This window comes from Algoriphagus hitonicola (assembly GCF_900113375.1).
Lineage (GTDB): Bacteria > Bacteroidota > Bacteroidia > Cytophagales > Cyclobacteriaceae > Algoriphagus > Algoriphagus hitonicola.
Window position 1 is genome coordinate 1 of sequence record NZ_FOPC01000002.1, and the last position, 453,513, is coordinate 453,513.

The following is a 453,513-nucleotide window of genomic DNA, read 5'->3' on the forward strand; positions in this document are numbered from 1 at the left end:
GAGATCATCCCACTATATAAGAGCAGTAAAATTCTTGAATTTAAGATTACCGCTGATGAAAAAGTGGATATCCAGGATCTTCCAAAGGGAGATTACCTTGTCAGAGTAAGAATAGGTGAGGATGTGGTTTTGGAATCTAGATTGATAAAAAATGAATAAATTTTCTTTGCTTCTGGGACTATGTTGTTTTACGAGTATTTCCTGTTTTTCTCAACAGAAATTTCTAAATAAGCTTGAACTGGGAATTCAACTAGGCGCAAGCATTCCAATTGGATCATTTTCCAAATCAGTCGTGGAGCCCTCTTTAGATCAAAACTTCAATCCTGAAAATCAATATCGGGAGTTTAGAGGATTTGTGAAGCAAGAAGGAGGACAGGCACAACACGGAAGTAATTTAGGAGTCACTTTGGCATACGCCATTTCTCCTTCCTTTTATTTTTCTATAAACTATTCAAGATTTACAAACCCAATAGATACCAGCCCGCAGGAAAACTATTTTGCAGCTAATTTACAGAACAGGACAGACTCCTTTGGGAATGAGTTTCAAATTTTCGGCTCACTCGAATCAGATAATTATCTAGCTAATGGCTGGTATTCCGGATTTGGCTATCGCAAAGTCATAGCCACTTGGTCCTTTTTTGGCGAGGTATATTTAGGAGTAAATCAATTAAGTTTCCCATTTTATACTTGGACTTTTGACTCTCCTGGACCAACCACAATTTTGCGTCCAGCACCTTTTGCAGAAAGTCCAGTCCCGGATAAGTTACCAGCATTTCTCTACGGAATGGGTCTTGGATTAGAAAAATCCATCTCGGATAGAATCGGCATTAACCTTAAATTTAAATACTTAGTATCAAACCACAGTCATGAGTATTGGACCGTACCCCTCGTGGGGTCGCGAAATTTTGAAATTGAGGATCAGATCAATTTTAGAGTAATTTCCGCATCAGTTGGAATAGCCTTAAGGTTGGCGGAATGAAAAAATTATTCTTTTCAATAATCATTGTTATCATCAACCATGTTGGTTACTTAGCGTTTCACATTTTTACCTCACCTCAAATACCGCCGATTCCCAAGGCCCTAATTCCAAATCGATCTCTGCCCTATTATCCGTCACTCGTAGTTTGGTCTTTTTCTTTCCAAACATCAACTCTTTGATCTCCCGTTCGCCTTTTTCCAGATTCCATGCCTTTAGCAGTTCCGGAGAAAGTTTCAAGGTGGTTTTCACCGATTGGAATTCATCAAAGTTGGTTACTACGATCAGTTTCTGGTTTTCGTCCCAGCGGGCAAAAGCGAAGGATTTGTTGGTGTAAGCTGGGTTTTGTTGACGGTTGAAGGAATGTAATTCCAAGTATTCTCCCATCAATGCCGAACTCTTTCTGGTGAAGTTCAGCACTTCGGAGTAGTAGTTTCGCAAGGCTTTTTCATTTTCCGAAAGTTGTCCTCCATCAAATTTACCTCCGTTCATCCATTTCTGATGCTGCGGTACCCCGATATAATCGAAAATGGAGGTTCGGCTCGGATCTCCAAAGCCGGCATCCTCTGCCCCGGGTTCGCCCACTTCCTGCCCAAAATAAATCATCGTTGGAGAAGTGGAAACGGTGGCTGAGACCACCATAGCAGGCATGGCTTTCCAGGGATTTCCGGCAAATTCCGGACTGGCGATGCGTTGCTCGTCATGGTTTTCTAAAAAATGTAGCATGTGATGCTCGATGTCACGCTGCGATTCAAAAATTGCGGGTAGATTGTCTGTAGAGCCATGCCCGTAAATGATGTTTTTGAGTGTGTCATAAAGCTCCACCTTGTCGTAGAGGTAATCCATTTTGCCTTTCCAGAGGTAATCGCGATACAAGGCGGGCTGATACACCTCTGCCATCAAAAAGGCGTCGGGATTGGTGTTTTTGATATGAGAATTCAAATAAGACCAAAATTCCACCGGGACCATCTCGGCCATGTCGAAGCGGAATCCGTCTACTCCCTTTCCCAACCAAAACTGGGTGATATCCTTGAACTTTTTCCAGGAATCCGGCACGTCCTTTCCCTGCCAGAATTCATAGTGCTTTTTCCAGTCCAAGGAATCTGCTCCTGCCGGCAATTCTTCAAAATCCTTGCTGCCATCCGGTTTGATTCCATAATTGATCTTGACCGTTTCGTACCAGTCGTAGAAGTCGGGCTGAGCCAATCGGGAACCGTTTCCGGTCCATTTGGCTGGACTTTCATCAAACTTTCCGTCAGCCAAGGGATGATTTTCTCCCCCTAAAGGTTGATAGCCGTTTTTGGGTACGGGTACTTGAAAAGCTTCTCCCGGGATGTAGTAGAAGTTGTTGTCTCGGGCATATTCCACCGAGGTGTCATCGTCTGCACCAAAATCTTTAACTCCTTCGGGATTATTTTTCCCTTCATAATGCCGGGAAACATGATTGGGTACAATGTCTATGATCACCTTCATGTCGTGTTTGTGCGTACGGGCGATCAGCGCCTCAAACTCCTCCATTCGCTTGGTCACATCCACGGCCAAGTCAGGATTGACCTGATAGTAATCCCGAACGGCATAAGGGGAACCCGCGCGGCCTTTGATCACATCCGGATCATCTGAACTCACGCCGATCTCTGGAAAATCTCCGATCACCCCATGATGCGGCACGCCGGTAAACCAAATATGAGACACGCCTAATTTCTTGATCTCCTCCAAGGCGGTATCCGTGAAGTCGTTGAACTTCCCGACCCCATTTTCCTCCTTGGTTCCCCAAGGTTTGTTGGTGGTATGGGTATTGCCAAAAAGTCGGGTAAAAACCTGATAGACGACTATTTTCTGGGGTTTCATAGGCTCGGATTCTGAGGATTCTGGAGCTTGGCAGGATAGAACCACAACCAAGATTGCCATAAAAGTGACTATTCTTTTCATGTGTTTATAATTGTTTTTTAGCGGTCACATGGAATCTCGCTATTATAATTATCCCAGTGTGTGACGCGTACGTCATGCTAGATTTCATTGAGATTTCAAGTAATCAATTGGCAAAATAGCTGTTCTTTTCCTTTAGACCTGCTGCCTTTTCCCAAAAAGGCAAAAAAAAACGTGGTGAGACACCACGCTTAGTTGTTTGATTTTTAACTTCAATCCACTCGGAAGGAAACCTTGCAAATCACCCCATAGGAGCTGATTTTTCCATCCTTGACATGGGCTTTGATGTCTTTAACATATACGGAATCGATATTGTGAACCGTTTTGGAAACCTCTTTGACCCCGTTTTGGATGGCATCTTCAATACTTTTTTCTGAAGAGGCAATAACTTCGATTACTTTAACAATTGACATAGTTATTTTGGTTTAAATGAAACATAGCCTGATATTGAATAACTGGGTTAAACCAAAAATTGAATTTGGCGAAAAGCGTCCTATCAGGTTCTTTTAAGTTACGATTATTTCCTCAAAATCAGAAGGATACTTGGGTATTTTATCAAGTATCTTAATTTAACGATCTCTCTTTTCAGAATTGGGAATCAAGATTGAAATGTAAGAAATTCCTTTTGGAGCAATCAATTGTTCTTCTCTGGTTTATTAATTAAACTATCAGATAGGGATGATTTTCGACAAGGGGCTTAACTGGATTTCATCAAAAAATTCCTATACTTAAACCTCCAAAAACCTATTGTACATGGCCAATTTTAATATCGATGCCGATAAAGGCCTGACTTATGATGCGATCGTCATCGGTTCGGGTATCAGCGGAGGCTGGGCGGCAAAAGAACTTTGCGAAGCTGGACTCAAAACACTCGTGCTCGAGCGCGGAAGAATCGTAGAGCATGTCGTGGACTACCCCACCATGACGCTCGATCCCTGGGAACATGAGCTTCGTGGTGGGCTCACCCCAGAGCAAAAGGCCAAACACCCGAAAGGCGGCCGATCCGGATTTATCGGTGCTTTCAACGAGCACTTTCACGCCAATGACTTGGAAAATCCTTATACCGAAGTCAAACCTTTTATGTGGGTTCGAGCCCATCAGATGGGAGGCCGTTCGCTCCTTTGGGGCAAGCAAACCTATCGCTGGTCAGATTTGGATTTTGAAGCCAATGCCAAAGACGGGCATGGCGTGGATTGGCCGATTCGATACAAAGACATTGAGCCTTGGTACACTCATGTGGAGAAATTTGCCGGAATCAGCGGTGAAGCCATCGGATTGCCTCAATTGCCGGATTCCCATTTTTTGCCCCCGATGGAATTGAACTGTGTTGAAAAACACGTGAAAGAGCGAATTGAGAAAGATTTTAACGGCAGAAATTTGATCATTGGCCGTGTAGCACACTTGACTGAACCGCTGAATGGCCGTGGAAAATGCCAATTCCGTAACCGTTGCGACCGGGGCTGTCCTTATGGAGCTTATTTTAGCTCGAATGCGGTGACACTTCCGGCGGCCAATGCTACCGGCAACTTGACCATTCGTCCATTTTCTATCGTGCAGTCTGTGGTCTATGATGAACAAAAAGGAAAAGCTTCCGGCGTACGCATCATCGATGCGGAGACAAGTGAAGAGATTGTGTACAAAACCAAAATCATTTTTGTCAATGCCTCTACTTTGAGCACCACCCAAATTTTGATGAACTCTACCTCAAGCCGATTTCCGAATGGACTGGGCAATGACAGTGGCGAACTCGGACACAATCTGATGGACCATACCTATCGCGTAGGCGCCATGGGAACCGTAGAAGGTTTTGAGGATCAGTATTACAAAGGCCGCCGACCAAATGGAATCTACATTCCCCGCTATGTCAATCTCCAAGACGGACCACAGTCTGATAAATTTGTCCGGGGTTTTGGCTTTCAAGGCGGTGGAGGTCGAGCCGGCTGGGGAGCAGGCAGCAATCAGGAAGCTTTTGGCGGGGACTTCAAAGACGGCTTGATGAAACCAGGGCCTTGGGAATTTTTCATTACCGGTTTTTCCGAATGCCTGCCTTATCATGAAAACAAGGTGTCACTCAACAAAGAGATTCTTGACAAATGGGGGCAACCAACCCTCTCCATCGATGCGGAATGGAAATCCAACGAAATCGCACTCAATGATCAGGCCCGGAAAGATGCCAAAGAAATGCTGGAGCGTGCAGGGCTAAAAGATGTGATGGAGTTTGACAACAAGCATGAAATGGGCTACGGAATTCATGAAATGGGCACTGCTCGGATGGGAAAAGATCCCAAAACCTCTGTACTCAATGGCAACAATCAAGTCCATGGCTGTGAAAATGTCTTTGTCACCGACGGGGCTTGCATGACCTCTTCTTCTTGTGTCAATCCTTCCTTGACTTACATGGCACTCACTGCCCGAGCTGCTGATTTTGCCGTATCCGAACTCAAAAAAATGAACCTCTAATGAATAGACGCGACGCACTCAAAAAATCAGCTTTAGCCATCGGAGCAGCTGCCGGAGCCCCAACTTTACTTAGCTTGCTTCAGGCTTGTGCCAAAACCGATCGACTGACTTGGACGCCCCAGTTTTTAAATGAGGACCAGGCAAAATTCCTTTCTTCTTTCGTAGACTTCCTTTTGCCTAAAACCCAAACGCCAGGGGGCTTGGATGTCAAGGCCGATATCTTTATTGACCTGATGTATGCCAAAACTTACGATGAATCCGGACAAAAACAGGTGATCGCCAACATCGAAAAATTTAATGCGGACTGTAAAGCCAAATTTGGAAAAGTTTTCGCAGCACTTTCTGCAGAAGATAAAGCCGCCTGTTTTCAGGAGCATGAGGCCAATTCTCCCAAATTCCCGAAAAAAGTTTGGGGAGGAGATGTGGGTCCTCGGGAGCCGGTTGGGTTTTATCGGGGATTGAAATCCACCGTGCTGTGGGCTTATTTTAGTTCAGAGGAAATCGGTAAAAACGTCCTCAGCTATGATCCGATTCCAGGGGAATACCGAGGTTGTATGCCGCTTGCTGAGGTGGGGAATACTTGGAGTCTGTAGGGATTTAAGTGAAACAAGGTTTTTTTGTTTATTGCGATTTTCATAAAAACCTGAAAAAATGTCGGGATTTTGGCTTGGCATGCGGATTGATTCTTTTTGGACCTAAACCAATTGTTTTACTTAAACTCATAATCACTATGAAACTCAAATCATCAGCAATTTTAGCCATGGCCATCGGAGGTCTTTCTTTGATCGCATGTAATGGAAATCAAAATGAAACCACAGAGACGGAATCCGTAGAGTTGGAAGTCGAATTTGAAGAGGAACGTAGCGAGCTTCAGCAGGAACTCCGAGAAATGGAGGCGGAGATAGATCGAGAAATTCAACGGTTGGAGGCAGAAAAGGAAGAGGCTTCCGATGAGATGAAAGCCGAAATCGAGGAAATGGAAGAAGATCTTCGTGGCGAGAAGTCTGAAATTGAAAAGGCCATGGAGGAAGTGGAAAATGCCAGCGAAAACACTTGGGATGATGTCAAAACTTCAGTGAATAAAACTGCCGAGGATATCGAAAACGAGTGGAAAAAGCTAAAAACTAACGTGGGTGAGATTTTCAAGAAGGATTGATCTTTTGTATTAAATAACAAAAAGCCGGGTATTTTGCCCGGCTTTTATTTTCTTATTTCTGAGTGCCTGATTTTTCCATCAATTTTTGGACAACTTGAATGCTGTATTTTTGGCCGATTTGCATGGTTTCTCCTGAGAGTTGAGGATTAATTTTGAGCGTTTTCTTACCAATAGGTGAGGTGTAGAATTCTATCAACTGAATCATTTCATCTTCTGAATAGTATTTTTTGTAGACCTCTGCCACCTCGGCAATCAATTCCTCTGAGGTAAGCACTTTTTTGAATTCATCCCAAAACTCTGTTGGGACGGAAGAAGAAAAAGCAGGGTTTTGTTTCATCATATCTACCATTCCACTCATAGAATCAGAAATTTCCATTACCTCCATTAGGCGATTGGCGGTTTCATCTGATTGAGCCTTTGAGATTCCGGGAAAAAATAAACAAAAAAGAACAAGGGAAAAGACAAGCAATTTCATAGGAAAAAGGGTTTAAAGATGCTTATCATTGAGGCCACTTATTTAACAAAAAATCTTCAGATTCTAAAAAATAAGTTTTGTTAAATTATGACCTTGATTCATGGACTTTGCCGGTTTGAATTTTTTGCCGAGAAGCCAAAGTTTGGATGAATGTTTCTTCTAAGGGAATTGTCTCCATAATTAGGATTGCATCCCTTTTATTGCTTTACAGGTGTTGTTAAAATCGGCTTAAATAAGTCCTGCTGAAAAACGTCGTAAAGGATCAAAAGCTATCTAATTGGTCCTTTAACCATTTTTTTTGGCGGACAATTTAGCAGTAAGTGCAAGATTTTTGGCGTCCAGTGGGCCTATTTCATGCACAAAAAATCTGGATTTCGGGATTTTTTTGCTAGTCTCGGACATGTCTGAGACTTGTTCAACAAGCCCCAAATAGGTTCGGGCGACCGGATTTTTTGCCGAAGCCAGTTCCTTTTCTTTTGGTTTAAAACACCTGCAACGAATTGCCTGAAGGGATGTGAAAAACCGGCAGTCCTGGCATGTGTTTGTTGAGCCAATTTTTGACAAATTCCGATCCGCCTTCTTCGCTTGCGGAATGTCCAATCTCAATCATGGAGAGTTTCATTCCGATTTCATTGGCTGCGCGGACATATTCAGGGGTTTCCCACTCATTGGATTCCCCACAGACCAAGACATCGGGCCTTTGCTCCATGATTTGGGTGATCTGAAGGCGGCCTCCCACTGCTCCAGGTAGCAGGAGTACCTTACTGCAAGGTTGATTTAAATCACCCACGTACCGCATGGCTGGCACGCCCAATTTTGTTTTGATGTGATTAATCAGTCCACGAAGATCGGTCTTGGGAATAGTGAGAATGCGACTGCCAGGTGTGTAATATTCCTCCCAGTCTAAGTCCTCTACCACACCAACCCGGACTCCGTCGTCCGTCATCCGATGCACGTAATCGTGATTTCGCCATAGCGTAATTCCGTTTTTCTCCATCAAATCATACTTGGCTCTAAAAACAGGATCCTCCTGCAAATAATCCGTTTCGTCTTGACCTGAGAAAAAAGTAGGTTCGTGAGGGATAATCAGATTGGCTTTGAGTTCGATGGCTTTTTGGATGATTTCCATAGTGGTAAACATGGTCGTCACCACTCCAGTCACCACAGTATCTCGCGAACCAACCTTAATGGTATCTACCGTTTGTTCAAAAGGCGCATTGGGAACTTGAGAGATAAACGTGTCCATAATCTCACCTACAGTCCATGTTTTCTTTTCTGCAAAGAGCGAAAAAGGATTTGCCACCAAGCCTGCGCCAAGCAAGGCTCCACTTTTGATTAAAAAATCCCGTCGATAGGTAGAATGGTTTTTCATGTGTTTGGCTTTTTGTTCAAGATAAAAAAATCCCTTTAGCTTTTGTGCCAAAGGGATCATTTTTCAGAATTGATAATTAAGGTTAATTGACTTTGACATCAGTAAACCAAATAAATCGTTCACCTTCTGCATTCATGTGGTCGAGTGCTAGCTTGATAGGGCCGAAGTCCTGAACATTCTCCCAAGTCCAAGTAGCGCCTTGATCACCATTTCCCCTTCGGAAGGTCCACTCCAAAATCATGTTGTTTTCATCCAAATAAAGATCATAGGCATCCCCCGGAGTGTAGCCATCTGCCGAATTGTAAATGATGGTCAATTTGGTAGAGTTGGTTCCCTTTAGCGGTGAACTTGCATTTTCTTCGGTTTCAAAGGTGTATCCCTCATCCCACGCAAGCTGAAAAGGCATCATAAACCAATATTTGTCATTGATGAAACCTCTGTCCGCCTCGGGAAGGGAGTCTGCGGGCATATCCAAACTATAAGAATAGCTGGTATCAGCATCGGAGTAATTGACCATACGGTCTGCCACATTCCACTTCCAATTTCGGGAAATGACCGTCGCTGAATCTCTCCTGACATTCCAGGTGTACTCGATGTTTTTGACTTGGTCCCACTGATCGACACCATAGGCTTTGGCTACTTTCAGCGGGAGGGTATCTGGTTTTTCTTCAGCTTTTTGACAACCGAAAAAAACTAAAGCAGAAAGAAGAAGTAGAGCAATGTTTTTCATGTGAGGGAGATTTTTAATAAGGGTTTAACCGATAGCGGAAGGGAATGTTTTTTGATAATTTTAGGGACATTTATTTATGCAATTATAGGATAAAGTCTGCCAATAAATGCTATTCGTGAAATTTGGGTTCGGGAAAATGCATGGTAATCGGATTAATATTCATCCCGAAAAGGGGACGAAATTTTCTGATATCAGGAAAGTACTCTGGATCTAGATCCTTGATTTTTAACTTCGCGAGCTTTCCCCATCCGCTTCCCGTCGGTTCGACAAAAAAGTGAACGCCATTCCATCGCTGATGCAGCTCAATGGGCAGAAAGGAGGTCGTCGCCGGAAGGGGGATTACTCCCGAATTGACTTCACAACTGAAGATGATATGGTCTAGTTTTTTAACGGTAATTACCTGTTTTCCATTTTCCTCTTTCCACTCAATGTCCGCGGTACTTTTAGGTATTCCCCAGTTTGCACGGCCATTTTGTGTACTGGCCGGAGTATTGACATAGATGCTGATGATGGAATGCTTGCGTGATTTCCCGAATTTTCCCGGGATGAAAAGTAACTCACGATAAGGGCCCACCGGGCTTTCATGGTAATTTACCAGCATTAAAAAACCCAGCCCTCCTTTAAATTCTTTTTTCAAATAATCGGGAATGTGAGCGCAATCATTTATCCAGGATTTTGGGATTTTATAGGCAAAGATGATTCCCTGCCCTTTGAGATCCCAAGGTGCTGGAGCAAATTTTACAAATTTACTCTTGGATAGGTTGAGGAGTTCTTTTTCATTCATAGGGTGATGGGCTTATACTGGTCCAGCCGCCGTCGATAATCAAGGTTTGTCCGGTGATATGGCGTGCACTATCCGAAAGTAAGAAAGCAGCGGCCTCGGCAATATCCTGGGTGGAAGCCGGTCGGCCCAGTGGGGTGAGTTTAGACCAGGTTTTTGCATAATCCGGGTCTGAGGTGGTACGCTCGGTGAGGGTGGCACCTGGAGCAATGGCATTTATTCGGATTCCTAGGGGAGCGAGTTCGAGCACTAGATTCTTGGCAAGCATTTCAATGGCCGCTTTTGACATGGCATAGGCAGCAAGATTTTCATGGCTTTGGTGGGCGGTCACCGATGAGGTGAGCAAAATGGATCCTCCGTTTTCCTGCTCTTTCATAACCCTGGAAGCCGCCTGAACCAGAAAAAATGTCCCAACCTGATTTACCCGGACGACCTCCATGAAGTCGGCCCGACTGTAGTCCAAAAAATTGCCAAATAAGGTTACCCCTGCATTGGCAATGACCTGGTCAATTTTTCCAAAATTCGAAAGAGCCAGATCAATCAATTCTCCAATGACCTCCTCATTGCCTGCATCTCCGGAGCAACCGACAACCATGCCTTTCCCAAGTCTGGAAAGGTTGGCCACGGCATCTTCGGTTAGGCTTTTTTCCAAGTCATTGAGCACGACCTGTCCTCCATCATAAATCAACTTTCGGGCAATCTCCAGGCCGATTCCCTGACCGGCTCCGGTGATGATGGCTACGTTTGACTTTTTCATTTTCAAATGGATAAAGACCTGCCAGGTCTGGGTTGGTATAAATCAATGGGAGTCTCTTTTAACTTCCGAACCTGAGCTTCCTTGAAGAAAATCAAAATCAACCCCTTCGTGGGCTTGATTGACCTTATCCAAGAAAAGATTGACATAGCCGCGTTCATAAGGGAGCTTGATGGGTTGAAATGCTGCCCTTCGGCTTTCAAACTCCTCCTCTGAAATCAATAAATTCAAGCTTCGATTCGGAACATTCAGTTCGATTTGATCTCCATTTCGGACCAAAGCCAATGGTCCTCCGATGGCCGATTCGGGAGAAATATGGAGCACCACAGTTCCAAATCCGGTTCCGCTCATTCTTCCGTCTGAAATCCTAACCATGTCCTTCACTCCTTTTTCGAGTAACTTTTTTGGCAAGGCCATATTGCCCACCTCCGGCATTCCGGGGTAGCCTTTTGGTCCCACATTTTTCAATACCATCACGCTTAACTCATCTATTTCGAGATCAGGATCATCTATTTTAGCTTTAAAGTCGTCAATGTCTTCGAAAACCACTGCTTTTCCTGTGTGGATAAGTAGCTGAGGAGTCGCTGCCGAAGGTTTGATTACGGCGCCATTTGGGCAGAGATTTCCTTTCAGTACCGCGATCCCCGAATCGGGTTTGATCGGTTTTTCGAAGGTTCCGATCAGATTTCGATCGTAGCATTCGGCTTTTTGAATATTTTCTGCCAGACTTTTTCCAGTTACGGTAATCACATCCGTGTGAAGTTGTTTTTCGATCTCTTTCATCACGGCAGGAAGTCCACCGGCATAGAACAAATCCTCTACCCAGTGCTCACCTGAGGGCTGCACATTGGCGATCAGGGGGATTTTTGAAGAGAAATGGTCAAAATCAGTCAAGTCCAGCTCCACCCCGATCCGCTTGGCAATTGCGGTGAGGTGTAGGATAAAATTGGTCGAACCGCCCAAAGCGGCATTGACCATGATGGCATTTTCGAAGGATTTTCGGGTCAGCACCCTACTCATTTTGAGATCTTCGTTGACCATTTCGACGATACGTATTCCGGCCATATGAGCTAGGACTTTCCGCCGGGAATCTGCCGCGGGGATGGTCGCATTGTCCGGTAAAGCCAATCCTAATGCCTCCACCATTGCTGCCATTGTCGATGCTGTCCCCATCGGAGCGCAGTGGCCGACTGAGCGTGACATGGCCGCTTCGGCTTCAATAAATTCTTCCTGAGAAAGCTTGCCCAATTTATATTCTTCGGCAAATCTCCACACATCGGAAGTGCCTATTTTTTTTCCTTTAAACCGGCCAACAAGCATAGGGCCACCGGAGATCACCAAGGTGGGCAAATCCACCGAAGCTGCGCCCATGACGAGTGAGGGAGTGGTTTTGTCACAGCCACACATCAAAATCACCCCGTCCATGGGATTGGCACGGATACTTTCTTCCACATCCATCGAAGCCAGGTTTCTAAAAAGCATAGCGGTAGGCTTGATGGAGCACTCGCCAAGGGACATCACCGGAAATTCCAGCGGAAATCCACCCGCTTCCCAAATTCCTCTTTTCAATGCTTGGGCAAGGTCCTGAAAGTGTGCATTGCAGGGCGTCAACTCAGACCAAGTGTTACAAATTCCGATTACCGGCTTATCACCTTCAAAAAGATGATGGGGAAATCCTTGGTTTTTCATCCAGGAGCGATAGATGAAACCGTCCTTTCCGGTTCGGCCGTACCACTCTTGGCTTCTGAGCTTCTTTTTGGTCATAGGTTTTTTTGGGATGATAAAATTTTCAGAAGTTAAAAAAAAATATGAACATCCAGATGATTATGGGTGTAATTACGCACTGTTTCCTAAGTATGGTAAAAAAAAGTGATTTTTGGCTGGATTAAAGCTTATGTGATTATTCACTATTATGAAAAACCCTTCTGACTGTTGCTTTCTGAAATTAAACTTTCAAGCTGCTTTTAGGCTGTTTAATTTTCTTATTGGGAAGGAAACAGATACTCATGATATGTTAATAGCTGAAGAAGACAGGCTTTTTTTCTGGGGAAAAATCTATACGATTTTGTCCAAAACTGCACCCAGCTTATCGAGATCAATTGTAAAATCGGCTACTACCGAATCCGCATTATTGGAGGAATTGACCGTGTAATAATAGGGAATGCCGAGCGCGGAAGCGAGATTAAAATAACAATGATTGTTCACATCGCTTTCGTTTCTGAATTCTAAAACTTTGGCACCATCAGGTAGAAAAAGCATATTGGTCAGGGCGGCACCATGAATTCCTACTAAGAGTTTTGTTTCGCTCATTAGCTTAATTTGATCTTCTAAGCTAAGGTCATCTCCGCTTACCAGTTCAAAATCCCGCTTGATGAGCATTAATTCCAAATCCAATTCATTTAATATTTTCCGTTTGGAAGCTCTTTTTCGACTGAGGTATACTTTTCGAAACGGTGATTTGTCGGGATTTTGGCGAAAAATTTTTCTTGATTTTAATGTAAGTTCGACATCAAAATTGGGAAAAGTAGCAGTCCGGGCGGTAACAATGAGTTGGTCAATCCACAGGTTTTGGGAGCTTTTGAAAAAGAGGACTTTTACTCCGGCTAGTTTTAGAGAATCCTCGACATAGGAAATCTGACGATAGGAATCCGGCAAAATAACAGGGGCACCCGGAGTCCATCTGATCCCTTCCCAAACTCGTGGAAGGCAGTCTGTGATCCAGTGAAAATAATTTGCGCTCCATTCATCGATTACCCAAATCCCGTGAGGCACCCGTTTCCAGGATTTTACCACCGAATTTGCCACTCTTTTTGAAAACTGTGGTATCCCCAAGTTGGACCGGTGGGTGTACTTGGAATAGAATTTAAATTCCCCCGGAGCAAAGACAGTGTCCTGCAGGATCGTGGCATTTTTGACCATGACTGCATGCGCCCGCTCAAAACTCCCTTCCAAGGCATTCTGAAAAAGCGAAAGATGCTGCGGTTCAAAATTGGTAGGAAGGGCTCGTTTAAAGGGAATCTTTTGACGCAAAGTAAGTTGGAATTAAAATTGACAAAAACTCCTACCCAGAGAATTTCTCGGATTAAATCCGCTCTATGTCTGCACCTAGGGCGTTCAGTCGCTGATCAATATACTGATATCCCCGATCAATCTGTTCAATATTGTCAATCACGGATGTTCCCTTGGCCGACATTGCCGCTATTAAAAGCGCCACCCCAGCACGGATATCTGGAGAAGTCATTCGAATTCCCTTTAGTTGGTATTTCCGATCCAGTCCAATCACCGTGGCCCGATGCGGATCACATAGAATAATCTGGGCTCCCATATCGATCAGTTTATCCACGAAAAAGAGTCGGGATTCAAACATTTTCTGATGGACCAAAACCGTTCCCTTGGCTTGGGTAGCGGTGACCAAAACGATAGAAAGTAAATCCGGAGTAAATCCCGGCCATATCTGATCCGCGACAGTCAGGATAGATCCATCGATAAAGGTTTCGATTTCGTAGTGTTTTTGTTCGGGGATAAAAATATCATCTCCACGAAATTCCAGCTGGATTCCCATTCGTCTGAAAGTATCAGGTATGATTCCCAGTTTGGGAATTTGGCAGTTTTTGATCGTGATCTCGGATTGAGTCATCGCAGCCATACCGATAAAGGAACCGATTTCAATCATATCCGGAAGCATGGTGTGATCAGTACCGCCGAGTTTTTCTACTCCTTCGATAGTCAATAAATTCGAACCGACACCGGTGATTTTAGCCCCCATCCGATTGAGCATTTCGCACAATTGCTGTAGGTAGGGTTCACAGGCAGCATTGTAAATGGTCGTTTTGCCCTCTGCCATGACTGCAGCCATCACGATATTGGCGGTACCAGTCACTGAGGCCTCATCGAGTAGCATATAGGTCCCCTTGAGGTTTTTGCCATCGATGTGAAAAATCTCCTTTTCGGCATCGTAGTGGAATTTGGCTCCCAGTTTTTGGAATCCAAAAAAGTGGGTATCCATCCGTCTTCGCCCGATTTTATCTCCCCCGGGTTTGGAAAGCTTTCCCGTTCCAAATCGTGACAAAAGCGGACCCAAAATCATGACCGAACCCCGAAGAGCCGAGGCTTTTTCCAAGAAATCAGCAGTCTCCAGATAATCCAGATTGACTTCATCTGACTGAAAAGAATAGGACTCCTGGCCCAATTTGGTCACCTTGACCCCCATATCTCCCAAAAGTTCGATGAGTTTATTTACATCACGGATATTGGGAATCTTATTGATGGTGACCTTTTCTGAGGTCAATAAAACTGCACAAATAATTTGTAGGGCCTCGTTTTTAGCGCCCTGAGGGATAATCTCGCCTTTGAGTTGATTTCCTCCTCTTACCCGAAAAGATGCCATTTAATTTCTCCTTTTATTTTTATGGCCCCCGTTGCTTCTTCGTTTATTTTGATGGGCTGGACGTTTGTTCTTACCGTTGTTCTCTTCCTGCATCGGAAGTTTGAAATCCCGCCGCGTATTGGACTCAAAAAGTGCGTTTTCTTTTACCTTCTCCAAGTCGATGTGAAGCTTTCCTTTGGAGAGAGTTTTGATATCATCGAGGATGATTCCGTCATCAAAATTGTCCCGGTTCCAAGTCGAGTGAAAGCTCCGCATCAGCTGACCGATGTAAATAATGGCCGCTTCCTGTTCTTCATCGTCTTCGAGCTCGATGGCGTTTTCGATCAGTTTTTCGATGTTTCGACCATAATGTTTAAACTTGATCTCCCCTTTTGGATAGCCGATAGGAAGGGGCTTTTTACCCAATAATTCCTTAGCAGGCATGGGAAACGGGCCGTCCACGTCGAGTTTGAAATCCGACATGATGTAAATGTCATCCCAGAGTTTTTGGTCTGTTTCCTGCTTCAGCGCAGGATTGAGTTGCTTGATGATTTCGATCACGGTGTAGGCACTGGCGGTGCGTTTTTCCCGGTCTTCTATCGTACAGATATGATCTACCAAGCCTTGTATGTTTTTTCCGTATTCCTTCATGAGGTTATGATTGTCTTCAATGGTTAGCCTCGATTTTTATCGAGAAAATTTCGCAAAACTGACCCGACTTTTTCAGGGGATCCCATTGGGGTCGTTGAGTGTGCTTGTTTTTTTGTTAGTGTAAAATGCTCTAAAACCTTTCTAATTTGATTCTGTCTGGCAAAAAATCTACCAAAAGACAGGATAGTAGGGAATTAATCAATAATTCTGAGCTTCGCAAAGCTAAGTAATAATGTCTTTTCTCCAAAATGCTCAAATTTGATGGTAGCTTTTCGATTGAGTCCTTCCACTTCGATTTTTTCGACCTTGCCAAAACCAAACTTGGGATGCTCCACCAGTTGCTCTGCTTGAAGATTATTGGTGTTGCTGGGTTTGAAATCCGGACTGGGTGTATGGATTTTCATCTGTGAAGGAACGCGGGACTCCGGTTTTTTCTTTAACCCGATAAATCCCGAACCACCCGGCAAGCCTTCCTGACGCATAGCTCCTGGCATTTCCCGAGTAGCAGACATGCGTTTATTGACTTTGATAGTGGCGGGATCGACCTCTTCCAGGAATCGACTGGGCTCACAATTGAGCAATCTTCCAAATCGATAGCGAGTCAGGGCGTAAGTCAAATACAGTTTATCCATCGCCCGGGTAGTGGCCACGTAGAATAATCTCCGCTCTTCCTCCAAATCCTCCCTACTCTGCATCATCATCTGGGAAGGAAAAAGATCTTCTTCCATCCCCACGACAAATACCTGCTTGAATTCTAGCCCTTTGCTAGAGTGGATCGTCATCAGCGTGATGGCATCGGTGGTATCTTTATCCCGGTCATTATCCGTGAGTAAGGCAATTTCCTGAAGAAAAGCGCCAAGACTTTTATCTTCATTTTCGGGATTGTCCACATACTCTTTGATGGCATTGAGGAGTTCTTGGACATTTTCGTAGCGATTGAGTCCCTCGATCGTTTTGTCTTCGTAGAGCTCACGCAAAAGTCCACTCTGCTTGGCGATGAAATTGGCCGCCTCAAAGGCGTCTTTTCGCTCCACTTCGATTTGGAAAGCTTTGATCATCGTGGCAAAATCATCTACCGAGCTGCCGGCCCTTCCACTGAGGAAATTGGGAGCGTTTTGCACCACTTCCCAAAGCGGCATATCATGATCGTAAGCGGCCACCAGTATTTTTTCTACCGAGGTGTCGCCGATTCCCCGCTTGGGATAGTTGATGATCCGCTTAAACGCCTCTTCATCGACCGAATTGACCGTGAAGCGCATATAGGCCATCAGGTCTTTGATTTCTTTTCGCTGATAAAATGAAAGCCCTCCGACAATTTTATAGGTCAGATTCATTTTCCGTAGGGCTTCCTCTATCGCCCGTGATTGGGAGTTGGTGCGATAGAGCACCGCAAAATCGCTGTTGTTGAGTTTTTTATTGTTTCGCTCCTCAAAAATCGTCGTGGCGACGATTCGTCCTTCCTCATTGTCAGAGGTGGCTTTAATCAGTTCTATAAGGTCTCCGTCTGGATTGGAAGTCCAGACTGTTTTTTTGAGTTGGGCTTTGTTTTTATCGATGATGGAATTGGCCGCTTCGACGATGGTTTTGGTGGAGCGGTAGTTTTGCTCCAGCTTGACCACAAACAAATCAGGATAGTCCTTTTCGAAGTTTAGAATATTTTGAATATCCGCTCCGCGAAACGCATAAATACTCTGTGCATCGTCTCCCACCACACAGATATTTTGATGGACTGCGGCGAGTTTTTTGGTAATCAGATATTGGGAAAGATTGGTATCCTGAAACTCATCCACCATCACGTACTTGAAGCGATGCTGGTATTTGTTCAAAACATCGGCATGATCACGAAAAAGCACATTGGTATTGAAAAGCAAGTCGTCAAAATCCATTGCTCCGGATTTGAATAGCCGGTCTTGGTATTTCTGATAGATTTCGCCCATGCGAGGACGCATGGCAGCTTCATCGTCCGCTTTGACAAAGGGATCTTTTTGGTAGGCCTGCCAGGAGATCAGGCGGTTTTTGGCTCCGGAAATTCGAGAAAGTACCACTCCCTGTTTGTACACTTTGTCATCCAACCGCATTTCTTTGACAATGCTTCGGATCAGGGACTTGGAGTCATCAGTATCGTAAATGGTGAAATTGGACGGATAGCCGATTTTTTCGGATTCGACGCGGAGAATTTTTGCAAAGACCGAGTGAAACGTCCCCATCCAGGTATTTCTGGCATCCAAACCGACGAGAGATTCGATCCGATGCTTCATCTCGGCGGCGGCTTTATTGGTAAAAGTCAGGGAAAGAATCTGAAAAGGATCCACTCCGCGGGCATAAATCAGATGAGCAATCCGATAGGTAAGTACCCGGGTTTTTCCCGAACCGGCACCTGCGATGATCATCACTGGACCTTCGGTACGTTCTACAGCTTCCCGCTGAGGCGGATTGAGTTCTTTTAGGTAATCCATTAGTTCAGTAGCTTGTAGCTAGATTTTAGTATCAAGAAGCAGAATCAAGATATGAGAGATAAGAAACCAGACTTCGATCCTATGTTTGAATTCCGTTTTTTGAGGCTTTTCCAAGCCTTTTTGCACCCAATTCTCTTAATTTCTCTACCATTCCTTACACCTTCCAGCGTTTGTGACTCCAAAGGTACAATTCCGGTTGGTTTCTGATATTTTCCTCCAGGAGTTCACAGAACCGGTCCGTGATGCTGTGAGATGCCGAGTCGGCGTAAGGCGCGTCGGCGAGTTTGGTAAATTCAAATCGATAATGTCCCCGTTTGACTTTTTGCATTTTTCCAAAGAAAACAGGCAGTTCCATTTTTTTTGCCATGAATTCTCCACCCTCGAAGAAATAAGCTGGGCGGTTCATAAATGTTCGAAGGTATCGACGCTCTTTGGAAGGGGGGCGCTGATCTGCGGCTAAGTGGACGATCCGAGGCTCGGAGCGCATAGTAATCATACTTTTCCGAAATTCCCGCTTTTCGGTCATTACTCCGCCAAAATGTGTCCGGATTTCCAACATCAATTGATTGAAAAAGGGATTGTTTAGCTTGAGGTAAACGGTCTCCGCAGTCACTTTAGTTTCCAGGGCCACACCCAAAATCGCCATTTCCCAGTTGAAGACATGGCCTGCCATCATCAAGGCGCTTCGGCCTTTTTGGATTTCCTGATCGATCAGTTCTTGATTGACCACCTGGAATCGCTGTCGCAATTCGTCTTCCGAAATTGTCAGCATTTTAATGGTTTCGGCAAATGTGTCAGTAAAATTCCGATAAAATCGGTTTCGGACCTGTTTTCGCTCTGTAGCTGAGAGTTGAGGAAAAGCATGGAAAATATTTTCATCGATGACCTTTTTGCGATAGCGAATTACAAATCGGGCGATCAGATAGATCAGATCACTGAAAATGTACAAAGCCGGAAGGGGAAGTCGGGAAAGCAGCCGAAAGAAAATCATCATGCAATTTCAAGAATAGAGAGCCCTACAATGGAGCTTTTCGAAAACAAAATAAAGGAAATCAGGTGAAAACTTCCCGATTCCTAGTTATAATTTGACCCAATGATTACTTTTGAAACGTATGTCGGAAGTACAACGCAGAAAATATTCTCAAGAAGAGAAAAATTCCATCTTTGATGGGGAGTTTATGCCACACATAGACTCCATGTACAACTTTGCCTACCGGCTCACCTTTGATGAGGATGATGCTAAGGACTTGGTGCAGGATACCTACCTCAAAGCTTATCGATTTATCAATTCTTTTGAGCAGGGAACCAACGCCAAGGCATGGCTGTTTCGAATCCTCAAAAACAGCTTTATCAATGAGTACCGAAAGAAGAGCAAGCAGCCGGCGAAAGTAGATTATCAAGAAGTTGAAACTTATTACAACTCCGATGATGTTGACTTTCGTGGGACCACAGATCTGAGAGCTGAATCGGTCAAGGATATGATCGGAGACGAGATATCCAATGCACTCAACAGTCTGGCGGTGGATTTTCGAACGGTGATTATCCTCTGTGATCTGGAGGGATTTACCTACGAGGAGATGGCCAAGATCCTGGATATCCCGATCGGCACGGTACGGTCCAGACTGCACAGAGCGAGAAATTTGTTAAAAGAAAAACTAAAAGGATATGCCCAGCACATGGGCTACAATACGGACGAGGAGGAATAAAAAACGATTACCAAATGGACAAAAAGGAAGAATCAGCGGGTGAGCGAAAACTGCAATGCAGTGATGTCAGCAAATGTTTTGAGCTGCTCGAAAGCATTTTGGATGGAGAGATGGGGGATCCAGGCAAGGAGGTCCTCAAGGAAAAGCTAGCCAAATGCCAGCCTTGTTTTGAGCATTATCATCTGGAGCAGGCCATCCGTGACCTGCTCAAGACCAAGTGCAGCAAGCAAGCGGTTCCGGGAGAATTGGTTGATTCAATCCGAACCAAAATTTCAGACATCAAATAAGAGCCGATGAACCCAGGCAAAGCCATTATTTTTTCCGCACCCTCGGGTTCGGGCAAAACCTCATTGGTACGTCACCTGATTGAGCGGGTACCCAATTTGGGATTTTCAATCTCAGCCTGCACAAGAGACAGAAGAGGTCGACATGAAGTACATGGCAAAGATTATTACTTTTTAAGTCAGGAAGAATTCAAAGCTAAAATTGACCAGGACGCTTTCATCGAATGGGAAGAGGTCTATGAGGGAAATTTTTACGGCACCCTCAAAGAAGAAATTCAACGGATCTGGGATTCTGGTAAAGCAGTCATCTTTGATGTGGATGTGAAAGGCGGTTTGGCGCTGAAAAAATACTTTGGCAAACAAGCTTTGGCGATTTTTGTGAAAGTGCCTTCGCTGGAAGTACTCAAAGCCCGTCTCAATGACCGGGGAACGGAGTCAGAAGAGTCTCTATCCCGTAGAGTATATAAGGCAGAATTTGAAATGAAATTTGAGCCGCAGTTTGATGTGACGATTGTCAACGATGATTTTGCCAAGTCCTCTCAAGAAGCGGAGCAGCTTGTTCGGGAATTTTTAGCTTCCTAGGCCGTGAACATTGGGCTTTTTTTCGGCAGCTTCAATCCCATCCACCTTGGTCATTTGATCATTGCGGAGACGATTTACGACCGAACGGACTTGGATGAGGTCTGGTTTGTGGTCAGTCCTCAGAATCCGCTGAAAAAGCGAAAATCGCTGGTCCATGAATTTGACCGGCTGCGCATGGTGGAGTTGGCTATAGCGGATAATTTTCACTTTCGGGCCAGTGATGTGGAGTTTCATATGCCCCGTCCAAGCTATACCATCGATACGTTGACCTATCTTTCGGAGCAGTATCCCCAGCATCAGTTCAGTATTTTTTTAGGCTCGGATAATCTGAAGCAACTCCGCAAGTGGAAAAACTACGAGCAGATTCTGGCCCAGTATCGGCTCTATGTCTATCCTCGTCCGGGTGAAAAAATAGCCTTATCCCATTCGGCAATAATGGAGGTAGATGCTCCGCTATTGGATATCTCGGCGACCTTTATTCGGGAGGCGATTCAGCGGGAGCGATCCGTTCGCTATCTGCTGCCGGAGGGAGTTGTGGACTATATCCGCTCGAAAAAACTCTACTTCTAGCTGATTATTAACCGTCTGCAAAAAAAAACGCCACTGATGGAATAAATGGAAGTTTTTCAGCGGAAAGATTTGCGATTAAAAATCGAACTCAATAAGTTAGTTTCAGCTTCGATGATCGAAGCTACTTTTGGGCCAAAAGTTTTTAAACTAACAAAACCAAAAAAACATGAAATCGACACGATTAAAATCATCATTAAACACACAGGAAAATGATTATTTTAATCGTCAAAGATTCCATCTGACCATTGAATAGCAAAAATAAACAGATGAAAAAGGTATTGTTTGGATTAGCCTTTTTAGGGGCTATGGCGTTTTCGGGTATTACGATCACAGCGCAGGAAGAAGTGGATTCTCCATGTTTAGAAGAATTTGATAATTCTTTTCACGGAGTTTGTTGTAAATCGAGGTTAGATTGCATACACCCATTAGCTGGCTCCGTCATAAGATCAAAATGGGTTCCATGTGTGATTACTTGTACTGGGGTTGCTGTTTAATATGATAGTATTAATTAGACAATGCTTAAAGAAATTAATTTTATAGGTTTATTACTTTTTCTCTTTTTAAATGCTTGTGTGGAGAAGACAAATTCAATTAGAATTTTTGAGGAGAATTTGCCAAAACCCAAGATCCTGAGAGGTGAAAAATTTAATTTTACTGAGTTTGTAAATCCTATTGGCATTAGTATGAGTGGAAAGTATGGGGTTGTTTGGGAAGACAAATCAGTCTCAGATGATAAATTCCATATTATTGATATTAGTACTATGGAATATTTGCAGTCCAAAGGAATAGACGGTTTGGGTCCTGGAGAAATCACCACTTCCTACCTAGAGCCTTCAGAAGAAGAAAATAAAGTATGGAATTATGATATTGAGGCTCGAGTTTATTCCAAGTTTGATTTACTGGATTCCAATAAATTGGCGGAATTTCAAATTAAATCCCCACCGACTACCTATTTTTTGACTCGAACAACTTGGGCGGAAAATAATACTTTAATCGGAAGTACTGCAGATGGATGGACAAAGTACCTTCATGTAACTTTAGAGGGAGATACTTTGAATTTGTTAGGTTCTTGGAAAGATATGCTAGAAGAGAGGGAATTCCCAAATGGTATTAAAACTGATGAGCTAAAGCCCAATGCCATAAGTTATTTGTTTCAGGGGCCGATTAAAGGAAATATCAATAATAATATCTATGTCAAAGTGGGTATGGTTGTCGACTACATTGATATTATAGATCTTTCTACAAAAACTATAAAAACAATTAATGGTCCAAGACAAGATATCCAGGATTTTTCTATTTCTTATAATATGGGTTATCAGATTCCAGTATTTCCTAGCGAAAGTACCGAAAGGTATATAGATCTCTATGTAGGAGAAGATTCCTTTTTTGTCCTCTTTTTTGGGAAACCTTATGCTCAAATTTCCGATCTTGAAAATCTCAACCGGGTTTTTGAGTTTGACTTCGATGGCAAGATTCTTAAACAATATCAATTAGACTTTCCGTTAAATGGTTTTACAGTAGATGAAGCGGGGAGATATATCTACGGGGTCACGGTGGATCGGGAACCTAATCTGGTCCGGTTTGAGTATTGAATTGAAGGGCAAATCCAATTTGAAACCAACAGCAAAATAAACACCATTGATGGGTTAAGTTGATACTTTTCGGGGCTCAGGTTTGCAATTAAAAATCGAAATCAATAGATTAGTTTAGTCTTCTGAATTGAAGCGTATTTTAAGTCAACCCTTTTACAAGTATATCAGTCGTTTGCGTTCCATTCGCTGCATCCAATGGGTAACTGATTATTTTGATCAATATCATGAAAATCAACAATATCAAACTTTTAATATTCTCCGTATTTTGTGTTTCCTGTAGCAATTCCAAGCAATCCGAGCTTCCCTTATTCGTCCTGGATGAGCTTGAGGTGATCGGTAAGGAAAAGCTTGCCCTCCAGAAAATTATCAATCTGGAAACTACCTCCGAAAATCTCATGGGTACAGATATCCGGGTTCGATATGATGCCTTGGTTTTTTATTTGATGGACGAGAGCAATAAGGATGGGATTCATCAATTCGATCGAAATGGCGACTATCTGGGGATCATCGCCCCCGTGGGTGATGGTCCGGGTTTCCTGAAAGATTTGGATGATTTCTTTATCAATCCTGACGGTAGCGTAGAGGTGCTTTCTGGAATTGGTGATCAAGCTACGGTTTATCATATCTCTGAAGCAGGCGAAATATCAACGGTTTTCGAAACGGATTACCTGGCCAGTTCCTTTACCAAATTGCCATCCGGAGAATATTTGCTTTATGGAAGCTATAATCTCCCCTTTACCCAACATCGACTCATAAAAACAGATGCTCAAGGAAATGAGCTCTCCTCTTTTTTGGAAAATACCTATCAAAACAACCTCTTGCCGATGACCGAACGGAATTTTTTTCAAAACCAAACTGACCTCCATCTGATCGAATCCTTTCAGCCGTATGTGTATCAGTTTGAGAATGATTCGCTGGAGCGAGTTGCCCAAATGGATTTTGGGCGCTACGCCATCCCCGACTACTTTTGGGAGGAGGATATTATGGAAAGCTTTGGCAAAATGAGTGAGTCAGGCTTTGCCAATCTTCATGGGGTTTTTGAGGATGAGCAATTGATGCTACTCAGCATTCATGTTCAGAAGCCTGAAGGCATTTTCAAGGAATTGGTATTTATCGATAAATCTACCGATAAAGTCCAAAAATTATCCACCAACCTGAATGAGGATATGCTCTATCATTATCCCATTGGGATTGAAGATGGAGAAGTCATGTTTTTGACCTATCGATCCGTGATGCTAGATGACCTTCCACAAAACAGTTTGGAAAAAATCCAAAAAGAAATTCCGGAGCAAGATTTTGATTATCCGGTTATCCTAAAGACAAAAATTCAATTCGATGAATAAGTTATTGGCCTATTTTTTCTTAATCTGGTTAGTTCTTTCTTGTCATAGCGCTCCGGAGCAAATGATTTTTCCAGAAAACCTGGAAATCATTCATCAGGGTAATCCCCCTTGTCCAGACTGCGAGGAAAAAGCTGTTTTTTATTTAAATATTGCCGAGCGATCCACCTATTTATTTACTGATAATATTGTGAATTGGAAAGACTTTGCGGCATCTTATCCGAATCTTTCAGTCAGTGTTTATTTGGGTGGAGAAGGGAAAGATGGGAAAAACAGTCCTGAGCAGATTAGTTCTTTTTTCAAAAAGCGGGATTTTCCTTATCCGGTTTATTTGGATCCTGAAAATGAATTTTTTGAAGTAAATCAGCTAGACTATATTGATTTGGACAATAAGTTTGTTCTCCATTTTTTGGTTGAAGGTAATCGGATACTTGAACTATATAATTTTGGGATGCCCAATGATCGAGCTAGCCAATTGGAAGAGCATTTTGGAATGAAACCCATCGAAAGCGAGGAGTAGAAATTTTTTGCATTCCTTCTCTTTTCAGGTACCTCAGCGACCTTTATCCGGGAAGCAATTCAGCAGGAGCGATCTGTCCGCTACCTGATGCCGGAGGGGGTAGTGGACTATATCCGCTCGAAAAAACTCTACTTCTAGCTGATTATTAACCGTCTGCAAAAAAAACACCACTGATGGAAAAAATGGCCATTTTTCCATTCTCAGATTTGCGATTAAAAGTCGAACTCAATAAGTTAGTTTCAGCTTCGATAATCGAAGCTACTTTTGGGCCAAAAGTTTTTAAACTAACAAAACCAAAAAAACATGAAATCGACACGATTAAAATCATCATTAAACACACAGGAAAATGATTATTTTAATCGTCAAAGATTCCATCTGACCATTGAATAGCAAAAATAAACAGATGAAAAAGGTATTGTTTGGATTAGCCTTTATTGGGGCTATGGCGTTTTCGGGCATTACGGTTAATGCCCAGGAAGAAGAGGAACCTTGTCCAGAAGGTTCTACAAATAATTGGGGTGGTGTATGCTGCCAATCTTCCCTTAGTTGTGACCATCCCTATTATGGTCTCACTTATTTATCTACTTGGACTCGATGCGTCGAAACTTGCACTGAGTAATTTACCCTGTGGGAGGAAAATTCCTCCCACTTAACTAGTTGACTTTATGAATAAATCCACACTGTTTATCACTGTTTTTTTTGCTTCGGTGTTTTTTAGCTGTACCATTGATTCCAATTCAAAGGATGATATTATCTATTTTTCAGAGGATTACCTACCGGATCCCATTCAATTGACTGGGGAAAAATACGAGATTGAGGAAATTACCAATCCGCGAGGTTTACTGCTAACTGATGATTTCATCCTGGTTTTTGAACGAAAAAATATTTACGATAATAAATTCCATGTCATAGATAAAGAATCCGGAAAATATTTAAGATCCAAGGGAAAGGACGGGATGGGACCTGGAGAGATTACCGTCATCTCCCAAATCGAGGAGGCTGAAGAGTCTGGAAAAGTATGGGCTTATGATCCTGAAATCAGGAAGTTTTCCAAATATGATCTTAGGGAAAGCAGTTTAATGGCAGAGGAAGAATTTCGCTCCCCGGAGACCAGCTTTTTTTTGACAGAATTGACTTGGACAAAAAATCAATCTTTATTTGGAGGCGCAGTGGATGGGATGACCAAATACCTTCATTTGACTAGGGATGGGGATACACTTCATCTAATGGGAAACTGGCGAGATCATGTCAAAAATTGGGAATTGCCCAACGGGTATCGGCCCGAGGATTTGGATGCAAATTTGATCAGTTCCATTTTCCAAGGCCCGATAAAGACCACCCAAAATGGTAAAATGGTTGTAAAAGCAGGAAGGAGTGTCGATTATATAGATATCATCAATTTGGATGGGTATCATACCAAAACCATCATAGGTCCATCACCTGAGCTTCAACATTTTGATATTGGGTATTCGATGGGATATCAAATGCCGGATTTTGGACGGGATAAAACGACTAGATATTCTGATGTAACTTTGGGACAGGATTCATTTTTCACCTTGTTTAGGGGGAAACCATTTCGAGAACTTAGTAGCCCAGACAATTTAAATCGGGTATTTGAATTTGATTATGAAGGAAATATCCTGAATCAGTATCAATTGGATATGCCCGTATATGGGATTGCAGTGGACGAAGAAAATAGGATCATCTACGGAGTCACGGTGGATCGGGAGCCCAATCTGGTCCGGTTTGAGTATTGAATAATCTAAGAGAGTTACGAAAAGGGGAAAGGAATTTTGCATCCTTTCCTCTTTTTTGCGTATTTGCCTCTGACCCAAAAGCCGCACTTTTTTCTCAAACCAAAGGAAACTTTAAATGAACCAACACCTCTACGAATCCGGCTTGATCGGTAACTGTGCCTATATCGCCCATATCGAAAAAGACACTAATATTTCTTGGCTGTGTATGCCCAGATTTGATTCTGATTTCATTTTAGGCGGGATGCTCGATCGGGAAAAAGGAGGGAAATTTACCGTCCTACCTGCTTCAGGGGAGTACAGCACTACGCAGGTTTACCTGGAAAATACCAATATCCTCGAAACCATCGTCAGGAATGGGGAGGACAGTTATAAAGTCACGGATTTTGCCCCTCGCTTTAAAAATTACGACCGCTACTACAAGCCTTTGATGCTGATCCGGAAGGTGGAGCCCATTTCCGGTACGCCAAAAATCCAGATCCGCTGCCAACCGGTAACAGATCAAGGAGCGGTACAGCTCACTCCCAGTCAGGGCAGCAATCATATCCGCTACATGGGGATCGATCAGGAACTCCGGTTGACGACTAATGCGCCACTGAGCTACATCTGCGAAAGCAAACCCTTTATGATTCAGCGACCGGTTTATCTGGTCCTGACTTTTGGAAGACCGCTGGAAGCACCCATTGAGACGACATCCGAGCGCTTCTTAAAGTCCACTACCGACTATTGGCGATCCTGGGTAAAGTCCACCAGTATCCCTAATTTTTCACAACGATTGGTCTTGCGTTCGGCTTTGATTTTAAAAATCCATCAATTTGAAGATACCGGTGCCATCATTGCCGCATCCACGACCTCTTTGCCCGAATCCCCCGGCAGTACTCGTAATTGGGACTACCGGTACTGTTGGATCCGGGATACCTACTATACCCTCACCTGTTTTAATAGCTTGGGGCACTTCGAAGAACTGGAAAAATATTTTGACTTTATTTTTAATCTCCCCACCGGTCCGGATGGGCGCTATCAGCCGCTGTACTCCATTACAGGCGATTGGCTGCTGACCGAGGAAATATCTGAATTGAGTGGATACTTGGGAAACAAGCCCGTTCGTTTTGGCAATCAAGCTTACACGCACATTCAAAATGACTTATATGGTCAAGTCTTGGTATCTCTTTTGCCACTGTATTCGGATCAGCGATTTACAGAATCGGAGCGAATTCACTCGGAGCCGATGATCATGAACCTCCTGGACAAAATCGAGGCAACCATGCACGAGAAAGATGCCGGCTTGTGGGAGTTTAGAAATCTGGCCCAGGAGCATTGCTATACCTTTTTGTTCCATTGGGCGGGAGCCTGCGCTGCTGCCAAGATCGGGAATCGGCTGAAAAACGATAAAATGTACCAAAAAGCCATTTTTCTCCGGGATGAAGCGGTGAAAAAAATTGAGTCCTGCTATCTTCCTGAGCGCAAAGCCTACGCCCAGGCGATCGGTTCCAAGCACATGGATGCCTCTACACTTCAAATGATTACGATGGGCTATTTCGGGAATGATTTAGAACGCGCTAATGATCACCTTAAAGCCTTGGAAGAAGATTTGCTGGCCAAGGATTATCTGTTTTACCGCTATAAGCACATGGATGATTTTGGGGTTCCTGAGACCACCTTTTTGATTTGTGCCTTTTGGTATATCGAAGCCTTGGCCTGTGTGAATCGGATGGAAGAAGCCATCGAGGGTTTTGAAACGCTGGTGAAGTATTGCAATCATTTGAGTCTTTTTTCCGAAGATGTGGACCAGGCTACCGGCAGTCAATGGGGTAATTTCCCTCAGGCCTACTCTCATGTGGGATTGATGAATGCGGCTTTTCGGATTGGTAAAAAACTGGACCTGCCTAATTTCCTTTAGGGCTAAGCCTAAAGTTTGCCGTTGTCTACGCCGTCGTCTGTGTCTCCACAGACGACTACACCATGATTTGAAAAAACAACTTTCATTAAACCTGGATTATGACCCAACAACTCGGACAACTCTCCCTACTCGTCAAAGACTATGACGAGGCCATCGACTACTATACCCAAGTCTTGGATTTTGAGCTGTTGGAAGACAGCACACTCACTGAAACCAAGCGCTGGGTTCGGGTAGCACCTCCTGGCTCAACCTGCCATTTGCTTCTAGCGAAAGCCGCCAATAAGACGCAGGAAAAGCAAATCGGATTTCAGGCGGGAGGTCGAGTTTTTCTCTTTCTTTACACCGATGATTTTTGGCGGGATTATGAGAAATATACAGCCCGCGGAGTAGAATTTATCCGCAAACCCGCAGAAGAAAGCTATGGAACGGTGTCGGTTTTCAAAGATTTGTATGGAAATCTCTGGGACCTGATCGAAAAGAAAAAAAGTAAGCCCTCTGAGTAAGCAGAAGTTTTTAATTTTACCAAAACTATGGAACACCAACCCAAAAACCCACTTCACGGCTTAAGGCTGGACACGATTTTGGAGCAGCTTGTCGCACATTATGGTTGGCAGGAACTCGGAGAGCGAATCACCATCCGTTGCTTTACCCATGATCCATCGATCCAATCCAGCCTGAAATTTCTCCGCAAAACTCCCTGGGCCCGCGAACGGGTGGAAGGCTTGTATTTGAAGATGCAGCGAGATATGACCAAGTAGATAGTAAGCAGGATTAAGGCTTCGAGTATATTTTTGTAGTTTTAAAACAACATTTGAGGACCTTCATTGTAGTTTCAAAACAACAATTTCTTCAAATCTAGAAAAGACCATCAAGTCTATTCCCCGCTTTAGACTTTCGCTACATAAAAGAAGAGGTTTCATGCTTTCCCCATCATCCCTAATCGGTTTTTTATTTCCCGTACAAACCCTATTTTTGGGCTTTCTTTGAAAAACGTATAAGAACGCAAGTTTATGGCATATCTATTTACCTCAGAGTCAGTATCTGAGGGTCATCCTGACAAAATTGCTGACCAAATCTCCGATGCACTGATCGATAATTTTTTGGCATTTGATCCGAGCTCCAAGGTAGCCTGCGAAACGCTAGTCACCACCGGACAGGTTGTGCTCGCCGGGGAAGTCAAATCGGACATCTACCTGGATGTACAAAAAATCGCCCGTGACGTGATCAATCGCATCGGTTACACCAAGAGTGAATACATGTTTGAAGGTAATTCTTGTGGGGTGCTATCTGCTATTCACGAACAATCCGCGGACATCAATCAAGGCGTGGAGCGTCAACATCCCGAAGAGCAGGGCGCCGGCGATCAGGGGATGATGTTTGGCTATGCGACCAACGAAACCGAAAACTACATGCCGCTGGCATTGGATCTTTCGCATCGGATCTTGAAGGAATTGGCCGCATTGCGTCGCGAAAATAAGGACATCACCTACCTTCGTCCAGATTCCAAAGCACAGGTGACCATCGAATACAGCGATGAGAATGTTCCTCAGCGAATCGAGGCGATTGTGATTTCTACGCAGCACGACGATTTTGACTCGGAAGAGAAGATGCTCGCCAAAATCAATTCAGACCTGATTTCCATTTTAATTCCCCGCGTAAAAGCCGGACTTTCGGAGGACATACAAAAGCTTTTTACCTCAAATATCAAATACCACATCAATCCAACCGGGAAATTTGTGATCGGAGGTCCTCATGGCGATACCGGTCTCACCGGACGAAAAATCATCGTAGATACCTATGGTGGGAAAGGCGCTCATGGCGGAGGAGCATTCTCCGGAAAAGATCCTTCCAAAGTGGATCGATCCGCAGCCTATGCCACGCGGCACATTGCCAAAAACATGGTCGCAGCAGGTGTAGCTGACGAAATGCTTGTGCAGGTCTCCTATGCCATCGGCGTAGCCGCTCCCATGGGCATCTATGTGAATACCTATGGCACCGCAAACGTAGGAATGACGGATGGCGAAATCGCCAAAAAGATCGAAGAACTATTTGATATGCGCCCGTATGCGATTGAGCAGCGGCTGAAGCTTCGCAATCCGATTTATGAAGAAACTGCCGCCTATGGGCACATGGGCAGAAAGAATGAAGTGGTCACCAAGACGTTCTTTTCTCCATACCGGGATGAAATCACTTTGGATGTCGAGCTTTTCACTTGGGAAAAGCTCGACTTCGTCGATAAAATCAAGTCGGCATTTAAACTTTAATACTTCAAGCCTCTCGAAATTCGGGAGGCTTTTTTTCTGGTTTAAGCCAAAGGTGAGCCACAATGAATTCTCCATCCACTCTTCCATTCCCATTCATTTTTCCTATATTTAGCTAATCACCTTTTTGAAAAGGTTTGTTCTTTTCAAGTTTTTAAACCTATATCATACCATGGCAAAAACCATAATTGTATCCAACCGACTTCCTATTTCACTTCGGCATAGAAATGGGCGATTTGAATTCAAACCCTCAGCCGGAGGACTCGCCACCGGATTGGGCTCTATCTATAAATCCGGCGAAAATATCTGGATTGGATGGCCCGGAAATACGGTCGATGATCCCGAGCAGCGGGCAGAGATCATTCTCGAGCTTCACGACCTAAAAATGGCCCCCGTTTTCCTCTCAAAAGAAGATGTGGAGCAGTTTTACGAGGGCTTTAGCAATGAGACCCTTTGGCCGGCTTTTCACTATTTTACCCAATACATGGTCTACAATCCCGAGCACTGGGAGGCTTATGTGCGGGTCAATCAGAAATTTTGCGATGCCATACTCAAAAAAGCAGATCCCGACGACACGATATGGGTTCACGATTATCAACTCCTTCTGCTGCCGCAAATGCTACGGGAAGTACTCCCCAATGCCACCATCGCATTTTTCCAGCATATCCCCTTCCCCTCCTACGAAATCATCCGGATGATTCCTTGGCGCAAGGAACTGCTGGAAGGGGTCTGTGGGGCTGATCTGATCGGATTTCACACCTACGACGATATGCGGCACTTTCTGAGTGCAGTGGGGAGAATTACCGGACTCTCGAGCGAAAGCGGTTACATTCAGGCTGATAACCGCATCATCAATGTGGACTCTTTCCCGATGGGAATTGATTATGACAAGTTTGCCAAACAGGCCAAAAGCAAAAAGACCCAAGGCATCGTACGGGAATTCAGAAAGCAGGTGGCCGATCAAAAACTGATTATTACCATTGACCGACTCGATTATTCCAAAGGCATTCCTCAGCGAATTCATGCGTTCAATCAACTTTTGAAAGATCACAAGGAGCTTCGTGGCAAAGTCTCCATGATTATGATTGTGGTCCCTAGTCGGGACAAAGTGCAATCCTACAAGGAACTCAAAGAGGAAATTGACCTGCTTGTCGGTCGGATCAACTCAGAATTTTCCACCCTAAACTGGGTGCCTGTCCACTACTTCTACCGCAGCTTTCCTTTCGAAGAATTGAGCGCTTTCTACAGCATGTCAGATATCGCTCTCGTGACACCGCTAAGAGATGGGATGAATCTGGTTTGTAAAGAATTCGTGGCCAGCAAAACCGATCAAACCGGTGTCCTGATTCTATCAGAAATGGCAGGCGCCTCCAAAGAATTGCAGGATGCTGTTTTGGTCAACCCCAATGATCGACAAAGCGTCGTAGATGCCATCTACAATGCCCTGACCATGAAGCCACAGGAGCAAAAAGCCCGGATTTCTTCCATGCAGGAAAGCCTTAAAAAGTATGATATTTTTCAGTGGGTTAAAGTATTCCTTGACCGCATTGAGCATGTCAAAGAAAAGCAGGCCGAACTGACCTCAAAGGATGTCGATGCTAAAGTCATCAACGAAATCGAAAAAGCATTCAAGTCTGCTAAAAACCCCGTACTGTTTTTAGATTATGACGGCACACTTACCGGATTCGTCGCCAATCCAAACGATGCCAAACCCGACGCCGAACTCAAAGCTATCGTGAAGGGACTGAGTCAAAAAGCCCAGGTAGTGCTTATTTCCGGTCGGGACAAGGACACCTTGGGTACTTGGTTTAAAGGCCAACAAATCGACCTCATCGCCGAGCATGGAGTTTGGGTCAAACGAAAGGAAAACAAAGGGGATTGGGAACTCTATGCCGAGGTAGATGACAGCTGGAAAGAGGACATCCGCTCGATGATGGAATATTATGTGCTTCGTACTCCCGGGGCCTTTATCGAGGAGAAGCACCACTCTCTAGTCTGGCATTACCGCAAAGTAGAAAGCGGACTGGGAGACCTTCGGATGCGCGAACTATTCAGTCACCTCAAGTACATGGCCCGAGGGCATAATCTGCAGGTTTTGGAAGGAAATATGGTGCTGGAGATCAAGCGACCTGACATCAACAAAGGCCGGGCAGCCACTGCCCTGATGAAAGGCAGCGAATATGATTTTATCCTTGCCATCGGTGACGACTGGACAGATGAGGATACGTTTAAAGTCATGCCAAAAAACGCTTACACCATCCGAGTCGGCTATGCCTATACCCAAGCCAATTACAATATAAAATCGGTTCGCCAAGTACGAAACTTACTGGGCAAATTGATTGGGTAAATAAAACTGGATGAGGCTGTCTCATAAATCGCTTTGATGTCAGACTGAGCGGAGTCGAAGGCCATTTCTATCGTTTTGGCAAACATTTCGATTTCGAGACTCTCGTCTCTCCAGTGCTCAATGTGACAAACTTCACTTTTGAGACAGCCTCATTTCTACTTTAAGCCTTCATACCGGCTCTTAAGTCATCACAAACCAAAATTTTTGATCCCCCGTCTGGAAGATAAAAATTGTACTCTTCTTAGAAATCTTGACTTTTATCACTACCTTTTATTCACTTAACTCACCTCTAAAAAGCCATTTTGGCAGTTTTAAATTGAGTTTCCTACCAACTATTGTTTGAGAATATTTTGTTTTCGCTGAATCTTAAGTTCGATTCGGTTTTATTTTATATTAAATTTTGAAATGAAAAATCTTCTCCTCTTTGGGATTGGACTACTCTTGAGCCTTCAGTCAATGGCTCAATCTGTCCCAATTCTAAAAGCCAAGACACTAGGTTTACTTGAAACGTTAGACGACAGCCAGAAAGACCTCGCTTTGCTGCCCTTTTCAGACAGTGCCCGTACCGAGTGGACCAATCTGCCCATCGGATTGGCCGCTCGAAATGGCCTTGCTTATAGCGAGCTTTCTGAAAAAAGCAAGATCGCTTTTCATCAGGTTTTAAGTGCTATTTTTAGTTCGCAAGGCTATCTCAAAACCTTCGCCATCATGCAGGTGGATGATATTCTCCATGAGCTTTTTGAAATCCAACACAGCCGTGGACAAATCGATGAAAATGCCATTAAAATGATCCGAGGCCTCGATTGGGACTTTGGAAATTATTACCTGTTGATTTCGGGAAACCCTGCCGAAGATGAAGCCTGGGGATTGAAGTTTGAAGGACACCATCTCTCGATCAACTTGACAGTAGCTGGGGATGAATTCTCCATGACTCCTTTATTTTTTGGCTCCGATCCTGCTGTAGTAGAAGATACGCAATATGCCGGCTTAAGACCGCTGAGCAAGGAAGAGGATTACGGTTTTTGGTTTGTCAATTCGCTGGACGAAGCCCAAAAGGCAAAGGCAACTCAAGCTGGAAAAGTGCCCGGCGACATCATCACCAGCCCGGATCGCCCACAGTGGTTGGAGGATTTTCAGGGCATCAAAGGCTCGGAGCTCACAGAAGGCCAACAAACTATCCTTCATTACTTAATCGAAGAATACATCGGAAATCTTGACCCGGAAAAAGCCGCAGAGCACTTGGCCACACTTCATGCCCGGGGAATGGATGAAATTTATTTTGCATGGATCGGGAGCTATGAGCCCATGAAGCCCCACTATTATGTCATTCACAGTCCAGACTTTCTAATCGAATATGACAATGTAGGCTTCCTCGACAATGCCAATCATATTCACACGGTCTTTCGGAAAAAGGGAAATGACTTTGGCGAAGATATTCTGAAAAAGCACAGGCTAGCACACACACATTGATAAAAATAATTATCTATATCCGCTTTCTACCTGTAAGAATTGTGCACGGACCAAAATGAGGGTTGAAGTTCAATTTAAGCAAACTTCGCCTGCCAGCCGAGGCTGGGTCACCTGTACTGAGCGCAGTCGAAGTATCGGTCTCCTGTGCTGAGCAAAGTCGAAGCATCCAGCCGCTTAAGCAAGGAAAATATGGCTACTGGTATAATTGCGGATAATCATTAAAATAATTTACTGAAAGTCAAAACCTTATTTCGATGAAAACACATTTCTATTTATTGCTAATCGCGCTCTTTTGTTTTGGCACTGTCCAAGCCCAAGAAAAAACCAATCTCGAACTCTCCGACCTCTTTGACCTGGAATATGTCAGCGATCCACAGATTTCACCTGATGGTTCTCGGATCGTCTTTGTCCGCAATTTCAAAGACATCATGAGTGACCGCGATTATTCCAATCTTTGGATTTCAAACCCTGACGGATCCAATCTTCGTCAGCTTACCCACGGCAATCAGCGGGACTACGCTCCCCGATGGTCCCATGACGGCAAAAAACTCGCTTTCCTTTCCAATCAAGATGATGAAAAGGTAAAGCTTTACCTCTACTATTTGGACAGTCGCGAAACAATCACGCTAACCAACACGGCCACGCCTCCAGGAGCGGTGTCTTGGAGTCCGGATGACAGGCAGCTCGCATTTACCCAGTTTGTTCCAGAAGCCAAAAAATCCATTTTGGATATTCCGGGAAAGCCTGAAGGTGCCGAGTGGAATGCACCGCCCATTTACATCGATGAGCTGAATTATCGCGGAGACGGAGCAGGATATCTCAAGCCGGGAAACCGACAGATTTTCACCTTGGGAATCACCGGAGGCACACCTAGGCAACGAACCTTCACTGACGACAACTACGGCAACCCAATCTGGTCAAACGATGGGCAAAGCCTCTTTTTCTCCGCAAACCTCCATGAAAATCATGAATTGGAGCCGGCAAACTCAGAAATCTACCAACTCAATCTCAGCAGTGGGGAGGTTAAAGCGTTAACCTCTCGCTTTGGTCCAGATGGGGAACCCACGCTTTCTCCCGACGGAAAATACATTGCGTATACCGGAAATGACGATACATTTCAAGGCTATCAGGTCAATCACTTGTATATTATGAATGTGGATGGATCTGGGATCAAAAACCTAACCGAAGACCTAGATCGTGATGCCGGAAATCCCCAATGGGAAGCGAATGGACAAGGAATCTATTTTCAATACGATGAACTTGGGGACACTAAAATCGGCCATGTGGCCCTCACCGGAAAAATCAGAACCGTCGTCGAGGGTTTGGGAGGATTGGATTTAGGAAGACCTTACAATACAGGTACTTATACCGTGTCAGACAATAACCGATTTGCATTTACCCAAGGCGGGCCTGAGCATCCGGCTGACCTGGCGGTCTGGAGTGATGGTGACACCAAACGCCTAACAGCTGTAAATGAGGATATTTTTTCCTATCGGAAAATCGGCCAAACCGAAGAAATTTGGTGGGAGTCTAGTTTTGACGGCAAGCGAATCCAGGGATGGATCGTGACTCCTCCCGATTTTGATCCTAAAAAAAAATACCCCTTTATTCTGGAAATCCACGGCGGTCCTTTTGCCATGTACGGTCCATCCTTTGCCTACGAAATCCAAAATTACGCTGCCGCAGGCTATGTCGTACTCTATACCAACCCGAGGGGAAGTACCGGCTATGGTCAGGAGTTTGGCAATGCCATACATCACGATTACCCTAATCATGACTACGAGGACCTCATGTCCGGGGTAGATGCGGTCGTCGAAAAAGGCTACATCGACTCGGAAAACTTATTCGTAACCGGAGGCTCGGGAGGAGGTGTATTGACTGCTTGGATCGTAGGAAAAACCGATCGATTCAAAGCCGCAGTTGTCGCCAAGCCGGTGATCAACTGGACCAGTTTTGTACTTCACGCGGATGGAGCCGCTTTCTTTTCCAAATACTGGTTTGGAAAGAAGCCCTGGGAAGACATCGAAAATTACTGGCGTAGATCTCCGCTTTCCCTGGCGGGCAATGTGACCACACCCACGATGCTATTGACCGGTGAGCAGGATTTCCGAACTCCCATATCAGAATCCGAGCAATATTATACTGCTTTGAAACTCCAAGGTGTGGAATCAGCCATGGTCCGCATTCCAAACGCTTCCCACGGACTGGTCAATCGACCCAGCATGCTGATGAGCAAAAGTGCGGCGATTTTGAGTTGGTTTAATCATTACTTAGACAAAGAATAAGCAGGTCGTACTACCTAAAAAGCCCCTGTGCACAAGGAATAGCTTCTTAAAACCGGGCTACTTTCATTGATTCAAAACGCTAGGAAATATATGAAATCACTTAAAAATACCCCCGTTTTAGTTACCGGAGCAACAGGCTTTGTAGGATCCCGACTTTCAGAATTGCTTGCTACACGGGAGGAAGCGCAGGTTACCGGAATAGGCCGAAACCTCGACCGAGTCTCCTATTTAAAAAATATGGGGGTGGTACTCCAGGCTGCTGACATTTTAGATGAGGAAGCGTTAAAAAAATGGGTAAAAGGGAAGGATATTGTCATTCATACGGCGGCTGCTCTAGTCGCCGATCTTGCCATGGCTCAAAAAGTGAATGTCGATGCCACGGAAACTCTGATCAGGCTTGCGGCAGAAGCAGGAGTTTCCCGGTTTGTCCATGTGAGTACCGTCGGCGCCTGCGATATGACCAATTTGACACTTGTGGAGGAAAGTGCTCCTTTGGCACTGAATCACTCTTCTGTCTACCCAAAAACTAAAGCCGAAGCCGAAAAACGCGCCATTGAAACGGCCGCAGCTTACGGAATGGAACTTTCGATTGTCCGGCCGACCATGATTTATGGTCCCGGACATGGAGTTTGGTCCGAGGGAATGTTTTCGGCTATTCTCAAAGGCAATCCGGTTTTGTTTGGGGACGGATCTGGAAATTTCCATCCTGTGTACATCGACGATGTAGTGGAAGGATTGATCCTTTGTGCCATACATCCCAAAGCAGCTGGCGAAACCTTCAACCTGTCAAATGGACTTACCACTTGGCAGGAGTTTATGAGTAATTACTCCAATCTGAGTGGTAAAAAACTCAAAAGTATTCCCCTTCTCGTGGCTCGTCTTTTAGCTTTCGCCAATAAAATACCCGGCATCAAAACCCCAATTGATCAGGGCTTTATCGAAATGGCTACTTCAAAGAAAGATTTCCCCAACAATAAGGCAGCAAAACTGATTGGCTGGAGACCTCAAGTTTCCTACGAAGAGGGAATGAAAAAAACACTGGAATGGCTAAAGAAAGAATTGCTTTAAAAATTTTTATGTATATCCGCTTTCTTACCAGTAAGAATTGTGCACGGACCAAAATGAGGGTTGAAGTTCAATTTAAGCAAACTTCGCCTGCCAGCCGAGGCTGGGTCACCTGTACTGAGCGCAGTCGAAGTATCCGTCTCCTGTGCTGAGCAAAGTCGAAGCATCCAGCCGCTTAAGCAAAGAAAATATGACTACTGGTATAATTGCGGATAATCAGTAAAATTTTTATCAGTTAATTAAACCGATAAACTATGAATGAAAAATAAAAAAGAGGCTGATCAGAATAATCCAATTTTACCTTTCGCTTTAACTTCTTTTTTCAGACCTATAAAAAACTGAATTCCAGAAAGATAAAACTTGCTTATCATTTTTTTTAATTCTACCTTCCTTCACTTTAAAACAGCATATAATTCAAATCCGAAAAAATGGTTTCGGATTCCCGATTTTTAGATTAAACCAACTCGATTGAAGAGTACCCCAGTGACGCGTAGAGCAGAAAAACCTGCTTTTTTTCCGAGTACATAGTTCCATCTAAACCTTTCAAACAAAACATGAAAAAAACACACTTGTCCCTGATTCTGATGGTTGGATTGGCAGCTTGCCAAGCCCCGGTACGTTACACTCAGCAGTCGCCTGAGATCGAAACGGTCAAAGCAATTTTCGATGATTTTCTCGCCAAAAATTGGGAGGGTCTACGGTCCCATTATGCAGAAGATGCACAGATTTTCTGGAATAGACTTGAGTCAAATCCACAAACTTTGGAAGAACTGATCACCGAAGCACAAAATGAAATGGACATGTTTTCCGCCATGTCACAGGACCATTTGGCCTTTGAAATGGTCACTGATGACGAAGGTGAGGTTTGGGTCAATTACTGGGGAACCTGGAGATGCACTCTGTCAGCTAATGGAGAATCATTTGAGATTCCCATGCATGAAACCTTCCAGTTTGTAGATGGCAAGGTGGTCAAAGATCACGGGTATTGGGACAATTCCCCCATAGCTTCATCGATAATGAAATGGGAAGCCGCTCAAGCTGCCGCAGCTGATACGGTGTCGATGGATTAGTATTTAATTCAAAATTTGGATCACAAATCTAATTCTAAGTTGAAATAGAGATTTGGCTTCCAAGAGACTTATCTTATCAACACGTAAAGGCCATCCCGGTTTATGGAGATGGCCTCTACTCATTTTTTTCCTTTGGGGAAATTTTAGTACTCGTTGGGAAAGTTAGAGTGCAGTTTCATACAAAAATCTAAGAAGCCGAATATTAACCTGGCTTATTTTTATCGTAGCTCTTTGGTATCAGGATAAAAAACCAGCCGGATGTTTAAAATAGAAAACTGGTTTTGGAACCTTCCTTATCCCTAAATGAACTCCTGGAACATGGTGAAAAATTGAACTATTTTAAGCTAGAAATCCTATAGAACATCATAAAACTATAAAAATCAATTGAATAAATATTTGATTTCAAATCGTTTTTTGTATTTTGGTAATGCAGATTTTTGTACATAAAACCAACTATTCGGATTTTACCCAACTTGGACTGTTTTTCACTGAGGCAGAGGAGGATTTGTCCTAAACCAAGACTTCGATAGATTTCCCAAAAGGGGATTTCTTTTCAAGATGAGTGTCATTCTCAAAAGAGGTACAGTTTACCTCATCTCCTTTTACATACTATTTTCCTTTTTACTCAATTTATTATGACAAATCAAATCTCGGTCGGGAAATACCTGGCCACTAGGCTTCAGCAGCTCGGAGTCGCTCATTTATTTTCTGTTCCTGGAGACTACACCAGTGATTTTTTGGAAATCATTGATACGCAAACCTCCCTCAAACGGATTGGAAATTGTAACGAACTCAATGCCGGATATGCTGCCGACGGCTATGCTCGAGCCAATGGGCTGGGTGCAGTGGCTGTGACCACGGGCGTAGGATCATTCAGTCTGCTCAATGCAATCGGAGGTTCCTTTGTCGAAAACATCCCCGTCGTAGCGATCATCGGAACCCTCAGTAATACCAAGCTGATGGACGAGATCAATGCAGGCGAACTCTACCACCATAATGTCAGCACCGAAGACACCAACCGAACGGTCTATTCTCCGGTAACGGTAGCCTTTGAGCGGATATCCAATCCCATCACTGCACCTGCCCAGATTGATGCTGCGATTATTGCCTGCATCAGCCAAAGCAAACCCGTGGCCATCGAAATCATGGAAGATTGCTATTATATGCCTTGCGCCGAACCTCAAGGGACGCTTTCTCCTGTTCCTCTTTATGAATCGCTGGAGGTACTCAAAAGCATGAATGCTACCAACCCGCCAAATAAATATGCCCACCAAATCGTAACTGCGATCGATGGAGCAGCTCAGGCAGTTTATTCCCAATTGAGTTCCGGCTATCCCATCCTCTGGGTGGGCAAAGAGATCGGGACCAAAAATCTTCAGGCAAAATTCACCGCCCTTCAAGAGGCAGTCGGAGCTCCTTTTGTGAGTTCATTTTTGGGAAAAGCGGTCATTTCAGAAGATAATCCCTGGTTTCTTGGGATGTATGACGCAGTCTTTACCACTGACTATACCCATAAATTCCTCGAACAAGCTACGGCTATCGTCGGCTTGGGTGTATGGAATACAGACTTAAACACCTTTGGCTCGAAAAGTACAGAGATCGGAAATATTTCACCTGTTTTTGCTTCGCGAGATATGGTCAAGGATGGGGAAAATCTCTATGTGCAAGTTCCTCTAGAGCAGGTGATCGATGCAGTCATGGCCCTTATTCAAAAAAACGGTTGCAAATCCTCATGGCAGCAACCCACTCCGCCTACTCCGCCTACTCCTCCTGCACCGAGCACAGCCATTTCTTATGATTCCTTCTTTGCTGTACTCGATCAGCATATCACTACCGATCACTTGATTGTAGCCGACATTGGTCTTTCCTCCTTCGGTGGTTCCTCTTCGCTGAAGATTAACCGACAGAACGGATTTTTGGCACAAAACATCTGGGCATCGATCGGCTGGAGTGTTCCTGCCGGACTGGGAGCTTCCTTCCGAGATGATCTACGAACTTTTGTGATCGTGGGTGATGGAGCATTCAAACTCACCTGCCAGGCAGTCTCTACCATGGTGCAAGAAGGGAGAAATGCCGTAGTCTTTGTACTCAACAATAAAGTCTATGGAGTCGAGCAAATGCTTTTGGACCCAGGCCCATATACAGCTGGTTCAACCGAGCCGTTTGAAGCTGCCAATGTCCTGCAAGAATGGGATTATGTGAGCTTGATGAAAGGGTTTTCCAACAATGCTCCCACGGCCAAAAGCGCAGTAGTGAATACTGTCGGAGACCTTCAGAGTAGCTTGTTGATGATCGATAATGATCCCAACTCCACCTACCTAGTCAGTATCAATCTGGATGAGCGAGACTATCCATCAGCCTGGTCCCGATTCGTCAACCCATAATTTTATTCATCAAATAATCCTTTTTAAAATGAAATCTAATTCAAATCAATCAATAAATAATTCCGACGTACTAATCGTGGGAGGTGGAATGAGCGGTCTTTTTGCCGCATGGCGACTTTTGAAAAATAAACCGGGCATCCAAGTAACTGTCGTGGAGAAAATGGGACAGGTCGGAGGAAGACTCGAAACTACATTCGTAGATATTGTCGATAATCAAGGAAAAACCCAAACCGTACACGACGAGGAAGGGGGAATGCGCTTTGTTCCCCGAGGAAGCGGAATGGAGCATCTATGGGGCCTGATCGACGCCCTCAATGCCGAAAATGAAAAAAATCCTGAAGCCCAACTCCATACGGTGGATTTTGTGATGGGAGATGATAATAACCGCTACTATGTCAGAGGAAAATCCTTCACCCAAGCCGATGTGAAGGAAGGGAATAATGCTATTTGGTCTACCCTATTCAACCTGGCTAGCGCCGAACAGGGCAAAAACCCTTCAGACATACTCGAAAACGTCATGGAGGATATTCTTAAACAAAACAATATCGAACTCCCCAACTCTCCTGCCAAATGGGCCCACTTCCGCAATAAGTGCATTTACAAAGACTTCGAAGGAAACCCCATTCCGATCAATCAATGGGGTTTTTGGAGTATCCTTCGTGGCTATGGACTGACTGAGGAATGCATCGAAATGCTTAGCCACGTAGTGGGTTTTATGGGACCATTTCAGGACTTTATCAATGCGGGAGAAGGGCTACAGATTCTCTTTGATTTCCCTGACCCGAAAACCGCTCAGTTTCAAACCCTTGAAAAGGGGTTTCAGTCTCTCCCCAATGCACTGGCGGCTTCCATCAAAAAGGCAGGCGGAACGATCATTTTAAATGAAGCCATCACCTCCCTGACCAAAACGGAAACGGGATTTACCCTTCAAGGCAATCAAACCTACACAGCACAAAAAGTCATTTTGGCGATCCCCAAAAAGCCCATGAAGGCCTTGACCAAAACATCCCCGATTCTTTCCTCCAATCCGGAATTTATGGCTGCGGTCAATAGTGTGCAAAATATGGAACTAACCAAAGTCGGGCTCTATTTCAAAGAGCGCTGGTGGCATCAAAATCCTGCTATCAATCTGACCAACGGCCCCAATTTCACCGATCTTCCCCTAGGTTCGGTCTATAGCTTTTCCCAGTATCCCGCAGACCCTAATGCAGACAAAAACTATAATGGTCCGGCAGCACTAACCCAATACACTGACTACATCCGGGGCAATTTCTGGAAAGAAATGCAAAATGTGGGAGCGATGTACCAAACGGCTGAGTTCCCGACAAATCCTCAGGGAACAGCACCCTGCTCCAAAGCCTTGGTCAATGAAATCATGCGTCAGATCAAACTGGTTTTTGGTCTCGATGAGAATGCTGATATCCCCATGCCGGTATTGTGCACTTATCGGATTTGGGGTCAGGAACCTTACGACTATGGCTACCATCAGTACAAATTGAATGTCGATGATCTCGCAGAGGTCTATCCCAAGATCACTTTTCCGGCAGAAAACCTCTACGCCTGCAATGAATCCTGGTCGCCAGAGCAAGGCTGGGTGGAGGGAGCTTTGATCATGAGCGATTATGTCATGGTCAAAGGATTTGGAATAACGGCTTTTGCATCAGACTCATTTGCCACATCAATCTAAAATGAACCCATTTATCAACTATCATGAAAGCAAAAACTATCAAAGGAAACTCAACGGCGGAGATCAAAAAAGCTTTTGAAACCGCATTAGAAGACGGGTTTACACCTACTTTGGCTATCGTATTTCTATCCATCACACAGGATCGGGTCGCGATTTGTCAGCTTTTGGAGCAAAAGGATATTGCGATTTTCGGAGCTACTACGGCAGGAGAATTCATAGACGGTGAGATCGGAGATGAGTCCGTGGTCATCATGCTTTTGGACATCAAAAAGGAGCACTTCAAGTGTGTCTCCTTTGAGACTGGTGAGGAGCATACACAAGATATTGCAGAAAAAATCGGCAAAACCGGCTTAGACACCTTCAAAAATCCCGCTTTTATCATTGCCTCGGGCGGGATCAGCACCGATGGAGAAATGATCATCAGAGGAATAGAAAAAGCCGTAGGTCCGGAGGTCACCATTTTTGGTGGTATGGCAGGCGATGATTTTACCATGACGGGCACCTATGTCTTTAGCAATGGAAAATACGAAATCACCGGTTTGGTAGCGCTGATTTTGGATGAGGACAAGGTACAGCTCGCAGGACTAGCCACGAGTGGCTGGCAGCCGGTGGGCACTGTGAGAACCATTACCAAGAGTGAGGGAAATGTCGTCTACACCATCGATGATGAACCGGCTCTGGATGTCGTCATCAAATACATGGGAATCAATAAAAATATCGACGAATGGAAAGAAGTCATCGTCAATGTAGGTTCCGAATTTCCGATGCAGATCCAGCGCGAAGGTTCAGAACCGGTCATCCGGGCACCATTATTTGCCAATAAAACCGATCGATCCTTGGTCTGTGCGGGCAGTGTCCCACAAGGCTCCAAAATCCGTTTTTCCATGGCACCTGATTACAATGTCATCGAAAAGGTAATCGAGGAATGTGAATCCCTTAAAGAAAATGAATTAAGCAATGCGGAGGCATTAATCATGTTTTCTTGCAAGGCACGCCATCTTTCGCTAGGCCCAATGGTCAGTGATGAAATCGACAGTGTAAAAAATGTCTGGGGAGCCCCGATGGCAGGATTCTTCAGCTACGGCGAAATGGGAAAAGCCACCAAAGGAAAACATGAATTTCACAATAATACTTGCTCATTGGTAGTGCTTTCCGAAAAGTAAAATTCTATGGTAAAAAAGGAAAAGTAACCTGTTCATATTCAGTAAAATACTATTTTTCCTTTTTTTCTTCTAAACTGTACTTATGAACACTAATATTCAGTTGATTCTGGATTTAATATCAAATTCGGATAAGTTTTCCGAAGAGGAGAAAAGTCAAATCAGTCGGGCGTCTAAAGCGCTGGAAAGGGATTTCAGTATCGTCGAATTTAAGCTCGATCGCTCCGAAAAAATGAGGCGAACTACTTCTATTCTTTTGGAAGAAACCATCGAGGAACTGGACAATAAAAGGCAAGCCGTAGAAAAGCTTGCCTTAATTTCTTCACGGCAGGCCTCACTGGAGCGAATCCGCGCCGAAATCGCCTCCATGCGAAAAGCGGAAGATCTTCAGGAAATCTCTCCGTTGATTTGGGCGGAGCTGACCAATATGAATGTTCCCTTTATTCGATGCGGGGTTTTTATCATGGACGAGGAGCGAAAGATCATGCACGTTTTTCTCAATACTCCTCAGCGAGAATCCATAGCGGTCCTCCATATTCCCTACCGGGACACCAAGCTGACCAAGCAGGTCTATGACTCATGGCAAAAACAACAGATTCACACCGAAAATTGGAAAGAAGAAGATTTTAACCAATGGGTAAGAACCTTGGCAAAAAAGGGATTGATCAAATCGGTTGAAGAATATCAGGCTGGAGGCACTCCGGTCAACTTAGAGCTGCATTTTATTCCCTTCAAGCAGGGAATGCTCTATATCGGAAATGACGAAAAACTATCTCCCGAAAGCCTAGAGCTGGGCCAATCCCTCGCGGATAATTTTTCAGTAGCCTATGACCGATATGAGGATTTTACCAAGCTGGAGGTAGCAAAAAAAAATGTCGAAATCGCGCTGAAAAATCTCCGGGTTACCCAAGACCAACTGATCCAACAGGAAAAACTGGCCTCCTTGGGTCAACTCACTGCGGGCATCGCACATGAGATCAAAAACCCGCTGAATTTTGTCAATAATTTCTCGGAACTGAGCATGGAAATGGTCAGTGAAATTAAAGAGGAACTCGCCTCAGCCAAACTTTCCCGGGCGGGGACACAGGATTCCGAACTCTTCGACGATATCGCAGACATGCTGGAAAGCATCGATTCCAACCTGAAAAAAATCCATAAACACGGTTCCCGGGCCAATGAAATCGTCACTTCTATGCTACAGCATTCGAGAGGCGGATCGGGAGAAATGCTACCCACGGATCTGAATGAGATGCTAAGTGAATTTACCAAACTGGCTTTTCATGGCATGCGAGCGGGAAAGCATCCCATCGAACTCGATCTGCAATTGGACTTGGACCCAAATCTACCGGAGATCAAACTTATCAAAGAGGATTTTTCACGGGTGATCATCAATCTCTGCAATAATGCTTTTGATGCCATGCGAGCCAAATTACAATCCAAAGCTAAGCCCGGTCCAAATGGATACAAACCTCAACTGATCGTTCGCACCAGATTTCACCAAAAGTACATCCATCTTGAAATCACTGACAATGGTCCCGGTATCCCCGAGGAGATCAAGGACAAAATTCTTCAGCCTTTTTTCACGACCAAAAAAGGAACCGATGGAACCGGACTGGGGCTCAGTATTACCCATGACATCGTAAAGGCGCATGGGGGCCAAATCAAAATCAGATCCAAAGAAGGAAACGGTACCAACTTTATCATTTCAATACCAACCAACTAAACAACGATTATAAACCAGAACCGAACTTTACACATGACTTAAGGCACAATTCCCATAAGCATCCATCTATTCTATTTAATAAACTAAATATTTAAATAAAACTTAGGTAGATGCCTCCCAATCCAAATCCTGAAAAAATGAAAGCTTCAATTCCTCCCTACATTAATTCGAACCTACTCGGCTTTTTCCTCTTCATACTTTTTCTGAGTCAGTTCGGTTTCCAATCACAAGCCCAAATCAACTCCTCCAAAGGAGTTCCCAGCTACACCAATTATGTGGTTGGGGAATTGGGAATAGCTGGACAGCAAATCTGGAATGTCAATCAAAATAAAGACGGATTTTTATTTGTGGGCACCTCCACAGGCCTGCAAAAATTTGATGGAAAAAACTGGGAGCTTCTCAACTCTCCCAGTACCGAATTTAACACCAACGTCCGATCTACTTTATTGGCCTCAGATGGCACCTTTTATTATGGTTCGTTGGGAGACTTTGGGATAGTGACCACGGATTCGACTGGAAAGACCATCGAACAATCCCTTTTGCAAGGATTTCCTGCAGATTTTATTTTCAATGATATCTGGTCCATCCGTGAGAGCAAAGGGAAAATTTATTTTCAGGCACGGGAGGCTATTTTCATTTACACTCCAGCCACCGATGATCAGTCTGGAAGCCTCAAAATCTGGAAGCCTGATACCGAGTTTATGTATGCTTTTAGCTTGGATGACAGCTACTATGCCCATCAAATGAACCTTGGTCTATTCCAAGAGATAGAGGAAAATCTTCAGCTGATTCCGGGGAGTGAATTTCTAGGAGAAGACCGAGTTCAAGTGCTGCTCCCCTATCGAGAAAAAGGGGAATTTCTTGTTGGAGCATTTGCTGGTGGACTCTTTCATTTTGATGGTAAAAATTTCGAGCCCTTTCAGACTGAAATAGATGACCTGCTTCAGGGAAGAAGTTTGTACAAAGCCCTTGCCCTGCCCGACAGTACCTATGCGCTGAGTGTTTTAGGAAATGGATTTTTTATTATCGATCGGGAGGGTAAAATCAAAGCAAATTTCAACACCAAAAATTCTATCCCGGATCAAAGCGTCTATGCCTTTCACCTCGATAATACTGAAAACCTATGGGTCGGCACCAACAGCGGGCTGTCCAAAATCGAAATTTTCTCCCCCTTGACCCGATTCGATTCTGACACCTACGAAATCGGCAATGCGCTTTCTCTTTCTGCTTTTGAAAATAATCTGTACATCGGCACTTCTACCACCGTACTTTACCTTGATAAAAGTGACGGCATCATCAAAAAAGTGGAAGGAATCCCCAATACCCAAGTTTTTGACCTGGTAGAAGACACTTATAGCGTATTGAGTACGGGTGTAGGATTATCTGAAATCAAGGGTTCCGAAGCAAAATTGATTCCCGAAACCGATAATTTTCAGAGCCTAAGAGTAGTGATTTCCAAGAGCCACGAGGGCTATGTATTCCTCAGCGGAAATTATGGTATTGAGGTATTCAAAAGAGAGCTCAATAGTAATGGCCAATACCAATATGAAGATATCGGGCCGATTTCTGGAGTGCCACGCTCAGTATATTCTATGGCAGAAAACGAAGAAGGTGAGCTATGGGGCGGGACGCAAGCGGGGATTCTATATCGGATTATTTTCCCCAAAACTGCCTCTGGCAATCTTGATGTACCCAATGCCAGAGTGGAAGAATTTGGCGAAAATGATGGGATCCGAGGTCTTTCAGGTTTAGCTGAGGGCCCCATTGATGGGAAAGTATATACTTCGGGTATTGATGGATTTTATTTCTTCAATACCAGTGTCAATGAATTTGAGCGGGATCCAGTTTTCAGCTTTTCGGATGAAGTCGCCGATATTAACCTTGACACCTACGGGCTAGGAATCGGAGAGACAGGCAATGTCTATTTGGATTTCAAAGGTGAAAAAAGATACGCCAAAAAGCAGCCTGACGGGAGTTACCAATTAAAATCCTATCCTGTCAATCTGATCACCGCGAGTGGGGTCACTTCGGGATATACCGAACCCAGTGGAGTGATTTGGATCGGGACTGACGAAGGGTTGATGAGACTAGATCCCACCAAAGAGTATAATGTTGACCATCCCGTTCCATTATATTTCAGATCAGTTTCTTCCGGGGAGAAAAGGCTACCGCTGTCCAAAGACCTAAATGAAAGTAGACCTGAAATTCCCTTCAAAGGCAATCAGATTTCCTTTGACTATGTCGCCCCATTTTTTGTGCGTGAAAATAAAATCCTTTATCAGACTTTCTTAGAAGGCTACGACGAGGAATGGACAGAATGGGAAGACATCATTACCCGTGAATTTACCAACCTTCCTTACGGCAGCTATACCTTCAAGGTCAAGGCAAAAAATACGTTTAATACCCCATCGGATGAAATCTCCTATCAATTTACCATTCTTCCCCCTTGGTATGCCACTTGGTGGGCCTTTGTCCTGTATTTTCTAGGATTTGCCTTGCTGGTTTATGCCTTGGTCAAAATTCAAACGATCAGAATCTTAGCTCGCGAAAAGGAGAAAAATCGGCAGCAGGAACTGGCCCATGCCAAAGAAATCGAAAAAGCATACGAAGAGCTCAAATCCACCCAGACGCAATTAATTCACTCCGAAAAAATGGCTTCCCTTGGTGAACTGACAGCAGGTATTGCCCATGAAATCCAGAACCCGTTGAATTTTGTCAATAACTTTTCCGAAGTCAGTGAAGAGCTAATCGATGAGATGAATGAGGAACTCGAAAGTGGTAATCTCGACGAAGCCAGAACAATCGGCAAAAACCTCAAAGAAAATCTCAGCAAAATCAAACACCACGGGAAGCGGGCAGACTCCATCGTCAAAGGCATGCTGGAGCATAGCCGTGGTGGCTCTTCGGAGAAAAAGCTCACCAACCTCAATGCCATGGCCGATGAATTTCTCCGCCTGAGTTATCATGGACTTAGAGCGAAGGATAAAAGTTTTTCAGCTGATTTTGAGACCGAGCTGGATCCCAATATCCCCCGTGTCAAGGTAGTCTCTCAAGACATTGGACGAGTCTTGCTCAACTTGATCAACAATGCATTTTACGCCTGTGCTGAGCGTAGTCGAAGTGCCAGTGCTGAGCGTAGTCGAAGTGCCAGTGCTGAGCGTAGTCGAAGTGCAGTAAATGAGAAAACCAATTCTACCCTCCAAACCTCCTTAAATATCGAAACAGATTCCGAAGGAGGAGAAAGCTATAAACCAAAAGTCAAAGTTAGCACGAGACTAGTCGATCTTGGAGGAAATGGAGGAATAGAAATCTCTGTGGAAGACAATGGTAGCGGCATCCCAAAGTCCTTAATAGATAAAATATTCCAACCTTTCTTCACCACCAAACCCACAGGTTCGGGAACAGGACTCGGACTTAGTCTCAGCTATGATATCATCAAAGCACACGGTGGTGATCTGCGGGTCAAAAGTCAAGAAGGTGAAGGCACCGAGATGATTGTTTTTTTACCCATAGAAAACTAGGATAGATGACGTTAACTAACAACCAACTGGCTAAAGCAAAAAAGACATACGAAATCTACTGGGAAAGCTATATCAAAGGTGACCTGGAAACCTTCGCCTCCACCCTTGACGAGAACTTTGAAATGATCGGTACCTCTGAAAGCGAAGTTGCCCATAACAAAGCTGAAGGAATTGAATTTTACAAAGCCCAAATGGAAGAGATCATTGGGAAAGCCGAAATGAGAAACAGACAGATCTCGATAAAACCTTTGGGGGCCATGGTCTTGATCAATGAAACTTGTGATATCTATGTTTTGGGCGAACCGGACCTGCATTCCAACAGGCAGGATGGGACTTTTTATTCCAAGATCCGAATATCCACACTCCTGCATGAAACCGGATCTGGCTGGAAAGTGATTCAACAGCACGGATCATTACCCGATATGCGGGTGGAGGAAGGCGAAACCATGGCTATCGAAAAAATCACCAAAGAAAACCTCGAACTCCGGGATGCAGTAAAGAGACGCACTGCTGAACTGGAGCACAAAAATCGGGAATTGGCCATCGAAGCAGCACTGGAAAGAGTCCGGGCAGTAGCCATGGGCATGAAAGAGCCCGAGGAGATGCTAGATGTCTGCCGCATCATTTCGGATCAGTTGCAACAGTTTGGTATCGACAATATCCGAAATGTACAGATCGCAATTATTGACCAGAACATAGGTCAGTACCTCTGCTATCAGTATTTTACTGCTTATAACCAAACCGCTGTTGAAAAAACCGAATACCTCAAAAGTCCGGTAGAACATGGCATGGTCAAGCAGATGCTGACATCTAAGGATGGGCATTTTACTGGAACGCTTGAAGGAAAGGAACTGAAAGAATTTCGAGAGCATCGCAAAGCCGAAAACCATTTACCTGATCCATTTTTAGATAAAGCCACCAAATTAGATTATTGCTTTTTGTCCATTGGGGAAGGGGGACTTGGACTAACCTTGTACCAACCCATGGCTGAGGAAGTTTTGAAATTGTTCAAGCGTTTTCACCAGGTTTTTTACCTAGCATACCAGCGGTTTAGAGATATCCAAAAAGCCGAAGCTCAGGCAAGGGAAGCGCAGATTGAAGTTGCTGTGGAACGTGTTCGTGCCCAATCCATGGCAATGCACCATCCCGATGACCTGGATAAGGTAAATAAAGAAATACTAGCTCAACTTAACTGGCTTCAGATTCAAGGGCTCTCAGGCGTTACCTTTTACCTGGTCGATCAGGATGGATGGGTGAAAGCTTGGGATTTTTCAAGTCCGGGAAATATAGGAAACCAAAACAGTTATACCCTTCAATTCGACTTCAAAAGATATGAAATGATGGGATATCCGTTTGAAATCCTCCAGCAAACTGACCTGAACTACTTCATTGCTGATTATCCCTTTGAAAAACTAGAGAAGGCTGCTTCCGAGATAGAAGAAATAAATCCAGAGGTTGCTAACGCTTTTAAAGAAGCTTTAGCAAAGGGAATCCTAACCCATCAATGGAGTGCCTGCGCCAGAATTACGGATGGATTGCTCGGCGTTGATCTGGTAAGTCCTCCCTCCGAGGACACCAAAACCATCGTTTTGAAAATCGCGGGGGCGTTCAACCAAGCCTATCAACGATTTCTCGACCTTCAAAAAGCAGAAGCACTGGCAAGGGAAGCGCAGATCGAAGCAGCGCTCGAACGAGTCAGAGCGCAGACCATGGCCATGCATAGCAGCGAGGATGTGGGGAAATGTGTGGTTAAGATGTTCAGCGAACTCACCGCTTTGGGGGTGGATGAAGGGACCCGCTTTGGGATTGGCATCCTGAACCACGAAAATGAAAACAATCAGCTTTGGACGGCCCGAAAAACCGGAGAGGAAGTCAATATGCATATCGGCACCATAGATATGGCTTGGCACCCCATGCTAAAGAGAGCCCGTCAGGCCTGGCTAGAGCAAGTTCCGTTTCACCAATATGTGCTGGAAGGAGAAGATTTGCTGAATTACTACCGCATGCTGAATAATGCTCCGGATTATAAAATTCAGATTCCAATCGAAAAATTACCTAAAAAAGAGATCCAACATTGTTTTATTTTCGAACATGGATTCTTTTATGCCTTCAGTCCCAATGAATTCCAACCCCAATTAATTCACATTACCAAGCGGTTCAGTGCGCTATTTGAACAAACCTACAGAAGGTATCTGGATTTGGTCAAGGCAGAGTCCCAAGCCCGTGAGGCAGAAATTGAATTGGCCTTGGAGCGGGTAAGGGCAAGGACCATGGCCATGCATCATAGTGAAGAGCTTTCCGATGCGGGTAATTTACTTTTTCAGCAGTTAAAGCTACTTGGAATTCAGCCCGAGACGAGTTGGTTGTGGTTTGTCGATACCGATACAGACTTGGTAGAAATCTGGACCACCCATGAAAATAAACTAGCCAAACCTATCCGAATTGATCCAGAAAAATTACCGACCGTACAAAAGGAAGTAGAAGCTTGGAAAAATAAAGTTCCCACGCTCAAATTGAAAATCCAGGAATCTGAAGCGGTCAAAGCCATTAAGGAATTTTTTGGAATTGAAATCAGTCATCCAGAAGATGCTGAACATTTTCACCTTCTCCAGATCAGGCATAATTATGGGTTCCTTGGTTTGGGCACATGGAATGAGGCCACAGAAATTGAAATAAAGCTTTATTCTCGCTTCGCCAAAGTTTTTGAGCAGACCTATACCCGATTCCTAGATCTCCAAAAAGCTGAAGCGCAGGCAAGGGAAGCACAGATAGAAGCGGCACTGGAAAAAGTACGTTCCCGGTCCTTAGCCATGCATAAAAGCAGTGAGCTGAATGAGGTGGTCTCCGTTCTTTTCGAAAGATTAAAAGACCTGCAAATCCCTTTTACTGCCGTTGGCATCGCCACAAACATTGAAGGCTCAAAAGATTTAAATGCTTTTGTCTGCGGTCAGAATGAAGCTGGCCTGGTCATCACTAATTATCGTCTCCCTTACTTTGATAATCCGGTACCGAAAGATTTGTACAGCGCCATCGAAAAGCAATTGGATTATTTTGTGGGTCATTATTCAAAAGAAGAAAAAGATGCCTTCTATAACTATGTGATTGCAAATACTGCTGAATTCAGGCATTTGCCCGAGGATATCAAACGCATGATATTCGATAGCACCAACTATACCATTTCCATGGTCGCGGTTAAAAATGCAGTGTTTAATGTCAATGATTTTGAAGGGAAGGTTTTAGCCAAAAATGAAATTGATATCATCCAGCGGTTTGCACGGGTATTCGATCAGGCCTACACCCGCTTTCTCGACCTGCAAAAAGCAGAAGCCCAAGCCAGAGAAGCACAGATTGAAGCTGCTCTGGAGCGGGTACGATCCCGAACTATGGCGATGCAATCCAGTGACGAATTGTCCGAAGCAGCAACAGAGATGTTCAGTCAAATCAAGGGGCTTGGACTTAACCCCTGGAGCTGTGGTTTTAATATTTTTAATGAGGATAAAACAGTCATTTCACAATGGGTAAGTTCAGGAGATGGTAGGCCCATCAAGCCATTTGATACGCCTACCACCAAAGATGTATTTAAAAAAATTGTCGAGCACTCCGAGCAGGATGAGCTGCTATACATCCAGAAGATGGAGGGTAAGAAATTGGAGAATACGTATAAATACATGGCCTCCCTTCCTACGCTTGACAACATATTTGCCGAGTTGGATTCAGCTGGAATAGCGCTCCCCAAGAGCCAGGTAGATCACGTAGCTTATTTCAAACATGGCTATTTGATGTTTATCACCTATGAGGAAACACCGGAGTTCCATTCCATCTTTAAGCGTTTTGCCAAGGTCTTTGAACAAACCTATACCCGATTCCTCGACCTCAAAAAAGCGGAGGCCCAAGCAAGGGAAGCAAAAATTGAAACTGCGCTGGAAAAAGTGCGGTCACGTTCCATGGGCATGCAGTCAAGTGAGGAACTGCCCGAAGTGGCCAACTTGATGTTTTTGGAAATTCAGGCATTGGGTATCCATGCCTGGAGCTGTGGCTACTGTATCTTAGAGGAGGATCGCCGATCCAGCACCTGCATCATGAGCAGCGAGGGGACCATTCAAAAACCCTTCCTCTTGCCTCACTTCGGGGAACCCTCATTTGAAGAATGGGATGATTTCGTTCAGAGTAAGGAATCCTTTTTTGTCCAAGAACTGAAAGGCAGGGCGATCGAAAGTCATTATGACTTTATGACCTCATTGCCTCAACTGAAAGCCACTTTTCAGGCTCTCAAAGACGCAGGACTATCCCTGCCTACCTACCAGATCAATCATCTTTGCAAATTTACACACGGCTTTCTGCTCTTTATTACTTATGAGTCGGTTCTGGAAGCTCACGAAATATTCAAACGGTTCACGAACGTCTTCGACCAGACCTACACCCGCTTTCTTGATCTCCAAAAAGCAGAAGCACAAGCTCAAGAAGCTCGCATTGAAGCAGCCTTGGAACGCGTACGATCCCGCACCATGGGCATGCAAAAAGCCGAAGAATTGGGTGACGTGGCTACCGTTCTTTTTAGCGAATTAAATTCCCTGGTCGATAATCTATGGACCTGTGGATTTGTCCTCTGCGAGCAAAACAGGCAAGAGGACGAATGGTGGCTCAGTCTGGACAACGGCTTGATTCAGCCCTTTTCCCTGCCTAATGTGGGCGATTATGCACACGAAAGTCTCTATCAGGGATGGCAACAAGGCGAGGCATATCGGACTGTAACCCTGGAAAATGAAAAGCTAAGTGAACATTACGATTGGTTGATGGAAATTCCCATTGCCAAAAAGATTTTTGAAGAGATGGAATCATCCGGTATTCCACGTCCAAACTGGCAGCGATTACATGCCGCCTATTTCAAGACTGGTTACCTGGTGATCATCACCGAAGTCCCCTGTGAAGAAGAGGAAATCTTCAAACGCTTCGCTCAGGTTTTTGACCTCACTTATACCCGATTCCTGGATCTTCAAAAAGCGGAAAAACAAGCACGGGAAGCACAAATAGAGGCAGCTTTGGAAAGAATAAGATCCCGTGCAGTAGCCATGCAGACATCCGATGAATTAAAAGATGTGGCTATGGAAATCCGAACACAAATGGGGCTTCTCGGCCAAAGAGATTTGGAAGTGTGTGCCATTCACTTGTATGAGGAACATGAGAATGATTTCGAATCTTGGGGTGCCTTGCAAATTGAAGGACGGGAAAATCTTGTTCTTTCCCAATCCCTGTTCCCTAAATCCGGCAAATTGATCATCGATGAAATGATGGATCGTTATGGTTCAGATCAGGATGAATATGTACTACTCAATGCAGGCAAAAAGGCAGAGGAATGGTTCGATTTGCTCAAGCAAAACGCCCCTGAAACCTATTCCTATATCATAAAATCCATAGGTAATCTTCCCGTAGCCGAAATGAGAGCCTATTGGGCAATAGCTGACTTTTCAGGGGGTTCTTTGGTAATGGTATCATACTCCTTTCCCGATGCGGACTCCAGAAGTCTATTGCGTCGAACAGCCAATGTCTTCGGACTGGCTTATAAACGTTTCAAAGATCTGCGTGTGGCAGAAATCAGCACCAAAGCCGCCATGCGACAAGCCTCACTTGATCGGGTAAGAGCAGATATCTCTTCCATGCGCCATGCGGATGACCTTGACCGGATCACACCGCTGATTTTTAAAGAACTGACCGTATTGGGTGTTCCATTTATCCGCTGTGGGGTTTTCATCATTAATGAAAAACAAAAACTGGTTGAAGCCTACCTTTCCTCCCCTGAAGGCAATTCGCTGGGCGTTTTGCGGCTTCCCTATCGAGCCAGTGAGCTCACCTTTCAGACGGTGGAAGCTTGGCGAAGGGGAAAGGTTCTCAGACAGCATTGGAACAAGGAGGACTTTATCCAATGGATCAACCAGTTAATGGACCAGGATCAGATCCAGGATAGCAGCACCTATCAGGGTACCGCTGCACCACCCGAATCGCTTGATCTTCATTTTGTGCCTTTTGACCAAGGGATGCTTTATGTGGGGGCAGTAAATCCGCTGGAGGAAAATGAATTGGAATTGGTTCAGGCACTTGCCAAGGCTTTTTCCATAGCCTATGCCCGCTATGAGGATTTTGTCAAGCTGGAGCGAGCCAAATCCGAAGTGGAATCCGCCATGAGCGAACTTAAAGCCACTCAATCCCAACTCGTCCAACAGGAAAAACTTGCCTCCCTCGGTCAGCTTACTGCCGGCATCGCCCACGAGATCAAGAACCCGCTGAATTTTGTAAATAATTTTTCGGAACTCAGTGGTGAATTGATCGATGAAGCCTTTGCCGAGCTTGAAAAATTGGAGAATTCGGAGGAAAAAGAAGAAATCATCGCCATTCTCCAAGATGTAAAAGGAAATCTCAGCAAAGTCCATGAGCATGGTACCCGTGCCAATGGCATTGTCACCTCCATGCTTCAGCACTCTCGAGGTGGGGATGGCAAAATGGAACCTACTGACTTAAATGCCTTGCTGAAGGAATACGTCAATTTGAGTTTTCACGGAATGCGTGCAGGTAAAAATCCGATTGAGGTGGATATTATCCTTGAATTGGACCCTGAAATCAAGGAAGTGTCATTGATCAAAGAAGACTTCACCCGGGTAATCATCAATTTATGCAACAATGCCTTTGATGCCTGTGCAGAGCGAAGTCGAAGTGCCATGAGGGGGAAAGTTCAGTCGAAAGACCTGCCAGGTTTCGAAAACCTGGCAGGCCTAAAGGATTACCTCCCCAAGCTCACTGTCCGAACCAAATCTGAAAAAGACAGCATCCTTATCGAAATCGAAGACAACGGCCCCGGCATCCCCGACGAAATCAAAGACAAAATTCTCCAGCCCTTTTTCACCACCAAAAAAGGGACAGAAGGAACTGGATTGGGGCTGAGTATTACAAATGATATTGTAAAGGCTCATGGAGGGGAAATAGCTATAGAAACCTCTATCGACAGTGGGGCTAAATTCATTATTAAACTACCGCAATGAAAGCAAAAACAATCCAAGGAAAAACACCGGCAGCAATTCAAAGCACCTTCCAGGAAAGTTTGACTGATGGCTTTATGCCAACCCTTGCCATTATACTTTTAAGCAAAATGGAAGATGCCGATTCGATCCGTCCAATTTTTGGGAATCGAGGCATTGCAATCTTCGGGATCACAACACCTCAAAAGTTTACCGAACAGGGAATTAACCCTGGTGATATCGTGGTCTTGCTGATGGATATGAAACCGGAGAATTTCAAAATTGTATTGAACGATTACGAGGGATCATCTGCCTATGAAGCCGGGTATAATGCAGGTATAACTGGGAAGAGCGCTTTTAAGAATCCGGGCTTCATTATTTCTCCATTGGATTTCAGAGTTTCTAATGATGAAGTTATCAGAGGATTGACCGATTCGGCAGGTAAGGATGTCATGATCATGGGTGGAGTCACCGGTGATCCGGCTGATTTTAAGGGGATTCTTTTCACCCATGATACAGAAAGTACGGGAGGATTACTTGCACTCATTCTGGATCAGGACAAGGTTGCGATGAGCGGTCTGGCTGTTTCAGGATGGAAGCCGGTAGGAACACCCAAAAAAATCACAAAATGTAAAGACTCTTGGGCGCTCACCATTGACCATGAACCTGCAATGCATGTCATTCAAAGGTTCTTAGGGAATGATATCGTAAGGGATAATTCAGCAGGAAGTGGATTTATCCCAACAGACTTAGGCTATCCATTACAATTTGTGCGAGCTTCAGGAAATGCCATTATGAAACCAGCGCTGTTTTTTAATCCCACCGATCAATCCGTCATGATTGCAGGAGGTGTAAACGAAGGAGATCAATTCCGTTTTTCTCTACCGCCGGACTTTGATGTAATCGATCAAGTAGTTGACAGTACTCGAAGCAGTAAAGAAAAGGAGATGCCGGATGCCGATGTGTTGATGGTCTTTTCATGCGTGGGAAGGTTAGGGACTTTTGGCCCATTGATCGACACAGAAATCGAAGGGTTGGCATCCACCTGGGGCAAGCCTATGATCGGCTATTTCTCATTGGGTGAATTTGGAAAATTGGATGAAGGCCGCTGTGAATTTCAGGGGACAACGGTGAGTTGGGTGGCATTAAAGGAAAAATAAAATTAGACAACATTATGAAAGCAAAATCAATCAAAGCAAAGTCACCGGAGGAATTAAAAATAGTTCTCGAAGAAAGCTTGGCTGAAAATTTTAAACCGACCTTGGCCATGGTTTTCCTTTCGGTAAAAATTGACCGAAAGGCAATAAGTGAAATTTTAGACCAAAAGGGAATTGCGGTTTTTGGTGCAACTGCTAGCGGAACATTTATTGACGAAACAACCGAAAAAGACAGCGTGGTCATCTTACTTTTGGATGTCAACCGGGATCATTTTCAGATCTATTTTAAAGAGTATCCAGAAAAAAACTATCGTGAAACAGCAAGCCGAATTGCCTGGAAGGCGATGGAAAGATTCGCCAAACCTGCTTTTTTGATTTCCGGAAGTCACATGGAAACTGATGCGGAGCAATTACTGCTGGGCTTTGAGGATGCTATAGGTAAAGAGGTAAATGTATATGGGGGGATGGCCTCAGACGACTATACTTTTTCAGAGCAGTTTGTATTTACCAATGGCAGACAATCAAACCGGGGCATAGTAGCATTGGCGCTTGACGAAGAAAGAATAATTATCAACGGTATAGCAACCTGTGGCTGGAAAGCTGTGGGAACTGAAAAAACCGTTACCAAAAGTAAAGGAAATCACGTAATAACGATCGATAATGAGCCGGCTCTGGATATTACCACCAAGTATGGAGGTCTTGAGAATATTACACCGGAAAATAAAGAGGCGTGGTTGGAAGTAGCCGCCAATTTTCCTTTACAGCTTCAGCGAGAAAAAGGTGACCCTGTCATGCGGCCCGGCCTGGTAGTGGACTGGAGCGATCGCTCTTTTTATACCAGTGGTTCTGTTCCCCAAGGCTCCAAAGTGCGTTTTTCAGTCCCTCCCGATTGGGATGTGATGAACAAGGTGGTACAGGGAGCTCAAAAGCTTAAGGAAACCGAAATGCCAGAGGCCGATGCTGTAGTTGTCTTTAGCTGTGCCGGCAGGATCCTTTGCCTGGGTCCTTTAATGCCAGAAGAAATAGAAGGAATAAAAAAGGTGTGGAACGTGCCTATGGCAGGTATGTTCTCCAATGCAGAACTAGGACGGGCAACTGGAGGTAAGTTGGAAATGCATAATTTGACTACCTGCTGTGTAGCATTAAAAGAAAAATAAATGGAAAACAGTCTCCAGACCGTGATCGAATTCATCAAGTCTCATCCGCACATTGAAGCACATAAGAAGGAATTCTTGCTGGGAGTATTGAATGGGACAAAAAAAGAACTCGATATCATAACCTTCAAACTGGACCGCACGGAAAAGGTAAAAAGGACTACTTCAATACTGCTTGAAGAAACAATCGAAGAGTTAGAACAAAAAAGAAAAGCAGTCGAAGAGAGCAACCTGGCCCTTCAAAAATCTCTTGAGGATTTAAAAGCCGCCCAGGTCCAATTGATTCAACAAGAAAAACTCGCTTCCCTCGGTCAGCTTACTGCCGGCATCGCCCACGAGATCAAGAACCCGCTGAATTTTGTGAATAATTTTTCGGAATTGTCTATTGAGTTAATTGAAGAAATCAAAGAAGAAAGAGCCAAGAAACAAGAATCAAGAGATGAGAAACTGGTGGATGAAATTCTGGAAGATATCAAGGCTAATCTTGAAAAAGTAAATGAACACGGCACACGTGCCAATGGCATTGTCACCTCCATGCTTCAGCATTCCCGAGGTGGATCCGGAAAAATGGAACCTACTGACCTCAATGCATTGATCAGTGAATATGTAAATTTATCATTTCATGGCATGCGGGCCGGAAAAAATCCGATTGATGTGGATATCGAATTGAGCTTGGATCCTGATTTGGGCAACGTGCCTCTGATCAAGGAGGACTTTACCCGGGTGATTATCAATTTGTGCAATAATGCCTTTGATGCCTGTGCTGAGCGAAGTCGAAGCGCCTGTGCTGAGCGGAGTCGAAGTGCGAGGGGGAATTCAAAGACGAAAGACCGAAGACCGGAGACCGAAGAAAGCCAGAATTACGAGGCAAATTATCTCCCTAAATTGATGGTGAAATCAACTTTGCGCGAAGACAAGGTCATGATTACGATCGAAGACAACGGCCCAGGCATCCCCGACGAAATCAAAGACAAAATTCTACAGCCTTTTTTCACCACCAAAAAAGGGACAGAGGGAACTGGGCTTGGGCTGAGTATTACGAATGATATTGTCAAAGCGCATGGGGGTAGCTTGTCACTGGAGACAACACTGGGCAAAGGAACAGTTTTCACGATTCGATTAGAGAAAAAATAAAATTGGACAATATGAAATTAATCCAACTCGTCTTTGAAAATATTAAATACAAATTTAATACTGTAAAAAGGTATTTTATATATATTTATGACAATCAGAAAGTTGAGATTGGGATAGATCATCCGCTTTTGACAAAACATTTCCATTTGATCCAAACGACAATAAGACAAAAATTAACACCCCACCACAAACCCAATAATTCTTTTATAAAAACAAAGTACCAACGCTATTCATCCAGTCAAATACAGGAATGTGGAGTAGTGATAACTCAGAAAAATTAAATTTTAAACATAATCCATTTACAAAAACAACCAATTTATGTACTTCAAAAAAATCCTGATTTTAGTCCTTTTGGCACCCATTCTCTTCATCTCAAGTCAGAGACCTGACTATCTTATGGAAGGGGAACCTATACCAGCGCAACAAGCGGTAGAATACCGACTGGTGGTAAAAGTCATCAATGATGAGTGGAGAGTAGTCTTTGATGGTGATGAAACGAGAAGTGATGTAGTACTCCGAAGAGGAGACAGAATTAGATGGGTAGTCGAGGGATCTGACGCTTCATTTGCATTTCCCGATACGCGGATATTTGGACTGGAGACGCGAGATATTAAGGATGGAAATCCACTCGTGATGGCTGTATCGGCAAATGCTCCTGAAGGAACCTATGCCTATTCGGTATTTATCCATGAGGCGATGACTTACGCCCGAGGACAATCTCCTCCACGAATAATTATTACAGAATAATCAAAAGAACTATCCGGCAAGTGGGCCTTGCTGGATAGTTCTAAAACCTCAGCCTTTGATCTCTTTTCATTTATTTAAACTGTACAGGTCAGCAAAAATTTTCCTGTAATTCAAATTGTAAAATATGTTTGCTGTAAGAAATCCGAATAGATATTGGTTCAAGGCATACCCGATCAATTTCAAGCCCTCTACGTTGGTCATTTTTAGCTTTCTGGTATTTTTTGCAGCTTGTCAAGGTGCTATTGAGCAAGCTAGTGTAAGTAATATTGAGCCGACTCATACGCTTTTGCCAACTACCATTTTTCTGGATAGCCTCAGCGACAGCATTCAACCCATTAAAAAATTCATTTCTGAATATAAGCCCCCGCTCACAAAATTTATCCCCCATCATTTGGGAGAGACTGGGGATATCAATCAATCTTTATTGGTTCATCCAAAACCTATCCATCGACCTATCCTCAAAAATAATAATGAGCCTGTTTTAGATCGGGCAGGCAATTACTATTATTTAGGAGATGGGGGTATTTCCCATTTTACCACACTTACATCCGACGATGGCCTCGCACTCGACAACATAACATCTTCGCTTCTGGACCAATCGGGAAATCTGTGGTTTGGAACCTGGGGAGCAGGAATTTCAAAATTTGACGGAACCTCCTTTACCAATTTTTCAACTGCTCACGGACTGAGTAACAATCTTGTTCACTGTCTTGCTGAAGATTTGAATGGAAACTTATGGATAGGTACAGAAGGAGGAGGTATTTCGATTTATGATGGATATTCTTTTACGACCTTATCCCAATCTGATGGACTCGTCAATGACGTAATCTATGGAATCTACCATGATAGTAAGGGGAATACGTGGATAGCTGGCGGAAACAAAGGCGCTACCAAGTTTGACGGTGAAAGCTTTACTTCGTTCAACAAAGAAACCGGTCTTTCGGCAAATTCCATTATAAAAATCATTGAAGATAAACACGGATTCATCTGGTTTGGCACAGGGAATAATGGGACGTTTAGATTTGATGGGAAAGATTTTATCCACTTCACAATAGAAGATGGATTAGCATCAAATACTATCCTCAGTATTTCAAAGGATAAAGCGGGTAACCTGTGGTTTGGAACTGATGGGGGAGGAATTTCCAAATATTCGCAGGGGACTAATTTAAATCAGAAGGGTGAATTTACCAGCTATACCCTTGCTGATGGTCTCGGCAATAATCAGGTTTGGGATATCAAAGAAGACTTACAGGGAAATATATGGCTGGCAACAGGAGGTGGTGGGGTTTCAAAATTTGATGGAGAAATTTTCACCAACTATACGAGCTCCCAAGGATTGGCCGAAGATGTAGTCTACACGATCACCACTGACAAATCGGACAATAAATGGATTGGAACTGCCGGAGGTGGTCTGGTGCTTTTCAAAGGAAATGCATTCACCAACTTCACCCCTGATCTTGGGATTGCGCTGAATGGTGTTTTCGGAATTCAGGAAGATGATAAGGGGAACTTATGGTTTGGCACCAACGGTGAAGGAATTACAAAATATGATGGGAAATCATTCACCAATTTCGGTACAGATCAAGGCCTTCCACATCCCCTTGTGATCAGTGTTTTCAAAGACAAGGAAGGCAAGCTATGGATTGGCACTGGTGGCGGTGGACTTACGCTTTACCGAGAAGGTCTTGATGATAGGTCAACCGCAAGCTTTACTACTTTCAATAAAAGTAATGGAATGGCAAATGACGTGATTTATGCCATTACGGAAGATAGCGAGGGCAATTTATGGATTGGTACCGGTGGAGGTGGATTGGTCAAGTTTGACTGGAATATTACTCCCAATCTTGAAGCAGGATTTACAAATTATACCACCGACCAGGGCTTGGCTTCCAATCAGGTTTATAGCCTGTTAGAGGACCGCAATGGCAAGCTCTGGATAGGCACCGGAGGTGGAGGTGTTTCCAGATTCGATGGAAAATCATTTACAAATTTTACCACTGCACAGGGACTCGCTAATGATATTATTTGGAGTATTTTGGAGGATAGAAGGGGTAATTTATGGTTTGCAAGCCAAGGAGGCGGAGTATCCAAGTTTGATGGGAATTCCTTCAGCAGTTTTACCACCCGTGAGGGTTTGGGTGATGATACAGTTTATGATCTTTTGGAAGATATGGACGGCAATATCTTTATAGGAACTAATAAAGGTTATACAGTGATCCCTGCCGGATTTACTTCTACTCCATTTGATGAATTGAGGGATAATCTGGAATACTACAACACCACAAACGGGTATCCGGTCAAGGATGTCAACAAGGGGATTTATCAAGATAGCCAAGGAAATATATGGGCTGGCAATGGGAGCGATAAAACAGGTTTGGTGAAAATGAGGTACCAAAGCTTGAGAAAGAAAAAAGTAAAGCCAATCGTACGAATCAAAAATATAACCATCAATGAAAACCCTGTCAGCTGGTTGTCCCTGAAAGACAGTTCTGATAGAGATAGTTCGATTCAATATCCAAAAAACCTTTATTTCACCGCAGATGAGGTGAGGGTATTTGGTAGAAGGTTAGGCTACGAAGAAAGAGAGTCCAAAAAGAAAGAATTTTCCAACATCCAGTTTTCAGATGTCAATAGATTTGAGAATTTCCCAAACAAGCTTACCCTTCCCTATTCTCAAAATCAAATCACAATAGATTTTGGGACGGACGAACTCGTCAGACCCGGACTGATGGAATACCGCTACATCTTGGAAGGATACAATACCAGCTGGAGTCCTGTCATCAGAAAAAGCGATGCGACGTTTGGCAATATAAGGGAAGGTGAGTACGTCTTTCGGGTAATATCAAGGTTTACAGGTCCTTCCGAAGGTGAAGGAAAAGAATGGTCCGATGAAGCGGTGTATCGGTTTACAGTACTTCCTCCATTACACAGAACATGGTGGGCTTATTTGATCTACGTCATTATTCTCCTGTTCGGAATCAAGAGAGTCCATGTTTTTCAAAAAAGCAGTGCCCTCCGAAAAGAAAGAGAACGGATTCAACAAAAAGAATTGGATCAGGCTAAGGAAATTGAAAAGGCTTATAGGGAATTAAAGGCTGCCCAAGCCCAACTCATCCAGTCCGAAAAGATGGCGTCCCTTGGTGAGCTTACCGCTGGAATTGCACATGAAATCCAGAATCCGCTGAATTTTGTGAATAACTTCTCAGAGTTGAATAAAGATCTGATTCAGGAGATAGAGGAGGAAAGAGCCAAGAATCAAGAAGAAAGAGATGAGATTCTCATCAATGAAATATTAAAAGACATTAAAGAAAACGAATCCAAAATTAACCACCACGGTAAACGTGCCGATTCCATTGTAAAAGGAATGTTGCAGCATTCCAGATCAGGTTCGGGTGAAAAAGTCCCAACCAATATCAATACCCTTGCGGATGAATACCTGCGCCTGTCTTACCATGGGATGCGGGCAAAGGACAAATCTTTTCAGGCGGACTTTAAAACGGATTTTGATCCCAATCTGCCAAAAGTGAATGTGGTGCCACAGGACATTGGACGCGTCCTGCTCAACCTGATCAACAATGCCTTCCAGGCTTGTGCTCAGAGAGACCTGTCAGGTTTTGAAAACCTGACAGGTCTACAGCCTCTGGTTACCCTCTCCACCAAAAACCTGGGAGACAAAATCCAGATTTCTGTCAAAGACAACGGTTCCGGCATCCCTGAGGATCTTAAAGAAAAAATCTTCCAGCCTTTCTTTACGACCAAGCCATCAGGCCAGGGAACGGGGCTCGGTTTGTCTTTGAGCTATGATATTGTGAAAGCGCATGGAGGGGCGCTGGAGGTACAGTCTGAACCGGGAAATACAGTTTTTAGGATCACTTTCCCCATTTAGAGCCAAACCTTTTATTCAAAATTGAATATTACAAGACTCTATTCTGACCTTTTGGAAATAAGGCCTGGAAGGATTTAACGTTTTTTCAATTCCTAATTCCGGCCAAAGATCCTATCATTACGAAATGAAGAAATTTATTTTTCCAGCTTTTATTTTCCTAACTTTTATAGCCGCTTGTACACCGGACCGAGCGGCAGAGCGTGTTGATGATCCCCATCAATGGGTTTTTCAGGATTCTATTCAGGTGGATTACATGGGAGAATTGACTTTGCTGGATTATGAACCTTCCCAACAGTTGTATGTCGCAAGATGGAATGCGCAGGAAGAATATGTGATTTTTGATGAATCAGGGCAAGTCAACCATACATTTAAATTGAATGAAGACGGACCGAATCGAATCGGATGGGTTCAGGGTATCAATTTTTTAGATGGAAAGCTTTGGGTCATGGATCAGGTCAAGGGAATTTACGTTTTTGATTTCGATGGAACATTTTTGGAAAAGTACCCTACCCCAAGGGATTACTTTTACCTCAATGGATTACCCTTCGGAGCTCAAATGCTAGGAGATGAAATCATGTATTTGAGACCAGAAGAAGGAGAAAGCTTAAAGGATATTCCCACCATGTTTTCAAATGTCTATTCAGCTGATATCCTTGAAGTATTTAATCCATTAACCGCAGAAGTCCGTACCACTATGCCCTTCCCTCCCAATACGGTCTACAGTTCAGGTAATTTTTATCAATGGACTTTTCCCAACATCATCAAACACCAAGATGAGTGGATTTTATGGATGCTAGCCGAGCAGAAGTATTTTGTCTATCAAGAGAAGGAAGGAGAAATTCAATTTGTCAAAGCGGTGGACCTTGCCTTGGAGGATGCTATTACTATGCCTGGCATTCCGATGAATAGACAAGCAGATTGGTATGAGGAATATGCTAATGTGATTTTTGGAAGGATCGAGCAAATCTACCGAAGAGAAAATGACCTTGTGGTGATCTATACCAAAGGAGTGGGTGAAGAGATTGCCAGTCAATATAATCGTGAAAACACGGAAGAGTGGATGGCTTTTTTGGAAAGTATTCCTCGCTATGCCGCCATTTTTGATGGCAATCATCAATTAATCCAACAGGATTTACTGCTACCAAAGGGGGTACGACTGTCGTCTATCGCAACTAGTGAAGGAGCTATTATTGCCGAAAAGAATCAGGAGTATTTTGGTGTGGAAGAGGATTTTCTGACGTATTATGAGTTGGGGCTTGCGAAAGATTAGTTTCTTAAGCTATTAATTTTATTGCCATAATCGGCCTAGGTGTTGTCTGCCTGCCCTGCTCCAGACAATTGTCGAATATTGGCTTACCGCTAAAAAGCTTTTTTAAGCTCGATCCTCCTCAACTATAACTACAAATTTGCTGGAGACAATAAAAAGAAATCCGTCTTGACACAGACATGGAATATGCCTTGATGATATCATATTTTTATAGGGTTTATTTAGGGTATTTATAGAGTCAGTTTAGGATAAATTTATTTATAAGGGTATACCTACCCTATATTTTCACTATAGAGACTTAATATTTAACTAATACTTTTATCTATTGACCTAGACTATTTATCAGAAAATGAAAAGCTTGTCCCTGACCTGAACTCTCATTTTCTTAGCAAATCCCCTCCAAAATTCCTTTCTTTAACCCGGATTATGTATTAGAATCTGTAGTGAGAGATCAAACCGCAATAAAATCAAGCATTTAGGGAATGAGGCATAGCACCGCTACGGTGATTGAGCTAAATGCAGTAAAGCGATTGATTTTGAAGCGGTTTGGACTCGTAATAAGAAGTCTAATGCATATTTCGGGTTTAATCATCTACCAACCAAAAAACGATTTATGGGACTATTCTGGAACCTGATCCAACAAAGTCAAATCTCCAGTCAGAGTTCGCGTGCCTCCACCCTGGAAGCCCGTGTGGCCTACCTCGAAAGTGAACTGCGGAAAACGCAGGAATTACTGATCAAAACGCTCAAAGTGCTCGAAGAAGAAAGCGGAAAAGACATCAATGGTGATGGGAAAATTGGTGGATGAATTGAATGTACTCTCTATTCTCCTGATAGGCTTTAATTACCTTCGACACGGTCTGGGCAATTGCAAAAAAAGCTTTTGAGGACCTTTGGAGATTCAGGAACCTCACCTCATATTTATACTGATTTGTGATTCACAGAGGTGGAAAATTGGGGGTTTGGACTGGCCAAATAATTATATATTCCTGAATTAATTAAAATCTAATTTGATCTGTTTATAAAAATCGGTCATGCCTGACGGCATTTTACAAACTATATTCCTATCCTAAGTACCAGCCATTGAAATGGCTGGCTAGAACATCAGCCATGCCTACGGTATTTCATCTAGGTTTCCCCATATCCTTTGATTTCTTCTAATTCTATGAACTGTAGTTTGCTATTGGCTCTTTCTAAAAATCCCTTTTCAGTCCCGTAGGGACGACGCATCTTATTGCCAGAGGTTTTAACCTCTGGAATCATGAATATCAATGACTCATGGGAAAGTCCCATCGGGACGACCGATATCAATATATTTGAAATACATATATTCAACTTTATCTTCAAATAGTTGGCCCAACCCACCAAATCCTCCTCCCATGAAACTCCAAAACAAAACCTTTATCGTCACCGGTGCCACCAGCGGCATGGGAAAAGCCATCGCCTTGACCTTTGCCAGAGAAGGAGCCAATCTGGTTCTCAGCGGAAGAAATGAAGAAGCCGGAAAAGGACTGACGGATAGGCTTGGGAACAACGCTTATTTTCTCCCCGGCGATGTCAGTAATCCCGATTATAATCAGGCCTTGGTGGATTTGGCTCTGGAGAAATTCGGGCAATTGGACGGTCTCTCTACCAACGCGGGGATGCTGGGACTGGGATCTATCACCGAACTCCCTCTTGAAAAATGGTCCCAAACGCTTGAAGTCAACTTAAGTTCGGTTTTCTATCTCCTTAAAGCAGCTCTTCCCGACCTACAAAAAAGTCCGCAGGCAGTGGTCGTAATCAATAGCTCTATTGCTGCCTTCAAGACCTTTCCCAATCATCCCGCCTACTGTGCCTCAAAAGCGGGTTTAGTAGCCTTGGCCAAGCAAGCCGCGGTAGATTATGGACCTACCGTGCGTATCAATTGCATTTGTCCCGGACCGGTAGATACGCCCTTTATTCATGCATCTGCTGCTGCATTTCCCGATCCGGCCAAAGCCGTGGAAAATGCAGGGAAAAACACCTTAATCCAGCGTTTGGGCGAGCCAGAGGATATCGCAAAGCTTGCCTTTTTTCTGGCGTCGGACGATGCCTCCTGGATTACAGGGGCTGCCTATACCATAGATGGAGGGATAATGGCTCAGGGATAAAAATCACCTACACCCTTCGAATACTCCGCATCAAATCCTCCTTGTACATTTTGCTGATCGGGATGACTTTTCGCTTGATTTCGAGATGGGAATCGGCCACCGCATCGAGCTTTCTGATATTGACCACATAGGAGCGGTGAACGCGTAAAAAATCCTTACTCTCCATTTTTTGACAAAAAGAATTCAGCGGGCTTACGATGAGGTAGTTTTGATGGGTTGTGATGATATTGCAATAGTTTCGCTCGGCTTCGATGTAAAGAATCTCATCCAGCATCAATTTGATTAGTTTCCCATTGTTTCGGATAAAAATTCGGTCATCTAAAAAGTCGCCTAGACCATTGACTTCCTGGATTTCCTTTTTCTCAGTCGCAATCTTCTCCTGAACCAAGGCTATGGTCCGTTCAAGATTTAGCTTGGTAAACGGTTTGGAAATAAAGGCATACGGATGTGTGTTTTTAGCCCTTTGAAACGAGTCCTCATCCGAATTGGCGGTCAGATAAATCAAGGGAATATCCCGCTTTTGCTGAATTTGCTTTGCCGCATCGATACCGTTGATTTTGCCCTTGAGCTGAATATCCATCAAAATGATATCCGGTCGGTTTTCCAAAGCATGACTTACCGCTTCCTCCCCCCTTGACTCGATTCCCGTGACCTCATAGCCCAGTTTAGAGAGCTGCAGGGAAATATTGGCAGCAATTATCATATCATCTTCTACGATCAAAATTCTCGTCTTCTCACTCATGCTGCTTGCTCGATTTTAAATTCAAAATATAATTCGGTTCCCTGCTGTGTACTTAATGTCATTTTCCCATCCAATTGACGAGTGAGGAGCTGGACCAGCTGCGAACCAAAACCAGTACCTTTCAATTGGGTAGTTGAACCCATTCCCACCCCGTCGTCCGCAATTCGCAGGTAGAGATGGGCATTTTTTTCTTCCAAACTGATGCTAATTTCTCCTACCCTTTGATCCGGAAAGGCATATTTCAGCGAATTGGTAATCAATTCATTCACTATCAATCCGATGGGAATGGCCCGGTCGACATTGAGTTCCAAAGGCTTCATGCTGACCTCCAGTCTGATTCTCTCCGAGGCATCAAAGGAATCGATGATAAATCTTCCCAGATTTTCGAAATAATGCTTCATCTCAATCGCTGCCAGATTTTCCCCTTGATAGAGATTTTGGTGGATCATCCCCATACTCTGCACCCGGTTTTGACTTTCGACCATAATTTCCTGAAGCTCCTGATTTTCGATCTGAGCCGTTTGTAAAGCCAAAAGGCTGGAGATCGTTTCGAGATTATTTTTTACCCGATGATGAATTTCCTTGAGCAAAAACTCCTTTTCCCTGTTTTGCTTTTCGAGAAGCAAACTGTACTTTTTCCGTTTCACAAATACCCGATAAAGGAAAAAGAGAAAAAACACCATGACGACGGTAAAAACCAAGGTAAAAATCTGGATGATTTCCTGTCGCTTCAGCCTTTCGAGCTGAAGCGAAATGGTGCTCTCCTTCTGATTGACATCCATTTCGGTTTGCAAAAGCGCAATACGCTGATCGGCTTCCGCATTGAAAACCTGCTGCTGAAGTTCATTGTGCTTTTTAAACGCCTGAAAGGAAGCAGTAATATTTTTGGTCCCTTCATAAGCTTCACTCAAGTCCCGATAAATCAAACCCAAGTAATACAAATCTCCAAAGTCTTCTGTAGCAGTGCGAATACTCCGGTCCAGATAAACTACTGCTGATTCAAAATCTCCTTCCTGATTTTTAAGCCTTCCCAAAGCATGCAGGGACCTGACCACCATAAATTCATTTTGAAGCAACTCGGCATATTTGAGCGCTTCTTTTCCAGAGATTTCGGCATTCTTAAAATCCTCCGTTTGACGGTAAAGCTCAGTCAATGCGATGTAAGTATCGCTGAGGTTATTGTAAAACCCATACTGTGTACCGATTGCAATCGACCGAAGAAAATAAGGCAAAGCTTCTTCGACCCGTCCAAGTTCGACCAAGTTGTTTCCCAACACATGAAGTGTAAAATCAAAATCCAGATCCTTTATCCCTCGATCTTCAAAAAGTGCAATAGACTTCAATCCGTATTCCACCCCTTTTTCAAATTTACCCTGCTTCCAAAATAGATTGCTGATATCCGAATAGGCCATCGCCATGGCTTTTTGGTCGCTGTACTTCTTTCCTAGCTCAAGCGTCTTTGTGGCATATTCAAAAGCCATCCCCAAATCTCCCCTTCGCTCGTACACATAGCCCAGATTGGTCAAAAGCAACCAACTTTCGACTTCCGGGAGCTTCATTTTTGCACTGAGCAAAACCTCCTCAGCCTGATCCAATTCTTCCATTCGCAGGAGAATGGCCCCCTGAGAAACCTGCATTCGAGCCAACCACAGGTCGTTTTTAAGGCCTTGGGCTTCTTGAAGCCCCCGATTGATGATGCTCAGTGATTTCCTGAGGTTACGGGTGTGATAATGATACCCGAGGTCATTGAGTAGGCGTAGTCTAAGTTCAGGCTGCTTGATTTCTGCTAGGCTTTGCTCGATTTCATCCAGATATTCCACCCCAAAATCATCCGTCTCCACAAAAATCACTTGGTAATCACGCCCGTCTTTTTGATCGAAAAATTGAGCAAAAAGCAGCACGGGAACAAAAAGGAAAAAAAAGAGTGGAATTCTTTTCATTCTTGAAATATACACAAATTTAAGTATTTGAAAATCACTTTTTTGTATTTTAAAAAAGTTAGGAAAAAAAAACTTAACTCTGGGAAAGGAAACACTCACGCTCGTCCTAGGTGATGGTGGCTTACCGAATTTGATTTGAAAATTGGATCAACAAATTCAACTCAAGAAATCGATAATATGAAGACATCAATCATTACCTCATTCGTCATTGGCTTGCTGGCGATGGCCACGATAAGCACTATGGCGCAAGAAGCGCCCCTAGGTCCGCTTTCAAACGTAACCGAATTCACCATTAAACCGGGGCATCAAATGCAGTTCCGCGAGGGAATCAAAGCCTGGAAGGCCTGCTACGAAGAAAATAACGGCCCCTGGACCTGGAATCTCTGGCAAAAACAAAACGGAGAAGGAACGGTCTATGTGCTGGCTTCCACAATGGCCAATTGGGCTGAAATGGATGCAACTGATGAAAGTGGTAAAGACTGCCAACTCCTAGCCATCAATATGATCAATCCGCATATAGAAAAAGCAGTCTCTCATATCAACAGACTTATGCCGGATATCAGTAATTCAAATCCCTTTGAAGGAGAGGTGATCCGGGTCCAGTTTTTCAAAACCAATTCCAGTCAGGGGTTTCAGATGATGGAAGTGGTAAAAGAGGTGGAATCCATCCGACGAGAAGCCGGAGTTTCTATTCCCGGATATTGGTATAGCTGGCAAACCTCAGATCCGGATAGCCCAAATTTTCACGTCGTAAGTGGCTATCAGGACTTTGCCGCCATGGATACCCCGCAGGAAGGAGTCTGGGAATCGGTGGAAAAAATCGCCGGCAAAGCGAAACGAGAGGAACTTCAAAACAAATTCAGATCTTCAATGGAGTCCAACTGGACTTCGATCTACAAGCTGGATAAGGAGATCAGCCGACCAGCAAACTAAATCGATCTTAAAATCTACTAAACCACCAGCTATTTAGTTGATGTAAATTGGGTGGAGGTCAATCGGGCAATGTTGACTGAAGCCCAGTTTTTTCCCTTTTGAAAAGTTAAAATACCTCGTTGGACAATTTAGCGGATCGTCTGTCCCTCTTTATTCTTTAGGACCTCAAAGAACCTTTAAATTGATAATCGACCCGTTTAGGAGCATTCTTATTCTCCAGCAAAAACTACCTAATCCACTGTAATTATGAATTCTGAGAAACCCACATTTTACCAACTCCGACCCGAAGTCGAGCAAGCCTATGGCTATTCTCATGCGGTGAAAATTGGAAACAGCATCAAGGTATCCGGTGCCGTCAGCATGGACGATGAAGGAAATCCTACCGCAGTGGGCGACTTCCTTCAGCAAATGAAAAACTGCTACACCGATCTCGAAAAAGTACTCAAACACTTTGGTTGCACTTTCGATGATGTACTGGTGGAGAATGTATTCACAACCGAGATATCCGCATTTTTAGAACATGCGGGCTTCCGGAATACCATTTACACCCAGCAATTCCCAACAGGAACCTGGCTGGAAGTGAAAGGCTTGGCTTTGCCTGAATTCCTGATCGAAATCGAGCTGGAAGTCCACTGTAAAAACTAAAAATAAATCATATAACCATGGAAAACGAAATCAAGCAATCCGCAGAAAATAAAGCCATCGTCAACCGTCTCTATCAGGCTTTTGCTATCGGAGATGTACCCGGAGTCCTTGGCACCATGGATCCCCAGATCGTCTGGAACGAAGCCGAAGGAAATGACTACGGAAAAGGGAACCCATACATTGGTCCTGATGCCGTCTTAAACGGCGTTTTTGGACCTATTTTACAAGATCATGATTACTTCAATTTACAAAATATCGAACTCCATGAAATGCTCCATGACAAGGTGCTAGCCACTTTGCGCTACGATGCGAAGACCAAAAAAGGAAAAGCCTACAATGCGCAGGTTGCCCATTTTTGGACGGTGAAAAATGGAAAAATCACAAATTTTCAGCAATACGTGGACACGAGAAAACTACACGATGCGATGAACTCATAAAGCGATCAGGCTTCCTTCGCTAGCCCCTAAACTTGACCCGTGCCAAATCATGAACAACCACACCACTCTTTCTCCCATTCCTCTCAAAACTTGGTTTACCTGGCTGGGAATTGCTTTTCTTGTGCTTTTTGCCGGCAAGTTTATCCTAAACGATGCCCTGCCCTACTTTGGAATGCAAGAGTCAGTTTTTGGGAGATTTTGGTCTATGAAGTGGCCGCTTATTGGGCATATTTCCGGAGGGATGATTGCGTTGGTTTTGGGTCCTTTTCAGTTTTGGCCTGCCTTTAGGAATAAATACCTCCACATTCATCGAAAGCTGGGAATGGCTTACATCAGTGGGATTCTGATCGCAGTGATCAGTTCGATTTCTTTATCCTTGACTACAGGCTTGGCGATTCACTGGACCTGGAGTTTGGCATTGATCGGTTTGGCCTTTGCCTGGTTTGGCACGACCGGGATGGCCTTTCGCTTTATCCTCTTGCGTCGCATCAATCTCCACAAAGAATGGATGATCCGAAGCTATGTGGTGACTTTTGCATTTGTGCTTTTCCGATGGCTTACGAGTCAGGCCTTTTACGCTGACTTAGGCACTTTTATAGAGACTGGTCCCACAGCCATTTGGCTTTCTTGGGTGCTGCCGCTTTTTATTACCGAGATCGTGCTACAGTGGAATAAGAAATAATCTGCAACCCAAAACACCAGTAATATGATCAAGAAAATCATCCTCAGTATTCTCTCCCTTTTGCTAGTCCTGATCGGTGGATTTGTGCTCTTTGTCTTGCTTACTTGGAACAAAACCTACCAGATACCCTATCCCGAGCTAAAGGCCAGTACGGATTCTACCGTCATAGAAAAGGGAAGATATCTCGTCCATGGTCCGGCACATTGCTCCAATTGTCATGTGTCAAGTATCAAAGAAATGATCGCCGCCGATGCAGGTCAAAATATTCCGCTTCAGGGCGGTGTAGAATTTCCATTAGGACCTATCGGAACCTTATTTACCCGGAATCTGACACCAGACCCAACCTCAGGAATTGGACGATATTCTGATGCCGAGCTGTTTCGAATGATGCGCCATGCCGTGAAGCCTGATGGAACAGCCACACTGTCTATCCTCATGCCTTTTTGGAACATGGCCGATGAAGATCTGATTGCAGTAGTGTCCTATCTGAGGAGCATGGCTCCTGTCGAAAACCAAGTCAAAGAAAATGAGTGGACCTTTATGGGAAAGGCAATCCGCGCCATAGCGTCATCCTTTCAGCCCATCGAGAATCCCACACCTGCTCCCTTTGCCCCTGCGATGGAAGCAACTATTGAGCGGGGAGAATACCTTTCCCGCTATGTAGCCAACTGTGTCGGTTGTCATACCGCTAGAGATCCCATGACATTTGAGGCGATCGGTCCGGAATACGCTGGCGGAATGGAATTCGAGCCTTTCCCGGAATTACATCTGGCTTTGGGCGAAGATCCTGAACTCTGGATGCGCACTCCCAATATCACACCGCATGCTAACAGTGCACTTTCCAAATTCAAAACAGTGGAAGAATGGAAGGAGCGGTTCAGAAAAGGGCGGCAAATCATGATTTCTCCAATGCACTGGGGTCCTTTTTCGAGAATGACTGATGAAGATCTCGAGGCACTTTACCTGTATTTGAAAAGCCTGAAACCGGAAGATTACGATGCTGGAGCATTAATGTTTAAGAAATAACCAATCAACTTATTACAAATAAATTTTATGAAAAACCTACCCCTTCAAGTGATTGCATGGATCATCCTTTTAAGTATTCCTTTTGCCTTTCAAGGCTGCAATGAAAAAACAGAAGTTGTACCCGAGGAAACCCCATCAGAACCTGTTTTTGACCTGGACACAGCCAAAAAAGAGATTCAGGAAGCAAATCAGAATTTTATGTCCCTCGTGGCTGCCGGAGATTCTGTCGGTTTGGCAAATGCCTATACGGCAGATGCCAAGTTTATGGCTCCCGGAGGACCTTCTGTACAGGGAAGAGCCAATATCCAATCAGCCATGCATGGAATGATCCAATCGGGAATAACAGCCGTGGATCTTAGACTAGAGAATGTTTACGGCACTGCAGACCTAATTGCAGAAGAGGGTGAATTGACGCTATTTGTCGGTGAACAAGCCGTATCTACGGAAAAATACATTGTGCTTTGGAAAAAAGAAGATGGGCAATGGAAATTGTTCAGGGACATTTTCAATTCAAACTCCCCTGCAGAATAAATTATTGTAGCACATATGCCCCCGCATCAAAACACGTCAGCCTTCATAGTTCAGAATTGAAGTTCATAAAATGCTAAGCAACTTCCCCCTTTCCATGGGAAGGAATGCCTGTTCAGACGAATGAAGGAGAGGATTTATGCAGAATGATTTTAATGAAAACCAACTCCGTACAGATTCCCGGATACAGATAAAATTATTGTTACACACGATACATAAATTAAAGATGAAATCGAGCATGAGGTGGCCATCACACACTGGTACGTCCCGATCTATCGGGGCAACCATGCGACCTGCCTGCCGCAGGGATTCCATCCGACAGCTAAAAAACAAATTATAAACAGATGAAAAAAGTAGGCATTATCGGAGGTTCTGGCTTTATCGGAAGCTACAACACCCAAAAGTTCTTAAATGAAGGTTACCAGGTAAAAGTATCTACCACAGACCTTTCCAAAAAAGAAAAGTATGAACATCTACTCAGCCTCAAAAATGCTGAGAATCTGGAAATCGCTCAATTGGATGTGGAAAACAAACAGGAGCTTATGGATTTTCTGAAAGACTGTCAAATCGTAATTCACGGAGGAACACCATTTCAATTGGATGTGAAAGACCTTCAGAAAGAGCTGTTTGACCCGACCATCAAGGGTACCGAAAACTTCCTTGAAGCAGTTCTCAAGACTCCCGGGATTGAAAAAGTTGTGTTTATCGCATCCGTTGCGGCGTACAACACCAACTTTCCATTTTTACCAGCAGGAAAAACTGAAGGTGAGCAAATCACCGAAAATGATGCGCCATTTATGAGCGAACAGGGCATTCCCTATGCCCAAGCTAAGTTTATCGCCAATCAGGCCGTTGATAAATTCATCGCAGACCACCCCAATTTGAGTTTTGAAATCACATCAGTTTCGCCGACGGGTGTAATGGGGAAATCATTGTCAAACAGACAAGATTCCACCTCAACGGGAATTCAATTCTTATTTAAAAATAAAATTGCCCCCAACCCATTTATCCAAATGATCTATGATATGGATGTATTATGGGCATTGGTAGATGTAGAAGATGTTGCCGATGCGATTTTCAAGGCCGCTACCACCAAGAACACCCATGGGAAAAATTATCTCCTGTCAGGGGAAAGTTACAGGGTTTCGGATGTGACATTGATGCTGAACAATCAATCTCCGGTAGGCAAACCTGAAATTGTTTACAGTTCAGAATTGGCAATGAAGGATTTGGGAATAGCATTTAAGCCTGTCAGTATTCCTTTGAATAACTATTCCTCATAAGAACTGGAAAGCACCTGAGCACAAAAAGTATAGTGACAACTTTTATGTCATGAGCCACTTGTGCGTAATCTGAAAAAAACAGAAACTATGAAATACATTTTGCCTTTTATTGCTCTGATAATGTTCAGTTGCTCGAACCAATCAAAAAAGACTAAAATAATTGCTGAATCGAGTAACGAACTTATATCAACAAAAAATAAAGACTCGACAGCAGTAACAAATATTGTTAGTGATTTTTTTCAAGCATTTGATGATAGAGATTTGGATAAAATGGAACAGATACTGACGCCAGCGTCTAAGATAATTCACAATAATGGTGTTACGACCGATACAAAGGAAATGATAGAAGTAATAAAAGAAACTAAAAACTGGTATCCAAGAAAGCGAAAACTTTCAGAATTTGAATTCGATGCAGATGATACCTTTGCAATAGTTGGTGTAGTAAATGAAGTTACTTTTTCCTTGCCAGAGGATAAGGAAGTTTATGAGCCTTATAATGAAACGTGGATTTTCAAAAAGATTAATAATAAATGGCATCCGGTTAGAATTCATTATTCAAAAATTGTTAGAGAAAAACATACTGAAGAAGTAGAATAAAAATCGGAATGAAAAGCCTTCACACAAGATGAAATAACAAAAAAAACAGGAAAGCCGAAAACTTACTAGAGTAGGAAAAATTAAACAGGAAAATAATGAAAATATCTCATGTTATATGTGTTGTGATAATGTTGGTATCAACCAGCTCTTTGTTTGGACAGACGAAGAGTGATTCTTTATTAATCAAAGAAACCGCTCTGAACTATATTGAAGGTCTATGGACTAATAATTATGAGAGAATGGAAAAAGCAATACATCCAGAATTGGCAAAAAGGGTAATTAGAAAAGATGATAAAGGGAATTACCGATTAAGTAATATGGGATATTCAGAATTGCTGTTTTACACAAAAACTTTAACACCAAAGGATGAAAAACCAGAAGAACCTTTTAAAGCGGATGTAATAATATTTGATATTGCATCAGATATCGCAACCATAAAAATAACCCAAAATAAATATAGTTTCTTTGACTATGTTCAGTTAGGAAAGATAAATGGGGAATGGAAAATGATAAATTGGCTATGGGCGAATACAAAATAAACTCATAGTAAAAAAAATAGCCGAAAACTTATCAAAGTAGGCAAAACACAATTTAATACAATGATGAAAAAATCTAAAATCCATCTTTTCTATTTGATTATTGTCTTTACCTGCTACAATCAAATCTGTCTGAGTCAAATCAAACAGCAGGCTGAAACTAAAAGTGATTCTTTAACAGTCACTAGACCCACTGATAATCAAATTATAGCCTACAATAATTATTTTGAGCAGAATTATGAAAGGCATATTGACGAATTGATAGATTTAATTTCATACCCTTCTTTATCTATGCAAGCTGATCATCAAAATGATTTGATAGAAGCCGCAGAATTCCTTAAAAATAAACTAATCAATATTGGCTTAGAAAAAAGCCAAATAAATTTCTCCAATGGCTTGCCGGTAGTCACTTCGGAATACAATCAGCATATAGATCAGCCTACTGTTCTTTTTTATGGACATTTTGATGTGCAACCTGTCAATAGAGAGCAATGGCAGAATGATCCCTTCAAAGCAGAAATCAGAGATGGTCGATTGTATGGTAGAGGAGCCACTGATGACAAAGGCCCTATTATAGCCTTAATAACCACTCTTGAAGCCTTAATGACTATAGATGGCAAGCTTCCAGTAAATATTAAAATCCTTCTAGATGGCGGAGAAGAAATTGGGAGCCCGCATTTACCAGGCTGGTTAGCCGATCACAAAGATTGGTTAAAAGATATAGATTTCGGCATCAATGTAGACGCCGCCATGTATAATGATGAGCAGGGTTTGATATGGAAAGGCCTTCGTGGTGCTTCGGATATAGAAGTCACCTTAACCTCCGCCAATACTGATTTACATTCAGGCATCTATGGAGGAGTTGCACCGAATGCTGCAGTTGCAGCCTCTAAAGTAATTGCTTCTATGTATAATGATGATGGATCAGTTGCCATTGAAGGGTTTTATGATGATTTAAAAATTTTCTCTGATGCCGAAAAAATAGAAATCGCTGCTTCTGTAGACAAAAACCAAGAAGCTGATGAATTGAAGAAATTTGAAATTGATCAATGGATTGGAGAAACTGAATACACCTATACTGAACGAACATGGATTCGTGGATCCATGGATGTCACTGGTTTCAAATCAGGTTATACTGATGGAAAAGCCTCTATTATACCGCACACAGCCTGGTTTAGGATCATGACACGATTGGGGCCAGGTCAGAACCCGGAAAAAATTAACAGCTTGATTAAAAGCCATATCGAAAGAAATATTCCCTGGGGAATCCAAGCTGGATTTAAAGTGAGTGGAATGGCAGAAGCTACTGTCTTAAATGAAGGTGATTTGGGGTATAAGATTGGAAAAAAAGTGCTAACTGACTTCTTCGGAATTTCCCCAAAAATCCTCTACATAGGTGGAACTGTCCCAGCCCTATCTTTTATCCCTAATGCAGGCGGACCTGATTTGGTCTCGATCGGGTTTCAGCGAAGTGATGAGAATTTTCATGCCGATAATGAATTTATGAGAATTGATAGCTTTAAAAAAGGTCAACGCATTTATGCGCAATTATTACATGCATTTGTCAATCAAAATCGCAATCATCCCAAGTAAAACTATTATTAGAAACTGATAAAGCTTACTGAAATACTAATGAAAAAACACCTAGTTATACTACTAGCCTTACTCCCTCAATTTTTATTCTCGCAAACGAGAATTATCGACATGCACATTCACTCCTATACTGAGAGTGATTTTGGTGTTCGGGAACCTTCCGATACTGATCACTATGGGGTAAAAGGTTCAGCCAATGCCGAGCAGCATCTTCTGGAGACCTTTGCGGCCATGGAGCGATTCAATATCGTCAAAGCAGCGGTCAGTGGGAATCCCGAAAGTGTCAAAATCTGGAAAGAACGGGATAAAGATAACCGGGTAATTCGGGGTATTCTGAGTTTTTTGCCTGACGATCATGAGATGGATGTTACCAAGTTTGAACAGATGGTCAAGGACGGCGAGATTGAAATTTTCGGGGAATTAGGTCCTTACTACAGCGGTACCACTTTAAGTGATTCCATTTGGCAACCTTATCTGGAAATCTGTGAAAAATATGACATCCCGGTGGCTGTGCATACGGGAGGTGGAGACCCCGGAGGCACCTATTCCTGGTCCCCAAAAGCAAGACTGAAACTAGGTGATCCTTATTTGATAGAAGATGTTTTGGTCAAGTATCCCAAACTACGGGTGTATCTGATGCATGCTGGAGGAGAGGATTGGCCGGAACATGCCATTCGATTGATGGCCTACTATCCACAGCTTTATACGGATATTGCTGTTTTGCTTTGGGTGGAGCCCAACACTCAACGATATGTCACGGATTTTCTCAAAAATATCAAGCATGCAGGCTATCTAGATCGAGTTATGTTTGGTTCTGATCAGATGATCTGGCCCTATGCCATCGAGAAGTCAATTGATTTTTTGAACAGTCTTGACTTCTTGACAGAGGAGGATAAAGAAGGGATATTTTATGGAAATGCAGCGAGATTCTTGAAATTGGAAGATTAGCGTGTTTCAAATTCAACTTCCCGATTTTCGGGACAGGCTCTCCAGAGTTGATAGGACCGATCGTCTCTTGGATTATAAATCCACACATTTCATTTGTGGCTAATCGTATTCAACCACTTCGTGGTTGATGGGTGAAAAGATAATGATTCCTGAAATACTTTCTCTCCGTGGGGGGAAGTTGCATGAATAGATAAGGATTCCTGAAAGGAATCAATATGATTAGCCCCACATGCCAATGTGGGGTTGAAAACGGACATTCCCACCTGGTTTTCCCAACCACAACGTGGTTGAATTTGAAAAAAAATAAATGCCAAAATTTCAATAACAATAAATATTTCTCGTCAAACTCAATCCCATTCTCTTCCAAAATACTTTTGTACTCATCCAAAAAATCAACCTTTTGGTGGTGTTCCTGCTGATTCTTGATGTATTCGATCAAATCGTCCTTGAAAGAATAATTGACAGTAAAAGCTCCGTATCCTTTTTGCCATCCTTCAAAATCATCAAACAATCCATTCCTTTTGATCATATCTGAACTTGCCAATTTGATATCCTTGATCAATGAGGAAACCGGAATCGTCGGATGAATGTGGGTAAAAATATGTAGGTGATCTTCCACTCCATTAATCCGGTAAAGGTGACATTTTTTGTTTTTGAGAAGGCCAAAGATGAATGCGAATAATTCAGGCCGATCTTTTTCCGAAAGAGTTGGTTTACGTAGATGGGTTGAAAATACGATGTGATAGAGGAGTTGTGTGTAGGTGCTCATAGTTGAAAATCAATTTAGTAGTAGTTGAATTTAAAAAATTGAATTCTAAAAACGAGTGATTGAAATGATTTATGGGGTTTCAAATTCAACCCCTTTAGGGTTGAATGGACTATTGACCCGTCGATTTATTAACCCACACATTTCATGTGCGGCTAATCGTATTCAACCACTTCGTGGTTGATTAAAAATAAGAGTCAATTTTGAATGAAAACATCATGTGTGGTTTTCTAAAAACCAATCTTGAATGCTGTATTTCAGTCTTTTGGTAATTGATAAATGAAAAAGAAAACTTCAGTTTTAATCTATCCATTTCAGTCTATCAATCGATGATTCCCAAGGGGAATCAATATGATTAGCCCCACATGCCAATGTGGGGTTGAAAACGGACATTCCCACCTGGTTTTCCCAACTACAACGTAGTTGAATTTGAAAATATGTTTGATAAAGCAATTATTTAAATCAATCCCACTTTGCCTGAAAAGTATTCCATAATGTTAGGGAAGAAATCAAGGCAGTCCGTCCTAGGTTGAGGCCCTGTGGCTCTTGATTTTTTTATCTTTTCAATCACCTGCTAAATCAACTTTTAATAAAAAACGGTTTGAGCCGCCCTTTTTAAAATCACTATGAATATCTCCCAAGAAGGATTAAAACGGGAAGTCGGTGTCTGGGGTCTCTCCGCAAACATTGTCAATATCATCGTTGGGGCGGGAATTTTTGTCCTGCCGGCGATTATCGCCGAAATTATGGGGGCTTCCGGAATCATAGTTTACTTGTTCTGCGGATTTCTGATTTCCTTGGTGATGTTATGTTTCGCAGAAGCGGGAAGTAAAGTGACTCGGTCTGGAGGAGGATATGCCTATATTGAAACAGCTTTTGGGCCATTTCCCGGATATTTAGCAGCTGTATTTTTGGTGATGGGAGGTGTTTTTTCGGATGCTGCGGTTGCCAATGCACTGACAGAATTAGTCGGGTTAGTATTTCCCATATTCAAAAATCAATATGGTAGGTTAGCCTTCATGTTAGTAATATTTGGTGGGTTGGCATCACTTAATGTAATTGGCGTAAAGCAGGGAATAGGATTAGTCAAAATCAATACTGTTGCCAAGCTCACCCCGATTTTACTCTTGATTTTGATAAGCTGGAAAGATGTTTCGCTCTCCAACTTGTATTGGGAAGGCTCTCCAACTCTCCAAAAATTCGGAGAAGCTTCGCTAATTTTATTCTTTGCTTTTCAAGGTGGAGATACCGGACTGAGCGTAGGGGGAGAAATCAAAAACCCTCAAAAGACTGTTCCAAAAGCCATTTTTATTGGAATTTCATTTGTACTGATTCTTTATATACTCATTCAGACTGTTGCCCAGGGAGTTTTGGGGACAGATTTAGCTCAATTTAAAGAGGCACCATTGGCAGAAACGGCCAAGATTGTTTTTGGCCCGGTGGGCTACACCATCCTATTCATTGGTGCAGGGATTTCCATGTTTGGCATGTTGAGTGGGGAGATTCTCAACGTGCCAAGAGTGATATATGGTTTGGCGAGAGATCAGGTAATTCCCCTAGACAAGTTAGCTTTGATTCATCCCAAGTTTAAGACTCCTTATCTGGCAATAATTCTTTATGCCGGGCTGGGTTTCTCGATGGCAGCGGCAGGAGGATTTAGGCAGTTGGCAGTCATCGCTTCAGGAAGTATGCTGCTCGTTTATTTTGGGGTCGTACTTTCTGTGATCAAACTTCGCAAAATAAAAAATTTGCCAACTAGTGGATTTAAAATCCCTTTGGGTTACACGGTTCCTATCCTTTCAGCGGGAATTATCCTCTTTTTTCTTTCCAATTTGACAGGACTTGAAATAAGGGGATTGCTGATTTTGATTGCGGTTTTGACAGTAATATTTTTCCTGGGTAAGGCGTATCGGATGTGGAAGAAAAATAAAGGTTAGCAGTATAAATAAAATCAATCCAAAAACACGTATCTTATTTATTATAAGCCAAATAAAAACTTTCCCTAAAAAGATTCACAAATGAATGATCAGATCAGACTAATCCTCATCTTTGCTTTTATTGGAATTTTACTTTTCTCCTGCCAAAAAGAAACAACTCCAACAAACCCTCCCAATATACTTTTAATTATGGCAGATGACTTGGGCTATGCGGATATGGGTTCCTTTGGAGGGGATATTTCCACGCCCAATCTGGATCAACTGGCTAAAGAGGGTATTCGGTTTAGCAGATTTCATACTGCTCCATTTTGTGCGGTAAGTCGGGCAATGATGTTATCGGGAAACTTTAACCATGTAGCAGGTATGGGTTCTCAGGATTTGGTTACGGGAGTTCCCGGCTATGAGGGGCAACTTAGTGATCGCATCGTACCAGTCCCCGAACTGCTTCGCTCAGCAGGCTACCATACTTATATGGCCGGAAAATGGCACTTGGGAACATCTGCCGAGGCAAATCCTGCCAACAAAGGATTTGAAAGATCATTTGTGACCTTAGAGGGTGGAGCCAACCACTACAGCGAGAGAGGTATTTTCCCGGACGTTCCGGTTTCTATTTATACTGAAAATGGAGAAAAGACCGATTGGCCAGATGGCGCCTATTCCACGGATTTTTATACAGACAAATTGATCTCTTTTATGAATGCTGATCACGAAGATGGACAACCCTTCTTCGTTTTTGCAGCTTATACTTCCCCGCACTGGCCACTTCAGGTGGATTCAACCTTCTGGAAAAAATATGAGGGCCGCTACGATTCCGGTTATGAAGTCCTGCGCGAAAAGAGACTAGAATCCCTCAAAAAAGCCGGGATGATACCTTCTGGTGCACAATCTCCTCCTCTTCATCCGCTAGTCAAACCCTGGGATACGCTTACTCCAGAAGAACAGAAAAAAGAAGCCCGTAAAATGGAACTCTATGCCGGAATGGTGGACAATTTGGACTATAACATCGGGCGTTTGATTTCTCACCTAAAGGAAACTGGTCAATTTAAAAATACGATGATTGTGTTTCTTTCAGATAATGGAGCTGCTGCCGAGGATTTCTATTACACGGACTATTTCGGCCCATTTCTGCAGGAAAATTACTCTGATGCCTATAATGATATGGGAAAAGAAAACTCCTTTATCTCTTACGGCCCGCAATGGGCAGAAGCAGGCACTTCCCCTTTCAACTATTTCAAAGGCTATACCACCGAAGGGGGAATGAATGCCCCGATGATTATCTCCGGTCCGGGAATCAGCCCTCAAAACCAAATCAACAATCAATTTCTCAGCCTCTTGGATTTGGCTCCAACTTTCTATGAATTGGCAGGAATAATCTATCCCAAAACCTGGAGAGGGGAAGAAATTACAGGATTAGCAGGAAGCTCTCTTTTACCTGCTTTGACCGGAGATCCAGATCCAATTCATGATTCCACTTACGTTTTTGGCTTGGAACATCGGGGCGATGCGATGCTCAGAAAGGGGAATTGGAAGCTTTTGAATACCGAAAAACCTTTTGACTTGAACAACTTTGAGCTATATAATCTGGAAAAAGACCTATCCGAGCAGCAGGATTTGAAAGAGGTGAATCCTGAAAAATACCAAGAACTACTGCTGGAATGGGAGAAATTTTCCCAACAGATTGGCATCCGAACCCCAACACCCAAACAAGGCGAAAACCTAATGATGAACGATGGAAGACCTCGAAACGAATAAATTGAAACGGGAAGTTGGCATATTAGGTGTGGTGACCAACGTACTAAGCATCTCGATAGGAAGTGGAATATTCCTCCTGCCAGCACTGGTCTTTGTGATTTTGGGAAACGGGAGTATTCTGGCCTATATTTTTTGTGGACTTATCTTTTTAGCGCTAGGTCTTTGTTTTGCTGAGGTCAGCAGCCGAGTTACTGACACGGGAGGGATGTATGTCTATATCGAGCGGGCATTCGGTCCTTTGGCAGGTTTTCTTTCCAATTCGCTGTATTTGTTTGGAGTGGGTGTTTTGGCTTGTGCGGCACTGCTTAATGCCATGGCCGATATTGCGGCTACCTCTTTCCCTGTTCTTGGAGAAGTTTGGGCCAGGGTAGGCTTTTTTTCAGTAATTCTGGGAATTATTTCTTTGCTCAGCGTTCGGGGAATAAAAGACAGCATGATCTTCGTAAAAATCCTGACCTTCACCAAGGTATTGGCGATGCTGGTTCTGGTGACCTTTGGCCTTTCTGCCATAAGTTTGGATAATATTATTTGGAAAGGATTTCCTGAATTTTCCAAAATCGGAGAAGCTTCCCTACTCTTGATTTTTGCATTTCTTGGTGGTGAATTGGCCCTGAGTGTCGGGGGTGAAATGAAAAATCCAAAGCGAACAGCCCCTTTGGGATTTGTAATTGGAATTTTCGGCGTTGTCTTGATTTTTTGCCTGATCCATTTGGCCGTTCAGGGAGTTCTTGGTCAGACTTTGATCGAAAATCAGGAGGCTCCGTTGGCCGAATTAGCCAAAAATCTGGCTGGAAATACAGGGTTTCTTCTGATTCTGATCGTCTCATTTATTGCAGTATGGAGCACATTCAGTTCCATTTTTTTATTGAAAAACCGCATTCTTTATGCCGGAGCTGTAGATGGAATCCTTCCAAAAGTATTTGCCAAACTTCATCCCAAATATGGCACTCCTGCCATTGCGATTGTTTTCTTGGCCATTCTGGAATTACTTATAGCCGGCACGGGAAGCTTTAGATATCTGTTGATATTAGTCACTGGGAACTCCATACTCATTTATTTAGGAGTGATACTTGCCTTTTTCAAATTTAGGATAACAGAAAAAAATCCAGGTCCTGAATTATTTAAAATCAAAGGAGGATACTTCCTTGGCACTTTTGCCCTGATAGCTTTGATATGGGTTTTTTTCCAACTGAGCCAAACAGAACTGCTGGGCATAGGTCTTTTCGTCCTCATTCTGTATATAATCTATCATTTGATCGCTTTCTACAAAAGAAAGAAACCTTCCATAAACCAACAAATTACACCCCTATGAAAATAATACTTCCTTCCCTGATAGGGCTTTTAATAGTCACTTTCTCCTTTGCGCAGGAGGCTGAGGTCTCTCAGATTCTTGCGCAACGGGAGGAGTCGAATCAGGCCCTTCGTGTTTTTGATGATGAGTTGAATGCGAACTTTTCCACCGAAGATGCCTTGATCACCACAGGGGCAGGCACTTTGATCTCCGGGAAAAAGGAATTGATGAAATATATCCAAGAATCGACCGGACCGAAGATGTATTGGATCCGGACTCCGGATGAAGTGCTGGTCAATCCCGAAACCCAACTGGCATGGGAAACGGGAACTTGGAAAGGCTATGAAGAAGGTTCGGATGAGGCAGTAGTTGAAGGAAAGTACTCCGCCCAATGGACCAAGGCCTCGGGGACTTGGCTGATCCAATCGCAGTTGTTTGTCACTTTACCTAATGAAGAATGATCACCCTTTTCCACAAAATCCATCAAAAACTTATGAAAAAACTTTCCCTACTACCTATACTTGGAATCCTGATTTGGGCGGCCTGTAGCCAAAGCCCTTCCATAGATTCCGAAATAACCGTATTGCATGGTGCAACCCTTTTTGATGGCACAGGGAATTCCATTTCCAACAGTGTCATTATTCTTCAGGATGGAAAAATTGGCGCTATTGGAGGTTCGGAAGTCGAAATTCCAGAGAATGTCAATCTGGTTGATGTCACAGGCAAGTTTATCACTCCTGGCTTGGTCGATGCCCATGTGCACTTTTCCCAAACCGGATTTTTTGACGGCCGTCCCGATGCGCTGGATATCCGGGATACGCTGCGGTTTGACAGCCTACAAGCCAAACAGAAAAAACACCCCAATCGATATTTCGAGACGTATTTGCGGTCGGGTGTGACAGCCGTCTATGATGTGGGAGGATTTGAATGGATCGTGGATTTGTCCAAAAAAGCCGAAACCAATCTCAATGCCCCTCATGTAGCAGCGGCGGGGCCCTTGCTCACTCCATTTCCCCAAGATCGATTAGATATCTTCAATGTCCCTCCATCCCGACAGATGCTGGCCCTGACTTCTCCTGAATTTGGAAAAGAATTCGTCCAAAAGAATTCCAAACTCGGTTCCACAGGAATCAAAATCTGGAGTATCAACTTGGAGGACAGCATTTTCATGCAAAGCCTTCAGGCAGTAGCTGCAGAAATCCCGCTTCAAGGCAATCAACTGATCGTTCATGCCACCGACCTGGATCAGGCCAAAGAGGCTATTCGGTTAGGAGCGAAAGTACTAGTGCATAGTGTGGATGATCAACTGGTCGATGAAGAATTTATCCAGCTGGCCAAGAAATCCGGAGTCATTGTTTGTCCCACCTTGGTAGTACTTCCAGGCTATTCCATTGCATTCAAATCCCTCCGGGGCGAATTCCCCTTAAATGATCCTAATCAGGTAGTGGATCCCGAAACCAAAAATTTGCTAAATGATTCCCAATCATTTTTTAAATACTACCAAGGCCAGGAAAAATTTGAGGACATGGTCAAGTCATCAGAGGAAACTGACGAAAAGCTAAAATCCGTCATGTACGCCAATCTTAAGCTGCTCTATAAAGCGGGAATCCCTATCGCGCTATCCACTGACGCAGGGAATCCGGGAACGCTCCATGGGATTTCGGTATATGATGAGCTGGAAGCCATGCAAAAAGCAGGAATCCCTGCCAAAGATTTGATCCCGATGGCCACTCAAAACGGCGCTCGAGCCATGAGAAGATTGGACGATTTTGGCACCTTGGAAGTCGGCAAAATGGCTGATCTGATCATCTTGGAAAAAGATCCCTCAATGGATGCCAGCAATTTCCGATCAATTACCCATGTGATGCGTGGAGGGCTGCTGAGACCTGTAAATGTCCCTTTTGAAAAATAGCCTATGATCGCAATTTTTAGAAAAATCCGCCAGAAACTCCTCGCCCAAAATCGGGGCCCACAATACCTATCTTATGCACTCGGAGAGATTTTACTTGTGGTGATCGGGATATTGATTGCACTTCAATTAAACATTCAAAAAGAAGAGAATAAAGAAAAGAAAGTAACAGCACAACTTTTAATCGGCATTCAGGCTGATTTGAAATTGGAAGCTGAACGTATTGATTTTTTGCAGGCCTACTATGGGGATATTACAGATGGTATTCAACAAATTCTTTTAACCTATCAAGGGATAGAAAACAATACCAATCAAGAGCTCGGGCAAGCTTTCTTGAACACGTTTGAATTTCGAAAATTTTCAAAGTTTAACACCAATTATCAGACACTTTACGGAAGTGGTTTCCTGCAGGAAATTGAAGACAAAGAATTGTCAGAAGAAATCGTAACCTACTATTCCAAACAATTTTTAGAGTGGTCTTTAGAAATTTACCAACAAAAGGCCAGCGCCTTTGATTTTAACGGTGTCCCACAATTTGACCCATTAGATAAACTTCAACGAGGGGAAAACTATCAATCCATTCCCAATTTCCGATTGGATGTTGGTGGACATTACACAACCGATTTTAAAGAATTGATCAAAGAATCTCAAGTATTGAACTTCCTGGTAGATCTGCTCCATCAGAGTGAATTGGTTTTTAGCAATCTTAAAACCTATAAAGAAACAAACCTGACTTTATCAAACCGAATACAAAAATACCTTGATCAATGATTAAATCCTTTCGCAACCTACCTGCCGGCAAGGTAGGAATCCGCCAAAAGTTGCTCTCTCAAAATAGGGGAACCCAATATTTGGTTTATGCCTTAGGTGAAATTTTCCTGGTTGTTATCGGGATATTGATCGCGCTGCAGATCAATAACTGGAATGAACACCAAAAGCTTCAAAAAAAGGAAAAATTGTACTTGGAAAGACTCAAAGGAGAGGCCATATGGAATATCGATATTCTTGATAATCAAATTAAATTGTATGAAAGTAACGCATCGAATCTGGATTCTCTTGCTTTTTTATTGAGCAATGCGGCTCCAAATAATGAACAGTTTAGAATTCCTGCTACGCCTTTTTTTATGAGTGCATGGCTTTTGAAAAACTCTGCCTATGCCGAGTTAGTATCCTCTGGTTCATTGGGTATTCTCTCTGATGTCAAATTGCGCGAAATGCTGGATGAAGTAGCTAGCTTCCAAACCCGTTCCATCGAGACACTCCATTACTGGAGAGACTTAGCGGTTGCAGATGCCCATCTTTTCCAGCCCTACAGAATCCAAAAAATCTCCCTTGTTAACGGAGATACTACCAAATTTATGAGTCTGGATTACGAACGTATGATAGGCCAAAGGGAGGTCATCGCCGGAATACAGTTTTGGAGACTCGCTAACCAAAAGTTTGCAGTAGGCATTGTAGAGTTTAGAACGCACTACTTTAAAATTCTTGAACGAATCAACTGTCTCGAAAACAACAATTGCCCAAATTGATACCATGATCTCCCTCTTCCGCAAAATCCGCCAAAAACTTCTCCAACAAAACCGGATCAATCGGTATTTGGCTTATGCCATTGGCGAAATCTTTTTGGTAGTTATCGGAATATTGCTCGCCTTACAAATCAATACCTGGAACCAAAGTCAGCAACAAGCCAAGCTCGAAAGACGAATCCTGATTGAGATCGACAACAACTTGGGTGAGGATCTATTAGATGTTCAGGATGAGATTGAGAGTTTTGAAACTACCATACGACTTGATTCAATACTTATTCAACACTTCAAATCAAGGCAACCTTTTTCAGATTCCATCGGTGCTTTTCTCCATGTAGTAGAAATGAGCCCACACCTTTCCCCAGGTCAAAATGGCTACAAGCTACTGGAATCAAAGGGTATAGATGTAATATCCCTTGATTCATTGCGAATGCAAATTTCCAATTTGTACGAGCGCAACTATCCTTATTACATGACCTATGCCCGAGAGCGCTTTCAAATAATTGAATTAGAAATAAAACCCTTTTGGACAAGGAACTTTTTCATTGAAAAACATGGGCAATGGCCATTCAGGAAGCGGGTACCTATCGATTATCATCAGCTTTTAGATGACCGTCATTTCATCCCGCTTATCCAAGTAAGTTCCTTTCAAGCCTCGGTGATGCTGACAAGATCAATAAATCTCAAAGAAGAAATTGAGGCCGTACGAGTTAGTATTCATGAGTTTTTGGAAAAAGATAAAAAATAAATTTTCAACTATGCTTAAATTCTTCAGAAAAATCCGCCAAAAACTCCTCGAGGAAAACAAGATAAGCAGCTACCTCATATACGCCGTCGGCGAAATCTTCCTCGTGGTAATCGGGATTTTGATTGCTTTGCAAGTCAGCAATGCCAATCAGAGAAGATTAGACAATATCAAACGAAATGAGTACATCATTCGGATCAAAGGTGATATTGAATCTGACCTTAAGCAACTTGACCAACTGGCGTATGGCTTGGGAAAAGAAAATGCAGAAAATATTGATCGCTATTTTGGGTTTTTTACAAAAGGGGGTCAAACCATCGAAACCTTTGTAGACAGCGCACTGCGGACTCCTTTAAATAAATTTAGATACCTCCCCAACCGGCATTCTTTTGAGGACATGAAATCCTCCGGCAATATTCAATTTCTCACAGATAATCAGCGGAGTGCTTTGGCAGATCTCATTGCACAGCAGGATTTTACCATCATCATGTTCGAAAAAATTATTGACCAGATCAACATGGAAGATTATAGTGCCCGTGGCTATTTGGATATGGATGACGATCCAAGTTCTTTTTTTCAAACTCTTGGTATCAAAATCAACCCTGAAGATCAAATTAAAGGATTGCATCATCTGCACAATAGGATGAGATGGAGTCGCTCTTTGGGATTAACTGCAAGTCAACAACGAAATGCCATCCAGGATCAATCAAATAAAATCTTAGCGCTCTTTTCTAAAAAATGACATGCTAAAATTCTTCAGAAAAATCCGCCAAAAATTCCTGCTACAAGATCGTGTGACCCGATATCTGGTCTATGCGATTGGTGAAATCTTCCTTGTGGTTATCGGGATCTTGATTGCCTTGCAGGTGAATAACTGGAACGAAGACCGAAAAACCAAGGCAGCCGAGCAAAAACTGCTGGCATCCCTGCTTGAGGAGTTTGATTCCAATGCGGTAATCCTCGACCAAACCATGGAACTCAATGAACAAATCATCACCAACAGTACGCAAATCGGGGACTTCACCGGACCCTCAATTGGAGATTTCGATGAGTTGGCACTGTCCAATCTGATGGTTGGCACTTTCAAATTTGAATCCCGTTTTGTTCCCAATCAAGGTACCATCGAAGAAACTATCAATACCGGCAAGCTCAGCATCCTTTCTAACCCAGAACTCCGCAAGGCAATCACCAATTGGAAGTCCGATTTGGAAAGGGTAAAAAGACAGGAAGATTATGTCGTAGCGCGAAGAGATCTTGCTCACGATTATTTTATCAATTCCGGCAATTTCCGAAGACACCTGGAGGTAATCGATGAAAGCTTAATCGAGGCAGGAACGAGTAGATTTCCTTCAAACAATTTCAAGTTTTTGCAGGATCAAGGGTTTGAAAGCAAGCTTTATCTTTTTATAGTGGCCTCGGCCAACTTAAATCAAGTATTCTATCCTCCGCTGAAGGCTCGGACAGAAACCATCATTTCTCTGATCAAAGAAAAACGTAACTAAATGACTATGATCTCAATTTTCCGCAAAATCCGACAAAAGCTGCTCTCTAAAAATCGGTTTACAAGATATTTCGCTTATGCATTAGGCGAAATTCTGCTGGTCGTGATTGGGATATTAATCGCTCTGCAGATCAACAATTGGAATACAGCCAAAACTATCAGAGCTACAGAGATCGAAATGCTTGACGACTTAAAAATAGCCTTGGAGACTGATTTAAAAAATGTAATAAGCAACAATATCAGGGATTGTAATATTCGGCTAGCGGTCACCAAATCAATAGTGGACTGGTCCATCCTAGCAACGCCACCTCCTGATTCTATTGCTAAATACCATATCTACATGGGCTTATTCCGAACTTTTACGCCAGTCACGAGTCCTTACAAAATATTAGAGTCCAAAGGACTCGATATCATCAGGAACAAGACACTCAAGTATAAAATCATCAACCTTTATACTTTGGAGTACGCTAACCTGAACACCCTATTTGAAAATGAAACAAACAATATAAGAGACGTATATCGACCTGAAATCAGAAAGCATTTCAAAATAAACCCGCCAGAAATGGAAGTTCGATATCAACCCATTGGATTAGAAAATTCAATCAAAGACCGGGATTTCATGAATATGGTCACGATTATGTATTCAAACAACATCGACTTGCTCAAATTTTTCATGACCATCCAAGTTGCCATTCAGGATGTGATTCGGGAGATTGATCAAGAAATAAAAACCGATTAAAATTATAAACATGTTCAAATTTTTCCGCAATATCCGTCAGCAACTTCTCTCCCACCTGCCTACCGGCAAGGTGCCAAGCTACCTTGCTTATGCGGTCGGTGAAATTTTCCTTGTAGTCATCGGAATCCTGATTGCCTTGCAGATCAATAACTGGAATGAAGGCCGAAAGCAGAAACGTTCGATGCAGGTAGCGATCCAATCACTGATTGAAGATTTCAAACAAGACACCTTACAGCTGAAGCAGGAAATAGAAGCAATTAGCAAAGACCTTGAAATCCTTGATGGTTTTAGAATGAGGTTATCAAAACCCTCAGCGACAATCGATACTTTAAGACAAATTGCACGCTATGAGTATATTCCTTTTTTTGACCCCAGCAATGAAATGAACAGGAATACAATTATTTCCTTATTGAGCACGGGAACTGTCGATTACTTTGATGAAGAACTTAAAGCAAAAATACTAAAGTACAATTCCGAGCAACTCAAAAGCATAAAAATCATGGATGAAAACGTATCTATTTATTTGAATACCCAATATTCATTTGGTCTGGGAATCGCCTCACAAAGCGGCAATCCCAATTCCATGTTAGCATCGGTTACCATAAATGGACCACTATCAGAGTTGTACTGGGCTAATCTTGATGACAAGCAACTCCTGGAATCCATGCTCAATACTTTCGCGGGGAAAATGGTCATGAACAGCATTGTCTTATCAATGAAAAAAGATCTTTTGGATAAAACCAATGTTATGCTTGATTACCTCCACCAATACAAAAAATGAATATGTTTAGAATCTTTAGATCTCTCCGAATTTCACTTTTAGGCCATAATAAAATCGGTAAATATCTCAAATATGCTTTTGGAGAGGTAATTCTTGTCGTAATTGGTATTCTGTTGGCCTTGCAGATCAATACCTGGAACGAGGAACGGAAAATATCCAAAGAACGGAATCAATTTATGCAGTCTATCAAAGAAGATTTAATAGCAGATACATTAGATTTAAACGAGACATTAGGTCAATGGAATATTCAACTTGCCGAATTGAATACTTTTAAACAACAAGTTAATTCAACCAAAACCATAGATTCATTGATTTTTTTGGTCAGATACGAATTTTCGCCTTATTTTTCATCTTTTTCAGGTTTTAATGACAATACCTATAGGTCTATGCTCAATACTGGTAAACTTAGCATTTTACATCCCGAATTGAGAAAAGTTTTACAGGCACACTATCATCAGCAGTTGGATACGAAAGAGTGGCATGATAACCAAATAGAACTGTATCAGACCGTAGTTAGAACCTATACGGATCAATTCCCCATGAATATCGATGCAAAATTTATCAGAAATCAGGCATTGGAAGATATAATTTGGAAAGATATCAACCCTAGACAATTGCTCCTAGTTTTAAATAGCTGGGGGACCAGAAAGTCATTTTATTATCAAACTCATATTCCACGCTTTGAAGATAGATTACAGGAAACAGCTTATATCTTAAAGACATATTTTAATAAATAGTATTATTTAGAAAAAATAATGATCACAATTTTTAGAAAAATACGGCAAAAACTCCTCGCGGACCTGCCTTCCAGTAAGGCAGGAAATCGGGTTACCCGATACCTGGTCTATGCCTTCGGTGAAATCTTTCTTGTAGTAATAGGGATTTTGATCGCACTTAGCATCAATACCTGGAATTCAGGCCGCCTTGAAAACAATGAAGAATTAAATACACTAAAGGCCTTGAAAGAAGATATTTTTCAAAGTAAAGTCAACGTGGAAAGTACGCTTATCAATCAGACCCGTGTGGTTAATTACTGCTCCATTCTTTTAACAGCCTTATTAGAAGAAAATCAAACCTTAAATCCAGACACGTTGGGGAAATACATTTATCGGGGAGCCTTATCCTATTGGAAAGTCGAACCGACCAATGGTACTTATGATGCTTTGATTAGTTCGGGTAAGACAGGATTGATCAAAAACCCGAAACTCAATCGCCTTCTGGCCGAATATGCTACAGAATTAAAATATGGATTTGAGGATGAGGTAGAAAGTATGGAACTGACTGCAAGGTTGACTGAAAAAAGTGCAGTTTATGCACCTACCTTGGGATTTGCACTGCTTAAGGAATTCAAACTGATCGATTCTGAAAAATATTACAATGCAAAAGTCTTAGACAGGGCCAAATCCCAATTGATGGGCGACAGAATCTTCCACGGTATCTTGGTGAAAAAATCAATCTTAGAAAACAACCGGTTGGATTATCACGAAAGTATTTTTACTAAATTAAATGAGATTCTTGGGTTGATCGATCAAGAATTAGACTTAAAAGACAAATTCTAATGTTCAAATTCTTCCGCAAAATCCGCCAAAAACTCCTTTCCGAAGGCCTGTCTGCCGGACAGGTAGGAAAGACTTCACAGTATCTTAAGTACGCCATCGGGGAAATATTTCTCGTAGTAATCGGGATATTGATTGCGTTATCAATCAACAACTGGAATGAACAACGAAAGCAAACGAAAGCCCGACAATTGTTTACTGAATCTATGCTTTTAGAATTGAAAAAAGATAGCACTTTTTTAGTTGATATTATAGACGAATTGGACGAAAGTATTGCTATCCTTCAGGACCTCAAGCATCGGATCAACAATCCTATGGCTACCTTGGATACCATAGATCATATTTTAAAATATGAGTATAATCCCGGTTTTGTCAATGCAGTCGATTTAAATAAAAATACTTTTTCTACTTTATCAACATCCAGTCAGATTGCCCTTTTTAAAAATACCGATGCAGACCACATTCAAACCTATTACCAATTGGTCCTTAATATGGAGAATTTTCAAGAAGATCAGCTGAACTTTTACCGCGATACTTTTTCAAAATTCCTCGAAAAAGTCCCATCCGCAGATAACATGGTGGAATATCCCCTCCTTGACCCCGGAAAACTTAAAGATCAAATTTGGAACGGAGTGGATATGCAAGCAGCAAGATTGCAGTTCGGCGGAATCACCACCCTGCAAAACCACATCTTTATCACTTTTCTGAGGATGGACAAAGAGCTGTTAGAAGCCAACCAAAAACTTATCCATCATCTTAAAGGAAATTTTCCATGATCTCCCTCTTCCAAGAAAATACATTTTTTTAAAGGAAATACCCTGAAAATCTAAACTCTTTGAGGGAATTAGCTTATCCTAACCGTTAGAATTAATTTTTATAGTAAATCGATCTAAATGCAAAATATTCATTCTTTTCTGTCCTTAATTAAATTTCTCATTTTGAGCGGGTTCTCATTTTAGGGCATGGCTTTTGACTAAGGTTGGCTTCACGAGTTAACTATCGTATAAAATGAAAGTATTAGGAATTTTATGTCTTTTTGCCTTGACTATGTTCATGGGCTGCAATGACAAAAAAGAGGCCGTCAAAGAAACTACCATTGAGGTAAAGGTGGAAAAAGAAGCCGATACGGAAATCAAAATCGGGCCAGACGGCGGATCGGTCAAAACCAAAAAAGTAGAAGTAGAAGTCAAAAATGACAACCAATAAAATAAAAAGCTGAGCCGGAAGGTTCAGTTTTTTTTGCTTTATGCCAGTTGTAGCCAATCAAGGCCTTATTTAATTAAAGCATTATTTTTATTATTTATTTTTTAGTGAATTTGCTAATCGGGGCACTCCATTTGCAATCATATCATCCAATTGACCGGCGAAAAAGCAAACAAATTTTTGCGCTAGAAAACTTAAAAAACTCCAGATCATTTAGGACTTTCCTGTTTTTCAATTGATCAAAATTCTAGACTAAAAAACTCATGAAACTGTACTCCATTGGATTACTATTTGCCTTCTTGTTGACCGGGACTCTGAGTGCCCAAAACATCAATATTGGCATCAAAGGTGGCCTCAATAGCTACAACATTACTCCAGGTGATTTCAACCCAAAAACTGGGATTCACCTCGGACTGCTCGGTCATATACACATGACAGATCAGATTGGGCTTCAGCCGGAAATCTATTATTCCGCCCAAGGCGCTAAATTTGGCAACTCATCCAATAGCCTCAATCTAGACTATATCAACATCCCCCTGCTATTGCAGTACATGTTTGATAATGGATTTAGGGTTCAGGCAGGCCCACAATTGGGCTTATTGATGAATGCCAAATCAGTTACCGGATCCACAGAAGTGGATGTGAAAAACGATTTCAAAAGCATTGATGTGGGAATAGGAGTTGGCGCGAGCTACATTCACCTTCCCACGGGATTTGGAATCGATGCCCGATACAATATCGGAATGAGTAATATCAGTGAAATCGCCTCCAACGATTATAAAAATCGTGGCTTTCAGCTTGGCGTTTTCTACCTGTTTAACCACACCAATTAATTCAATCCCATCATCCAAAACACCGTTTGGATTGAAAAATCAAAAGAGGCAGGACCAATGGTTCTGCCTCTTTTGATTATCTGTCTGAGTCGACTTTGCCATCAGACAAGTTAACTAGCAAAGAGGAATAAATTCTCTCCCATGCACAGATTTTAAGTGTTTTCTGTCTTCAAGACATACACACTCTCTTCCTTTTCAAAAGAGAATTTTGCCTCTTCTTTTGGGAACCTGTAATAGTCTTTATCCGAAGATTCTGAATTCTCCCATAACTGATTCAAATCTAAAATCCTTGGAACAAGAGAATATGCCACAATACGCTGATGATCGACATACAAAACCAAAATATGGATATCACTTTGAGTTAAACTCGAAAGGTTATCATACCCCTTTAGTTCGTTAAAGTTTGGGTCGGCATAAGGTTTCACTACTAGTAAAGAATCCCAATTCGGTATAGAAGCCAGCTCGGTAAAATCTAGTTGGAATTTAAAGGGAATTTGATCGGGGATTACCAAATCAATTTTTTTAGGTGTAAACCGACCACATCCCAAAAAGGCAAGAAAAAAGATGGAAAAAGCGAAAATTCTCATCATTGATCCTCCTTCAAAATGCTCAAAACTTGATCAACTACCAGTTTTCTATCCTCCGAAGAGGTGTAAAAGAATCCAATACGGTTTGCTTCTATATCCTCAATGAGATTCAATAGATTATTTTTATTCCTCACACAATCAATGATTTCATCCACATATCTTACGTATTCGATTTCCAGATCCACGCCCTTAACACCAATTGGGTTCCATTTTTTAAGGACTTCGTTTATTTTATGATTGATATCCATTTAAATAGTCAGCAAAGTTGGTAACTATTTTACCATAATTCCTAGTTCCTGGATTTGTGTCAAATCTAATTCTGATAGTGTCCGTTATTTGGATCCAATTATCTAATTTTCAAAAATTTTACCATCTTTCATAATTGCCCAAGGTTTCAATTTTTCATTTCCTTTGCCGATGTCTCCACCGACCACCTAAAACTAATTCTCAATCCTTCCCATTCCTAAAACTCACATCCGGATATGCCGGCGGTGCAGGTACAGGTCTTGGGTCTTTTTGGATCAACTCTTTCAAATGCTCAATCGCCGCATCCAGTTGGGCATCTTTCCCTTCGAAAGTTGCCTTGGGCAAATTGATCACCTCGATATCAGGAATAAAGCCCACTCCCTCAATCAGCCATTCCACATTATCGCCGTTGTTGGTGTCTTCACCAACAACTCCATAAACCCCATTCATGGGAGCCCTGGCAATCCCATTATCCGAAAGCGTATTGGCTCCGGAAAGCCACACTTCGCCACCCCAAGTTCTCGCACCGATGGCTTTGCCCATGCCCAATCTGCGGAAGCCTTCGGCAAAGGCCTCTCCATCCGAAGCGGTAAACTCATCCACCAGCAAAACCAGATGTCCGCGGAAAGCATAATTCATATTCCAATAGGGTTCTCCTGTTCGGCTTTTCCAATAAAAGAACGCCTCCCGCATCAGCTTCTCCAGGATGAAACTATCAATATTTCCGCCTCGATTATGCCGCACGTCGATGATCAGCCCTTTTTTCTTAAACTGCGGGTAAAAATCCCGGTACCACTGCCCGATATCTCCGGCCGTCATCGCTCTGAGATGCACATAGCCGATGTCCCCGTTGGATTGTTCCTCTGCTTCCAACCGGCGGGTGTATTCCCAGTCATTGTAGCGCAAATTGTTTTCCTGACCCACAGTCATCGGGTAGATGATATGATCACCTTTACCAGCTACCGCTATTCGAACCTGCTTTCTGGCCTTATCCCGAAGCAACACCTGAATATCTGCCACATCCAAAACGGAAGTCCCGTCTATATGCGTGATCACATCCCCTTCCTGTAAGCCTAAAGCTGGATGTGACAAAGGAGATTTTTCATCCGGATAATCCGGATCACTTTGGAAAATGTAGTCGATCTGATACCCTTTATCAGTTTTGGAAAAAAGTCCGCCCAACATCCCAAATTGAATAGAATCATCCCCATCTCGGATATCTCCTCCACCCACGGAGGTATGCAAAACCGAAAGTTCGCCGATCAATTCTCCAATCACATCCGAAAGCTCATTTCGTGTAGTCACCCGATCCACGAGGGGAAGATATTTCTCGTACATGGCATCCCAATCCACGCCATGCATGCCTGCATCGTAAAAATAATCCCGCTCCATTCGCCAGGCATCCGTGTAGATCTGCTTCCAATCCTCTCTCGGATCAATGCTAAATCTCCATCCACTCAAATCCAGTTTGCTTTTGGATAAATCCGAAACCGGCGAAGTGCCTAATTCCACCAGGAAATGATTGGAACCCTGTCGAAGCAAGGCATATTTATTATTCGCTGAGATGGCATAGCTGTTGATTTTATCGGCAAAAACTTTTTGCTCAGCTTTCTCCGAAATCGGCGTCATCATCAGAGCTGGCTCATCATCGTTGGAAGCCCCACCTCCGTAATACACACCCGGACCCGGACCAACTCGATGATAGTAAAGCGCCTTTTCGGTTACGATCAGGTTTTTATAATTTCCCGCCGGCACTGGTACTTCTTGCACCCGATCCATCAATCCCTCCTCATCAATGCTGACCGTGACCTCTTCCTCACTTTTTTCATCCTCGGATTCCAATTCATTTTTCGGAGTAAAAGGAGAAATCAAACCCTTTTGCAAGGGAATATGATAGATTTTCATCTGCTTTTCCCAAAAAGGCTCCGGCTGACGCTGTCCCCAGGGACTGCCGACTTTGGTCTCGAAGTTCCTGTCAGAAAGGAAATAAATCCACTTCCCATCCACACTCCACTGCGGGCTGAGACTATTCGTGCGATCAGAAGTCAGCGTGACGCGTTTTTCGGTGGATGGATTAAATACAAAAAGCTGGGTAAAGGTATTCGAAGCGGCCTGTCCATAGGCCAACCATTGACTGTCGGGGGACCAAGCCATACTTCCAAGCAAATCTTCGTCAGTGATCGAAGCTTTGACGGTTTTTCCCGAATCCATATTTCGGACCCAAAGCTCATTGTTCAGATCATACCAAGCGAGCCACTTTCCATCAGGAGATGGAGTCAAGCCAAAGCGCAAGGTTTTGCCATCTTCAGTAAGCTGTTTACCCTGATCTAAACCTAATCCCGAATACTGATGGATTTCAAATTCCCCGCTTTCATCTGAAAAAGTCAAAATATCCTTCGAGTCCGTAGAAAAAACCGCATCCCGATAGCGCACGCCATCTTTGCGACTTAGCCGAACCATTCTTCCATCCTTAGCCGGAAATACAAACACCCGACCCCGAGCGGTCAAGGCTACTTTTTCCCCATCATTGGAGACCGAAATATTGGTAATGTAGCTGGCTGGATTATCCACCCATTTTTCCCGCATTTGATCAAAATCCGAAACCAAATTGATGGCAATTTTCTCCTTTTGCCCCTCGCCCAAATTCATGCTATACAAGTCTGCACCGGATCGATAGACTAGCGTATTTCCCGAAATCGAATATTCACGCACATCGTAGGACTCCTCCTGCGTATGCTGCTGAATATCCGATCCATCCAGACTCATCGACCAGACATTTTGAATGCCATCTCGGGATGAAATAAAATAGACACGACCATCATGAAAGACAGGATGATGATCTTCGCCGTCATAGTCTTGAGTCAACTTGACCGCTTCTTCAGCTCCCTCACTATATTTCCAGAGTTGCCGGGCTGTTCCGCCCTTGTACCGTTTGGTGACATTACCATGATAGGTTGGGCGTACAAAAAAGTACGTTTCTCCAGCCTCATCAAAGCTTCCCTCTGCTGCCATTTCCAGTGGTACAAAGGACTTTTCCCCCGAGTTAACATCGAAAATCACCGTTCGTAAGCGGGGCAAGGTCGAATACTGATTGGTCACATAAGCCAACTCGCCTTCCGAACGCCACGCCGTCGGTATAGAAGGCATCGGCTCATAGGTCAATCTCCGTGGCAAACCTCCGGTGATCGGCATCAGATAAACTTCCGTAGGTCCCTCATAGCTTGCTGCATAAGCCACCCATTTTCCGTCGGGTGAAATCTTAGGAAAGGATTCATCACCGGGATGAGTGGTAAGTCGAGTGGCCATTCCTCCAGTGATGGAGGCCATCCAGATATCCCCTTCCGATACAAAAACCACCTTGTTTTCGTGGACATCGGGATGCATAAAATAGCCGGGATTGGATTGAGCGCTAGAACCCGACAAGCCTACGGCCATGAAAAGTAGGCAAAAGCACAAATGAGGGTAAATGTATTTCATAGTCTTTGATGAATTAAACTGAATAAAAACCAGGGGTAATCTATTGGATTTTTTTGGGAAAATCTCAGAATTGACCAACAAAGGCTATTCAATTGAATATCAGCGGACGTATTCCAGTATTTTTTTTCTGATTAGCTTACAAATAAATCAATATCGGCTTCTTTTTACAGATAGTTTTGTATTTTTCAAATCAATAGAATTGAATTTTATAAAGATATTGGAGCTCAAAAAATTTAGTCGGATAGTTCTACTGATTAGCATCTGTTTCAGTCCATTAAATACGCTAACCAGCTGCACTTAAAATTATAATCCAAAATGTACAAAACCACCAATTTTTAAACCAATAACATATGACTCCTATCGCCTGGATTTTATGGGGACTTTTAATTCTATTTCTGATTGCTTCTTTGATTTTTGTATTAAAAAATTGGCGGTTACGAAAAATAGCAAACCAAAAATTAAAATCTTTTAATCGCGAATTTACCAATGATTGGTCTGATTCCTTTTTATTGGAAAAGCGAAAACATACCGACCCACTTGCAGATCAAACGGTCGCCATGATCATGCAAAAAAAAGAGGAAGGTGAAATCAACCATCTTTTCGAACACATCACCCGGGACCGGGACCGACTGGACAGCAATGCTCCCGACGAACTCAAGGTCTATTTTGAGCAAAGCAGTAAACTTCCCGAGTGGGCGGATCAAGATTTGATGGCTTTGGGCCAGCAGATCTACCTCCGACATGGATTTTGGGTTTCCCTTTTGCTTTCATACAAATCCCTCCCCGAATGCTATGCTTGCGCACACGGAGCGGAAGTCCTTCATCGCACTGCAAGATTAAATGAACACCATGGGTCTATGGATACCTTTAGTAGAAGAATATCCGAAACCGCCCAGTTTGTAATTTTTGCCATGCTTCCGGGAGGTCTTTCAAAAAAAGGCCGTGGCATGGTAGCCACTCAGAAAGTCCGCTTGATTCACGCCGTCATCCGACATTACATCAAGAGCAAAGGGTGGGATTCGGAAAAATACGGAGAGCCCATCAATCAGGAAGATATGGCGGGTACTTTGATGTCTTTCTCGGCCTTGATTTTGGAGGGAATGGATCAGTTGGGAATCGAACTCGATCCAGTCGAACTCGAAGCCTACATGCACTGCTGGCGGGTAATCGGGCATATTGTAGGACTTGATGATGACATCATACCCGCCAATGCCAAAGATGCCTTGAAACTCGGCCACAGTATCCTGGATCAGCAAATCGCCGAAAGCGATTCCGGCAAAGCTTTAACCCATGCTTTGGTCCAATGGATCAATCTCAAATCGCATCCCTTTTTTACCCCAAAAACCAATATTGCCATCATGCGACTGATGATGGGAAAGGAAATATCGGATCTTTTGGCCGTCCCCGAATCCGATCCATTGCATCAGCTGAAAATCGAAAAACGCATCAAACGAATCGCCAAAATCGGGGAGTTTCTGGACAAAAGCCTGGTCTTTGCCATGGTGCTCCAGTTTTTTACACGATTGCTCTCCCAGTGGATGATTAGCAAAATGACCAATGCCAATGTGATCAACTTCTACCTTCCCAGGTCTTTGACTCAGGACTGGGGAGCTAAAAAAGCACGCTCATGAACCAAGCCTTGATTAATTTTGAGGACTATTCTCTGCCCGGTCTGATTTTCAACGGGGTGGGCTGCCTGTTTTGGGTTGTGGCCTATGCGATATTGGTCTGGGAAATCCGCAAAAAGAAATTCGTCGAAATGCCCGCCTATGTGGCCGGGGCCAATATCGGCTGGGAGTTTGTCTGGAGCTGGATTTACCATCCCAATACGGGTTTACTTTTTGCGCTGAGCTATCAAGCAGCCTTTCTGTTAGATTGCTTCATTTTCTACTCTGTACTTCGATACGGCACCAAGCAGCCGATGAATGCAGAAACCAAAAAACACTTTGCCCTATTCTGCATTATCAATTTTATTTTCTGGATTTTCTTCAGCTATTTCTATCGAAATGAAGGATTTGATACCTTGATCGGGGCCAATTCCGGATACATCATTAATGTTATTCTGTCTCTGCAATGTGTCTTTTTGCTGATGCAAACCAAGGACACCGGGCAATTCTCCATGGTTTTGGCATGGGCCCGAACCTTGGGAACGGGACTGATTACCGTTTCCATGTTCTTCTTTTATCCAGAAAATCACTTCGTCCAGTTTCTGGGGATTTCTTGCTTTCTTTTGGACAGCACCTTTATTTATGTATTGTGGAAAAGACACGGAGCGCTATTTGGCACTCTTAGCAAGGCTTAACTATGTTTAAAAAAATTACAGAGTTCTTTATCCCCTCTAGAAAGCTGGAAACTGGCGATGAGCTACGGTCTGAGCGGATTTTCGTGGCTGTTTTGCTTATTTCATCTATTTCTAATTTCCTCGGAATCGGTCTGGCTTTGGATATCGGCTCAACTCAGAATGGCTATCTACTTCTGATTAATGGTATTATTGGCCTATTGATTCTTTTTGCCTACCGGTCTGGTCTATCCAAATCTATTTCGTCGGCTATCTTTTTGACCCAGTTTGCAATCAGCTTTCCTTTGCAAGCTTGGCTACAAGGAGGCTTGGCCTCCCCTGCAGCCGCAGCACTTTTCTTACTTCCTGCGGTTGCTATGTTGATTTCCGGAAAGCGTGCAGCGATATTTTGGATGCTGGTTTCGGCTTTTTTGAGCCTTGGTCTTTACCTAGCTCAGTTATCCTGGGGTGCACCTGCTCCGCAGTATGATTTGGAGCATATCGAGAAATTCTACTTTTCATCCCTCCTGAGTACCAATATTACCATTTTCATCATTCTTTTAGTATATGAATTGGGGAAATCGCGAGCATTCAAAAACATCCAAGAAAAGAACGAGGCTCTAGTCAATACCCAAGAGCAATTGATTCAGCAAGAAAAACTTGCTTCCCTGGGTCAACTCACTGCCGGTATTGCCCATGAAATCAAAAACCCACTTAACTTCATTCTTAATTTTTCCGAGGTTAATTCCGAACTGGTGGATGAATTGAAAGAAAACCTCGAAAAAGGGGAGCTGGGAGAAAGCCTGGAATTACTTCGAGACATTCAGTTTAACCTCAAGAAAATCCACGATCACGGTGCTCGGGCTGACAATATTGTCAAATCCATGCTGAAGCACAGTCGGGAAGGCACCGGTAAAAAAGAATTGACGGATTTCAATGAACTGATCAAAGAATACGTCAATCTGTCCTTTCATGGTATGAGAGCCGGAAAGGACCCCATCAACGTCAGCATTGATCTTGACCTGGACCCAAAAATCAACGAAATCCTAATTAATGCCGAGGATTTCTCCCGCGTGATCTTAAACCTCTGCAACAATGCTTTTGACGCAATGCGGCAAAGACTCCACGAAAATCCGGGTGAATTCCATGCAAAACTGAAAATCAGGACTTTGAATAATAAAAATACACTTAACTTCGAAGTAGAAGATAATGGCCCGGGGATACCAAAACCCAATTTGGATAAAATCCTTCAGCCTTTTTTCACTACCAAAAAAGGCACCGAGGGTACTGGGCTAGGACTCTCCATTTCCCATGACATCATCAAATCTCATGGAGGAAAAATCACTGTCTCAAGTAAATCAGGTCAAGGAACCATTTTTAAAATCGAATTACCGAATAGCACTCATGAATAATTATTTCAACGTATTTCTCTTTTTTCTATTGATTTTTTTGCCGGGCTGTCAAAAAGAAACACCCGCAGAATCTACTCCTACCCCGACCAACTCAATAGTACCCGAAATCACCGAGATAAGGGATATCGACCTTCAATCGGTTCAGCTTTCGGAATTTCCCCCACCTCTTGAAATTACTCTCTCCACAGGGACCAATGCCCCTCAACCCACTCCCCTTTCCCGGCTGCGAAATGATCAGGGGGAAATCATCAAAAACGAAAATGGAGCCTCATTTATCCTCGGGCAGGGAGGTATTTCACAGTTTAAAAAATACACTTCTGAAGAAGGGCTGGCATTGGATGCCATCAATTGTGCTTTGCTCGATTCACGGGGTCATTTATGGTTTGGAACCAATGGCGGAGGGGCCAGCCGATTTGACGGGATGACTTTCACTACCTTTTCCGATGCCCAAGGATTGGTCGAAAACAGCGTCAGAAGCATTTACGAAGACCGGGAAGGAAATATTTGGTTTGGCACCGTAGGTGGCGTAAGCAAATTTGACGGAAAAGTCTTTACCAATTACTCTGCAGAGCAAATCGGAGATGGGGTCATATTTGCGATTTCTCAAGATGGGGAGGGAAACATGTGGTTTGGCACCAGCGCCATAGGAGCCGTCCGTTTTGATGGGGAAAAGTTTGACGTTTTTGGTGTCGAGGAGGGAATGGGTGACAATCTTGTTGTTCACATTTTAGAGGACTCCGAAGGAATTCTTTGGTTTGGTACTTATGGTGGAGGATTGACCCAGATGATCGATGGAAAATTCAAAACCTTTACCACGGCAGATGGCTTGACCTCAAACCGGGTCCGGAATATCTACGAAGATCAATCCGGCGACTTGTGGATCTCCTCCATTGGTGGCGGCGTGAGTCGTTTTGATGGGGAAAATTTCACCAACTATGGTTTGGAGGATGGACTGGCAGGACTGGTCGTCCGATCTGCGATTGAGGATCGTGATGACAATCTTTGGTTTGCCACGGAGCGTGGAGCGAGCAAATTTGATGGAGAGCAATTCACCAGTTACACCACCGATCAAGGCCTAGCCGGGAATAATGTAATGGGCGCAGTCTTGGACAAAGGCCAAAATTTATGGTTTTTGACCGATGGAGGTGGCGTCAGCCGATTAGACGGGACACATTTCACCAATTTCACCAATGGTCAGGGACTGGCCGGAAACATTGTGCTGAGCATCGAAGAGGATAAAAACGGAGACCTCTGGTTTGGCACCAGCGGCTTTGGCGTAAGTCGGTTTGACGGAGAATCTTTCACCTCGATCAATTCCACACATGGACTGGCCGGGGACATTGTTTTTTGCATGATGGAAGATAAGGAGGATAGGATTTGGTTTGGAACTGGCGGGAATGGAATCAGTATTTTTGATGGAGAAAGATTCATCCAGTTAGACCAAGAAAATGGTTTGGTGTCCAATGAAATATATGCCCTTCTTCAGGATCAAAAAGGAGGTATCTGGATCGGTACGGACTCCGGTCTTCACTACCTCCACGATGGGCAGCTGGACTATTTCAGTGCGGAGGAAGCTTTGGCCGGAGATGTGATTTTGAGTCTTTTTGAAGATCAAACCGGCGCGATTTGGATTGGATCTGTGGATGGAGGGCTTACTCGATTCGATGGGGAAAAATTTCTCCGATTTACCACTTCGCAGGGAATTGTGGACAATGGAATTATCCGGATTTCAGGAGATTTGGAGGGTAATCTATGGATAGGATCTGCTCATGGTCTGAGTTTTCTTTCCCAAGCACAGGTTTCGGAATTGGCTCAAAATCCATCAATCATCCTTCAGTTTCAAAATTTCACCACACAGGAAGGGCTATCCAATAATCTGATCCAGCAAATCGTGCCTCTGCCCGATGGAAAAATAGCCTTGGGATCTAATCTCGGAATCACAGTTTTCAAACCTGAGATCAAGAGTGAAAATGAAATAGGCTTAAGCGAAATAGAGAATTTCAATTCCGAAAACGGCTACCCGGTCAAAGATCTGACCGATGGCCAAAACGGGATGTTTTTTGACAGTAATGGAGTACTTTGGGCGGGAACCGGAAGTTCGAAGACCGGGTTAGTTCGATTTGATTATACCCACTATGAGCCAATCAATCCTCAGCAAGACTTGATGATCAAGCAGATTCGGATCAATGAGGAAGTCATCCCATGGCATACGCTTGCAGGTGAGGACAGCACTAGGTTTGGTGAAAAAGCCTTCTCGGATATATTTACTCAAACCAGCGATGAACTCATCACGCTGGGACGTAAACTAAGTACGGACGAAAGACAAAAACTCCGCGAGCGGTTCAAAGGGATCAGTTTTGAATCAGTCGATCCGTTTTTCCCGATTCCACAAAAACTCAAACTCCCCTATCGGCACAATCACCTGAACATCGAGTACGGCTCCAATGAAATGGCCCGTCCCTTTTTGATCGAATATCAATACATTCTCGAAGGCTATGACCAAGAGTGGAGCCCGGTACTGCAGCGTACCAGCGCCACTTTTGGTAATATTCAGGAAGGAGATTATACTTTCTTGGTCAAATCTCGTTACGCTGGAACCTCCCAATCGAGTGCCGGAGAATGGACCGAACCGATCAGCTTTGAGTTCTCAGTTTTACCGCCTTGGTACCGAAGCTGGTGGGCCTATTTGATTTATGGATTATTGGCCCTTTCGCTGATTTATCCGATCAATATTTACCTGAGAAACCGAGTATTGAAAGCCGAGCGGGAGAAAGCCAAAGAACGCGAACTTCAGCATGCCAAAGAAATCGAAAAAGCCTACGAGGAGTTGGCTTCGACACACGAAAATTTGAAGTCCACTCAATCTCAATTGATTCAGGCAGAAAAAATGGCTTCCCTCGGCGAGCTCACAGCCGGAATCGCCCATGAAATCCAAAACCCACTCAATTTTGTGAAAAACTTCGCCGAAGTGAGTCAGGAATTGATGGAAGAAATGGAAGAAGAAATCCAAAAAGGAGATTATGAAGAGGTTACCTTTATTGCTAAAGATATCCGGGAAAATCTGGGACGAATATCCCAGCATAGTCTCCGGGCCGACTCCATCGTCAAAGCCATGCTTCAGCACAGCCGAACCAGTACCGGGGAAAAAGAGGTGACCGACATCAATGCTTTGGCAGACGAATGTCTTCATCTGAGCTTTCATGGGATAAGAGCCAAGGAAAAAGATTTCAACTCTGATTTCAAAACTGAGCTTGATCCTGAAATCCCGAGACTCAATGTGATCCCACAGGAAATCGGGCGGATTTTGCTCAATATGCTCAACAATGCCTTTTATGCAGTCAACGAAAAAGCGCATCATGCCGAGGGAACTGACTACAAACCGCTCGTACTTTTAAAAACCAAAAAAGTGATCGGGGGCTTGGAGGTCACCATCGAAGACAATGGCACAGGAATCCCCGAAAATATCGTCGGGAAGATTTTCCAGCCATTTTTCACCACCAAACCCACTGGACAGGGTACGGGGCTGGGGCTTTCCCTGAGCTACGATATCGTCAAATCCTATGGCGGAGACCTTCGGGTAAAAAGTAATACCCAAGAGCCCTCCGGGACTGCATTTACTATATATTTACCTACACAACCTGATTAACATGACTATTTTCCCATGATATAACCCAGCATCTATGGAATTAAGCATTATTTCTTTGATTTTACTTTACTATCTGAAGCGTCCCATGGGACTGATTACCGTTTCCCCGGAGTGGAAGCGACTTTTCAACTCCGGAATGGTCTTGGCAGGCGTTCTTTTGATTTTAGCTAGTGTAAAGATCCCTCTGATCAGTCACTTGGCTACGATTATTTCCTTTCTGGTCGCAGCACTGATCGTCTATTTGGTTCTTAAAAACGAGGAACTCCACCATCGCAAAGGGATGATCTATGCTTGGTTACCCATCATTGTCATCAATTTTTTGGGAGAACTCACCCTCCTGATCAGCCCTGATTTTTACGACAGTTGGGAGAATTACTTTAACATCACCGAGTTTTTTGCCTTTATGTGGGCGATTGTCATGTGGATCAACAATACCAAGCAGCGCAAAGCACTCGAAGCCGAAAAACTGAAAGCCCTGCAGCGGGAGGAAAAATATAAAATTACCGAATCGATCAAAGAGCAACTGGAAAAACAAGTCATCGAACGGACGGCAGAACTCACCGCCCAGAAAAATGACCTGGAAAAAGCCCTCCACGATCTGAAAGCCACCCAAGATCAGCTCGTTCACGCCGAGAAAATGGCCTCACTCGGGGAATTGACCGCAGGAATCGCCCATGAGATCCAAAACCCGCTCAACTTTGTCAATAACTTTTCCGAGGTCAGTAATGAACTACTTGCCGAATTGAAAGAGGAACTGGAAAAAGGAAATACCGCCGAGGCACTGGAGATTGCTGTAGATGTATCCAGTAACTTGGAAAAAATCAGCCATCACGGCAAGCGGGCCGAATCCATCGTCAAAGGCATGCTGCAGCACAGCCGGACCAATACCGGAGAAAAAGTCGAAACAGACCTCAACCAACTGGCCGATGAATACTTGCGGCTATCTTACCATGGCCTGCGGGCCAAAGACAAGAGCTTTACCGCGGACTTTAAACTTCACGCAGATCCCAATCTCCCAAAAATCCCGGTGATTCATCAGGATATCGGACGGGTATTGCTCAACTTGATCAACAATGGGTTTTATGCCGCCGCAGAAAAGAAAAATCAACTCAAAGAAGCTAAAGATCCGCTGGCAGAATCCTTTATTCCAAAAGTCACCGTAGAAACCAAAGCCTTGAAAAACAGTGTGGAAATTTCTATCGAAGACAATGGTCCCGGAATCCCTGCAGAAATCCAGTCGAAAATTTTCCAGCCCTTCTTTACCACCAAACCCACAGGAAAAGGCACCGGCTTGGGACTATCGATGAGTTATGAAATCATCACCAAAGGCCACGGAGGGAAACTAAGTGTCAGCAGCAAACCGGGGCTTTTTACCAAATTTATTATCACCATACCTCAAGTTTAAACTATGAAAATTTTAATTGTAGATGATGAGCGGGATGTCGAGGACCTTTTCCGCCAAAAATTCAGAAAGGAAGTCAGAAGTGGCGATTTGGAGCTCGCCTTTGCTTTTTCAGGAGACGAAGCCCTGAAGATTTTGAGTGCGGACAATCCACCCAAAGTGGTTTATGTTTTCTCCGATATCAATATGCCCGGCATGACGGGTCTTGAGCTTTTGGATAAAATCAAGGAGCGCTTTCCGCACATTCAAGTCAGTATGATTTCAGCTTATGGAGATCAGGAAAACTTCAAAAAAGCCATGGATTCCGGGGCCAAGGAGTTTTTCACCAAACCCATCGATTTCATCTCACTGAAAAAAGAAATCGGAAAACTAATTGACAAACATAACAGCTAAATCGACATGGTCAAGATTCTAGTAGTAGATGATGAGGCGGATCTGGAAATACTGATCAAACAGAAATTTCGGAAGCAAGTGCGAGATGAAATATTTGATTTTCATTTTGCGCTGAATGGTAGGCAGGCGCTAGAGGTTCTTGATGCAAATCCCGATATAGACATTATCCTCAGCGATATCAATATGCCCGAAATGGACGGCTTGACCTTGCTGTCCAAAGTCAAGGAAAAAAATTCCCTGCTCAAAACTGTGATCATTTCAGCCTATGGAGATATGGAAAATATACGCACTGCCATGAATCTCGGGGCCTTTGATTTCATCACCAAACCGGTGGATTTTCGTGATTTGGAGATTACGCTGGAAAAAACCATCGCCCATATCGAGCAGATCAAATCCAACCTCCGGGCGATGCGGGAAAATAATATCCTAAAAATGTATGTCGATGAAACCGTGCTCAATTTTATGGGAAACCGGGAAATCGACACAGGACTAATGGAAAATGAAAACGTCGAGGCTACCGTGGCCTTTGTGGATTTAGTGGCTTTCACCAAAATCTCCGAGCATGAGGAAGCCAATGTGGTCGTAGGCCTGCTCAACGAATACTTTGATCTCATGGTCAAGGAAATCATCGAAGAAAAAGGCAGTATCGACAAGTTCATCGGCGATGCAATCATGGCAGTATTTTTTGGGGAAAACCACTTCGAGCGGGCCATTCGGGCTGGCTTGGCGATTCGCGATAAAATGAATGCTTTGCCGGAGTTTTCGACCACCACGCACTTTAGACCTCAAGTTTCGATCGGAATCAATCACGGCGAGATGGTCTCTGGAAATATCGGTTCCCGATCGCTCAAGCGGCTGGATTATACCGTCATCGGAGATGTGGTCAATGTGGCGGCGCGACTTCAGGCAGCGGCCGTTCCGGGGCAGGTATTGATTTTGGAGAAAAATGCCAAATCACTGGAGGAACAGTTCGAATTCAAATCTATCGGCGAAATCAAGATGAAGAATAAGGCACTTCCTGTAGAGGTGGTTGAGGTGGTTTCTGGGAAAGGGTAAGCATTAAGCCGCTGTTCCTTAAATAGGTTTAAGATTTGGGATTAAACTAAGCGAGATTTCAAAAATTAGAATTAGGCAAACAAAATTGGTTAAAAAATTCCTCTAAAATTTTGTTCTTTTATTTTCTTTAAGGAAACCAAAACAAATTTCTATGAAAAAATTATTGTTATTTTCTGGCCTCATGCTAGGAATCACCTCTCTTTTATTAATCAACACCTCAAATTCTAATGCCCAGAAAGGTTTCGCAGGTGCTACTTGTAACGACTCATGTGAATACGCAGACTATAAAAATTGTATCCTTGAAGGTGGACAGGATGAAAATGGTAACGATATTACTGTCATTTGTCATGACATGAGAAAGTATGGTATAAGTTAATATCAGCTTCAAACTAGGTAAAATTAATCAGGAGATCACTTGATCTCCTGATTAATTGATTATTTTAAATCTATCCTATAGACATGAAACCCGTAGCTTCCTTTTTCTTATTATTATTGATTTCAACACTACTTTCTTGTAAAGAAAACAATCGAAATCTTGTAAATTCTACTTATAAAATTCAAGAAAATGATTTTTCCGAAATTGATAGTTTAAAATCAACCCCGCTTTCTCAAATATCAGACTCGCTTTTCATCCCAACCACTTTAACTGTTGTGGATGATCATTTAATTATTTCTGAACGCACAGGTGATTCACTGCTTCATTTAATCAATTTGGAAAATAATAAGAGAGAAGAGTATTTAGGAAGATATTTAAGAAAAGGAGACGGACCAAAAGAAGCACGCCTTGCTTGGAAACTATTTCCAATTGGTAAAAAGGATTTTGGCCTATATGATGCCGATTTAAGAAAGGTTATGAGATTCTACGTGGATTCGCTAATAATGACCAACGAATCAACAGAAGAATTTCAGTTAGATTTTTATGGAAACGGGATTTCCATATTAGATTCCAATTTTTATTATTTAAATGCAAATGACAGATCAAGTCGATTTTTTGCAAAAAACATTTCAAATGGGAAAGTTAAAGGCTTTGGAAGCCTACCTAAACTTAAAAACGATAAATACATTCAAGATGAAAGGGACAAAAACTACCAACTTGAATTTGCTCGATTAGAGCGTTTTGAGCAAAGATTTCTTATAACTTATTATAATATCCCTTATTTAGAAATATATGATTTAAAAAAGAAAAGTCAAATTGGAATTGAATGGTTTGATCCTATGCCGGGCCCTAAAGAGCTTGGTCGACGGACTTACTTTGCTTCAGGGCAAATTTTGGACAATAAAATCTACCTACTTTCTATGGCAGGTAATCCAAATGCTAGACCAAGAAATAATGAGATTTTTGTACTTGACTCTGAAGGAAATCCTCTACAAAAATTAGTACTGGATACAAATATTTTTGAATTTCAGGTATATAACGATATCATTTTTGCTCTTACTTCAGACACAAATTCTTCTGATTTTCAATTGATAAAATTCCGGATGTGAAAAATTATACCATTGGTGCCTTCTAGAACTTTGGAAAAGGAATTTAATTTAACGAGATTTCAAAAATTAGAACTAGGCAAACAAAATTGGTTAAAAAATTCCTCTAAAATTTTGCTCTTTTCTTTTCTTTTCTTTTCTTTTCTTTTCTTTTCTTTTCTTTTCTTTTCTTTTCTTTTCTTTTAAAGAAAATAATCCATCATGAAAAGTTCAATTTTGATCAAATCATTACTTGCAATTTTTGTAATTCCTTTACTTTTTTCCTGCGCAAACGGGAAAACGGATAGTGGGCAAAACTCTGAAAAATCCGAACCTACTCAAATCCCGATAAATGAAAACTTGACTCTTCCCCTGGATGCGGAAACTTCCTTGTGGAATTATTTCAGTCAACCGGCCATCATTGACGGCAAGCCCAAATTGATTTGGTTTAACCCCACCCGATACTCCATCGATTATTTTGATGTCAGGACTCAGACCTTGGAAAGAAAAGTTGTCTTAGAGCAAAATGGTCCCAATGCACTTCCGGGAATAGGGATGAATTCGGGAATTAAGTATGTCAATAAAGATACTGTAATTATCTATAATGGCCCCCTAAGCAGCATATTCCTTACCAATATTTCAGGTGAAGTTTATAAAAAAATCGACTTAAGTGATAATCCGTTTGGTTTTGGTTCTGTTGACTTGAAAAGTTCGATCGCCTATCGAAAAGGTAGCATTTACATGCAGCAACTCCCAATATATCCCGAAATTATCCCTGAAAATTTTAGGCCTAAATACAACAAAATCGCTAAAATAGATCTAGCCAATGGTGCGGTCGAGGAATTTGAAATCGATTATCCACCTGTGTATTATTCCGATCCAGATATTTCCAATCAATTGAAAATGATGAGCTTGGTCTACAATGAAAATACGGACAAATTCATCATTTGTTTTCCCCTGAGTGATGAGATCTTTGTTACTGACTTTACCTCTGGGATCAAACGCTATTCGGCAAAAAGTAAGTTGGTATCAGAGGTAATTCCCATCGATCGCGAAAATTCAGACATAAACCCTTCAAGCATCACTAATTTTTACTATTGGATGAATGATAGTTACGAGCAATTGATTTACAGTCCAGAGAATGACCTTTACCTCAGAGTAGCAAGAAAAGGGATTTCGGAAAATGATTTTGAAAACAGACAATTTACCAGCGATCGGGAATTTCTTGTCTTGGATAAGGATTTTAAGCTAATCGGAAACATAAAATACAACAGTTCGAATATCTTATATTACTTTCTAGATGGAAAGAATTTCTATTGGAACAAAAGTTTACAGAAATTCAATTTTGACACCGGCGTAGAAGATTCTATTTTCTTCCAAAGCAAAGTTCTGGAATTTTGAAAAGAACAAATCCTGTTTTTGACCGAATACGATCTATTTTTTGGATGGACATAAAATAATTGGGCAAAATCGAAGATTAACAGTAGATTAATGCCCGATTAGTTGATCCCCTATGAGAAAAATTGTACTCCCCAAACTCGCACTTGCTCTTACCCTAGTGAGCATGGCTGCGCTGAATTCTCAGTTTACATTAGCTGATGAATTCACTCCTCACAATCTCTTGCTGCAAAACGACAGCACCAAAAAAGACTCCCTGGACTATCCCAAGTTCAAAGAGCTTCCGCTAAAGCCGGAGCGGGAAGTGAAATTCACCACTACCGAAGGAACCTGGATGAGCCTGGATGTCAGTCCGGACGGCAAAACCATCGCTTTTGACCTGATGGGAGATATCTACACCATTCCAGTCGAAGGAGGAAAAGCCACCCCTATCACCACGGGTATCGCTTATGAAACCCATCCGAGATTTTCTCCCGATGGGGAAAAAATCCTCTTTACCTCCGACCGTGCCGGCAGCGACAATCTCTGGTACATCGATATGGTAAAAAAGGATACCGTTCAGGTGACCAAAGACAAAAATGGCGATGTGCCAGGGGCTGCTTGGTCTCCTGACGGAGATTATATCGTAGTCGCCAAAGGCCGACGCATCACCAAACTCTGGATGTATCACAAAGACGGTGGCGGAGGCATTCAGCTCAATCCTGATCCTGCCGGTATGAAAACCATCGACCCGGTAGTTAGTCCGGATGGCAAAAAAGTTTACTTTTCTCATCGAAATGGCGCATGGAACTACAATGCACTGCTTCCCCAATATCAAATCGGAACCTATGATTTGGAGGAAGGAAAAATCACTTCCATTTCTTCCCGATACGGTTCGGCATTTACCCCCACCCTTTCTAAAGATGGCAAATGGATGGCCTACGGTTCCCGATGGGATGATAAGACAGGCTTGATCATTCGAGATATGAAAACGGGCGATGAAAGATGGTTGGCCTACCCCGTACAGCGTGATGAGCAGGAGTCCATCGCTCCTCAAGGAGTATTGCCGGCAATGTCCTTTACTCCCGACAGTCAGCATTTGATAGCTTCCTACGGAGGGAAAATCTGGAAACTCCCCGTCGATGGATCATCGGCTACGGAGATCGCCTTCGAAGCTGACGTGAAGTTGGCCATGGGACCCCGATTGTATTTCAATTACGCTATCAAGGACACCACAGCCAAACTCGCCACCCAAATCCGAGATGCGGTTCCTTCTCCCGATGGAAAGAAATTGGCCTTTACCGTACTCAATCGCCTCTATGTCATGGATTACCCCGAGGGAAATCCTAAGCGAATTACAACTCACAATTTCACGGAAGCCATGCCAAGCTGGAGTCCTGATGGAAGCAAGTTGGTGTTTACCACCTGGGATGATTCAGTAGGTGGAAATTTGTACACAGCCCAGGTAAACGGAAATCCAAACGTCACAAAAATCACTCAAGAAAGTGCCTTATATATGGGTCCCGTTTGGAGTCCGAATAACCGAATTGTGGTGTTTAAAGGTCCTAATCGGGTCCAATTCGAAGCCGAAGGTCCCGGTGTAAATGGTTCGGAAGCCACACTCGTATGGATGCCTGCCGCAGGTGGAGACTTTACCAAAATCATGGATGCGGGCAACTACGGAAATGTACATTTCACCAAAGACTTGAGCAGAATCTACCTTAACGGTCCCGGAGGCACCTTACTCTCCGTGAACTGGGAAGGGCATGATGAGAAAGAACATGTGAAAATCAAAGGAATCACACCATTTGGTTCGGTAGCAGATCCGCATGCGGGCCATGACCACAGTGTAGAACTGGAGGACTTCAAATATGTCTTTGGAAAGCCGATTTCCACTGCTTCGGTTTTGAACTACTGCATGCTCCCCGAAGGAGTTTCTGCCCAGGAACCTCAAATGCAGCCTGCCAGTGCCAGCACCATTCTGATGGCTCCTGAAGGCAATAAAGCGCTCGCCCAAGTCAACAATAACGTGTACATCGTCACCGTACCCCAAGTCGGCAAGACGCCAACCATCAACGTGGGCGAACCCAAATCAAGCAATTTCCCTTCGCGTCAGCTCACTGAGATCGGTGGAGAATGGCCGGCCTGGGAAGCCAATGGCAAAAAAGTTCATTGGTCGCTAGGCAATGGGCACTGGGTTTACGATATCGAACAGGCTGAATATATTGAGGATTCGGTCAAAGCAGCCAAAAAAGCCAAAATGCTCGCTGAGGCGGATAGTGTATCCAAGCTGAAAGCTCAAGGAGAAGAAGCGGTAAAACTGGCTGATTCATTAGCTAAAGCCGAGAAAAAACGAATCGATTCCCTTTTCAAAGCAGATAAAGCGTTGGCCAAAGCAGACAGCATTCATAAAGCTGAACAGAAAGAAAAGGAAAACTACAAACCTGATGAAAAACAAGTAAAAGTCTATTTTGCCAAGGACACGCCTAAAGGCTCCATCCTTTTAAAAAATGCCCGAATCATCACTATGGATGGAGATCGGGTCATCGAAAACGGGGATATTTTGATCGAAAACAACCGAATCAAATCCATCGGAGAAACCGGCACCTTGCAAGCTGGCAGTGCCGAAGTGGTCGATGTCAGCGGCAAAACCATTTCACCGGGATTTATCGATACGCATGCGCACATGTGGCCGACTTGGAATCTGCATAAAAACAGCGTTTGGATCTATGCGGCCAATTTGGCCTACGGGGTGACGACCACCCGAGATCCGCAAACGGCCACCACCGATGTCCTGACTTATGCCGACATGGTCGAAGCGGGGATAGTCCCCGGTCCTCGCGTATATTCGACCGGTCCGGGAGTGGGCTATTGGATGTACAACCTCAAGTCAGAAGAGCAAACCAAAAATGTCCTGAAGCAATACTCCAAATACTACAATACCCAATACATCAAAATGTATTTGGTCGGAAATAGACAACATCGACAATGGGTCATCATGGCGGCCAAAGAGCAGGAACTCATGCCAACTACCGAAGGTGGCTTGGATTACAAACTCAACATGACGCAGCTTTTTGACGGCTATCCGGGCCATGAGCATTCGATTCCGATTTATCCGCTTTATTCCGATGTCACCAAAACAATTGCCGAAAGTAAAATGGCAGTGACCCCAACCTTGTTGGTTTCCTACGGAGGCCCTTGGGCGGAAAATTATTTCTACACTACCGAAAGCCCACTTCACGACCCCAAATTGAATCGCTTTACGCCGTATAACGAAATGAATTCAAAAGCTCGCCGAAGGGTCGGAGGACTTGGGGGTTGGTTTGCTCCGGAAGATCACGTATTTGAAGATCACGCACGAGGTATCAATGACATCGTCAAGCAGGGCGGCTTGGCCGGTGTAGGTTCACATGGTCAGCTTCAGGGTTTAGGTTACCATTGGGAACTATGGTCGGTAGCTAGCGGAGGAATGAGTCCAATGGATGCCCTACGAACTGCTACCATACTTGGGGCTGAAGCGCTAGGTTTAGATCAAGAATTGGGAAGTATAGAAGAAGGCAAATTGGCGGATTTGGTCATCATGGATGGAAATCCCCTTGAAAATATTCGAAACACCAATACTATTTCTCATGTGGTGAAAAACGGAAGGCTTTACGATGGGAATACACTCGATGAAATCCTTCCCAATCCACGAAAACTGGATGTCAGTCCTTGGACCAAACCTGCGCCTACGGTAACTACCGAGTTGAAGTATTAAAAATTGAAGTTTTTCGAGTACAATCAAAAATAAAAATGCCCACCTCAAGTTTGGAGGTGGGCATTAATTTGATTTTATTACTTACGAGTTTGTACTTATAGATAATGAAAACCAGTTCAAGCTCATTTCTACCTCTTGCTCCCGATGCTAAAAAGCCTAAAACAAGTTGATTGGAAGTCGATTTTTTCTTTCTCTTCCCTAGCCTTCACGGTAGTTGGAGTTGCTTTTGCGGCTATCGCCCTCGAAGCGTTTATGCTTCCCAATAAATTTTTGGATGGGGGAGTTACGGGCATCGCCATCTTGGTCAACTTGGGCTTTGGGATCAATTTAAATCTCCTGTTGGTGGTGATTAATTTACCCTTTCTTTGGATGGCCTGGCAAAAAATCGGAGAAACCTTTGCGATACAATCAGCCTTTTCAATCTTTCTTTTGGTGGGAGTACTCCATTTTTTGGAAGTTCCGGCAGTGACTGAAGACAAAGTATTGGCAGCTTTCTTTGGTGGATTTTTGATGGGAACGGGCATTGGCTTGATTATCCGTGGAGGGGGCTTGATCGATGGGTTTGAAGTCATCACCGAGTATGTACAGAAAAACTCACCGCTTTCGGCCAGTGAGATCACTATTTTCCTTAATTCCATGCTCATGCTGTCGGCAGCTTTTGTGTTTGGCATAGAGCCTGCTATGTATTCTATACTCACCTATTTTACCGCCATCAAAACCACTGACTACGTGGTTGAGGGATTTGAAGAATACACAGCGCTTACCATTATTTCTAAAGAAGACGAAAAAGTAAAAGAGCTAATAGTCAAAGAATTCAATAAGGCAATCTCAGTATATAAAGGAGAGCGGGGATATCTTCCCGAAACCTTTCATATCAAACATCCCTGCGACATCATCATGACCGTAGTGACGCGATTGGAGGTGCACCGAATCAAGCTGGCTATTATGGAAATAGACCCAAAAGCCTTCTTCTATGTCCAAACAATCAAAGAAGTCAAAGGTGGAATCATCAAAAAAGTAGGTAAAAAACATGGCTGATGGATTTTGAAGAATTAAAACATACTGTTTTCAGAGATATTCTGAAACGGCTCCCAGAATATCTGACTTATCACAGTTTAGGACATACCGAATATGTGATGGAAAAAGCCGAATTTCTCGGAAGAGTGGAGAAAATCTCCGAAAAGGAACTTTTACTCCTGAAAATAGCAGGACTCTTTCATGATACGGGATTTATCGAAAACCCCAAAAATCATGAGGAAATTGGATGTAGAATAGCTCAGGGTTATCTCAAAGACGAACTATCTGACAGAGAATTAAAAATGATATTTGGGATGATCATGGCTACCAAAATCCCCCAATCACCGCGAAATCTATTGGAACGAATTCTAGCCGATGCTGATCTGGAATACTTGGGCACAGATCAATTTGAAACCCAAGGAACAGCGCTTTTTGAAGAATTGAAACACTTCAATCCTGAACTCACAGAAACACAATGGAACGAGCTTCAACTTTCCTTTTTGGAAAAACATGAATATCACACGGATTTTTGTAAAAAATACCGCGAACCGACCAAGCAGGAAAACCTCCAGATAGTAAAAGAGATCTTAACTAAAACTTAAGACTTAACTGCTTGATAAATCAGTTCAAAAACTTCGGTTGGCTGAAGTTTTTCCTTGGAATTCAAATCTGAACCTGAAATAAAAACAGGCTTGTCCTTATCCGACTCAGGAATGCGTCCATGAGCTCCCTTCACCAAACTCGCATCCAAGGGGATCACATCCATCAAATAACGGAATCCCAATTTTTTCTTCAGCACTTTTGAGCCCACTTTGAGTAGAGGAACTTTGATATTGGGGTCCAAAACCAATTCCACCGGATCATAACCCGGCTTACGATGAATATCCACACAGCGCGCATAATCCGGCGCTTTTTGATCATCCAGCCAAAAATAATAGGTAAACCAGGAATCCTGATCCGCAACTACGACCAAATCTCCGGATCGCTCATGATCTAAACCGTACTTTTTCTGAGCCTTTTTATCCAGCACTTTTTCGATCCCCGGTGTATTTTCCAGAAGACTTTTGACTTGTTCGTACACCTTCTCATCCTGAATATGTACATGGGCTACCTGATGATCTGCTATCGCAAAAGCCTTGGAAGTCCCCGCGTCCAACGTCTCCAGGCCCAATTCGTTTTTCACCTGAATCCACCCCGCTGAGCGCAACAGCCGATTGATATGAATAGGTTTACTAACCGTGGTAATTCCATACTCGGAAAGTAGGATCACTTGCGTGCCTTGATTTTCGAAATAAGTAATCAAATCGGCGGCAACGGCATCGATCTCTTGAAGGCTTTTTCCGATTTTTTCAAAATCTATCCCATATTTCTGTAGTGCATAATCCAAATGTGGGAGATAGATCAAATTCAAAGTTGGATTGTACCATTCGTCAACCTTCTTGGCAGCATCTGCGATCCATTGGGTGGAACTGATATTCGCATTGGGCCCCCAAAAAGAAAAAAGTGGGAACTGCCCGAGCTCCTTTTGAAGTCTATCCCGTAGCTCCATGGGTTGACTGTGACAATCGGGCATTTTACGTCCGTCAGCCGGATAAAGTGGCCTCGGAGTCACCGCATAGTCTACCGTGGAGTACATATTGTACCACCAAAACAAATTGGCACAGGTAAATTCGGGATTTTCGGATTTGAGTTTATCCCAGATTTTAGAGGACTGAACCAGACGATTGGACTGTCTCCAGAATTTGATTTCACATTCGTCCTGAAAATACCAGCCGTTTCCGACGATCCCATGTTCATTCGGCATTTTTCCCGTCAAGTAAACGGACTGGGCTGAGCAGGTGACTGCAGGAAGCACTGGCTCTATGACCGAATGTTGTTTTTTATCGATCCAAGATTTCAAAAAAGGCGTATGCTCCCCGATGACTCGGGAGGAAAGCGCTACAATATCTATGACTACGGTTTTTTTCATTTATTTTTAAACTCTTTTTCAATCGTTTCCAACTGTGGAAGTTCAGATTGCAATTCATCGGGAATTATCTTTGAAGTTTGATAATTTGAAACCCCCAGCGCATTTGATAGTCCTTTGAGACTATACTCTGCTACGACGTTATTTTTCCCTTTGCACAATAATAGACCAATCGTCTCATTATCCTCATCAGATTTGAGAAAATCATTGGCCACATTTACATAAAAATTCAACTGACTGGCATCTCCAGGTCGAAATTCCCTGGCCTTTAATTCTACTACCACAAAGCATTTTAATCGGGTGTGGTAGAAAACTAAGTCAGCATAAAAGTCATCTCCCCCAACCTCAAAATGGACTTGCTTACCCACAAATGCAAACCCTTTTCCCAGTTCAAGCAAAAAATTAGTCACATGAGTGGCTAGTTGTTCTTCCACATTTCGTTCATCCGCTTTCTCACTAGCTTGGACAAAATCAAAAATATATGGATCCTTCATAAAATAATTGGCGTAATCGGAATTTACGGGAGGTAAAGTCCTTTTAAAGTTGTTGATTTTTTTTGTTGATACCTGTCGCTCAAACAAGCCGCTTTCAATCTGCATAGCCAAAATATTTCTACTCAATCCTTCTTCTAAAACATAATGCATATACCATAATCTCTTTCCCAAATGAGGTTCTTTATCCAATAGGATCACGTGATGGGACCGCGATATTTTCGAAAGAATTGACTCGTAAAAAGGACTCTCGTCTATTTCTGCAACAGCTTGTTGCAGAATTTTATCGTCTTGATTATGAGAATCTTCAATTTGTGCAACAGCTTGTTGCAAAAAATCAAAAAGAATAGATTGCATACTTAACTGAGAAGGATTTTTCAAACACATTTTTGAAGATGCCTCATTCAATTTCAAAAGAATAGGCAAAGAATACTCTAATGAGAATTTCCGGATGTAATTTAAATTTCGTGGCGAAAACCCTTTTTGATTTGGAAACTCCTTCTTTAAATCTTCACTCAACCGTTTGATTATCTGCGCACCCCAACCTTTAGTTGATTGATGATATAATATCAATTTACCCATCTTCCAATAAAGTAAAAGCATTTCCTTATTGGCGGCTGTAACAGTTCGGATTTGAGCGATCTTGATTTGTTCTTTAAAAAGTGAAAGAAGCCTTTTATAATCCTTTTCCATAGCTCAACAAAATAAATGGAATAAAAAGTTAACAAGTCTATCTCATGTTTTCAACTTTTAGTTGAATTTTAATGTTCACAACCTAGCCTTAATTACCTACACTTTACCCTATTTTCAATTGTGGAATCACCCATCCCAGCTCTCTACTGATGGTTTCTGCCAATGGCAATCGCTCCGAGGGTGGCAAAACTTCCCAAGTATAGGTCTCTACTTCAAGATGATTGCAAGTCTCAGGATGCACTTTCAAAAAATCTAAAACCTCTGAAATAACTGGGTTGGTGGATTCAAAATCCTCGTATTTTTTATTGTAAACAGGAACATGAAAATGAATCCGCCATTCCTCCTCTTCGGCTAAACGAAGATTATCCAAGGCCTCGGGAAGATCCGAGTAAGCCACTTTTTCTCCATCCACTTTGCGCCCGACCACCTGATGCAGGTAAGTGGATTCTGCAAAAGCCAAAAGTTTTGATTTCAATAGCTCACGATCCTGATTTAAATTTAACTTGAGCGCTGCCGAAAGCTGGATTTTACCCACTTGAATCCCAGCATTCTCAAACTTTGCAAAAGTCTCCGAAGGCTTTTCATAGACAATCGCAAAATGACAGACATCATAGCAAACTTGAATATGTCTAAAGATCAATTTCTCAGCTTGAGACACAGAAATTTTCAACATATCCGATAAAATTTTTGCTCCTACAGGAATCAACCAAGCTTCAAAAAGCCAGATCATTTCATCGGAGTTTTCCAAGATCCCATCCGGCTCAGGTTCAATATCCAGGTGTAAAAATTTTTCGATTTCTGATTCGATTTGAGCCAACTCAGCCACTACCTCCATCAGGTTTTGAGTAGCCGCCTGCATCACCATCGTGCGCTCAGATTCATCTTTTTGCCAATGGCGATAAGAAATCGGAGAAGTAGAAATTCCTCCATCTATCCCTTCTGGCAATAATTGGCTTAAAATCCGAAAAGATCGGATGGTATAGTTCCGACGCTCGGCCGTACTCCAATCTGGCGCATGCACCTGGTCTTTGACTACGGTACGATGAAAATCTGCGTAAGGAAATCCATTGAGAGTAAAAACATAGGCATTGGCTGAATTCAGCCAGGATTTGAATTCCGTAAGTCGATTCTCCTTTTCCAGCTCCAAGCTTGCCTCATGCGAAAGTCGCAAACCGATCCCAAAAGGACCTTCGAATTGAAGGTTTTCCCTCACTTGAGGAATATACCGACGAAGGTTGTCAAAAGTAGCCTCCCAACTTTCACCAGGATGAATATTACTGCAATAGCTGAGATGATGATTTCTGATCTGCATATCAACTGAGAATCAACTTTCCTGATTTATGCTGAAGCAAAGCCACTGATTCCTCGATTAACTCATGATCCATTTCATGCACTTCTACTCCTTTTCCGAGTTTTTCGAGGAGCATGATAGTCAACTGACCTCCAAGATGCTCCTGAAATTCCCGAAGCCCTTGAATCAGATTTTCTCCTGACAGTTCCGGCTCATAAATCGAAAATCCCAAGCCCTGAAGAAGCCCCAAAATCCGCATCAAATCCTCTTCTGAAATCCAACCTTTGAGGTGAGAATAGGCAGAATCCAAGGCGATACCTATGGCCACAGCCTCTCCATGGCGAATTCGATAATCGCTCAAATGCTCTAATTTATGGGCTGCCCAATGCCCAAAATCCAAGGGACGGGAAGATCCAAATTCAAAAGGATCCTTTCCGGCAATATGATCCATGTGCATTTTGGCACAGCGAATGATTTGGGTTTTCATCGCATCCATTTCCCGAGCCGCCATGGCTTTTTGGTTTTGCTCCAGCCACTCAAAAAAATCGAGATCCTTGATCAAAGCCACTTTGATCGCCTCAGAAATCCCTGCTCTCCAGTCTCGATCATCGAGCGTTTTGAGAAAATTAAAATCATTCAACACAGCAACCGGTGTCGTAAAAGTTCCGAGGTAATTTTTTTTTCCAAAATAATTGATGCTGTTTTTGACCCCTACTCCGGAGTCATTTTGGGAAAGCACGGTAGTGGGAATACGAATCAGCCGAATCCCGCGGTGGGAAATCGCAGCTGCAAAACCCACCATATCCAGCACCGCCCCTCCACCAATTGCCACAATGTAGGAATGTCGGTCTATCCCAAACTCATGGGTAGCACGAACGACCTGTTGATAGATCTCAGGGTCATTTTTACACTCCTCTCCGCCTGGAACCATACTCGGATCTGCGCTGAGCGAAAAGCGATCATGATGTACTTTTTGATACGTTTGAATCTGATGGATCAGATTAGGAAAAGCCTTGGCCACTCCATCATCAATGACAAAAAAGGTTTTACAGATTTTTCCTTTCTCCAGTGCATCTACAAAAAGTGAATTAGAAGGATCAAACAGATCCTCTGTGAAGCAGACCGGATACTGAAACGAAACTGCAAAAGATTGCTGAAGGATGGTATTCATACAAGGTTAATAGGTCTATTGAGGGGAAAGTTTCCGAAAGAAGTAATTTCTTTAGGTAACAGCAAATGCTTTGGCCAGCCACAAAGATAAGGGTAGAAGCAGTAAAACGATGATTCCAAATTCCCAACCTTGGAAAGCTGTCGTCAGCGAAGCATTGACGATGATTAGAGAAATTACGGCAGCCTTGACGGATTTTCCGATCAATTGAGGACTTTGGGTTCGAATCGCACGGATAAGCGGTGGAAAAATCATGTAAGCAACCAATCCCAAAAAGGGAATAACCTGCCAATAGTTCGGATTTTGGATTTTTGCCAAAAACAAAATTGCCCCTAGAATGACCAAATACATGAAAAATCCGGCAAATAAAGAGCGTCTGTTTTTTCCATGAACTTCCCCTCTGCTTACCATGGTAATCGCTGCGACATAGATCAAGGGAAGCATTCCCAGAAGCCAGACCTTTTCGAGCACCTCAGGTGCTACTGCTACTCCCAGCAGAAGGTTGCCACTTCGACAAAGCCCCATATTGATCGGCCCAAGAAACCGCTGATGTTTTCCCCAATAATCATAGACCAAAGCACAAGCGGCAACCGAAATAGCCAAAATCCCCGCCAAAAAATTCACTTGAAAAGCAGCCAAAATTCCAACAATCAACAGCAGAGAAGCCATCCAAATCGCTCTATTTTTGGAAGCCCTTCCACTGGGAATGGGGCGCTCAGGCCGCTCTACAGCATCAAGCTCCGCATCGGCGATATCATTATAAGCAACCCCTCCGGCATAGAGACCAATCGTGCTGAGAGAAAGCCAAAGTAAATTTTGCCAAAAATCTCCTTCAGCCAAAGACCAATCAGAAACCAAAAATGCCCAACCTCCGGCAATAGCAAAACCCGCCCAGATATCTGCGATCGCGGTGACCACATTAGCCGGGCGGGTGAGTTGCAAATACGCAAAAAAAGCTCTTTGCTTCATGTTAGTTTTCTACCCGATCAGAAGGTCCTTCTACTCGGGGCACCTGACCTCCACGGAGAACGGAATTGCCTCCTAGTTTTTTGGTCTGATCAATTGGTGGGGCGCTCAACCAATCATTCTCGTCCATCTGACCGGAAAGTGAAAAGGCGGTCAGGGCGTTTCGGTACGTAACGAGCTCCACATGCTCCTCGGGAATACCCATTTTTCGCATTAGGTCTGCCGTTTTTGGTACTGCCAATGGATCCGAAATCCCCCAATCCGCAGCCGAATTGACGATAATTCGCTCAGGTCCGTATTGTTTGACGATTTCGACCATACGCTCCGAACCCATTTTGGTATGGGGATAGATAGTAAACCCGGCCCAATATCCCCGATCCAGGACTTCTTTGACCGTTTCCTCGTTGTTGTGGTCCACGATGACCCAGCCTGGATCCATTCCATGCTCCTCTGCCACATCCATGGAGCGATAGGTTCCTTTTTTCTTGTCCCGATGCGGAGTATGAATCAACACCGGCAAATCCACATCTTTGGCCAGCTCTAGCTGCTCGCGATAAAAACGGTCTTCGGCTTCCGTCTGATCATCGTATCCGATTTCACCGATAGCCACGACTCCTTCTTTTCCTACATAAAGTGGAAGTAATTCCATCACCTGCTCCGCCAGGGCAATATTATTGGCTTCTTTGGAATTCAAGCCCATGGTGCAATAGTGAACAATCCCAAACTGACTCGCCCGAAAACGTTCCCAACCAACCAGCGTACTGAAATAATCCTTAAAACTTCCCACTTCTGTCCGAGGCTGCCCCAGCCAAAAGGCAGGCTCGATGGTCGCTACGATTCCAGCTTTTTGCATGGCCTCGTAATCATCCGTTGTCCGGGATACCAAGTGAATATGTGGATCTATATATTTAGCCATAATTTCTGTTTTTAATGCTGTTCAGTTTTTTTTTATCAAACGCGGGAATCCTGGTATTCTTTCCCGATTTTTTGCCAAGTGATTTGTCCAGACTCCACTTGAGCGAGTAGATCTGGATAATCGGCCAATAAGGCTTTTGCGGGAGCAAAATCACTTTCATAGAGGGTCAAAACCCCTCCCGCTAATTCCAAGTCATCGGTCGAATTCAATACCTTTTCAAGATCAGCAAGGTATTGATCATTCATAAAAGGAGCAACCAAGCGCCAAAGCTCAGGCATGACGTTTCGTCCCGCAGCCCAGCGCTCATGCGCAAAATCAGATGCGATCTCGGCCAAGGCTGAATTTCTTCGCTCCTCCAACCCCTGAATTCGGTAAAGCGGACGCTGCATAAAGACTGCCTTGAGCACGAGTTGATTCCAATTGGCTTCGGGGAAATAGCTTGCCGGATAGGGATTATTCAAAGCAACAGCATCGAAAATTAGCGTCATATTCGTCCGGCAACCGTCAATCGCCCGCGTAAGCAAATCCTCTTGGAACGGCAAAATGGGAAGTGCGGCAAAAAGCGCATGCTGCTCATGCATATCGGCGGTTTCGAAAAGCTGATTCATCGCTGAAAACCAGCTCTCTTTTTCTTGAGGCAAGTTCAATAAAAGAAATGATCTCGCCGCTTGAAGCCTATTCCAATGTGCTGGTTCAAAAGCCGACACCAATTGATCTACTTGAATTTTTTCTTGCTCACTGAGTATAAGCAAATCTTTTGAGAAAAAGCGGGATGCTTGGCTGAAAGCCAGAAAAAGGGGAGTTGAAGAATTGGATTCCTGTATTTTTTGAGCTTTCTGCTTGAGCCATTGGATGGATTTTTCTTCCGAGTTAGCCTCTAGGGCTTGGATCAGAAAGTTTCGGATTTCCAGATGTTGGTTCATCGGTTAATTGGGCTTTTGGAACTGTAAATTAACTCTTCAAAAATTAAATTCCATTCGAATTGGGAAGAGTGGAAAGGAAAAAAGAGGATCTCTGACAAAAATCAGGTAATTGAAGAAAAGTTAGTCCTTTCAGTTACAAAAAGCATTTCAAACTCATGCAGGAAATTTTGAAATTCGACTTGATTTCATGAATTAATTTTTTTTGTAAAGAAATAGACGAAAGCCAAAAGCACTGACTTTTAACCGTATAGAGTCCAAGACTGAAAAAAATCAACTAATAATTTTGACTTACAGCACTTGAAGCCCTAGTTTTAACCTTATTTTCTTTCATATTTTAATTACATTTTGCAGTGAAAAAATCATTAATTAAATCAGTTTTATTTGGATCCACCTTGCTTTTTTTTGGCAGTTGTGCTAGCCATAGTGCTTTTACAGGAAATTTGAATTCTCAAAACACGCAAGTCATCCTTTCCGAAAAAAATTATGAGGTAAAAGACCGAGTGGAGGGAAAAGCAAATGCCACTTATGTATTTGGTATAGGTGGACTTAGTAAAAAATCACTCCTCGAGTCTGCCAAAAATGAAATGTATCAAAATGCAAATCTTAAAGGAGGATCAAAGGCTTTGATAAATGAAACGTTCTCTACCAAAACTTCCTTCTTTTTGTTTTTCTGGAAACATCAGGTCAATGCTTCGGCAGATGTCATAGAGTTCACCAAATAACCTTACAAAGCTAGGTTCAAGTTGGCTTTTTTGGAATTATAGTTTCCGCTAGATGGGATTCTTTTGAAGAAATCCACCAACGGTTCAGCCTTTTCCTAGCCTTTCCTATATTTTTATTACCTAAACAAAATCTACTATGAAAAAACGCTACCTTCTAGGGATGGGTCTGATGCTATTTTTAGGCATCCAAGCACAGGCTCAAGATCCCGTCATCGAAAATATCATTAAAGAAGCTAGGGAAAATTCCCAGCTAAAAGATCTCGGACATGAGCTTCTAGACGGCATCGGTCCGCGACTCGTCGGCACCCCTCAAATGCAACAGGCACATGACTGGGCAGTGGAAAAATACCAATCCTGGGGAATCGAAGCCCGAAATGAACAATGGGGCGAATGGAGAGGCTGGGATCGAGGAATTACCCATATCGATATGGTAGAACCATGGGTTCGCTCCCTATCAGGAATGCAGCTTGCCTGGTCCCCATCTTCTCCAGAAGGCGGAGCTCAGGGCGAAGTGATCGTTTTGCCAGACTTGGCGGATGCCGCTACTTTTCAGACCTGGCTTCCCAATGCCAAAGGGAAATACGTGATGATTTCTACTCCTCAAATGACAGGGCGACCTGATTACAATTGGGAAGAGTGGGCCACGGAAGAGTCTTTCGAGAGAATGAAAGAAGAACGAGCAGAATTTGAGCGGGCATGGAATCAGCGATTGCAAAAAACCGGCTTGGGAAGAAGAGAATTGCCACAAGCACTCGAAGACGCTGGAGCTTTGGGGATCATTACCAGCTACTGGTCCAGAGGCTTTGGAGCAAACAAGATTTTCTCCGCGATGACTAAAAAAGTCCCAACAGTTGATCTTTCACTCGAAGATTACGGGATGCTTTTTCGTCTAGCCGATAGCGGAAAGAAGCCGATGATTCACCTCAATGCCCAATCCAAAGAAACCGGTGTGCAGCCAACTTTCAATACCATCGCTGAAATCAAAGGTACAGAAAAGCCCGATGAGTATGTCATGCTTTCGGCTCACTTTGACTCATGGGATGGCGGTACAGGTGCCACAGATAACGGAACCGGCACTATCCTGATGATGGAAGTGATGCGCATCTTAAAAGAAGTATATCCAAATCCTAAAAGAACCATTCTAGTTGGGCACTGGGGTTCTGAAGAGCAAGGGTTAAATGGATCCAGAGCATTCGTGGAGGACCATCCTGAGATCGTCGCCAATTTGCAGGCCTTATTCAACCAAGACAATGGGACCGGCCGAGTAGCCAATCTTTCCGGACAAGGCTTTGTGGACAGTTATGAATACTTGGGCCGATGGCTTTCTAAAGTTCCCCGGGAAATCACACGAGATATTGAAACTACCTTCCCTGGAAATCCCGGAGGCGGCGGTTCCGATTATGCGTCCTTTGTGGCAGCAAAGGCACCGGCGTTTAACCTGTCTTCGTTAAGCTGGTCTTACTATAATTACACCTGGCACACTAATTTGGACACCTATGACAAAATCGTTTTTGACGATGTACAAAACAACGCCATCTTAGCCGCCATCATGGTTTATATGGCTTGCGAGGAGCCAGAAATGGTGTCCAAAGAGCTTCGAATCCCATTAGGCAGAAACGGCGAGCCAACCGATTGGCCAACTCCACGATCTCCGACCCGCAAAGGAGGGATGGATTAAAATTTCCTAAAAACCTTAAAAAGCTTCTTCAGAAATGGGGAAGCTTTTTTTTAGCTTTCCTTGACTTCAGTTATTTTTTTAGTGAAAGAAATTTTCATACTCGACAGCACCCCATATTATGGGTAGTTAATCCTGATGGATAAAATCTACTAAAAGGGATATTTTAAAAATTAACTCCTTCTCTGTATTCAAAAAGACTCAATCAAACTTTTTAACATCAGTATTGATTTTTTCTCATTCTGCAAAAAGAAGGCCTCACGCAGTTTATTTCAACTGGAAAGAAAATATCTGCTACTCATGCAACTCCACTTTTGATTTTTCCATCCTGAGTGAGAAAAGAATTTTTCAAAAACTAAACCAACAGATTCTATGAAATTGACGATTAGACCAATTGTTTTCCTGCTACTTTCCGTTTTCGCTTTTGTAGCATGCGAAGAAGAGGACAAAAACCCTATAAATCCACTTACCGCTGATGCTGGCGATCCTGAAGTGGGATTTGTGGGATTTGCAACCATTCTTGACGGAAGTCTCTCCACCAACTCCATGGGAAAACCTTTTGCCTACCAATGGGAGGTAAATTCAAAGCCAACAGGTTCAACAGCCACTATTGAAAATGAAAATGAGGTTTTTGCCAAGCTGATTGGTACCCTTCCCGGGGAATATAAAATTACACTTACCATTTCCTACTTAAATTGGGAAGCCAAGGATCAGGTGATTATAAAACTCAGTGACGATCCTGAGCCGAATCTATTGGCAGTAGCTGGCGAGGACCGGACGGTAGAAATCGGAAATTCCCTAGCACTAAATGGAGCTGCTTCTATCCTAGGGGGAGAGCAAGTTCAAATCCTCTGGGAAAATGTTTCCAAACCCGAAAACAGTTCCGTTACAATTGAAAATCCCACCCTGATCGAAACTACTTTTAGCCCCACCAAGGCCGGTGACTATGTATTTAAACTTAGCTTGATTCTAGGAGAATCAACGTCTCAAGATTTGGTGAAAATCACGGTACTGGAAAACAGCTCCAATCAAGGACCAATCCTTATCAACGAAGATATTTTGGAAGATCGGACCTTGACCAATGTTTTTGTATCTGAGCCTGAAAAATTAGATTATTTGGTCACTTCTGATGTAGCAGTAAGGGGTGCAAAATTGACTATCGAACCAGGAGTGCGCGTTGGATTTGAAGATGGGGCAGGATTGATGATTGCAGAAAATGCCTCCCTGAAGGCCTACACCATGCTGACCGAGACGTTGCCAATTATTTTTCAGGGCAAAGAAGCCCAAAAGGGGTATTGGGACGGGATTAAAATACTTTCTAAAAATCCACCTGAATACCTGGTAGGTATAGAGGTAAGAGATGCTGGAAAACTGGGTTACGGGATTCAAGTTGGATCTGGTGCAAAATTATTTCTTTCAAACTCCACCATTCACATCAATGATGGAATTGGACTTGATTTTCAAATCAACTCCCAACTAGCGGAATTTAAGAATAACCAGATCAAAGAAAATACCATTGCTCCACTGCAGATTCCTGCCAGTTTAATGACCTATGTTTCTTTTGACAATCAATTTCAAGATGGTGCCATCCAGATCATAGAAGGTAAAATCCTAAGCGGCGTAGATAATTTTTGGCCGACATTTCAGGTAGAATATGACGTTTTAGATGAATTGGTTATTTACAATGGCTCTACTTTGGTGCTTTCAACTGGCGCTCACTTAAACATGGGCAATGATCAGGGAATCCGGGTGATTTCAGGTGGAAAACTCCGAATACTTGGCGAAGAGACAGCTCCAGTAGTCATCGAAGGAAAAACCAAAGCAAAAGGTGCCTGGAGAGGAATCTACATCACTGACTCCCAAGGAGCAGTAAGCAGTATCATGTTTGCCAAAATCAAACATGCAGGAAGCACTCCAATTGCAGGACAAGATGCTGCCACCATCAAACTGGGCAATGGGGCAGGTCTAAAAGTAGTCAAGACTATCTTGGATGAAGGGAAAGGCCATGGACTGGAAGCCGCTGCGACCAATTTAACCATTGAGTTCAGCCAAAACATCATCCAAAACCACCTGAAAAATCCACTTTCCATTTCCGCTCAGGTGGTAGAACACCTCGATTATTACAACAAGTTTGAAAATAATGGCGAAAATGAAGTCCTCGTTGATGGATTTCATCCATTGGCCAAAGATGGAGGAGAAATCGTCTGGAAAGGTTTTCAACAGCGAATCCCCTATGTGATCAAGGGATTGAGTAAGGATCTCGTAATCCAATCAGGGATGCGGCTCAAAGAGGGTGTGACCATCAAAATGCAGCCAAATTCACGCATTGATGTTCAGGACGCAAATGGAAGGCTAGGCTATTTAAGAATCGAGGGAAATGAAGGCAATCCCGTTATTATTCGCGGTGTGGGCGAAGAGGCAGGGTCATGGTATGGAATTACCTATTCGACTAATCACGCACAAAATCACATTCAATATGCTGAAATTTTTCATGCCGGGAGATTGTTGGCAAACAATTTTTCCGCTGCAATCACCGTGGACAATGTCCCCCAAGGATCCTTGCTCATTCAAAACTCAAGGATCGCTTACTCAGGGCAACATGGAATCGCAGTCGCTAAGCAGTTCATAGACCTTTTGCGAACTTCAGATTTAACTTTTGAAGGAATCCCTGGCAGTGAGATTTCTGCTTGGGAGTAATTTTTTTGGTTTTTTGTTTGAGCAAGCCCCCGCTTCAATTGGCGGGGGTTTCTTTAAAAAATCTAATTCTGACTAGTCCATGTTTGTTGCAAAGTCAGAAAAGTAGCACCAATGTGAATGTGTGTACATAAATGACGAACTATGAAAATCTTACATATAAGAAACGCCACAATGAAACTGTCATATGGCGGACAGACATTTTTAATTGATCCCTATTTCGCAGAAGTATTCTCCGAACCATCTTTTGGAGGAAATTCAAAAAATCCTACTTCGGCACTCCCCTCCTCTATTGATGAAATAATTGAGCAGGTAGATTACCTTTTTATTTCACACCTTCACCCTGATCATTTTGATTCCCTGGCACAACAAAAATTGCAGAAAGAAATCCCAGTTTTATGCCAACCTGAAGACTATCATTCGATACTGGAGATGGGGTTTATCCATGTAATTCCATTAGAAGAAAAAATTAATCTTGGCGATACTTCGATCCAAAAAATTTCTGGTAAGCATGGTTTTGGGAAAATTGCTGATTTAATGGGGCCTGTTTCCGGACTTGTTTTTCAAAATGAATCTGAAAAAACACTGTATTGGTTAGGTGATACAATATTTGAACAAAATGTAAAAAATACGATCGATCGGTTTAGTCCGGAAATCCTAGTTTGCCATGCTGGAGGGAATAAATTTTTCAAATCCTATGATTTTTTGAATCTAGGGCTCAAGGAAGATACCCAACCACTCATTATGGATGGCGTCCAATTGGCTGAATTAACCCAATATACACCAGAGAGCCAAATCATAGTAACCCATATCGATGCTTTGGATCACGAAACAGAAACAAGATCAAGTCTTTTAAAAATGATTGAGGAAAAAGGAATTAATGAATCTAGGGTTTATATTCCTGAAAACGGAACAATTTTAATCTTTTAATCCTATGAAAACCAATGCATCGACTATCCTTGAGGCACTAAACTCAATGAACTTGAACATACCTAAGCCACCAATGCCTGGTGGAAACTATTCTGCAACCAACTTGATGGGAAACCGACTTACTGTTTCGATTCAATTTCCCATTTACAAGGATCAATTCCGCTTTCAGGGAAAACTTGGTGAAGAATTGACAACTGATGATGGTTATTTGGCGGCGCAGCTTTGCAGTCTAAATGTACTTGCCCAAATCCAAAAGGAAATGGGGTTCCAAAGACTGTTCAGTTTAAATCACCTGCACCTTTATTACCGGTCTTCGGAAAAATGGGATGAAGCACCTAAGGTAGCTGATGGAGCTTCTGACTTCTTCAATCAGGTTTTAGGGAGTGCTGGGAAGCACAGCAGGTCACTTACGGGAGTAGCGGCCCTTCCAAGAAAGTTTTCTACAGGTTTAGTTACAGATTTTACCGTCCATTTTTGATCGTTAAAACAATTGAAATGACTTATATACTCAAAAAATCAGAATGGAAATTTCAGCAGGAATCAGGAAAAATTCCCGGTTATAATTTGTTTACTGAAAGTTTTAAAACCCGATTAGGACTAAAACCCGAAAACCTGCACGTGGATTTGCGAAGATTGGAACCGGGTCAATTCTCAGCGCCATATCATTTCCATCGAAATGCGGAGGAGTTTTTTATGATTCTTTCAGGTTCGATGACTTTAAGATCGGAACAGGGATTCCAAAAACTTCAGGTCGGAGATCTTGCCTTCTTTGAAAAAGGAAAAAATGGTGCTCACCAATTCTATAATAGCAATGATGAACCCTGCATATACTTGGATATCCGGACATTTATGGGTTTTGATATTTGCGAGTTTCCGGATTCTGGAAAGGTTCTTTTGGCTCCTTCCATGGAAATCTTCCAAAAAGATCAGGTTTATCCGTATTTCGAAGGAGAATTCAACCCGCGGGAATTTTGGAAAGAGGAAATCAACCCAGAAAGGAGCCAAAATACCTGAGAGGTATTTTCAAAAATTCTCGGGCGGTAGGGTTCCTTGTTTCAATCTTGAAGTCCAGGCCGCAATCAAACGCTCAAACTTGATAGGCTCTTCGACCATTGGATAGTGTCCGCTTCGGTCAAAAAGATGAACCTCCACTTGCTGGAAGAAGGATAAATATGGATCCCATAACAAAGCCGGCCCTGCTACAAAATCAAATTCACCCTGTAAAAACAACACAGGACAGCTGATTTTCATTAGCCCTGATTTGACTTGAAAATCCGCGAAAAGCTTGCCCCAGATGTAATCTAAGGTGGGTAAGTGTGTCGGAACTTTTTCCCACATCCAAGAGGCATCATAGTTCGGATCAAACCAATTTTTTGCTTTTTGGCAAAGAACAAATTGAATAAACCGCTCCTTAGGATTTTCTTCAATCTTCTGACCTAGAGTGGCCATATCCGCTTCAAATACCCTTTTTCTGAATTCCTCTGCCTCATTTTCAAAAAATGTCGCCGCAGCTGTATGAGTGGAAGGGCTTAAATCCGGGCTGCAAGCGCACAATATTAGACCTAATACCCATTTTGGATGGTTTTTGGCATATTCCAAGGCCATATAGGCATGGCCACTATGACCAAAAAGAAACAATTTATCTAGGCGATGTGCCTGGCGAAATTCTTCGATCTCCTTGCTAATGTCATCTAAGGATGAATAATAGCTCATCGTTTTTCCGGGATGCTCAGCAAATCCCCGGTGATCAAAATAAAAGAGTTCAAAGCGGGTTTTCAACCCCTTTGGTAAAACCCTTTCGTAGAAAATTTTAGATCCAATAATGAGTAATGGAATTTTGGAACGAGCTTCTTTCTGCATAGTTAATAAGACTTTAAATTATCAAAGGTGACCATCAATGAATTTTATGGAGCTTAATTGCTCCTTGGTTCCATTTGTAAGAGTCGCTGCAGGTGGACGCGCGCCCGACACAGCTGAGATTTTGAGGTGTTTTGAGATATGGAGAGTTCCTTTCCAATTTCCTCATGACTAAGGCCATCAAAAACAAAAAGTTCAAAAACCTTTCGATACCCGGCTGGCAGCAGTTCCATGGTCTTGATCAGATCCTCCCAATGGAGCGCTGTATCGGGGTTTTCCTGATTTGCCGCTAATTGGATTTTTTCCAAGCCAGTATCTTTCTGCCACTGGGATTCTTTCTCCAACTGCATCAGACACTCATTGACCACTATGCGCCGGATCCAGCCCTCAAAGCTTCCGGTCTGTTTGAATTGCTCGATTCGGTCGAAAATTTTACGAAATGCAACCAAAAGCACATCCTCTGCAGCGGCAGAGTCTTTGATATACCTTAGACAAAGGCTCAGCATTTTAGCATAAAGCCGATTAAAGAGTTCGCGCTGCGTCCGGGGATTTTGTACAAGACAGCCCAAGTACAGCTGCTCGATCGGAAGTCCGCTAGTAGAGGGTTCCGATGGTAGTTTGACCAATGTAGATTTCATAATAGATAATGGGATAGTTTTTAAAAGTTGGTTTCATTCTCAAAAAGGGACATTGGTTGATGGTATTATCACGAGATTTGATCAGGTGGAAATGTGAGTTTGGCATCACATGAATGGGTGGTTTTTTTGGGTCAAGCTTCCCGATTCAGCATGAGCTGAAATCGAAGGCTCAACTTTTCCTTCGCCCAAGCATACGGTCGTTGCCCAGAGTAAGAAGATAATTTTCCAAAAAGGCTTCATCACTTTGATTACCAATTAGTACGGGACAAAACTGCCACAAAAACTAGTGTCCGTAAATCACATAAATGGGTGGAAAACAAAGAAGTAGAGGTGAAAAAAATCAAAAAGATGTGAGTCTAATCAGAGTAAAAAAAAAGACCTTCCGGTTTTTCGAAATCCTGGAAGGTCTTATCCGCAATCGAATTTTGATCATACAAGTTTATCCCGAAAAGCTTTAGCTACTGCCTCGCTTTTAGAATTGACATGGAGCTTTTCGTAGATCTTTTTGATGTGGGATCGGACAGTGTCTATGGCAATAAACATCTCCGAGGCAATCATTTTATAAGAATACCCGTTGACCAACCACTGCAAAACTTCTTTTTCCCGGTCAGTAAGATTATAATCGTTTTCTACTGCAGGCTGGATTTGAGAAAACATTTTCAGTACTTGGGCAGCGACAGAGGAAGTCATAGGCGCTCCGCCAGTTGAAGCCTCTAGAATGTATTCGAGTAATTTGGCTGGAGGTGTTTTTTTCAGAATATAGCCATTAGCTCCACTCTTTAAGGCTTCGAAAATGTTTTGATGGTCATCAAATACAGTCAACATCAGCACTTTGATTTGTCCATCAATTTGACGGATGATTTTCAAGCCTTCGAGCCCGTTTACTCCGGGCATATCAATATCCATAAGCACTACATCCGGTCGAAAATTCTTAATCTCTTGGGCGACATTGCTGCAGTTTTTAAAAGCAGCCAAGACACTGAACCCTTCACTACCGTCGATCAGCATAGTAAGCCCTTCTCGGAGCTGGGGATTATCTTCATAAATTAGGAGCTTGATCATAGTTTTTGAGGTTTAGCAATATAAAATTAGCATAGTCAAAAATGACTTTCAATCACATATTTAGGTTGTTTTTGTCATGAATGGACTTTCAGAATCAATTCAGTTCCCTTTCCCGGGTGGGTGTTGATTTCCAGATATCCTCCAAGATTTAATGCTCTTTTTTTCATGTTTTCCAGACCATTACCTTCATTCAGATCCTCCATTTCAAACCCTTTCCCATAATCCTTTATTCGCATGGTAAATAAATTACGCTCAATGCCAAAAGCAATATAAACTCTGGATGCGCCGGAGTATTTTGCAGAATTATTGACTCCTTCTTTGAAGATCAAAAATAAATCTCTTCGCGCATCCATACTGAGCTTCAACCCGAGGATCTGAGGGTGTACTTCCATCGAAAAGACGATATCCTTACTTTCAAGAACCTGATTGGCAAACTCACGCATGCGGGCGATGAGCTTTTCCATGGAGTCGTTTTGAGGCTTAATGCTCCAGACGATATCATCCATAGACTCCATCATACGCTGGCTATTTTCGGATATTTTCGAAATGTATTCGCTGGTTTTGGCGGGATCGGTACCGAGTTTAGTTTTGGCCATGGAGCTCAGGATATTGATCGTACTTAGGGTGGAGCCCATATCATCGTGTAGATCTCTGGCCAGGCGGCTGCGAAGTTTGACGACAGCCAAAATCCGGGTTACGTTCATTCGGTAAATCAAAAATACAATTCCCAAAAAGAGCAAACCCAGTAATGCTTTAAACCACCAGGTCTGCACTAGACTTGGCTTGATTTCAAAAGCATAAATTGATGGGTCTGAGAAAACCCCAAGCTCATTGGCAGTTTTTACTTCAAACTGGTATTCACCCGGAGGCAAAAGCGAGTACACTGCCTGAAAATCGCCTTTTGCCTTTACCCAATCTGGATCCGCTCCTACCAATCGATAATAATACCCAAATCGATCTTGAATCGAAAAATTCAACAAATTGAAGTCGAAAGTCAGGTTGTTTTGCTGCGAAGAGAATATTCGTTGAGAATTTCCCACTGTCTCATCACCTACATAGACGCCAAAAAGACTCACACTACTGATGGTGGGTTTCGGTGGCGTTTGATTGCGCTCAAACTGTAAAGGATCAAAAATCAGCAAGGCATTATTGCTGACAAAAGCTAAATCTCCGTTGGACAATTGCATTCCAGAGTAACCATCAGTAGGTAACTGAGAAAAAAAGTGATTTTTTCCAAAGGACGAAAAGGTATTAGTAGTTGCATCAAACCGCGTCATTCCGTTGGGTGTGTAGATCCATGCCTGCCCCGTACGGTCTGAGGCTATGTGTGAGATTACATTACTCACCAATCCATCTGAGTAAGAAAAAACCTGATTTTCTCCAGTTAGTGCATTGTATTTATTGAGCAATTCAAAGCCCATGAGAAATATACTATCATTGAGTTGATGGATTTTTTCGATTTTATTGGAGCTTAGGACACGGTCATCGAGGTGTTTGAAAAGTTTTTCTGTTGCTGAATCAACTACATAAACCCCTTCATTAATTGTAGTAATCCAGATTTTTTGGTCTTTACTCACCAGCAGCTTTGGGATGGTCCCTCCTACTTTATAAAATTGGCTAAAACCAAGCTCTTCAATTCCCTCTCCGGTGAAATGGACCACCGTTCCATTTTGAGTACCAAACCAAAGGTCGCCTGTTTTGTCTTGAGCTATTGTTCTGATAGTCGAGCCTCCGAAAGCCTCCGGACTGAGAAAGGTAGATTTCCGAGTATTCAGATCGATGATCTGCAGATTACCTTTTTGTAGCGCTACCCAAATTACCTCACGTTTTTTGTCATGAAATAAATCCCATACTTGATTGAATTCTATTAAAGGTGGACGGTTAATTGCGGTCCATTCTGCATCCTGCTCCTGTTGGTTTTTAAAGATTTTGATTCCTCTACCCCAGCTTCCCAACCAAATGGAAGTATCTCCCTCATGAACGACCTCTTCTATGGATTGGAATTCATAATTCCCTTCTTGTGTATCCATTTCCTTGAAAAAAAAAGCAGGTGTATCGAGATGGATAAAATACAACCCCTGATCGGTGCCAAGCCAAATTCCTTTGGCGGGATCCCATATCGCTTTGGTTATTTTGTCAAACACGATATTCTTCTGAACCAGACGATTGAACTGTCTTCTTTCTCGGTCATAATCTCCCAAAGCCTGAACCCCATATCGCCAAAATTGACCATCTGGCAACTCCAATATTCCATAGACTTCCTGATAATTGGCATTCCCGTTTCGCAATTCTTCCTTATGGTCTTTCCAATCCTTGGTTTTGGGTTCGTAGGAAAGTAAAATCTCATCTGGATCCCAATAATTTATCCAAAAAACACCCTCTTGATCTTGATAGACATTGATTACATGATGAAAATCCTTGCGATTCAACAAAGCCAGATTTTCAGGGTTGTATTGGGCAGTGTATACTTGATTAGTGGCAGGATCATAGACCGCGATTCCCTCCAAACAGCTAATCCAATACCTTTCTTCCCGGTCCTCAAAAATGGAATTGGGGCGCCACCCCTCCGGAAATTTCAAAGGCATATTTTGATCTGTAATTTTTCTTTTTTCAGGATCTATCCACAGAATTTTGTCTTCTTTAAAAACGATAAAAACATTTGCCTTCTGATCCATCCACAGGGTTCCCCAACTGGATCTTTTCTGTTCGTTTTCAAAAGGGAATGGAATGAACTCCTCTTTTTCGGGAATGTAGATTCCATACTCATCACCTATTCGAAGCCACATTTTTCCAGATCGATCCTGATGGATTTCATAGACTGGAAGGCTAGGTTGCTTGACCCCATCAATTTTCACCTCATAGGCCATAAATTTGCGTCCGTCAAACCGCTGTAGACCATTGGGAGTACCAATCCAAAGAAACCGGTTTTGGTCCTGATGAATTGTCAAAACCTGATTGGAAGAAAGTCCATCAGCCAGCCCAAACCGATTGATAAAAAAACGGTTTTCTTCTGCTTGAAGACTTGAGTAGCTCAATAAGCTAAGAAGAAAAAGAAATATTTTTTTCATATTTTCTTCCTAAAAATAAGTGATTTGGCAAAATATCCATCTTCCTCTTTTTCCAAATCACATGATTATGTGGCTCATGAAAAGCAACGTAAAAGCTGATTATAGCGTCCAAAGAAACATATGCCATTAGAATAATCTGAATTGGTTAATTCGTTTGTATCTGAATATAGACAAACCCCCTTATATGATTTATGAAAAGATTACACCATAAGACAGCCTTAATCACCGGTGCAGCTCGGGGAATAGGGGAAAGCATTGCCCGGACTTTTCATCAGGAAGGGGCAAGGGTGATTCTCTCGGATATCCGCGACGAAGAGGGAAAAGGCCTTGCTAAAGAACTCGGCGAAATGGCCTGCTATACCCATCTCAATGTAAAAAATGAAGGGGAGTGGCAATTGGTTTATGAAAAGCTGCTATTAGAGTTTGGCGGACTTGATATCCTAATAAATAATGCAGGAATCACAGGTTTTATGGAAACCAAAGGCCCTTTTGACGCTGAAAACCCCGACATGGAATCCTTTGAAGAAGTACTGCGGGTCAACCTAAATGGCACTGTATTGGGCTGTAAATACGCCATTCCGCTGATGAGGCGAAAGGGTCATGGAAGCATCATCAATATTTCTTCGCGCAGTGGACTAGTGGGCATTCCCGGTGCGGCAGCTTATGCGGCAAGCAAAGCAGCAGTAAGAAACCACACCAAATCCGTTGCTTTGCTCTGCGCTGAAAAAGGCTATGAAATTCGCTGCAATTCCATTCATCCTGCCGCCATCATGACACCGATGTGGGATGCCATGCTCGGAGAGGGAGAAGTCCGAGATAAAATCATAAAGGAGGTGGAAAGAGGAATTCCCTTGAGACATTTTGGAAGTCCAAGAGACGTGGCCTTTGCAGCTTTATATTTAGCTTCGGACGAATCCAAGTATGTCACAGGAATAGAACTCAATGTGGACGGGGGGATTTTGGCCGGGTTGGAGGCAAGGCCAGAATAAGCATTTCAAAAACCGGGAAAGAGAACTTTACCGGTTTTATTCCTTCTTTTAAAATCTATTTTTTAAAATTATTGAGTATTCAAAAGTTTTTTTTCTAAATGGTTTTTATGATTATCCGCTTTTTTGCCAGTAAGTGAAAATGGCCTAGATACTTCAACAAGCTCAGTGACCGAGCTCTGCCACCGAGTTTAATGTTTCTTCCCCTCCTACAAAAAGAGACAAACGGACACCGAGCGATGGTTGGTGAGCTAGTCGAACTAAGTCGAGGTGGACATTAAGAAAATTTTGCTACTGGTGTCATTACGGATATACATGATGGTTATTTTTTCTAATCTCCAAGCAACCCAACCTGGTTAAAATCCATCCTAAAAAAACCAAAAGGTTTAAATTCTCGCGTCCTCTGAAACTTAAATCCAACAACGATGAAAACTATTGGTGTTTACTTCTTATTCATTTTGATTTTTTTCGGATGTACAGAAGAAAATGACCTTCCGATCCTATCTTTTGAAATCAAAACGAATCTTCAAGTTTTTGGAAACTTTCTTCGCTTTGATATTTTATCAGATCCCGATATCTCCAATTCCGACCTGACCTTCTCTATTGGAAACCTTGAAGTTTTTCCTGAAAAAACTGAAAACGGGGAATGGATTCTTCCCTTAGAAGGATTTACTGCGGGCAATCATCAGCTCAAAGTATACCAAACCTCAAATCCAGAAAATTATGAGATTTGCAATTTTGAAAAGGCTGCTTTTCTACTTGAATTAGGCATAGACCCAAGTCTGATAGAGGATCAAGTGAGGCATCATTTAGTGATATGGAATCAGGATGGTCAAACAGTACACGTGGAAGAATTGGTTCAGGCAGGAGATCACCGGGTGGATCTTGGCAGCTATGAGTTTGATTCTTTCTCTTGGGGAATATTCACCGAATTTGATGAATTTCGCCAGGGCTTGGGGCAAGTTTTCGATGGGGTTTCTGTGGGAAGTTTTTTCCCAATAAGTGTTAATAATGAAGGGCATCCCTCATTTGGTACCACTACTCTAAAATTCCAGCAGATTCCCACCCATCAGGAGTACTGGATAGGAAGTCGAGGAAGTTTTTCCCACGGACAGGCTTTACCCCATACTTTGCCCCTATTTTTGGATTATATTCCGACCCGTTTTTTTGTCCTTTTAAAACAAGGAGAAAAAACTTATGCCCAATTTTTTTCGGAAAAAGCCACTTTTTCTGGCGAAGAAGTAGAACTTAACTTGAGTGCAATGAATTTGATGAATTCTCAAATCATTAGCTTTTCCAAAGCCATCTCCGGATCCTACTCAGTGTATGGATTTGAATCAATTTCAGACCTCACTAGCCAAACCCCATTAGAAATAGGGCCTTTAAGTGGAGTGCTTAAGTTGGATCTGGTAAATTATGCTAGCCTTTTCCCCAAAGTCGAATTCCAGCTCAACTATGCCGAGGAAGATTTTCAAATTTTTTCCAGATTTAGAGCAGCCCAGGTGCCAACTTCGGTGCAAACTTTTGAAGCGGATTTTTCTATCCAAAATGAATCAAAGCTCGCTGTTACAGGAACTGTCGACCTGTTGTTTACTACTTGGTCAGGAATAGATTCCAAGGGTATAGATTGGCTCATATTCCACTTACAAGGACCTAACCAAGCTCGACTTAAAGCCCCCTTAATTTCATCCGAAACACTCCAGCTTGAAAATGTCTCTCTCAAGTCCATAACCCTGGAAGAGAGTGATTTACTGGACAACTATTCAGATTTTCTAGCTGATTTTTCTCTTGGAAAAAGTCGAGACTATTTCCGAAATTCTGGTAGATTCCACTCCAAAACAAAGACTCTGGCCTCTGCTAGGGTTCGAACCGAAAAATCATTTACTCATTACATTTCTCACTATTCACTATTCCAAATTCACTGATATGAAAAAGCTCTCACTTCTTTCGATCCTCTTTCTCCAATTCATTTTCCTGCAGGCTCAAGATCGCACTGACCTATTTATAGACAGCGTGATGCATGCACAGCATATTCCCGGTGCAGCTGTTGCAGTTATTCAAGATGGGCAGGTTTTGAAAAAATCTGTTTATGGAAAAGCAAATCTGGAATGGAACCAAGATTTAACTTATAACAGTGCTTTTCAGATGGCTTCTACTACCAAACTCTTCACAGGAGTTCTTCTTGGTATTTTACATGAAAAAAAGGTGATTTCTGTCGATGATTGCCTGGAAAAATATATGGATTCCCTTCCAAACAGCTGGGAAACAATAACCCTCCGTCAACTTGCCTCCCACCAATCGGGTATCAAAATGGTCGAACTCGAAAAATTCCCTAACCTCCAGACCGCCATCAAAGCAGCTATGAAAGAAAAATTAGAATACGAGCCGGGTACGAAAGAATATTATGTCAGTACGGACTATGCTTTTTTGAACCAAGTTTTGTTAAAAATCTCGGGTAAATCATTCCCTGAACTGATGAAAGAAATGCTGCTTGATCCACTAAAGTTGCAAAATACCGGATTTGATCTGCTTAAAGATGAGGGCTTGTTTCGTACCGCCGATTTGATCGAAAATCGGGTAGGGGTCTACGGTTGGGCAGAAAGTAGACCATTTATCTCAGACATGCGGTTTCCGGACTGGTTTTACCCAGCGGGAGGAATTTATTCTTCTATCGATGATTTATCCAGATTTATGCAGGCTCTAGACCGGGAGGAATTAATTTCAACGGCTACTCAAGAGCTAATTTTTGGACCTAATCCCTTAAAAAACGGGAATCCATCGTATTTTGGATTGGGGTGGATTACAGAAACTTACCAAGGACACCGCTTGACAGGACATAGCGGAGGGCCGGCATTGGCTGATGTGATTCGTTTTCCTGATTTGAAGATAAGCATTATCGTATTGACTAACCGACGGGGAGGTTTCTATCCATTTTTGTCCCGAGGAGTGGCACAGTATTATATTGATGGGCTAGTTATGCCGGAGATTCCTCAATGATCAATACTAAACATATATTGATATCTTAGTCCAATCCAAAGAACCTTTCGTCTGAGTTTGAGGGTTCTTTTTTTTATTTCTCCTGGCTAAAGACTCTTTTTAAAATTCAGAAGCTCACCTTAAAAAATTTATCCGTCAAACGGATCAGCTCGGAATGGGAGTTCAAATGCATATTCCAGAATCTATTAATTTCTTTAGGTTAAACCCGGAATATGCAATAGCAATTTTATAACGGCTTATAATTGCTTCAAAATCAATTATAAATTGCTGTTTTCGACTTCACCATAGCAGCGCTATGACTCAGCCTCCTAACAGACTGATTTCCTTGCCATTAAAATCCTCATTACGAAATCTAATACAAAATCCGGGATAAAGACATCTGGAAAATCTGTCCTATGATTAAAAAAGCAAAACAATGACAGATTCTATTGACAACAACAATTTAAAAAGGGTCGGAAAGTTTGATTTCCGACCCTTCTACATTCAGCTACCAAGATTGAAAAATCAGTTAACCTTGAGCAAAGAATAAATACGGTTTCCTTCTTTGATTTGATTTGGGTTTGTCGGATCAGGGACCCATCTTCCATCAATTACCAATTGATAACGGTGTTCTCCGGGAAATACTTCCACAAATCCCTCCCATCCCTGGTCGGTTTTTTGGAGAAAATTAGTATTGGTAGCCCAATAATTGAAGGTACCCGAAACCAGAATTTGCTTTGCTTCCGGGTAGCCGGTGAGAGAAATTTCAACACACTTCAACTCCGGGATGGTCTCCTTCATTTTTTCCAAATTTTGATTCAACTGGCTCACCTTTTTCGGATCTTTTTCAGTAGCCAGAAGCTCCTCCAATACCATCACTTGACCTTGATGAAGCGCAAGAGCCGCATGCATTTCCACATCCGGCTGTACTCCTACAGCCTCCCAGTTGGTACCAGTTACTGAATTGATCGAACGCTCCATGGGAATAGTTACCAAGAAATTTTCGGAAAGCTGTACCGGGAACTTTGGATTAGCGCCTCCTTTTGTTACTTGACCTAAAAGCTTGGCTCGGCCTAGGTGTTTCATGTCATAGGCAAATTCTTCGCCTCCAGAAAAGGTCCGGCCACTGGTCAGGATATACAAAGGTTTACCTAAATATTTTGGTCCGGGTACATAGGCAGCGCTCCACATCTGTTTTAAGGTGTTTTTTTTTCGATTTTCGAAATCAAAAAGGTGAACGGGCTGATCAAAGAAATATCCGCTAAAAAGTGGGATCATATTGGGATCCAAACTTCCTCTACATTCCCGTAAATCCAGGATCAAGGCATCAGTTTCAGAAATAAATTTCATCGCTTCAAACAGACTGTCTGCACAATGGGTGATTGGACCAAAAAAGGGAATCTCCAAATACCCTATGTTTCCATCCAGTATTTTTTTCTTCTTGACTCCGTATCCGTTATTTTCAAGCAGGTCTATCAACCAAGTTTCATCGTTTCCTTCATTGGATTCGGCTTGTACAGGTGAATCTGAGTAGAGCACCTCTAAATGCAAATCATTGCTTATCGATCGGATATTCTGAGTAAGGATAAAAGCAAATTCAGTTGCACTTTGAATACTGTCATAGTTTCCGTTCCAGATATTTTCATTTAGGTGATCTGCCATCTCAACTGCCTTGGACTCATCAATGTAAGAATTCTTCAGTTCTGTGATTAGATTCTTCAGAACCTCAGCTTTTTGCTCGTTTTCTATATTCTGAGCAATTATAGGCTGCATCAGAAATAAAAGGCAGCAACTACTTATCAGGGTTAAATTTTTCATTTTGTTAAGGATTGAATACTTGTTTTTGAGGACCTCTTATCCCCTTAAAATGTGGATCTAAGTAATAATTTCTGTTTTCCCTTGTAGGAATTAAAAGCCAGCCAAAGTCCTAATCCAGCAAGTGCCATGATCGATTCAATTAGCAACCACTTACTTCCAAAATCTCCTAAAGGGCCATCAGAAATCATCGTAATCAGGCGAGAAAAGGCATAAGAACCCCAAAAAATACTCAGAAAGGCTAACCCTTTCTCGGGGTTTTTGACCATGAGGTAGAGGATACTCATACATATCGTGATTCCTACCCCTCCATACACCCCTCGTATCGAACTGAGCGCATCCGTATTATCTAGCTCTACACGTACCATATCCATGACTGCTTGTGGGTTAAAAAGAGCCATCATACTGACCAAAAGGAGCGACAGGATGGAAGCTCCAAGGTAAATGCGCGTGAAAATCATCCATTTATTAGACTTCTTCATGGCTACATCAATCAAAGGAGCACTTGTTTTGATACCATAAAATATGGTTCCCCAAATTCGCCAGCTTAGGCTTTTTAACTTCTGTGAGCAAGGATGAGCAATCTCCAAATAGAGTGGGGAAGATTTTCTTGTAATTCCCTTTTTTAACCTTTATTAATGGAGAACCATTCTTTGAAATAAAATAGACCCGGTGCTTGTCTCCCGTCCATGCGATGTGTTGGCTCTGCAAGGCGGTAGTCTTCCTAGTCAACGGATCAAAAAACACCTCAAAAACCTCATCAAAATCAGGGTTAAGGAGCTGAAGCAAGAATTCCTTTTCACCATTTATACTGGTGTTTCGGTAAATAATATAATCTTTAGGTTTGGCCGTGGGCTGATCTCTTGACAACAGTTTTTTGACCGAAGAGCCGCGCTCCATAGCAAATTGAAATCTAACCGCTCCATTCATAGCGATCGCAAATTCATAGATATCCTCTGCGTTGATTTTAAACGTATTTCCGGTTTGATCCTCCAGGCTTACTCTAGTGATTCCGCGGGTACTGACATAGTTGATGATTTTACCCTCGACCACATCTCCGGACTTGAGCAAGGCATAACCCTTATTGGAAAGGGGGAAATCAACCAGCGGCTGCTGAAGTTGCTGGGCATTTAAATTTCCAATCAGCCCCAAAAGGAAGAGAATTATTGAAAGTGAAGTTTTCATAGTTGGTTTAATTTTCAAATTCACGGTTTCATTGCATTCAAAGGAGGAATAGGCTGAGGAACCACATTATCAATCGGGGTGGTACTTTTCAGGTAGGCAAAGACAGCACTGATTTCTTCATCTGTCATTTGACCAATCATTTCATAAGGCATGGGAGGGAGAATCTGCCGATTTGTTGGGATCCCTTTAGACTTGCCATCACGAAGGGCAATAAAAAATTGCTCCTCTGTCCAATTGCCTATACCGGTCTCATCTGAAGTGAGGTTGGAGGAAAAAGACACCCCCCAAGGACCCATCCATGCCGTTAAGCTTTGGGTGGCTGCTATACCTTTTGATTCCAGTTCATTTCGATCTATTTCTGGAATAGGGACCTGGGCTGGATGTCCAGAAAGCGCTCGGGACATGTCCATTTCGGGACCCATCGGCCCCATTTTTCGAGGCGTATGACAATCATGACATCCGGCAATCACCACTAAGTGCTTGCCTAAGGCAACCTTTGCATCCAAGTTAACTTGAGTGTCTGGTTCCGCTTGCGCTGTGTTCAGCTTTTTGGATTCATTGGATTGGCAACCAAAAAGGTTCACCACCAACAATGCCGCACTTGTAAAAGAAAGAATTTTATTTTTCATATGTATTGGGAGTTGATTTTCCCAATTGATGGAAAAAAGAGATAGTGGGTTGCATTAAGGATGACTCTCGGGATAATTATTTCTTTTGAGATGATCCAAAAGGATCAAAGGCAATTTGGCTCAACCCATTCTAGGGTTATGGGTTATGCTGGCCACAAGGGGTTAATTCCCGAAAAATGCTGGGCTGAGCACGCTATTTTTTAAAATTATTTCCCCCTCATGCAACCCACCATTGAAGTTTCCCATCATGTGGTCGTTAAAAAAATTTAAACTCAACTAGTATTTCTACCATGAAGACTACACTAATTAAAATGACGCTAAAGTCATTGATTATCCTTTTGGTCGCAAGTTCATGCGAACTTATTCGAGAGGATAACCCCTCCATTGTCAAAAACAAAAAAAATGAGGAAACTACCTATTATGGACCTGCTGTAGCCATGGGCAATGGCAAAGCTCAAACCTTTATTACGATCAACAGGGGTGGAAGACCCACTGCGATGGGGGTCGCATTAAATGAAAAAGCCTTGGAAAATTTACCTTCTGAAAATGGAGGCTCCCACCATAGAGAAGGCCATCCCCCTTCATTTGAGACTGTTTTACAATTTCCTAAGCAGGCAGAAATCACGCCTTATAAATTCATGACCATTGATTGGGCACCTGAAGGTCATGAGCCTGAGGGGATCTACGATTTGCCTCATTTTGATTTCCATTTCTACATGATTTCCAACGAAGAAAGACTGGCAATTACTCCCCTGGAAGGTATGGATCCTGAAATTCCACAGGCAAAATACATTCCCACACCCTACATTCAGCTTCCGGGTCGTGTCCCAAATATGGGAGTTCATTGGACAGATCCCACTAGCCCAGAATTGAACGGGGCTACCTTTACAAAGACATTCATCTACGGATCTTTCAAAGAAAAAGTCATCTTCATGGAGCCCATGATCACCTTGGATTATATCAAAAGTAAGCCAAGCAATGTCGATGAGATCCCTCTTCCTACCCACTTCCAGGTAAATGGGTTTTATCCTTCCAACTATGAAGTAAAATATAACCCGGTCCGAAAAGAATATCTGATTCTACTGAGCGATTTTAATTTTAAAATGGCTGATCAATAAAATTTAGTTTCAATATGATAATTAAAAGTCCCCAGAGAGTTCTAGGGACTTTTTTTTAGAAATCTAGTTTTTCATTTTTTCACCAGTAAAGGTCATTGACCAGTCTAAAAGCAGCGTGAAAGTCCAGTTTAAACTAACTCTAGTCATCAGCCTTTTCAGCTGAATAGCAAAATAGATTTGACGTCTATTCACTTCTCCCCGCTTTTAGCGAACCACCAAGAGACCGACTTTTTTGGAGTTATTTTCTAGAAATGAATTAAAATCTCCTAAAGGAAAACTTTCCGATTTTTGTAAAGGAGAATAGGTTGACTAAATTGTGTAAGGTCTTGGCAAATCCCCCTTAACTATGAAATCACTGGCATCAGTTCTTCTTATTTTTATTGGCTCTTTTGGACTACAAGCGCAAGTATCTCAACTAGAATCTGCATTAGCGAAAGCTGAATCAAAAGGCTACTCAGGCGTCATGCTTGTAGCAGACAAGGGAGAAATTATCTTTGAAAAAGCCGTGGGTTTACGAAGTTTTGAGGAAAAAATACCGCTTGAAACCACCGATCTTTTTGAAATGGCTTCTGTCTCCAAGCAGTTTACCGCGATGATGGTGATGATGTGCAAGGAAAAGGGCCTCTTGAATTTTGACGACCCAGCTGAAAAATTCATCCGCATTCCCTACCCTAATATCAGCATCCGTCAACTGCTTACCCACACTTCCGGTCTTCCGGATTATCAGGCGATCATGGATGAGCATTGGGACAAAAGTAAAGCCGCCGGCAATCCGGACATTTTGGAATACCTCCGTCGCTATGCCCCACCGAAGCTCTTCGAACCCGGAGAAAAATACGAATACAGCAATACCGGTTATGTGATTTTGGCCAGTATCGTGGAAGAAGTGACGGGAAAAGATTTTGTGGAGCTTTCGAACGAATGGATTTTTGACCCAGTTGGCATGAATCATACCGCTATCAGAAGTCTGGAAGAAAAAGCCCAAGTCCCCAATTTTGCCGCAGGCCATCTCAAAGACCATAATGGCACCTATATCAACGCCAACCAGTTTCGATCTTCAGACTATACACTTTGGTTGGGAAATAGAAAAGGCCCAGGACGGGTAAGCAGCACCGCGCAGGATTTACTTCGTTGGGACCAGGCGCTTTACGGTGAAAAACTGGTCGGTAGAGAAACGCTGGAGGAGGCTTTTACTCCTACTAAACTCAATGACGCAACAAAAAGTAATTATGGCTTTGGATGGGATATCGAGCCCAAAAGCCCACTTGGAAAAATGGTCAGTCACACGGGTGACAACCCGGGATACCAAACGATAATTGTGCGCTTCATCGAGGAAAATAAAACCATTATTCTCCTCAACAACAACTATCACCCTGAACACGATGCATTGGTGGAAGCCGCCAAGAAAGCATTGAGTAAGAAATAGCAAACTACTTGGTAAGCTTTTTCAGCACATCTATAGCACTTTGGAGTCGTTGTTTCTGATCTCCAGAGACCGTTAAATAAGGAAATCCGCTAGATTCAGCGATTTCTTGGTATTTCTCAAAAAAATACTTCCGCATTTCTGGGTCGGGATGCTCTCTCAAAGGATCAGGCTCCCAGGGTAGATCAATATCAGTCAGCAAAATCAAGTCATAAACTCGCTGATCGAGTTCGTTTTTGACCCAATCATGCACTTTTCCAAATTTATGCTCAGACCAGACCTGAATGACTCGAAGATCCGTATCGCAGAACAAAAAGTTTTGGGCGACTTTATGCTTTTCATCTTCCAAAGCCATTTGGCCTTTGGCGATTTTCAAAAGATCCGCATAAGTATAGGGCCTTCCCAGCATTTCCAGATATTCCCTCGCAAACTCCGGGACCCAAGGTTCGTCATAATGCACGGCTAAATCAGAAGCCAAGGTGCTTTTTCCGGTGGACTCCGGACCCAAAATAAGAATACGCTTAGGGCTGTGCATAATTTCTTCCGGATTTGATCCAGGCAATTAAACCTAAAAATGCCAATATGGTGAAAAACAAAAACTGAAAAGAAGTTAAAATCAATCCTTTGTAAAAATAAAGGGGTACCGAAACCAAGTCAGTGATAATCCAAAAAATCCAGTTTTCTACCTTCTTCTTAGCCATTAGCCACATGCCTACAAAAGCGGAGGCCGTAGTAAAGGAATCCCAATACGGCACATCCGAATCGGTGAAGCTTTTTAAGACAAAGGACAATACCCCATAAGAGGCAATGAAAATCAAACCAGCGATCAACCAACCTTTCGGCTTCAGCCAAGTAACGGGTAAAACCGTCTGATGAACCTTGGGATGGGTCCAAACATACCAACCGTAGATGGACATGCTGAAATAGTAGGCATTGATCCCCATATCAGCGTAAAGCTTGTATTCAAAGCAAATCCAAACGTAAATCAGCGTGGAAACAATTCCCGTCGGGTAAACCCAAATGTGCTCGCGCATAGAGTAAAATACCGAAGCTATCCCAAAAAATACCGCAATCGCTTCCAGCCAAGTCATGGCCTGAAGCCCTTCGGCCAATCCATCAAGAAAAAATTGAAAATCCATGCTGCGAAGTAAGGAATAGTTTGTCTAACCACAAGTTTGTTTAACCACAAACACTAAGATTCTTTTCTGGAATTCGTGATCTTTATGGTTTTCTTTTAACAACTAAGAAAAATAATGAATTTTATCTTTGTGTTACTTCGCGTTCTTTGTGGTTCACTATCTACTTCCGCAACTTTTCTCCACCTTGCGTGGTTTGATTACTAACTTTGCGCCTATGACTTTGAGCACCCTGACAGCTAAGAAAGACCTCGATTCACTCGATCCCAAAGAATACATCATCATCAAAAACGCCCGGGTCAATAATCTGAAAAGCCTGAGCGTAGCCATTCCCCGAAATAAATTTGTGGTCATCACGGGCCTATCTGGTTCGGGAAAATCCTCTCTGGCATTTGATACCCTTTTTGCCGAAGGCCAACGCATGTATGTGGAGAGTTTGAGTTCCTATGCCCGGCAGTTTCTCGGTCGAATGGAAAAACCTGAGGTCGAGTATATCAAAGGCGTAGCTCCGGCCATCGCAATTCAGCAAAAGGTAAGCACAAAAAATCCCCGTTCCACTGTCGGAACCACCACTGAAATCTACGATTACCTCAAATTGCTTTTTGCCCGGGTGGGGAAAACCTATTCCCCAATTTCTGGAAAAGAGGTCAAGCATCACACGGTCACAGACATTGTGGATTATATTCTCAGCTTTGAGGAAGGAGACAAAGTCATGATTTCTTGTCCACTTCAGGTGGCAAGAGGTAGAAAAATCGAGCAGGAATTGGAATTGCTTTTGCAAAAAGGGTATACCCGAATTCTCATTGATGGAGAAGCTTATTTTGTAGAGGATTTGCTTCAGGAAAAGAAAATCCAAAAAGGAAACTATGAAATCCTAATCGATCGGGCTTCTGTCCGAAAAGACGATGAAGACAATCAATTTCGTATTGCTGATTCGGTCCAAACGGCCCTTTTCGAAGGCCATGGAGACTGTAAAATCACCATTCCTGAAAAGGAAACCCGGGAATTTTCCGATCGATTCGAACTCGACGGAATGAGCTTCGAACTGCCATCGGTCAACTTTTTCTCTTTCAACAATCCCTACGGAGCTTGCCGAAGATGCGAAGGTTTTGGCAATGTCCTTGGAATTGATCCTGACTTGGTCATTCCAGACAAATCTCTTTCCGTCTATGAAGGGGCCATTGCCCCTTGGCGCGGAGAATCTTCGCGAACTTGGCTCGAACCATTGCTGAAAAAAGGAATTGAATTCGACTTCCCCATTCACCGGGCATTTGAGGATTTAAGCGAAAAAGAACAGGACCTCATCTGGACGGGAAATAAGTATTTCAAAGGCTTGGATGCATTTTTTAAAGATTTGGAAACCAAAACCCACAAAATTCAGTATCGGGTCATGCTTTCCAGATTTCGAGGGCGGACGACTTGTCCCGAGTGCCGGGGAACCCGTCTTCGCAAGGACGCCAGCTATGTCAAAATCCAAGAAAAATCGATTACAGACTTGGTGCTGATGCCAATTGATGAAGCTTTGGTGTTTTTCAATGAATTGGAACTCGCTCCGCATGAAGCCAAAGTCGCCAATCGATTACTGAAAGAAATTGTCAGCCGCCTCGAGTTTATGGATCAGGTCGGTTTGGGCTATTTGACTTTAAATCGACTGACTTCCACACTCTCTGGAGGTGAATATCAGCGAATCAAACTGGCGACTTCCTTGGGTTCAGCTTTGGTGGGGTCTATGTATATTTTGGATGAACCCAGCATCGGTTTGCATCCAAGGGATACCGATAGATTGGTGGGAGTACTTAAGTCATTGCGCGATATGGGCAATACCGTCATTGTGGTCGAGCATGAGGATAAAGTCATGAAAGCCGCCGATCAGATTATCGATATCGGCCCGGATGCCGGAGTTCATGGCGGGGAATTGCTGTTTCAGGGTTCCATCGAAGAGCTCATCGCTTCCGCCCAAACCCATACTGCCCGATACCTGCGTGGAGAGGAGCAGATTTTCAAGAAAAATGGTAACCGAAAGTGGAAGGACTCCATCATCGTCAAAGGAGCGCGTGAAAATAACCTCAAGAATCTGACGGTACAGTTTCCACTGAATACGCTAACCGTAGTCACGGGAGTTTCCGGTTCGGGAAAATCTACCCTGATCAAAAAGGTATTATATCCAGCCTTGGGAAAAATGCTAGGAACCGTCATCGATGAATCCGGAAAATACGATAAGATCGAGGGCGATTATAAGCGCATCACCCAAGTGGAATTTGTCGATCAAAATCCGATCGGTAAATCCTCCCGCTCCAATCCGGTGACCTATGTCAAGGCTTACGACGCCATCCGAACGCTCTTTGCCGATCAACCGGTATCTAGGCAGCGGGGCTACAAACCGGCCTTTTTCTCTTTCAATGTCGATGGAGGTCGATGTGAAGCCTGCGCCGGAGAAGGTACCACTACCGTGGAGATGCAGTTTATGGCTGACATCCACCTGACCTGCGAATCCTGCAAAGGAAAGCGATTCAAAAATGAAATTTTAGACGTCAAATACAGGGATAAAGATATCTCCGAGGTACTTGACATGACCATCGATGAGGCCATGGAGTTCTTCAAAGGAAAAACCCAGATCATCAATCGGCTCCAACCCCTGCAAGAAGTAGGCTTGGGCTATATCGGCATGGGCCAAAGTTCGAATACGCTTTCCGGTGGAGAAGCTCAACGGGTGAAATTGGCTTCATTCCTAGGCAAAGGCGGCACTAAATCTGGGGATCAGGTACTCTTTATTTTTGACGAACCGACGACAGGTTTGCATTTCCATGATATCCGCAAGCTCCTCCACAGCATCAATGCCCTAATCGATCAGGGTCATTCGGTGATCATCATCGAGCATAATACTGAAGTCATACGCTCCGCCGATTGGGTAATTGACTTGGGTCCGGAGGGAGGAAACAAAGGAGGCCATCTGACTTTTGCGGGTACGCCTGAAGATTTGGCTAAAGAAAAGGGGAATTACACCGCGGACTATTTGAGGGAGGGATTTGCATAAAATCAACTAATTCATCACCCTTCTAAATCTTCAACTTTTAAAAAATTCATCAGATTTTTTTGATTTTTCTTGACAACTAGGTTTGTTTTTTTTTTTACTTAGCAAAATATAAATTTAATGTTAAACTTTAGTACTTTAATGCTTATGAAAAGGTTATTCTTACTTTCAGTTCTATTATGTCTTATGCTTGGAATAAGCGAACAAGCTATGGCTGACTGGTGTGGCAACATGAGATCCTCCGATGTCTGGTATAACTCAAGCGGGTCAGTTTCAATAGGTCGGGAGCCATTTTTTTCTATGGATTATACAAAAATTACATGCTGCGTGAATGGTACAGATATGGATGCCTGCAATAATAGTTCGGAGGCTACAGAATGCTCTCAAAAAGTGGTTAGAATTGGGTGTACTGCTCCAAGTTTTGCAGATGCCTGATATTTTTGTAAAAAAGGGGGAGTAAGATTGATCCTCCCCCTGTACCAATTTACAACTAAACAAATGAAGCATAAACTAGTAAGTTTTTTTTCTCTGGGATTGTTTTGGGTCCTATTTTCCTGTGAGGAAAAAACTATTTCAGGCCCTATTGAAATCCCATCTGACCCTGTTGGCGATTTATTAGATATCGGCGAAATCTTTAATTCTAGTGAACTGATTCCCATCACTCTGCCAGACAGTGTTTTAATCGGGAATGTTTTCTCATCCAAAGCATTAGGAGATAAGATTTATATCCACGATAATTTCAACAACCGAATCTTAATCATTGATAGCAAAGAAAAAAAATTAAGTGGAATAATTAGTGCCGAAGGAGAGGGCCCTGGAGAGTATTCCCAAATAAACTCTTTTGATTTAGATCCTGCGGGGAATGTTTATATTTATGATTTTGGAAAGAGAATCTTATGTTTTTCTGACGGAAAATTCAACTATGAACTAGAAAATATACATTTACAAGTACGAGATTTTTGCAAGTCCGATAAAGGCTATATCCTAGTCAATCCGCAAGAATCTTACCTTGACTATAGAAGCACGATCGTAGAATCAGATAGTAGTGGTACAATTTTAAACCAACTTGGTGGTGAGCCTGACTATAAAGCTTCTCTTCCAAATACCTTCTTCCAAAAATTTTCAAACACGATCTATATTAACGATAATCCAAATCAAGAAATTATACTTTATGATCAATTGAGAAATAGTCAAGAAAAACTTGAATTTAAAATTTCAGGTGAGGATCGACCTCAATTAGTGGATTTTTGGGTAGCCGATGCAGAAAATATTTTTACGGTTTTTCCTGCCAAGAATGATTCGATCATCCTGTTTTCCCAAATTAAAAATTCAAAATTTCTCAGAAACCTTAAAGGCATTTTCAGTTCTGATGATTTCTTGCCGGTAAATAAATTCCCATACCGAGCTATCAGGGATAATTATGATTACTTGATTTACAATACCGAGGAATTAAAATCTCTTTTAGATTATTTTCAATATTTTCCTGAGGCTAAATCATATGTAGAAGAGAACGGGATGTATTATCTTAAAGAAGATAAAAGGTTCTCGATCTCAAAAGAAAAGATTCAAGCTATAGTTAGTCAACTTGATTCAATCAAAAATTCTAACAGTATTTTGATTAGGAAATTCTCAAGGTAGATCAAATTCATAAATTTGAAAATCTCTAATTGAAATAATTGGCTAATTCCTTTTGATTTTAGTCGCGAAGAAGAAAATAAATGAGATCACCTGACCTTTGCCGGGACGCCTGAGGATTTGGCTAAAGAAAAGGGTAATTATACCGCGGAGTATTTGAGGGAGGGATTCATGTAAGTTCAGACTTGATTATAGCTATGAATTCGAGCAAGCCTGAAAACATCACACATTGGCTTGGTAAAAATTGCTTCGAGGTGATAGCAAGATAATTACTTGAGAAACAAGGGAAAAATTTTATAGATTTTTGAAAACTGTATCTTTTTATTTCCGTAATCTATTTAAGAATTAGTTTAAATAATTTTTAATTTTCTTCCCATGAAATACTCTGACTTTCATTCCTTTCTAAGCTTAACACATTTAAAGCAGTTTCCAATCTGGGCTTTTATATCCTTTATTTTTTTCTCCTGTACTTCCGCCGAAAAGGTGAAGTTTGACGGAGAAGAGATCGACTATCATCGGAATATCGATAGGAGTAGTATTGCCTTAAAAATTGATTCAATCGAGAATAAGGAGGTCATTTTCTCTGGAAGTGGAATTTGGAAGATTTTTAATGATCAAATTATTCTCGCAGATAAAAGAACCGGAATAATTTATGTCTTTAAGGATGACCTAAGCTTAAAAGAAACACAATTAGGAATCGGTCAGGGCCCAAACCAATTAAATGGGGGGCTTGTCGCTATGGCTTCCGGAGATCAGGGGCTATTTCTTTTGGGCGGGAATTATGACTATTATGTCGTCGATAAGAACTGGACTATTTCCCAAACAGGCAACTTGGACTTTTACCATGAAAATACGCCTTATGATGAATTGTTGAAAAACCCCAAACCGGAATATACAGGCATTTACGAAATCCACTATAAATTTCAGAAACCGACCTGGTTTGGAGAAGGGAAAGTGATGATTCAGCTATCCTCGACTCATCCCGAGTATAACTACATCTTGAATAAAATTTACTTTGAGGAAGCCAAAAACCTTGGAATTTTGGAATTAAGCAGTGGAAAAATACAAATCTCGAGTGGCTACCCTCCTATTTATTCAGGCAGTAATTTTATTCCTTACCTGATGGGTACAGCTATTGCGCCGCTTAAGAATAGTTTTTATGTTCAAAGTTTTGAGGCGGATAGTCTGCTTTACAAGTTTTCTGCTGATGGCCTGATTCACCATGCATTTGGACATGCTGGCAAAGACATGATGACCGAGTACCCTGATCTGAGCGCTTTGGATGTGAGTGAGTTTGATCAAGGCCGAGAAGACCTTCGCCCAAAAGTCAACTTTTATACAACTTTAGATTTTATGGAGAAGCAAAACCTTCTGGTACGTGGTTATACTAAAAACAGTCCACTAGCAGATGGAATTCAGCTTTATAGAAATGACACCTTGCTGCTTGATCAAGCTGTACCCAAAGGGTTTAACTATTTTGGATACAAGGAACCCTACCTCTACGGATCCTACAACAGACAGGTTGAACGGGAAGAAAAAATTGTCGTTTATCGATTAAAGTTATTAGAATGAGAAAGGCAATCCTACTTATGTCAGCTTATGCAACTTTTGCAGCTTTATTTTTTGGTCCAAAATCGTTGCACGGTCAAGAAGCTGAACAAAAGAAGCATCAGTATTCCATACTAGAAAAGAATGAAACAAGAAGCCCCATTCCGTTTTTACCAATATTTTCTGAGGATGGGACCGTGTATGGAATCACCGATAGCATTGGAAATATCATCTTGGAGGAAGGGATTACATTCTTTATCCGAAGTTACTTTTACCAAGACAAGGAATTCAGCGTCGAGCCAAATGCAGAAAAAGTAATTCTACTGGAAAGGTCCGAAATCGCGCTGGAAGGAATCGAAGTTCGATCCTTTCAAAACCCTATCGATCAGCTAATGCACCTCAGCAAAAGCTTTGAGCCTGCTTTTGACAAGGAGGCATTCCTATCTAATTTCAGGGGGTATTATGCGGTCCAACAGCAGGAAAAGTATGTGGATTTTTTCGAAGCAAGTGGTATTTCTCTCCATTCCAAGAGTCAAAAATGGAAGCCCTATGAATTTGTCCAAGCAGGATGGGCAGGTGGCAGTGCTTACCAATTTCTAGTGCCCCTAGAACTGAGGAGAAGCCATCATTGGGACTGGACGAATGGAGACACGATTCCTGCAAGGAATACCTCACCCAGCACTGAACGAGCGGATCAGTATTATATCAAACCGTTTTATGCAAGAGAAATACTTCACGCTTTTGAATATTCTTGGCCCTTATCCTCTTCAAATCTTAAGTTTTACGATTTCCAGTACGACTTAGAAAATGGAAAGGAAATCATCCTATTTAAATCAAAAGATGAGGAGCGCATCAAAGCAAATTCTGACCTGTTTCTCCTTGGAGAGGGAAAAATCGTTTTGGGTGAGTCAGCAGAAAGCATCGAGCGTATTATCCTCAATTTCTCCAAGTACAATTACATTGCCTTTCCGAAAAACCGAAATGGGCGAGAACGGCAAATGGGCGGAAGTCTTTCAGTCATTTTTAAAAATTCGAATAACAAAGTCTTTGTAAGCGAGGTAGAATTAACAGCTAAACTCTTCGGCCCCATCAATATCGGAAATCCAAGACCTTATCGAAAAGGAAGTGAAGCCACGATCGTGGAGAAAATTCTTTTCGAAGATTTTCACTTTGTCCAGTCCAAACAAGATTTAGAATCACTGGAAAAAGGATTCGGTTTTGTGGGATTGGAAACCATGGTTGCTTTTGATCCAGCCTATTGGAGCTCCCATGCTTTAGTGAGTCCTGATTTATTCAATCGAATTAAAGGGGACCTAGGATCAAAAACCAGTCTTAAGGATCAATTTGAAGCAAATTCTGAAAAACGATTGATTCCCGAAGAGAAAGATTTGGCTTATTTCAAAGATTATCTTTCGAAGCTTATTCCTCAATTAAAATCGATAGCACAAGAAATATCAGAAGACTAAAAAACGCCTTCAACCTTGAAGATTCACCACCTGGTTCTAATGGTCAAAAAAGGAAAAACAGAATTAAAGCTGTATTTTGTGAATAGAAATTGAAGGATGGAAGCATGAAAAATGAAGATGTTCGTTGGAAACAACGCTTTTCTAACTTTAGCAAAGCCATGGGTCATTTGGAAAAGGCCTTACAAATTCCTAATCCCGATTTGGTGCAAAAAGCGGGTATTATTCAGTTTTTTGAAATGTCTTTCGAGCTTGCATGGAACCTGGTCAAGGATTATCTGGAAGAGCAAGGCTTTGTGGATATCCGATCACCAAGAGGAGCCTTAAAAAAAGCATTTGAGGTCAATCTTTTAAAAAATGGCCATGATTGGATGGATTTGTTACAAGACAGAAACCTCACAGCCCATACTTATGATGAGCAAAAGGCTACTGAAATGGAAAAACTCATAAAAGAAAAATATTTCCCTTTATTAAACGCACTGCGATTCACCTTCCAAAGAAAAGTAAATGAAGAATAAATTTGGACTTTTGGAATCGGACATGGCATCCATATTAGAAATCATCGGTAATCAAGACCTAGTTGAAGAGGTCATTCTATTTGGAAGCAGAGCTAAGGGAAATTTCCGTACTGGAAGTGATGTGGATTTGGCCTTGAAGGGAGTAAGTCTAACCTTTGAAATAGTTAGTCACATCAGCTATCTACTCAATGAAGAGACCAATATGCCTTATCATTTTGACCTAGTCAATTATCATCAGATTCAAGAGCCTGAATTGATAAAGCATATTGACCAAGTTGGCATAGAAATATTCAATAGAAAAAAGGTAGATGGGATACCCGAATATCTCAGAGGTTGAGTCTTCGGAATTGTTTTGAGCAAAACCTTCCAGCTGTTGCGATCCTTTAATCCCGCCGCTTTATCCGTAGGCACAAATCTTAGCTCATCCGCGATTATTATCGGGAGGTTGGGAGAGCTGCTCTGACTGCTCTGAGATCATGTGTGAACCTTTTAGATTTCAAATTTTCAATCTGTAATAGGTTTAAAAACACCTTCCAGATCAAGTCCTTGATTCATGCGTTTTAACCGAGAAGGAATCAGTTTTTCAGGGATAGTATCAGTTGGAATTAAGCATCGGATAAGCACCCGTTGAAGTCTAAAATCTTAATTAACCTTAAAGCAGGAGGTTTCTATTTTGAAGGTGGTTTTGAGTTGGATATATTTCTTAAAGGAATTTATGAACACAGGCTTTTTTGTTTTATCCAAATCGAAAATCATTATGATCCATCGACCGCTATTTCTCCTTCTCTTGGCACTCTTACCGATTTTCACATCAGCTCAAGAAAGAATCACCGTCACCGATCCTGAAATCAAGTTTAGCTAACTTCTGCCTGAGGGGTGGGAGGTAAAAGATGACGGATATGATTATCTAATTCAATCTTCAGAGGTAGATAATGCCTACCTTTCCATGACCTATCTGGAAGATGCCCAAGGTTCTGGCTATTTGGAATCTTTAGGTTCCAAACCGACCTTTGATGATAATTTTGATTTTGAGATCCGCTATATGTTGCCAGAGGTATTTGGAAAAATCGAGATAGTCGAACAAGGAAAAGCTCAGATAAATGGTGCTTCAGGAAGATGGGTAAGATTCCGGTCAGGTAAGAACGAAGAATTGATCAGCATTTTCTACATGTACCCAAAACTCAACCAGACTTTTAAGATTACAGGTACTGCTCCTTCGGAACATTTCGAGCAAATCCAGCCTTATTTTACTTCCATTATTGAGAGTTTTAATTCAAGTGAATTATAAGATTTCTTTTGTGCGGGAGAGCTATTGCTGAGCTTCATTTTTGTCTCTAGAATGTTCGTGATCGGACGTTTTTGTTCGCTAGAAAATATTACTTTCTAATTAAACACTATAAAAAGACCATAAGCCCCGATTTGCCTTGGCAAAGGTTTAACAAGTAGTTGATCAAAATGAATTTGATTTGTTATACCATTTCCTAAAAACCAGTATCAGAGGATTATTTAAAACTCCACTTTTTTCTCTTATTAATATTTTGGGATTAAGTCTAGGACTGGGAACCTGCTTAATAATTTTCAGCTACTGGTCATTTGAGAAAAGCTACGATCAGTTTCATCCAAATCATGAAAGAATTTTTCGAATCGCACAGGTCAAGTCCATAGAAGAAGGAGGTGAGGTCTTGAATGCTTCGGTTTTTTCAAAAGTTGGTCAAGCGTTTCTAAATCAGGAAACCATCGCTGAATCATTAGTCAGGATTCATCGAAACGGACCCAATACTAGTATTCAATTAGAAAACGAAGCATTTTTGCAGCCAGGAATAATTGGAGCAGAAGAGAGTTTCTTCGATTTATTCCAGTTTGACTTTATTTCTGGATCCTCTTCTGGTTGGATATCTACTCCTCAGTCAGTTGTTCTAACGGAAAGCACAGCAACAAAACTTTTTGGTGACGAAGACCCTCTGGGGAAACCCATTCAAATCAATGGATCCTTTGGAATTTATGGGAACGACGGTTATCAAGAGTTTAAAAACTACACTGTTGCAGGTGTAATAGAAGATATTCCCGGCAATACACATTTAGACTTTTCCGCAATTATCTCACTTAATATATTTACTGATCCTGAGCGGGAATTTTCAAATTGGGGCGACCAATTTTATACCTATGTAAAATTGAATGCTACAAATACACAGGCAGAGCTCGAGGAGTCTCTTGATAGATTTGCAAAGGAAAAATTTTCGGAATCAGGTATTAGTTTTTTCTCGCAGCCACTTTCCTCGATCCATTTAGGAAGTAACCTAAATAATGAATTTAAGCCAAACGGAAGTCAATCAGTGCTTTGGATGCTAGGGTTGATTGCATCTATTGTTTTGATTATAGCTTGCGCGAATTACATCAATTTCTCGTTAGCCAGGTCATTGCAACGGAAGAAGGAATTGCATTTGAGAAAGATCTTTTGGGCAAAAAAACATCAACTATTTCAACAGCTGACCATTGAAGCATTTTTGATCAATCTGATTGCATTCACTTTAGCGATCATACTTTTAATTCTGCTCCAACCACTTTTGGAGTATCTGATTGGTTTTGACTTGATTGCTAGCTTATTGCTCCCAAAAAACATCATCACTTGGCTAGTAGTCTTACTTCTAGGAGTAATTCTATCCGGGATATATCCAGCATGGGTGATCTCTAGCAGAAGCTTTAAGTCTTTTTATCGAGGTGGTTTTCAACCTCCATCATTTCAAAAACCCTTGATCATCTTTCAATTTGGACTCACCATTTTTGTAATCGCATTCTCGCTCCTAATTTATAGTCAGATCAATTTCATGAGGACTCAAAATTTGGGTTTTAATACCGAAAATGTTCTTGTTCTATCCGGACCATCAGTAGAAGCTGAAAATGTCAATTTAGATCAGCGAGTTGAATCTTTCAAAAATTTTCTTACTTCACGGAAAGAGATCGGAAAAGTATCAAGCGCCAACTTTGTACCTGGACAAGCGGTACGAGGCAAGGCGGAAGGGTATATCCGACAATTGGGACAGCCGGAAGAATCAGCTCATACCTATTTTTTTACGCAGATGGATACGGACTTTCTGAAAAATTTTGAATTTAAAATTTCTGCTGGGAGAACATTCAGCAAAAATTTTACGGATCAAAATGGAATTATTATAAATGAAGAGGCTTCACGATTATTGGGTTTCACAGATCCAATTGATGCTATTGGAAAGAAAATTTATTACCGAAAAAACACAACTCCTGAGATTATAGGTGTTGTGAAAAATTTTCAACTTTTCGGTCTTCAGAAACAATATGAACCCTTGATTTTTGAATTGGGAGAGAATCCGAATCAGTTTTTATACTTAACAGTCAAAGATTCCGATGAAATGCTGGCGGATTTGTCAGTAAGCTAGAGTGAGTATTTTCCAGGAAACCCTTTTAACTATTTCTATCTGAACGACTTTTTTCAAAGACAATATCAGCGTGATGAAAACTTCTTCAGTGCTTTAAAGCTGTTTTCAGGTCTTACTATTCTCATTTCATTATTGGGATTTTATGGTTTGGTATATTTCATTTCAATCACAAAAACCAAAGAACTTGCCGTGCGGAAAATCTTAGGCGCGAGCTACAGAGAAATACTTAATTATCTCGGAAAAGGACCTGTTCTTTATCTGATTGCTGCGGGTGTTATCAGTCTTCCACTCACCTATTTACTTTCCGAAAATTGGTTACAAAACTATGCTTTCAGAGTTTCCATAGCTTGGTGGAATCTCCTACTTCCGATCCTGTTTTTTGGTTTTTTGATTTGGATTTTAATAGTCACAAAGACCTATCTTGTTTTTAAGGAAAAACCAGTGAATAGTTTGAGGAGTGAATGATCATTTATTTGGTTAGCGGAATTAACTTTCAATCTTTTTTTCTGAAAATCCCAAATAAAAAATCTGGATACTATTTAATTTTTGCTAACTCTCACTCAGTTGTCTATATTCGCTTTCTCAATTTCGGGATCTTAGCTCAGTTGGTTTAGAGCGCTGCTTTGACAGAGCAGAGGTCATGGGTTCGAATCCCCTAGATCCCACACCCTTAGGCACAAAGTCGATTAGATTTTGTGCTTTTTTTATTTCTTCCAGAAAGCACTTTACCATGAAAATCGAAAGTAGGATTTACGATTTTCATGGTAAATAAAAACCCAAGATCAGTTTTCTATCCTCTTTTCCACCAGTGATTTCCTCAACACGTCTTTTCCCCTTAAATTCGGCTTCGGAGTAAATGATTGACTTCGAAATCGACCCGCTAAAAAGAACTTTAAACGCATGAAAAAACCACTACTCTTAAGCTTAATGCTCTGCATGTTGCTCAGCTTTGCGCAAGCCCAAATCCAAACCCCCGAGCAGTTTCTCGGCTATAAGCCCGGCGACCGATTCACCCCGCATCACCGAATGGTGGATTATTTTGAGCATGTCGCTGAGAATCTTCCCAATGTACAGCTCATCCAATACGGCGAAACCAATGAAAAGCGCCCGCTGATCTTGGCTATTTTCTCCAGTCCGGAAAACATGGCCAATCTAGAGCAAATCCGAGAGGACAATTTACGCCGAGCAGGTTTGCTTGAAGGTACGCCCAGCACCTCCATTCCCATCAATTGGATGTCTTTTAATGTCCACGGAAATGAATCTGTGGGAATGGAAGCGGCGATTTCGGCTTTTCACTCCTTGGCCGATCCGAGCAACACCAAGACTCAAGAATGGCTGAAAAACCAAATCATCATCATCGATCCGGCAATTAACCCTGATGGGCGAGATCGCTATGCGATGTGGTACAATCAGAAAATGAATACCACACTTCAGCCGGATTTGCAGTCAATGGAGCACAATGAGCCTTGGCCAGGAGGTCGGGCAAACCATTACCTTTTTGATCTCAACCGCGACTGGGCCTGGCAGGTACAAGTAGAGTCTCAGCAGCGACTTAAAATGTATCAGCAGTGGATGCCTCAGTTACATCTCGACTTTCACGAGCAGGGAATCAACAATCCTTTTTACATGGCACCAGCTGCCGAGCCACTTCATGAGCAACTCACCGAATGGCAGCATGAATTCCAGGATATTTTCGGGAAAAATACCGCAAAATACTTCGATGAAATGGGCCGCTTCTATTTTACTAAAGAGCGCTTTGATTTACTCTACCCCTCATACGGGGATACTTATCCCATGTATAATGGAGCCATCGGGATGACCATCGAGCAGGGAGGCGGCGGACAAGCCGGCCGTGGCGGATTCAATGCCGTAGGCGACACGGTGACCTTGAGCTATCGGATCGAAGGTCACTATACTGCTGCCCTTTCTGCGGCTGAGATGACTAGTGCAAATGCGGAGCGATTACTTACTGAATTTTCGAACTACTTCTCCGAAAACTCCAGCAATCCTAAAAGCAAATACAAAAGCTTTGTGATCAAAGGAGAAAGTAATCCCGCCCAAACCGCCAAATTACTGGAGCTTTTGGACAAAAACGGAATCCGCTACGGCAAAGCAGGAAGCAAGTCAGGATTGAGTGGGTTTGACTACCAAACTGGGAAAAAAGCTTCCTTCAGCACTTCAGAAGAGGACATTGTAATCTCGACATATCAGCCAAAATCCGTATTGACCCAGATTTTCTTTGAGCCTAATCCTCAGCTCAATGATAGCATCACGTACGATATTACTTCATGGGCTTTGCCCTATGCCTATAATTTGAAAGCCTATGCCTTGGAAAGCAGGTTGGACCCTGCGGGAGAATATGAAAAACCGGCTTTTTCAGAAAATACTCCGGGAAAAACTCCCGTGGCCTATATTGCCCGCTGGGAAGGAACTCGGGATGCCGCATTTTTGGCAGCTTTGCTGAAAGAAGGTATCCGCGTCAAATACCCTGAATATGCATTCCAAACGGAAGGTAAAAGCTTTCCGGCAGGGACCCTGCTGATCACCAAAGGAGGCAATGAATATGTAAGGGACTTTGACAAAAAAGTGACCGAAACAGCCAATCGATTAGGGATCCACCTCGAAACTACCATGACCGGTTATATGGAAGAAGGCAAAGATTTTGGCTCCCCCAATATCCGAATCATACAAGCCCCAAACGTGGCTTTAGTCGGGGGTCAAGGAACGTCCTCACTCAATTTTGGCGAGGTATGGCATTTCTTCGAAAAGGAATTAGATTATCCACTCTCCACTCTTGAACTGGAGAATATGGCTCGCTATGACCTAAGCAAATACGATGTGATCATTCTTCCATCGATGTGGGGTGGTGGATTGAACAAGGCTGCTCAGGATAAATTGATGGAATGGACTTCGGCAGGCGGAAAAGTCATCGCCATCGACGGGGCGGTTAACTTATTTGCCAACAAAGAAGGATTTACGCTCAAAACCTTTGATACCGACGAGGAGAAAAAAGCCGCTGAGAAAGCTGCCGATTCTTTGGCGAAAGCCGAGCGATTGGAGCCGTATTTGGAGGGGGAGCGACTCGCTATTTCCGGAGGTGCTGCTGGAGCAATCTATCAAGTGGATATGGATGAAACGCATCCCTTGGGCTATGGAACCGGTGGAAAATATTACACCCTAAAAAACAACTCTAGCATCTTCTCTTTTATGGATAATGGAGTCAACGCAGGAAAAATCAGCTCAAATGATTCCTATCGAACCGGCTACATTGGCTACAAGATCAAATCCAGTATGGGTGAATCTTTAGCCGTCGGAAGCGAGCGAAAAGGGCGTGGCGAAATCGTCTATTTTGTAGATAACCCGATTTTCCGTGGCTTCTGGGAATCTGGAAAATTGGTATTGAGCAATGCCATATTCCTGGTTGGACAGTAAAGCAAGTCAGAGGTCTAAAATCAGGAAGTTTACCTACACTAGGTAGGATGAAATAGCCGGCTCCGAGCGTGATTGGAGTCGGCTTTTTTTTGTGAAAATCAAGAAATAAGAGACAAGAACCAAGACTGTAAAATTATTTTTTTGCACATTCATTTGTGCATTTTTTTATATTTTTGCACATATGTTTGTGCAAAATGGAAGAATTATTAGAAATATCGGATTCGCTAATCAGCAAAACCTCGCTAGGTTTCGAGCGCTATTTAAAAGATCAGGTAGCTTGGGAAGAGAACTTAATCGGTATAAAAGGCGCTAGAGGTACTGGGAAAACCACGCTTATTCTACAATATCTAAAGAGAAAAAAAGCAGAAGGACATCATGTAGCTTACTTTTCTTTGGACGAATTGTTTTTCTTGGAAAACAGTCTAGTGGAAACTGCCAAACTTTTTTATCAAACTGGGGGTAAGATTCTCGCCTTAGATGAAGTTCACAAGTATCCTGGATGGTCCCGTGAGGTCAAAAACCTCCATGACCGATATGCGGATTTACAAATCCTATTCTCAGGTTCGTCTATCATTGATATTAGCAAAGTTGAGGGGGATATCAGCCGAAGAGCAATCATTTATGAATTCCATGGCTTATCATTTCGGGAATATTTACTTTTTAAAAAGAACCTAAACTTACCCTTACTGAATTTGAATCAATTGCTTCTTGATAAACAAGACCTTCGTTCCCTTTTTCCTGATGAATTTAAACCAATATCCTATTTCAAAGACTATTTGACAACAGGATACTTTCCCTTTTCAGGAAAGGATAAAGATCTTTATTTCCAGAAATTGAGACAAATGATTCGGACTATCGTCGAATACGACATGGCCGAAATCAAAGGTTTTGATATTCGAAATGGAAAAAAATTACTGCAACTACTCTATATCATCGCTCAGCAAGTCCCCTTTAAGCCAAACATCAGTTCATTGGCCAACAAAACCTCAATTCATCGGAATTCCCTGGCGCTTTATCTCCAATATCTTGCTGAGGCACGCCTATTAGAACTTCAATATCCAGAAGGGATAAGTGTATCTACGCTTCAAAAACCAGAGAAAATTTTCATAAACAACACAAATTATCTGTTTGCTCTAGCTGAAAAAAGCCCTGAAATAGGCAGTGTTCGAGAAATATTTTTCCAAAGTCAATTGAGAGTAAATCATCAAATCAGCTATTCCAAAACGGTAGATTTTTTGGTAGATCAAGAGTTTCATTTCGAAATAGGAGGAAAAAATAAATCAAGAAAGCAGATTACAGGCGGGAACCATTTTTTGGTAAAAGATGACTTGGAGTTTCCTGCGGGTAAAAACTTGCCTTTATGGGTATTTGGATTTCTATATTGAAAAAAAGAAACGCAATCAAAATGCAGAATCTAAGAAAATAGGTTTTTTTGATATCGGGTTAATTAATGAATACCCAAAAGAAATTTTAGGTCCTTTTTACCAAAAGCGTCGCTTTTCTAACTGATTATCAATTTCTTTTTCTATTTTGTCATACTGAAACAATAACCCCTTAAACCTTTTGCTATGAAATCAAACCGAAGAGACTTCTTCAAAAAAGTAGGCGTGGGCACTTTAGCCGCCTCCGTTCCCTTTTCTTCCCAAGCCTTTGCCCGCCAAAGTCCACCAAATTCAGATGATCAATTCCTCCAAATCGGAGATAACATCGCCATTGCCGAAACCACCAATGGTAAAGTTCGTGGCTACATTCTCAACAGCACCTACACCTATTTGGGCATTCCATACGGTGCAGATACAGCAGGGAAAAACCGATTTATGGCACCCCAAAAACCAACGCCATGGACAGATGTCAAACCCACCATCTGGTGGGGAAATACCGCTCCACAAATCATGGATAATCGCTACGCCAATGCGCATTATTCCTTTGCGGATCACTGGAACTATGATGATGTCAGCGAAGACTGCCTCAAACTCAATGTCTGGACGCCCAGCCTAGACGGAAAGCGCAGACCGGTCATGGTTTGGCTACACGGAGGAGGATTTACCAATGGCAACGCCATCGAACAGGACGGCTACCATGGTGAAAATTTTGCCAAGCAGGGAGACATCGTCTTTGTCTCAATCAATCATCGCCTGGGGCCGATTGGATTTACCGACCTTTCCGGAGTAGGGGGAGAAAAATACCGAGATTCTGGAAATGTAGGCATGCTCGATATCATCGCCGCACTGAAATGGGTTCGGGACAATATCTCCAACTTCGGTGGTGACCCAAGCAATGTCACCATTATGGGTCAATCTGGAGGCGGAGCGAAAGTCACCTGTGCCATGGCCATGCCGGCATCTAAAGGGATCGTACATAAAGGGGTAGCCCTGAGTGGCAGCATGCTCGCCGCCAATGATAAAGAATATGCCCAAACGCTGGGCAGATTTGTCATGGAAGAAGCCAAGCTGAGTCCCGAAAGTCTCGATAAACTTCAGGAAATCTCTTGGAGGGAGTATTTAGATATTGCCAATAAAGCCATGGATAGAATGCGAAAGGAATACCCGCAACCGGGATTCCGAGGGGGATTTGGTCCGATAGCGGATGGGGTTCATATTCCAAAAGGTGAATTTTTCAGCGAAACTTCATCTCATGCAGCAGACATGCCTTTGATCGTCTGTACCACTTTCCACGAATGGAATCCGACACGAACCAATGCCGAACTGGAAAAAATTGATCGGTCTGGCGTCATTGCTCAATTAAAAGAGCGATTTGGAGAAAAATCAGAGGAAGTTTATGTGGCCTACCAAAAAGATTTTCCTGAAGCTTCAGCTGCTGATCTTTGGGCGATGATTTTATCCAATCGCCAGGGAGCAATCAACACCTCCACTGCCAAATCCAAGCAAGCCGCTCCGGTATATCTGGCCTGGTTTGGATGGGAACCCAATTTATACGATGGTCGGATGAAGGCATTTCACTGTATCGATATTTGTTTTTGGTTCAAAAATACCGACCGCATGTACACCCATACCGGTGGAGGAGCTCGACCCAGAGCTCTTGCGGACAAAATGAGTGCTTCCCTTTTGGCCTTTATGCGAACAGGAAATCCCAATGTGCCAAACCTACCTACATGGCCAGAATTTTCGACAGCCAATGGAGAAACCCTCATCCTTAATGACGCCTGTCAAGTCAAAAATAAACCGGATGGCAATGGGTTGGCAGCCTTGCCGTCCTGATCTAATTCATTTCTTTTTCAAAGTCCGATTCCCTTGGGTTTCGGACTTTTTTATTGCCCAGCTGAAAATTTTTGTCCGAAAACCGAATAAAATACTGTACGATTTTGATACAGTCATTTTTTGCATTTTTTGAAAAAAACATCATTTGAGAGCCTTGACGGCACTTTTTGGGGATTGGCACCTTGTTTTCATAAGGAGAGTCATCACACACTCAGTATCTATCAAAAAAATGAAAACGACCAACTATCTATTTTTGACCTTATTGGTTTTCTTTTTGGGTTTGAGCAGTCTTGCCGCAAAGGAAGTCAGTAAAATCACCGGAACAGTTACCGACCAAAATGGTGCTCCTGTTCCTTATGCCAATGTAGCACTCATCGAAGCCGAAGGAAATGGACTAATCGATGGAGCTGTTTCTGATGAAGAGGGAGTTTTCCTCATCGAGTCAGTCAAATCCGCCAAAGTTCAATTGGTGGTATCCTCGATCGGATTCAAATCATTCAGTTCGGAAGCTTTTGAACTAAACCCCGGAATGGAAAAAGATTTTGGAGCCATCAAAATCGAGGATGAAATGACCGGATTGGAAGAAGTGACCGTCCAGTCCACCCGTCCCGAAATCACCATCGAGCCTGACAAAACCGTCATCAATGTCGAAGGCACCGTCATGGCCGAAGGATCCAATGCCCTCGATGTGATTGGAAGATCTCCCGGTGTATTTATCGATCAGGAGGGTACCATCAATCTCAATGGAAGAAGTGGCGTAGTCGTCATGATCAATGACCGACCCACTTACATGTCGGCGACTGATTTAGCTGCATTTCTCCGATCCATGCCCGCTGATAATATCAAAAGCATCGAAGTGATCAACAATCCCTCTGCCCGATTTGATGCGGAAGGTGCGGCCGGAGTCATCAATATTCAATTGAAGAAAAATACCGTGGATGGGTTTTTTGGAAATGTCCAACTCGGAGGACAATACAATGGTCTTTGGTCCCCAAATACCGGAGTGGCCATCAATGTCAAGAAAGGAAAATGGACCTCAAACGCCAATTTGAATTACAACGAATATGCCCACTTCAATGATTTGGACATCAATCGGAATTTCACTTTGGAAAACGGAATCTCCAATTTCAATCAACATTCCCGCATCACTTCCCGGCCAAAAACCCTTTTCTTCAGCGGCTCAACCAACTATGAACTCAACGAAAAGCACAACCTAGGCTTAAATGTCCAAGCATCTACCTCGGATGACTCCAATAATTCAAGTTCTCTTACCGAAATTACCAACCCGGGCGAAGCAGATTTGAATTTCATGGAAAGCATCAACGAGGCCAATGGTGATCGGGAGCGGTTTTTTGCTAACTTTCATTATGATGGAAAGCTCGATACGCTCGGCACCAAAATCAGCTCGGATGTAGATTTCACGCGGATGAATGCCTCCAGCGAATCCCTTTTGACCAATTCATTTTGGACTGGACAAAATCAAAATGCCGGATTTGAAAACCAAATCTTGAACCTGAATGAGATGTATTATAACATCTTCACGGCAAAAGTGGACTTTGTCAAGCCTTTGAAAAATGGAAGTACGGTAGAAACGGGTTTAAAAGGTTCTTGGGTCAAATCCGATAATGACTTGGACCTTCAGCGCGCCGAGGAAGATGCACCCTTTGAGCCTGACCCGAATAGCAACCGATTTATTTACAATGAAAATGTCTTGGCGGCTTATGCGACATACAAAGGGAAATTTTCTGAAAAGGTATCCTTCCAGGCTGGTTTGAGAGGAGAATACTCAGACATCCGTGGCAATTCGGTGACTTTGGAAGAAGTGAATACACAGGAGTATTTTAACCTTTTCCCCAGCGCATTTATTCAGCACAAAGTCAGTGACAATTACCAGATTGTATACAATGCCAATCGAAGAATTACCCGGCCTAATTACCGCTTGCTCAATCCATTCATCTACTACATCGATGCCTTAACTTCGGAGCAGGGAAATCCAGGCTTGAAGCCGCAGTACTCCAATAACTTTGAAATGAACCACGTGGTCAAAGGAGCTTATCAGTTCAACATCGGCTACAGCGAAACGGTGGATGCTTTCATGCAGGTATTTATGCAGGATCAGGAGGCCAGAACCACGACCACTTTCACGGATAATTTTGACAAGACGAAAAACATCAATTTCAGAGCTATCGTGCCGGTTGACATTACCAAATGGTGGGGAACATCAAACATGGTCCAAGTAAATCACAATCGATTCAAATCCCAGATTGGGGATGACCTTTTGGACAATGCACAGACTTCCTTTATGATGAGAACCCAGCACAATCTCAATTTGCCGGCTGGATTCAAATTGGAACTGGTCGGAATGTACCTCGGCCCTCAGATCTGGGGTCAGGGCAGCATCGAAGGCTTTGGATGGGTTGAAGCTGGGGTCACCAAGTCCGTGATGAAAGACAAGCTTTCTATTTCTGTAAACGGTACTGATCTCTTCCGCACGCAGGTAATTTATGCAGATGTGGATTTTGCCAATATTGACACCAATTTCCGTCAATACCGAAGCAATCAAGGCGTCCGATTTACCTTGAGATGGAGATTTGCTCAGGGCGAAAGCTTCCGCGTAAAATCCAACTCCGGCAGTACCGAAGAACGAAATCGACTCGATTAATTTTCACTTGATTCCCCTTTGCTTATCTTGGTAAAGGGGAATTTTTTTATCCAAAACAACTATGAAAAAACTAAGCACGCTTTTCGCATTTGCACTGCTGCTGTTAATCGGCCAAATGGCCTTTGCGCAGCAATCCGACTTTTCTAAAACCAGCCAATTATTGGACTCTTTGGAAAAGCACAAAAAATTTATGGGCACAGTTCTTTTGGCCGAAAGTGGTCAAATCAAATTTGCCAAAGCAATAGGATATGCGGATACCGAAAATGATATTAAGAATGTCATCGAAACTCGCTATCGGATCGGCTCCATATCCAAAATGTTTACTTCGGTTCTGATCTTTCAAGGCATTGAAGACAAAAAATTAAGTTTGGAAACGCCGCTTTCCGAATTTTTCCCAACCATCCCCAATGCAGATCAAATTACCATTGACCAACTCCTCAAGCACCGCAGCGGCATTCATAGCTTTACCGGCAATGAGGACTATCTGAGCTATCATACCGAATCAAAATCCCGGGATGAAATGCTTCAATTGATCGAGGATGGCGGAAGTGATTTTGAGCCGGATTCCAAGGCAGAATACAGCAATTCCAATTATGTACTTTTGTCTTACATTTTGGAAGACATCCATGGAAAATCCTTTGCGGAAATTTTAGAAAAAGAAATCATCAAGCCCCTGGAATTGAAGAATACAGGGGTTTTCGATGCGATCGATTCCCAGCAAAAAGAAGCCAGATCATACACGTATAACGGAGACTGGGTAGTAGAAAAGGAAACTAACCCCACGATTCCTATGGGAGCGGGAGCGATTCAGTCCACTGCGGAAGATTTGATGCTTTTTGCAGAAGGACTTTTTGGAGGGAAATTGATTTCAGAGCAGAGTCTCGCGCAAATGATGGAAATCCAAGAAGGCTACGGACGCGGGATGTTTAGCTTTCCTTACTATGACAAAAAGTCTTTTGGACATACGGGAGGAATTGACGGATTCCGCTCCATGCTGGGCTATTTTCCCGAAGAAAAGGTCGCCATTGTTACCCTTTCCAATGGGCTCAATTGGAATAATAACGACCTCCTTTTGGCAGTGTTAAATGGAAATTTTGGAAAAGAGGTCGAAATCCCTTCTTTCCAAACCTATGAGGTAAGTACCGAAGCACTCGACCAATACCTCGGCGAATACGTTTCGGAGCAGATTCCGATCTCTTTTACCTTTGTCAAAGAAGGCAGTACCTTAATCGCCAAACCCAGTGGCCAGCCAGACACCAAGCTGGAAGCTACCGCCGAACATCAGTTTGAGTTCACCTCGGTGGGAGCGGTTTTCATCTTTGATCCTTCAACAGGGAAAATGACCTTTAAGCAAGGAGGCGGCACATTCGAATACGAAAGAAAATAAATTGAAAGCCGGGGTTATTCCTGGCTTTCTTTGATTTCCACTCGGTACAGTTGGAAAAAATCTTCCTCCACTTCAGGATTAGGCAAGGCATTGAACCATAAAGCCCCATCCCTGCTGACAAAAGTATTTCCTAATTTTTCGGGAAATTCAAAATCTGCCACCTTCTCTCCATCCAGATTCATGATCTGAATTCGGCTTTTGTATTTTCCTGCAATTCGTTCATTAAAATCCCTAAATGACTGCTGGGAATTGACTGATTGGTACTCTTCTCGATCCAAATCATCGTATCCCGTCGTGTAGCTGATTATCAATAAATCTCCAGCTCGCACCATCTTTGAAATGATGCCATAACTCGGATCAAAAGAAATCGCATTTGGGTCCGCCTTTTGGGGGTCTTCTCCTTCATTGACTTGAAAATCGGTCAGATCAAGCGTAACTCTCTTGATTTTTTGATATGGAGCGGCAAGTTCGTAAATCGTCAAAACTGGCTCCCCGCCATTAATCACATATAGCTGATCATCGATCACCTCAAAGGTGGCCGATAGCGTACCCGGCTCATGCGATTGCCCATTTTGGAAAAGACTCGCTGAGTCTAAAAGAAGAAACTGCTCCATACTTCCCGTTTTCGGATCAATCCAGACAAGCTGCTCAAACTCATCGTAAAATTCCGGCTGTGTTTTATTGTATTCCCCTCTCGCAACCAATCCAGTCATCAGCAGTTTATCTTCTACTGGGTAAATTTCCCTCTGTGCGTCAATTCGCCCAGCAAAACTCTTGATTTCTTCGTCGGGCGTTTTGGCACTTTGGAAAAGATTCCCCTCAAAATCATATTCAAACACCCCAAACATGGACACCACCTGGACTCGATCTCCCTCCAAAAGTCGTCCCGCACCCATCGGAAAAGTGCCAAAACCATCCGGAGAATCTTGCTCCTTAACAAATTCTCCCAACCTATTTCCTTCAAAATCAGTCACCACAAATGCACGCTTCTGAATATCAAAAAACAAGACCCGCTGAAGATCAGGCTGTACATCCATAAAGGACAAATTACCGATATAATCTACCCGAAGGGAATCCACAATCTCCAATTGTAAATTTTTAGCTTTGGAGAGTTGGCTGGCTTTCTCATTTTGGCAGGCTACTAACGAGGCGAAAAAGAGCAGGAACAAAAAGAAATTCGATTTCATAATTTTGAAAGTTTCCACCTAATCTATTTGATAAATTATTAATTCACAAATGAGCCTTATCGATGTTCATACGCATCAGCTTTCTACTTCCCAAAATATTCTCAATCGGGAAGGTTTTGACGGAGATGAGACGTCTATCGGGTACTTTTCGATTGGATTGCATCCTTGGTTTTTGGGCGAAAATTGGCGGGAAAAATGGGAAAAGCTGGAAAAGCTAGCTGAAAATCCCAATTGTCTGGCTATTGGTGAGGCGGGTTTTGACCGAATTAAAGGTCCTGATTTAGTGATCCAAAAATCCGCTTTCGAATTTCAATGTCAAGTCGCTAATTCGCTTAAAATCCCGCTGATCCTTCACTGTGTCAAAGGGCATGATTTACTGTTGGAATATTTGAAAAAAACGAAAAACCCTCCACCAATCATTTGGCATGGCTGGAATCTGAAATCGCACCTAGCGGAGGAATTGCTCGACTTTCCGGTTTCTTTTTCCTTTGGAAGACATCTACTCCTTCCTGAGTCCAATGCGGTGAAATGGTTGATGCGATGCCCCGAAGAGCGGATTTTTTTGGAAACCGATAATTCTAATCTAGACATCGCTGAAATTTATAAATCGGCTTCCTTAATTTTGCGGCTTCCTGTGGAGCAGCTCACGCAACTCACCAAGGAAAACTGGAACAGAATATCAAGTAGAAAAATACCATGAGTGAATTTGCCTGGCTGAGCCGAACAGAGCTCATCACCGGAAGGGCTGGATTGGAAAAACTATCCCAAAAACACGTGTTGATCGTCGGACTTGGAGGTGTGGGTTCATTTGCAGCGGAATTTATCTGTCGATCAGGAGTCGGCGAAATGACCATCATCGATGGAGATACCGTGGACATCAGCAATGTCAATCGGCAACTGCCCGCCACCCAAAAAAATTTGGGCCAATCCAAAGCCGAGTGGATGGAGGAGCGCCTTCTGGCGATCAATCCAGCGCTTAAAATCACCACTATTCGGGAGTTTTTGGATCCTGGAGCAATGTCGAAGCTTTTGGAGGAAAATGAATTTGACTACGTGGTAGATTGCATTGACAGCTTTTCGCCCAAGCTACACCTGATCGAAGGAGCCTACAAAAGAGGTTTACCTTTGGTCAGTTCCATGGGCGCTGGAGGCAAAGTAGATCCTACCAAAATCCAAGTCGTGGACATCTCAGAAACCTACGAATGCAAGTTGGCAAGAATGCTCCGCAAAAGATTAAAGAGTCGAAAAATTTATACGGGTTTCAAAGCGGTATTTTCTACAGAGCAAGTAATCAAAGAAAGCTTGATGATGACTGACGGGTCAAATTTCAAGAAATCAGCATACGGCACCATGTCTTTTTTGCCAGCGGCATTTGGCTGCTCCTGCGCAGCCACGGTCATTAATGATTTGCTAGCTTCCTGATTCGGCAGGCAAGAAATGGTAAAGAAAAATCAGTACCCCGGTAAATGCTGCCTTTCGCTGATCTTTGATTTCCAGTTTGACTTCCACTTCCGCTTTGACCGTGCCTCGGAGATTGGCAACATTTTTAAGTTTTGCCACCAATCTGACCTCACTTTCGACAGTCACTGCCTGTGCAAAACGGAAAGACTCAATACCATAATTAATCATCATTTTGAGGTTTTCCACCTTGACGATCTGCTCCCAGAGATAGGGCACAATACTTAAAGTCAAGTAACCGTGAGCAATGGTATTTCCAAAGGCACCTTCGTTTTTAGCCCGCTCTGGATCAGTATGGATCCACTGATGATCATGGGTGGCATCGGCAAAAAGATTAATCTGATCTTGGGTGATTTTAAAATAATCGGAAGTGCCTAATTCTAGTCCGTTGTACTTTTCAAAATCCTCGAAGCTGCGGATGATTACCTGACTCATCAAAAATTAAATTTGTTGTGGAGACGAATAAGGGAATTTTAGCCAATAAATACAAGCTTCTTTTTTTGAAATAGCAGTATCGTGAGGAGCAATAAAAAGTTCGAGACTGGCTAATTCCCTTTTTCCGAAATCCTACTGATGCTAATTTAAAAATTCGATACTTTCGCATCTTAAAGACCAATCCATGTCCAACTACATCCACGGCTACCTCTCCGATGAACAGGAACGATTACTGAATCAAGCGGGAACATTGGCTTCGCTGATTTATCCGTGGATCGATTTTTCCACATCCAAAAAGCTCCTCGAAATTGGATCCGGGGTCGGTGCCCAGAGTAAACTTTTGCTGGAGCTCTATCCGGAGATTGAACTGACCTGTGTGGAAATCGAGGCCAGCCAACTCGAAAAAGCGCAAGTCAATTTAGCTTCGTATTCGGATCGGAAAATAGACTTTGTTCAGCAGGATGCTCAGCAGCTCAAGCTGGAGAAGACATTTGACTCAATTTTCATTTGCTGGGTCTTGGAGCATTTATCTGAGCCACTCGATGTTTTGGGTCGGGCTTTTGCCCATTTGGATCCAGGAGGAATTATTTATTTGACCGAGGTTTTCAATTCCAGTTTTCATATTTTCCCCAAGTTAGGGGGCTTGACCGATTATTATTCTGCATTTAATGCATATCAACTACAAAACGGTGGAAACCCAGATATCGGACTGCAGCTAGGTAATCTCCTCGACCAATCTGGATTTATAGAAATAAAGCTAAATCACGGAGGCTTTCATCTCGATCAGTCGCAACCCGAATCCTTGGCCGCCATGTGTGACTATTGGAAGTCACTGATGAAAAGTGCCGCTGAAGGCATGAGAAGTTGTGGCCTGATTTCTGAAAGGGAAGTGATACAAATGGAAAAAGACCTCGACCAACTCAAAACCGAGAAGAATGCGGTATTTTTTTACCAATTTGTACAGGCAAAAGCAACCCGCCCTTTATGACACTTTTCCGACAAATAGGAAAATTCTTCCTGAAGTTAACCCTTTGGTTTTTCATCGTTTCGATAGGTTTGGTGATCATATACCGCTTTGTACCTGTGCCCATTACTCCGCTGATGGTGATCAGACTGGTGGAGCAGGGTTTTGATGAGGAAAAGTCCATGAAATTGAAAAAAGACTGGGTCCCGATAGAAAAAATCTCCAAAAACGTACCCCAGGCTGTGTATGCTGCCGAGGATCAGAAGTTTTTGGAGCATAGTGGATTTGATCTTGAGGCCATGAAGAAGGCCTGGGAAGGCAATAAGCAAGGTAAAAATATCAAAGGAGCGAGCACCATTACACAGCAAACCGTCAAGAACGTTTTTCTTTGGCCCAATCGCAGCTATATCCGAAAAGGACTAGAGGCTTATTTTACCCTATTGGTGGAGCTGATCTGGAGCAAAGAACGAATCATGGAGGTCTATCTCAATGTCATCGAAATGGGGGAGGGAATTTATGGAATCGAAGCCGCTGCTCAGCATTATTATCAAAAACCTGCCATCAACCTTAACCGCCATGAATCGGCGATGATCGCAGCGGTTTTGCCCAATCCAAGACGCTGGAATCCCAAGCGTCCCACCCCCTATATCATTGGAAGACAAGCCTGGATTCTCCGGCAAATGAACAACCTCAACCCTATCGGATTTGGTATTTAAAATTTGACTTTTCTAAGACCATTTGCACTTTTCAGAAAAAAGTAGGTGGAATTTGAAACAATTTTCAAAAACGGGAATAAACATCCCTTGGCCAAGTTCCAAAACTCAAAATTTTATTCGCTTTTAATAGAAATTTGGACCCAAAATCCAATATTATCAAAAGATTAACCTCGCATAACTTTGGGATAAAAATCGCCTTTTTCTCAACGGATTTGAGGAATAAAAAAAACAAGAAATTTTTATCCACATTTTCAATAATTTATCCACACTTTTCAACATGTAGGATTTATATTATTGATTTTCAGTAATTTAAATGATTGAAAAAAGGTCTAATTTTGTGGATAATAATCCATAACTCAATTTTTTTTCGAAAAATCAGATTTGAAAAGGTGGATAATTCCAAATTCCAAATTTTATTCTAAAACCTGATTAATCCTGCTTTTGTCGGATCAATCTTTTACGGTATGAATTAAAAATTCTAGATTTGGAGACAAAGCCTAAATAGACCCCATCCTCTACCACAGGGAGATTCCAAGCACCGGACTTTTCAAATTTATCCATAGCCTTTTGCATATTTTCATTAGAAAATAGAATTTCCGGAGGACTATGCATAAGCGTTTTTACTTGCAAGGTATCCTGCTTCTCCGCATCAAACATGATGTCACGAATATCATCCAAGGTGAGGATGCCACGCAGTTGCTTATTTTCATCTACCACAGGGAAAATATTCCGCTTGGAAATCTTTACCAAATCGATCAAATCACGCAGGTAAGCCTCCGGATTGATCGGCAATAAATCCCGCTCAATCACATGAGAAATATCGATCATATCCAACAGTTCCTGATCTTTACTTTCCGGCAGTTGACGTCCTTTTTCTTTCAGTTGCTTGACGTAGATACTGTCCTTTTGATAATAAGTCGTGGTAATGTAAGAGATCGCCGACACAAACATCAGGGGAACAAATAGTTCATACCCGCCTGTGATCTCGGCTATCAAAAATATCGCGGACAAAGGTGCATGCTGAACTCCAGCCATCACACCACACATGGCTACCAAGGTAAAATGGGCCAAAGGCAAGGGAATATGAAAACCAACCAGGTTTTTGCTGTAGGCAAATAAAAATCCCACAATCCCCCCTACATAAAGCGAGGGAGCAAAAATTCCACCCGAGCCACCGGCTGCAAGGGTCAAAGCAGAAGCGATGGGTTTTAATAAAATGATCAGCGCCAAGAATATCAGGATCAAGTAGGGATTCTCGATGGCTGAGAAAAAGGGACTTTTCTCCAATATTTGATTTGCATTTCCGTCAATCAACAAATTCAAGGTGTCATATCCTTCTCCATAAATAGGAGGAAAGAAAAACAACATGATTCCCAGCAAAGCCCCCCCGTAAAGAATGCGCATGGATTGACTTTCCAGCCCCTCCATAATCTTCTCCGTTCGGAGTACCACCCGGCTGAAGTAAAGGGAAACCACCCCACAAACCATCCCCAAAAGCAAATAATAAGGCATGTGAGCAGCGATAAACTCATCCTGAAGATTAAAGTTAAATGTAGCCTCCTCTCCTCCTATCAACAGCATCGAAGTCAAGGATCCCATCACCGATGCGATCAGTAAGGGAATGAAGCTCGCCGTACTGATCTCCAAAAGGATAACTTCAATGGCGAAAATCACCGCACCAATAGGCGCACCGAAAATAGCAGAAATAGCCCCTGCAGCTCCACAACCGATGAGTAACGTTCTCTTTTTGGCATTGAGATGAACAAGTAAGCCCGTATTGGAGCCAATGGCAGAACCTGTCACCAGCATAGGGGCTTCCAAACCTACCGATCCCCCAAAGCCCACGGTTAGGGCTGAAGTGAAAACCCTACTATAAGTTTTCACTCGGGGAATGATACTTTGCTTTTTAGAAATAGTAAACAACACGTCGGGGATACCATGTCCACCGACATCTTTGAAAACATATTTACCAAGTAGAAACGCCGCAGTAATCCCGATAATAGGATAAATGATGTACATGAAATTGGCATATTCCACATAAAATCCCTCCGTCAAAAGACGCTGAATCAAGTGCACCACCTCTTTGAGAATTACAGCAGCCAAACCTGAAAGCACCCCAATAATCCCACTGAGAATCAAAATAAAACTTTGATTGCTCATGTGGCGGAGGCGCCAGATTAATAGCTTGGTAATGAGGTCAGTTTTAGCCAAAAGTCAAGAAAATAAAAGCGTGAGCACAAAGTAAAAAAACCACTCGCGGAAAGGAAAAGAATCCCTTATTCTTTTAACAAATCTTCATCTAATGTCAACAAACAGCGCAGAATCAATGATGAAGCGGAAACAAAAAACTCCGGATCGATATTTTTGTATTCATCACTCGGCTGATGGTAATCGGAATGATCCTCCACTCCAAAATACAGGTGCGGAATCTGTTTTTCAAAAAATACCCCATGATCAGAAGAGCGTGTCCAATCATCCGAGCCGGTGCCGGGAACGTCATGACCAAATAGCAACTTGGGCTTAGAATCCAGAGCAATTGGCTCCAATATCTCTTTCAGTTCGGGGTAATAATACGTTCCAGACACATAAATCTCCCCCTTTTCATTTCTGGAAATCATATCCATATTGACATTCAATGCCACTTGATCGAGCGAAAAAGGAAAATCACGAACCAAAGCTTTTGCCCCTTGCAGGCCCATTTCTTCGGCATCGACCGCAGCAAAGAAAATTCCATGTTTTGGAGGATTTTCTGCAAAATAGGCGGCGAATTCTAAAAGAGCGGCTGTCCCGGAGGCATTGTCATCGGCTCCATTGTAGATCGAATCCCCTTCGGCATTTTTTCGACCTATCCCCACATGATCATAATGTGCCGTAACTACGATCAACTTCTGGCTTGAAGTGCCAGGAATAAATCCGACCACATTGACCCCCTCATATTTTTTGCCGTCCCTTCTTCCTTCAAAAGAAAATGATTGCAAATAATCAGAATAATGTGTGTCTAGCTTCAATTCTGCAAAGCGATCCGCAATGAATTCCCGAGCCTGAAGATTTCCGGCATCACCGGTCTTTCGCCCAGCCAAATCATCAGAAGACAAAAAAACCATACTTTTGATCAGGCTACGTTCGTTAAGCTCTTGGGCTTTTGATTGGATTAATGAAAAAAAACAGACGCTTACGAGCAGAACTTGGCGATAGATGTGCATGAAGAGATGAAAATTACGTTATTTAATGCCGTGAAAATACAACCTTAAGCCCCGACCTATCGCTATTTTTATGAAATATTTCTTTTGGATCAGTTTTATTCTGCTTGGATGTTCTGCATTTGCACAAGGAAATTTACCTGATTCATTTTTTGAAGGAAAATCCGTGGTTTTGATTTCGACAGATCCTGCAGCCAGACCTACCATGAACTGGCGAGCTGTCGCCGATTCGGTACATCAAGCGCTGGTAGATGCTGGAGGAGATCCCGTGGCCTATTATGAAATCGAACAAGTAGCCCTTTCTGAGGAAGTTCAAAGCGCTTATGCAAAAGGTTTTGAACAGCGAGTTATCAAAAACATCATTTTAGTGACCCGCCAAAAAAACCAATTCAGCATTCATGTCGGGGAATTTAGTGGAGATGGAAAAATCATCAATTCCACGGCACTTTTTGGGATTAGCGGATCCGATCTGGAGGAGGCCAAAAGTTCATTTGCTGCCCTGGGTCAAAACCAAAGAACAAAAAATCTGCTCGTTATTGATGTTCCGGAGTTTCCCGGAGTAGAATCCAGTTCCAGTAGAGCTACTACTGAGTCTTCTGGCTTTTTGGCGAGAAACCCACTGAATCTGGACGTATTCAAACTGGGAATCCCCATCGAAGGATCCAGTGCCCAAACTGGATTGCTGACTTATTTCAGATATGATCTCTACGGCAAATCCCAAGAGGCAATTCTCGCAGAACAAGAAGCACAGAAATCCCAAATCCAAAGCATCCTGGATCAAGAATATCCCTATGAAGTCGCATGGCTTACCGAAGCAAAACCGGATGAAGAGCTAGTGAGAGACCGAACTCAATTTCTACTAGTTCGTGTGGAGGGCAGGGAATCGGATCTGAAAAAAAGCATGGGACTGGAATCCAATCCAGAAACAGAAACCCAAACCGTAGTGAAATACTACATCAAATTGATCGTCCGGGATGAACTCTATATCGGACCGATTTGGGATGCTGATCCGGATTGGAGAGTAGCACTTAGAAACTTCCTACAAAACCTCCAAAAATGATAAACCTCCCTACTGGAGGGAGGTTTAGTCGCTAATTAAACATAGGGTGATTATAGCAACTTTTACTGTCTATGTATTACAATATTGTGTCTTTAAAATTCTTAAACCAAAGAGCATATTTATTTTCAAAAATCCAATCATTTGCATTTTTTTTTCTTGAAATAGGTACTTTTTCAAGATTTTTAGCCAAAATATCTGGCTTAATAAAGATTTTTATTTAAAAATGGGATCAATGCCAGCAATACAGCCTGGGAATAGTAGCTTCTTCTATCCAAGGCTCCATGAGTCAAAATCCCCACAGAACCTCCTCCTTGCTTGGAATTTTCCCTGTCAAAAAACTGATCATCTGCATGTCCCAATTCCATTCCGGAATTTACCAAGTCAGCAATGGCATTGGGAACGTAAAAGATCCCTGTTTTAGCTTGACCCGATCGTCCTTCCGAATCTAAAATATAAACCCAGGCGAAGGCATTCATTCCTTGCTCATCCGTATCCAATCCTCCTTCTATTCCTACCCAATAATCTCCTTCCGGAAAGATTTTCTGTGCATTTAATGCCCTATTTTTGGCTCCCAAAAGCGTCTCCTTATCGCCCATTGGCTGGGCGGAAACATCCGAATAAGAACTTACACCATTAATGTGAAATCCCTTATTGAATGCCAAAGTAAACGCATCCTCGGTACTGTAGATTTTTACTGGATTTTTACTTCCGACAATGACCAGTGGTTTTTCTGTCGGTTGGAAATTTTGTCTTTTTGGTAAATTCATAAAAAAAAGCCTAATCACTGCTTAGGCCATATTGGTGTATACATTATTTACGTCGTCGTCTTCTTCCATTTTATCGATCATCTTATTGATAATCTCCTCCTGCTCCTCGGTCAGTTCGGTAAGCGTAGTCGGAAATCGCTGAAAATCTGCTGAAATCACTTCGATTCCCTTTTCTTCAAGTGCCTTCTGCATCATACCGAAGTCTTCAAACTCGGTATAGACAAAGATTTCTCCTTCATTTTCATCAATATCCGTCAATCCAAAATCGATCAATTCCAACTCCAACTCTTCTAGGTCGTGATTTTCCAATTTAGTGAAGCGGAAAACGGCCTTGTGATCAAACATAAAACTGACCGAACCAGAAGTCCCAAGAGATCCTCCTGCTTTGGTAAAGTAGGATCTGACGTTTGCGACGGTACGGTTAATATTATCAGTAGAAGTCTCAACCAGTACAGCAATGCCGAATGGACCATAGCCTTCATATACTAATTCTTCGTAGTCTTTTTCATCCTTATTTGAAGCCCGCTTGATCGCTGCCTCAATTCGATCCTTGGGCATTTGAGCCCCCTTGGCGTTCTGAATGAGAGTTCTCAACCTTGGATTGGAAGTTGGGTCAGGTCCACCTGCTTTTACCGCCATGACGATTTCTTTACCTAGCTTGGTAAAGACCTTGGACATTTTGTCCCACCGTTTGAATTTTCGTTCTTTTCTGAATTCAAATGCTCTTCCCATGAAATTCTTTGATTTTGGCTGGTAAAAATAAGAAATCTTTTGGGAATGAAAGCCTCCGATTTATTTCCAATCAAGAGGAGAATTTTACCGGCTTTTATTGTCCAAGAAATCCGATAAATCGTAAAAGCATGCAAACCCTTATCTATGAATGCTTTTTCCTCTAGTCCACTCCCAAACATCCCCCAGTCCAATCTTCCTAAGGTAGTGATCATCGGAGCCGGTTTTGCCGGACTCAAACTGGCGAGAATGCTTAGTAAGAAGCCTTTTCAGGTTATCCTGCTGGACAAAAACAACTACCATCAGTTTCAGCCGCTTTTTTATCAGGTAGCTACGGCCGGATTGGAGCCCAGTGCAATTAGTTTTCCCCTGAGAAAGATTTTTCACCATACCAAAAACGTCATTTTTAGAATGTGCGAGGTAAAATCCATCGACCATTCTCTGAATCGAGTTTTCACGGATGCGGGATATTTGACGTATGATTATTTGGTTTTGGCGATGGGGGCTGACACCAATTATTTCGGCTCGACCACTATTGCAAATTTCTCCTCCCCGATGAAAACCGTTTCGGAAGCTCTTTATATCCGAAACAAAATCATCTCCAACTACGAAAAAGCGATCAACATTCAAAAACTGGAAGATCGAAGATCTCTGATGAATGTGGTGATCGTAGGTGGCGGTCCTACAGGGGTGGAACTCGCTGGTGCCATGGCAGAGCTGAGAAATAATGTCCTTCCAAAGGATTACCCGGAACTGAGTTTTAAAAACATGAAAGTGGTCCTGATTGAGGCTGGGCCCGCTTTGCTTGCCTCCATGTCCGAGGAGGCTAAATCCCATGCCTTGAAATATCTCGAAAAATTGGGGGTGGAAGTGCTTTTAGGGACTCTAGTCGAAAACTACGACGGAAAATCAGTTCACCTCAAGGGCAAAGATCCTATTGAAACTCAAACCTTACTTTGGGCAGCTGGAATCAAGCCGAATCATATAGAAGGGTTGGACTCCTCGTGCTACGCCAAAAACGGCAGAATCATTGTTGATCAATTTTCACGGATTCGGGGCAGCCAAACCATTTTTGCGTTGGGGGATTTGAGTTTGATGGAAACGGAAGATTATCCCAAAGGCCATCCTCAAGTGGCGCAGGTAGCCTTACAACAAGCTAAAAATCTAGGAAAAAACCTTCCCTTGATCCATGATGACAAAACTCCTTCCGCTTTTAGGTACAAGGATCTGGGTTCTATGGCCACGGTGGGACGAAAACTCGCCGTAGTAGATTTGCCTTTTGTGAAATTTCAGGGAATCCTCGCTTGGATTACTTGGCTTTTTGTTCATCTGATGGCCATTTTGGGAGTCAAAAACAAGCTGTTGATTTTTTTGGATTGGTCTTGGAACTACCTCAGTTTTGATCCCAGTTTACGTCTGCTGATCAAGCCCAAATATGTCAAAGAATCCGAGCGAAAGGAACTGATAGAGGAAAAATGAATTGATTTCTAAGAATTAAGACTTATTAAGAAATCATGATTAAACGCACTCAGCTTTTTGCGGTCTAAGTATCAGAACTTAAACCAAAAACAACATGAAAAATTGGATGATTGCCACAGGACTACTGCTTATGATCAGTATTAGCAGTATAGCACAGCAAAGAAAAATGCAGGAAAGACCCGACCCGGAAACACGGGCCAAAATGATGACTGATCGCATGGCAGAACAGCTCGGCCTAAACGAAGAGCAAAAAGCCAAAATTCTTGCCATCAATCTCGAAAATGCACAAAAAAGAGAGGCTAAAATGGCCGAGCAAAAAGCCGAAAGGGAAGCCAGAAGATCACAAATGCAGGATCAGGAAAAGCAAATCATGGAGGTCCTGACTGAGGAGCAAAGACAGAAATGGGTAGAGCTCAAAGAAACGCGTAGAAATCGTGGCCCTCGTGGAGGAATGATCGAGGACCGGGAGGAATTTCGGAAACGCAGGGGCGGAGGAGGAATTAACTAAGCCAACATAAACCACTCAGAAATGGGTGGTTTTTTTTTTATCAATATTCATCAACCCGCTCCAAATTAAATCACACATTTTTATTTTCTCTATTTCCCAGAGTAGTAAAGTACAATTCTGTAAGCTAAATTACCCGATAAGGATCGTATCCATCCAAAAAATCACTTTCCAGCATATTCTACTTAACTTGATGGTGGGTCTTATTAATTTAATCCCAAGTCATTAGGAAACGCCTTCTTAAAAACCTAAAACTATGAACGAATATTCACTCTCTATCAACGGCAAAACCCAAACTGTCTCTGCTCCAGAGGATATGCCTTTACTTTGGGTTTTGAGAGATCTTTTGGATCTCAAAGGCACCAAATTTGGATGTGGACAGGGACTTTGCGGAGCCTGCACAGTGCATTTGGACGGCACGGCCATTCGATCCTGCGGCCTCGTGGTGTCTGAAGTTGGGGAGGCAAAAATTACTACCATCGAGGGGATTTCGGAAAATGGAAATCATCCTGTACAAGAAGCATGGATTCAGCACATTGTTCCTCAATGCGGCTATTGCCAAACCGGTCAGATTATGAGCGCTGTAGCACTTTTGGAGAGCAACCCTAAGCCTAGCGAACAAGAAATCGAATCGGCCATGGCTGGAAATCTCTGTAGATGCGGCACTTATAATCGTATCAAAGAAGCCATTCAAACTGCCTCTCTAAACCTCTAATCCAAAAAGCCATGCTTCCAAATATCAAACTATTCCGAAAAAAAGACCCTGAAAATAAAAGTAAAGTCTTTATCCCTTCCAGACGGGAATTTCTCAAGATCAGCTCCTTGACTACCGGAGGATTTTTATTGGGGATCAGCTTTCAATGTAGTGGCCCCAAAGGGGAACCAGTAACTTTTGCCCCCAATGCTTACTTGATGATTGATTCCGAAAATCAGGTGACCATTGTCGCTCATCGATCAGAGATGGGGACGGGAATCCGCACCTCACTTCCCATGATTGTTGCCGATGAACTGGGCGCTGACTGGCAAAAAGTCAAAATAATTCAAGCGGAAGCTAACCTAGATAAATATGGCGATCAGAACACTGACGGCTCCTACTCGGTCCGTATGTTTTTTGACCCGATGAGAAAAGCAGGAGCCACTGCCCGGCAGGCACTGATCGCAGCGGCAGCGAAAAAATGGGGCGTAGATGCTGCAGAATGTAGGACTGAAAACTCAAACGTCATTCACTCTGGGGGAAAAAGCATCACTTTTGGAGAATTGGTAGAGGAGGCACAGCAGATGCCTATTCCTGATCCTGAAACTGTTCAATTGAAGGAAATCAGCGATTATAAACTGATAGGAGATGGGGTACCTATTTACGATTTACAAGATATCACTACCGGAAAAGCTGTTTTTGGCGCGGATATCACCCTCCCGGACATGAAAGTGGCCGTTGTCAAGCGCAGTCCTGTGATCGGTGCGGTGATCAAAGATTACGATGACAGCAAAGCCTTAGCAATCACCGGAGTCAGCCAAGTAATCAAAATCTCAGGAAAAGGAATCCCTACGGGGTTGGATAGTCCCATCGAAGGCTTGGCAGTCCTAGCTGACCACACCTGGTCGGCCATCAAAGGAAGAGAGGCATTGAAAGTCAACTGGGACCTGGGCCCAAATGCTGATTACCAATCTAAACAGCAACATCAGGAAATGCTACAAAGCACCCTGAAAGACGGTCAAGTCAGGCGAGAAAGGGGAAACTTTAAGCAAAGCCTTAATCAGGCAAACAAGGTCATTGAGCGGACTTATTTAGCTCCTTTTTATGCACATGCGACCTTGGAGCCACCGGTAGCTATTGCTCACTGGACTGCAGACTTTTGTGAAGTTTGGGCACCTACCCAGCATCCCATGTGGGCTAGAGAAGCCCTAGCACGAGAGTTGGATATGCCATTGGAAAAAGTAAAAGTCAATGTAAGCCTTTTAGGTGGAGGCTTTGGGCGAAAGTCAAAACCTGACTTTGTGGTCGAAGCAGCCTTACTTTCCAAAGCAGCTAAGGCCCCGGTACGAGTCCAGTGGACAAGGGATGATGATCTCCATCACGATTTTTATCATTCCCTCAGTGCGCAGCGGATCAAAGCAACTATGGATTCTTCGGGAAAACTCATCGGGTGGAACCATCATACCGTTTTCCCGGCCATTGGGGCCACAGGCAACCCGGACGAGCTACACCCCTCTGATGGTGAATTGGGCTTGGGCTGTATTGATTTCCCATTTGAAGTACCCCACATTCGAATTGAAACCCATGAGTCTAAAGCCCATACACGCATTGGTTGGCTGAGATCGGTGAGTAACATCCATCACTCCTTTGCCACCAACTCCATGCTGGACGAAATCGCAGAAGCTAAAGGACAAGATCCAAGCGACATGCTCTTAGAACTCCTCGGTGAGGATAAAAACCTGGACTTTGGGGATGAAATCAAGGGTGATTTTGGAAACTACGGAGAACCCTTGGAAAAATTTCCTTGGAATACCAGAAGACTAAAAAATGTCATCCAACGCGTCGTAGGAGAGTCCAACTGGAAGGAAAGCCTTGCTCAAGGAAAAGCAGTGGGATTTGCTGCACATAAAAGTTTTCTCACTTATGTTGCATGCGTAGTTGAGGTAGAAAAAGACGCCAATGGAAACCTTGTGATTCGAACCGTTCATTATGCGGTAGACTGTGGAGTTCCTGTAAATAAGGACAGAATCCGTTCTCAATTCGAAGGAGGTGCACAATTTGCCACAAGCTTGGCGCTTACTTCGGAAATTACGTTTGAAAATGGACAGGTCCAACAGGATAATTTTGATAGCTACCAAATCATCCGAATGCCTCAATCTCCCAAAAAAATTCACGTGCATATCATTGACAGCCAGGAAAAACCAACGGGCGTTGGCGAACCCCCTGTCCCGCCATTTATTCCCGCACTTTGCAATGCAGTTTATAAATTAACTGGCAATCGGGTGTATGAGTTGCCGTTGAAAATTTCATAAAAAACACTCCTAAAGAGGCTTTCTCCATAAAAAGAAGGCCTCTTTAAGTTTCAATGGATTTAAGAATTTTTGCAGGCACTCCACCCACTACGCTATTGTCAGGTACATCCTTGGATACTACAGCTCCTGCAGCCACTACACTGTTTTCTCCGATAGTTACCCCCGGTAGAACCGTAGCCCCAGCTCCTATCCAAGCATTCCTTTTGATCAAAATTGGAGAAAGAATCAATCCCTTTCTCGTCTTAGGATTAAGCGGATGATTTTCAGTCACCAATTTTACCTGTGGTGCGATTTGTACATCATCTTCGATAGTAATCCCTCCAAGGTCCAAAAAAGAGCAGCCATGATTGATAAATACATTCTTTCCGATTTTGGTGAATTTTCCAAAATTGGTAGTAAAGGGAGTGAAAATCGTGGTCCCTTCATCCAATGAATCACCAAAAAGCGCTTTAAAAATTAGCCTGCACTCCTGTAAATCTCCTGAAGCATTCAATTTTGCGATTAGTTTGAGGGATTTTTCGACTTCTTTGAAAACGTGCTCAAAGATTGGATCCTCTTTAGGGATAAGCTTATTCGATGCAAATCTTCTTTTTATTTCTAGGATGCTCATAGGTATAGGACACTTTGATTTTGGACAAATCTAAATTAAACCGAATTTTTAAATTTAAGCACAAACAAAAAGCCGCCCTTTCGGACGGCTTAATTGCGGGCTATCGATTGGAATCGATCTTTTGGCCAAAAAAAGTTCAATCAACTCCCGCAATTTCATCTTCCACTTGAAAGTAAGACTCATCTTTTTGAGGTAAAGCTGAAGTCCCCATCAGATATTCATCCACTCTGACTGCAGCCTCACGGCCTTCCGAGATCGCCCAGACGACCAAAGATTGGCCTCTTCGCATGTCTCCAGCAAGGAAAACTTTAGACTGAGTACTTTGATAATTTTTAGATTTTGGAAGGGTATTTTCGAGTGTTTCCACCCCAAAAGCATCCAGCAATCCATTTTGGGCAGGCCCGGTATATCCGATGGCAATAAATGCCAAATCACAGGGCAGCACTCGTTCTGTACCCGCTACTTCCTCAAAAGTCATCCAACCATCTTTATCCATCCATTCAATATCAACCAGTTTTAATCCCGTAACTTCTCCTTTTTCATTACCAACAAACTCCTTGGTCAAAATAGAGAAAAACCGCTCGGCACCTTCTTCATGTGAACTCGACGTTTTCAAAGTCATCGGCCACTCCGGCCATGGATTCAGGTTAGTTCGTTGTTTTGGAGGTTTAGGCAAAAGCTCCAATTGCGTAACCGAAGCCGCTCCGTGACGATTGGAAGTACCGATGCAGTCACTTCCGGTATCCCCTCCACCGATAACAATAACATGTTTGCCTTTAGCCGAAATCGGATTTTCCTGAATTTCTCCTCCGACTACTTGATTTTGCTTTCCCAGAAAATCCATTGCAAAATGGACACCCTTCAGTTCAGAACCTTTGATTTTCAACACTCTAGGTTGCTGAGCGCCAGTAGCAATCACCACCGCGTCAAAATTTCGCAATATATTTTCTGCCTTGATATTATACCCTACTTCTGTTCCACAGGTAAAAATCACGCCTTCTTGCTTCATCAACTCGACTCGACGATCGATCACCCACTTTTCCAGCTTAAAATCAGGAATTCCATAGCGAAGCAAACCACCGGGGTTAGCATCCTTTTCAAAAACGGTGACCTCGTGACCCGCTTGATTAAGTTGGTCGGCGGCCGCAAGCCCTGCTGGGCCAGATCCAATAACCGCCACATGCTTATTGGTGCGGGTTTGGGGCGGATTTGCTTGAATCAATCCCAGTTCATACGCTTTCTCCGCAATTGATTTCTCGATCAATTCGATAGCCACGGGATCTTTATTGATTCCCAGCACACAAGAAGCTTCACAAGGCGCCGGACAAATCCTTCCCGTAAATTCCGGGAAATTATTGGTGCTTTTTAAAATCCGTATCGCCTCGGCCCAATCTTCCTGATAAACCGCATCATTAAAATCCGGGATCACATTGCCAAGGGGACAGCCTTGATGACAAAATGGTATTCCGCAATCCATGCAGCGAGCAGCTTGGTGATTCAGCTTTTCATCAGAAAATGGCTGATAGATTTCTTTATAATCTCCTACCCGCTCCTGTGGGTCCCGGCTTACCGGAGTTTCTCTTTTAAATTGTATAAATCCTTCTTTCGCTCCCATCTTACGCCAATGATTTTGTTTGTTCTAACGCTCTTCTCTCCAACACTGCCTTATAATCCCGCGGGATTACCTTGATGAATTTCTGACTTGATCGATCCCAATCATCCAAAAACCGATTTCCAAGCGCACTGCCTGTCAACTTGATATGACGCTTGAGATAATTTTTAATCAGCTTGAAATCATCTTCCGACAAAGGGTCAACGTCCACTAATTCAGGATTGATTTCAGTGATAAAATCATTGAGAATGTAGGCAATTCCCCCGCTCATTCCAGCGGCAAAATTTCTCCCGATTTCTCCCAAATTGATTACCAATCCACCAGTCATATATTCACATCCGTGGTCACCGATTCCCTCGATGACGGCATTGACACCGGAGTTTCTTACGCAGAATCGCTCTCCGCCTTTTCCGTTGATATAGGCCTCACCTGAGGTAGCTCCATAGAAAGCCACATTTCCGATAATGATATTTTCTTCGGGTTTAAACTTCGCATTGCGGCTCGGATAAACCGTCAGCCTGCCTCCCGAAAGTCCCTTCCCAAAATAATCATTGGCTTCACCTTCCAATTCAAAGCTGACCCCCTTGGTCAAAAATCCCCCAAAAGTCTGACCGGCAGAACCGGTAAATTTGAACCGAATCGTATCATCCGGCAGTCCGACACTTCCATAGATTTTGGAAATTTCGTTAGAAAGCATAGCTCCAACAGCCCGGTCAATATTTTTGATTTGGAAATTACCACTTACCTCAATGGCCTGCTCCAATGCCGGTAGCGCAGCATGAATGAGTTGACGATCCAAGACCTCTTTCAGTTCCCACTCCTGATCGATCTGATGGTGAATTCCCACATGATCCGGCACCTCCACTTTGTGGAAAATAGGCGAAAGATCCACTTTATCCCACTTCCAGTGGTTGAGATGCCCGGTGGATTGTAGCACATTACTTTGTCCTACCATTTCATCCACTGTGCGGAAACCAAGCGAAGCCATGATTTCACGTAGATCTTCTACCAAAAATTTGAAATAGTTTACAACATGGTCCGGATCTCCGGTGAATAGCTTTCGCAATTCGGGATTCTGGGTAGCGATTCCAACCGGACAGGTATTCAGATGACACTTTCGCATCATGATACATCCCTCCACGACCAAAGCCGCAGTAGAAATCCCCCATTCCTCGGCTCCCAATAATGTAGCAATCGCCAAATCTCTTCCAGTCCGAAGTTGACCATCCGTCTGAAGTACGACACGACTTCTCAGATTATTCTTGACCAAAGTCTGATGAGCTTCAGAGAGGCCAAGCTCCCAAGGCAATCCTGCATGACGAATCGAGGAAAGTGGCGAAGCACCAGTTCCTCCATCTGCTCCCGATATCAAAATAACATCTGCCATGGCCTTTGCCACACCGGCAGCTACCGTACCGACTCCGGCTTGGGACACCAGCTTGACATTGATTCTTGCTTTTCGGTTGGCATTTTTCAGATCATAAATGAGCTGTGCCAAATCCTCAATCGAATATATATCGTGATGCGGAGGAGGAGAAATCAACCCCACTCCTGGAGTAGAGTGTCTGACTCTTCCGATCCAATCGTCCACTTTATGCCCAGGTAGCTGACCGCCTTCACCGGGCTTGGCTCCTTGTGCCATTTTGATTTGCAGCTCGGCGGCATTAGTGAGGTAATTGCTCGTGACACCGAATCGACCGGAGGCCACCTGCTTGATCGCCGAGCGCTCCCAGTCCCCATTTTCTTTTCGTTGAAAGCGGATCTCATCTTCCCCTCCTTCTCCGGAGTTACTTTTGGCACCGATTCTATTCATCGCTATCGCCAAAGTCGAATGGGCCTCGTGGGAAATCGAACCAAAGGACATCGCTCCGGTGGCAAATCGCCGCATGATTTTCTCTGCAGGTTCCACTTCTTCCAGCGGAACGGATATCCGCTTTTTGAATTCAAACAATCCTCGCAAAGTCAAGGCATCTTTGCTTTGTTCATTGATTCGCAGCGCAAATTTTTTGTACAGACCAAAATCATTCAATCGGGTGGATTTTTGAAGCAAATGAATGGTTTCTGGATTGAAAAGATGCTTTTCTCCCCGTCGTTTCCACTGATAGACTCCTCCCGCTTCCAAAGTCGGACTTTTGGTTTCGTAGGCCGCACGGTGGCGAATCAGCACCTCTTCCGCCAGTTCGTTAAAGGAAACTCCGCTAATCCGTGAAATAGTCCCTTTGAAGCAGCGGTCAATCACTTCAGGTCCTAGTCCGATCGCCTCAAAAATCTGTGCCCCTTGATAGGACTGAAGGGTAGATATTCCCATTTTGGAAAGAACCTTCAGCAGACCTTTTCCGATTGCCTTTTGATAGTTGGAGAAAAGTGTCTTTTGATCCTTCACCTGAGGGAGCATTCCTCGATTGAAATAATCCAAAAGCGATTCCAGCGCCAGATATGGATTTATAGCCGAAGCACCATAGCCTATGGCTGTGGCAAAATGATGGGTTTCGCGAATATCTCCTGACTCCAACACCAAACCGGCTTTGGTTCGGATTTTTTTCTTCACCAGATGATGATGAACCGCCCCAATAGCTAAGAGTGAAGGGATCGGTGCCAGCTCTTCATTACTTCCCCGATCGGAGATAATCAGAATATTTTTTTTCTCCCCAATCGCATCTTCCGCTTCTTTGCAAAGTTTATCCAGCGCCTCCAATAATCTACCTGGCTTGTGGTCCGCCACGAAATGGGCAAATAATTTTTTGCTTCGATAGCCCTGAGCTTCCATATTCTGGATTTTCTCCAGGGATTCATTGAGTAAGACAGGCTGAGAAATATGAATCTGCCGGGTATGTTGCGGACTTTCCTCCAGTATATTATGACCTTCACCGATTCGAGTAAACAGGGACATCACCATCCGCTCCCGGATCGGATCGATCGGCGGATTACTCACCTGGGCAAAAAGCTGCTTGAAATAATTGGAAATATGCTGGCTCTGCTTAGATAAGACTGCCAATGGCGTATCTGCACCCATGGAACCGATTGCCTCCTGTCCCATATTCCCCATCGGGCTCAGGACGACTTTGAGTTCTTCCGAAGTATAGCCAAATACAGTTTGGCATTTCTTGATATTTTCGGTCGAATATGGATGAGTCAAGACCTCAGGATCGGGCTCTAAACGCAGTTTAATCCGCTGCTCATTGACCCATTGATCATAAGGCTGTTTTCTGCAAATTTCCCCCTTAACCTCTTCATCAAACAAAACCCGGCCTTTTTTCAAGTCTGCCCATAGCATTCTGCCCGGACTGATCCTTCCTTTCTCCACGATTGTCGCCTCGCGAATCGGCAAAGCTCCCGCCTCTGAAGACAAAATCAAACGCTGATCTTTGGTAATAAAATAGCGCAATGGACGTAAGCCATTTCGATCCAAGGTCGCACCCACCGATTCTCCATCGGTAAAAAGTAACGCAGCCGGACCATCCCATGGCTCGACTAGGGAAGCGTGGAATTTGTAAAATGCCTTTCGATCCCGATCCATAACCTCGTTATCCTGCCATGCCTCTGGCACAAGCATCATCATGGCGTGGGGAAGACTTCTTCCACTCAGCGAAAGGAGCTCCACCATGGCATCCAAATTGGCCGAGTCGGAGTTTTGCTTATTGGTGATGGGCATCAATTTTTCCAATTCCTCCTCCGAGAAAAACTTCGATTTCATGAGGTTTTCCTTGGATTTCATTTTGTTGAGATTTCCCCGGATGGTATTGATTTCACCATTGTGAGAAAGAAATCTAAACGGCTGTGCTAATCGCCAATTGGGAAAAGTATTGGTCGAAAAGCGGGAGTGGACGATCGCAAAAGCCGACTCGATTTTGCTGTTTTGAAGGTCTTTGTAAAAAGGCAAAACCTGATCGGTCCTCAGCTGCCCTTTGTAAATCAAGGTACGACTAGAGAAGGAAGCAAAATAAAAAGAGTGATTGACTCCGGCAACCTGAGTATTGATTACAGAAGTAGCGTAATTGCGAAGCACATATAATTTCCGCTCCAGTTCGATGCCAGTCAGGCCTTTTCGATGCTTGACAAACAATTGCTCAATAATCGGCATCACCTCCAAGGCACCCGAACCCGGCACCGTCTCATCCACTGGCACCGGTCGGTATCCGATGAGTTCAAAGTCCAATTCCTCAATCAGTTGATTAAGTAGTGCTTTTGACTTTTTGAATAGCTGTTTATTCTTAGGAAAAAAAGTCATCCCCACGCCATAGGTTCCTTTCTCGGGTAGGGAAATATCCGTCCGGGCAGTGATGTCTTTCAAAAATTCATGTGGCACTTGAATCAAGACTCCTGCCCCGTCGCCGGTTTTAGGATCTGACCCTCTCCCCCCTCTGTGCTCCATATTACTGAGCATATATAAGGCATCGCTGATTGTTTCATGCGAAGGTGTGGCTGTCAAATCGACAACTGAACCGATGCCACAGGAGTCATGCTCAAACTCCGAATGATACAAGCCTTCTTGCATATATTCTAATGATTTAATAGGTCCAAAATTTTTCAAAAAGTACAAAAAATATTTCGATCATTAAAATAAAGGCAACAAACAGGTTATTTTAGTAATTAATTTTTGAAAAAGTGAGTATTTTTTGATTTTAATGTAAAATAAAAAATGGTTTATTTTTATACTATCAGAGATTAAAAACTATCAGATCTATAAAAAACCGGTGATGATTTAAACCATAATTTGAAAAAAATACGGCCAAATCTATTTTTTGAGTTTTTAGCACAAAAATGAAAAGGAAATTAAAATTAAATCATTGAAAAAATCTATCAAAAGACCTTCTCCATTTGCAATCGATTTCGATAACAAAACAATATTTTGAGTTATTATATTAACTAAAAATAAATCTATTCACCTAATCAGTAAAGGGATTAATTCCATCCTTTTCTTCTGATTTCAGATGGACTTTTACTTTCTTGATTTTTCGCGCGTCAACGGCCAAGACCGTAAATTCAAAATTTTCAAATTGAACTTTGGTCCCGTTTTTCGGCAACTTATTATTTAATTCCAAAAGTAAACCACCCAGAGACTCACTTTCCCCCTTGACTTCATCAAAGATGCTCGTGTCTAAATCAAGCTTTTTACAAAAATCATTGAGGGACACTTTACCTTCGAAAATATAGGTGGCGGGATCTATCTCCTGATAGAAAAACTCCTCCCGGTCATCAAACTCATCATTGATTTCTCCGATGATTTCCTCGATCAGATCCTCCAGGGTAACCAAACCAGAAGTACCACCATATTCATCGACAACGATGGCCATATGAACGCGTTTCTGCTGAAAGTCCTTAAGCAATCGATCTACTTTTTTACTTTCAGGAACAAAAAAACTTTTACGGATCAGTTCTTTCCAGCTGAAATTCTCATCCCGATCGATATATGGAAGTAGATCTTTGATGTAAAGAATACCCAGGATATTATCAATCGTTTCCTCATAAACCGGAATCCTTGAATACCCGCTTTTATTGATCCGGTCCATCAGTTCATGAAAATCCATCTCACTATCCAATGCGGTAATTTCCATCCGGCTACGCATGACCTGCTTGACCGTCAAGGTGCCAAAGTTGACTATACCTCTCAGGATATCCTTTTCTTCAATTGAGGTATCTTCAGTGGTAATTTCCAAAGCCTTATGAAGTTCATCTACCGAAAGGGAATAACCTTTCCGTTCGATTCGCCTTTCGATCACATTTGATATCGCCATTAAAAGGAGTGAGATCGGTTTGAGGAAGGCGGTAAAAAAAGTCATGGACGGGGCCATGATCATACTAAATTGTATTCTGGCTTGATTGGCATAGACTTTTGGTACGATCTCCCCAAAAAACACGATGGCAAAAGTCACTCCCACTGTCTGAATCAAAATGACAATAATACCGGTCGTATTCATCCCAAAAATACTCCAAGTCACAAAAGTGGTGAGGGTCACGATGGCGATGTTGATGAGATTATTGAGAATAAGTACGGTGCTTAAAAGGCGTTTCGGGGATTCCAAAAGCTCAATAACCAAGTCACTTTTTTTGGAATCCTTTTCTTCCAGTGCCAAAAGATCATCGTTGGAAAGGGAAAAATAAGCAACTTCGGAACCTGAAACGAGTGCCGAACCAATCAAAAGTAATATAAATACTAGTCCGTTTATCAGCAGATACCCCAAAGAAGGTTCATTGATCTGCGCGAGTAGGTACAAACTCGGGTATGGGTCGTCCATGAATTAAATCACGATAGTTGATGCAAAATTACACAATTCCCCTGAATTCAAAATCAGGGGAATTGGATTAGAATGGCAAATCATCATCATCTCCAGCTGGACTCAAGTCAGGACCAGATGAAGTAGCGGCAGCGGACTGGGCAGCAGGCTTAGAGGTAGGTTGGGATTGCTGAGTAGGATTGCCTCCTTCATTTCCCATAGAATCTGATCGACCGCCCAGCATGGTAAAGCTCAGCACCCTGATCTTAATTCTTTTCCGGTTTTGGCCCTGGTCATCTTGCCAGGTATCGGATTTGATTTTACCTTCTACATAGATTTGAGAACCCTTTTTAAGATACTGCTCGGCTATTTTTGCCTGCCCGCCCCACAGTTCCAGATCATGCCATTCGGTTTGTTCTACTTTATTGCCATTTCGATCTTTGTAGGATTCGGTCGTGGCCAGTCTCAGATTTGCGACCACATTATCCCCTTCGAGGTATTTTACCTCCGGATCTGCCCCGAGATTTCCCAGTAAGATTACCTTATTTACTCCTGCCATTTATCTTAATTTTTTTTTGAAAAGCGATTGAATGATGAAGTTAATCAAAAGCCTTGATCCCTCAAAAAATTAACAATCAACTTTGGTTTTGCCAGATACTCTATTCGTTGCTCTTCGACGAGCTGATACCCTTGCTCTTCAGCCCAATCTTCTAGATTTTGCATGTTTTCTTCAGAAACTTCAACTTCAGAAAAAACTGCATTCAAGCGCTGATGTGACAATATGTGCCGGTAACTCTTTGGGATTTTCTTAGCCTCAAATTCTGATTCCGGAAATGAAATTTCCATTTTTTCAGATTTTAGATCTCCTTCAACTTGGGGAAAATCATAGAGCCCTTCCCAAATATCTCCTTTGGCGCGACGCTTCCACACCCATTTATCCCCACATCGAATGACGTAATAGTGAATGTGCCGCTCCCGGATTTTGGTTTTGTTGATCTTGACCGGAAGATCCTTGACCATGCCCTGCTGATAGGCAAAACAAGACTGCTGAAGGGGGCAGGAGGGGCAGTCGGGATTTTTGGGCGTACAAAGCCTGGCACCAAAATCCATCATGGCCTGATTGAATTCAGCGGGTTGGTCTACAGGGATCAATCGATTGGCGAGGGCTTCAAACTCCTTTTTGGCTTTTCCTGTAGCAATATCTGTCTCGATACCAAAATACCTCGCCAACACCCGGAACACATTCCCGTCCACTACCGCCTTTACTTCACCGAAAGCAAAACTAGCGATGGCAGCGGCAGTGTAGGAACCCACACCTTTTAATAGAAGGAGCTTTTCATAGGTATTGGGGAACTTCCCATCTAATTCATGCCAGACAAATCGGGCACAGGCATGGAGGTTTCGAGCCCGACTGTAATAACCCAAGCCCTGCCAAAGCCGCAGGACCTCTTCCTCAGAAGCCAAGGCAAGATCCCGAACGCTGGGAAATGCATTTACAAATTTGTAATAATAGGGTAATCCTTGGGCAACACGGGTCTGCTGCAGGATGATTTCTGAAAGCCAAATTTGGTAAGGATCCAGCGTTCCTCGCCAAGGAAGATCACGCGGATTAGCCCGATACCATTGGATAATTTCATGGGAAAACAACTGATAATCAATACTTTTGGTATTCATGGGGTAGAAAAAACTTTTCAGTAAATCTGGGGAATTTTTATGGAATTGTTTTTTAATTGGTTTGGTTCTTGTACATTTGCAGTCCCAAAAACACTTGGTTAATAGGTTGTTAAGCTTATTTCAAAATTTCTAAATAAAAATCACAGTGACAAAAGCAGAAGTAATCACCAAGATTTCGGAGAAGACCGGAATCCAGAAGGATGATGTAACCCAGACCGTTGAAGCCTTTTTCAAGGTAGTAAAAGAATCCATGGCTGATGGAGAAAACATTTATGTCAGAGGATTTGGCAGCTTTATCAACAAGAAAAGAGCAAAAAAGATTGCTCGAAACATCTCTAAAAATACGGCGATCGTAATCGATGAGCACTACATTCCGGCTTTCAAGCCTTCGAAGGTGTTTATTGAGAAAATCAAAACCAGCAAAAAAATCAAAGAACTTGCTCCTCAGGATTAATTCCAGAGCAAATTTGAAATGAAAAAAAAGCAACTCATTCTCATTGGCATAGGCATCTTGGCCGTGGTAGCCTTGGCTTCATTACCCAAAATAGTGGTAGATAACGAAGACCAAGCCAATGTTTCTGAAGGTCAAATTTCAGAAACTACAGAAAATACTTCCGATCCGGCTGCCATGCATGAGGCTGAGTTGTCTCCTGAAAAAGAAGCAGAACTAACTGCGCTAAAAATCAGTTTGGAATCAGAACCCACTGCTGAAAATGCACGAGCGCTAGCTTCCCTTTATCAGGAAAAATCAATTTACGATAGTGCCGCATATTATCTGGACAAGGTGGCCGCTACTTCTGAAGATCAAAGCCTAATCGAGGAAACGGGAAATGCTTTCTATGAAGCATTCACCTTTGCCTTGGATCCGGAAAAAGTAGCTTATCTTGCGGAGCAAACGCGGGACTATTTAAATCGGGTCTTGGAAAACGATCCAAGCCGGACGGATTTGAAATCCAAAATCGCCATGACTTACGTGTCATCTTCCAATCCCATGCAAGGGATCACCATGCTAAGGGAAATCCTCGAGCAGGATCCTCAAAACGAAGATGCCTTGTTTAACATGGGGATTTTGTCTATGCAATCGGGACAATATAAAAGAGCCACCGAGCGATTTGAGGAGCTGATCAAGTATCATCCCGAGAATCTTCAAGGGCAATTTTACCTAGGCGTAAGTTATTTCGAAGCCAACCAAACGAACAAAGCAAAATCCCAGTTTGAGAAAACTCAGGAAATGACCCAAGATCCGATGATTTTGGAAACCATTCAGGACTATCTCGACCGGTTATAATTATTGTATCACTATAAATAAACAAGACTATGCCTTGCGGTAAAAAAAGAAAAAGACATAAGATCGCTACGCACAAGCGTAAGAAAAGACTTAGAAAAAACAGACATAAGAAGAAGTAATACACTTCTTCTTATTCCTGTTTATAGACACAACACGTTCATTTACATTATATAAGACGAGATTTTGAGTACGGAATTGTTAATTGATTCTGCTCAAAACGGGAGTCGAATAGCCCTACTTCAAGACAAAAGCCTAGTTGAACTGCATTCCGAAGGGATGGACAATCAGTTTAAGGTGGGTGACATTTACCTGGGGACGGTTCGCAAAATAGTCAACGGACTCAACGCCGCATTTATTGATGTGGGCTATGAGAAAGATGCTTTTTTGCACTACCAAGACCTTGGGCCGAATTTCAACAGCCTGACTAAGTTCACCAAAATGGTGCGCAACAACAACTTCGCTAATTACAACTTGAAGGGCTTCAGCAACGAACCTGAAATAGACAAGATTGGGAAAATTTCCAATATCCTGTCGAAAAACCAGCAAATACTGGTTCAGGTCGTCAAAGAGCCCATATCAACCAAAGGGCCCCGACTATCCTGTGAGCTCTCTCTTCCTGGTCGCTACCTCGTATTGGTGCCGTTTTCGGATTCAGTCAATGTCTCCAAAAAAATTCGCAGCAGTGACGAGCGCAAAAGACTCTTGCGATTGATCAACTCGATCAAGCCTGCCAACTTCGGAGTAATCATCCGGACAGTAGCTGAAGGACAATCCGTATCCGATTTGGATAAGGATCTCCGAAATCTTCTCACCAATTGGGAAGAAGGCATGGCCAAGTTGCTCAAAGCCAAAAGCCGCGACAAGGTAATAGGAGAGATGAGTATGGCTTCCTCACTTGTGAGAGACCTCCTCAATGAATCCTTCGATGCAATCACCGTAGAAGAAGAATCCACTTACGATCAGATCAAATCCTACATCAGGACAATAGCCCCTGAAAAAGAAAAAATTGTCAAGCTTTACAACGGTAAAGCAAAGCTCTTTGAAAGTTTTGGAATAGAAAAGCAGATCAAAAGCTTGTTTGGACAGACCGTCAGTCTGCCGCAGGGAGGGTATGTGATTATCGAGCATACCGAGGCCCTTCATGTCATCGATGTGAACAGCGGAAATAAATCCAATCAGGAAAGTGACCAAGAATCCACAGCACTCAAAACCAACTTGGTCGCTGCAAAAGAAATCGCCAGACAGCTCCGCCTCCGGGATATGGGAGGCATCATCGTGGTGGACTTTATCGACATGAAACGTGCCGAAAACAAAAAAGTCATCTATGAAGCGATGAAAGATGAGCTGAAGCAGGACCGCTCGAAGCATACCGTTTTGCCATTGAGTAAATTTGGACTCATGCAGATCACCAGACAGCGCGTCCGACCGGAGGTCAATATCGTGACGAAGGAAACCTGCCCGGCATGCAATGGCACAGGCAAAATTCAGGCTTCGATCCTGATAGCCGACAAATTAGAAAAAGATCTGGATCACATGGCCACCATCCAAAACGTGGACAAAATACAGATCGGGCTGCATCCCTACCTGCACGCATACTTTACCACCGGCGTGATTAGCCGACGGGTGAAGTGGTTTTTCAAGTATTACAAATGGATTAAACTGATCAAAGATTCTTCCCTACCGGTGACGGAATACAGATTCCTAGACGAATCTGGAGAGGAAATAGAACTTAAAGTAAAAAGCGAGACTGAGTAAGTCTCGCTTTTTTTTATGGCTTCATTTTAGAAAAGTCCAGCCTTACAAACCCCACTTCCTCTTCCCCTCCCAAAAAACCAATGGCATAATAAAACCCCTCGGGAGTAGAAAAGCCATTCCCGTTTCCAGGCATCTCAAGCTCTCCTAATTTTTCAAAATTCTCGTCAAGTACGATCAACTTCACCTTATAAGCCCCCTTTTCTTCTCGTTCTGCCTCAGGCCTAGTCCCGGTAATCACCTGTCGGAGATACACCTTATTTACCGGATCGTACTTTATCCAGGTGTATCTCGGTGAATTATTGTCGGGTAAAAAAACCGTGTACTCTCCCTGTTGATCAGTTCGCCCTTTCAGAAATTCAAGCTTCTCATCCGTAGAGGCAGCTATCCACTTTTTTTCTTTATCCGAAATCAAAAGCAAACTATCTGATATGGGAAAGGATACCAAAGTCTCCTCTGTAGCAGAATTAAAATAATGACTGTAAGGGCCCAAATTAGGATCATCATAATGTTCCTTTGACCTCTCAGGAAAGGAAAATTGAATATGTGAGCTCGTTTGATCCTCCAAGTCATATCGAAGTATCCAGTTTTGATAATCCATCATTCCTTCTTTCAGAATATGAGGGACATCAGCGATAATCAATTCATTTCCGGTTTTCGAGATGGGATTACTCGGCACTACACTGTAATTAACATAAAGCCGCTCCGCTGGAACTCCAGGCAATTCCCATCTGGCTAAAACATTCCCTTTGAAATCCGCCTGAATCAATTTGGTGTCAGCTGAAATAACGAAAATCCCTTCCTCGGTGATCGCATGCTTAAAAGGACTGTCACCCACCCCGTCGGAGCCTTCTCTCATATAGAATTGTTCAAGGACTTTCTTTCCCTCCGGATAGCTAAATCCGACTAATTGAAACTTTTGAAAGTCCAGGAGCAAAGTGCCGGTATCTGTTTCCATATAAGTCAGGGACTGGGAAATTTGCGCAATGTTCTCGTCTTTTTCCAAAACAAGTGTATCCACGATCAAATCATCAAAGGTGATTTTCGATAGTGATTTTTCCTCCTTGCTATCACAGGAAAAAAAGAAAAAAGAAACTATCGGGGCAAGGAATATCAATTGTTTCATTTTTGTAGCGTTAAGTCTGAAATAAACGATTTCTAAGATAGAAGTTATCCACTTAAAAACACAATGAATCTACTTGCTCCTTTCACGGATTACCAATCTGAAGGGAATCAACCTACTGGTCAAACCAGGCTTTAAGATCGGAGACTTTTTCCCTACTCACCAAAATTTCAGAATCCTCACAGGATTTCAGTTTGACTTTAAGTCTGCTGTTGGAATAGGTAATCACCTCCTCGATGGAATGAAAACTTGCGATATATTTCCGGTTGAGCCGAAAAAAAACATGGGGGTCCAACTGATATTCCGTCTTTTCCAAGGTCTGATCTAGCACGTATTTCTTCCCTTTCGTAGTGACCAAAAACGTCACCCGCTCCTCCGAATAAAAAAAGTAGATGTCATCGCTTGAAATGCTTTGGATCTTTTCCCCAAACCTGACCAAAAAACGTTTCTTGAATTCATTCCCGGAGGGAGCAATTCGAAGTAGTTTTTCGATCAGCACCGGAGAAAGGCTAGGCGGCATTTGCTGACTTTTATACTTATCCACAGCCCGCTTTAAATCCACCGGATCAATCGGCTTCAAGAGATAATCCACCGCATTCACCCGGAAGGCTTCTATCGCATATTGGTCAAAAGCGGTGGTGAAAATAATGGGTGTGGATAACTTTACTTTTCGAAAGATTTCAAAACTCAACCCGTCCGCCAGCTGAATGTCACAAAAGATCAAATCCGGATGTGGATAAGTCATAAAATAATCTACTGCAGCCACAATGCTATCGATAGGCTTAATGAAATTTACATCATCAAAATGAGGCTTAATCAACTGTAAGAGCCGATCTGCTGCAGGTTTCTCATCTTCTATGATCAGGATCGAAGTCATGAAAGTCTAAGTAAGGGAAGTTGGACAATAAAACGATCATCAAGTTTTTGGATAGTCGGTTCGCGCTCACCAAGCAGCCCATATCGCTTTTGGATATTGGACAAACCCAGCCTATTTGAGCTTGGCGGTAGCGAAGATTTTGGCTGGAAAGTATTGCTTATCCACAGTTCATTTCCCTCCTGGCTGATGTGGATAAGTAGGGGTTTGGCCCCACTTGCCACATTGTGTTTGATTGCATTTTCGAGCAAAAGCTGCAGGGAAAGCGGGGGGATAAAGTATCTGTCCGCTTCCTGGATTTCCAATTGAAACTGCAGTGATTGATCAAAACGTATCTGCTGCAGGGCCATGTAATCACGGGCAAATTCCAGCTCCCGGTCCAAGGCAACCAAATCCTCCTGCTGCACATCGAGAACATACCGATAAATCCGCGAAAGTTTCTGAATAAATGCCGCCGACCGATCCGCATCCTCATAAACAAGATTGGAAAGCACATTGAGGGAATTAAACAAAAAATGGGGGTTTAATTGATCCTTGAGACTTTGGTACTGAAAAGCCAGACGCTCGGACTTGAGTTGCTCTGCTTCGATGGCTGATTTTCGCCATTCTCCCAGCCAAGATGCCGTGGTGAAAATAGCCATAAACACCAAAGCAACCGTCATCGGCGTAGTTGTAAAACTCGAAATACTTCTCCAGGGGATATCAGAAAGTTCAAACTGCCCATCCAAATAAGTAAAAGCAAACACAAAAATAAAAGAGGCCACAAAGGAATAAGCCATGTAAGTAGCCACCGTGAGGATAAGTCGCTTGACGGGCTCATAGATCCAGCTGACCCGTTTCTCATAAAGTTCCTCCACTTTCCCCCCTCCAAAACTCAATATCATCGAAATGAGGAAGGAGTAAATAAAATCAGGAATCAAGCTTTTAAGTCCCTCAAGAGAAAGAAAACAGCTCGGACAGAAAATCAGCATGAGTAAGGTAGCGATACCCAAATTGACCAAAGCAAAGGATAGCGCACCCCGGTGCATGGCTTTAAAACGTGTTGAGCTGGGTTTAATGATTTGATCCACGAATGATGGCTAGGTTAGAACTCTCAATGCAATTACATATTAGCAAAAGAAATGAAAAGGAGCTTCAAAAATTTGTTAAGCTCCTTTTTTAATTGTACCCAATTAAATTACTGACAAGCAGAAATCAACGCATGGGCAGAGTCCTCTCCCCAAGTGGGAAAAATAAAATCCTTATTCACAATTTCCTTTTCCTTTTCAAAAAGCTCCAAGGACAATCGGGCCATTCCACAGGCTTTTTCCGGTCCACTTCCAAAAAACTGCGCCACGCCTTGCTCCATTTGGGCCATCAGCAGAACTGCACGGGGATTTTCCCGATTTTGACTGATGGCTTGATTGAATAGCTGCATGACTTGAGGACTCAGGTTTTGGCCCCGACTGGCCGGATCAATACTCAATTTTCCCATCAAGGCATAGCCATGCAGGGCGGTGAGTTCGGAATTGTCGGGTGAAAGCTGGGATGCCTGCTGAATGGTCTCTATCGCCTGATCCAATGTAGCATCCTTATCCACATCGAATCGAAAGGCCGTTTCGATATCCACCAAAGCGGCATAATACAGGGGCAACCACTCTGAATCGTTGGCTTCGGCTATTCGCAAAAAAGCATTTTTGACGGCGATTCCTTTTTCCGGACCGTCCACTTCCTTCATGGCAGACAACTGACTTTTCATCGCTTCATCAAAGGCATTCTGCCCGAAAGCCAGTGAAACTACCAAGACATAAAGGGCTAAACTGGTAAGTAGATTTTTCATGATAAATTAATTTAGAGATTGTTTAATTGATTTGCTGTTTTATCTTTTGAAAGGGTCAGGAATACGCCAAGGAAAAAGAAACGTGGGGCAGGTTGGCCGATGGCTTTGGAGTCAAAATTTCCCGATTCGTCTGCATTGGGTGAAAATTGATACCCGAAAACATTCTCTGCACCCAGGGCATTGGAAACGGCCCCGTGAATAATCAGATTTTGGCGGGGCAAATAACTCCAGCTCAAACTCAGATTCTGAAAGGACTTGGTTTTCCGGTTCATCTCTCCGTGAAAATTTGGATCGGTATAGGGAAAGCCATCATTCCAGGAAAAGCTCATGCCCATTTGCGATTTTATATCAGTCACGAAATGCTTGACCACAACCGAAAAATTATGTTTCGGAGCAAAACCCGGCTGAACCTGCGTCTGAAACTGGTCAAACTGACGCTTGCTGTCCACAAAGCTGTATGTAATCCAATAGTCGGTGTTTTTCAAACTCTTGCGATCCCTTAAAAAGATATCCACACCCCGGGCAAAACCTTTCCCTCCATTTCTTGGATTCATGGGAAACTGTGGATAACCTTCAAAAAGAATCAACTCTTCATAGCTTTTGTAAAAAGTCTCCGCCCGAAAAGTTAATCCTTTGGTTTGGAGTAAATAATTTAAAATCAAATGATTGGACTCCAAATTCTTGAGTTGGGGATTCAAAACCCGCAAGTTATCCACAGGCAATTGGGAAAAGCTTCCCCCGGCAAGCGAGACCTGCGACTGCTCCGAAAGACGGAAGGCAAGGGATACTCGAGGATCAAGCCAAGTTTCCTGATTTAAGCTGCTATTTCCCCAGCGAATACCGGAGCGAAGGACCCAATTTTTGCTGAGGTAATAATCCCACTCTGTGAAGGCGAAAAGCTGCCCATCGTCAAAGTTCCGCAATTGATTATGCTGTGAGCGGCTTTCCCCATAGCGATGGACAAAATATTCCAATCCTGAATTGACCGAAAGGCGATCCGAAAAATCATGGATGGCTGAAAATTTGGAGTGAAAAAGGAAATTCTCTCGATTCAAATTCAGCGAATCCAAGTTCAACTGATCTGAATTATCTGACAGTGCCGCACCTCCAAATATCGTCCAGCCACTTTCGAAGCTTTTCCGCCAGTTGCTCTGGATAAAACTGTACCGATTTCTTAAGTCAATGCTTTGGACCAAAGTTTCCCCCGGACTCTGCTCACCCAGTTTCATACCCCCGGCTTCAGTTCTTGCCAGCACTTTCCAAATCCCGCCTTTGGAAAATTTCTTTTGTAAAGCAAGTTCCGCATCTCTACCCCATGGAGCCCGCTTAAAATCAAAATCCTGCTTGATCAATCCTTGATAGGGCTTTAGATCAAAATAGTTTACCGACGCGGTCAAGCTTTGTTTTTCATTGGCCCAAGTATGCGAGTATCCACCTCCTACAGACATGAGGCTCACATCCCCCTGACTGCGCAGGGAGAGGTCTTTGGTGTTTAAAGCTAGGGTAGAGGAAAGTGCCTGTCCGTATTCCGCCGAATAGCCTCCGGTTGAAAAGAACGTCCCCTTAAACAAATTGGGATTGAAACGCGTCCGGGTGGGTACATTCCCGGCTGTGGTTCCATACGCATTGCCTACCCGAAGCCCATCAATGTAAATCCCAACCTCGCTTGCATCCCCTCCGCGGACAAAAAGCCGACCGTCATTTCCAACGGTACTCGTTCCGGGTAAAGTTTGAAAAGCCCCCACAATATCCCCCATCGCACTGGGTGTGGTCACAATATCCAAAGGCCGAAGAATGACCGATTTTTTTTCATCCGAAGCTTCCATGGCTCCAGCCGAAATTGTCACCGCATTCATTTCGGTGATTGCTTCTCGAAGAAACTGATCGGGAACGTTCAGACTATCCCCCAATACCTGGACGGTCAATTCAACTTCATGAAATCCCAAAAGCCGAAGAACCAGCGATTGCTCTCCCGCCAAAGAAGTCAAAAATTCAAAACTCCCATCCCCTAAAGAAGTGGCTCCATCGTAACTGTTTTTGATAAAAACATTGACGCCGGGAAGCGGCTCTCCCTGCTCATCAAAAACCCGACCACTGATTTGGGTCTGGCCAAAAGCCAGGAATGGGCTAAGAAAAAAGAAGAGATAAAGAATAATTCGTCTGTCCATTTCGATTCGTATTTGAACCGAAATAGGCTTGATTTAGGCTTCCAAAAAAACCAAGTTGCCTGAACTGTCGAAAATCAAGACCGAAGCGTCAATAATCGCGACAGAATCAAAATTCCTTATTCCGGAAAAACCGAAGCATCCATTTTGGGCACGATCCTAAGGGCATTTTTATAATAGACCTTTTTCAGCACTTCATCCGGCAAGCCTAAGCCATACATTCGCCAAAAGGCATGGTATTTTTTGTAATAGGGGAAGTATTCATCCTCGGTCTCCAAAACCCGAAAATAAGTATGAAACTCCTCAGGATTGTAGGCATCTTTTCCAAAAAGAAGCCTATCCTGATATTTCATAAAAAACTCCTTGGCGCGTCTTGGCTGCCTTCCAAATTCAGCTATCACCGCTCCAATCCCAAAATTCACATTGGGATAACGATCTAGATGCTCCCCTGCTTTGTCCAAGTCATTTGCCATCCAACCCATGTGGGCATTGATAAAGGTCGTGTTGGGATGTTTTTCGAAAACATGGTGCTGCTCAGCAATAATCTGCTCAAAGGGAGCAGGGTTGGTAGCCGATCGCTGTCTGCCAGGGTGGGTTTTCAATTCCAGCCAGCGTTCATTATTGGCGTCCATCGGTTGCCAAAATTGGGCGGGATCGGCTGAATGAATGATGACCGGAATCCCCAATTCCCCGGCTTTTGCCCAGACAGGATCCAAATCAGGATGATCCACGGGCACGCGGTTTCCATTGATATCTTTTACATTCAGACCTAAGCTTTTGTAAATCTTCAATCCCACAGCACCAGCCTGCACGTCCTCTTCTAATTCTTGAACAGCTATTCGACTCCAGTTTTCATCTCCAAATCCCGCAAAGTTCAAATTGGTAAATACTAAAAATCGTCCCGGCGCATGGGTTTCAAATTCTTTCATCATGGATTTAATGTATTCTTGCTGGGAATTGCTATCCCCTCGCCCAAAGCCTCTCCCGCTGAGATTGACCAGTACTCCCATATTCAATTCATCCATCTCAGAAACCAATTTGCCTATCTTTTCCTGATTGATTCCCCCCTGATGACTGTGGATATCCACAAAGGGAAATTTAGATCGGGTGACCGTAGATTCGGGGACTCTGAGCGAGGAAGGTGGATTGTATTCCTCAAAACTCATTTCCTGAGAGAATCCAATGGACTGGAGCATTCCTCCCAGTACGGCGGCAAATAGAAGACGTGATAAGTTATTCATGAGGTGTTAAACAGGATTTTGGATCAAAGGGTTAAAAAAATCCCGACCTCAGTATGAAATCGGGATTCGAAATGATTTAGCGGGTAGTGCCTCCATTGATCACTTGACCAAAGAAGATCGCATTCATGTAGAGTTTGTTGGTTCCAAACCAGAATGCCCGGAAGTTCATATTATCGGCAAAAGCGACCACACGACCTCCGCCCACTCCGGCTACTTGAATCACGGAACCATTTTGGATACCCGGCAAATTGCTGGGGTGCAAATAACCGGAAGCCAATGGTTCATTGGTGTAAACCAGCGGATTTGCATAGGGATTAGTCGAAGGTTCCACAAATAAGTTGTCATTTCTAAAGGTATGAATCGTAGAATCAGCATAGCCATAGCCAATAGGATGAGTCAAATCCAAGGTTGCATTGAAGATGGCTCCTCCTGTCACTTTTGCCCCTGTGGCATCACGGAAGATCTCATAGGGTTTTTGCAATCCCTTTTCATCATTGTCCACCGATCTAAATTTGATATCTGCAATTTCGCTTTGTGCCAACCATCGTAATGCCCCGCCTTTTGCGACTAGAGTATTCCCCCTGCTCACCCAGGTTTTGATCGCTTCCGCACCGGATTTACCCAGTTCATTATAGCGGCCATCCGGCATCAAGATGAAATTGTATCGATCAATCACCGAACTACTCACTCGATCCATCGGCAGCAAGGTTACTGGCAACTCATAGCGCTGATCAAGCAAATGCCAAATCTCTCCTGCCTCATAGCTATCTACTCCTCCATCCACCAAAAGAGCTACCTCAGGCTTGTCGAGAACAGAGATAAAAGTAGATCCCATATTGATCCCAGAGGTATATCCCGTCGATATTGCATGAATATCCACAGTGGATTGACGGGCGATTTCCTCGAGTTTTTGGAAAAAGGCCTGGTCAGAATGTCCGGTTTCTCCTTTGTCAATCAAAATTGTACCCCGACCAAATTCCTTTCCCTCTGGAGTGGAAAAAGGCGCATTGGCCACTCTGACACGGAAACCTTCCTCAAGCAATTTATACGCTGCTTTTGGCGAATAATAATCTGTCCATTCCATGGCATATTGATAGGCACCGGCCTCTCCGATTACCTGACCGGGGGCAAGTGAAAAATTATCTTTGCTGATTTCCTCCACGCTGGCCAAGTTCAGGATTCGGCTATTCAAAGCCATATAATCCAAATTGAAAGCCATCGGATAGGTCCAAGCTGAGATATCGTAGAATAGCGAGTCCTGGAATTCAGTCCGGGTCTCAAACATGGCTTTGATCAAGCGATACTGGGGCTGATCGGCAGGGACGATGTAAGAATTTTCACTTTTAAATTCCCGCCCATTTACAGAAATATCCTCTTTTAGACTAAATACCTTGATGTCGTGCTGCAAGATCAAATCTGCCAAATGGAAGCTTCTGGCATCATCCTCGCGACTGCCAAAAATATAGGCCTTGTTGACGTCGGCATCAGTTTCTGTTTTGATTTCGGTGTAAAAATCCTTCATAAACTGATTGAGTTCGACCCGCATTTCTTTAGCCGCCTCGTATGAAGAAAGGTTAGCCGTAAACTGATTGCGAATGGTGAAAGGAAAGCTCAGCATACCATTGGCCGATTCCTGAAGATGACCTCTGGAGCTGGCTTGCTCAAATAAAATCCCGATTGAGCCTTGCACATCCGGATAGGTCGAGCCTTTTCCGTAGTAGAAGTCATCGTAATTCTCCTGGTTGTAATATAGGGAACCAATTTTATCCAAGGCTTTGGCATGATATCGTCCGATTTTCTCCGTTAATTCAAAATTGCGCTCTGGTGTCAAGGGATGGGTCCGAGAAGGTTCTCCTGGCTGAAAAAAGAAGGTGCTGTTGGTTCCCATTTCGTGGAAATCCAAATGGATATTGGGCAACCAGCTTTGGTACACTTTTACCCGATTTCTGGATTCAGGATGCTGAACTGGCAGCCAATCCCGATTCAGGTCAAACCAATAGTGGTTAGTTCGTCCGCGAGGCCAAGCTTCATTGTATTCACGGCCATTAGGATCACCATTGAGATTGTAGGCCTTGTGGGAATTGACCCAGGAAGCAAATCGATTCAATCCGTCTGGATTGATCGCTGGATCCAAGAGCAAGACGATATTTTCCAACTCCGATTCGATTTCATTGGCGGCAGCAAAATGATAGGCTGCAAGAAGGGAGGCATTGGCTCCACTCGCTTCATTCCCATGTACCGAATAGCCCATAAACATCACTACCGGCATGGCTTCGATGTCTATCGAAGCATTGGGGTCCCGAAGTTTTTTTCGATCTGCCTTGATTTGGTCCAGTCTTCCCAAGTTTGCCGGGGAACTGATCGTCAGAAGTGTCTGAGGGCGCTTTTCATAGCTTCTGCCTGTTTCCTCAAAAACCACCCGATCCGAAGCTTCCGCCACGGCTTTCATATACATGACGAGCTGATCATGGGTCACATGCCACTCACCGACCTCATAACCAAGTACTTCTTTGGGTGTGGGAATGTCGGGATTGTAAGTATAGCCTTCCGGCAAATAATAACTCATATCCACCTGGGCAAAACTGGCACTATACAGCAAAGTCAGGCAAAGCAGGATAAAACTTCTTTTCATTTTCATAGGGAATTATAACTTTCGACTAAATTCTTACTAATTTTTTTCAAAAAAAGCTATTTTAGAGCAGTGGTAAAAATAATTGAAGAAACGATATGGAATTAATTTCACCCGGAAGCTTATCAACAGGACTTTGGATTTGGCAATTGTCCATGCTGGTGTACCTTGGATTTTGGGTCTATGCCCTGATCGATGTTTTGCGAAATGAATTCAGGGGAGCCCATGAGCGTCTGATGTGGATCTTGATCATACTATTCGCACCCATTATCGGGACATTTTTGTATTTATCCATGGGGAGAAGGGCAAGAAAGAGGAGAGATTTTAAACCTGATTTTCACTCAAAAAACCAATAAATATGCTGTCATTTCTTATGAACATGGGAGGAGGGACAATTTTAATTTTTGGAGTCCTTTATATGGTCCTATGGCTATATTGTCTGATTGATATCCTCCGGTCCGATTTCAAAGACCAAAATATGAAACTCATTTGGATTCTGATAATTCTGTTTGCCCAGGTCTTGGGGCCGATTGCTTATTTGATTTTGGGAAAAAATTCTAAAATAAAAGCCTATTGATATGTTTGGACTTGGAATAATCGGACTCGCCATCTACGCTTATACGATTTACGATGTAGTCATCAGTAATTTTGCCAATAGCAACGACAAAATCATTTGGATTTTAATTGTGATTTTAGTTCCTCTTTTGGGAACGATCTTATGGTTTTTGGTGGGAAGGGGCAAAAGGATTTGAGTTAAAAATTGGGCTTGGATTTATTCAAGTATGAGCGCTTATACGTTTTGCTTGTCATGAATTATTCGTGAATTCGTGGCTAAAAACCACCCTCTACTATACTTAAGACCGAAAAAGATCCCTCAAAGCTTCCGGCAAGCTTTCAGACTCATACTCAAATCCCGCCTTTTGGATTTTTTGATTAGAAACTCGATTTCCTCCCAGTACCATAGCCGCCATCTCTCCTAAAATAAGGCGGAGCATAAATCCCGGCACCCCAATTCCCAAGTATGGTTTGCCCTTAGCTTTCGCCGCTTCCTTGGTGAGCTGCTGATTGGTTGCCGGATTGGGTCCCACGGCATTGTAAATTCCCTGAAGAGTGGTCTTTTCCAAAGCATATACAAACATCCGTGCGAGATCTGAAATGTGAATCCAGGACATCCACTGATCGCCCGAACCTAAGGGTGCAGCAACTGGCGGCTTCAGCATTTCGCCCAGAGCTCCACCCTCTGCATCGAGTACAATGCCGATCCGAAGCATCACCGTACGCAAGCCCAAAGTCTCGATATTTTTGACCTCATCTTCCCACGCAGTCACCACCTGCGCCAAAAAATCATTTCCTGCAGGAGTAGACTCGTCCACTAGTTTAGCCCCGGTATTGAACCCATAGTATCCAACTGCAGAAGCTGATATAAAAGTCAAGGGTTTTTTTTCTGCTTTTTCGATTGCACGATACAGCAATGCGGTACTTTGAGTACGCGATTGTAAAATTGCCTGCTTTCGCTCCGGAGTCCAGCGTTTATCCGCTACTCCTGCTCCGGCAAGATGGATGACTGCATCTGCCCATTCCATGGCTTCTGCGTCAATTTCCTGCTTTTTGATATCCCAAATAAATGATTTTTGATCTTGTGTACTCCGACTCAACCAAGCGACCGCATAACCTTTGGCCTCTAATAGCTGAGTGATTTTAGTTCCGATCAAACCAGAACCTCCGGTGATAAGTATATTTTCCATGTGTGTTGAGTTCTGTTGATAACTCGGGGAATAATAAAAGGTTGAAAACACTTCAATCTTCCGATCCCCTTAATTCTAAAATTCAATATCTATACCTATTTTGGCACGATTCCCTAAGTTAAGCTATTTTGAACTTCCAATTCTACCTTTCCTACCTTTCCCGATGGCTCCTTGGAGGTTTGTTCATTGGGTTACTTTCGGGTTCTGCCTCGGCTTTTTTTCTTGTTGCCCTGGATTGGGCGACCAATTTCCGAGAGGCCAATCTTTGGATCATCGCCCTCCTTCCCTTGGGGGGATTTTTGATCGGTTGGACTTACTATAAAATCGGCCAAAACTCAGTCAAGGGCAATAATCTATTGCTTGACGAACTCTATCAAACTCAGCACCCCATTCCCTTGAGAATGACGCCTTTGGTGCTATTTGGGACGATTTTCACGCATTTCTTTGGGGGCTCAGCCGGACGGGAAGGCACAGCTGTGCAGATGGGCGGATCACTTGCCGATCAACTCAACAGATGGATCGCTATCAGTCAAGAAGATCGTCGAATTCACTTGATTGGGGGCGTGGCAGGGGGTTTTGCTTCGGTCTTTGGTACACCCCTGGCCGGGGCGATTTTCGCATTGGAGTGGATGCATCAGGGAAAATTTCGCTGGAAATCCCTTTTTCCTGCATTTTGGACAGCTTGGATCGCACATTGGATATGCGCTATTATTTGGGGAGTGGCGCATACGCATTACGAAATTCCTGAAATCGCCCCGCATACCTGGATCAATTTGGCTTGGATAATTCCAGCGGGCATTGTCTTCGGACTATCCGGCAGATTATTTGCCGAGTGCACCCATTTTTTTTCCAAACTTTTTTCCCAACAAATCTCTTGGCCTCCATTTCGACCGCTCATAGGCGGACTGCTGATCGCTTTATTTGTCTGGATTTCGGACAGTACGACCTACATTGGCTTAGGGGTTCCCCGAATTGTGGAGGCCTTTGAAACGCCTTTACCCTGGTACGACTGGTTGGCGAAGACAGGGTTGACCGGCTTTACTTTAGGAGCGGGGTTTAAGGGAGGAGAAGTCACTCCGCTGTTTTTTACCGGAGCTACTTTGGGAAATGCCTTATCCGCTTGGATTCCTCTGCCTTTGGCTTTGCTGGCCGGGATGGGTTTTGTTGGGGTATTTTCGGGTGCTACCAATACCCCCATGGCCTGCACGGTGATGGGTATGGAGCTTTTTGGCTACGAAGCGGGGATTTTCCTGGCCTTATCTTGCGGAATTGCCTACGTTTTCAGCGGGAGAGGCAGTATCTACTCCTCTCAAGACTTGGGCTGGAAAAAGAGCTGGTTTTACTGACCCTCCAGTAATTGGGAAAAAATAATGAATATCCAATGATAAATGGTGAATGGCGATTGTGACCAACCGTAGGCAGTGGCAGTTTTCAGTAGACAGAAAAAACGCTGAAGAGGCGAAAGGATTTACGATTTTTGATTTACGCGGAGGTTGGGGAATTGATGAACTGTTTAACTGATGAACTGAGCGAGTTGTGATTTGATGTTTTTCGTAAAGTCCTGGACTGATAAATGAAATTAAAATAAAGGATTTTCAGACCATAAATCTTGAATTCCAATTATGATTTTCCTGCGATTGGGCTGTGGAGACACAGCCCTAGGCGTCAGTAATCCGACTAATCAAAGCGCTGAAGGCGCGTTCTTTACAAGCCCCAAATGCAATTTGGGGTTTAGAAATCAGCGATAGGGAGCCAGAGCGCTGAAAGCGCGATCTATTTCAGTTATTCGGATTTAAAATCCTACGATAGGATATTCGAGATCGCAAATCTCGAATAGCTTAGATTCCCTTCACCCAAAGCGGTGCGCCTTCTTCCCATTTATTGTGGGTGAGTTTGACTTTTTTGCCGTCCAGAAGCCGGAGCGCCACGATTTCCCCATACATCTGGGGAGAAAAAATAAAACTCTGCGAAAGCGGCTGTTCATCATTGATCCCATATTCCTCCGTGGTATAGATCAGCCACTCTCCATCCGGTGAAAAGTGGGGATGGCCCGTTTGGCTCTGGGTAAATGTGACTTGCTTGGGCGCCGACCAAGCATCACCGTTTCGCTCGATCAGATAGATGTCCATGGTTTTGATACCACCTCCCACATCTTTTCCGTGTTGATCACCCACGAAAGCAATCTTATTTCCATCGGGAGAAATCACCGGGAAATTTTCCCTACTAGGGCTTTTCGTCAGGTTCGTGAGTACTCCATGTTCTTTTACAAATATGTCAAAATTCCCATCCCGATTACTACGGAAAACCAGTCTGTCTTTTGCCGCTGAATAATCTCCAAAACCGCTGTTATTATCCATTTGAGTGAGATTTACCTGGCTTTTGCTTGCAAAATCATACGTCCAAACTGTGGCTTTGCTTCCCTTATCTCCCCGGAATGGCCCCGTAGTAAAAAGCAACCCGGAACCATCAGGCAGGTATTTCAAGTCGATGACCGTCCCAAAGGCAGGGTGCACGCCTGACTGGGGTAGAATAGTATGAATTCGTTCAGATTCCAGCGTTTGATAATTGACACGATACAGCTCTGCTTGGACCTGAAAGAAATAGCCTGCAAAGAAGCCCAAGTAAATGCAGAGGATGGATAAGATCAGAAACGTACGGAAAAGATAAGCAGTCAAAATGCTCTGGGAGGCATTGGAATTGGCTACTTTTTTCCATTTGAAATAAAACACCAAGGCCATTCCTCCCAAAATCAAAAACAAGCCAAAAGCAGCAAAGGGCAAGTAATCAAATATCATAAAATCTATTAAGAAGAAGAATAAGAAAACGCCCAGTGCTGCCACTAGTCCGATTAATCCGCCCAAAACTACAAGCAAAAATTTCCAAAAAGGGATTTTCCTTCGATTTCGAATTCCCAAATAAATTCCCCGAATCAGCATTCCCAGGCTTAGGATAACCAAGATCAAAGCGATCCATACCCAAAATGTGGCTCCGTCGATGAAGATCTTTGTCGGATCTGCCTGATCAAAATAATCAAATACCAAGAAGGGGCCATTTGGGTCCGGAGGAGCCGCAAATGCACGGCGAATGGCCGTAAGCTCAAGCTGTAAAGAATCTTGATTTTTGAGGATAGGAAAACCAGCTCCGATCAAACTGCCCGGAAAACCTCCCTTATTACTCTCGACTTCTTGGGCTGTTTTGGCACCATGAGCCACCCAAAGCCCGGACTTGCTTCGATTTGGATTAAATAGATCCAATTCCCCTCGATAAAGAGTATCCAGCTCTTGCGAATTGATATCCAAGGTGAGTTGATACACTCGATCTGTCTCCTGATTTACTGTTGTGTAAGCTAATCTGCCTTCAGAAATCAATTCTGGCGAAAGTCCTACATGGCTGGAGTCGGTGAGTTGGAGCACTTCCGATCCATCGGCTTTCATCTTGAAAATCGCCGGTTGATTGTTTTTCCTTTCGCTGTAAAAATAGATTTCTTTCCCATCCGCGGACCATTTTGGACTTCCGTCCCAGGCCTCCTCCTCGGTCAGACGATCGAGATTTCCGGTTTCTAATTCGAGCTTGTAGATGTCCCCAATCCGATCCATAGCAAAAGGAAAAACCCGGTGCGGACGTATCGCATGTCCCCGATCACTGGAAAAAGCCAAAAACTTTCCGTCAGGAGAAAAGCTGGGGCGAAAATCTCCTCCGGGATGAAGGGTGAGATTCTTGGCTGCTGAAATATCCTGTAAAGAATCCGGCAAAAAGTCCATCAAATAAATCTCTGCATTTCCCTCATGGGAAGCCACAAAGGCGAGTTGAGCGCCATCGGGGGAAAATGCAGCCTGGTCCTGAAAGGAATCCGATTGGATCAAAAGTTTGGGCTCGGCACTCCCGTCCAAGGGCATCACATAGAGCTGTGGAATTCCACTTCGCTCCGAGGTAAACACAATCCACTCTTCATCCGGGGAAATCACGGCATCATAATCCAAGGCCGAATGATCCGTAATCGCTTGAAAGCTCTTTCCATCATCTTTTGATACATAAATCTCCCAAGTTTCGGGGGAGAACGAACTGAAAAACACGCGGTCTTGTGCTCGAACTGAGAAGGAGCCCAAGAAAATCAGGATCAAAAAGAAAATAGCTTTTCGCATGGAGCAGAGGGGTAAGGGTTGAATTGAGGGGTATTCTCTAATTTAAAATCAAGATCTGGTATATATCCTTAGATTTCAATCCCTGAATTCAGGGATAAGAAATCATGATTCTTCTTTTTTCTCTCAGGAAATATAACTTTTTTGGGTTAGATTAGATTTTACTGAGAAATTAACGGATGCTTTAATTCAGCTAGCTATGTGTTTTTTATCCATTTCTGAAGCTCTTGGCGTCTTTGGCGAGCCGGAAAAATCAAAAATTGATCAGTTGCAAATGGATTTAGAGCAAATCCCAAGTACTTTTTTTGCCCTTTTTTGGCTTTACACCCATGACTTCCTCTACATCAGCCCGAGTATCGAAAAGGTGACTGGACATGCTTTTAGGAATTTTGAAAAGCATGGGATGGTCTTTTTCACCGGGATTATTCCTCCACCGCTGATTGAAAACATATACCAAACCATGTATGCTCAGGCAGAAGCGATAAAAAATCATCCCAAGCATCTTTTTGCTGATGAATTTTTGCAAATCAAAGCAGCCGTTTATGATCCTGAAAAGCAGGAAATCCCAGTCAATTACAATGCGGTTTTGCTGGATGAAAAAATATTTGACCCCATCTCCTATTTGGTGCTGTGCTCCTGGATCGACACCCGGGATAAATCAGCCGAGGAAGTGCATCAGTTGGAAAGGGAATTAAGAAGCAAGCTGAAGGCAATCAAGCAGGTTTATTTTCAATCCAAGCCAGAGCGCTTTGCCTTTCTCAAAGTCAAAAACAAAATCTCCGATCGGGAAAAGGAAGTGGCCCAATTGCTCGCCCAGGGGCACTCTACCAAGAGCATCAGCGAACAGCTTCATATCAGCTTCAACACGGTAGAGTCCCATCGCAAAAATCTCCTGCATAAGCTGGAGGCAAAGAATACCGCTGAGCTGGTGTATAAGTTCAGAAGTATCGGGTAGTGTTTTTACTAGGCTATTGCTATCAAATTTATGGTATTCGGATATTTACATGAAGCTTTAAAAATCAAGAATGATAACCTGAAGAGTCAGGTCTTAGATGCTCAGTACCAACTTGAGGAGCTGCCGGATTCCTATTTCGGCTTATTTTGGCTGTACACCCATGACTATTTATATATCAGTAGATCTGTTGAGAATATTCTTGGTCATCCGTACAGCTTATTTGAGGAAAAAGGAGTGGCTTTTTTACAAACAATCATTCCTGAAAATCATTTTGAAAACATTTATTCCTCATTGGACAATCAGGCAAAAAAAATAGAAGAAGGCCCTGAATACCTTAATTCTCATGTTTTCTTAAAAGTGGATGCGGCTATTCTAAACCAAGATCAAATTCAAGTCCCTGTGAGATATCAAGGCATTTTGCTTGATGCGAGGCAATCCCATCCAGTTTCTTATCTTGTTCTAGGTTCTTGGATTAAACTTGAAAGCATCAAAAGTTCTCCTCTTTATGAAGAGACAATCCTTAAACAATTCAAACGAATCAAAACTGCCTATATCCAGGATAATCAGAAGCGATTTAAAAGCCTTTCTGCAATTCGAAAAATTTCTCAAAGGGAGTCTGAAATAATTAAGCTTTTGGCTCAAGGACATTCCACCAAAAGTATCAGCGAGCAGCTGCATATCAGTTTCAATACGGTAGAGTCCCATCGCAAAAATCTTTTGCATAAGCTGGAGGCGAAGAATACTGCCGAGTTGGTTTATAAGTTCAATCAGATTTGATTTAATACCCCCAACTCAAAAGTAGTTCAGCCATATCGATACCCAATTGTTCCTCAAGCTGATTTTGAAGTTGAGCATAATCCATTTTTTCGGTTTCCGTCAAATCAGTTTGGATCAGAAATACCCGCAATTCGATCAGTCCTTTTTCTCCGAATTTTTCTTGCAGCTTCACCGCTTTTTTAAACAATTGAAACTGAAACCACTCGTAATTTTGCGCTCCCAATCCGGGCAGATACAGTTCTTCAAACTTTTCCAAAGAAGTATGTTTAATGAATGGAAAATGAGCTTCCGAACCAACTTCAGCATAAGCTGCCGTGGCTTTAGCCATTTTGGGATGAGATTTTACTAAAAAGTTCCGTGCTGCGTAGGTAGCGAAAAGCTCCTGAAGCCATCTTTTTTGGGGTTTGCTCGCTTCAAAAAAATGATACAAATGCCCCAATTCATGCACCGCTACATTATTTCGATAAAATAAATCCATATTCAATGGATCGCCAAAATGACTTTGCAGTTCTTTTAATTGCTCAGCAGGTAGATTTTGGAGCTGTTGCTCGGCTTGGATGGCTACTATTGATTTTTCATTTCCCAAAAATATATTGCCTGCCCAAGCCTGCGGCATGCCTGGTGGCGGAAAGTAAGCATAATCATTCCACTCAGAATTGGAGACAAAAAGTATCGAAACCGGAAAATCCATCCCAAAAACCTGATCAAAATAGCGTTTAGCATCCCAGAGCAGGTTTAGTGTATGATCATCCACTTGGGCATTTTCAGAGGTAAAGACAGTGATGTTATCTGCTTCCGAAACTAAATTTAAACCCTGATGCTTGCTGATGTCGGGCCATGTCGATTGGGCTTGAATGAAATTAGCCAGGCATAGAATAAAAAAGAGGAATGGAAGTGGCTTCATTTTGGTGAAATTGAGATTTTTAAAAATAAGTCAAGGAAGTGTCCTCCACAATCCCTGAATTCAGGGATTGATTTTATGCATTATTAGGTAAAACTTGAAGACAAAAAATTTTGCCTATGAATCTACCAAGCAATACGGAAGTCGAACAAATCAATGAGGCTCCCAAACCCGCCGTTCTTACCGATAGAATAGATATCATCGATATCATCAGAGGAGTGGCGCTTTTGGGGATTTTGATTCTCAATATCCCATTTTTTTCCATGCCTGAATATTTCACAGAGCCTTGGGTTCAGGATACCGGCAACGTTAATTTTTGGACGCATGCGGTCAATATCATCTTTTTTGAAGGAAAGATGCGGGCTCTTTTTTCCTTGGTTTTTGGGGCTGGAATCATCCTTTTCACCAGTAAGAAAGAGAAAACCGGAAAATCAGTTACCTGGCTATTTTACAAGCGGATGATTTGGCTGACCCTTTTTGGTCTGGCCCATGCCCATTTACTACTTTGGGTGGGAGATATTTTGTATTTCTATGGCTTGATCGGGATGCTGGCTTACCTTTTCCGAAAGATGAAACCCAAATACCTGGCTTTGGGAGTGCCTATCGTGGCGATTATTGGATTTGTGGCCAATACCCTTTTCATGCAAGATATTCGAGGTAAATACCTAGAATATAAAGAAGCAAATTCTTTACAAGAGCAAGGCTCAGCACTTACTGACACACAAACTGCTGCTATTGAAACTTGGAAGGAAATTCAGCGGGAATACATTCCTAATCCTGAAGAGGTGGCTGAAAATACAGCTTTGATGAAGGGAAGTTATTCAGAGGTTGCGCGTCACCTTCGACCAAAAGCCTGGGACGGGCAATTTAAATTTTTGATTTTTTCGATTTGGGATATGCTGGCCTTGATGATGCTGGGAATCGCTCTTTTTAAATGGGGATTCCTGACCATGAAATGGACTCAAGCGCAATACAAAAAAACCATTTGGATTGGCTATGGAATCGGCCTGCCTTTGGTCATCTTCTCCTTTATCTACAATACCATTCACTTTCCCAATGTGGAAGCCGGGTTGAAATTTATTGAGGAGCATTCCATTAACTGGGTGGATTTGATATATGATTTCCAAAGGATCCTGATTATGATGGTGCATGTTTCTACGGTGATTTTATTGTATCAAAAAGGATATTTGAAGCGCTTGATGAACGGTCTTCGGGCAGTGGGCCAATTAGCTTTTACCAATTATATAATGCATTCAGTTATTTGTACCCTAGTTTTTTATGGCTATGGACTGAATCAGTATGCCGAATGGGAATATTATCAACTCTATTTTTTGGTATTGGGAATTTGGGTTTTTCAGTTAGTCATCAGTCCGATTTGGTTAAAGAAATTCCTCTTTGGTCCATTGGAATGGGGGTGGAGAAGCCTGACTTATGGACGAATGCAGCCGTTTAGGAGGAAGGAAATTTAAACGAGTTTTCAAGTATGCATAAATCAAAAACCTTACTCATCCTTTTTACCCTTTGCTCTTTGGCCTTAAAAGCTCAAGATAAATCTAAAAATGTAAGTCAAACTAGCACCTATCAATCCTATACCGAGGTTCGCGCTATTGAAAATCCAGATTCACTGTTAATCAAAGCCCGCGAACTTTTAAAACAAGACAAGCAATTTGCACCAGCCTGGGTCTTGATTGGAAAAGCCTACAATACTAAATCACAAATGCCGCATCCCAAAAAGGAGGTTTTTGCGGATTCGGCAAAAATAGCGGCTCAAAAAGCCCTGGAATTGGATCCGGAATCACCTGAAGCCTTATCCTTTGCGGCTTTACAGGATTTTCTCAATGGTAAGATTGCTTCAAGTCGAAATTATCAATATGCATTAAATACAACACTTACAATTTCGCGAGGCCTAAGCTTTAATAACCTAAACGAGGGCCGTTTAACAGAAGCATACAAATGGTCAGATGCTAGCTTTACAGCCTATCCGGATGCTTCTTGGGCGCTTCGGTATCATGGAGTTGTTGCCTATACATTGGGGTTTTACGAAGAAGCTGAACATTGTTATCAAAAAATCATTTCCTCTGCCAAAAATATTGACTTGGATGCCCATTACAAATTGGCGCATTTATACCTAGCTACCAACCAAAACACTAAAGCCACGGAACAATATGAACTGTTTAGAAAAAGGCGCTATTACGCTGAAAACCGGATGCATCTCAGTTCTTTTCTTTTTGCTTCACAATTGGGAGTATTTCTAGGAAAATATGAAGAAGCACTGGAAGACCTCAATTTATTTCTGGAAGAAACCCACAATTACTGGGTACCACCCCAGGTGTTTGGCTATCAGCTTACCACCCTAATGGCCCTTTTACAGCAGAAAGCAGGAAAAGATATTGAATCTAAAACTGCGCTATCACAAAGCCAGAAAAAAGCCGAAGCACTCCTTGCGCAAGGCAATGAAGGCTATGGCGTACAGCTCGATTTGGCTGCGGTTTATGCCTTAGAAGGCAACAATGAAAAAGCAATGCAACATTTATCGAAAGCTGTTGAAAAAGGCTTTCGAGATGCAGAATGGCTCAAGCGTAACCCACTTTTCGAATCTGTAAAAGAGACAGACCAATTCAATACATTGCTACAGCAAATTGGTGCTTTCGTAATAACTGATACTGAAAAAATTAACTCGATAAGAAAATGAAAAAGCCCTTATTTTTAATCTTTTGCTTTTTAGTAGCCTCATTGTCTCTATACTCACAAGAATCAACTTCGGTTTCATTCACTGAAAAGTTCATTAATGTCAAAGATCACAACATCCATTACCTCGACTTCGGCGGCGAAGGCATACCGGTAATTCTTATCCCATCGGGTACCTGGAATGCCGAAGTCTATCGGGATTTTGGACCATTTTTGAATGATAACAACCAAGTGTTTGCTATTACTATGCCCGGTTACGGCAAGTCGGAAGGAGATCGCTATGATGTGCCCAGCCAGGGCGATTACCTGATTGGATTTTTGGATGCATTAAAACTGGAGAAGGCGGTCTTTATTGGAAATTCTTCTGCAACAGCGGAAATCACCTATTTGGCAGAAAACTATCCAAACCGTGTTGCAGGAGTGGTGTACCTGTCGGGACTTTCTACGCCTTGGGTTTGGGACATCATGAACGAAAAGGATCCCCATCAGACAAATAAAATGTACACCCGCTACGCCTATTCAGAAGACCCTATTGATGCATTAAATGAAGGTGGGAAACAGAGCAACTCTAGAAAAAACAAGGCAGAGGAGATATTGGCAGCCCGATCAACCTATCGCCCAAAGCATTTTACTGAAGATATTATCATTAATGTACCGGCTTTATTTTTCACCAATAAGGATGGACGATTAGGGTATGAAAAGGATGTGGCCGCCTTGCTGGTGGCAGGTTCTCCGCTGATGGATGAGGTGCGGCAAAGTTTTCCCCCTTCCCCTTTTCGGGATGATTTAGACCGCAGGGTTACTGATCCGGAATATCGGGCTGCGCAGTTTGACCGGATGAAGGATTCCAGCGCAAGAGCCTTTTTTTACAAACTCGCAGCAGATACGGTGATGCAGCGTGAGGTCCTGGATTTTCAAATCGAGACGGTTTATCCGGCCTTGATTGCCGCTCAGGATCGGATGAAAAAAGCCTTTGGGGCAAATGCACAGCTGGTGAAACTGGATACACCCATTGTGGTTGATTATGCCTATCGGGATGCACCGGAATTGATTTTGGGAGATCTAATTGAGTTTTTAAAGGAATTGGATTAAGTAAAATCCCTGAATTCAGGGATATTAAGATAATTCAAGGACTTTTGAGAAAATATTAAACGAACTATCAGGTCACAAACAAGCAGATATATGTTTGAAATAGAAAAGAGAAAACCAAAATCAAAAAAATGCAATAGGGAAATAAACAATCACTTTTCCCCATTAACCCTTGCCAAGTTCTTTTTAAATATACCTAAATCGTTGTGTTGACTTTTTTCTCCCAGCAAGACCGCTTTTTCATAATAGGCTACAGCCTCTTGTGTCTTTCCCAAGGCGACCAATCCGTCACCCATACTGTCATAAACATTCGCTGAATTCGGGTTTCGATTCAAATTATAGGTAAATAAAGCCAAAGCATGGGCTGGTTGATCTTTGCGAAGCTGATCGTAGCCGAGCATATTAATCGTTGCCTCAGGAATTTTCCCGGAAGCAGTGTGCATCTCCAATCCTTCCAGGTATTTGGCGAATCGCTCGGAATCATACAGTTGAGCGGCCTTCACCAATTTTTTAGCCGGATCCCCATAATACTTTGATAGAATGGAGGAAGCGATTTTTTCCGGTTCTTGTAGATGTAGGTAATGCGAATAATTGGACAGAAGGACCATTTCTGAATCTTCGCTATTCAAAATCTGAGTCGTAAATTCAGCGATTCGGTTCTTGTGGAGCAGATTGACCATTTGCAGGTAATCAACTGATAGTTTTGGCTCAAAAGGATTTTCCATAAAGACTACTTGCTTGCCTCCTGCGAGAATTGCGGATGGAATTTTTGGAAAATCATATAGCTCAGACTTCCTCCTTTCACCTTTTGCAAAATCAAACATGACTTGAGCTTCCTTCTTTATTCCTTCTGGTGCTTGTTGAAATCTTTTCTTTCGAAGATCAAAATACTCCCTGGCGACTTTCTCCCCATCCCAGCCCTCTTTGTCAAAAATGGCAACCATTTTTTCAAAGCTGGAAGACTCATCCACCGGATCTAGGTAAACCATCCCTTCTACCTGTTCGGGATAAGATTGGGCAAAATCCTTAATCAAAATGCCTCCCCATCCATGTCCTACCAAAATATAAGGTGGCTCTAGGTTCAATTCTGTGAGAAGGTTTTTGAGTTGTCGGGTTCGATTTTCGGGAGTTGGCAATTCCTCAAAAGAATCAGATTGGCCAATGCCTGCTCGATCATAAGCCAGCACGGGGGTGTTCTTGCCTAAAAGGTCGATAACTTTATTCCAAGTTTCGGCATTGGAGGCATGATTGCTTTCCAGAATAATCAGGGGTTGCCCTAATTTTCTGTTTTTATCTCCCATCAATAAATAATGGATGGATTTACCGTCGACGAGAATAGACTCTCCTTTTGTTTGTGCTAGGCAAACGTTAGCCGCAAAGAAAATTAAGACAACTATTATTGAAATAACCTTTTTCATGTGATTATAATTTTTCTTTAAGGCCACATGGAATCTTCGCATGGATTCCCCGATACATCGGGGCATCCCAGTGTGTGTCGCTTGCGTCGTGCTCGGTTTCATAACAAATTGATTTAAAGCATTCTAGTTACAAAATATTTTTAAAAAATCTACTAATTTTAACTTCTTTTACTAATGAATAGTAGATCATTTAAGAGTGTAAGTTTGTTTTTCTCTGATTTACCATGGATGGCCAAAAACTTATTTGCCGCATAGGAAGGAACACTTTCACTTAATTAATAGACTGTAAGTTTCCAGTTGTGCTCCAAACACGAACTTCAGGGATATTCAAACCACAAATCCCCAAACCAACATTCCCCCAGCCAACCAAACATAGGCTATGTAGGCCAAATAAGTCAAAATCTTCTCCAGCAAGGCACTTTTGGGCGCCATTTCCATATGGTGCATCACGCCTTTTCCCTTGACATATCCCAAGTAAACCAGTACAGCCGTTAGCCCCAAAAAGAACAGGTTGAAGAAAAAGGTGTAGTCAACCGCAAAGTGTTCACGATCAGTAATATCCAACGAGCTTAGGTCCGGTAAGTGACCCATCCATTCGAAGACATAGTGCAAAAACAAGGCTGTTCCGATCAAAGAAGAAAAAAGCAAAAACAAAATAAACAGGGACATCTTCCAACCATAGTAAGTGGCGTTGATTCGCAGCACCGGAAAGACCACCAAATCACTAAAGATAAAAGCCATCACCCCGGCAAAACTCACTCCTTTACCGAAGAGCAAGGCAGCCAATGGAATATTTCCCATCGAACCGATAAAAGTCAGAAAAGCCGCTACGGGACCGATGACGGTATGCTGCAGCAAGGTCAAAAACGAAAAAGAGTCGGCATTTTCGCCCGTGTTGATAAATAAAGAATGAAAAAAAGAATCGGGTACAAAACCCGCTACGATCCCCGCAATCGTGAATCCAATGGTCACATCTTTCCAGACCATTTTCCACTCCATCACATACTGCTTACCCACCTTGGCCCAGTTTTCAGAAGATTGGATTCGCTTTTTTAGGGACTGGTCCGATTTATCATCTGCTTCGGCTTTGCCTAAATTTTTTCTGGCTTGTTCGATCAGTTTCTTGGGTTTAATCACCCGAATCAAAAACCAGGATATCAAAATCAACAAGGCTCCTCCGACATATTCACCAACGACAAACTGCCAGCCCAGAAAGATGGAAATTACTATTCCCAGCTCGATCACCAAATTGGTCGAAGCCAGAAGAAAAGCCATGGCAGCGGAAAAACTGGCTCCTTTTTGAAATAAGGATTTGGTGGTGGCCAAAGCTGAAAAACTACAGGAACTGGAAATAAAACCGAAGAATGTACCCAAGACCATACTTTTGCCACCACTGTCTCCCATAGTTTTTTGCATGCGTTGCTCGGTTACGAAGATTTGGATCAGCGAACTCAGCGCATAACCCAAAATAAAAGCCCAAAGGGCCATCCAAAAAAATCCCAAACTGGTGTAGGCCGATTGGGCCCAGTTTTCTAAAAACTTGTCCATAGGTTTGATTTGAGTTTCGACTTCCTTTTAAGTTAAAGAAAATCTGGTAAAGTCCAAAAATGGATCAATAGCATGCTCATAAAGGCTATTAAGTAAAATCAAGTTTTTGTCAGGCTAAGCGGAGTCGTTGTCAGGCTGAGCAGAGTCGAAGCCAGGCCGAGCAGAGTCGAAGCCCCCACGATAATTTTTATGCGAAGTCTCGTTTTTACATTTTGCTAATGCCCGTAAAGACTCCCAATTATTTTTGATCAAAGCTATTTTTTTCTTCCTACTCCATCCTTTAACCTGTTTCTCAAAAGAAATAGCTTCACGTACATCAGCAAAATCTTGATTAAAAACCAATTTTAAAGGTCTTCTAGAATATGTGTAGCATTTTGGATCAATACCGGTTTGATGTTCTCCAAATCGTCTCTCAAGATCATTTGTAATCCCTGTATAAAATGAATTATCTGAACAACTTAAAATATAGACGAAATATTTCTTCAAAATTTTAAGAACTGAAAAGGAATACTTTAAATTAAAATCAAAGACCTAAAAATCAAATAATTGAGTTGAAATTTTGAGTAGTTTTTGCTTTAATGTTGGATTGAAAGGTCCTCACAATTTAAGATTTCCCTCATATTGTTGCTCGGATTGATACAGTTTTCCGGTCAACATTATTCAATCATTGGTTGCGTTCCGAAATCTGTACGAGATCGAAAAGTCCTCGACTCCGCTCGGACTGACACAGTTTTCCAGACCAACCTTTGTTGGTAGATTTTCAACATCTGAGCAGAGCCCTTGTCAGGCCGAGCAGAGCCATTGTCAGGCTGAGCGGAGTCGAAGCCCCAATTATGCAAACTCATCCGTCAGCACCTTATAGGTAGGATCCTCCATAATATTCACATCGATAATTTGATCAGCCCGGGCCAACAATCGACGGCAATCTGGGCTCAAATGCTTCAGGTGAACTTTTTTACCCACTTTCATATAGCGCTCGGTAATTTTATTCAAAGCCTCAATCGCCGACATATCCACGACCCGACTTTCAGCAAAATCAATCACGATCTCATCCGGATCATTCAATACATCAAATTTCTCATTGAATGCCGCCACCGAACCAAAAAAAAGTGGGCCATACATTTCATAATGTTTAACCCCGTTTCTATAGATATGCTTGCGGGCACGGATACGTTTGGCATTGTCCCAGGCAAAAAACAAGGCTGCCAAAATCACTCCGATCAATACCGCCAAAGCCAAATTATGAAGTACCGCCGTGATCATGGTGACTAAAAACATCAGGAAAATATCTTTCTTCGGCATCTTGGTGATGGTGCGAATACTAGCCCATTCAAAGGTCCCGATGGCCACCATAATCATCAGACCAGTCAAGGCTGCCATGGGTACCTGCTCAATCAAACTGGAGCCAAAGACAATAAATACCAACAACATTACTGCGGCCACAATCCCCGAAAGTCGAGCTCTCGCCCCTGAGGACACGTTGATCAAACTTTGACCGATCATCGCGCAGCCACCCATTCCTGAGAAAAATCCCGAAGCCACGTTCGCCACGCCCTGGGCTACCGCTTCCTTATTACTTCGACCGCGGGTTTCGGTAATCTCATCGACAATATTTAAGGTCAAAAGCGACTCGATTAATCCCACACCTGCCATGATCGCCGCATAAGGAAAAATAATCTGAAGCGACGCTAGGTTAAAGGGAATAGCAGGAATATGAAAAGGAGGAAATCCACCTTTGATGCTGGCAATATCGCCCACAGTCTTGGTGTCGATCCCCAAGGCAAGCACCAATCCAAAAACGACCACAATAGCCGTCAAAGAAGCGGGAACTGCCTTAGTCAATTTGGGCAATCCCCAAATAATCAGCATGGTCAAAAGTACCAAACCCAATAAAATGTAGAGTGGCGTTCCGGTCAGCCAATTTCCATCCATGCCTTTAAACTGATCCAATTGGGACATGAAAATGATGATTGCCAAACCATTGACAAAACCAAAAATCACCGGATGGGGTACCAAGCGGATCAATTTTCCCAGACGAAGTGAACCTGCCAAAATCTGGATGAGCCCCGATAAAACCACCGCTGCAAAGACATATTCGACTCCATGAGTAGCCGCTAAAGTCACAATGACCACGGCAATCGCCCCGGTTGCTCCTGAGATCATCCCAGGCCTGCCACCCAGAATGGAAGTGACCAAACCCATCACAAAAGCGGCATACAAGCCAGTCAAGGGAGAAAGCCCGGCGATTAGCGCAAAAGCGACTGCCTCTGGAATCAAGGCCAACGCCACAGTCAGGCCGGAAAGAATCTCGGTTTTGTAATCTACGCGTTGGCTAAAGTCAAATAGATTGAAATACTTTTTCATCAAGATAAAATAGGATTGATTAGGTGGGAATGAGTAAGTGCAAGAATGCAGATAAAGGGCATTTTTCCGAAAGAGATTCAGAAAGAAATCAAAAATTAATGTGGCCCGTTTGCTAGCATAAAGAATTTCATTGCGCTGCAAAGGTAAGACAAATATGCTTACCAAAGAATATTTTGTACTCAAGGGAAATGGGGCTTAGGCGGTGAGTCCCTGAAAATCAGTTCTATTTTCACACGCAATCGATTACAGAATCGCGAAGAAAAATGCTTTTCCTTCGGGTTTGATTTGAAATAATTCCCGAACAGGATATAAGCGTGCACTTCGTTTCGAATCTCTCCTTTCTCAAGCAATTCGTGAATCACAAGCCGTGATCAGGCTTAGCGCAGTCTAAGCCCGCAACTTTTAAATTGAATCAGTGAAAAACGGTTGAAGAATTCTAATGGAGAAGAATCACTTTTTAGGAAAACATTGAATTTGTTAAGTTCGCCTAACACGCTACATTTGAACATCCATTCAAATCTATTTTGAAGCTATTTTCTTCCCCAAGTCAGCAAATTCGATTTCTGCAGAAGCTCCAAAAGTCCCTTGAGCGGGTAATCCGCTATGGGAGTTTTTTGGCTTTCCTTGTTCTCCTTCGGCATATTGGATACTCAGAGGACCCAGGGGAGCGGCTCGTCGAGTCTGTTATTTTTTCTTCGTTGATTTTACTGATTGGCTTCACTTCTTTAGTCAAAATCGGCTTTTTCGAAAAATCAATCCAATCTTCCAGAATCATCACTGAGGTGCTGCTAAGCCTCTTTTTGATATTTTCGGCGATTTATCGCTTTGGGTTTTTTCCTTCATCCTTTGACTCAAATCTCCAATGGCTGGAAAGCTATTATTTGGTCAACCTTTCTATTATTGTGCTCTTTTTTATCGAACTGAGTAAGCTGAGTATGGCGGTGAACCGCTTGCGATTGAGTCCATCCCTGGTTTTTATTTTATCGTTTTTGATGGTCATCTGCATCGGTGCCGCGCTGCTGAGTTTACCTGCTGCCACCACCCGGGATATTTCAGTGATTGATGCCTTTTTTACCTCGGTCAGCGCCGTCTGTGTGACGGGACTTATTGTGTTGGATACTTCCTCGGATTTTACATTTTTCGGTCAGACGGTAATCATGTCACTTTTCCAAATCGGTGGTCTGGGAATGATGACGTTCACCAGTTTTTTCGGTTTCTTTTTCAAAGGGAGCTACAGTCTCGAAAACAGTCTTTTTCTGAGAGATTACATCAATGAAAACAATGTCAATGAGGTTTATTCCACGCTTTTAAAAATCATTTCCTTTACCCTCTTGGTTGAAGGAGGAATAGCACTGATGATTTATTTCAATACGCCGGGATCCTTATTTGAAAGTATCTCGGATAGGATATTTTTCTCTCTGTTTCACTCCATTTCTGCCTTTTGCAATGCTGGATTTTCTACGCTGCGCAATGGCCTTTTCGAAGCTGGATTTCGGGAGCTTTACACCATGCAGTTGGGAATTTGTATCGCTATCGTGCTGGGAGGGATCGGTTTTCCGGTAGTCTTAAACTATTATTCCTACCTCAAGCATCTGGTGGTCGGCGGATGGAAAAAGCTCTGCGGATACGAGGAATTTAGACATGTGGCCCGTACAACCAATCTGACCACCAGATTGGTGATGTATACCACCGGGTTTTTATTGATTCTGGGAGCAGTGGTGTACTATTTTGCAGAAAAAGAACATACTCTTCAGGGCTTGAGTCCCTATGGCCAAGTTGTTACTACGGTTTTTGGGACGGTTACTCCAAGAACTGCGGGCTTTAATACCGTGGACATGACGCAACTGGCCATGCCGACGGTGTTGATTTACCTGGTGTTGATGTGGATCGGAGGATCCCCGGGAAGTACGGCAGGAGGATTGAAGACCAGTACCTTTGCCGTGGCGGTAATCAATACGGTCAGTATTGCGAGCGGGAAAAAGAGAGTAGAAATATTTGGTCGGGAAATCAGTCAGGATAGTCTTCAAAAAGCTTTTGCGGTAATCGCACTTTCCTTTTTGATCATCGGCTTGGGGGTATTTTTGGTAACGCTTTTTAATCCCGAATTGGCCTTGATTGATGTCGCCTTTGAGGTGTTTAGTGCCTTTTCTACTGTTGGATTGAGTTTGGGGATAACGGCTTCTCTCAGTACGGCGAGTAAAATCGTCATCATGATCATTATGTTTATCGGTCGAGTAGGGAGTTTGACTATATTAGTAGCTGTAGTCAGGAAAGCTGGTAGCCAAAAGTACGCTTATCCCAAAGAAACCATTATAATTACATAACGCATGAAATCGAGCATGATGCGACCCTCACATACTGATATGCCCCGATCTATCGGGGCAACCCTGCGGGATTCCACCCCAATACTAGGGACAAGTTATGACCTTTGAAAAATAAATTATAAACACATGAAATCGAGCATGACGTACCCGTCACACACCGGGATGCCCCGATGTATCGGGGAATCCATGCGAAGATTCCATGTGACCGCTATAAGACAATTATAAACACATGAAATACATCATTGTAGGAATGGGGAATTTCGGAGGTTATTTAGCCATCCAACTCACCGAAATGGGCCATGAGGTGGTTGGCATAGATACCCGTGAGTCAAAAATTGACTTTGTAAAGGACCGGGTTACCCATGCGGTTTTACTGGACGCAACGGACCTGCAGGCGGTCAAAACCCTTCCCGTAAAGGATACCGATGTAGTAATCATCGCCATTGGAGAGGATGTGGGTGCTTCGATTATGAGTACGGCCATGTTTAAGCAGCTCAACGCCAAGCGAATTATCGGTAGAGCCATCAATAATCTGCATGAAACAGTTCTAAGGGCCATTGGGATCGAAGAAATTATCCATCCCGAAGAAGAGACGGCCGATCGACTAGCCAAAAGACTCGAAATGAAAGGGGTGATTGATTCGCTTGAAATCTCCGACGAATACAATATTGTAGAAGCCAAAGTACCTAAGCGATTTGTGGGAATGACCGTATCCGAGTCAAATATTCGGAGTGAATTTTTTCTGAATATCATGACGATCATCCGGATGGAGGAACGTAAAAATCTAATTGGTTTGGCTGTACCTCACAAAAATGTTTTGGGGGTAATTAATGCTGATTACACCTTCAAAGAAGGGGATTTGCTTTTGCTTTTCGGCAAACTCAAACATCTACAGGAGTTTTTGAATCTTTCTGAGGATTAAAGAAATCAATCCAAGGAATTCCCACATTCCCGACAAAAATGATCCGATGGATCCAATCCGTCTTTTCCACAATGCGTGCAGGTACGGGTAGAAGCATGATGATCCGCTGACTTCATTTTTGCCATTTCCGAGCTGACTATTCCAGTGGGCACCGCAATAATCGCATAACCCAAAAGCATAATCAAAGAGGCCATAAATTGCCCCAAGGTCGTCACCGGAGTAATGTCCCCAAAACCTACCGTAGTCATGGTTACGATCGCCCAGTACATTCCTTTGGGAATCGAGGTGAATCCGGATTCAGGTCCCTCGACCAAATACATCATCGTCCCCATAATCAATACCACTGTCAACACAGTAAATAAAAAAATCTGGATTTTGGCCATGCTGGCTTTGAGAGATCTGCGGATAAAATCTGCTTCAGCCAAGTACCTGCCTAACTTCAAAATTCGAATAACCCGCAAAAGCCTCAGGGAACGGACGACAGTCAGCAATTGGACATTGGCCACCAAAAAACTCAAATAAACCGGCAAAATCGCCAGCAAATCCACAATCCCGTAAAAGCTGCTCACGTACTTCATCGTTCGGCTGGTGAGCCATACCCGCAGGAGGTATTCCAAGGTAAACAAAAAGGTAAACAGCAATTCCAGTTGATAAAAAAGTGCGCCGTAATCAGCTCTTAGGTGGGCCACAGAATCCAAAATGGCCACTATCACCGAGGCAAAGATAAGAACCAACAAGACCAAGTCGAAGGTTCGGGAGGCCCGATCATCCGATTCGAAAACAATGTGGGCCAGTCGCTTTTTGCTGATTTTCATTTCGGAATTTAAAAAAATAAAATTCAATTCATCAATCCAGGTAATAGACTCGCTTGACCCGACTGCTGATATTGGTTAGGAGTTCGTAGGGAATCGTCCCAATTCGCTCTGAAAGCTCCTTTAGGGAAATTTCCTGTCCGTAAACTACCGCCTCATCTCCGGTCCTGACTGCCATTCCGGTCACGTCCACCATCACCATATCCATGCAGACATTGCCGATGACTGGAGCCTTTTTTCCGTGAATCAGCACATATCCTTTGCCATTGCTGAATCTCCTGTCAAAACCGTCTGCATAGCCAATCGGAAGGGTGGCGATTTTCCCGCCTTTTTCCATCATGCCCTTGCGGGAATAACCTACCGTCTCCCCCGGCGCCAAGCTTTTAACCTGGGAAACGGTCGTCTTCAACGTACTGACTGATTTCAATGCAGAATCATGATTTCCTGTGACCTCTATCCCATACAAGCCTATTCCCAAACGAACCATATCCCATTGATACTCCGGAAAACGAATAATTCCCCCGGAATTCAGGGCATGGATTAATGGTTTCTCGTCCAAAACCTCCAAAATTGAATCTTTCATGTGCTGAAAGTTTTCCAATTGCTCCCGGGAATATTCCTCATGGATTTGCTCATCCGACCCTACCAGATGGGTATAAATGGATGCGATTTTCAGGTTTTTTGTGTGTTGCAATTCAATTCGCAATTCCGCTAAATCCCCCGCCTCAAAGCCCAGTCGGTGCATTCCCGTATCCAAATCCAAATGAATTTTTAGAGCTGCATCCTGTTCGAAGCACCATCGGTTTAGCTTTTTGAAAAACTCCAAACTGAATACCACCGGCTCCAAGTCAAATTGCCTCAATAGGTGAAAAGACTCCTCCAGTGGATTCATCACCATAATCGGCAGCTTGATTCCATGCTGACGCAAAGTCACCCCCTCATCGGTATAGGCCACAGCGAGGTAATCCGCTCCGAGTGTTTGCAAATGGTTGGAGATCTCCACCGCTCCCCCACCATAGGCAAAAGCCTTGACCATAACCATTACTTTGGTATCGGGATGAAGGCGTTTTTTAATAAAATTGAAGTTATGGGTCAAAGCATTCAAATTGATTTCCAAAACCGTCCCGTGAATTCGCTGCTGTAGAAGATTGATTACCGATTCAAACCCAAAAGCCCGGGCCCCAGTGACCAAAATCAGATCATTTTGAAAAAATTCAGGCTTCAACCCATCCAACATTTCTTGGGTAGTTTCAAAAAAATCAATTTTCCCCTTCCACTGATCCCCAATAGCCCGAATCGATTTTCCGACACCCAAAACCCAATCAATCCCGTGATTTTGGATCAAATTCACCACTTCGGGACACCAATGATCCGGCGATCCCTGCTGTAATAAATCCGAGATAATGAGGATTTTTCGGCTTTTGGGTCGCTGCATTTTCATAAAGTCCAATGCAATCCGCAAACCCTCCAGGTCATTATTGTAGGTATCGTCAATTAGGCTACAGTCATTGATACCCGCTTTGAGGGTAAGTCGCATATCCACGGGTTTGAGATGCTGAAGACCCTGCTGAATCTGCTCGGGATTGAGCTGAAGTGTCAGAGCGGCAATGATGACGTGTGTGACGTTTTCGAGGGAGGCCTTGTCCGAAAATTGGGTAAAAAAAGTATGCGTACTCAAATCCGATTTCATCAAAATGATTCGTGCTCCTTGCTCCAATATTTTCACAGAACGGGTATAATCTGCTCCGGGTCGATCCGACCAGGAGATCAATTTTTCAGGATCTATTTTCTGCCTGATAACTTCGTTGATTTCCGGATGATCGGAGCAATAAATCAGCAATTTGACCTTTTGAAAAAGGGTCAGTTTTTCCTTGATCTTTTCGTTTCTATCGGCAAAGCCCTCATCGTGTGCGGCTCCGATATTGGTAAAAATCCCCAAATCAGGTTGGAGGATCCCAGCCAGAGCCTTCATATCTCCTTTTTGCGAAACTCCTGCTTCCATCACTGCGACCTGATGGAAACCCTCCATTCCAAAAACAGAAAGCGGAACCCCCACTTGGGAATTGTAACTTTTAGGACTTTTGGCCACCAAAAATCGCTCTGAAAGCACCTGGCCCAGCCATTCTTTGACGATGGTTTTTCCATTGGATCCGGTGACCGCTATTAGTGGATTGGGGAAAAAAGAGCGCTGGTATTCGGCGAGTTTTTGAAGTGCTACCTTGGTATCCTCCACGCAAATCAGCGTAATCCCGGGAAAGTTGGATTTTTCTGTTTTGGAAATCAAAAAAACAGAAACTCCCTGAGCGATCAAATCCGGAATAAATCTGGCACCATCCACTTTGGCCCCTTTCAAAGCCACAAAAAGGGTATGAGCCGAATCAATCACCTGCCTGGAATCAATGGCGATTCGTCGGATTGCCGTAGTCACACCAGGCCCTACAATCTCTCCCGAGGTAATTGCTGCAATTTGATCAGGGTTGAGGCTCTGTATCATCGATTGAGGGATTGCTTTTTTTCTTGAAGAAAACCTGACGAATCCACCGTGGAAGGAAAATCGCCCCCAGAATCAAATATGGATAATAGGAAAGCAATCTCCACAAAATACTCGTCACAAACGTATATCCCCCCAAAAACTGAGCGAAAAACTGCCCAAAGAAAAACTCAGCCGTCCCAGAACTTCCAGGAGTGGGTGAAATCATCATTACAATCCACATGATTACTTGCCGGGCAAATACAATAACTTGATTATCCAGGGTTAGTGGTATATAAGCCGAAATCAGCGCATTGAGCATCAAATAGCGCGAGGACCAAATAAATATGGTGGCTAAGATAATAGGGACCCAATATTTGTAGTTTTTTCCACTCAATTCTTTTGAGGCATCGATGATCTGATTACCGTACTCCTGTGCATCATGTTTCCATTTGCGGAGCCATTTAATGGAAAAGATTTTGATCAGAATCCACTTGAATACTCTTGGTCGGTAAAATAATGCCAAAGCCATAATCAGACTATATCCTGCATATAATCCATAACTAATCCAAAAGATCGCCTGAAGACTATTCTCCAGCTGATTTTCGAGTAGCTGGCTGTCAGGAAAAATATTTCCTTTGGCAAAATAGAGGATAATCGGCGCTCCGATAATAAAGAAAAGATTGTCCAAAATCGCCGTCACCATCACAAAGGCGATAGCTCGACCAAGCTTGATTCCTTCCTTATTCAAAATAAATATGGCTACGGCTGTCCCACCGACTACTGAGGGCGTCACCGCTGAAGCAAATTCCCAGAGGATAATCACATAAATCGCCCGAGTCCAGGAGAGCTCTTTTTGGGTGATTTCCCGAATCCGGTATACATAACCCAAATCTCTGAAAAATATCACCACAATGGCCAAGACGATAAAGGCTGCTGAGGCATCAAATACTCCGCGGAGTGTATTGGCATTGACACTGGGGTCAAAATAAAACATCCCAAATACGATCCCCAATCCAATCAGAACGGGAACCCAGACCTTGTTGGGGTTGAGTGTTTCAAAAATCTTCTTATTGTCAAGCTTCATATTAGGCTACTCCGATCGGCTCCGTCTTTTCTACCCAAAAATTGTTGTACCCTTCTCCGATGATAATAGTCACTTCTGACAGCTGAAGGAGCTCTAAAATGGCCAAAAAGGTATAGATAACAAAGATTTTATCAGGCTTATAACTGATAAAATCGGTAAATGGTACTTTTCTTTTGAAGCTTATTTTTTCCAACACAAAGTCTTTTTGTTGTTCTATGGTATAGGGATACTGAATGACAGTATGTTTTGTTTCCTCGGTTCGGGAGGCCATTTTGGCCATGCACTTTTGAAATACCTTCAATAGCTTGTACAAGTCTACATCTTGAAGCTCAGCATCCACATCGTCAATTTTGCTGAGCGCTTTCAGTTCAGCGGCAATATTACCTCTTTTCTCTTTGACAATTCGGTTTTCCTCCAAAGCTGCCAAATCAGCGACTACCGATTTGTACTTTTTATATTCCAATAAATTCCGAATAAGTTCCTCTCTAGGGTCAATTTCCTCTCCAAGCTGATTTAACTCGGGCCGAGGAAGCAGCATTCGAGATTTAATCTTCATCAGCGTAGCCGCAAAGAGAATAAATTCACTCGCTACCTCGATTTCCATTTGCTCCAGATGATGGAGATAATCGAGGAAATCATTGGTAATCTTGGAGATAGGAATATCGTAAATATCCAGCTCGTCACGCTCTATAAAAAAGAGCATGAGGTCAAAAGGACCCTCAAATAGCGGTAATTTGATTTCGAAACTCAATGGATATCTAAATTAATGGTTAATTTTGTGGCCTTATTGTCAAAGATATTCAATTACTAGAAATAATTGGATTTCAGGTCGGAGAATCGGGGGATTGTACTTAGTTGCTATGCTAACTAAAAAACAAACAATTCTTTGTTAAGTTTATCTTTTCTGACCACAAATCGTAGAAGCGTTCATGTTGATTCAACCCGGAGAATTATTAGCCCAAATAGATAGTCCTGAGGACCTCAAAAAGTTCCCCAAAGATAAATTAGTCCAGATTTGCGATGAGTTGCGCGATTTTATCATAGACAACGTCTCCGTATATGGTGGTCATTTTGGAGCAAGTTTAGGCGTGGTCGAACTCACTGTCGCTCTGCATTATGTACTGAACACTCCAGAAGACCAACTCGTCTGGGACGTGGGTCATCAGGCTTATGGACACAAAATTTTAACCGGTCGGAAAGAAAAATTTCATACCAACCGGATTTTCGGTGGGATCTCCGGTTTTCCGAAAAGAAAAGAAAGCGAATACGATACGTTTGGAGTGGGTCACTCGAGTACTTCCATCTCAGCCGCCTTGGGTATGGCTGTGGCTTCAAAATACAAAAATACGAATATCCAACATGTAGCCGTCATTGGAGATGGATCCATGACAGGAGGGATGGCCTTTGAGGCCATGAATCATGCCGGGGTGAGCGATTCTAATTTGTTGATCATCCTGAATGACAATTGCATGGCCATCGACCCCAATGTAGGGGCTTTGAAGGATTATTTGACTGATATTACCACCTCCCATACGTATAATAAGGCCAAAGATGAGGTCTGGAAAATGCTGGGTAAACTCAGCAAGTTTGGAAGCTCGGCACAGGAAATCATCTCGAAAGTGGAAGGCGCGATCAAATCGGCAGTCCTGAAGCAAAGCAATCTTTTTGAATCGCTTAATCTCCGCTATTTTGGTCCTGTAGACGGCCATGATGTCAATCATCTGGTTGAAGTGCTACGGGATTTGAAGGATATTCCAGGGCCGAAAATTCTACATTGTGTCACCGTAAAAGGCAAAGGCTACGAACCTGCCGAAAAGGGAAACCATACTACTTGGCACGCACCGGGTACTTTTGATAAAGTTAGCGGGGAAATTTATAAGAAATCTCATGGCAAACCTCAGGCACCCAAGTATCAGGATGTCTTCGGCCATACAATAGTCGAACTGGCAAAGGTAGATTCTCGAATTATGGGCGTGACTCCTGCGATGCCATCGGGATCTTCTTTGAACATCATGATGAAAGAAATGCCTGATCGGGCATTTGATGTAGGGATTGCCGAGCAGCATGCGGTGACCTTCTCGGCGGGATTGGCCACGCAAGGCTTAATCCCATTTTGCAATATCTACTCGACATTTATGCAGCGGGCTTATGATCAGGTGATTCATGATGTCTGCCTACAAAATCTACCCGTAGTCTTCTGTCTTGATCGAGCAGGATTTGCTGGGGCAGATGGACCGACTCACCACGGCGCGTATGATTTGGCTTATTTCCGATGTGTGCCCAATCTGGTTGTAGCAGCACCGATGAATGAGGAAGAGCTACGAAATATGATGTATTCTTCTACTCATCATGGAGGTCCCTATTCGATCCGATATCCGAGAGGAAACGGTGTCATGCCGGAGTGGAAGACGGAATTTCAAGCCATCCCAACAGGTCAGGGTAGAATCGTGAAAGAAGGTGAAGAAATAGCTATACTAACCCTAGGTCATATTGGGAATTATGCAGTAGAGGCCTGTGAAAGCCTTGAAAAAGAAGGTTTAAACCCAGCGCATTACGATATGCGATTTGTGAAACCTTTGGATGAGGAATTGCTTCACGAGGTATTTGGAAAATTCAATAAAGTAATCACCGTGGAAGACGGCTGTCTGATGGGTGGTTTTGGTTCGGCCATACTGGAATTTATGGTCGATCATGGCTATCAGGCTCAGGTGAAGCGTTTGGGTATTCCGGACGAGGTCATCGAGCATGGTGAGCAAATCGAACTGCATCGACTTTGTGGATTTGATCCGGAGGGAATTGCCAATGCCGTGCGAAGTATGACTGAAGTGCTCAAAATCAAGTAAAAACCGTGTCTAAAATTCATTTTTTCACCGAAGGAACAGGTCCTGCTGTGATATTGATTCATGGCTATTGTGAGATCGGTATGATGTGGTCAGATTTTGCCAAAGCCCTTTCGGAAGATTTTCAGATTTTTTGTCCTGATTTACCGGGATTTGGAAAAAGCATCCTACCTCATGGGGAAATTTCTCTGGAAGAAACCGCGGTGGTGTTGGAGGAATGGATGGAAGAAAATGCCATTGAAAATCCAATTATTATCGGTCATTCGCTGGGTGGCTATGTGGCTTTGGCACTTTTGGAATTGATGGGAAATAAAATCAAAGGGATTGGACTTTTTCACTCGACGGCATTTGCCGATGATGCAGAGAAAAAGGAAATGCGGAATCGGGCGATTCAATTTTTAAAGAAAAACGGTGTGGAAAAGTTCGTGACTTCCTTTGTTCCACCCTTGTTTTCTGAAGCACATCGGGAGGAGTTTGCCGATGCGATTGATTTGGCAATCGAACAAGCCCGACAATCCACACTCGGGGGATTGATTGCATTCATGGCGGCGATGCGGGACCGCAAGGATCGATTCGAAGTATTGAAAAACTTTCAAGGTCCCAAACTCATGATTGCCGGTACGGAAGACGGGGCGGTCAAAATTGAAGCTAGCCGTCAGCAGAAAACAGCCTTTACCGATTATGTGGAACTCGAAGGCACAGGCCACATGGGAATGATTGAGGAGAAGGAGCGGACTCTGGAGATTGTGCGGGGGTTTTGTGAAAAAACCAGTTTAAAAAGCTAGCCGACAATTATGCATCCATTAATCTTGTTCATTCTTCCCCTTATTTTTATTGGCCTTACTTTTCGTAGTAAACAGCTTGTCCGGGCAATTAAAAATAAAGAGCAGGGCACTATTAAAATTGAGGTTTTGTTTTTCTCTTTGACCTTATTTATGAGTAGTCTGTTAGTCTGGTTTATTGGAAGCCAATTTGAGTAAATTTCTTAATCTAAATGAGAATAAAGTTTAACTTTTAAGTGTCTCTGAAAATCAAAGTCTTCGACAAAACCACTTTGCTCTCCTTCTTGGAGTGCTTTGATCAATTCCCTTTCCTTTTGTTCTTCTGATTCTAAAAGGCGCAAGGCCGCTCGAATTACTTCACTAGCTGAACCATATCGGCCAGAATTCACTTCCTTACGGATGAATTCTTCAAAATGGACACCTAAAGAAATAGATGTGTTTTTTCCCATTTTTCAACTTGTTTAAATTCAAATATACCAAAAATTGGTATTGACTTCAATAAGTAAATATTGAAGTCAAAGTTTCACTTATGGGTTACAAAATTTAAAATTGTCCAAACACCATCCGATCCTTTCCATTCAAATCTTGAATTACCTTCACCTCCGTATAGCCTTTTTGCAGAAGTAAATCCTGGACTTCTTTTCCATAGTCTTCGTGGATTTCGAAGTAAAGTTTTCCCTTTGGTTTTAATGCCTTTTTTCCCAATTCGGCAATTCTCCGGTAAAAAAGCAAGGGATCTTCATCGGGTACAAAAAGTGCCAGTTCCGGCTCAAAATCCAGGACATTGGAATGCATCTTGGCTTTGCCCTTTTCAGGAATATAGGGAGGATTGCTAACCAAAATATCCAAGTCTTGGATTGGAATTTCTTCTTTCAAAATATCCAACTGAATCCAATTCACCTTTGCTTTTAACGCCTTTCCATTTTTCTGAGCAATGGCTAAGGCGGAGGCAGAAACATCCAATCCGTAAACTTCTGCCTCGTTCATTTCCAAAAACAAGGTAATCGGAATACAACCTGTGCCGGTACCAATATCAAGAATCTTAAGACCTGGTTTCGGATTCTCCTTGATGATCAAATGCACCAGTTCCTCGGTTTCATTTCTGGGAATCAAAGTATCCCTGCTCACCTGAAATTCCCTGCCATAGAAAGGAGCTCTACCCAAAATCTGCTGTATGGGCTCTCCGGTTTTCAATCGCTCAAAATCATCTCTCAGTGCCTTGGGAAGGTCTTTTTCCTCCAAAAACCGCATCATATCCACTCGTCTCAAGCCCAAGTGATGCTCTAGCAGCCACTCAATGAGCGCTTGAGCTTCAGCCTGCTCATAAAGCGATAACTGCCCCGCCCATTTTTTGACGAGTGTGGAATAATTAATCATTGTAGCGAATTCTCTTAAGTATTCGTAAAGGTAAACACTAAAGTCGCTTTAAATGAAAAAACTAATTTCACTCTCCTGGATATTATTTCTTCCTTTCATTTCTTATGCTCAGGAAAAACGCAGTGTATTCTTTGAGCTCGACGGTACTTACTGGGAAAAGTCCCTGAGCTATCCACAATTTTTTGCCCCCGAAAAAAATCGATTTGGAAGTGCTAGATTATTTGTAGGCATACCGATTGGTGAGAAATGGGCCATTGGACTGTTGGAGGGACCTAGCGCTACCTATCAGCAGCAGGAAGACGGGAAGCGATATCGAGAAATTTACGGTCCGGAGCCGGATGAGAATGGAAACCCGATTTACATTGGCAACACGACGGAAAATATACCAGTTGGACTACAAAGCGAATTGATTGGTTTTGGTGCATTTATTCAGCGCCAGATCAACTTGGGTGAAAAAACCTCGCTCAACATTAATTTTTACTGAATGAATGAAAGTGGAACCCATGGGCAATTGGAGATTTTTCCAGACTATTCTTACTGGTATTGGTGGCCTTGTCCGAATTGTCTATCGATTGCTCCCGGGCCAATCGTACGGGAAATGGAGCAAAATAACTGGAAAGCGGGCTTGGATTTGGCTTTTGCCTGGTCACTGTCCCCAAAGCTGGACTTGGGTCTGCGAGCCAATTTTTTGGAGTTTCGCAAGCAAAGCCTGAAAAGCGTTCCCAGCTTGACAAATGGCTTGACAATTTATGATCCCAACTATTTATTGGCCGAGGGCTATTTTGGGGATCGTTATGATTTCGGTTCGGCCGTAGCACGGGAAGGAGTTCGGCTTTCCCTGAGCTTTAAGCCCTTTTGATTGGAGGATTCAAAAGACTCGGAAAGAAAACCTACCTTTGTGCAGAAATAGAATCGAATGAAGCTGCATAACAATACCATCCGAGGGGTTCATTCCGCTTTGGAAGCCATTTTTGAAGAGGGACAGTACGCCGATAAGGTGATCGAGCGAACCCTCAAATCCAATCCCAAATGGGGGGCGAGAGATCGCTCTTTTATCGCAGAGACCACTTATGAAATGGTGCGCTGGTGGAGACTGATCAATTACCTCAGTCCCTCAAAAGACTACTGGGATCTTTTTGGCACCTATTGGCTGATGCAGGGAAATGAGCTGCCGCCTTGGGAGGAATTTGCGCGGATTAATCCCGAAAAACTGAAAACCCGCTACGAAGCCTTGGAGAAACCGGCGCTATTGGAGTCGATCCCCGATTGGATGCAGGAATTGGGCGAAAAAGAACTGGGCGATAAATGGGCCCCGGAAATCCACAGTCTCAATGAAGAGGCAGAAGTGGTGCTTCGGGTGAATACACTAAAAATCAACCGGGAGCAACTTAAAAACCGTCTGGCTGCTGATGGTATCCGCACTTACATTGTCAAAGGCTATCCGGATGCCTTGATCCTGGAGGAAAGACAGAATATTTTCAGGAACCCGGCTTTTAAGGAAGGACTTTTTGAGGTTCAGGACGCCTCTTCCCAGTTGGTCGCTGCTGCTTTGGCCGTGGAACCGGGAATGCGCGTAATCGATGCCTGTGCCGGTGCGGGTGGCAAAACCTTACATCTAGCAGCTTTGATGGAGAACAAGGGAAAAATTCTCTCCATGGATCTTGAGGAGTGGAAACTGCAGCAAACCAAGCTCAGGGCACGACGAAACGGAATTGACATCATTGAGCGGAAAGTGATTGAGGGCTCCAAGACTATCAAGCGGCTGAAAGAGTCCGCAGATCGGCTTTTACTGGATGTGCCTTGCTCCGGTATGGGTGTACTCCGCCGAAATCCCGATACCAAGTGGAAACTCAGCCCTGAATCCATTGCCCAAGTGCAGGAAACCCAACAGGAAATATTGCAATCCTATCCCAGCATGCTAAAAAAGGGTGGGCAATTGGTCTATGCGACCTGTAGCATTTTGCCTTCGGAAAATGAGAAGCAAATCGAGAAATTCTTAAATTCCGAAGCCGGAAAGGATTTTGAGTTACTCGAAGAGCAGCGGGTGTTGGCCCATGAAAGTGGATTCGACGGTTTTTATATTGCTAGGTTGATGAAGAAGTAAGGGTCCAAGGCTAATCGAAAAGACACCATTTGCTTTAAGAGTTCAAAAAATGGTCAGTCCGAGTACCCTAAAGACGGGAGTCTAAATGTATGAGTACCCTTCGATTTCGAAACTCCCTTACCTCAAGTGCTCAGAGTGATGAGAACTTGGAGCCTTCTTGATACTGTCCAATCTCTTTGTGCATTTTACAAACAATGAAACTTCAAACAAATATGCTAAAGGTCAACCTAGTACTTAAGCTAGTTTTGGTGACATTTGGATTATTTGCCCAACAAGTTACTGCACAAACTTTAGAATATTCCTTGATCAGTCAATTGCTAGTAGAGAGAGATTGGTGCACTATAAATAATCGATTTATTTCATGGGAATCTCAAGGTTTTGCTGAATATGAAGACTTTAATCCTAAAAAAGCAGATTATGAAGACCTCTTTGCAATTAACCAAAATCTTGTTTTGGATAGTTTAATTGGGCAACCTTATGAAGAAAAAATAGATAGTATAATTTCTTTGAAGAACCGCAATAAAATTAAAAGAAAAGAAATTGATAGTAATTGTAAAAAAGTAAAATTTAACCAAGCAAATACCAGTGTTTTTTATTTTACAAATCCAATTGTCCTGAAAAGCGAACGTGGGGAAATATATGCATTAATCATTGAATCATTTGAAGGAGAAACCATTTATTGTATATACAAACGAATTGAAATGGGTTTTTGGGAAAAAATACATAAAACTATGATTTCTATTGAGTAAAGCTAATTATGCCCCACCTCTATTCAATCTACTTGAATTCCTCAAATTGATTTATTAGATTAATTTTTCCTATCGATTCTAGCAAGTAAAACCAGAATAAGTAACTAAAGATAAATAACTTTTCGATGCAAAATTTTCTAATCGTCCTAAGCTTTATTTTTCTAGTTCAAGGCAAACCGCCTGAGCTCGAATACTCCCTACTCAATCAAGTGGTAGGCGAAAATGGCATAAAATCTATCAACTCCGAGTTTTACAGCCCTAAGAATAAGTTTAGAACCTATAGGGAATTTTCTCTTGCGTTTGAGCAGGATATTTTAGATCCGACCAAGAGCTTCAATCTGGACAGCTTAATTACGAGGCAGCAGATTCGAGCTTTTGAGCAATCCCTGCAAACCGAAAAGCCAAGAAAAGTCAAACCCAAAATGATCCAAGCCCAACTTTCCAAAACGGGTTATCAATTGTCCTTTCCCCTAATTCAGGAAGGGAAAAATGAGGAGATTTATGGGTTGGTATTTGAAAATGTCATGTCTATGGAAAGTGGTGGGGTAATTTTGAAACTCTATCGAAAAGAAGGGAAGAAATGGACCCTACTTCACGAAACCTATGTGGCGATCAGTTGAATTAGAAGCAAACTCACAAAAACACCGAGTTCATCAATTCCCTCAACCAAGGGGAATCTTTTAAAAACAGGAGAATGGGAATAGCCAAAACCTGTACGATCGTCACCAAAACATAGGAGGCATAGATTTTCTTTTCCTTTTGAAAATCCCTGAAAATCAAAAATAAAAGCACCAGTATAATCAGCACCTGATTGCCCACAAAGACATCCGACCAGATAAAGGGTAAGTCGGAGAAACTCTTCGGTTGGAATACCATCAGTAAGGGAACATAGGAAAGGCGCACGGTTGCCGGAGAAAGTACCCAAAAAACCGTCGAGATCATCCACCGGGCATGGGAGGCCGTATTCCTCGCATTCATCACCGCCAATATCACCGAAAGCATAAAGAATCCGATAAAAAGACAATCCAATGACGAAAGGCTGTAGCGGACATCAAACAGCGGACTGGCTTCGGTGGACAGCAGATTTCCTTTGACCATATTTAATCCGGAAGCCGTCACAAATCCAGCCAAGACCAAACCGATCATGCCCACTTTCCGGTGAAGATGAATGGACTTATGCTGATAAATCCAGGGCTGGGCAATCAAAACCAGATACCAAGCCGTAGCTGAGATTCCATGCAAATGCCAATGAAAAGGCATGGTGGTGAATCCCATCCAATACTGGTGAAATCCAGCAAGGGTAAGTACAAATGGCAAAATCAACCAAAGGTGAAGGCGAGGAAAGAGTTTGGTTTTCAAATCTGGATTATTTCAAGATATCAAATGAATTAAAAATTGGATGAAAATAAACTTTATAATCTGAAAAGCAATTGTTTATATATTTTTTTTAATAATACTCAAGTTTTATTATTCAGTGATTTTGGAAGAATCTAGTGTCTTTATTTTATTGACTTTCGAATTTAAACTGACTCAAGTTCTCATAGGGAGATAAAACTGAATACCATTTTTTGAAATAAGCCTGTCAAAAAGGCCCTTTTCTGCTATCTTTGTGGCTTGTTTTGAGGAGGATGCTTGGCATCTCTCCTTTTTCTTCACCTAATCCCTCAAAAAAGGACACTGTGAAAACGTACCAGGAATTCAAACAAGTCGATTATCCACATATCGGAGAGTCGGTTCTTCAATATTGGAAAGAAAATAAAATCTTCGAAAAATCCGTCGCCAACCGAGAGGGAGCGGAAACCTTTACTTTTTTTGAAGGACCGCCTTCCGCCAATGGGACTCCCGGGATTCACCACGTGATGGCTCGCACCCTCAAGGATATTTTTTGTCGATACAAGACGCTCAAAGGCTTTCAGGTAAAGCGCAAGGGAGGCTGGGATACGCATGGACTTCCGGTAGAGCTACAGGTGGAGAAAGAACTCGGTATCACCAAAGAGGATATCGGTAAGAAAATCACCGTCGAGGAATACAACCGCAAATGCCGGGAAACCGTCATGCGCTTCAAAGATGAATGGGATGACTTGACCGAGAAAATCGGCTATTGGGTCGATCTCGACGATCCCTACATCACTTTTGACAGCAAGTACATCGAGACGCTTTGGCACTTGCTCAAGCGACTCTATGACAAGGATCTTTTATACAAAGGATACACCATTCAGCCTTATTCTCCTGCTGCGGGAACAGGGCTAAGTTCTCACGAACTCAATCAGCCCGGAACATACAAGGATGTCAAAGACACCTCCATTACGGCGCAGTTCAAGCTGAAAAATCAGGAAAATACCTACATCCTCGCTTGGACGACTACGCCTTGGACCTTGCCTTCCAATTCCGCACTGGCCATCGGAGAAAACCTGGATTATGTCAAGGTCAAAACCTTCAATCCCTATACCCATGAGCCTGCAAACGTGATTCTGGCAAAAGCACGAATGGGAGCCTACTTGAATCCTAAAGCGGCCGAGCTGAAACTGGAAGATTACCAAGCGGGAGACAAACTCATCCCCTACGAAGTGATCGAGGAGTTTAAAGGAAAAGACATGCTGGGCTGGGAATACGAGCAATTATTTCCTATTGAGGCCTTGAAGCTTCCTCATCCGGCATTTACGGTGGTTTCCGGTGACTATGTGACGACCGAAGACGGTACAGGAATCGTCCACTTGGCCAAGGCCTTTGGTGCGGATGACTTTAGAACCTTGGTTCAAAACAATGTGCCCGGGGTATTTGTCAAAGATGAATTGGGAAATGATATCCCCGTCGTGGACAAGCAGGGAAAATTTATTCCTGTGGTCGGAGAGTATTTAGCCGCCAAAATGCAGGAACATGGAATCACTGCTCACAAAACTTTTGGTACAGATAATTTCTATGTAAAAAACTATACAGATGACGATGAAAGTGCCACTGATTTCAAAAACACAGACATCATCATCTCTATCATTTTAAAAAATGAAAACAAGGCTTTCAAGGTCGAAAAATACGAGCACAGCTATCCTCACTGCTGGCGTACGGACAAGCCCGTCTTGTACTATCCACTAGAAAGCTGGTTTATCAAAACTACCGCTTTCAAAGACCGCCTGGTCGAGCTGAATAAGACCATCAATTGGAAACCGGAAGCTACGGGTACAGGTCGGTTTGGCAACTGGTTAGAAAATCTGGTGGACTGGAACCTCAGCCGTTCCCGATTTTGGGGGACACCGCTTCCGATCTGGAGAACAAGCGACGGCACAGAAGAAAAATGCATAGGATCAATCGATGAACTCCATGCTGAGATCGAAAAATCCGTAGCAGCGGGCTTTATGGCCCAATCGCCTTACAAAGGCAAGGAGCTTGACCTCCACAGGCCCTATGTGGATGATGTGATTTTGATTTCTGACAAAGGCGAAAAGATGTTCCGTGAACCGGACCTGATCGATGTATGGTTTGACTCCGGTGCCATGCCTTATGCACAGTGGCATTATCCTTTTGAAAACGAGGATATTTTCAAAGCCAATTACCCGGCAGATTACATTGCCGAAGGGGTGGACCAAACGAGAGGTTGGTTCTTCACCCTGCATGCGATCGCCGTGATGTTGTTTGACTCGGTCGCTTTCAAAAACGTAATCGCCAATGGTCTTGTCTTGGACAAAAACGGCAACAAAATGTCCAAGCGACTGGGCAATGCCGTGGATCCATTCAAGACGCTGAAAGAATATGGCCCGGATGCCTTGCGTTGGTATATGCTGAGCAATGCCAATCCTTGGGACAACTTAAAATTCAACTTGGACGGAGTTACTGAAGTACAGCGTAGATTCTTTGGAACCCTTCAAAACACCTATAATTTCTTTGCCCTTTACGCCAATTTGGATGCTTTTGTCTATGATAAATCCAAGTCGGTTCCAGTCAGTGAGCGTGCCGAGTTGGATCAGTGGATCATCTCCAAGCTTCAATCCCTCATTGCCGAGGTAGAGGAATCTATGGATAATTACGATGCGACCAAGGCTACCCGTGCAATAATGAGCTTTACGGTGGATCAGCTCTCCAATTGGTATGTGCGCCTAGCGAGAAAGCGATTCTGGAGAGGCGATATGAATGCGGATAAGCAGGCTGCCTACGAGACTCTTTATGAGTGCTTGCTTAGCCTGACACAGTTGATGTCTTCTTTTGCGCCTTTCTATGCAGATTGGTTGTACAAAAATCTATCGGAAGCCGGTCAGAGTGGTGGAGAATCCGTTCACTTGACGGATTGGGTATCTGCTGATCAGTCAATGATCAACCAAGATTTGGAAACCAGCATGGACTTGGCCCAAACTATTTCATCCTTGGTACATTCCCTCCGTAAAAAGGAAAAGCTAAAAGTACGTCAACCCCTTCAACGAATTTTGATTCCGGTTTTGAGCAAAAAAGCCCAAACCCAAATCGAGCACGTGGAAGAGCTGATTAAAAGTGAAGTCAACATCAAAGCGATCGAATACATTGATGATGCCTCGGGCATCTTGGTAAAAGAGGTCAAGCCAAACTTGCCGGTTTTAGGCAAGAAATATGGTCCTAAAATGCGTTTTGTCGCTTCAGCAATCAAATCTTGGGGACAGGATGAAATTAATCAAATCGAGCGCGACGGAAATATTGCCATTGATGTAGAAGGAAAGGCAGTTCAGATTCTATTGGATGAGGTGTTGATCTCCTCTCAGGATATCCCGGGATGGTCGGTGGCTTCAGATGCTGGTGTAACTGTGGCCTTGGATGTCACCTTGACTGATGAGCTCAGACAAGAGGGAATCGCCAGAGATCTGGTCAACAGAATACAGAATCTCCGCAAGGAAATGGGGCTAGAAGTTCAGGATAAAATCTCGATTGCAATCGCCGAAGGAAATCCTTTGGTCGAGGCAGCCGTATCTGCATTTGGCAACTATATCCAATCCGAAACCCAAGCCCGGGCTCTAGAGGTAAAGGCGCTCAATGGTGAGGGCAGCTTGTTGGACATGGATGATTTCGAACTCGCCGTTTTGGTACAGAAAGCTTAATGGCATACTTATAAAAATGAAAAACTTCCTCAAATATTTTGGCATCACCTTTTTGGTCATTTTCATCGATCAAGTGGTAAAAATGCTGGTTCATTTCCAAATGGATTTCGGTACGCCGGGTCAGATCCCCGTTTTTGGAGATTGGTTTAAGCTACACTACACCACCAATCCCGGGATGGCCTTTGGGATGGAATTGGGAACAGAATATGGCAAAATGCTACTCACCTCATTTAGATTAGTAGCGATGATGGGTATTGGGTATTACCTATATTATATAATAAAGAAAAAAAATCATACAGTATATATTATATGTATAGCGATGATTTTGGGTGGTGCTATAGGAAATCTAATTGATTCTGTATTTTATGGAGTTTGGTTAAATAATGCTCCCTATAATGCCCCGACTCCATGGTTTCATGGGCAGGTGGTGGATATGTTTTATTTTGATATTTGGGAGGGATATGTTCCAAGTTGGATTCCGCTTTGGGGAGGTTCCTACACGGCACTATGGCCTATTTTCAATGTTGCCGATGCCGCCATTTTCATAGGAGTAGCGATTATATTGGTATTTCAAAGTCGTTTTTTTCCGGAAAAAAACTCGGATGAAGACCAAGAAGCCAAGGATAAAGCGGCATTGCTTACCAAGGACTAATCAAAACCCTAATCAAATCTCCGATCAAAAACAGGTCGGAGATTTTTATTGGGCTAAAAAGTCTGCATTTTTTTAAATCCAAAGGGTATTTTTAGTAACTTTCACGCTAATTACCTTATTCACAATCCTTAAAACTTTATTCAGGAGGAAATTTACCCCATTCTTTCTCCTGATTTTATTTATTCCCTCATTATGATTGTAGATGCTGAAAAGCCCTTTCAAATCGTTTATTCTATTTTTAGCCACGAATATCTAGGTCTCTTAATCGAATCCTTTGTAGTTCAAATCGACGACAAGGGACGTCTTTCCTATGCCTATCAAAATATCAGCTCTGCCAATGCCAAGGAGTTTGATTCGGGACTGGACAAGCGAGACTATGAACTCATCAAAATGATGGATGCGATGCAGCCCGATTTGCTCATCAAGCCTCATATCAAACGAAAAAATCTCCGACCAAAGGAATACTTGGAGCGCGTTTTTGACCCTAAAACAGAAGATTTAAAACTTCAGGAATTATTGGAAAAAGGGCTGGAGATGCGTCGTGCCAAAATTCTCCCTTTGCTGATCGGTAAGCGCCTTTTTGAAATGGGTTCGGATGGCAACCCGACCTGGCGTGAGATCACCGTAAATCCAATCGGAGCGTCGATTATGTTTCACTTTTATCGCAATGAGGAGAATACTCACTATTTCCCAACCATAAAATATCAAGGTGAAAAAGTAGAATGGCAATATAAAGGAGGCTACCTGATCTGTAAAGATCCAGCGTGGCTGATTGTCAATCAACAGCTTTTTCATTTTGAAAAAGAAGTGGACGGAAGAAAGCTTCTGCCCTTTCTCAACAAAAAATTTATTGTCATTGACAAAAAAATGGAGCCTACCTACTTCAGGAAATTCATGGCTCCCCTACTGACCCAGTATGATGTGGATGCGAGGGGTTTTAAAATTGATACGGCTAGAGGAACTCCGCAGGTTTTACTGACGATTCAGGATTTGCCGGGTAATGCTAACCGGGATCTCTTTGGAGAGGAGTCAGAAGGAGAAAAAGAAGAGTTTATGGTGTTTGAGCTTCGGTTTCAATACGGTGAAAACGACTTTCCAATTGAAACTGGGAAAGATGAATCTGCCGGAAAGTCCGTATCACTTGTCGAAAAGGACGGGGATTTTATTTTCAAAAAAACGATTCGAAGTCTGCAGAAAGAGAAATCATTTGGAAAGGTACTGAATGACCTCGGTCTGCCAGTGCGTGAGGGAAAAGTCTCCTGGTCAAAGACCAAAGCTTTTGAGTGGATTTCGGATCATGAAGAAGAACTGGAAGCCAAAAAGATAAAAATCGTCCAACGAAAAAATCCCGCCGGAAAGGTTTACCACATCGGCAAAGCTCAAATCACCATTGAGGTCAATGAAAACATCGACTGGTTTGATGTCAAAGCCATGATCAAATTCGGAATCTATCTGGTCCCTTTTGCCAAAATCCGAAGTATGATCCTGAGTGGCAAGACGGAATTCGAATTACCAAACGGAGAAACTGCCGTCATTCCTGCATCTTGGTATGTGAATTATGGGGAGATTTTCTCTTTTATGGAGGAGGGCAGTACCACGGATCAGATCATCATGCGAAAGCATCATATCGCCTTAGCCAAGCAATTAGAAGAAGGAAATTTAGTTCAGCTCACCTTGAGTCGGAAATTGGAGCAATTGCGTGACTTTGAAAGTATCGAGGATTATAAGCTTCCCGAATATTTTGAGGGCACGCTCCGTCCTTATCAAAAAGCCGGATACAATTGGCTTCGGTTTCTAAACGAGTTTCGGTTTGGAGGTTGCCTTGCCGATGATATGGGCTTGGGTAAGACGGTACAGACGTTGGCCTTACTGGCTTACGAAAAGCAAGAAAGCCCAGGATTCACTTCCCTATTGGTCATGCCGACTTCGCTGATTTACAATTGGGAATTGGAGGCTAGGAAATTTGCACCCGAACTCAAAATTTTGGTGTATTCGGGCACACAGCGGATCAAAGATCCCTGGAAATTCCGGGACTATGATTTGGTCTTGACCTCCTATGGAATTACCCGTCTGGACGTGAATATTTTGAAGGATTTTTACTTCAATTATATCATTCTGGACGAATCCCAGGCGATCAAAAACCCCAATAGCAACATTGCTTTAGCTGTCAATAAGCTCAAGAGTAAACAAAAACTCATCCTTACCGGTACGCCAGTCGAAAACGGCACCATGGACCTTTGGTCTCAGATGAATTTTATCAATACCGGATTATTGGGCAATCAGAATTCCTTTAAAAAGAATTTTCTTCAGCCAATCGAAAAACAAAACGATAAAGACAAAGCTGTCAAACTGAATGCTCTGATCAAACCCTTTATCCTTCGCCGTCTCAAAACCCAAGTGGCCACAGACCTTCCGGAGAAAATCACCAATGTGAAATATTCTGCGATGACTCCGGCACAAGAAAAAGTGTACGAGGAGGTCAAGACCTACTATCGGGAAAAAATCATCGGAGAACTCAGCGTGGCAGGACGGGGATCTCAGCAGTTTACCTTGCTCCGCGGTCTCACCCAACTCCGCCAAATTGCCAATCACCCCAAACTGGTACGGGAAGACTACGAGGGTGATTCAGGTAAGTTGGAGGACGTGACCTATATGCTGCAATCGACGATCTCGGAAGGGCACAAAGTCCTCGTGTTTAGCCAATTTGTCCGACATTTGGCCATCATCAAAAGATACTTGGAAGAAGAGGGTATTCCTTATGCCTACCTTGATGGCTCCACCAAAGACCGACAAGCACAAGTGGAAAAATTCCAAGAGCAAGATGAGGTTAAGGTATTTTTAATATCACTCAAGGCAGGAGGCGTAGGTCTCAACTTGACCAAAGCCGAGTATGTTTTCTTGCTAGATCCGTGGTGGAATCCTGCCGTCGAAGCCCAAGCCATCGACCGGGCACACCGGATCGGACAGGAAAACAAGGTGATCATTTACAAATTCATTTCGAGGGATTCGGTCGAGGAGAAAATCATGGCCCTTCAAAACCGCAAACTTGCGCTTGCAGGAGAGCTGATTTCCACCGAAGAAAGCTTTATGAAAAGTCTAGATCAGCAGGATATTGCGGCACTTTTGGATTAAATCTCTGTAAAGAGATAAAAAGGGTGGGGATGACATATTCTCACCCTTTTTTATTGGCTTGATTTTCAACTGGATAAAGCCTGTTGATATTTATTTAATCATAATTTATTGTTAAATCTTAGCTAATGGATGGGATATTTTTCTAAATTAAACCAACACGATACCACTAAATACCTACCTGCACATGCCTAGAGCCAAAGCCGATAAAGATCGGAAAATCTTTGTGCTGGACACCTCGGTGATCCTGTACGCCCACAACTCCATTATGAACTTTGCCGAGCACGACGTGGTCATTCCGATTACCGTGCTGGAGGAACTCGATCAGTTCAAAAAAGGCAATGACACCAAAAACTTTGAGGCTCGCGAATTTATCCGATTGCTGGATAAACTATCCATGGACCACATGATTCACGAGTGGACGCCGCTTAACGGAAAAACGAAGGGAAACTTCAAAGTATTAATGAATCCCGAAAATAAGGTCAATGCCAATGTGATTTTTGGAGAGGAAAAAAATGACCATAAAATCCTCAATGCAGCACTTTATCTCAAAGAAAACGAGAAAAACCGGAAGGTCATTCTGGTCTCAAAAGATATCAATCTCAGACTGAAAGCCAAATCCCTAGAAATTCTTGCCGAAGACTACGAAACTGGCAAAATCAAAAATATCAATGAGCTCGAAAACACCGGGAAATACATTTTGGAAAATGTGGATCCAAAGTCCATCAACATGCTTTATGACTCGGGATATATCGATGCTAAGGAAATACTCGGTACCCGAAAACGAAAAGCCAATGCTTATTACATTTTGAAAAGCGACAAGAATTCCGTGTTGGCTTTTTACAATCCGGAAGAAAATATTCTGGAGCGGGTAGACAAAAAGTTGGCCTACAATATCAAGCCTAAAAATGCCGAGCAGACCTTTGCCTTGCATGCCATCACCAATCCCAATATCCGATTGGTGTCGATTCAGGGCGTGGCCGGAACAGGAAAAACCCTTTTGGCTCTAGCCGGAGCACTGGAACAGCGAAGAGAATACAAGCAGGTATTCTTGGCAAGGCCCATTGTTCCTCTTTCCAATAAAGACATCGGCTACTTGCCTGGAGACATCAAATCCAAGCTCAATCCCTACATGGAGCCGCTTTGGGACAATCTGAAATTCATCCAAAATCAATACAAAGAGACTGATAAGGAATACCAGAAAATCACTGAATTGGTAAATCAGGAGAAGCTGGTCATTCAGCCCTTGGCCTATATCCGTGGGCGATCACTTTCCAATATTTTCTTTATTGTGGATGAGGCGCAAAACCTGACTCCTCATGAAATCAAGACCATTATTTCACGGGCAGGAGAAAATACCAAGATCGTCTTTACGGGAGATGTTCATCAGATTGATACGCCTTATTTGGATTCACAATCTAACGGTCTGTCTTACCTGATCGACCGAGTCAAAGACCATCCCCTCTATGCTCATATTAAACTAGAAAAAGGAGAAAGATCGGATTTGGCGAATCTGGCGAATGAATTGTTGTAAAATCTTTTGTTATAAAAAAAGCTGTCTAGAGACAGCTTTTTACTTTTTTTTGCTTTCCAAAATTACGCTAATATTTTTTTTAAAATTTCCAAAAACTTGTAACCCAAAACTCCACACTATTTCGTCCGCCACTGATAGAATAGCGTACGATTACGAACAGTATTTCTTGGTAAAACCCCCTTTATTTTTATTTTTGGGGCTTTTTTGACTTTGGTCGCCTTTTGGCATATAGACTTGGTACAAAACGAAACCAACATTATTTAATGCCATGAATACTTCAATCTTCACACAAAAAAACGTCTGTGCAGCACTCGGATTGGCTATGGCAATGACTATCGTAATCAAAGCAAAATCTGAAGCCAATCTTGCACAACATACTGCCCGATTTGAAACTACTAAACCAACTTCACAGATCGGAATAGATTCAGAAAACGGTCCTGAAATTCTTCAGGTAAACATCTACAAAAATTAAAAGTCCCGGAAATCCGGGACTTCTTAAAGAAAACCTCGTAAGGGTTAATTTGGTTGATTGTTTGGTAAATAAAAGAGGTGGGCTTTGCTCACCTTTTTTTTATTTAATCAACTTTCCGTAATAGTATTCAATTTAGCCAGAAAGCTGTTGTAATACTGTCTCCCGACCTGAACAATTGCTCCTTTTTTTAGGGTGATTTCTTTGGTATTGAAGCTTTCGATCTGACCGAGATACACGATAAAAGATTTTTGAACCCGCAAAAACAAATTAGAAGGCAAAATCTCTTCGATTTCTTTCATGGATTTTCTGATATGGTAATCCCGGTTTTTGGTGAATATAGTCACCATATTTCCATTGGCCTCGATGTAATAAATCTCTTCGTAAGGCACTCGCTCGAAAGCATTATCTGCTTTGATAAAGACCGCATCAGTCACCAAGAAAGGACTCTCGGTTGGGGATTTGACGACGGCCGTCTCTGTGCTAGGCTTTGTCCGCTTATTGTAAAGAACAATCTCTACAATCGCATGAATGTCATTGGTGTTAAATGGCTTTACGATAAAGCCGGCTGGATTGATCCGCTTGGCCCGCTCGATAATAGTCGGGTCAGAATAGGAGGTGACAAAAACCAAGGGAACGTCAAACATCTGATGGATAATTTCTCCCAGTTCGATCCCGTCCTTATCCCCTTTCAGTTTGATGTCCATGAAAATCAGATCCGGTCTGGTCTTCTTGATAATCTTGATACATTGATTGGCGGAATTGGCTATATCAATATTTTCAAAGCCTAAGATTTCAAGAATTTCCTGGATGTTTTCCGCAATACTGGGATCATCCTCGACGATTAGGATGCGCTCTTCTTTCATAAGTTGCTAGCAGTCAATGCTTTTTAGTGAATAATGCGTAAGTGGTATATATTTCTTACTTCAATTATACACTAATTATACAATTAATTCCTGAAAATCAAATGCTTTTTTTTAGGTATGAAATCTAACATCAGCTAATTCACCATAAAATGGGCGGTCATCATCCATCAGATTGGCCATGCAGAATTTCACTAGCCTTAAGAATAAGGCAGTATAACCTTAAAAATCAATTGGAAAGTCAATGAAAGATTAAAGGCTCATCATTTCCTTAAATCGGGCAGCTTGTCTTCGGCTCACTTCGATCCGATCGCCTCCTTTGAGGGTCACGACTAAGCCTCCGTTAAACCAAGGTTCGATTCCTTCTACCCAACCTAAGTTGACGATATGCTTTCTGCTAGCTCGGAAAAAAGACTTTTCGTCCAACCGCTCATCCAGTGCATTCAGCGATTTGTGAATCATGGGCTTCACATTGTCAAAATAGACTTTGATGTAGTTTCCATCAGATTCAAACAAGCGAACATTGGCTAGTCTTACAAACCAGCATCGGTCTCCGTCTTTGACAAAAACCTGATCGTCCAAGGTCAGCTTTTTATTGGAATAGGACGAGGAAAAATCTTCCTGTTTGGCTGAAGCTTCAATTTTGCCAGAGAGTCTCTGAATTGCCTCTTCGAGTCGCTTTGGCTCAATCGGCTTGAGCAAATAGTCTAGGGCGTTTACCTGAAATGCTTTTAGAGCGTACTCGTCATAAGCGGTGGTGAATATTACATGGGGAACATTGTCGAGTTCTTCCAAGAGATCAAATCCGGTTTTCTCGGGCATTTGAATGTCCAAAAAGATCACATCCGGGTTTAGTTGCTCAATTTTTTCCTTGGCATCTTCTACATTGACCGCCTCTCCGACGACTTCGACAGATTCCAATTGGTTAAGAAGGGTGATCAGCTCTTTCCTTGCTAATCGTTCATCGTCAATTACAATGGCTCGCATAGTTGTTCTTTTTGTTAGTCTAAAGTTACTCTTTGTTTCGGGATTTTAATTTCTGTAATCACAAATTGATTTCCTGAATTGAAAATTCTGAAACTTGCCTTGTCTCCATAGATTAGTTTTAATCGCTGGACTGTATTGCTCAATCCATGGCCTCCACTCGGTTTGGGTTTGAGACTGGGCGGTGCCTGGAGATGTCCACTATTTCTGACCTGAATATACAGATCATCTTCCAATCCTTCCCGACATTTGATTTCAATCAGGCCGCCTTTTACTAGATTGGATATGCCATGTTTGATCGCATTTTCGACGATGGTTTGTAGCATCATCGGGGGGATTTTATAGCTATATGCCTCGTCTTCAATTTGATAGTCTACCTGCAGTCGCTCCTCAAAGCGAATGGACTCAAGAGTCAAATAATCCTTTACCGTATTGAGCTCATCTTCGAAATCGATGGTCTGCTTCCTGTCCATCATCAGTGAAAACCGCAGAATATTGGAAATGCGGGTGATGGCACTTTTGGCTTTGTCCGGATCTTCATCGACTAAGGCACGGACACTATTCAATGCATTGAAAATAAAATGGGGGTTCAATTGACTCTTCAGATGATTGAGTCGGATCTGATTGATCTTAGCCTCGTATTTCAGCGAATTATTATAATTATCCAGAAAATGGAAAAGGAAATAAAGCAAGAACCAAATCGAATAAAAAAGAAAAGCAATAAAGAGATTGGCCAAAATCACCAAAACCTTGAAATCCCGCTCTACATTGAAGGTGTCAAAGGCGACATTAATAAGGATTTCTACCACCACATTGACAAAACTCATCGCCAAAATCGCCAAAAGAGACTGGAAGACCAGCTGAGAAATCGCCAACTTAAACCAATCGTAAGTTTTGACAATAAACCGGATAAAATGAGTAGACAAGAGATAAAAAAGGGCCAACAGAATAAATGCAATTACCTGAACCTGAGTGATTCCCCGGGGAGACAGATACGCAAAAACAATATTGACGCACGCAATACTGCCCCAGCCGAGGATTTGCAATGTCCAATAAAGGCTAATTCTGTTCATAGAAATGCAATTTACACAAGCCTTTCACTCTTGAGTTGAGGAATTTGATAAAAGGACTTAAGAACTGATTTTAGCCTAAATCAAGCATTTATAGTAATGAATGTGAATCAGTTTAACTGAATTTCAGCTCTTCTAGACGAAAGTCTCCAGATGAGGTTTCAGGACCCTTTCAATTCTACTTGAAGAAATTTCCCCGTATAACTATCCTTATGTGCCGCTACCTTCTCCGGTGTACCATGGACCAAAATAGTTCCACCCAAATTGCCTCCTTCCGGCCCTAAATCCACAATATAATCTGCCACCTTGATGACATCCAGATTGTGCTCGATGATCAAGACCGTATTGCCTTTCTCGACGAGTTTTTGAAGCACATTCATCAGCAACTCGATATCCTGAAAGTGCAATCCTGTCGTCGGCTCATCCAGAATGTAAAAGGTGTTACCTGTATCTTTTTTCGAAAGCTCCGTGGCCAGTTTGACACGCTGTGCCTCTCCACCTGACAGCGTTGTGGCATGCTGACCTAAGGTAATGTAGCCAAGACCCACGTCATTTAAGGTTTTGATTTTCCGAAGGATTTTGGGCTGATTTTCAAAAAAATCAACCGCCTGCTCTACGGTCATTTCCAGCACATCCGAGATAGATTTTCCTTTAAACCGTATCTCAAGCGTCTCTCGGTTGTACCGCTTTCCTTTGCAGGTCTCGCATGGAATATGCACATCGGGAAGAAAATCCATTTCGATCAGTTTCATTCCAGCTCCTTCGCAATCTTCACAGCGCCCGCCTTTCACATTAAAGGAAAACCTTCCGGGCTTGTAGCCTCTGATTTTGGACTCAGGCAACTCGGTAAAGAGCGTGCGAATATCAGAAAATACGCCCGTATAAGTGGCAGGATTTGATCTCGGAGTTCGCCCGATTGGAGACTGATCCACTTCAATGACTTTGTCCAGATGCTCCAATCCACTAAAGGATTTGTATGGCATGGGTTCTTTTTTGGATTTATAAAAATGCTGCCGCAAAATTGGATAAAGCGTCTCGTGAATCAGCGTGCTTTTCCCACTACCCGAAACCCCGGTAATCAAGGTCAGCGTTCCGAGCGGAATGGTCAAATCCACATTCTTCAGATTATTCCCACTTGCTCCTTTCAAGACCAGTGCCTCGCCTTTTCCTTTTCGCCTCTTTTTTGGAATCGGCAAACCCAATTTTCCTTTGAGGTAATCCGCCGTCACACCGCCTTGTTGGAGGATTTCACTGGGTGAACCTGAGGCCACGATATGTCCACCATGCCTTCCAGCACCCGGCCCCATATCCAGCACAAAATCCGACTCCATCATCATATCCTTGTCATGCTCCACCACCAATACCGAATTTCCCAAATCCCGCAAACTCTGCAGGGCTTTGATTAGCTTGACATTGTCCCGCTGATGTAATCCGATGCTGGGTTCATCCAGAATATACAATACTCCGACCAGCTGGGTACCGATTTGAGTAGCCAGTCTTATCCGCTGGGCTTCTCCTCCAGAAAGGGTTCGAATCGGCCGATTCAGCGTCAGATAGTCCAATCCAATATCCAGTAAAAAACCAATCCGCTTTCGGATCTCTTTCAGGACCTCCTGAGCAATGATATTTTGCTTTTCAGAAAGCCTGTTTTCCAATCCCTCAAACCATCGGCCTAGACTCGTGATATCCATCATAGCCAATTGCCCGATATGGGTATCATCCAGCTTAAAATGAAGCGCCTCTTTTTTTAAGCGATATCCCTCACAGTCCGGGCAAGTCCGGGTGATGGTAAATTCCGAGACCCAGTCTTGGATTTTCTCCGAACTCCCTTCCTGGTATTTCTGTAGAAAATTGACAATCCCTTCAAACGTCGTATTCCACTTCGTTCCCGGATATTTAACCGAATCCACCGCTACCTCCACTTTGTCTCCGTAAAGCAAAACCTCCACCACATGCTCAGGGAGCTTTTTGATCGGGGTGCTCATACTACATTTGTAATGCTTAAGAATAGCCTCGATTTTCTTAAAAATCCAGATATCCCGGTATTCTCCGAGTGGAGCTATTCCTCCACGGGTAATACTCAGGTTTGGATCAGGGATGATGCTCTCTCGGGTAATCTCCTCTGTCACTCCCAAACCATTACAAGTCGGACATGCTCCATAGGGACTATTAAATGAAAAGATATTGGGTGCGGGTTCTTCGTAGGAAAGTCCAGTTTCGGGATCCATCAGATATTTGGAAAAGTGATGGATCTGACCCTCTTCATCCCGAAGCATCATGACTCCTTTCCCATGCTGCAGTGCAGATTTTAGTGACTGAGTAATCCGAAATCGATCCGACTCATCGGCGACTATCCGATCAATGACAATCTCAATATCGTGGATTTTATATCGGTCCACCTGCATTTTGGGCAGGATATCCATGACCACTCCATCGACCCGGATCTTGGAAAATCCCATTTTCCGGATTTGTTCAAAAAGCTCCCGGTAGTGCCCTTTTCTTCCTTTGACTACTGGTGCGAGGATGTAAAGTTTTTTCCCAGAAAATTTAGAAAACAACTGCTCAATAATCTGATCCTCGGTTTGTCGGATCATTTTGACGCCAGTCTCGTACGAAAATGCCTCTCCTGCGCGTGCAAAAAGCAAACGCATAAAGTCGTAAATCTCCGTCACGGTACCGACTGTGGATCGTGGATTTTTCGAGGTGGTTTTTTGCTCGATGGCGATGACCGGTGATAATCCGTTGATCTTATCGACATCCGGCCGCTCCAATCCTCCCAAAAATGAGCGGGCATATGCCGAAAAACTTTCCAAATACCTTCGCTGCCCCTCCGCATAGATGGTATCAAAAGCCAGTGAACTTTTACCACTTCCGCTCAGCCCGGTCACGACCACCAGCCTTTCGCGGGGGATTTTGACGTCTATGTTTTTCAAATTGTGCTCTCGTGCACCAAAAATCTCGATGTATTCTTCCTGCGAAGCAGTGACTTGGCTCATAAACTTGGGGGCAAATTGAAAGTGCAAAGGTAAGAAATAATTGATGGATGTGGCTTCTACCCGCAAAGAGACTAACTCATTCCCACTCACTTTGGTTTACAGCTATCTCTTCTATGGAAGAAAGCAAAAAAAGCAATTCCAAGCTTATTTTTCTAAGATCAATACAGACTTTCAGGCTCTTTCATAAACAAGTAAAAACAAAATTTTAATCTGAAAAGATAGAGTTTCAAAGCTCAAAAAAAATATCATAGAAATATTTTAATCAAAAACTGCTAAAAACAAGGATTTAAGTTTACAACTTACATTTTATATAAAAGGTGACAAAAGTCACTTTTTCAAGCAATTTTGATCACACTTTGGTCAGCAAGCGCCATCTACCTTTGAGTCATCAAAGAAGTAAAAAAACCAACCCTTTAATCTTATGAAAAGGTTCAAAAAAATAACAACACTCGTTTTTGCTATCCTGCTTTCTGCGGGAGCATCTTTTGCACAGCAATCCTATAGCCTCAGTGGTCCGGTAGAAATGAAAGTCTCCGGGACTTCGACCATCCACGATTGGGATATGGTCGCTGAGAATGGTGTGAGCGGTCAAGGACAAATGACCCTAGAAAATGGCAAGCTTTCGAAAATCAATTCCCTATCCATCACCATGAATGTGGAGAGTCTGAAAAGCGGAAAATCTGCCATGGACAAAAATGCCTACGCCGCCTTGAATGCGGACAAGCATCCCAAAATCACCTTTCAGCTCACCGAGGTAATCAGCATCTCCGCTGCAGAGGTAAAAGCCAAAGGCAAAATGACGATCGCTGGAAATTCGCAAACTGTAACGCTCACCGCTACCTATCAAATCAGCGGAAACCAAATCAAATTCAACGGAAAGCATGATATCACTTTCAGTCAGTTTTCGCTCGAAGCACCCACTGCGGTCTTTGGCACCATCAAAACTGGCGATGAGTTGACGCTCAGCTTCCAAACTACATTTTCCCAAAAAAATTGACCCATTAAATTCTAATCGCTATGAAAAAGCAATCCAACTGGCTCAAAGCAGGTGCATTTGTACTCGCAGCCATGACTTCAACAGTAGCTTTTGCTCAAGAAAATGAAACTGAGCTTCAGTACTTCCGAGCAAATGACAAAAAAGGACTCAACGTATTCGAAACTCCAAAAGAGGAGGAGAAGAAATTTGATAAAGTCCGGGTATTTGTTGGCGGTGACTTCGCCCTTCAATTCCAGTCCATCAGCCACTCCAATGCATTGAACAACCTGGTCGATCTGGGCTCCAATGTCAATCTACCCACTGCCAACTTGAACATCAACACGCAGCTGGCCGATGGAGTCCGATTACACTTGAGAACTTACCTTTCTTCTAAGCACCATAACGAAGCCTGGGTAAAAGGTGGACACATGCAAATCGACAAATTGGATTTCATTCGTCCCGGTTTCTTGGAAGGATTAATGAGTAAAACTACCATCACTGTAGGTTTGGACGAATTCAACTACGGCGATGCGCACTTCCGACGATCTGACAATGCCCGGGTGATTTTCAACCCTTTCATTGGAAACTACATCATGGACTCTTTCTCCACTGAGGCTTTTGGTGAGGTGACTGTTCAGGACAATGGATTTATCGGAGTGGTCGGTTTATCCAATGGTAAATTAAACCAATCCGTAATCGTCAATGACAACTCTGATAATAAGGTCTCTTTCTACGGAAAACTGGGTTTTGACAAGCAATTGAGCGAAGACTTCCGATTCCGATTGACCGGATCTTGGTACATCAACAAAGGAACAACTACCGGTACTTGGTTATTCGGTGGGGACCGTGCTGGATCTCGATACTACAATGTGATGCAAACCTTAGAAGGAAATGCCAATGACTTCGAAGGCCGGTTCAACCCTCGATTCCAGCAGATGTCTGCGATCCAGTTTAACCCCTTCATCAAGTACAAAGGCTTGGAGTTCTTCGGGATCTATGAGATCGTGAGCAACTCAGAAGAATTGGGCAATGGACAGTTTACTCAAGTAGCAGCAGAAGCGCTCTATCGATTCGGAACTACTGAGCAGTTTTACATCGGCGGACGTGTCAACTCAGTCAATGGAAATGCCAACGAATCTGCAGCAGATGTACAAATCAACCGTACCAATATCGGCGGCGGATGGTTTATGACAAACAATGTCCTAGTGAAACTAGAATACGTCAATCAACAGTTCAAATCAGGTTTTGCTGCTGACAACAAATACAACGGCGGCGAATTCAAAGGCGTAAGCCTCGAGGCTGCTATCAGCTTCTAAGCAAAAGCGGAAAAATTAAACTAAATTAAAGGCTGGCCCATAAAGGCTGGCCTTTTCTAAACTCCCTCAACATGAAAACGCTTACCATTATCTGGATAGGATTGGCAGTGATTCTCTTGGGAACCATACCTGCCTCTAAAAAAGAAAGCCAATGGCTGGTCTCCGATAAGAGTATAGTGGAGATTTTAGGAAAAACCAACATCAATAGCTTTGAGTGCCAATCGATCAACTATAGGGGAAATGATATCCTGACCGAAGTCCTTTTTCCTGAAAAAAATCATGCGGTTTGGTCTGGCGAAATTGTCCTTATTTCAGAAAATTTCGATTGCTTTAACCGCATCATGACCAAGGATTTTCATCAGACCGTCCAGTCAGATGAACATCCCGAAATACGTGTTCGCTTTTTGGATTTGATTCGAAAAAATCCCAATACCCCTCAAGAAAGTCTTAACGGGAATGTGGAAATAACCCTGGCTGGTGTCTGCCGACGTTTTCCGATTTCCTGCGATTTGAAATTTGAGAAAAATGGCAAAACCAGACTCATCGGATCTCAAACGGTGACCTTCAGCGATTTTCAGATTGACCCTCCTGTAAAGTTTCTCGGCACAGTCAAGGTCCAAAATGAAATCAGCGTCCGATTTGGACTGGTGCTGGAGGAGATTTAACTCAAACCGTCAACTCGATCCAATTCCCCTCCGGATCTTCGATTACACTTTCATAATAGCCATCTCCTGTCCATCTAGGCTGACCCAATACAGAAATCCCGGACTGCTCAAAATTAGCTGTCATGCGATCCACCTCTTGTGTAGAGCCTAAACTAAGCGCAAAATGTGCCAAGCCCATTTTTTCTCCACGCTCGCCAAAAACCACCGGTATATCATTTCGATGCATTAATTCAATCCTGGGCCCGTCCGTTTGACTCAAAAAGTAGGAGGAAAAACCTTTGGCTTTATTCTGATATTTTTCTCCGGCCTCAAATCCAAAATGAGTACAATAAAATTCCTTCATCGATTCCAGATTTTTTACCCATAGCGCAATATGTTCGATTTTCATAGTTTTTCGTTATCGTAGTTTCCCAATAGGAATTACTTTCCAATTTTGATCAAAGTAGGGCGTACGCTCATAAAACCATCGATAGATACTCCTCGGAGAATTTACCCAGTCGGGGTTTGCGGCTTTAGCCTGCTCAAATTCCGCCCTCAACGCTGCATCCTCTTTCAACAGCTGCTGAATCATCGGCTCCATGATGTAGGTTTCCATGTATTCGGTTTGGGAAAGAATCGACATAAAATACCCCCATTGGAAAAAACTATCCACTGACTCAGCTTCCAAAAAAATACTCGCTAATTCACCCAAATTCTGATCCACGGGGATTTTGACTGAGCCTGGCGCCAACTTTACTCGCCGAGTGATCTGCTTGGTTTCAAATGACTGGAAGCGGATTTTGCCTTCGAGGGGGTTCGGCGAAAGTTGGTATTCGGTCAAAAAGTCAAATTCCAGTTCGAGTTCAGTGGAAGTTTCGAGCGTTTCCATTTTTAATCCATGCTGTCGGAGTTTTTTGATCACCACAGTCCATTCTGCTGGGACAAAATAAGCTTCCGGTGTACTCACTTCTTGGACAGGTCTATCCATTAACAGGCTAGGAACCTGCTGGATGATGGGTTCTCCTTTCCACTGAATAAATTCTCTGCCCGTGATGTCGGATTTAACTTTTTCAGAAGCTATTCCCAAAAATTCCATCGTATCGGCAGGGCTTTCCCGAAAGCCAAATTTGACAATCAGTTCGTCTTTAGGTTGATTTTGGTCTGCTGCTACTGCATCCCGAATTTCTTGATAATGCTCACCGATCGTTTTGATCGCTTGCTCCAAAAAGACATAGGTGCCCAAAACCCGCTGCCGAAAGGGCTTGAGGGAATGATTTTCGATCAAAATCGAGGGTAAATGACGCGCATCACCATAGGTGTGGGAAAATCGTGGACTAAATGAAAATGCCACATTCCCTTCGGAAAAATCCTGTCCGTTGGCCGCAAAAAGCAAAGGACCTGGAATATGTCCCCAATCACTCAAAGCCTGATCGACTTCGGGTTGGATTTTGTCCGACAAAAAAGCACTGATTGCCGGGGAATATCCACCCGTTTTGACATAACCGTAGGTAATATCGTATTGATAATCTGCGCCGTCCGTTACATGAACATCCACATACAAATCAGGATCATAGGCATTGATCACCTCGACTACAGCTCGGACTCCAGCAGTTTCCAGTTTAGTAAAATCCCGGTTCAAGTTCAAGTTCTGAGCATTGCTCCTCCAGCCCATTTCACGGGGTCCACGCTGATTGACGCGACCGTATTCGCTTCTGCGCTCGTGCCCGTCCACGTTGAGTATCGGGATAAAAAGCAGGGTAGCCTGATCCAAAAGATGTTTTTTTTCTCCGTGTAAAATATCCCTGAAAAGCATCATTCCGGCATCCTTTCCGTCAATCTCTCCCGCATGAATCCCTCCGTGAAAAAGCAAAACGGCCTTATCCTGCTCCCGGATTTTAGCTGGGTCAAAGTTGGAATCATCGCTGGCAATCAACATCCAAATATCACGTCCCTGTTCACTTTTACCCAAAGATTTCATTTCCACAAGGGGAGAAGAATCAGTGAGTTTACGTAACCAATTGACCGTTTCCTCATAATCCGGCGAGGTAGTCAAATCATCCAGTTCTGATGGCGTCACCCAAGGATGATTTTCAGCTACTTGGAGGCTTTCAGACTTTCCCGACCAGTCGATCAATGGCGGCATAAAGTCTTGCGCAATGGTCTGAAAACTATAAAAAGCGAAACAGAGAAGGAGTATTTTTTTCATAAACAGGAATTTGTGTCTCAAAATAAAGGCTCAAATCGGAATTACCGTCTTGAGCCTTCGATTCTGTGATCAGTGGAATTTATTTGGGATCATACATCAGCTGATAATACTCATCGGCCATGCGATTACTTTCAAAAAACCCATTCACTTCTTTCATCCCTTTATAGAGAATCTTGCGCCAATTCTCAGGATGGTCGTAGTAAGTTGGAAGGATGTCATTTTCGAGAATTTCGAATAGCTTATTCATATCATACTCATCCGTATCCTGAATACTCATGGAGGCATAGTTAGCCGGGGGAACGATAAAACTATTTTTACCATGATCAGCAAACTCACAGATCCATCCATCATAGGTAGAGAAATTGACCGATCCATTCATGGATGCAGTCATCCCGGAGGTACCGGAGGCTTCCCGAGGCACACGGGGATTATTAAGCCATATATCCGATGCCTGCTTGAGGCGCTTACTCAGCGTCAGCTCGTAGCCCACACAGACGGCGACGTTTGGATAGTTTTTGCTCAGGTGTACCAACTGATTGAAAACCGAGATCGCTCCATAGTCCATCGGATACGGCTTTCCTGCCCAGATGATCTGAATCGGGTACTTGGTATTTCTCATCAGGGCATCGAATCGACGTAAATCCCTTGTAATCAATTCCGCACGTTTATAGGCGGCGAATCTCCTAGCCCAAACAATGGTCAGGACATCGGGATCGAGTAGTTTGCCTGTTTGATCTGCAACTAACTCAAAGGCACGCTTTTTCAGATGTCGCTTTCGATCCAAAAAGCCAGAATCATCCTCATTCTCCATAAATCGGTACAGCTGCTTGTCCGCCCAATACTTGAAATTTTGGGAATTGGTGATGTGAGTGATTTCGGGAATATTTGGATGGTTTTTCCACATTTCGCGACTGACCTCTCCATGAAGTTTACTGACTCCGTTGGCTTTTCGTGCAAAACGGAGTGCGGCTAGGCTATGGTTAAAAATATCCCCTTGTATCCCCGTGAGTTTTTTGACTTCCTCCAAGGGAACCCCATTGAAAAAGCTCATTTTATTCAACAAGTGAAAATCATGCTTTTCATTTCCAGCTTCCTCCGGTGTATGTGTCGTGAATACCAAGCGCTCCTTCACTGCTTCTTTGCTGCCGAATTTTTGGATCAGATGAAATACGGCACTGACACCATGGGCTTCATTGAGATGATAGACGTCAGGGTTAAAATTGAGGATATCCAGCAGTTTGGCCCCGCCCAGTCCCAAAAGCATACATTGGGCGATTTTGGCAGCGGTGTCTGCATCGTAAAGTTTATGGGAAATCGTCTGGCTGAGGTAGTCGTTTTCGGGTAGGTCAGTACTTAATAAAAACAAAGGAGCCGACTGAAACGTCTCGGGTGCTAAATACCAAGCCTTAACCCAAACGGGATTATCGTGTACAATGATTTGAAATTTGATTCCGGTATCTTTCAGGAAGCTGTAGGTTTTTTCATACCATTCAGGCTTCAGAGTTTGGTCCTGATTTCGCGTTTGATCATAATAGCCGTATTTCCAAAGAATCCCGATTCCGATCAGGTTTTGCTTGAGTTCATAAGCACTTCGCAAGTGCGACCCGGAGAGGAAACCCAAACCACCGGAGTAGATTTTCAGGGGTTGATGAATGGCGAATTCCATAGAGAAATAAGCCACTTTTTTGGAATAGTTGGAGGATACCTCATACGGCATATTAAATTGTTGAAAATCGGTCATAAGGTTGGTGTGTAAGTAGGAGAAGAAAATAATGATCCAGAATCAACCAAAGCTTATTTTGAATCCGTTTTTTCTTTTAAAAGCTCATATTTTTTCTGCTTGGTCTTCCATCGCTCCAGAGCATACTTTTGCATGTCTTCGATTTGGTCTTTTTCATCAAGGATCTCAAATCCAAGCAAAGTTTCAATGATATCCTCTAGCGTGGCGATTCCATCCATTCCGCCATATTTGTCGACAACAATAGAAATGTGCTCCTTTTTCTGAATCATCAAATCCCAAGCACTGAGTAAGGTGGTGGACTCTTGGAAAGTCAAAATGTCCCGCTTGATATCTTTGAGTTTAAGGTCAAATTGATCCTCAGCGAGTTTTTCAAAAACCAACTCACGAAAGACATAGCCGGTAATGTTATCGCGGTTTCCCTGATAAACCGGAATTCGGGAAAAGTGCAAGAATTCCTTGTTCTTTAAAAACTCCTGAAGCTCCATTTCCTCATTGGCCAAAACCACCACGATTCGGGGAGTCATGATCTCAGAGATTTTATAGCTTTTAAGTTTGATCAGGTTTTGAATGATTTTATTTTCTTTTTCGGCAAAAATTCCCTCTTCGGTCCCTATACTAGCCAAAACAGATATTTCGTCCCGACTGGTGGTGAGTTCTTGCTTGTCTCTAGATAAGGCTTTGGTCAGGACAGAAGAAATTACCACCAAGGGATAAGTAATAAAAATAGTGGCGGAGATGAATTTGCTGGTAATTCCGATCAATTCCTTGGAGTAATTTGCTCCGAGAGTTTTTGGGATAATTTCAGTCAACACTAAAATCAAAAGCGTCAATACCGCAGAGACAATTCCAAAATAAGCTTCTCCGAATACAATAGTGGCTTGAGCACCTACTCCGGCTGCACCTACGGTATGAGCTACCGTATTTAAAGAAAGTATCGCAGACAAAGGCCGATCAATGTCTTTTTTCAATTCGATCATGGTGATCGCACCCGATACCCCTTTCGCTGCTTGGGCCCGCAGAAAGGAAATCGGAGAGGAAAGTAATACCGCCTCCATAAATGAGCATAAAAAAGAGGTGATTAAGGCGGTGAATAGATAAACTAATAATAAGGCCATGCTGAATTGAATAGGTTTTTGTTTTGCAATTTAACCAAATATGGACTAATCGCTTTTTTAAAAGAGAAATAATTGAATTTACCTATGGAGCAAAAAAAACCCCTCAATACGATATTGAGAGGTTTTTACCAGGGTTTAATCGGTTATTTCAAGGCCGCCAAGTAGCGTCTGTTTGCTTCATCCCAATTGACCACATTCCAGAAAGCAGCAATATAATCCGGTCTTCTGTTTTGATAGTTCAAATAATAGGCATGTTCCCATACATCCAAACCGATGATCGGGGTCCCCTTGATCTCTGCTACATCCATCAATGTATTGTCCTGATTCGGGGTAGAAACTACCTCTAAATTACCCGCGGCAGTGATAATTAACCAAGCCCAGCCCGAGCCGAAGCGAGTAGCCGCTGCCTTGTTGAAGGTCTCTTTGAAATTATCAAAATTGGTAAATTTATCATTGATCGCATTTGCGAGCTCCGCAACTGGTTGGCCACCGCCCATAGGCGAAAGAATAGACCAAAACAGGCTATGATTAAAATGTCCGCCTCCGTTGTTCCTCACGGCAACATTGGAGCCAGCCACAGTCATCAGCTCTTCAAGGGATTTGTTTTCCATGTCCGTTCCGGCAATGGCATTATTCAGGTTGGTGACGTAAGCATTATGGTGCTTTCCGTGATGGATTTCCATCGTACGGGCATCAATATGCGGTTCGAGTGCATTGGGAGCGTAGGGTAATGGTGGGAGTTCAAAAGCCATTTTGTTTTAAAATTTATAGTTAAACATGAATTAAAATTGAGTCATCATTATGGTTGGAAAACCACTGAATGGTTAAAAAGGTTCTTTAAACTCCAAATTCCGGCTAATTTCTGAGTTTTTTGAAAAAATCATGGAGTAAGCTAGCCGACTCATTAGCCAATATCCCTCCCTCTACGGTAGTTTTTGGATGTAAAATCGTCTCCTTGAAGCGTTGATATCCTCTTTTGGGATCGGTGGCTCCAAAATAGAGCTGGGTGATTTGTGACCAAAAAAGTGCCCCGCCACACATCAGGCAGGGTTCCAATGTCACATATAAACTACAATCAATCAAATATTTGCTTCCCAGGTAATTAGCCGCCGAAGTGATGGCGATCATTTCGGCATGCGCAGTGACATCGTTGAGTTTTTCGGTTTGATTGTAGGCTTTTGCGATAATTCTATTTTTGCAGACCACTACCGCTCCCACCGGTATCTCTCCTTCCTCAAAGGCAATTTTTGCCTGTTTGAGTGCTTCATTCATGAAATATTCCTTGGAATAAAGCTCCATTACCGGAAGTAATCCAGGATTTCGTTTCGTACTCCTTCGTTAATGATAATCGCTAAAATCAATGAAACGACCAATCCGATAAATGCTTTGCTGATATCTTTTCTGGCCAACGTAAATGCCCGGTAGCGCCAAGCATGCTTTTTCTTAGCTTTCCCATGCTTTCCGATCGCAATGGCTAACTCTCTACCGCCCAGCAATCCGATAAATACCCAAGTGGTACTCATAGGGACTGCACTGTAGATTTTGAAATAGAAAAGGATAATGGCATAGACAAAATCCACAATGGTAGCTGCACGAACGTCAGTTACACTGGTTTTTTCATTTACAATTTCCTGGATTTTGTCTCCTTTCATGTAAAACAAAAAGCCCAAACCGATGAAGACAAATCCTGCGTAAACCGAAAACTCCCAAACATCCAACTGTCTGGGAAGGAAAACCGCAATATTGGCTGCATCCTGCATAATCCATACCGACCAAAGCAATCCCGAAGTGATCCACTGCAAAACAATCCAATAGGGTTTCGCCTCCCCTTTCAGATAATTTTTAACAAAACGCTCCAGTACAAACCAAACCACAATCGCAATCACGAAAGCCAACAGGTAGCCGGAGAAGCTTTTGAACATGACATCTACAATCGTCCCTGCTTTGTAGGTAAACACGTTTAATAAAAGAAATGTCGTGGAAACCGGCATCCGCATTCTCGTCATGATCAACAAGACAATCGGAGCTGCCAACTGGAGGAATACAAAACTGGTCGGCGCTTGTTCTAATCCAGGAACACTCAATCTTTCGTAACTGACATCTCCATTAAAAACGATCCAGCTATAGGTAACCGTCCCAATAAAAATTAAACCCATAAACAACCACAACCAGTACCACTTCTGATTTTGATTGGAAGCGATAAAGGTCCCGATGGTCTGAATACTGTCATTGGCTATGGCAGAATAAGCAGCCAATGCAAATCCAAACCACATCGCCGCATAGGTATAAGGAGTGATAACTGCGGCGATAGAAACCAGCACGCAGATCATGATCAAAAATGTTTTTTCTTTCTTGGTAAAATCAAACAGGGCATAAGCGGTTTTTGAGAGCTTCTCCTGATTGATATTTTGGTCAATATTTTTCCTAGCCATGATAGGTGTTTATGGGCACGGCGGCAAAATTAAAGAAGTTATTTCGCAAGCCATATTAAGAAATTGTTAACTCCGAGTAAATCATTCGCTTTAAGCTGTTTTGAAACTTGTATTTCGTAAAAAAATTTCAACTTTTGCCCAATAATTGGATAAAAATTTGGAAAGTGACTTAATTTCAACTTGTCATCACCCAATTATCCCTCACCTAAACCAACTCACCGCAGCCAATCATATGGAAAGCTGGGAACCAGAAATTAAAAAGCGAAACCAAACTAAAAGCTATTTAGTAATGGTGGGCGCTTTGCTGCTGTTTATTCTTTCCATTGATATGTTGGTGGTCTCGATGGGGAATCTTAATGATACCGTATTCAGAGAGCTCCTAGTCGCTACCCGAAATCCCTTTGTCAGTCTTTTTATCGGTTTATTGATGACTGCCCTAATCCAAAGCAGTTCTACGGTCACTTCCAGTATCGTGGCTGTGGTGGCATCAGGGTCGATGAGTTTGGATCAGGCAGTACCCATGATTATGGGTGCTAATATTGGCACAACACTGACGAGTACTTTGGTTTCTTTTTCTTTTATTATGAAAAAGAAAGAATTCAAGCGAGCGTTATCGGCGGGAATAGTCCATGACTTATTCAATATTTTCACCGTTTTACTCTTACTTCCACTTGAGCTTTATTTTGGATTACTATCCCAGTCAGCATCTTTTCTAGCAGGCTTTTTTGTTTCTGACTATCCTTCCAAAAGTCCATTGTTTAACAATGTCGTTTTTACCCGACCTTTGACCGAATGGCTGAATAGCATTATTGGTATTCCATTTTTGACAGCAATTATTGCCGTATTTATGGTTTTTGCTTCCATCAAAATACTGGCTACTTCGGTTTACAAAACCTTTGTATTAGACAGCTTTCGGGATATTAATAAAATAGTTTTTAAAAAAACGGGAATGGCACTACTCTATGGGGTGTTCTTCACCGCTGCTGTACAATCAAGTACCGTGACTACCTCACTCGTGGTCCCTCTAGTGGCCAATCGAAAAGTCTCACTCAAAAAGGTATTCCCATTTATCGTAGGAGCCAATATAGGAACGACAATTACCGCAGGAATCGCCGCTATCTATAAAAACGAGGCGGCAATTGCCTTGGCCATAGTCCACTTTCTTTTCAATGTCATCGGTGCGCTAGTCATTCTTTCGTTTCCTTCTGTCCGTATTTTGCCTGTGCAACTCGCCCTGTATATGGGCAAAAAATCTGTCCAATCTCGATTTTTGGGATTCGCCTATATTCTCCTGACTTTCTTTATTATTCCGTTTTTACTGATTTATTTCAGCACAGATTAATCTTTAGCCGCTCTCCAGGCTTCCATCAGGGATTTGGCAGAACTGGTTCCGATCCGGTCTGCACCAGCTTTGATAAGCTCAAGGGCAAAATCCAGCGACTTGATCCCTCCACTTGCTTTGATTCCAACCTGAGAGGATAAGGTTTCCCTCATCAGGGAGATATCCTCAACTTTGGCCCCACTGGGGGCATATCCTGTGGAGGTTTTCACAAAATCCACTCCCGAATCCTGACAAATCAGACAGGCTTCCCGGATTTGCTCCGGACTGAGATAGGCCGTTTCGATGATGACTTTGATAATCCGATCCTCCTCATGACAAATTTTTCCGATTTGAGCGATTTCTATTTTAGGCCAGTTCATCCCAGAATGATAGGCCGTCTGTGACCAAACCAAATCCAATTCGTCCGCTCCGTTTTTAATTGCCTCCCGGGTCTCAAAGGCCTTGGTGGCAGTATCTTGGTAGCCAAAAGGAAAACCAATCACGGTAACCACCTGAATCTCCTCGTCTGCTAAATCGCGTTTGACTTTTTTGACCCAAAAAGGAGGAATACAAATTCCCACAAACTGCTCATCAATCGCATCCTGGACCAACTGATCGACTTCTTCCCCCGCCATGGTCGGTTTTAGCAGGGTAGATTCTAGGTATCTGTTTAATTTATTCATGAGGATAAACAAAATCTTTTAAGTGCATAAACTCTAAGGTTAAATCTCCATCTCGTGCCACCGTAGCCCGCTCCAAAATCGTCGGATTTTTTTCCAACAAGGCTGGAATTACCCAATGTGACAATTGCTCGCCAAAATCCTTGCTAGCCTCACGCGGAAGTTCACAGGGCAAATTGTCTATCGCCATCACCGATATACTGGTTTGCTTTCCAAAGGCAGCGATTTCCTGCCCAGTCTCCCGATCGACATCATAAACCGGCGAGGTAATCGTCGAAGCACGGCGGGTGGTCGGAACAGAGCCATGGATATCGCAAGTGATATCGGCAATGACCGAAATCGAAAAATCCTCATCGTTGATTTCCTGAAGCTCAAATAAGCGAGGAGCCGCCGGATCCCAATAAGCAGCCGCAATCAATAGCTCTCCTTCCTCGGCAAATTTAGCAAAGTGACTTTCGTATCGCTCTGGATAGTGATAAAACTCCTCCTTATCAAATCCACCATCTGTTTTTCGCCTATTATAATCCGCAGAGTGCAAGTTGACAAAAACCGGCTCATCAAAATACAAATGGAGAAATTCCTCTTTGTTGACTTCCCGGATTTTCAGCGATTCCAATATTTCCCGTGCTCCTTTGCCTACTCTTCCTGCCCCAGTCAGAATAATTTTGATTGGGGGAATCTGGACTTTTTCCAATTCTTTCCGCATCTCCACCAAATCAAAGCAATCTTTTGCCCGCTTGAGATGAAATAGATCAGTCTTGTATCCATAGGTCCAAAAGGCATTATAGGCTCCCACGATTCCCGCCCATCGTCCAAAGGCGACTACGCGATTTCCATTTTCATCCTTGAGTACTTCATAGTCTATCAGTCGGATGTTTTTTTCCAATATCGCCTGAAGCAGTGCCCGATTATACTTTTGGCGCTTGATCGTGTGGGAGAAAAAGAAATAGGTTTTATCAGACTTCAACTGATCGATAGGAACTTCCTTTACCCCAAAAAAAACATCACAGCCGGAAATGTCATCCAAAACTTCAATCCCTTTCTGTCGGTATTCCTCATCTGAATATGCCCGAGTTGGGCTAGACTCTACAAAAAAATGGAAAGCTCCCTCATATTTTTTTGCCAATAATGAGATTTGTTCGGGTGTAAAAGGACTTCGCCTATCCGGCGGATTTTTTCCTTCACGAATAATTCCGATTTTCATAAAAATATACGGGTTTACAGAGTAATCAAGATCAATGGACTACATGTTATTAGCCGGCAGCTGGTTGGTTTTTTATTTCCTTCACAGCTTCTTAGCCAGCTCCAAGTTAAAAAGAATTCTTAAGGAGAAATTAGCTTCGGGCTATAAATGGTATAGACTTTTTTACTCGGCAATTTCTTTGGTCCTATTTCTGGGAATTCTCATTCAATCTGTTTTGATCCAGCCACAACGAATTTTTGAAGAAAGTAATCTGCTTGTGTATTTAGGTTATATGCTGGCAACTTTTGGGACGATTTTATCAGTAAAAAGCAGCAAAGCCTGGTCCCTAAAGAAATTTCTGGGTATAAACCCTGATTCGGAAGAGACTGAAATACTCATTAAAAGCGGGCTCTACGGTAAAATAAGGCATCCATTGTATGCCGCTTTGCTGATGATCTTTATGGGTTATTTATTAGTTGCTGGGACAGCCACTGCTTTGGTGCATTTGGCTTGCTTGCTCATTTACCTTCCTTTTGGGATTTATTTTGAGGAAAAAAATCTCATTGAAAAATTTGGTGATTCGTACAAAACTTATCAGAAAGAAGTGCCTCCTCTAATTCCAAGATGGAGTAGATAAAAAAAAGGGCCGAAGCCCTTTAAATTAATCTATTCCTAAGAAATCTACATCGAATCGAAGTATGGAATTAGGGGGAATGACATCCCGGTCTGCATCCCGATAAGCATAGGGGGAGGGAATAATCAGCACGGCTTTGGATCCCGGTCTCAGGCGCTGAAATGCAATCTCCCAGCCTTGAATGACTCTACCCTGACCAATACTGAATTCGATAGGTACGTAATCTCTATTTTCATCAAACAAATCGTTTTCCCTAGCCACATCCTCAAGACTCGTATCAAAAACTGTCCCATCAGAAATCAAGGATCCCGTGTAATCTGAGTAAACTACAGATCCTACCATTGGTCGGGTACCTTCTCCTTCCTCCTGAACGATGATGATGATTCCGCTTTCGTGGTGGATTCGATAGATACTGTCAATCTCTGCACTGGCCAAATACTCGTCAATAATGACCCGATCTCTTTCGAGGTTTTCCTCGATGTCATAGGTAGGCCCATTATTAAAGGGATTGGTGGGCTCGCAAGCCGAAATCACCACAGCCATAAGGATAGAAAAGACAGAAAAATAGTGTTTAGTACGATTCATTAATTATTCGATTTTTTGACATCAAGAAGTTCAATCCCGAAGATAATTGGAGAATTAGGTGGAATCGGTACAGGTCCACCTTGACTACCTGCAGAACCATAGCCATAAATGGAGGGGAAAATCACGGTAACACTATCCCCTTCTTCCATGAGACTGACGGCTGATTCAAAGCCCTCAATCAACTGAAGCTGCTGAGACAACCTGTAGCGAAGGGGACCATATTCTCGATTTGCGTCATATACGTCATTATCCCGAGCAATTTGCTCAACCGAGGAATCAAATACTCTATTACTCAATAATTTCCCCACATAATCTACAGACAGGGTATCCCCGATAGCAGGTTTAACCTCACTTTCTGACACCTTATGCCAAAACATATAAACTCCTGAGAATTCATCGATAAACTCCTTTTCACCTTCGAGTGGATTTTCGGCCAGATACTCTTCGATAGCTTCTTTGTCTTTGATCAATATGGCCTCCACAGTGGACTCATTATCGATACAAGAAGTTAGGCCAATTCCTGCTAGCAAAAGCAGAACCAGTGAAAAACGAGTTAATTTTAGCATATGTGGTTTAGTTTAATTTTAATCGGTAATCTAGGACTATTTCTGCACGTCAGTGACTTCTACGTCAAATACCAAAATGGAGTTAGGTCCGATCATCGCACCCGCACCATTTTCGCCATACGCAAGTGGTGAAGGAATGAGAAACTTCGCTTTGGATCCATTTTTAAGCAGTAGCAATCCTTCGTCCCAGCCTGGGATTACCTGTCCCATTCCTACATTGACCGGAAGTGGTTCGTAAGGACGCTCAGGGTCATACATTTCGTTTTCTTTGGCGATTTCCTCCCAGCTTGTGTCAAACAAGGTCCCGTCCAAAAGATAGCCTGCATAATTGACATACATGGTTGTACCTGGAGTCACTTCATCACCCGTTCCTTCTTCTTCGATGGAATAATAAAGACCATTTTCGGTTTTTTGCACCTCGATGTTATTTTCTTGGGCATACTCTTCAATCGTCTTTCCTTCTTCCACGATCAGCCCTTTGGCACGCTCAGCTTTCGCAGCATTTTCCTTTTCCATTACTTTGGCAAAGTAATCCTGAATTCCAGCCTCGTCCATGATTTCAAATGCTCCCAAGCGTACTTTGACTGCTTCACCTTCCTCTAAGAAAGGAGGAAAATTAGGTCCAAAGATGGTCTCTGCCTTGGATTCAAAAGTGATACTATCACCTTTTTTAAGGTTCAGGAAAATCTCATCCATTCCATTGTTGGTAGGTGTAGAATCATTAGCCTGAAGATAGCCCGGGAACGGCTGATCCAGCGTAGTGTAAATTACGGAGTCTTCGCCATTTTTGATCTCTAGATGATAGAGAACATATTCTCCGTTTTCAGGCTTTTGGGAGCCTTCCTCGACGTAGCTGTATTCAATACCGTCCTTTTCTGTTACTTTGGTTTTCTGACAGGAGGAAACACTTAGGCCTAGCACCACCGCTAGGATAGCCAGAAGGCTTTTGGAATTTTTCATAAAGATTTGATGGTTTTTTTATTCACGTGTAAAAGCCTTCGGTTTAATCCGCTGAAATGGTTTCTTTATGAAACAATTCATCCTGATGCTCCTCCACCAAGGATTCGAATCGCTCGATGGTTTCTTTCAGACTAAGTTCGGATTTGCCTCCGGCAGCATTTTTATGTCCTCCTCCATTGAAGTAGGACGCAGCAAATTTATTAACCGCTACATCAACCGTGGATCGGAATGAAATTTTTATTCCATCCTCCCGTTCAGAAAATAGCGCGGCAATTTTGATTCCGTCCAAAGATAAAGCATAATTCACCAATCCTTCGGTGTCCCCGGTACGGCTTTGATATTTTTTAAGATCTTTTTTACTGATTGCAAAGTAGGCAGTATGCAAGTCCTCTCTAATAATCAGTCTTCGACTGATGGCAAAACCGATAAATTTCAGTCGATTGATGGAGTAGGAGTCATAAATCCAGTTGGCGATCTGAGAAGCATTGGCTCCAATGTCAATTAACTCAGCGACGACCAAATGGACATTTTTGGTTGTATTAGGATGCCTAAACCCCCCGGTATCGGTCATGATTCCGGCGTAGAGGCACTCGGCAATATCCTTATCGATCAGGTGCTTATCGCCTAAATTGACGATTAGCTCGTAAATCAGTTCACAGGTCGCAGCGGCTTGGGTACTCCAATATCTGAAATTCGCAAAATCCTCCGGATCCTGATGATGATCAATATTGACAATGTAGGCATCCGATTGACGGATCATCTCTCCCAGTTCATTTACCCTATTCAACGCCGAGAAGTCCAAACAGAAAATAATATCTGCTTGAAAAAGAGCTCTGCTGACAGCTGGCTTAAGGTCATCACGGCTAAAATCCAATACCGAATCATTGCCTTTCATCCAATTGAGGAAAGAAGGGTAATCAGAAGGAGTAACCACCGTGACCTCGTGTCCTTTCTTCAGCAGATAGTTGGCCAGTCCCAGAGAGGAACCCAGCGCATCTGCATCAGGCTTGACGTGAGTGGTGATAAATATTTTTTTGGGTGAGGAAAGTTCTTTCTTAAATGAGGCTAATGCTTCCATTTATATCTATTCAACGGCACTTAGGCACTAGTAGTCCGCAAAGGTCATGAATTTTTTTGCAAATGACAACTCGGTCATTTTGCTGGAAATGAAGCAAATAAGGGAATATTCAGTGGATTCACTCGGATTCTGATTTCTATTCCCCTATTTTTGCGGCCGAATTAAACCAATATAAACTCAATAACACATGGCAGGAAACAGAACATTCACCATGATCAAGCCTGACGCATTTGAAGCGGGCAATTCTGGAGCAATCCTAAAAATGATCGAAGAAGCAGGATTTAAAATTGTTGCGATGAAAGCTACCCAACTGACTCCTGAGCTGGCTGGAAAATTTTATGAAGTTCATAAAGAAAGACCTTTCTACAAGGATCTTTGTGCCTATATGTCCTCTGGACCGATTATCGCGGCTATTTTGGAAAAAGACAATGCCGTTGAGGATTTCAGAACCTTGATCGGGGCGACTAATCCAGCAAATGCAGCGGAAGGTACGATCCGTAAGATTTTTGCCAAGTCCATCGAAGCGAATGCGGTTCACGGATCTGATTCCGATGAAAATGCTGCAATCGAAGGAAGTTTCTATTTCTCTCAAACAGAAAGAGTAGGGTAATTCTCTTAGAGAAAGCATAAAAAAAGCGCCAAATACGGCGCTTTTTTTAAGCATTATTTTTTTCGATTACCAAGAGCCTCCTGCGCCACCGCCTCCGAAACTTCCGCCTCCGAAGCCGCCAAAACCACCGCCGCCTCCAAAGCTCCCTCCGCCACTGGAGAAATCTCCAAATTTTCCTCCGCCACCTTTTAGCATATTGGCCAGCATAATGGTCGTCCACAGGTCAACTCCTCCGCCTCGACCGCCCATGTGGTTGTCGTTGTCGCTTTTATTTCTGATCAGTGGCAGCACCACAAAAATCACAATGAAAAGTAAAAATACAATCAGTGCGCCTCCACTATTGCCATCAGAGACTACCTCATCGGCATCGTATTCTCCCGAGGCCAATTTGAAGATCATATCTGTGGCCTGATCCAATCCTGTATAATAATCCTCCGTTTTGAAATTGGGAAGGATCAAATTAGACACGATTCGCTTAGCCAAGGCGTCCGGCACCGCGCCTTCTAGTCCGTAACCAGTCGCAATGAAAACTTTCCGATCATCCATTGCGGCCAGGATCAGAATCCCGTTGTCATTTTCTCCTCCTATTCCCCAGAGATCGCCCAATTGAAAGGCATAATCCGAAATGTCGTATTGGCCGACAGATTTGATCAAAACGACGGCGATTTGAGATGAGGTGCTGTCATCGTAGGCCACCAGCTTATTTTCCAATCGGGAGACTTCATCCTGAGAAAGCACTCCGGCAAAATCATTGACTAGCCTGGGGGGATCTGGCACAGGAGGAAAATCCTGAGCCAATCCAGCTACAGCTTGTACTATTAGAAAGGCACTAAATAAAAGAGCTTTAAGCCCCAAAGGAAATCTCATCTGATAATTCGTTTTCATCGTCATCCCCCTGATGGGGAAAATGTGCAGCAAGCTGTTCTCCAGCACTATGAATGCCATCAATCAGGCCCAAGGTAAACTCTCCTTTTTTGAATCGGGAAGTCATGTGATCTTTGATACTTTCCCAAAAATCCTTAGGAACGACTCGGTTGATTCCGGCATCCCCCAAGATGGCAAACTTATGATCCAAAACCGCCAAATAAAATAACACCCCATTCCGCTGGGCAGTTTGATACATTTTTAGTTTTTCAAACACCTCCGCAGCCCGATCCAGTACATCTCCTCGACAGTGATTCTCGATATGCACTTGAATCTCTCCTGAAGTTTGGTTTTCGGCGGTACGGATCGCCGCTACGATTTGCTTTTTCTCCTCATCGGAGAATAATTTCTTAGCCATGGCTTTTAATTAAAACTCTACCGCGGGGGCATTTTCTGCTCCAGCAGCTGCCTCAAAGGTTCCCTTGGTTTCAAAACCATACCAGCCCGCAAAAATATTATTGGGGAATGTTCTCAAATTGGTATTGTAGGTGATTACGGACTCATTGAAGTTTCTACGCGCCACGGCAATCCGGTTTTCAGTGCCTTCCAGCTGTGCCTGAAGCTCCAAAAAGCTTTGATTTGCTTTGAGGTCTGGATAACGCTCGACGGTAACCAACAAGCGACTTAAGGCGCCGGAAAGCTGGTCTTGCGCGGCTTGAAACTGCTCGATATTTTCTGGGCTCAGATTATTGGCATCGATATTCATGGAGGTGGCTTTTGCCCGGGCTTCTACCACTCCAGTCAAGGTCTCCTGCTCAAAATCCGCATAGCCTTTGACGGTGTTGACCAGGTTGGGGATCAAATCTGCTCTTCGTTGGTATTGGGTTTCCACTTCGGCCCATTGACCGTTGACTTGCTCCTCAGTTTGGACAAACATATTGTAAGTACCAACAGCTTTGGTGTAGATAAACACACCGACAATCGCCAAGATCGCAATGGGAATTAATAGTTTTTTCATGTTGTGCTTTGGTTAGAAAACTTCTCTATGGACGGTTATTTTTTAACATTGGTTGTCCTGAATTTTAACGGTTCAAAAGTAAGAAATTAAAACCGGATCATTCTCCGATTTCATATTTGCTTTCGCAGTGTAAACTGGTAGGTAAAATCCTCATAACGGACCAAATCCTCATCAAAATACCGACGAACCTCAATTTCAATCGTTCGGCCTTCTTCGGAGCGCAAAAGCTTTATCACCTCTGAGAGCTCCCAGATCAAAACCGGGATTTTGTTGATACTCAATATCTCATCAAAGGGCAATATCCCGGCATCCCCGGCAGGGGACCCTCTTCTAACGTCACCGATGTAAAACCTTTTTTTATCAGAAGGAGTCTTTCGTACCGTCAGACCGCTCATATCGTATTCGTATGGCGCATAAAAAGCATCCCCTTTTTTGATATAGGCCTTTTCATTGGGATAATCCAATATCAATCTAGTCCTACCCAAAACTTCGGAGCCCAAACTCCCTAACCTTCCCGTATTTTTGATAATGTATGAAAAGGCCGTCTCATCTGGATAAGAAGTCAAAACTTCTTGCTGCTTAAAGTTTCCTATTTTAAGCCAATCCACCCTTCCAATGTAGCCGTACAAAAGACCACCCAGACTTTGTCCCAATTCCGCCTCAATAAAAAGCGGGGGCATCGTAATGCTTTCAGTGGTCTCCCTATTCAATAGTAGTCCGTGATTTGCACCGGTATCGATCAAAAGTTTGGCATCCAGCGTACTCCCGTCTTTTTGTTTGACTTTCGTTTGGATGTAGGGTTTGCTCTGATTGATTTCCAAGTCTAGTTTTCTAAAAAAAAGTGGTTTCCAGCCCAATTTGTCAGTTTTGTAAAAATCGATTCGCTCATGATCATAATTGATCTTCACTGGATTGAATTTGAAAAATTCATACCCGATTATTCCATAAATTGGCACTCCCACCACGGCCTCCAAATCCAGAAAATTATCCTCGATGACCAAGAGACTTTGCGCGACTCCCTCGATGGGTCCCAAATCAAAATGATTGACGGGAGATACCGAGGCCATGATTTCATTACTTCCATCAGCCCCCATGAGATTCAGTCGGCGGGTATATTCCAATCCCAAGGCATCCCCCAGGTCCTTCGAAAATAGAATATTCGATCTCACCCCCGTGTCGATTAGAAAATTCATCGGCGGGTTTCCATTTACCGAAACCGGCACGATGATCAAACTATTGGAGGCATAAAAAGGCAAAATCACCTTCCGTTTATCTTCCTTCATAAAAAAACCAGGTAATTGACCCCAACTATCGACAGAAAGGAGGAGCAGCAGAAAAATTGCAAAACAACTATTCTTTAACATGAATCGGCCTATGGGTGATTGCTTTAATATACGGTTTTTTAAAGTCAAATTTCAAAATTGTATAACGAGTTTCCTTGGGGTCTTTGTTTGACCCGAAAGAAAAAGAATTTAATTAGATTGAAACCAAATTAGGATGTTTAGGGCTTGGGTGGTTGTCAAAAAAATGAGAATGAATCATCTTTATTTTTGGAATATATAAACCATGGCAGATAAAGCATTAATTGAGAAGGCAAAAAAAATATTTGAAAATTTCCTGATAAAGCAGGGAAGTCGCAAAACCCCTGAGCGTTTTTCAGTCATCGATGAACTTTATTCCCTACCGGAAGATGAGCACATTGACGTGGAGGGGCTTTTTTTGAAAATGCGCAACAAGGGATACACCATCAGCCGGGCGACTATTTACAACACCCTGGATCTTTTGGTCGAAAGCGGTCTAGCCGTCAAACATCAATTCAAAGACAAGGTAGCGCTCTACGAACAAGCGCTCACCTATAAGCATCATGATCACCATGTATGCAACCAATGTCGGAAAATCCGGGAGTTTTCCGATCCCAAAATCAATCAGATCAAAGATATGATCGGCAAGGAATTTCAGTCCGAGATCACCTCGCATTCTTTGGTGCTGTACGGAGATTGTCAGATCCCCCACTGTGAAAATCTCACCGTAATTTAAATTTATTGAAATAGCTTTTTGTAAATCGGCTTCCGATAGAGAAACTGCAAATAAAGTGCGGGATAAAGTAGAAAAGTAACCAGAGCATTTGGTCCGGCATAGCTAATTTCATCTCGGATTATGGTGCCTGAGCCCTGCCGAATGATCCGGTGCTTGTGTTTCCATTTTTTTAGAAAAAAAGGAAGCTCGATTCCCTCGTCCACAAAGTAAAATTCTGCTTCGGAAAGTTCGTCCTCCGTGATTCTACTGGTCCACTTTTGCTTGAAAAAGATAAAATTCAGCTCCAAAGAAACCAAATCACCAGTTTTGGACCCGTCAAATCGGAGCAATTTCACAGGCGGAAAAGGAGGACTTAATTTTTTGAAAAGTGACTCGTTGAAGCCCTCCATGACTCCATGAAGGGATGCATTGACAGGAGTTTCAATGGTGATTTTCATGATTAAAAGCTAAGAACAAATAACAAAAACAAAATTAACCAAATCCCATCCATAAACTGCCAGTAGACGGTGAATAGCCGGATTCGCATTTTTTCAAAGGGATTGGTCAGCAGGATCAAATGCTTGATTTCGTCAGCTTGGTTTTTTTTCAGCTGAACCCACAGAATCACCGCAAAGATCATCGCCCCCACTAAATGGAAAATATGGATTCCTGTCAAAACATAAAGAAAACTCCCACTGGGAATTCCCTGCAAACTGATTCCCATTGCCTCCAACTCAATCCAGCCGGAAATCTGCAACAGTGTAAATACAAGCCCAAGTAGCAAGGTGTTTCGAAGCGAATCGATGACTTTCTGAGTTCGCTCCTCTTGGTAAAAAATCCGCATTCGTGTAGCGGTATAGCCGCTGATCACCAATAAAAACGTGGAGAGAAGAAAAGAAATGGGCATTTTTTGATTGAGGCCGCTCAACTGATCCAAGCCTGAAAACAAAAATGCAATCGTCAAAAACATAAAGATCAAGCCACTTCCAAACATCCCCAAATATAAGAGTGTCTCGTAGGGATGTAGATTTTCTATTTGCTGAAACCAGGTTTGGTTTTTTTGGGGCTGCTTCACGTTCAGCAAAACAATTTTTGACCCCTTAGGTTCAAAATTTTATTGAATAGATGAATTTGGGATTCAACCATCCAAATCCACTAAATTGCAGGCCCAAATCTAACAATCCCCCAATCTCTTGGACCAACAGGCTTTCCTTTCCATATATCAATCTGATCCTTTTTTCCAGACCTTTTCAGAAAAACTGTCCTCCGGTGAAAAAGCCGGTTTTCAAATACGAGGGCTTTCAGGCAGTCTGGATATGGTGGTTTTTGCGAGCTATTTTCGCTCCAGAGGTGGCTTTCACCTGATCATTGCCCAAGACAAAGAAGAAGCGGCCTATCTGAATTCTGACTTGCAGAGTTTGCTGGCGATGGAGGAGCATCTCGTTTTCCCATCCAGCTTTAAGAGACCCTATCAATACGAGGAAGTTGATAACGCCAATGTGCTGCTTCGATCCGAAATATTAAATCAAGTTTTGGAGCACAGGGGTAGTCCAAAAGTCATCGTTACCTATCCCGAGGCACTTTATGAAAAAGTAATCAATAAGCGGTCGCTAAAGGAAAATACATTTACGGCCAGTGTAGGAGAGAAAGTTGACATGGCTTTTGTCTCGGAGCTATTGAGCAGCTATGATTTTGAGCGGACAGACTTTGTCTATGAACCGGGACAATTTGCCATCCGGGGAGGGATTTTAGATGTCTTTTCCTTTTCCAATGAGCATCCTTACCGAATCGAACTCTTCGGAAAAGAAATCGAAAGTATCCGAACATTTGATCCGGAGACTCAGCTGTCCATCGATTCGGTGGATCAGATTTCCCTTATTCCCAATACCCAAACGAAGCTACTCCAAGAAGTCCGCCAGTCATTTCTGGAATTCCTGCCCGGTGAGGCGATCCTTTGGATCAAAGATTATCAGCTTACTGCCGATGTGATGACTGAGGCCTATCACAAAGCCGAGATTACTTTTGCCCAAATTCAGGCCAAAACCAACCAAACCAAGACAGTGTTGAATCCGGCGGACCTTTTTGATCAAGGAGCTGATTTTACCCGGATGGTGACCAAATTTTCTTACGTGGAATTTGGACGGCAATTTTATCTCAAAACTTCAAATATCCTCGAATGGGATTCCCAGCCCCAGCCTTCCTTCAATAAGAATTTCACGCTTTTGGTGAGCAATCTGTCCGAAAATGAAAAGAAGGGTTTTACCAATATCATCACTGCCGAAAACGCCAAACAAATCGATCGGTTGATTGGGATTTTTCAGGAATTGGATCCCACTTTGCAGGTTCAAAGCATGTTGATTGGGCTGAGAGAAGGTTTTGAAGATCGGAGCAAAAAATTGGTTTGTTTTACTGATCACCAGCTTTTTGAACGGTTTCATCGCTACAAATCCCGGAAAAAAGCCAGTAAATCCAAGGCTCTTACCATCAAAGAACTCAAAGCCCTACATCCGGGCGATTACATCGTTCACGTGGACTATGGAGTCGGGCGCTTTGCCGGATTGGAAAAGGTGGATGTGGCTGGCAAAATGCAGGAGGCCGTGCGATTGGTCTTTCGGGATGATGATTTGTTGTATGTCAATATTCATTCCCTGCACAAAATCTCCAAATATTCTGGACAGGAAGGTCAGATGCCATCCATGTCTAAATTGGGATCTCCTGAATGGGAAAATAAAAAGAAGCGTGCCAAAAAGCAGGTAAAGGACATCGCCAAGGATCTCATTGCCTTGTATGCCAAGCGAAGATCGGCTCCAGGCTATGCCTTTTCGGGAGATTCGGTCTTGCAGGTGGAGCTCGAAAGCTCCTTTATCTACGAAGACACGCCCGATCAGGCTATTGCGACCTCAGATGTGAAATCCGATATGGAAAAATCCTATCCCATGGACCGATTAGTCTGTGGAGATGTAGGATTTGGAAAAACAGAAGTGGCTATCCGGGCGGCATTCAAAGCGGTAAATGACCGTAAACAAGTGGCAATTCTGGTTCCAACCACGATTTTGGCCATGCAGCATTATCAAACCTTCAAGGAACGGCTTTCAGATTTCCCGGTCAACGTGGATTATATCAACCGATTCCGTACGGCTAAGCAGGTGAAAGACATTATCGAGCGGGTCAAAACTGGTGATATTGACATTTTGGTGGGAACTCACCGAATCGTAAACAAGGATATTGTTTTTAAGGATTTGGGACTTTTGGTCATTGATGAAGAGCAGAAATTCGGAGTGAAAGTCAAAGATCAGCTCAAAAACCTCCGGGTAAATGTCGATGTACTAACTCTGACAGCCACACCGATACCCCGAACCCTTCATTTTTCATTGATGGGGGCACGGGATCTTTCGGTGATCGCTACTCCTCCACCCAACCGTCAGCCGGTCACCACTGAAGTTCAGACCTTTCAGGAGGAAGTGATTCGCGATGCCATCGCCTACGAGCTGCGTCGAGGCGGACAGGTATTTTTTGTCCACAACCGCGTAGGCGAAATTGACAGCATTGCAAACTTGATTATGAAACTAGTCCCGGAAGCCAGAGTGATCGGAGCGCACGGGCAAATGGACGGCAAAAAGCTGGAGCAGGTGATGGTGGATTTTATCAATCATGAATACGATGTCCTCGTATCCACCAATATCATCGAATCGGGATTGGACATTGCCAATGCCAACACCATTATCATCAATCGTGCGCACATGTTTGGGCTCAGCGATCTCCATCAGATGCGTGGTCGAGTAGGTCGGAGTAACAAAAAAGCATTTTGCTATTTGTTGACCCCTCCGATGTCAGGATTGACTCCGGAGTCTAGAAAACGACTTCAAACCTTGGAAGAGTTTTCCGATTTGGGAGACGGATTCAAAGTGGCGATGAAAGACCTTGATATTCGCGGGGCGGGAAATCTTTTAGGCGCCGAGCAAAGTGGATTTATCACCGATTTGGGCTTTGAGATGTACCATAAGATTCTCGATGAGGCTGTTCAAGAATTGAAGGAAAATGAATTTGCGGCGCTTTTCGAAGAGGATCTGAAAGAAAAAGTAAAGGTATTGGTCCAGGATTGTACCATCGAGACAGATTTGGAACTGCTAATCCCCGAGGAATACGTGGGCAATATCAGCGAACGATTGGGATTGTACTCCAAGTTGGATTCGATCAAAAACGAGGATGAGTTGGATCAATTTGCCACCATGCTTACAGACCGTTTTGGGCCGATTCCCGACTCTGTCATCGACTTAATGGAGACGGTCCGGCTACGCTGGAAAGCAGAAAAGTTGGGAATAGAAAAACTCGTACTCAAAAGCAATCAAATGAAATGTTACCTTTTGCCGGCGAGCAGAGAAGACTTCTACAGTTCTCCGGTATTTATGCAGATCATGAAATTTGCCCAATTGAATTCACGGAATTTTAAAATAAAGGAACACAAAAATCGTTTGATTCTTACCGTAGGGGAGGTAGGTAGCATTTCATCCGCTCAAAAATGGCTAAAAGAGATGCTTGAAAGCAAAAATTAAAAAATTTTAACTGGCATAAATATTGCACTTTCGCACACAAAATTTGTCGTAAAAGCCCAAATTCGCTTAAATTAAGGCAATGGGTTCTTATCGATAAGCTAATATACAATTGGAAGTGCTCGTTATAGGCTATATATTAGCGCTTTAAACTTGATCTAAACTCGAAAAACATATGCGTTTTAGTAACAAATCCTATGGAATGTGGGCCGCCGCTCTGATGATCGTCGGAGGGTCCGTGCTCTCTTCCTGTAACAAAACTCCTGGCTATGGCCGACGCACTGCAAACAATCCCGGGAAAAAAAGTGCTACTACAGGCGCTGAATTTTCTTTTGAAGAAAATGATTCGACCAGCTTTTTTGTAGCTAGAAATGCAGAGCAAATTCCCGGTCCCAATTTGAAATTTATCCAAGGGGGTAGAGCAGTTTTGGGTTCACAGGAAGAAGACGTGATGGCATTCCGGGATAATTTGGAGAGAACCGTAACGGTAGCAAACTTCTATCTGGACGAAACAGAAATTACCAATAACGATTTTAGAGAATTCCTCTTCGATATGAAGAAGCGAGTAAGCGCCGATTCATTGGCCAATCTCGAACCGAGAGAAGACGTATGGGGAGGAGCTTTGTCATTCAATGACATGTATCAGTCTTATTATTTCAGATTCCCTGGTTTTAACTTTTATCCGGTAGCCGGAGTGTCTTGGCAGCAAGCCAATACCTACGCCAAGTGGAGAACTGAATATGTACAAGAACTTATTCGTGAAGAGCGGGGCATAGACTCCTCTTTCACCAAATCGCAATTAATCGAGCGAGGAGTTGCGCTTGCCGATTACCGCCTTCCTAGTGAAGCTGAATGGGAATATGCTGCCAAAGCGATGATTGGAACACAGTATCTGGATGAAAACCAAGAGTATGGCCGAATTTATCCTTGGGATGGTCGAGGAGTGAGAAATCCATACAACGTCAAGCGAAAAGGTAAGCAAGGTGATTTCTTGGCTAACTTTAAGCGAGGACGAGGTGACTACGGAGGTATCTCCGGAAATCAGCGTAATGACGGTGAAATCCTTCCTACCAATGTATACGATATGGCTCCCAATGATTTTGGATTGTACCACATGGCCGGAAATATGAACGAGTGGGTATATGATGTCTACCGTCCATTGACCTATCAAGATGCTGATGATTTGAACCCTGTGCGTAAGGACGGATATAAGGATGAGGCTGAAAACTACGAAATTTCAATGTTTACCGATGACATCCGTGTTTACAAAGGCGGAAGCTGGAGAGATGTTACTTATTGGCTTGCGCCGGGTACCCGTAGATTTATGCATCAGGACTCTGCGACCAACCATATTGGTTTCCGATGCGCTATGATTTCTATCGGAGAAAAAGGAAAATAAGAATTCTTATTTTTAAAAAAGGCCAAGTTGACTCAGATCAACTTGGCCTTTTTTATTTCTATTCGATCAAAAGATTGAAAATTACACGATTTTGAAATTCACTGAATTTTCAAAACTTGAGTCGAAAACCAGTCTGGGCAAAAAATCCATTAGTCCGACCAAAATCAATTTGAGCGAAAGCTGGAGAAATATCGTTGACGGACCATTCGTAAGAAAGATCAACAAAAAGTATCCAAATATTTAGTCCCGTACCCGCAAAAACTCCCCAAGCCGGAGAGTTCAACTCATCCGGATTAATATCTCCTGTATCGGTATAAAGAAAGGCTGAAGGGCCTACAAATCCTCTCCAAGCAAAAGTCGATTCTTCATTTCCGATAATGTAAGCCCCCAAGGAAACGGGAATACGAATTCCCTTAAATTTAGGATCACTTAGACTCAAGCCTTGACTCGCACCATTTTCAAAGGCATAGCTGCGGGACATAAAGAAAATACCAGGTTCGACATACATTTTTTTACCAAACTCCATACTCAGTCCTATTTGCCAACTACCACTACCATTGACCACATCATCTGCGGATTTTACATCAGAGAAGTTAAGCCCTAGAGTTGGCTTTATCGCTTGACCTGAGGCAACTATTGAAATAGAGAAATAGAGCGGAATCAAAATCAATAATTTTTTCATATCAGGGGTTTATATGATTTTTATTCAAATCAAGATACGGAATTCTTTTTTTACCAGTCCAAAAATCAGTCTTGAAAATCCATCTCCAACCATTAAACAATCATTAAAACACAAGATCTACCATTAGAGAATATTTGTAGTAAAAGTCAGTTTGGCTTGCGTATTTTAGACTATCAAAATTACCTATCGAATATGAACTTAAAAAGAAAACTACAACCCCTACTTTGGCTTTTTGTAGCAGCTATTTGGCTGCCTGCGTTTGGCCAAAATTACCAAACTCCACCGAGTGCAATTGCGGATTTAGTCAATGCCCCAAACACCCCGTCTGTTCGTTTCTCCAAAAATGGAGATTGGATGATGCTCTTAGAAAGTGCCGGAAATCCATCCATTGCGGAGCTTGCACAGCCTGAGTTAAGAATCGCCGGCATGCGGATCAATCCTGCTACTTCAGGTCCATCCAGAAGTCGATCTGTGGAAAACATCAAAATCCGAATGACTCAGGGCGGAGAAGAGATCCAGATCAAAGGATTGCCCGAAAACCCTGCCATGGGTGGATTTGCTCTTTCCAAAGATGAAAAATACATGGCCTTCACCAATACTGAAGATACAGGTATCAGTCTTTGGGTGGTAGATATGGCGACTTTTGAAGCTAAAAAACTAACCGATGCTATCCTCAACGATGTGATGGGAAATGTGATGACCTGGACTCCGGATAATCAGATCCTGATCAAAGCCAATAATCCCGATCGTGGATCCATGCCAGAAGAGCCTGCCGCTCCAGCCGGTCCGGTAATCCAGGAAACTAGCGGTGATGCTGCTCCTTCCAGAACCTACCAAGATCTCTTGAGCAATCCTTACGATGAGCAACTTTTTGCCTATTTCATGGATACTCAGCTGATCCTAGTAGATCTAGATGGAAACAAAAAAGCTGTCGGACCCAAGGCTATGATCAAGTCTTTTGACCTTTCTCCCGACGGTTCTTATCTTCTGGTAGACATCATCAAGCAACCTTTTTCTTACCTAGTTCCTGCTTCCCGATTCCCTTACGATGTGGAGATCTGGTCAAAAGAAGGACAAAAAGTAAAAACCTTTGCGCAGATTCCTTTGGACGAAGTCAGACCAACTGGATTTGATGCGACCGTAACCGGCCCAAGAAGTATCAACTGGAGAGCCGATAATCCTGCGGTACTATATTGGGTAGAAGCCCAAGACGGAGGGGATGGCAAAGTCGAAATGGAAGAGCGAGAGATCGTCTATACCTTGGCTGCTCCATTTTCTGGAAGCAAGCAAACCCTGGCGACTACTTCGCTACGTTTTGGCGGAATTTCCTGGTCCACTGATGATTTTGCTATTTTGAATGAAAGATGGTTTGGTGCTCGTCGGGAAATCCGATCCGTCATCAATCCGGCAAACCCTGCTCAGGAAAAACGTGTAATTATCGACCGGTCATATGACGACATTTACAATGACCCAGGAAGTCCAATGTACACCGAAAATGAATTTGGTGAAAACGTACTCCTGAGAAAAGGAGATTTAATTTTTATGACTTCTGAGGGAGGAAGCCCAGAGGGAAGTATGCCATTTTTATCCACATTCAATACCAAAACCAAAGAGCAGGAAATCCTTTGGAGGTCCGAAGCTCCATTTTATGAGCGTGTAGTTAAGGTATTGGACGATGAAGGTACAGAATTTATCACGCTCAAGGAAGGAACCGACGTTCAGCCTAATTATTGGTTGGTCAATACCAAGAGAAGAATAGCTCCCCAACAGGTGACCGCTTTTGCTCATCCCTATGAATCTATCAAAGGAATCAACAAGCAATTGGTCAAGTACAAGCGTAAAGACGGCTTGGATCTTTCGGCGGTGATTTATACTCCAGAAGGCTTTACCCCGGGAGAAGATGCGCCACTTCCGGTATTGATGTGGGCCTATCCGAGAGAATACAAGTCAGCGGAAATCGCTTCACAGGTAAGAGGATCGAAATACCGATTCACACGATTAAGCTGGGGTTCTCCCATCTACTGGGTAACCCAAGGATATGCGATTATGGATCAGACAGAGATGCCTATCGTAGGCGAAGGAGACAAAGAGCCGAATGATTACTTTATCGAGCAATTGGTCGCTAATGCCGAAGCGGCGATTGATCACATTGTCGAATTGGGCATCGGAGACCGAAATCGCATTGGTGTCGGTGGACACTCCTATGGAGCCTTTATGACGGCCAATTTGCTTTCACATACGGATTTGTTTGCAGCAGGAATCGCTCGAAGCGGAGCGTATAACCGAACTTTGACTCCATTTGGATTCCAGTATGAGCAGCGAAGCTATTGGGAAGCACCTGAGGTTTATTTCAATATGTCTCCCTTCTCTTTTGCCCACAAAGTGAAAACTCCACTCCTGATGGTTCATGGAGAAGCGGACAATAATTCCGGTACCTTCCCTATCCAATCAGAGCGCTATTACAATGCATTGAAAGGGCACGGGGCTACGGCAAAATTGGTGTTTTTACCGCATGAAAGTCACGGCTATGCGGCCAAAGAATCCATTCTACACACGCTTTATGAAATGGACAGCTGGCTGGATAAATACGTGAAGAACAAAAACAAAATTGAGCCTTCGAGGTAATTCAGCTCAAACTCTAAATGAAACAAACCCTCCTCAGAGAATCTGGGGAGGGTTTTTTCAATACAAAAAGCCAAAAAGCCACAATGGGATGGTGTTACCTATCCCGATTTCGATATCATCTTTGACCAAATATGAATGTGGTAGGTCTTTTATCTGAGTCTTTGATTTATTTTTTCCTCCGATTTCAAAGATAGTATTCCCAATCAAAAAATCTCCTCGGTCTGCGAGATAAACTGCATCGGTGCTACGTAGTTGATTGCAAAAAAAAGTCTCCCGAACAGTCCCTACATTTGTTTGATCTTCCCCTAGGGCATAAAGTAAATTAGTATTGGCCAAATAAATTTTATCCGGCTTGGTCAATGCTCCGATTCCTTGTTTGGGTTTGTGAAGCACTTGAATAATTTTTGCCCGATTTAAAAGCTCAAGCGAACGCAAAAGCGTAGGTCGTGAAATCCCGGATTTTCGACTCAGTTCAGAAACATTCGGCGTGAAAGGAACAGAAGTGCTAATTAATCGAATGAGCTTTTTTAGTTTAAAGATCGTTTCAAAATCCAAATTCTCTACGGCATTGATATCCAACTCCAGAGTCAATTGAACCGTTCTTTTCAATTTTTCATAATAGCTTTCGCGATTCTCTTTGTAGTATGGGTAGCTTCCAAATTTCAGATAATTAAGAAATACCGGAATCGGAGCCATTTTTTCCAATATCTGCTCTGCAATTCCCACATGATTTTCAATCATCTCAGCCAAGGAAAAAACCGGAAATGAATTTCCCTTTTCGAATTGGATAAATTCCCGAAATGATAATTCCGGCAATTCGAAAGAGACCAATCTCCGACTTAGATCCGCCTCTCCCTTGTATATTTCCAAAATAGAGGAAGAAGTAAAAATTAATTTTAAGTCGGGGAGATTATCAAAAATCAATTTTAACTCTTGTGACCAGGTGGGGTATCGATGAATTTCATCCAGAAGTAAGGTCTTCCCTCCCAGTAGATAAAACTCATCCGCAAAATCCAGCAGTCTATTCTCTGTAAAATAAAAATCATCCAGACTCACATAGACAGCACTTCCATCTTTGGGTAAATCCCGTTTTAAATGCTGAAGCAGAAGCGTGGTCTTGCCGGTACCCCGAGCACCCAAAATGCCTATGAGTCGATTACTCCAATCTATTTCATCTAATAGGAAGCGCTGAAAATCCAGTTTTATCCCAGCTACTTTTCGCTGAGACAAGAGTAATAACTTTTCCATAGTGTAAAATTGATTTTACACTAATATAGCATTTTTGTAAAATATATTTAACAAAATATCAATTTTTTGTAAAACCAATTTTACAATTAGCCTAAATCATTCCCCCACATAAAAATCAAAAAGAGGATTCCCAAGGCGATGCGATACCAGCCAAAAGCGGTAAATCCATGATTGGAGACATAGTGAAGAAAAAACTTCACTGCGATCCAGGCTGTCACAAAAGCAATCCCTGAACCAATAAGCAACATCATTACTTGGGCTTGGGTAAATGCCAAATCAGATTTGAGCAAATCATAACCCCCCGCAGCCATCATCGTCGGCACAGCCAATAGGAAAGAAAACTCCGTAGCTTGCTTTTTATCCAAACCATTAAATACGCCGCCAATAATCGTCGCAGCAGCCCGAGAAGTCCCTGGCACCATAGCAAGGCACTGAAATAGGCCGATGAAAAATGCCTGTTTGTAGGTGATATCTTCTACCTCATCTACCGTCGTTTCCTGATTGACTACTCTTTTATCGATCAATATCAAGATAATTCCGCCCACAATCAGGGAAATGGAGACCACGATTGGGTTAAAGAGATACCCTTTGATGATCTCATACGCCAAGAGTCCAACTATAGCCGTGGGAATAAACGCCGCCAACAACTTGTAGTAAATCTTCAATCCACGGAAAAACCGCTTGATATACATCAGCGCAATCGCCAAAATCGCCCCCAATTGGATAAAAACCTCAAAAGTCTTCACAAATTCATCTTCGTGAATGCCCATCGCAGCGGAGGCTAAAATCATGTGACCGGTTGATGAAATCGGCAAAAACTCAGTAAGCCCCTCGATGATGGCTATAATGATGGATTGGAATAAAGTCATGATGTCATGTTAATGCTCGGCAAAAATAAGAAAGCCAATGGGGATGACCAGTTTTTTTAAGAAAAGTAAACTTCCTTATACCGGTCAATTTTCCATAAATGTTCTTGAACATACCAAGCATCTTCCAATTATCCCCTAAATTGGATTCATCAAATCCAATCCGGCAATGAAAGATATTTTCGACCCCAAAGTCACCCAAGAACTCATCGAGCGAGTCAATCAGCTCAAACCCGAAAGTCCTGCCTTATGGGGAAAAATGACTGTCGATCAGATGTTGGCCCATTGCTCCATTGCTTACGAAATGGCCTTCACCAACAAGCATCCAAAACCCAATCCTCTCCTGCGTTTCTTGCTGAAAACCTTTGTGAAAAATGGGGTCGTCAATGAAGTGCCGTATAAAAAGAACCTCCGAACTGCTCCCGTTTTTCTGATCAAAGAGCGGAAAAATTTTGAGGAAGAAAAATCCCGATTAATTAAATATCTTGAACACACGCTGAATCTGGGCAGAGATCATTTTGAGGGAAAAGAATCCTTATCCTTCGGTCCGATGACTGCAAACGAATGGAACAACCTTTTTTACAAGCACTTGGACCATCATCTGACGCAGTTTGGGGTTTGAATAATTGATTAAAATTTAAAGAGCAATGAAACACATTTTGATTCTATTTATTTCATTTTTGATAATTGGGGCAGGATTTGGTCAAGAAACAGAAAAATTAGCTGCGCAAAAATCTTTTGCTGCTTGGGAACAATTTCTTGCCACACAAGCAAAATATCCCACTTCGGCCTTGCGGTCAAATAAAGAAGGATATGTCATTATGGAACTGAATATCGACGCCGAAGGTAGAATTGGCTCTGCAAATTTAAAAGAATCCACCTCCAAGGGCATGGGGCAATCGGCTCTTTCTGCCATGGAAAAAGCCATTCATATTTGGAATCCAGAAATGTTGGCAGAACGGAAAAGAGATGAAACCTATCAAACCGTCTTTAGCTTTGAATCTGTAGATCCCCAAAATCCAAACGCTTCCACAGAGGCTATTACTCGACAGCTCTATAAGGGAAAGCCAGAAAAGGCATTGAAAATTGTAAACCGAATTTTGGAAAAAAAGCCCTTTGACTACCAAACTTTAGAAATTCGATCTCAAATTCACAGACAATTGGGTATGGAGGAGGAAGCGACGGAAGACTTGCTCAAATCCCAGGAATTGAAGGATAAAACACTTGCAGTAATCCGAAACAGGACTTTCGGTATCATCACAAGACGACAGGTGACAGGATCTTTTTCAAATTAATTTAGTGAAATTGCCAAAACCCCCAGTCTTTTATAAAATCAACCCTCTATTTATCAATCAATTGAAATGTTAAAATTCAAAAAGTCGATGGGTTTTTAAAATTCTTTCACTAATTTTTATCCTCACTAACTTAAATCTCGATGAAAAATTTACTCCTTTCTCTACTTTCGTTTTTTATCGTCGTCAGTGCCTCTTCGGCTCAGGGGGTAAAAGCCAATGAAAATTTAAATGAGGATCTTAGAAAAAATCTGAAATATCCTGATGAACTCAGAAGCAACGAAATTCAAGGTCCCGTATCCTTACTGATCGGATTTGATCAAGAAGGTAAAATAAATTCCGCTCCTGAAGTCTTGGCGGGAAACGAAAACTTGGCTGAAGAAGTCATCCGTGTGCTGCACTTAGTCCAATCTGGAAAAAGTACAGATCTGGTGGCGGAGGATTATTATGGTCAGGATTTGATTTTGAATGTAAATTTTAGAATTACTTCAGGCAATTCCCAGCAAATCAACCTTCCCATTACGGAACAAAAAATCTTGAAAGATCTCAACGAAAAAATTGCTCAGAATCCTTACTTTCCATCTTACTATCTGGAGAGAGCGAAATTATACGAAGAAATGGAAAAAACGACCTTGGCCGAATTGGACAGGGCTTTTTACCATGAACTCAAAGAAAAAGAGCTGACAAATGTGGTCGTAGTAGGCTATCAGACAAGTGACAAAAAATTATCCTTTTCTATGGAATAACCCTTTTTCTCCATCCTTAAACTCATTAACCATGAAAAAATTATTTTTACCGATTGTGCTGTTTTCTTTAATTCAGTTTGCCTGCTCTTCTTCCTCAGAAAAGGAGGAAACGGAGGATGAATCCACTGTAACAATGGATGATTTTCCTGAAACCATGGAAATCCCAGTCACTCCGGAGGACAATTCCATGAATGCGCTGGACTGGGAAGGAACCTATACAGGCACCCTTCCCTGTGCGGATTGTGAGGGAATCGAAACGGAACTGACCTTAAATCAAAACGGTACCTATTCTTATAAGACCAACTATCTGGGTAAAAACGATGCCTTGGAAGAGGAATACACCGGAAAATTCACCTGGGATGAGCAAGGCCGGACGATCCAATTAGAAGGTCTAAAGGGTGCCCCCGGAAAATACCAGGTCGGGGAAAATCAAATTTGGCATCTGGATCAAGATGGCAATCGGATCAGCGGCGAAATGGCTGAGCTTTATATCCTGAAAAAACAATAATCTCTATTTAAACCGGAAAATCTGGCTCCTTCAGGTTTCAGTAGGTATATCTAGGTGTTTATAACTTCACCCAGCGCAGAATTGAACCTCTGGTCTAGATGTAGTTTGCAACTACACCTACCTATAAATACAAATTTGTAATTTGACAAGGATTCAAAATGAGTTGAAAATAAGCCAATTACAAATTGATAAGGATATAAGAGTAAAGTTGCAAAATCATCCAGCACCCATTTAAACTTCAAAGGTGGATAGAAGAGCCTATGCCCGAAAGGGGGTTACAAACTTCACCTAATGCCCACTTGAACCTCAAAGGTGATGAGGAGATACTTCCTCCATCCGGGAAAATTCTTTTAATTGCAGGGGATGGTTCGAGCACAAACTTTTGGATTAAGCAATGTTCTAACAACCCTCAAATCCAAACACTCATTGACACCCGGCTCTCCTTGATCTTCTGCAGCCGCTAAAACCGCTTCTGTTACACAAGTATCTGCCATACATGTATCGTATAGTTTCCACCCGTCTCCATGGTCTCCTCGACAAGCAATGTCGTCATCAGTAAGCATTCGAGCATTAGTAGAATTTTTCACGGACCCTTCTAAAGGAGTTATCAATGCTACATTTTCTCTTTTATTTATTTTTAAAGCGTATCCTGCATAGGATTGCATTCCCTCATCTGGATTTACCCTAGAATTTACGTTTTCCATGTTTATTTCATACAATTCCCTACTTAGGTCCTTGAGAAGCTTTTGTAATGGATAAGTCGATAAATCTACAGTAACAGGATTCAAATTAATTTTTAGTTGGAAAAGATCTAGGGGGCCTAACTCTAATCTATCTTGTGTATCATCAACATCCTCAGAGCAAGAATAGAAAATAGGGACAATTGAAAGAATAAGGAATACCTTTAGGAATTTTTTAACGTGAAGCATAACATAAAAAGTTAAAATGTTGTGAGAAATATACCTATCATTAAGGATACAAATTATGAAACTAAAAAAAAGGTTTTAATAATTTTAACAAATTCCTGACTTTTTTTATTACTCCGCTAGGAGTAGCCCCCCACTGGGTCGAATTTGCAATTCGACCCTATTATTCATTGGGATTTGTAATCCCCTTCTGTGTGTGGTGGAAATATCTAGGTAAAGTTGCAAATCTAATCCAGCGCCGAATTGAACCTCAAACCTTCTGAGTATAGAATACCCTCTCTCAGAAGGGAAAAGGCTAAGCTTTACATTTTGAAGAAGCAGTAAATTCTATTTAAACCGCACAATCTTCCCATGGGCTTTGGAAGTCATCGCTTGAGGAATGGCAGCTGTAATTTCGGTATAAAGCAACTCCACCAATTTTTGCTTTAAAAAGCTCCGGTTTAAAATAATACTCACTTCCCGGATTGGAGGCTCTCCTGCAAAGGGCCTCAGCCGGGTTTTTTCTTCCTCGGAAAGTTCATGCGTAGCCAATTCAGGCAACATGGTCATCCCCTTATATCGATTGACCATATTTCTCAACCCTTCCAGCGAACCACTTTCATAATGGAAATTGGCATGCCCACTACTCGTCTGATCACAGAAATTGATGACTTGATCCCGGAAACAATGCCCTTGCTGCAAAATCCAAAGTTCCTCGGATTTGACCTGATCGGCTCTGATTTCCTTTTGTGAAAGCAGGGGATGATCCTTGGAGAGATAGGCGTAAAACTTCTCATAAAACATCGGTTTTTCCTCAATGCCATTTTCCCCGAGGGGAGTCACCACGATTCCCAAATCCAATTCATCATTTTTCAGCTTTTTGACAATTTCTTCGGTGATCATCTCCTGCACTTCCAGCTTGACATTGGGGTATTTTTCTAAAAACCTCCGGATAAACAAATGAAGTAAATAGGGTGCAAGGGTAGGAATAATCGCCAATTTGATCACCCCGGAAATATCTCCTTTGAGCTGAGCGACCAACTCCGTCACCCCTTTACTTTCAGATACCACCCGCTTGGCCTGAGCAATGATCTGAACACCAATTTCGGTGGGGATCACCGGCATCTTGCTCCGATCAAAAAGAATCACGCCCAATTCCCGCTCAAGCTTGCTCAACTGCGCGCTTAGCGTAGGCTGAGTTACAAAACAGGATTCGGCAGCCTGCCCAAAATGGCGATGCTTATCGACAGCGATCAAATATTCCAGTTGCTGAATGGTCATATCGGGAGATTAATTAACAAGCTAATTTATAAAAAGGCAGGAGAGTTCCTAAATCCCCTAAAAAAGAAAAGTCCGACTAAAAGCCGGACTTTTCAAATTTGTTTTGTTGGTTCTAATTACTGTGGATTTTGAACCATATTTTCATTGGCATTCAATTCAGAGAGCGGAATTCTCCACAACCAGTCGTTTGATCCGGCTGGCTCTTCGAATTTACCGTTGATAACAGTAGAAACGTGATTTGCTCCATTTCTGTCCAAAGGCAAGTTCAAACGCTTCAAATCGTAGAATCTGAATCCTTCACCCCAAAGCTCAATCCGTCTCTGAACCATAATCTCTTCGATTAAGGCATCCCCAGTGTTGGAAGACATGGTGTATTCCGGATCTCTTTGCGAAGCAAAATCAAACAAGACCTGCGCAGCTTGACCGTCATTTCCGCCCCTTGCCAAAGCCTCAGCCTCGATCAAATACATCTCAGCAGCTCTCATATAAGGAACATCTCCTACAGAAGACGCATTAGCCTGAGCGACAAACTTTCTATTCATATAATCGATTTTGGCAAAAGCTGACAACGTCACCTCGTCAATAAATGGATCTCTCAATTCAGGATCAGATGCATTAGGATCCCAAAGCCCTTTTCTAAAATCAGACTCAGGAATCATGTCGTACAAGGTAGAGCTGATTGCTTTTGGGTTATTACGAACATTGATCGAACTGAAGTTTACAGAGAGGTAAGCGAAGAATGAGGCAAAGAAGGTCTGCTGATCATCGATCTGACGGCTTCCCCAAATCCACTCTGGATTGTCCACATTATTGAATCCTTCGTAAAGCTGCTCAGGAGACATCAAATCATATCCTTCTCGAGCCTGAGCGGCAAATTGTGCAGCAGTGCTGTAGTCACCTTGGGTCAAAGCCACTCTTGCTTTGATCCCTCTGGCTACATTCACATTGATGTGAGACTTCGCATTTCGGTTTTCGTTCAAAAGTGCGATTGCTTCGTCCAAATCAGCATTCACTTGAGTATACACTTCCTCTACTGTGTTTCTAGCACCACCTTCAGTGATCGGCTCTAATACGATAGGTACACCTAGCTGTCCATTACCTCCTCCTGGAGTATATCGCTCAGCAAAAAGCTGAACTAAGTTGAAATGTGCCCAAGCTCTATAAGCCAAAGCTTGTCCTTTGATTTCATCCTTTTCTTCTTGGGGACCTTCTGCATTATCGATATTAGTGATAATCATATTGGCATTACCAATGATTTTGTAGTAGAATCTCCACGCAAACCGTACATCACCTGAAGTTTCTACCGTATGATTTTGCCATCTGGACATAGAGACAAACCAACCGTTTGCTGTAGAGGTCATGACCAAATCATCACCTAACACATCTCTCATAATCATCACGCCTCCTTCACCCGGCTGACCTTGCGAGTCGTAGCGGATAAACATAGATCGGTGGATACCATTCAATGCGGTCATCGCATTTTGAGTAGTCGTAAAGACCGCTGTCTCAGAAACCGCATCCGTAGGGATGGTTTCCAAATAATCCTCAGAGCATCCAAAACTAAGGATGGCACCGAGTAGGAATATTTTACTTAATAATTTCTTCATTGTCTTGGTAGATTACAGGTTCACATTAACTCCCAACGTGAAAGTACGCGCTGGTGTGAAAGTATTTGCAGTTGTTCCATTGAAAGATCCAGAAACATACATGCCGCTTCTTCCGGACAACCAACCTAGGTTTTCACCCGCCAAATACACGGTAGCACCTCTCATTTTCCATCTCTCCAAGGTAGCTCTTGGAATTGTGTAGGATAGGTTCACGGAACGCAGGTTGAGATAAGAAGCATCCGTTAACCATCGATCAGAAGCCACATTAGTCTGAGCTGCACCAGTTACGTCCATTTTAGGAACGTCTGTTACGTCTCCAGGCTCTTGCCACCTGTTTAGGATATCTTGATGAAGTGCTCCTCCATCAGGATCTGCTGACATCAATCCCGCATAAATTCCATCATAAATATCTCCACCGATAGCGAAGCTAAGTAATACGTTCAAGGAGAATCCTTTATAGGTAAAGGTATTAGTCAAACCACCAAAGAAATCAGGAATCGCATCACCAGCAAAGTGGAAACGGGCATCCTGGAATCGGGTAGTCACGGTATCTTGACCGATGATCTGCTGATTCTCGTCACTCGCATCATACTCATCTACTCGATAAAGACCTTCACCGGTTTGAGGATCAACGCCATACCAGTCTCTCAACCAGAAGTCATAGATTCCGTTTCCGACTACATATTTTTTGGTTCCTACGATTTGCTCATCAAAAGGAAGCTCCTTAAACTCATTCTCAAAAGTAGATACGTTCAAGTTGGCAGTCCATTTGAAGTCATTTCCTCGGATGATATCTCCGGCGATATTGAATTCAATACCACGGTTAGCCATCGTACCGATATTTTGGAATCTGCTATTCAAACCAGTAGTCAAAGAAAGTGGTACCTCAAACAACAAGTTTTGAGACTCTCTATTGAAATATTCCAAGGTACCGGAGAATCGGTTGCCAAAAGCAAAATCCAATCCGATATCAAAGGTATTGTTGGATTCCCACTGTAGATCCAAAGCAGAAAGAGACGCTTGGAGGATACCTGGCTCAGAAGCATTGTTGAACCCTAGGTCATACAGGGCCTGCCAAGGATAAAATCCTCCGACGCTGTTGTTACCTACCTCACCGTAAGAAGCTCTCAACTTCAATAGCTGAATGTTATCAAAGTTAAAGAAGTCTTCCTGGTCAATTGCCCAAGAAGCCCCTACAGAGTAGAATGTTCCCCATCTTACGTCCTTTGCAAAACGAGAAGATCCATCAGACCTCAAGGAAGCAGAGAAGGAATACTTATCATCATACACGTAGTTGATTCTGGAGAAATAAGATTCGATAGTCTCTCTATCCAATCGGCCAGAAGCAGAGTTGATTGTTACAAAGTTGTCTGGCTCGATATTTCCAGCAAGAATTTGATCCTGCTTCGAAATAAACTGACGGTTGATTTTCAAATCGTAGTTCTCATGACCTACCAATGCATCCACAAAATGCTTCTCGTTAAATGTCTTGCTATAAGTCAACAATTGGTTGAAGGTCAAGGAATTGGTTCTAACATTGGATCGACTGGTTCGTCCAGCTGGAGCGCCATCACCAACGATGGTGTTGTCATATCCAATACCGAGAAATGAAGTGATATCGGTGGCAATATTGGTTCGGAACGTAAAATCTTTCAAGAATCTTACTTCCATATACGCTCTCGAAGAAATGGCATCTCGATCAAATCGATCCTCATTTAATAAGGTCTCTTGAACGACATGTCGACCTGGGAATGAACCCGGGCCTCTTCTAGGAAGTCCAAACTGCTCCAAGTCACCAGTATCGTAAATTCTATTTCCTAAGTCATCCAATACAAATCCACCCGTCTGCATATTCTGAGCAAACACTGGATAAATCGGTCCGATAGATCGAGCCGTAAAGAATGGGTTTACAAAACTAGAGGAACCACCAGAACTTGCATTGTTTCCCTCTGTCAAGGTAGCTGAAAGGTTAATTCCAGTCTTCAACCAATCGGTTGCCTGGGTATTCACATTCAATCGACCAGTGAATCGCTCTATATCTGAACGAATTACAAATCCCTTTTCATTCAAGTAGTTGAATGAAGTATAGTAATCTGTCTTGCCGGTAGCACCAGAATAAGTCAAGTTGTATTCCTTACGGTCACCAGTTCGCTGCAATTCGTCAAACCAGTTAAGGCCTTGGAAATTGTTAACTGCGTTTGGATTTAAAGTACCATCTGCACCGACAATTTGATTGTTTGGCACATTGTAGATGTTATATCCCAATACATTGATCAACTCATCAGAAGCGAAAGCCGCAGCATCGGTAGGAGAATCTCCTAGTCCAAGTTGTGTGTTTCTCAAGGATTCCCAAACCAAAGGATAATACTGATCAGCGTTCACACGGCTATATTCTGGAAGCGCTCTTCCAGATACCCCTTGCTGTACTCTGAAATTGACAGTAGGTCGGTCTTTTTTACCAGTTTTGGTGGTAATCATGATGACACCATTTGCCGCTCTCGAGCCGTAAAGTGAAGTAGAAGACGCATCTTTCATGATCGTCATGTCAGCGATATCTTCTGGGTTCAAGTTGGATAGATCACCATCAAACGGCACTCCATCTACCACGTAAAGTGGTGATGAAGATGAGTTTACCGAACCTACCCCTCTGATTCGAACTGCAGGAGTAGATCCAGGCTGTCCAGAAGCCGAAGTAGTAATTACACCAGGAGACTGACCTTCAATCGCATTTACCACGTTATTGATTGGTCGGTTGGCGATTTGATCTCCTTTAAGAGAGATCGCAGAACCTGTAAAGTTTCCTTTATCAGCCGTACCACCGTAAGCAGTGATGATTACTTCGTCCAAATTCTGAGAATCCTCAGTCATGGTTAAGTCGATGACAGATCTATTGCCGATCTGTTCCTCCACACTTCTATAGCCGATATAGCTAAAAACTAGTGTGGTAGCGCTTTCAGGAACACTGATCGAATAGTTACCGTCAAGGTCGGTTACTACTCCGATCGTCGTTCCTTTCACTAGGACGTTGACCCCGATCAAGCCTTCCGGCTGATCATCGGCTACTATCCTACCAGTGATCGTTCTGTTTTGCGCCCATACCGACACGACTGTCAGAAGGGTAAGTGCAAAACCTAGTAAAACTTTCTTCATAGGTTAAAATTTTAGATGATTTAAATTTTCAATATGCAAGATGCAAATGAAAAAGGGCATTAAACAAATTTGGAATAACCAGCTTCAGGTTAAATAATCAAAATATAATTTCGAATATTAAAAAAATGCGAAATTATACTGCATTAAAAATTTTTTGGACAGTGTCCGCAATTATCTTATTTCTTTTAAATCGAATTAACAAAATTTAATTTTTAAAAAATAGCTAAAACAGGCTGAACCTATGCATTATTAGAATCTTTATATATTTATACCCTGTTGTAAACTAGTGATTTTTCAGTATATTATTCTGAATATGTGGTCTTTAGCAATTCATTTCAGGATTTTATTTGATTGTTGTACGCTTTGAAAATAGTGTTCGGAAAATTTTATAGCATCAAAATCACAAAAGTCCAAATATGCCACTCATTATACTTTTTACTTAAATGGATAAAAAATTCTTTGGACTACACCCAAAATCAAGTAAATCTTACTTTAAAAGGATGAAATCATGGTTTTTTAACCATCGCCCCTCTACTTTTTTCAAAAGACTAACCTCCTCTACGCTAAATCGGAAATTCAATTTTTGCTCCCTAACCAAGCTGAAAACCCCATCAAAACTCGAGGGTTTTAGATCCTTAAAGGCTACCGTCATGTGCGGATAATAATTTCGGTCACTGAGCTCCGGCATTAAGTGCAGCTCCCGCTGACAATACATTTTCAAATCCATTTGTAAATGAGGAAGACTTTCCGGTGCCTCGACTTTCAGGAAAATTACGCGTTTGCCAAAGGAATCCACGTGGTGAATTCTGATTTCAAACTGCTTTTGATTCGCCAGAAACATTTCAAGTTTATTTTTAAGCTTCTCTTCATTTTTCAACGAAAAAGAAAACGGCATCTTCAGTGTCACATGAGCTGGTGATTTTAAAGCATATTTACTCCCAAAATCTTGCCTAATCATTTCCTTTAGGCTTTCGACTTGATCGAAAAATGGCTGAGGTGGAACTATCGCCAAAAAATATTTCTGCAAATCTTTCATCTCATAAAATTACCCCGAAAAAACTTACTCCACCAAAAACAAAAAAACTGTTTAATAAACTCAATCAATCCATTAAATTAAGCCTATCTAAAAACAATCACTATGAAGTTTTTTTCTAAAGTAATGGTCGGAATGGATCTGACCGAAATGGACGATATACTCATCAAGAAAACCATCGTGTTTTTGGAGTTTTTGGGGGTTGAGAAATGCTATTTTCTCCACGTCTCCAAGAATCTTGCCCTGCCGGAAGATATCATCCAAAAATACCCTAACCTGGTAGCTTCTGGGGATGAAACCATTGAAGCGATGATTCAGCAAAAGCTGAAAGAGTATCATTTTCCCAAATCTGTCGAAACCGAAATTATCGCCGAAGAAGGAGATCATCCGCTTGACACCTTCCTTCGCTGGGCTAAAATTAAAGATGTCGACCTCGTCATCATGGGTAGAAAAGAAACGCTCAAAGGTAGCGGAGCACTTGCTAATGGCGTCGCCAAAAAAGCCCCCTGCTCTGTCATGCTACTTCAAGAAAAACGCTCCGAGGGACTGCCGAAAAAAATCATGATCCCAACAGACTTTTCACAGCATAACCACATGATTTATTCTTTTGGAGAGCGGATTGCCGATGAATTGAATGCCGAATTGTTTCCTGTGCATTTTTATGAAGTCCCTCACGGATACTCCAAAACGGGGAAATCCTTTGAAGAATTTTCCGAAATCATGAAGGAACATGCCAAAAATGATTTTAAAAAATTCGTTGCAAAACATAACCATCCCGACCTTTCCTGTGATTTTATTCTCAATGATGGAGATAATATTGGCGAACTGCTCCTCAAAGAAGCTCACAAATTAGATATAGACATGTTTATCATGGGTTCGCGAGGCCGTACCAAATCAGCCGCAATGCTACTCGGAAGTACCGCTGAAAAACTCATCGCCGCAAACAATGTACTTCCTATGCTGATCTTCAAACAAAAAGGAGAAAATATGGGGTTTTTTGAAGCACTATTTAAGCTTTAAAGAGCTTCTAAACGGAAAAAGCCCGACGAATTGAACTTTCATCGGGCTTTTTTGTATGCTTTTGGGAGCAGTAGTATCAATACGCGTTTTCTCGATTGAATAACAATTCATGAATAGTTTTGATCATGATTCCCATGTCTAGCAGAAAAGACCAATTATTAATATAAAAGGAATCCAACCGCACCCGTGATCTAATCTGAAAGGGATTTTCGATTTCCCCACGATATCCACGGACCTGCGCCAACCCAGTGATTCCAGGACGGATTTTATGTCTGGAATTGTAGCGCTCGATCTGCGTTTTAAAAGTTTTGTTCATTGGAATTGTATGCGGCCGTGGTCCGACAATCGACATATCTCCCAAGAGCACATTGATAAATTGTGGCATTTCATCCAGAGAGGTCGTCCGTAAAAAAGATCCGATTCGGGTGACTCTCGGGTCATTTTTCACAGCTTGGACAGAATCGGCATAATCGTTTGGAGTCATGGACCGAAACTTCAGGCAATTGAATTCCTTGTTATTGACCCCATTCCGCTTTTGAATAAAAAATACCGGGCCTTTGGACTCCCACTTGATCAGCAATCCGACCAAAGGAATCAACCAAGACAGAATAAAAACAATCACCAAAATGGCAAAAATCACATCAAATGCCCGCTTGGCCACACTATTAAAGGGATTGTCCAGGGGAATTTCATTGACATTGATGACAAAAAATTCTCCATATTTTGAAAAAGATAAATTCTTCTCCAACTGAAGACTTCCACCGGGAATCATTTTTACTTTGATGTAATTTTCATCCGCAAAATCGATGACTTTTTTCACCAGCTTGGGCTCAAGATGCTCATGGATATATATCAAGTCCAGATCAAGTCCCCCCGCCTCTTTAAAAAAGTCAGCGATCCCGCCACGGGTTTGATTACAGTTTGCCTGATCATCAAAATATCCAAGGAAATTGATCCCAAAATCCTTCCGGATGCGAAACACATCGGCCAGTTTTGGACTGGTTCCACCTTTACCGACAATGACCGCATTCTGAAAATTATGCCCTTTGGCCCGGTACTTCCTCAAAATCATATGGACAGTAACCCGGAATGCCCCCATCAAAATCAACATCCCAATCCCCAAGGTCAAAACGGGAATTACCTGGAGCTGCGGAGTCTGAAAGGGTAGCCACAAAATGGCAGAAGCACCCACAAACCAAAAGACGGTAACCAACAACTGACTAAGCGTTTGTTGATACTCGTCCGTTCGCCCGATTTTATAATCTTTTCGGAGTCCCGAGATCAATAACCAAAGCAACGACAAGGGCAAAAATGCATCAAATTCTGCCCACTCAAAAACACCTAATCCACTCAGAATCAGATTTAATAGCAACAAGGCAATGAAAGAGACTACAAAATCACTTGTCGTAAATAACCAGGGGAAATATTTATCAAATCTTCGTTTCATAAAAATACCTATGCAAACAATCAGAACACTTCAAAAACCAGGCTAGCTTGATCCTTGTATTGGAATTGCTCATTTTCGTGCCCAAAATTAAGAAAAGAATCCTCAAGCATGATTACTTTTGATATTAATTTATATCCAAAAAGCCAATTGGCAATACATGATTTCATTTTCCGATTTATTCGATTCATCTGAAAATCCTAATTCATTAGGAGCTAAATTTCGCCAACGACGACAAGCTGTATTCGAATCACTTTTTTTTAGCCATTTTTCAGCTGATCAGCCCATTGCTATTTTGGATGTAGGCGGTACTTCAGAATTCTGGAAAAGAAGCAAAATTCTAGACATGCCGCATCTAAGTATCACCCTACTCAATCTCTCCCAATCTAAAACTTCCCATCCCAAACTGATCAGCGTGGCTGGTGATGCCACTGCCATGCCAGAATATACGAACTCCTCCTTTGATCTAGTTTTTTCCAACTCCGTCATTGAGCATTTATATACTTTTGAAAATCAGCAAAAAATGGCTTCGGAAATCCTTCGCATTGGCAAAAAACATTTCGTCCAAACGCCCAATCGCTATTTCCCGGTTGAAGCCCATTATGCTCTTCCATTTGCCCAGTTTTGGCCAAAGGGATTACTTTTCAAAACCTTGACCCAAACCAAGCTCAGCCGATTGCAACGCTGGCCCGAATCAGCCGCCAGTCAATACTTGGAAGAAATCCGGCTGTTAGACCAAAAAGAAATGAAACAGCTTTTCCCGGACAGTAAACTTTACCTCGAAAGGGTCCTTGGACTCTGCAAATCCATCACCGCTCACAATTTTTAATCTGCAAACTGAAGTCGAACAAGATTTGCATAAAAACCATCTTCCTTTTCCAAAAGCTCCAAGTGATTTCCCTGCTCCACAATTTTTCCTTCGCTGAGTACGTAGATTCGATCTACTTTTCGGATAGTAGCCAGTCGATGTGCAATAATAATGGTCGTCCGCCCTTTCATCAACTCATCCAAGGCCTCCTGTACCAAAGCCTCCGACTCAGCATCCAATGAAGAGGTAGCCTCGTCCAAAATCAAAATAGATGGATCTTTCAAAATCGCCCGAGCAATAGCTACTCGCTGTCGCTGACCTCCTGAAAGTTTTACTCCGCGTTCCCCCACCAGGGTGTCCATCCCTTCTGGAAACTGGGAAATAAATTGCCATGCATTCGCTTTTTTTGCCGCAAGGTCAATTTCCTCTTGCGTAGCATTGGGCTTGGCATAGGCTATATTTTCCCGAATGGAACCCCCAAAAAGCAAAACTTCCTGAGGTACCATCCCGACATGGCTACGGAGCTCTTCCAAATTCCAATCTTCGAGCGGCACACCATCGAGTCTGATTTGACCCGAATTGACTTCATAAAAGCGAAGTAGTAGCTGAATTATGGTCGATTTGCCAGCGCCCGAGTGCCCAGCAAGCGCTACCTTTTCCCCAGGATTGACATAAAAAGAAAGCGACTTGAGTACTTCTACTTCAGGTCGGGTCGGATAGTGAAAAGAAATATGATCAAATTCTATTTTTCCTTCAAAACCCACTCCCTTTCGACCGATATTGGTTTCGGCTTTTTCATCCATGATCTCCAAAACCCGTTCTGAGCTTCCGATTGCTTTTTGCACTTGCCCATAAATATCCCCCAATCCTGCAATTGATCCACCGATAAATGTGGTGTAGAGTACAAATGATACCAGTTCACCGGTACTCATTTCACCCGAAGCCACCAAACTGGCCCCATACCACATTACCGCCACGATTCCTCCAAACAAGGCAAAAATCACAAAAGAAATAAAGGCCCCTCGATATTTGGCTGATCTCAAAGCGATCGCTACTACATTATTGAGTCCTTTGGAATAGCGAGCAGATTCGTACGCTTCTCCCACAAATGACTTGACCGTCGCGATGGACTGCAGGGTTTCCTCGACTATGACATTGGCAATGGCCAATTCGTCCTGTGTCTTTTTGGAGAGGGTTCGGATAAATCGCCCAAAAACCATCGCAAGAATGACCAGCACAGGAAAAGTCCCCAGCATAAATAAGGTCAGTTTTGGCGTGGTGAATATCAAAAACCCAACCCCAGCGACCAAAGTGACGATTTGCCGAAAAAGCTCTGCCAAGGTAACCGAAAATGTATCCTGCAAAAGACTCACATCCGAGGTGATTCGGGAAATCAACTCACCCGTTCTCCGTTTGTCAAAAAAGGTCATAGGCAAGCGAAGTAATTTGCTGTAAAGCGCCTGACGAATATCCCGCATGGATCGCTCCGAAACCAAGGCAAAGGTCCACACCCGGAAAAAGGAAAATAGACTCTGTACGGCCAGTATCCCCACCAAAATCAAAGCAATGGAATTGATATCAGAAACTATCCACTCGGAACCCTGAGCCGTATCGATCAGTTTACCGGCGACAAAAGGAAAGGTCAACAGCGTCAGTGAGGAGAGCAGTAAAAAACCTAAACCCAAAAAAAACATCCCTCGATAGGGAAGCATAAACTGGAATATCCCACCCAGTTTCCTGAAATTCTGCTTATTCAATCGCCGCTTTTCATGCTCTTCTAAAGCATTCCCTCTTTTTTTCGCCATGCTTAATAATACTTCAACCCGCAAAATTAGGCCTTTTCACAGGAATACCATGCACTATTTTTTTCAATCAACCGAATGAGGCCAAAAGCTCTCCAGCCAGCTCCTCTCCCAAGGCCGAAGCATGCTTAAATCCATGCCCCGAACAAGCCGAAACCATTTTTACTTGATTCATTTGTGGGTGATTTAGTATGACAAATTTGGCATCTGGGGTAAGTGTATAAAAGCAAACTTCACTTTTTTCGATCTTAGGCAAAAGTCCCTCAAATTTCCCTCGGAGTTTTTCTTCCCAAAAGAGATCCTTTTCTGCCTGACTCACTAAGCGCTGAATAGAATCCGGGTGCCCGACATCTTCGAATTGCTCGGAGGCGATTTTTAGGGTTTCCCCGTCCATACTGGGAAAACCATACAGAAAATCAGTAGGGCTTGGGCCATATCCCCACATAAAAACCGAATTCTGGTCTGCCATCGGACTACCTTTTTCTACAGCTACCCAATGCAACACTTGACGGCATATCTTGAATTTCTTTATTTCCTCTTTTGCAGCAAAGTCCTTGATCCAACCGCCCACCGAAATCACCACATACCTAGCCCGAATCCGCTCTTGCGTAAGCTCAACCTCCACCCAACCGTTGTTTTGCCGAATGGCCTGAACAGGCTGGTTGATGCGGATTTTTGCGCCATTTTTTTCGGCCAGTTCAAGTTGCGTCCGAATAATCCGATCGGGAAAAACATATCCCGCTGAAGGCTCCACATATCCTCTCGATTGATCACTGACCACAAATGCCGGGTATCGGTTTCGGATCGATACCCCATTCAGAATCTCATGCCGGATATTTTCCGATTGGGCGATTTTGCAAGTGGTATCAAAAAAACTGCTTCCCCCATATTTGCTCCAAGGCTGGAGCCCAGAATCAAGTAGAATTCCTCCTACCTGACAAAACAGTTTTTCGGAAGATTCTTGCTCCATCAATTTCCAGATTTCCTGAGAGCGCCTGGCGAGTTTTACATATTCCTGACCCTCTCCGACAGCCAAACGCGTAATCCTGGTTTCTCCATGCGAGGAACCCATAGCATGTGGGGGATCAAATCGATCAATCCCCATAACCTGAGGCATGCTTTTGGACAAAAAATACAAGGCCGCGGAACCCACCGCTCCTAGTCCGATGACTATTGCGTTATATTCTTTCATAAAAATCCAAGCTGTTGAGATCCATAATTAACCAAAAAATCACTTTATCCCATCACAAAATCAATAGGTCTTGGCAGAAAATCATTCTTTCCAAATCCCGTATAAAAAACCCATAGCTTGATGTTAAAATAAGATCGCAAAATGATTGGATTCATCATAATACTCCTCGGGGGCTATATCGCATCCCGTGGCTACAAAAAACTGGATTTATTAAAAAAATATGAATTCGAAAACACCACGCAAGGGGGCGTGGTGGAATTTGATTCCTACGAAAAATCTAAAAACCATGAATCAAAAAAAGCGATGGGCCGGATCACCTTTTTTGCCGGAATTATCGTGTTTTGGATTGGATTTTTGTTTATGGTAGCCTTTTGATCAGGATTTTCCCATTTGTGCGTCTATCAGTTCGCGCTTAAGTTTTCGCTCCCGCTCTAGGGTATTTTTCCGATGCTGGTCAAACTCCTCCTGCAAATCAGCCAAATCCCGCTGGGCCTTTTGGATTTTCTTGAAGCTTTTGAAATATTGGAATGAAAAAAACGCCAACGCCGAAGCCAATACAGCCACTAAAATCCACATAATGGAAGAATACACCGCCTTGTGAATGCCTATTCCCAAAAACGAAAAGTTATCCTTGGCATCGATGGCTTCTTGCTTTTCTATTTCAGACTGGGCTAGACGCTGATTGATTGCCGCAGTGGAATCGTTTTGACTTCTGATTTGACTTTTAAGATCAATCACTTCTGCTCGCATGGTCTGCATCGAATCCAAAATATTCGTTTTAAGTTGGTCTAGATTGGTCCGTTTTACTACTTTGTATTCCTGAAAATTATTGGATACTTCATAGATGTAATCAAACTGATTGTTTATGGTACCTGACTGGAGAGAATTTTGGCTATCCGAACTATTCTGAGCAACTGAATTAAAAGCAATGGAAAATAAAATAAAGAATAGAATGCTTCGGTTAAATTTTTTCATGTATCGTTAAATTTGAAAGGCTGGGGTGAAAGCCTGAAAATCAATAAATGTGCCTAAGGGTAAAATTAGGTTATTTTTTTGAATTTCTGGCTAAAAAATACTCTAATAAACGGTCATAATAATTGATTTTCAGTGGATTGCGCCTGAATAAATACCTATGAAAAGTCTTATTTTAAGTCTCTGTTTTTTACTTTGCATGAACCAATTGCTTGCCCAAGAGGCTCGTCCGGATTCGGAATACGCCTTAGGAATAGAGGCTTTCAATCAAGAAGACTATGAGACGGCCTATTTGCACTTCGAAAAGTGGATTCAAAATAATCCCCAAGACCCCCTTGGCTATTGGTATTTGGGACAGGTCTATGAAAATTTCGAAGGAGATGGGGTACAATTTGCTTTAGAAAATTACTCCATCGCACTTGAGCTGAATCCTGAACTGGCAGAAGTCTATATGAGCAGGGGAAGATTAAATTTACGCTTGGAGCGCTACGAATTTGCCGAAGAGGATTTTCTATCTTATCTCCGCCTTCCCAAAGGAGAAACCACCCAGGTGATCTACAAAAAATCAGCCACTGACCGTGGATTTTCCGGTGTTTTCACCGCTCAAACTGACAATCCTTCCGAGACGCTGTACCATTTGGGACTGAGCCGAATGGGAATGGAAGATTATCCCAAAGCCCTATCTTACTTGGATTCTGCGATATCGTATCAAGATGATGTTGCAGATTTTCATGCCGAAAAAGGCAAAGCACTGATGGAGCTGGGTCAAGAGTCTGAAGCTTTGGTATCCCTAAAAAAGGCCGTAGAGATTAATCCCAATCATTACTTGGCCCGGCAGCGAATCATTTTATTGGAAGAGGGTGGGGACAAAGAAAAGCTGGAAGTATTGACACAATCCATCTCCGATGATCCCGAAAATCCCCAGGCTTGGAAATTACGTGGATTTCATCGTCTGACCCATGATGATTTTGAAGGAGCTATAGCGGATTTTACAGAGGCCATTTCTATTATGCAGGACGATGTAGAAAACTGGAATTACCGAGGCAGTGCATTTGCGAAGCTAAAAGAATGGGAAAAAGCCGAGGAAGATTTTTCTTATGCATTGACCCTTGCCGATCAAGATCCCGAACTCCTCCTCAGAAGAGGCCAAGCTCGATATTATCAAAATAAAGCCGAGGAAGCGTTAGCCGACTTTGTCCAATTGATCGCCTTAGACCCTCAAAATCCAACGGGATATTTTCACCGGGGAATTACCTTTCATCGATTGGATCGGCAGGAGGAAGCTTGCCAGGATTTGAATCAAGCCTTGTCCATGGGAATGGAGCAGGCAAAACCGATTTTGGATAAAATCTGTAAATGAGTTTTTGCCTAAAGTTCCTTCACCGTATCCACCCGAGCCGCGATCAAAGCTGGACGCCAAGAAGCCAGTAAGGTAATCCCCACCACAGCCAAACTAATCCAGATAAAATCCCAAAAAATCATTTTGACCGGATAGGCATCGACCAAAGCAGATGAGATGCCCAACGAAACCAAACCAAAATTCTGCTGAGCCAAACAAACCAAATACCCTAAAACCAACCCTATAAGCGCTCCGCTGAAGGCGATCAATGCACCCTGCTTTAGAAAAATACTCCGAATCAATCGATTCGGCGCACCCATCGCTTTGAGAATGGCAATATCTTTTCGCTTTTCGATGGCAAGCATACTGAGCGAAAAGAAAATATTAAAGGAGGCGATTGCAAGGATAAAAGTCAGGGTCAAGAACACAAAAAGCTTTTCAAGTTTTACGGTACGAAGTAGCCCGGCATGCTGTTCATCGGTGTTTTTGACTAAAAACTCCTCTCCGAGCTCCTTTTTTAGCCGCTCCTGAACTTCCCCTATCCGGTAGTCATCGGCGACTTTGACCTCTAGAGAAGTTCGCTTATCTCCATAATTCAAGAGCTCTTGGGTAAATCGAAGCGGAGCAATGATGTATTCATCATCAAATTGCCGATCTACTGAAAAAAATGCAGCAGGCTCCAAAATTGCGGAAGCATAAAGCTGCGAAGGGTCTAGCGTAGCCGCACTTCGGGGAGCCATGGGATAAAATACCTTGAGCGGGACATTAAAATCGTCCAAATTTACTGAAAGGAAAAAAGCTACACCTCTTCCCAAAATTGCTGCGGGACGCTTATCTGTCCCCAAGGTGGTGTCTCCCCAAAAGTACCCTTTCGAAAATCTGTCCTGATCCAGAAAATTATCCGAGACGCCTTTGATCGTGCCTACCATTTGATTGCCTCGATAATCCAAAAGTGCATGGTCTTCGATGACTTCGGTCAGGACGGCTACACCCTCGACTTGACGGATATTTCCCAACCATTCTTCATCTACTACAAAACTCTTGCCCACTGCTGCTTCGATTTTCAGTTCGGCATCAAAACTTGCGAAAATACCGCGAATCAAATCTTCCAGACCGTTGAATACGGACATGACAATCACCAAAGCCATCGTCCCCACTGCCACTCCCACCATGGAAATAGTAGATAATACGGCAATGAAGTTTCGCTTTTTCTTACTACGAAAATATCTGGCGGCTATGAAGTAGCTGAGGTTCAAAAGGCAAGTTGAGGATTAGTTTTCTTCTTCATCTTCATCTTCCTCATCGGGTGCGGGAGGAATATTCAAATCCCCGATTACTTTATCCATATACTGGGCATAGGAAGCCGATTCATCCGGGAAAAAAGCAAGTTCAGGAATAATTCGTACTGACTTTCCGATTCGCTTGCTTAGGTAAAGCCTTATTTCTTTTTTATGATCATTGACTAAATCATAGATTTCTTTAGGCTCTGCTAGCAAAACGCTCAGGTAGACTTTAGCTACGCCCAAATCCGGGCTGACCATCACGCGGGTAACCGTGACCATGGCACGTCCGATGAGATGGCGAGCTTCCTTTTGGAAAATCTCTCCGAGTTCTCTTTGAAGAAGTTTTGCGTGTTTTTGTTGTCTTTTACTTTCCATGTGAAGTATTTATGGTACAAATTTAGCGAAATACTTGGGTAAGCTTTAATTTCGGCCCCAAGCAATCTCTAAGACTTCCTATCCTTGTATCAATTTTTCAAAGTAAACGATCCTTTCCGACTCATCGGTGTGAGTTTATTCCTCATTTTGTGGACGTTGCTGTATTTGGTGCTTTCTGATTTTCCCATCACTGCACCGCAGTTGGGCTGGATGCTTTTGGGGCAGCGACTGGGAGATGGATATTTTCTCTACCAGGACATTATAGATGACAACGGCCCACTTTCGGCAGGTTTCTTTTTATTTCTGGATTGGGTTTTTGGACGAAATGTGATGATATATGAATTGGTCGGGCGGCTTTTCATTCTGTTTCAGGTGATTTATTGGAACTTCACCTTGATTCGATACCGGGTTTTTGACGAAAACACCTATCTGCCTGCCATGGTTTTGCTGGCACTTTTCCACTTGAGTTTTGATCTGCTTGGGCTTACACCGGCTTTGCTGGGAAGTACCTTTCTTTTGCTGGCTTTAAATCAGCTTTTTTCCCAGACTGTCCTACAAAAAGACAGTAGCGAGTCAACTTTATTGATTGGGATATATGGCGGCTTGGCCACCGGATTTCACCCGATATACATTGTTTTCTTACCCTTCATGATTTTTGCGGGAATCGCAATCAGTGGGTTTAGTTTTCGGCAATTGGTCCTTTCCTTGGCAGGCTATCTCTTGCCGCTATTACTGATTTCTGTCTTTTATTACTGGAATGAGGGGCTGGATGAGGCGATTCAGATTTGGCCGTTGATCTTTCTATCCGAAAAATACCATTACCAACCTTATTCGCTTTGGCTAATGCTCGCGGCCATCCCGCTTTTGATGGCTTTATTGGGATTTCTGGTTAGCTCTATTTTTCGGGGAGCGACCATCAATCAGCAAAAACAGCGGCAGATCATGCTGATTTGGATGATTTTTGCCGGAGTGGGAATTTTCTTTGCCAAGCGACAAGCAACTTACCAATGGGTCAGTCTCCTGCCCACACTGAGTTATTTGATTACTTCTTTTCTGATCTACACCAAAAATAAACTGGTGATACGAGTTTCATTCACTTTGTTGATTTTTGTCCTTCCGCTGGGCTGCTGGTGGCTGATGCGAAGTCAGCCTTCATGGAACGAGGACTATTTTGTCAATCAAAAACCCGAACAGGAAAATTACCCGGAGGGACTTATGATTCTTGGGGATGACCTGAGTGGATATTTGGATGCTGAGTTCGCAGGCCCTTTTCTGAATTTTCATCTCAGCAAATTATTTCTCGAGCAAGAGCGTAATCTTTCGCAGCGAGCCAAGCTATTTACCATGATTCATTCCCAAAAACCCCCGATAATCCTCGATCAGGAAGGGGTATTCGAGCGACTCTTGGATGATTACCCCGAATTGGAACGGGAATATGCCCAAAATCCTCAGGGCGTTTACCGTCTTATCAAATAGATTTTTTAAAAACTGATTATCCGCAATTATACCAGTAGCCATATTTTCTTTGCTTAAGCGGCTGGAAGACCGATGACCGATGACCCAGCCTCGGCTGGCAGGCGAAGTTTGCTTAAATTGAACTTCAACCCTCATTTTGGTCCGTGCACAATTCTTACTGGTAAGAAAGCGGATATACATATTTTAAAAAAACCCGGAAATCCTTTCCGTAAATTTCTCTCAAGTTTCTGTCATTATTCAAAATAAAATTTTGAAACGTTCACAAAATCGGCTAATTCGTAATTACGATGAAGAATTGGCAAATTTATGTAGGCTTGTCATGGGTTCTTTTTTCCTGTGAAAAATCGGCCGAAAACAACAACTCCCCAGAATACTCCACTGAACCTGCTCAAATTCAAGCAGGAAAAACGCTATTTGAGACCCATTGCTCGGCTTGCCATAGCTTCACACAAACTACCATCGGCCCAAATCTAAGTGGCCTCACCCGTGAAGTAGCACGAGATTGGATTAAAAAATTCATCGCCAACCCGAGCAAATTAATTGATGCCGGGGATCCTCGGGCAGTTTCCCTTTTTGAAGAATACAAAAGCTATATGCCGGCTTTTCCCCAATTAAAGGAAGACGATTTAGAGGATTTGCTAGCATACATGCACACTTTCTCGGAACGGCCCAAAGCGCTAAACGCAAAAGCAATCACCAATCCGATTCCAGAATCCGTTCCTGATTCAGGGATCGAGCTTCCGATCGAATTTTTTGCTCAAATTCCTGCCAGTGACAGTATTCCTCCCTTGGCGAAAATCACAAAACTGGAGTCGGAGCCGAACTCCGGGCGGACTTTTGTGCAGGATCAACATGGCGTACTTTACGAATTGATTGGCGATGAGCCTAAAGTCTTTTTGGACTTAAAAGCGCTCCGACCCAAACTGATCTCCAAACCAGGACTCGCCACAGGTTTTGGAAGCTATGCCTTTCACCCGGAATATCCACAAAACGGATTGCTCTACACTTCTCATACCGAGCCCGGTGGAACTGCCCCTGCGGACTTTGCCTATGCGGACAGTATCCCGGTTTTGATGCAGTGGGTGGTGACCGAATGGAAAACTGAAACTCCAGAAAAAAGGCCCTATCAGGGAGAGGGAAGAGAATTGTTGCGAATCAATGTGGTCAACCAAATCCACGGGATGCAGGAGTTGACCTTTCGGCCAAAGGCCAAAAAAACCGATCCCGATTATGGCTTACTTTATATTGGGATCGGAGATGGAGGAAGTGCTGAAAGCGGATTTCCTTTTATTGCAGATCATCAGGGTAGGATGCTTTGGAGTAGTATTTTGAGAATAGACCCACAGGGTAACAACAGCAAAAATGGCAAGTATGGAATCCCGGATCAAAATCCATTTGTGGCCGAAAAACAAAAAGCAGGAGAGGTTTTTGCCTACGGATTTCGAAACCCTAACCGGATTTTTTGGGATGAAAATGGACAAATGTATGCTACCGATATCGGACATCATCAGATCGAAGAGTTGAATTTGATCGAAGCTGGAGCTTTTTACGGATGGCCGCTTCGGGAAGGAACCTTCGTCATCAATCCATACGGAAACATGAATGAAATCTTTGCTCTGCCAGAGGATGATGCTCAACTCAATGCCCGCTATCCATTGATCCAATTGGATCACGATGAGCTAAATGCTATCATCGGTGGATATTTTGTAAAGAATGGCCCCTTTAAAGGCAAATGGCTTTTTGGGGATGTTCCCAGTGGGAAACTGTTTATTGCCGATTTAAGTGACTCCAATTCTCCCGAGGTGAAAAGGTGGAGTGCTAGTATCAATGGCACAAAAATAGACCTTCAGCAGATGGTTGGCGGAGGTCGGGTAGATTTGAAATTTGGACAGGATGCTACAGGTCAGCTTTACCTGATGACCAAAAAAGACGGAAAAATCTATAAAATCAAAAGCTAAAAAAACGGCTCCCTAAATTGGGAGCCGCTTTCGATTTTTAGGGTGATTTAAGCAACTTTCTCTTTTTCTTTATCCAGTTCCTTTTTCATCAAATCCACCACTACCGGAGTAGCGATGTAGACAGAGGAATAAGTACCCACTACGATACCAATAAACAAGGCGAAGGAGAATCCTCTCAACACTTCACCACCAAAGATCAAGAGTACGATGACCACGATCAAGGTAGTGAAGGAAGTAATTAAGGTTCTACCCAGCGTTTGATTGATGGCTTCATTGAAAACCTTGACCAGCTTGTTGGTTCCTCGGAGCTCGATATTTTCCCGAATACGGTCAAATATGATCACCGTATCGTTGATCGAGTAACCAATCACAGTCAAAACTGCTGCGATAAATACCTGGTCGATTTCGAAGGTCGCTCCGAACGCACTGGCAATCGCAAAGGCAGCAATCACAAACAAGGTATCATGGATTAGGGCAATAATGGAAGCCAAGGAATACTGCCACTTTCGGAATCGAAGCAAGATGTAAAGGAAGATCGCAAGAATAGCAACCACCATTGCCTCTACCGAAGAAGTCTTGATATCATCAGCGACTGTAGCACCAACTTTTGACGAACCGGTAATCGCAAACTGCCCCTCAGCTAGATTTTCACTATCTTCAGAAAAGGCAAATCCAGTTACAGTCGCAATTCCTTCTTTTACCTTTTCCTCTACCGCTCGATTGGACTCATCATCATCTTCATTGATCAAATAGGAAGTAGTGACTTTAAGGACATTATTGGATCCGTAGGTTTTCACTTCTACCGAGCCGTCAAACTCCCCATCCAATCCCACTTTGAGATCAGAAGGAACCATTGGCTCTTGGAAAGCTACAATATAAGAACGTCCCCCAGTGAAGTCGACCCCGAATTTCAACCCGTTGATCGCCGCAATTCCTAAGCCCAAAATAATTATCCCTGAGGAAATCAAATAGGCAAACTTTCGCTTAGAAAGGAAATCGAAGTTGAGATCATTAAGCGCATTTTTGGCAAATGGTGTAGCAAAGCTGAGCGAGCTCTTCTCTCCTTTTTTGGTCATCCAAGAAACGATCACTCGTGTGATGAATACCGAGGAGAAGAAAGATGAAGCGATACCGATCATCAATACCACGGCAAATCCCTTTACTGGACCTTGTCCCAAAGCATAGAGAATCGCGCCGGTTAGGAAGGTCGTCACATTGGAGTCAAGAATGGCTGAGAAGGCTTTATTATAACCCGCGTTGATTGCCGCCAAAAGACCTACCCCATTGGCTAGCTCTTCCTTGATCCGCTCAAAAATCAAAACGTTGGCATCAATCGACATACCGATGGTCAGTACGATACCTGCAATACCCGGTAAGGTCAATGCAGCTCCCAACTGGGCCAAAATTCCCAGAATAAAGAAGATGTTGAAAATCAAAGCCGCTACTGCTACAAAGCCACCTTTGGAATAATAGGCCACCATAAACAACACCACAATCAACAAACCTGCAACCATGGAAATGATACCCTGGCTTTGTGCTTCTTTACCCAAAGTAGGGCCGATGATGCTTTCCTCTACAATTTGTGTCGGTGCTGGCAAGGATCCTGACTTGAGGATATTTGCCAAATCCTGGGCTTCCTGAATGGTGAAATTTCCAGCGATTTCAGATTGTCCCGAAGGAATTTCTCCATTTACCACCGGAGCAGTGTACACAAAATCATCCAACACCACGGCGATTCTTCGACCGATATTGGATCCGGTAATCTGTCTCCACTTTCTAGCGCCCTCGGCGTTCATCTGCATAGAAACTGCAGGTCTTGACGTCTGATCCAATACCTGTCTGGCATCGGTTACCACGTCTCCTTCTAGCGGAGCTTGTTCGGTACCTCGTGGTGCATTAATTGCATAAAGCTCCAGCACTTCCGTGCCGTCTTCCATCACAAATGGCTTAACACCCCAGAGCAATTTAATGTCACGGGGAATAAGTGAGCTGTAATTTTCGTTTTGCAGAATCTGATTGATGACAATCGTATCCCTCACCTGATAGGCAAGACCCATATCGGGCTGAAGCAAGCTGTAAATAGGAGAAACATCGTTATTTTGATTCATCGGATCAATCTCTTCCAATTGCTTCTCAAGGGCAATTCGAAGGGAATCCTCCTCAGACATCCCTTCCTCATATTCTTCGGTAGGCTCTTCCTCGGTTCCTTGATTATCCGCTACCCAGGCATTGTTGATCGCATCCAAAGCGCCAGAGATCTCATTGATTTCTGCTACTTCCCAGAACTGGAGTTTGGCGACCCCCTGAAGGAGATTCCTTACCCGCTCCTGATTATCTACGCCCGGAAGTTCGATCTGAATTCGGCCAGATCCCTGAATTCGCTGAATATTCGGCTGTGAAGTACCAAATCGGTCAATCCGGGTTCTAAGGATATTAAATGAACGGTCAATGGCATTTTCCACTTCCGTATCGATGATTTCAAGGATTTCGCTATCGGGCGTTTCCAAAGAAATTCTTCCTCGGTTTGCAGCGGTCGCAAAGATGCTGCTGAGCTCTTTATCTGGATTGTTCTTTTGCCACTCGGCGTAGAAAATATCCACAAACTTTTCATCGGAGGTTTTGGCGATTTCACGGGCATCGTCCACCGATTTATTGAAAGCCGGATCTTTGGGATTTCCTGCGATACCTTTGACGATTTCCACCGGGGAAACTTCCAAGGTCACGTGCATACCCCCTTGCAAATCAAGACCAAGCCCAAGCTCAGTTTCCTTGATTTCCTGATAGGTAAAATCAGCACCTAGAAAATTGTAAACAGGCTCTCTCCAGATCGAATCCAAGTAAACCCTTCTTTTGACAAAGTCAACATTGCCGCTGGCATCCGTCGCATATTCATTTGCGCGCTGCTGTATGCCGTTGGATACAAATGTGAATGACAGATAGTACAGACAAAGTGCTGTAACAATCACTGTCAAAAACACAATGATACCTTTATTTTGCATGAGAAATTATATTAATTATTGTTTAGTAAATACACAGAAATAGCGGAAAGTCTCAAACGACTGCCTGAATAGATAGGGAGAAATGAAGTGATTTAGGGTCCTTTGGTGGATATAATCCGCTCAAAAAGTATCTGGACGTGTTGATTATAGTCAAAAATCTCAATGATATCAGCCACATAAGAGCTCGGCTCAAAATTGATAATTTCATAAATCAGGTAGAAAGCCGTGTGGGTTACTTCCAGCGCGAAAGGCACCACTGCATCCACCGCTACACTGAGAAAAGTTTCAGCCGTATCCGGAGAGTTTTGCTGCTCGGTGGAGACAGCATCTTCAAAACCGGTGTATTCTACTGAAGACACAAAAAAACAAAGCAAAAGCGCAAGCACCACCATAAGGCGCTGCTGAACCAGTTTGCTATGTTGTCTTTTCGGATTCATGAGGGGCAAATATAGCCAATATTTGAAATTCAAACAGTACCTCGCTGATTTTTTGCATTATCGACCTGACTTAGCCCAAAGAAACGTACGGATCACGTCCAAAGCCTTGTCAAAACTCTGATTGTTAGGAACTATCAAATCGGCATCGTTTTTAAATGGATCTATGTATTTCTCATAGGTCGGCATCACATGCATTTCATAGCGATAGAGCACATCGTCGAGATCATAGCCACGCTCCACCTTATCCCGGATGATTCTTCGCTTCAACCGGATGTAATCCTTCGCATCGATAAAAATCTTCAAATCCAGCAACTTGGCCAATTCGGGATAGTACAACACAAAAATCCCCTCCACCACAATCACCGGAGCCGAAGCAAAGGTCAACATTTTGGGTTTTTTGGCGGCATTGTTAAAGGTATACTCCTCACGCTGAATCGTCTCCCCTGCTTGTAGCAGTCGAATATCAGCCGCATATTGCTCAAAATCTATACTCTGCGGCATGTCAAAATTATGCACCCCCTGCGCATCGATAGGCTGCATGTGTCGCGGCTTGTAATAATTGTCCTGAGATATCAAACACACCTCATCGGGTTCGAAAGTGCTGAGCAAACGCTCCAAAAATAAAGTCTTTCCTGAGGCCGAACCTCCTGTGATCCCGACGATAAATGGTTTTTGCATGGGCACAAAGGTAAATGATTTTCAGAATTTCCCTTGGGTCAAAAATTCAATCAATGCCTTGACGGCTTTTCCCCGATGGGAAATTTGATTTTTCTCATCCATACTGAGCTCCGCAAAGGTCCGTTTATAGCCAGCCGGACGAAAAACCGGATCATAACCAAAGCCTTTTTCTCCCACTCGATTTTCCAGAATCTCCCCTTCGGCAATTCCCTCAAACTGATATTCTTTTCCCTCCAAAATCAAAGCAATCACGGTTCGAAACCGAGCTTCCCGGGATTTTATCCCATTTAGATTTTCCAAAAGCAAGTCAATATTCCGCTCGTCAGAGCGGGGTTCGCCCGCATAACGACCCGAATATACTCCCGGAGCGCCATTTAAAGCAGCCACTTCCAAGCCCGTATCATCAGCGAAGCAATCCACTCCAAAATTGTCCTTGACGTACCGGGCTTTTTGAAAAGCATTGTGCTCCAGGGTATCTCCTGTCTCGGGAAGCTCCTCGTGACAGCCGATTTCGGCTAAGGAAACAATCTGGAATTTATCCCCCAAAGCAGCGTTCACTTCTTCGATCTTGTGGGCATTATTCGTGGCAAAACAAATTTTCATCCTTCAAAAATAGTGTTTTTGACTAAAGTAGGAAGGGGAATCGAAACCTGTAAAAAAATATCGTATCGTCCGCAATCCAACTTGATTCACCTCCTCGTATTTCAGTCATATCTAAAAAAAATCAAAACCATGAACAAACTATTCAAAGTGGCTATTACAGCCTTCGCCTTTTTATCAGCCAATCTGGCTTTTGCCCAAATGGAAAAAACCGTGGAAGTCGGCGGTGCAGCTATGTATCCATCCAAAAACATCGTGGAAAATGCCGTGAATTCGGCAGATCACACCACTTTGGTCGCCGCCGTGAAAGCTGCCGGATTGGTAGAAACGCTACAAAGCGCCGGACCATTCACAGTTTTTGCTCCGGAAAATTCGGCCTTTGCCAAATTGCCTGAGGGAACAGTAGAAACACTTTTGAAACCTGAAAACAAAGGCCAACTAACGGCGGTATTGACCTATCATGTAGTTGCTGGTAAAATGGGTTCGAAAGACATTGCCGATGCGATCAAAAAAGGAAAGGGTAAAGCTGTTTTGACCACGGTACAAGGCGGAACTATCACTGCTTGGATGAAAGGAAAAGACCTGTATATCACCGACGAAAATGGCGGTCAATCTAAGGTAACCATTGCCGACGTATGGCAATCCAACGGCGTGATCCACTCGGTCGATTCGGTTGTCCTTCCTAAAATGTAAGTTTTGCTGTATAGTAAAAACCCCGCTAGATTTGATTTAGCGGGGTTTTTTACTACTTATTCTTTCAATATTTCCTCTGGAAGATCAAAAACCGCTATTCCTGGATCTTCGTCTACCGTGAGGCCATAGAGTTGGTTGGTGTTCTCATCAAAAACCATTTCGATGATAGATCGATCCAGTTTTAAGTTCCAAAGCGGATTACCGCTATGATCGAAGACCAGGATATCCTCGGCTATTTTTCCGGTTTGAGTAAATTCCGTATAACTATACCCTCCATATAGTGCAAAGATATAATCGGTCGAAATCACTACATCGCGATATCGATAGGTGGATTCGGGTTTTACAAAAACTGATGGCCCGGCGGTTTTATGTAAATCGAATAAAGGCAATTCTAAGTTAGGCCCTAGAATGGTGATAAACTCCTTGGTCTGGTAATCAAACATTTTGAGTATATCACGATAGAGCGTGGCAAACACAAAAAGATTTTCTTCCGGATTTCCTTTAAACCAGCCCGTATTTAATTCAGCAATATCTTTACTCGTCAATTCAGGTCGTTCGGGTATGGAGTCCCACTTTCCATAGGAGCCCAAAGAATTGCCTAGGGAATCCAATTCCTCAAGGATATAGTCTCCTTCACGTGGAATAGCCAAAAAACTCCCCTCCTTGGTATTTTCAATGAATCGAACTATGGGCATATCTTTTGGTAACTTCCATTCATTCCTTCCCAAAAGTGAACTGTCAGTGGTTGAGAATCTAACCAACTTACGTGCATTCAAATTATAAACCCAATATTCATCCTGACCTGATACTTTTAAAAGATGCGCTACATCTGAAATTTCAAGCGGTCCTTTTCCATATTTTCCTTTTGGCTTGTCATAAGTCCAATCCTTGACATCTATAAGATGCATTCTTGGGAAATTTTCAGGAACTCGCCAGGCTTCAGTGAGGATTATTTTATTCCTATTAAAACCAATCGAAGAAGGATTGATAATTTCCTCGAAATAATGTTTTTCAGAGTTGATCTGAATGATTTCAAAATCATCCCAGGTGATGGTCCGATTGTTAATCTCTTCTGTTGGCGCCGCACATGAGGCAAAAAGAAAACAAGTCAAAAGTAGAATAGAATTTTTCATAGATTAGATTTTAACCTAAATTTACTTTAATTCTACGACATTTAAAAACAAAGGTGAGTTCATTTGTAAATAAATAGTCAATAAATTCAATTCATGGGTTGATTTGCTTCTAAAGAAAAAACCCTGCTAAAGCCAATTTAGCAGGATTTTTGTCGAGAATTTTTCAGACTTCTAATTTCTTCCTTCTCACTTTACCAAGTCCTTCCTCCTCCCGGACGCATTCTTCGCCAAGGACTATCTCCATCCGGTTCGGGTTGTTTGAAGTTACCAATAATGTAGGTAAAGGTCAGCATCCCATAGCGAGTCAGCACGTTGGTGAAGACATCGGTCACGGCCACATCGGAGATTGTTCGGCTGATGCTATTATTTTGATTGAGTAGGTCAAAAATGACCACTTTCAGCTCTGCTTTGTTGTTTTTGGCAAAGCGGAAACCACCTTCGATATTCCATAGCCAGAAGTTTTGGTCAAAGCCTTCGGAAAGCCCTTTGTACAAACTGTGATTGACCGTATTGCCTAAGAAAAGTTTTCCATTATTTGGTGAGTAATAGAATCGAATATTGGATTCCTGCACATAATAGTTGTTGTTAAGATCCTGCTGCAAGCTGGAATTTACGATATTATAGGTACCCGTGGTGCTGATGGAGAAATCCACGTTTTTGCTGATATTACTACTCAGTGTGATTCCTTGTCCCAGATCAATGTTATCGTTAAAGTTGGACTCTCCGTTGATCATCCCGGGCGTACGGTTGAAACCCAATCGGGTATTGGTATTAAACTGCATCTTCAATTTGGGAATCGGTGCGCCATAGGTCAGGAATAAACGGGTTCTCCAATTACCGTCGAGATTGACCGGTTGGGAAATCTGTCCCCCGGGTCTCAGCAAAATCTCCCCATTGATTAGGGTATCCTGCGTGGTCAGAAAGGTACTATTTCCGATAAAATTACTCGTTGAGGAATAATTCATAAACATGAAAAATGTCCGTGATTTTTCCAGATCGACTTTGCTGATATTGGCGAAAATATTGTGGTTGAAACTCTGACCAAGATTGGGATTTCCAACGCTTAGATTCAGCGGGTTTTGATTATTGACCACATTTTGGAGCTCGTTTACACTAGGCTCGTCCGTATCGGTGCGATAGCGTACCCGCCAAGAAAATCCAGATTCCCGGTTACGGTAGTTGACCATGGCGCTAGGAAGAAGATTGTTAAAATCCCGCTCGAAAACGCCTTCTGTCGGGAAAAAGGCCTCATTATCCAACCGGGCATTTTGATAGTCCAGGTTGAAATTTAGATTCCAGCCATTATTGTTATACGCATAGCCCGTTCTTAATCGCTGGGTGATAAATTTATTGTCAAATTCATTACTCAGGGCAGTATCCAATACGGGCAGATTCTCTGAGTTGAGCACTCGGGTTTTTTGATCCGCACGGGTTTTGTTATTTGCCACTTGATAGCCAAAAGTCCCGATCGCTTTTTCTCCCAAAGGCTCTGTAAAGGTCAAATTAACCCGATAATTAAAACCCTTGTTGATCGAGTTGGTCTCTTGTAATGCAGTATCCAATTGATCTCTGCGGTAATCATTACTGGCAGCCTCTAGTTCCGAAAACTGATCCCGATTACTCCAGCTGGTATTGATATCCGTGGAAAACGATCTACGGGGTTTATCAAATTTATAGCGATAGGTCAGATTATTGGATATCGAAAGGGCCTGAGTTTCCGCATTGGTGATCGAACGCAAAGCCGAGAGCGAATCACTGTTACTTCCTACAGTCAAAGCATCCCGATCCGAAAAGGTATTATTTTTTTGGAATGAAATACTTGGCGTCAGAATGATGCTGTTTTTATCATTTAAGTCCGCTTCGATTCGGGCGTTAGCGCGATGATTGTAATTATCGACTGTATTGATCAAGTTCTCTTGATAGTTCTGTCGAAAATCCTCACTCACCACCGTCTCTCGATTGGTGATTTGCTGTAAGGTATTGGTGCTGTTATTAAAAAAATAACTTCCGGTAAAGTTGATTTTTTCTCCCCACTTGTCGCTGTAATTTAGGCCCATCGCATTGGTGGCTACAATTCCGCCCGATCCACCAACGAAGAAATTGTTATTTCCACCGCCACCCCAGCGTCCACCGCCTCCGCGGCGTCCACCACTGGCATTTGCACTGAGCCCTGCCAGGTCTTGAGATGAAAAGTTTTGCTGATTGATATTATTAAATAGACCCAAAATCGAAACTCGTCGATCTCCATTAAATAAGTTCAAACTTCCACCGGCCAAATAGCGATCATCCGTTCCGTATCCGCTGTAAACTCTGCCAAACTGCCCGTTTTTTCGATCTTCACGAAGAATAATATTGATGGTTTTGGTGTAGTTGCCATCGTCAAATCCGGTTAATCTACTTTGATCCGAACGCTGATCAAGCACCTCGACACGGTCAATCGCATCAGCAGGCAGATTTCTCAAGGCAATATTCGGATCATTCCCAAAAAACTCACGCCCATCGACGAGTACTTTCTGGACTGCCTCCCCTTGGGCCTGAATCTGTCCGCCCTGCATGGTGATTCCCGGCATTTTTCGAATCAAATCCTCTGCTTGTGCATTTTCCTGAGTTTTGAAGGCATTGGCATTGAAAGAAGTCGTGTCTCCTTTCATCTCACCCACCGGAACCTGTCCCTGAATTAACACTTCGCCCAAGACTTTGGTATCTTCCAAAAGGATGATTTCTCCCAAATCAAGTGTCTCTCGAATCGAGTGGATTTTGCTAACGGTTCGATATCCGATAAAAGTGATCTCTACCTTGACCTGAGGGATATCTGGCCTGACCACCTCAAACCTGCCCTGACCATCAGTGACCCCTCCACGAAGCAGCGAGTCGGTGACTGTTTTGACCAGGACATTAGCGCCTACCATAGGCTTGTTTATGGTGCCGTCAATGACAATTCCTTTAAATTTTAGCTCCTGTCCTTCTGGACTTTGAGCAAACACTGAAAAAACCAATAAAAAGCTAAAAATCAGTGTAATAAACGGGTACTTCTTTTTCATGGATTACATTTTGTCTCTCTTTGACTGAATCAAAAAGGCAAAGGTTTAGTCCCGTTCACTAAAAAGATTAGAATGGATTCCAGATAGGATAAAAGGCGGAATTCCTGTTTAGAAAAAAATTAAACTTGTTTCATAATATTGGAATAAGAAATCCTAAAATGGCTATCCTCATAAACCGCTTTTCCCTCTTTGATCAAAATGACTTGCGGTGACTGATGAACCACCCCAAATTCCGATTCAATTTGATCGGAAAGCTGCCTGTATGCAATCAAATCCAAAAAATAGGGGACAACCTTGTCTTCATCTTCATCCTTCCAATTGCGAAGCAACCGATCCAGAGACATACTACTAATCGAGCATCGGGTGCTATGCTTAAAAATCAACACCGGTCGCTCCATACTCAAGCTTCTAATCTCTTCGATTTGATTACTATTTGTTAATTTATTCCAGTTCATTTCAGTTTCTCCTTATTTGGGTCAATACTTGCATGGAAGTTTAAGTTCCCTTGTAGATCAATCACTATTCATGAAAACAACTTTCGCAACTCAATTGCAAAAATACAGCTTCCTTTTGATTTTCCCTACCCTATTTTTTTTAGGCTGCAAAGGGTTGGATATCTCCAATCCAGGACCGCTACCTGCCTTGCCAAGTCCCGATTCCGAAGTTAACGTTCCGTTGGTTTTCCCAAAAAAAACGCTCAATCGCCTCATCAACAGTCAAATTCCCAACCAACTCATTGCTCAGGATGACTTGGAAATCGGAAATGGAATCGAGGGAAATTTAAGTCTTTCCCGAAATGGGCAGATCCTTTCGAGTGCGCTAGATAGTCAACAAATGACCATCCAACTTCCTATGAAAATCCAAGGTGAAATCGGATTATCCCAAAGTGGATTAGGCAGTCTTTTTCGTGGAAAAGTCCCCATTGACAATGAATTTGCGCCAACTTTTAAACTTAACCCTGAAATCAATCCGGATTGGACGCTCAGTGTAAAAGACTTCGAGCTCCTATCACTCGGGGGAAATCTCAGTCTGGACGTACTCGGCATGCAAGTCGATCTCAGCAAGATGCTGGAGCGGGAAATCAAACAATGGGCAGCGGAGTACTTTCAGCCGGATCAGAAACTAGTCAATCTCAAACCAATCGTAGATTTGGCCTGGGAGCAAGTTGGTCGACCATTTCAAGTCGATTGGCAGCAGGGAGTTTCCGGATTTTCGATCCGGCCAAAGCGGGTGATGTTTAAGGAGTTTTTCGATCAAAATGAAAACTTGACGATTTGGATGGGCTTGGCAGGCCAAATTCAGACTCATCCGGCAGATGCCACCCCGAGTCGGGCTTTCCCTCTTCCCAACTTATCTGAAAACACTTCTGACGAAAACACACTGAAAATTTTGCTCCCCACCGCTATTAGTTTTGACGAGCTGGATCAGATTCTCGGCGAAAACCTCAATGGGAGAAGTTTTCGCGTGGATAGCAAAACCGTTCTCACATTAGATGAGCTCCGGTCCAAAGCTTTCGGCGAATTGATTGCCATTGAAACGGACTTTGTCGCAGATCGGTCAAATGGTAAAACGGTAGATGGGCGTCTTTTTGTGGTGGGAAAACCGAGTTATGATTCCGAGGCACAGGCTTTAACCTTTGAAGATGTCAATTTTAAAGTCATCAGTGATCAGTCTTCCGCAAATTTTGGCATAGCGCTAAAAAAACGAAAAATCATCCGTCAAATCGAAAAGCTGGCTGTTTTTCCCATTGGAGATTTATTACAGGAAAGTACGGAGGGAATTAGAGAGCGATTGGGTCTCAATACTCCTATCGCGGATTTGCAAATTGAGAATCTGGAAATCATTCCCGAAGGATTTTATCCCTCCGCTAACGGACTTCGAATTTATGTCCAAGCCAATGGAAATGTCGGGGTAAATTGGAAATAATCAGCGCATCAGATCCTGATAGGTCAGAATTCCCTTTCTTTTGGCGAGTGCCAAAAGCTTGATCAATAGCTGGGCTGTCAAAAAAGCATCTCCTGCCGCTGTATGCCGATCGTCGAGGCTGATGCCAAAACGGATACAAACTTGATCGAGACTGTACTCTTCGGGTTTAATCTGATTGAAATCCGCTCGGGGGCCATGTTCTAGTCGAAGGGCTAAAAATTTCGTATCAATGACCGCATTGGGGAAAGCTTCCAAGCCAAATTCCCTTCCGATCCGGAGCAGCATTTCCAGATCGAATCCCACATGATGGCCCACTAAAATTCCATCGCCAAAATAGGCTAGAAGTTTTTGAAGAAAATCTTCGGGTTCCAGTTGGTTTTGGGTCTGAACTAACCCATGGATAGTGGCTGCTTTTTCACCTTTGATTTCGACCTTGGGATACCACTCCACACTACTCGCTACACAAATCGAATCTGCTTTAATTTTGACCGCTCCAAAAGACAAAACCTGATCTTTATTGAAGTTAAATCCACTGGTCTCCGTATCCAAGACCACAAATTCCAACCGGGAAATTGCTCTGGTTCCAGGAATGGGTTTCGAAGCTTTTTGAAGAAAATCCAAGATAAAATCCCGCTTCCGAACTCGGTTTTTTTTCTGAAATGGCCACCAACTCATGTTCTAAAATAAGCTAATTGAAAGCGAATCTCTACCAACTGCTGCAATTCGGAAATGGGACTAAACGCGTTTTTCAACAACTGCCGTTGAATTTTTCCCAAACTTTCTGGATCAATGTAGCGGCCACTACTCCCATGTTGTAATCCCTCAAGGGCGCGCATTCTCATCAAGATCTCATAGGCTTTTCCGGCTTGGGAATAGAGCTCGGCCTGCTGTGGTTCGAGTTCCGCCAAGCGTTCAAAGCGCCGAAAGGTATTATTGATTCCTACCACACCATGGCTCAAGATCAGCAATCTGGCCAGATCCGCCAAAGGCATCATCGCACGGGCTTTGATGTCAAACTGATCCCGATGCTCACCGGATTTCTCAACCACAAAACCTTCAAAAAATCCCAAAGGAGGAGGGTTTTTCAGTGCATTGACGCCCAAAAAACTCAGGAAAGCCTTTTTCTTCTGAATGGAATCGTATATATGTTGGCTCAAGGAATTAGCTAAAGTCGAATCTCCTGCCACCGATCTAAAATCAAAAAAAATGGACGCTTTCAACAAGGCATCCTGCGTGGGGGTGAGGATCCAGTCCGAAAAATAATTTTTCCACTGAGACAAAGGCTGTACCCAAAGCGGATTGGATGCCATCATTTCACCCGGGCAAGAGGCAAAACCGCAGGCTATTAAGGTCTCCACAATTCCAGTTCCCAATGTGAGAAAATAAGTATGAGCCTGCTCGTTTTGGTTCTCCGGCACATCTTCATAAATCAACGCATTATCCTGATCGGTACGAAGAAGCTGCTCTTCCCTTCCTTCTGAACCCAAGGACAAAAAGGCAAATTTCAGCGTTTTGCATTCCGAATATTTGGCGTCCAACTCCTTTTTGACACGCTCGGTAGCTTTCTGAATAATCGTATCATTGATCTCAGTCATGACCGAGGAGACAAAATCCATCGCCACTTCATTGTCCAGATAATAGCGAAGCATCTGCTCAGCCCGATCTCGGATAGCCCGCATTTCAGCCAGGGAATCCGCGTTGTTCAATGCGTGAATCAATACTGCAGGACTATTTCCCATAGAGAGCAGCACATCATGATCGGAAATAATACCACAAACCGGACTTTGCACGGTGCCGTCTTCAGTCAAAATCAAATGATGAAGCCGATGCTTGATCATCGTCAGGTACAGATCAGAAAAGTCGGCATTTTTGGGCTGAGTCACCACCGGAGTACTCATTATTTCTTTGGCTGCTTTTGAGACGTCTTTTGCTTTTGAGACCACCTTGTTCCGCAGGTCCTTGTCTGTGATTATTCCTAGGGGAAATCGCCTTTCGTCAACCAAAACCAAGGAACTGACTTGATGATCACTCATTAGCTTTGCGGCTTGTTGGATTGAAATATGAGGTGGCGCAACGCGGACATTTTCGGAGACTTTGATTTGGGATTGGTCCGAAAAAATCAGGAGCGAATGATCCTTAGGTTGGGTTTTGAAGGTTTTTCTGGCGATTTGACCTTGAGAAAGATCCTGCCTGACTACAACCTGACCCGAAGCAAAACCAGCGGCAAAGTATAGGGCAACCTTGCTGTTTTGCTGTAAAATTTCTTCAAAAATCTCTACGGGAACTGCATAAATTAAAGAGTCCTCTACTGCTTTTGCACTCAGAAGGTACGGCCTTTTTCCCAACAAAGCCAAAACCCCAAATACATCCCCCTCTTCGCAATATTCCTTGGTTTCCTTCCCGTCAAGGAGTTCAACTTTTCCTTCTTTCAGCACCAAAAAATGAGGAAGTGCATCATTTCCTTTTTGGAAAAGGAAAGCTCCCTTTTCGAAATACCGAACCTCAACAGACTGCGCAACCAAGCTCAGGTTTTCTTTGGAAAGAAAGGAAAATGGAGGATAACCTTTTAAAAACTCCGAAACCCGGTTGACGATGACGTTCATATTTTTCAATTTAAAAACAAGGAAGTCTTATCAGGGATAGACAAATAATTTGGTTGGTTTTAGAAAATAAAACCACGTTTAATCTATTTTCTCCTGAAGGTCAGTTACTTTTTGAAGATAGATATTTCTGAAAACACCTCGTTTTTGTGGGTGAATCCTATTTCCTCCCCGCAATAATCTGCTCCACTACCTCCGGATCCAGTAGCGTAGAAGTGTCCCCCATATTATCCATGTTTCCTTCGGCTACTTTTCTTAAGATTCTCCGCATGATTTTTCCGGAGCGGGTTTTTGGTAAACCGGGCACAATCTGGATTTTGTCCGGCTTGGCGATCGGACCGATAATTTTGGATACGGTGTCTTTGATTTCGTTGATCAAGTTTTCTTCGGTTCGGTTTGCCATATCGCAGATTACATAGGCGTAGATTCCTTGACCTTTGACCTGATGAGGATATCCCACTACCGCTGATTCGATGACTTTTGGATGTTCGTTGATCGCATTTTCCACCTCAGCAGTACCCATACGATGTCCCGAGACATTGATCACATCATCCACACGTCCCAGAATCCGGTAATAGCCATCATGATCTCGCTTGACTCCATCCCCGGTGAAATACATGCCCTTGTAGGTAGAAAAATACGTCTGCTTGCACCGCTCATGATCCCCATAAGTAGTACGAATCATACTTGGCCATGGAAATTTGATACAAAGGTTCCCTTCAACGGAATTCCCGGTGAGTTCTTTTCCATCAGCATCCACAATGCACAGCTGTACTCCTGGAAGCGGTAAAGTGGCAAAAGCCGGCTTGGTCGGAGTGATCCCTGCTAATGGCGAAATCATAATTCCTCCAGTCTCTGTCTGCCACCAGGTATCGACGATGGGGCAGCGGGTTTTTCCGATATGCGTATGATACCAGTGCCAGGCTTCCTCATTGATCGGCTCTCCCACGGAACCGAGAACCTTAAGCGAACTCAGCTCATAGGGCTCGATCGGATCTGTACCAAAGGCCTGAAGTGCTCGGATCGCCGTCGGGGCTGTATAGAATTGATTGACTTTGTGTTTATCTACCACCGCCCAAAATCTGCCGGCATCCGGAAATGTCGGTACCCCTTCAAACATCACCGAAGTCGCACCTGCTAATAGCGGTCCATACACGATATAGGAATGCCCGGTGATCCATCCGATATCTGCCGTACACCAATAGACATCGCCGGGTGAATATTGAAACACATTTTCAAAGGAATATTTCGTGTAAACCATGTAGCCTCCCGTGGTATGAACCACTCCTTTGGGCTTTCCGGTGGAGCCGGAAGTATAGAGAATGAAGAGCATGTCTTCACTGTCCATGGTTTCAGCCAGATTGGTATCCTCCACTCCTTTGATGACATCATGCCACCAGTGATCCCTTCCGGATTTCATAACGACTTCCTGCTGCGTTCGCCGATAGACAATGACCGTTTCCACGGGGGCTTTCTCCAAGGCTTCATCGACGACGGCTTTGACTCCAATTTTTTTATTTCCCCGGAAGTTTCCGTCAGCTGTCAATACGGCTTTTGCTCCACAGTCGATGATCCGATCGGAAAGTGCCGACGAGCTAAATCCCGCAAATACAACAGAATGAACCGCCCCGATTCTTGCACAAGCCAACATTGCAATAGCCGCCTCAGGTACCATGGGCATATAAATAATGACTTTATCCCCTTTTTGGATACCTTTTGCTTTTAGCGCATTAGAAAATTTACATACCTCGTGGTAAAGCTCCCTGTAAGTAATCGTCCTGCCTTCTTCATTAGGATCATTAGGCTCCCAGATAATGGCAGGCCGATCTCCAATCGTAAAAAGATGTCTCTCAAATATATTCTCGGTAATATTGAGCTTTCCATTCACGAACCATTTCACATCGGGACCTTCAAAATTCCAGTCCAGTACTTTATCCCAGCGCTTTTTCCAATGAAACGAGTCGGCGATCCTAGCCCAAAATTCCTCGGGTTGTGCTACTGATTTTTGATATTCATGAAAGTACCCGCTCAGGGTATGAAGTCTATCACTCATGGTATTTTAGGTTTAATTACAAATTCAAATTAATGGCCGGAAGCTTTTCCAGCTCCTCGTGGAATCCTGATTTCCTGAATCATTTCCTGAACCTCTTTTGGTGGCGGAGGAGTGACTTTAGACACCCCAAAACACACCAGAAAATTGATCATCATTCCCACCGAACCTATGCCTTCAGGAGAAATCCCTAACCACCAAAACTCTTCCGTATTGGTTTCGGGACTGATAAATTTAAAATAAATGATGTAAATCAGAGTAAAAATCAAGCCACTGAGCATTCCCGCGATAGCCCCTTCCTTATTGATGCGTGTGGAGAAAATACCCAAAATAATCACCGGGAAAAAGGAGGCAGCCGCCAAGCCAAAGGCAAATGCAACCACCTGAGCAACAAATCCAGGGGGATTTACTCCAAAATATCCGGCAAGAATAACCGCTCCCGCAGCAGCTAATCGTGCTATTCGTAATTCTTTTTTTTCCGAAATCTCCGGCTTGAAGGTTTTGACCAAATCCCGTGAAACTGAAGTGGAAATCACCAATAACAATCCGGCGGCCGTAGATAATGCGGCAGCCATCGCTCCGGCAGCTACCAATCCCACTACCCAGTTAGGAAGCTTGGCTATTTCGGGTGAAGCTAAGACCATAATGTCCCGATCGATGGTCAACTCATTTTCTACAGGATCGGCCACATATTGGACTCTGCCATCTCCGTTTTTGTCGTTGACTGAAATCAGACCGGTCTTTTCCCACGTGTCAATCCATGAAGGCAATGCGTCCACTTCTTTTTCTGATGTACTTTCGATCGTGTTGAAGATCCCAAAAGCTGCTACAGCTGGTGCAGTAGTGTAAAGTATGGCGATAAAAACCAGGGCATAACCCGCAGAAAGCCGGGCATCTTTGACACGGGGAACGGTAAAAAAACGCACAATCACATGGGGAAGCCCAGCCGTACCAACCATCAGGGCCAATGTAATCATCAGCATGTCTGTCAGCCCTTTCCTCCCGGATGTATATTCGGAAAATCCCAATTCTGCCAAAACCCCATCCAGTTTTTCGAGTAATGGCGTGCCATCTGCTAAATCTCCCCCCAATCCCATCTGTGGAATTGGATTGCCGGTGAGTTGCATGGATATAAAAATCGCAGGAACCATGTATGCAAAAATCAAGACGCAATACTGCGCCACTTGGGTATAGGTGATTCCCTTCATTCCTCCCATTACCGCGTAAAAAAACACGATAATCATCCCGATGACCACACCCCACTCGATGGGCACCTCCAGATAACGCGAAAAGACGATTCCCACTCCTCGCATCTGACCTGCTACATAGGTGAACGAGATGAATAAGGCACAAATTACAGCGACAATTCGGGCGGTATGAGAATAGTAGCGATCTCCCACAAAATCAGGAACAGTGAATTTTCCGAATTTCCGGAGGTATGGAGCCAGCAAAAGTGCCAATAGCACATATCCCCCGGTCCAGCCCATCAGATAAACGGAACCATCGTATCCGGCAAATGAAATAATCCCCGCCATAGAAATAAATGATGCTGCAGACATCCAGTCTGCTGCCGTGGCCATTCCATTGGCCAAAGGCGAAACTCCTCCCCCTGCTACATAAAATTCTTGAGTCGAGCCTGCCCTAGTCCAGATGGCTATTCCGATGTACAGGGCAAAACTCAATCCTACCAACAGGTAAGTCCAGGTCAAAATATCCATACTTGGTTGATTTATTCCTCGTTGACGTCAAACTCCCGATCCAGCCGATTCATACGCCAGACATATACAAAAATCAAAATCACAAAGGTGTAGATTGAACCTTGCTGTGCAAACCAAAATCCCAATTTAAAGCCTCCCAGGTTATATTCATTAAGCGGCTCAGCTAGCAGGATCCCAAACCCAAACGATACCATAAACCAAATCAAAAGTAGTATGACTAAGGTTTGAAGGTTTTTCCTCCAATAGGCTTTCATTTTTTGTTTTTGGGCTTCCATGGGTAATCTTTTTCAGGGAAAAATCATTTATTCCTAAAATAGGGATTAGAAAAGTCGAAAAGCAACCCGTTTTGGATTAAAGGATCGAAATTTTTCTAAACTCTGGCGCTTTTCCCCATTTTTCTTTGGAGTTGAAAAAAGTAAATTCTATCGGAGTAGTGGAAAAGTAATCTACTAAATCCAAAAAGGGGATTCTATTTTTAGAGGAAAAACTCAGAAACAATAGCTAATCCTGCCGCAAAGAAACTCACCAGCAATTTATTGACCTGAAGCTTGTGCTGAGGGCTGCTTTCAAAGAAAATCGTCGTAGAAATATGCAAAAATCCTCCGGCAACCAGCCCATACAGTACTCCGATTCCGTTTCGATCCAATAGCCCGGATTCATAGAAAAATGAACTTGCAAACATTCCTAAAGGGGAAGCCAAGGCAAAAATGGTCAATAAAACCAAGGTCCAACGCTTCGAAAGAACCGAAGAAAGTACGGCCGCCAGGGCAAACGCAGCAGGACCTTTATGCATGATGATTCCCAGCAAAACGGTTTTGCCACTATGAACATGCCCCATGGCATCACTGTCCTCGATCAGACTTCCATGAGAAAGTAAAGTCCCTTCCAAAAAGGCATGAATAAATAGACCTAGCATGACGGTAAACACCCCACTTTTGGCTTGTCCATGATGATGAAGATGGATGTGTCCATGCTCGATTCCACTGGACAGGTATTCCAATAACTGCTGAAATAAAAACCCAATCAGAATGTATAATCCCATCTTTGACCCATCGATTCCATTGGTAAAGAGCTCCGGAATGATGTGAAGAATAGTAATCGAAAAGAGGTAAGAGCCCGCAAAAACCAAAACCAGCTTAAAATACTTATCGCGGAATTTGGGTGCAAAAAAAACCAATGATCCCGCGACCATGGCGGTGAGAAATAAGAGTATAAAATTGATGCCCATGCCTGAAATAACCCTTTCCATGATTTTCCGCGGAAAAGAGATGAAGGTATAACCGCATCAAAGGTAATAAAATTCAATAATGTTGCATTTAAATTCTCCTTATCTCCAGAGCGATACCCAACCCACTGAATATCATCATCAATAGGATCCGACTTAGTTCACTTCAAATGAAACAAATGGCTTCAATCGCTCACTGAGGAAGGTTTCGTAGCTCCCGTCAGCTTGACTATAAATCAAGAAAACATCGATGTCGTCTCGACTTTCCGCCAAGGCAATCGCTTTTTCTGTCCCCATAACCATCATGGCCGTAGCAAAGGCATCCGCAGTCATACAGTCATCTGCCAGTACAGTCGCGCTCAACAAATTATGATTGACGGGATAGCCGGTCTTTGGATCAATGGTGTGGGAAATCTTGACCGAATCCCGCACATAAAAATTCCGGTAATTGCCAGAGGTGGCCATTCCCCGATTTTCCAAAGCAATGATACTGAAAAGCTCAGATGCCGGGGCTTCTTCTTCCGGACGGTTTACTCCGACTTTCCATAGCTCTCCTTTGTCGTTTACTCCCCGGGCTACGAGTTCACCCCCGATTTCGACAAGCAAATTTTGAATCCCCTTTTTTGCTAAAAAATCAGCAACCACATCCACGCCCTGCCCTTTGGCAATCGCCGAAAAATCCAAATACAACCCCGAAACTTCCTTCCTCACCTGATTTTGATCCCAGTTGACTTGATCAAACCCTACCAGCTGAAGCAAATTGTTAATCGCTACGGAGTCTTTTAATTTCGGTCCGCCCGGACCAAATCCCCAAACATTGACCAAAGGTCCTACCGTTGGATCAAACGCCCCATCCGTTAGGTCAAATACTTCCTTTGAGCCTTCCAAAACTTGCCGAAAATAAGGCAATTCAAAATCTAAGGTATCTCCAAGATTGAATCGACTTAGCTCCGAATCCGGAATATATGTGGATAAGCTTTGGTTAAAAACAACCAATAAGGAATCAATTTCTGATTGAAAATCTCTTCCCTCATCATCTAGGTAGGTCACCTGATAACTAGTTCCCATAGTCTGCCCAGAAAAATTGATTTTAAGATCGACAGCGGCACTTTCACTTACGGGAGTTTTCGGTTCTTCCCGGTTTCTCCAAGAATAAACCAAAATGACCATGGCTAGTAAAACCAAGGAATAAATAATATTTTTTCGGGCGTTGGATTGCATAGGGGATAAATTTTACTACAAATCTAACCACTATTTCAACGGGATGTTACTGAAAGGACTTATGATTTTAGGGTCTTTTTAGCTCCCTTAATTTTCTATATTTGTAAGCGATTCGAAAAGCTATGAGAGAAGACTACCTAAGTGGAGAAGATGAAAATTTGAGCCCGAAAGATCGGGAATTTGAAAAAGCCCTACGTCCACTGAGTTTTGAGGATTTTACGGGACAGGCCAAAATCGTCGAAAATCTCCGTGTATTTGTCCTAGCTGCCAAAAACCGAAACGAACCCCTAGACCATGTCTTACTCCATGGGCCTCCCGGATTGGGAAAAACCACCCTCAGCTATATTATTGCCAATGAGTTGAATGCGGGGATCAAGATCACCTCGGGGCCCGTTCTCGACAAGCCTTCTGACCTAGCCGGGCTTTTGACCAACTTAGAAGAAGGAGATGTGCTTTTCATCGATGAGATCCACCGCCTCAATCCCATCGTAGAGGAATACCTCTATTCGGCTATGGAGGATTTTCGCATTGATATCATGCTCGATTCTGGTCCCAATGCCCGATCAGTTCAGATTTCCCTCAGCCCTTTTACCCTCATCGGCGCGACTACCCGATCTGGTTTATTGACTTCACCTCTTCGTGCCCGGTTTGGGATCAATTCCCGATTGGAATATTACGATGCCAAACTACTCACCGACATTGTCACCCGCTCAGCGGGAATTTTAAATACACCCATCGCGGATGTAGCAGCTTTTGAGATCGCCCGAAGGAGCCGGGGCACACCCCGAATCGCCAACATGCTCCTCCGAAGAACCCGGGATTTTGCCGAAGTCAAAGGAGATGGTACCATCACGCTGGAAATTGCCAAAATCGCCCTCAATGCCTTGGACGTGGATGAAAATGGGTTGGATGAGATGGATAACCGTATCCTTTTGACCATTATTGAAAAATTCAAAGGAGGTCCAGTCGGTCTGGGAACCATCGCCACGGCTTGCGGGGAAGAAGCAGAAACGATCGAAGAGGTCTACGAACCCTTTTTAATTCAGGAAGGCTACCTCAAACGTACCGCCCGGGGAAGAATGGCTACCGAAATGGCTTATAAACATCTCAAAATCAAACCAAACCCCACCAGCGGAAGTCTTTTCGAAGGAATTTAATCAGGGGAAGAAGCGAATTTTAAAGTTCACTTTTTTTCTTTACCCCACTTTTAATTTCAATTCCCCTTGTCGCTTGACCACTCGCACCTCAAAAAACTGATTGATAAATGCCTTACAGTTATTTTCGGACCATTCTGCTCGGGTTTCGGTATCGTAAAGTACCGTCATCCGAAGCATCGTCTTGACATAGGGTTCAAACTGACCCAATTCCTGCACATACTCAATCAATACTGCCGACCAATCTTCTTGAAATTTTTCGAAGTGAGTCCTGCCATCAAATAAAAACTCAAGCTGATTGTCGCCATGCTTGTAGCGGTAAATTCCACAGAGCTGACGATAAATCATACGAATCCGATCTCGAGGAAAATCCACCGTATCCAAAATCCGCTCATAAGTAGGGTCCATGAGTCGAAGTGGATTGAATAAAAAAGTGTAGGATCGCTTCAGTTCAAAAACCATCCGATCGATCAGCTCCTCTTCTAAAACGGACTGAGCCTGCCGGAGAATGTAATTTTTGTCTAATGGGAAAAGCTTTTCGATCATCTTATTGAAATACTTTCACAAAAGTAAGGATTTTCATAAAAAAACGTCGTTTTACTAATTTCCTTATCACCAATCTGCGGGTCTTCTTGCTTGATATTCGGCCATTTTATCCAATAATTTGGCCGGATCATCCGAAACAATCAATAATTCCTCCTGCTCGGGATAGAGAAATCCTTCCTGCTTGGCATGACTTAAAAAGCCCAAAAGTTGGTTGTAGTAACCGTTTACGTTATACAGTGCCAGCGGCTTTTGTATATAATGCAGCTGATTCAGCGTCATGATTTCAAAGAGTTCCTCCAAAGTCCCAATTCCTCCCGGCATAGCGATAAACCCATCGCCACGCTCTGCCATCAGCCACTTGCGGTCCCGCATCGTTTCGACGATGATCAATTCGGTACAACCCCTGTGCGCAACTTCCCGATCTACCAGTTTTTGAGGAATGATCCCCAAAACTTCCTTACCACCCGCCAGCATTTCATCGGCGATCACCCCCATCAAGCCAACTCTACCTGCACCATAAACCAGCTCCAGATCGCGCTTGACCATTTCCTGCCCTAAAGCCTTTGCTGCAGCTTCATATTGGTTGGAATTTCCTTTTTTGGAACCGCAATAAACTGTGATTTTTTTCATTCGTTTGAAATAAATTTTGTGTCCGAAGTTAAGTCAATTGAAGAGCTTCACAAAAATAAACCTCAAAGCAAACTATAAGGTTGAAGGGTCCTTATTATCGACGTAGTGCTGTTAAAAAGGACAAAAATTGTAGCTTTGTGGCTTGTTTAAGTGTAATCGCATGTATCAGGAAAAAATCGAAGCCATCAAAGCCGCAATTGCTGCCGCTGACGCCAACAATCCAGAGGAATTGGAAGCTTACCGAATGGAGTATATTTCCAAAAAAAGCGTCGTGGGGGCTCTTTTTGCCGATATGGGTAAAATCCCAAATGAGGAGAAGCGTGCCTATGGACAGCTGGTCAATGAAGTGAAGCAACTGGCAGAGGAGAAATTTCAGGAACTGATCGATAAAGTCAACAATGCCTCCAAAAAGGCGAAATCAGCTTCCATCGATCTTACTTTACCTGCTTCCAATCAGTCCATTGGAGGGATACATCCGCTCACGGCTACGCGCCAGCGAATCATCGAAATATTTGAACGGATCGGTTTCAACCTTTCTGAAGGTCCCGAAATCGAAGACGATTGGCATAATTTCACCGCCTTAAATTTCCCTGAAAATCATCCTGCCCGTGAAATGCAGGATACCTTTTTCATTGAAAAAAATCCCGATATCGCACTGCGTACCCACACTTCATCAGTACAGGTGCGCGTAATGGAAAATCAAAAACCGCCCATTCGGACGCTTTCTCCGGGAAGAGTATATCGAAATGAGGCCATTTCGGCTCGAGCGCACTGCATTTTCCATCAAGTAGAAGGACTTTATGTCGATGAAAATGTAGGCTTTGCTGATTTAAAAAACACCCTTTATCATTTTGCAAAGGAGATGTTTGGCAAAGAAACCAAAGTGCGATTTCGACCTTCTTTTTTCCCTTTTACCGAACCAAGTGCTGAAATTGATATTTCCTGTTTGATTTGTGGAGGCAAAGGATGCAACATTTGCAAAGGTTCCGGTTGGGTGGAAATCGGCGGGTCCGGCATGGTCGATCCTAATGTTCTGGAAAACTGCGGAATTGACTCCCAGAAATATACCGGATTTGCCTTCGGAATGGGAATCGAGCGAATTGCCATGCTCAAGTATCAAATTAAAGATTTGCGGCTATTTACCGAGAATGACGTTCGTTTCTTAAGGCAATTCAGGTCTTTGCTCTAGTAAAGTCATGACAAAAGTGAAAGGAAGTTTTTTTTAGAAAGCTTCCTTTTTTTTTATTCAGCTGACCGAATTCCAATTTCTGATCAGCCATTCACATATAATTTTGATTTTATTCTGTGCTAACGAGAAATTGGTTGACTTCTAACCAATGCATAAAAGCATCAAACCAGCGATTACTGGTTCTGTTGGGATTGCCTAGGCCAAAGCCATGTCCTCCATCCTGATAAAGATGAAATTCTATAGGCTTCCCTGCATTATACCATGATTCAATCAGGCCAAACTGACCTCGAAAAAGAAAATCATCAGAGGCGATCACATTAAACATGGGTGGAGCATTCTCCGGCACCTCTACTGGACCCATTCCCCCATAAATCGGACCGATAAAAGCTAGCTTCATCGTTTTGGAATTAAGGATTGAATGCATCGTAAGTCCTGCACCGGCAGAAAAGCCAATCATTCCAATTCTGGAGATATCCACTCCCCATTCTTCTGCTCGATCGATGATCATAGCATAAGCCGCCTCCGCATCTTCAAGTTGATTAGAAAGATCCCGCTGTGGCAAACTAGGAGGCTGGTTATCCACCGATTCCTGTTCAATTCTAGGCGTTTCCCGGGGTCGATTCATCCATGCGGAAAAATCTTCTAGAGATTCTGGCGTAGGATTCAGCCTATATTTCAAAACAAAAGCAGCTATTCCCTTTGCCGCAAGGGCTTCTGCCACCTCCCATCCCTCATTTCCCATTGACAACCAACTAAAACCGCCACCAGGTGCCACAATCACCGCCGCTCCATTTCCTTTCCCTTCCGCTGGCAAAAAAGGAGTGAGTGTTGCAGTGGAAATATTGCGAGCCATTGGATCTCCCTATTGGCGAAACCAAGTCTCTGGTGCAGGTTGATTTTCAACTCCGCCTGTTCCCAGTAAAATCGCCCTAGGCTCATCGGGTGTTTCAAGTGGATAAATCCTCCCATCCTGTGCCAAAACAGAGGAGCTGAAAAATAGGGTAAAGGCAAAGATGCCCGTTTTGAATAGGTTCTTAATCGGCAAAGACATCATGAGCAGGTTAAATGACTAATTAGAAATGGAAGAGTTCTTTTTACCAATATAATTGATTTGGACTGTTAATTTTTGGATAAGAAAATTCTTATGCGATTTGACCCTAGATTCAAGTGAATTATAGTTGTCAATTCTAAAAAATTACCTTCCCTTTTGTAAAAGTGTGATTTCCAAAAACTCAGTTAAAAAATCCTTGAGTACACTTCTTCCAACTTACTCACGGGCAGTACTTCGATTTGAAATTTTTTCAGATCCAATCCTTTTACCGCATACTTGGACACGACGATTTTTTTGAAGCCCAATTTTTCGGCTTCTGCGATCCGGTTTTCGATTCGGGACACGGCCCGGATTTCTCCCCCAAGTCCAACCTCCCCAGCAAAACATATTTGCTCCGAAACCGGCGTATCTTCATAGCTGGAGATTAAGCTCGCACAAACTGCCAAATCCAATCCGGGATCATCCACTCGAAGGCCTCCTGCCACATTGAGAAAGACATCCTGATTTCCCAATCGCATTCCTCCACGCTTTTCCAAAACCGCCAAAAGCATATTGAGACGCTTGGCATCATGACCTGTGCTGCTTCGCTGAGGGGTGCCGTAGGTCGCCGGGCTGACCAAGGACTGAATCTCGATCAATAATGGTCGGTTGCCTTCCATCATTGCGCCGATAGCCACACCGTTGAGCACTTCCTCCCGCTGAGTAAGCAGTATTTCTGAAGGATTTGCAACGGATCGAAGTCCCTCGGCACGCATCTCGTAGATTCCCAATTCATGCGTGGAACCAAAGCGATTTTTTGACGTGCGCAAAATCCGATAAGTCAAATGCCGGTCTCCCTCAAATTGCAGAACGGTATCCACCATGTGTTCGAGGACTTTTGGACCGGCGATCGAACCGTCCTTGGTGATATGCCCGATCAGAAACACAGGGGTCCCCGTTTCTTTGGCAAATTTCATCAGCTCCGCTGTACACTCCCGGACTTGAGAAACTGAACCGGCTGCCGATTCGACATATTGACTACTCAGCGTCTGAATAGAATCGATCACCAAAAAGTCAGGCTTCAAAATCTCCACTTGCTGAAAAATCTGCTGGGTATTGGTCTCCGAAAGCACATAACAATCCGGATTTTTGGCACTCATGCGATCCGCCCGCATTTTAATCTGGGATTCGGACTCCTCACCTGAAACATAAAGCACTGTTTTACCCGATAAAGTCAACGCAATCTGCAGCATCAGCGTGGATTTTCCGATCCCGGGTTCGCCCCCAATCAAAACCAAAGAACCCGGCACAATTCCTCCACCCAAAACGCGATCGAGTTCGGGATCTCCGGTTATCCATCGAGGTTGCTCCTCGTAATTGACATCGGTTATTTTCTTGGGAGAAGCAGTTTTTTTACTTCCTCCACCACTGGGTTTCCAGCTTCCCTTTCCGGTTTCTTCTTTTTGGATGATTTCTTCCACATAGGTATTCCATTGCCCACAGGCAGGACATTTACCCAGCCACTTTGGACTTTGGGCTCCACAGTTTTGACAGAAAAAGGAAGTTTTTACTTTAGCCAACTCGATTAGGGATTTTTGATTTACGATGCCTAGAAATTCTTTGATACTAAAATCTTGTATCTCGGTTCTTATCTCTTTTCTCTATTTTCTTATTTCTTATCTCTTGTCTCTCAATTCTTATTTCTTGTCTCTCATCTCTTATCTTTCTCATCAATGTGCTTCCAGCCAACCATTCCCTAAACCCACTTCCACCTCGATTGGTAGAGCAATATCGGTTGTGCCTTCAACACTCAGGATTTCATTTCAAATCTTACTCCTCAAATTGCACTTGGGCCTTTTATTAATTGCACCTTCAGTGCAGGGAAATTTCCTTTTATTCCAAATGAAAACTTCGATATTCATCATTTGACGTTCATCATTCGATATTTTAAAGCAAGATTACTTAGAAATTACTAATTAGAAATCTAAATACTTGATTCTTATCTCTCGGTTCTTATCTCTTATTTCTTGTCTCTTCTCTCCCATCAATGCGCTTCCAGCCAATCATTTCCTAAGCCAACTTCTACTTCGATTGGCACAGCAATATCGATCGCCTCGGACATAAGTTTGGGCACTTCTTTTTTTAAGAGCTCTACCTCATCTTTATGCGCATCAAATACCAACTCATCATGGACCTGCAAGATCATTTTTGATTTGAGGTTTTCTTTTTTCATCCACTCATGAACCCGAATCATCGCTACCTTGATCAGATCGGCAGCCGAGCCCTGAATCGGGGCATTGATGGCATTTCGCTCAGCAAATCCACGCATGGTTTGATTTCGGCTATTGATGTCTCTAAGGTAGCGGCGACGTCCGAGAATAGTTTCCACGTATTCGTCAGTACGCGCTTTTTCGATCACCCCATCCATGTATTCCTTCACGGCCGGAAATTCCTTGAAATAGGCATCGATAATTTCTTTGGCTTCTCCTCTTGGAATGGATAGACGCTGCGAAAGTCCAAAAGCTGAAATCCCATAAATAATCCCAAAATTGGCAGTTTTTGCTTTTCGACGCATATCGGAAGTTACTTCCTCAAGTGGCACCTGAAAAATCTTCGCCGCAGTCGTGGCGTGGATATCCCGACCATTTTTAAAAGCCTCAATCATGGACTCATCCTTGGAAAATGCCGCCATGATCCGCAATTCGATTTGGGAATAATCCGCCGCCAAAAGCACATGATTTTCATCCCTTGGCACAAAAGCCTTCCGAATCTCCCGACCCCGATCAGTTCGGATCGGAATATTCTGCAGATTAGGATTGACCGAAGACAATCGCCCCGTGGCTGCCACAAACTGATTGTAGGTGGTATGAATGCGTCCGGTTTTGGAGTTGATCAAGGTGGGAAGGGCGTCCACATAGGTGGATTTGAGCTTGACCATTTGTCGGTATTCCAGAATCGCCCGTGCGATCTCATGCTCGGTAGCTAGTTTACTGAGGATTTCTTCTCCGGTGGCATATTGGCCGGTTTTGGTTTTTTTAGCTTTGGGGTCGAGTTGAAGCTTTTCAAAAAGCACATCGCCAAGTTGCTTTGGAGAGGCGAGGTTAAAGCGAACACCAGCCAATTCATAAACCCGCTTTTCGATTTCCAGACTTTCGAATTCCAGAGATTTACTAAGCTCGGCCAGACTTTCAGTATCGATTCGCACTCCTTCAAACTCCATCGCGGTCAGGACTGGAATCAGCGGATTTTCGACTTCGTAAAAGAGCTTTTCCAAGTCATTTTCCTTGAGCATAGGATCAAATTTCTCCTTTAAGCGAAGCGTAATATCCGCATCCTCAGCAGCATATGCAGTTACGATATCCTCTTCCACATCCCGCATATTGCCTTGATTTTTCCCTTTTTTTCCGATCAGTTCTGTGATGGAAACCGGTTTATAATTCAAATATTGCTCGGCAAGAAAATCCATGGAATGCTTTCCTTCCGGCTCAATAAGGTAATGCGCCAACATGGTATCGTATAGCGCTCCCTTCACTTCTATGCCGTAATTTTTAAGAATCAATAGATCGTATTTGATGTTTTGTCCGACTTTAAGAATTTCCTCGTGTTCAAAAAATGGCCGCAGTTGATTTAGGATTTTTTGGGTTTCTTCCTGATCTACAGGACAGGGAATGTAATAAGCTTCACCCGTCAAATAGGCAAAAGAGAGCCCCACGATCTGCGCATCCATTGCATTGAGTGAGGTAGTCTCGGTATCAAAACAGACGGATTTTTGGACCAAAAGAAAATCCAAAAGCTCTTCAACGGCATCTTCTCCTTTGACTTTGTGATATTGATGCATATGACTGTGAATGGTATCCGGCACCATCGGGGCGGCGGTCTCTACGCTTTCTTCCTCAAATTGCGGAGCAGATCCGGATTGTGAAGGAGAAGCGGCTTCCCCAAAAAGCCCCAACTGCTCGTTTTTCTGGATGACAGCTTTTTTTCCTTCGTCTTTGAAAATCCGGTTGCTGAGTGTTCTGAATTCCAACTCAGTAAAAATCGCCCGTAGCTTTTCTTCATTAAACCCGTCATAGCGGAGCTCTTCTTCCACAAAATCAACAGGGACATCTATTTTGATTGTGGCGAGTTCTTTGGATAAAATTCCCTGCTGCGCAAAGTTTTCGACATTTTCTTTCTGCTTTCCTTTAAGTTGATCGGTGTTTTTGATCAGTTCTTCTACCGTCCCAAATTCCTTGAGTAATTTGGTGGCCGTCTTGGCCCCGATTCCGGGGATTCCAGGAATATTATCCACGGCATCACCCATCAGCCCTAAAATATCCCGAACCTGATCTACCTGCTCGATATCCCATTTGGCACAGACTTCTTTGGGTCCCATAACATCGACGGCATTTCCCATAAATGCCGGCTTGTATAAAAATATATGATCATCGACCAGCTGTCCATAATCCTTGTCAGGAGTCATCATATAGACAGTGAAAGATTCCCGTTCGGCTTTTTTGGCAATCGTACCAATGATGTCATCTGCTTCAAAACCATCGAGTTCCAAAAGTGGGATATTAAAAGCCTTGACGATTTCCTTCACCCAAGGAATGGAAACGGTAATATCCTCGGGCTGTTCTAATCGATTCGCTTTGTAGGCTTCGAACTGAACATGACGAAAAGTCGGTGCCGAGGTATCAAAGGCTACGGCGATATGAGATGGTTTTTCTTTGGTCAAAACCTCCATCAACGTATTGGTAAATCCAAGCATTACCCCGGTATTGAGACCTTTGGAATTAATACGTGGATTCTTGCTAAAAGCGAAGTGAGCCCTGTAAATCAGAGCCATAGCATCGAGAAGGAAAAGTTTATTGGGTTGTTTTGCTGTCATTATCAAAAGATTTGTCTAGTTTAAATGGTCAAATCAAGACTGCCAAGTTACAAAAAATACCTGTCAGCAATTCGGTATTTTCTGAGCTTGCAAGCTTTTGGCTCCTTATTTGACACTAAATGACTTAACAACCAAAATCACAGATCTATGAAAAAATTGTTCCTAATTACCTGCCTGTTCCTTTCTGCCCAGTTTTTAGTGGCAGCTCCGCTTAATTCAGGAAAGGACACCAAAAAAGAAGAGCTCACCCCTGAGCAAATCGAGACGCTAGAACGCATTGAAAACCGAGTGGAAGAAATCAAAGCGTTGGACTTTTCAGAGATGTCCAGAGATGAGAAAAAAGAAATCAAAGCTGAATTGAAGACGCTAAGAGCAGAAGCAAAAGCCAATAACAATGGTATTTATATTTCTACCGGCGCGATCATCATCATTTTATTGTTGATCCTTATTTTGTAATCGCTGAATTTCTGCTGTTACCAAAGCAAGCCTCTGAAAAGAAGCTTGCTTTTTTTGACCCCAATCTGATTGGGTTAATTTTCAGCGACTTCATTTTTTGCTAAATAATCCTTCACCTGAAGCCCTCTCAAAAACACCAATATCAATGGAATCAACCAAAGAATTTCATTGAAAATCAAATGGAAACCTGTCCGTTTGTTCCAGCTTAAATCAGGTAAAAACCCCAAGCCAAACCATATGGCCAGAATAATCTTTCCGGCAATTCCTCCAATAATCAGATACACCCAAGAAACTGGATAAAAGGCCGAGACAAAAATCACAAATCCGATCACTAGCCCCAGATTGCCGTACCATTGGGCCGGAAGCTCCATTGCATAACCGGTATCCATCGCCAACCAAGTCATCAAAGCCTCGCCAAACCAGCGGAAAAAAGCAGACCAGGCAATCGTGTACATTCCCGCCAAAAGTAGCAGGCCTCTGAAATGCATGGGGAAAATGGGGAAATTGGCTTTTTGATCCATGGACGGTTTGATTTTATTGCGCTAAATAAACACCTTCGGTGCTTGCATGTTTCTGCATAATACAAAACTATACTATGGAAAGAAAAAACCGTCTCCGCTCCATGACCTTATTTGCGCTTGGGGCTGCCACTTTTGTGGGTTTGGGGTTTAGTTTGGGAAAACTGACCGGAGAAATCACCCCTGCTTCCGTCGATGGAGCATCAGATTTGATCGGCCTGTCCTTTACTCCTGCAGAGAAAGACAGTATGATTAACACCCTTAAAAATCAACTGAACAATATCGAGAATTCCAGAAAGGTCAAATTGGACAATTCGGTTGCTCCGGCTTTGGTTTTTAATCCACTTCCCAAAGGATTCCAGCCGGATACTCGTCAAATGCCGCTGGACTTTGGAATTCGGGAAGATCTTCCCCTTCCTGTACGGGAAGCTGATATCGCATACTCTCCCGTTCATCAGCTTGCCGGTTGGATCAAAAGCGGAAAGCTCAGTTCTGAAAAACTAACTCAACTCTACCTGGATCGAATCAAAACTTATTCGGACACCCTTCAGAATCTGATCACTCTTTTGGAGGATGAAGCACTTGAAAAAGCAAGATTGATGGATGCCGAACTCGCTTCAGGCCGATATCGGGGTCCGCTACATGGAATTCCCTATGGTGTCAAAGACCTATTAGCGGTAAAGGGCACCAAAACGACTTGGGGAGCCGCACCCTACAAGGATCAGGAAATCGACGAAACTGCTCAAATTGTGACCAAGCTGGATGAAGCAGGAGCAGTTCTCGTCGGAAAATTCACCTTGGGAGCACTGGCCATGGGTGATGTCTGGTACGGTGGAGTGACCAAAAACCCCTGGAATCTAGAACAAGGCTCAAGCGGATCTTCTGCCGGATCGGCCTCAGCAGTTTCGGCCGGATTGGTTCCTTTTGCCATAGGAACAGAAACCCTTGGATCTATTGTTTCCCCTTCCACCCGAAACGGCGTAACCGGACTCAGACCTACTTACGGACGGGTAAGCAAATATGGAGCGATGGCACTCAGCTGGTCCATGGACAAAATCGGCCCGATATCCCGATCTGCCTTGGACAATGCCATCGTACTCTCGGTCATCAATGGACAAGATGAAAAAGACGCCAGCAGTATAGCAGCCGCCTTTAATTTTGATGCCAAAAAAGATCCAAAATCCTTGAAAGTAGGGTATTTCAAGTCTTTCTTCGAAGGGGAGCGAGTTTCTGAAAACGACAAAAATGTGATTGAAACACTCCAATCTCTTGGAGTGGAGCTTCATCCATTGGAATTGAAAACATCTGTGTCTGCCGGACCTATTGTCATGATGCTCATGGTAGAGGGAGCTGCTGCATTTGATGAACTAACCCGATTGGGATGGGATGATCAGCTGGTTGCCCAAGGGCGAAATGCCTGGCCGAATTTATTCCGCGCGGCACGATTTATTCCAGCCATAGAGTATGTGAATCTGAGTCGACAGCGTACTATTTTGATCGAGGAGATGAACGAACTGATGAAAGATTATGACGTGATTGTGACTCCAAGCTACGCAGGACAGCAACTTCAGATCACCAATCTTACCGGACATCCGGCACTTTGTATGCCCAATGGATTCAATGACAATGGAAGCCCAACTTCAATTACCCTTTTGGGCAATCTTTTCGAAGAAGACAAACTGGTTTTACTTGGGGATTTCATTCAGAAAAACACCGATTGGCAAGCTAAAAGACCACCTCTTTTTGACCGATAGGAAATTCTAAACCCATCAAAAAGGCCTGCTAAATTAAATTCCAGCAGGCCTTTTTTTTGAGGTATACGATTCTTTACTTGACGGCTCCTTGGATTTTCATGTTATTAGCGTCAAGGAACCAAATCTTCTGCGTACTCTCAATGGCGTAATGATCGATCGTCTTTGTCCGGTTGTTAAAATAAATTTCCCCTAAAGTGTACGAGGTATAAAATGGACTTTCTTTGGCCATGCGAAACGTAATCCAAACCGGTCGATCATCCACAATCCTAACCCTGATCTCCTTTACAGGGGATTTTTCTTCAGGCTTGAGTCGGTGAATCAGCTCATCGTTGTCCACCTCTGTCGTAAAAGAATTGATATAAGATGACTTATTGATATCTACTTCGAAAAAAGCATCCAATTCGTCCATCCACTGTTCCTTGTTCAGATTAACTTCTGTTTTCTTGCTTTCCCCATTGACCCGGGTAGTCTTCATCACAAGCGAACCATCTAGCTTCTCAATTTCCTGTTCCAATAGACCCTTTAAATCATAATAAGGCAAAGTCTCAAGATCTCCTGGCTTGGAGACCCCTGGGGCATTTTCACAGGAAACCAAAAGGACAAAAACTAGAGAGAATAAAATTAATCGAGTGTTGATCATCAATTCAATAGAATTTCACCGGTCATATCTTCTGGAATATCCAATCCCATCAACGTAAGGATCGTTGGGGCCAAATCACCTAATTTCCCGTCTTTTACAGTCAATTGATCCCTCTTGTCCACCATGATGCATGGTACCAAATTCGTCGTGTGAGCGGTGTTTGGAGTTCCGTCTTCATTGATCATCATATCCGAGTTCCCGTGATCGGCAATGACAATGATGGTATAGTCATTTTCCAAGGCGGTAGTAATGACATTCTCGGCACATTTGTCCACCGCCTCACAGGCTTTCACTGCAGCATCAAAATCCCCCGTATGCCCCACCATATCAGCATTGGCAAAGTTGAGACAGATAAAATCCGCAGACTTTTTCTTCAGTTCAGCATTGATTTTTACGGCGATTTCAAAAGCGCTCATTTCCGGTTTCAAGTCATAGGTAGCGACTTTGGGAGAGGGACAAAGTATCCGGGTTTCTCCCTCAAATTCTCGCTCTCTGCCTCCTGAAAAGAAAAAAGTCACATGGGGATATTTTTCGGTTTCGGCGATTCGGATTTGCTTCTTTTTTGCTCGCTCAAGCACCTCCCCGAGGGTATTGTTTAAATTGTCTTTTTCGAAAAGCACCTTAACTCCTTTAAAGGTCTCATCATAGTTGGTAAATGTGATGTAGTCGAGGGACAACTTTTTCATATTGTAATCCTCAAAATCACGCTGAGTCAGCACTTGGGTGATTTCTCTTCCGCGATCTGTTCGGAAATTGAAGCAAATCACCAAATCCCCTTCCTGAATGGTCGCAAGTGGTTTATTATCTGCTCCCACATGGATAATCGGACGGATAAACTCGTCGGTCACATGATTGTCGTAGGATTTTTTTATTGCTGTGAGTAGGTTTTTGGATTTTTCTCCCTCTCCATGGACTAAGGCATCGTAGGCCAGTTTGACGCGCTCCCAGCGGTTGTCCCGATCCATGGCATAATATCTACCAACTACCGAGGCAATCTGACCTACGGAAGTTTTCAGATGATTTTCCAAATCTTGGATATAATAAACTCCTCCTTTTGGATCAGTATCTCTCCCATCCATAAAGGCGTGGATAAAAACATTTTCCAGCCCATGAAACTTGGCTGCATCACATAGTCCTTTTAAATGGGTAATATGGGAATGTACTCCACCGTCAGAAACCAAACCGATAAAGTGTACTTTCTTTTTATTCTGCTTAGCTTTTCCAAACGCTTCAATCAATTTCGGATGATCATTGAGTTCTCCGTTTTTAACAGCCAGATTAATTTTTACCAAATCTTGATAGACAACCCGGCCTGCCCCAATATTCATGTGACCGACCTCTGAGTTGCCCATCTGTCCTTCAGGAAGTCCTACCGCCAAACCGGAGGCATCGAGTTTGGAGTGTGGATATTTACCAAATAAACTATCAATAAATGGCGTTTTAGCCTTATCAATTGCAGATACAGCTGGATTGGTAGCAATTCCCCAGCCGTCCAAAATCATTAAAAGTACTTTCTTATCCATGTCACAAATATATTACTTTTCCATCCAATACCGCCCGGATGGATGTTTTGAGAAAATCAAAAATAACTGAAAAATGCATTTTAAATCGTGGATTTTGGCGTAGTATTTGCCAAAACCTGCTCGATGTTGTTTTTCAATTTAATATTGTCCTTGATGCTTTGGGTAAATCTACCTGAGAATTCTGCTGTGCCCAAAGACACCATCGACCCGATCATTCTGGCCATTGACAGTGGTTCAAGCAGTGATTTGGCGAGGTATCTGGACGCTAGCATTTCACTCAACATCAACGGTCAGAAAGGAGATTTTTCCAAAAGTCAAGCTGAATTGGTTCTTAAGGATTTTTTCAAAAAAAACCCTCCGCTTAATTTTTCCCTGGTATTTCGAAGTGAAAACAATCCAAGTTTAAGCTCCTATATCGGTGATTATCAAAGTGGTCAAGGGGTTTACAAGGTTTTCATCAAGATCAATCAGCAGGATAGCCAACCAAAAGTTTACAGTTTGGGCTTTGTCAAAGTCTGAGTATTTTCAAAAAAACAAATCTTAAACTAGTCGCATTCCGTATTTTTGCGGTATGAATCCCCCTTACCTCACAGCCGAAGCTTTAGACCAGTTTATTCAAACCGCGATCGCCGAAGACATCGGTCCTGGAGACTATTCTTCTCTGGCTTCCATTCCCTCGGATAAGATAGGAAAAGCCCAACTTATCATAAAAAACGACGGGATAATCGCAGGAGTGGAAATAGCTCAGCAGATATTCAAAACCTTTGACGAAAGACTGACGATTGATGTCCTGAAAAATGACGGGGAGGCGATTGCTGCGGGGGACATTGCTTTGATTGTTTCGGGCCCGTCGGCATCTATTCTTTCAGCTGAGCGTTTGGTGCTAAACTGCATGCAGCGCATGAGTGGGATTGCCACTTTTACCCATCTACTGACCCAAAAAATCATCCATACCAAAGCTCGGCTGATGGATACCCGAAAAACCACACCCAATTTTCGGCTGATGGAAAAGTGGGCTGTCCATATCGGAGGGGGAGTCAATCATCGATTTGCGCTGTATGATATGATTATGCTCAAGGACAATCATGTGGATTTTGCCGGAGGCATCCAAAATGCCGTGAGAAATACGCAAAAGTATCTCCGTGAAAATAATCTCAATCTGAAAATCGAAGTAGAAACCCGAAATTTCAGGGAAGTGCAGGAAGTGTTGGCTGTTGGCGGAGTGGATTTTATCATGCTGGACAATATGGACTATAATACCATGCGAAAAGCTGTGGCTCTTGTCGATGGAAAAATGAGCATCGAAGCCTCAGGCGGAATCACTGAAGAGACCCTTGCCGAAGTCGCTGAGTGTGGCGTGGATTTTATTTCTATGGGTGCACTCACCTATGGAGCAAAAGCACTGGATATGAGTTTAAAGGCTTTTTAAATCCATTTTTTCCAGCGAAAAAATCCCAACATGCCAAGAGTGGCGATACCCATACCGGTCAAGACATAAAAATAGCCATAGTGCCAAGTGAGTTCGGGCATATATTCAAAATTCATCCCATACACCCCAGCCACAAAACTCAGCGGAATAAAAATGGTGGAAATGATCGTCAGCACCTTCATCACATTATTCATTCGATTGGACAGACTGTTCATGTAGAGATCCAAAACCCCGGAAGACATATCCCGAAAAACTTCCATGGTTTCGATGACTTGGATAGTGTTTTCGTACAAATCCCTCAAAAAGGGCTTGGTGTCTTTGGAGATTTTATGCTCGGCATTTTTTTCAATTCCCCCGATAACCTCACGTATAGGATATATCGTTCTGCGGAGTTCCATCAGTTGTCGCCGCTGCTGATAAAGAGCCGCTAAGGTCTTGGTGCTCGGGTCTTCCATTGCCTGATTTTCCAAGGATTCGATTTTTTCGCCGATATTTTCCAATACGACAAAATAGTTGTCCACCACGGCATCAAGAAGTGCATAAAGTAGATAATCGGCTTTTCGCTTGCGGATACTTCCACGATTTTCGAGGATTCTTATTCGGACAAACTGAAAGACATCTCCTGGCCTCTCTTGAAAAGTAATCAAAATGCCATCTTTCAAAATAAAACTGATCTGCTCCTCATCAATTTCCGACTCCTTATCGATGCATTGCATCATTTTGAGAATAGCGATGACATACTCGTCAAAAACCTCAAGCTTGGGCCGCTGATCGATGCTGACCACATCCTCCATCGTCAAACGATGCAGTCCAAAGTCCAAGCCCATCTTCTCCAGCAAATCCACATCATGAAGCCCCACAATGTCGATCCAAAGCACTTTCTTCTTATTAATCAGGTGCTCCGCAAGATTTTCATAGGTGATTTTTTCCTCATAAACGTCCTCTTGATCATAGGAAATGATGGTGATTTCTACCTCTTTGAGCGATTGCTCACCGGTATACACCAAAGCGCCCGGAGGAAGGCCAATTTTGAAGTGTTCTTTATTTCTTCGGAGGATTTTCATGGGGAATTTTGATCAAGATACTTCCCTTCCCAGCAATTTCAAATTAAGAGGAGCCCTCATTTTTGAAAAACGAGAGAGTAGTTTTCAATTTGGGAAAACCTGCCCGTTTCACCGCGGATTTTTTAAAAACTTTCCGGAAAGTTTCTTCGGTCATTTCGATCCAGTCCTTATTTGTGAATTCTTTTAAATCCGGATGAAGATCAAAAGCAGGTTCTTGATGCGGTCGGGAAAAGCGATTCCACGGACAGACGTCTTGACAGATATCACAGCCAAAAGTCCAATTTTTCATTTTTCCTTGAAATTCATTGGGAATGGCATCTTTCAGCTCGATGGTCAGATAAGAAATACATCGGGAACCGTCCACCACTCCCGGTTGGACGATGGCATCTGTCGGGCAGGCATCGATGCAAGCTGTACAGGTTCCACAATAGTCTTTGGCCAAAGGAATATCAGGAGTCGCCTCCAAATCAATGATCAATTCAGCCAGAAAGAAAAAACTACCCATCTCCCGATTGAGGAGCAGGCTGTTTTTTCCGACCCACCCAATTCCCGATTTTTGGGCCCATTGTCGCTCCATGACGGGGGCAGAGTCCACAAAAACGCGGCCCTCAATTTCCCCAATTTCTTCCCTAAGTATTTCCAAAAAGGTCTTCAGCTTGTCTTTGATGACAAAGTGATAGTCTTGGCCATAGGCATATTTTGCCAACTTGATATCCTCGGCTTTTTCAGGAAGTTTTTTCTCAGGAAAGTAATTATAAATCAGGGAGACGACAGTTTTAGCGCCTGGCACAAGCTTGGTAGGGTCCAGTCGCTTGTCGAAATGGTTGGCTAGGTAAGCCATTTGGCCATGGTAGTTTCGATTGAGCCACTCTTCAAGTCGAGGTACTTCCTCTTCGAGAAAATCCGCTTTGGCAATCCCACAAAAGTCAAAACCCAGCTGTGCTGCGGTGGATTTGATAAGTTGGGCGTGTTTTTGTATGGAATTCATAGCTACTCGAAAAGTACTTTAAATCATTTTAAGGACGAAATAGAACTCTAAATGAAAAATACACGCATATTTATTTTAAACACGTGCAAATATGAAAACAAAACTCACACTCACTGTCGAAAAAGAAATAGTAGAGCGTGCAAAGACCATTGCAGCCAACAGAGGAGTTTCGCTTTCAAAAATGTTTGAGGAGGTTTTTTCCAAAGAAGATCCAGAAATTGAACAAACGGAGGCTCAAAAAGCAGCTATATCACTTCTAAAAAAATTAGAATCTACGAAACCCGTACCAAGTCTAAAAGAGTCTGACAAAGAGCTTCGAAGACGCTATTTGTTAGAAAAGTATGGTTAAGATATTCTTAGATACTAATGTCGTCATTGATCTTTTGGCAAAAAGAGAGCCCTTTTATGAGGATGCTAAATCTTTTTTTTTGCTTGCACAGAATGAATTAGCTCATCTATTTATTGCTGAAAGCAGTTTAGGAAATCTTTTCTACCTTACTTTTGAAGTATATAAAATACCCTTGGCAAGTGAAACTTTAGAAAAGTTTTTTTCAGTCTGTGATGTAATCCCCGGAGGAAGGGATTCAGTTCGAAAATCCTTAAATTCCAATTTTAAAGACAAGGAAGATGGCTTGCAATATTATACAGCCTTAGCCTATAAAATGGACTTTATTATAACTAGAAATAAAAAAGAATTCATAGGTGTCTCTCAAATACCTGTATTTACACCGAAAGAATTTTTCGCTTCTTAATCAATCTTCCTCTCTCCTCAAATCCGGCCTATCCTGATACCATTGTTCTTCAAAAGTCTCTTCGATCTGAACCGGAGCAACCAACACAGACCACACCATCCACATCACCAAAAATGGTCCTGCCATAAATAGCAACCAAATCAAAGGAAGGGCAACATTGAGCTGAATCAAGGTTACGAAGATGATCAGCGCTCCCGTCACAAATCCTACTGCAAATTCATAATTCTTCATCTTTTTCCTGTTTTTATTCTATTATTAAAACTCCTATCCCGTTCACTTTGTTATGAAGCCAGTAATTACGAAAATAGACCAGAATCCAACCTCAGATTGCATTTTACGTCTTGCTTCTTTTAACTAATATCTTGCATCTACCCATGAAAGGCTTTCGCTTTACGCAATACATACCTCCCCAAGATCCCGAAAAAAACACCTTCGAGAATCTACTCAATATTTTCCTCCAATTGGTCACCATGACCGGAGGAGATGTAGCAGAAGCACTCAGTTGGCTCACTAATCTGGATAAGCGCTACAACCTCACGAACCCCAACTACGGGATCGGAGACTTTATTGAAGATCTTAAGACTAAAGGCTATCTGACCGAGGAAAACCAAAAAGGAGAGTTTAAAATCACCGGAAAAGCAGAACAAACGATTAGAAAATCCGCTCTGGAAGAAATCTTCGGCAAACTCAAACGTGGAAAATCCGGTCAACATAAAACCACACACTCAGGCCAAGGAGAAGAGCGGGGAAGTGACCGAAGAGCCTATGAATTTGGAGACAATCTGGATCAAATCGCGCTGACCGATTCACTTCGAAACGCTCAGGCCAATCATGGGTTCTCGGGCGATTACCTGCTGACAGAAGATGATCTGGAAATCGTGGAAAATGAATTTCGATCCCAAACCTCCACCGTGCTGATGATCGACATTTCCCATTCCATGATTTTGTATGGGGAAGACCGCATTACCCCTGCCAAAAAAGTAGCCATGGCTTTAGCCGAATTGATCAAAACCCGCTATCCAAAAGACACCTTAGACGTGATCGTCTTCGGAAATGATGCTTGGCAAATCGAAATCAAAGATTTGCCTTATCTGCAGGTCGGACCTTATCACACCAATACCGTAGCGGGCTTGGAGCTTGCCATGGATTTGCTCCGCCGAAGAAAAAACCCCAACAAGCAGATCTTTATGATCACCGACGGAAAGCCTACCTGTCTGAAAGTGGGAATCAAATACTACAAAAACGCTTTTGGCATTGATAGCAAGATTCTCGGCGAAACCCTGAAGCTTGCTGCCCAATGCCGGAAACTGAAAATCCCCGTAACTACCTTTATGATTGCCTCAGACCCTTATTTGAAGGAATTTGTCAAGGAATTTACCCAAGTCAATAATGGAAACGCCTATTACAGTTCGCTCAAAGGACTCGGCGATTTGATTTTTGAAGACTATAGAAGAAACCGAACCAAACGCTTTTAACCAATCGCATGGACTACCAAAAACTTACTGGAAAAGAACTGAAACAAATCCGGACACTCGGACAACTTAAAGCCTCTGGCTACGAATCCAAATCCATCAAAGAAGAACTCCGAGACAACTTGATCGCTAAAATCAAGCGCAAAGTAAATGTCTTTGAAGGAATCTGGGGCTATGAGGATACGGTGATTCCCGATATCGAGCGGGCGATCCTGTCCCGACACAATATCAACTTACTCGGGCTTCGAGGTCAGGCCAAAACCCGGATTGCCCGGATGATGACGCAGCTTTTGGACGAATACGTGCCTGTCGTCTATGGAGCCGAACTCAATGACGACCCATTGCAACCCTTAACATCCTATGCCCGAAATCTTATCGAAGAGCGGGGAGACGATACGCCTATCATCTGGTGGCATAGGAATGATCGCTATACCGAAAAGCTAGCCACGCCCGATGTTTCGGTAGCCGATTTGATTGGTGATGTAGATCCCATCAAGGCGGCCACGATGAAGCTCAGCTATAATGACGAACGGGTGATTCACTATGGCCTCGTACCGCGGTCTCACCGTTCCATTTTTGTGATCAATGAATTGCCCGATTTACAGGCCCGGATTCAAGTGGCATTGTTTAATATTTTGCAGGAAGGCGATATTCAGATCCGAGGATTTAAATTGAGACTTCCGCTGGATATTCAGTTTGTTTTCACTGCCAATCCGGAAGATTATACCAATCGGGGCAGCATTGTCACGCCTCTGAAAGATCGGATCGAAAGTCAGATCATTACCCACTATCCAAAATCCATCGAAATCGGTAAAAAAATCACCGCTCAAGAAGCTAATTTGGAAGGGAAGCCGGTGGAGAATATTCATGTACCGGAACTGATGAAAGATCTGATCGAACAGATTGCGATCGAGGCGAGGGATTCTGAATACGTGGATGAAAAGTCGGGAGTTTCTGCCCGTCTGACGATTTCGGCCTATGAAAATCTGATTTCCGCAGCAGAGCGAAGACTTTATCTCAATGGGGAGGAAAATACCACCGTGAGAATTGCAGATCTGATCGGTGTCATACCAGCGATCACCGGAAAGGTCGAGTTAGTTTATGAAGGAGAGCAGGAAGGTGCTGGTCTGGTAGCGTATAACTTGATCGGAAAAGCCATTCGTTCGCAGTTTGTCAACTATTTTCCATCGCCGGAGCAAAAGAAAAAAGCCAAAGAAGGTAATCCTTATGTGATTCCATTGGCTTGGTTTGGAGAAGGAAACGAGCTGGATATTTTGGCATCCCAATCCGATAAGGAATACAAGCAAGCCCTTCATGAAGTCCCCGGACTGGAAGAGGTGGTCACCGGAATGGTCAAAAATCTGCCTGAAAAGGAAAAGGAATTCTTTATGGAGTTTGCCTTGCACGGCTTAGCCGAATATTCCCAGCTTAGTAAAAATTTACTAGACACCGGCTTGCAGTTTAAGGACTTGTTCAGCTCCATGTTCAATATGGGGCCGGGTGAAGAAGAGGACTTTGACGAGGATGATTTATAAGAAAGGGGCTTTGGCCCTTTTTTCTTTTAAAAATCCCCTGGAAACAATTTTGTGATAAATTATGTACATATTTGTGTACAAATTTCATTATTATGCTCACTACTACATTATCAGATTTTCGAAAAGATATCAAGCGTTATTTTGATCAGATTTCCCAAAATTTTGAAACATTAATTATAAACCGAGGAAAAGATAGTGGAATTGTGATCATGTCTTTGGCCGAATACAACTCCCTAAAAGCCACCCATCATGAACTTTCCTCTAGAGCAAATGAGGTGCGTCTCGATGCTGCTATTCAAAAGTTAAAGTCCGGAAAATCCTTCGAGAAAGAACTGCTTAAAGAATGAAATTCGTGTTCGTTGAAGAATCTTGGGAGGACTATCTCTATTGGCAAAAAACCGACAAAAAGAAGTTGAAAAGAATCAACGAGCTCTTAAAAGATATTTCCAGACACCCTTTTGAAGGAATTGGAAAACCCGAACCCTTAAAATTCAAATATTCAGGTTTTTGGTCAAGGAGAATAGATCAAGAGCATCGATTAATCTATCAGGTAAAAGATGATGAAATTCTAATTGCCAAATGTAGATTTCATTACGATTGATTCTAAAAAAGGCTAGAGAAGACTTAAATGACTTTTTTGCTTTCCAACTTTTCCCTCCTACCTTTGTCTCAGATCATAAGGGGTGCCCTAATATCACGGGCTGAGATCATACCCATATTACCTGATCCGGGTAGTGCCGGCGAAGGGAAATGAGCAAGCAGAGTAATCATTCAGAACTCAGAATTGGTACCATCTGAGTTTTTGTATTTTTCTTTTGCAAAACGGGTAAACAAATACGGACGACTTCCCCTAAGTCTTCCCATGTTTCACTCAATCACCCGTAAGGGATAGTATCAACATGAAAAATTTATGGCTTAGTCTGGCTTTTTGTCTGACTTTCACCGCTGCTTTTGCGCAGCAGCAAATCAAGGGAAAAGTAGTGGATCAATCCACTAACTCTCCGCTTATCGGCGCATCCGTCTGGGCCGAAGGAACCGGAAGAGGAACTGTAACCGACATGGATGGGAAATTTGTCCTTGCAAGATTAACCGATGAAAAACTGACAATTCGCGTCTCCTATCTGGGTTATGAGTCCGTCTCGCAAGAAATTACCCTGCCTTATGCAGAGGAATTGTTATTCAGTCTCGAAAGCAAGGATTTTCTATCAGAAGAATTTATTGTTTCGGCAACCCGAGCATCGGAAAGTACCCCGACGACCTTTAAAACTATCGATAAGGCCGAACTGGAAAAACGAAATCTCGGTCAGGACATTCCAATTTTACTCAACTATACGCCATCGGTAGTTTCTCACTCCGATGCTGGAGCCGGGGTCGGCTACACAGGACTTCGCATCCGCGGATCCGATCAGACCCGAATCAATGCCACCATCAATGGCATTCCGCTCAACGATGCCGAATCACATGGCGTGTTTTGGGTAAATATGCCGGATTTTGCTTCCTCTGTCGAGAATGTGCAAATCCAGCGCGGAGTCGGTACCTCCACCAATGGAGCCGCAACTTTTGGTGCGAGCCTCAACTTCCAAACCGATACCCGAAAGGACGAAGCTTACGCAGAAATTGACAATGGTTTCGGTTCTTTTGGCACCTGGAGACATTCGGTCAAAGCAGGAACGGGATTACTGAACAACCGCTTTGCAGTAGATGCTCGACTTTCGAAAATCACATCTGACGGATTTGTAGACCGGGCATTTTCGGACTTAAGCAGTTGGTTTGTATCAGGTGGCTATTATGGGGAAAAAAGCGTGATCAAACTTGTGTCATTTTCCGGTCAAGAGCAAACCTATCAATCTTGGTGGGGACTTCCTGAAGACAAATTGGAAAATGACCGAACCTGGAATTATTACACCTATGACAACGAAACAGACAATTATCAGCAAGATCATTATCAGTTGATCTACACCGGACAAGTGGGGAGCAACTGGAAAACTAACCTTGCCCTTCACTATACTTACGGCCGAGGCTATTACGAGCAGTTTCGGGAAGAGGACGACTTTGGCAGCTACAATCTGCCAAATGTCACCATCGGAAAAGAAGTGATCAGCAGTTCGGATATCATCCGGAGACGCTGGTTGGACAATGACTTCTACGGTTTCGTGGGTTCTGTCAATTACATCTCCGACAATGGCAAACTGGACTGGATCATCGGTGGTGGCGCCAATCGCTACGATGGTGGACACTTTGGGGAAATCATCTGGGCGCGATTTGCGGGAAATACCAATATTCGCGACCGTTACTATGACAATAATGCCATCAAAGACGATCGGAACATCTACACCAAAGCTACCTATGAGATCAGCCCGGGATTGAATATTTTTGGTGATTTGCAGCTGAGAGGGATCAATTACTCTTTTGACGGGGTCAATGATGATCAGCGGATCGTGACCGGACAGGAAAATTATACCTTCTTCAATCCCAAGTTTGGCTTTTCTTACGAAAAAGGAAATCAAACCTATTACGCAAGCTATGCCGTAGCCAATCGGGAACCCACCCGATCTGACTTCACAGACAATCCCATCACGGAAGTTCCCAGGCCTGAGCGATTGAACAATATAGAGGCGGGAGTTCGGGCACGAAGTGGAGACTTCACCTACAATGCCAATTTCTACTACATGGACTACAAGGATCAGTTGATTCTCACAGGTCAAATCAACGATGTAGGAGCCTATATCCGGGAAAACGTGGCATCTTCTTATCGGGCAGGAATAGAATTAGATGGAGCCTATCAGCTTTCTCCAGTCTGGACTTTGGGTGGAAATATTGCTTTCAGCCAAAATAAGATCGCTGAATTCACCGAATACATCGATGATTATTCTGTAGAGGAGTTTCAGCAAGAGGCCTTTACTTACACGGATACGGATATCGCCTTTTCCCCCAATGTCGTGGGATCGGCCATCATTGAATACAACCCGACCAAAAATATTTCGGTAAACTGGCTGAGTAAATATGTGGGAAGACAGTTTCTGGACAATACCTCCAACGTGGACCGCTCACTTGATGCCTTCTTTACCAATGATCTGAGGATCAGCTATTCGGCTCAGCCTCGCTATTTCAAAGGGCTAGAAGTAAATTTACTGATCAACAATATCTTCAATGAGATGTATGAACCCAACGGCTATACCTTTAGCTATTTTGTGCCAGGGGGAAATGGACGTGAACTCGTTACCGAAAACTTCTACTATCCACAGGCAGGTACTAATTTCCTACTGGGGCTTAGTTTGAAATTTTAAAAAAATAAAGGCCACAGATTCAAGGATGATGAATTCGTTAATCTGTGGCCTTTTTTGTATGACCAATGATTTTTCTTTTGCGAAAGCTAGTTCTTATGAAAGCTTGAACCCATTTCGAATTATATCCAAAGCAGTTATCGCGTCTTTTTCTCTTGAATAATCAAAAACCATAAATTTTTCCCTAATGACCAGTAAGACGCATTTATAAACCGTTACTTCTCCTGAGAGTGTTGGGCTGATTCCGTTTGGAGTATTGGTTTCCCTGTAGGTGTGGTGAATCAATTCTGCGTTTTCAATCTCTGGAAGACTTTGCCATTCTCCCCACTTGATCCAAAAAATGCTGTGGTATTTCTTTAGTTTGTGGGCTTCAAAATCTAGGATTACTCAACCATAAGTGGAAATAATAAGTAACCCTAAAGTTAAGGGAACCCCGCTTACCAAAAGGACTTTGCTAAAAGCGGTCTCTACATCTACAAAAAAAGGAATGGTGACCACTATCACTCCAGTCAAGATCAGAATACCACCAAGCTTTTGTATTCCGTTTTTTCTATTGATATAGTGAAAGTGCCTCATGATCCCAAGGATTATATCCGTCAAATAAAGTAATTAATTGCAATCCAGCCTAGCTTAGACACTTCATTTGCTCTATTCTTCAAAACCACTCCTAGCAATAGTTCAAAAAGTAATCGTAAACGTACTTCCCATGCCGATTTCACTCTCGACCTCAATACTTCCTCCCACACTTTTAATGTGATTATAGATCAAGTAAAGTCCAATTCCTTTACTATCAGCATGCTGATGAAAAGTCTGATTCATCCCAAAAAGCTTGCCTTTGACATATTCCATATCCATACCTTCACCATTATCCTGGATCGTTAAAATGGTTTTCCCTTCAGATTTAAAGGTCTTAATTTTGATCCTAGATTGAATATCCGGACGACTGTATTTTATGGCATTACTGATCAAATTCAGAAATATACTGCCCAGATAAAGCCTGTTGTAGTGAAGTTCGGGTGCTTTCGAAAAATCTGACACTATCTCAGTTCCCGTGGAAGAGATAAGAGGTTGAATCGTGGATACTACTTGGCTATATACTTCAGAAAAATTCAGAAGCTCAAGATCGAAGTTGCTCGACTCTTTCTCAGCGATTAAGTGGAGATATTTATTGAGGCTGTCCTTCAGGCCCAAAGTTGATCGCTGGATCAACTGTACCAGCTCGAGCGTCTCCGGATCTTGGATTTTGTTAAAATCCAACAAATTAAACACCATAAGAATACTACTGACGGGCGTTCTCAAATCATGGGCGGTGACATAGGTTAACCGTTTGAGTTCTTCGTTTTTCTCAGACAAAGCCGTTAACATAGCCTCCCGATTATTTTCTTGATTTTTTCGGCTCGTGACTTCCTTAGCGATAGCAAAAACCACCTGCTGATCCGGAATGGGCCAAGAGGTCCAGGAAAGCCAAATAATTTTGCCGCTTTTGCTCACATAGCGATTTTCAAAATTGATTAAGGGCTTGCGCTCTTTGAGGTCCTCTCTTTTAGTTTGGGTGATCGGCCTATCTTCAGGGTAAATAAAATCATCAATGGGCCGGCTGTAAAGTTCCTCAAGAGAATATTCCAGCACGTGGGAAACCGCCGGATTGATTTTTTTGAAATAGCCATCATATCCGGCTACACAAACCAGATCAGGAGTTAGATCAAAAAAAGTTTCTAATGAGAAGTCGGATGAAATCATAAACTAAGCGAAGATATAAGTCTGTTTTAGGACTCTTGATTTTTCTCTTCGAATACGACGGTTTGATCCTCAAGGTAATGAGGATAAAGTTTCAAATGTTGTTTTTTTACTTCTTCAGTCAATCTCCTTCTAAATTCCTCTACATTTTCCCCCGATCCGGCTGCCATAAAAACAGGCTTCACACCTGTTTTCTTTTCATAGGCATCAGACAAGGCATCAAAATCTTTGTAATCTGCCTCTTGAAGATCCATTTCGGACATTTCCATGATTTTCTCCTCGGATGGCATCGTCTCTACCAAGTCGATCTTGTTAAAAACCAAAAGGACCGGCTTATCGCCTGCTTTGATTTCCCGGAGAGTTTGATCCACCACACTGAAATGATCTTCAAAATTAGGATGAGAAATATCCACTACGTGTACCAAAAGATCCGCTTCCCGAATTTCGTCAAGCGTAGATTTAAAGGACTCGATCAGGTGGGTCGGAAGCTTTCGGATAAACCCGACAGTATCGGAGAGCAGAAAAGGTACATTCTCCAAAACGACCTTCCGAACGGTAGAATCAACGGTAGCAAATAATTTATTCTCAGCAAGAATATCCGTCTTAGTGATCAGATTCATCAGTGTGCTTTTTCCCACATTGGTATAGCCGACCAGAGCTACTCGGACAATCCCTTGTCTTCCTTTTCGCTGCGTGATACCTTGCTTTTCGATTTCTCGAAGCTTCTGTTTGAGCAGCGTGATTTTGTTTCGAATGTCCCGCTTATCCGTCTCGATCTCTTTCTCACCGGCACCTCCACGGGTAGATGTACCCCCTCGCTGCCGCTCCAAGTGAGTCCACATTCGAGTCAATCTGGGCAATAAATATTGAAAACGAGCTAATTCCACCTGTGTTTTGGCTTGAGCTGTTTGAGCTCTGTTGAGAAAAATATCCAAAATCAGTAAAGACCGATCATAGACTTTGACCTTGAGTTCGTTCTCTAAATTTTTCATTTGCGAAGGGGAAAGATCATCGTCAAAAATGACCATGTCCACCTCAAAATGCTCGACATAAGCCAAAATTTCCTCCAACTTTCCTTTACCTACAAAAGTCCGAATATCGGGTTTCTCCATCCGCTGGGTAAAACGATACACCGCCTTTACTCCCAAGGTTTCGGTCAAAAAAGCCAACTCATCCAAGTGCTCGGCCGTTTCCTGTTCGCTTTGATTTTGGCGGATTAGACTGACCAGAACAGCCGTTTCCTGCTTGGGTGCGGTATCGTGTAGTTTTTGGAGTTTGCGCGAAAATTTACTCATAAAGAATAGTAGGGTTTATTTTCAAAAGGCAGGAATCAATCGAATAGTTTCATTTTGTGACCCCAAGCAGAGTCTCTGAATACCAATCGGAAGGAAACAAAGTTCGGGATATTTCCTCAAAATTGTTTAGGATAGTGTAGTAGCTAGTGGTTATTTTACAAATTCTTTAAGAAACCCTTCACTTCATGGTTCAAATAACAGAATCTGCTTTACCCGGTGTACTCGAGATCCAGCCCAAAGTTTTTAGAGATGAGCGTGGCTATTTCTTTGAGTCTTTCCGATTGGATTGGTTAATTCCTCACGGAATCACCCATGATTGGGTTCAGGATAATCAGTCATTTTCTCAAAAGGGAACAGTCAGAGGTCTTCATTTTCAGCACGCACCCTATGCACAGGCTAAGCTCGTCAGAGTCATCCAGGGAAAAGTACTGGATGTGGCGGTAGATCTCAGAAAAGGCTCCCCGAGTTATGGCAAAAGCTATGCAGCTGTCCTCGATGCGGATCGAAACAATCTACTTTATATTCCAACTGGCTTTGCCCATGGCTTTTCTGTGCTAGAAGATGCTATATTTGCATACAAATGCTCCGAATACTATCACCAAGCCAGTGAGGGCGGCATCAAATGGGATGACCCCCAACTAGCAATTGACTGGCAAGTGGAGCACCCAATTATTTCTGCCAAGGATGAGACTTGGCCCAGCTTAAAAGAATTTACAGAAACTAGTGGAGGAGGATTATAAATGGGCATTTTAGACCTGTTTAAACGTAAACCCGAAGTATTAGAGGCACTTGACCTGAGTTGGTTGCAGGCGGATATGCATTCGCATCTGATTCCAGGTATTGACGATGGCTCCAAATCCATGGAGGAATCATTAGCCCTTGTGCGAAGATTGGCTGACTATGGATTGAAAAAACTCATCACCACACCCCATATTATGTCCGAGTATTACCGGAATAATCCCGAAATCATCGGCATGGGGCTGGAAGATCTCCGAAAGGCAGTCAAAAAAGAAGGTATTGACATCGAAATAGATGCTGCTGCGGAGTATTATATGGATGAAATTTTCCTGGAAAAAGTCAAAAAAGGCGAGAAACTCTTAACTTTTGGAGAGCAGCATATTTTGGTGGAAACGGGATTTATCAATCGTCCACAGATGCTTTTAGAGATATTTTTTCATTTGGAAATGGCCGGATACAAGCCAGTATTTGCTCACCCTGAGCGATATCAGTATCTCCACGCTGACAAAGCACTTCTTCAGGATTTACTGGATCGCAATATTATTCTCCAGATCAATTTACTATCCCTGACCGGATTCTATTCCAAACAAGTGAAGGATTTTGCCGAATTGCTTTTGGAAAAGGGGAATGTGCAGTTTTTGGGAACAGACTGCCATAATGAACGTTATCTGGATATGCTCGAGCTCCTTCCCAAATCCAAGGGTTACGATCGTATTCGGGAAAAAGACTGGCTCAACTCACGTCTCTGATCCATGAAAGTCCTCATCACCGGAATCACCGGCTTACTGGGAAGCTATCTGGCCAAGGAATTTTCATCTTTGGGAGAAATCCACGGACTTCGTCGACCCAATTCAAATTCCACGCTTCTGGAAAAAGATTTGCAAGTGAACTGGCACGAGGGTGAACTCTCGGATATTGAGTCTTTAGAATCTGCTCTTGAAGGAATGGATTTGGTCATTCATTCCGCAGGACTGGTGTCATTTGATCCCCGAGACACTGATGCGCTTTTAAAAGTAAATGTCACCGGCACAACAAATCTCGTCAATGCCATGCAGAATACCGGGGTAAAAAAACTCATCCACATATCCTCCGTTTCCGCAATTGGCCGGAGTGCAGACCAATTTGAGCTGGATGAAGATTTCAAATGGGTCGATTCCCCACTCAACACCGATTATGCTATTTCCAAATATTGGGGCGAACTCGAGGTATGGAGAGGACAGCAGGAAGGACTCAATATCTTAATTATCAACCCCTCTATTATACTTGGGAAAATCAGCGATGATCGGAGCAGCACGGCTATTTATCACTACGTCTTGGAAGAAAACAAGTATTTTCCCATCGGAGACCTCAATTATATAGATGTCCGAGACGCCTCTACTGTGATCCGATTACTTTATGAAAAAGGGCTCTGGGGGGAGCGCTTTATTGTCAGTGCTGGATCGATTTCCTATCGGGAATTTTTCCAGCGAATGGCCGAAACCTTTGGCAAGAAAGCCCCAAGTATAAAAGCCAGCCCAATGATGCTTCGTTTTGCGGTGATTTTTGCAGGAATCATGCGAAAACTGGGCTTGAGCAAAAACCCCTTGAATAAAAAAACAGCAATGATTTCTTCCCAAAAAGTCAGCTATAGCAATGCCAAAGTCAGTCAAACTTTGAATTATAGCTTTCGAAGTCTCGAGGAGACCTTTTCCTGGGCCAAATAAACTTATTTTGAAAAAGGTTCGTTAACCAAAATCCGAATAAAATTCTTGTAAAGATTTTCGAAAAAAAAGAGGAGTCTCGATTTGAGAATAAATAATATTCGGTAATTTAAGTAAACCTTAACACAAGCGGATGACCGGAGATCACGATCACGATTGGGAAAACGACAAAAAGCTGGTAGAGCGATTTGAAAATTCCCTCAAGTCAAATCTTGACCTTTATTTTGATGAAGAAGAGCTGGAAGATATAATCCGGTTTTATTTTGATCAGCAAAAATTCCTCAAGGCACTTCGGGCTTCCGAATTTGCTTTGGAAAAATTCCCCTTTTCGGTAGAAATTAAGCTCCTCAAGGCCCAATGTCTCATTTTCAACGATGAGCTCGAAGAAGGCCTTGAAATCCTGGAAAGCATCAATACGATTTCACCCAACAACGAGGAGATCATCCTTGCCCTAGCTAATGCCTATATCCTAGCGGGAAACCCACAGGAAGGAATTGAGCTGTTGGAAAATTTCCTCCCGCTTGCGGACGATCGGGCCGAAGTATTTTATTCCTTGGGAAATCTTTTTCGCGCCAAAGGCGACAATAAAAAAGCCAGCCACTACTTCAAAGAATCGGTTAAAATCAAAATTAACCATGAAGACGCGCTGTTCCAACTCGCCATGATCACAGAAGAGGAAGGGAATTTTGACGAAATTCTGGAGTTTTATCAGGAGTTTATCGATCAGGATCCATACAGCGCCGGAGCTTGGTACAATCTTGGGGTGGTTTATAATCGACTGGGAAGATTTGAGGAGGCGATCAAAGCCTACGATTATGCCATCTTGATAGACGACGCCTTTGCTTCTGCCTATTTCAATTTGGGCAATGCCCTGATGAATACTCAGCAGTACGAACTCGCTCTGGAAGCCTACCAAAACACCATCAACTGCGAAGGTGCTAATGCAGAAAACTGCTGCTATATGGGCGCAGCCTACGAAAAGTTGGGAAAAATCGACGATGCGTTCAAGTATTTTAAAAAATCTGCAAAGCTTGACGAGGAGTATGACGATGCCTGGTTTGGATTGGGAATGTGCATGCTGAAGAAAAATAAATTTTTTGAAGCCATTCATTATTTCAAAAAAGCACTCAAACTTAGCGAGGAAAATGCCAATTACTGGGTGGGCCTTGCTGATGCGGAATTTAATCTGGGAAATCTCCAAGCCAGCTCTGAAGCCTATGAAGAGGCCATCAATCTGGAGCCGGGCATCATGGAAACATACGTCAATCTTTCGGTGATCTATTTTGATCAAAACCGCTTTGAGGAAGCGATAGACGTGATTCAGGAGGGAATTGACGAACTTCCAGAGGAAGCCGAACTCTATTATCGCATGGTAGTTTACCAGATCAAAATGGGCAAATACAAAGAAGCGTTTTCATTTTTGGAAAATGCCTTAACTTTGAACTTTGATCGGCATACGATTTTGTATGAATTGATGCCTGAACTTCAAAAGCAAAAGGCTATCTACAAAATTATTGCCCAGTACCGAGATGAAAATCTCATGCCCTAAAACTTAAAACCAAGCGAATGAATTATGTGCTAAAGAACATCCCCGTGCGAACTGAGAAGCCTCGCAACGCGGGATTTACGATGGCGATGGACAAAGGACTCAGCCTGCGGGAAACAGAAGACTTTGTGGATAGCTGTTCGGATTTTGTTGATATTGTTAAATTGGGATGGGCCACTTCCTATGTGACCAAAAAACTTTCTGAAAAACTAGCCATCTATAAAGAGGCCGGTATTCCAGTTTATTTTGGAGGAACCTTGTTTGAAGCTTTTATCGTCAGGGGACAGTTTGACGATTACCGGAAGGTTTTGGATAAATATAATCTGACTTTTGCCGAGGTTTCCGATGGTTCAATTTCCTTGAATCACGAAAAAAAATGTGAATACATCTCGACTCTCGCCAAGCAGGTCACAGTGCTTTCAGAAGTAGGTTCAAAAGATGCCGCTAAAATCATCCCTCCTTATAAATGGATCGAACAGATGGAAACCGAACTCGAAGCCGGCGCATGGAAAGTCATCGGTGAGGCAAGAGAAGGAGGCAATGTCGGACTATTCCGGGATTCTGGAGAAGTTCGTCAAGGTCTGGTTGAAGAAATTCTGACCCAGATCCCCGAAGAGAAAATCATCTGGGAAGCACCGATCAAATCCCAGCAAGTGTGGTTTATCAAACTCCTCGGCGCTAATGTAAATCTTGGGAATATCAGCCCGTCGGAAGTGATCCCATTGGAAACTATCCGACTCGGACTACGCGGAGATACTTTCGATCATTTCTTAGGAGAAATCAAACTTTAACTTATCTATCCCCAAAAATAGGCTGATCGAATTTGCTTTTGGTCAGCCTATATTTTTACCATGAAATCACTGAAAAAAAACGGATTGACCTATCTCAAAGGGATGGCCATGGGTGCGGCAGATATTGTTCCCGGTGTCTCAGGAGGATCGATCGCCTTGATTGCCGGAATCTACCAGACGCTTTTAGAAAGCATCAATTCCTTCAATCTCGAAAATCTCAGCCTCCTCAGAAAACTAGAACTCAAGAAGTTTTACTTCGCTGTTAACGGGACCTTTTTAGCCAGTTTACTTCTCGGTATTCTGACGAGCATTTTTGCACTTTCTCAGCTCATCACTTATTTGATGGCAGATCACCCGATTCCATTATGGTCCTTTTTCTGTGGATTGATTTTGATCAGTGCTTTCTTGATTTTAAAAGACATCAAGAGATGGCACCTGGGGGTGATTTTGGCCGTTTTGATCGGAACTGCCATCGCTTGGTGGGTCACTAATTTACCGCCTACCACTTCCCCGGATGCCAAGTGGTTTATATTTGTATCAGGCGCGATTGCTATCTGTGCCATGATTTTGCCGGGCATCAGCGGGAGTTTTATCTTGTTGATTTTGGGAAAATATGAAGTTATCCTCAAAGCTGTATCTGACCGGGACATTTTTACCTTAGGCTTATTTGCCTCTGGGTGCGTCGTGGGAATTCTAGCCTTTAGTCGGGTAGTTTCTTACCTGCTTCGAAAATTTCATTCGGCCACGATTGGATTGCTCTCTGGATTTATGCTGGGATCAGTCAACGAACTCTGGCCTTGGAAAGAAGTCATCGAATGGCGAACCTCATCCAGTGGTGAACAAAAACCATTTTTGACCGAAAACATACTTCCTGGAAACTACCTTGACATTGTTGGCAAAGAGCCTCAAATCGTCTCGGCCGTCTTGGCATTTTTATTTGGAATTGGGATCGTTTTATTTATCGAATGGCTGGCAAATAAACTCCAGAAATCATGAGAAAATTCGGATTAATCGGCTTTCCACTTGGGCATAGCTTTTCCAAGAAATACTTTGACGCCAAGTTTGAAACAGCGGGGATCAAAGACTGTCGATTTGATCTGTATGAAATTCCCGAGGTTGAGGAATTCGAAAAAATTGTAGGTCAAAACCCTGGATTGGAAGGGCTATCGGTAACCATTCCTTATAAGCAAACAGTTATTTCATTTTTGGACCGACTTGATCCAGCTTGCGAAAAAATAGGAGCTGTAAATTGCATTCGGGTTAAAGACGGCATAAAAACCGGCTACAATACCGACTACATCGGCTTTAAACAGTCGCTTCTACATTGGCTGGGACATCAAATCCCTCCCGCGCTGGTCTTGGGAACTGGCGGCGCCAGCAAAGCGGTCAAACAAGCACTGACCGATTTGGATGTGGATTTTCTTTCTGTTTCCAGAAATCCCGCTTCAGGTTTAGTCACCTATGATGCGTTGGCCGAGGACCCTTCTCTGATGGAAAACTATCCTTTGATCATCAATACCACCCCTCTGGGCACCTATCCTAAAACCAATGAAATGGCTGATATCCCAGTTTCGCAGCTCCATTCCGGTCACCGAGTTTATGATTTGGTTTATAATCCCGCAGTAACTCTACTGATGCAGACCTGTATAGACCGAGGTGGAAAAGCAAAAAACGGGCAGGATATGCTTGAGCTACAAGCCGAAGCCGCCTGGAAAATCTGGAATTCTTAGGTTTTCACTTCAGCAATTCTAAGGAATGATCTTTCTCGGAATATCTTTGGGAAGACGGGTCAACAATTCATAATTTACCTGCTGAGTAGATTCTGAAAAAGACGCCACGGTGATTTCCTTGGATTTTTGCTTGCCGATCAAGACTACCTCATCTCCTACTTGGACATTTTTCAGCTGAGTAATATTCACTGCGATGGCATTCATAGTTACCGTTCCCACCACTTGGCAATGCTGCCCACCAATTAAAACCTGACCCGAATTAGACAACAATCTACTGTATCCATGCCCATATCCAACCGGGACGATAGCCAGTTTCATATTTTTCAAGGCCATAAAACTATTCCCATACCCTACAAATTCCCCCATTTTCACTTTCTTCAGGCTCATAATTTGACTTTTCCAAGAAATCAGACGCCTGAGCGGATTTTTATTGGTTTTGGATAGGTCTTTGAGTTTAGCAAAATAGGTTTCTTTGGTTGGCCAAAATCCATAACCTGCAATTCCGATTCGAACCATATCCATAATCGTCTCCGGAAAAATCAAGGTCGCTGCAGAACAGGCCGTATGGTAGCGATTGAAAAAAATATGGTTTTCTGATAAATAATCTTTGAAACGGTAATAGACGGATATTTGATTTTTGACTCGCACAAAGTTGCTGACACTTTCGGCTCCGGCATAATGCGTGCAAAGCCCTTCGAGAATTACATGTTCCTTTGTCTTTTGCAGAAACTGAACCAACTTCTCTCGTTCTTCCCATTCGAATCCCGTTCGATGAAATCCCGTTTCTAATTCGATATGGATTTTAGCTGCCTTTCCGATTTTTTTTGATACTTCGACAGTTTTCTCCAATCGCTCAAAATCAAAAACATAAAAACTGATTTCCGCTTTAATCAAAGCTTCCAACTCCTCATGATAAAGCATCCCAAGAATCATAATTTCGGAATTTTTACTGGAGTTGTGTTTCACCAGCCAAGCCTCATCCGAACTAAAAGCACTAAAATGCCTAATCCCGGCTTTCTCGGCAATCTGCACCATTTCAGCGATACCATGACCGTAGGCATTTCCTTTGACCACTGCAGAAATGGTCGGCTTCGGGCCGATTTCTGACCGGATGTAACGGATATTTTGCCGGTAGGCTTTGGCACTGATTTCTAAAAAAGAGGTAGCGATCATAAACGATTTTAAGCGAAAGCCAAAAATTAAGGGAGGCAAAGCCCAATTCCCAATTCTTTTTTACATTTATTCAAAACTTTTGAAATTATGGAAGAACAATCGCTTACCCGCTGTCCTTGGTGCCTAGGGTTTCCACAGTATATTGAATACCATGACCAGGAATGGGGGGTGCCGGTCTATGATGATCAGACACACTTTGAATTTTTGATTTTGGAAAGTGCCCAAGCAGGCCTCAGTTGGGCCACAATTCTGAAAAAAAGGGAAGGTTACCGCAAAGCTTTTGCGGATTTTGATTATAAAATTGTTGCGGAATTTCCCGATAGCTATGCCGAGGAATTGCTCCAGAATCCAGGGATTATCCGAAATAAATTGAAAATCAAAGCAGCTATCAACAACGCAAAGCGATTTATGGAAATTCAGGGGGAATTTGGATCTTTTTCAGATTACATCTGGGGTTTTGTGGAAGGAAAGACGATTCAGAATCAACTCCGAAGTATGAAAGATGCTCCTGCTACATCTCCAGAATCAGACCGTCTGGCCAAAGATCTTAAGAAGCGTGGTTTTAAATTTCTGGGAAGCACTACGATCTATGCACACATGCAGGCTACGGGTTTGGTCAATGACCACTTGGTGGATTGCTTTCGGCATAGTGAAGTCAAAAAGCTGAAAAGGCCCTAAGCTAGGACTTTTACCTTACAAAAAGATTAATCTCATCAAAATAAACTTTCCCCAAAGTCAAATCAGGTACAAATAACCTTACTTGAATTTTTTCTGCGTCTTCTGGAAAATTTTCCAAAGTGGCCTTCAACAGAAACCAATCAAAATCACCTTGAAAAAGCTGTTCATTGGTGGCAGAGGCATTTCTACTTTCGCTATTTTCAAAAGGAAAGACTTTTATCCCAATGTGCACTCTGCCTCCTGCCGTCAAGTCTATAACATCTTCTCCTTTTACAAAAGCCAAGAGCTCCAAGGTGCTTCCCGGTGCGGGCATTGGTCCAGTGTACGTTTGAGTCCAAGTGGCAGAATTGGCTGTACTTCTTTCTTTATTTTCAATAAACAGGGATCGATTTCCGGTCAAAAACACCTCCCTGCTCACTCCGTATTGGATTTCATTGGGGATCAATGGGGCCCAGGGGAAAACGTTATCAGGATAGAGGGATAAGTTGGGATTCAAGAGTAATTGACTTCCTCTTGGTAAATATTCTTCTTCACTGCTACATGAAATCAACCAGAAAAGTAGAAGAATAAGGGAAAAGTTTTTGCCAGCTTTCATAACTTTTGTGATTTATTCATTTTCAAATTATTCTAAGTTACTTGAACTAGTTTTCAAAAACTGAGGATTCTTGAATAATTCATCTGTGAATTTATTTCACATACAGATTAATTTCATCAAAGTAAGCTTTTCCTAAAACCCAACTATTTAAGCTGACGCTGGCCCCAATGCTCTTTGCATCGGCAGGAAAATTATCTAGGGTAACCTTGAGCAAATACCAGTCAAAATCACCTTCAAGTTCATTAATTGCACTTTGCGATTGGATTCTTTCACCATTACTAGAAAGAATGTCTAAGTTAATAAATATGTTATTATCCGCTCTAAGGCTCTTGATATTTTCCCCTTTTATAAAGGCCATGAGCTCTAAAGTGCTCCCCTCCTTAGGCATGGGCCCGGTGTATGTTTGGCTCCAACTTGCTGATGCAAACTCAGTACTATCCTGATTTTCAATAAAGAGAGATCTGTTTCCTGAATAAAAAACTTCTCTAGTGACCCCAGTTTCAAATTGATTTCGAATTATTGTGGAAGTCCATGGAAGGACTGAATCTTCGTAAAGTGATAAATTGGGGTTCAACAGTAATTGACTTCCTCTTGGTACGAAGTCCTCGTCTTCACAGGATACTAAAAGCAAAATGCTTACAATGAAAAAAATATTTTTCAAACGCATCCCTCCACGAGTTAAATGATAGGCTAATTTACTTTTTTTCAAGCTATTAGTTTTATTTAAACCAAAAAAAACCGATCTGCTAATTTGTAAACAGACCAGTTTCCTGGAAGTGTTAGATCAGGCTTTAGGCAAAAGCAAAAAACACCAACCACACCAAGAATAAAACCGGTAACAAAATCGGTAGGGAGAATCGAATGATATAGCCAAAGAAAGAAGGCATTTTCACACCATTTTGCTCAGCGATTGACTTGACCATAAAGTTGGGCCCATTTCCGATATAAGTCATCGCTCCAAAGAAAACTGAAGCAATCGCGATGGCCATCAGTTCAAAAGCTGAATCCGGATAACCATCCGCCGCAAATCGTCTCACATCCTCGATGGAATTGATTGACGCTCCTTCAGAAGCCATCGCTGCCGCTAAGAAATTCAAGTAAGTCGGGGCATTATCTAGTACGCCGGATAGGATACCGGTTCCCCAATAAAGCGTATTATGGGTAATCAATGCAGCTCCTTCAGGAGATTTGGCAAAGGTTCCCACCAGTTCCAAAGCTGGCATCATAGTGCCAAATATCCCCACGAAAATGAATGCTACCTCCCGAATAGGCTCGAAATTGAATTCGTTTCCTTTGATCGCCCGTTGATCTGCAAAACGATAGGAAAGGTAGGCTACAGATAACATGATGATTTCGCGTAGGAAGGAAAACTTCTGTCCATCATAGACAATGGCAGGCACCCACTCGACCACGTTTGGATCCAGAAAAACAGAACAAATGATAATAAACAACCACCCAAAATTCCTCACTCCGATCAGAGAAAATTTATTGGTATAGGTCGATTCCTCCAATTCTGAATCATCCCCGGCACGACCCATTTTTCGGTCAATGAAATAAAATGCAACAGAAAGTAAAATCAGCGCAAATAACCAGTTATCCCAGTTGTACTCCAAGGTCCAGAAGAATGGAATTCCTTTCAGAAATCCTAAAAATAGCGGTGGATCACCGATTGGGGTCAGCGAACCTCCAATATTACTGACCATAAAAATAAAGAAAATCACGTGGTAGGCTTGGATGTTGCCTTTGTTTAGCCGGATAAAAGGCCGGATCAATAGCATGGAAGCGCCTGTGGTGCCGATCAGATTGGACACCAAAGCCCCGATCAATAAGAGGGAAACATTGGCCATGGGGGTGGCCTTTTTGTCGATTTCGATTAGTATTCCTCCAGAAGCGACGTAAAGCGAAGCCAACAGCGCAATAAACTGCACATATTCTGCTAAGGCATGTACCGGCCCGTGGACATTGCCCAGTACAAATAAATAGTACAAAACAACCAAAATGGCTAAGCCAACGGCGATTTTGGGATAATTATGGTGCCAAAAATGCTCATAGAAAAGCGGTCCCGTCGCGATCATCAGCAGCAAAGCAACAAAGGGAATCACTAACCATCCAGGAGGCGTGTGATGAGCTTCTTCCCCATGATCTTCCGCCTGATCAATCTCAGTAATTTCTTCACCATCAACTTGATCCGTAGCTTGAGCCAAATAGGTAGTAGCCGGGCCACTTTCATTAGCAAACGCTGATACAGACTTTATACCCGAAAAAATCAGAATTCCGAAAAGCAGGGACAAGCCAAGTATATAGTTCTTCATAAGTTTAATAGGGGTAAGCCGGGGTTTCTTTCGGTTAATTTAAGCAAATATTCTTGGGTTGAAAACCTGCATAACAAAATGCTAAACTATAGCTTTTGCCCTAAAATATTCCAACCCAAGGATAAAGCCCGACAGATTTAACCAAAAGGTAAACCAGTCGGGCGAGGGATTCTATTAGTTTTACACGAGTTGACCCAAAGCTATTTTAAAGGAGCTTTCGGCCAGTTTAATTTTTGAGGAATTTTCAGCAAAAGTCTTTTCCAAGGCTTGTCTAATTGTTTCGCTGACGTCTAAGAAAATAGCCTCATCCGTTACCATGGCCTGATCGCTCATGAGATAGGCAAAAACCCTTGCCATTCCACAGTTGGCAATGAAATCCGGAATCACAGAAACCTGCTGATCGGTCCAGACCCCAATAGGGCCAAAGAAAATCTCCGAATCTGCAAAGGGCACGTTGGCCCCGCAGGAAATCACCTCCAAGCCGGCTTTTACCATTCGCTCAGATTGCTCACGGGTAATCAATCGAGAAGCTGCGGCTGGGATAAATATTTCGGATTCCAGATCCCAGATTCGACTGTTGATTTCATCGAATGGAATGATGTTTTCTGCCACTAGTTGGTTACCATTTCGATTGACGAATAATTCACGTACCTCGTCTAAAGTAAAGCCCTCTTCATTGATTAGTCCTCCTTCACGGTCGATGATTCCGACGATTTTAACCCCTTCTACTGCCAGAAAACAGGCTGCAGCTGCGCCTACATTTCCCCAGCCTTGGATGACCGCCCGTTTTCCTTCGAGTTTTCCTCCCCAGATTTGATAATAATGACGTACCGCTTCAGCAACACCAAATCCGGTAATCATGTCGGCCACAGTGTATTTTTTAGGTCCATTTGGAGTGTATTTAGGATCTTCCAATACTTTGGAAACCCCTTGACGGAGTTGTCCGATTTTTCTGATTTTTTCGGGCTCAGTGGCATGAAAGTGCCCATTGACGATGCCTTCTTGGGGATGCCAGATACCATAAGACTCCGTGATTGGAATCACCTCATGAATTTCATCCACATTGAGATCTCCGCCTGTCCCGTAATAATTTTTCAAAAGTGGCGTCACCGCTTTGTACCATCTTTTCAAGACTTCATTTTTTCGAGGATCTTTTGGATCAAAATTAATTCCTGACTTGGCCCCACCAATAGCTGGACCCGATACGGTAAATTTCACTTCCATGGTTTTTGCCAAGGACTCCACTTCCCGTTTGTCGAGGCCTTTTCGCATGCGGGTTCCCCCTCCTGCGGCTCCTCCGCGCAGGGAGTTGATCACAACCCACCCTTCGGCTTCGGACTCAGAGTCAGACCATTCAAAAATGATTTCAGGTTGCTTGTTTTCAAATTTCTTTAGTAATTCCTGCATCTATATTTGGGTTTATATGCTGCGCAAAAATAGAAAAATATCCAGGCCTTACCAGCGCGATTTTTTGGATGGTCAGGGATACCATACTCCTCCGCATGAATCAGCCGAGGCCCCAGTGACCGAGGCCAGACAATTAATTTCATTTCGCATCCGCAATACCCCCAAAAATCCAAAAATCAAAGCCTCTTTAAATTCAATCAATTCATCACTAGCGGGATATTGCCTCCATTTTCCATCCAATTGGGAATCCAATCGCTCTATAAAAAATGAATTATAGGCACCTCCACCTGTTATCAGTACGGTGGGTTTTTCCCCTACCTGATAGCGATGGATGATCTTGGCGATTTGAATTGCATAATGCTCTATAAGTGTGGCAAGCTTGTCCTGAGGAGCAATCTCATAGTTTTTGATCAATGGCAAAAAATCATTCTCCATATCCTCTCTACCTAGTGATTTGGCTTCATTAAGTTGGTAAAAAGCAAGTTGATTGAGATGGCTGAGAAGCGCTGTATTTACCTTTCCAGACCGGGCCCAATTCCCCTGATCATCATATTCTGCACCGAGCCGCTGTGCCAGCGGATTAAGCAATAGGTTAAAAGGAGAACAGTCAAAGGCCATACGCTGACCATCATGCTCCATGCTGATATTTGCTATTCCCCCCAGATTAATACAAAAGTCACAATCTGTAAACAGCAATCGATCTCCCATGGGCACTAAGGGTGCGCCTTGACCCCCTTGCTGCACATCGAGCATACGAAAATCATTGATCACGGGTAAATTTGAGGCTACCCGGAGCGCCCAGCCATTCCCGATCTGCAGACTCAAGCCTTTGGTGGGCTGATGAAATACCGTATGCCCGTGGGAACAAACGGCCAGGGGACGAATTTGACTTTTCTGACAAAAAAGGCTGACCTGCTCCCCCATCCATCGCCCAAAATCCACATCCAACAAACTCAAATCCAATGCGGATAGGAGATGACTATTCAGCAATTTTTCTTTCAAGGATTCCGAAAAAGGAATCGTCAATGCCTCGATGATTTCATATCTCCAGCTTTCATCAAAAGTATATTGGCAGTAGGCAAGATCCAATCCGTCTCCGGAAGTACCGGACATCAGTCCAATCATGGGATAAGCAGCGGTGCTCATGGGTTAATGTTTGTTAAGTAAAGGATATATAAAGATAATTTTAGACGGGATAAAAAGCCCGCTTTTTCGAATTACTTAATTTGCGGGGATTATTTGCCAGATGCGAAACCTAATTATCGATATTGGAAATACACGAATCAAGTCGGCTATCTTTGATGGATCGATTTTGATCGATGAGTGGGTTCATAAAGAACTCGCTGAAGCGCATTTTGATTGGAAAAAGCAGACTTTTCAGCAAGTATTAATCTCATCGGTCAGGTGGACCATGGAAGAACTTTCAGAAATCCTCGATTTCGACTTTCTTTTTCTCAACCATCAGACCACCCTTCCCATCAAAAACGATTATGCCACCCCGCATAGCTTAGGGCTTGACCGGATAGCTGCTGCTATCGGGGCCTGGCACATGGCCGGAAAACAAGAAATTCTCGCGATAGACCTAGGGAGCTGCATGACGGTCGAGTTTGTAGATAGTCAGCATCGATATAAAGGAGGGGCAATCAGTCCGGGCCTCAAGATGAGAGCTCGGGCCATGCATGAATTTACTGCAAAGCTTCCCTTAGTTTCACTGGAAAATCCTCCCAAGAGTGTTTTGGGAGATTCGACCGTTTCCTGTATGGAGGCGGGGATTTGGTTCGGAATTCAGTTTGAAATCAACGGTCAGATCAGGCATTTTCAAAAAAAATATCCAAAAATTAAGGTCTTTGTTTGTGGCGGAGACGCACAATCTTTTGATTCATTGGCAAAAGACCACATATTTGTAGTCCCAAATTTAGTCCTCCACGGATTGAATTGCATTCTAAACCACAATGTTGAGTAAATTCAAATGGCAATTGTTGGGTGTATGCTGCACCCTTTTCTTATTTTCTGAAGCAAAGGCACAGCTGAGTGCCTCTACTTATTCTGCTCTGGGAGTAGGTGAGTTTAACTATTCCGGTTTGACACAAAATCAAGCCATGGGCGGTCTCGGTATCAGTTTTGGTACAGGATGGGGCCCCAATGTGGTCAATCCAGCTTTGCAAACCAGAAACACGATTTTTAATTTTCAAACAGCCCTAAACTACAAGCGCATCAATGCTTCCAATGGAGATCAAACCTCCGATGTGGACGGCGGAGGCCTATCTTATATTGCGATTTCCCTTCCCTTCAAACCCGGAAAATTCGCGGGAGGGCTCGGATTAAATCAAATTTCTTCAGTGAATTACGATTTGCAGATCAATAGTTTGGTCAATAATGAGGAATTTAATGCAGTAAATGATATCACTGGAGACGGGGGGATTTCCGAAGCTTACTTCAGTACCGGATTTCTTTTGGCTAAAAATCTGAGCTTGGGAGTCCATGCTTCTTATCTTTTTGGATCCACGATTAGAACCAACCAACTTTCCATCTTCAATGAAAATGGCACGCAAGTCGGGACTACTTCTGAATATTATGAAAGATTAACAGTTAGTGATATGGCCTACAAACTCGGGGCTCATTACTACTTCAAGGTGGGTGATGAAAACAAGGTCCACATGGGCGCCATTTATCAGCATTTTGGGGATGTTAATGGAAAAGCCTTTGCCAAACTCGCCGCATTTGGCCAAGCTAGCGACCCCGATTCGGATGGCGACCTAATTGCGAACGACGAAAAGGGAAGTATCTATATTCCAGATCGTTATGGATTTGGTTTAAGTTATGAAAAAACCAACAAATATGTTGTAGGATTAGAGGGTCAGTATCAGGATTTTGGGGACTTTAGGGATTTTCTAGGAGATCCACTGAGACTCAACGAAACCGTGAAATTAGGCTTGGGATTTCAGATAGTACCCGATTATTTGTCGGTGGACAGTAACTTCAAGCGGGCTACTTATCGCTTCGGATTTGAGTTTATCAAGACTCCTTACTATCTCAACCAAACCAATATCAATGACCTTGGCATTAACTTTGGAACTTCGATTCCTGTAAATCAATTATCACTAATGAATTTAGCAGTGAAAGTTGGACAGCGAGGAACGACATCATCTGGACTCATCCGCGAAAACTATGTGAACTTCACCTTTGGATTTTCGCTTAATGATAACAGTTGGTTCTACAAACGAGTATATCAATAAAAAACATCTGAAGCAGCGCTAGTAGCTGATTGAAAGAGAAGAGCAATTAAACCGAATTAAACAGTCAAAACCATGAAAATTAAATCAACCTTTCTGGGGCTTTCAGCCTTGCTTCTCGCCGGAATGGTTCAGGCTCAGGACGGATGGAACTGGCCTGCTGACCAAGCCCAAGAATCAAAAGCTAGAGAGTACAATGCCGCCTACAACGATTACTTGAAGGCAGAGCAGTTTGTCGAAGCTACCATGCCGCTTAATTGGCTTTTGGTCAATGTACCTGAGCTCAATGAGGCCATTTACATCAACGGAACCAAAGTATATGTTGGAGCTGCCAATGTAGAATCTGATCCCGAAAAAAAGCGGGTTTATCAAGATTCGGTGATGTTGATATACGAAAAAAGAGGCGAGATTTATGACAACGCTCCAAAATGGATCGAAAATAAAGCCTATTATTCGTATTCATTCTTTAAGGATGATCGAGACAAAATCGGTGATGTCGTGGCTGATTTTGAAAAAGCAATTGAATTGAATGGAGGATTGAATACCACTGCGCTTTATGCCAATTATTTCAACGCCATTTACAGACACAATGCTTATAACCAAGCTTATGAGCCTGAAGAAGTGTTGGAAAAATATGATTTTATCCAAGCCGAAATTCAGGAAGCTGAAGCAGCAGGAGATGATCTCACCAATGTCAAGAGTTCTCTAGAGCAGATCTTGGTAGCTATGGAATTGATCGATTGTGATTTTATCGAAAATACCATGGGACCCAAGCTTGCTGCTGACCCAACCAATGAAACCTTGGCACAGCAAATCTTCAGATACTCTGTCCAATACAAGTGTTACTCTTCAGAGGCATTCTTAACTGCATTGGAATTGATCGATTCCAATAACCCGACCTATTCTACTTCTCAGGTACGTGCGATGAGATACATGCAAAACAAAGAGTACGAAAAAGCACAGCCTGTATTGGAGAAAGCCTTGGAGCTGGCCGAAAATGATACTCAAAAAGGTGAAATCTACATGGAGCTTGCAAAAGTTCACGCTAACCTCGGCCGTAAATCAGACGCTAGAAATGCTGCAAAGCAGGCAGCTACCATGGATGAGACCTTGGAAAAAGACGCTTACTCCATGATCGGAGGATTGTATATGAACTCCTACAATGACTGTAGAGCTGGTCAGTCCCGAGTGAAGGATAGAGCTATCTACATGGCAGCATACAACGCTTACCAAAGAGCTGGAGATTCCAAAGGGATGGCTAATGCCAGAGCACAGTTCCCTTCTCGTGAAGAGGTATTTACGGAAGGATTGGAAATGGGCGCATCCATCAACACCGGATGTTGGATTGGTGAGAGCGTTTCCATCGCGACTAGAGATTAATCGATACTAACTATACGTACAAAAAGGCAGTCCTCGGGCTGCCTTTTTTTATGATGAGATCGGCTACCTTTTCTTATTATATTTGCAGCATGAAGAGAATATTATTTCTCGCTTTTTTTGCCATAGTCCAGCTTTCCTCTTGTAGAGAGGATGTGGATGCCAATGCCCTTCAGGTGTACGAAGGACCGGTAAATATTGGAATCAATATCCACGTGATCCATTCCGACTCGGCTATCGTCCGATCTGAAATCCGTGCTCCGCGTCAATTGGAATTCTTAAATGGAAACATGGAGTTTCCGGATGGAATATTGATTGAGTTTTTTACTGTCGACGGAAATTTAGGAACCACCCTGAAAGCCGACCGGGGATATTTTGACAAAGAAAAAAATCTCTATCGCGGAGAGGGAAATGTACAGGTGGACAATGAAGAAGAAGATCAGCACTTGCAAAGCGAGGAGCTTTTTTGGGATCCAACCAAAAAACTCATCTATACCGAAACATTTGTTACCATTCGGGATAATGAAATATTGCTAAACGGTACCGGAATGGTCGCAGACGAAAGCTTCACCAATTATTCCATGAAAGACATCAGAGATAGCAGGACCATATTACCTGGAGAAGAATTATGAAACTCGCAGACGCATTGATATTATCGTTGGCCTTGGCATTGATCATCATCGGCATTCACCAAACCCTAACTGCTGGAATCGGATTTTCTTATTCCATTTTTATGTTTGCTGTGGCCTTACTTTTTTGGTTTCAGTACCGCCGGGTAAAAAACCCGGACACCAATTCTACACAAGAAAAACCTAAACAAAAGAAGAGCAAAAAACGCTGACCATGGAAACCACCTATTTGATCTATGTGATCATTACCCTGCTCTTTTCTGCCTTTTTTTCTGGGGTAGAGATTGCCTTCATTTCTTCGAATAAGCTTCAGATTGAGCTACAAAGCAAACAAGGGCTATTGACCGGAAAAATCCTCAGTGGCTTTGTACAGCGTCCCGGTCAGTTTATCGGTACGACCTTGTTGGGAAACACCATATCCCTCGTCCTTTATGGGATATTTATGGCCTTTCTGCTAGAAACACCGCTGCAAAACTGGCTTCCCGATGGCCTAAGCAATGCCGCCGTTATTTTGATATTGCAGACCTTCATCTCCACGATTATCGTCCTAATTACGGCCGAATTTGTACCCAAGAGTCTTTTTATGCTCAATCCCAATTCGATGTTGAGCTTTTTTGCATTTCCATTTTTAACGATCTACTACCTCATGTATCCCATCGTGTGGGCAGTAGTCGGACTTTCTCGATTTTTCATCAAAGTAGTCCTTCGATTGGAATATAATGAGGACAAACCGGTCTTTACCGTCACTGATTTAAACAGTTTTATCCAAAACCACATGAATCAGGCTAGGTCAGAGGGAAAAGCCGAGATTGATACCAAAATCTTTGACAATGCGGTAGAATTTAAAACCGTCAGGGTGCGGGAGTGTATGATTCCAAGGACCGATATTGTAGCCGTAGAAATGGATGACAGCATCGAGGAGCTCAAGGAAGTCTTTGCAGAAAGTGGCCATTCCAAAATCATCGTGTACCGGGAAACCATCGACGATGTCATCGGATATTGCCACCAACTGGAGCTCTTCAAAAAACCAAAAACTATCGAAGAAATCCTGACCCCGATAATAATCGCTCCTGAATCTGCACTCGCCAATGAGCTTCTCATCGAATTTATCCAAGAGCGAAAAAGTCTGGCCTTGGTAGTGGATGAATTTGGCGGAACGAGCGGAATCGTCTCCATGGAGGACATCATCGAAGAGATCTTTGGGGAGATCGAAGACGAGTACGATAATGACGACTTGATTGAGCAAAAAATCGGTGATGAGGAATATTTGCTCAGTGCCCGACATGAAATCGATTATTTAAATGATAAATATGATTGGAATTTGCCAATCGGAGATTTTGAAACGCTCTCGGGATTAATCTTAAATTATACCGAAAATTTGCCCAAAAAAGGGGAGTCAGTGACAATAGGACCCTATACGTTCACAGTAGTAGCCAAACAAGATCACCGAATTGACTCTGTCAGACTAAAAATCCACCTAAACAGTGACTTTTAGGTAAGGGTTTGATTCAGAATATATTTTGAATTTCGTTACTAATGCTATTATTTTGCGACACTTCTAAAAAAGCGTAGTAACAATAATGGCGTTAATTAAACAAATAAGACAGCGGACAGGTCTCGCAATCGGTGTGATTGCCGGCGGGTTGATTTTATTCCTTTTGGGAGGCGATCTCCTAAGTCCCAATTCTTCCCTGCTCGGCGGTAGCCAGAATGTAGTAGGAGAAATCGCGGGTGAGGATATTACCTACGAAGAATATGTAGCTAAAATCGAAGAGTTTCGGGTAGCTTATCAGCAGCGAACCGGTAGAGCTCCGGCTGAGGTCGAAATGGTCTCCGTCAGAGAGCAAGCCTGGCAAGCCATGATCGTGGAGAAAGTTTTTCAAGAGGAATATGAAGAGCTAGGCTTGACGATTTCCTCAGCGGAATTGGTGGATATGGTACAAGGTAAAAATATCGTACCTGAACTTCGTCAGCAACTGGTCAATCCCCAGACTGGTGAATTTGACAAAACACAGTTGATTTCCTTTTTACAGTCCTTGGAAACCGCCGATCCAGCTCAGCAGGCATTCTGGGCCCAGCAAGAGCAGCTTTTTGCCGATTCTAGACTTCGAGTCAAATATGACAATCTAGTGGCTACTTCTGAATATGCTTCCACTGCAGAGGCTAAAATGGAATACAAAGCGGCAAATTCTACAGCGGAGGTTTCAGTACTTCATATTCCTTATAGCGCTGTCGCACCTTCGGAGGTCGAAGTAACTGAAGCTGAACTTGAAGACTACTTGAGCAAAAACAAGGAAAAATTTGAACGTGGCGCTTTCGCCAATATCGAATATGTGAATTTCAGCATCCTTCCTAGTCGGGAAGATTCAGCAGATGTAATCACGACAATTCAGCAATTGACCGAAGAATTGAGAAACACCACAGAAGATTCTGCTTTTGTGTCTAGAAACTCAGAGGTCCGACCGGCCTTTTTGACGATCGGTCCAGGTGAAGAGCTTCCAGAAGACTTGACCAGCAATGTAGACGACATCGTAGAAGGCGAAACTTACGGTCCCTTTGTCACCGCCAATTCCTCTTACGCTTCTTATAAAATCACCGACCAATATGAAGGAACGGCAAGAATGCGCGCCTCACACATCCTCTTCACTACGGATGGAATGGATGATGAGGCTAAGGCGGAAGTAAAAAGTCAGGCCGAAGAAGTACTTGCCGACTTAAAAGAAGGTGGGGATTTTGCCCAGGCCGCAGCACAATACGGTCAGGATGGTACATCTCAGCAGGGAGGAGACCTTGGTTGGTTTGCTCAAGAAGAATTTGTAGAGGAATTTGCTGATGCCACTTTCGCTCGAAACAGCACCGGACTTCTTCCCAATCTCGTGGAAACCGAATACGGCTATCACATTATCGAAGTCACTGAGCTTCCTCAGACCTCCTACACCAAAGTAGCCGTACTTCAGCTAGAATTAATCGCATCTGATGCTACCCGAAATGAGGCATTCAGAAATGCAGATACTTTTGCAGCCGAATCAGGAAATAGAAATGAATTTACTGAAAATGCACAGGAAGGAGATTACCGTATTCTTCAGGCCAACGAGGTAGAGCCTTCCGCTAGAAATATCAATAATATAACCAATGCTCGGGAAGTAATCCGATGGGCTTTTTCTGAAGCATCTCAAGGTGAGGTTTCTCCTGTATTCGAATTGGACAACTCTTACATCGTCGCTTCTCTTGTCAGTAAAAAAGAAGAAGGTGAAGTAGAGTTGGATGATGTTCGGGAGCAAGTGGAAGAGCAGGTTCGCAATGAAAAAAGAGCGAAAATCATCATGGATGCCATTGCCAGCAAAACTACGCTTGAAGAAATGAAAGCGGTTTACCCCGACGATGCTTCCATCAATGAAATTCCGGATTTGAAATTGAGCTCTTCGGTGCTTTCAGGTATCGGATTTGCTCCCAAAGCTATCGGTTCAGTATTCGGATTGGAGCAGGGGCAGATTTCCCAGCCTATCCAAGAGGATATCGGTATTATCGTAGCCAAGCTTAACACGCTCACTCCAGCAGGAGAAATAGGCGATTACACCGCCTATCAGGCCCAGCTTACACAAGGTGCCGCGCAGCGGACTTCCTACCAGGTGATGATGGCACTACAGGACTTGGCAGACGTCAAGGATTATAGATACAAATTCTTCTAAGAAAAATTGGAACCCATGCCCATCCGCATGGGTTCTTTGTTTGTATTCCAAAAAGGAGGAAAAGAGAATGCAAAAGAAATTCAACAAAGAGACCTTCAAAGAGAAATTGGAAGCCAACGGGCAATTTCCAATGCTCTATATGTTTAAATTTATCGTTCCTAATGGTCGGGAGCATGAAGTCGGAGCCATTTTTCCAAAAAATGAAATTACGCTCAAGCCCAGCTCCGGAGGCAAATACATCAGTACTACCATCCAAGTTATGGTCGAAAGTGCCGATGAAGTCATCAATTATTACGAGCAAGCCGCGTCCATAGAAGGAGTGATCTCACTTTAAAAACACAATTATCATGTGGAAAGAAGAAGACAATAAACTCAAGCGTACGTTTAAATTCAATGATTTTCAGGAGGCATTTGCTTTTATGACCCGGGTGGCATTTTTGGCCGAAAGCCAACAGCATCACCCTAACTGGAGCAATGTGTACAACACCGTGGAGATCGAGCTCACCACGCATGACTCTGGCAATACCGTGACAGAGAAAGATCGCAAGTTGGCCAAAGCGATTGATTCGATTTTTGAATGAGCGAAAACGTCCCCATAAGCCTTTTTCTGGTTCCGACGCCTATCGGGAATCTGAAAGATATTACGCTTCGGGCTCTGGAAATACTCAAATCCGTGGATGTGATTTTGGCAGAGGACACGCGGACCACAGGGATCCTTTTGAAGCATCTGGAAATTTCGAATTCACTCCAGTCTTATCATATTTTCAATGAGCACAAGGCGGCCGAAAAGCTTGTCGAGCGGATGAAAAAAGGAGAAGTCTTTGCTTTGGTTTCAGACGCAGGCACGCCAGCCATCTCAGATCCCGGTTTTCTGCTGGTCAGGGAAGTGATCACTGCAGGAATGGAGGTACGGAGCCTTCCGGGACCTACGGCCTTTGTACCCGCTCTAATCAACTCCGGCTTGCCCAATGACCGGTTTGTCTTCGAGGGATTTTTACCGCACAAAAAAGGTAGAAAAACCAGAATAGATGCCTTGGTGGAGGAAACCCGAACCATGGTTTTTTACGAATCTCCCCACCGACTGATCAAAACGCTGAAGCAACTCGCGGAAGCCTTCGGGACCGATCGACAAGCTTGTGTCTCTCGCGAACTCACCAAGCTCCATGAAGAAAATATCCGGGGAACGCTTGCCGAACTCATCGAATACTATCAAACCCACCCACTCAAAGGCGAAATCGTCCTTACTGTAGCGGGAAAAGCCGAACAGAAAGAAAGCCGCGAAGAAAAACGTGCGGCAAAGTATGGGCAAAAATAACAAGATTCAAGAATCACTTTTACGCCATCAGGATTTGAACATGAAGGAATTGGAATTAAAAAGACTTTTGGAGCAAACACAGGAAGTAGCAAAGTCCGTTGGAGCTTTTATTCGAAAAGAACGGCAACATTTTGATGTCAAAAATGTGGAACACAAAGGATTCAACGACCTCGTTTCCTATGTGGACAAAGAAGCTGAGCGGCAGATTGTCGAGCGGCTGTCCGAGATTTTTCCAGAAGCTGGATTTATTACCGAAGAAGGCACCAATACCACCCGCGCAGAAAAATACAATTGGGTCATAGATCCCTTGGATGGCACCACCAATTTTATCCACGGCCTGCCGATCTTTTCGGTCAGTATTGCCCTGATGGATCGGGATGAGGTGATCTTGGGCGTAGTCTATGAGATCAACCTCCACGAATGCTTTTATGCTATAAAAGGCGGCGGTGCTTTTTGTAATGAAACTTCCATCAGGGTAAGTTCAGCTCCTGATTTGGGGGCTTCTCTGATTGCGACCGGATTTCCCTACTATAATTTTGAACTGATCGATAAGTATTTGGCCACGCTTAAATCCCTGATGCAATGCACCCATGGCCTTCGTAGATTCGGTTCAGCGGCGGTGGATTTGGCTTATGTGGCAGCAGGTCGGATTGAGGGGTTTTTTGAGTACAATCTCAATTCCTATGATGTGGCAGCCGGAGCGTTGATCGTGCAGGAAGCTGGCGGAAAAGTAACTGATTTCTCCGGAGGAAAAGATTACATTTTTGGAAGAGAAATCCTTGCCACCAATTCGAAAATCCACGAGGAGTTTTTTGCCGAACTAAATCGAATTTGGTCAGCCTAAAAACCAAAACCAAATACCCAAACTAAGGATCGAGACCAGCATTCCCAGACCGGATAAAAGAGCCGCTAGCCTAGGAGCAAGATTATAATTGATCGCTACAATAGAACCCGTAATCATGGGCGCCATCGCTGACTCCATCACTGTGACTTTGAAAGTCAGTCCATCCGGATCCAAAAAATTTCGGTAAATCAGGAATACAATCAAAGGGGCAAAGACCAAACGGTAACTCAAGCCTAACCAAAAATGGGAAGAACGAAAGTCCGCCTTTTGGATCCGAAAACGCAAACCGATAGCTAGCAAAGCCACAGGCGCCATGGTTTTTCCTATCCAGGTCAATATCGGAATCAAAAATTCCGGCGTACTCCATCCCATCAAGCTCATCACCAAGGTCCCGATCAGAAAACCAAAGGGCGGAAATTTGATGATCTTCAATGGTATTGATCCCAAATTCCCTTTTTGATGGCTGTAAAGCGAAGCAATGATGATCGCCATAGAAGAAACCAGTAGAAAAGACCCTCCCTGATCCATCAGCAAAGCCACGGGCAATCCCGCCTTTCCATACAATGCTTCTATGACTGGAAAGCCCAAGAAAGAGGTATTGGCCAAACCAGCCACAATGGCTAAACAGCCGGTTACCTGAGGAGTCCAATTCAAAATTTTTCCCAGAATACCAAAGAGCAGCCAAGAGAGAAAAAAAGTTAGCCAGGCCGCTGAAATAGGAATCAGTAAGTCCCAGCCCGGCTCAATCTGCGGGATATACAAGAGGGCCAATGCCGGCAAAACTAAATTGAATAAGTAGGCATTTACCCATGTCACTGCTTTGTCGGTCGGGAAGCCCTCTCTCCGCTGCAAAATCAATCCCGCGAGCAAAAAAAGAAAAGCGATCAAGGCTGCTATCATAAAGCCAAGTTATAAACTGCTTTATTATTAACACAAATTTAATTTGGCACAATTGTAGTTGCCTGAAAATCAGCCTACTTTTAATTTTAAAACAAACCCAGACAGGATGAGTAAACTAATACCGATTTTCATTAATGGCAAAAAGTGGGTGCAATTGTCCCAATTGACCAAAGATCAAGAACGAAAGTTAAAATCATGGCTTCCGATCAATTGTCTCAAAAAAATACTTTTCAACGGAATTGAATTAAAAGATTGTGTGGACTTTGAAACCTATGAATTTTGGTTCAAAAGCTCACAGATCAACGGGCAAAAACAAGAGTCGCTTGATTTTTAGGATAAAAACCAGTTTGTTTTTCCATCCTAAAACAGCTGCGATCTTTTGAATTTTTGGAAATCAAACGGATCACTCCAGCCCAAAACTTTTCCGTTTATCTTTAAAATACCACTCCAATTCCGGATAGACCAGACTAGTTGCCTCGGGAATTCCGTCCAACACCAACTCCATTTTTCCCTCCAGTTCATCCTGATTCAGCTGCATTCCCTCGATCAAAAAGATCAAATCTTCCAAAGACATCGGTTCTTCGATTTTTGAAGGGTAAAGCAAGTAATCATTGCCGTAAAAATCCACCGCTTCCAAATGTATCCTAAAATCTACCTGATGGGCATAGATGCTAATTTGCTCTCCCCAAGTGGATTCGGGATAATGCAGCTTCACCAGCAAGATCGAACTGGTTTCCGCTGTGAAATAATTTTCCGGCCGAAATTTAAAATCCACCATAAAGCGAATTTACAAAGGAGAATTCAGCTTTTTGCCAAAGTCCCCTCTGATTCCAATTTTCAATTCCAATCTACATTGGATTATAGGGACTTTCAGGCTATTTTTGAGCTTGCATAAGATGGCTCAGGCTGTTTTGAAATTGAGTTGCCCTCGAACCCCCTAATTTATGAAAAGAGATACCCTTGTATTTGATCTGATCAACCAAGAAGAAGATAGACAAAAGCGTGGAATCGAGCTGATTGCCTCGGAAAACTTTACCAGCAAGCAGGTCATGGAAGCCGCTGGCAGCGTCCTGACCAATAAATACGCGGAAGGCCTTCCCAAAAAGCGCTACTATGGAGGATGTGAAGTAGTCGATGAAATCGAGCAAATTGCCATCGATCGGGCCAAAGAACTCTTTGGTGCTACCTGGGCAAACGTACAGCCTCATTCAGGCGCCCAAGCCAATGCTGCCGTTATGCTCGCTTGTCTTAAGGCGGGCGATTCGATTTTGGGATTTGATCTTTCTCATGGAGGACATTTGACCCATGGTTCACCGGTTAATTTCTCAGGAAAATTATACGATCCCCATTTTTATGGAGTAGAAGAAGAGACCGGGGTCATCGATTATAATAAAGTAGAAGCGAAAGCGCTTGAAGTAAAGCCAAAAATGATCATCTGCGGAGCTTCGGCATATTCCAGAGACTGGGATTATGAGCGTCTGCGGGATATCGCAGATCAAGTCGATGCCATTTTATTGGCCGACATTTCCCACCCCTCTGGTTTGATTGCAAGAGGCCTATTGAATGATCCTCTGGAATTTTGTCACATTGTAACCACTACTACACACAAAACACTGAGAGGACCTCGTGGAGGTTTGATTTTAATGCGTGATGATTTTGACAATCCATGGGGCATCACCACGCCAAAGGGGGAAATCCGAAAAATGTCTGCCCTACTCGATATGGGCGTTTTCCCAGGTACGCAGGGCGGACCTTTGGAGCATATTATTGCAGCTAAAGCCATCGCTTTTCAAGAGGCACTTTCGGATGAATACATGGAATACATCCTGCAAGTGAAAAAAAATGCATCCGTTATGGCCGAAGAGTTCGTAAATCTCGGATATCAGCTGATTTCCGGTGGTACCGACAATCATTTGATGCTGATCGACCTTAGAAATAAAGAGTTGACAGGAAAACTCGCAGAAGAAACCTTGGGCAAAGTGGACATTACGATCAATAAAAACATGGTGCCATTTGATACCAAATCACCTTTTGTGACTTCCGGGATGCGAGTGGGAACGGCTGCGGTGACCACACGAGGACTCAAAGAGGACGACATGAAAAAAATCGTCCAATACATCGACAAAGCACTGATGAATCACAGTGATGAGGCAACGCTCTCAAAAATCCGCTCAGAAGTCAATGAGTGGATGATTCAATTTCCACTTTATTAATCCTAGCATTACCTGTGGCATTAGACCAATATCAAGAGGAAGAGGAAGGAATGTCCTTTCTCGATCATCTGGAGGCCCTAAGATGGCATTTATTGCGATCGGTGGCAGCTATACTAGTTTTGAGCGTCATTGCTTTCCTATCCAAAAGCATTGTTTTTGGAATGGTTATTCTAGGGCCTTCAAAAGTTGACTTTCTGACCTATCGCGTTTTGTGCGATATCGGAGATTACTTTGGAATAGCGGCGCTTTGTATCGAAGAGCTGCCTTTTACCATCCAAAGCCGTCAAATGACCGGGCAGTTTTCCATGCACATGACCTCGAGTTTTGTGGTCGGATTTGTGGTGGCCTTTCCTTATGTGTTCTGGGAATTTTGGAAATTTATCAGCCCGGGACTTTATGATCAGGAAAAAAACGCAGCCCGTGGAGCGGTTTTCTTTGTGAGTTTGCTTTTCTTCTTGGGGGCGGCTTTTGGTTATTTTATACTTTCTCCCCTGTCGATCAATTTCCTTTCCAATTACCAGTTGGACCCATCTATTCTCAATGAGTTTGATATTGGGTCTTATGTGACTACCTTGATTATGCTGGTATTGGCTTCGGCCATTATGTTTCAGTTGCCTGTCGTGATCTATTTCCTTTCCATGTCAGGCTTGGTAACTGCGGCTATTCTTCGAGCCTATAGAAGACATGCGATAGTCGTGATTTTAATTGTAGCAGCAATTATCACTCCTCCTGATGTCATCAGTCAGCTATTGATTGCCATGCCGATTTTGGTGCTTTATGAAGCAGGAATAACTATTGCGAAGCGATTGGAAAAAAAACGGGCAGTCAAAGCAGCTGAATACGAAAAACAATTTGAAAGAGACCCAGATTAAAGACCTAGCATCATGAGTAAAAAAATAGCAATTGGAGGCGACCATGCCGGATACGAATACAAAGAAAAACTGATTAAAAGCCTAGAAAACCTTGGTTATGAAGTCAAAGATTTTGGTCCTGGCTCGAATGCATCGGTGGATTATCCAGACTATGTACACCCCTTGTGTACCGCACTGGAAAAAGGTGAATTTGAGCAGGGAATTCTGATCTGTGGTAGTGGAAATGGCGTCGCCATCACGGCCAACAAACATCAGGGAATCCGTGCGGCTCTTTGCTGGAATGAAGATTTGGCAGCATTGGCTAGACAGCATAATGATGCCAATATCTTGGCACTTCCAGCCCGTTTCATCACTTTCGAGTTGGCAGAAAAATTAGCCGAAATCTTCCTTACTACGGACTTCGAAGGAGGAAGACACGCCACTCGAGTCAATAAAATCGCCTGTAGCTAAATATTTAAAATGAGGTAAACCAATGCTGGTTTTTCATTGGCGGCACCCATTTAATGATGTTGATTGTTTTCTATTCATCATCTTAGCTGTCTATTTTATCTTTAAAAAGTAAGGGAAAAGATCTGGCTTTTCTCATCTTTGGTAACCAAAAATCTGAAGAGAACTGAAGATGAAAAGACAAGAAGATCTGACCTTGGACCCTGAAAATTGGGAAGAAATGCGACAGCTCGGCCATCAAATGGTGGACGATATGATCGACTATTGGAAATCCATCCGGGAGCAAAAAATCTGGAAACCTATTCCAACGGATGTCAAGGAGTTTCTGGACCAACCTCTTCCGAAGAAAGGCCAAGATCCAAAAGAAATCTATGACGAGTTTAAACAATACATTTTTCCATACAACAAGGGGAATGTCCATCCCCGATTTTTTGCCTGGATTCAGGGTACTGGAACACCGCTCGGGAGTTTGGCCGATTTTCTAGCTTCCGGGATGAATCCCAATACCACCATTGGTGAGCATGCTGCGATGTACGTCGATCGACAAGTAATCAATTGGTGCAAAGAATTGATGGGGTTTCCTATGGATGCGTCTGGTATTCTGGTCAGCGGCGGATCGATGGCCAATATCACTGCCCTTACGGTAGCCAGAAACTCGGTGGATGGGTTGCAAATCCGAAAAAACGGACTTCGTCAAACTGAACCCAAGTTGGTCTTATACTGCTCTACTGAAACCCATTCCTGCATTGATAAAGCTGCTGAAATCATTGGACTGGGAAGTGATTCGGTCCGAAAAATCCCGGTGAATGAGTCCTTTGAAATGAGTGCTGAGCTGCTTGAGCAGCAAATTGAATCTGATCTTGCTGCGGGGCTCTCACCCTTTGCCGTCGTCGGAACTTCGGGCACGGTGAATACAGGAGCTATTGATCCCCTGGATGAGCTTTTAGCTATTTGCAAAAAATACAAACTTTGGTTTCACATTGATGGGGCTTACGGTGCCTTGGCTAAACTCGACCCGAGATACGAGTCGCGGTTGAAGGCTATTGAGTCAGCTGACAGCCTGGCCTTTGACTTGCACAAATGGCTCTATGTCCCCTATGAAGTGGGCTGCACGCTGATCCGAGATGCCAAAAAACACCGAAATGCCTTTGCGATCACTCCAAATTATTTGCTTCAGGAAAAGCGTGGACTTTCGGGTGGATTGGACTCCATCAATCACTACGGCTTTGAGCTATCTAGGGGATTCAAAGCCCTCAAAGTATGGATGTCTCTCAAAGAACATGGCCGGGATAAATATGCTCAGCTCATCGCACAAAATAACGATCAGGCGCTTTATTTGGCCGAATTGGTCAATCAGCATGCTGAATTGGAACTCACCGCTCCGGTCTGTATGAGTATTACATGCTTCCGAATGATAAAAAACGGTGCCAACGAGGAGTTCTTACAAGACCTCAATCGGGAGATTTTGCTCCGACTTCAAGAAGAAGGCATCGCCTCTCCAAGCTCTACGGTTTTGCATGGAAAATATACCCTCCGAATCGCCAATGTCAATCAGCGAACCCGAATGGAAGATATGGATCTACTGGTGAGAAAGGTGCTTAGATTAGGAAGAGAAATCCTCAAATTAGGAGCAGAAATTTAAGATTTGGCTTTATTTTCGTGGTTTAAAACAGGACTTTTCTTTTACTCAAAACAATTGATTATGAATCTTAAAAAATTAATGTTGGCGGTGTTTTTTATGGGAACATTCGCCGTTTTAGAATCAAATGCACAGGAATTAGGCTTACGTTTCGGTAACGTAAACGGGAATAATGTAGCCTTGGACGGAGTTTTTTCTCTAGGGGAATTTAGCCGGGTTCACGGGGATTTGAGCTTTGGTGGAGGCGGAGTAGGATTGGATTTGCTTTGGAATCCAATTTACCGACCTATTCCGGATACAGAGTTTAATTATTACTTGGGATTTGGTCCCTCGGTCTTTTTGGGAGAGCCTTTTCTCCTTGGAGCTGCGGGAGAAATCGGTGCCGAATACCAATTTCCCGACATTCCCTTAATTGTTGGCTTGGACTGGAGACCTTACTTTATGCTGGTCGAAACCACGTTTTTCGATGCGGGAGGATTTGGACTTAACGTGAGATGGAGATTAAATTAGCATTCAAGACCGAGCACTCCACTCGGTCTTTTTTTTAACCCGGATTATGCATTAGGATCCGTAGTAGCCTGTCCCGACTTTCGGGAAGAATTCAAACCGCAATAAAAATCAATCCGCCTGAGGCGGAGAATGAGGCATAGCACCGCTATGGTGATTGAGCTAAATGCAGCAAAGCGATTGATTTTAAAGCAGTTTGGGATCGTAATAGGAAGTCTAATGCATATTTCGGGTTTAAAACTCGATGATCAAACCCACAGTTGGAAGGATACTTCCCGCTGTATTTTCGATTTCTCTAAACAGGTATCTAGACGGATCATTGGGGTTCACGACAAGTGCTCCCGCATCATCCCGGACCGGTACCAACAGTGGCGCCTGCAAGGCCTGAAAATTGTAGGCATTTTGGATATCCACATACCAGTTTAGATTCCAATTTTTGAAATAATACTTCTTGTCCAGCCTTAAATCCAATTGATGAAAAGCGGGCAGACGGACGCCATTGATGCGACTGAAATCCAAGATTCCCTGATTCCGAAGATCCCAGTTGGTAATCAAAGCAGACTCTTCCAAATCAAAAGGCGTGTATGGAGTTCCTCCCAAAAACCGCCATCTTGCCCCGATTTCCCAGTTTTTACCAAATCGTTTTCCTGTAGTGAGACTCACGATAAAGCGATTGTCCCAAGAAGAAGGAACAAAGCCATCGGTATTGGGATTGGTAAATTCACTTCGCACCAATGTCAAAGAAGCTATCCCGTAAAAGTCTTTTAGCAAACGCTGCTGTGCCAAAAACTCCAAGCCATAAGCTCGCCCCTCGGCATTGGAGAGAACCGGTTCATTTCCGATCACACCAAAGTCCGCCCCGAGATTTGCCAAGGCAATTCCATTGCGGATCGAAGAGGGATAATTGCTGTAATTTTTATAGAAGGCCTCTGCAGTAAATCTTCTGTTTTTGTCTGGAACCTGCCACTCCAGCCCCGCGATGAGTTGGGCATTTCGAATGAATTGTACATCATTGTTTTGATTGACCAATTCCCCCTCATTGTTTCTAAAGCCCAAAACGGTGTAGGGAGGTTTTTGGTAATAAATCCCGGCATTTGCGGTAGCAAATAAATTGGGTCGAAGCTGATAAGATGCCGAAAACCGGGGACTGATTTGATTCAGGGGGTTCTTTGCCGACTGGCCAAAATCTGCGCCGTCCATTCTCAATCCTCCCGTCAAGAGTAAACGCTCTCCTTTGAGATATTTGCTGGCCGACACGAAAGCACCATACAAGTTAAAATTGGAGATGGAATTAATGTCAATTACCTGACTTTGTCCGGCTAAAGTCGCCCGGTCAAAATTGTCAATAAAATAACGACTGTATTCATAATTGACCCCATATTTAAGGGTATAGCCGGATCCGAAAATGGAATTTTCAGCCCGAAACTTATTTTCAGATTCCTGTGAAGTGTAATCAAAAAGCAGGTTCTCCGGAGAACTGTCATCATTATTGGCGTATTTGAAGGAGCGATTGTTCAGCATATTTCTGCTGAGTACAAAAGTCCAAAAGCCATTGTCACGGAAGCGCTTGAGCTTCACCCCAGTTGCATAGTTCCATTGCTCCTGAATAGGAAGTACTCCCAATAAGTACAGGCGATTTTCACGTTCTTCTTCGTTTTCCTCATCAGGCACATCAAAGTTTAGCTTAAACTTATCAATCGCCCCGACTCCCAAAAAAGTCAACTCCGTTTTTTCATTGATTTTGGTCACCGTCTTAAACTGAAAATCATTGAATGTTGGCAGAAATGGAAGCCCAATCAACCGAAATAATCCTTGTAAATAGGAGCGACGCGCAGAAAAAATATAGCTGGTTTTTTCACTCAATGGACCTTCATTGGAAAGGGTCAATTCTGAAGCCCCAACGGTAAGCTGTGTAAACATTTTATCCCTTCGGCCTTCTTTTAGACTGATCTCAAAAAAAGAACTCAAGGCATCCATCCGGTTGGCTGGAAAACCACCGGTAATCAAATCCACATTCTTGATCAGGTTTACATTTAGGATACCCACAGGACCACCGGAAGAACCCTGTGTAGCGAAATGATTGATGACTGGAACCTCTATCTCATCGATAAAAAATTTATTTTCATTGGGAGCGCCTCCACGGATCAAGATATCATTCCGAAAGCTTGGCGTGCTGGCCACTCCCGGCAGGGCCTGAATTACCCTGGAAATGTCCCGATTGCCACCCGGATAGCGCTCAATCTCATTGGCATTGAGTTTTCTCACTGAGAGCGGAGTCTCCTCTGACCTAGAAAACTCTGAGCTGACAACCACCTCACCCAATTCTGAAGCATCTTCCTCCAGCTCAAAATCCAACTGTACGGGGCGCGCCTGAGTCACTTGAATCTCGAATTGGGTTTGGGATTTGAATCCGACAAAACTAGCACGGACATTATAGAGTCCAGGAGGAATATTGCTGATTTCGTAATTTCCACTTTCGTCAGTTATGGCCCCAAGTTCAGTTTCCAAAACGAAAACATTGGCAAACGGCACCGGTTCATTATTGACGGGATTAAACACTCTTCCACGAATAATCCCCTGAGAAAATGCCTGAGAAGCGATTAAGAAAAGAGCAAAAAGAAGTAGTAATTTTTTCATAGCTGAGTCAATAAACTAAAAATCAAAAAAGTCACGAATAGTTTGGTTTATACTCGAAATTTTGACGAAAATCAACGAAATCAGACCGTTTGTTTTTCTTTGACCCTCCAAAGCCTCCACCAGGGTGTTCCCGGCGAATCGTGATGCTCATAATGGTAGCCAAAGAAATAACAGCTTAAAAATGCCCAAAAGTGATTTTTGGGTTGGGAAGTCGAATGATGAGCATTTTCACTTTCACCCCGATGAGGCAGATAGGTTCCAAAGTAAAATAACTGAAGGGTAGAAAGTACTGCGGGAAGCATCCAAAATACGATGAGATTCTCTGTCGGTAACCACAGCTTCAAAATATTAAAGGTGACTGCCATCAATAGAAATTGCCAAATATTCAGGTATTGACGGATAAAGGATAAATACCAAATCAAAAACCTGCCTGAGGGGTGATAATCGGGGTCATTTTCGGTGGCCACATGCCGGTGGTGTTCATGATGCTTGGGAAATAAGCGCCAATAAAAGTTATAGGAGAATAAAATTGCGGCAATCCACCCCGTGATGTGATTTGCTTTTTTGTGCGAAGAAACTACCCCGTGCATGGCATCATGAGCAGTGATGAATAAGCCGGTGTAGAGGTGCGTCTGAATTAAAATCCCAAGATAAACTAAGGGGTTTGACCAGCTGAACTCTAGATTCAATAAAAAAATCAAACTCACCCACCACAAAACAATAATCGACCAACCGATGATCATTCCTTTTGGGTCGATAATTCTGGAAGATGATGAGGGTATTGAATTCATGAATTTTGGGCCTTTTTTTAAAAGGTCAAAATCCGTTCCTTGACTTGCTCCATAAGCCACATGGGAGTAGATGTAGCTCCACAAATTCCCACTCGATCGTTTATTTCAAACCAATTCCCTTCGATTTGATCCGGATTGGAAACAAAGTGGGTGTTCGGATTTTTTTCCTTACAGACATTATAAAGAACCTTCCCGTTGGAGGATTTGGTTCCACTGACAAAAATGATTTTGTCAAATTTCTCGGCGAAATCACGCAGCTCTTTATCCCGATTGGAGACTTGCCTACAAATGGTATCATTGGTATTTACCGTGATTCCGTTTTGGCGGAGAATTTCATTGATCTCATAAAACTTATCCGTACTCTTGGTAGTCTGAGAGTACAGGGTGATACTTTTGGGCAAAGTAGTCAAATCAAGCTCAGAAATATCCTGAAATACCACCGCTTTATTATTGGTTTGTCCCAGCAGTCCGATGACCTCAGCATGACCATGTTTTCCATAAATGTAGATGGTCTCGTCTTTGTCAAATGAATTTTTGATCCGGTTTTGCAATTTCAGCACGACCGGACAGGAAGCATCAATCAGCGTAAGATTATTGTTGATGGCCAATTCATACGTAGAAGGTGGCTCACCATGTGCACGAATGAGCACTTTTTCATTTTTCAATCCAAACAAATCTCCGTGATCGATAATTTTCAGTCCTTTGCGGGTAAGTCGGTTGACCTCTTCGTCATTGTGGACAATATCTCCCAAGCAGTATAGGTATCCCTGCTCTTCCAAAATCTCCTCCGCCATCTCAATAGCGTAAACCACTCCAAAGCAAAAGCCTGAATGATTGTCAATTTCTACGTGGAGATTTTTCATTTGATTAAAATTGATTTTTAATGTTCTGATCTTCAAGACCAGAGAAAGATAATCGGAAGCCGTTGATATTCAAGTTTTTTTGTTCCACTTATGCGCTACTTGATTTCATAGATCTATAAACTCTTGAGTGAATGAATTGTTTTTGGCCGCCGTATCCACTCATAGAAGGATACATTCATAAGCAATAATGTCATGGAATATATGCTGTCCTCAATCGGCACGGTCCAAATTCTGATCCCGAGATTTTCCATACTATTATAAATAACCACAGGTTCCTCAGTCAAACCTCCGGTAAGAACCCCATTGCAAAGAAAGAAGGGAATCAAATGAACCAGATAAGCAAACAGAAATCGACCCAAATATCGGTCACCAAATATCAGATAATGAGCAGTCAAGGCAACTGCTCCTACAAAAAAGTTGACCGTCGTGTACCATTTGTCCATATGCAAAAATCCCAATAACAAAAGCACTGGCACCAAAACGAAGACAAAAGGCTTTCCCAGTTTTTTAAAATGGTCCTTGGGAAAGAAATAAATCAATACCTCATAAATAAACAGGCAAGCAAAGGGAACAGCTAAGAAAAACAGCCATTCCTCCAGGGGAAGATTCAAAATAAACAGACCGGAAAGGTAGGTGGGGTTAAACTCCCAAACTCCTATGTTGGTGAACCACACATCCCAAATGATGAAGAAGGCTGCAGTAATCAACATCCCGGGAAAGATCTGTGGCCATTTGGAGGCATAGCGGATTCTGTGCTCAAAGGATTGAGCCAAAGGATAAGAAATCGCAAAAAGTAACACGCCAAAATACAGAAACTTCTCCATCAGCTTATCCCTAGTTTAGTGCCGAAATACGTCCCTAAAAGCAATGATATTTTTCGGGCATTGGGGATCCTGATTCGCTGTTGGGTAATGGTTTCGGCAGGCAGACCTTTTATTTTATCGAATAATTTCTGATAATAAAGATAGGCCACTTTCACCCCAAGTTTAGCCCCGTCCGGGAGCTGTTCTATTCCTATCAGCGAATCATCAAAATCCTGCTGAATATCCAATTCGATTTGACTTTTTATCGCCTTGTCAAACAGCTTGTAATCAACGCCCGGGAAATACACTCGTCCTCGTTCCTCAAAATCACTCTTGATATCCCGAAGGAAATTTACTTTCTGAAATGCTGCTCCAAGTTTACATGCCGGGGTCTTTAATTTTTCATAAAGTACCGAGTCTCCTTCACAGAAAACCTTCAGGCACATCAATCCCACAACTTCGGCTGAGCCATAAATGTATTCGTGATAGCGGGAATCATTGTAAGTGCGGAAATCCAAATCCATTTCCATGCTGTGCAAAAATGCTTCTATCAAATCCAGATCAATCTGATATTGATTGACGATCAACTGGAAAGCATGCAATACAGGGTTGAGGGAGATTTTGGATTCGATGGCCTCATAGGTATCTTTTTTAAACCGCTCCAAAAGCCCTGCTTTATCCTGGTCGTGAAAGGTGTCCACGATTTCATCCGCATAGCGAACAAAACCATAAATGGCATAAATAGGCAAATGGAATTTACGATCGAGGGTCTTGATCCCGAGCGTAAAACTCGTGCTATACCGCTGGGTAATCAGCCGGCTACATTCCAGCGTGGTTTGATCAAAAAGACTTTTAGCATCCATTGCTATAATATACCCATTTATTTACAGATTGTTTTCTTTGATCACCTCTTTTGCGACTACGCCTCCCGAAATAAGGGATGGTGGAACTCCCGGTCCCGGAACTGTCAATTGACCGGTATAGTATAGATTTTTGACTTTCTTATTCTTGAGCGAAGGTTTAAGGATAGCAGTTTGCGTCAGCGTGTTTGCCAAGCCATAGGCGTTTCCTTTAAAGGCATGGTAATCCGATTTAAAATCTGAATGCGCATAAGATCGCTTATAGATTACCTTTGACCGCACTTCCTGCCCAGTGATTCGCTCCAGACGCTCCATGATAATGTCATAATATTTTTCGCGCATCTCCTCGCTATCTTCCAGATCCGGGGCCAAAGGGATCAATAAAAACATATTTTCCTTTCCTTCGGGAGCTACGGATGGGTCAGTGATGGAAGGAACGGAGGCATAAAAAAGCGGCTTTTCCGGCCACCTTGGATTTTTGTAAATCGCATCAGCATGCGGTCCCAGAGGTTCGTCAAAGAATAAATTATGATGACGTAGGTTTTTGAGTTTTTTATCTATTCCAAGATAAAAGAGCAAACTGGAAGGCGCCATGACACGCTTATCCCAATATTCTTCGGAGTAATTACTGTATTTGGGATTGACGAGATGCTTATCCACATGATGATAATCCGCTCCTGCCACCACTATATCCGCTTCGATTTTTTCACCGGATACCAATCGCACTCGTTTAGCAATTCCGTTTTCGATTTCGATTTCTTCTACTTCGGATGCATATCGGATTTTGACCCCTTTTTCTTCCGCGAGAGAGACCATCCCTCGGATGATTTCATGCATACCATTCATGGGATACCACGTCCCCAATGCGATATCCGCATAGTTCATCAGGGAATACAGCGCGGGAATATTTTCGGCAGTTTCTCCGAGAAACAACACTGGAAACTCCATCAACCGGATGATTTGCTCCGACTTGAAAAACTTCCGAACGTGCTTGGACATGGATTGGAAAATATCCATACGAACCATATCTGCCAACAAACCCGGAGAAGCAAATTCTAAAAGCGATCGACTGGGTCTTTTGACCAAATCATGGATGCCCACTTCGTATTTGTATTTGGCCTGTGCCAAAAATTTATCCAACTGAACTCCCGCGCCCGGCTCGATACGATCGAGCATTTGCTTAAACTCATCCAGATTGGCTGGGATATCCAAGGTTTCCTTTTCGCCATAAATCACAGCGTATGAAGGATCCAACCGGATCAAATCATAATAATCAGAAGGGGTTTTGCCAAACTTGGCAAAGTAATTTTCAAAGACATCCGGCATCCAATACCAACTCGGACCCATATCAAAAACAAACCCCTGGTGCTCAAACTTTCGCGCTCGACCTCCTGGGGTTTCGTTCTTTTCAATTAAGGTAACTAAACAACTTGTATCGTTTGCCAAATGAGTAGCTGCTGAGAGACCTGCAAATCCAGACCCTATTACTACCACGTGCTTTTGACTCATTTGATCAATTTTTGTGCTGATATACTGCCAAATCCTCTTTCAACAATTTCCTAGCAATATGGATTCTATTCTTTACAGTTCCAATTGGAATCTGCAACTTATCGGCAATCTCATGATACTTAAATCCTCTGAAATGCATCATAAATGGTGTTTTGTACACATCGTCCAACTTACCAATCGCTGATTGTACATCGTCCATGGTAAAATTGCCATAAGCTCCGTTTTCGATCTGCGTATCGCTGGAATTAATATAGTGTAAATTATCGGTAGTATCGACAAAAGTACCTCTCCTCACCATTCGCTGATAGTTGGTGATGAAGGTGTTTTTCATAATGGTATAAAGCCAAGCCTTAAGGTTAGTTCCTTCGGTAAATTTATCCCGATTGGTAAAGGCCTTGACCATTGTATCCTGAAGCAAATCATTGGCATCATCCATATCTCGGGTGAGCTTCAATGCAAAAGGCTTAAGTGAACTTGAAAGCTTGTGTAACGAGTAACTGAATTCTAGAGTTGTCATGGTAGCGATTGCTTTTTGTTTAATCAAACTTAGTAATGATTAAACAATCTACCAAACTTTTGTTGAGATATTTTTCAATTAAATTAAACAAAAATTCATAAAATCGCTCTACATGTCTCAAATGGACTTTTTCATAATAAAAAAAGCATTCCGGAGGGAATGCTTTTGTTTAAGTTTTGCTGCTTTTCTCTACACTATTTTTCTACGGGTACCCGTTCGAGCTCTTCAAGTAAGTCTTTGATTTCACGAATGTAGTTGAGCTGCTGCACATTGGAGGGAAACTCCAAATCCTGACCGATGACCTGATAGCCTGTGACCAAAATAGTAGATTTATTAAACCGCTCCGAAAGGGCATTGATATAATCTTGAGCATACTCAGCACTTGGCGAAGTCGTAATTATTGTGAGCAGATATTCAGGTTCGTGTAATTTATATACAGATAATAAATCGTCATTGGGTGTGCTTTGCCCGAGATAGATGACTTTGTGCCCGGCACTCTTTATAAGGTAGGCCGCGAAAAGCAGGGAAATCTCGTGAAGCTCTCCCTCAGGAAGGAAAAGCAAGAATTTCTTACCTCCACCATTTACGATCTGACCGTCGATAGCTACAATTAGTTTCTGACGAACGAGATTGGAAATAAAATGCTCCTGGGCAGGATTGATCGCACCAGTCTGCCAAAGCACACCGATTTTTGACATAAAGGGATAAATAATATTGAGCATCGTCTGCTCAAATCCCAATTTCAAAATATTAGAGGAGAGGATTTTGTCAAATCGCTCTTCGTCCATTTCAATCATGCAAATCGTCAAAGCATGAATCTGATCATCGTGAGTAAGTGATCGCTCCGTCAGCTTCATCACTTCTTCTTTGATGTCAACGGCATCCATGGAAGCGATTTTACTGATTTTAAACCCGTTGTCGTTTAGCAAAGCGACATTTAGGATCAGTTTGAGATCCGCATCATCGTAATAACGGATATTGGTATCCGTACGCTTAGGGCAAAGCAAACTGTAGCGCTGCTCCCAAATACGAAGTGTGTGGGCTTTGATGCCCGATAACTGTTCCAGATCTTTAATTGAATAGGTGCTCACTTTTTCTTTTCTTTAAAATACTCCTTGGGTACAACAAATAAGCCAAACGATACCGCGTCATCTTTCTGATTGGTACGGTGATGCGCTTGATGTGCTCTAAATATTCCTTTCAGAAAGGAATTTTTTGGTCTGTCAAACCACTTCAACCGACGGTGAACCAATACATCATGTAGGAAGAAATATAAGATTCCGTACAAACTGATGCCTATTCCCATCCAGAATCGATAATCGAGATCTTCTATTCCTGCAAAAATCAAGATAATCGCCACACTTCCAAAGAGCAATGAAAATAAATCATTCAACTCAAAGAAGGACTTGGATGGCTGATGATGAGTCTTGTGGATCATCCACAAGGGCCCATGCATCAAGTACTTATGAATAAACCACCCGGAAAATTCCATCACCAGAAATCCGAGCGCGATAAAACCTATTGCCGTAATCATCACAAAAACAACCAGATAGTATTCAATTTGTTATAAAGCGCCTAGAAGCGAAATTGTTTAAAACTTTCCATAAGGTACACTTATGATAGAAATATGTCATGATGATGTTACTGTAAAGTTCAAAATCGTAAAAAATAGAATCAATGTCATCAGCAGCCAAACCGCCAGAGGATTGGCTTTTTCAAAATTCGCCTTTCGATAAATCAGATGGATGAAAAACGAAACCCCAAACCATCCTAAATAATTAGTCCAGGGGATCAGTTCGTTTTTCCAAAACCAAAAATCCAGCGCAACCGCCACCGGCTCGATGATATAATCAATAGCCGTCATTGCACAGGCACCGAGAAAGGCCGCGTAATAATCATTCGAAATCTTACGAAATACCTCTCCTGTCGTATAAATCAACAAAAACCAATTCACCCCGATTACAATCGGAACCTCCCAGAGTTTTGGCCCCAAAGTCGGACCATACACGTAGTCACCAAATAAATATCCCGTATGAATCCCGATAATCTCCGCACCAAATCCGATCCAAAAAGCCGCCGCGGCGACGATGGGAAAGGCATCATTCCATCCCCGGTGAAATAGCAAGAGTAAAATCAGTGAACTCAACAACTGAACCGGGGTAAGTGCCAAAAACCAATCCCTGTATTCGGGCAGACTCAGTCCTATTAAACCCACCAAATGAAGAATAATCACTACCGCCCGGGCTATATTTAATCGCAAAGTAAATGAGTCAGATCGATCGGAAGCTACTTGATGCATGATAGGTGCTTGGGCAGAAAATTGAATTTTTAAGTTTGGGATTCCTAACTTTGGAACTCCAAAAATGTTAATAAAAAAAGAATTTTCTACTCAAAACTACGATATGATTCTCTATAATGTCACCATCAACGTCGCTCCTGATATCGAAATGGACTTTCTAGATTGGATGCGTGAAACCCATATTCCTGAAGTCATGGCTACAGGAATCTTCGTCGAACACAAATTTTGCCGACTGATCCAACAATCAGACGACGGCAGCACCAATTACGCCATACAATATTTCACCGAAAGCCTGGCAAAAATGCAGGAATACGAAAGTAAATATGCCGCTGCCCTTCGGGCTAAAACGCAAGAGCGCTACAAGGATAAAGCGCTAGCTTTTCGTACCTTACTCGAAATCCTCTAATCATGCCCAACTGGCTCAAATTGGTCATCAGTCTTCTTCTGCCCCAACTCGTAGGCGGGACAGGAGCACTGTTTACCATCACCTCCATCGATAGCTGGTACCAAACCATCACCAAACCCAGCTTCAATCCTCCAGGTTGGATTTTCGGGCCGGTCTGGACCATGCTTTATATCATGATGGGCGTCGCCTGCTACCTGATTTGGAAAAGTGATCATCCCCAGAAAAAGAATTTGTTGACACTTTACTTTGTTCAGTTGGGATTGAATGCACTTTGGTCCCCGGCATTTTTTGGCTTGCAATCTCCGATTTTGGGATTGGTGGTGATCATTCCGCTGTTGGTTTTGATTTTTCTTTGTGTCAAAAAATTCAATTCGGTTTCCAACTGGGCTTCTTGGCTGATGATCCCCTATTTGGCTTGGGTAAGTTTTGCCACAGTTTTGAATTTTTCCATTTGGTGGCTGAATTAAGTCCCGAATTCAAAAGCTGATTAATTTTTTACGATTTTAACATTGTTTCACTAGGTTTAAAGCTTGAGGTTTTTAGATTTGCTTTATACTTTTAAAATTTTCAATGAAAAATGCCATTTACTTATCGGCTTTAATACTAATTTTTTCCTGCTCAGAATCCAATGAGCAAAATAATTCAAGCAATGTTCTTTCTGACTTTAGCCTTACAGCAGATAGCCTAGTGATCGACTCGGGGGAAGAAATATTTGTTCCGGACATGGTCTATCCCCAATCTCCCAGCGCCGACGGGAAGCGAATTTTTTCCTTTTATGAGACCGATTTCGAGGTTTTCGAGTTTTCTCTGGAGAAAATGAAACTGCTGAAGCGGCACCCTTTTGAGCGAGAAGGGCCCAATGGTATCAAAGGCTGGGTCAGCTATTTTCAAGCACTTCCCGGGGATGAATTGATGATGTATGACCAAACAGCGCCGTCCATTTTTTCTCTTGATGGCAAAAAGCTTCAAACCTACGACTTGGATTTTGCGGAGTTGATCGACTTTCAGTCTGAGGATCATTTTATGGTCCCCAATAACCTCCACATCACCCCCGAAAAATCCCATTTCCTTTCCCTTCCGATGGAATTTGGCAAACCGGTGGAAGGTTTGGCCGTCATTGATATTAAGCAGGAAAGTGGAAAAGTCTTAAAACTACCTGCCCTGGACCTGACCAATAAATTTCAGGTCAATTTTATTAGTGGAAATAGCGGCTCATTTTTCGGGGATCGAATTAACCTACAATGGCTCAATGATCACTTCATCATATACAGCGCCTCTACGGCGGATAGCTATACCTATAATCATTACAGCGATTCCTTGAAATTAATTACTTATTCCCATCAACTCGTCGAAAACAAAAAAACAGGCGATTTTCCCAATGAAGTGGATTCTCGGGAGCGACAGCAAGAGGTCGTGAGCCAAATCAGAAAGCAAATCACATTTGGGAAATTTTTCTGGGACGAAACCCGAAATATGTATTTCCGCTTTGCCACCAAAAACTATATCGTTTCACCGGATGGCAGTGAGCGAACTGCAGATTGCTTCCTCTTTGCCTATGATGAAAACCTAAATTTGATCGGAGAGACGGCACTACCCACAATTTCCAATACGCCATTTGAGGGATTCTTTTTGGAGGGAGATTTCTATTACTATTGGCCGATGGACGATCAGGGAGGGTTTATCCGATTTACATTTGACTTTGAAACTGAATTAAAAGGATGAAAAATTACATCACAATTTTACTCGCCTTTCTCTTTTTCGCCTGCGAAAGCGAAAATCAACATGCTAATAACAGCGATCCAACCACCTATTCAGAAAATCAGCTCGAAAACCTCCAAGTAATCTTGGACACGGTCAAAGTGGACGTGGGATCAGAACTGATTAGGTCCGGTGCCTATTACGGTTTTGGGCTGAGTGATGACGGTCAATCTGTGTATTTTGCCGAAGGCCAAAGCGTGGAAATCCATGAAATCGACCTTAATGAGATGAAACTGGTTCAGCGGATCAAATTCGAAAAGGACGGTCCGAATCAAGCTCCCAATTTTATCAATTACTTAGACGTTCTGCCCAAAAGGGAATTTTTGCTGGCAAACTATGCCATTCAGGCAATTTTCGATAGCCAAGCCGAGAAAATTCAAGACCTAAAACTCCAGGCAGAGGAGTTTGAAGGGATAGATGAATCCATGGGCAGCCTATACAATAACGTCTTATTAAGCCAGGACAAAAAGAAGGCCTTTTCTCTCCCTTCTCCATTTGGTGAATTTACCGATGGCTTAGCCGTGCTGGATTTAGAAAACCGCAGCGGTGAGTTAATCAAGCTGCCTGCTTTGGACTTGACAGAAAACTTCCGAGTTACCTTTTCGCAAAATGGTGGAATGACCTCTTCCGGCGATATGATCCGCATGCAAAAAATAAAAGATCAACTAGTCATATATTCCGGAAGCACAGCCGACATCTATCTGTATGAGCTGCTTACTGACTCATTGAAACTGGTCACATTTAATCATCAATTGGTCGAAAACAAAAAGACAGGGGAATTTAAAACAGAGGCAGGCTCCAACGAAGAGCGTGTGGAAATATCAGCCCAAATGCGAAAACAGATCAATTTTTATGGATTCAATTGGGATGAAAGCAGGAAGCAATATTTCCGATTTGGAGCGAAGGAAAACGGGCTAAACGAAAGCGGTGAAAACCTACCAGCGGATGTTTTTTTATTTAGTTATGACTCGGACTTCAACCTCTTGGGAGAGAAGAAAATCGATGAGCTTTCCAATCTCTTTTTCAACAGCTTCTTCTTCGAGGGCAAACTCTACAATTACAAACCGGTGGAGGAAGACCCCGGTTTTGTGGTGATGACTTTAAACTATTAATATAAAACCATGAAAAAATTCCTTTTACCCATTCTTTTTGCCCCTTTGCTCCTTTCCTGTGGAGATGGAAGTGAATCCGCTGATGCAGGCTCAGGCAATGTATTGGAAGACTTTTCTTTTTCTGTGGACACCGTGGTCGTTGATCCGGGGGAAGAGATTATCAATCTTTCGCAAGGTATCCGAAGCAGCGACTTGGATGAGAGCAAAACCCACTTTTATTTATTTGATCCAGCCACCACAACAATTAATAAAATCAGCCTAGACGAGTTGAGACTTGTCGAGCAGATTCCTTTTGAAAAAGAAGGACCAAATGGTGTAGGAGAGTATTTATCAGCAGTCAAAGTCCTGTCAGGAGAGCGATTTCTTTTTGGGAGTTTTCGAAATACCGGAATTTATTCCAAATCAGGAGAAAAGATCCGCGATTTGACTTTAAAACCAGAAGAACTGGATATCGAAGGTTTGGAAGAGGGGATTGGGTTTTCCCTGAGTAACTCCATGCGCCTTAGTCCCGACGAAAGCCATATCCTATCGCTCCCCGGAGATTTTATGGAAGGTACCCGTCAGCTGGCTAAAATCAATTTGGAGGAAAAAAACGGAAAGCTCATTCAAATCCCCGGACTCGACAAATCCACCGAATACCGGATTCTCCTTCAATCCGATCAGGCCATGTCCATTTTTGCAGACCCGACCCATTTTCAGGAGTTTAATGGAACATACTTCCTCTCAGCGGGAGCCACCAATTCGGTTTACTTATACGATTACAAAACGGATTCCCTGGACCTACGCACATTTAATTTTACCGTCACACCTAACGGAAAGGAAATTCCTGTTCAGGGGAAAGTTTCTTCCCCGGAGGAATTTGAATCAGAAATGGAGAAAGCCATTACTCAGGTCATGTTTGAAGAGTTGCTTTTCGATGATCAAAATGAGCGTTTCTATCGATTTGGAAGAATCATGGACCCAAAAATTGACGATGAAACTCCGAGAACTTCAGATGTTTTTCTGTTTGCCTTTGACAAAGCGCTCAACCTCATTGGAGAAACGGCCATTCCCGAATTGGATGCCATTCCGGCTGAGGCATTCTTCAAAGACGGCAAGCTCTGGTCCTATGTCAATGTGGATGACGAGCTGGGATTTGCGGTATTTGATTTTGGGTCCGAAACCACGAACAGTGAACGACGAAACCCTTCAGAAAATGAATTAAAGATTAATGATGAGTGATCCACTTGAACTCCTGATAAAAAGATAACCGAATGAAAAGACTGGTTGTATTTCTTCTTCTTCCTTTGATTTTGGCCTGTGGGGGCAATTCTTCTGAAAAAATCAAGCCGGGAAACAGGTTGGAGAAATTCACTTTTAAGGTGGATACTGTAGTGGTTGACCCCGGTGATCACTTGATCAATCTTCAATTTGCTTTACTCAAGGCAGACTTTTCCGAAGACCGAAAATATCTTTATCACCTACACCCCTCGGATCAAGTCCTTTCGGTGATCGATTTGGATGAGTTGAAAATAGAAAGGCAAATTCAATATGAGAGCGAAGGGCCGAATGCAATGCCGGACTTTGCCATTTCTATTCAACATTTAGAATCGGATTACTTCCTTTTTTTAGGTATGCAAAATTCAGGAATTTTTAACCTGAAAGCCGAAAAAGTAAAAGCAATCAATCGAGATTCGATCAGATTGGAAGGAGTGACCACAGAACAAGACTATTCCTACTTTTATCAATTGAAGGCTAACCCAAAGCATAAGCTTTTATTTTCAGTTCCCTATGATATTGAATCGTCCCAGTATAGCCTGGCTGTTTTTGATATTGATTCCTTGACGGGGAAGATTGTTGAGTTGTCTGAATTTGGATTTCTATCCCAGTTTGAGTTGATTTTCCGAGAGGGGAGATCCTATTCCTCTGCGAATACTGCCAGTGTGCTTCTGAGTACTTTCAAGGATCAGGTACTTGTTCATTCTCAAGGAACAAGCAGCATCTATAGGTATGATCATTTAAAGGATTCCTTGGAGTTTAAGACTTATAATCATCAACTCGTCCCCAATCAAAAGACGGCCCCCATTTCCCGGGAATTGAAATCAAAGCAAGAGTTTGACGAGGCGGTTAATTCTACTAGAGACCAAATATCCTTTGGAGATTTGTTGTGGGATGAGAAGCGGGGTTTATTTTTCAGGTTTGGATCAATTCGAAAGCCTATCCCTTCCCAGGAAGCCCCCATCAAAAATGAGGTTTTTTTATTTGCCTATGACAAAGACTTAAATTTAGTCGGAGAGTTGGAAATTGAGGAATTGGATTTCCAGCCTTCTTGGCCCTTCTTTAAAGACGGCAAACTCTGGTCCTTTGTCAATGTGGAAGATGAACTGGGCTTTGCGGTGTTTGATTTTAAATTTTAGACCACTATGAGAAATTTAAAAACTATCCTCTTCCTTGCCATTCTAGCTTCTTGTCAAAACAAAAAGTCTGAAAACCCAGAAATTGAAAAGGAGATTACCTTTACTATTGATACCGTGATGATCGATTCTAAAGGCTCTTTTCTTTACTTGTCAGAAGCATTAGGCAGGTCTTATTTGGCAAATGACGGTAAAACAGTTTACAACCTAAACCAAAAACTCCCGCGGCTAGAAGTAATTGATCTTAGTAAGCTCGAACTCGTCGACACCATTCCTATGGAACGGGAAGGGCCTGCGGGAATTGGTACAAGCAATATTTATGATGGCATTCAAGTTTTGGAAAATGGAGAGGTTTTCATTTTTGCCTGGATGGAAATTGTAAGGCTTTCGGCAGATAGAAAGTCGGTCAAGAAATTTCGATTCAATCCAGAAAACTTAAATGGTGATCCTTTAGGAGCTGATGAAGCAGTCCGATATGAAGGGCTTATTTCTGAAGATGGATCCCGCTTTTTTACTTTCTATGGAAAATCCGATGAGCCCTCGTCAAGGTTGGGATTGGCTATTATTGATCTGGATGAAATGAGTTTGAAAAAAGTTGGGCTGCCACTTTTTGAAGAACTGCTTCCTTATGAAATAAAAACGGCAAAAGAGCCAAATGCTAAATATCCTTACGTTTATGTTGAACAAATTTATTTGACAGAATTCGAGAATCATCTTCTCGTTTCGGCTTCGCCTTTCAATGAGGTTTACACGCTTGATCTTGATTCCTACACTTACCAAAAGCTAACTTTTAACTCTTCACTAACTGAAGACCGGGCAACGGTCAACTACCCCACAGAGGCGAGTTCCAGTGCAGGAACTACCGAATCAGTCTGGGATCGATGGAAAAAAATTTCATTTCACAAAATGAACTGGGACGAGAAAACTGAACGCTTCTGGAGAATTTCCTACAGAGTTTTTATGTCTTACGATAACGACTATTCAAATGAAACTTACTTGACTTTTTTTGATCGAGAATTTGATCAAATAGGAGAGATTCGACTTCCTGATGATTGGAAAATCATTGGTGGAAAATTTATTACTCAAGGCATGTATTGGCAGTTCATCAATATTGATGACGAAGCGGCTTTCATTCGGCTGAAACCTAATTTCTAGAATTAATGAAAAAAATACTTTTGCTTCTCTTAATCCCTTTTCTTTTTTCCTGCGGAGAAAATCCCAATTCGAAATTTGCTTCCGGGGAAAATTTCGAGTTCAATTACGAACTAGATACAGTCAAAGTTCAGACTGGAGAATTGCTCCTTGCCGTGGATGGCGGGCTCTCTCGGATGGCGCTTTTTCCCGACAAAAACTTCCTCTATTTCTACAATGTGACCAACAAACGATTGGATGAAATCGACTTAGAAAGCTATTCCATCGTTCGCAGTATTGATTTCACCGAAGAAGGCCCAAAAGGCATCGGTTCGCTCAGTCCTGATGAATTTCATATCACCAATAAAGGAAATATTATCATTCCTGCCTTCGATGCCATTCGCATCATGAATTCGGATGGGGATTTGATCACCCGACTCAATTGGGATGAATATGATTTTGTCTCCAGCCGGTTTGACAAGAAGTTTTTGGCCAGTTTCACGGGTGACTATCATCCGGACGGCGACCTTTTTTTTGGAACTTATGGAAGTATGAGAGGAGGAAATTCATTTGGGGAAGGGCTAGCTATCATCGATTGGGAGGCCGAGTCCATGATCTTGAAAGAAGTTCCTCTGCTTCTGGCGATGAAGGAATATGAAATCGTTCTTGAGGGTGCTATGAGAAGCTCCAGTAATGATCAATTCTATATACAACAGATAGAAAACCAAGTATTGGTAAGCACCAATGGCGTTAATGGGATTGCAATCTATTTTTATGAAACTGACTCGTTAATCGAAAAAACCTTCTCCTCAGAATCACTCCCCGAGCGAAGGGCTGGAGACTATCCCCGAAAGGTCAATTCCATGGAGGAATTTGAAGTTGCGACAGACGCCAAATACTCGGAACATCAATTCGGTCCATTTGTCTTCGATGAAAAATCCAATCGGTTTTACCGAATCAGCTATTACCGCTCAGTGTCTCCTGTTGATGGAGAAAAATGGAATTTCACTCTCAGCATTTTTGATCAAAACCTAGAGCATCTTCAAGACATCGCAGACTTTCCCAATTTTTCGGGTAAGGTCTTTTTCAAGGACGGCATGCTACACAAAGGGATCAACCAAGACGATGAATTGTATTTTGTCCGCTTAAAACCAAGTCTTCCAAATTAATCATCTAATCTATGAAACGCTTTTTTTTCCTCCTTTTTATCCCATTTTTATTCTCCTGCTCAGAATCGGAAAAGCAGAAAAACACCGGAATCAATTTCTCCTACACCATCGACACTGTTCAGGTCAATCCGGGGGAGCATTTGATCTTTATTTCGAGATATCTGAGTACTTCGGCCGTTTCGAAAGACCAAAAATGGCTTTATAATCTCAATGTCAGTGTCCCTGAGATGGAGTTCATCGACCTGGAAAATCTGAAATTTGATCAGGTAGTCCCGCTAGAAAAGGAGGGCCCGGAGGGAATCGGCACTTCAGTTTCTGATTTGCATGTCTCGGATCAAGGCGAATTTTTCTTTATCGGCTATCGCTCACTGGTCAAGGCGGATGCAGCCTTGGAAAACTTTCAGCGCTACCGAATCGAACCTGAGCAGTTTAAAGGTGATAGTCTGGGGGAGTCAGAGGGCGTGGATTTTGGCTATGTGATCTCAAAGGACGGAAAAAAGCTTTTTGGCACTTATTCCAAACAGCAATTCAATGGACCTACCCGAGGCCTGGCCATCCTTGACTTGGCATCCATGGAGCTCAAAACTATCCCTATCCCTGAGTTGGAATCGCTGGTCGATTTCAATATCAGCCAATTCAATGAAGATGGAAATCCCCGAATGAGTACCATCGAGCGGGTCTGGGTCAAGGAGTTTGACGGGAAAATCTACTTGGCCAACACGGCGAGAAATGAGGCCTTTATCTACGACCCTGAGCTGGATTCTTTAGTGCATAAGCAGTTTCAGGCTACGCTTACCGCAAACGCCAAAAAAGGGCTCTATACCAAAAGCACCTACAGTGATGAGGAAATGAGAAAAGCTTGGGATGAAAAAGAAAATGAGGTGAGTTTTCAAGAGATTTTTTATGATCCGACTTATGAGAAATTTTGGCGGGTCAGTACCGACCTAGACCGGATGATCGGGGATTCTGCAGTCATCAAAAAAGTCCTGACCATTTTTGATCGAGACCTCAATCAGTTGCACGAAGAGCAAATCAAATTTAATATATCAGGGAGTTTGACTTATTTCAAGGAAGGTAACCTTCACACCTTTATCAATTTAGAAGACGAATTGGGGTTTTTAATAATTAAACCGAATTATGAATAACTACAAACCACTTATTTTCTTGGTGATTGCTGGATCGATTGCCTGTAGCAGCCCCGAAAATGAAAACGGGAAAAGCTCTTCTCTGGAAACCTCCTACGAAATCGACACGGTCATGGTCGATGCGGGAGATCATTTCTTTTTTCTCAATTGGAATTTGGGCATATCTGATATCAGTGCAGACAAAAAAATCCTGTTTAATCTTAATCCACAACCCTTTTACTCGAAGTAGTGGACTTGGATAATCTGAAGGTTTTGGAGACCATTCAGCTCGAAAAAGAAGGCCCCAATGGCGTAGGGGGCGGATTTATCAATAGGCTTCAGGTTCTGGAAAACGGAAATTTGCTCCTGTTTAACTTCAATAAAATCTCCGAAATCGACTCGAAGGGAAATTTGATCAAAAACCACGAATTCAACAAAGAAACGATAAAAGGCTACGAATGGGAGGAAACAGACGCCTTGGACAATTACGGGAGATTTAGCCCCGATGGAAAACTTTTCATGACTCGCTTGATCGATGAGGACTATCAGAAACCCTCCAAAGGCCTAGCCATCATTGAGGTAGAATCAGGAATGATGAAGGCAATTAAAACCGATGCCTTTTCCAAACTGGATCAGTACCGAATTTCGATGGTTTCGGAAGGTGGCAGGTCAAGTATGTTTGCCGGAGAATCGGTATTTATGGATTTTGACGGGGATCATTTTATTGTTTCCAACTCTGCAATCAATGAAGTGTATTATTATGATTTTAAGTCTGATACCCTTTTTCATAAAAAGTTCGAATCCAGTCTCACTGCAAACGAACGGGTCATCAATTACCCGCAGACCACGGAAACTCCCGAAGAATTTCAAAAGGTCATGAGACAAAAAATGGAACAGGTTCAGTTTGCTAGGTTGACACCTCAACCGAAAGAAAATCTGTTTTGGCGGTTTACCCGTGATCAGGATCGAAAAATCGCCGATTCAGTCGTTTATAAAGATGTATTGACCTTCTTTGATTCCGACTATAAAATGATCCATGAAGAAAAAGTTGATCAAGTACCCAACTCACGAATTTCTTTTTTCAAGGACGGAATGCTCTACAGCTTCGTCAATATTGACGATGAATTGGCATTTATTCGAACCAAAGCCACCATTTCAAAAAACTAAATCCACTTTCCCATGAAAAACTTATTCCTATTACTTTCCGCTGCCCTGTTATTTTCCTGTGCGGGAGAATCTGAAAAATCTTCAGATTCTGGAAATCTTGAAATCTCCTATGAACTGGATACCGTCATGGTCGATGCTGGGGATCATTTCTTCTTTGTTCAATTTGGCCTCAGTATGTCTGATGTGGATAAAAGCCGTAAACTCCTTTACAATTTCAACAATCAGGAAATGGTCATGGAAATCATCGACTTGGAAAACCTGAAACTAAAAGAAGTCCGTCAATACGAAAAAGAGGGACCCAATGGCATCGGTGGCGGATTTATCATGCGCGTCCAGGTACTTCCGGATGAAAGTGTCGTTTTCTATGATTTCAACGGAATCCATCATGTCGCCCAATCAGGGGAAAAAATCGCCACCTACCAATTGGGGGAAATCGAATGGGAAGGGGCTAATCTGCCAGAAGGGGAGGAAATCGATGTTTCCAGCTTGGATACTAAAGATGGAAAAACCTTCTATGGTTTCTTTGGAACTCAGGGCTTCGATAGCAAAAACTCCGGTATCGCCCAATTCAACGTGATCGAAAAATCCCTGAAGCTTTTGCCATCAGGTTTCTTACAGTTTACCTCCGCTTATGACATCAGTTTTTCAATGGACGGAAGAGGCGCAGCTAAATTTCCAGAACAAAACCGTATCCGGGTGGTAAATGATAAAATTCTAATCATGACCAGTGCCAAAAACGAACTTTGGCAATGGGATTTGGCCCAAGATAGCTTAGTATCCCATACCTATACCTCTCAACTGACATCAAATAGTAAGAAAGGAAATTTCCCCATACAGGTCAATTCCAATGAGGAATGGTCTGCCGCTATCAAAGAAAAAAATAAAGAGGTCAATTTTGGGATGCTGGTCCAAGCTCCCGATCAGGACAAGTTTTGGAGATATCATAAGGAAATGGACCGCATGACAGCAGGGGACACGATTATTTACAAGAATGTCCTGTCCGCTTTTGATCAGGAATTAAATCAGTTGGGGGAAGCAGCTTTACCGGAAAAGTTCAAAAATGCCGATCCGGTTTTTTACCTAGACGGTAGGCTTTGGCATTTTCTGAATATTGATGATGAAGTGGCTTTTGTACGGGTGAAGCCTAATATCTCCGAATAAATTCATCCCGCAAAGACGCAACGACGCAAAGGTTAAGCCCTAGAAGTGTGCTCTGAATGTAACCCATCAATGTCCAGAACAATTCAGAACAGGAGCGCTGTGATTTGATCTCTTTTCCCACGGATATGCGATGAAAAATCCGAGGATTGACTATGATTTGATAAATCCAATCCTTGTTGTGGCAAAAAAATGCGAATATGTGCGCTGTTCATCTGCGTAAATCTGCAGGAAAATCTCTTGAACCACCATGGCGACTAAGCTGTTTTGTCTAAAGCCGAGAGGTAAAGTGATCTCTTTTCCCCGCTGATCTGCGCAGAAAAAAGGACTGATTATCGCTGATGATTCAGGAAATCCATTTCTTCTTGCTAGGGAAAACCGGAATTTATCTTCTACAAAAATTCCTTTTGCATCTTTTGCTACTTCGCGGGAGAAAATCCTTTGAGGGAGAATTTTTCAATTCGACTTTGCGCCGCTGCGCGCTAAAATCCTCAATCCAATCGCGGCAGGCTCAACTTATACTTCATCGCAATCAGGCGAATCGAAATCACCGTGGAAATCGACAGCAGCATATTCCACTCCCTTGACAATCCAAAATAATTTAGAACCAAATACAGTATGGCTCCTGCCAAACAGGCAGACGCATAAATCTCCTTCCGAAACAAAATCGGAATTTCATTGGTCAGCGTATCCCGAATCACTCCTCCCATCACAGCAGTAAACATCCCCATAATCGCCGCAATCTCCGGCCTGACTCCCAGACTCAAGGCCTTTTCCACCCCCAAAACCGTAAAAAATCCGATCCCCAAGGTATCGAATAGAAAAAACGTCTTTCGCAATCGACTCAAAAAATTCGGGAAAATAAAAGCCGCCAAAATCCCCAACAAAATCGCATACAGAAAATAAATATCCCCAATCCAGACTAAGGGATGCGCATCCAACAATACATCCCGAAGGGTACCTCCACCAATCGCCGTGATAAAACCCGTAAATCCTGCCCCAAATAAATCATGCTCCCGCTCTCGTACCGCCAATGCTCCGGAGATGGCAAAAACAAAAGTTCCGATGAGTTCTAAAGCGTATTGTAAGGTCATAATTTAATTTATTACAATTAAATTTGATTAGGCTTTCTCCATAAGAAAAACCCCCATTTCACGCTGCTCCAAAACCAATACCGTTTTGGGGTTTTCCAAAAAGCGGAATCCCAGCCTTTCCAACTTATCCACATCGGCAGGCATCAATACAAATCGCTCCGAATCGTCAGGCAAAAGGTATTTCCCTCCACCAAGCGGCTGGGATTTTTCCAAAATCCCACCAAATCCCGTGCACATCCGAAACCAAAAAATCCCTCCGGGCTTCAATACCCGATGAATTTCTCGGATCATCTGCCAGAAGTTATCCACATTCTCCGCAAAATGAAGCACAGCAGAACAGATGACGGCATCAAAAGCGCCATCGTGAAAAGGAATCTCCTCTAATCGACCCACTTGAAACCGATGAACATCAAAATCAGGATTTAGGCTTTTAGCTTGATAGCGACAGTACTGAATCGCCAGTTCATTCGGATCAATCCCAAAAATAGAATAACCCTGATTGACAAAATAAACGGTATTTCTGCCCTCACCACAGCCTGCATCAAGGATTTTCATCTCTTTGGTAAATCGACCTTTTAGGAGCTGATCCAGAAGGTAGATGTCCACATTTCCCAGTAGTCGATTAAGTCCAGTGATTTCCATTTTCCAGTTTATCCAATGCCTTTCGAGCTTTAATTCTCCCAATTTCGATCATCTCCGCGGCTCGATAAAACTCCAAGGTACCCGCTTGCTTGCGAGCCACTTTGATCTGCACATCCACCGGGTATTTCTCCAACAGCAATTCACAAAAACGATCCTGAAGCAGGTCAAACGATCGTTTGACCAGATTCAGTGTCGAATAGCTGATGTCTTTTTCCACCGGTTTTTCATCAGGAAAATATTGACTCATCTTGTTTTTGTAGTCAATCATCCAGGCTGGAAGACTTTTCATAAATCGATTGCCTTTGGCGTCTTTTTTTGGGGGTGCAATAAATTCAGAATCCAGACCATTGACATCCACCACAACCAACAAATCATCCGGTTGATGCTGAATCAAAGAAATCGGAATGGGATTTAAAACACCCCCGTCAACCAGCGTTTTCTCACCAAAATGTGCGGGCAAAAACACAGAAGGAATACTTCCCGAAGCCCGGATGGCTTGATATAAGCTCCCCTTGTCAAAAACAAATTCTTCGCCCGAAAGCACATCTACTGCATTGCAGGAAAATGGGATGGACAAGTCCTCAATCTGACAATCAGGCACCACTTTCTTAAGTGCAGAATAGACTTTTTCCCCCTTGATAAATCCCCGACTCGAAAAAGTAAAATCCATCAACGAAAACACATCGATCCGATCGAGATGACAAATCCAGTTTTTAAATTCGACCAATTTACCTGCCGCATACATTCCGCCTACGAGTGCGCCTGCCGAGCAGCCGGCAATTTGGCCGATTTGATAGCCCCGCTCTTCCAATTCCTCAATCACTCCCACATGCGCCAAGCCTCTTGCTCCACCACTGCTCAAAACCAATGAAACTTTCTGCTTTTTTGCCATATCTTTAGGGTAGAAAAATGAGTACTTGCCTCCTGAATTCCTCTGTAAGTTTAATCTTGCAGGCAAAGGAATAAGGATAATCAAAATCTATCAACGAAAGTAAACAATATGAGTCAATTTAAACCCTTCCATCTAGCTTTCCCTATTCGGGATATCGAAGAAACCCGCAAATTTTACGGCGACCTTTTGGGCTGTGACATTGGTCGAAGTACGGACAAGTGGATTGATTTTAATTTTTTTGGGCACCAGCTTTCTGCCCATATCAAGCCGGAAGAATTGGCCCAGGCCAAAACCAATGCTGTGGATGGAAAAAATGTACCTGTTCGCCACTTTGGCGCTATCCTTCCATGGGATGAGTGGCATGAACTCGCGGATAAATTGAAAGCCCATGGGATTGAATTTGTCATCGAGCCTTACATTCGATTTAAAGGTGAAGTGGGCGAACAAGCCACCATGTTCTTTTTGGATCCCTGCGGCAACGCTTTGGAGTTTAAATCATTTCAGGATGAATCCCAGATTTTTGCAAAGTAATCCTTGTTGAAAAATCACTATCTAAATACCGGAATCGGGCGCATGATCGAAATAGCAGGAAAAGAATACCTCTATTTCAGTGGCACTTCCTATTTGGGAATTGCCCAGGATGTGGATTTCTTGGACGTTTTGGCCAATAATGTATTTGAGTGGGGAGCCAATTTTGGACAAAGTCGAAACAACAATATCCGGCTGGAAATATTCGATGAATTTGAGGAGTTCTTTGCTTTTAATGCCGGGGCTCCTTCTGCGGCAGTGCTGAGTTCAGGATATTTGGCTGGCATAGCAGCTTGGAAAAGCCTAATTCAAAACAAAGATCAAATCTGGATCGCTCCAGATGCACATACTGCTATTATCCCTGACGGTTATTCAGCGGGCAAACAATTGGATTTTGTCCAATGGAAAAAAGACTGTCAGCAGCGAGCAGAAAAGCTTTCTCCCCAAAAAATCCTCCTCATTGGCAATGCAGTAGATCCTCTGAATATCCACATTCATGATTATCATTGGGTTAAAGATATCGCTCAGAAACATGATGTTCGCCTGCTAATCGATGATTCCCATGCTTTTGGGGTACTCGGTAAGGAGATTTTTGGAACCTACTCCCAATCGGAAGATGGCAGAATTAATTTGGTAGTCACCGGTTCCTTGGGAAAAGCCTTGGGCTTGCCTGCAGGAATTATATTGAGTAATGAAGAACAAATTCTAAAGATAAAAAGTACCCCGCTCTTCGGTGGAGCCTCTCCAGGTTCACCAGCCCATCTGCAGACCTTTTTGGAAATGCAGCACCGCTACGAGGAAATGCAGCACCTGTTGGAAAAAAACTGTCTGTTGTTTGAAGAAGGAATCCGAAACTTAGCCCAAATTACAGGAAGATCAGATTATCCTGTTTTTCGTTTTCAGCCCGATGAATGGGTGGAGCAATTGGAAAGTTCGGGAATTATTTGCTCCAGTTTTCCCTATCCCACCGCACAAAGTCCCCGGATAAACCGGCTTATTCTTTCGGCCTATCATGAAAAAAGCGATATTGAATACTTGATTGATATTTTACAAGATTTAGCCAAGCAATCATGAGACAGTTATCCATCCTGATTCTATTTTCATCGTTGATTTTTGCCTGCGAAACTAAAGAACCTGTACCTTTTGAAAGCGGCTTGGATAATTATCCAACATTGAAAAATGTATTGGACAGTGCGGATACTTATCAGGTTCAGATCCTTTTCACTCGAATCGACCGGAATGAACACATGAATCCGTTAATGGAAACGTTTTCGTTCAACTTAGACGATGACCGGTATTTCTATCCGGCTTCCACCGTGAAGCTTCCCATCGCTATTTTGGCGTTGGAATGGTTGGAGGAGCAGAATGTGGATAACTTGACCCTAAATACCCCGATGTTGACCGATTCGGTTCGCCCTTCGCAGCTCCCCGCCTATGTGGATAAGTCCTCCCCCGACTCTTTTCCAAGTATTGGTCACTACATTAAAAAGATCCTCTTAGTTTCGGATAATGATGCCTATAATCGACTCTACGAGCTTCTAGGTCAAGACTATATCAATCAAAAATTGGCAGAAAAAGGATTAAACCACACCATCATCAATCACCGCCTGAGCTATCCGGCAAATGAGATTGAAAACCGCTTTTTCAATCCCATTCGTTTTGTGGATAAGTCAGGAAAAATTTTGCTTGAAATTCCCGAGCGAAAAACCGAAACCGTCTATTCTAATCCTGAACGTCCAGTTACTGGAAGGGCTTACTATGCCGGGGATTCCTTGATTGAGACGGGAATGGAGTTTACTTATAAAAATAAATTTTCGCTTTCCGATTTGCATGGTGTCGTACAGCGTATTGTTTTTCCACAGGCTTTTTTGGAAGCAGAACGGTTTAACATCAATGATGAGCATCGAGCCTTTATTTTAAAATACATGAGTATGCTTCCTGCTGAATCAGATTACCCCAAGTATGAGGGGCCAGACTATTACGATAGCTACTCTAAGTTTTTCAAATTCGGAACAGATAAAAAACCTATTCCGGACCAATTCCGGATTTTCAACAAAACCGGATGGGCTTATGGGCATTTGATCGACGGAAGTTATTTTGTGGATTATGAAAATGGGGTCGAGTTTTTTGTATCAGCGACCATCTATACCAACCGAAATCAAACCCTCAATGATGACACCTACGAAACGGAAGAAATCGGATTGCCTTTCTTTACCGAATTGGGTGAATATCTTTATCAAATGGAATTGGAGCGCAAAAAAGTGTTGCTACCGGATTTTGAAGGATTGAAGTTTGACTATTAAACGTATGAAAAAATTTACAACCTACTTCAAAAAGAATTGGGCATGGGGTTTAGGATTTGCCATTCCTCTGGTCGTTTTCCAAGAAGGTTATGTCTATCCCGAGCTCCGATTTGAGTGGGGCTTTCTTAAAGAATCAACCACCTATATATCCATGCTTTTTCATTGGTTTTTTTGGACAATCATACAGTTCATTATCTGGGAAGTTTTAGTCCAAGCCTTCCATGGAAATGATCAAAAACAAGCAGAAAAAAATGAATCAGCCCACTTCTAAACTCTTTTCAAGTCGATTTACAGAACTTGGGCTTTTTCTAAAAGTGCAGGCTTGGTTTATCATTTTGGCCACTGTGGTAGGAATGCTTATTCACGGTTATATCGGAATCAATCAAGGATTTGATTGGGCCTATTTAACGGATTACCGAACCTACATTAATCTGGTATTTAGTATGATTACATGGGGTTTGGTTTTGTATTTCGCATTTTGGAAATACAACCCCAATTTTAGAACAAAGATGCGAGAAAAATTTGAGTCCAAAAACTAACTTATCCACAGAACTCTAGCCTATAAAACTCCTTCAAAATCAACCATCGGCTGTGGATAAGTGTTTACCATTTGAATTTCGGCTTGCTTCATCTTTGCTGTGGATAAGTCCCAAGGATGTTGAATTTCAAAGCCTTGTATCTTCGCCAATTCAGAAACCCAAAGCCGAACGTAGTCTCCGTTTTTATCGTAATTTTTGGCTTGCCGAAGGATATTGAAATAGCGGTTTTCCCGAGGATCATTTCCCACGCCGCCCACATACATCCAATTCCCCCAATTGGAGCAGACATCGTAATCGATCAATTGACTCTCGAAATAACTCGCGCCCCAAGTCCAGTCAATACCCAAATCATTGACCAAAAAACTCGCCACGTTTTGCCTGCCTCGATTCGACATAAATCCAGTCAAGTTCAACTCACGCATATTGGCATCCACAAAAGGAACTCCTGTCTGCCCCTCACACCAGCGCTGAAAATCTGCACTATCCCTTCTCCAGGAGTCCTTTGTATTTTTGATACCTTCGATGTGGAAAACTCGATCCCCGTGCTTTTTGCAGATAAATCGAAAGTAATCCCTCCAAATCAACTCGAATATTAGCCAATAGGTACTTTGATTTTTTTTCCGTTCTTTTTCATAGCGTTTCACCTCCTCATAAATGATGCGAGGCGAAATACATCCTAAGGCTAACCAAGGGGAAAACTTGGAACTGTAATCAGCTCCGATCAAGCCATTTCGGGTTTCCTTGTACTCTTTTAAGTGATCCCCTTCCCAAAAATAGGACTGGATTCGCCTAAGCCCGGCGCGCTCTCCACCATCAAACTCCATCACCTTTTCACGCACGAACTCAGGCTCCTCCAATCCATATGTTTGTAACTCCGGAACCTCCCCACTGATGGGGATTAAGTTTCGGGGAAATTTCAACCGCTCTGGTTGTGGATAACTCGCTCTGACCGAAGAAAGTTTTTCGATATTCTTCCGAAACTGAGTAAAAATCTCAGGCGTCTGATTGATCGGAAAGGGCAAATCATCAATATGATACAAAGTGCTCTGCCAGAAACTCTCGGTAGCGATTCCCTTTGACCAAGCGCCTTTTTCCAAGGATCGATCGACTGATCTTTCCTCAGAAGTAACTTCTCTCGAAAAAAAGATCGCGTCCGCATTCAGTCGCTCTGCCAACGTCACTATTTCTTCCTCCGGCTTCCCTCGAAGCAAAAGCAAATCCGCTTCTTTTATTCGTAGTTGAGACCTCAGATCTTCAATAGACTGAAGGAGAAATTTTGCACGAAATGCCCCTGTCTTTGGTAAGCCCAATTTGGTCTTTTCAAAATGTCTGGGATCAAAGCAATAAACAGGTATGATCTCAGCACCCATTTCTGATGCCTTAAACAGCGTCTCATTATCCAAAAGACGCAGATCGTTTCGAAACCATACGAGTATTCTATTATATTTCACAGTTTTAAAACAGGCTGTTGAAGAATAGTGTTTAGGATAATTTAAAAATTCATATTCGGAGAAATTCTTTAATTTGAATTCAAATCCAACTCATCATGAAAAACGTATCGTTCTTTTTGTTTTTACTGCTAATCATCCCCTTTTCTGTGAATGGGCAAACTTTACAGGAAAAGTTAGGCTACCCAGCCGATGCCAAGCTTTTGATCATTCATGGAGATGATGTGGGCGTTTCTCATTCTCAAAATCAAGCCTCCTTTGATGCGATTAAAAATGGCCTGGTAACTTCCACGAGTACGATGGTGCCGGCACCATGGTCTGCGGAAGTCGCCCAAATGGCCAAGGAAATCGAAAACCCGGATATCGGAATTCACATCACCTTGACTAACGAATGGCTGCATTACAATTGGGGACCGGAGGCGGGAAGGGAAAAAGTAGCAGGCTTGGCCAATTCGATCGGGCATATGTACCCTTCTTGCGCGGAAGTTAGCGAACATGCTAGCCCCGAAGATGTAGAAATGGAGGTTCGATCCCAAATCCAGACCGCCAAAGCTATGGGAATCGATATCACGCATTTGGATTCGCATATGGGCTGTATGTTTTTTGGAAGGCCGGAATACCTCCGCGTCTATGTCAAGCTCGCCTTGGAAAATAAGATTCCGGCGATGATCAATCGGGAATTGTATCAAGGACTGATTCAGCCCAATCCCGATCTATTCGCGGGAATAAATGTGGATAAACTCCCCATCATCGATCAAATCATCATGGCAGATGAGGAAGCTTATGAAAAAGGAATGGATAAATTCTACACCAGAGCGTTAAAAAATCTGCCTGCCGGGGTTCACGTGATATTGATCCACTTGGCCTTTGATGACCAAGAAATGAATGCCGTGACAGCAGGTCACGATTCCTTTCATGCCCCATGGAGACAGCAGGATTATGATTTTTTTACCAGTGAAAAAGCCAAAAAACTAATTGAGGAAAATAACATTAAACTGATTACCTGGCGGGAGATCGGGAAGGTGTTATAAAAGTTAGAGCTGGATTTGCACTGTGAGAGTGCAAAAAATGATAAAAACTGCACTGTGAGAGTGCAAAACCTTTGAAAAATGCTTAATAAATTAATACAAGTCACTAAACAACTTCTTGCTTTTCAACTCTTAGCATTGTGCTGGAGTTGCCAAAGTCAACCGGATTCACTTTCTCAAATTTTCCAAGACCTTGAAAATCAGGAAGGACTTGAGGGGAAAACCGAATACCTCAACTCCCCTTTTGCGGCTGCCGGAGATCGAATGTATTTAGTTGGGCATCAGGATGGGACTTTTCCGGATTTAGGCTGGCATGTCGAAGGAGAAATGGGCGGAATTTGGTTGCATCCAATTAAATTGATGGATGGTTTTTCTGCCCAATTATCCATTAATGGACAAGCCCAATGCCTTGAAAATGCTCAAAAATTTACCAATTACCCATATAGCAACGTGGTCCACTATGGAGAAGTAGCCAAAGGGCTAACAGTAGATCGTCTTCATTTTGTACCCGACGGGCGGGAAGGAATGGTCGTTTTATACCGCTTTGAAAATATTGGAGCATCTGAATCTAATTTTGACTTTTCTTGGAATGCTCAGGTGGATTTAAGACCCGTTTGGCTAGGGGAAGAAAATGGAATGAACGATAAGGAAGATCAAATTTCATTTAATGAACTGACCGGTACATTTACCGCGAAAGATCAGAGAAATGAGTGGTTTGCAGTTTGGGGAACGGAGGCAGGAATTCCGATCAATCCACGCGAATCCGTTTGTGACTTTGAAGCTAAAGGAAAAGGAGGAGCTGCCGCATTCGCAGTCAATATTCAAATTCCAGCACAATCCGAATTGGTGGTTCCTGTTTTTATCGCTGGGTCAACTGAAAGCGAGTTAAAAGCTATGGAGACCTTGGCTGATTTACGGGAAAACCTTTCCAATGACTGGTATGAGAAAAAAAACAGATACCAAACCATTTTTGAAGCCGCTCAAATCGACATTCCGGACAAGCAACTCCAAAAAGCCTACGAATGGACCAAATACAATACCGATTGGTTGGTCAGAGAAGTGCCCGGGATGGGACGTGGATTTGGAGCGGGAATGCCCGATTATCCCTGGTTTTTCGGGGTTGATAGCGAATACACCATTCAAGGTTTGATCGCAACGGGGAGAAAAGATTTGGTGTACAGCACGATGGAATTGATTCACAATCTCTCCGAAAAAACCAATGGCAACGGCCGGATTATCCACGAGGCCTCCACAAATGGGGTCGTTTTCAATCCAGGAAATATCAATGAAACCCCTCAGTGGGTTTCGACGGTATGGGAAGTCTACCGCTGGACAGGCGATCGGGAGTTTTTGGAAAAGTATTTTCCTTCTGTGGAAAAAGGTCTGAAATGGCTCCTGGAAGAAAACGATGAAGACGGAAATTTGCTTGCCGATGGCTATGGCATGATGGAAATCCACGGTTTGGAATCCGAAATGATCGATGTAGCTGCCTATAGTTACAAAGCTTTTGCTGATGCGGCAAAAATGGCTGAAATTCTGGGAAAAACGCAGCTTTCGGAAAGTTATCAACAGACTTCCGAAACGCTCAAAGAAAAGATCAACAGTGATTTTTGGGTGGAAGAGTTTGGAAGTTATGCTGACTTTATCGGAACAGCCGAGGAAGCTCTTCACTTGATCGATGGGGCGATTATTCGAGCCGACACCTTGGATAAACCCTGGGCCGTAGCTGAATTAGAAGCTACAAAAGCCAAGTTATCCACTTTGCCCAAAGACCAAAAACAAGGCTTTGTGCTCTATCATAATTGGGTGGTCAATACCCCGATGGAAGTAGGGGTTGCCGATGTGGATAAAGCTAACATTGCATTAGAAACTGCCAAGAAGTACACTAACCCATTTGGCACCTTTGTGACGGGAATTGATCGGGATGAAAGTGCGGAATTAGAAGAAGGCTCCTTTACTGGCAGCCAAGTTTTCTCCTACACAGGTGCGGTCATGACTTTGCCCACCGGGGTATCTGCCATTGGAGAAAGCAAGTATGGAAATCCGGATGGAGCCTTGAACTATTTGCAGCGAATGACCCGAAGTTTCGGTTTTGCGCTTCCGGGATCGATTTATGAGGTTTCTCCAGATTATGGGATGTTTACCCAAGCTTGGAATCTATACAGTTATGCCGTACCGATCGTGACGCAGTTTTTCGGCATTCAGCCCGATGCGGGAAATAAAGTTATCCACATTCGTCCTCAAATGCCCAGCGAATGGGAGAGTGCCTCGATCCAAAAAGTACAAATCGGGGAAAATGAAGTTTCAATTACCTATCAAAAATCCGAAGATCAATTGATTCTCGAAGTCGAGCAAAGCCAAAAGAAATGGGGGCTCTCGATCGAAATTCCGGAGAGTTATCAACAAGTCAAAGTCTTAGGTAAAGAGGTGAGTTCGGATACTCAAAACGGTTTTAGAAGGATTTTGATGACGGGAGCAAAAGTGCGGGTGGAAGGAAAACAATGATCAATGGGCAAAGCATCGAAAAGCTTTACAAATCCGTTTAATTCGTTCTGAGATAGTTTGGAATAACCCAACACTTCGGTCTTACTTATTACAGAACAAAAAACTGATTTCCCCTTTAAAAATTCTCTCACTTGTTGGAATCTTGGAGACAAGGAATAAATAATAATATTGCTGTCCAGTAAAATCATCTAAAACGGAAGTGCTCTTTCTTCTCTAATTTCCTGCTGCCAAGAAACAGGATCTTTAATCGACTTTATGGGGTGATTTTTGGACAGTTGATCAAGAAGATCACCAATGTTTTTTGACTCATTCTGTTGAGCAGTCTCGAGTTTGATGGTTGCAGATTCACCTTTCAACAAATCGAGAATTTTCTCAACCAGTTCCTTTTTATTTGTCTCTATGGTGATTTTTAAATCCATTTGAAAACCCTTTTTTCTAAAATTAGATTAATTTTCACAAAAACCGAAATTTCCTAAAATTGGTTTTTCTTGTCCATGATCAGCGGTGAAAGTGAGAGATACTTTTCAAATGAAATTCGCAGCTTTCTTGATACAACACTTTTAATCAAAACCTTAACCCTTAAAATTCAGTAAATACTAAAAAATCCTTTGTTATACGAATTGCTTTGGTCTTTCTTCTTTCTTTAGCTATTTCATATTCTTCATTTTCACAAACTCAGCTAAAAGGCAAATTCGAGGCTGAGTTTCTAGGGAATCAGTTTTTACGAATTCAGCATGGAGAAGAGGTTTTTGACCTTTTTGGCGAAAGGTATGATTTTGTGAATTCGGACACACTTCCTGGTCCCAAAACCCTATCCATATATTATATTTCAGCAAAGGGAAAATTCACTCGAGCAAAACATTTTGGATGGAACAAGGGGAATATACGCTGACAGGAAAAGTAAATGATCCTGAAACTTGGAAACTTAGTCCCGAGCATCCTTTCACCGCTCTCCAATCAGAAATCACGACAGCTGAAAGTGAAATTAAGAAGCAACTGATTACCAAAAATCTGGACAAACTGGTGGGCATTCGAATGCTAAATTCCTTTAAGCAAATTTTTAGCGATGAGGAATTGATGGATTTACTTTCTGAAATCTCCAATGAGTTTGAAGAATCTTGGGAAGTCGACGAGGTCAAAACCTATCTCAGTTTGAATACCTTAGCTCGAGCAAAAATTGGTGAATTGGCACCGAACTTTACCTTGGAAAGCAAAGCGGGTTCGGATTTTTCACTAAGCAATCAGAAAGGAAAATATGTGTTGTTGGATTTTTCCTTTACCGGATGTGCGGGATGTGTCAAGGCCCTTCCAGAATTAATCGAATTACAAGCAGAACTGAGCAATCAAGTGGAATTTGTGACGATTTGGAACGACCGAACTCGAAGAACCTGGCTGGAAATCCAAAAAGAACACAAATCCCGGATGAATTGGACCAGTCTATGGGATAGAAACAGCTTTGCCACCAAACTTTTCGAAATCGAAATTTTCCCCTCTTTCGTCCTCATCAATCCCGAGGGAGAAGTCCAAAGCATCTGGAATGGCTACAGCAAAGGAAAATTAAGAAGGAAATTGGGGAGGGAATTAGAAGGGTAATTTAGGTTGACATTAAATATTCAACCAATAATTCAGCTTTAGCACCAGGGAACGCTGTTTGGAATTGAAGGTATCGGGGAAATAATTGTCCGTGTAAACCAGGAAGAAATCCGAAACCGGCGCAAATCGCCACTGAAGGCGGGTATTGACATTGATGTTTTCGATCTGATTATTGTATTGAATGAAAGTCGTCCAGAATAGCGACTTGGTAAAGGTCAAATCAATCCGAGGGCCTACCAATAAAAGATCAGCAGAATTTTGAGGCTCTGGCAGACGGATACGGTTGTAACTAAAGTTCATCCCAATATTGGCCGTATAGCCGATTCTCCAAGCCAGGTCGCTTCGAATGGTGGCAATATCACCTGTAAAATATTCACCGGCCTCACCCCTTATTCCAAAGTTGAAGGCTTGCCGGGGATTACTCCGATAATTGAATGTAAATCGACTAACCGTATAATCCGTCCCTGCCAAGAGAGGCTCTCCTCCTGTACGGGTCGGATCAAAATCATCAAATAAGTACACATAGCTACTCGTATAGCCGACAGAAAATTGCGCCAAGGACTGAAAACGTACCTCGTATTCTATACCAATGTCCCTGTCAGTGTTTCCTAAGGTTTCGTTCCATCTCAATTCGTATTCGATCTGAGGACCGTGACTGTTAATAAATTTTGATTTGGGAAAGAAACGATAGCTCAAATCAGGATTGAACCGCTTGTAATCTACTCGAGGAACAAAACCTACCTCGGGATTGTAACCTGCTCCAATATCCAGATAGCTCGCACTCCAACTCCAGTGTAGATCACTATACAAAATGTAGGCGTTTAATGTCCTCGGATCCTCTTTTTCAGCACTTTCAAATGTCCGGTGATATAGTGCCTTTCCTGTCCATCGATTGTCCTCAGAAGCAAGGTTGTATTCCATACCCAACATCCGATTGAATTCGTTGGGATTGAATAGACTTTGGTATTCGTCTAAAGCCAAAGATTCACGATCTACAAAAATGAACCCGACATTTGATCTCGAGAAGACCTTCTTCTGTACGGCCAATACGCTGAAATTTTTTCCAGAGATCCCTCGGTCTTCATCCGTAGCCGTTTGCATATTCATCAAACCCACTCGCCAGTCGTCAGTGACTTTTCCTGATAATCGTGCTCCATAAATGATCTTATTTTGCACATTTTGACCCGTAGCACTGTCCCGATCTACTCCGATTCTTCTGGAGAAAAATGGTCTAGCTAAAGGGTGACCAAAACTGGCAAAGAGATCTCCATTCTCTAGGAAAAACTGTCTTCGCTCGGGAAAGAAAATCTCAAATCGATCCAAATTAGTCACCTGCTGATCGACTTCCACTTGAGAAAAATCCGGATTGAAAGTCAGGTCTAGATTCAATGCCGGACCGATCCCCACCTTGGCATCACCTCCAACCGCCGGGGTAAAGGACTCAGAAGTCCCGTCCAGAAAATTCTGAGCCGTTCGTCCCGCGATAAAAGGGATCAACGAAATATTTGCAGAATTTTTTTTAAGTGGTTCTTCGAAAATTAATGGTCTACTGAAAGCAGTAGAAATAATGGGAAAATTTCTGGGAATCGGAGTCCAGCTGCTTCGTTCTCCGAGGTGACTGTCTATTCGGTAAAAATTTACATTCCAATTTTGTGCTCCGTCTTTGAATCGGATGGTAGATAAAGGAATAATCGCCTCCACTTGCCAATGATTCTCGTGAACTGAAGCTCTCGCATACCACTTGTTATCCCAAGCCAGATTTAAATCCTCAGAGCGGGCTCCTCCATTGGCCAGAAGAGCCTCTCGCTGTACGCCGTATGGGTTAATGCCAAACTGAAAAGCATTGGTTTTGTCATTGAATGTATCGAAAACAAAGCTAATTCCGTCATTTTGCTCCCCACGATAATCTCTCCGAAGAGAAGTGGAAACATATTTTCTTGGACCTGTATTTTCCATGATGGCAGCGATATACAGGTTATCATCGTCAAATGCGATTTTTACCCGGCTTTGTGCTGCAGCTGCCGAGGTATCATAAGGGAAATACTGGGTGAAATTTTCATTCCAGCCATCAGGTCCCCAAATTTCTTCGTCAAGTATCCCGTCCAGAAAAATAGGTTCATCTACTTTGAACGCAAAAGCGTTCAATTCCTGAGAAATGACAATCGTATTAAATGCGCAGAAAACTAACGCAAAGGCAAATAAAAGACGTGAAAGGTATCCCATAGCTTAGTTGATCGTACAAAAGTATTCTTGTACTATTCTTAGGCAGGGATATTTTTATAAGTGGTCACTATTTTTTATTTACCAATTCCAAAGGCCGTTAGAACCAAGCGTCTAGCCGATGCTCTCATCCGAAACTCGCAGAGGTAAATTCCTTGCCATATTCCAAGGTTGAGTTTTCCACTAGTAATGGGGATTTGTAAGCTGGAATCAAAAAAACTTGCTTTAATATGCGCAGGCATATCATCCGATCCCTCATAAGTGTGGATAAAGCGTGGATAAGTCTCGGGAATCAATTCATTTACAAAGGTTTGGAAGTCGCTCCTTACTGTTGGATCTGCATTTTCATTGATCGTCAAGGCCGCTGAAGTGTGTTGAATAAAAACCTGCAAAAACCCGGTTTGAATTTGGCTGATTTCAGGAATGGCTTCCAAAATCTGATCCGTAACCAAATGGTAACCTGAAGCGTAAGGCTTTAATTTTAGATTCTTTTGAACCATTACATTCATGGAAATGATCATTTAGATTTTTCCCACCGAATTTTCCAAAACGCCAATTCCGGCTATTTCGATTTGAATAAGATCATCGGGCTCCAGCGTAAAATCATCGGGGACGATCCCCGTTCCGGTCATCAAAAAACATCCTAGGGGAAAAGAATTTGCCCGAAAGAGCCAATCTGCCAATTCCTGTGGTTTTCGTTTTAATTGTGTCAAATCTGTTTTTTCGGAAACGACTGGATTTCCTTTTCTGGAAATCCGGAGAAAAATAGGGGTGTTTTCTGGTATTTCATTCTGAATTAAAATACAAGGGCCCAAAGCCGCCGAACCCAAATACATTTTAGCTTGTGGAAGATAGAGTGGGTTTTCCCCTTCTATGCTACGACTGCTCATATCATTTCCGATGGTAAAGCCCTGAACTTTTCCAGACGGGGAAATCAAAAGGGTCAATTCCGGCTCCGGTACATCCCAAGTAGAATCCTTCCGGATATTCACTTTTCCTCCGGGATTGGATACTCTACTTGCCGTAGCTTTGAAAAACAACTCCGGTCGATCGGCATCATAAACTTTATCATAAAAATCTGCACCCCCTGCATCTTGAGACTCTTCCATTCTTGCAGTCCTACTTCTGTAATAGGTAACTCCAGCAGCCCAAACTTCCTGATTTCCCATCGGTGCCTGAATTCCCTCCTTGATCAAAGATTCTGCATCTGTCTGAGTTAGTTGTTCCCAGTTTTGCGCTTCGGAATAAAGCAGATCCTTCAGTCGATCCCGACCCAAGAGTTGATCCCAATCCGCATCAGGACCCAGGTAAAAGTCTCCGTTAATGTCAAGAAGAGGTTTATTTTCTATTTTATACAATAACATAATATGATAGGTTTATCGATTTATCATAATTAAAATTAAGGTAATCATGGCTGGAAGTCCCTGTACCCAGAAGATTTTTTTACTGACAGTAAAGGCTCCAAAGATCCCGGCAACCCAAACACAAAAGAGAAAGAATACCTGAATTTGCCAAGCAAAATCAGGTTGGACAAAAAAAGACCAGATCAATCCCCCAGCCAAAAAACCATTATATAGACCTTGATTGGCAGCAAGAGATTTAGTGGATTTGAAAAACTCTCTTGTCCCACCGAATACCTTTCTTCCGAAACTTTCCCACACCATGGCTTCCATCCAAAAAAAGAGCAGGTGCTGAAAGGCAACAATGCCAACAAGAAAATAAATAAGAGCCGTCATTTACTTTTCAAATTAGGAATTTTTTGGCAGAACTCTCCTCTGCACAATCCCTCTAAAACGAACCACCTTCTTTATATTTGCCCAAATCCAATTCCAATGAACTCCTTTAAACTTCCAAAAGCATTTCAAAACCAAATGAAAGGTCTACTTGGCGAGGTGGTTTATGAGGAGTTTGAAAAAGCGATTGAAAAGGAAGCCAGAACATCTATTCGTTTAAATCCTTGGAAAGAGATTCCCAACTTTGAAAAAACAGAGCCAATTCCTTGGTCCGAAAACGGATATTTTTTGGAAAGCCGACCTTCATTTACGCTAGACCCCAGCTTCCATGCGGGCGGATATTATGTTCAAGAGGCCTCATCAATGTTTATTGAGCACATCTTGAAAAGTCTAAAGGTAATAAAAGGGCTTTTTCTGGACCTCGCGGCAGCTCCTGGCGGAAAATCCACCCTACTGAGTTCCTACTTGGGCGAAGAAGGGTTTTTGGTAGCCAATGAAGTCATCCAAAACCGAGCCCAGATTCTAAGAGAAAATATCATCAAATGGGGATTGGGAAATGTTTTGGTCAGCAACAATGACCCAGAACATTTTGCTCATTTAGAAGGAATGTTTGAACTGGTTTTGATCGATGCGCCTTGCTCAGGAGAGGGGATGTTTCGCAAGGATCCACAGGCTAGAGTGGAATGGTCTCCGGACCATGTCCAACTCTGTGCATCCCGGCAAAAACGAATTCTGGACCGAAGTGGGGCTTTGGTCAAGGCAGGAGGCTATTTGATTTACAGTACCTGCACCTTCAATGAACTGGAAAACGAAGAAATGATTCGATTTCTGACAGAAGAGTTTTCTTATGAACCTGTCCGCGTTCCCCTCGATCCCAACTGGAAAATCATCGAAAGTAAAGTGGAAACGGAGTCAGGTGAGTTTTTCGGGTACCGGTTTTTTCCCCATCTGGTTGAGGGAGAGGGGTTCTTTATTACAGTGCTGAAACGTCCACAAGATGCATTAAGCCTCGAGCCTAAAAAAGTAAAGGATTTCAAACATCATTATTTGAAAGAAATCGGTCCCAAAGAATGCGAGCAAATCGATTTAGAACTGGGTTTTTCGGGAAATGGCACATATTTTCAGTTGAATGAAAGTTATTTTCGGATTAATCAGGATTGGAAAAATCATGTGGATAAGTTATCCCAACATCTAAGCCTCAAGTATTTCGGGGTAGAAATTGGCAAAAAACAAGGAATTGATTGGATTCCCAGCCCAGCTTGGGCCTTGTCGATTTTACCAAAAAATAAATTTGAAACAATTGAATTGAGCAAAAATCAAGCATTAGACTTTTTACGAAAATCTGACATTCAATTCATTGATTTGCCTAAAGGTTGGGTTTTAGTTTGCTATCAATCCCTGCCGTTGGGTTGGATCAAAAATCTGGGAAACCGAACTAACAACTATTATCCTAAAGAGTGGAGGATTCGAAATTTATAATCAGGGGAAAATTAGTTTTTTCAAAACGCCTAGGACAAAAGCTATCGAAAATTATCTTCCAAAAATCCGTGAATCAAAAGGGAAATCTTTTTGGCCTACAATCCGGATAGCCATAAAATCCGGATGATAAGGATTAATCAGAAAATTAAAATCTCCCGGAACCACTGCCGATGGGACTTTCAAAACACAATTTTTTCGCTCCGATACAAAATCATCGCCAATCTGTTGTGTATCCAAAAGGTGAGGAAAGCTGCTCCATTCAATCGGCAATACGTCAGTAGATACTGAGGCTACAGAGATATGATCCGGAATATCAATCTCTACCATCACATAATCTTTAGGTAAAATAGTTAAGGAAAGGTGCACGGCGACTTCCGCCATAGCCAAGGCCCGGCTATCCGCACAATAGATTAACTCGGTTCCTTTGGAATTCCATCGGTTACCGGAAAGAGCCGCGCCTTTTCCAGATAATTCTATCCCATATTTTCTCCGAATCAGTCGAAAAACCCGCATCAGACAAATACTCCCTGATCGATCCGATGCAGCTCACTGAGCACTAGCTCTTTGCCATAAGAATCCCGTAGCAGCTCAATCGGACGTCGACTGCCGAGCGCATGACTCTTTGAATTGAGCCATACAGCGAAATCCTCACCTGAGTCAAACACCTCCAAACCCACCAGCGTCACCTCCATCAGCTCGATGATCTTTTCAGAATGAATCGATCGAAAAACATAATCCGATTCCTTTTTGTAGCGCTGAAGTGACTTCAGAGAAATATCCAAAAAGTCCGACCACTCCTGATCCGAGAATGGAGTCAAATCCTTGATGGACATAAAAAGTGACGTAGGAATCCCCTGACGTATCACATCCACCACCAACATACGATCCGAAAAAAACTGACGTAAAGGAATCCCTCGCAATTTTGGATACCTTGTGTAGCCGGGAAGACTCTTCAAATAAATTGACATCTCTTCGGCTACCTCATCAAATCTTTGGGTATCTAAATCGCTCATCTTTCAGACATTTGTCATTAAATTTACGACATTTTTCCAGGATAATCACAAAAAATACATCTTTTTTCGTATTTACCCCACTTATCCCTCGATTATCCTGTTTTTGACGGCTTTTTGCACCGCCTCAAGTTTGTTATGGACTTGCAGTTTTTGGTAAATATTTTCGGTGTGCTTGCGGACCGTTTTGGGAGATATGAATAGATTTTCACCAATCTGCTGATAGGTGAGCCCTTTTGCCGTTTGTTCCAAAATTTCCACTTCCCTTTTTGTTAGTTTTATTTCTTCTCTTGGCTTTTCAAAGTTGGGAGGGTTCCGTAAAAGCTTGAGTGCTTTAAGAGCGATAGAGGGCGTCATTGCAGCGCCACCGTCCAACGTATCCAATATTCCCTGATACAAATCCGGAGGACTTACTTCCTTGAGAAAATACCCATTTGCTCCGGCTTGAATCGCCTTGAAAATAAGCTCATCATGATCGAAGACAGTCAGCATGATCATTTTGATCTGAGGATACTTTTTACTGACTTCCGCAACCGTATCAATTCCATTCATTTTGGGCATTTCGATATCCATCAAAATAAGGTGAATATTGGGATCAGCTTTGAGCTTTTCCAAAAACTCCTGACCATTAGGCGCGTGAAACTTCACCTCAAAATCCGGATAGATAGCCAACTTATCCACAATGGCTTTCAACAAAAAAGAATTATCCTCAGCGATCGCGATTTTGATGGGCATGAAGTTCCGGTTTATATGATACTAATTTCTGTTCCCTGATCGGGCGAGGTCAAAACGCGCAAATCCCTCCCGATTCGCTCTGCCCGTACTTTCATATTGCTTATTCCATTACCTAGAGATTTTTCCCCCGACATCCCCTTGCCATTATCTTTGATTATTACCAATAGCCTTTTGCCTTCACTCGTGATCAGAATTTTAATTTCTTTGGCGGCCGAATGTTTGATCGCATTATTAACTGCTTCCTGAATAATTCTATAGTAATTGATTCCTTCCATGGAATTTAGAGAAAGTCCTTCTAGTTCGATTTTAGGATCTATCTCTAGATCAAAGCTAGTATCAGGACAGGCTTTATTGGCTTTTTCGATTAATCCATACAAGCGAGTCTGCAAATCCTCCATATCAATCGTCTCTTTGTTCATGGCCCAAATCGTATCCCGTAGTTCATTGACCGTATCCACGGTGAAATCAGATATTTGATCCAACTTCTCAGCGATTTTTTCTTTAGAAAGATCGGTGTACTTCAGGTTTCTCAGGGTAGAAACGATAAAGGTTAGCTGCGCCCCGATATTGTCATGTAGATCGGAAGAAATCCTACTTCGTTGCTCTTGCAGCCGATGTTGGGTTTGTTGCTCCGCAAAAATCGCTTGTAATTTGGCCTCTTGCTCAAGATGGCGGGTTTTGTTCTTTTGTCGATAAAAAATGAAAAATCCCAAGCCCAAAGAAATTAAAAGGAATAAAATCAGAAGTAGGACTTGATTGTTTCGACTCTCGACAAGCAATTCATTTTCGGCCAACCTCGCTCGCGACTCTGCCAGCTGTCGTTCTTTTTGCTCCACTTCGTAAATTGCCTCAAGTTCGCCTATGGTTTTGATGCGTTCCTCTTTGAAGATCGTATCTTTAAGCGCAGCATACTGCTCCAAATAATCTATGGCCGAGCTGAGTTCTCCCTTGGCTTTGCGAAAGCGATACTCCTCATAGAGATAGTCCCGTTCTTTTTCTACGGACTCGCTTTTTTCAACAAAATACTTCGCGCTATCCAACATTATTCTGGCTCTTTCCCACTGATTCTGATTGTAAGCAATGGTAGCCAGATTGGTATAATTAGTTGCTAGACCATAGGAATTTGGTCTATCTTTAAAGTTTAACCCTTTGGCTATTTGGATCCACTTTTCAGCTTCTTGATACTTTTTCTGCTTGAGCAGTGTATTTCCGATATTGTTCCAAACAAAAAATACCCGTGAACTATCCAGCTCATCCATCAAGTCCAATACTTGAAAATGGTACTTAAGAGCACTATCGGGCTTGCCCCAATCATCAAAATTGATCCCTATCGAATTCAATGATATCGATTGATAAAAGGGATTAGGGTCTTGGCTGGCTTTTAAAATTTCCAAGGCCCGTTTACCATATTCCACACCGAGTGCATAGTTTTCCATGTCGTGATGAATCACCGAAATATCGGCCAGATGATAGGCCATATAACCTGTATCGGCGATGGATTGGGCAAAGTCGAATCCTTGCTGCGCAAAATCAAGAGCCTGATCAAAAAGTCCGCTAAATTGATCCATCCGGGTCAGTCGGATATAAGTAATGGACTGAAGAGAGGGGATTTCCTCTGTATAGCTTGGGAGAGCTTCCAGAAATAAGCGTCTTGATTCCTGAGTGTTATTTGTTAGGTTTTGATACTCCGCTACATAAAAATAATAAATCCCTGAATCCGTTGGGGTGTTTAACTTTTGCTTGGCTTCTTCCAAGTAAAATTGGCCCGAGTCCAAATTGGAATACATCCTTCCCAGCTCCTGAATCAAGTCCTGAGAAAAGCCAAAAAACAAGGAAAGAAAATAAATGGCAAGGGTTAAGAAATAGCTTCTCATAGGTTTGATCAACCAAATACTCATAAAAATAAAAAATTCCTTTAATCAAGGGTAAAACTTATGATTAAATTTTCTAGCTCTAAAAACAAAAAAAGGTTCCTGAAAATAATTCAGAAACCCTTTATTTTTACTAAACAGGACTAATTACCCATAGATTTCTTCCAAAATCTGAGCAAGTCTTACACTCGCGGCAATCATCCGCTCCTCGGCTACTTTATAGTTATTGTACATGTATTCGTAACTTAATCTTCTATTTTCCGGCAAGTCATAAACAATGGGACGCAGACTAACCGCTTCTTTTAACCAATCATTCATAGACGCTCCTCGGTATTCTTTCTGAAGCTCAGGTGTGACCCTTCGATAAAGCTCATCCGCTATTTCGGAATAGCTCATTCCCTGCCTTCCGATCATTCCACTATCCCAAAGTGCATGAAGATTGGTTGGATTTCCAAAAAACTCGATTTTCACATCATTTCCTCCTCGATCTTCACCAGTTCCGACATGTAATGGCTGGTGAATATCCTCAACCATATGGATCAGCATTTTAAGTTTCTCTGCTTCCTCCACCGGAGACAAGCCTCCTGCTTTCAATTCCTCTTTCAATCGTAAAATTGCCTCATAAGCATCTCCTTCCTCTTCTTGATGAGCGGGATCATATTCTCCTTCTTTGCTCGTCAGGTAATGCCAGGTGGTAGCGTAATCATAAGCGCGATCCGAACGAATTTCATCCATCCAGGTACCGCTTCTAGCCAGTGACATCGGCTTTATGACACGCTCCACTTTTCTCAAAGTGGATTTTTTCATTTGCCGCTCGGCCATAAGGCCAATGAGATAATGCCCCAACTGTCCCCAAGCGAAGGATTGTGTCACAATCATGGTGAGCATGAATGCTGAGGCAAGAAATTTAAATTTTTTCATGGGTGAATTTTGATGCGAAAATACAGGAGAATTCTTAAAGAAAGGTTAGGAAATCATTATCCTTTTTCAAGTTCGGATACCGCCAGCCAAGCCATTAAACCGGCTCCGATTTCCAAGGCGTCTTCATCGATGTCAAAGGTAGGCGTGTGTACCCCGGAGATAATTCCTTTTTGTTCGTTTCGGGTACCGAGACGATAGAAGCAGCCTTTGATTTCCTGAGAATAATAGGCAAAATCCTCTGCGGCCATCCAAATATCCAGATCAAGGACATTTTCCTCTCCCAAATAATCTTTCGCCGCAAGGGTAGCCCGCTCAGTCAGTTCGGGATCATTTTGGAGAAAAGGGTAACCCTTTCGGATTTCAAAATCTACTTCTCCGCCCATTCCTTCTACCAGACCTTTAGCGATTTGAAGCATTTTTTGGTGAGCTTGTGCCCGCCAGGGTTCATTGAGTGTACGAAAAGTACCTTGAATTTTTACTTCATTTGGGATCACATTCGTCGCTCCCAAGGCCTCCACACGTCCAAAGGAAAGTACAGAAGGCACTTTGGGGCTTGCGGCCCGACTGACTACTTGCTGCAGGGCAACAATCAAATGAGATGAAATCAACACCGGATCAATCAAGGTCTCTGGCATTGCACCATGACCTCCTTTTCCTTTGACTGTGATGTAAAGCTCATCAGCACTCGCCATATAAATTCCCTGCCTGAACCCAACTTTCCCAACAGGAATAAAAGGCATCACGTGCTGTCCGATGATTCCATTGGGTCTGGGGTTTTCCAAAGCGCCGTCTTTGATCATATAGGAGGCTCCTCCTGGGGCAACTTCCTCTCCAGGTTGGAAAATCAGCTTGATTGTTCCCTCAAATTGATCTTTGACAGAATTTAAGATTTTGGCAGCGCCCAGTAAAGACGCGGTATGTGCATCGTGACCACAGGCATGCATAACTCCTTCATGGGTAGATTTGTAGGGGACATTATTTGCCTCGATAATAGGTAAAGCATCCATATCCGCCCGAAGTGCCACTGTTTTCTTTCCGGGATTTTTTCCCTCAATCAGCGCTGTCCATCCGGTGGTTGCTTTCTGTTCAATCTGGCTAACGCCGATCTCCTGAAGTTTTTGGTTGACAAACTTTGCAGTTTCGTATTCTTGATAAGATAGCTCAGGATTGGCATGAAGATGCCTTCTGTTTGCGATTACTTCTTCTTTGAGATCCTTGGCTAGGGATTTAATTTTGTCCTTCAACATCTACATCTTGGCTTGGCGCAGAAAATTCTTTTCTCAAAATTCGATCTTGAATGATCCGCGCCGTAGGAAATTCATCTTTCAGTAAATTAAAATATTTGAGTGCTTCTACTTTATAGGCATATCGGCCTACTTTGACGAGATAGCGGGGCTGCTGATATTGAATATCTGCTTTGATATCAGGAAAATTTTCCTCCAAATCATCCATCGTTTTGAATGCTTTGTCCCGATCCAATCCTGAATACACCAGGACTTTGTATCCATTAAAGTAGGGGTCGGACTTCCGCTTGTTATACTCGTTTTTGGCAAGCTGATTCAGCTGATCATCAATTACTTTGGGAGAAGCTTCCACATCCACCATTTCTGATTCGTTAATCCGCTTCTCATAATTTGGATAGCTGGGAAGATAGGTGCTCAGGTCTTCGCTGTAATTATCGTAGGATGCCGCCTTATCGACAGCAGGACCGGAACTCTTACAAGCGCCAAAGAAAATAACGACTAAAACTATCCAACCTATTTTCATGGCTTTAACTATCAATGATTACACATTTTCCGTCTTGAATATCCTGCTCTACGCTTTTGTACTTAACGTCATTTTTGGTATTTCCGTTGGTGTATTGCACAGAGACCCGATCATTTCTACCATACGTCTTTTCAGACTTTCGTGGTGCTACCACTGCTTGCTGAGCCGCTCTTCCGGCACTAGCCGCAGCTGCCGCCGCACGATTTGCCCCAGGATTCAGTGAGCTTGAAACTTCTGCCTTAGATGCTTGAACCTGTGGTTCGGACTGAGGTCTTGGCGCTTGTGCAGCACTGACTTGATTGGGGTCTTGTTTTGGCAAGTCGGCTCGACTCAAGAAGGAAATCATATCTTCGTTAAGTTTACCAATAAAGCGCTTAAACATTTCAAATGCTTCGAATTTATAGATCAAAAGCGGGTCTTTTTGCTCATAAACGGCATTTTGAACGGATTGCTTCAAGTCATCCATATCCCGCAAATGTTCTTTCCAGTTTTGGTCAATGATGGCAAGCGTAACACTTTTCTCCAGAGAACGAATCAATTCCCTCCCTTCAGTTTCTAGCATCTTCTCCAGGTTTACGACTACACCGATCTGCTTGATTCCGTCAGATATAGGTACCATAATATCCTTGACCGTGGCTCCTCGCTCTGCATGTACCCGCTGAAGGATAGGAATGGCAGTCTGAGTGATTTTTTGATTTTTCTCCTTATAGGATTTAAAAGCCTTCGCGTAAAGCTCCTCGGTAAGTTGTTGACTTTCTTTGCTTTTCAGATCATCTGCAGAAATCTGATAATCCAATCCTAACGAAGTGAAAATATTCATTCTGATATTCTCGATATCCTCTGTGGATTTGCCCATATCCACAATGCTTTCGCAGACATCGTACATAATATTGAGAATATCCAACTCCAGACGCTCTCCTTTTAGGGCATTTCTTCGACGTTTGTACACTACTTCCCGCTGGGAATTCATCACATCATCGTATTCCAGCAATCGCTTACGGGTGCCAAAGTTGTTTTCCTCGACTTTGCGCTGTGCCCGCTCGATGGACTTGGTGATCATCGAATGCTGAATCACTTCTCCCTCTTCCAGACCCATTCGATCCATCAATTTGGCGATTCGGTCTGAGCCAAAAAGACGCATCAAACTGTCCTCCAACGAAACAAAAAACTGGGAAGAACCCACATCACCCTGACGTCCCGCTCGACCTCTCAGCTGACGATCGACGCGTCGGGATTCATGCCGCTCCGTACCAATGATCGCCAAACCTCCAGCTTGCTTAGACTCAGGAGCCAATTTGATATCGGTACCTCGCCCAGCCATGTTGGTGGCAATAGTTACAGTTCCCGGTTTTCCGGCCTCTGCGACTACATCGGCTTCTTTGGCATGTTGCTTCGCATTCAATACCTGATGCGGGATTTTCTTCAGGGTCAGCATTCGGCTGAGCACCTCTGATATTTCCACCGAGGTAGTACCTACCAGAACCGGTCTTCCTGCAGCGACCAATTCGTTGATCTCGTCGACCACTGCGTTGAATTTTTCTCTGACAGTTTTATAAACTTTATCTTCTCGGTCGTCTCGCTGAATCGGTTTATTTGTCGGAATGACTACTACATCCAACTTGTAAATTTCCCAAAACTCGCCCGCTTCTGTTTCTGCTGTACCGGTCATACCGGCCAGTTTGTGATACATTCGGAAGTAATTCTGCAGGGTAATCGTGGCATAGGTCTGTGTAGCATCTTCTACTTTGACATTCTCCTTAGCCTCAATCGCCTGATGCAATCCGTCCGAATAGCGTCTTCCCTCCATCACACGACCAGTTTGCTCATCGACGATTTTGACTTTGCCATCGACGATGATATATTCCGTGTCTCGCTCAAACATACAGTACGCTTTGAGCAGCTGATTGACGGTATGAATCCGTTGGGCTTTGACTCCGTAGTCTTTGATGACTTCTTCCTTGCGAACCAATTTTTCTTTTTCGTCGAGGTTTTCATCTTTTTCGAGATCGGCGATTTCCACACCGATATCCGGCATGATAAAAAAGCTCGGATCCTCATTTTTGGTCGTCATCGTCTCAATGCCCCGATCAGTCAGATCGACCACATTACTTTTTTCTTCGATGGTAAACAACAGCGGTTCATCTGCCTCAGGCATATTTCGCTTGTTATCCTGCAGGTAAAAGTTCTCCGTCTTTTGAAGGATCACACGGATTCCCGGCTCGGATAGATATTTGATCAAAGGCTTGTATTTCGGCATGCCACGATAGGCTCTGAAAAGTGCCAATCCACCTTCTTTTTCATTTCCTTCAGCAATTTGCTTTTTGGCCGTGGACAAAAAGCCTTGAACCAGTTTACGTTGCTCCTCCACCAAGGTAGAAACCCGTGGCTTCATCTGATCAAACTCATGCACATCTCCTCGTGGAACCGGACCGGAAATAATCAAAGGTGTCCGCGCATCATCAATCAACACGGAATCGACCTCATCGACCATTGCAAAATGATGCTTACCCTGAACCAAATCTCCGGATTCACGGGCCATGTTGTCTCTCAAATAATCGAAGCCAAACTCATTGTTGGTTCCGTAAACGATATCACATCCGTAGGCTTTTTTTCTACCGGCTGAATTCGGCTGATACTTGTCAATACAATCCACCGTCAATCCGTGGAATTCAAAAAGTGGGGCATTCCATTCAGAATCCCGCTTGGCTAGGTAGTCATTGACGGTCACGATATGAACGCCTCGTCCAGCTAGCGCATTGAGGTAGGCGGGAAGAGTAGAAACGAGCGTTTTACCTTCACCTGTGGCCATTTCTGCAATTTTACCTTTATGCAAAACCATCCCACCGATCAACTGCACATCGTAGTGGACCATGTCCCAAACAACTTCGTTTCCGGCGGCCAACCATTTATTCTGCCAGGTGGCGGTCTCCCCATCTATCACCACGTGGGGCTTCACAACCGCCATTTCTTTGTCTTTGAGCGTAGCCGAAACAGTCAACTTTCCGTTTTCCTTAAATCGCCGAGCGGTTTCTTTGACTACGGCAAAGGCTTTGGGCATGACGTTTTGCAGGACTTCTTCGAGGGCTTCATCCCGATCTTTTTCTACTTGTTCGATCTGGGTAAAAAGCTGATCTTTTTCATGAATGGCCTCAGAAGGCAACTGCTCGATCTCCGCGCGATAATTTGCAATTTGGTCATCAAAGCTTTTCAAGTGCGCATTAATGACGGATTTGATTTCCCCCGTCTGCGCTCTCAACTGGTCATCACTTAAGGATTTGAATCCTTCAAAAATCTCATTGATCTCTTTTACCTTGGGAAGAAGGTCCTTTATATCTCGGTCGGATTTGGTACCAAAAACCTTGGCCAATCCTTTAGCAATAAAATCTAACATGTCTATATTTTGATTCTGAAATCAGGGCTTAAAATTAAACCCTTTTTATTACAATTGATAATTAATGAAAGCCCCTCAGGTAGTCTTTGGGATTAAAGGTCGATTTGGCCTGCAAATACCTGCTGCGCAGGACCAATCAACCAAATATCTTCCAAAGTGCCATCCGCATTCCTTCGAAATCGTACGGATAAATTACCCCCTCGGGTTTTGATTTTTACGGTAGCGGCTTTTTGATCTTGTGCAAAAGCAATCGCCGCGGCAGTCACTCCGGTCCCACAGGAAAGCGTTTCGTCTTCCACACCCCGCTCGTAGGTTCTCACAAAAATTTCATCCGAACTTATCGGTTGGATAAAATTTACATTGGTTCCTCCTGGAGAATAACGCTGATCATATCGGATTTTTCTGCCCTCCTCTACCACCGGATATTCTTCGATTTGATCTACAAAACGAATATGGTGAGGTGAGCCGGTGTTTACAAAGCAGTCTGTTTTCACCTGATCGATCCCGGAGACATTACCCATTTTCAACTCAACCAAACCTTCTTTGATAAGGGCTTCATGATCACCATCAATGGCAAGAAAATGGGTTTTTTCACCAATGATCCCCAAAAATTCGGCAAAAGCGACTGCACAACGGGCGCCGTTTCCACACATACTTTGGGAACCGTCAGCATTGAAATAAATCATCTCAAAATTATACTTGGGATGATTTCGGATCAAAATCAAACCATCAGCACCTATTCCGAATTTGCGGTCACAAAGCCTGGAAACCAACGCTAAATCCTGATCATCAAAGCGGTTTTCCCGATCATCGATCATCACAAAGTCATTTCCGGTGCCCTGATATTTATAGAATTTCATTCCAGCTTATTCAATTTGAAAATTTCTTGGGTTCAAAAACTTGTCCAAGACCCTCACAAGCTGCAAACTTAACCAAACTGGCAGAAATTCGGACGTATTGTCTGCCTTACAATTCCTAATTACTGATAGATTGATTATTTTGAGCATTAAATTCTTATCGAAATCAAAAAAACGTAATAAACCATGAAACTTACCCGTGAATTGATCTCCCGTCGCACGTTCCTTTCCAATAGTTCTAAAGCAAGTTTAGCTGTTGGTTTGGTGGGAACAGGTGTATTGTCCGCCTGCAGCAATGATGTCAAAGGGGATGATAAATCCATTCTTGCCACCAGCTTTAGCCAGACTCCGCTGAATTATGATTTTTCAGCGTTGGAGCCACACATCGATGCGATGACGATGGAAATCCACTTTACCAAGCATGCCGCTGCCTATGCCAAAAACCTCAACGACGCCATCGGGGAAGAAAATGTGGACACCAATAAACCGCTCGAAGACGTCTTGGCAACTATTTCCCAATACAGCACCAAAATGCGCAACAACGGAGGTGGACATTACAACCACGAATTGTTTTGGCAAATTATGACTCCGGATGCTGCCGAAAGACCCGAGGGAGATTTGGCCGCGGCCATCGACGAAAGCTTTGGAAGCTTTGACTCGTTTGCTGAGGAATTTGAAAAAGCCGCAGCTACCCGTTTTGGATCAGGTTGGGCTTGGCTGGTAGTCGATTCCGACAAAAAACTAGCGATCGGTTCCACCCCAAATCAGGATAATCCGCTAATGGACGTTTCGGATTTCAAGGGAACACCGCTTCTAGGATTGGATGTTTGGGAGCATGCTTATTATTTAAATTACCAAAACCGCAGAGCGGATTACATTTCTGCTTTTTGGAATATAGTCAACTGGAACAAGGTCGCTGAGCGTTTTTCCGCTTCGATGTGATCGATTTTCTGGAAAAAATTTCAACAAATTTTCTGCCTTAAATTGCTTAAAAATGTAGGCTTCTCTAAGTCTCTGTTAATCAATTTAAAAAACGAATCGCCTCGATCGAAAAGGAGGCGATTTTTTTTGCTTTAGAAAATCTGATGACGATCGGATTTCTGGAAATGGGAGCCACCAAAACCCCAATTGGCATGCAGATTGGATCATTTGGGACAAACCAATTTATTATTTACTATGAAAAAGCACCTTTTAACACCCACATTATTGGCCTTTTTAGCCAGCACTGCATTGATTTCATGTACGGAAGATTCCGATACGCAGCCCGAGGACGGCAATGCAAATTCCCGCGTGTTTGCCACCGCTGCTGGAGGTTCATCTGAATCTGCAAATGCCCGAGTAATCGTTAATGGATTTTCTACTTCCGAATTTACCGTGGCCACCGGAGAAATGGAGTTTCGGTATGCAGCCAAAGCAGATATCGATGCCGGAATCGACCTGGGAAGCATTTCATTGAAGACTAATTTGAATTCTAGCCTTCAGTCTTCTGCTTCTGAAACCAACTCTTTGAGCCTAATCGCCAGCGGTGATAGTCAATCGGAATTGGTTGCCGAAGGAGAAACTCCAGAAGGAAATTATACTGAAGCGGAGTTTTTGCTCAAGCAAAATACCGAAGTAGAATCCTCAGATCCTAAGTACAACAAAAGTGTCTGGATCGAAGGTGAGATTGATGGCACTCAGGCAATCATCTGGTCTGAAACCGAAAAAACTATTGAGGCCATGGCTGAATCCAGTAACGGAGTCGAAGTAGAAGGACAAGGTGATATGGAGCTTGAGTTTGATATGGAAAAACTATTCGACGGGGTGAACTTTTCGCTCGCTGGAGATGGAAATGCTGATGGCACCATCGAAATCGGTCCGGATGGAGAAGATGGAAACGCCCTATTGTACAGCAGAATCATGAGTAATATGGAGTCCGCTGTTACTCTTAAAAGCAGAAACTAAAACTCACTCATTTTCTTTCCTAAGGAAAAGGCCGGATTTTCCGGTCTTTTTTCTTTATTTCAAATTCCAAAAGAAAATACACTATGCAGGATCCTAAATCTCTTACTTCAGTCGCACTTTTTCACCAAACATTCAAGCATCCCGTTCTTCCCAGCCCTCAAATTCCCAATGAAACACGTTGCAATCTCCGTGTGGCCTTATTGGCAGAGGAGCTGAAGGAACTCGAAGAAGCGATTAAGGATAAGGATCTCGTCGAAATAGCGGATGCACTGTGTGATTTGCAATACGTGCTCTCCGGAGCGATTTTGGAATTTGGCTTGGGCGAAAAATTCAAAGCCTTATTCGACGAGGTGCAGCGCTCCAATATGAGCAAAGCCTGTCTTACTGAGTCAGAGGCGCAGGCAACGGTAGCACATTACAAGCTCAAAGGCACCGATTGTTTCTATGAAAAAGAAGGCGATTTGTTTTTGGTCTTTCGGGAAGGGGACCGCAAAACCCTCAAATCTGTCAATTATTCCCCTGCAGATTTGAAGGGAATTTTGGAAGAATAGCTTTATTCTCGACGAAAAGGCTCGTCTCGGTAATTTTTGAGTTCGACGATTTTGGAAGGTAAATTAAAACCTTCCTTAGCCAACCGCTCCAAAATTCTGATAATTACCTCGGATTTTACCGCAGCATCAGGAATCCGCGGGTCAAAGGTATCTACCCAAAAAGCCACTTGAAGATTCAGTGTGCTTTCCCCCAGGTTTTCCACCCAGGTGCTAGCCTTTTTGATTTCTTTCAATACTCCTTCCACATCATTGATTTCTTCTAAAATCAACCGCATGGCTTGTCTATAATCAGAGCCATAGTCCAGCCCTATTGTAAAATCATAGCGCAAAAACCCATCGATGGTGAAATTGGTCAGCGGGTTTTTGATGATGGAAGCATTGGGAATAAATACATCCTTGCCATCCGGCGTTTTGATTTGTGTATCGCGGAGATTGAGCATGATGACCTTGCCGTTGATCCCATTAATATCCACGATATCACCGATTCGAAAGGGCCGCTTAAAGGCGAGTAATATTCCTGCCAAAAAATTTTCTCCGATGTCTTTCAGTGCAAAGCCGATGACAAAAGCAGTGATTCCTGCCCCTGCCAAAAGTCCCGACACTACTCCTGTCAACCCGACTACCCGAAAGACAATCATAAACCCGATCAATAAGATAATCAGTCTAAAAATCACAGAGAGAAAATTGGCCAAAAGAGGATCATCCATCCGCTTGACCAGCCTGGACTTAAGGAACTTCTGAAGGTAATTGGCGATAAAGAAGAAAGCCAACAGGATCAAAAGGGCAATGCCGGTGATTTTAAGTAGCTCCTGAATTCTCGGCCAATCAAAATTCATCGTTGTAAAAAATTCCATGTGCGGGAGGTTTGGTAGATTTCTAAAATACGAAAAGGCCAGCAATATTTCGAGATCAGCGAGTTATAGTTCTTCTGATTGGAAGAATTATTTCACTCTACTTTGGGGTCTCATGGAATCAAGCCAGGAAGATTTTGAATTCTTTGTACAGTTCTTTGGCGCTCCAATCAAAAAATTTAGCCTAAACGGTCTCTTCCAACAAGTCATGGACCGCTTTGATCTGGCCAGCTTCGCCATCTACGATGCTCTGGGAAGTTTGATTGAAAATCAGCCGGTAGAATTTCCGGAGAGTGGGGATCCTTTTGTATGAAAAAATCGGCTTATAGCCGCTTTTATTATTGATTAAAGTGAAGATTTTACCAAAACAAAGTTCAATAAAACTTTGCTAGTGAATCATAGAACTGCTTGTCTAATAATTTCAATCCTCTTGGCTTTTGAGTTCTATTTTTAACACTTACTCCACCAATCAAATTAATTTCAAGAACTGGTTGATCATCTTTGTTTCCAATAAGCTCAGGGATTGATTGGTAAACTGCATATCCTACATTCTCCTCATTTTTCAAAATTTCAGGGTCCAGATCTTGCTTAGTGTAGAGTGTGGTGAATTTTCCTTCCACCACGAGATATTTTCGTGTGATATCCATAAAAATGGCTTCCCTTTTTTCATTAAGTGACTTTAGTTTTTTGTCCCCTAAAAATTCCAGCTCCCTTTCAACTCGCATTTGAAGCTTTTCGATTTCCTTTTTATATTTCATATAAAGGTTATGCCTCAAAACGGATTTAACATACATAAGGTGATGATCACCTGACATTTTCCCTTTCAAATCAGCCTGATAATCTTGGAAATCAATGGGTTCAGATTTATTGAATATATTATCCTGAATGTAAAGCAGCTTTTGAGTATCCTTTTTTATAGCTATCGCATGAGCTCTTTTTTTATTGTTTATGTAGTCGGAATACTTTCTATAGGCAAGGCCTGCCGTACAAATTATAATAACTGTTTGGATGAACATCGCCCCAGCCATTACCAGATTGGCTGATCCTCCGATTACAGCTGTCCAAAAATCCGTATCTGATACCATAGTTTAAATCTTAATCCCCTTTTCCCTTAAATACCTCAGGCATTCATTGAGCCCGATTTGGTTTCCTTGGTCAAGATAAGAAATCACCAGCAAACAAGTCTCTTTTAGGTCACGCCGAGCTTCGAGTCGTCTCGGAGATGGTTGGGCTAGCAGAAAAATTAGCTTTTCGGAGATGAAGACCCGGTATTTTAAGTGAGCTTAAGAAAGTTATCTTCAATTTTTACATTAAAATTGATTTCAGCTTTCAGTGCTTTAAACACTTTCATAATTGTATCAATGGTTGCGCTGTTAGCACTTCTTTCAAGTTTTGAAATTTGAGCTTTCTGTACTCCAATCAGTTTTCCGAGTTCTTCTTGGGTCATGTGCCGCTCCAGCCTTGCTCTTTTTATCATTTTCCCCAAAACGTCCATTCGGAGCTCATATTCGTATTCATCCCTTTCTGATGTTCCCACTTTGCCGATATACTTATCCTTCATTTCGGCAAGAGTGTAGGTTTTGATTTCTTTAGTTGACATAAGGTTATTTTTTGCGTTTGTTTTCGAAGTAGTTGTCTTTAAGTCTTAATGCACGGTCAATTTCATTTTTGGGAACTTTGTCGACTTTTTTTATAAATCCGTGGGTGGCAATTACCAACGTATTTTTCTTATCTGATTTATCCCAAAATGCCAATAATCTAATTTGAAGTCCTCCGTAATAGGTTCGAAATTCCCAAATGTCATGTTGAAGTTTCTTCAAAAGCCTAGGGTCATTGGTCTGTTCAGCTAAATCAATATTGTAAAAGATTTTTTTGAGTGTCTTTGGATCTAGTTCGGCTAGGAATTTATCAGCTTCTTCTAAAAATAAAGTTTCTAAAAATAGAAACAAATTTTTATCTTTTTTTGTCTGCATTCATTCAGTTTTGACAATGAGCTTCAAAAAATGGTCTTCAAATACGGTTTTGATGGAATAGACCCTATATCTGGTTAAAAACAGAAAAGCCCCGCAAAATTGCGAGGCTTTGGATTTACCTCCTAATGGGAGGCCACAAGTGGGACTTGAACCTGCTGACTGCGCAATGCAGGCAGGCCCGCACGTCCAAAAGGACACAAGATTTTAACTGTCCAAGGATTTTAAAAATCTTCTACCTGAACTTGTCTTCAGTTGGATTTACTACAAAAAACTGGACAATATTTTTAAGCCTGTTTTTGAATTGATTTAATGCCGCCTGCCGCGGGGCTACTCAACTAATCAGTGGGATTTAGAAAAAAAATCCCCCTGATTAGTTCGAGTTCAGTTTTCTTCATGCGGCCTTTGTTTTTGTTGTTTCTCCGAACTGCTCAGGAGTGAGGTAATTCAGGTAGGAATGTTTTCTTTCTTTGTTGTACCAGATTTCGATGAACTCAAAGAGTTCAACCTGTATCTGTCTAACGTTCAATACCGGAAGCTGGTAGATCAGCTCAGATTTGATGATTTTAAAGAAGTTTTCTGCCACGG

Annotated in this window: 395 protein-coding genes, 1 tRNA gene, 1 pseudogene and 1 riboswitch; of the genes and pseudogenes, 222 read left to right on the forward strand and 175 right to left on the reverse strand. The window is 42.9% G+C overall.

Features of this window, described 5'->3' with window-relative positions; translation table 11 throughout:
* Nucleotides 1-151 precede the first annotated feature (151 nt).
* Complete coding sequence (locus BM043_RS02810) at nucleotides 152-979, forward strand: hypothetical protein (RefSeq protein ID WP_092788747.1); 828 nt, start codon at nucleotides 152-154, stop codon at nucleotides 977-979.
* A 66-nt stretch (nucleotides 980-1,045) separates the two neighbouring features.
* Here BM043_RS02810 and BM043_RS02815 read toward each other — a convergent pair whose 3' ends face one another.
* Together BM043_RS02815 and BM043_RS02820 are read right to left on the reverse strand one after the other, a co-directional pair.
* The gene (locus tag BM043_RS02815) at nucleotides 1,046-2,905 is read right to left on the reverse strand and encodes an alpha-amylase family protein (protein WP_092788748.1); all 1,860 of its coding nucleotides are present in this window, start codon (nucleotides 2,903-2,905) and stop codon (nucleotides 1,046-1,048) included.
* Between the two features lie 209 nt (nucleotides 2,906-3,114).
* Nucleotides 3,115-3,315, reverse strand: coding sequence for a dodecin family protein (locus BM043_RS02820; RefSeq protein ID WP_092788749.1), 201 nt, complete (start codon nucleotides 3,313-3,315; stop codon nucleotides 3,115-3,117).
* A gap of 340 nt (nucleotides 3,316-3,655) precedes the next feature.
* Between BM043_RS02820 and BM043_RS02825 the strand changes: the two genes are divergently transcribed.
* From BM043_RS02825 to BM043_RS02835, 3 genes are all read left to right on the forward strand, one after another.
* Nucleotides 3,656-5,362 carry a GMC oxidoreductase gene (locus tag BM043_RS02825; RefSeq protein ID WP_092788750.1) on the forward strand — a complete coding sequence of 569 codons (1,707 nt, stop codon included), beginning with the start codon at nucleotides 3,656-3,658 and terminating at the stop codon, nucleotides 5,360-5,362.
* On the forward strand, nucleotides 5,362-5,955 hold the full coding sequence (locus BM043_RS02830) for a gluconate 2-dehydrogenase subunit 3 family protein (RefSeq protein ID WP_092788751.1): 594 nt from the start codon (nucleotides 5,362-5,364) through the stop codon (nucleotides 5,953-5,955). Before BM043_RS02825 ends, BM043_RS02830 begins: the two co-directional genes overlap by 1 nt.
* Nucleotides 5,956-6,092: 137 nt before the next feature.
* Nucleotides 6,093-6,518, forward strand: a complete 426-nt coding sequence (locus tag BM043_RS02835) for a sll1863 family stress response protein (protein ID WP_143071025.1) — start codon at nucleotides 6,093-6,095, stop codon at nucleotides 6,516-6,518.
* 52 nt (nucleotides 6,519-6,570) lie between these two features.
* On the opposite strand, the gene BM043_RS02840 is transcribed toward BM043_RS02835, so the two are convergent.
* The 11 genes from BM043_RS02840 to BM043_RS02890 form a co-directional block, all read right to left on the reverse strand.
* Nucleotides 6,571-6,993 carry a DUF2059 domain-containing protein gene (locus tag BM043_RS02840; protein WP_092788753.1) on the reverse strand — a complete coding sequence of 141 codons (423 nt, stop codon included), beginning with the start codon at nucleotides 6,991-6,993 and terminating at the stop codon, nucleotides 6,571-6,573.
* Between the two features lie 481 nt (nucleotides 6,994-7,474).
* Complete coding sequence (locus BM043_RS02845) at nucleotides 7,475-8,365, reverse strand: Nif3-like dinuclear metal center hexameric protein (protein WP_092789352.1); 891 nt, start codon at nucleotides 8,363-8,365, stop codon at nucleotides 7,475-7,477.
* A gap of 82 nt (nucleotides 8,366-8,447) precedes the next feature.
* Nucleotides 8,448-9,095: a hypothetical protein gene (locus BM043_RS02850; RefSeq protein WP_092788754.1), complete on the reverse strand. Its 648-nt coding sequence runs from the start codon at nucleotides 9,093-9,095 to the stop codon at nucleotides 8,448-8,450.
* A gap of 109 nt (nucleotides 9,096-9,204) precedes the next feature.
* On the reverse strand, nucleotides 9,205-9,879 hold the full coding sequence (locus BM043_RS02855; protein WP_092788755.1) for an acetoacetate decarboxylase family protein: 675 nt from the start codon (nucleotides 9,877-9,879) through the stop codon (nucleotides 9,205-9,207).
* Entirely contained in the window at nucleotides 9,872-10,633 is a 762-nt protein-coding gene (locus BM043_RS02860) for an SDR family NAD(P)-dependent oxidoreductase (protein ID WP_092788756.1), read from the reverse strand. Before BM043_RS02860 ends, BM043_RS02855 begins: the two co-directional genes overlap by 8 nt.
* Nucleotides 10,634-10,675: 42 nt before the next feature.
* Nucleotides 10,676-12,394, reverse strand: coding sequence for an IlvD/Edd family dehydratase (locus tag BM043_RS02865; protein WP_092788757.1), 1,719 nt, complete (start codon nucleotides 12,392-12,394; stop codon nucleotides 10,676-10,678).
* Between the two features lie 291 nt (nucleotides 12,395-12,685).
* Complete coding sequence (locus BM043_RS02870) at nucleotides 12,686-13,660, reverse strand: glycosyltransferase family 61 protein (protein WP_092788758.1); 975 nt, start codon at nucleotides 13,658-13,660, stop codon at nucleotides 12,686-12,688.
* 52 nt (nucleotides 13,661-13,712) lie between these two features.
* Nucleotides 13,713-15,017 carry a UDP-N-acetylglucosamine 1-carboxyvinyltransferase gene (gene murA / locus BM043_RS02875; RefSeq protein WP_092788759.1) on the reverse strand — a complete coding sequence of 435 codons (1,305 nt, stop codon included), beginning with the start codon at nucleotides 15,015-15,017 and terminating at the stop codon, nucleotides 13,713-13,715.
* Nucleotides 15,018-15,647: a DUF4290 domain-containing protein gene (locus tag BM043_RS02880; protein WP_092788760.1), complete on the reverse strand. Its 630-nt coding sequence runs from the start codon at nucleotides 15,645-15,647 to the stop codon at nucleotides 15,018-15,020.
* 194 nt (nucleotides 15,648-15,841) lie between these two features.
* Nucleotides 15,842-18,103, reverse strand: a complete 2,262-nt coding sequence (locus tag BM043_RS02885) for an ATP-dependent helicase (RefSeq protein WP_092788761.1) — start codon at nucleotides 18,101-18,103, stop codon at nucleotides 15,842-15,844.
* Nucleotides 18,104-18,257: 154 nt separating this feature from the next.
* The gene (locus tag BM043_RS02890) at nucleotides 18,258-19,097 is read right to left on the reverse strand and encodes a lysophospholipid acyltransferase family protein (RefSeq protein ID WP_245752919.1); all 840 of its coding nucleotides are present in this window, start codon (nucleotides 19,095-19,097) and stop codon (nucleotides 18,258-18,260) included.
* A 118-nt stretch (nucleotides 19,098-19,215) separates the two neighbouring features.
* Here BM043_RS02890 and BM043_RS02895 point away from each other — a divergent pair, with 118 nt between their 5' ends.
* From BM043_RS02895 to BM043_RS03055, 31 genes are all read left to right on the forward strand, one after another.
* A complete protein-coding gene (locus BM043_RS02895; protein WP_087941314.1) occupies nucleotides 19,216-19,809 on the forward strand; it encodes a sigma-70 family RNA polymerase sigma factor in 594 nt (197 codons plus the stop codon).
* Between the two features lie 14 nt (nucleotides 19,810-19,823).
* Complete coding sequence (locus tag BM043_RS02900) at nucleotides 19,824-20,096, forward strand: mycothiol system anti-sigma-R factor (RefSeq protein WP_092788762.1); 273 nt, start codon at nucleotides 19,824-19,826, stop codon at nucleotides 20,094-20,096.
* A gap of 6 nt (nucleotides 20,097-20,102) precedes the next feature.
* Complete coding sequence (gmk, locus tag BM043_RS02905; protein WP_092788763.1) at nucleotides 20,103-20,675, forward strand: guanylate kinase; 573 nt, start codon at nucleotides 20,103-20,105, stop codon at nucleotides 20,673-20,675.
* A gap of 3 nt (nucleotides 20,676-20,678) precedes the next feature.
* Nucleotides 20,679-21,245, forward strand: coding sequence for a nicotinate (nicotinamide) nucleotide adenylyltransferase (gene nadD, locus BM043_RS02910; RefSeq protein ID WP_092788764.1), 567 nt, complete (start codon nucleotides 20,679-20,681; stop codon nucleotides 21,243-21,245).
* 515 nt (nucleotides 21,246-21,760) lie between these two features.
* Nucleotides 21,761-22,837 (forward strand): BF3164 family lipoprotein, encoded by a 1,077-nt coding sequence (locus BM043_RS02915; protein ID WP_092788765.1) that lies wholly within the window; start codon nucleotides 21,761-21,763, stop codon nucleotides 22,835-22,837.
* A 224-nt stretch (nucleotides 22,838-23,061) separates the two neighbouring features.
* The gene (locus BM043_RS02920) at nucleotides 23,062-24,180 is read left to right on the forward strand and encodes a 6-bladed beta-propeller (RefSeq protein ID WP_092788766.1); all 1,119 of its coding nucleotides are present in this window, start codon (nucleotides 23,062-23,064) and stop codon (nucleotides 24,178-24,180) included.
* Nucleotides 24,173-24,697 (forward strand): thioredoxin domain-containing protein, encoded by a 525-nt coding sequence (locus tag BM043_RS02925; RefSeq protein ID WP_092788767.1) that lies wholly within the window; start codon nucleotides 24,173-24,175, stop codon nucleotides 24,695-24,697. Before BM043_RS02920 ends, BM043_RS02925 begins: the two co-directional genes overlap by 8 nt.
* 665 nt (nucleotides 24,698-25,362) lie before the next feature.
* On the forward strand, nucleotides 25,363-26,454 hold the full coding sequence (locus BM043_RS02940) for a BF3164 family lipoprotein (protein ID WP_092788770.1): 1,092 nt from the start codon (nucleotides 25,363-25,365) through the stop codon (nucleotides 26,452-26,454).
* A gap of 115 nt (nucleotides 26,455-26,569) precedes the next feature.
* A complete protein-coding gene (locus BM043_RS02945) occupies nucleotides 26,570-28,351 on the forward strand; it encodes a glycoside hydrolase family 15 protein (RefSeq protein WP_092788771.1) in 1,782 nt (593 codons plus the stop codon).
* Between the two features lie 98 nt (nucleotides 28,352-28,449).
* Nucleotides 28,450-28,854 (forward strand): VOC family protein, encoded by a 405-nt coding sequence (locus BM043_RS02950; RefSeq protein WP_092788772.1) that lies wholly within the window; start codon nucleotides 28,450-28,452, stop codon nucleotides 28,852-28,854.
* 27 nt (nucleotides 28,855-28,881) lie between these two features.
* Nucleotides 28,882-29,109 carry a VF530 family protein gene (locus tag BM043_RS02955; protein ID WP_092788773.1) on the forward strand — a complete coding sequence of 76 codons (228 nt, stop codon included), beginning with the start codon at nucleotides 28,882-28,884 and terminating at the stop codon, nucleotides 29,107-29,109.
* A gap of 252 nt (nucleotides 29,110-29,361) precedes the next feature.
* Complete coding sequence (metK, locus tag BM043_RS02960; protein WP_092788774.1) at nucleotides 29,362-30,615, forward strand: methionine adenosyltransferase; 1,254 nt, start codon at nucleotides 29,362-29,364, stop codon at nucleotides 30,613-30,615.
* Between the two features lie 169 nt (nucleotides 30,616-30,784).
* Nucleotides 30,785-32,959, forward strand: a complete 2,175-nt coding sequence (locus BM043_RS02965; RefSeq protein WP_092788775.1) for a bifunctional alpha,alpha-trehalose-phosphate synthase (UDP-forming)/trehalose-phosphatase — start codon at nucleotides 30,785-30,787, stop codon at nucleotides 32,957-32,959.
* A gap of 405 nt (nucleotides 32,960-33,364) precedes the next feature.
* Nucleotides 33,365-34,429: a DUF3500 domain-containing protein gene (locus BM043_RS02970; protein WP_092788776.1), complete on the forward strand. Its 1,065-nt coding sequence runs from the start codon at nucleotides 33,365-33,367 to the stop codon at nucleotides 34,427-34,429.
* A gap of 254 nt (nucleotides 34,430-34,683) precedes the next feature.
* Complete coding sequence (locus BM043_RS02975; RefSeq protein WP_092788777.1) at nucleotides 34,684-36,714, forward strand: S9 family peptidase; 2,031 nt, start codon at nucleotides 34,684-34,686, stop codon at nucleotides 36,712-36,714.
* 90 nt (nucleotides 36,715-36,804) lie between these two features.
* On the forward strand, nucleotides 36,805-37,782 hold the full coding sequence (locus tag BM043_RS02980) for an NAD-dependent epimerase/dehydratase family protein (RefSeq protein WP_092788778.1): 978 nt from the start codon (nucleotides 36,805-36,807) through the stop codon (nucleotides 37,780-37,782).
* A gap of 551 nt (nucleotides 37,783-38,333) precedes the next feature.
* Nucleotides 38,334-38,849, forward strand: coding sequence for a nuclear transport factor 2 family protein (locus tag BM043_RS02985; RefSeq protein WP_092788779.1), 516 nt, complete (start codon nucleotides 38,334-38,336; stop codon nucleotides 38,847-38,849).
* A 635-nt stretch (nucleotides 38,850-39,484) separates the two neighbouring features.
* The gene (locus tag BM043_RS02990) at nucleotides 39,485-41,233 is read left to right on the forward strand and encodes a thiamine pyrophosphate-binding protein (protein ID WP_092788780.1); all 1,749 of its coding nucleotides are present in this window, start codon (nucleotides 39,485-39,487) and stop codon (nucleotides 41,231-41,233) included.
* Nucleotides 41,234-41,261: 28 nt separating this feature from the next.
* Nucleotides 41,262-42,920, forward strand: a complete 1,659-nt coding sequence (locus BM043_RS02995; RefSeq protein ID WP_177188413.1) for a flavin monoamine oxidase family protein — start codon at nucleotides 41,262-41,264, stop codon at nucleotides 42,918-42,920.
* A gap of 23 nt (nucleotides 42,921-42,943) precedes the next feature.
* Nucleotides 42,944-44,083 (forward strand): FIST signal transduction protein, encoded by a 1,140-nt coding sequence (locus BM043_RS03000; protein ID WP_092788782.1) that lies wholly within the window; start codon nucleotides 42,944-42,946, stop codon nucleotides 44,081-44,083.
* Between the two features lie 82 nt (nucleotides 44,084-44,165).
* Nucleotides 44,166-45,803 carry a sensor histidine kinase gene (locus tag BM043_RS03005; RefSeq protein ID WP_092788783.1) on the forward strand — a complete coding sequence of 546 codons (1,638 nt, stop codon included), beginning with the start codon at nucleotides 44,166-44,168 and terminating at the stop codon, nucleotides 45,801-45,803.
* A 137-nt stretch (nucleotides 45,804-45,940) separates the two neighbouring features.
* The gene (locus BM043_RS03010; protein ID WP_177188414.1) at nucleotides 45,941-49,324 is read left to right on the forward strand and encodes an ATP-binding protein; all 3,384 of its coding nucleotides are present in this window, start codon (nucleotides 45,941-45,943) and stop codon (nucleotides 49,322-49,324) included.
* A 5-nt stretch (nucleotides 49,325-49,329) separates the two neighbouring features.
* Entirely contained in the window at nucleotides 49,330-56,355 is a 7,026-nt protein-coding gene (locus tag BM043_RS03015) for an ATP-binding protein (protein WP_092788785.1), read from the forward strand.
* A complete protein-coding gene (locus BM043_RS03020) occupies nucleotides 56,352-57,491 on the forward strand; it encodes an FIST N-terminal domain-containing protein (protein ID WP_092788786.1) in 1,140 nt (379 codons plus the stop codon). The genes BM043_RS03015 and BM043_RS03020 overlap by 4 nt, the downstream gene beginning before the upstream one ends.
* Nucleotides 57,492-57,505: 14 nt before the next feature.
* A complete protein-coding gene (locus tag BM043_RS03025) occupies nucleotides 57,506-58,645 on the forward strand; it encodes an FIST signal transduction protein (protein WP_143071026.1) in 1,140 nt (379 codons plus the stop codon).
* The gene (locus BM043_RS03030; protein ID WP_092788788.1) at nucleotides 58,646-59,776 is read left to right on the forward strand and encodes a sensor histidine kinase; all 1,131 of its coding nucleotides are present in this window, start codon (nucleotides 58,646-58,648) and stop codon (nucleotides 59,774-59,776) included.
* A gap of 318 nt (nucleotides 59,777-60,094) precedes the next feature.
* A complete protein-coding gene (locus BM043_RS03035) occupies nucleotides 60,095-60,523 on the forward strand; it encodes a hypothetical protein (protein WP_092788789.1) in 429 nt (142 codons plus the stop codon).
* Between the two features lie 124 nt (nucleotides 60,524-60,647).
* Nucleotides 60,648-64,409 (forward strand): sensor histidine kinase, encoded by a 3,762-nt coding sequence (locus BM043_RS03040; protein ID WP_092788790.1) that lies wholly within the window; start codon nucleotides 60,648-60,650, stop codon nucleotides 64,407-64,409.
* A gap of 124 nt (nucleotides 64,410-64,533) precedes the next feature.
* Entirely contained in the window at nucleotides 64,534-65,679 is a 1,146-nt protein-coding gene (locus tag BM043_RS03045) for an NHL repeat-containing protein (protein WP_092788791.1), read from the forward strand.
* 610 nt (nucleotides 65,680-66,289) lie between these two features.
* The gene (locus tag BM043_RS03050) at nucleotides 66,290-66,484 is read left to right on the forward strand and encodes a hypothetical protein (RefSeq protein WP_092788792.1); all 195 of its coding nucleotides are present in this window, start codon (nucleotides 66,290-66,292) and stop codon (nucleotides 66,482-66,484) included.
* Between the two features lie 571 nt (nucleotides 66,485-67,055).
* On the forward strand, nucleotides 67,056-67,808 hold the full coding sequence (locus BM043_RS03055; protein ID WP_092788793.1) for an SDR family NAD(P)-dependent oxidoreductase: 753 nt from the start codon (nucleotides 67,056-67,058) through the stop codon (nucleotides 67,806-67,808).
* 7 nt (nucleotides 67,809-67,815) lie between these two features.
* On the opposite strand, the gene BM043_RS03060 is transcribed toward BM043_RS03055, so the two are convergent.
* Together BM043_RS03060 and BM043_RS03065 are read right to left on the reverse strand one after the other, a co-directional pair.
* Nucleotides 67,816-68,550, reverse strand: a complete 735-nt coding sequence (locus tag BM043_RS03060; protein WP_092788794.1) for a response regulator — start codon at nucleotides 68,548-68,550, stop codon at nucleotides 67,816-67,818.
* Nucleotides 68,547-70,490 carry a tetratricopeptide repeat protein gene (locus BM043_RS03065; protein WP_092788795.1) on the reverse strand — a complete coding sequence of 648 codons (1,944 nt, stop codon included), beginning with the start codon at nucleotides 70,488-70,490 and terminating at the stop codon, nucleotides 68,547-68,549. The genes BM043_RS03060 and BM043_RS03065 overlap by 4 nt, the downstream gene beginning before the upstream one ends.
* 177 nt (nucleotides 70,491-70,667) lie before the next feature.
* Between BM043_RS03065 and BM043_RS03070 the strand changes: the two genes are divergently transcribed.
* The 11 genes from BM043_RS03070 (at nucleotide 70,668) to BM043_RS03120 (ending at nucleotide 79,698) form a co-directional block, all read left to right on the forward strand.
* The gene (locus tag BM043_RS03070; protein WP_143071027.1) at nucleotides 70,668-71,423 is read left to right on the forward strand and encodes a hypothetical protein; all 756 of its coding nucleotides are present in this window, start codon (nucleotides 70,668-70,670) and stop codon (nucleotides 71,421-71,423) included.
* A gap of 246 nt (nucleotides 71,424-71,669) precedes the next feature.
* Nucleotides 71,670-72,068 carry a RidA family protein gene (locus tag BM043_RS03075; protein ID WP_092788797.1) on the forward strand — a complete coding sequence of 133 codons (399 nt, stop codon included), beginning with the start codon at nucleotides 71,670-71,672 and terminating at the stop codon, nucleotides 72,066-72,068.
* A 17-nt stretch (nucleotides 72,069-72,085) separates the two neighbouring features.
* Complete coding sequence (locus BM043_RS03080) at nucleotides 72,086-72,505, forward strand: nuclear transport factor 2 family protein (protein ID WP_092788798.1); 420 nt, start codon at nucleotides 72,086-72,088, stop codon at nucleotides 72,503-72,505.
* A gap of 49 nt (nucleotides 72,506-72,554) precedes the next feature.
* Nucleotides 72,555-73,187 carry a DUF2306 domain-containing protein gene (locus BM043_RS03085; RefSeq protein WP_092788799.1) on the forward strand — a complete coding sequence of 211 codons (633 nt, stop codon included), beginning with the start codon at nucleotides 72,555-72,557 and terminating at the stop codon, nucleotides 73,185-73,187.
* Nucleotides 73,188-73,211: 24 nt separating this feature from the next.
* A complete protein-coding gene (locus tag BM043_RS03090) occupies nucleotides 73,212-74,213 on the forward strand; it encodes a c-type cytochrome (protein ID WP_092788800.1) in 1,002 nt (333 codons plus the stop codon).
* A 27-nt stretch (nucleotides 74,214-74,240) separates the two neighbouring features.
* Complete coding sequence (locus tag BM043_RS03095) at nucleotides 74,241-74,744, forward strand: YybH family protein (protein WP_092788801.1); 504 nt, start codon at nucleotides 74,241-74,243, stop codon at nucleotides 74,742-74,744.
* 341 nt (nucleotides 74,745-75,085) lie between these two features.
* Nucleotides 75,086-76,024 (forward strand): NAD-dependent epimerase/dehydratase family protein, encoded by a 939-nt coding sequence (locus BM043_RS03100; RefSeq protein WP_092788802.1) that lies wholly within the window; start codon nucleotides 75,086-75,088, stop codon nucleotides 76,022-76,024.
* A gap of 87 nt (nucleotides 76,025-76,111) precedes the next feature.
* A complete protein-coding gene (locus BM043_RS03105) occupies nucleotides 76,112-76,621 on the forward strand; it encodes a YybH family protein (RefSeq protein ID WP_143071028.1) in 510 nt (169 codons plus the stop codon).
* Nucleotides 76,622-76,716: 95 nt separating this feature from the next.
* Nucleotides 76,717-77,160, forward strand: a complete 444-nt coding sequence (locus BM043_RS03110; RefSeq protein WP_092788804.1) for a nuclear transport factor 2 family protein — start codon at nucleotides 76,717-76,719, stop codon at nucleotides 77,158-77,160.
* Nucleotides 77,161-77,220: 60 nt separating this feature from the next.
* Complete coding sequence (locus BM043_RS03115; RefSeq protein ID WP_092788805.1) at nucleotides 77,221-78,750, forward strand: M20/M25/M40 family metallo-hydrolase; 1,530 nt, start codon at nucleotides 77,221-77,223, stop codon at nucleotides 78,748-78,750.
* 39 nt (nucleotides 78,751-78,789) lie between these two features.
* Nucleotides 78,790-79,698 (forward strand): amidohydrolase family protein, encoded by a 909-nt coding sequence (locus BM043_RS03120; RefSeq protein WP_092788806.1) that lies wholly within the window; start codon nucleotides 78,790-78,792, stop codon nucleotides 79,696-79,698.
* Between the two features lie 325 nt (nucleotides 79,699-80,023).
* Here BM043_RS03120 and tnpA read toward each other — a convergent pair.
* A pseudogene (gene tnpA / locus BM043_RS03125) lies at nucleotides 80,024-80,467 on the reverse strand (IS200/IS605 family transposase); the annotation flags it as partial.
* A 623-nt stretch (nucleotides 80,468-81,090) separates the two neighbouring features.
* Here tnpA and BM043_RS03130 point away from each other — a divergent pair.
* The 17 genes from BM043_RS03130 to BM043_RS03205 all read left to right on the forward strand — a co-directional run bounded on the left by BM043_RS03130 (nucleotide 81,091) and on the right by BM043_RS03205 (nucleotide 96,237).
* Complete coding sequence (locus BM043_RS03130; RefSeq protein WP_092788807.1) at nucleotides 81,091-82,401, forward strand: APC family permease; 1,311 nt, start codon at nucleotides 81,091-81,093, stop codon at nucleotides 82,399-82,401.
* 81 nt (nucleotides 82,402-82,482) lie between these two features.
* Nucleotides 82,483-84,153 carry an arylsulfatase gene (locus BM043_RS03135; RefSeq protein WP_092788808.1) on the forward strand — a complete coding sequence of 557 codons (1,671 nt, stop codon included), beginning with the start codon at nucleotides 82,483-82,485 and terminating at the stop codon, nucleotides 84,151-84,153.
* A complete protein-coding gene (locus BM043_RS03140) occupies nucleotides 84,131-85,465 on the forward strand; it encodes an APC family permease (protein WP_092788809.1) in 1,335 nt (444 codons plus the stop codon). Before BM043_RS03135 ends, BM043_RS03140 begins: the two co-directional genes overlap by 23 nt.
* Nucleotides 85,462-85,905 carry a YybH family protein gene (locus BM043_RS03145; protein WP_092788810.1) on the forward strand — a complete coding sequence of 148 codons (444 nt, stop codon included), beginning with the start codon at nucleotides 85,462-85,464 and terminating at the stop codon, nucleotides 85,903-85,905. Before BM043_RS03140 ends, BM043_RS03145 begins: the two co-directional genes overlap by 4 nt.
* 32 nt (nucleotides 85,906-85,937) lie before the next feature.
* Nucleotides 85,938-87,356 (forward strand): amidohydrolase family protein, encoded by a 1,419-nt coding sequence (locus tag BM043_RS03150; RefSeq protein ID WP_177188415.1) that lies wholly within the window; start codon nucleotides 85,938-85,940, stop codon nucleotides 87,354-87,356.
* A gap of 3 nt (nucleotides 87,357-87,359) precedes the next feature.
* Nucleotides 87,360-88,124 carry a hypothetical protein gene (locus BM043_RS03155; protein WP_092788812.1) on the forward strand — a complete coding sequence of 255 codons (765 nt, stop codon included), beginning with the start codon at nucleotides 87,360-87,362 and terminating at the stop codon, nucleotides 88,122-88,124.
* Entirely contained in the window at nucleotides 88,121-88,882 is a 762-nt protein-coding gene (locus BM043_RS03160; RefSeq protein WP_092788813.1) for a DUF6090 family protein, read from the forward strand. Before BM043_RS03155 ends, BM043_RS03160 begins: the two co-directional genes overlap by 4 nt.
* A 4-nt stretch (nucleotides 88,883-88,886) precedes the next feature.
* On the forward strand, nucleotides 88,887-89,627 hold the full coding sequence (locus tag BM043_RS03165; protein ID WP_092788814.1) for a DUF6090 family protein: 741 nt from the start codon (nucleotides 88,887-88,889) through the stop codon (nucleotides 89,625-89,627).
* Between the two features lie 10 nt (nucleotides 89,628-89,637).
* Nucleotides 89,638-90,366 carry a DUF6090 family protein gene (locus tag BM043_RS03170; protein WP_092788815.1) on the forward strand — a complete coding sequence of 243 codons (729 nt, stop codon included), beginning with the start codon at nucleotides 89,638-89,640 and terminating at the stop codon, nucleotides 90,364-90,366.
* Between the two features lies 1 nt (nucleotide 90,367).
* Nucleotides 90,368-91,126, forward strand: coding sequence for a DUF6090 family protein (locus BM043_RS03175; protein ID WP_092788816.1), 759 nt, complete (start codon nucleotides 90,368-90,370; stop codon nucleotides 91,124-91,126).
* The gene (locus BM043_RS03180) at nucleotides 91,127-91,864 is read left to right on the forward strand and encodes a DUF6090 family protein (RefSeq protein ID WP_092788817.1); all 738 of its coding nucleotides are present in this window, start codon (nucleotides 91,127-91,129) and stop codon (nucleotides 91,862-91,864) included.
* 10 nt (nucleotides 91,865-91,874) lie between these two features.
* Complete coding sequence (locus tag BM043_RS03185) at nucleotides 91,875-92,645, forward strand: DUF6090 family protein (protein ID WP_092788818.1); 771 nt, start codon at nucleotides 91,875-91,877, stop codon at nucleotides 92,643-92,645.
* 2 nt (nucleotides 92,646-92,647) lie between these two features.
* Complete coding sequence (locus tag BM043_RS03190; RefSeq protein WP_092788819.1) at nucleotides 92,648-93,382, forward strand: DUF6090 family protein; 735 nt, start codon at nucleotides 92,648-92,650, stop codon at nucleotides 93,380-93,382.
* Nucleotides 93,383-93,400: 18 nt separating this feature from the next.
* A complete protein-coding gene (locus tag BM043_RS03195) occupies nucleotides 93,401-94,204 on the forward strand; it encodes a DUF6090 family protein (RefSeq protein ID WP_092788820.1) in 804 nt (267 codons plus the stop codon).
* Complete coding sequence (locus BM043_RS03200) at nucleotides 94,204-94,977, forward strand: DUF6090 family protein (RefSeq protein ID WP_092788821.1); 774 nt, start codon at nucleotides 94,204-94,206, stop codon at nucleotides 94,975-94,977. Before BM043_RS03195 ends, BM043_RS03200 begins: the two co-directional genes overlap by 1 nt.
* Nucleotides 94,978-95,209: 232 nt before the next feature.
* Nucleotides 95,210-95,407, forward strand: coding sequence for a hypothetical protein (locus BM043_RS19325; RefSeq protein WP_143189465.1), 198 nt, complete (start codon nucleotides 95,210-95,212; stop codon nucleotides 95,405-95,407).
* Nucleotides 95,408-95,667: 260 nt separating this feature from the next.
* Nucleotides 95,668-96,237 (forward strand): porin family protein, encoded by a 570-nt coding sequence (locus BM043_RS03205; protein ID WP_092788822.1) that lies wholly within the window; start codon nucleotides 95,668-95,670, stop codon nucleotides 96,235-96,237.
* 152 nt (nucleotides 96,238-96,389) lie between these two features.
* Here BM043_RS03205 and BM043_RS03210 read toward each other — a convergent pair whose 3' ends face one another.
* From BM043_RS03210 to BM043_RS03220, 3 genes are all read right to left on the reverse strand, one after another.
* Nucleotides 96,390-96,824, reverse strand: coding sequence for a hypothetical protein (locus BM043_RS03210; protein ID WP_092788823.1), 435 nt, complete (start codon nucleotides 96,822-96,824; stop codon nucleotides 96,390-96,392).
* Nucleotides 96,824-97,072, reverse strand: a complete 249-nt coding sequence (locus BM043_RS03215; RefSeq protein ID WP_092788824.1) for a hypothetical protein — start codon at nucleotides 97,070-97,072, stop codon at nucleotides 96,824-96,826. Before BM043_RS03215 ends, BM043_RS03210 begins: the two co-directional genes overlap by 1 nt.
* A 199-nt stretch (nucleotides 97,073-97,271) precedes the next feature.
* Entirely contained in the window at nucleotides 97,272-100,547 is a 3,276-nt protein-coding gene (locus tag BM043_RS03220) for a S41 family peptidase (RefSeq protein WP_245752923.1), read from the reverse strand.
* A gap of 350 nt (nucleotides 100,548-100,897) precedes the next feature.
* Here BM043_RS03220 and BM043_RS03230 point away from each other — a divergent pair, with 350 nt between their 5' ends.
* From BM043_RS03230 to BM043_RS03290, 13 genes are all read left to right on the forward strand, one after another.
* Nucleotides 100,898-102,178 (forward strand): oxygenase MpaB family protein, encoded by a 1,281-nt coding sequence (locus BM043_RS03230; protein WP_092788827.1) that lies wholly within the window; start codon nucleotides 100,898-100,900, stop codon nucleotides 102,176-102,178.
* Nucleotides 102,175-102,849 (forward strand): transmembrane-type terpene cyclase, encoded by a 675-nt coding sequence (locus BM043_RS03235; protein WP_092788828.1) that lies wholly within the window; start codon nucleotides 102,175-102,177, stop codon nucleotides 102,847-102,849. Before BM043_RS03230 ends, BM043_RS03235 begins: the two co-directional genes overlap by 4 nt.
* Nucleotides 102,850-102,851: 2 nt before the next feature.
* Nucleotides 102,852-104,237, forward strand: coding sequence for a sensor histidine kinase (locus BM043_RS03240; protein WP_092788829.1), 1,386 nt, complete (start codon nucleotides 102,852-102,854; stop codon nucleotides 104,235-104,237).
* Nucleotides 104,155-107,883, forward strand: coding sequence for a two-component regulator propeller domain-containing protein (locus BM043_RS03245; protein WP_177188416.1), 3,729 nt, complete (start codon nucleotides 104,155-104,157; stop codon nucleotides 107,881-107,883). The genes BM043_RS03240 and BM043_RS03245 overlap by 83 nt, the downstream gene beginning before the upstream one ends.
* A 34-nt stretch (nucleotides 107,884-107,917) precedes the next feature.
* Nucleotides 107,918-109,288 carry a sensor histidine kinase gene (locus BM043_RS03250; protein WP_092788831.1) on the forward strand — a complete coding sequence of 457 codons (1,371 nt, stop codon included), beginning with the start codon at nucleotides 107,918-107,920 and terminating at the stop codon, nucleotides 109,286-109,288.
* 3 nt (nucleotides 109,289-109,291) lie between these two features.
* Entirely contained in the window at nucleotides 109,292-109,678 is a 387-nt protein-coding gene (locus BM043_RS03255; RefSeq protein WP_092788832.1) for a response regulator, read from the forward strand.
* Nucleotides 109,679-109,684: 6 nt separating this feature from the next.
* Nucleotides 109,685-110,734 carry an adenylate/guanylate cyclase domain-containing protein gene (locus tag BM043_RS03260; RefSeq protein ID WP_092788833.1) on the forward strand — a complete coding sequence of 350 codons (1,050 nt, stop codon included), beginning with the start codon at nucleotides 109,685-109,687 and terminating at the stop codon, nucleotides 110,732-110,734.
* A gap of 151 nt (nucleotides 110,735-110,885) precedes the next feature.
* Nucleotides 110,886-111,110: a hypothetical protein gene (locus BM043_RS03265; protein WP_092788834.1), complete on the forward strand. Its 225-nt coding sequence runs from the start codon at nucleotides 110,886-110,888 to the stop codon at nucleotides 111,108-111,110.
* Between the two features lie 83 nt (nucleotides 111,111-111,193).
* Nucleotides 111,194-112,219 (forward strand): BF3164 family lipoprotein, encoded by a 1,026-nt coding sequence (locus tag BM043_RS03270; protein WP_092788835.1) that lies wholly within the window; start codon nucleotides 111,194-111,196, stop codon nucleotides 112,217-112,219.
* 198 nt (nucleotides 112,220-112,417) lie between these two features.
* Entirely contained in the window at nucleotides 112,418-113,596 is a 1,179-nt protein-coding gene (locus BM043_RS03275; protein WP_092788836.1) for a DUF4221 family protein, read from the forward strand.
* A gap of 112 nt (nucleotides 113,597-113,708) precedes the next feature.
* Nucleotides 113,709-117,329, forward strand: coding sequence for an amidohydrolase family protein (locus BM043_RS03280; protein WP_092788837.1), 3,621 nt, complete (start codon nucleotides 113,709-113,711; stop codon nucleotides 117,327-117,329).
* A gap of 144 nt (nucleotides 117,330-117,473) precedes the next feature.
* Complete coding sequence (locus tag BM043_RS03285) at nucleotides 117,474-118,367, forward strand: YitT family protein (RefSeq protein WP_092788838.1); 894 nt, start codon at nucleotides 117,474-117,476, stop codon at nucleotides 118,365-118,367.
* Entirely contained in the window at nucleotides 118,367-118,948 is a 582-nt protein-coding gene (locus tag BM043_RS03290) for an HD domain-containing protein (protein ID WP_092788839.1), read from the forward strand. Before BM043_RS03285 ends, BM043_RS03290 begins: the two co-directional genes overlap by 1 nt.
* Here BM043_RS03290 and BM043_RS03295 read toward each other — a convergent pair.
* From BM043_RS03295 to BM043_RS03325, 7 genes are all read right to left on the reverse strand, one after another.
* A complete protein-coding gene (locus BM043_RS03295) occupies nucleotides 118,945-120,315 on the reverse strand; it encodes an alkaline phosphatase family protein (RefSeq protein ID WP_092788840.1) in 1,371 nt (456 codons plus the stop codon). The genes BM043_RS03290 and BM043_RS03295 overlap by 4 nt on opposite strands.
* On the reverse strand, nucleotides 120,312-121,496 hold the full coding sequence (locus BM043_RS03300; RefSeq protein ID WP_092788841.1) for a PDDEXK nuclease domain-containing protein: 1,185 nt from the start codon (nucleotides 121,494-121,496) through the stop codon (nucleotides 120,312-120,314). The genes BM043_RS03295 and BM043_RS03300 overlap by 4 nt, the downstream gene beginning before the upstream one ends.
* A gap of 103 nt (nucleotides 121,497-121,599) precedes the next feature.
* Nucleotides 121,600-122,808: a metabolite traffic protein EboE gene (eboE, locus tag BM043_RS03305; RefSeq protein WP_092788842.1), complete on the reverse strand. Its 1,209-nt coding sequence runs from the start codon at nucleotides 122,806-122,808 to the stop codon at nucleotides 121,600-121,602.
* 1 nt (nucleotide 122,809) lies between these two features.
* Nucleotides 122,810-123,958, reverse strand: a complete 1,149-nt coding sequence (locus tag BM043_RS03310; protein ID WP_092788843.1) for a 3-dehydroquinate synthase — start codon at nucleotides 123,956-123,958, stop codon at nucleotides 122,810-122,812.
* A gap of 51 nt (nucleotides 123,959-124,009) precedes the next feature.
* The gene (gene eboC / locus BM043_RS03315; RefSeq protein WP_092788844.1) at nucleotides 124,010-124,924 is read right to left on the reverse strand and encodes a UbiA-like protein EboC; all 915 of its coding nucleotides are present in this window, start codon (nucleotides 124,922-124,924) and stop codon (nucleotides 124,010-124,012) included.
* A 1-nt stretch (nucleotide 124,925) separates the two neighbouring features.
* Nucleotides 124,926-125,837, reverse strand: a complete 912-nt coding sequence (locus BM043_RS03320; RefSeq protein ID WP_092788845.1) for a TatD family hydrolase — start codon at nucleotides 125,835-125,837, stop codon at nucleotides 124,926-124,928.
* A gap of 35 nt (nucleotides 125,838-125,872) precedes the next feature.
* A complete protein-coding gene (locus BM043_RS03325; RefSeq protein WP_092788846.1) occupies nucleotides 125,873-126,760 on the reverse strand; it encodes an EboA domain-containing protein in 888 nt (295 codons plus the stop codon).
* A 350-nt stretch (nucleotides 126,761-127,110) separates the two neighbouring features.
* On the opposite strand from BM043_RS03325, the gene BM043_RS03330 reads away from it, so the two are divergent.
* The 6 genes from BM043_RS03330 (at nucleotide 127,111) to BM043_RS03355 (ending at nucleotide 133,795) form a co-directional block, all read left to right on the forward strand.
* On the forward strand, nucleotides 127,111-127,482 hold the full coding sequence (locus tag BM043_RS03330; protein ID WP_092788847.1) for a DUF6567 family protein: 372 nt from the start codon (nucleotides 127,111-127,113) through the stop codon (nucleotides 127,480-127,482).
* Nucleotides 127,483-127,618: 136 nt separating this feature from the next.
* Complete coding sequence (locus BM043_RS03335) at nucleotides 127,619-129,160, forward strand: M20/M25/M40 family metallo-hydrolase (protein WP_092788848.1); 1,542 nt, start codon at nucleotides 127,619-127,621, stop codon at nucleotides 129,158-129,160.
* A gap of 369 nt (nucleotides 129,161-129,529) precedes the next feature.
* Nucleotides 129,530-131,854 carry a PKD domain-containing protein gene (locus BM043_RS03340; protein ID WP_092788849.1) on the forward strand — a complete coding sequence of 775 codons (2,325 nt, stop codon included), beginning with the start codon at nucleotides 129,530-129,532 and terminating at the stop codon, nucleotides 131,852-131,854.
* 141 nt (nucleotides 131,855-131,995) lie between these two features.
* The gene (locus tag BM043_RS03345; RefSeq protein ID WP_092788850.1) at nucleotides 131,996-132,781 is read left to right on the forward strand and encodes an MBL fold metallo-hydrolase; all 786 of its coding nucleotides are present in this window, start codon (nucleotides 131,996-131,998) and stop codon (nucleotides 132,779-132,781) included.
* Nucleotides 132,782-132,785: 4 nt separating this feature from the next.
* Nucleotides 132,786-133,259, forward strand: coding sequence for a RidA family protein (locus BM043_RS03350; protein ID WP_092788851.1), 474 nt, complete (start codon nucleotides 132,786-132,788; stop codon nucleotides 133,257-133,259).
* Nucleotides 133,260-133,276: 17 nt separating this feature from the next.
* Nucleotides 133,277-133,795, forward strand: a complete 519-nt coding sequence (locus tag BM043_RS03355) for a cupin domain-containing protein (RefSeq protein WP_092788852.1) — start codon at nucleotides 133,277-133,279, stop codon at nucleotides 133,793-133,795.
* A 9-nt stretch (nucleotides 133,796-133,804) separates the two neighbouring features.
* Here the strand turns inward: BM043_RS03355 and BM043_RS03360 are convergent, their stop codons facing one another.
* The 4 genes from BM043_RS03360 to BM043_RS03375 all read right to left on the reverse strand — a co-directional run bounded on the left by BM043_RS03360 (nucleotide 133,805) and on the right by BM043_RS03375 (nucleotide 139,406).
* The gene (locus BM043_RS03360) at nucleotides 133,805-134,641 is read right to left on the reverse strand and encodes an alpha/beta fold hydrolase (protein WP_092788853.1); all 837 of its coding nucleotides are present in this window, start codon (nucleotides 134,639-134,641) and stop codon (nucleotides 133,805-133,807) included.
* A 53-nt stretch (nucleotides 134,642-134,694) separates the two neighbouring features.
* Entirely contained in the window at nucleotides 134,695-135,276 is a 582-nt protein-coding gene (locus tag BM043_RS03365; protein ID WP_092788854.1) for an RNA polymerase sigma factor, read from the reverse strand.
* Nucleotides 135,277-135,705: 429 nt separating this feature from the next.
* A complete protein-coding gene (locus tag BM043_RS03370; protein ID WP_092788855.1) occupies nucleotides 135,706-136,338 on the reverse strand; it encodes a response regulator in 633 nt (210 codons plus the stop codon).
* A 74-nt stretch (nucleotides 136,339-136,412) separates the two neighbouring features.
* On the reverse strand, nucleotides 136,413-139,406 hold the full coding sequence (locus BM043_RS03375; protein WP_092788856.1) for a sensor histidine kinase: 2,994 nt from the start codon (nucleotides 139,404-139,406) through the stop codon (nucleotides 136,413-136,415).
* 191 nt (nucleotides 139,407-139,597) lie between these two features.
* On the opposite strand from BM043_RS03375, the gene BM043_RS03380 reads away from it, so the two are divergent.
* The 3 genes from BM043_RS03380 (at nucleotide 139,598) to BM043_RS03390 (ending at nucleotide 143,389) form a co-directional block, all read left to right on the forward strand.
* A complete protein-coding gene (locus BM043_RS03380; protein ID WP_092788857.1) occupies nucleotides 139,598-140,395 on the forward strand; it encodes a glucose 1-dehydrogenase in 798 nt (265 codons plus the stop codon).
* Nucleotides 140,396-140,817: 422 nt separating this feature from the next.
* Nucleotides 140,818-142,317 carry a hypothetical protein gene (locus tag BM043_RS03385; protein WP_092788858.1) on the forward strand — a complete coding sequence of 500 codons (1,500 nt, stop codon included), beginning with the start codon at nucleotides 140,818-140,820 and terminating at the stop codon, nucleotides 142,315-142,317.
* 1 nt (nucleotide 142,318) lies between these two features.
* Nucleotides 142,319-143,389, forward strand: a complete 1,071-nt coding sequence (locus BM043_RS03390) for a serine hydrolase domain-containing protein (protein ID WP_092788859.1) — start codon at nucleotides 142,319-142,321, stop codon at nucleotides 143,387-143,389.
* Between the two features lie 504 nt (nucleotides 143,390-143,893).
* Here the strand turns inward: BM043_RS03390 and BM043_RS03395 are convergent.
* From BM043_RS03395 to BM043_RS03410, 4 genes are read right to left on the reverse strand one after another with little or no spacing between them, the layout of a single operon-like run.
* Complete coding sequence (locus tag BM043_RS03395) at nucleotides 143,894-145,186, reverse strand: S41 family peptidase (protein WP_092788860.1); 1,293 nt, start codon at nucleotides 145,184-145,186, stop codon at nucleotides 143,894-143,896.
* Nucleotides 145,187-145,230: 44 nt separating this feature from the next.
* Nucleotides 145,231-145,665 (reverse strand): DUF4345 domain-containing protein, encoded by a 435-nt coding sequence (locus tag BM043_RS03400; protein WP_092789355.1) that lies wholly within the window; start codon nucleotides 145,663-145,665, stop codon nucleotides 145,231-145,233.
* A 7-nt stretch (nucleotides 145,666-145,672) separates the two neighbouring features.
* Entirely contained in the window at nucleotides 145,673-146,368 is a 696-nt protein-coding gene (locus BM043_RS03405) for a hypothetical protein (RefSeq protein WP_092788861.1), read from the reverse strand.
* A gap of 20 nt (nucleotides 146,369-146,388) precedes the next feature.
* Nucleotides 146,389-146,997 (reverse strand): cytochrome c family protein, encoded by a 609-nt coding sequence (locus BM043_RS03410; protein WP_092788862.1) that lies wholly within the window; start codon nucleotides 146,995-146,997, stop codon nucleotides 146,389-146,391.
* 290 nt (nucleotides 146,998-147,287) lie between these two features.
* Here BM043_RS03410 and BM043_RS03415 point away from each other — a divergent pair, with 290 nt between their 5' ends.
* Both BM043_RS03415 and BM043_RS03420 read left to right on the forward strand, forming a co-directional pair.
* Nucleotides 147,288-148,115: a DUF5602 domain-containing protein gene (locus BM043_RS03415; RefSeq protein ID WP_143189467.1), complete on the forward strand. Its 828-nt coding sequence runs from the start codon at nucleotides 147,288-147,290 to the stop codon at nucleotides 148,113-148,115.
* Between the two features lie 346 nt (nucleotides 148,116-148,461).
* Entirely contained in the window at nucleotides 148,462-149,541 is a 1,080-nt protein-coding gene (locus tag BM043_RS03420) for a serine hydrolase domain-containing protein (RefSeq protein WP_092788864.1), read from the forward strand.
* Between the two features lie 4 nt (nucleotides 149,542-149,545).
* On the opposite strand, the gene BM043_RS03425 is transcribed toward BM043_RS03420, so the two are convergent.
* Together BM043_RS03425 and pnuC are read right to left on the reverse strand one after the other, a co-directional pair.
* Entirely contained in the window at nucleotides 149,546-150,073 is a 528-nt protein-coding gene (locus BM043_RS03425; protein WP_092788865.1) for an AAA family ATPase, read from the reverse strand.
* The gene (pnuC, locus tag BM043_RS03430) at nucleotides 150,060-150,677 is read right to left on the reverse strand and encodes a nicotinamide riboside transporter PnuC (protein WP_092788866.1); all 618 of its coding nucleotides are present in this window, start codon (nucleotides 150,675-150,677) and stop codon (nucleotides 150,060-150,062) included. The genes BM043_RS03425 and pnuC overlap by 14 nt, the downstream gene beginning before the upstream one ends.
* A 214-nt stretch (nucleotides 150,678-150,891) precedes the next feature.
* Between pnuC and uvrA (BM043_RS03435) the strand changes: the two genes are divergently transcribed.
* The 15 genes from uvrA (BM043_RS03435) to BM043_RS03505 all read left to right on the forward strand — a co-directional run bounded on the left by uvrA (BM043_RS03435) (nucleotide 150,892) and on the right by BM043_RS03505 (nucleotide 172,978).
* On the forward strand, nucleotides 150,892-153,708 hold the full coding sequence (gene uvrA, locus BM043_RS03435) for an excinuclease ABC subunit UvrA (RefSeq protein ID WP_092788867.1): 2,817 nt from the start codon (nucleotides 150,892-150,894) through the stop codon (nucleotides 153,706-153,708).
* Nucleotides 153,709-154,203: 495 nt separating this feature from the next.
* Nucleotides 154,204-155,343 carry a 6-bladed beta-propeller gene (locus BM043_RS03440; RefSeq protein WP_092788868.1) on the forward strand — a complete coding sequence of 380 codons (1,140 nt, stop codon included), beginning with the start codon at nucleotides 154,204-154,206 and terminating at the stop codon, nucleotides 155,341-155,343.
* A gap of 372 nt (nucleotides 155,344-155,715) precedes the next feature.
* Entirely contained in the window at nucleotides 155,716-156,912 is a 1,197-nt protein-coding gene (locus BM043_RS03445; protein WP_092788869.1) for a hypothetical protein, read from the forward strand.
* Nucleotides 156,909-158,354: a hypothetical protein gene (locus BM043_RS03450; protein WP_092788870.1), complete on the forward strand. Its 1,446-nt coding sequence runs from the start codon at nucleotides 156,909-156,911 to the stop codon at nucleotides 158,352-158,354. Before BM043_RS03445 ends, BM043_RS03450 begins: the two co-directional genes overlap by 4 nt.
* Before the next feature lie 104 nt (nucleotides 158,355-158,458).
* A complete protein-coding gene (locus BM043_RS03455; RefSeq protein ID WP_092788871.1) occupies nucleotides 158,459-158,869 on the forward strand; it encodes a nucleotidyltransferase substrate binding protein in 411 nt (136 codons plus the stop codon).
* Nucleotides 158,859-159,206 carry a nucleotidyltransferase family protein gene (locus tag BM043_RS03460; protein ID WP_092788872.1) on the forward strand — a complete coding sequence of 116 codons (348 nt, stop codon included), beginning with the start codon at nucleotides 158,859-158,861 and terminating at the stop codon, nucleotides 159,204-159,206. Before BM043_RS03455 ends, BM043_RS03460 begins: the two co-directional genes overlap by 11 nt.
* Before the next feature lie 609 nt (nucleotides 159,207-159,815).
* Nucleotides 159,816-160,157, forward strand: a complete 342-nt coding sequence (locus tag BM043_RS03465; protein WP_092788873.1) for a hypothetical protein — start codon at nucleotides 159,816-159,818, stop codon at nucleotides 160,155-160,157.
* Nucleotides 160,158-160,335: 178 nt separating this feature from the next.
* Nucleotides 160,336-162,279: an ABC transporter permease gene (locus BM043_RS03470; protein WP_092788874.1), complete on the forward strand. Its 1,944-nt coding sequence runs from the start codon at nucleotides 160,336-160,338 to the stop codon at nucleotides 162,277-162,279.
* Nucleotides 162,280-162,378: 99 nt separating this feature from the next.
* Nucleotides 162,379-162,744, forward strand: coding sequence for an ABC transporter permease (locus BM043_RS19840; protein WP_377901402.1), 366 nt, complete (start codon nucleotides 162,379-162,381; stop codon nucleotides 162,742-162,744).
* Nucleotides 162,745-162,869: 125 nt separating this feature from the next.
* A tRNA-Val gene (locus BM043_RS03480) sits at nucleotides 162,870-162,944 on the forward strand.
* A 235-nt stretch (nucleotides 162,945-163,179) separates the two neighbouring features.
* Complete coding sequence (locus tag BM043_RS03485) at nucleotides 163,180-165,711, forward strand: M14 family metallopeptidase (protein WP_092788876.1); 2,532 nt, start codon at nucleotides 163,180-163,182, stop codon at nucleotides 165,709-165,711.
* Nucleotides 165,712-165,905: 194 nt separating this feature from the next.
* Nucleotides 165,906-167,096 carry an ATP-binding protein gene (locus tag BM043_RS03490; RefSeq protein ID WP_092788877.1) on the forward strand — a complete coding sequence of 397 codons (1,191 nt, stop codon included), beginning with the start codon at nucleotides 165,906-165,908 and terminating at the stop codon, nucleotides 167,094-167,096.
* A 183-nt stretch (nucleotides 167,097-167,279) separates the two neighbouring features.
* On the forward strand, nucleotides 167,280-168,929 hold the full coding sequence (locus tag BM043_RS03495) for a carboxylesterase/lipase family protein (protein WP_092788878.1): 1,650 nt from the start codon (nucleotides 167,280-167,282) through the stop codon (nucleotides 168,927-168,929).
* A gap of 229 nt (nucleotides 168,930-169,158) precedes the next feature.
* Entirely contained in the window at nucleotides 169,159-171,591 is a 2,433-nt protein-coding gene (locus BM043_RS03500; protein ID WP_092789357.1) for an outer membrane beta-barrel protein, read from the forward strand.
* Nucleotides 171,592-171,652: 61 nt separating this feature from the next.
* Nucleotides 171,653-172,978, forward strand: coding sequence for a serine hydrolase domain-containing protein (locus BM043_RS03505; protein WP_092788879.1), 1,326 nt, complete (start codon nucleotides 171,653-171,655; stop codon nucleotides 172,976-172,978).
* Nucleotides 172,979-172,992: 14 nt separating this feature from the next.
* Here the strand turns inward: BM043_RS03505 and BM043_RS03510 are convergent, their stop codons facing one another.
* The gene (locus tag BM043_RS03510) at nucleotides 172,993-174,165 is read right to left on the reverse strand and encodes a hypothetical protein (protein WP_092788880.1); all 1,173 of its coding nucleotides are present in this window, start codon (nucleotides 174,163-174,165) and stop codon (nucleotides 172,993-172,995) included.
* Nucleotides 174,166-174,214: 49 nt separating this feature from the next.
* Between BM043_RS03510 and BM043_RS03515 the strand changes: the two genes are divergently transcribed.
* Nucleotides 174,215-174,865: a TatD family hydrolase gene (locus tag BM043_RS03515; RefSeq protein ID WP_092788881.1), complete on the forward strand. Its 651-nt coding sequence runs from the start codon at nucleotides 174,215-174,217 to the stop codon at nucleotides 174,863-174,865.
* A complete protein-coding gene (locus tag BM043_RS03520) occupies nucleotides 174,862-175,587 on the forward strand; it encodes a tRNA threonylcarbamoyladenosine dehydratase (RefSeq protein WP_092788882.1) in 726 nt (241 codons plus the stop codon). The genes BM043_RS03515 and BM043_RS03520 overlap by 4 nt, the downstream gene beginning before the upstream one ends.
* Here the strand turns inward: BM043_RS03520 and BM043_RS03525 are convergent.
* Nucleotides 175,576-176,058: a MaoC family dehydratase gene (locus BM043_RS03525; protein WP_092788883.1), complete on the reverse strand. Its 483-nt coding sequence runs from the start codon at nucleotides 176,056-176,058 to the stop codon at nucleotides 175,576-175,578. The two genes, BM043_RS03520 and BM043_RS03525, sit on opposite strands and share 12 nt — an antisense overlap.
* Before the next feature lie 184 nt (nucleotides 176,059-176,242).
* Between BM043_RS03525 and BM043_RS03530 the strand changes: the two genes are divergently transcribed.
* Complete coding sequence (locus BM043_RS03530; RefSeq protein ID WP_092788884.1) at nucleotides 176,243-177,046, forward strand: class I SAM-dependent methyltransferase; 804 nt, start codon at nucleotides 176,243-176,245, stop codon at nucleotides 177,044-177,046.
* Nucleotides 177,043-177,738 (forward strand): monofunctional biosynthetic peptidoglycan transglycosylase, encoded by a 696-nt coding sequence (gene mtgA, locus BM043_RS03535; protein WP_092788885.1) that lies wholly within the window; start codon nucleotides 177,043-177,045, stop codon nucleotides 177,736-177,738. Before BM043_RS03530 ends, mtgA begins: the two co-directional genes overlap by 4 nt.
* A 429-nt stretch (nucleotides 177,739-178,167) precedes the next feature.
* Here the strand turns inward: mtgA and BM043_RS03540 are convergent, their stop codons facing one another.
* Complete coding sequence (locus tag BM043_RS03540; RefSeq protein WP_245752926.1) at nucleotides 178,168-179,898, reverse strand: chloride channel protein; 1,731 nt, start codon at nucleotides 179,896-179,898, stop codon at nucleotides 178,168-178,170.
* A 116-nt stretch (nucleotides 179,899-180,014) separates the two neighbouring features.
* Nucleotides 180,015-180,941 carry a M28 family peptidase gene (locus BM043_RS03545; RefSeq protein ID WP_092788888.1) on the reverse strand — a complete coding sequence of 309 codons (927 nt, stop codon included), beginning with the start codon at nucleotides 180,939-180,941 and terminating at the stop codon, nucleotides 180,015-180,017.
* A 70-nt stretch (nucleotides 180,942-181,011) separates the two neighbouring features.
* On the opposite strand from BM043_RS03545, the gene BM043_RS03550 reads away from it, so the two are divergent.
* Nucleotides 181,012-181,998 (forward strand): NTPase, encoded by a 987-nt coding sequence (locus BM043_RS03550; RefSeq protein WP_092788890.1) that lies wholly within the window; start codon nucleotides 181,012-181,014, stop codon nucleotides 181,996-181,998.
* 200 nt (nucleotides 181,999-182,198) lie between these two features.
* On the opposite strand, the gene yjjX is transcribed toward BM043_RS03550, so the two are convergent.
* Entirely contained in the window at nucleotides 182,199-182,765 is a 567-nt protein-coding gene (gene yjjX, locus BM043_RS03555; protein WP_092788893.1) for an inosine/xanthosine triphosphatase, read from the reverse strand.
* A 21-nt stretch (nucleotides 182,766-182,786) separates the two neighbouring features.
* A complete protein-coding gene (locus tag BM043_RS03560) occupies nucleotides 182,787-183,497 on the reverse strand; it encodes a YebC/PmpR family DNA-binding transcriptional regulator (RefSeq protein WP_092788895.1) in 711 nt (236 codons plus the stop codon).
* Nucleotides 183,498-183,641: 144 nt separating this feature from the next.
* Between BM043_RS03560 and BM043_RS03565 the strand changes: the two genes are divergently transcribed.
* The 4 genes from BM043_RS03565 (at nucleotide 183,642) to BM043_RS03580 (ending at nucleotide 188,484) form a co-directional block, all read left to right on the forward strand.
* The gene (locus BM043_RS03565) at nucleotides 183,642-184,973 is read left to right on the forward strand and encodes an NAD(P)/FAD-dependent oxidoreductase (RefSeq protein ID WP_092788897.1); all 1,332 of its coding nucleotides are present in this window, start codon (nucleotides 183,642-183,644) and stop codon (nucleotides 184,971-184,973) included.
* A gap of 94 nt (nucleotides 184,974-185,067) precedes the next feature.
* On the forward strand, nucleotides 185,068-185,481 hold the full coding sequence (locus BM043_RS03570; protein WP_092788899.1) for a DUF4890 domain-containing protein: 414 nt from the start codon (nucleotides 185,068-185,070) through the stop codon (nucleotides 185,479-185,481).
* 253 nt (nucleotides 185,482-185,734) lie between these two features.
* Nucleotides 185,735-186,193: a (2Fe-2S)-binding protein gene (locus BM043_RS03575; protein WP_092788901.1), complete on the forward strand. Its 459-nt coding sequence runs from the start codon at nucleotides 185,735-185,737 to the stop codon at nucleotides 186,191-186,193.
* 11 nt (nucleotides 186,194-186,204) lie between these two features.
* Entirely contained in the window at nucleotides 186,205-188,484 is a 2,280-nt protein-coding gene (locus tag BM043_RS03580) for a xanthine dehydrogenase family protein molybdopterin-binding subunit (protein ID WP_092788903.1), read from the forward strand.
* Nucleotides 188,485-188,527: 43 nt separating this feature from the next.
* On the opposite strand, the gene BM043_RS03585 is transcribed toward BM043_RS03580, so the two are convergent.
* The 6 genes from BM043_RS03585 to mutY form a co-directional block, all read right to left on the reverse strand.
* Nucleotides 188,528-189,094, reverse strand: a complete 567-nt coding sequence (locus BM043_RS03585) for a sugar O-acetyltransferase (RefSeq protein WP_092788905.1) — start codon at nucleotides 189,092-189,094, stop codon at nucleotides 188,528-188,530.
* 136 nt (nucleotides 189,095-189,230) lie between these two features.
* Nucleotides 189,231-190,709: a glutamate synthase subunit beta gene (locus tag BM043_RS03590; protein WP_092788907.1), complete on the reverse strand. Its 1,479-nt coding sequence runs from the start codon at nucleotides 190,707-190,709 to the stop codon at nucleotides 189,231-189,233.
* Nucleotide 190,710: 1 nt separating this feature from the next.
* Nucleotides 190,711-195,201 carry a glutamate synthase large subunit gene (gene gltB / locus BM043_RS03595; protein WP_092788909.1) on the reverse strand — a complete coding sequence of 1,497 codons (4,491 nt, stop codon included), beginning with the start codon at nucleotides 195,199-195,201 and terminating at the stop codon, nucleotides 190,711-190,713.
* A 391-nt stretch (nucleotides 195,202-195,592) separates the two neighbouring features.
* Nucleotides 195,593-196,942 (reverse strand): gliding motility-associated protein GldE, encoded by a 1,350-nt coding sequence (gene gldE / locus BM043_RS03600; RefSeq protein WP_092788911.1) that lies wholly within the window; start codon nucleotides 196,940-196,942, stop codon nucleotides 195,593-195,595.
* Nucleotides 196,943-197,009: 67 nt separating this feature from the next.
* Nucleotides 197,010-197,480 carry a single-stranded DNA-binding protein gene (locus BM043_RS03605; protein WP_092788913.1) on the reverse strand — a complete coding sequence of 157 codons (471 nt, stop codon included), beginning with the start codon at nucleotides 197,478-197,480 and terminating at the stop codon, nucleotides 197,010-197,012.
* Between the two features lie 44 nt (nucleotides 197,481-197,524).
* The gene (mutY, locus tag BM043_RS03610) at nucleotides 197,525-198,595 is read right to left on the reverse strand and encodes an A/G-specific adenine glycosylase (RefSeq protein WP_092788915.1); all 1,071 of its coding nucleotides are present in this window, start codon (nucleotides 198,593-198,595) and stop codon (nucleotides 197,525-197,527) included.
* 145 nt (nucleotides 198,596-198,740) lie between these two features.
* Between mutY and BM043_RS03615 the strand changes: the two genes are divergently transcribed.
* From BM043_RS03615 to BM043_RS03625, 3 genes are all read left to right on the forward strand, one after another.
* Nucleotides 198,741-199,049, forward strand: a complete 309-nt coding sequence (locus BM043_RS03615) for an HU family DNA-binding protein (RefSeq protein ID WP_092788917.1) — start codon at nucleotides 198,741-198,743, stop codon at nucleotides 199,047-199,049.
* Between the two features lie 18 nt (nucleotides 199,050-199,067).
* Nucleotides 199,068-199,883 carry a tetratricopeptide repeat protein gene (locus BM043_RS03620; protein WP_092788920.1) on the forward strand — a complete coding sequence of 272 codons (816 nt, stop codon included), beginning with the start codon at nucleotides 199,068-199,070 and terminating at the stop codon, nucleotides 199,881-199,883.
* A 183-nt stretch (nucleotides 199,884-200,066) separates the two neighbouring features.
* Complete coding sequence (locus BM043_RS03625) at nucleotides 200,067-201,638, forward strand: Rne/Rng family ribonuclease (protein WP_092788922.1); 1,572 nt, start codon at nucleotides 200,067-200,069, stop codon at nucleotides 201,636-201,638.
* 13 nt (nucleotides 201,639-201,651) lie between these two features.
* Here BM043_RS03625 and BM043_RS03630 read toward each other — a convergent pair whose 3' ends face one another.
* From BM043_RS03630 to BM043_RS03660, 7 genes are all read right to left on the reverse strand, one after another.
* The gene (locus BM043_RS03630) at nucleotides 201,652-202,761 is read right to left on the reverse strand and encodes a DUF4221 family protein (RefSeq protein ID WP_092788924.1); all 1,110 of its coding nucleotides are present in this window, start codon (nucleotides 202,759-202,761) and stop codon (nucleotides 201,652-201,654) included.
* Nucleotides 202,762-202,873: 112 nt separating this feature from the next.
* Entirely contained in the window at nucleotides 202,874-203,635 is a 762-nt protein-coding gene (locus BM043_RS03635; RefSeq protein ID WP_092788926.1) for a LytR/AlgR family response regulator transcription factor, read from the reverse strand.
* The gene (locus BM043_RS03640; RefSeq protein WP_143189468.1) at nucleotides 203,632-204,702 is read right to left on the reverse strand and encodes a sensor histidine kinase; all 1,071 of its coding nucleotides are present in this window, start codon (nucleotides 204,700-204,702) and stop codon (nucleotides 203,632-203,634) included. Before BM043_RS03640 ends, BM043_RS03635 begins: the two co-directional genes overlap by 4 nt.
* Before the next feature lie 107 nt (nucleotides 204,703-204,809).
* Nucleotides 204,810-205,451 carry a tetratricopeptide repeat protein gene (locus BM043_RS03645; protein ID WP_092788930.1) on the reverse strand — a complete coding sequence of 214 codons (642 nt, stop codon included), beginning with the start codon at nucleotides 205,449-205,451 and terminating at the stop codon, nucleotides 204,810-204,812.
* 11 nt (nucleotides 205,452-205,462) lie between these two features.
* Complete coding sequence (locus BM043_RS03650; protein WP_092788932.1) at nucleotides 205,463-207,619, reverse strand: TonB-dependent receptor; 2,157 nt, start codon at nucleotides 207,617-207,619, stop codon at nucleotides 205,463-205,465.
* A gap of 116 nt (nucleotides 207,620-207,735) precedes the next feature.
* Complete coding sequence (locus tag BM043_RS03655) at nucleotides 207,736-208,812, reverse strand: amidohydrolase family protein (RefSeq protein WP_245752942.1); 1,077 nt, start codon at nucleotides 208,810-208,812, stop codon at nucleotides 207,736-207,738.
* A gap of 121 nt (nucleotides 208,813-208,933) precedes the next feature.
* Nucleotides 208,934-211,489 carry a M14 family metallopeptidase gene (locus BM043_RS03660; protein ID WP_177188417.1) on the reverse strand — a complete coding sequence of 852 codons (2,556 nt, stop codon included), beginning with the start codon at nucleotides 211,487-211,489 and terminating at the stop codon, nucleotides 208,934-208,936.
* Between the two features lie 95 nt (nucleotides 211,490-211,584).
* Between BM043_RS03660 and BM043_RS03665 the strand changes: the two genes are divergently transcribed.
* The 3 genes from BM043_RS03665 (at nucleotide 211,585) to BM043_RS03675 (ending at nucleotide 212,238) form a co-directional block, all read left to right on the forward strand.
* Nucleotides 211,585-211,842 (forward strand): PLD nuclease N-terminal domain-containing protein, encoded by a 258-nt coding sequence (locus BM043_RS03665; protein WP_092788939.1) that lies wholly within the window; start codon nucleotides 211,585-211,587, stop codon nucleotides 211,840-211,842.
* Between the two features lie 62 nt (nucleotides 211,843-211,904).
* On the forward strand, nucleotides 211,905-212,063 hold the full coding sequence (locus tag BM043_RS19845) for a PLDc N-terminal domain-containing protein (RefSeq protein WP_377901404.1): 159 nt from the start codon (nucleotides 211,905-211,907) through the stop codon (nucleotides 212,061-212,063).
* Nucleotide 212,064: 1 nt separating this feature from the next.
* Nucleotides 212,065-212,238, forward strand: a complete 174-nt coding sequence (locus tag BM043_RS03675; protein WP_092788943.1) for a PLDc N-terminal domain-containing protein — start codon at nucleotides 212,065-212,067, stop codon at nucleotides 212,236-212,238.
* Nucleotides 212,239-212,340: 102 nt separating this feature from the next.
* Here the strand turns inward: BM043_RS03675 and BM043_RS03680 are convergent, their stop codons facing one another.
* Nucleotides 212,341-213,231: a TIGR01777 family oxidoreductase gene (locus BM043_RS03680; RefSeq protein WP_092788946.1), complete on the reverse strand. Its 891-nt coding sequence runs from the start codon at nucleotides 213,229-213,231 to the stop codon at nucleotides 212,341-212,343.
* Nucleotides 213,232-213,359: 128 nt separating this feature from the next.
* On the opposite strand from BM043_RS03680, the gene BM043_RS03685 reads away from it, so the two are divergent.
* Entirely contained in the window at nucleotides 213,360-214,577 is a 1,218-nt protein-coding gene (locus BM043_RS03685; RefSeq protein WP_092788948.1) for a voltage-gated chloride channel family protein, read from the forward strand.
* Between the two features lie 492 nt (nucleotides 214,578-215,069).
* Here BM043_RS03685 and BM043_RS03690 read toward each other — a convergent pair whose 3' ends face one another.
* Nucleotides 215,070-217,373: a TolB family protein gene (locus tag BM043_RS03690; protein ID WP_092788950.1), complete on the reverse strand. Its 2,304-nt coding sequence runs from the start codon at nucleotides 217,371-217,373 to the stop codon at nucleotides 215,070-215,072.
* Nucleotides 217,374-217,569: 196 nt separating this feature from the next.
* Between BM043_RS03690 and BM043_RS03695 the strand changes: the two genes are divergently transcribed.
* Together BM043_RS03695 and BM043_RS03700 are read left to right on the forward strand one after the other, a co-directional pair.
* Nucleotides 217,570-218,325, forward strand: a complete 756-nt coding sequence (locus BM043_RS03695; protein WP_245752928.1) for a response regulator transcription factor — start codon at nucleotides 217,570-217,572, stop codon at nucleotides 218,323-218,325.
* 30 nt (nucleotides 218,326-218,355) lie between these two features.
* Nucleotides 218,356-219,102 (forward strand): response regulator transcription factor, encoded by a 747-nt coding sequence (locus BM043_RS03700; RefSeq protein ID WP_092788952.1) that lies wholly within the window; start codon nucleotides 218,356-218,358, stop codon nucleotides 219,100-219,102.
* Nucleotide 219,103: 1 nt separating this feature from the next.
* Here BM043_RS03700 and BM043_RS03705 read toward each other — a convergent pair whose 3' ends face one another.
* Nucleotides 219,104-220,006, reverse strand: a complete 903-nt coding sequence (locus BM043_RS03705) for a hypothetical protein (protein WP_092788954.1) — start codon at nucleotides 220,004-220,006, stop codon at nucleotides 219,104-219,106.
* Between the two features lie 116 nt (nucleotides 220,007-220,122).
* On the opposite strand from BM043_RS03705, the gene BM043_RS03710 reads away from it, so the two are divergent.
* From BM043_RS03710 to BM043_RS03720, 3 genes are read left to right on the forward strand one after another with little or no spacing between them, the layout of a single operon-like run.
* Nucleotides 220,123-221,472 (forward strand): DUF418 domain-containing protein, encoded by a 1,350-nt coding sequence (locus BM043_RS03710; protein ID WP_092788956.1) that lies wholly within the window; start codon nucleotides 220,123-220,125, stop codon nucleotides 221,470-221,472.
* A gap of 14 nt (nucleotides 221,473-221,486) precedes the next feature.
* Nucleotides 221,487-222,695 carry a TPR end-of-group domain-containing protein gene (locus BM043_RS03715; RefSeq protein WP_092788958.1) on the forward strand — a complete coding sequence of 403 codons (1,209 nt, stop codon included), beginning with the start codon at nucleotides 221,487-221,489 and terminating at the stop codon, nucleotides 222,693-222,695.
* On the forward strand, nucleotides 222,692-223,783 hold the full coding sequence (locus BM043_RS03720; protein WP_092788960.1) for an alpha/beta fold hydrolase: 1,092 nt from the start codon (nucleotides 222,692-222,694) through the stop codon (nucleotides 223,781-223,783). Before BM043_RS03715 ends, BM043_RS03720 begins: the two co-directional genes overlap by 4 nt.
* Nucleotides 223,784-223,932: 149 nt before the next feature.
* On the opposite strand, the gene BM043_RS03725 is transcribed toward BM043_RS03720, so the two are convergent.
* The 4 genes from BM043_RS03725 to BM043_RS03740 all read right to left on the reverse strand — a co-directional run bounded on the left by BM043_RS03725 (nucleotide 223,933) and on the right by BM043_RS03740 (nucleotide 229,110).
* Nucleotides 223,933-225,300: an alpha/beta fold hydrolase gene (locus tag BM043_RS03725; protein WP_092788962.1), complete on the reverse strand. Its 1,368-nt coding sequence runs from the start codon at nucleotides 225,298-225,300 to the stop codon at nucleotides 223,933-223,935.
* Between the two features lie 225 nt (nucleotides 225,301-225,525).
* Nucleotides 225,526-226,746 (reverse strand): permease, encoded by a 1,221-nt coding sequence (locus tag BM043_RS03730; RefSeq protein ID WP_092788964.1) that lies wholly within the window; start codon nucleotides 226,744-226,746, stop codon nucleotides 225,526-225,528.
* A 114-nt stretch (nucleotides 226,747-226,860) separates the two neighbouring features.
* Nucleotides 226,861-227,232: a GIY-YIG nuclease family protein gene (locus tag BM043_RS03735; protein ID WP_092788966.1), complete on the reverse strand. Its 372-nt coding sequence runs from the start codon at nucleotides 227,230-227,232 to the stop codon at nucleotides 226,861-226,863.
* 345 nt (nucleotides 227,233-227,577) lie between these two features.
* Nucleotides 227,578-229,110, reverse strand: a complete 1,533-nt coding sequence (locus tag BM043_RS03740) for a SulP family inorganic anion transporter (protein WP_092789361.1) — start codon at nucleotides 229,108-229,110, stop codon at nucleotides 227,578-227,580.
* A gap of 524 nt (nucleotides 229,111-229,634) precedes the next feature.
* Here BM043_RS03740 and BM043_RS03745 point away from each other — a divergent pair.
* A complete protein-coding gene (locus tag BM043_RS03745; protein WP_245752930.1) occupies nucleotides 229,635-231,434 on the forward strand; it encodes a TrkH family potassium uptake protein in 1,800 nt (599 codons plus the stop codon).
* A 229-nt stretch (nucleotides 231,435-231,663) separates the two neighbouring features.
* Nucleotides 231,664-232,356, forward strand: coding sequence for a potassium channel family protein (locus tag BM043_RS03750; protein WP_092788970.1), 693 nt, complete (start codon nucleotides 231,664-231,666; stop codon nucleotides 232,354-232,356).
* A 5-nt stretch (nucleotides 232,357-232,361) separates the two neighbouring features.
* Here the strand turns inward: BM043_RS03750 and BM043_RS03755 are convergent, their stop codons facing one another.
* From BM043_RS03755 to BM043_RS03770, 4 genes are read right to left on the reverse strand one after another with little or no spacing between them, the layout of a single operon-like run.
* Entirely contained in the window at nucleotides 232,362-233,171 is an 810-nt protein-coding gene (locus tag BM043_RS03755) for an ion transporter (protein WP_092788972.1), read from the reverse strand.
* Between the two features lie 31 nt (nucleotides 233,172-233,202).
* Nucleotides 233,203-235,662, reverse strand: coding sequence for a bifunctional UDP-N-acetylmuramoyl-tripeptide:D-alanyl-D-alanine ligase/alanine racemase (locus BM043_RS03760; protein ID WP_092788974.1), 2,460 nt, complete (start codon nucleotides 235,660-235,662; stop codon nucleotides 233,203-233,205).
* A complete protein-coding gene (locus BM043_RS03765) occupies nucleotides 235,640-236,725 on the reverse strand; it encodes a lysylphosphatidylglycerol synthase transmembrane domain-containing protein (protein ID WP_092788976.1) in 1,086 nt (361 codons plus the stop codon). Before BM043_RS03765 ends, BM043_RS03760 begins: the two co-directional genes overlap by 23 nt.
* 1 nt (nucleotide 236,726) lies before the next feature.
* Nucleotides 236,727-237,476, reverse strand: coding sequence for a segregation and condensation protein A (locus tag BM043_RS03770; RefSeq protein ID WP_092788978.1), 750 nt, complete (start codon nucleotides 237,474-237,476; stop codon nucleotides 236,727-236,729).
* 178 nt (nucleotides 237,477-237,654) lie between these two features.
* Here BM043_RS03770 and dxs point away from each other — a divergent pair, with 178 nt between their 5' ends.
* Together dxs and BM043_RS03780 are read left to right on the forward strand one after the other, a co-directional pair.
* Entirely contained in the window at nucleotides 237,655-239,568 is a 1,914-nt protein-coding gene (dxs, locus tag BM043_RS03775; RefSeq protein ID WP_092788980.1) for a 1-deoxy-D-xylulose-5-phosphate synthase, read from the forward strand.
* A gap of 5 nt (nucleotides 239,569-239,573) precedes the next feature.
* On the forward strand, nucleotides 239,574-240,350 hold the full coding sequence (locus BM043_RS03780; protein WP_092788982.1) for an alpha/beta fold hydrolase: 777 nt from the start codon (nucleotides 239,574-239,576) through the stop codon (nucleotides 240,348-240,350).
* 200 nt (nucleotides 240,351-240,550) lie between these two features.
* Here BM043_RS03780 and BM043_RS03790 read toward each other — a convergent pair whose 3' ends face one another.
* Together BM043_RS03790 and prmC are read right to left on the reverse strand one after the other, a co-directional pair.
* The gene (locus BM043_RS03790; RefSeq protein ID WP_092788986.1) at nucleotides 240,551-240,796 is read right to left on the reverse strand and encodes a type II toxin-antitoxin system ParD family antitoxin; all 246 of its coding nucleotides are present in this window, start codon (nucleotides 240,794-240,796) and stop codon (nucleotides 240,551-240,553) included.
* A gap of 94 nt (nucleotides 240,797-240,890) precedes the next feature.
* Nucleotides 240,891-241,724, reverse strand: a complete 834-nt coding sequence (gene prmC, locus BM043_RS03795) for a peptide chain release factor N(5)-glutamine methyltransferase (protein WP_092788988.1) — start codon at nucleotides 241,722-241,724, stop codon at nucleotides 240,891-240,893.
* Between the two features lie 52 nt (nucleotides 241,725-241,776).
* Here prmC and BM043_RS03800 point away from each other — a divergent pair, with 52 nt between their 5' ends.
* The 5 genes from BM043_RS03800 (at nucleotide 241,777) to BM043_RS03820 (ending at nucleotide 245,197) form a co-directional block, all read left to right on the forward strand.
* A complete protein-coding gene (locus BM043_RS03800) occupies nucleotides 241,777-242,208 on the forward strand; it encodes a hypothetical protein (RefSeq protein WP_092788990.1) in 432 nt (143 codons plus the stop codon).
* Nucleotides 242,209-242,583, forward strand: coding sequence for a hypothetical protein (locus BM043_RS03805; RefSeq protein WP_092788992.1), 375 nt, complete (start codon nucleotides 242,209-242,211; stop codon nucleotides 242,581-242,583).
* 57 nt (nucleotides 242,584-242,640) lie between these two features.
* Nucleotides 242,641-243,828: an RsmB/NOP family class I SAM-dependent RNA methyltransferase gene (locus tag BM043_RS03810; protein WP_092788994.1), complete on the forward strand. Its 1,188-nt coding sequence runs from the start codon at nucleotides 242,641-242,643 to the stop codon at nucleotides 243,826-243,828.
* Between the two features lie 194 nt (nucleotides 243,829-244,022).
* Nucleotides 244,023-244,577 (forward strand): hypothetical protein, encoded by a 555-nt coding sequence (locus BM043_RS03815; RefSeq protein WP_092788996.1) that lies wholly within the window; start codon nucleotides 244,023-244,025, stop codon nucleotides 244,575-244,577.
* Between the two features lie 125 nt (nucleotides 244,578-244,702).
* The gene (locus tag BM043_RS03820) at nucleotides 244,703-245,197 is read left to right on the forward strand and encodes a hypothetical protein (RefSeq protein ID WP_092788998.1); all 495 of its coding nucleotides are present in this window, start codon (nucleotides 244,703-244,705) and stop codon (nucleotides 245,195-245,197) included.
* A gap of 13 nt (nucleotides 245,198-245,210) precedes the next feature.
* Here BM043_RS03820 and BM043_RS03825 read toward each other — a convergent pair whose 3' ends face one another.
* Nucleotides 245,211-245,936, reverse strand: coding sequence for a hypothetical protein (locus BM043_RS03825; RefSeq protein WP_092789000.1), 726 nt, complete (start codon nucleotides 245,934-245,936; stop codon nucleotides 245,211-245,213).
* 320 nt (nucleotides 245,937-246,256) lie between these two features.
* On the opposite strand from BM043_RS03825, the gene ileS reads away from it, so the two are divergent.
* From ileS to BM043_RS03850, 5 genes are all read left to right on the forward strand, one after another.
* Nucleotides 246,257-249,631 carry an isoleucine--tRNA ligase gene (gene ileS / locus BM043_RS03830; RefSeq protein WP_092789364.1) on the forward strand — a complete coding sequence of 1,125 codons (3,375 nt, stop codon included), beginning with the start codon at nucleotides 246,257-246,259 and terminating at the stop codon, nucleotides 249,629-249,631.
* Nucleotides 249,632-249,647: 16 nt separating this feature from the next.
* A complete protein-coding gene (locus tag BM043_RS03835; protein ID WP_092789002.1) occupies nucleotides 249,648-250,283 on the forward strand; it encodes a lipoprotein signal peptidase in 636 nt (211 codons plus the stop codon).
* A 192-nt stretch (nucleotides 250,284-250,475) separates the two neighbouring features.
* On the forward strand, nucleotides 250,476-253,415 hold the full coding sequence (locus tag BM043_RS03840; protein WP_092789004.1) for a DEAD/DEAH box helicase: 2,940 nt from the start codon (nucleotides 250,476-250,478) through the stop codon (nucleotides 253,413-253,415).
* A 184-nt stretch (nucleotides 253,416-253,599) separates the two neighbouring features.
* Entirely contained in the window at nucleotides 253,600-254,946 is a 1,347-nt protein-coding gene (locus BM043_RS03845) for a PhoH family protein (protein WP_092789006.1), read from the forward strand.
* Nucleotides 254,947-255,214: 268 nt separating this feature from the next.
* Nucleotides 255,215-255,418, forward strand: coding sequence for a hypothetical protein (locus tag BM043_RS03850; protein WP_092789008.1), 204 nt, complete (start codon nucleotides 255,215-255,217; stop codon nucleotides 255,416-255,418).
* Between the two features lie 107 nt (nucleotides 255,419-255,525).
* Here BM043_RS03850 and BM043_RS03855 read toward each other — a convergent pair whose 3' ends face one another.
* From BM043_RS03855 to uvrA (BM043_RS03870), 4 genes are all read right to left on the reverse strand, one after another.
* Nucleotides 255,526-256,281 carry a LytR/AlgR family response regulator transcription factor gene (locus BM043_RS03855; RefSeq protein ID WP_092789010.1) on the reverse strand — a complete coding sequence of 252 codons (756 nt, stop codon included), beginning with the start codon at nucleotides 256,279-256,281 and terminating at the stop codon, nucleotides 255,526-255,528.
* 249 nt (nucleotides 256,282-256,530) lie between these two features.
* Nucleotides 256,531-257,265: a LytR/AlgR family response regulator transcription factor gene (locus BM043_RS03860; RefSeq protein ID WP_092789012.1), complete on the reverse strand. Its 735-nt coding sequence runs from the start codon at nucleotides 257,263-257,265 to the stop codon at nucleotides 256,531-256,533.
* A 14-nt stretch (nucleotides 257,266-257,279) separates the two neighbouring features.
* Nucleotides 257,280-258,335: a sensor histidine kinase gene (locus BM043_RS03865; RefSeq protein WP_092789014.1), complete on the reverse strand. Its 1,056-nt coding sequence runs from the start codon at nucleotides 258,333-258,335 to the stop codon at nucleotides 257,280-257,282.
* 158 nt (nucleotides 258,336-258,493) lie between these two features.
* The gene (gene uvrA, locus BM043_RS03870) at nucleotides 258,494-261,328 is read right to left on the reverse strand and encodes an excinuclease ABC subunit UvrA (RefSeq protein WP_092789016.1); all 2,835 of its coding nucleotides are present in this window, start codon (nucleotides 261,326-261,328) and stop codon (nucleotides 258,494-258,496) included.
* A gap of 421 nt (nucleotides 261,329-261,749) precedes the next feature.
* Here uvrA (BM043_RS03870) and BM043_RS03875 point away from each other — a divergent pair, with 421 nt between their 5' ends.
* The 3 genes from BM043_RS03875 (at nucleotide 261,750) to BM043_RS03885 (ending at nucleotide 264,285) form a co-directional block, all read left to right on the forward strand.
* Nucleotides 261,750-262,325, forward strand: coding sequence for a YceI family protein (locus tag BM043_RS03875; RefSeq protein WP_092789018.1), 576 nt, complete (start codon nucleotides 261,750-261,752; stop codon nucleotides 262,323-262,325).
* 20 nt (nucleotides 262,326-262,345) lie between these two features.
* Nucleotides 262,346-263,620 carry a hypothetical protein gene (locus BM043_RS03880; protein ID WP_092789020.1) on the forward strand — a complete coding sequence of 425 codons (1,275 nt, stop codon included), beginning with the start codon at nucleotides 262,346-262,348 and terminating at the stop codon, nucleotides 263,618-263,620.
* 71 nt (nucleotides 263,621-263,691) lie between these two features.
* Entirely contained in the window at nucleotides 263,692-264,285 is a 594-nt protein-coding gene (locus BM043_RS03885) for a YceI family protein (protein WP_092789022.1), read from the forward strand.
* Between the two features lies 1 nt (nucleotide 264,286).
* Here the strand turns inward: BM043_RS03885 and BM043_RS03890 are convergent, their stop codons facing one another.
* From BM043_RS03890 to BM043_RS03920, 7 genes are all read right to left on the reverse strand, one after another.
* The gene (locus tag BM043_RS03890; RefSeq protein ID WP_092789024.1) at nucleotides 264,287-264,673 is read right to left on the reverse strand and encodes a VOC family protein; all 387 of its coding nucleotides are present in this window, start codon (nucleotides 264,671-264,673) and stop codon (nucleotides 264,287-264,289) included.
* A 9-nt stretch (nucleotides 264,674-264,682) separates the two neighbouring features.
* Nucleotides 264,683-266,470, reverse strand: coding sequence for a M14 family metallopeptidase (locus BM043_RS03895; RefSeq protein WP_092789026.1), 1,788 nt, complete (start codon nucleotides 266,468-266,470; stop codon nucleotides 264,683-264,685).
* A gap of 79 nt (nucleotides 266,471-266,549) precedes the next feature.
* Nucleotides 266,550-268,211 (reverse strand): alpha-glucan family phosphorylase, encoded by a 1,662-nt coding sequence (glgP, locus tag BM043_RS03900; protein ID WP_092789028.1) that lies wholly within the window; start codon nucleotides 268,209-268,211, stop codon nucleotides 266,550-266,552.
* Between the two features lie 53 nt (nucleotides 268,212-268,264).
* Nucleotides 268,265-269,326, reverse strand: coding sequence for a CNNM domain-containing protein (locus BM043_RS03905; RefSeq protein ID WP_092789030.1), 1,062 nt, complete (start codon nucleotides 269,324-269,326; stop codon nucleotides 268,265-268,267).
* 143 nt (nucleotides 269,327-269,469) lie between these two features.
* Complete coding sequence (locus BM043_RS03910) at nucleotides 269,470-270,078, reverse strand: superoxide dismutase (RefSeq protein ID WP_092789032.1); 609 nt, start codon at nucleotides 270,076-270,078, stop codon at nucleotides 269,470-269,472.
* A gap of 103 nt (nucleotides 270,079-270,181) precedes the next feature.
* A complete protein-coding gene (locus BM043_RS03915; protein ID WP_092789033.1) occupies nucleotides 270,182-270,625 on the reverse strand; it encodes a nucleoside deaminase in 444 nt (147 codons plus the stop codon).
* On the reverse strand, nucleotides 270,625-271,758 hold the full coding sequence (locus tag BM043_RS03920) for a hypothetical protein (RefSeq protein ID WP_092789035.1): 1,134 nt from the start codon (nucleotides 271,756-271,758) through the stop codon (nucleotides 270,625-270,627). Before BM043_RS03920 ends, BM043_RS03915 begins: the two co-directional genes overlap by 1 nt.
* A 232-nt stretch (nucleotides 271,759-271,990) precedes the next feature.
* On the opposite strand from BM043_RS03920, the gene BM043_RS03925 reads away from it, so the two are divergent.
* Nucleotides 271,991-273,100, forward strand: a complete 1,110-nt coding sequence (locus BM043_RS03925) for a Na/Pi symporter (RefSeq protein WP_092789367.1) — start codon at nucleotides 271,991-271,993, stop codon at nucleotides 273,098-273,100.
* Here BM043_RS03925 and deoC read toward each other — a convergent pair.
* Together deoC and BM043_RS03935 are read right to left on the reverse strand one after the other, a co-directional pair.
* Entirely contained in the window at nucleotides 273,097-273,762 is a 666-nt protein-coding gene (deoC, locus tag BM043_RS03930) for a deoxyribose-phosphate aldolase (RefSeq protein ID WP_092789037.1), read from the reverse strand. The genes BM043_RS03925 and deoC overlap by 4 nt on opposite strands.
* The gene (locus BM043_RS03935; protein WP_092789039.1) at nucleotides 273,755-274,963 is read right to left on the reverse strand and encodes an NAD(P)-dependent oxidoreductase; all 1,209 of its coding nucleotides are present in this window, start codon (nucleotides 274,961-274,963) and stop codon (nucleotides 273,755-273,757) included. The genes deoC and BM043_RS03935 overlap by 8 nt, the downstream gene beginning before the upstream one ends.
* A 34-nt stretch (nucleotides 274,964-274,997) precedes the next feature.
* Here BM043_RS03935 and BM043_RS03940 point away from each other — a divergent pair, with 34 nt between their 5' ends.
* Nucleotides 274,998-275,579: a methyltransferase family protein gene (locus BM043_RS03940; protein WP_092789041.1), complete on the forward strand. Its 582-nt coding sequence runs from the start codon at nucleotides 274,998-275,000 to the stop codon at nucleotides 275,577-275,579.
* A gap of 24 nt (nucleotides 275,580-275,603) precedes the next feature.
* Here the strand turns inward: BM043_RS03940 and BM043_RS03945 are convergent, their stop codons facing one another.
* From BM043_RS03945 to BM043_RS03960, 4 genes are read right to left on the reverse strand one after another with little or no spacing between them, the layout of a single operon-like run.
* Nucleotides 275,604-276,161 (reverse strand): FKBP-type peptidyl-prolyl cis-trans isomerase, encoded by a 558-nt coding sequence (locus BM043_RS03945; RefSeq protein WP_092789043.1) that lies wholly within the window; start codon nucleotides 276,159-276,161, stop codon nucleotides 275,604-275,606.
* Nucleotides 276,161-276,727: an FKBP-type peptidyl-prolyl cis-trans isomerase gene (locus tag BM043_RS03950; RefSeq protein WP_092789045.1), complete on the reverse strand. Its 567-nt coding sequence runs from the start codon at nucleotides 276,725-276,727 to the stop codon at nucleotides 276,161-276,163. Before BM043_RS03950 ends, BM043_RS03945 begins: the two co-directional genes overlap by 1 nt.
* 36 nt (nucleotides 276,728-276,763) lie before the next feature.
* Complete coding sequence (locus BM043_RS03955; RefSeq protein ID WP_092789047.1) at nucleotides 276,764-277,687, reverse strand: FKBP-type peptidyl-prolyl cis-trans isomerase; 924 nt, start codon at nucleotides 277,685-277,687, stop codon at nucleotides 276,764-276,766.
* A 43-nt stretch (nucleotides 277,688-277,730) separates the two neighbouring features.
* Nucleotides 277,731-278,765, reverse strand: a complete 1,035-nt coding sequence (locus BM043_RS03960; RefSeq protein ID WP_092789049.1) for a DHH family phosphoesterase — start codon at nucleotides 278,763-278,765, stop codon at nucleotides 277,731-277,733.
* Nucleotides 278,766-278,952: 187 nt separating this feature from the next.
* Between BM043_RS03960 and BM043_RS03965 the strand changes: the two genes are divergently transcribed.
* Entirely contained in the window at nucleotides 278,953-279,375 is a 423-nt protein-coding gene (locus BM043_RS03965; RefSeq protein WP_092789051.1) for a nucleoside-diphosphate kinase, read from the forward strand.
* 66 nt (nucleotides 279,376-279,441) lie between these two features.
* Here the strand turns inward: BM043_RS03965 and BM043_RS03970 are convergent, their stop codons facing one another.
* The 4 genes from BM043_RS03970 to BM043_RS03985 form a co-directional block, all read right to left on the reverse strand.
* Nucleotides 279,442-280,242, reverse strand: coding sequence for a TPM domain-containing protein (locus tag BM043_RS03970; RefSeq protein ID WP_092789370.1), 801 nt, complete (start codon nucleotides 280,240-280,242; stop codon nucleotides 279,442-279,444).
* Nucleotides 280,220-280,657, reverse strand: coding sequence for a TPM domain-containing protein (locus BM043_RS03975; protein ID WP_092789053.1), 438 nt, complete (start codon nucleotides 280,655-280,657; stop codon nucleotides 280,220-280,222). Before BM043_RS03975 ends, BM043_RS03970 begins: the two co-directional genes overlap by 23 nt.
* Before the next feature lie 9 nt (nucleotides 280,658-280,666).
* Nucleotides 280,667-281,257, reverse strand: a complete 591-nt coding sequence (locus BM043_RS03980; RefSeq protein ID WP_092789055.1) for a LemA family protein — start codon at nucleotides 281,255-281,257, stop codon at nucleotides 280,667-280,669.
* 110 nt (nucleotides 281,258-281,367) lie between these two features.
* Entirely contained in the window at nucleotides 281,368-282,540 is a 1,173-nt protein-coding gene (locus tag BM043_RS03985) for an aspartyl protease family protein (protein ID WP_245752931.1), read from the reverse strand.
* Between the two features lie 283 nt (nucleotides 282,541-282,823).
* Here BM043_RS03985 and BM043_RS03990 point away from each other — a divergent pair, with 283 nt between their 5' ends.
* Nucleotides 282,824-283,294 (forward strand): Fur family transcriptional regulator, encoded by a 471-nt coding sequence (locus tag BM043_RS03990; protein WP_092789058.1) that lies wholly within the window; start codon nucleotides 282,824-282,826, stop codon nucleotides 283,292-283,294.
* 2 nt (nucleotides 283,295-283,296) lie between these two features.
* Here the strand turns inward: BM043_RS03990 and BM043_RS03995 are convergent, their stop codons facing one another.
* Together BM043_RS03995 and BM043_RS04000 are read right to left on the reverse strand one after the other, a co-directional pair.
* Nucleotides 283,297-283,731, reverse strand: a complete 435-nt coding sequence (locus tag BM043_RS03995) for an SRPBCC family protein (protein WP_092789060.1) — start codon at nucleotides 283,729-283,731, stop codon at nucleotides 283,297-283,299.
* Nucleotides 283,732-283,733: 2 nt separating this feature from the next.
* Entirely contained in the window at nucleotides 283,734-284,348 is a 615-nt protein-coding gene (locus BM043_RS04000; protein WP_245752932.1) for a cytochrome c oxidase subunit 3, read from the reverse strand.
* Nucleotides 284,349-284,466: 118 nt separating this feature from the next.
* Between BM043_RS04000 and mfd the strand changes: the two genes are divergently transcribed.
* Nucleotides 284,467-287,826 carry a transcription-repair coupling factor gene (gene mfd, locus BM043_RS04005; protein WP_092789062.1) on the forward strand — a complete coding sequence of 1,120 codons (3,360 nt, stop codon included), beginning with the start codon at nucleotides 284,467-284,469 and terminating at the stop codon, nucleotides 287,824-287,826.
* A 172-nt stretch (nucleotides 287,827-287,998) separates the two neighbouring features.
* A complete protein-coding gene (gene gldJ, locus BM043_RS04010; protein WP_092789064.1) occupies nucleotides 287,999-289,222 on the forward strand; it encodes a gliding motility lipoprotein GldJ in 1,224 nt (407 codons plus the stop codon).
* A 109-nt stretch (nucleotides 289,223-289,331) separates the two neighbouring features.
* On the opposite strand, the gene BM043_RS04015 is transcribed toward gldJ, so the two are convergent.
* Nucleotides 289,332-289,904, reverse strand: coding sequence for an outer membrane beta-barrel protein (locus BM043_RS04015; RefSeq protein ID WP_092789066.1), 573 nt, complete (start codon nucleotides 289,902-289,904; stop codon nucleotides 289,332-289,334).
* A 192-nt stretch (nucleotides 289,905-290,096) separates the two neighbouring features.
* Here BM043_RS04015 and BM043_RS04020 point away from each other — a divergent pair, with 192 nt between their 5' ends.
* On the forward strand, nucleotides 290,097-292,529 hold the full coding sequence (locus BM043_RS04020) for a S9 family peptidase (protein WP_092789068.1): 2,433 nt from the start codon (nucleotides 290,097-290,099) through the stop codon (nucleotides 292,527-292,529).
* A 57-nt stretch (nucleotides 292,530-292,586) separates the two neighbouring features.
* Here the strand turns inward: BM043_RS04020 and BM043_RS04025 are convergent, their stop codons facing one another.
* Complete coding sequence (locus BM043_RS04025; protein ID WP_092789070.1) at nucleotides 292,587-293,777, reverse strand: ATP-binding protein; 1,191 nt, start codon at nucleotides 293,775-293,777, stop codon at nucleotides 292,587-292,589.
* Between the two features lie 86 nt (nucleotides 293,778-293,863).
* Nucleotides 293,864-294,646, reverse strand: coding sequence for an undecaprenyl-diphosphate phosphatase (locus tag BM043_RS04030; protein WP_092789072.1), 783 nt, complete (start codon nucleotides 294,644-294,646; stop codon nucleotides 293,864-293,866).
* 166 nt (nucleotides 294,647-294,812) lie between these two features.
* Here BM043_RS04030 and BM043_RS04035 point away from each other — a divergent pair, with 166 nt between their 5' ends.
* The 4 genes from BM043_RS04035 (at nucleotide 294,813) to BM043_RS04050 (ending at nucleotide 297,189) form a co-directional block, all read left to right on the forward strand.
* The gene (locus BM043_RS04035) at nucleotides 294,813-295,265 is read left to right on the forward strand and encodes a hypothetical protein (RefSeq protein WP_092789074.1); all 453 of its coding nucleotides are present in this window, start codon (nucleotides 294,813-294,815) and stop codon (nucleotides 295,263-295,265) included.
* Nucleotides 295,266-295,290: 25 nt separating this feature from the next.
* The gene (locus tag BM043_RS04040) at nucleotides 295,291-295,938 is read left to right on the forward strand and encodes a TonB family protein (RefSeq protein WP_092789076.1); all 648 of its coding nucleotides are present in this window, start codon (nucleotides 295,291-295,293) and stop codon (nucleotides 295,936-295,938) included.
* 140 nt (nucleotides 295,939-296,078) lie between these two features.
* Nucleotides 296,079-296,681: a hypothetical protein gene (locus tag BM043_RS04045; RefSeq protein ID WP_092789078.1), complete on the forward strand. Its 603-nt coding sequence runs from the start codon at nucleotides 296,079-296,081 to the stop codon at nucleotides 296,679-296,681.
* Between the two features lie 31 nt (nucleotides 296,682-296,712).
* A complete protein-coding gene (locus BM043_RS04050) occupies nucleotides 296,713-297,189 on the forward strand; it encodes a copper resistance protein NlpE (protein ID WP_092789080.1) in 477 nt (158 codons plus the stop codon).
* A 350-nt stretch (nucleotides 297,190-297,539) separates the two neighbouring features.
* Here BM043_RS04050 and BM043_RS04055 read toward each other — a convergent pair whose 3' ends face one another.
* The 5 genes from BM043_RS04055 to BM043_RS04075 all read right to left on the reverse strand — a co-directional run bounded on the left by BM043_RS04055 (nucleotide 297,540) and on the right by BM043_RS04075 (nucleotide 305,168).
* On the reverse strand, nucleotides 297,540-298,118 hold the full coding sequence (locus tag BM043_RS04055; RefSeq protein ID WP_092789082.1) for a hypothetical protein: 579 nt from the start codon (nucleotides 298,116-298,118) through the stop codon (nucleotides 297,540-297,542).
* 324 nt (nucleotides 298,119-298,442) lie between these two features.
* Nucleotides 298,443-299,375: a hydrogen peroxide-inducible genes activator gene (locus BM043_RS04060; protein ID WP_092789084.1), complete on the reverse strand. Its 933-nt coding sequence runs from the start codon at nucleotides 299,373-299,375 to the stop codon at nucleotides 298,443-298,445.
* Between the two features lie 116 nt (nucleotides 299,376-299,491).
* Nucleotides 299,492-300,982, reverse strand: coding sequence for a RagB/SusD family nutrient uptake outer membrane protein (locus BM043_RS04065; RefSeq protein WP_092789086.1), 1,491 nt, complete (start codon nucleotides 300,980-300,982; stop codon nucleotides 299,492-299,494).
* 12 nt (nucleotides 300,983-300,994) lie between these two features.
* The gene (locus tag BM043_RS04070; protein WP_092789088.1) at nucleotides 300,995-304,132 is read right to left on the reverse strand and encodes a SusC/RagA family TonB-linked outer membrane protein; all 3,138 of its coding nucleotides are present in this window, start codon (nucleotides 304,130-304,132) and stop codon (nucleotides 300,995-300,997) included.
* A 487-nt stretch (nucleotides 304,133-304,619) separates the two neighbouring features.
* Nucleotides 304,620-305,168, reverse strand: coding sequence for a 2'-5' RNA ligase family protein (locus BM043_RS04075; RefSeq protein WP_092789090.1), 549 nt, complete (start codon nucleotides 305,166-305,168; stop codon nucleotides 304,620-304,622).
* 102 nt (nucleotides 305,169-305,270) lie between these two features.
* On the opposite strand from BM043_RS04075, the gene BM043_RS04080 reads away from it, so the two are divergent.
* The gene (locus tag BM043_RS04080; protein ID WP_092789092.1) at nucleotides 305,271-306,185 is read left to right on the forward strand and encodes a universal stress protein; all 915 of its coding nucleotides are present in this window, start codon (nucleotides 305,271-305,273) and stop codon (nucleotides 306,183-306,185) included.
* A 76-nt stretch (nucleotides 306,186-306,261) separates the two neighbouring features.
* Here the strand turns inward: BM043_RS04080 and BM043_RS04085 are convergent, their stop codons facing one another.
* On the reverse strand, nucleotides 306,262-307,632 hold the full coding sequence (locus BM043_RS04085) for an exopolysaccharide biosynthesis polyprenyl glycosylphosphotransferase (RefSeq protein ID WP_092789094.1): 1,371 nt from the start codon (nucleotides 307,630-307,632) through the stop codon (nucleotides 306,262-306,264).
* A 157-nt stretch (nucleotides 307,633-307,789) separates the two neighbouring features.
* Here BM043_RS04085 and BM043_RS04090 point away from each other — a divergent pair, with 157 nt between their 5' ends.
* Nucleotides 307,790-308,458 carry a methyltransferase domain-containing protein gene (locus BM043_RS04090; RefSeq protein ID WP_092789096.1) on the forward strand — a complete coding sequence of 223 codons (669 nt, stop codon included), beginning with the start codon at nucleotides 307,790-307,792 and terminating at the stop codon, nucleotides 308,456-308,458.
* Here BM043_RS04090 and BM043_RS04095 read toward each other — a convergent pair.
* Together BM043_RS04095 and solA are read right to left on the reverse strand one after the other, a co-directional pair.
* On the reverse strand, nucleotides 308,455-310,242 hold the full coding sequence (locus tag BM043_RS04095) for an ABC transporter ATP-binding protein (RefSeq protein ID WP_092789098.1): 1,788 nt from the start codon (nucleotides 310,240-310,242) through the stop codon (nucleotides 308,455-308,457). The genes BM043_RS04090 and BM043_RS04095 overlap by 4 nt on opposite strands.
* Before the next feature lie 67 nt (nucleotides 310,243-310,309).
* Complete coding sequence (gene solA, locus BM043_RS04100) at nucleotides 310,310-311,431, reverse strand: N-methyl-L-tryptophan oxidase (protein WP_092789100.1); 1,122 nt, start codon at nucleotides 311,429-311,431, stop codon at nucleotides 310,310-310,312.
* A 141-nt stretch (nucleotides 311,432-311,572) separates the two neighbouring features.
* On the opposite strand from solA, the gene BM043_RS04105 reads away from it, so the two are divergent.
* The gene (locus BM043_RS04105; protein WP_092789102.1) at nucleotides 311,573-311,806 is read left to right on the forward strand and encodes a hypothetical protein; all 234 of its coding nucleotides are present in this window, start codon (nucleotides 311,573-311,575) and stop codon (nucleotides 311,804-311,806) included.
* Here BM043_RS04105 and BM043_RS04110 read toward each other — a convergent pair whose 3' ends face one another.
* Complete coding sequence (locus tag BM043_RS04110; RefSeq protein ID WP_092789104.1) at nucleotides 311,807-312,406, reverse strand: hypothetical protein; 600 nt, start codon at nucleotides 312,404-312,406, stop codon at nucleotides 311,807-311,809.
* Between the two features lie 196 nt (nucleotides 312,407-312,602).
* On the opposite strand from BM043_RS04110, the gene BM043_RS04115 reads away from it, so the two are divergent.
* Nucleotides 312,603-313,763, forward strand: coding sequence for a tetratricopeptide repeat protein (locus BM043_RS04115; protein ID WP_177188418.1), 1,161 nt, complete (start codon nucleotides 312,603-312,605; stop codon nucleotides 313,761-313,763).
* Between the two features lie 8 nt (nucleotides 313,764-313,771).
* On the opposite strand, the gene BM043_RS04120 is transcribed toward BM043_RS04115, so the two are convergent.
* Together BM043_RS04120 and rbfA are read right to left on the reverse strand one after the other, a co-directional pair.
* Nucleotides 313,772-314,998, reverse strand: a complete 1,227-nt coding sequence (locus tag BM043_RS04120; RefSeq protein ID WP_218144124.1) for an FtsX-like permease family protein — start codon at nucleotides 314,996-314,998, stop codon at nucleotides 313,772-313,774.
* A 15-nt stretch (nucleotides 314,999-315,013) separates the two neighbouring features.
* The gene (gene rbfA / locus BM043_RS04125; protein WP_092789110.1) at nucleotides 315,014-315,400 is read right to left on the reverse strand and encodes a 30S ribosome-binding factor RbfA; all 387 of its coding nucleotides are present in this window, start codon (nucleotides 315,398-315,400) and stop codon (nucleotides 315,014-315,016) included.
* Nucleotides 315,401-315,484: 84 nt separating this feature from the next.
* On the opposite strand from rbfA, the gene BM043_RS04130 reads away from it, so the two are divergent.
* Together BM043_RS04130 and BM043_RS04135 are read left to right on the forward strand one after the other, a co-directional pair.
* Nucleotides 315,485-316,876, forward strand: coding sequence for a hypothetical protein (locus BM043_RS04130; RefSeq protein WP_092789112.1), 1,392 nt, complete (start codon nucleotides 315,485-315,487; stop codon nucleotides 316,874-316,876).
* Nucleotides 316,877-317,163: 287 nt separating this feature from the next.
* Nucleotides 317,164-318,834 carry a PQQ-dependent sugar dehydrogenase gene (locus BM043_RS04135; protein ID WP_092789114.1) on the forward strand — a complete coding sequence of 557 codons (1,671 nt, stop codon included), beginning with the start codon at nucleotides 317,164-317,166 and terminating at the stop codon, nucleotides 318,832-318,834.
* A 47-nt stretch (nucleotides 318,835-318,881) separates the two neighbouring features.
* On the opposite strand, the gene secDF is transcribed toward BM043_RS04135, so the two are convergent.
* The 4 genes from secDF to BM043_RS04155 form a co-directional block, all read right to left on the reverse strand.
* Nucleotides 318,882-321,833: a protein translocase subunit SecDF gene (gene secDF, locus BM043_RS04140; protein WP_092789116.1), complete on the reverse strand. Its 2,952-nt coding sequence runs from the start codon at nucleotides 321,831-321,833 to the stop codon at nucleotides 318,882-318,884.
* Between the two features lie 92 nt (nucleotides 321,834-321,925).
* Nucleotides 321,926-322,270, reverse strand: coding sequence for a hypothetical protein (locus BM043_RS04145; protein WP_092789118.1), 345 nt, complete (start codon nucleotides 322,268-322,270; stop codon nucleotides 321,926-321,928).
* Between the two features lie 57 nt (nucleotides 322,271-322,327).
* Nucleotides 322,328-322,948, reverse strand: a complete 621-nt coding sequence (gene udk, locus BM043_RS04150; protein ID WP_092789120.1) for a uridine kinase — start codon at nucleotides 322,946-322,948, stop codon at nucleotides 322,328-322,330.
* Nucleotides 322,949-322,969: 21 nt separating this feature from the next.
* The gene (locus BM043_RS04155; RefSeq protein WP_092789122.1) at nucleotides 322,970-323,551 is read right to left on the reverse strand and encodes a non-canonical purine NTP diphosphatase; all 582 of its coding nucleotides are present in this window, start codon (nucleotides 323,549-323,551) and stop codon (nucleotides 322,970-322,972) included.
* Between the two features lie 129 nt (nucleotides 323,552-323,680).
* Here BM043_RS04155 and BM043_RS04160 point away from each other — a divergent pair, with 129 nt between their 5' ends.
* On the forward strand, nucleotides 323,681-324,241 hold the full coding sequence (locus tag BM043_RS04160) for a fasciclin domain-containing protein (protein WP_092789374.1): 561 nt from the start codon (nucleotides 323,681-323,683) through the stop codon (nucleotides 324,239-324,241).
* Between the two features lie 56 nt (nucleotides 324,242-324,297).
* Here the strand turns inward: BM043_RS04160 and BM043_RS04165 are convergent, their stop codons facing one another.
* From BM043_RS04165 to ytxJ, 3 genes are all read right to left on the reverse strand, one after another.
* Complete coding sequence (locus tag BM043_RS04165; protein ID WP_092789125.1) at nucleotides 324,298-325,374, reverse strand: BF3164 family lipoprotein; 1,077 nt, start codon at nucleotides 325,372-325,374, stop codon at nucleotides 324,298-324,300.
* Between the two features lie 191 nt (nucleotides 325,375-325,565).
* Nucleotides 325,566-328,415, reverse strand: a complete 2,850-nt coding sequence (locus BM043_RS04170; RefSeq protein WP_092789127.1) for an outer membrane beta-barrel protein — start codon at nucleotides 328,413-328,415, stop codon at nucleotides 325,566-325,568.
* A gap of 119 nt (nucleotides 328,416-328,534) precedes the next feature.
* Complete coding sequence (gene ytxJ / locus BM043_RS04175; RefSeq protein ID WP_092789129.1) at nucleotides 328,535-328,870, reverse strand: bacillithiol system redox-active protein YtxJ; 336 nt, start codon at nucleotides 328,868-328,870, stop codon at nucleotides 328,535-328,537.
* Nucleotides 328,871-328,940: 70 nt separating this feature from the next.
* Here ytxJ and BM043_RS04180 point away from each other — a divergent pair, with 70 nt between their 5' ends.
* Nucleotides 328,941-330,341 carry a DUF4403 family protein gene (locus BM043_RS04180; protein WP_092789131.1) on the forward strand — a complete coding sequence of 467 codons (1,401 nt, stop codon included), beginning with the start codon at nucleotides 328,941-328,943 and terminating at the stop codon, nucleotides 330,339-330,341.
* Here BM043_RS04180 and BM043_RS04185 read toward each other — a convergent pair whose 3' ends face one another.
* The 7 genes from BM043_RS04185 to BM043_RS04215 all read right to left on the reverse strand — a co-directional run bounded on the left by BM043_RS04185 (nucleotide 330,342) and on the right by BM043_RS04215 (nucleotide 339,155).
* The gene (locus BM043_RS04185) at nucleotides 330,342-331,016 is read right to left on the reverse strand and encodes a 3'-5' exonuclease (RefSeq protein WP_092789133.1); all 675 of its coding nucleotides are present in this window, start codon (nucleotides 331,014-331,016) and stop codon (nucleotides 330,342-330,344) included.
* A complete protein-coding gene (locus BM043_RS04190) occupies nucleotides 331,013-332,944 on the reverse strand; it encodes a DUF294 nucleotidyltransferase-like domain-containing protein (RefSeq protein WP_092789135.1) in 1,932 nt (643 codons plus the stop codon). The genes BM043_RS04185 and BM043_RS04190 overlap by 4 nt, the downstream gene beginning before the upstream one ends.
* A gap of 157 nt (nucleotides 332,945-333,101) precedes the next feature.
* Nucleotides 333,102-334,994 carry an acetate--CoA ligase gene (gene acs, locus BM043_RS04195; protein WP_092789137.1) on the reverse strand — a complete coding sequence of 631 codons (1,893 nt, stop codon included), beginning with the start codon at nucleotides 334,992-334,994 and terminating at the stop codon, nucleotides 333,102-333,104.
* A 29-nt stretch (nucleotides 334,995-335,023) separates the two neighbouring features.
* Nucleotides 335,024-336,709 (reverse strand): sodium:solute symporter family protein, encoded by a 1,686-nt coding sequence (locus tag BM043_RS04200; RefSeq protein ID WP_092789139.1) that lies wholly within the window; start codon nucleotides 336,707-336,709, stop codon nucleotides 335,024-335,026.
* An 11-nt stretch (nucleotides 336,710-336,720) separates the two neighbouring features.
* Nucleotides 336,721-336,984 (reverse strand): DUF4212 domain-containing protein, encoded by a 264-nt coding sequence (locus tag BM043_RS04205; protein WP_092789141.1) that lies wholly within the window; start codon nucleotides 336,982-336,984, stop codon nucleotides 336,721-336,723.
* A 200-nt stretch (nucleotides 336,985-337,184) separates the two neighbouring features.
* Nucleotides 337,185-337,958 carry a ZIP family metal transporter gene (locus BM043_RS04210; RefSeq protein WP_245752933.1) on the reverse strand — a complete coding sequence of 258 codons (774 nt, stop codon included), beginning with the start codon at nucleotides 337,956-337,958 and terminating at the stop codon, nucleotides 337,185-337,187.
* A gap of 132 nt (nucleotides 337,959-338,090) precedes the next feature.
* Nucleotides 338,091-339,155, reverse strand: coding sequence for an FAD:protein FMN transferase (locus tag BM043_RS04215; RefSeq protein WP_092789143.1), 1,065 nt, complete (start codon nucleotides 339,153-339,155; stop codon nucleotides 338,091-338,093).
* A gap of 122 nt (nucleotides 339,156-339,277) precedes the next feature.
* Here BM043_RS04215 and ruvB point away from each other — a divergent pair, with 122 nt between their 5' ends.
* Nucleotides 339,278-340,312, forward strand: coding sequence for a Holliday junction branch migration DNA helicase RuvB (gene ruvB, locus BM043_RS04220; protein ID WP_092789145.1), 1,035 nt, complete (start codon nucleotides 339,278-339,280; stop codon nucleotides 340,310-340,312).
* 39 nt (nucleotides 340,313-340,351) lie between these two features.
* Here ruvB and BM043_RS04225 read toward each other — a convergent pair whose 3' ends face one another.
* Both BM043_RS04225 and BM043_RS04230 read right to left on the reverse strand, forming a co-directional pair.
* Nucleotides 340,352-340,855 carry a hypothetical protein gene (locus tag BM043_RS04225; RefSeq protein WP_092789147.1) on the reverse strand — a complete coding sequence of 168 codons (504 nt, stop codon included), beginning with the start codon at nucleotides 340,853-340,855 and terminating at the stop codon, nucleotides 340,352-340,354.
* A gap of 66 nt (nucleotides 340,856-340,921) precedes the next feature.
* Nucleotides 340,922-341,485, reverse strand: coding sequence for an LOG family protein (locus BM043_RS04230; RefSeq protein ID WP_092789149.1), 564 nt, complete (start codon nucleotides 341,483-341,485; stop codon nucleotides 340,922-340,924).
* Between the two features lie 160 nt (nucleotides 341,486-341,645).
* Here BM043_RS04230 and pheS point away from each other — a divergent pair, with 160 nt between their 5' ends.
* Entirely contained in the window at nucleotides 341,646-342,674 is a 1,029-nt protein-coding gene (pheS, locus tag BM043_RS04235) for a phenylalanine--tRNA ligase subunit alpha (RefSeq protein WP_092789151.1), read from the forward strand.
* A 109-nt stretch (nucleotides 342,675-342,783) separates the two neighbouring features.
* Here pheS and BM043_RS04240 read toward each other — a convergent pair whose 3' ends face one another.
* From BM043_RS04240 to polA, 4 genes are all read right to left on the reverse strand, one after another.
* Entirely contained in the window at nucleotides 342,784-343,527 is a 744-nt protein-coding gene (locus BM043_RS04240; RefSeq protein WP_245752935.1) for an alpha/beta hydrolase, read from the reverse strand.
* 9 nt (nucleotides 343,528-343,536) lie between these two features.
* Nucleotides 343,537-343,719 carry a hypothetical protein gene (locus tag BM043_RS19685; protein WP_245752936.1) on the reverse strand — a complete coding sequence of 61 codons (183 nt, stop codon included), beginning with the start codon at nucleotides 343,717-343,719 and terminating at the stop codon, nucleotides 343,537-343,539.
* Between the two features lie 191 nt (nucleotides 343,720-343,910).
* The gene (radA, locus tag BM043_RS04245) at nucleotides 343,911-345,284 is read right to left on the reverse strand and encodes a DNA repair protein RadA (RefSeq protein ID WP_092789153.1); all 1,374 of its coding nucleotides are present in this window, start codon (nucleotides 345,282-345,284) and stop codon (nucleotides 343,911-343,913) included.
* Nucleotides 345,285-345,748: 464 nt separating this feature from the next.
* Nucleotides 345,749-348,574, reverse strand: a complete 2,826-nt coding sequence (gene polA / locus BM043_RS04250) for a DNA polymerase I (RefSeq protein WP_092789155.1) — start codon at nucleotides 348,572-348,574, stop codon at nucleotides 345,749-345,751.
* Nucleotides 348,575-348,721: 147 nt separating this feature from the next.
* On the opposite strand from polA, the gene BM043_RS04255 reads away from it, so the two are divergent.
* The gene (locus BM043_RS04255; protein WP_092789157.1) at nucleotides 348,722-349,030 is read left to right on the forward strand and encodes a hypothetical protein; all 309 of its coding nucleotides are present in this window, start codon (nucleotides 348,722-348,724) and stop codon (nucleotides 349,028-349,030) included.
* A gap of 74 nt (nucleotides 349,031-349,104) precedes the next feature.
* Here the strand turns inward: BM043_RS04255 and BM043_RS04260 are convergent, their stop codons facing one another.
* Entirely contained in the window at nucleotides 349,105-349,551 is a 447-nt protein-coding gene (locus BM043_RS04260) for a hypothetical protein (protein WP_092789159.1), read from the reverse strand.
* 74 nt (nucleotides 349,552-349,625) lie between these two features.
* Between BM043_RS04260 and BM043_RS04265 the strand changes: the two genes are divergently transcribed.
* Complete coding sequence (locus BM043_RS04265) at nucleotides 349,626-351,302, forward strand: amidase family protein (RefSeq protein WP_092789162.1); 1,677 nt, start codon at nucleotides 349,626-349,628, stop codon at nucleotides 351,300-351,302.
* Nucleotides 351,303-351,375: 73 nt separating this feature from the next.
* Here BM043_RS04265 and BM043_RS04270 read toward each other — a convergent pair whose 3' ends face one another.
* Together BM043_RS04270 and gpmI are read right to left on the reverse strand one after the other, a co-directional pair.
* Nucleotides 351,376-351,942: a hypothetical protein gene (locus tag BM043_RS04270; RefSeq protein ID WP_092789164.1), complete on the reverse strand. Its 567-nt coding sequence runs from the start codon at nucleotides 351,940-351,942 to the stop codon at nucleotides 351,376-351,378.
* On the reverse strand, nucleotides 351,942-353,465 hold the full coding sequence (gene gpmI, locus BM043_RS04275) for a 2,3-bisphosphoglycerate-independent phosphoglycerate mutase (protein ID WP_092789166.1): 1,524 nt from the start codon (nucleotides 353,463-353,465) through the stop codon (nucleotides 351,942-351,944). Before gpmI ends, BM043_RS04270 begins: the two co-directional genes overlap by 1 nt.
* Before the next feature lie 87 nt (nucleotides 353,466-353,552).
* Between gpmI and BM043_RS04280 the strand changes: the two genes are divergently transcribed.
* Nucleotides 353,553-353,984, forward strand: a complete 432-nt coding sequence (locus BM043_RS04280) for a DUF4783 domain-containing protein (RefSeq protein ID WP_143189469.1) — start codon at nucleotides 353,553-353,555, stop codon at nucleotides 353,982-353,984.
* 52 nt (nucleotides 353,985-354,036) lie between these two features.
* The gene (gene nadC / locus BM043_RS04285) at nucleotides 354,037-354,894 is read left to right on the forward strand and encodes a carboxylating nicotinate-nucleotide diphosphorylase (protein WP_092789170.1); all 858 of its coding nucleotides are present in this window, start codon (nucleotides 354,037-354,039) and stop codon (nucleotides 354,892-354,894) included.
* Here nadC and corA read toward each other — a convergent pair.
* Together corA and queG are read right to left on the reverse strand one after the other, a co-directional pair.
* A complete protein-coding gene (corA, locus tag BM043_RS04290; RefSeq protein ID WP_092789172.1) occupies nucleotides 354,891-355,958 on the reverse strand; it encodes a magnesium/cobalt transporter CorA in 1,068 nt (355 codons plus the stop codon). The genes nadC and corA overlap by 4 nt on opposite strands.
* A gap of 43 nt (nucleotides 355,959-356,001) precedes the next feature.
* Nucleotides 356,002-356,946, reverse strand: coding sequence for a tRNA epoxyqueuosine(34) reductase QueG (queG, locus tag BM043_RS04295; RefSeq protein WP_092789174.1), 945 nt, complete (start codon nucleotides 356,944-356,946; stop codon nucleotides 356,002-356,004).
* Between the two features lie 91 nt (nucleotides 356,947-357,037).
* On the opposite strand from queG, the gene BM043_RS04300 reads away from it, so the two are divergent.
* On the forward strand, nucleotides 357,038-357,295 hold the full coding sequence (locus BM043_RS04300) for a DUF6364 family protein (RefSeq protein WP_092789176.1): 258 nt from the start codon (nucleotides 357,038-357,040) through the stop codon (nucleotides 357,293-357,295).
* Nucleotides 357,288-357,698 carry a type II toxin-antitoxin system VapC family toxin gene (locus BM043_RS04305; RefSeq protein WP_092789177.1) on the forward strand — a complete coding sequence of 137 codons (411 nt, stop codon included), beginning with the start codon at nucleotides 357,288-357,290 and terminating at the stop codon, nucleotides 357,696-357,698. Before BM043_RS04300 ends, BM043_RS04305 begins: the two co-directional genes overlap by 8 nt.
* Here the strand turns inward: BM043_RS04305 and BM043_RS04310 are convergent, their stop codons facing one another.
* Nucleotides 357,699-357,929, reverse strand: a complete 231-nt coding sequence (locus BM043_RS04310) for a hypothetical protein (RefSeq protein ID WP_092789179.1) — start codon at nucleotides 357,927-357,929, stop codon at nucleotides 357,699-357,701.
* A gap of 143 nt (nucleotides 357,930-358,072) precedes the next feature.
* On the opposite strand from BM043_RS04310, the gene BM043_RS04315 reads away from it, so the two are divergent.
* The 5 genes from BM043_RS04315 (at nucleotide 358,073) to BM043_RS04335 (ending at nucleotide 363,992) form a co-directional block, all read left to right on the forward strand.
* Complete coding sequence (locus BM043_RS04315) at nucleotides 358,073-359,173, forward strand: vWA domain-containing protein (RefSeq protein WP_092789181.1); 1,101 nt, start codon at nucleotides 358,073-358,075, stop codon at nucleotides 359,171-359,173.
* Nucleotides 359,174-359,181: 8 nt separating this feature from the next.
* On the forward strand, nucleotides 359,182-360,705 hold the full coding sequence (locus BM043_RS04320; RefSeq protein ID WP_092789183.1) for a P-loop NTPase family protein: 1,524 nt from the start codon (nucleotides 359,182-359,184) through the stop codon (nucleotides 360,703-360,705).
* Between the two features lie 92 nt (nucleotides 360,706-360,797).
* On the forward strand, nucleotides 360,798-361,052 hold the full coding sequence (locus tag BM043_RS04325; RefSeq protein ID WP_092789185.1) for a type II toxin-antitoxin system Phd/YefM family antitoxin: 255 nt from the start codon (nucleotides 360,798-360,800) through the stop codon (nucleotides 361,050-361,052).
* Nucleotides 361,049-361,306: a Txe/YoeB family addiction module toxin gene (locus tag BM043_RS04330; protein WP_092789186.1), complete on the forward strand. Its 258-nt coding sequence runs from the start codon at nucleotides 361,049-361,051 to the stop codon at nucleotides 361,304-361,306. The genes BM043_RS04325 and BM043_RS04330 overlap by 4 nt, the downstream gene beginning before the upstream one ends.
* 68 nt (nucleotides 361,307-361,374) lie before the next feature.
* A riboswitch (TPP riboswitch) is annotated at nucleotides 361,375-361,471 on the forward strand.
* Nucleotides 361,472-361,604: 133 nt separating this feature from the next.
* The gene (locus BM043_RS04335; protein ID WP_092789188.1) at nucleotides 361,605-363,992 is read left to right on the forward strand and encodes a TonB-dependent receptor; all 2,388 of its coding nucleotides are present in this window, start codon (nucleotides 361,605-361,607) and stop codon (nucleotides 363,990-363,992) included.
* 675 nt (nucleotides 363,993-364,667) lie between these two features.
* On the opposite strand, the gene BM043_RS04345 is transcribed toward BM043_RS04335, so the two are convergent.
* Together BM043_RS04345 and hflX are read right to left on the reverse strand one after the other, a co-directional pair.
* The gene (locus BM043_RS04345; RefSeq protein ID WP_092789191.1) at nucleotides 364,668-365,729 is read right to left on the reverse strand and encodes a PAS domain-containing sensor histidine kinase; all 1,062 of its coding nucleotides are present in this window, start codon (nucleotides 365,727-365,729) and stop codon (nucleotides 364,668-364,670) included.
* 26 nt (nucleotides 365,730-365,755) lie between these two features.
* Nucleotides 365,756-367,021 (reverse strand): GTPase HflX, encoded by a 1,266-nt coding sequence (hflX, locus tag BM043_RS04350; protein WP_092789193.1) that lies wholly within the window; start codon nucleotides 367,019-367,021, stop codon nucleotides 365,756-365,758.
* A 185-nt stretch (nucleotides 367,022-367,206) separates the two neighbouring features.
* Between hflX and rfbC the strand changes: the two genes are divergently transcribed.
* The 7 genes from rfbC (at nucleotide 367,207) to BM043_RS04385 (ending at nucleotide 373,526) form a co-directional block, all read left to right on the forward strand.
* Nucleotides 367,207-367,761 carry a dTDP-4-dehydrorhamnose 3,5-epimerase gene (gene rfbC / locus BM043_RS04355; protein ID WP_092789195.1) on the forward strand — a complete coding sequence of 185 codons (555 nt, stop codon included), beginning with the start codon at nucleotides 367,207-367,209 and terminating at the stop codon, nucleotides 367,759-367,761.
* Nucleotides 367,762-368,508: a tyrosine-protein phosphatase gene (locus BM043_RS04360; protein ID WP_092789197.1), complete on the forward strand. Its 747-nt coding sequence runs from the start codon at nucleotides 367,762-367,764 to the stop codon at nucleotides 368,506-368,508.
* Nucleotides 368,509-368,511: 3 nt separating this feature from the next.
* A complete protein-coding gene (locus BM043_RS04365; RefSeq protein WP_092789199.1) occupies nucleotides 368,512-369,462 on the forward strand; it encodes an NAD-dependent epimerase/dehydratase family protein in 951 nt (316 codons plus the stop codon).
* Between the two features lie 130 nt (nucleotides 369,463-369,592).
* The gene (locus BM043_RS04370; RefSeq protein ID WP_092789201.1) at nucleotides 369,593-371,008 is read left to right on the forward strand and encodes a tetratricopeptide repeat protein; all 1,416 of its coding nucleotides are present in this window, start codon (nucleotides 369,593-369,595) and stop codon (nucleotides 371,006-371,008) included.
* A gap of 17 nt (nucleotides 371,009-371,025) precedes the next feature.
* Nucleotides 371,026-371,796, forward strand: coding sequence for a phosphosulfolactate synthase (locus tag BM043_RS04375; protein ID WP_092789203.1), 771 nt, complete (start codon nucleotides 371,026-371,028; stop codon nucleotides 371,794-371,796).
* A gap of 60 nt (nucleotides 371,797-371,856) precedes the next feature.
* On the forward strand, nucleotides 371,857-372,792 hold the full coding sequence (locus BM043_RS04380; RefSeq protein ID WP_092789205.1) for a DUF368 domain-containing protein: 936 nt from the start codon (nucleotides 371,857-371,859) through the stop codon (nucleotides 372,790-372,792).
* Nucleotides 372,789-373,526 carry a shikimate dehydrogenase family protein gene (locus BM043_RS04385; RefSeq protein ID WP_092789207.1) on the forward strand — a complete coding sequence of 246 codons (738 nt, stop codon included), beginning with the start codon at nucleotides 372,789-372,791 and terminating at the stop codon, nucleotides 373,524-373,526. The genes BM043_RS04380 and BM043_RS04385 overlap by 4 nt, the downstream gene beginning before the upstream one ends.
* Before the next feature lie 18 nt (nucleotides 373,527-373,544).
* Here BM043_RS04385 and alr read toward each other — a convergent pair whose 3' ends face one another.
* Nucleotides 373,545-374,699 (reverse strand): alanine racemase, encoded by a 1,155-nt coding sequence (alr, locus tag BM043_RS04390; RefSeq protein WP_092789209.1) that lies wholly within the window; start codon nucleotides 374,697-374,699, stop codon nucleotides 373,545-373,547.
* Nucleotides 374,700-374,786: 87 nt separating this feature from the next.
* Between alr and BM043_RS04395 the strand changes: the two genes are divergently transcribed.
* Nucleotides 374,787-375,377, forward strand: coding sequence for a DNA-3-methyladenine glycosylase I (locus BM043_RS04395; protein WP_092789211.1), 591 nt, complete (start codon nucleotides 374,787-374,789; stop codon nucleotides 375,375-375,377).
* 10 nt (nucleotides 375,378-375,387) lie between these two features.
* On the opposite strand, the gene BM043_RS04400 is transcribed toward BM043_RS04395, so the two are convergent.
* From BM043_RS04400 to BM043_RS04420, 5 genes are all read right to left on the reverse strand, one after another.
* Nucleotides 375,388-375,972 carry a hypothetical protein gene (locus tag BM043_RS04400; RefSeq protein ID WP_092789213.1) on the reverse strand — a complete coding sequence of 195 codons (585 nt, stop codon included), beginning with the start codon at nucleotides 375,970-375,972 and terminating at the stop codon, nucleotides 375,388-375,390.
* A 91-nt stretch (nucleotides 375,973-376,063) separates the two neighbouring features.
* The gene (locus BM043_RS04405) at nucleotides 376,064-376,681 is read right to left on the reverse strand and encodes a hypothetical protein (protein ID WP_092789214.1); all 618 of its coding nucleotides are present in this window, start codon (nucleotides 376,679-376,681) and stop codon (nucleotides 376,064-376,066) included.
* Nucleotides 376,682-376,763: 82 nt separating this feature from the next.
* Complete coding sequence (locus BM043_RS04410; RefSeq protein ID WP_092789215.1) at nucleotides 376,764-378,284, reverse strand: sodium:proton antiporter; 1,521 nt, start codon at nucleotides 378,282-378,284, stop codon at nucleotides 376,764-376,766.
* 180 nt (nucleotides 378,285-378,464) lie between these two features.
* A complete protein-coding gene (locus BM043_RS04415; RefSeq protein WP_092789216.1) occupies nucleotides 378,465-379,691 on the reverse strand; it encodes a Glu/Leu/Phe/Val dehydrogenase dimerization domain-containing protein in 1,227 nt (408 codons plus the stop codon).
* Nucleotides 379,692-379,763: 72 nt separating this feature from the next.
* Complete coding sequence (locus BM043_RS04420; protein WP_092789217.1) at nucleotides 379,764-380,837, reverse strand: anhydro-N-acetylmuramic acid kinase; 1,074 nt, start codon at nucleotides 380,835-380,837, stop codon at nucleotides 379,764-379,766.
* 100 nt (nucleotides 380,838-380,937) lie between these two features.
* Between BM043_RS04420 and BM043_RS04425 the strand changes: the two genes are divergently transcribed.
* The 11 genes from BM043_RS04425 to BM043_RS04475 all read left to right on the forward strand — a co-directional run bounded on the left by BM043_RS04425 (nucleotide 380,938) and on the right by BM043_RS04475 (nucleotide 390,778).
* Nucleotides 380,938-381,654 carry a type III pantothenate kinase gene (locus BM043_RS04425; RefSeq protein ID WP_092789218.1) on the forward strand — a complete coding sequence of 239 codons (717 nt, stop codon included), beginning with the start codon at nucleotides 380,938-380,940 and terminating at the stop codon, nucleotides 381,652-381,654.
* A complete protein-coding gene (locus BM043_RS04430) occupies nucleotides 381,644-382,927 on the forward strand; it encodes a BamG family beta-barrel-assembly machinery protein (protein WP_092789219.1) in 1,284 nt (427 codons plus the stop codon). The genes BM043_RS04425 and BM043_RS04430 overlap by 11 nt, the downstream gene beginning before the upstream one ends.
* A 72-nt stretch (nucleotides 382,928-382,999) precedes the next feature.
* Entirely contained in the window at nucleotides 383,000-384,304 is a 1,305-nt protein-coding gene (locus BM043_RS04435) for a tetratricopeptide repeat protein (RefSeq protein ID WP_092789220.1), read from the forward strand.
* Between the two features lie 89 nt (nucleotides 384,305-384,393).
* Nucleotides 384,394-384,933, forward strand: a complete 540-nt coding sequence (gene lptC / locus BM043_RS04440; protein ID WP_092789221.1) for an LPS export ABC transporter periplasmic protein LptC — start codon at nucleotides 384,394-384,396, stop codon at nucleotides 384,931-384,933.
* Nucleotides 384,930-385,142 (forward strand): hypothetical protein, encoded by a 213-nt coding sequence (locus tag BM043_RS04445; RefSeq protein ID WP_092789223.1) that lies wholly within the window; start codon nucleotides 384,930-384,932, stop codon nucleotides 385,140-385,142. The genes lptC and BM043_RS04445 overlap by 4 nt, the downstream gene beginning before the upstream one ends.
* Before the next feature lie 2 nt (nucleotides 385,143-385,144).
* Nucleotides 385,145-386,425: a hemolysin family protein gene (locus BM043_RS04450; RefSeq protein ID WP_092789225.1), complete on the forward strand. Its 1,281-nt coding sequence runs from the start codon at nucleotides 385,145-385,147 to the stop codon at nucleotides 386,423-386,425.
* An 85-nt stretch (nucleotides 386,426-386,510) separates the two neighbouring features.
* Nucleotides 386,511-388,619, forward strand: coding sequence for a peptidylprolyl isomerase (locus tag BM043_RS04455; RefSeq protein ID WP_092789227.1), 2,109 nt, complete (start codon nucleotides 386,511-386,513; stop codon nucleotides 388,617-388,619).
* Between the two features lie 67 nt (nucleotides 388,620-388,686).
* Nucleotides 388,687-388,953 (forward strand): DUF493 domain-containing protein, encoded by a 267-nt coding sequence (locus BM043_RS04460; RefSeq protein WP_092789378.1) that lies wholly within the window; start codon nucleotides 388,687-388,689, stop codon nucleotides 388,951-388,953.
* Between the two features lie 13 nt (nucleotides 388,954-388,966).
* Nucleotides 388,967-389,200 carry a 4a-hydroxytetrahydrobiopterin dehydratase gene (locus BM043_RS04465; protein WP_092789229.1) on the forward strand — a complete coding sequence of 78 codons (234 nt, stop codon included), beginning with the start codon at nucleotides 388,967-388,969 and terminating at the stop codon, nucleotides 389,198-389,200.
* Complete coding sequence (rsmI, locus tag BM043_RS04470; protein ID WP_092789231.1) at nucleotides 389,197-389,934, forward strand: 16S rRNA (cytidine(1402)-2'-O)-methyltransferase; 738 nt, start codon at nucleotides 389,197-389,199, stop codon at nucleotides 389,932-389,934. The genes BM043_RS04465 and rsmI overlap by 4 nt, the downstream gene beginning before the upstream one ends.
* 40 nt (nucleotides 389,935-389,974) lie before the next feature.
* Entirely contained in the window at nucleotides 389,975-390,778 is an 804-nt protein-coding gene (locus tag BM043_RS04475) for an inositol monophosphatase family protein (protein ID WP_092789233.1), read from the forward strand.
* On the opposite strand, the gene BM043_RS04480 is transcribed toward BM043_RS04475, so the two are convergent.
* A complete protein-coding gene (locus tag BM043_RS04480; protein ID WP_092789234.1) occupies nucleotides 390,770-391,678 on the reverse strand; it encodes an AEC family transporter in 909 nt (302 codons plus the stop codon). The two genes, BM043_RS04475 and BM043_RS04480, sit on opposite strands and share 9 nt — an antisense overlap.
* A gap of 106 nt (nucleotides 391,679-391,784) precedes the next feature.
* Here BM043_RS04480 and BM043_RS04485 point away from each other — a divergent pair, with 106 nt between their 5' ends.
* On the forward strand, nucleotides 391,785-392,012 hold the full coding sequence (locus tag BM043_RS04485; protein WP_092789237.1) for a hypothetical protein: 228 nt from the start codon (nucleotides 391,785-391,787) through the stop codon (nucleotides 392,010-392,012).
* A gap of 69 nt (nucleotides 392,013-392,081) precedes the next feature.
* On the opposite strand, the gene BM043_RS04490 is transcribed toward BM043_RS04485, so the two are convergent.
* Complete coding sequence (locus BM043_RS04490) at nucleotides 392,082-392,456, reverse strand: UDP-glucuronosyltransferase (protein ID WP_092789238.1); 375 nt, start codon at nucleotides 392,454-392,456, stop codon at nucleotides 392,082-392,084.
* 166 nt (nucleotides 392,457-392,622) lie between these two features.
* On the opposite strand from BM043_RS04490, the gene BM043_RS04495 reads away from it, so the two are divergent.
* From BM043_RS04495 to BM043_RS04515, 5 genes are all read left to right on the forward strand, one after another.
* Entirely contained in the window at nucleotides 392,623-393,891 is a 1,269-nt protein-coding gene (locus tag BM043_RS04495) for a serine hydroxymethyltransferase (protein ID WP_092789239.1), read from the forward strand.
* A gap of 14 nt (nucleotides 393,892-393,905) precedes the next feature.
* Entirely contained in the window at nucleotides 393,906-394,763 is an 858-nt protein-coding gene (tatC, locus tag BM043_RS04500) for a twin-arginine translocase subunit TatC (RefSeq protein ID WP_092789240.1), read from the forward strand.
* Between the two features lie 12 nt (nucleotides 394,764-394,775).
* The gene (rpiB, locus tag BM043_RS04505; RefSeq protein WP_092789242.1) at nucleotides 394,776-395,213 is read left to right on the forward strand and encodes a ribose 5-phosphate isomerase B; all 438 of its coding nucleotides are present in this window, start codon (nucleotides 394,776-394,778) and stop codon (nucleotides 395,211-395,213) included.
* A gap of 169 nt (nucleotides 395,214-395,382) precedes the next feature.
* Complete coding sequence (locus BM043_RS04510) at nucleotides 395,383-396,852, forward strand: pyridoxal phosphate-dependent decarboxylase family protein (RefSeq protein WP_092789244.1); 1,470 nt, start codon at nucleotides 395,383-395,385, stop codon at nucleotides 396,850-396,852.
* Between the two features lie 60 nt (nucleotides 396,853-396,912).
* Nucleotides 396,913-397,359, forward strand: a complete 447-nt coding sequence (locus tag BM043_RS04515; RefSeq protein WP_177188419.1) for an outer membrane insertion C- signal — start codon at nucleotides 396,913-396,915, stop codon at nucleotides 397,357-397,359.
* 231 nt (nucleotides 397,360-397,590) lie between these two features.
* Here BM043_RS04515 and BM043_RS04520 read toward each other — a convergent pair whose 3' ends face one another.
* The 10 genes from BM043_RS04520 to BM043_RS04565 form a co-directional block, all read right to left on the reverse strand.
* Nucleotides 397,591-399,993, reverse strand: coding sequence for a TonB-dependent receptor (locus BM043_RS04520; protein WP_092789245.1), 2,403 nt, complete (start codon nucleotides 399,991-399,993; stop codon nucleotides 397,591-397,593).
* 80 nt (nucleotides 399,994-400,073) lie between these two features.
* On the reverse strand, nucleotides 400,074-400,784 hold the full coding sequence (locus BM043_RS04525; RefSeq protein ID WP_092789382.1) for a fatty acid desaturase: 711 nt from the start codon (nucleotides 400,782-400,784) through the stop codon (nucleotides 400,074-400,076).
* A 17-nt stretch (nucleotides 400,785-400,801) separates the two neighbouring features.
* Nucleotides 400,802-401,647 (reverse strand): 4-hydroxy-3-methylbut-2-enyl diphosphate reductase, encoded by an 846-nt coding sequence (locus tag BM043_RS04530; protein ID WP_092789247.1) that lies wholly within the window; start codon nucleotides 401,645-401,647, stop codon nucleotides 400,802-400,804.
* A 113-nt stretch (nucleotides 401,648-401,760) separates the two neighbouring features.
* On the reverse strand, nucleotides 401,761-402,471 hold the full coding sequence (locus BM043_RS04535) for a lycopene cyclase domain-containing protein (protein ID WP_092789248.1): 711 nt from the start codon (nucleotides 402,469-402,471) through the stop codon (nucleotides 401,761-401,763).
* The gene (locus tag BM043_RS04540) at nucleotides 402,471-403,313 is read right to left on the reverse strand and encodes a phytoene/squalene synthase family protein (RefSeq protein WP_092789249.1); all 843 of its coding nucleotides are present in this window, start codon (nucleotides 403,311-403,313) and stop codon (nucleotides 402,471-402,473) included. Before BM043_RS04540 ends, BM043_RS04535 begins: the two co-directional genes overlap by 1 nt.
* Nucleotides 403,314-403,334: 21 nt before the next feature.
* Complete coding sequence (locus BM043_RS04545) at nucleotides 403,335-404,819, reverse strand: phytoene desaturase family protein (RefSeq protein ID WP_092789251.1); 1,485 nt, start codon at nucleotides 404,817-404,819, stop codon at nucleotides 403,335-403,337.
* Between the two features lie 4 nt (nucleotides 404,820-404,823).
* Entirely contained in the window at nucleotides 404,824-405,336 is a 513-nt protein-coding gene (locus tag BM043_RS04550; protein WP_092789254.1) for an RNA polymerase sigma factor, read from the reverse strand.
* A gap of 194 nt (nucleotides 405,337-405,530) precedes the next feature.
* Nucleotides 405,531-406,427, reverse strand: coding sequence for a MerR family transcriptional regulator (locus tag BM043_RS04555; protein WP_092789256.1), 897 nt, complete (start codon nucleotides 406,425-406,427; stop codon nucleotides 405,531-405,533).
* Nucleotides 406,424-406,870, reverse strand: a complete 447-nt coding sequence (locus BM043_RS04560; RefSeq protein ID WP_092789258.1) for a sterol desaturase family protein — start codon at nucleotides 406,868-406,870, stop codon at nucleotides 406,424-406,426. Before BM043_RS04560 ends, BM043_RS04555 begins: the two co-directional genes overlap by 4 nt.
* A gap of 96 nt (nucleotides 406,871-406,966) precedes the next feature.
* Nucleotides 406,967-407,635, reverse strand: coding sequence for a carotenoid biosynthesis protein (locus tag BM043_RS04565; protein ID WP_092789260.1), 669 nt, complete (start codon nucleotides 407,633-407,635; stop codon nucleotides 406,967-406,969).
* A gap of 64 nt (nucleotides 407,636-407,699) precedes the next feature.
* Between BM043_RS04565 and BM043_RS04570 the strand changes: the two genes are divergently transcribed.
* From BM043_RS04570 to BM043_RS04625, 12 genes are all read left to right on the forward strand, one after another.
* A complete protein-coding gene (locus BM043_RS04570; RefSeq protein ID WP_245752938.1) occupies nucleotides 407,700-408,041 on the forward strand; it encodes a DUF4286 family protein in 342 nt (113 codons plus the stop codon).
* A gap of 2 nt (nucleotides 408,042-408,043) precedes the next feature.
* Nucleotides 408,044-408,508 carry a TspO/MBR family protein gene (locus tag BM043_RS04575; protein ID WP_092789262.1) on the forward strand — a complete coding sequence of 155 codons (465 nt, stop codon included), beginning with the start codon at nucleotides 408,044-408,046 and terminating at the stop codon, nucleotides 408,506-408,508.
* A 103-nt stretch (nucleotides 408,509-408,611) separates the two neighbouring features.
* Nucleotides 408,612-409,763 (forward strand): DUF4221 family protein, encoded by a 1,152-nt coding sequence (locus tag BM043_RS04580; RefSeq protein ID WP_092789264.1) that lies wholly within the window; start codon nucleotides 408,612-408,614, stop codon nucleotides 409,761-409,763.
* On the forward strand, nucleotides 409,760-410,911 hold the full coding sequence (locus BM043_RS04585; RefSeq protein ID WP_092789266.1) for a DUF4221 family protein: 1,152 nt from the start codon (nucleotides 409,760-409,762) through the stop codon (nucleotides 410,909-410,911). Before BM043_RS04580 ends, BM043_RS04585 begins: the two co-directional genes overlap by 4 nt.
* Nucleotides 410,912-410,920: 9 nt before the next feature.
* Nucleotides 410,921-412,132: a DUF4221 family protein gene (locus BM043_RS04590; protein WP_092789267.1), complete on the forward strand. Its 1,212-nt coding sequence runs from the start codon at nucleotides 410,921-410,923 to the stop codon at nucleotides 412,130-412,132.
* 32 nt (nucleotides 412,133-412,164) lie between these two features.
* Nucleotides 412,165-413,307 (forward strand): DUF4221 family protein, encoded by a 1,143-nt coding sequence (locus tag BM043_RS04595; protein ID WP_092789269.1) that lies wholly within the window; start codon nucleotides 412,165-412,167, stop codon nucleotides 413,305-413,307.
* 6 nt (nucleotides 413,308-413,313) lie between these two features.
* A complete protein-coding gene (locus tag BM043_RS04600) occupies nucleotides 413,314-414,459 on the forward strand; it encodes a DUF4221 family protein (RefSeq protein WP_092789271.1) in 1,146 nt (381 codons plus the stop codon).
* 5 nt (nucleotides 414,460-414,464) lie between these two features.
* Nucleotides 414,465-415,604, forward strand: a complete 1,140-nt coding sequence (locus BM043_RS04605) for a DUF4221 family protein (protein ID WP_092789273.1) — start codon at nucleotides 414,465-414,467, stop codon at nucleotides 415,602-415,604.
* A gap of 11 nt (nucleotides 415,605-415,615) precedes the next feature.
* On the forward strand, nucleotides 415,616-416,749 hold the full coding sequence (locus tag BM043_RS04610) for a DUF4221 family protein (protein ID WP_092789275.1): 1,134 nt from the start codon (nucleotides 415,616-415,618) through the stop codon (nucleotides 416,747-416,749).
* Complete coding sequence (locus tag BM043_RS19770) at nucleotides 416,742-416,978, forward strand: DUF4221 family protein (protein WP_092789277.1); 237 nt, start codon at nucleotides 416,742-416,744, stop codon at nucleotides 416,976-416,978. Before BM043_RS04610 ends, BM043_RS19770 begins: the two co-directional genes overlap by 8 nt.
* A gap of 5 nt (nucleotides 416,979-416,983) precedes the next feature.
* Nucleotides 416,984-417,895 carry a DUF4221 family protein gene (locus tag BM043_RS04620; RefSeq protein WP_177188420.1) on the forward strand — a complete coding sequence of 304 codons (912 nt, stop codon included), beginning with the start codon at nucleotides 416,984-416,986 and terminating at the stop codon, nucleotides 417,893-417,895.
* A gap of 12 nt (nucleotides 417,896-417,907) precedes the next feature.
* Nucleotides 417,908-419,056, forward strand: coding sequence for a DUF4221 family protein (locus BM043_RS04625; RefSeq protein WP_092789281.1), 1,149 nt, complete (start codon nucleotides 417,908-417,910; stop codon nucleotides 419,054-419,056).
* Between the two features lie 488 nt (nucleotides 419,057-419,544).
* On the opposite strand, the gene BM043_RS04630 is transcribed toward BM043_RS04625, so the two are convergent.
* From BM043_RS04630 to BM043_RS04640, 3 genes are read right to left on the reverse strand one after another with little or no spacing between them, the layout of a single operon-like run.
* Nucleotides 419,545-420,147 carry a trimeric intracellular cation channel family protein gene (locus tag BM043_RS04630; protein WP_092789283.1) on the reverse strand — a complete coding sequence of 201 codons (603 nt, stop codon included), beginning with the start codon at nucleotides 420,145-420,147 and terminating at the stop codon, nucleotides 419,545-419,547.
* Nucleotides 420,148-420,174: 27 nt separating this feature from the next.
* A complete protein-coding gene (locus BM043_RS04635; protein WP_092789285.1) occupies nucleotides 420,175-420,789 on the reverse strand; it encodes a class I SAM-dependent methyltransferase in 615 nt (204 codons plus the stop codon).
* Nucleotides 420,770-421,681 (reverse strand): patatin-like phospholipase family protein, encoded by a 912-nt coding sequence (locus BM043_RS04640; RefSeq protein WP_092789287.1) that lies wholly within the window; start codon nucleotides 421,679-421,681, stop codon nucleotides 420,770-420,772. Before BM043_RS04640 ends, BM043_RS04635 begins: the two co-directional genes overlap by 20 nt.
* Before the next feature lie 108 nt (nucleotides 421,682-421,789).
* On the opposite strand from BM043_RS04640, the gene BM043_RS04645 reads away from it, so the two are divergent.
* From BM043_RS04645 to BM043_RS04665, 5 genes are read left to right on the forward strand one after another with little or no spacing between them, the layout of a single operon-like run.
* Nucleotides 421,790-422,212, forward strand: coding sequence for a VOC family protein (locus BM043_RS04645; RefSeq protein ID WP_092789289.1), 423 nt, complete (start codon nucleotides 421,790-421,792; stop codon nucleotides 422,210-422,212).
* 6 nt (nucleotides 422,213-422,218) lie between these two features.
* Entirely contained in the window at nucleotides 422,219-423,283 is a 1,065-nt protein-coding gene (locus BM043_RS04650; RefSeq protein ID WP_143189470.1) for an aminotransferase class I/II-fold pyridoxal phosphate-dependent enzyme, read from the forward strand.
* Complete coding sequence (locus BM043_RS04655) at nucleotides 423,280-424,512, forward strand: serine hydrolase (protein ID WP_092789293.1); 1,233 nt, start codon at nucleotides 423,280-423,282, stop codon at nucleotides 424,510-424,512. Before BM043_RS04650 ends, BM043_RS04655 begins: the two co-directional genes overlap by 4 nt.
* 4 nt (nucleotides 424,513-424,516) lie before the next feature.
* Nucleotides 424,517-424,783 (forward strand): hypothetical protein, encoded by a 267-nt coding sequence (locus BM043_RS04660; RefSeq protein ID WP_092789295.1) that lies wholly within the window; start codon nucleotides 424,517-424,519, stop codon nucleotides 424,781-424,783.
* Nucleotides 424,764-425,051 (forward strand): hypothetical protein, encoded by a 288-nt coding sequence (locus BM043_RS04665; protein WP_143189471.1) that lies wholly within the window; start codon nucleotides 424,764-424,766, stop codon nucleotides 425,049-425,051. The genes BM043_RS04660 and BM043_RS04665 overlap by 20 nt, the downstream gene beginning before the upstream one ends.
* Before the next feature lie 20 nt (nucleotides 425,052-425,071).
* On the opposite strand, the gene BM043_RS04670 is transcribed toward BM043_RS04665, so the two are convergent.
* Nucleotides 425,072-426,502 carry a DASH family cryptochrome gene (locus BM043_RS04670; RefSeq protein WP_092789299.1) on the reverse strand — a complete coding sequence of 477 codons (1,431 nt, stop codon included), beginning with the start codon at nucleotides 426,500-426,502 and terminating at the stop codon, nucleotides 425,072-425,074.
* 95 nt (nucleotides 426,503-426,597) lie between these two features.
* Here BM043_RS04670 and BM043_RS04675 point away from each other — a divergent pair, with 95 nt between their 5' ends.
* Both BM043_RS04675 and BM043_RS04680 read left to right on the forward strand, forming a co-directional pair.
* Complete coding sequence (locus tag BM043_RS04675) at nucleotides 426,598-427,530, forward strand: polysaccharide deacetylase family protein (protein WP_092789301.1); 933 nt, start codon at nucleotides 426,598-426,600, stop codon at nucleotides 427,528-427,530.
* Nucleotides 427,531-427,608: 78 nt separating this feature from the next.
* The gene (locus tag BM043_RS04680; RefSeq protein ID WP_092789303.1) at nucleotides 427,609-430,032 is read left to right on the forward strand and encodes an alpha-L-rhamnosidase-related protein; all 2,424 of its coding nucleotides are present in this window, start codon (nucleotides 427,609-427,611) and stop codon (nucleotides 430,030-430,032) included.
* A 188-nt stretch (nucleotides 430,033-430,220) separates the two neighbouring features.
* Here the strand turns inward: BM043_RS04680 and BM043_RS04685 are convergent, their stop codons facing one another.
* Complete coding sequence (locus tag BM043_RS04685; RefSeq protein WP_092789305.1) at nucleotides 430,221-430,451, reverse strand: hypothetical protein; 231 nt, start codon at nucleotides 430,449-430,451, stop codon at nucleotides 430,221-430,223.
* Between the two features lie 448 nt (nucleotides 430,452-430,899).
* Between BM043_RS04685 and BM043_RS04695 the strand changes: the two genes are divergently transcribed.
* Nucleotides 430,900-431,625 (forward strand): TlpA family protein disulfide reductase, encoded by a 726-nt coding sequence (locus BM043_RS04695; protein ID WP_092789309.1) that lies wholly within the window; start codon nucleotides 430,900-430,902, stop codon nucleotides 431,623-431,625.
* Nucleotides 431,626-431,637: 12 nt separating this feature from the next.
* On the opposite strand, the gene BM043_RS04700 is transcribed toward BM043_RS04695, so the two are convergent.
* From BM043_RS04700 to BM043_RS04715, 4 genes are all read right to left on the reverse strand, one after another.
* Nucleotides 431,638-433,848: a DUF5916 domain-containing protein gene (locus tag BM043_RS04700; RefSeq protein WP_092789312.1), complete on the reverse strand. Its 2,211-nt coding sequence runs from the start codon at nucleotides 433,846-433,848 to the stop codon at nucleotides 431,638-431,640.
* 74 nt (nucleotides 433,849-433,922) lie between these two features.
* Entirely contained in the window at nucleotides 433,923-434,366 is a 444-nt protein-coding gene (locus BM043_RS04705; RefSeq protein WP_245752939.1) for a secondary thiamine-phosphate synthase enzyme YjbQ, read from the reverse strand.
* On the reverse strand, nucleotides 434,367-435,209 hold the full coding sequence (locus tag BM043_RS04710; RefSeq protein ID WP_092789315.1) for a fumarylacetoacetate hydrolase family protein: 843 nt from the start codon (nucleotides 435,207-435,209) through the stop codon (nucleotides 434,367-434,369).
* 12 nt (nucleotides 435,210-435,221) lie between these two features.
* The gene (locus tag BM043_RS04715; protein WP_092789317.1) at nucleotides 435,222-435,581 is read right to left on the reverse strand and encodes a DUF1304 domain-containing protein; all 360 of its coding nucleotides are present in this window, start codon (nucleotides 435,579-435,581) and stop codon (nucleotides 435,222-435,224) included.
* A 96-nt stretch (nucleotides 435,582-435,677) separates the two neighbouring features.
* Here BM043_RS04715 and BM043_RS04720 point away from each other — a divergent pair, with 96 nt between their 5' ends.
* Nucleotides 435,678-437,057 carry a methyltransferase RsmF C-terminal domain-like protein gene (locus BM043_RS04720; protein ID WP_092789318.1) on the forward strand — a complete coding sequence of 460 codons (1,380 nt, stop codon included), beginning with the start codon at nucleotides 435,678-435,680 and terminating at the stop codon, nucleotides 437,055-437,057.
* Nucleotides 437,058-437,108: 51 nt separating this feature from the next.
* On the opposite strand, the gene BM043_RS04725 is transcribed toward BM043_RS04720, so the two are convergent.
* From BM043_RS04725 to dapF, 9 genes are all read right to left on the reverse strand, one after another.
* The gene (locus BM043_RS04725; RefSeq protein ID WP_092789320.1) at nucleotides 437,109-437,570 is read right to left on the reverse strand and encodes an RES family NAD+ phosphorylase; all 462 of its coding nucleotides are present in this window, start codon (nucleotides 437,568-437,570) and stop codon (nucleotides 437,109-437,111) included.
* The gene (gene parS, locus BM043_RS04730; protein WP_092789323.1) at nucleotides 437,570-438,070 is read right to left on the reverse strand and encodes a type II RES/Xre toxin-antitoxin system antitoxin; all 501 of its coding nucleotides are present in this window, start codon (nucleotides 438,068-438,070) and stop codon (nucleotides 437,570-437,572) included. Before parS ends, BM043_RS04725 begins: the two co-directional genes overlap by 1 nt.
* Before the next feature lie 81 nt (nucleotides 438,071-438,151).
* The gene (locus BM043_RS04735; protein WP_092789325.1) at nucleotides 438,152-438,802 is read right to left on the reverse strand and encodes a response regulator; all 651 of its coding nucleotides are present in this window, start codon (nucleotides 438,800-438,802) and stop codon (nucleotides 438,152-438,154) included.
* 11 nt (nucleotides 438,803-438,813) lie between these two features.
* Nucleotides 438,814-440,676, reverse strand: a complete 1,863-nt coding sequence (locus BM043_RS04740) for a tetratricopeptide repeat-containing sensor histidine kinase (protein WP_177188421.1) — start codon at nucleotides 440,674-440,676, stop codon at nucleotides 438,814-438,816.
* 144 nt (nucleotides 440,677-440,820) lie between these two features.
* Entirely contained in the window at nucleotides 440,821-441,594 is a 774-nt protein-coding gene (locus BM043_RS04745; protein ID WP_092789328.1) for a S1/P1 nuclease, read from the reverse strand.
* A gap of 56 nt (nucleotides 441,595-441,650) precedes the next feature.
* Nucleotides 441,651-442,841: a M20 metallopeptidase family protein gene (locus BM043_RS04750; RefSeq protein ID WP_092789329.1), complete on the reverse strand. Its 1,191-nt coding sequence runs from the start codon at nucleotides 442,839-442,841 to the stop codon at nucleotides 441,651-441,653.
* Nucleotides 442,822-443,361 carry a hypothetical protein gene (locus BM043_RS04755; RefSeq protein ID WP_092789330.1) on the reverse strand — a complete coding sequence of 180 codons (540 nt, stop codon included), beginning with the start codon at nucleotides 443,359-443,361 and terminating at the stop codon, nucleotides 442,822-442,824. The genes BM043_RS04750 and BM043_RS04755 overlap by 20 nt, the downstream gene beginning before the upstream one ends.
* 4 nt (nucleotides 443,362-443,365) lie before the next feature.
* A complete protein-coding gene (secA, locus tag BM043_RS04760; protein WP_092789332.1) occupies nucleotides 443,366-446,752 on the reverse strand; it encodes a preprotein translocase subunit SecA in 3,387 nt (1,128 codons plus the stop codon).
* Nucleotides 446,753-446,844: 92 nt separating this feature from the next.
* Nucleotides 446,845-447,612, reverse strand: coding sequence for a diaminopimelate epimerase (gene dapF, locus BM043_RS04765; protein ID WP_092789334.1), 768 nt, complete (start codon nucleotides 447,610-447,612; stop codon nucleotides 446,845-446,847).
* Nucleotides 447,613-447,795: 183 nt separating this feature from the next.
* Between dapF and BM043_RS04770 the strand changes: the two genes are divergently transcribed.
* From BM043_RS04770 to BM043_RS04780, 3 genes are all read left to right on the forward strand, one after another.
* Complete coding sequence (locus BM043_RS04770) at nucleotides 447,796-448,551, forward strand: superoxide dismutase (RefSeq protein ID WP_092789336.1); 756 nt, start codon at nucleotides 447,796-447,798, stop codon at nucleotides 448,549-448,551.
* A 234-nt stretch (nucleotides 448,552-448,785) separates the two neighbouring features.
* Nucleotides 448,786-449,553 (forward strand): hypothetical protein, encoded by a 768-nt coding sequence (locus BM043_RS04775; RefSeq protein WP_092789337.1) that lies wholly within the window; start codon nucleotides 448,786-448,788, stop codon nucleotides 449,551-449,553.
* 83 nt (nucleotides 449,554-449,636) lie between these two features.
* Nucleotides 449,637-450,104, forward strand: coding sequence for a pyrophosphohydrolase domain-containing protein (locus BM043_RS04780; protein ID WP_092789339.1), 468 nt, complete (start codon nucleotides 449,637-449,639; stop codon nucleotides 450,102-450,104).
* A gap of 2 nt (nucleotides 450,105-450,106) precedes the next feature.
* Here BM043_RS04780 and BM043_RS04785 read toward each other — a convergent pair whose 3' ends face one another.
* Nucleotides 450,107-450,958 (reverse strand): mechanosensitive ion channel family protein, encoded by an 852-nt coding sequence (locus BM043_RS04785; RefSeq protein WP_092789340.1) that lies wholly within the window; start codon nucleotides 450,956-450,958, stop codon nucleotides 450,107-450,109.
* A gap of 112 nt (nucleotides 450,959-451,070) precedes the next feature.
* On the opposite strand from BM043_RS04785, the gene BM043_RS04790 reads away from it, so the two are divergent.
* Nucleotides 451,071-451,268 carry a forkhead box protein gene (locus tag BM043_RS04790; RefSeq protein WP_092789342.1) on the forward strand — a complete coding sequence of 66 codons (198 nt, stop codon included), beginning with the start codon at nucleotides 451,071-451,073 and terminating at the stop codon, nucleotides 451,266-451,268.
* A 61-nt stretch (nucleotides 451,269-451,329) separates the two neighbouring features.
* Here BM043_RS04790 and BM043_RS04795 read toward each other — a convergent pair whose 3' ends face one another.
* The 4 genes from BM043_RS04795 to BM043_RS04815 form a co-directional block, all read right to left on the reverse strand.
* Nucleotides 451,330-452,040: a hypothetical protein gene (locus tag BM043_RS04795; RefSeq protein WP_092789344.1), complete on the reverse strand. Its 711-nt coding sequence runs from the start codon at nucleotides 452,038-452,040 to the stop codon at nucleotides 451,330-451,332.
* Between the two features lie 188 nt (nucleotides 452,041-452,228).
* A complete protein-coding gene (locus BM043_RS04800) occupies nucleotides 452,229-452,555 on the reverse strand; it encodes a helix-turn-helix domain-containing protein (protein WP_092789346.1) in 327 nt (108 codons plus the stop codon).
* A gap of 4 nt (nucleotides 452,556-452,559) precedes the next feature.
* Entirely contained in the window at nucleotides 452,560-452,928 is a 369-nt protein-coding gene (locus tag BM043_RS04805; RefSeq protein WP_092789347.1) for a type II toxin-antitoxin system RelE/ParE family toxin, read from the reverse strand.
* A 391-nt stretch (nucleotides 452,929-453,319) separates the two neighbouring features.
* Nucleotides 453,320-453,513 (reverse strand): IS3 family transposase (locus BM043_RS04815; protein WP_143189472.1); only part of this gene is annotated, 194 nt, incomplete at its 5' end.

Coding starts and splice junctions, on each gene's coding strand:
- BM043_RS02810 (WP_092788747.1), top strand. CDS start 152: ATGAATAAATTTTCTTTGCTTCTGGGACTATGTTGTTTTACGAGTATT.
- BM043_RS02815 (WP_092788748.1), bottom strand. CDS start 2,905: ATGAAAAGAATAGTCACTTTTATGGCAATCTTGGTTGTGGTTCTATCC.
- BM043_RS02820 (WP_092788749.1), bottom strand. CDS start 3,315: ATGTCAATTGTTAAAGTAATCGAAGTTATTGCCTCTTCAGAAAAAAGT.
- BM043_RS02825 (WP_092788750.1), top strand. CDS start 3,656: ATGGCCAATTTTAATATCGATGCCGATAAAGGCCTGACTTATGATGCG.
- BM043_RS02830 (WP_092788751.1), top strand. CDS start 5,362: ATGAATAGACGCGACGCACTCAAAAAATCAGCTTTAGCCATCGGAGCA.
- BM043_RS02835 (WP_143071025.1), top strand. CDS start 6,093: ATGAAACTCAAATCATCAGCAATTTTAGCCATGGCCATCGGAGGTCTT.
- BM043_RS02840 (WP_092788753.1), bottom strand. CDS start 6,993: ATGAAATTGCTTGTCTTTTCCCTTGTTCTTTTTTGTTTATTTTTTCCC.
- BM043_RS02845 (WP_092789352.1), bottom strand. CDS start 8,365: ATGAAAAACCATTCTACCTATCGACGGGATTTTTTAATCAAAAGTGGA.
- BM043_RS02850 (WP_092788754.1), bottom strand. CDS start 9,095: ATGAAAAACATTGCTCTACTTCTTCTTTCTGCTTTAGTTTTTTTCGGT.
- BM043_RS02855 (WP_092788755.1), bottom strand. CDS start 9,879: ATGAATGAAAAAGAACTCCTCAACCTATCCAAGAGTAAATTTGTAAAA.
- BM043_RS02860 (WP_092788756.1), bottom strand. CDS start 10,633: ATGAAAAAGTCAAACGTAGCCATCATCACCGGAGCCGGTCAGGGAATC.
- BM043_RS02865 (WP_092788757.1), bottom strand. CDS start 12,394: ATGACCAAAAAGAAGCTCAGAAGCCAAGAGTGGTACGGCCGAACCGGA.
- murA (WP_092788759.1), bottom strand. CDS start 15,017: ATGGCATCTTTTCGGGTAAGAGGAGGAAATCAACTCAAAGGCGAGATT.
- BM043_RS02880 (WP_092788760.1), bottom strand. CDS start 15,647: ATGAAGGAATACGGAAAAAACATACAAGGCTTGGTAGATCATATCTGT.
- BM043_RS02885 (WP_092788761.1), bottom strand. CDS start 18,103: ATGGATTACCTAAAAGAACTCAATCCGCCTCAGCGGGAAGCTGTAGAA.
- BM043_RS02890 (WP_245752919.1), bottom strand. CDS start 19,097: ATGATGATTTTCTTTCGGCTGCTTTCCCGACTTCCCCTTCCGGCTTTG.
- BM043_RS02895 (WP_087941314.1), top strand. CDS start 19,216: ATGTCGGAAGTACAACGCAGAAAATATTCTCAAGAAGAGAAAAATTCC.
- BM043_RS02900 (WP_092788762.1), top strand. CDS start 19,824: ATGGACAAAAAGGAAGAATCAGCGGGTGAGCGAAAACTGCAATGCAGT.
- gmk (WP_092788763.1), top strand. CDS start 20,103: ATGAACCCAGGCAAAGCCATTATTTTTTCCGCACCCTCGGGTTCGGGC.
- BM043_RS02915 (WP_092788765.1), top strand. CDS start 21,761: ATGCTTAAAGAAATTAATTTTATAGGTTTATTACTTTTTCTCTTTTTA.
- BM043_RS02920 (WP_092788766.1), top strand. CDS start 23,062: ATGAAAATCAACAATATCAAACTTTTAATATTCTCCGTATTTTGTGTT.
- BM043_RS02925 (WP_092788767.1), top strand. CDS start 24,173: ATGAATAAGTTATTGGCCTATTTTTTCTTAATCTGGTTAGTTCTTTCT.
- BM043_RS02940 (WP_092788770.1), top strand. CDS start 25,363: ATGAATAAATCCACACTGTTTATCACTGTTTTTTTTGCTTCGGTGTTT.
- BM043_RS02945 (WP_092788771.1), top strand. CDS start 26,570: ATGAACCAACACCTCTACGAATCCGGCTTGATCGGTAACTGTGCCTAT.
- BM043_RS02950 (WP_092788772.1), top strand. CDS start 28,450: ATGACCCAACAACTCGGACAACTCTCCCTACTCGTCAAAGACTATGAC.
- BM043_RS02955 (WP_092788773.1), top strand. CDS start 28,882: ATGGAACACCAACCCAAAAACCCACTTCACGGCTTAAGGCTGGACACG.
- metK (WP_092788774.1), top strand. CDS start 29,362: ATGGCATATCTATTTACCTCAGAGTCAGTATCTGAGGGTCATCCTGAC.
- BM043_RS02965 (WP_092788775.1), top strand. CDS start 30,785: ATGGCAAAAACCATAATTGTATCCAACCGACTTCCTATTTCACTTCGG.
- BM043_RS02970 (WP_092788776.1), top strand. CDS start 33,365: ATGAAAAATCTTCTCCTCTTTGGGATTGGACTACTCTTGAGCCTTCAG.
- BM043_RS02975 (WP_092788777.1), top strand. CDS start 34,684: ATGAAAACACATTTCTATTTATTGCTAATCGCGCTCTTTTGTTTTGGC.
- BM043_RS02980 (WP_092788778.1), top strand. CDS start 36,805: ATGAAATCACTTAAAAATACCCCCGTTTTAGTTACCGGAGCAACAGGC.
- BM043_RS02985 (WP_092788779.1), top strand. CDS start 38,334: ATGAAAAAAACACACTTGTCCCTGATTCTGATGGTTGGATTGGCAGCT.
- BM043_RS02990 (WP_092788780.1), top strand. CDS start 39,485: ATGACAAATCAAATCTCGGTCGGGAAATACCTGGCCACTAGGCTTCAG.
- BM043_RS02995 (WP_177188413.1), top strand. CDS start 41,262: ATGAAATCTAATTCAAATCAATCAATAAATAATTCCGACGTACTAATC.
- BM043_RS03000 (WP_092788782.1), top strand. CDS start 42,944: ATGAAAGCAAAAACTATCAAAGGAAACTCAACGGCGGAGATCAAAAAA.
- BM043_RS03005 (WP_092788783.1), top strand. CDS start 44,166: ATGAACACTAATATTCAGTTGATTCTGGATTTAATATCAAATTCGGAT.
- BM043_RS03010 (WP_177188414.1), top strand. CDS start 45,941: ATGAAAGCTTCAATTCCTCCCTACATTAATTCGAACCTACTCGGCTTT.
- BM043_RS03015 (WP_092788785.1), top strand. CDS start 49,330: ATGACGTTAACTAACAACCAACTGGCTAAAGCAAAAAAGACATACGAA.
- BM043_RS03020 (WP_092788786.1), top strand. CDS start 56,352: ATGAAAGCAAAAACAATCCAAGGAAAAACACCGGCAGCAATTCAAAGC.
- BM043_RS03025 (WP_143071026.1), top strand. CDS start 57,506: ATGAAAGCAAAATCAATCAAAGCAAAGTCACCGGAGGAATTAAAAATA.
- BM043_RS03030 (WP_092788788.1), top strand. CDS start 58,646: ATGGAAAACAGTCTCCAGACCGTGATCGAATTCATCAAGTCTCATCCG.
- BM043_RS03035 (WP_092788789.1), top strand. CDS start 60,095: ATGTACTTCAAAAAAATCCTGATTTTAGTCCTTTTGGCACCCATTCTC.
- BM043_RS03040 (WP_092788790.1), top strand. CDS start 60,648: ATGTTTGCTGTAAGAAATCCGAATAGATATTGGTTCAAGGCATACCCG.
- BM043_RS03045 (WP_092788791.1), top strand. CDS start 64,534: ATGAAGAAATTTATTTTTCCAGCTTTTATTTTCCTAACTTTTATAGCC.
- BM043_RS03050 (WP_092788792.1), top strand. CDS start 66,290: ATGGGACTATTCTGGAACCTGATCCAACAAAGTCAAATCTCCAGTCAG.
- BM043_RS03055 (WP_092788793.1), top strand. CDS start 67,056: ATGAAACTCCAAAACAAAACCTTTATCGTCACCGGTGCCACCAGCGGC.
- BM043_RS03060 (WP_092788794.1), bottom strand. CDS start 68,550: ATGAGTGAGAAGACGAGAATTTTGATCGTAGAAGATGATATGATAATT.
- BM043_RS03065 (WP_092788795.1), bottom strand. CDS start 70,490: ATGAAAAGAATTCCACTCTTTTTTTTCCTTTTTGTTCCCGTGCTGCTT.
- BM043_RS03070 (WP_143071027.1), top strand. CDS start 70,668: ATGAAGACATCAATCATTACCTCATTCGTCATTGGCTTGCTGGCGATG.
- BM043_RS03075 (WP_092788797.1), top strand. CDS start 71,670: ATGAATTCTGAGAAACCCACATTTTACCAACTCCGACCCGAAGTCGAG.
- BM043_RS03080 (WP_092788798.1), top strand. CDS start 72,086: ATGGAAAACGAAATCAAGCAATCCGCAGAAAATAAAGCCATCGTCAAC.
- BM043_RS03085 (WP_092788799.1), top strand. CDS start 72,555: ATGAACAACCACACCACTCTTTCTCCCATTCCTCTCAAAACTTGGTTT.
- BM043_RS03090 (WP_092788800.1), top strand. CDS start 73,212: ATGATCAAGAAAATCATCCTCAGTATTCTCTCCCTTTTGCTAGTCCTG.
- BM043_RS03095 (WP_092788801.1), top strand. CDS start 74,241: ATGAAAAACCTACCCCTTCAAGTGATTGCATGGATCATCCTTTTAAGT.
- BM043_RS03100 (WP_092788802.1), top strand. CDS start 75,086: ATGAAAAAAGTAGGCATTATCGGAGGTTCTGGCTTTATCGGAAGCTAC.
- BM043_RS03105 (WP_143071028.1), top strand. CDS start 76,112: ATGAAATACATTTTGCCTTTTATTGCTCTGATAATGTTCAGTTGCTCG.
- BM043_RS03110 (WP_092788804.1), top strand. CDS start 76,717: ATGAAAATATCTCATGTTATATGTGTTGTGATAATGTTGGTATCAACC.
- BM043_RS03115 (WP_092788805.1), top strand. CDS start 77,221: ATGATGAAAAAATCTAAAATCCATCTTTTCTATTTGATTATTGTCTTT.
- BM043_RS03120 (WP_092788806.1), top strand. CDS start 78,790: ATGAAAAAACACCTAGTTATACTACTAGCCTTACTCCCTCAATTTTTA.
- BM043_RS03130 (WP_092788807.1), top strand. CDS start 81,091: ATGAATATCTCCCAAGAAGGATTAAAACGGGAAGTCGGTGTCTGGGGT.
- BM043_RS03135 (WP_092788808.1), top strand. CDS start 82,483: ATGAATGATCAGATCAGACTAATCCTCATCTTTGCTTTTATTGGAATT.
- BM043_RS03140 (WP_092788809.1), top strand. CDS start 84,131: ATGGAAGACCTCGAAACGAATAAATTGAAACGGGAAGTTGGCATATTA.
- BM043_RS03145 (WP_092788810.1), top strand. CDS start 85,462: ATGAAAATAATACTTCCTTCCCTGATAGGGCTTTTAATAGTCACTTTC.
- BM043_RS03150 (WP_177188415.1), top strand. CDS start 85,938: ATGAAAAAACTTTCCCTACTACCTATACTTGGAATCCTGATTTGGGCG.
- BM043_RS03155 (WP_092788812.1), top strand. CDS start 87,360: ATGATCGCAATTTTTAGAAAAATCCGCCAGAAACTCCTCGCCCAAAAT.
- BM043_RS03160 (WP_092788813.1), top strand. CDS start 88,121: ATGATTAAATCCTTTCGCAACCTACCTGCCGGCAAGGTAGGAATCCGC.
- BM043_RS03165 (WP_092788814.1), top strand. CDS start 88,887: ATGATCTCCCTCTTCCGCAAAATCCGCCAAAAACTTCTCCAACAAAAC.
- BM043_RS03170 (WP_092788815.1), top strand. CDS start 89,638: ATGCTTAAATTCTTCAGAAAAATCCGCCAAAAACTCCTCGAGGAAAAC.
- BM043_RS03175 (WP_092788816.1), top strand. CDS start 90,368: ATGCTAAAATTCTTCAGAAAAATCCGCCAAAAATTCCTGCTACAAGAT.
- BM043_RS03180 (WP_092788817.1), top strand. CDS start 91,127: ATGACTATGATCTCAATTTTCCGCAAAATCCGACAAAAGCTGCTCTCT.
- BM043_RS03185 (WP_092788818.1), top strand. CDS start 91,875: ATGTTCAAATTTTTCCGCAATATCCGTCAGCAACTTCTCTCCCACCTG.
- BM043_RS03190 (WP_092788819.1), top strand. CDS start 92,648: ATGTTTAGAATCTTTAGATCTCTCCGAATTTCACTTTTAGGCCATAAT.
- BM043_RS03195 (WP_092788820.1), top strand. CDS start 93,401: ATGATCACAATTTTTAGAAAAATACGGCAAAAACTCCTCGCGGACCTG.
- BM043_RS03200 (WP_092788821.1), top strand. CDS start 94,204: ATGTTCAAATTCTTCCGCAAAATCCGCCAAAAACTCCTTTCCGAAGGC.
- BM043_RS19325 (WP_143189465.1), top strand. CDS start 95,210: ATGAAAGTATTAGGAATTTTATGTCTTTTTGCCTTGACTATGTTCATG.
- BM043_RS03205 (WP_092788822.1), top strand. CDS start 95,668: ATGAAACTGTACTCCATTGGATTACTATTTGCCTTCTTGTTGACCGGG.
- BM043_RS03210 (WP_092788823.1), bottom strand. CDS start 96,824: ATGAGAATTTTCGCTTTTTCCATCTTTTTTCTTGCCTTTTTGGGATGT.
- BM043_RS03215 (WP_092788824.1), bottom strand. CDS start 97,072: ATGGATATCAATCATAAAATAAACGAAGTCCTTAAAAAATGGAACCCA.
- BM043_RS03220 (WP_245752923.1), bottom strand. CDS start 100,547: ATGAAATACATTTACCCTCATTTGTGCTTTTGCCTACTTTTCATGGCC.
- BM043_RS03230 (WP_092788827.1), top strand. CDS start 100,898: ATGACTCCTATCGCCTGGATTTTATGGGGACTTTTAATTCTATTTCTG.
- BM043_RS03235 (WP_092788828.1), top strand. CDS start 102,175: ATGAACCAAGCCTTGATTAATTTTGAGGACTATTCTCTGCCCGGTCTG.
- BM043_RS03240 (WP_092788829.1), top strand. CDS start 102,852: ATGTTTAAAAAAATTACAGAGTTCTTTATCCCCTCTAGAAAGCTGGAA.
- BM043_RS03245 (WP_177188416.1), top strand. CDS start 104,155: ATGGAGGAAAAATCACTGTCTCAAGTAAATCAGGTCAAGGAACCATTT.
- BM043_RS03250 (WP_092788831.1), top strand. CDS start 107,918: ATGGAATTAAGCATTATTTCTTTGATTTTACTTTACTATCTGAAGCGT.
- BM043_RS03255 (WP_092788832.1), top strand. CDS start 109,292: ATGAAAATTTTAATTGTAGATGATGAGCGGGATGTCGAGGACCTTTTC.
- BM043_RS03260 (WP_092788833.1), top strand. CDS start 109,685: ATGGTCAAGATTCTAGTAGTAGATGATGAGGCGGATCTGGAAATACTG.
- BM043_RS03265 (WP_092788834.1), top strand. CDS start 110,886: ATGAAAAAATTATTGTTATTTTCTGGCCTCATGCTAGGAATCACCTCT.
- BM043_RS03270 (WP_092788835.1), top strand. CDS start 111,194: ATGAAACCCGTAGCTTCCTTTTTCTTATTATTATTGATTTCAACACTA.
- BM043_RS03275 (WP_092788836.1), top strand. CDS start 112,418: ATGAAAAGTTCAATTTTGATCAAATCATTACTTGCAATTTTTGTAATT.
- BM043_RS03280 (WP_092788837.1), top strand. CDS start 113,709: ATGAGAAAAATTGTACTCCCCAAACTCGCACTTGCTCTTACCCTAGTG.
- BM043_RS03285 (WP_092788838.1), top strand. CDS start 117,474: ATGCTAAAAAGCCTAAAACAAGTTGATTGGAAGTCGATTTTTTCTTTC.
- BM043_RS03290 (WP_092788839.1), top strand. CDS start 118,367: ATGGATTTTGAAGAATTAAAACATACTGTTTTCAGAGATATTCTGAAA.
- BM043_RS03295 (WP_092788840.1), bottom strand. CDS start 120,315: ATGAAAAAAACCGTAGTCATAGATATTGTAGCGCTTTCCTCCCGAGTC.
- BM043_RS03300 (WP_092788841.1), bottom strand. CDS start 121,496: ATGGAAAAGGATTATAAAAGGCTTCTTTCACTTTTTAAAGAACAAATC.
- eboE (WP_092788842.1), bottom strand. CDS start 122,808: ATGCAGATCAGAAATCATCATCTCAGCTATTGCAGTAATATTCATCCT.
- BM043_RS03310 (WP_092788843.1), bottom strand. CDS start 123,958: ATGAATACCATCCTTCAGCAATCTTTTGCAGTTTCGTTTCAGTATCCG.
- eboC (WP_092788844.1), bottom strand. CDS start 124,924: ATGAAGCAAAGAGCTTTTTTTGCGTATTTGCAACTCACCCGCCCGGCT.
- BM043_RS03320 (WP_092788845.1), bottom strand. CDS start 125,837: ATGGCTAAATATATAGATCCACATATTCACTTGGTATCCCGGACAACG.
- BM043_RS03325 (WP_092788846.1), bottom strand. CDS start 126,760: ATGAACCAACATCTGGAAATCCGAAACTTTCTGATCCAAGCCCTAGAG.
- BM043_RS03335 (WP_092788848.1), top strand. CDS start 127,619: ATGAAAAAACGCTACCTTCTAGGGATGGGTCTGATGCTATTTTTAGGC.
- BM043_RS03340 (WP_092788849.1), top strand. CDS start 129,530: ATGAAATTGACGATTAGACCAATTGTTTTCCTGCTACTTTCCGTTTTC.
- BM043_RS03345 (WP_092788850.1), top strand. CDS start 131,996: ATGAAAATCTTACATATAAGAAACGCCACAATGAAACTGTCATATGGC.
- BM043_RS03350 (WP_092788851.1), top strand. CDS start 132,786: ATGAAAACCAATGCATCGACTATCCTTGAGGCACTAAACTCAATGAAC.
- BM043_RS03355 (WP_092788852.1), top strand. CDS start 133,277: ATGACTTATATACTCAAAAAATCAGAATGGAAATTTCAGCAGGAATCA.
- BM043_RS03360 (WP_092788853.1), bottom strand. CDS start 134,641: ATGCAGAAAGAAGCTCGTTCCAAAATTCCATTACTCATTATTGGATCT.
- BM043_RS03365 (WP_092788854.1), bottom strand. CDS start 135,276: ATGAAATCTACATTGGTCAAACTACCATCGGAACCCTCTACTAGCGGA.
- BM043_RS03370 (WP_092788855.1), bottom strand. CDS start 136,338: ATGATCAAGCTCCTAATTTATGAAGATAATCCCCAGCTCCGAGAAGGG.
- BM043_RS03375 (WP_092788856.1), bottom strand. CDS start 139,406: ATGAAAAAAATATTTCTTTTTCTTCTTAGCTTATTGAGCTACTCAAGT.
- BM043_RS03380 (WP_092788857.1), top strand. CDS start 139,598: ATGAAAAGATTACACCATAAGACAGCCTTAATCACCGGTGCAGCTCGG.
- BM043_RS03385 (WP_092788858.1), top strand. CDS start 140,818: ATGAAAACTATTGGTGTTTACTTCTTATTCATTTTGATTTTTTTCGGA.
- BM043_RS03390 (WP_092788859.1), top strand. CDS start 142,319: ATGAAAAAGCTCTCACTTCTTTCGATCCTCTTTCTCCAATTCATTTTC.
- BM043_RS03395 (WP_092788860.1), bottom strand. CDS start 145,186: ATGAAAAATTTAACCCTGATAAGTAGTTGCTGCCTTTTATTTCTGATG.
- BM043_RS03400 (WP_092789355.1), bottom strand. CDS start 145,665: ATGAAGAAGTCTAATAAATGGATGATTTTCACGCGCATTTACCTTGGA.
- BM043_RS03405 (WP_092788861.1), bottom strand. CDS start 146,368: ATGAAAACTTCACTTTCAATAATTCTCTTCCTTTTGGGGCTGATTGGA.
- BM043_RS03410 (WP_092788862.1), bottom strand. CDS start 146,997: ATGAAAAATAAAATTCTTTCTTTTACAAGTGCGGCATTGTTGGTGGTG.
- BM043_RS03415 (WP_143189467.1), top strand. CDS start 147,288: ATGAAGACTACACTAATTAAAATGACGCTAAAGTCATTGATTATCCTT.
- BM043_RS03420 (WP_092788864.1), top strand. CDS start 148,462: ATGAAATCACTGGCATCAGTTCTTCTTATTTTTATTGGCTCTTTTGGA.
- BM043_RS03425 (WP_092788865.1), bottom strand. CDS start 150,073: ATGCACAGCCCTAAGCGTATTCTTATTTTGGGTCCGGAGTCCACCGGA.
- pnuC (WP_092788866.1), bottom strand. CDS start 150,677: ATGGATTTTCAATTTTTTCTTGATGGATTGGCCGAAGGGCTTCAGGCC.
- uvrA (WP_092788867.1), top strand. CDS start 150,892: ATGACTTTGAGCACCCTGACAGCTAAGAAAGACCTCGATTCACTCGAT.
- BM043_RS03440 (WP_092788868.1), top strand. CDS start 154,204: ATGAAGCATAAACTAGTAAGTTTTTTTTCTCTGGGATTGTTTTGGGTC.
- BM043_RS03445 (WP_092788869.1), top strand. CDS start 155,716: ATGAAATACTCTGACTTTCATTCCTTTCTAAGCTTAACACATTTAAAG.
- BM043_RS03450 (WP_092788870.1), top strand. CDS start 156,909: ATGAGAAAGGCAATCCTACTTATGTCAGCTTATGCAACTTTTGCAGCT.
- BM043_RS03455 (WP_092788871.1), top strand. CDS start 158,459: ATGAAAAATGAAGATGTTCGTTGGAAACAACGCTTTTCTAACTTTAGC.
- BM043_RS03460 (WP_092788872.1), top strand. CDS start 158,859: ATGAAGAATAAATTTGGACTTTTGGAATCGGACATGGCATCCATATTA.
- BM043_RS03465 (WP_092788873.1), top strand. CDS start 159,816: ATGACCTATCTGGAAGATGCCCAAGGTTCTGGCTATTTGGAATCTTTA.
- BM043_RS03485 (WP_092788876.1), top strand. CDS start 163,180: ATGAAAAAACCACTACTCTTAAGCTTAATGCTCTGCATGTTGCTCAGC.
- BM043_RS03490 (WP_092788877.1), top strand. CDS start 165,906: ATGGAAGAATTATTAGAAATATCGGATTCGCTAATCAGCAAAACCTCG.
- BM043_RS03495 (WP_092788878.1), top strand. CDS start 167,280: ATGAAATCAAACCGAAGAGACTTCTTCAAAAAAGTAGGCGTGGGCACT.
- BM043_RS03500 (WP_092789357.1), top strand. CDS start 169,159: ATGAAAACGACCAACTATCTATTTTTGACCTTATTGGTTTTCTTTTTG.
- BM043_RS03505 (WP_092788879.1), top strand. CDS start 171,653: ATGAAAAAACTAAGCACGCTTTTCGCATTTGCACTGCTGCTGTTAATC.
- BM043_RS03510 (WP_092788880.1), bottom strand. CDS start 174,165: ATGAAATCGAATTTCTTTTTGTTCCTGCTCTTTTTCGCCTCGTTAGTA.
- BM043_RS03515 (WP_092788881.1), top strand. CDS start 174,215: ATGAGCCTTATCGATGTTCATACGCATCAGCTTTCTACTTCCCAAAAT.
- BM043_RS03520 (WP_092788882.1), top strand. CDS start 174,862: ATGAGTGAATTTGCCTGGCTGAGCCGAACAGAGCTCATCACCGGAAGG.
- BM043_RS03525 (WP_092788883.1), bottom strand. CDS start 176,058: ATGAGTCAGGTAATCATCCGCAGCTTCGAGGATTTTGAAAAGTACAAC.
- BM043_RS03530 (WP_092788884.1), top strand. CDS start 176,243: ATGTCCAACTACATCCACGGCTACCTCTCCGATGAACAGGAACGATTA.
- mtgA (WP_092788885.1), top strand. CDS start 177,043: ATGACACTTTTCCGACAAATAGGAAAATTCTTCCTGAAGTTAACCCTT.
- BM043_RS03540 (WP_245752926.1), bottom strand. CDS start 179,898: ATGAGCAATCAAAGTTTTATTTTGATTCTCAGTGGGATTATTGGGGTG.
- BM043_RS03545 (WP_092788888.1), bottom strand. CDS start 180,941: ATGCACATCTATCGCCAAGTTCTGCTCGTAAGCGTCTGTTTTTTTTCA.
- BM043_RS03550 (WP_092788890.1), top strand. CDS start 181,012: ATGAAATATTTCTTTTGGATCAGTTTTATTCTGCTTGGATGTTCTGCA.
- yjjX (WP_092788893.1), bottom strand. CDS start 182,765: ATGAATTTACCAAAAAGACAAAATTTCCAACCGACAGAAAAACCACTG.
- BM043_RS03560 (WP_092788895.1), bottom strand. CDS start 183,497: ATGGGAAGAGCATTTGAATTCAGAAAAGAACGAAAATTCAAACGGTGG.
- BM043_RS03565 (WP_092788897.1), top strand. CDS start 183,642: ATGAATGCTTTTTCCTCTAGTCCACTCCCAAACATCCCCCAGTCCAAT.
- BM043_RS03570 (WP_092788899.1), top strand. CDS start 185,068: ATGAAAAATTGGATGATTGCCACAGGACTACTGCTTATGATCAGTATT.
- BM043_RS03575 (WP_092788901.1), top strand. CDS start 185,735: ATGAACGAATATTCACTCTCTATCAACGGCAAAACCCAAACTGTCTCT.
- BM043_RS03580 (WP_092788903.1), top strand. CDS start 186,205: ATGCTTCCAAATATCAAACTATTCCGAAAAAAAGACCCTGAAAATAAA.
- BM043_RS03585 (WP_092788905.1), bottom strand. CDS start 189,094: ATGAGCATCCTAGAAATAAAAAGAAGATTTGCATCGAATAAGCTTATC.
- BM043_RS03590 (WP_092788907.1), bottom strand. CDS start 190,709: ATGGGAGCGAAAGAAGGATTTATACAATTTAAAAGAGAAACTCCGGTA.
- gltB (WP_092788909.1), bottom strand. CDS start 195,201: ATGCAAGAAGGCTTGTATCATTCGGAGTTTGAGCATGACTCCTGTGGC.
- gldE (WP_092788911.1), bottom strand. CDS start 196,942: ATGGACGACCCATACCCGAGTTTGTACCTACTCGCGCAGATCAATGAA.
- BM043_RS03605 (WP_092788913.1), bottom strand. CDS start 197,480: ATGGCAGGAGTAAATAAGGTAATCTTACTGGGAAATCTCGGGGCAGAT.
- mutY (WP_092788915.1), bottom strand. CDS start 198,595: ATGAATACCAAAAGTATTGATTATCAGTTGTTTTCCCATGAAATTATC.
- BM043_RS03620 (WP_092788920.1), top strand. CDS start 199,068: ATGAAAAAAAAGCAACTCATTCTCATTGGCATAGGCATCTTGGCCGTG.
- BM043_RS03630 (WP_092788924.1), bottom strand. CDS start 202,761: ATGAAACAATTGATATTCCTTGCCCCGATAGTTTCTTTTTTCTTTTTT.
- BM043_RS03635 (WP_092788926.1), bottom strand. CDS start 203,635: ATGACTTCGATCCTGATCATAGAAGATGAGAAACCTGCAGCAGATCGG.
- BM043_RS03645 (WP_092788930.1), bottom strand. CDS start 205,451: ATGAAAAATCTACTTACCAGTTTAGCCCTTTATGTCTTGGTAGTTTCA.
- BM043_RS03650 (WP_092788932.1), bottom strand. CDS start 207,619: ATGGACAGACGAATTATTCTTTATCTCTTCTTTTTTCTTAGCCCATTC.
- BM043_RS03655 (WP_245752942.1), bottom strand. CDS start 208,812: ATGCTCCAGTCCATTGGATTCTCTCAGGAAATGAGTTTTGAGGAATAC.
- BM043_RS03660 (WP_177188417.1), bottom strand. CDS start 211,489: ATGAAAAGAAGTTTTATCCTGCTTTGCCTGACTTTGCTGTATAGTGCC.
- BM043_RS03665 (WP_092788939.1), top strand. CDS start 211,585: ATGGAATTAATTTCACCCGGAAGCTTATCAACAGGACTTTGGATTTGG.
- BM043_RS19845 (WP_377901404.1), top strand. CDS start 211,905: ATGGTCCTATGGCTATATTGTCTGATTGATATCCTCCGGTCCGATTTC.
- BM043_RS03675 (WP_092788943.1), top strand. CDS start 212,065: ATGTTTGGACTTGGAATAATCGGACTCGCCATCTACGCTTATACGATT.
- BM043_RS03680 (WP_092788946.1), bottom strand. CDS start 213,231: ATGGAAAATATACTTATCACCGGAGGTTCTGGTTTGATCGGAACTAAA.
- BM043_RS03690 (WP_092788950.1), bottom strand. CDS start 217,373: ATGCGAAAAGCTATTTTCTTTTTGATCCTGATTTTCTTGGGCTCCTTC.
- BM043_RS03695 (WP_245752928.1), top strand. CDS start 217,570: ATGTGTTTTTTATCCATTTCTGAAGCTCTTGGCGTCTTTGGCGAGCCG.
- BM043_RS03700 (WP_092788952.1), top strand. CDS start 218,356: ATGGTATTCGGATATTTACATGAAGCTTTAAAAATCAAGAATGATAAC.
- BM043_RS03705 (WP_092788954.1), bottom strand. CDS start 220,006: ATGAAGCCACTTCCATTCCTCTTTTTTATTCTATGCCTGGCTAATTTC.
- BM043_RS03710 (WP_092788956.1), top strand. CDS start 220,123: ATGAATCTACCAAGCAATACGGAAGTCGAACAAATCAATGAGGCTCCC.
- BM043_RS03715 (WP_092788958.1), top strand. CDS start 221,487: ATGCATAAATCAAAAACCTTACTCATCCTTTTTACCCTTTGCTCTTTG.
- BM043_RS03720 (WP_092788960.1), top strand. CDS start 222,692: ATGAAAAAGCCCTTATTTTTAATCTTTTGCTTTTTAGTAGCCTCATTG.
- BM043_RS03725 (WP_092788962.1), bottom strand. CDS start 225,300: ATGAAACCGAGCACGACGCAAGCGACACACACTGGGATGCCCCGATGT.
- BM043_RS03730 (WP_092788964.1), bottom strand. CDS start 226,746: ATGGACAAGTTTTTAGAAAACTGGGCCCAATCGGCCTACACCAGTTTG.
- BM043_RS03740 (WP_092789361.1), bottom strand. CDS start 229,110: ATGAAAAAGTATTTCAATCTATTTGACTTTAGCCAACGCGTAGATTAC.
- BM043_RS03750 (WP_092788970.1), top strand. CDS start 231,664: ATGAAATACATCATTGTAGGAATGGGGAATTTCGGAGGTTATTTAGCC.
- BM043_RS03755 (WP_092788972.1), bottom strand. CDS start 233,171: ATGAAAATCAGCAAAAAGCGACTGGCCCACATTGTTTTCGAATCGGAT.
- BM043_RS03760 (WP_092788974.1), bottom strand. CDS start 235,662: ATGATACAGAGCCTCAACCCTGATCAAATTGCAGCAATTACCTCGGGA.
- BM043_RS03765 (WP_092788976.1), bottom strand. CDS start 236,725: ATGAAGCTTGACAATAAGAAGATTTTTGAAACACTCAACCCCAACAAG.
- dxs (WP_092788980.1), top strand. CDS start 237,655: ATGTTGATTCAACCCGGAGAATTATTAGCCCAAATAGATAGTCCTGAG.
- BM043_RS03790 (WP_092788986.1), bottom strand. CDS start 240,796: ATGGGAAAAAACACATCTATTTCTTTAGGTGTCCATTTTGAAGAATTC.
- prmC (WP_092788988.1), bottom strand. CDS start 241,724: ATGATTAATTATTCCACACTCGTCAAAAAATGGGCGGGGCAGTTATCG.
- BM043_RS03800 (WP_092788990.1), top strand. CDS start 241,777: ATGAAAAAACTAATTTCACTCTCCTGGATATTATTTCTTCCTTTCATT.
- BM043_RS03805 (WP_092788992.1), top strand. CDS start 242,209: ATGAATGAAAGTGGAACCCATGGGCAATTGGAGATTTTTCCAGACTAT.
- BM043_RS03810 (WP_092788994.1), top strand. CDS start 242,641: ATGAAGCTGCATAACAATACCATCCGAGGGGTTCATTCCGCTTTGGAA.
- BM043_RS03815 (WP_092788996.1), top strand. CDS start 244,023: ATGAAACTTCAAACAAATATGCTAAAGGTCAACCTAGTACTTAAGCTA.
- BM043_RS03820 (WP_092788998.1), top strand. CDS start 244,703: ATGCAAAATTTTCTAATCGTCCTAAGCTTTATTTTTCTAGTTCAAGGC.
- BM043_RS03835 (WP_092789002.1), top strand. CDS start 249,648: ATGAAAAACTTCCTCAAATATTTTGGCATCACCTTTTTGGTCATTTTC.
- BM043_RS03840 (WP_092789004.1), top strand. CDS start 250,476: ATGATTGTAGATGCTGAAAAGCCCTTTCAAATCGTTTATTCTATTTTT.
- BM043_RS03845 (WP_092789006.1), top strand. CDS start 253,600: ATGCCTAGAGCCAAAGCCGATAAAGATCGGAAAATCTTTGTGCTGGAC.
- BM043_RS03850 (WP_092789008.1), top strand. CDS start 255,215: ATGAATACTTCAATCTTCACACAAAAAAACGTCTGTGCAGCACTCGGA.
- BM043_RS03855 (WP_092789010.1), bottom strand. CDS start 256,281: ATGAAAGAAGAGCGCATCCTAATCGTCGAGGATGATCCCAGTATTGCG.
- BM043_RS03860 (WP_092789012.1), bottom strand. CDS start 257,265: ATGCGAGCCATTGTAATTGACGATGAACGATTAGCAAGGAAAGAGCTG.
- BM043_RS03865 (WP_092789014.1), bottom strand. CDS start 258,335: ATGAACAGAATTAGCCTTTATTGGACATTGCAAATCCTCGGCTGGGGC.
- uvrA (WP_092789016.1), bottom strand. CDS start 261,328: ATGAGCCAAGTCACTGCTTCGCAGGAAGAATACATCGAGATTTTTGGT.
- BM043_RS03875 (WP_092789018.1), top strand. CDS start 261,750: ATGAAAAGGTTCAAAAAAATAACAACACTCGTTTTTGCTATCCTGCTT.
- BM043_RS03880 (WP_092789020.1), top strand. CDS start 262,346: ATGAAAAAGCAATCCAACTGGCTCAAAGCAGGTGCATTTGTACTCGCA.
- BM043_RS03885 (WP_092789022.1), top strand. CDS start 263,692: ATGAAAACGCTTACCATTATCTGGATAGGATTGGCAGTGATTCTCTTG.
- BM043_RS03890 (WP_092789024.1), bottom strand. CDS start 264,673: ATGAAAATCGAACATATTGCGCTATGGGTAAAAAATCTGGAATCGATG.
- BM043_RS03895 (WP_092789026.1), bottom strand. CDS start 266,470: ATGAAAAAAATACTCCTTCTCTGTTTCGCTTTTTATAGTTTTCAGACC.
- glgP (WP_092789028.1), bottom strand. CDS start 268,211: ATGACCGATTTTCAACAATTTAATATGCCGTATGAGGTATCCTCCAAC.
- BM043_RS03905 (WP_092789030.1), bottom strand. CDS start 269,326: ATGGCCTTATTATTAGTTTATCTATTCACCGCCTTAATCACCTCTTTT.
- BM043_RS03910 (WP_092789032.1), bottom strand. CDS start 270,078: ATGGCTTTTGAACTCCCACCATTACCCTACGCTCCCAATGCACTCGAA.
- BM043_RS03915 (WP_092789033.1), bottom strand. CDS start 270,625: ATGGAGCTTTATTCCAAGGAATATTTCATGAATGAAGCACTCAAACAG.
- BM043_RS03920 (WP_092789035.1), bottom strand. CDS start 271,758: ATGGCTAGGAAAAATATTGACCAAAATATCAATCAGGAGAAGCTCTCA.
- BM043_RS03925 (WP_092789367.1), top strand. CDS start 271,991: ATGGAAAGCTGGGAACCAGAAATTAAAAAGCGAAACCAAACTAAAAGC.
- deoC (WP_092789037.1), bottom strand. CDS start 273,762: ATGAATAAATTAAACAGATACCTAGAATCTACCCTGCTAAAACCGACC.
- BM043_RS03935 (WP_092789039.1), bottom strand. CDS start 274,963: ATGAAAATCGGAATTATTCGTGAAGGAAAAAATCCGCCGGATAGGCGA.
- BM043_RS03940 (WP_092789041.1), top strand. CDS start 274,998: ATGGACTACATGTTATTAGCCGGCAGCTGGTTGGTTTTTTATTTCCTT.
- BM043_RS03945 (WP_092789043.1), bottom strand. CDS start 276,161: ATGAATCGTACTAAACACTATTTTTCTGTCTTTTCTATCCTTATGGCT.
- BM043_RS03950 (WP_092789045.1), bottom strand. CDS start 276,727: ATGCTAAAATTAACTCGTTTTTCACTGGTTCTGCTTTTGCTAGCAGGA.
- BM043_RS03955 (WP_092789047.1), bottom strand. CDS start 277,687: ATGAAAAATTCCAAAAGCCTTCTGGCTATCCTAGCGGTGGTGCTAGGC.
- BM043_RS03960 (WP_092789049.1), bottom strand. CDS start 278,765: ATGGAAGCATTAGCCTCATTTAAGAAAGAACTTTCCTCACCCAAAAAA.
- BM043_RS03965 (WP_092789051.1), top strand. CDS start 278,953: ATGGCAGGAAACAGAACATTCACCATGATCAAGCCTGACGCATTTGAA.
- BM043_RS03970 (WP_092789370.1), bottom strand. CDS start 280,242: ATGAGATTTCCTTTGGGGCTTAAAGCTCTTTTATTTAGTGCCTTTCTA.
- BM043_RS03975 (WP_092789053.1), bottom strand. CDS start 280,657: ATGGCTAAGAAATTATTCTCCGATGAGGAGAAAAAGCAAATCGTAGCG.
- BM043_RS03980 (WP_092789055.1), bottom strand. CDS start 281,257: ATGAAAAAACTATTAATTCCCATTGCGATCTTGGCGATTGTCGGTGTG.
- BM043_RS03985 (WP_245752931.1), bottom strand. CDS start 282,540: ATGAAGGAAGATAAACGGAAGGTGATTTTGCCTTTTTATGCCTCCAAT.
- BM043_RS03990 (WP_092789058.1), top strand. CDS start 282,824: ATGGCAGATAAAGCATTAATTGAGAAGGCAAAAAAAATATTTGAAAAT.
- BM043_RS03995 (WP_092789060.1), bottom strand. CDS start 283,731: ATGAAAATCACCATTGAAACTCCTGTCAATGCATCCCTTCATGGAGTC.
- gldJ (WP_092789064.1), top strand. CDS start 287,999: ATGCGTTTTAGTAACAAATCCTATGGAATGTGGGCCGCCGCTCTGATG.
- BM043_RS04015 (WP_092789066.1), bottom strand. CDS start 289,904: ATGAAAAAATTATTGATTTTGATTCCGCTCTATTTCTCTATTTCAATA.
- BM043_RS04020 (WP_092789068.1), top strand. CDS start 290,097: ATGAACTTAAAAAGAAAACTACAACCCCTACTTTGGCTTTTTGTAGCA.
- BM043_RS04025 (WP_092789070.1), bottom strand. CDS start 293,777: ATGGAAAAGTTATTACTCTTGTCTCAGCGAAAAGTAGCTGGGATAAAA.
- BM043_RS04030 (WP_092789072.1), bottom strand. CDS start 294,646: ATGACTTTATTCCAATCCATCATTATAGCCATCATCGAGGGGCTTACT.
- BM043_RS04035 (WP_092789074.1), top strand. CDS start 294,813: ATGAAAGATATTTTCGACCCCAAAGTCACCCAAGAACTCATCGAGCGA.
- BM043_RS04040 (WP_092789076.1), top strand. CDS start 295,291: ATGAAACACATTTTGATTCTATTTATTTCATTTTTGATAATTGGGGCA.
- BM043_RS04045 (WP_092789078.1), top strand. CDS start 296,079: ATGAAAAATTTACTCCTTTCTCTACTTTCGTTTTTTATCGTCGTCAGT.
- BM043_RS04050 (WP_092789080.1), top strand. CDS start 296,713: ATGAAAAAATTATTTTTACCGATTGTGCTGTTTTCTTTAATTCAGTTT.
- BM043_RS04055 (WP_092789082.1), bottom strand. CDS start 298,118: ATGCTTCACGTTAAAAAATTCCTAAAGGTATTCCTTATTCTTTCAATT.
- BM043_RS04060 (WP_092789084.1), bottom strand. CDS start 299,375: ATGACCATTCAGCAACTGGAATATTTGATCGCTGTCGATAAGCATCGC.
- BM043_RS04065 (WP_092789086.1), bottom strand. CDS start 300,982: ATGAAGAAATTATTAAGTAAAATATTCCTACTCGGTGCCATCCTTAGT.
- BM043_RS04070 (WP_092789088.1), bottom strand. CDS start 304,132: ATGAAGAAAGTTTTACTAGGTTTTGCACTTACCCTTCTGACAGTCGTG.
- BM043_RS04075 (WP_092789090.1), bottom strand. CDS start 305,168: ATGAAAGATTTGCAGAAATATTTTTTGGCGATAGTTCCACCTCAGCCA.
- BM043_RS04080 (WP_092789092.1), top strand. CDS start 305,271: ATGAAGTTTTTTTCTAAAGTAATGGTCGGAATGGATCTGACCGAAATG.
- BM043_RS04085 (WP_092789094.1), bottom strand. CDS start 307,632: ATGAAACGAAGATTTGATAAATATTTCCCCTGGTTATTTACGACAAGT.
- BM043_RS04090 (WP_092789096.1), top strand. CDS start 307,790: ATGATTTCATTTTCCGATTTATTCGATTCATCTGAAAATCCTAATTCA.
- BM043_RS04095 (WP_092789098.1), bottom strand. CDS start 310,242: ATGGCGAAAAAAAGAGGGAATGCTTTAGAAGAGCATGAAAAGCGGCGA.
- solA (WP_092789100.1), bottom strand. CDS start 311,431: ATGAAAGAATATAACGCAATAGTCATCGGACTAGGAGCGGTGGGTTCC.
- BM043_RS04105 (WP_092789102.1), top strand. CDS start 311,573: ATGATTGGATTCATCATAATACTCCTCGGGGGCTATATCGCATCCCGT.
- BM043_RS04110 (WP_092789104.1), bottom strand. CDS start 312,406: ATGAAAAAATTTAACCGAAGCATTCTATTCTTTATTTTATTTTCCATT.
- BM043_RS04115 (WP_177188418.1), top strand. CDS start 312,603: ATGAACCAATTGCTTGCCCAAGAGGCTCGTCCGGATTCGGAATACGCC.
- rbfA (WP_092789110.1), bottom strand. CDS start 315,400: ATGGAAAGTAAAAGACAACAAAAACACGCAAAACTTCTTCAAAGAGAA.
- BM043_RS04135 (WP_092789114.1), top strand. CDS start 317,164: ATGAAGAATTGGCAAATTTATGTAGGCTTGTCATGGGTTCTTTTTTCC.
- secDF (WP_092789116.1), bottom strand. CDS start 321,833: ATGCAAAATAAAGGTATCATTGTGTTTTTGACAGTGATTGTTACAGCA.
- BM043_RS04145 (WP_092789118.1), bottom strand. CDS start 322,270: ATGAATCCGAAAAGACAACATAGCAAACTGGTTCAGCAGCGCCTTATG.
- udk (WP_092789120.1), bottom strand. CDS start 322,948: ATGCAAAAACCATTTATCGTCGGGATCACAGGAGGTTCGGCCTCAGGA.
- BM043_RS04155 (WP_092789122.1), bottom strand. CDS start 323,551: ATGAAAATTTGTTTTGCCACGAATAATGCCCACAAGATCGAAGAAGTG.
- BM043_RS04160 (WP_092789374.1), top strand. CDS start 323,681: ATGAACAAACTATTCAAAGTGGCTATTACAGCCTTCGCCTTTTTATCA.
- BM043_RS04165 (WP_092789125.1), bottom strand. CDS start 325,374: ATGAAAAATTCTATTCTACTTTTGACTTGTTTTCTTTTTGCCTCATGT.
- BM043_RS04170 (WP_092789127.1), bottom strand. CDS start 328,415: ATGAAAAAGAAGTACCCGTTTATTACACTGATTTTTAGCTTTTTATTG.
- ytxJ (WP_092789129.1), bottom strand. CDS start 328,870: ATGAACTGGAATAAATTAACAAATAGTAATCAAATCGAAGAGATTAGA.
- BM043_RS04180 (WP_092789131.1), top strand. CDS start 328,941: ATGAAAACAACTTTCGCAACTCAATTGCAAAAATACAGCTTCCTTTTG.
- BM043_RS04185 (WP_092789133.1), bottom strand. CDS start 331,016: ATGAGTTGGTGGCCATTTCAGAAAAAAAACCGAGTTCGGAAGCGGGAT.
- BM043_RS04190 (WP_092789135.1), bottom strand. CDS start 332,944: ATGAACGTCATCGTCAACCGGGTTTCGGAGTTTTTAAAAGGTTATCCT.
- acs (WP_092789137.1), bottom strand. CDS start 334,994: ATGAGTGATAGACTTCATACCCTGAGCGGGTACTTTCATGAATATCAA.
- BM043_RS04200 (WP_092789139.1), bottom strand. CDS start 336,709: ATGGATATTTTGACCTGGACTTACCTGTTGGTAGGATTGAGTTTTGCC.
- BM043_RS04205 (WP_092789141.1), bottom strand. CDS start 336,984: ATGGAAGCCCAAAAACAAAAAATGAAAGCCTATTGGAGGAAAAACCTT.
- BM043_RS04210 (WP_245752933.1), bottom strand. CDS start 337,958: ATGGAAAGGGTTATTTCAGGCATGGGCATCAATTTTATACTCTTATTT.
- BM043_RS04215 (WP_092789143.1), bottom strand. CDS start 339,155: ATGCAATCCAACGCCCGAAAAAATATTATTTATTCCTTGGTTTTACTA.
- ruvB (WP_092789145.1), top strand. CDS start 339,278: ATGAGAGAAGACTACCTAAGTGGAGAAGATGAAAATTTGAGCCCGAAA.
- BM043_RS04225 (WP_092789147.1), bottom strand. CDS start 340,855: ATGATCGAAAAGCTTTTCCCATTAGACAAAAATTACATTCTCCGGCAG.
- BM043_RS04230 (WP_092789149.1), bottom strand. CDS start 341,485: ATGAAAAAAATCACAGTTTATTGCGGTTCCAAAAAAGGAAATTCCAAC.
- pheS (WP_092789151.1), top strand. CDS start 341,646: ATGTATCAGGAAAAAATCGAAGCCATCAAAGCCGCAATTGCTGCCGCT.
- BM043_RS04240 (WP_245752935.1), bottom strand. CDS start 343,527: ATGGCTCGCAATATTTCCACTGCAACACTCACTCCTTTTTTGCCAGCG.
- polA (WP_092789155.1), bottom strand. CDS start 348,574: ATGACAGCAAAACAACCCAATAAACTTTTCCTTCTCGATGCTATGGCT.
- BM043_RS04255 (WP_092789157.1), top strand. CDS start 348,722: ATGAAAAAATTGTTCCTAATTACCTGCCTGTTCCTTTCTGCCCAGTTT.
- BM043_RS04260 (WP_092789159.1), bottom strand. CDS start 349,551: ATGGATCAAAAAGCCAATTTCCCCATTTTCCCCATGCATTTCAGAGGC.
- BM043_RS04265 (WP_092789162.1), top strand. CDS start 349,626: ATGGAAAGAAAAAACCGTCTCCGCTCCATGACCTTATTTGCGCTTGGG.
- BM043_RS04270 (WP_092789164.1), bottom strand. CDS start 351,942: ATGATCAACACTCGATTAATTTTATTCTCTCTAGTTTTTGTCCTTTTG.
- gpmI (WP_092789166.1), bottom strand. CDS start 353,465: ATGGATAAGAAAGTACTTTTAATGATTTTGGACGGCTGGGGAATTGCT.
- nadC (WP_092789170.1), top strand. CDS start 354,037: ATGAATCCCCCTTACCTCACAGCCGAAGCTTTAGACCAGTTTATTCAA.
- corA (WP_092789172.1), bottom strand. CDS start 355,958: ATGAAAATCCTCCGAAGAAATAAAGAACACTTCAAAATTGGCCTTCCT.
- queG (WP_092789174.1), bottom strand. CDS start 356,946: ATGAATTCCATACAAAAACACGCCCAACTTATCAAATCCACCGCAGCA.
- BM043_RS04300 (WP_092789176.1), top strand. CDS start 357,038: ATGAAAACAAAACTCACACTCACTGTCGAAAAAGAAATAGTAGAGCGT.
- BM043_RS04305 (WP_092789177.1), top strand. CDS start 357,288: ATGGTTAAGATATTCTTAGATACTAATGTCGTCATTGATCTTTTGGCA.
- BM043_RS04310 (WP_092789179.1), bottom strand. CDS start 357,929: ATGAAGAATTATGAATTTGCAGTAGGATTTGTGACGGGAGCGCTGATC.
- BM043_RS04315 (WP_092789181.1), top strand. CDS start 358,073: ATGAAAGGCTTTCGCTTTACGCAATACATACCTCCCCAAGATCCCGAA.
- BM043_RS04320 (WP_092789183.1), top strand. CDS start 359,182: ATGGACTACCAAAAACTTACTGGAAAAGAACTGAAACAAATCCGGACA.
- BM043_RS04325 (WP_092789185.1), top strand. CDS start 360,798: ATGCTCACTACTACATTATCAGATTTTCGAAAAGATATCAAGCGTTAT.
- BM043_RS04330 (WP_092789186.1), top strand. CDS start 361,049: ATGAAATTCGTGTTCGTTGAAGAATCTTGGGAGGACTATCTCTATTGG.
- BM043_RS04335 (WP_092789188.1), top strand. CDS start 361,605: ATGAAAAATTTATGGCTTAGTCTGGCTTTTTGTCTGACTTTCACCGCT.
- BM043_RS04345 (WP_092789191.1), bottom strand. CDS start 365,729: ATGATTTCATCCGACTTCTCATTAGAAACTTTTTTTGATCTAACTCCT.
- hflX (WP_092789193.1), bottom strand. CDS start 367,021: ATGAGTAAATTTTCGCGCAAACTCCAAAAACTACACGATACCGCACCC.
- rfbC (WP_092789195.1), top strand. CDS start 367,207: ATGGTTCAAATAACAGAATCTGCTTTACCCGGTGTACTCGAGATCCAG.
- BM043_RS04360 (WP_092789197.1), top strand. CDS start 367,762: ATGGGCATTTTAGACCTGTTTAAACGTAAACCCGAAGTATTAGAGGCA.
- BM043_RS04365 (WP_092789199.1), top strand. CDS start 368,512: ATGAAAGTCCTCATCACCGGAATCACCGGCTTACTGGGAAGCTATCTG.
- BM043_RS04370 (WP_092789201.1), top strand. CDS start 369,593: ATGACCGGAGATCACGATCACGATTGGGAAAACGACAAAAAGCTGGTA.
- BM043_RS04375 (WP_092789203.1), top strand. CDS start 371,026: ATGAATTATGTGCTAAAGAACATCCCCGTGCGAACTGAGAAGCCTCGC.
- BM043_RS04380 (WP_092789205.1), top strand. CDS start 371,857: ATGAAATCACTGAAAAAAAACGGATTGACCTATCTCAAAGGGATGGCC.
- BM043_RS04385 (WP_092789207.1), top strand. CDS start 372,789: ATGAGAAAATTCGGATTAATCGGCTTTCCACTTGGGCATAGCTTTTCC.
- alr (WP_092789209.1), bottom strand. CDS start 374,699: ATGATCGCTACCTCTTTTTTAGAAATCAGTGCCAAAGCCTACCGGCAA.
- BM043_RS04395 (WP_092789211.1), top strand. CDS start 374,787: ATGGAAGAACAATCGCTTACCCGCTGTCCTTGGTGCCTAGGGTTTCCA.
- BM043_RS04400 (WP_092789213.1), bottom strand. CDS start 375,972: ATGAAAGCTGGCAAAAACTTTTCCCTTATTCTTCTACTTTTCTGGTTG.
- BM043_RS04410 (WP_092789215.1), bottom strand. CDS start 378,284: ATGAAGAACTATATACTTGGCTTGTCCCTGCTTTTCGGAATTCTGATT.
- BM043_RS04415 (WP_092789216.1), bottom strand. CDS start 379,691: ATGCAGGAATTACTAAAGAAATTTGAAAACAAGCAACCTGAAATCATT.
- BM043_RS04420 (WP_092789217.1), bottom strand. CDS start 380,837: ATGAGCACCGCTGCTTATCCCATGATTGGACTGATGTCCGGTACTTCC.
- BM043_RS04425 (WP_092789218.1), top strand. CDS start 380,938: ATGCGAAACCTAATTATCGATATTGGAAATACACGAATCAAGTCGGCT.
- BM043_RS04430 (WP_092789219.1), top strand. CDS start 381,644: ATGTTGAGTAAATTCAAATGGCAATTGTTGGGTGTATGCTGCACCCTT.
- BM043_RS04435 (WP_092789220.1), top strand. CDS start 383,000: ATGAAAATTAAATCAACCTTTCTGGGGCTTTCAGCCTTGCTTCTCGCC.
- lptC (WP_092789221.1), top strand. CDS start 384,394: ATGAAGAGAATATTATTTCTCGCTTTTTTTGCCATAGTCCAGCTTTCC.
- BM043_RS04445 (WP_092789223.1), top strand. CDS start 384,930: ATGAAACTCGCAGACGCATTGATATTATCGTTGGCCTTGGCATTGATC.
- BM043_RS04450 (WP_092789225.1), top strand. CDS start 385,145: ATGGAAACCACCTATTTGATCTATGTGATCATTACCCTGCTCTTTTCT.
- BM043_RS04455 (WP_092789227.1), top strand. CDS start 386,511: ATGGCGTTAATTAAACAAATAAGACAGCGGACAGGTCTCGCAATCGGT.
- BM043_RS04460 (WP_092789378.1), top strand. CDS start 388,687: ATGCAAAAGAAATTCAACAAAGAGACCTTCAAAGAGAAATTGGAAGCC.
- BM043_RS04465 (WP_092789229.1), top strand. CDS start 388,967: ATGTGGAAAGAAGAAGACAATAAACTCAAGCGTACGTTTAAATTCAAT.
- rsmI (WP_092789231.1), top strand. CDS start 389,197: ATGAGCGAAAACGTCCCCATAAGCCTTTTTCTGGTTCCGACGCCTATC.
- BM043_RS04475 (WP_092789233.1), top strand. CDS start 389,975: ATGAAGGAATTGGAATTAAAAAGACTTTTGGAGCAAACACAGGAAGTA.
- BM043_RS04480 (WP_092789234.1), bottom strand. CDS start 391,678: ATGATAGCAGCCTTGATCGCTTTTCTTTTTTTGCTCGCGGGATTGATT.
- BM043_RS04485 (WP_092789237.1), top strand. CDS start 391,785: ATGAGTAAACTAATACCGATTTTCATTAATGGCAAAAAGTGGGTGCAA.
- BM043_RS04490 (WP_092789238.1), bottom strand. CDS start 392,456: ATGGTGGATTTTAAATTTCGGCCGGAAAATTATTTCACAGCGGAAACC.
- BM043_RS04495 (WP_092789239.1), top strand. CDS start 392,623: ATGAAAAGAGATACCCTTGTATTTGATCTGATCAACCAAGAAGAAGAT.
- rpiB (WP_092789242.1), top strand. CDS start 394,776: ATGAGTAAAAAAATAGCAATTGGAGGCGACCATGCCGGATACGAATAC.
- BM043_RS04510 (WP_092789244.1), top strand. CDS start 395,383: ATGAAAAGACAAGAAGATCTGACCTTGGACCCTGAAAATTGGGAAGAA.
- BM043_RS04515 (WP_177188419.1), top strand. CDS start 396,913: ATGAATCTTAAAAAATTAATGTTGGCGGTGTTTTTTATGGGAACATTC.
- BM043_RS04520 (WP_092789245.1), bottom strand. CDS start 399,993: ATGAAAAAATTACTACTTCTTTTTGCTCTTTTCTTAATCGCTTCTCAG.
- BM043_RS04525 (WP_092789382.1), bottom strand. CDS start 400,784: ATGAATTCAATACCCTCATCATCTTCCAGAATTATCGACCCAAAAGGA.
- BM043_RS04530 (WP_092789247.1), bottom strand. CDS start 401,647: ATGAAAAATCTCCACGTAGAAATTGACAATCATTCAGGCTTTTGCTTT.
- BM043_RS04535 (WP_092789248.1), bottom strand. CDS start 402,471: ATGGAGAAGTTTCTGTATTTTGGCGTGTTACTTTTTGCGATTTCTTAT.
- BM043_RS04540 (WP_092789249.1), bottom strand. CDS start 403,313: ATGGATGCTAAAAGTCTTTTTGATCAAACCACGCTGGAATGTAGCCGG.
- BM043_RS04545 (WP_092789251.1), bottom strand. CDS start 404,819: ATGAGTCAAAAGCACGTGGTAGTAATAGGGTCTGGATTTGCAGGTCTC.
- BM043_RS04550 (WP_092789254.1), bottom strand. CDS start 405,336: ATGACAACTCTAGAATTCAGTTACTCGTTACACAAGCTTTCAAGTTCA.
- BM043_RS04560 (WP_092789258.1), bottom strand. CDS start 406,870: ATGATTACGGCAATAGGTTTTATCGCGCTCGGATTTCTGGTGATGGAA.
- BM043_RS04565 (WP_092789260.1), bottom strand. CDS start 407,635: ATGCATCAAGTAGCTTCCGATCGATCTGACTCATTTACTTTGCGATTA.
- BM043_RS04570 (WP_245752938.1), top strand. CDS start 407,700: ATGTTAATAAAAAAAGAATTTTCTACTCAAAACTACGATATGATTCTC.
- BM043_RS04575 (WP_092789262.1), top strand. CDS start 408,044: ATGCCCAACTGGCTCAAATTGGTCATCAGTCTTCTTCTGCCCCAACTC.
- BM043_RS04580 (WP_092789264.1), top strand. CDS start 408,612: ATGAAAAATGCCATTTACTTATCGGCTTTAATACTAATTTTTTCCTGC.
- BM043_RS04585 (WP_092789266.1), top strand. CDS start 409,760: ATGAAAAATTACATCACAATTTTACTCGCCTTTCTCTTTTTCGCCTGC.
- BM043_RS04590 (WP_092789267.1), top strand. CDS start 410,921: ATGAAAAAATTCCTTTTACCCATTCTTTTTGCCCCTTTGCTCCTTTCC.
- BM043_RS04595 (WP_092789269.1), top strand. CDS start 412,165: ATGAAAAGACTGGTTGTATTTCTTCTTCTTCCTTTGATTTTGGCCTGT.
- BM043_RS04600 (WP_092789271.1), top strand. CDS start 413,314: ATGAGAAATTTAAAAACTATCCTCTTCCTTGCCATTCTAGCTTCTTGT.
- BM043_RS04605 (WP_092789273.1), top strand. CDS start 414,465: ATGAAAAAAATACTTTTGCTTCTCTTAATCCCTTTTCTTTTTTCCTGC.
- BM043_RS04610 (WP_092789275.1), top strand. CDS start 415,616: ATGAAACGCTTTTTTTTCCTCCTTTTTATCCCATTTTTATTCTCCTGC.
- BM043_RS19770 (WP_092789277.1), top strand. CDS start 416,742: ATGAATAACTACAAACCACTTATTTTCTTGGTGATTGCTGGATCGATT.
- BM043_RS04625 (WP_092789281.1), top strand. CDS start 417,908: ATGAAAAACTTATTCCTATTACTTTCCGCTGCCCTGTTATTTTCCTGT.
- BM043_RS04630 (WP_092789283.1), bottom strand. CDS start 420,147: ATGACCTTACAATACGCTTTAGAACTCATCGGAACTTTTGTTTTTGCC.
- BM043_RS04635 (WP_092789285.1), bottom strand. CDS start 420,789: ATGGAAATCACTGGACTTAATCGACTACTGGGAAATGTGGACATCTAC.
- BM043_RS04640 (WP_092789287.1), bottom strand. CDS start 421,681: ATGGCAAAAAAGCAGAAAGTTTCATTGGTTTTGAGCAGTGGTGGAGCA.
- BM043_RS04645 (WP_092789289.1), top strand. CDS start 421,790: ATGAGTCAATTTAAACCCTTCCATCTAGCTTTCCCTATTCGGGATATC.
- BM043_RS04655 (WP_092789293.1), top strand. CDS start 423,280: ATGAGACAGTTATCCATCCTGATTCTATTTTCATCGTTGATTTTTGCC.
- BM043_RS04660 (WP_092789295.1), top strand. CDS start 424,517: ATGAAAAAATTTACAACCTACTTCAAAAAGAATTGGGCATGGGGTTTA.
- BM043_RS04665 (WP_143189471.1), top strand. CDS start 424,764: ATGAATCAGCCCACTTCTAAACTCTTTTCAAGTCGATTTACAGAACTT.
- BM043_RS04675 (WP_092789301.1), top strand. CDS start 426,598: ATGAAAAACGTATCGTTCTTTTTGTTTTTACTGCTAATCATCCCCTTT.
- BM043_RS04680 (WP_092789303.1), top strand. CDS start 427,609: ATGCTTAATAAATTAATACAAGTCACTAAACAACTTCTTGCTTTTCAA.
- BM043_RS04685 (WP_092789305.1), bottom strand. CDS start 430,451: ATGGATTTAAAAATCACCATAGAGACAAATAAAAAGGAACTGGTTGAG.
- BM043_RS04695 (WP_092789309.1), top strand. CDS start 430,900: ATGGAACAAGGGGAATATACGCTGACAGGAAAAGTAAATGATCCTGAA.
- BM043_RS04700 (WP_092789312.1), bottom strand. CDS start 433,848: ATGGGATACCTTTCACGTCTTTTATTTGCCTTTGCGTTAGTTTTCTGC.
- BM043_RS04705 (WP_245752939.1), bottom strand. CDS start 434,366: ATGATCATTTCCATGAATGTAATGGTTCAAAAGAATCTAAAATTAAAG.
- BM043_RS04710 (WP_092789315.1), bottom strand. CDS start 435,209: ATGTTATTGTATAAAATAGAAAATAAACCTCTTCTTGACATTAACGGA.
- BM043_RS04715 (WP_092789317.1), bottom strand. CDS start 435,581: ATGACGGCTCTTATTTATTTTCTTGTTGGCATTGTTGCCTTTCAGCAC.
- BM043_RS04720 (WP_092789318.1), top strand. CDS start 435,678: ATGAACTCCTTTAAACTTCCAAAAGCATTTCAAAACCAAATGAAAGGT.
- BM043_RS04725 (WP_092789320.1), bottom strand. CDS start 437,570: ATGCGGGTTTTTCGACTGATTCGGAGAAAATATGGGATAGAATTATCT.
- parS (WP_092789323.1), bottom strand. CDS start 438,070: ATGAGCGATTTAGATACCCAAAGATTTGATGAGGTAGCCGAAGAGATG.
- BM043_RS04735 (WP_092789325.1), bottom strand. CDS start 438,802: ATGCCCATCAAAATCGCGATCGCTGAGGATAATTCTTTTTTGTTGAAA.
- BM043_RS04740 (WP_177188421.1), bottom strand. CDS start 440,676: ATGAGAAGCTATTTCTTAACCCTTGCCATTTATTTTCTTTCCTTGTTT.
- BM043_RS04745 (WP_092789328.1), bottom strand. CDS start 441,594: ATGAAAAAATTTAAATTTCTTGCCTCAGCATTCATGCTCACCATGATT.
- BM043_RS04750 (WP_092789329.1), bottom strand. CDS start 442,841: ATGTTGAAGGACAAAATTAAATCCCTAGCCAAGGATCTCAAAGAAGAA.
- BM043_RS04755 (WP_092789330.1), bottom strand. CDS start 443,361: ATGAAAATAGGTTGGATAGTTTTAGTCGTTATTTTCTTTGGCGCTTGT.
- secA (WP_092789332.1), bottom strand. CDS start 446,752: ATGTTAGATTTTATTGCTAAAGGATTGGCCAAGGTTTTTGGTACCAAA.
- dapF (WP_092789334.1), bottom strand. CDS start 447,612: ATGAAATTCTATAAATATCAGGGCACCGGAAATGACTTTGTGATGATC.
- BM043_RS04770 (WP_092789336.1), top strand. CDS start 447,796: ATGAAACTTACCCGTGAATTGATCTCCCGTCGCACGTTCCTTTCCAAT.
- BM043_RS04775 (WP_092789337.1), top strand. CDS start 448,786: ATGAAAAAGCACCTTTTAACACCCACATTATTGGCCTTTTTAGCCAGC.
- BM043_RS04780 (WP_092789339.1), top strand. CDS start 449,637: ATGCAGGATCCTAAATCTCTTACTTCAGTCGCACTTTTTCACCAAACA.
- BM043_RS04785 (WP_092789340.1), bottom strand. CDS start 450,958: ATGGAATTTTTTACAACGATGAATTTTGATTGGCCGAGAATTCAGGAG.
- BM043_RS04790 (WP_092789342.1), top strand. CDS start 451,071: ATGGAATCAAGCCAGGAAGATTTTGAATTCTTTGTACAGTTCTTTGGC.
- BM043_RS04795 (WP_092789344.1), bottom strand. CDS start 452,040: ATGGTATCAGATACGGATTTTTGGACAGCTGTAATCGGAGGATCAGCC.
- BM043_RS04800 (WP_092789346.1), bottom strand. CDS start 452,555: ATGTCAACTAAAGAAATCAAAACCTACACTCTTGCCGAAATGAAGGAT.
- BM043_RS04805 (WP_092789347.1), bottom strand. CDS start 452,928: ATGCAGACAAAAAAAGATAAAAATTTGTTTCTATTTTTAGAAACTTTA.